Genomic DNA, 338,208 nt, shown 5'->3' on the forward strand with positions numbered 1-338,208 from the left:
GGCCTCAAGTCGATCTCCGACAGCCGCGATATCCGTCGCACCGCCCTCTATGCCAAGATCCCTTATTACACCACCATCGACGGCGCCCTTGCTGCCGTGGAAGGGATCATCGCCCTCAAGCAGGGCAGCCTGCAGGTCAAGGCGCTGCAGGAATACTTCGCAGCCTAGCCATTCCGGCCCCTTCCTTATTGGGAGGGGCCGATCCGCGCTCACGCTCAGCGTATGCGCATTTGCCAGGCAAAAGCTGGCGCAGGGGGGGGAGGCGGCGCTCCCCTCGATGAGAAACTAACTCATCCCCTGGCGAGCAGCGGCAGTCCAAACGCCAACACGCGCAATTGCTCGCGCTGCAGCAGCACAAACGCCAGCGCCAGGGTCCGGCACGCCATCGCCGCGGCGCTAGCCACTGCCGCCCCCAGAATGCCGAACATCGGCACCAGGAGCAGGGCCAGCGCTGTGGTCACGGCCAGAACGCCCAATCCGATCAGCACGCCCTCCCGCTGTCGACCCAATACGATCAGCGCCTCGCCCGCCTGCCCCGCCATGGCCCGCACCACCATGCCGCCACCGAGCACGAGCATAACGCCGTATCCGTCCCGGAACTCCGGGCCGAAAGCCCCGAGCAGGAGCGGCCCTGCCGCCAGCGCCAGTACCACCGCAATCACCGTCGCCCACAATGTCAGTCGCGTGCTTTGCAGCACGCTCTCCTGCAATGCGACCTTCGACTTGCCCGCCAGGTCCAGTGCAAACCGCCGCCCCGCCACCAATGTCATGGCGTAGGCCACGAACCCGGCCAGCGCCAGGCTCCGCGCCGCCGCGAAATAGATGCCCACGGCGTCCGATGGCGCCAATAGCGTCAGCATCAGCACATCGGCATAGCTGGTCAGATCCTCCAACCCCGACAACACCAGCAAGGGCAGCGACGCCCTCAGCCAAAGCCGCTTCTGTCCCCTTGAAGGCACGCTCTTGGCCGGTGCCAGCCGATGCAACCGGCGCGCCAGGACCAATGCCAGTCCTATGGTCACCAGCGCCATCGACCCGACCAGCACCGCCCCCACCACCGGCAGTGTCAAACTCACGCCGCCCGCATCAATGCCAAGGCAAACAAGGCCGATGAGCGCTGGCCGCACGATATAGACCGGCACCGCTGCCAGCCGATACCACCCGAAACTGCGGGCAACACCCTCAAGGTAATACTCAATGGCCAGGAACGGCAGCCCCAGCGCCACCAACAGCACCGCCCCATCGGCAGCGCCGATGCCCAATGCCAGGCCAATCGCTATCAGCGCCAGTGTCGAACTGCCCCCCAGCACCAGCCGCAGCCCGAACTGCCAGTAGTTGCGGAGGGCCGCCTGCCTGTTGCGCAATTGGTAACGCGGCAGGAAACGCACACTGGATTCGGCAAAGCCGAGCGCAGCAAAGCTTCCCAAGGCCAACATCCAGGTCCATAGTGTCACAAAGCCGCCATAGCCATCGGTCGGCATCAGCCGCGCCAGCAACACCTGCAGCCCGAAGACCAGACCGGCGCTCAACACTCTCGTGCCCAGCGCTATGGCAGCATCCAACGCGCCTGATCGCTCTTCAGACATAAAGTAGCAGACAGACGGTAGGCCGCAGAAGGGTGCTGACCCGTTCCATCCACGCAGGGATGCGCCCATGTAGCCATTTCAGGGCCGGCCGCACCCGTGGCAGCCAGGCCGATGTATAGATGCGTCCCTTCCAGCTCAGCGCCTGCGCCCGCGTCGTCACGGCCAGGGAGCGATTGGTCCAACTGGCCTTGTAGTCGGCCGGGTTGATCAGGAGGTCGTAGGCTTGGACACCATTCTCGATCAGCCAGCCGACCGTCATATCCATCTGCACCTTGCCCGGAGACAGGTTGCGCAAATCCCAGTCGAAGCCACCAATATATGCGTAATAATGCCGTTGCTGGATAAATCCCAGCTCCATCGCCACTACTTGATCGCCAGCCCGCAGCACCGATAGGCAGGCCCCGTTCAGCTCAGCTTCATCGCCGCCCAGCCGCGCGAGGAAATCCTCGTAGCCTTGCATCGAAAACCCGGCACTGAGCCGATGTGTTTCCGCGAGCCAACGCCGCTTCATCTCCGTGCATTGGCGGACCAGCGTCGAAAACTCCGCATGGTCTGGCCAGATCACCTCAAAATGCAGCGGACCGAGACGGGCCAGATGATTGCGCCGACGATTGCGATTGCGCTTCTGCAGCTTGCCCAGTTGCGCCGTATAGTCCTCGACCGAGCCATAAGCGGACAGGTCGAGCATAGAAGCGACATTCTCCGTCCCGCGCACTTGAGAGTCGCCGGCCACTAGCTCGGACAGTGCCGTCCCCTCAACCACCGCGCGCAAAACGCTCACATCGCATTCAGAGGCACGAACAACGTCTCGCATTTGTTTGGCTATTTGGGCCGCAGACGCATATCCGCGCCGCACTAATGCACCACAATATTGGCTGTGCGGTGCCCCCAGCGTCTCCAGCCGTTTTAAGCCCGCCGCCTCGACGATCATCAGCGGCCACAGGGCCACGAGCACATCGCCGTGCCGTAGCGTCACCACATAGGGCTTATGCGTCCCTTGACCACAAAACTCCCGGATCCAGTTGCAACACCAGTCATAGCTCTGGAAATAGCCCAGAGGATCGGCACACTCGGCCTCGAGCTCGCGCCATGCCGCGGCGACCGCTTCGATCTCATCCAGCGTGCCGAGCACGCGACTGTCCAGCTCTTCCCTCGGCTGCAAGTTCATGTCCCCTCTTTATGCCCGAGAGCCTAACGCGCAGCGCTGAACAATACGTTTCGCGACAGGACAAAAAAGAGTCATACAGCCCGTCGGACAGATCTTTGGGCGCTAGGCGAAAAAGCGCTCAACAAGACCCAATGCCTGTTCCACATCCCCGTCAGTCACATCGAGATGGGTCACCCAGCGTTGCTTGCCATAGCGCCCTGAGATACCGACCCCCTGTTGCTCGAGAAAGGATGTCAGCCGCTCCTCCACAGCCTCGTCCATATCGACCCAGACAATGTTGGTATGTGGCTGCGTCACCCGCAGCGCCTCATGCCGCGCCAGCCCCTCTGCCAGCGCTTTGGCACGCCGGTGATCCTCGGCCAGCCGCGCCACATTGTGTTCCAGGGCATACAGGCCCGCTGCCGCCAGAATGCCCGACTGCCGTAGCCCACCCCCCAGCATCTTGCGATGGCGACGCGCCGTGTCGATCAGGTCCTGACGACCGACAAGCACCGACCCGACCGGCGCACCCAACCCTTTGGAGAGACAGATCGAAACCGTGTCGAAAGACGCAACGAAATCCCCAATATCCACACCCAGCGCCATGCAGGCATTGAACGCCCGCGCGCCGTCCAGATGCAGGCCCAGTCCGTGCCGCTCGGCGATGCCGGCCACGGCCATCATATAGTCGACCGGCAGCACACGGCCGCCAAAAGTGTTTTCCAGCGCGATCAGTCGCGTTGTGGCAAAATGCACGTCGCCGCCCTTGATCGCCGCTTCGATGTCCGACAGTGCCATCGTGCCGTCGGCTTGGTGCGCAATTGGCTGCGGCTGGATCGAGCCCAGAACGGCCGCTCCGCCCGCCTCATATTTGTAGCAATGCGCATCCTGCCCCGCGATAAACTCGTCGCCCCGCCCACAATGGCTCATCAGCGCCAATAGGTTCGACATCGTTCCTGAAGGCACGAGCAGCGCCGCGTCCTTGCCCAGCATGCCGGCCATCCGCTGTTCGAGGCGATTGACCGTCGGGTCGTCGCCGAACACATCATCGCCGACCTCCGCTGACGCCATGGCCGCGCGCATCCCGGCGCTGGGCTTGGTAACAGTGTCGGATCGGAAATCGTGGCGAATGGCATTCATGGCGGGTCTCCTGCGAGGGGCCTTTGTGGCAAGCGCACAGGAACTTGGCTAGGGGTTAGGCGGCGACATTCCCGTCTTCGGCGCCGTCATTAGCCGCCGACAGTTCCACCACCGGCTTGCGGGCCACCACCAGAATCCCGGTAATCGGTGCCCCCCGATCGAACCGCAGTACAGCCGTCTCGAAGCGCAACACCTCGAGCCCGGCGACCACCAGCGCATCGCGGGTCGCCTGCACGCCATGGGCATAGCGCAGGCTGGGTCGCAAAAACAGCGCTTCTTCGCCCTCATGCGCCTCCAGCGAGAAAGCCACCAGCCCGCCCGGGCGCATGGCCGGCAGCAGCGCCGAAAGCACCGGCTGTAGCGCCCCGCAATAGATCAGCACATCGGCCGCCGTCACCAGATCCAGATCGGCCCGTCTGGCATTGAGCGTTGCCACCAGTTCGGCCTTATGCAGGCTGTCATAGAGTCCCTTGCGCGCCGTCTCCGCAATCATCGCCGCAGAAATGTCCACGCCCTCGAGATGTCCCACCTTGGCCCGCAGGCGCTCGCCCATCAGCCCAGTGCCGCAACCGAGATCGAGCGCCCGCTCAAAACCGGAAAGCTCCAGCCGCGCCATCTCCTCTGCCACCAATCCATCGAGCAGGTCCGGCACCCGATAGCCGAGTTTGCCGATCAGAGCCTCCTCAAATTGCGGCGCATACTGATCGAACAGCGCCTCGACATACCCCACTGCCGTGCCCTCGCCAGCCGGACCTGCATCGTGCACGGCCAACTTGAGTCGCGCTCCGAACACGCCGGCATCGTCCAGCGCCTCCAGCCGCCGCCAGGCCGCTATGGCGCTAGAGACATTGCCCGCCTTCTCGTGAAAACTGCCCACCAGATCCCAGCCGGCTGCCCAGTCCGGCGCCATCTCGAGCGCCTGCTCCATCAGTTCAGCCGCGGCAGCGGAGTCACCCTGCTCGTCCAGCATGCGGGCATAATCCGCGCGCCGGTCGGCGATCACATCGCCGGAAGAAAAGAACGCCTTGGTCAAGACGAGTGCTTTCGAGAAAACCGGCCCCATTTGGCGCGGCGCGCGGGATTTGCCGCAAAGCGCGCTCAAAGGCAAGCTATTTGCAACTAAGACACGCCTGTCCCTGCCCCCGTGACGAAATGTGCACTTTCCAAACACGGTGGCTGGGCTAAAATCACCGCTATCCAATGGCGATAGACCACAGTCGTTTTTGCCAATTGGTGGCGGCGCCCCTCGTGCCAGCCTGTCCGGTCCATCATCCAGATGCCGGATATTTTAGAGACCAAACCGTTGATTCCCCGACAGAACCTGCCGTTCTGCCGGGCGTTCCTGCTTGCCTACACGGGATATTGATGCCTCCCGAATTTCAGGCTAGGCTTTGCGCCATCGAATATTGCGGCCGACTGATCTGAACACGCGAATTCCATTCGCCACTGCTGACGTCATCTTCCGATATTTCGATATCAACTAGGCTCTGGCCGGGTGCACGGCCAGGACCGCACCAGCAGCGAATGCACGAGGGAACGCGCGACATGGCAACTGGCACCGTTAAATGGTTCAACGGCCAAAAAGGTTATGGCTTCATTCAGCCCGACGAAGGCGGGGCGGACGTGTTCGTCCATATTTCCGCTGTCCAGCGCTCGGGCCTGAATGGCCTGGATGAGGGCCAGAAGGTGAGCTACGAGATCGTCAAGGACAAGCGGACCGGCAAATCCGCCGCCGACAATCTGACACCGTCCTGATCGACTGATCGGAGACAGATTGGGGCGTGCCTGAAATCAGGCGCGCCCCTCTTTTTTTGCCTAGGATTCCTCCGGCGTTATACGGATCAATCGCCCTTTTCCGGCATCGGTGATCAGGTAGATCGCGCCATCTGGCCCAGTTGTCACATCGCGAATACGCCCGAGCACACCTTGAAATAGCCGCTCTTCGTCCACCACCTCATTGCCATCCATGTCGAGCCGCACCAGCAATGTGCCGCTCAGCCCTCCCAGCAGCAGATCCCCCTCCCAGTCCGGGAACAGCGCACCCTCGTAGAAATCGAGTCCCGATGGCGAGATCGAGGGATCCCAATAGTGCAGCGGTTGTTCCATGCCCGGCTGTGTCTCGCCCACACCGATTTGGCTGCCGTCATAATTGGTGCCGTAGGCGATCTCCGGCCAGCCATAATTCTTGCCGGCCTCCACCAGATTGACCTCGTCGCCCCCGCGCGCGCCATGCTCGACCGCGAACAGCGCGCCATCGCTTTCGCGCAGCGTCGCACCCTGTGGATTGCGATGCCCGATGCTCCAGAATTCCGGCGCCCAGCCCTCCAGTTGCGGATTGTCCTCGGGCACGGACCCATCGGGCGCGATGCGCACGACGCCGCCGGCCAGATCGCCCGGATCTTGCGCCCTGTCCTGACTACCCCGTTCACCCAGCGTAATGAACAGATTGCCGTCATTGCCGACGACGATGCGCGAGCCGAAATGTCGGGTCGACCCATCGAAATTGTTCATCCGAAAAATCACCGCCTGGTCGACCAGCCGCCCGCTATTCCCCTCCAACTCCAGCCGCGCCGACATCACCGCCGTGCCGGTGCCGCCGTCACCTGGTTCGGCATAGCTGAGATAGAGCTGCCCGGTGTCGGCAAAATCGGGGTCCAGCGTCACATCGAGCAGGCCGCCCTGCCCGCGCGCCACCACCTCAGGCACCCCCTTGATGGGTTCGCCCACCACGCCATCGGTTATCACCCGCAACCGACCAGGTCGCTCGGTCACCAGAAACTGCCCGTCGGACAACACCGACAATGCCCAGGGATGTTCGAGCCCATCGGCAATCGTTGTGGCCATCAGCGTCCCGGCGCTGCTCTGGCTGGTTTCCTGTGCGACCACCGGTAGCCCGGTGACCACGCTGGCCAGCACCACGCCCGAAAAAAGTCTGATTCGATCCCGCATAAACGATCTCCCTGCATCGATATTTGGTCGATCCGCCCGCAACAGCATCCAGGCCCGGTCACCGCAAGCTGCCAGCTTGTGCACACGCATCATGCGCTTGAAACACACCGGCTTGACCGGAACGCGGCGGTTGGGCAAGCTGGTGTCATCTCCCACTTAAACTTGTCGTGAAGCATTGGCCGAACGAAGTCTGGCTGGGGGACACCTTGCCGGGCGGCGGAAGCGCCCCCGGGCAGGGCCAACATCATTTGTTAGCCTGTCGCGGACCGGAAATTCGGTCGCGCGGCGGCTATTGTTATGCCGAGCCGACTGGAGGCAGCACGATTATGGACAAGGTTCCAATGACGGTTCAGGGCCACAAAGCCCTTTCTGCTGAGTTCGAACACCGCACCAGCAATGAACGCCGTCGTATCATCGACGCCATTGCCGAAGCCCGCGCCCACGGCGATCTGTCTGAAAACGCAGAATATTCCGCCGCCAAGGAGCAGCAGAGCCTCAACGAGGGCCGCATCAAGGAGCTCGAAACGCTTCTGGCCCTGGCCGACATCATCGATGTCAGCAAGCTGAGCGGCAAAACCGTCAAGTTTGGCGCGACCGTGACCTTCATTGACGAGGACACCGAGGAAGAAAAGACCTATCAGGTCGTAGGCGATCCCGAGGCCGATGCCTCGGCTGGCCGTATTTCGATTTCCTCGCCCATTTCCCGCGCCATGATCGGCAAGGAAGAGGGCGATTCGTTCGAGGTCGCCGCTCCCGGCGGCGCCAGGAGCTACGAGATCGTCAAGATCCGCTATGTCTGACGCCTAATCTTTAGGCACCAACTAAAATTCCTGTGTTTTTTCTGTCCACTCCCGCAGGCATCTCGCCTGCGGGAGTGAGTTTGCCTTGAAACCTTGCTCCTTCGCCTCTTAAGTAGGGACGAGGGAGTTTTCCTGACCTATTGGAGAGGCGTCGCGATGCACGCGAAAGTCGTCATTATTGGCTCCGGCCCGGCCGGCTATACTGCCGCGATCTATGCCGCCCGCGCCATGCTCGAGCCCGTGATGATCCAGGGCCTGCAACCGGGCGGCCAGCTCACCATCACCACCGATGTCGAGAACTATCCCGGCTTTGCCGACGTCATCCAGGGCCCATGGCTGATGGACCAGATGAAGGCGCAGGCCGAACATGTCGGCACCCGCATGGTCAACGACATCATCACCTCGGTTGACCTGGACCAACGCCCCTTCGTGCTGCATGGCGACAGCGGTGATACCTACACCGCCGACAGCCTGATTATCGCCACCGGCGCCCAGGCCAAATGGCTTGGCTTGCCTTCCGAACAGCAGTTCCAGGGCTTTGGCGTCTCAGCCTGCGCCACCTGCGATGGCTTTTTCTACCGAGGCAAGCAGGTGCTGGTCGTCGGCGGCGGCAATACGGCCGTTGAAGAAGCACTGTTCCTGACCAATTTCGCCGAAAAGGTCATTGTGGTGCACCGCCGCGACGAGTTCCGCGCCGAACGCATCCTGCAGGACCGCCTGTTCAAAAATCCCAAGATTGAAGTGCGCTGGAATACCGAGGTCGCCGAAGTCGGCGGCACGTCGATGCCGCCCTCGGTCAATTCGGTCACCCTGCGCAACACGCAGTCCGGCGAGACCTATGAGCAACCGATTGACGGCGTCTTCGTGGCCATTGGCCACGCCCCGGCAACCTCCATTTTCGCCGGCAAGCTCGACATGAAGCCTGGCGGCTATCTGCAGGTAAAGCCCGGCACCTCCGAAACCAATGTGCCCGGTGTTTTTGCTGCGGGCGATGTCACCGACGACATCTACCGCCAGGCCGTGACCGCGGCTGGCATGGGCTGCATGGCGGCGCTCGACGCCGAGCGTTTTCTGGCCGAGCACGAACTGGCCGAGGCTGCAGAATAGTGGTGCATATCTCCTGCGATAGTCACGCTGCCGTCACAATATTTGCGCCTCCCTCGCCGCTGGCGAGGGTCGCGGTCCGACCTGGCTGAGAACACACAAAAGAAAGCGTCACAAACATGCTCGACTGGGACAAGCTACGGATTTTCCACACCGCCGCCGAGTCGGGCAGTTTCACCCACGCGGCGGAAAAGCTGGGCATGAGCCAGTCGGCGGTCAGCCGGCAGATTTCCGCGCTTGAAGACGATCTGGGCCTCAAGCTCTTCATTCGCCATGCGCGCGGCCTGGTGCTCACCGAAGTGGGCGAACAACTCTTCCGCACCGCCCACCGCATGCATTGGGAGCTGCAGCAGGTCGAGACGCAGATGTCCGAAAGTCAGGACGTCCCTACCGGACCACTGATTGTCACCACCACCGTGGGTATCGGCTCCACCTGGCTCTCCTCGCGGCTAGACGAATTCCTCAAGCTCTATCCGCTCATCCAGCTCGAAATCCGCCTTAACGACGCCGAACTCGACCTCGCCATGCGTGAGGCCGACGTGGCCATCCGTCTGCACCGCCCCAATCAGTCCGAAATGATCCAGCGCAAGCTGTTCACGGTGCACAACCACTTCTACGCCGCCAATACCTATATCGACGAACACGGCATGCCGCATAAGCCTGAGGATCTGGACGACCACCGGATTATCAGCTTCGGCGAGCCGGTCCCCTCCTATCTGGGCGACATCAACTATCTCGAACGCATGGGCCGCGCCGATTCCAGCCCGCGCCGCGCCGCGCTGCGCGTCAATGCCATCTACGGCATGATGCAGGCCTGCCGCGCCGGCATTGGCATCGCCATGCTGCCCGATTATGTAACGGAAAAGGAAGACGGCCTGGTCCAGATCCTGCCCGAGATCGAATTGCCGGCCTATGAGGCCTATTTCGTCTATCCGCCGGCGCTGAAGAACTCCAAGCGCGTCGGTGTCTTCCGCGACTTCCTGGTCTCCAAAGCTCGGGAGTGGTCGTTCTAGCTTCGCGGCCATGCCGCCGAAGCAGATGGGCGGCTCCGGTAGCGAAACAACCAAATGCCGACCGGAAGTTGGGAAATGCCCCGCATCACCACCATCGCCCTCGATGCTGATGACACGCTCTGGCAGAACGAGCAGTTCTTTCGCCTGACCGAACAGCGCTTCGCCGATCTGCTCCGCGACTACAGCGACGCTCCGGATCTGACCGAGCGCCTCATCTCGGCAACCGCCCGCAATCTCCAATTCTACGGCTTCGGCGCCAAGAGCTTTACGCTCTCCATGCTCGAAACGGCGCTGGAGATCACCGAGCATCGGGTTCCCGGCACCGTCATTGCTGAAATTCTCGCCGCCGGTCGCGAACTTCTCGATTATCCGCTCGAAACCCTGCCCTATGTCGATGCCGCCCTTGAGCACCTGCAACAAAATTATCGCCTGATCCTGATCACCAAGGGCGACCTGCTCGATCAGGAACGCAAGCTGGCCGCCTCCGGTTTGGCCGAATATTTCGCAGCCGTCGAAGTGGTTTCCGACAAGACCGAAGCGGTCTATCGCCGCATTTTCGAGCGCCACACCGAGGGCGCCGAACACACCATCATGGCCGGCAACTCGCTCAAATCCGATATACTGCCCGCTCTGGCCGCCGGCGCCTTCGCCGCCTATGTGCCGCATGACCTGACCTGGTCCTATGAGCACGCCGAAGAACCGGTCACCGAACCCCGCTACGCGCGCATCGCACATCTGGGCGAACTGCAGCAGGTCATCGACCAGTTCGTATCCGACCATATGGGCCGGTGAGGAATCGCACCGCGCTGAACCGTTTCCACGCTTAAAAAACGCTCAACGCCTGCTCCAATCTCTGGCATCGCGCCTGAATTTCAGCCGAAAAGCGGCTTGTATCGCCGCGACAGGCCGCCGCACCCTCGCCCCCTGCCATTGATTTTATTAGCTTTTTTCCATCTCCATGCAAGTTTTGCATAGCTGGCATAACCGTTAGTGGATTGGCGCGACCCAGCGGCACCCCTATATGCCCACCCATCACAGCGGGTGTTTCTCCTCCCTCCCTTGCGCCCGCTGCGTTCCCTCCTGACAGGTTCCTGACCTGTCCTCCTTAGGGCCCTGCTCTCCCCTCGAGCGGGGCCTTTCTTTTTTCCGAACGCACAGCCATCCCTCGCAAAAACGCATGGCTGACATGTCGGTTTCGGGATTGTCTATCAGATCAGTAGAGTTCATATAGCACCCATCGCTGAGGCGCGCTCCGATCTCCTCCTCCCTTCGGACCCCGCATCGCGATACCGAACTTAGGATCATTTCCTCCTCCCTTGATCCGAGGTTCATGGCAGAGCGGCATACTCCTCCTCCCTTGCTCTCTGCCCCACTTTCGATTTGGCTTCGGCCCTATCATCAGGCCCCATCTTCGGATGGGGCCTTTTTTTGGTCCCTGGACGGAACCTGTCACCAGCCTGTCGAGTTGCCTGTTTAATGGACAGAATGTCGCTGTGCCTAATGCATGGCAGTTATGACGCCAAATGCATTGCTGACCAAAAGGTCAAAACCTATATTGGTCCTGTCGCTGGTGAAGCCGCTCCGTATCCTCCTCCCTCGGACCCGCTTCTTGCGACATCGGATCGAAACCGCATCCTCCTCCCGCGGCGACGATCCACCGGTCTGGTGCAAATCCTCCTCCCTTGCACAGGACCATCACTTGCGATTTGGCTTCGGCCCTATCATCAGGCTCCAACTTCGGTTGGAGCCTCTTTTTTTGCGTCTGCCCTATCTGGTCGTCATCTCGATTCCACACGAATCTGCATGGCAGCATTTCCGATTGTGCGTTTGTGCCGCAGGCGCCGATATCCGATATTGCGTTCAACGGCAGGGTTCGTGGTGACCCGGCCTCCTCCAAGGTCAGCGGCTCCGGCCAAAGACCGAACGGCCCCGCCCATCCCCTCGGGCGGGGCCTTTTCGCCTTTCAGGGTCCAGCCGGACTGCTCGACTATCTGATCCCGGCGCAGAATTGCTGGATGCGCTTCACCGCCTCTTCCAGTTCCGCATTGCTGGCCGCATAACTCAGGCGAAAATGCCCGGACAGGCCGAATGCCGCGCCATGCACCAGCGCCACGCCTGTTTCCTCCAAGAGCGCCATGACGAAGTCCTCGTCGGTCCCAAGCTTAGTGCCGCCGGCGCTGGTCTTGCCTAGTAAACGCTGGCACGAGGGAAATACATAAAAAGCGCCTTCCGGCACCAGGCAGTCGAGCCCGGTATTTGCGTTTAGGCCCGCCACCACCATGTCGCGCCGCGCCTGGAACACATCGCGCCACTCGGCAAGAAATCCCTGCGGTCCATTCAGCGCTTCTACTGCCGCCCATTGCGAAATCGAGCTGGCATTGGTGGTCGACTGGCTCTGCAGCTTGGTCATCGCCGCCAGCAAAGGCTTGGGCCCCGTGCAATAGCCGATGCGCCAGCCGGTCATGGCGTGCGACTTACTGACCCCGTTCATCGTTAGGGTCCTGGCCTGCAATTCCGGTTCTACCTGGGCGATGGTCGCAAACCGCTTGCCGTCATAGACCAGCACTTCATAGATATCGTCGGTAAGGATGTGGACGTGCGGATGCCGCATCAGTACCGCCGCCAGCCCCTTCAACTCTTCGGCCGAATAGGCCGCGCCGGTCGGGTTTGAAGGTGTGTTGAGGATCAGCCACTTGGTCTGTTCCGAAATGGCCGCTTCCAGCGCCTCCGGAGTCAGCTTGAATCCGCTCGAAGCATCGGCGACCGCGAACACCGGCTCCGCCCCGCATAGCCGCACGATTTCGGGGTAGCTCACCCAATAGGGCACGGGCACAACCACCTCGTCGCCCGGATTGAGTGTCGCCAACAGCGCATTGAAAATGATCTGCTTGCCGCCCGACCCGACGAAACAATCCGCCGCCGTAACCTCAAGCCCGTTGTCGCGCCGGAACTTGGCCGCCACCGCTTCCTTGAGCTCGGCAATGCCATCCACATTGGTATAGCGCGTCTTGCCCTCATCCATGGCGCGCTTGGCCGCATCGCGCACGTGCTCGGGCGTGTTGAAATCCGGCTCACCGGCCGAGAGCGCAATAATGTCCTTGCCCTCGGCAGCCATGACGCGGGCTTTCTGGCTGATCGCCACCGTTGCCGACGGCGCCACGCGCCCCAATGCCTCGGACAAAAAACCCATCATCGCCTCCTTGCTGGACGGCAACGGGTTTAGTGCAAGCCCGGAGGCACGAAAAGCCCCGGCCCGCAGTTTGGCTAAATACCGATCCCCGGCGTGCTGCGCAGCACCACGCCCTGCACGCGCCAGCCCTCGTCGCGCTCATCGGCAAGCTGATAAACCGCCTCCCAGACCCGGCCATCCGTGTCGATGAACTCCACCTCCTGCAGCACCACGCCCGAAGAAAGCTCACGGAAGGCCCCGAAGCTGTGCGAGCGCGATTGACCGATCGGCCCATAGCCCGATCGCGCCACATCGTGGGCGAACCGCTGCGGATTGCTTTGGTAGCTGGCCCTGAAGGCGGCACCGGCAAACGACAGCGCCGTTTCGCCGTCAGCACTGCGCAGCGCCTCGATCTGACCGGTCACGCTGGCGCGCCATGGTTGTTCCACCGCCTCCTGCGCAGACGCCGGAACCATAAGCAGGATGCTCAAGACAAGAACCCAGAGAATACGCATGGTCTATCTCCCGTTTTCGGGCAGGCCCAACCCGCCACAGTTCTGCCCTCAAATGGTCCCGAGCCGACCCCCATTGGTTCATAGTCGAACCGCTTTTCGCTGCTTTTCTCTCAGCATCGGAAGCGAGGAAGAGACGTCGATCCCATGCATAAATCTACGTCGCCCAGGCGCAAAAGTTTCAGGTTCCTGGCCGTTTTCGGCGCCATTGGCTCCGCGCTGAGCGCTGCGGTACTGATAATGGGTGTCACCCCCGCCCGGGCCGCCAGTTTCGCCGCCCAGCCTGATACCCAGATTGCGGTGTTTATGGTGCCGCTCACGCTTTTGGTTCTGGCCCTGCTTTTCGAGGTTGCGCGCTTTGCCTGGCGCGCGCCCCTGCCCGCTCAAGCCCCCGCCCGCATCAGACGCCGGCCGGACTGGTCGACGCCGGGCGAAGGTGCACCGAACCCCTGATATTGTTCCCCCTGACGACACTGGCCGGCCCTGCGCCGGCCATTTTTTTGACTTTTCGCCTATTGCCGAGCGCCCGAGGCAGGTTCAAACTCAAGTCCTCTTACAGGAGGACTGACCCTATGCATGTCGATACCATCCTGCAGACCAAGGGCGTCGTGGTTCATACCCTGCCCAAAACCGGCACGTTGACCGACGCCGTCACCCTGCTCAACACCCACAACATAGGCGCCGTCGTCATCACCGATGACAACCAGCAGATCGTCGGCATACTCTCCGAGCGCGACATCGTGCGCCAGCTTGGCAAGAACCCCACCGGCGCCCTGGCCCTTTCTATCGCCGATTGCATGACCACCGGCGTCGTCACCGCCGAGCGCACCACCACCATCGACGATGTCATGGAATCCATGACCAGGCGGCGCATCCGTCACATGCCAATTGCCGAAGACGGCAAGCTGGTCGGGATTATCTCCATCGGCGACGTGGTCAAGCTCAAGATCGCCGAAGTCGAGCACGAGGCCGAAGTCCTGCGCGAATACATCGCCAGCTGATCTCAAGGCGACAGCCGCATCAATCCCGCCGCTGTCGGCCCGAAGCCGCATGCGCGGTAAAACCCTTCCAGATGCGGCTCGAAATCGACATGCAGCCATTGCATTTGCTGCCCCCGCGCCAGTTCAGCGCCGCGCCGCACCAATTCGCTCGCAATGCCGCGCCGGCGGTAGGCGACATCGACCGCCGTATCGAGAATGAAGGCGTGCACCCCGCCATCCCAGGCGATGTTGACGAAACCGATCAGCCGGCCCCCATCCATCGCCCCTAGATGGGCCAGGCTCCGCTTGAGCACTTGGTCATAATTGTCTAGCGGCGGCCCGCCCCAGGCCCGGCGCCAGAAATCATCCAGCACCCCCGCCTCCGGAAACGGATTAACGACATACGCGATCAAGAAGGGCCCTTCACCTTACCAACCTCTCCAACTCTTCATCCATCCGCAAGGTCGCCAAGAGTTGGCCCGTCCTATGGTCTCACCTGTGCCGGTTACCGGCGATGTCCCATGCAAAGGATGAACCACCATGAAGACGATTTCCACCACCGCCATCGTGGCCCTGATGACCACCGCCATCGGCCTGGGCGCTATTGCCCCCGTCGCGGCTCAGGAAACCACCGCCCCTGCGACCACCCAATCCCAGCCTGCCGACCCCGCTTCCGGTGACGAACGCGGCTTCCGCAAGGGCCCGGGCATGCGCCATGGCGGCGGAGCCGGTGGCTTGCTCAACATCGAGCGCGGCGCCGTGGCCATCGAGATCGCCATTGTGCGCCTCAGCCATGCTGTCGAAATGACCGATGAGCAGACCGTTTTGCTCGAAGCGCTCAAGACCGACGCTCTGGCCGCTGCCGCCGCTTTCGAGGCCGCAACCGACGGCTTGCGCCCGACCCCGCCGGCTGAAGGGGAATCCTCTGAACGCCCGGACATTTCTGAGCGTTTCGACAACCGCATCGCCTTTGAATCAGCCCGGCTCGACGCACTCGAAGCCGTTCAGCCAGCCTTTACCGCTTTCTTCGACAGCCTGACCGACGAGCAGAAGGCAGACCTCGTTCCCGAACGCGGCGACCGCCAGAACCATATGGGCAAGCAGGGCCACAAGGGCGGCCATCGCGATGGTCATCATGGTGGCCAGCGCCCCATGGGTCCGGGCAACCGCTAAGGTCGGCCCGGCGCCGAACCTCCAGACCCGATCTGCCGCGCTCCTTCGTCGGCAGGTCGGCCCAGCGGCTCCTGCAGGCCCCAAGCCATTGCAGGCGCCGCCGAACCCCGGCTCTCAACAGCCGGGGTTTGCTTTTGTCCTCGGCTCGATTACCAGTGAGACCGTAATCTGTTGCGGGCAATCCATGACCACTCTTCCCCTCGATCCGGCGCGCATCCGCGCCCTGTTCCCGGCCTTTGCCGAACCGAGCCTCAATGGTCAGGCTTTCTTCGAAAACGCGGGGGGCTCCTACACGGCCCAGGCGACGCTCGACATTCTCGATCATTATTATCGCGCCACCAAGGTGCAGCCCTATGGTGTCTATGCCGCCTCCGAGGCCGCGGGACAGGCCATGGACCGCGCCTATGAACGCCTTGCCCAGGCGCTCAACGTGGCCACCGACTGGATCCATATCGGCCCCTCAAGCTCCGCCAACACCTATGTACTGGGCAAGGCCTTCGCCGACTGGCTCAAGCCCGGCGACGTCATCATCGTCACCAATCAGGACCACGAGGCCAATACCGGCAATTGGCGCCGCCTGGCTGAGCGCGGCATCGAAGTGCGTGAATGGCAGGTCGATCTCGAAACCGCCCGCCTTTCGCTCGATAGCCTCGACACCCTGCTCGACGAGAAGGTCAAGCTGGTCGCCGCGCCGCATTGTTCCAACATCGTTGGTGATATCAACCCGGTGGCCGAGATCGCCGCCCGCGCCCATGCGGTCGGCGCCGTGCTCGCCATTGACGGCGTCAGCTACGCCCCCCACGGTCTGCCCGATCTCGCCGCCCTTGGCGCCGATATCTATTTCTTTTCCGCCTACAAGACCTATGGCCCGCATCAGGGCGTCATGGCCATCCGGCCCGACCTTGCCCGTGCCCTCCCCAATCAGGGGCATTTTTTCAATGATGCCAAGCTGCGCTACCGCCTGACCCCGGCCGGCCCCGACCACGCCCAGATCGCCGCCACCGCCGGCATTGTGGACTATCTCGATCAGGTCGCGGCGCTGGCCCCCGCATCGGTCGAGGGCGCCGATCCATACCGCCGTGCCCATGCCGCCATGCGCGCTCAAGAGGTGACGCTGGCCGCGCCCCTGCTCGACTATCTGCGCAGCCGCAACGACCTCCGCCTCATCGGCCCTGCCGACCCCGCAACCCGCGCCCCCACCATTGCCGTGCTGGCAAAGGAGCCGGGCATCGACATCGCCCGGCGCCTCGCCCGCCACGGCGTCATGGCTGCGGGAGGCAATTTCTATGCGGTTCGCCTTCTCGAAGCCCTCGGTATCGACCCGCACAATCACGGCGTCCTCCGCCTCTCCTTCGTGCACTACACCACACCTGAAGAGATCCAGCAGTTGATCGCCGCGCTCGATGCCGAACTGAGATAGGCCCCTTATCCGGCGCGACGCGCCACCGTCTCCCGCTAGGGTGAGTATAAGCACTGTGCCCCCTTGTTCCTCTCCCCGTCGGGGAGAGGGTGGATCGCCCGGAGGGCGAGACGGGTGAGGGGGAATCCATCCACGAGATACACACAATATGTCCCGCCCCCTCGCCTCCCTCCTGCTTCTGCTCTGCACCATGTTCTGGGGCTTTGCCTTCATCGCCCAGAAAACGGCAATGGACGCCATGGGGCCGCTGACCTTTGCCGGTGTCCGCTTCCTTATCGGCGGACTGCTGATCCTGCCCCTGGCCCTGCATGAGCTGCGGCGCAAGGCCGTCAAGCTCACCAGCACCCACTGGTTCTTCATCATGGCGATGAGCACCGTGTTCTTTCTCGGCTCCTGGATGCAGCAGGCTGGTCTGCTCACCACCACCGCCACCAATGGCGGCTTCCTCACCGGCCTCTATGTCTTCTTCGTGCCATTGCTCGGGTTCATCCTGTTTCGCACCCGACCACATCCGATTGTGTTCGTCGGCGTCCCCCTCGCCCTTGTCGGCATCTACTTTCTGAACGGCGGTGGCCTCGACAGCTTCAACACCGGCGACTGGATCATCATCGCCAGCGCCATCTTCTGGGGGTTGCATGTGCTGCTGCTCGGGCATGTCGCCAAGATGACCGGCCTGCCCATCTTCGTGTCGTCGGTGAGTTTCCTGTTCGCCGGCATCGCCGCCAGCGCCATCGCCCTGCCCACCGAAGCCCCCACCCTGGCTGGCATTTCAGCCGGTTGGGTCGAGATCGCTTATGCCGCCGTGCTCTCCACGGCGGTCGGCTTCACCTTGCAGGCCATCGGTCAGCAACACGTGCCCTCGGCCAATGCTGCCATTATTCTCTCGGCCGAGAGCCTGTTTGCAGCATTGGGTGCGGCCGTGGTGCTGGGCGAGCGCCTGCCCCCGATCGGCTATGCCGGCGCGGCGTTGATCTTTGCGGCCATCCTGCTCGTCGAAGCGATCCCGCCGCTCTGGGCTCGCCGCAAGGTGCATGTCCCCCGAACGGTGAACTAAGGTTCCCTATTCACCATAGCGGTACATCTGGTAGCTCTTGCAGATCACAAGGGCGACGCACCCCCGGAGCGTGATCTGGTCTTCGCTGACCTGGGTAATGGTCCCGGCCGCGCTCTGCCCATAAATGTGCAACTCGCCCTTCCACTCGCCCGGCCCGGTCTGCACCGCATGGTCGATCAGCATGGTGTTGAGATAGGGAAGATTCTCCGCACTGTCTGCGCCATTGCCCAGCCAGATCAGCTCGGCACAAAGCTGGGTGCCGTCGCCGCATAGGGTCACGTCATAGCGCGAATCCCGCATCTCGATTTCCCACACCCCGACCGGCGAAGCCAGGGTCGGCGCCACCGCGATCAGCGCGAACAAAGATGCCAAGATCGCCCGCATCATGGCGTGTGCCGATACATCTGATAGGTCTTGCAGACCACTAGGAATGCGCAGCCGGACAGCGTCATGTGGTTCTCGCTGTGCTGGGTAATTGTCCCGCTCATCCGGTGACCGAAAAGATGCAGCGTCCCTTTCCACTCGCCCGGACCGGTCTGTTTCAGCGCCTGTGCCATGGGCTTATTGAGATAGGGCTTGTACTGATCATTGTAATCGGCATCCGATAACCAGACCAGTTCGCCACAAAGCTGCGTGCCGTCGCCACACAGATCCAGCCCGAACCGCGTGTCGCGCGTTTCCAGCTCCCAAACGCCCGCGGGTGAAGCAAACGCCGGCACAGCCGCGGCGCAGGACAGGACAAGGGCTGCAAGCAGACGCGAAAATCTCGGCATGGTAATCCTCTGGAAGTTCAATGCTTTAAAAACTGGCCTCCATCACCTGAACCGAAGCTGAACAAGCACGGCGGTGACAATGGAACAAACGACACGATTGCGCCGTCACGGCCCTGTCATCTTGGCCCCATAGGGTCCCCATGTCCCGGCTCCCCCCATTGGCCAGGATTGCCGGCCCCGCGTCCCCAACGCCGCGCCGGCATCGGAGGGCCCGGACCGCCAACCCCCGGCCTTCCCGACCGACAAGATCGGTCCTGGCCGCCTCAGGGCGGCCTTTTTTTTGTGGACCGCGCCGCATTTTGCCTCGCACCGGCCTCGTCCCTGCGCCACAACAAAAGCCCCGTTTCAGGCGCGACCATGGCCAAGCTCTATTTTTCTTATGCGGCGATGAATGCCGGCAAGTCGACCTTGCTGCTGCAGGCGGCCCATAACTACCGTGAGCGCGGCATGCGCCCCCTGCTCTACACCTCCGCGCTCTATGCCGAGGAAGGGGTTGGCCTGATCACCTCCCGCATCGGCATCGCTGAGGAAGCCGATCTCTATGCTGCGGGCGATGATCTCTACCAGTCCATTCGTGACTATGACGAGGAATCCAAGGTCGATTGCGTCTTCATAGACGAAGCCCAGTTCCTCAACCGCGAGCAGGTCTGGCAACTGGCCCGCGTGGCGGACCGGCTCAATATTCCGATCATGTGCTATGGTCTGCGGACCGATTTTCAGGGCAAGCTGTTCCCTGGCGCAATGGAGCTGCTGGCGATCGCCGATACGCTGCGCGAAATCCGCACCATCTGCACCTGCGGCGCCAAGGCCACCATGGTGGTTCGTCAGGACATGTCAGGGCGCGTCCTCACCGATGGCGACCAGGTGTCTATCGAGAAGTCCGTCTACCTGTCCCTGTGCCGCAAACATTGGGAAGAAGCCGTGGGCCGCTGGCCCGTCAAGCGACCAGAATAGGAGCCTCCGACCATGCTGTCCGATGCAACCGAACCGACAGGTGCCCTCATCATCCGCACCCTGGCCATGCCGGCCGACACCAATCCGGCCGGCGACATTTTTGGCGGCTGGGTGATGAGCCAGATGGACATTGCCGGCGCCATCGCCGCCGTCGAACAGGTCAAGGGTCGCGTGGTTACTGTGGCGGTGGAAGCCATGACCTTCATCGCCCCGGTCAAGGTTGGCGACGTGCTCTGCGTCTATGCCGATATCGAACGTATCGGCACCACCTCCATTACCGTCGGCCTTGAAGCCTGGGTCCGCCGCAACCGCCTCGATGAACGCAGCAAGGTCACCGAAGCGCGCTTCGTCTATGTCTCGCTCGACGACACCGGCAAAAAGCGCCCAATTCCGGTGCAAGAAGACGGCCAACCCGTTCAGACTGTGTTCAGCTAGACTTTGCTCAATTGTCACCCGGCGCTCCGACAGTGCCCCGGGATATTCACCATCTGAATACTCTCTCCGACTCTGCCGGAACTCTTTGCGCCAGCAATTCGTTTCTGAAGTCATAAACAATTGGCGAGGTCGCCAAAACGCGTCATCCTGGAAATCCGGGACCGGAAAGACCGAGCCGGAGGGAGCATGTCATGCATCGTCAGACCCGCAGGAATCTTCTGAATCTGGCCACCGGCGTCGCCGTGGCCGCCGCTGCCGTGGTGGTTTTCTTGCCCGCAGCGCAAGCCGCGCCCGGCACGGCCACCAGCAACGTCAATGTACGCTCCGGACCCGGCACCGGATATGCCGTGGTCGACACGCTGCGTCGCGGCGAACAGGTTGACGTCCAGCGCTGCCAGTCTTCCTGGTGCTATGTTGTCAAACCCGGCCCCGATGGCTGGGTCTCGGCCAGCTATCTCAGCGCCGGCGGCCGCCCGGTCAATCCGTCCAATCCCGGCATTTCCTTCGGCTTCACCATTGGTGGCCCTGATGGTCCGCAGATCAGCATCGGGGTAGGCAATGGCAACAATCCCCAGCCCCGTCCGCCGCGCCCGCCGGTCGTGCAGCCCGTATATGACGAAGTGTGCTTCTTCGACCGCACCCGTTTCCGCGGTGACAGCTTCTGCTTGGAAGAAGGCGAGTCCATCCGTGACCTGCGTGGCTGGACCGATCGCATTTCCTCCTTCGACAATCCCGCAGGCCTCAACGTGCAGGTCTGCTCGCAGGAGAATTTCCGTTCCTGCCGCACCTACACGACGGGCGCTTCTTCGCTCGGCGATTACGACGACTACATCGCCTCCGTCCGCGTGCGCTAATACTAACCGACAACATCTTCCTGCGCCGCCCCGAAAGGGCGGCGCTTTGCTTTGCAACATCTGACGCGGCAGGCTAATCTCCCGGCGTACACATAGATGGATATTGCCATGCGCTCGCTTTTCGCCCTCGCACTTGCCCTTGCCGTCTCGCTTATGCCCAGCCTTCCCGCCCTGTCCGCTTCTGCCTCCGGCAGCCACGGCTGGAGCCGCGCGGACCTCGTCCTGCGCGCCGGCCCCGGCGTTGCCTATGACATTACCGGCGAGATTGCCGGGGAACAGGCCATCAAGATTCTGCGCTGCCAGAAGCTCTGGTGCAATGTCGATGGCCCCGGCGGTCGCGGCTGGACCGGCAAGGCCGCCATCGACTTCGGCAAGGATCCGCACTGGCCGATCCTCGATCCCGACAATAATTGGCCGGACCTGGCTGGCGGCGAGATGTGCTTTTACGAAGGCACGCATTACACCGGTCGCGCCTTCTGCGCCGATTCCGGTGATGTCTTTCAGGATCTCGCCACCTGGGGCTGGGACAACACCATCTCCTCAGTCCGGGTGATCACCCCGACCAGCGCCGCCATCTGCCGCGACCGTTTCTTCCAGTCCTATTGCGAGCGCATCGCCACCAGCCAGCCAGTGCTGCACCAATATCTGCGCGACAACCTCTCCTCGATCCGGCTGTACTGACACCACACCACCTGGGGCAACAACACGCCCGTGCGACACTGTTCCCTGGGTGGCGCGCTAGCGTCCGCCGCGCCGTTCTTTTGCCCGCGGCAAAGGGGTTCGCGACGTGACAGGTTGATCGGCTCGCCAATCCGTGCAGACTGGCGAGCGAACGGCGCAAGAGTCTTCGATGCACTCCTGCGTTACGTAAATCAAATCGAGCATCGAAAGGGAGAACATCGTGACTTTTTCCAAGTTTGTTGCCAGCACCACCGCTTCAGCGGTCGCGGCCTTGATGCTTTGCGGCGCAGCTATGGCTCAGGAATATAGCTGGACGTTCCAGACCTCTGAAACCGCCGGTGAACCGGGGTTCATCAACAAGCAGAAATGGGCCGATAGCGTCACCGAGCTGTCCGGCGGCCGCATCGAGATCGAACTGCTGCCGATTGGCGCAGTGGTTCCGCATACCGATACGCTTGAAGCCGTCGGCGCCGGCATTCTTCAGGGCCACCTCACCGACCCGAGCTATTTTGCCGGCAAGGATCCCGCCTTTGCCATGATGGGCAATCTGGTGGGCGCCTGGAGTGACCCGTTCGAACTGCTCGGCTTCATGAAATCAGGCGGCGGCAACGAACTTTATGCCGAGCTGGTCGAGCCCTACGGCGTACAGTTGATCGGCACGGCCGCGACTGAGCCGGAAGCCTTCGTGGCCTCGATTCCCCTGCGTGGCGTGGAGGACCTTGAAGGTCTCAAGCTGCGCGCCCCCGAAGGCATGGTCTACGAAATCTTCTCCAAGGCCGGTGCCGCTCCTGTGGCTCTGCCGGGCTCCGAAGTGTTCACCGCGCTGGACAAGGGCGTGATCGACGCGGCCGACTACACCGTGTTCGCGGCCAATCAGGGCCAGGGCATGAACGACATTGCCAACTATCCGCTCTATCCCGGCTTCCACTCGCTGCCGCTGATCGACATCTCGATGAACAAGGAAACCTGGGACGGGCTGCCCGATGACCTCAAGGCCATCCTGCGCGCTTCTGTCGACCAGTTCATCTTCCAGCATGTCTATTCGGTGCGCCAGCAGGACGCCGAGGCAGTGGCCGAAGCCAAGCAGAACCCGGATATCGAGATCATCAACTGGTCCGGTGACGAACGCGCCAAGTTCCGCCGTATCGCTCAGGACGAGTGGCAGACCTGGGCCGAAAAGAGCGAAATGACCCAGCGCTACTACGACACCGTCATCGACTATCTCGAAGGCCGTAACCTGCTCTAGGCCGGTCGTCTGCAAAAAGAAATGCGCCCGGGGGAGAACTCCGCCGGGCGCAAATTTGTCGCCACAGGAGAGAATAGATGGCCGACGAGGTCGACATTCCGGCGGTCGCCGATGGGGGCGAAGCCGAGATCCGGTCCCCGCTTGACCGGGCGGTAGCCGGTATCAGCAAAGCACTGGCCTGGGCGATATTCCTCGCTTTTGCCGTGACGGTCTTCGAGGTGATCTCGCGCTATGTCTTTGATAGCCCCACCTTCTGGGCGCATGAGACGACCACTTTCCTGATCGCCGCGATCTTCCTTGTGGGCGGGCCGATCGCCCTGGCCCGCGACAAGCATATTCGCGTCCGCATGATTTACGACGCCGTATCCCCTAAGGGGCGGCGCATCCTCGACATTATCAACTCCCTGATTGCCATGGTCTTCTTCGCGGGCCTGGCTTATGCGGGCTGGATCATGTCCTGGAAGGCCACCCACACCCCGACCGGAGAATTCCGTCTTGAAGGCACGGGCACCTCGTGGAATCCGCCGACCCCAGCGCTGCTCAAGATGCTGGTGCTGGTCTGTGTCGTCCTGATGTTCGTGCAGACCCTACTGCATCTTATCGAAGCCATCCGCCGCGACGTGTCCACGCCGGCCAAGCCTGCCGGGGAGAAGTAACGATGGGCTTGAGCGCTCTTGGAATTGAATACGGCTCCTACATTCTTGTCGGCTGCATCTTCCTGCTGCTGCTGACCGGCCAGCCGCTCGCCTGGGTCACCGGGCTGGTCGCACTGGCTTTCACCTTTGGCTGGTTCGGCACCAACTCCCTGCCGCTCGTAACCTCGCGCATCTTCGGGTTCATCACCGAATATTCCCTGGTGGCCATCCCGATGTTCATTCTCATGGCGGCGATCCTCGACCGCTCCGGCATCGCCAAGGACCTGTTTAATGGCATGCGGGTGCTGGCCGGCCGTCTGCCCGGCGGCGTGGCAGTGCAGACCTTGATCGTGGCCATTCTCATGGCAGCGATGTCAGGCGTCATCGGCGGCGAGATCGTGCTGCTCGGCATTCTGGCGCTGCCGCAAATGCTGCGCCTGGGTTATGATCGCAGCCTCTCGATCGGCGTCGTCTGCGCCGGCGGTTCGCTCGGGACCATGATGCCGCCCTCGATCGTGCTGATCATCTATGGACTGGTCGCCAGCGTCTCCATTGCCGACCTGTTCGTTGCAGCCATCACCCCGGCCCTGCTGCTGCTGGCGTTCTACGTGGCCTATGTGCTGTTCATCTGCATTCGCAATCCGCAGATGGGCCCGCCCATGTCCAATGAAGAAATGGCCAAGGAGTCGGTTGGCAGCGCCCTCAAATCTGTCGCCGCACCGCTGTTTATCGTGCTGGTGGTGCTCGGCTCGATCTATGGCGGCATCGCCTCGATCACCGAAGCTGCGGCTCTGGGCGTCTCCGCCGTGCTGCTGGTCTCGCTGATCCGGCGCGAAATGACTTTCAAGATGCTGCAGGACAGTCTGGTCCACACCCTTGAAACCTGCGGCATGATCATCTGGATCGGTATTGCCGCTGCCGTGCTTGTCGGCGTCTACAACCTCATGGGCGGCAACCGCTTCGTTTCCGGAGCCATTCTCGGGCTCGACGCTCCGCCGGTGGTGCTCATCATGGTGATGATGCTGATCCTGCTGGTGCTGGGCATGTTCCTCGACTGGATCGGCATTGCCCTGCTGACCCTGCCGATCTTCGTGCCCATCGTCATCCAGCTTGGCTACGATCCGATCTGGTTCGGCATCCTGTTCGCGGTAAACATGCAGGTGTCATACCTGACTCCGCCCTTCGGACCCGCCGCCTTCTATCTCAAGAGCGTCGCGCCAAAGGAGATCACCCTCAAGCACATCTATACCGCGCTGCTGCCATTCATTGCCCTGCAGCTGGTGGTGCTCGGGACCATCCTCTTCTTCCCGCCCATCGCCACCTGGGCGATCAGCTAGCACAAGAAAAGAGCCGGGCATCGCCCGGCTCTTTTCATTTTCACCGCAGCAGCGGAAACACCGCCCTGACCTTGCCCTCGCGCAGCCACAGCGCCACCCACACCGCGACCCCGAGATAAATTGAAAACAGCGTGTGGCTGAACAGCGGATTATCCACCCGCAAATTTGCCGCCAGCGTCGCGCCCAGCAACCCCGTGGTCAGCACAGCCCCCAGCAACGCCGTGCGCGGAACGAGAAACAGCACTACACACACCACCTCGATTGCGCCGATCAGCACCATATATTTCACCGGCCATCCCACCACCATCATGGCATCGGTGGCCGCCTCGATCCCCAAAAACTTCGGCGCCGCCGACGCGACCGCTAGAAACAGCCCGATCAAAACGCTCAATACCCAGCCCGCAATCCTCATTTTCGTCCCCTGTAAAAACCCCGCAGCATCACGCTGCTCCTAAGCCAACGACGATGATGCAGCGGAAATTTCGACACGGCTACGGCATACCGCTTGCATTACCTATTAACTCTAGGCATTATACCTAGAGTTAATAGGTAATAGATTCATGCCCACTACGACCTCCCAATTTCTCAATGGCGTCCCCGAGCTCCTTGTCCTGCGCCTGCTGCGCGACAAGGAGATGTACGGATATGAACTGGTCGAAGCCATTCGCGCCGCGAGCAACGACAATCTCAGCTTCGCCGAAGGCGTCATCTATCCTGTCCTGCATTCCCTGGAGCGCGATGGCGCACTGTCTACCCGACGCCAGACAGTCAATGGTCGCAGCCGCGTCTATTATTCCGTCACCCCCACGGGCAAAGACCGGTTCAACGACCTGCTTGCCCATTGGCAACAGCTGCAAAGCACCATCGCAACGATTGTTAAGGCGCCCCACCATGCCTGACCGTCTGGAAATCATGCGTGAGGATCTGCTCAAGGCAGGGCTCTCGCCCGCTCATGTTCAACGCTATCTGCGCGAACTGGCCGAACACCGCGATGATATCGTCGCTTATCTGATCGCCGAAGGTGTCGCACCACAGGTCGCTCAGACAGAGGCGGATCGCCGCCTGGGCAGCAACGATGCCCTGCTGCTGCCCATGCTGGCCAATCGCCGCTTCCGCAGCCTGGCGGCGCGCTGGCCGGCTCTGGTCTATCTGGCAATCCCCGTGTGCTGCCAATTCGTGCTGCTGGCACTGGGACTATGCTTGCTCCTCCTCGCTACCGGCACGCCGCTCCGTGCAAGCGTCCTGGATCTCGGCAATGGTCTGAAACTCCTCTCCTATGCCGCACCGGTGCTCATTGGCATGTTGATGCTGGCTTTTGCCCATCGGCGCCGCGCCACAAACGCCTGGCCCATTGCCGGTGCCCTGTCGAGCGCTGTCCTGGCCGCCATGGTGAGCATCAGCGTGCTGCCCTCCCTGCCAGGCCAAGCTGGCGAAATCAGCGTCGCCGTCGGGTTCCCAAGCCTGCTGCCGCTTCTGATTACCGGCACGCTCGTCCTGCTCCCAGTCGCCATTCGCCGCTAACGGACCAATACAATGCTAAACCGCTTTAACGCGCTCGCCGCGCTGACTTTGCTCGCCCTGCCTCAGGCCCACGCCATCGACTATCGCCAAGTCAGTCGGGCCGACGGCACCACCGTTCACTACACGCTCGACACCCCCGCAGGTGACACCTCGGGCTTGCTCGTTCTCAGTCAAGGGTCCGGCTGCGCCCGCGCCGCCACCAGCCCCAACCTGGCCACCGTGCGGGCCGCTTTTCCAGACTATGCCGCCCTGATCGTGGAAAAGATCGGCATCACTCCAGACGTCGAAATTGCCGATCCGTTCAGCGACTGCCCGGCGCAGTTCTACGACAATTACACCGTCAGCCAGCGCGTCTCGGACTATCGCACCGTCCTCGATGCGTTGGCCGCAGATCCGGCCGTAAACAACGCCAATACGATACTATTCGGCGGTTCGGAGGGCGGCCTGGCCATGGCAATGCTGGCCGAACTGGTCCCTGTCAACGCGACGATCCTGCTCTCTACGGCCACCGGGGAAACCTTTGGCGACATGGTCCTGTCAACCGTACCACCCGAGGCACGGCAGCAGGTCCAGTCCGGCTTTGAAATGGCGCGCAATAATCCGCAAAGTTCGGAACGTCTCGGCGGCTCGACCTACCGTTTCTGGGCCGACGGTCTGGACCTGCGCCCACTCGACCATATGCAAAGAGCGACCGCTCCCATTCTGCTCATTCAGGGCGGTCTGGACGGATCCGCGCCCGTTGCGGCGTCTCGCACTACCCTGGCCGCCTTCGCCGAACAGGGACTTTGTAACCTCACCTATTGGGAATTTCCGGCTCTCGACCACGGCCTCACCGACCCGACGGGCACATCGCATCTCCCGGCCATTGCCAGATTGGCCGCCGCCTGGACGCAAGCACCCATTCCCGCCTGCTGAACGGACCAGCGACGGGCCGGCGCAAGGCCAACGCCCTGGTCCAATTGTCGGGTTTCTCTACCCCTGACCAGCACGAATAGCGTCAGGTCGCGCGGCCATTCGCGCGGCCTGCAAGGCGGCATCAGCAATCGTCGGCACTTGCCGTTCGCACAAGCGGCCTGCTACGGCACAGGCAACCCCACGCCACCGCCGACAGGACCCCCGATGATTCCCTGGCAAAAACTTGGCGAGACCACCATGCCCGGCGGTGGCCCGATGACGCTGATGCAGCGCGGCACCGAATTCTCCGTCATGTCCGGTACTGTTACGCTGATGAACAGCCGCATGAGCAATTCCGAAGAACAGCTCGCTACTATCTCCGCCTCCCGCCTCGGATCGCGCCCCGGAGCGCGCATCCTCATCGGTGGCCTGGGCCTCGGCTTTACCCTGCGTGCGGCCCTCAAGTGCTTTGCAGCCGACAGCGAAATAACCGTTGCCGAACTTGTTCCCGAAATCGTGGAATGGGCGCGTGGGCCCCTCCAGCCACTGCATGGCGACAGCCTCGACGATCCCCGCGTCCGCATTCACCTCGGCGATGTGTCGACGGCCATCACCGCCGCAAAACCCTTCGACGCCATCCTGCTCGATGTCGACAACGGCCCTGACGGCCTGTTCCGACCCGCCAATGACCGGCTCTACAATGCCGCTGGCCTCGCTGCCGCCAAGGCCGCCGTGACACCGGGCGGCCACCTGGCCATCTGGTCCTCCCATCCCGACGAGCGCTTCACCAGACGTCTGAGGCAAACCGGCATGCAGGTGGATCAAGTCACTGTCCGCGCCCGCGACAACGGCAAGGGCGACCGCCACACCCTCTGGTTCGCCACCAAACCGGGCCGCTGACGGGCCCAGGCGCCTGAGGACTGCTGCCCGCCACGGTTCGCGCCTTCTCGACTATGCGACCATGGCCGGCGCGGCGGTCGAGCTATCGATCAGCGCCATCAACGCCGCCACCTCCGCAGCCTCATATGGCAAGGGTTGTTGTCCCGCCGGGGATCTGGCCGCAGCCATCAAACGCCTTGCCGACGCCTCGGGACTGCTGAAGAGGAAGCGAAACAGTCTGAAGGGCAGCGGCAGGGCCGGTGACGTCGCCATTCCGGTCTTTGTCGGGGCCAGATCAACCACGTGCAGGCCAATATCGTCCTCGGCATAGCGGTCGCGCAGCGCGGAAAACGCCACCGTAACCGCCTGCTTGGATTGCGCATAGGCGGTCATCCCGCCTTGACCGGCACTCTGCGCCGTCTCGGTCGAGATGAGCTTGCGCGCCATTTTGCGCGCGGCAGACCCGGCGACCACCACCTGCCCTTCCGCCGCCCGCAATGGGCTGCGCAACAGCCGCACCAGCAGCAGCGGGGCGATGCAGTTGACCGCAAAATGCATTTCCAGCCCATCGGCAGACACCTGCCCTCTATCGGACAGCGCTCCGGCGACCAGATAGGCCTCATCGATTGCGTCATGTGCTGCGCCGATCTGCTGCGCTGCCGCCCGTATCGCGTCCTGATCGGCAAAGTCGGCCTGATACATGTCGATTGTCGCGTCGGGAAAACGCTGCAGCAGCGACTCGACCTGCGATTGCGTCTTGATCATGTCGCGATTGAGCAGAACCAGGTCGTGCCCGTTCTGCAACAATTGCCGGCACAGCGCCTGCCCGATGCCTGAAGTGGAGCCGGTCACCAGCGACAGTGTTCGTGTCATATCACATTCCTTGAGTGTATATTCCATGGATTATAATCGCGCGCAGAAGATCTCGCTTGGCGCGAGCTCAGCCGCGCAGTCGATCAAGTAGATCCGCCAGGGTTTCGGCTTCCGCGGCGGTCAGGCGCGACCAGACGGCTTCTTCCGCCGTCAGGGCCTGCTGCGCCCGCTCACAGGCGTCACGGCCCTGCGGCGTCAGTTGAATACGCACCACCCGTTGATCGTCACTTTGACGGACCTTGGCGATGTGCCCCTTGTCCATCAGCTTGTTCAGCAGGCGCGAAATATTGGAGTTCGGGTCCGTCATGCCCTCGCGCAGTTCGCCAACGGTCAGCCCCTCGTCCCCCTTTGCAACCAGCATGGACAGGACGCGCACCTGTTGCGCGCTCAGATCATGGGGGCGCAGCCGGATATCAAAGACGCTCTCCAGCCAGCCGGCAGTTCGAAACAGGCTGACGCTGGCACGGCGGTGGGCGGAAGGAAGCTTTACGGTCATACGCATCGTTTATAGTCCATGGATTATAAGGTCAAGGTTTGAAACTATTGCGGCTACCCCGTTCCCATTTCGTTCGCACCGTGTTACCAGACGTGATCCATTTCCCTGCTGACATTGCGTGACAGAGCCCCCATCTATGGGTTCATCTGTCTACCCTCCTGTTGCTGATCTCGTGAGCGCCATGGCCCCCAAATCCACACGCCCCGGCAAAGCCGAATTCTCCATCGATGAGTTCTTCGCCGAAATCGAGAAGGCCGAGGACATCCAGGCCAGCAAGCCGCTTTACGCCGAGCGGATGAAGAACAAACGCGCGCTCGATCGCGCCGAGGCGGCGGAAAAGGCGGCGGCCGAGCCTAAAACCGCCCTCGAAAAGCGCCGCACCACCAAGTCGAGCCACGACACCGCCACCGGCATGTCGAAACGCACCAGCAAGACCAAGATCAACTCGGTCGACCGCGTCGATTTCGATGGCATGGGCGAAGCCCCGCAGGCCGGCTTCGGCCATGTGCCGAAGTCGTCGCGTAGCGCGACCAACGGAGACCGGCCCCTCACTGCCCGCGAAATCTCCCGCACCGCCGCCGCCGATCCCGAGGCCCAGGGCAAGATCCGCGAAGCGCTCGACGCTTCGGTGAAAAAGAACAAGGCCCGCAAGAACGAGGACGTGTCCGGCGCCGGCGTCGGCGTCACCGCGACCGTGAAAGCGCTCGAACAGATCATCCTGCATGGCCGCAAGGAGGTGGAAGGCTCCGCCCCCTGGGTGCCGCATCGCCCCGACCGCCCGGCCAGGTCCGGCGACAGCCGCCCCTTCCGCCTCAACACCGATTACGAGCCGCGCGGCGACCAGCCCACCGCCATTGCCGAGCTGGTCGAAGGCGTCGAGAACGGCGAAACCGACCAGGTGCTGCTCGGCGTCACCGGCTCGGGCAAGACCTTCACCGCCGCCCAGGTCATCGCCCGCACCCAGCGTCCGGCGCTGATCCTGGCGCCCAACAAGACCCTGGCGGCCCAGCTCTATTCCGAGTTCAAGGGCTTCTTCCCCGACAACGCGGTCGAATATTTCGTTTCCTACTACGACTACTACCAGCCCGAGGCCTACGTCCCGCGCACCGATACCTATATCGAGAAGGAATCGACCATCAACGAGCAGATCGACCGCATGCGCCACTCGGCCACGCGCGCGATCCTCGAGCGCAATGACGTCATCATCGTCGCCTCGGTCTCCTGTATTTACGGCATTGGCTCGGTGGAAGACTACACCGCCATGACCATCGACGTGCAGAAGGGCCAGCAGATCGACCAGCGCCAGCTGCTCGCCAAGCTGGTGGCCCTGCAATACAAGCGCGGCGATACCGGCTTCGTGCGCGGCACCTTCCGGGTGCGCGGCGATACCGTCGAAATCTTCCCGGCCCACTATGAAGCCGCCGCCTGGCGCGTTTCGCTGTTCGGCAACGAGATCGAATCCATCGTCGAGTTCGATCCGCTGACCGGCAAGAAGAGCGCCGACCTCACCTTCATCCGCGTCTACGCCAATTCCCACCACGTGACGCCGCGCACCACCATGAACCAGGCGATCAAGCTGATCCGCTCCGAGCTCGCTGCGCGCCTGCAGGAGCTCAACGGCGCCGGCCGCTTCCTCGAGGCCCAGCGCCTCGAACAGCGCACCATGTTCGATCTGGAAATGATGGAAGCCACCGGCTCATGCGCCGGCATCGAGAACTATTCGCGCTACTTTTCCGGCCGCAAGCCCGGCGAGCCGCCCCCGACCCTGTTCGAATATCTCCCCGACAACGCCCTGGTCTTTGTCGACGAAAGCCACGTCACCATCGGCCAGCTCGGCGCCATGTATCGCGGCGATTTGCGGCGCAAGGCGACCCTGGCCGAATACGGCTTCCGCCTGCCCAGTTGCATGGACAACCGCCCCCTCCGCTTTGAGGAGTGGAACGCCATGCGCCCGCAATCGGTCTATGTCTCGGCCACCCCCGGCTCCTGGGAAATGGACCAGACCGGCGGCGTCTTTGCCGAACAGGTCATCCGCCCCACCGGGCTGATCGATCCCCCGGTCGAGATCCGCCCCGCCACCCATCAGGTCGACGACGTCATCGACGAGATCCGCCAGACCATCAAGGCCGGCTACCGGACCCTGTGCACCGTCCTCACCAAGAAAATGGCCGAGGACCTCACCGAATACATGCACGAACAGGGCATTCGCGTGCGCTACATGCACTCCGATGTCGACACCATCGAGCGCATCGAGATTATTCGCGATCTTCGTCTTGGGGCTTTCGATGTCCTTGTGGGGATCAACCTCCTCCGCGAAGGCCTCGACATCCCCGAATGCGGCCTCGTCGCCATTCTCGACGCCGACAAGGAAGGTTTTTTGCGCTCCGAAACCTCTCTCATCCAGACCATCGGCCGCGCCGCGCGCAATGTCGACGGCAAGGTGATCCTATATGCCGACCGCACCACCGGCTCCATGGAACGCGCCCTGGCCGAAACCAACCGCCGCCGCGAAAAACAGATCGCCTACAACACCGAACACGGCATCACGCCCCAAAGCGTCAAGGCCCGCATCAACGACATCGTCGATAGCGTCTACGAAAAAGACCACGTCACCGTCAGCATCGGCAAAGGCAAGGACGGCAAGGAAAAGACCGTCACCGGCGACAATCTCGCGACCGTCATCAAGGACCTCGAACGCGAAATGCGCGAGGCCGCGACGAATTTGGAATTCGAGAAAGCCGCCCGCCTCCGCGACGAAGTCAAACGCCTACGTGAAATGGAGTTGGATACGTTGGAAGGCGAGGTCTCCTAGTCACCTCGCCCCTCCGGGAAGAGGTCGGCGCGCACAGCGCCAAGTGGGTGCAGCCGGCTCCGAGATGCTGTCGAATTTCCGTGAGGCAATTAAACCGTGGGCCACAAGGCACTTTTTGTCGTGAAGAATTGCACTTACGCCGATATCATCTAGGCCGAACTTGCGCTAGCATGCCTGGCAATTCGAAGGTTACCCTAGCCTTATCATGAGGGAATATGACTTCAGTACCGCCCCTCACCTTCGTCTATCGAAACCATCGAGGCGTTACGGACAGGCGTCGCGTTAGGCCACTTCGTGTGGAATATAAGACCTCGGAATGGCACGTTGGCGAACAGTGGATACTCGTAGCATACGACCTGGATAAGCAGGCCGAGCGCGACTTTGCGATGATCGATATCATTGACTTGTCTCCGGACGGTCAGCGCACGCAATCATGAGTTCATATCTAGATATAGCTCAAGCTATTTTGGACCTTGAAAAAAAACCGATGTCAGCGCGCCAAATTATGAGGCGCGCGTTTGAGTTTCGGTTAGTTCCAAGTGGCTTGTACGGTCGTACCCAGCATAAGACGCTCCAAGCACGGCTGAGCGAGGACATTCTACTTCGGAAGGATCGGAGTGATTTTTTCCGCACAAAGCCAGGACAATTCTTCCTACGAAAGTACATCACTGACGCTACGTTACCAGTAAGCTACCGGACGCCCATAGCAGCGCGCAGACGTGTAAGAGAGCTGGTTAATGGCCGCGTACTTACTTTCCGGCGCAGCGATGTAGACGAATTACTCGGACAGAGCGACACAAGCACAGCAAAGGAATTCTTAGGAAGCTCGATAGGCCAAAAGTTTTTGTACCGACATTTTTCGACGATCCCGGAGGATGAAGTAGCCGTCTGGTCCCTAGCCGTGATGATGCGCGACCAGAGCGTTCTAGGTTACAGAATTGGCCGATATCGAGACGGCCGTGATGACTTTCAGTTGAAAAGGACGTTTGTATTCTCGTCAGCAGTGACGGAAGAGGACTTGAACTTGTTCAACTTCAACGACCTTGGGATCGTAGACAGCGCGGTAACAGCCATAGCAACAGACCTTGATATTCCTGTTGGTCAGGATGACAACCTTAATAACGTGTTTGAAGCGCAATTAGACACTGTCTTATACGATCATGGACGCCATAGCGCGCTTATAATGTTGGTAAAGATTGACTGCCCCGAATGGTTTGAACCAACTAGCCGAAGGCTTTCTCTCAACAACTTGCACTGGATTGATTTGAGCCAGAAGATCAATAATGTTGCAGATTTTGACCCGTGGTCTCAAAGGATTCTGCATACGTTGCAATCAACATACTAGCGGAAGGCGACCGGGGGGCCGTGCGCAATTTCAACACTCTTGAGATAAACTACAGTCGGCACGAACTAGAGTCTGGCGACGCCAGACGTCAGAAACTAGCGCTTCAACAGCTCAGCAGGGCGTCTAAGGCGGGCTTCCGAGTTCCGCCGAACCTAGCCTATGGCTTCTTTCATCTAGTTGGTAGCTTGGTGCTGACCAGTTCTGACGTAAAGGTCGTTAGGTGGTCTCTCAATTACCTCGCCCTAGCCGGACCTCGCAATATTTCTATCCCCACCGCAAATCTGGCTATTTCAAAATGGGATAAGCAACCGGATGTAATTGGTTCCGCCGCTGCGCTGTTAGTAAAGCACGATCCAGTTCAGTTCGCAAAAATTCTCTCTGGAGGAAATTTCTCTCGCGAATTACTGGTACTCTCTGCCCTCAGAACCGCAAATATATCGCTGGCGGGACCTGCAGATATAAAAATTGATATAAATATTGCCGACCCTGAAGTTCTGAAGGTAGCTTTATTAGCAGTGGGGCTAAAGAAAGCACCACCAAATGTTTTTGATCCAAAATTTAGTAATAGAGAAATAGTACGCGCACTCGGATCACATGACGACCCAATTGTCTCTCAGTACTCTGTATGGGCGATTGCAGAGAATGACGACCTATCGCTGTCCGATTTGGGAGTGTCATTGAATGATATCGAACAATTGCCGACCAACGTACAGGGTTGGGTTTATCGACTGTTCGGATCGGACGTGACAGGCCACCGCCTACGCCACGACATGATCGCTCAAGGGTCGGCCTGCCCGGAGTTGGAGGTTCGACGAGAATTAGCAACGGGTCTTCGCGACAATTACTACGACGGCCTGGATACAGTCGTCAGACAGTGGTATTTCGACGAAGCCGAAGAAGAAGTAAGGTTACTTCTGCTTGAACATATGTCAAATCTATCAGAAAATTGTCCATACTATAAAGATCTTGCACTTGAGATCTATGCGGCAGAAAACAAGGGCTCATTAGTAAGAGAACGGATGGAGCTGGCAGCTAGCAGAACTCCATTGTACGGTGAGTTCCAGCGGCTCTTGGCAGAAACTGATGCACCCCTTCTCAACTACTCGGAGGTGAATTTCGTGACGAACAACAACATTAAGAATGTTCAGGCTGGCGCATTTTCTGTGAGTGGCACCGCCACAAACAACGGGAACTTTAACAACCTGCTGTCCCAAGAAATGGCAACGAAGGCCATCGAATATCTCGACATGGCTGCTGAGACAGTTGAAAATCTGCCAGTGAATGCCGCCACTAAAACTCAGGCTCAAAAAGCGATCGCCGAAGCCAAAGACAATCCCACGAAAGAGCGCCTTGGTGTGGTTGCCAGCTCCTTAAAGTCTATTGAGGGCATGTTGGGCTCGGTGGCCGGCTCCGGTGAACATGTAGTGAAAATAGCGGGTTACGCAGCGCTTATTCTGGCGCTTTTGTAGGGAACCCGTCGAAGGTGACTGGCCCGGTGTACAGGTAGGAAGCGTGCCTTCGACGCGCCTTATGACATTGCAAAGCTCCGCGCCCAGCGCGCCGCCGTAGTCGGGCTGGCCGACGAGGAATATGGGCTCGAAATCCTCAACGTGGGCGGTACCTGACGCGGAGCGCATCGCGCAGATAGTGGCGAAGCGCGGGGTGCGGTACTAGGAAAGGCACCCCCACCCGGCCTCCCCCTGAAGAAGGGGGAGGAGAAGGGGCCGAGCCTTTGCCGAAGATCGCGCCTCACCTCGATGCGCTCCTCCCTATCAGGGCTCCGACCCGTCCCGAAGGGCCAATGGCTCCAGTGGAGCCATTCGAGGCGAGGAGGCTGGGTGGGGGTATCCAAGAAAAAGCGGTCAAGCCCAAGGGTAACGATCGGGAAAAGTGCAAAATCTTATCCCCGCCCCCTGCCCCGCCCCTATCCTCCCCCCATCCCCGCCGTTACGCGACCCCCACGCAGGGTCGGGTGGGGAGGCCGGGAAGAGGGGCGCCTCTTTACGCGGGTAGAAGCTCGGCAGCCGGACCTGCAATAACGGTACCGCCTGAATCCGGACCCGTGGAAAATCCGTGTTTCCGTAGCGGGCGGCCTTTGGCTCCCATTGTAGTAAACAGGATAGAGCCCAAGGCCGCCCGTTACCGTAGCCCCAAGGGGCAAGTGCAAGCGCAAGCCGCAAGGCCGGGCGCTTATCCCCACTGGCGGCGCCGGGCGTAGACTGTCTCCACCACCCACAGGAGACACAGATGAGCCCTACCCCGCCCCTCGGCCCCCGCGCCCTTGCCAGCTATCGCCGCCTCGAGATTGAAGTCACCGCCCTCCAGACGGCGCTGCATTCGAGCCGTCTCACCGGCCCGGTCACCGCGCCCACCGTCGACGCGCTGGAAGCCGTCCGCCGCCGCGCCAACAAGCTGTTCTGCCGCCACGCCGAACTCCCCTTTTTCCCGCCGCTGGCCTATAGCGGGCCGCTCTCGCAGACCGATCTCGCCGTCCACGTGCATCGCCTCGCCGCCGCCGCGCGCCAGTTCGGCGCATACCATGCCGACCAATTGGGAGAAGAGGATTGGGACGCGATTGACGATCCGGCCGGCGACTGAGCCGCGCCCGTGCGGCAAGATGTCATGAACTCGCCACAGCCTGCGCGCATGGAGAGGACAACACAAATGGAGGCCGCCATGCGCCCCTTTCATGCAATGATCCTCGCCGCGCTCGCCGCCCTCGCCCTCAGCGCGCCGGCCCAGGCGCTGACCATCACCGCCCGTGTCACCGGCGGCAATATTGCCGTGCATGAGGGGCCCGATGCGCGCTTTGCCATTATCGGCCAGCTGCGCGACGGCCAGGAAATCCCGGTCGATTATTGCACCCAGACCGACAGCGACAGCCGTTCCGGCTCATGGATCGGCGATGCCGGCCACACCCTCTGGCCCAACGGCGCCACCACCTGGTGCCGCATTCCCGATTATGGCTGGGTCCAGCGCAGCTATCTCACCGGCCGGGGCCTCGTCAACGTCACCCCGCCCGATTTCGTCGGGCCGGGGTGGTAGCTTCGCAGGCGGTGTGCGCAGCACATGAAAGGCTCCGGTGGAGCCTTTCAAGCCAAGAAGGCCATGAGAGCTTGGAGCGCCCCATAGGGGCAAATCTCTCCGGTGGAGAGATTTGAGCGAACAAGGCTCGAATGGCGGTCAAAGCCACCCGCCCAGCTCGCGCCGCACCATGGCTTCGATCTGGTCCATGCTGCCCGGCGAGGCATTGAGGCACGGGATATAGGCAAACTTCTCCCCGCCCGCCTCAAGGAAGGTATCCTTGCCGCCCATGGCGATCTCTTCCAGCGTCTCGATGCAGTCGGCATGGAAGGCCGGAGCCAGAATGGCCACCTTCTTGATCCCCTTGCCCGGCAGCGCTTCGAGCGTCTTGTCGGTATAGGGCTGCAGCCATTCGGTCGGCCCGAACCGGCTCTGGAAGGTGACCATCAGCTTGTCCGCGTCCCAGCCGAGATACTCGCGCACCAGCCGCGTGGTCTTGAAGCACTGGCAGTGGTACGGGTCGCCCTTTTGCAGATACTCCACCGGCATGCCGTGATAGGAGGTGATCACTAGGTCGGGCTCGAAATCGAGCTTGGCCACCCCGTCGCGGATCGAATTGCCCAGCGCCGCGATATAATCGGGGTCCTCGAAATAGGCCGGCGCCGTGCGCACTGCCGGCTGCCAGCGCATATGCTTGAGCGCCTCGAACGCCTTGTCATTGGCCGTCGCCGTGGTGGTCGCCGAATATTGCGGATAAAGCGGCACCAGCAGGATCTTCTGGCACCCGGCCGACTGCAGCTTTTCCAGCACCGAGCGGGTCGAGGGATTGCCATAGCGCATGGCAAAATCCACCACGATATCCTCGCCCTTGAGCCGCTGTGCTAGACTTTCCGTCTGCTCTCTGGTGATCACCCGCAGCGGGCTCTCATCCTTCTCCTTGTCCCAGATCTGGGCATAGGCATGCCCGCTCTTTTGCGGACGGAAGGAGAGGATGACGAAATTGAGGATCGGCCACCACAGCCATTTGGGCGTTTCGATCACCCGCGGGTCGGAGAGAAACTCCTTGAGATAGCGCCGCACGCTCCAGTAATCGGTGCCGTCTGGCGTCCCGAGATTGAGCAGCAGCACCCCAATCTTCTGCTTGGGCACGGGCGGGTGGTTCGGTGGAAGATGCGAGGACATCGGGGGCCAGTTTGGAAATGTTCCAGAATTGGCCGCACCATACGCATTTCGCTCCCCGGCGCAAAGCGGCTATGGGTCGCGCTGACTGCAGTGATCCGGCTTAGACACTGGCCATCAGCAACAGCACGCCAAAGCCGAGCACGCTCAGCGCACCCACCAGTTCCGCCCACCAGACGATCACGCCGGCCAGGGCGCTGTCCGCCCCGCCAATGCGCGCCGCCAGTCCCTTGGCCGTCACCGCCAGCGTCGCCAATGTCGCCACGGTTATCGCCGTGCCCAGCCCCATCAGCAGCGCCGCCGCAATGCCCGCCGCCAGCAATCCCTGCGACAGTGCAAACACCAGCACCACCAGCGCCCCCGAACAGGGCCGTAATCCCACCGCCAGCACCACGCCCAGCTGCTCCCGCCAATTGCCGCGGATATCACCTGGTGCAATCGCATGATGCATACTGTGCCCATGCTCATGGTGGTCATGATGGTGGTGGTCATGGTGCTGATGGCCGTCGTGGTCGTGAGAGTGGCCCCAACCAAAAATCTTGCGCAGCACCAGCCATGCACCCAGCAGCGCCACCATGGCATAGGAAACCACGCCTACCCAATGCGCCGCATCGCCCAGCGCCGTGCTGGTCAGGTTCAAGGCGCCCGCCAGCACCAACACAAAGCCGATGGCCACCAGGGACTGCAACAGGGCCGACAGCCCGCTCAGTGCAATCCCGCGCCGCAACTGGCTCTCATTGGCCAGCACATAGGACGAGATCACCACCTTGCCATGCCCCGGCCCGGCCGCATGGAATATGCCATAAAGAAAGCTCAGCCCGCCCAGCACCCAGAACGCGGTCCAGTCCGTGCGCAGCGCATCGAGTGAAGCGGTCAGCGCCGCATAAAATTCCCGCTGCTGGTTCTGTAGCCAGCCGAAAAACCCGCTGCGCGGCAGGTTGATCCCCACCTCCGGCGGCGGCCCGCCGAATGGAGCAGCCGGCCGGGCTCGGGCCACATCCTCGGTCGCCTCCAGCGCCGTTGTCGCCACCGCGGCCGCACCGCACGACACCACGACCTGCCCCTGGGTTCCGCGCATGGCAGCAGCCAGGTCGGGCGGCAGTTCCAGCACTTCGGGCCCCAGCGAATAGAGCCGCTCCTCCACCTCTGGCGGCATCGGCTTTGGCGGCTCGAGACGCACGGCGCAATCGCCCGGCGCATTCTCCAGCGTCACGTCGGCAGCGTCGTTCACCGTAATGGCCACGTAATATTCGGGATCATAGATCCCCAACTCAAACCGCTCGCCAACCGGCTGCGGGTCAATGGCCGAGATGGAGTAGCCCAGCGTGACGCGATTGTTCTCGTAAACCATGCGCTGGTCGCCGACGGCCACAAAGTCCATCTCATCGCCGGCGTAGGTGTAAAAACCATAGTCGGCCAGCCCGAGCATATTCTCGTCCGCCAGCTCCTGCATTTCGGCCGAACTGACTGTGCCATCACCATCAGAATCGAGCCCTTGCACCATCCACACCGAAAACGCCGTGTCGAAAGTCCAGCTATGGTGCAGCCCGGCCACGCGCCCCTGATCATCAAACCGGATCGTAGCCTTGGCATCGATCATGATGTGAGGATGGGCGACCACCGGTTGCGCAAAAAACACTGCTGCCAGTGCGGCCAGAACCGCCTGCCCCCAACGACCCGACAAAGCAAAACCCCTAATGGATGGGATGGGTGGCGAACCACTCCACCAGATGATCGATCAACGCCCGCACCTTGCCTGCCAGATGCCGCCGATGCGGATAAACGGCCTGCAAGGTCTGCCCGGTCGGCAGGAAATCGGCCAGCACTGGCACCAGCTCGCCCTTCTGCACGCTCGGCTCGGCCAGATAGGACGGCAATACGACAAAACCGAGGCCCATGGTCGCCGCGGTCCGCGCCGCCAGCGGCGAATTGACCCGCAACGGGCCATTTATCGGCACCGAAAGCGTCTTGCCCTCTTCGGTGAACCGCCAGTTCGACTGCCCCTGCAGGTTCACATCGACTATGCAGGGCAGATGCCGCAGATCTTCGGGATGCTTGGGCGTTCCGACCTGATCGATCAGCCGCGGCGCACCGCCGACCACCACATGCATATCGGCAATCTTGCGCGCGATCAGCGAGGAGTCGGCCAGGGTCGAAATGCGCAATGCGACATCGATCCCTTCATCGACCAGATCGACATAGCGATCCTCCAGTCGCAGGTCGAGTGTCACCTTGGGAAACTTCTTCAGATACGCAAAGATCGCCGGCGCCAGCGTGCTTTCGCCGAAATTGCGCGGGGCCGAAACGCGCAAGAGGCCCCGCGGCTCGGCCGTCTGATCGGCGATATTGGCATCGAGTTCATCGAGCTGCTGCAACAGCCCCGAAGCCTCGCGATAATACGCTTCCCCGGCCTCGGTCAGGCTCAGCTTGCGCGTCGTGCGGTTCATCAGCCGGACGCCCAGATAATCCTCGAGATCGGTAACATATTTGCTCAAGAGCGCCTTGGAACGCCCATGCTGCCGTGCGGCGGCGGAAAATCCGCCCGCATCGAAGACCTGCACAAAGGCGCGGATGCGGGAAAGGTCCTGCGACATGGGACGTGTCCGTTCACTCGGAGATGGTCAATGGACGCATAACTCATCTGCGTGGGGTGAACAATAACGCCCCTTGGTCGTTGAGCGATTAACGATAGGATAGATGCCCAATCGACGGCGACAAGGAGATCGGATTATTTTCCCGCCTATGGCCAGACCTTCCTCCCGCTCCGCGCTCTACCGGCTCATCGAAGCCGGCCAACTCGCGCACAAGGCGCTGCTCTTGCCGCTGGTCGAGAAAGGTCTCGAGCCGGGCGACGATGCCATATTATTCGTGCTGGGCCGTGCAGGGATAACTGAGGCAGACCTGGCCCACGAACTCGGGCTCACCACCGACATGCTCGCCACAAGGCTTGAGCGCCTCGCCAGTCGCGATTTCATCACCCGCCAGGCCGTTGGCCCGGAGCTCGAACCGGGTCTGGCCCTCACCGAGCGCGGACTGCGCATCCGCAATGTCCTTGCCGATCACTGGGCTCAGCTCGAAGAGGCGCTGATGGGTGAGCTCAAGACCAAACAGCGCAAGAAATTCTCCGACGCTCTGGGGCGCTTCGTCGATCTGCTGCGCCTCTGACGGCGCGCTCTGGTCTGTTATCCGTTCAGCTTGGGTTCAGGGGCAATGGGTTTGGATGGCATCCAGGCTTGATCGCCTCCCTTTTTGGAAGGAGTCCCAGTATGACCTTCAAGACCAAACTGATCGCCGCGGGCATCGCTACTATGGCCGTCATGGCCACCAGCGTGGCCGCCTTCGCCGCTCCCGCTGTCGCGACTGGCAATGTGAACGTGCGCACTGGCCCGAGCACCGGCTATCGCGTCATCGACACGCTGCGGCGCGGAGAACACGTGGACATCCAGTATTGCCGAGGCAGTTGGTGCTTTGTCGAAAAGCGCGGCCCCGATGGCTGGGTTTCGGCCAATTATCTGCGCAGCGGACGTCCCGGCTGGGGCAATGATTGGGATGACGACTATTGGGAACGCCCGCGTCCCCCGCGTTGGGATCGTCCCCACTATCCGCGTCGGCCGCACTGGAACCCGCGCCCACCGCGCCCGCAACCCATCTATCCGAGCCATCCAAGTGCCAGCATGTGCTTCAATGGTCCCAACGGCTATTTCTGTATCGGCACCTGATCCCGCATCAACGAACACTAGCGCCGCCCTCATCCGGGGCGGCGTTTGCATGCTGGTTTACTCCACCATCAACCGGTCGATCTCAATGCCGCGTTTTTCCAGTGGCGCCCGCATCCGCCGCGTCAGAAACTCACTGGTGCCATAGGTCACTATGGCGCCAATGGCAGCGACCGCGCCAAAAGCCAGCCATCCCTCCTCGTTGCCGACGACCGAAGCAATCAGCAGCGTCGCAATGCCCATGCCGAAAATGATCCATTGCTTGCGCTGCTCGGCAATCTTGAGGTTGCGCGCGCCCGAATGGAGCAGATCGCGCAATTCCATGTCGGTCATGGCCGCCAACTCGGGCGAACGGCGCTCCCGCCGAATGGTCTCGATATAGGCATCCACCCGCCGCATGGTCAGCGCATCGCGCTTGTCGCTCTGTCGCCCGCGCGTCAACATCGTCCAGCCGCCGCCAAGCAGCAACAGCACCAGAGCAATTTCGATAAGCCAGATCATTGCGGGCCTCCTTGGCTGAAGACATGCCCTCTCAACTGGCCAAGTGCAAGACCAGAGCCCTGAGCGAAAAAGCGAAATTGACTTCCGCACGTTCTTGCCCAATCGCGTCATCCGGCGCTCGCGCAAAAGAAAGCCCCGCAGCAACTGCTGCGGGGCGTCAATGCGTGTTGCAAAAATTCAGGCCCTGGCCATGGCCGACTTGATAATGCCGGCAATCGCGGTCAGCAGGCCGCCACCGACCAGGCCGGTCGCGCCCTGTCCTGCCAGGGCACCAAAATGCAGCCCGCCTGCCGTTCCTGCCGCGCCGGCGGCTGCACCCACCAGCGCATCAAGGCCCGGTATCATGCCGGCCAACCAGGTTCCGGCGAGTCCGCCAATGGCTCCAACGATAGAATTGCCTGCAGTGCCGAGATTGAGCTGTTTCGCCAATTGCCCGATGACATTGCCGCCGGCACCGCCAGCGATCAGTTGCACCAGGATAGGCACGATGACTTCCATGCAGATCCCCCTCTGTGATTGCGCAGAGCCTCCCGCCCTGCAACACAATCACGCTACGCCTGTTCTGAATTCGGGCAAAGTTTAAACCCTGCTGCCAGAGTTTGACCTGAAGCCACTTTACCGCCACGGCACGACACTTGACCGATTGATGAGCCCAGCCTTCCCCCCTATGGTCCGCCCGATGTCCAGTTCACCATTTTCCGTCCCGAATCAGGATCAGGCGGTCGCTCTTGTGACCGGCGCCGGCGACCGCATCGGTGCCGCCATCGCCACCACCTTGGCGGATTCGGGTCACACCGTGATCATCCATTTCCGCTCTGACCGGGCCGGCGCCAGCGCCGTGCGCGACCGCATCGTCGAGGCTGGTGGACGCGCCGAAATTATCCAGGCCGATCTGGCCAATCGCGACGAGCGCGCAGCCCTGGTCGAGAAAGCCGCCGGCCTGTTCGGCCCACTGACCCTGCTGGTCAACAACGCTTCGGCCTTTGAGCCAGACAGCGCCAGGGATGTCGAGGAAACCCTGTGGGACACACATTTCGCGGTGCACGCCGAAGCCCCGGTATTTCTCGCCCGCGATTTTGCCGCGCAATTGCCCGATGGTATTGAGGGCAACATCATCAACCTTGTCGATGAGCGCGTGCTGCAGCCCAGCCCGGCATTCTTCAGCTATTTCCTGTCCAAATCCGTGCTTTGGACCGCTACGCAGACCCTGGCGCAGTCGCTGGCGCCGGCCATTCGTGTCAACGCCATTGGCCCCGGCCCGGTGCTGCCCAATGCACATCAGACCAAGGCCGACTTCGAACAATCGGTGGCCAGCCTGCCGCTGGAGCGCAATGCCGGCCCCGAAGCCATTGCCCAGGGCGTTTTGGCCATCCTCTCAATGCGATCCTTTACCGGCCAGATGCTGGCCCTTGATGGCGGCCAGCATTTGAGCTTCCCCGCCCGCCGGGGCCCCACCCCACGACCATGACCGACGGTTCCGCCACCCCTGCCCCGCCGCCCTCCGGCCCGGAGGTAATCCGCGCTTTTGTCCGCACACTGCCGGCAGCTCCGGGCGTCTATCGCATGCTCGATGCCGATGGGGCCGTCATCTATGTCGGCAAGGCGCGGAGCCTGAAATCCCGCGTGACCAATTACACGCGCCCCGAGGGCCTGCCGGTGCGTATTCAGCGCATGATTGCGGCCACGGTCTCGATGGAATTCGTTCGCACCGAGACTGAATCCGAAGCCCTGCTGCTTGAAGCCAATCTCATCAAGCGCTTGCGTCCCCGCTTCAACGTGCTGCTGCGCGACGACAAGAGCTTTCCCTATATCCTGATTACTGGCGATCACGAGGCGCCCGAACTGACCAAGCATCGCGGCTCGCGGCGTCGCAAGGGGCACTACTTCGGCCCCTTTGCCTCGGCCGTCGCTGTCAGCCGCACCATTGCCAGCCTGCAAAAGGCCTTCCTGCTGCGCAATTGCTCGGACAGTTTCTACGCCGCCCGCACCCGCCCGTGCCTGCAATATCAGATCAAGCGCTGTGCCGGCCCCTGCACTCGCGAGATCAGCCTCGAAGGCTATGCCGAGCTGGTGGAGGACGCCCGCCAGTTCCTCTCCGGCAAATCCGACGCGGTGCGCAACCACCTGCAAGCCGATATGAACAAGGCTGCTGAGGATCTCGATTTCGAGCGCGCCGCCCTCATCCGCGACCGTCTGTCAGCCCTGGCGCTCATCCAGTCGCAGGGCGATGCCACCGCGCGTTCCGTCGAAGAAGCAGATGTCTTCGCCATCCACCATGAAGGCGGCCAGTTCTGCGTGCAGGTCTTCTTCTTCCGCGCCTTCCAGAACTGGGGCAACCACGCTTTCCGCCCTAAGGCCGATGTCAGCCTGACCGACGCCGAAGTGCTCGAAGCCTTCATCGTCCAGTTCTACGAAGATCGCACGCCGCCAAAACTGGTCCTGCTCAGCCACGACATGGCTGAACCCGCTCTGATCGAGGAGGCGCTGACCTCCCGCGCCGGCCGCAAGGTGCGCATCGAAACCCCGCAGCGCGGCGAGAAGCGCGATCTGGTCAATCACGCTCTCAACAATGCCCGTGAGGCCCTGGGCCGCCAATTGGCCGAAGGCGCCTCCAACCGGACCCTGCTCGAGGGCGTTGCCGAAACCTTCGGCCTTGAGCAAACCCCGCGCCGCATCGAGGTTTACGACAATTCCCACATCTCCGGCACCAATGCCGTCGGCGGCATGATTGTCGCGGGTGAAGAAGGCTTTTCCAAAAAGCACTACCGGACCTTCAATATCAAATCGACCGACATCACCCCCGGCGACGACTTCGGCATGATGCGCGAAGTGCTCACCCGCCGCTTTTCCCGCCTGGCCAGCGAAAGCGAGACCGACGCCGAGGACGAGAATACCGGCATGCCCGATTGGCCCGACGTGGTGTTCATCGACGGTGGCGCCGGTCAGCTCAACGCGGTGCGCGAGGTCATCGCCGAGCTCAACCTGCCCCGCGAAGTCGTCTTCATTGGCATTGCCAAGGGCGAAGAGCGCGATGCCGGTCGGGAAAAATTCTTCATCGAGGGCCGCGACGCCTTCATGCTGCCGCATCGCGATCCGGTGCTCTATTATGTCCAGCGTCTGCGCGACGAAGCCCACCGCTTTGCCATCGGCACCCACCGCGCCCGCCGCAAGAAAGACGTGGTCAAGAACCCGCTCGATGAAATCGACGGCATCGGCCCCGCCCGCAAACGCGCTCTGCTCAACCACTTCGGCTCCGCCAAAGCCGTCTCCCGCGCTTCACTCACCGATCTCGAAGCCGTACCGACGATCTCGAAGGCCATGGCACATTTGATCTACGACCACTTCAACCGGACCTGAACGCCCGCCAGCGAGCGCTTCAGGGGAACGGTCCCGCCGGTTCTCCATTAGCTAAGAACAAGCAATGGAGAAATCTGCATGGACATCGTTCTGGCCACCCTGATCAGCCTGGCCGCGATGGCTGTGTCGGTGCTGTTGCACTACCAATCCATGCTGATCGCGCGGAACATTCTCCAGGGCAGCGGATTATCGCGGCGAACCGGCGTGATTGTCGGCATGGCCAGCGTCACCGTCGCGCAAATCCTCAGCGTGCTCCTTTACGCGGTGATCTACTACTTGATGACCCTGCGCCCCTTCTTTGGATCCTTGAACGGAGAAATCGAAGGCGGCTTCCTCGACCCGCTCTACTTCTCGCTGATGAGCTACACCACCCTGGGCGTGGGCGACATCTTCCCCCTGGGTGCCTTGCGCATCGTGTCCGGCATCGAAGCTTTGAACGGCTTCGCGCTGATCGGCTGGACAGCGTCCTTCGCCTATACGCTCATGCGTCAGGGCTGGTCCGACTGAGGCGCTCCAGCTCTCGGTCTCGTCTTCGGCAACCCTTGTTCCTCTGGCTCGTTGCTTCCGCAGCAATGGAGCACCAGACATGACCGAACAGCACAGCGACACACTTTCTCCCCAGGAAGCCATCGATCGCATCTGGGAATTGGCGGACAAGATCGACATCTGCATGCTGACCACTTGGGACGGCAAACAACAGCGCAGCCGCCCGATGGCCTCTCGCGTTCGCCGCGAAGAAAGCGCCATCTATTTCCTCACCGATATCGAGGGACACAAGCTCACAGAGATCGAAAAATTCCCCCACGTCTCGCTCGCCTGGGCGGACAATGGCGGCCACAAATATGTGGTGATCGCGGGTGAGGCTGAGGTCTCCAACGACCGTGCCAAGATCGAGGAGCTTTGGACCAAGTTCGACAAGGCTTGGTGGGACGACGCCAAGGACCCGCAAATTCGCCTGCTCAAGGTCACGCCCGAAGATGGCGAGGTCTGGGACAGTCCCAATATGGTGGTGACCGGTGCCAAGATGCTAGCTGCTGCCGCAACTGGTTCCAAGCCCGACCTGGGCGAGACCGGCAAGGCGAAGCTGTAGCAGCCATCCCCATCCCTGGCTAGCAGGGCGGAACCAGAGGCAAGATCGTCGAGCCCCTACCAAAGTCGGGACTCGACAAGCTTCCGACTCGCCGCTACCTTCCCGCCCATGATCAACACCGCGACCTTCTTTTGGTATTTTAGCTATCCGCTCCCGGCGGAGGCTATTGCGCGCGTGATCTGACCCCAGAAAAGACCACCAAATCGCAAGCCAGCCGCCCGACTTCCGAGGCGGCTTTTTTATTGGCCCCTCCGGATCATCTCCCAGAGGACCACATAAAATGCTCAAATCCACTGACGACCTGCGCATCACCGAAATCAAGCCGCTGACCACGCCAATTGAGGTCATGCACCAACATCCGCGTACCGACGCCGCCACCCGCACCGTGATTGCCGCGCGCCACGCCTTCCACAACATCCTCTCAGGCAAAGACGATCGGCTGGCCGTTATTGTTGGTCCCTGCTCCATCCACGATCCTCAGGCCGCCATAGAATACGCCAACCGTCTCGCGCCCCTGCGTGAAAAGCTCGGCGACCGGCTCGAAATCATCATGCGCGTCTATTTCGAGAAGCCCCGCACCACCGTGGGCTGGAAGGGTCTCATCAACGACCCCGAGCTTGATGGCAGCTTCAACATAGATCATGGCCTGCACACGGCGCGTGCCCTGCTGCTCGACATTGCTAATCTCGGCTTGCCGGCCGCTTGCGAATTTCTCGACATGACCACCCCGCAATATCTGGTCGATCTGGTCACCTGGGCCGCCATCGGCGCGCGCACCACCGAAAGCCAGATACACCGCGAGCTGGCCTCTGGTCTCTCTTGCCCGGTCGGTTTCAAGAACGGCACCGACGGCAATATCAAGATAGCGCTCGACGCCGTGCTTTCGGCTTCCCAGCCGCATCATTTCATGGCTGTCACCAAGGACGGACGCTCGGCCATTGCCGCTACCACCGGCAACCAGGATTGCCACATCATCCTGCGCGGCGGCAAAATCCCCAACTACGATGCCAACAGCGTCGATGCTACCGCCAGCGCAGCACAAAAGGTTGGCCTCAACCCGGCAATCATGATCGACGCCAGCCATGCCAATTCGTCCAAAAAACACGAGAACCAGCCTTCGGTCCTTGGCGATATCGGCACTCAGCTGGCCGCCGGCGAAAGCCGCATTATCGGCGTCATGGTTGAATCCAACCTGGTCGCCGGCCGCCAGGACCTGGTTCCCGGCCAGCCCCTCAACTACGGCCAGTCCATCACCGATGGCTGCATCGACTGGGACACCACAGTCGCCGCCCTCGAAGCCCTCGCGGAAGCCGTCGAGAAGCGTCGGGCGGTGAGCAAGAAGGCCGTGGCGTAGCGCACCCCACCCGGCCTCCCCTGATAAGGGGAGGAGCCAGCCGTGGCAGCGCTTAGCCTCATTCCCGCCCTCCTCAACAGACTCGATCAATCCCTCCCCCTATCAGGGGGAGGTTCGGTGGGGGTATCCAATCAAGAGACACATCCGCCTTGACCGCTCCCCCGCCATCCTGTTCTCTCCCGCCATGAACCGGAACCCGCTTTTCCTCGTCCCCAATATCATCACCATCGCCCGCATCGCGGCGATCATCCCCATCGCCGCACTGGTGATGTCGGGCGACACCACGGCCCGCGCCATCGCGCTGTTCCTCTACATCGCCGCTGCCGTGAGCGATTGGTTCGATGGCTATCTGGCCCGCGCCTGGGATCAGTATTCTGACTTGGGCCGCATGCTCGACCCCATTGCTGACAAGATGCTGGTCGCCATCCTCATCGCTGTGCTGGCCTGGGACCGCAGCCTCTCCGGCCTCGATATGATCCCGGCCATCGCCATTCTGTTCCGGGAGACTTTCATCCCCGGCCTGCGCGAATTCCTTGGAAACAAGACCGTGGTCCTGCCGGTCAGCCAACTCGCCAAGTGGAAGACCACCATTCAGCTTGTTGCCCTGGCCGTCGTGCTGGCCGTGCCGCTCATTCCCGGATTCACCCTGCTAGCCAGCCTTGTCCTTTGGGTGGCGGGCATCATCACCCTTTGGACCGGTTGGCAGTATTTGCGCGCCTCCTGGCCGCATCTGTCGGGTATCGGCAAGTGAAGGTGCTCTATTTTGCCTGGCTACGTGAGCGCCTCAACCGCGCCAGCGACGAAGTCTCCCCGCCGCCCGAAGTGGTCACCCTGGCCGATCTCGTCGCATGGTTGCGCGCCCAGGATGAAGTGCTCGACCACGCGATGACCAACCCGGCCATCTTCAAACTCTCCCGCGACGCCCGCATCGTGCCCTGGGACACCCCTATCGACGGCGCCCGTGAAATCGCCATTCTCCCGCCCATGACCGGCGGCTAAAATGATCCGCGTCACCGAAAAAACCTTCGATCCCGGCGCCGAACTCAACGCCTTCCAGGCAGCCCACACCGAAGCCGGTGCCTTGGTGAGCTTCACCGGCATCGTCCGCTCAAAGCCCGATGACCCGATTTCCGCGCTGATCCTGGAATGCTATCCGGAACTGGCCGAGAACGAACTGGCCACCATCCGGCAAACCGCCATAGAGCGCTTTTCGCTCATCGACGCCGCCATCATCCACCGTCATGGCCGTCTGGTCCCCGGCGAAACCATTATGATGGTGCTGGCTCTCGCCCCGCATCGCCGGGCTGCGTTCGATGGCGCGCAATTCCTCATGGACTATCTCAAGACTGACGCGCCCTTCTGGAAACAGGAAGAGACCGCCACCGGCCTGCGTTGGGTCGAGGCCAAGCCCGAAGACGACGACGCGCGCGCGCGCTGGGCCCGTTAACCCCATTCTCAAAGGATTCGTTCCGGCCTCAATTCCTGTGTTAATCTTGCATTAACCATGGAGCGTTTCCAGCGAAAGTGGAACCGGTGTTGCGGTTCGGAAACGCGACGAAACAAGGACTTAGGCCAGCCATGTCGTCGCAAGCCTATATCGACGCCGCCACGGTCAAGCGCCTCTCCGTACTGCAGACCTGGCGCACCGCCCTTGCGATCCTGTTCGATTGGGGCGTCATCTTTGCGGCCATCGCCGTCTCGCAATGGGCGCAGGATCCGCTGGTTTATCTCCTCGCCGTGGCCGTCATTGGGGGTCGCATGCATGGCTTTGGCGTCTTGCTGCACGATTTCGCTCATTACCGCTTCATCTCCGGCAACAAGGCGCTAAGCGACTGGATCTGCGATCTGCTGCTCGCCTGGCCGGTGCTCACAACCGTGGCCAGCTATCGCAGCAATCACCTTGCCCATCACCGCTACACGAATACCGACAAGGACCCCGACTGGGTGTTCAAGCTGGGCAACCGCCGCTTCACCTTCCCCAAGGCCTGGCAGGAAGGAGCGCTGGACTTGCTGAGCTATCTGGTGGTCGTGGGCTCGATCATCGATATTTTCGGCATGCTGCACCGCCTCAAGGCCGCTGAAAAACCACCGCTAACCTACCGGCTGGCGCGACTCGGCTTCTACATCGCCTGCGCCATTCTGTTCACCTGGTTCGGCATCTGGACCGACGTGCTGCTCTATTGGTTCGTGCCCTATTTCACAGCCTTCTTCCTGCTCATGCATGTGCGCAGCGTCGCTGAGCATTTCGGCTCAATGGACTATAGTCACGAACTGGGCGGCACCCGTTCAGTGCTGCCCTATTTCTGGGAGCGAGCCTTCTTTGCCCCCCATCATGTGAATTTCCACCTGGAACACCACCTCTACCCCAGCGTGCCCTTCTACAACCTGCCCAAATTGCACGCCGCCCTGATGGCCAATCCCGACTATGCCGCCCGCGCGCACAACACCCGCGGCTACACCACGGGCCTGGTGCGCGAAACCGTGTTCGGTACCAGTTCCATCCCTGCCAGTTAGCGAAGGACCATTCTTCTCCGAAGAAGGCGGCGCTCAGCGCCGGGTGAGGGCTTCGCGCCGCCCGGAGTGCTACCTGTAGCTTGAATGGTTTCACAAACAGAAGAAGCCGGACGTTTCCGCCCGGCCCTTTCCAAGTCCAAAATCTTGAAAATCTACTCCGCGGCAGCCTTCTTCGGCTGCACCGCCTGCGTATAGGCATCAATCAGCGTGCGGCAGGCCTCGCCCGGGGTAAACCGGTACTCCCCGATTTCCGAAACCGGCGTCACTTCTGCGGCAGTCCCGGTCAGGAAGCACTCATCGAACTGGCCCAGTTCCTCGGGCTTGATATGCCGCTCGGTCACGGTAAACCCATGCTCCTTGGCAAGACCAATCAGCGTCTGGCGGGTAATGCCGTTCAGGATGCAATCGGGCGTCGGCGTCGTGATCTCCTTGCCCTCGATAAAGAACACGTTCGCGCCCGTGGCTTCCGCCACATAGCCGCGATAATCCAGCATCAGCGCATCGGCATAACCGTTGGCCATGGCCGCGTCTTTCGACAGCGTACAGATCATGTAGAGCCCAGCCGCCTTGGCCGAACACGGAATAGTTTCCGGACTCGGGCGTTTCCACTTGCTCCATTCCAGGCGAATGCCCTTGAGCTTCTCCTCAACCGAAAAATAGCTCGGCCACACCCAGGCCGCGATCGCCACATGGATGGTGTTGTTGCGCGCCGGCACCGAGAGTTCTTCCGAACCGCGCCAGGCCACGGGCCGCACATAGGCGTCGACCAGGTTGTTCTTTTCCAGCACGAGCTGCTTGGCCGCTTCGATCTCCTCGACCGAATAGGGGAAAGGCTTCATATCCAGTGTGGCGGCAGAGCGGATCAGACGCTCGGTGTGCTCGCGCGATTTGAAAATTTCCCCGCCATAGGCGCGCTCACCTTCGAATACGGAGCTGGCATAGTGCAGACCATGCGTCAGCACGTGCACCTTCGCGTCCTTCCAGGGTTTGAGTTCGCCATCAAACCAGATCCAGCCATCACGCTGGTCCATAGGCAGGCCTGCCATTGTTCCTCTCCGAAAAATAAGACTCGCGCCGTTCTTCCTGAACGCGCCTTTTGCTCAATCATGCATCAGGGTCAAACCCTTGGCAAACCGGAACGGCTCTGGAATAAGTCAAAGCTGTGGTGCCGATGGAGGAACAATGCCAGCGGATCGAAAAAATGTCAACAAGGCTGACATAAATTCTCTGGCCGATCAGGCACACTTGCCGCTCGACATCATGGGGCTATTTTTCTTTGCCTATCGCGACTTCACCGGCGATGCCGATGCCCTGCTCGAACGTCAGGGTTTTGGCCGCGCCCATCACCGCGTGCTTTATTTCGTCAATCTCCGCCCCGGCATGCCGGTGGCCGACCTGCTCGACATCCTGAAAATCACCAAGCAGAGCCTGGCGCGCGTGCTGCGCCAATTGATCGACAATGGCTATATCGAGCAGCGCACCGGCCATTCAGACCGGCGCCAGCGCCTGCTACACGCCACTGACAAGGGCCGCGAATTCTTCGCGAAGCTGTCTGAAACCCAGGCCAGCCGGATCGACGCCTCGATCAACGCTCTGTCCCCTGAAGCCGCCAATATGGTCCGCCGCTTTCTCGTCGGCATGGTCGATCCCACCGACCGCGCTGTGCTCGATCGGCTCAATCTCACCAGAAAACTCTAGAAACAGGCGTCAGCCGCGCCCCAGCTCTTCGCTGCGCTTACGGGCGGCATCGACGGCTTTCTCCATCAGCGGCGTCAGTCCGTCATCAGCCATCAGCACGGCCAGCGCCGCCGCCGTCGTGCCATTGGGCGAGGTTACGTTCTGCCGCAACACGCCCGCCGGGGCCGGATCGGCTTCCATCAGCGCTGCCGCGCCGATCACCGTCTGCCGTGCCAATTGCATGGCCACATGTTCGGGCAGCCCCTGCTTGACGCCGGCCGCTGCCAGCGCCTCGACCAGATTGAACACATAGGCCGGGCCCGAACCGGATACCGCCGTTACCGCGTCGAGGTCGCTTTCGGCGTCAAACCAGGCCACCTGCCCCGCCCCCGACAGCAACGCATCGGCCGCCCCACGATCGTCCGTACCCACCTCCGGGCCGGCCACGGCGCCGGTCACGCCCTTGCCGATCTGCGCCGGCGTATTGGGCATGGTGCGCACCACCCGCCCCGTTTCCAGCCCCGCCGACAGCGTCGCAATTGAAATACCCGCCGCAATGGAGAGCACCAGCGTCTGCGGTCCAACGGCCTGCTTGAGCCCGTCCATCACTTCGCCGATGATCTGTGGTTTGACCGCCAGCACCAGCACATTGGGCTCCAGCCCCACGGCCTCGGCGTGAATGGTCAGATCATAGTCGGATGCCAGCGCCTTGGCCGCATCGCTCGGCGCCGGATCGACCAGCACCAGATTGCTCCCCGGCAGCCCGGCTTCGAGCCAGCCGCGCGCCATCGCCATGCCCATCTTGCCGGCGCCAACCAGCATGACGGGACCCAAAGTCCGCAGATTTGCGCTCATTATGCTTCGCCTACTGTCTCGAACATCACATGGCTCAGTGCATCGGCGGCCGACTTCCCGGCCCACACGACGAACTGGAACGCCTGATAGTAGAGATCGCAACTATCGGTAGCGGAACGCAGCAGCGCCTCACATTGTTGCGGCGAAACATCGGCCCCGCCCGTCAGCAGGTGCGAATTGCGGAACAGGACCACGCCTTCCTTCTGCCAGATGTCGAAATGGCCGATCCAGAGCTGCTCATTGATCAGGCTGATCAGTTGCTTGATTTCGGCCCGCCGCCCCTCTGGCGCCTTGAGATCGAAAGCGCAGGCGATATGCAGGCTTTCCAGATCTTCCATCCAGTTGAACGAGACGTGATAATCGCTCCACCCCCCGCGCACGGAAATGGAAATCTCGTCGGCATCCTGCCGCTCGAAATTCCAGTCGTTGATCGAGGCGATGTGCTCGACAAGGTCCACCGGATGGGAGACGCGGTCGGGCTCATATTCAATCAGGGACATATAGATCGTCCGTCCTTGGAAGGCGTTTTCGTCCACGCAGCCCTTGGGCCACCACTCTTGGGGTACGCTTGGAGAACAACACCGCCAACGCGACGGCCTCAAGAATCGTCCTCCATGTCTGAACCCTACACTGCGTCTCTGATTCAGGGGACGCGACGGGATCGGAGAACACCATTCTCTTGTGGATGATGATCGGACCGTTATGGTTAACGAGCCGTTAAAACGCCCGGCCAGCCTGTCTCGAAACGGTGCTTTTCAACAAGCACAAGCCGCGCCGCAGCAAAGCGAGGAACGAGCCCCTACCCCAGGCTCTCCGGCCCCGCCCAGCCGAACCGGATCGCATCGCCCCAGCCGGCAAAACCATTCTCCTTGGCCAGCCGCGCGGCGGCCTCGGTGTCGTAGGGCACCGAAATCAGCGCCGTCTGCCACTTGCCCAGCCGCCGCTCGACAATGGCGTAATGCGCGTCGGGTGAACCGCGCACCATCTGCATCCCCACCGATCCGGGATTGACCAGCAACCGCCCGTCACTCAGCCGCAGTGTGCGCGCAATATGGGTGTGCCCGCACAGGATCACCGGCTGGTCCAGCCCCACAGCCTCGCGCTCCACCTCGGCCTCCGAGGGCAAAACCGTGTTCCGTCCATCAAAGAAATTGTCGAGCCAGGGCTTTTCGTCACTGCTCGGCGTGCCGTGGCACATGAACACCGCATCGCCCAGCTTGGCCGTCGCCGGCAGGCCCGCCAGCCACCCCATCTGGTGCGCGCTCATTTGGGCTCGCGCAAATTCGTCCACCGACCACGGCTCGTGCCGCAGCGAGGGGTCCACCACCCAGCGATCATGATTGCCGCGAATGGCGGTGGCGCCGAGCGCCATCACCCGCTCGGCCGCCCCCGCCGGATCGATCGGTCCGCTCACATGGTCGCCCAGGCACACAATCGCCTCGACCCCATGCCGCTCGATATCCTGCAGCACGGCGTCCAGCGCCGGCACATTGCCATGAATATCGGAAAGAACCGCGATCCGCATCGCCTGGCCCGCCTAGCTGGCCGGCTTATCGCCACGCAGCGCCGCCAGCTCCTTGCGCAGCGCCTCGATTTCCTCGCCCTGCACCTGCACCAGCTCGCGCAGCGCATCGAAATCCTCGCGCTTGACCAGGTCCATGTCATTGACGATCCGCGTCGCCTGGGATTTGACGACGGTCTCCACCTCCCGCCGCACCCCATCGGCCACCCCGGCCGCCTCATTCATCACCCGGCCCAACCCGTCAAAAATCTTGTTGTTCTGGTTCATGGCACGGCTCCGTGTCGTGGAAAATTCCTGTTCCCCGATATGTAAGCGATGGACCGGGGAATGACCAGTGCGGCGGATTGGTGCGGGGAGGATTGGGGTGGTTTTCTGATGGTCTACTACTTAAGCCGCCAGCCAGGAAAGCAGACATCCTGCGGTTGGCGAATTCAGGGCCATCAGCGGTCCGACCGTTTAAGATGTCACCGTGCCGAGGACCGAACCCGTCTACCTTTGGGGCGGCATAGGGTCCGCGCTCAGTCTATTTTTTTGACAATGGGTTGCGACGAGCGCGCCTTCGCGCTGCTCTAGTGGGAAGTCTGTCAAAGCGTCGACGAGATGTCAGACGCCCCGGTGGGATAGGCGAACATCGTGTCCTTGAGTTGGTCCGCCGTCAGCCCGTGCCGCACGGCCAAGGTGAAGACATTGATGACCTCGTCGGCGTGCGGTCCTAGCAGGTGCGCGCCCAGGACGCGCTCGCTGCCTTCCTCCACCAGAACCTTGTAACCCGAGACGGATTCCGCCTGTTGGCGCGTCGAAAACCAGCCGGGCGTCCGATTACACTGCACGCGGAACTTCAGCCCCCGTTCATGAGCTTCGGATTCGTCCAGCCCAACTCGGGCAAGGGGCGGCAGGGTGAACGCGACCGAAGGAACGCCCTTGTAGTTCGGCGTGCTGTGATTGCCTTCCAGCAGGTTCGCCACAACCACCTTGCCGTCGTGATTGGACACGGGGGTAAGCGGCGGGCCCATCTGGGCAGTGTCGCCAGCGGCATAGACGGCCGGGTTCGACGTGCTTTGCAGGTATTCGTTGAGGGCCAGCTTGCCGTCCCGCAGTTCTACCCCACCAGCCTCAAGGTCGAGCGGCTCGAAGTTGGGCTTCCGGCCAGCGGCATGCACAACCATGTCCGCTTCGAAGGTCTCAGAGCCGCCGCCGCTGGCTGCAGTGATGCGAAAGGTATCGCCGGTCTTCTCGATACGCTTGACCTCGGTGCCGGTGTGCAGGGTCACGCCGATCTCTTCGTACTTCTCCATCAGCCATCCGACCAGGTCCGGATCGAAGCCCTTGAGCATCCGGTCGCCGTGCTGGAGGATCGTGACCTCGGCCCCGGCTCGCGCGGCGATATGGGAGAACTCGGCGGCGATGTAGCCTCCGCCGACCAGTATGATCCGGCGCGGCAGGTCTTCCATTTCAAGGAAGCCCTCGTTGTCGATCAGGTGCTCCTCGCCGGGGATGCCCAGCTTCATCGGCTCTGCCCCGGTCGCCAGAACGATGTGCCTGGCCTCCAGTGTTTCGCCATCGACCTCAACAGCATTCGAGCCAACGAACCGGGCCCGCCCGTGGAAGGTCGCGATGCCGCTGTCGGAGAAGCTCTTCTCCTTCTTGTCCGGCACTGGGTCTGTGAAGCCGCGCTTGAACTCCAGCAGTTCGCGCCAGTCGATCCGCACGTCGCCCTCGACTCCCTTGCCGTGCATCCGGCGGGCGTGGTCGGCGGCAGAGGTGCCCCCGATCAGCATCTTCTTGGGATCGCAGCCGCGAAGCGCACAGGTGCCGCCATAGGGTCGGAAATCGGTTACCGCAACGCTTCGGCCCGTGGCGCTGACGCGCTTTGCCACGGTGGTCGCAGCGGTTCCGCTGCCGATGACGATCACGTCGTAAGTTTTGGCCATTAGAATCCCTGAACCCGGCCGCCCTCACAAAAAGCTTTCGCCTCCTGTCTCTCCAGACAGATAGCTACAATTCCGAGAGGGCGCCGCCGGCTTGATTTAGTTCTGTGCTGTTCATCGAACGACATTATGTCCCGCAGGTTCCGTAGCGCCCAAGGCATTGAGGTATTGTCGTAGCACTCGTTGCCGTTAGCGACAGCGTTGCGGGCCGCGATCTTGGCGCAGTTGCAGCCATGAAACAAACTGCTCGCGGTCGGTGACGTCACTCGCGACATAGACGCCGTCGCGCGAGGTCTGCATGTCCCGCCCTACGAAGATCCTGCCACGTCCGTAGACGCACGCGCCTCGGGACACGTCCTATGCAAAACCGCAGGTCACCAGGACCGTCCGGCCCTTCGGCATCCCCGACGCATCGCGGAACGCTCTTTGATTTTGTCGCGGAACCGAAAACGGTCCTTCCCGTCCATCAGCCCACCCCCTCCGTCCATACGCGCCTTGAACCGCCGCCCGCATCGGGTTACGGCACTCACGGTGCTGCCATAATCGAACGGCATGCCGGTCGGCCTCACGGAGACAGAGCCTTGCCCTTCCCCAATATCGACCCCATTGCCATTGCCATCGGCCCTATCGCCATTCGCTGGTATGCGCTGGCCTATTTGTTCGGGGTCATTCTGGGCGCGGGCTATGGCTATCTGCTGTTGCGCAATCAGCGCCTCTGGCATCGCGGCGCGCCGCCCTTCAAGGCCAGCGACATCTGGGATTTCGCCTTCTGGGCCATGCTCGCCATCGTCATCGGCGGGCGCGTCGGCTATGTGCTGTTCTACAACCTGCCCTATTATCTGGAAAATCCGGCCCAGATCATCAACACGCTCGATGGCGGCATGTCCTATCATGGCGGCATGCTCGGCCTGATGCTGGCGGCGATACTGTTTACCCGCTCCAAGGACGGCAACTGGCTCTCCAGCCTCGACCTGCTCGGCGCCGTCGCCACCATCGGCATCCTGCTCGGGCGCCTGGCCAATTTCATCAATGCCGAGCTCTATGGCGCCCCTACTACCGTGCCCTGGGGCGTGGTCTTCCCCACCGATCCACTGCAATTGGCCCGGCATCCCAGCCAGCTCTACGAAGCCGCGCTCGAGGGCCTCTTGCTCTTCCTCGTTATTCGCGTCGCCACTCATGTGTTCTACGCGCTGCGCAAGCCCGGTCTGGTCGCCGGCATCTTCGCCATCGGCTACGCGCTCTCGCGTATTGCCGTCGAATTCGTCCGCCTGCCCGATGCGCAGCTTGGCTATCTTTATGGCGGCTGGCTCACCATGGGCCAGGTGCTCAGCCTCCCCATACTCCTCGGCGGCCTGATCCTTGTCATCTATGCGGCCACCCGCCGCGAAAACCCGTTGCGTCCATGATTGAAAAACCCACCCAAACCAAGCTCGACAGCCTGACGCTGGAACAGCAGATCGATTTGCAGATCGCCACTTCCGGCCCGATCTCGGTCGCCACCTATATGGGCCTCTGCCTTACCCACCCGTCCAAGGGCTATTACCGCGCTACCGAACCGCTCGGCGCCAAGGGCGATTTCGTCACCGCCCCGGAAATCAGCCAGATGTTCGGCGAATTGATCGGCTTCTGGCTGGTCAATCTCTGGCAGCAGATGGACGAGCCCAAAAGCTTCACCCTGCTCGAACTCGGTCCCGGCCGCGGCACGCTGATGGCCGATATCCTGCGCGTCGCCTGCCGCGCCCCCGGCTTTCGCGACGCCTTGCAGCTTCGCCTCTTTGAAACCAGCCCGGTGCTGATGGCCGAGCAAAAGGCCAGGCTCGAAGTCTATGACCCGAAATGGCTGCAGGATTTCGAGACCTTCGACGAGGGCCCGGTGCTCGTCGTCGCCAATGAGTTTTTCGATGCCCTGCCCATCCGCCAGTTCATCCGCAAGGAAAACGGCTGGCACGAGCGCCAAGTGGGCCTCAAGGACGGCAAGCGCGCCTTTGGCCTCTCACCCACGCCCATTCCACCCGCCTCCATGCCCGATGCGGTCGCCAATGCCGCGCCAGATACCATGCTCGAAGTCTGTTTTGCCGCAGCCGAAGTCCTCACGCGCCTGGGCAAGGTGATCGCCAAGCAGGGCGGGGCCCTGCTCGCCATCGACTATGGCTATGGCACCACCCAAACAGGCGACACCCTCCAGGCCGTCCGCCGCCACGCTTATGCCGATGTGCTCGAAGCCCCCGGCGAAACCGATATTTCCGCCCATGTCGATTTCGGCGCCCTGGGCAATGTCGCCCGCGCCGCCGGTCTCGCCACCCAGCCTTTGGCCACGCAGGGCGAATTCCTCACCCGTCTCGGCATTGGCGAGCGCGCCGCCGCGCTTTCCGGCGCCAATCCCGGCTCGGCCAGTGACATCCGCACCGCCCATGATCGGCTGGTGGGCTCCGACCAGATGGGCACCCTGTTCAAGGCGTTCTGCGCCCACAGCCCCGGCCTGCAACCACCCGGTTTTACCGCATGAATGTGCCCCACGAACGGACCCCGGCCCTTGCCGCCATCCCGACGATCCGCCACGGCTTCTTCGGCCGCGCCGGCGGCGTCTCCACCGGCGAACACGCCGGGCTCAATGTCTCGCTCGCCATGGGGGACGAACCGGCCCATGTCGAGGCCAATCGCCAGATTGTCGCCGATACCATCGGCCTTGGTCCGCTCAATATTTTGAAGCAGACCCACTCCACCCGCGTCCAGACCCTCACCGGCCCCATTGCCCCTGGCAGCATCGATGCCGACGCCATGGTCACCGCCACGCCCGGTATAGCGCTGGGCATTCTTACCGCTGACTGCACGCCGATCCTGTTTGCCGACCCCGACGCCGGTGTCATCGGCGCCGCCCATGCCGGCTGGCGTGGTGCGGCCGAAGGCATTGCCCTCAACACCATCGCCGCAATGGTCTCCCTGGGCGCCGAGCCGGCCCGCATCCGCGCCGCCATCGGCCCCACTATCTCCGGCCCCAATTATGAAGTGGGCGACCAGTTCCGGGCCGACCTCCTCGCCATCAACCCCGACGGCGAACCCTTCTTCACCACGCCCGCAGGCGGCAAGCCGCATTTCGACCTGCCCGGTTTTGTTGAAGCGCAATTGCGCGCGGCGGGCATCGGTGCGGTGGAGAAACTGGGCATTTGCACCTACGCCGCCCCCGACCGCTATTTCTCGCACCGCTACGCCACCCATCGGCAGACGAAAACCGGCCGCCAGATCGCTGTCATCGCAATGACATGAGGTTTATTTACCCCTTAGCCCAATGTGGCGTTGTCACGCCGGACACTTGTCGCTAAAGCTGCCCGCGAAACTGGAAGGTCCCATTCCCTGCGGGACCGGTTGAGACAGGATCGCGCCCATGAAGCTGGTGACCGGCAATTCCAACCGACCTCTGGCCCAGGCCGTCGCCAGCTACCTCGAACTTCCCCTGACTGATTGCACGGTGAAGCGCTTCGCCGACAAGGAAGTCTATGTCGAGGTGCACGAGAACGTCCGCGGCGAGGATGTGTTCATCCTCCAGTCCACCAGCTACCCGGCCAACGACAATCTGATGGAGCTGCTCATCATCACCGATGCGCTGCGCCGCTCCTCCGCCCGTCGCATTACTGCCGTGCTGCCCTATTTCGGCTATGCCCGGCAGGACCGTAAGTCGGCCCCCCGCACCCCCATTTCGGCCAAGCTGGTCTCCAATCTCATCACCGAAGCCGGTGCCAACCGCGTGTTGACGCTCGACCTGCACGCCGCCCAGATCCAGGGCTTTTTCGACATCCCCACCGACAATCTTACCGCTGCGCCCGTCATGGTGCGCGACATTCGCGACAATTACGACGTCAAGAACGTCATGGTGGTTTCGCCTGACGTCGGCGGTGTGGTGCGCGCCCGCAACGTCGCCAGCCGCATTGGAGCGAGCCTGGCGATCGTCGACAAGCGTCGCCCCCGCGCCGGTGTTTCCGAAGTGATGAACATCATCGGTGAAGTCGAAGGCCGGACCTGCATCATGATCGACGATATCGTGGATTCTGGTGGGACCCTGGTCAACGCGGCCGAAGCCCTGCTCAAAGCTGGTGCCAAGGAAGTTTCGGCCTATATCACCCACGGCGTACTCTCCGAAGGCGCTGCCGAACGCATCGCCGCCTCCAAGCTCAAGGAACTGGTCGTCACCGATTCCATCCTTGAGACCGATGCCACCAAGGCCGCCGCCAATATCCGTCGCATGTCGATCGATGCGCTGATTGGCGAAGCCATCGCGCGTACCGCCAGCGAGCAGAGCGTTTCGAGCCTTTTCGACTAGCATCAGGCCCATAAAACTAATTGCCGGGACCCAAATGGGGCTATCCTGTGCTCACCAGCACAGGAGGAGCCGATTATGCCCCGCTTTCTCGCCCTCTACATGGGCACGCAGAATTCCGAAGTGCAAAAGGCCTGGGATAGTCTCCCCGAGGCGGAAAAGGCCGAGCGCAGCCAGCGCGCCATGACGGAATGGGGCCAATGGGCTGAGCGGCACAGCCACGTGATCGTGGATATTGGCGCGCCACTGGGCAAGACCTTGCTGGCCTCCCCCGAGGGTGTAACACCTGCCCGAAACCCCATCACAGCCTATGTCATTGTGGAAGCAGAAACCCACGAAGAGGCCGCGCAGATGTTCAAGGACCACCCACACTTTGCGATTTTTCCGGGAACGGGCGTCAAGATCATGCCCTGTCTCCCCATGCCGAGCCTGTAAGGGACAGCAGACCGCGGGAATCTGTTGCCCAGTGACCTCTTATCCTTTATAGCCCAGCGCCATGAAGCGCTCGTCACCCCTGGAGGACGGGCGCGTATGTTGTTGTAGGAACGACATACACCAACCCAGAATGGATGATTTCCATGGCTGCCAACAAGGTGCTCAAGGCACAGGCGCGTGAGGGAGTGGGCAAGGGGGCCGCTCGTGAGCTGCGTCGTCAGGGACGTGTTCCCGCTGTTATTTATGGTGACAAGAAGCCCCCCGTCACCGTTTCCGTCGCATTCAAGGATGCGCTGAAGTCGATCTACTCGGGCGGTTTCAAATCGCACGTTCTCGACCTCGATGTCGACGGCACCGTGCACAAGGTGATCCCGCGCGATTATCAGCTTGACGTCGTCATGGACCAGCCGGTCCACATCGACTTCCTGCGCGTCTCGGGTAGCTCCAAGATCCACGTTGAAGTGCATGTCAACTTCATCAACGAAGAAAAGAGCCCCGGCCTCAAGCGCGGCGGCACCCTCAACGTGGTTCGCCACACGATTGAGTTGATCGCGCCGGCCAACGCGATTCCCGAAGAGATTACTGTTGATCTCTCCGGTACCGAAATTGGCGATTCCCTGCACATTTCGGCCGTTACTCTGCCCAAGAACGTGACGGCTGCAATCACTGACCGCGACTTCACTATCGCGACCCTGGTTGCTCCCTCGGGCCTTAAGTCAGCTGATGCTGCTGGCGGCGCCGAAGAAGCCGAGGACACTACCGAGAGCGAAGAGGAGTAATCCTCTCACTCCGGAGCATTGTGCAGTGAGGCGGCCCATGGCCGCCTCATTCATTTGCAAAGGCTGGCTTGATGAAATTGCTTGTTGGACTGGGCAATCCCGGCGCCCAATATGCGGGCAACCGCCACAATATCGGCTTCATGGCCATTGATGCCATCGCCGCTGCCAGTGGCGTGTCCAATTGGAAATCCAAGCATTCTGGCCACATCGCCGAAGCCAGCATTGGTGGCGAGCGGGCAATCCTGCTTAAGCCGCAGACCTTCATGAACAAGTCCGGCGACAGCGTCCAGCAGGTCGCACGCTTCTACAAGATCGAGAATGCCGACATCATCGTCTTCTATGACGAACTCGATCTGGCCCCTGGCAAGGTGCGGGTGAAGGTAGGCGGCGGCAATGGCGGCCACAATGGCCTCAGGTCCATCGACCCGCAGATTGGTCTGGACTACAAGCGCGTGCGCCTGGGCATCGGTCATCCTGGCAAGGAGTTCGTCACCCATCATGTGCTGGGCGACTTCGCCAAGGCTGATCAGGCCTGGCTCACGCCTTTGCTCGACGAAATCGCCCGCCAGGCACCACTTCTGCTAAGGGGCGACGACAGCGGCTTTATGAACAAGCTCGCTTTGGCCGTGAAGGGCGATGAACCGAAAAAGGACGACAAGCCGGCCGCCCCCAAGGGACAGAGTCACATTCGCCAGGCCCGCCCGACAAAAACGCAAACCGAACTGCCCAAGTCCGGCCCCATGGCCGACATGCTGAGCAAACTCTTCGGCAAGCGCGACTAGTTCCCGCGTCGGTCGTCTGTCCTCGCGCCCAGATCACGAATGTCTCGCGCAGCTTGCTCCCGCACCACCGGCTTGCCAATATTGCGGCATGCCACTCAAAGCCAGTCGAGCCTTGCTGACCGCGCTGCTGTTCCTGTTCCAGTTCTGGGCACCTCAGGGTGCGGCCCAGGAGCGGGAGGTCCGAACCTGCCATGCGTTGGAAGAACGAGAAATTTGCATCGCAGAGCACAGTTACAAGGCCGACGTGTGCGCCGCCATCGCGGTTTTTGCCGAGCATTGGAGCCTACCGGCGGATTACTTTGCCCGGCTTATCTGGCAGGAGAGCCGTTTCAATCCGGCGGCCGTCAGCCCTGCTGGAGCACAGGGAATAGCGCAATTCATGCCATCAACTGCCCGCCTGCGCGGCTTGGTTAATCCGTTCGACGCTGCTGAATCAATGGCGCGCTCGGCCGAGTATCTGCGCTTCCTCGAACTCAAGTTTGGCAATCTCGGACTTGCTGCTGCTGCCTACAATGGCGGCGAAGGCAGGATAGGGCGTTACGTTGCCAATAGCGGCGGCGCTCTGCCCGCAGAAACGCGCGACTACGTTACGATCGTCACCGGCCATTCCATTGACCAGTGGCTCATCAACGCCGTTGGCGAGGTCGACTACACGTTGGACGAGACCAGTGACTTTCGCACAGCCTGTGTCGCCATGGCCGAGACGATGCGCCCTCCCAGCCTCACGACTACGTCCGCCCAATGGCAACCCTGGGGTGTCTTGCTGGCCCAGGATGCTTCCGCCGACCGGGCCCGGAGCCGCTTCCTTGAGACCCAGACACGGTTCAGCAGCCTGCTGGCAAACGAGCAACCGATGCTGATCAGCGTTCGCAATCCAAGATTTGGCAATCAACTGCGCTTCTCGGCGATGGTCGGTCGCCCGAACCGGCAAGAAGCCGAAGAACTGTGTCAGCGTCTTCTCGCTATGGGCGGCAACTGCATCGTGCAAAAGAACGCCCCTTGAGGCATCCAAACGACTGAAGCACTTCCCGGCCCGGGCCGGGAAGTGCTTTGCAAATTTTTGATCTATGCAACAGCCGCCTTGCGTGGCCCCCGCGCCCATTCCGGCAACCATTCGCCATGCCCCTCGATGAGATCGTCAACGACGTTCCAGATCTGATCCAGATCGAGTTCGGCAGCGGTGTGTGGGTCCATCATGGCGGCATGATAGATATGCTCGCGCTTTTCTTCGACCAGCGCCCGCACGGTGAGCTCCTGCACATTGATATTGGTGCGCATCAACGCTGTAAGCTGGGGCGGCAATTCGCCGATATAGGTCGGCTGCAAACCATTGTCGTCGACCAGGCACGGCACTTCCACGGCCGCATTGTTCGGCAGTGAAGTGATGACCCCATTATTGCGCAAATTGCCGTAGATCACCGAAGGCTCGCCAGTCCACACCGAATTGACGATCGAACTGGCATATTCCTTGGACTTGGCCACTTCGATGCGATCGGCGTTGCGATAGTCTTCCGAAGTCTTCTTCCACTTGGCAATCTGCTCGACGCAGCGCTTGGGATATTCATCGAGCGGAATGCCGAATTTTTCGATAATGTCCTCGCGCCCCTCCTTGATGAAATAGGGCGTGTACTCGGCAAAGTGCTCCGAGCTTTCGGTGACGAAATAGCCCAGCCGGGTCATCATTTCATAGCGCACCTTGTTGGGGCAACGCGGATTCCAGCCCGGCTTGGGCGCCCGGCCCTCGGCATAGGCACGATGCAGCTCGGGATAAAGGTCCTTATATGTTCCGTCCGGCTGGCGATGCTCAAACTTGAGGTAGAAGGCCATGTGGTTGATGCCGGCCGAGCGATAGCGGATTTCCTCGTAGGGAATGTCGAGATCGTGCGCCAGCTCCATGGCGGTGCCCTGCACCGAGTGGCACAGACCAACCTGCTTGATAGACGGGTACTTTTCCGCGATCGCCCAGGTATTGATGGCCATCGGGTTCACATATTGCAGCATCACCGCATCAGGCGCGACCTGCATCATGTCTTCGCAAATGCTCCACAGATGCGGCACGGTCCGCAGGCCCCGCATGATGCCACCGACGCCCAGCGTATCGGCGATGGTCTGGCGGAGGTTGTACTTCTTGGGCACCTCGAAATCGACCACCGTGGAAGGCTCATAGCCTCCGATCTGGAAGCAAACGACCACGAAATTGGTGCCATCCAGCGCCTCACGCTGGTTGGAATAGGTGCTGACTGTGGCCGGCACGCCGAGCGTCTTGACCAGCTTGCCGGCGATGATTGCGCTCTCTTCCAGGCGCGTCGGATTGATGTCCATCAGCCGGATTTCCGCACCCGCCAGGGCAGGACGTTGCAGAATGTCGCCGACAATGTTCTTCATGAACACGGATGAGCCAGCACCGATAAAGGTGATTTTGGGGTTTGCCATTGGGGATGCTCCGTAGTGGGCCGGGACCGGCCTGCGGCTCCTCCTGCCGCGTTGTCCATATGCTATCGCCCAATGCCGATGATGCAATCCGGGATAGAATGCCTTTATTCCGGCTTTCTAAGAATCCTGCTCGGCGGCGCTACGGGGCTGCCAGCTCCGGCGACGGAAGGCCTGCGGACTGCATCCCGTCGCCCGGGTAAATCTCCGAGAAAAATAAAATTGGCTCTCAAAGCCCACTTCAGCCGCGATCAGCTTGATTGGAAAACTGGTGCGCTGCAACAGGTCACTGGCCCGCCGCAATCGCACCCCTTCGAGATAGCCCTGCACGCTCTGGCCGGTCTCCGTGCGGAACAGATGCGACAGACGTGACGGCGATAACCCTACCCCCCGGCCCACGTCCTCAACGCTCACGCGCTCGCCCAGATGGGCTTCCATGAACGCCATGGCCCGTTGCACCCGCCCGTCCAGACCATTTGTGTCAGGCGGATTATGCATGTCGCATTGCAGCAGAAGCGCTTCCAGCGCATTCATCGCCAGCGCTTCCGCCCTGCGCTGACCACTGCCGAGCAGGTCATGCACGCGCAGGAATTGTGCAACCAGCGCGCCTTGGTCTCTGTCGGGGCGCAACACTCTTAGCCCGCTATGCAGGCGCGGCCACCGCAACCACTCGTGCCAGTCCGCACGCGGTCGGAAATGCGCCCAGACCAATTGCCATCGCTCGGCATCCTCGGCCACCCCGTAATCATGTGGTGTTCCAGGCGGCAGCAACACCCAGTCTCCGGCCTCGGCGCGATAGCTGCCGTTCCGATGTCCGAACCGCCCGACACCGGAAAGCGTTAGAATGAGCAGCCAATCTCCCACCCCCTTCGGCCGATAGGCCCTATAGCCTGCAGCTTCGTCGAAATGTCCCGTCAACAGGCGCAGGACATCGTCATGCGGGGTTTCATCAGTCGTATCCATAGCAGGATAATACATGTCTTCAGCACATCAGACCATGGCGCCGGCACATACGCCTGATAGTCTCGAACTCAGGAGGATTACCCATGACCCTTTCGACAGAACAGCGCACTGCCTATGCGCAGGATGGCTTCCTGGCCCTGCGCGGCCTGATTGCCCCCGACGAAATCGCTCTGATCCGCGACACCTTCATGGCGCAGGCCAGTGACGGACCCGTCCCGGGACTATCCGACATGCGCAGCGGCAGCCCCGCCGGCAACGACCCTTTGGCGCGCTATCCGCGCATGATGCACCCACACAAGCATAACGATAAACCGGTTGGCCCGCTTGCCCGCCGCTACATGCTCGACGCCCGCCTCGAACCAATTCTGGCCGAACTCTTCGATGAAGCCCCCTATGCCTGCCAGTCCATGTTCTATTTCAAGCCACCCGGCGCCCGTGGACAGGATTTGCATCAGGACAATTTCTATCTGCGCGTGAAGCCGGGCACCTGCCTGGCCGCCTGGATCGCAATCGACGATGCCGACGAGGGCAATGGCGGCATGATGTGTGTGCCCCAAACCAACGGCCTCGACATTGCCTGTCCCGAACCTTCCGATCCGTCACTGTTCTTCACCTCCGACCACGTCGAGCCTCCGCCCGGACATGAGCCACGCATGATGAACCTAAAGGCAGGCGATGTGCTGTTTTTCAATGGCAGCGTCATCCACGGCTCGACACCCAATACCAGCGCAGACCGTTTCCGCCGCTCGCTGATCTTCCACTACGTGCCAGCCAGCACCGTCGAGATCAGTCACTGGTATGAGGCGATCAGCTTTGCCGGAGAAACAGTGGATATTGCCATCAACACGGATGGCGGTCCTTGCGGCACCGCCCAACCCATTCCGACCGGCCCGCACTAGCTGCCAGCGGATTTTCCCTTATGGCCGGAATAGGCCGCTCGTAACCGCACCGGATCAGACTCGCATGGCAATCGGAGCGCGCCATGCGGGACAGATATTATCGTCTGGAGGATGCGGAAGACCTGCCGCTTCAGGCTGTGCTGGTGCGTATCCGGCAGGATAACGGTGCCCTGCTTGCCTCTATCCTGACCGATGCTGAGGAAGTCGAAAGTGCGCCGGACCTGGTGCTTTTCCGCGCAGCCCTGTTGCGCCTGCAACAGGACCTTTCGGCCATCTTCATTCTATTGGACGACCCGGCGCACTGGCAGGCCGACTGGGGGGATCTGGTCGACTACCGTGTCACGCAAAAAAACGGGAAGCCGGCGCTGCGATTTGCGCAGCCACCGGCTTCCCCTCAATGCATTTGATCGCCAACCGGATCAGACGTTGAACTTGAACAGCATCACGTCCCCGTCCTTGACGACATAGTCCTTGCCTTCGTCGCGCGCCTTGCCCGCTTCCTTGGCCGGCACTTCGCCACCCAGGGTCACGAAGTCCTCGTAACCAATGGTCTGGGCGCGGATGAAGCCGCGCTCGAAATCGGTATGGATCACGCCGGCCGCCTGCGGGGCCTTGTCTCCGCGGTGAATGGTCCAGGCGCGCGTTTCCTTGGGGCCAACGGTAAAATAGGTCTGCAAGTGCAGCAGATCATAGGCCGACCGGATCAGGCGATCGAGGCCGGGTTGCTCGAGCCCGAGCGATTCCAGATATTCCGCCTGCTCTTCATCAGCAAGCTGGGCAAGTTGGCTCTCGATCTCAGCGGAGATAATGACGACGCCCGCTTCATTGGCGGCGGCATAGTCTTCCACCTGCTTGGAATATTCATTGCCAGTCGCCGCCGAGCCTTCATCGACATTGCAGACATAGAGCACCGGCTTGCTGGTCAGAAGCTGTAGCTCGTTAAATGCCTTTTCCTCTTCGGCATCACGCTTGACGAACCGAGCCGACTTACCCTCGCGCAGCACGGCCAGCGAGCGATCGATCAGCTCCAGCGCAACCTTGGCTTCCTTGTCGTTCTGTTTGACCTTCTTCTCGACACCGGGCCGGCGCTTTTCGAGACTTTCCAAGTCTGCCAACATCAGCTCGGTTTCGACCACCTCGGCATCGGCGAGTGGGTCGACCTTGTTGGAAACGTGAATGACATTGTTGTCTTCGAAACAGCGCAGCACATAGGCAATGGCGTCGGTCTCACGAATGTTGGCCAAGAATTGGTTGCCCAGCCCTTCCCCTTGCGAGGCGCCCTTAACCAGGCCCGCAATGTCCACAAAGCTCATGCGCGCCGGCAGGATCTGTGCCGACTTGCCAATAGCCGCCAGCTTTTCCAGCCGCGGGTCGGGTACAGAGACCTCGCCCACATTGGGTTCAATGGTGCAGAACGGGAAATTGGCCGCCTGCGCAGCCGCGGTGCGGGTCAATGCGTTGAAAAGCGTCGACTTGCCGACATTCGGCAGGCCGACAATGCCCATCTTGAAGCCCATGGGTATCTCCGGGGAAAATGTTGGGCTCCACTTGGGTCGGATCGACGCCGATGTCAATGTTTGCGGCTCACTCAAAGCCCCAAGCGGGGTTTGCGAACCTCACGCCAACCACGTAGGTCTTGCCCCGGCTGCTCCACCATGTCAAAAGCACGGTTGACGTATAGGGCAATTAAATGACCAATCCTGTCACCAAAAATCGGCGCCACTTCGAGGACCTCACCGTCGGCGAAGTCATCGACCTGGGACGTGCCGCCGTCTCCAAGGAGATGATCGTCACCTTCGCGCGCGAGTTCGACCCCTTTCCCTTTCACCTGGACGAAGCTGCGGCCAAAGCGAGCCTGCTAGGCGGCCTCGCCTCCAGCGGCTGGCAGACCGGCGCACTGAGCCTCAGAATGCTGGTCGACAGCTTTCTCTCAACCATCGCGTCCTGTGGCGGCCTGGGCTTCCGCGATCTCAAGTGGAAGACGCCGGTCATGGTCGGCGACACCATTGGCGGCAAAGTCACGATTGCCGAATTGCGCCGCTCCGAGAGCCACCCGCAATGGGGCATTGTCACTCTCGATTTTGATGTGCGCAATCAGAAGGACAAGCCGGTGATGACCATGCGCCTGGCCAATCTGGTCGAATGCCGCAATGCAGAGGCCCAGGCATGACCCGCTGGTTCGAAGACATCGCCATCAATGAAGCCTTCCCGCTCGGCGACCACACTTTCTCCGCCGAAGAAATCATCCGCTTCGCCAGCCTCTACGACCCACAATATTTCCATACTGATCCCGAACAGGCCAAACACAGCCATTTCGGCGGACTGATCGCCTCGGGCTGGCACACGGTCAGCGTCGGGCATCGCAAGATGGTGGACGCGCTCTTTGCCGAAGAAGAGCGGCTCCGCGGGTTGGGCCAGGAACCCGGCGTCTCCGGCCCCTCCCCCGGCGTCAACTCCATGGACTTCAAGGCACCCGTGCGTCCCGGCGACACCGTCACCTATACCTTGACTGTCACCGACAAGCGCCCGTCCAATTCCATCCCCGGCTGGGGACTGCTGTTCAACCAGCTCACCGCCGTCAACCAGCGCGGCGAACTGGTCTATGAGGCCCATCTGGTTGGCTTCTCCAAGCTGCGCGACTATGTCATGCCGCTCAATATGCGCCTGATGCTCGCCCTGGCGAAAATTCCCGGTCTTGGAAAGCTGATCAGACGCGCCTCTTGATCGTGTCGCGGCGCATCGGCATGCTCTGGCTATGCGCCGATTCGCTCTTTGCCTCGCCCTCACCGCCCTGTCCGCCGCGCCTGCTCTTGCCCAGGCCTATCAGGGCAATTGGAGCTGTCGCGACGCCACAACCAATCGCGCCGGCATCCTCACCATTTATGGTCAGGTCTATGGCTGGGCCTCCCGCGTGGCCAACGATCCCAATTCCGGCACTGGCACCTTGATCCCTTATCAGGACGGCGTTGGCTTCAACGATGGCAATCTGCGCGCCAACGCGGCCATCCAGGCCGGCCGGCTGGTCGACGACGCGAATTTCGGCACCGCCCTGCAGCTCGAAACCGCCGACGCCATCGTCATGCTTTGCAATCCGCGATAGATCGGGCTCGCCACGCCCCCAAAAGCAGGGGTTGAACTTTTTCGCTTTCTCCCGCATTTAGAGGGGGCAGTGCCGGGCCCCTCTGGTCATAGCCCCTTGCTATGGCGATGTCGGAACTGCTCCACTTATTCACATGGAGAAGGTCCGGCGATGGAATCGCTTCTTGCCGCCCTTTCGGGCGATTTTCTCGGTACACCAACCTATTTCTGGGTCGCGTTCATCGCGATCGTCATAGCCCTGCTTGTTTTCGACCTCGGCATCCTGCACCGCGATGAACACGAGATCGAAGCCAAGGAGAGCCTGCTGCTCTACGGCTTTTATGTCCTGATTGCCCTGGTCTTCGGCGCCTGGGTCTGGTTCAGCCGCGGGGCGCAATCCGGCCTCGAATTCTACACCGGGTACCTCATCGAGCAGTCACTGGCGATGGACAATATGTTCGTCATCGCCACCATTTTCGGCTTCCTCGGCATACCCCGTCTCTACCAGCACCGCGTACTGTTCTGGGGCATTCTGGGTGTGATTCTGTTCCGCGCCGTCTTGATCGGTGTCGGCGCCGCCTTGGTTCATCAGTTCGAAGCGATCCTGTTCCTCTTCGGCGCTTTCCTGGTGTTCACCGGCATCCGCATGTTCTCCCATTCCGACGAAGAGCCGGACATGGAGAACAACAGGATTCTCAAATTCCTCCGCGGCCATTTCCGCATAACCAACGAGTTGCGCGGTCGTCACTTCGCCGTCAAGGAGCCCGACCCCAAGACGGGCAAGCTGGTCACCTGGCTGACCCCGCTGGCGGTGGCGCTGATCATGGTCGAAATCGTCGACCTGATCTTTGCCGTGGATTCGGTGCCGGCGGTGTTCGCGGTGACCCAGGATACCTTCATCGTCTATACCTCCAACATCTTCGCCATCCTTGGCCTACGCGCGCTCTACTTCGCCCTCGCAGCGGCGATGAACCGCTTCCGTTACCTGCAGATCTCGCTCGCGATCATCCTGGTGCTTATCGGTATCAAGATTTTCCTCGTGCCCTTGGGTATCAAGATCGACACCATGCTCTCGCTTGGCGTCACCATCTCGATCCTGGCCGGCGGCGTACTCTACTCGCTCTGGAAGACGCGCAACGAGCCCGATATCAGCGCCGAGGACCAGCCCAAGACGGGCCAGTTGGAACCTTAATCGTATTGCAAGGTACGAGCCGAAACGAAGGCCGGCGGTTAACGCCGGCCTTTTTTGTTGCCTTGGCCACCTTTCGGAGGTTCGTTCCTGCCGCTTCTTTTTCCCGCCGCGCCTCTGCACCAGTCTTGCCGCATTTGCCCGTTAACAAACTGTCAAACGACAAGGAGACAGGCCAAATGGGCGCTATCCATGAAATCGTATTTGATTGTGTTGAACCCGCCGTCCTGGCTCCGTTCTGGGCTGGCTTGCTTGAGGGCTACGCTCTACGCGAAACCGAGATGGACCCGGCGGCTAGTCAGGTGTTGGGTCTTGATCCCACCACCCCTACCATCCAGATAATTGATGGACCCGGCCCTTCAATCTGCTTTCAGAATGTTGATGGCCAGCGGCCTGAGAACAATCGCGTTCATTTTGACGTACAGGTCGGGGATCGCGGCGCTGAAGTCGAGCGCCTCAAAGCGGCCGGCGCCTCCGTCGACCGCGTTCTGCCCACCTATACCGTCATGCGCGACCCCGAGGGCAACCAGTTCTGCCTGATCGACAAGAGCGAGCAGCATTTGGCAGGAGAGGTAGAGCGGGCCGCCTGAGTGCTGACCCGCACCTTCTAGCGCCGGGCGCCTCTAGTGCCCGTCGAAGGCCATCAATGAGGATATCGTAATGCCCTCGGCGCGCAGCTTTTCAGCACCACCGATTTCGGGCAGGTCGATCACGAAGGCGGCGTCATCACAAATGGCCCCGGTGCGGCGTAGCAGGCCGACCGCGGCAATGGCCGTGCCACCGGTGGCAATAAGATCGTCCAACAGCAACACCTTGTGCCCAGGCCCCACCACGTCGGCATGGATCTCAATGGTATCGACCCCATATTCGAGCGCATAGTTCTGCCCGATGGTTTCACCCGGCAGCTTGCCTTTTTTGCGGATCGGCACAAAGCCCGCGCCAAGCGCGATTGCGACTCCTGCGCCAAAGATGAATCCGCGCGCTTCAATTCCGGCCACATGAGTAATGCCTTTGCCCCGATAGGTCGCGGCAATCTGCTCCACGCTTTCGCGAAACCCTTCGGGATGCTCGATCAGCGTGGTGATATCGCGGAACAGGATTCCCTTTTTGGGGTAGTCCGGGATTGTGCGGACGAGCGACTTCAGGTCGAGCGACATCGATGGCCTTGTCAGTTGAAATGGAAAATCAGGTCTTGTTGCGGCCGAGCACATGCCGGGCGATGACGCCAGCATTATAAGCCACATTCCGCGTGGTGGTGATTGCTGTCTCGCGGGCCTTGGGGTTGTTGACCACGGCGTGCACACCAGCCCGGACCGCCGGGTGGCGACTGACGGCGATTGCGGTGCTCACTACTGTGACGGCAAGGCGAACGGCGGACATCGCGGTTTCCTTCAACAACACGGTGTTGTTGCAATATCGCGACTGAGCCTGACAAAGGCAAGGGGCACACTGCCGCGGCAAGCGCAAATTATTGCGACAAGGCACAATGGAAAAGGGGCCCTTTCGGGCCCCTCAATCTTCGTCCAGGTGTATGGCCGGCAAGTAAAGCTCTTGCGGCCAGACGACCTCGGATCAGTGCTCGATACCAGCCCAGAGCTTACGCTTGGTGGCGTACATCAGGCCGGCGAATAGCACCAGGAACAGCAACACGACAAAACCAGTCTGCTTGCGGCTGACCAGATGTGGCTCGGCCATCCACATCATGAATGCGGACACGTCGGCTGAATACTGTTCGACAGTCTCTGGTACGCCCACACCGTCTTCGCCGGGAACGTAGGTCACAGAACCGTCTGCCAGCGGGGGTGCCATGCCAATGGCGTTGCCCGGAAAGTATTCGTTGTAATACTGGCCGGGAGCCAGTTCAAAGCCCTCGGGCGCTTCGTGATAGCCATTGAGCAGCGCATAGATATAGTCCGCGCCGCCTTCCTGGTAACCGGTGAAGTAGTTGAACACCCAGGTCGGGAATGGATCGGTTACGCCACGAGCCTTGGCCAGCACCGAGAAATCGGGAGGGAGCGAACCACCATTGGCGTCACGCGCTTCCTGGTCGTTGGCAAATGGCGAAGGCCAGCGGTCAGCAGGAATAGCCGGACGACGGCCGCCCTCGGCAGTGGCGTCCTCAACCTCGTACTCGGCAGCCAGCGCCTTGACCTGTGCCTCCGAGAAGCCAGGGCCACCCGGCTCGCTGAGGTTACGGAAGGCCATCAGATCAGCACTGTGACAGCTTGCGCAGACCTCACGGAACACCTGAAAACCGCGCTGCAACTGATGCTCGTCATAGGTACCGAATATACCGGCAAAGCTCCAGTTCTGACGCTCGATAGGCGCACCGGCTTCGGCAGCCTGGGCCGAAACGGTGGTCAAACCAACCATGGCGGCGACGGCGGCGATGATGAACTTTGTCTTGAACATGTCTATCGCCCCGATCACGCGTGTGCCTTGCCGAGAACGCTCTCGGAGATGCTGGTCGGCAGCGGCTTTGGCGTCTCGATGCGCGAGAGCACAGGCAGCACCACCAGGAAGTAGATGAAGTAGTAGGCCGTGCAAACCTTGGCCAGCACCGTGTAGATGCCCTCGGCCGGCTGCGCACCCAGATAGGTCAGGGCCACGAAGTTGATCGCGAACAGCCAGTAGAACCACTTGAACAGCGGACGGAACGTGCCCGAGCGTACCTTGGACGTATCGAGCCACGGCACAACAAGCAGCATCACCAGCGCGCCACCCATGGCGATCACGCCACCGAGCTTGGAGTCGATGAACAGCACATTGAAATCGATGGCGCGCAGGATTGTGTAGAATGGCAGCAGGTACCATTCGGGCACGATATGAGCCGGCGTCACCTGGCTATTGGCCATGATGTAGTTGTCGGGGTGGCCCAGGATATCGGGCGCAAAGAACACGAACCAGGCGAAGGGGATCAGGAAGACCACCATCGCGAACATGTCCTTCATCGTGTAGTAGGGGTGGAAGGCCACGGTATCGCGGCTTTCCTTCACCTCGACGCCGATCGGGTTGTTGTTGCCTGGCACGTGCAGCGCCCAGATATGCAGGCCAACAATAGCCGCAATCACGAACGGCAGCAGGTAGTGCAGCGAGAAGAAGCGGTTCAGCGTGGGATTGCCGACCGCGAAGCCGCCAAGCACCAACTGCTTGATGTTCTCGCCAACAACCGGGATGGCCGAGAAGATGTTCGAGATAACCGTGGCACCCCAGAACGACATCTGGCCCCAGGGCAGGATGTAGCCCATGAACGCGGTGGCGACGGTCAGGATGAAGATCAGCACGCCCAGGATCCAGATGATCTCGCGCGGCGCCTTGTAGGAGCCGTAATAGAGACCGCGGAACATATGGATATAGAGCGCGACAAAGAACATCGAGGCGCCGACCGCGTGAACGGCCTGGATGATGCGGCCGCCATTGACGTCACGGCGGATATGCTCGACCGAGTCGAACGCCATCGCGACATTGGGCGTATAGTGCATCGCCAGGATGATGCCGGTGACGATCTGGATACCCAGGCACATCACCAGGATGGCCCCGAAGGTCCACCAATAGTTGAGGTTCTTGGGCGTCGGAAAATCCATCAGGTGCTCTTTGGAGAACCGGATGATCGGCAGGCGGTCATCGAGCCACTTCTCGACGGCACTTCCCGGAGTGTAGGTAGAATGTTCGGACATCGGAAAAGCCCCCACTAACCGATCTGGATCAGCGTATCGCTGACAAATTCATAAGGCGGCACGACCAGATTGGCCGGCGCAGGACCACGACGAATGCGGCCGGACGTATCATAGTGAGAACCATGGCAGGGGCAGAACCAGCCATCGAACTCGCCGGCCTCGCCCACCGGGATACATCCCAGATGCGTACAGTTGGCGATCATGACCAGCCACTGCTCATGACCCTCCTTCACACGCGCCGCGTCGGTCTGAGGATCTTTGAGTTCCGACAGATCAACTGAGCGGGCTTCCGCGACTTCCGCCTCGGTGCGATGCCGCACAAAAACCGGCAGGCCGCGCCAGGTGATGGTCACCGACTGCCCTTCGGGAATCGCGCCAACGTCAAACTCGATGCTGGCCAGTGCCAGGGTCGACGCGTCGGGGTTGAGCTGGTTGATCAGCGGCCAGACCACGGCGGCAGCGCCGACCGCGCCGACGGCGCCGGTGGCGACATAAAGAAAGTCCCGCCGGTTGGTGGATGAATGTTCTGCTTGCGTGGCCAAGGTCCGTATCCCCGTAACATGCACATTTGACGGAACCGGCCCCGGACTGGTCGACCGCATACGCAGAATCGACCGCCGTGCGCCCTCAAGCGGCCCGTCAGGTCCGTCCTTTTTGCACTGTCATGGGCGCTTGTCCAGTGCAGGTGCCGTGACAGCGCACAACTGCGACACTATACCCAAGCCAGCCCGTAAATCCGGCGCTTTATCGCATGCGAGACCGTAAAGAATGTCCATAGACCTGGCTCTCTACCAGCCCGACATCGCCGCCAATACCGGCACTTTGCTCAGGCTTGGCGCCTGTCTGGGGATAAAGGTCCACATCATCCATCCCGCCGGTTTCGCCCTCACCGATCGCAACCTGACCCGCGCCGGAATGGACTATCTCGACAAGGCCGTCCTGTTCGAACACGACAGCTTCGCCGCCTTCCAGGACTGGCGACTTGAACAGCGCCGCCGCCTTGTCCTGCTCACCACCAAAGCCAGCCATTCAGCCTATGACGCGAGCTACCTGCCCGGCGACATCCTTCTCCTCGGCCGCGAAAGCGCGGGCGTCCCCAACAGTGTTGCCGAAGCTGCTGACCTGGGCGTTCGCATTCCCATGCACCCCAACTTGCGCTCGATCAATGTGGCCATCGCCGGCGCCATGATATTGGGCGAAGCATTGCGACAAACCGGCACCCTGCCCGCCGTGACGCCCTTTACAGAACCGAGCTGAAGGTCCATTCCCCCGCCATGACTGCGCCAGCCCCCACTCTGCCCGCCGATATCGCAACCAAGAAAACCGCTGCCACCGGCTGGTTCCGGACGCTGCGCGACCGCATCTGCGCGGAACTCGAAGCCATCGAGACTGAAGTCACCGGCCCAAATGCCGATATGACGCCTGGCCAATTTGAGCGTACGCCTTGGGATCGGGCTGCCGGTGGTGGCGGTGAGATGTCGATGCTGCATGGCCGGGTCTTTGAAAAGGCGGGCGTGCATATCTCGACTGTACACGGCAATTTCTCCGAGGATTTCGCCAAACAGATGCCGGGCACCGAGGCTGGCACGGCCTTTTGGAGCTCGGGAATTTCGCTCATCATCCACCCCTGGAACCCCCACGTTCCCGCAGTGCATATGAACACCCGCATGATTGTCACCGGCAAGCAATGGTGGGGCGGCGGCGCTGACCTCACGCCGGTGCTCGATAATCGCCGCACCCAGACCGATCCCGATACGGTCGACTTTCACGCGGCCATGCAGGCCGCATGTGAGGGCCGACCCGGCGTCGACTACGAACGGTTCAAGGCCTGGTGCGACGACTACTTCTTCCTGCCGCACCGCAATGAGCACCGCGGCATTGGCGGCATCTTCTACGATCACTTCAATTCCGGCGACTGGGCCGCCGACTTCGATTTCACCCAGGCTGTGGGCGAGGCCTTCCTCGACATTTACCCCAGGCTGGTCCGCCGCAATTTCGAAAAGCCCTGGACCGAAGCCGAGCGCGACGAACAACTCGTCCGCCGCGGCCGCTATGTCGAGTTTAACCTGCTCTATGACAGGGGTACCACTTTCGGCCTCAAAACCGGCGGCAACGTCAATTCGATCCTCTCCTCCATGCCGCCCGCGGTGAAGTGGCCCTGACCAATGTGGGGAACCTTTTCGACTTCGCCGCGTTTCATCAGACCCGCCAAAGGGAGTGACACTAGGAGGTTCAGCGATGAAACGCTTTGATTCCGGCACACTCATTCCAGGATCAACCTGGCGCGCCGAGGCCGAATCCGAGGCTGAAGTTGTGCGACGTGCGGTCGAAAACATGCGAAATCTCAACGGCGAAACCGAAGTGCGGCCCGAAATGGTTGAGCGCATTAAGGAACGCATAGTTGATGTCGACGACATGGGTCGCCAGACCCGGCACTAATCAATAGAGCCCCGGGACACCGGGGCTTTTTAATGGACCCGCTGTAGGGTTAGTGAAAAATCCGCTCCAGCAGCGCGTCCTTACTCAGACAGAACCCGCTTTCCACCCAGGCGCGCTCCATGATCGCTAGCGCCGCGCCCATGTCTGGTCCCGGCTTCATACCGCGCGCCGCCAAATCCGCGCCACCAACTGGCAAGGGGGCCACGGGCAGCCGTCCCATGTCGCGAGCCAGTTCCGCCAATTGCTCGGGTGGCCAGTTCTCCTCGGCCGCCGCAACTGCCAGCCCCTCAACTGCGTCTTCACCGAAACGATAGGCCGCCCAGCCGGTATCGCCACGCCGCAGCATCGCGGCGGCCTCCTCGATATGGTGGGCTTGCGCAATCAGCGCCTTGCTCAGCCGCCAATCCGCCTGCCGCTGCGCCAGATCATCGCGTCCCAGCATGGCCAACCGCGCGGCCGCATTCTGCCCACCCAGCGCCTCATAACGCTGCAGCGCTGCCACTGAGCCCGCCGCCAGACGCACTAGACCCAGCCGATCCATCAACGCCAGCGTCGTCGCAACGCGCGGCAGGGCAAGCATGCGCAGCATTTCAGCCCCCACGCGCTCGCGCGAAATATGCTCCAGCTCTTCAGCGGCCTCCTTGCAAGCTGCAAGGCCGTCAACGTCGAACTGTTCGCCCCCATGGCTGGCCGAGAACCGGAAGAACCGATAGACGCGCAGCCCGTCTTCGGCGATCCGTTGCGCAGCATCCCCGATAAAGCGCACCCGCCCATTGATGAGGTCCCCCGCCCCACCAAGCGGATCGAACAATCGTCCATCGGCAAAGCAATAAAGCGCGTTGAGCGTAAAATCGCGCCGCTCGGCATCGGCCACCCAGTCTGTGCCAAAGGCAACCTCTGCGTGCCGGCCATTGGTGACCACGTCCTGGCGCAGCGTGGTCACTTCCACGGTCGTCTCATCCAGCCGCAGAGTCACCGTGCCATGCTCGATCCCGGTCGGATAGGCAGTGATACCTGACGCTTTGGCCCGCTGCATCACCGCGACGGGCAGCAGTTCGGTCGCCATGTCGATATCGGCGTGTTCGCGCATGCGCCCAATCAGGCTGTCGCGCACCACCCCGCCCACGGCCCTTGTCTTGCCCGTCGCGCCATCGAGCGCCGCCAGAATTGTCTGCACCTGCGGCCGTTCAAGCCACTCCGCGCCCTCGAGCCGATCCGGTATCATGCAGCTACCTCGCCGACCACCAAATCACGGAACTGCCGGGTCAGATTGGCGGTAATGCCCCAGATGACATGCCCGTCATGGTCGATCTGCCAGGTCGAATGCTCTTTGCCGCCACGGCTGATGCTGAACCGCCCATAGCTCTGGGCGTCCAGAATGCGCTCCAGCGGCACCTCGAAAACCGAATGCACCTCGCCCGGATTGGGCACGAATGGCCCGGTCGGATCGACTTCGGCCACCACCGGCGTAATCAGGTAATTGGTGCCGGTGTAATACGTCGGCATATAGCCCAGAATGGTCGCATCCTCGACCGTCATGTTCACTTCTTCATTGGCCTCGCGCAGGGCCGCCGCCGCAGGGCCATCGTCCGAACCATCGATCTTGCCGCCAGGAAATGCCACTTGACCCGAATGCGCCCGCAGATCGGGGGAGCGCTCGGTATAGAGCACTGTATGCCCTTCCGGCCGGCGCACCAGCGCGATCAGCACCGCTGCCGGTACGGGTCCGCGCTCAAATGGTTTGAGAGGTTGCCAGTCTGGCACCAGCGTCCGCGCCGGCGGCAATTCTGGCGGGTCAGCCAGCAGCCTGGGCGATAGTAGCCGGACAATATCGGAACTTGGAGCCAAAGCGCACCCGGAGTGATTTCATAGCAACGAGAGGAATGTAGTCATCCCGTCCCCATCCTGCACCCCCTTTTGACCTCACGCCTCCGGATCGAAGGCCGCAATTTCGCCCTTGAGCGACTTGGCCAGGCTCTTATCCTCGGCCAGCAGCAAGACGCGGGTCGGGTCGACCGGACCAGGAAACTGGATATTGCCCGGCGTGGTGATGTCCCAGCCCAGCGGGCAATAATAGTCCTGGTCGCCGACCAGCAGCACGAATTGCCCCTCGCCGCGCGCCAAGGCCAGCTTGGCCACTTCCCGCGCCAACAACTTGCCAGCGCCCCGCTTTCTGAAATTAGGGTGGGTCGCCAGCGGTCCCAGCAGATAGCCCTTGAGCCCGTCCACACTGATCGGGGTCATCCAGACTGATCCGCAGGCGGTGCCATCCACCTCGGCGATCAGGCTCAGGCTCGGGTCGATGGGAAATTGCTCTCGCACCCGGAAGGCCGTACGCGCAAACCGGCCCGGACCAAAGGCGATGGCCTGCAGGTCATCGACGAATACATCATCGGCACTGGTAGCGGCTCGAACGATCAACTGGCCGGCGGCAGGGGAAGAGGCGGCCTTGGCCGCTGCGAGCGTGGTCATGGGTCTGATCCAGGAAAAGAAGTGCATAAAACGTGCGGATCGGCCACCGGCCCTCCGCTCTAAACGACCAACTAGGGTCGTCGGTTCATCTGCAAAACCTTCATCATCCTGAACGCCTCCACGTCTGGAACCGGATTAGCACCCACATGGTTGCTCGTAAATGGGAATTTTCGGCCTGCAATTTCCAAATTCCCTGGTGTCCGCCGCAACCGTTTCGCGATTGCGCAACAGTGTGTTGCCGCATGGGCCCTTTTTGTCTGCGGCTTCACCACATAGCTAAGTCTAGAGAACAGATCCGATAGGCGAGGGATCCAACCCGTAAATGCCGACAGCAAAATGACCGAAAGGCAGATTTAATGGGACAGTTGATCGATGGAGAATGGTCGACCCAGTGGTACGACACGAAGAAAACCGGCGGCAAATTTGTTCGCTCTCAAGCCGGTTTTCGCAACTGGATCACCCCGGACGGCAGCCCTGGTCCGTCGGGCGAAGGCGGGTTCGCGGCCGAAGCTGACCGCTACCACCTCTATGTTTCCCTCGCCTGCCCCTGGGCGCACCGTACCCTTATCTTCCGCAGGCTCAAGGAGCTCGAAAACCTGATTTCAGTCTCGGTCGTTGCCCACAAGATGCCCGATGAAACCGGCTGGAATTTCGACAAGAGTGAAGGCTCGACCGGCGATGCCCTATTCGGCAAGGACAAGCTCTGGCAGGTCTATACCACAGCCGTGCCCGATTATACCGGCCGCGTCACCGTGCCAGTGCTCTGGGACAAGAAGACCGGCACTATCGTCTCCAACGAAAGCTCGGAAATCATCCGCATGTTCAATTCGGCCTTCAACGAATTGACCGGCAATACCGACGACTACTATCCCGAGGCCCTGCGCCCGCGCATCGATGAGATCAATGACCGCGTCTATCACGACATCAACAACGGGGTTTACAAGTCCGGCTTTGCCACGACACAGGACGCCTATGAGGAAGCGGTCACCAAGCTCTTCGACGCGCTCGACTGGGCCGAGGGCCTGTTGGGCGAAACCGCCTATCTCACCGGCGACACCATCACCGAGGCCGACTGGCGGCTGTTTACAACTCTGGTGCGCTTCGACGCCGTCTATGTCGGTCACTTTAAGTGCAATCGCAAGCGCATCGCAGATTACCCAAACCTCAGCCATTATTTGAAGGCGCTCTACGAGGTTCCCGGCGTCAGAGAAACGGTCGATCTCGACCACATCCGCACGCACTACTATTGGAGCCACACCACCATCAATCCGCACCGCATCGTGCCCATCGGCCCCGAACTGCCGTTTCTGGATTGACTGGCCCTGGGGTGAGCCACCAGCATCGCAACAAACCCATTGCATTCCTCCCCCTATTTCAGGGGGAGGTTAGGTGGGGGTCATTCAAACAGAAGCTCAATACCCCCAGATGGACCGCTTCTCCACGCCATCGAAATATTCATCGATCCGCTGGCTGGTCGCGGGGGTCACTTTTTCAGGCAGACTGTGCCGGTCGAACCAGCCCACCTCTGCGATCTCGTAGTCTGGCTTGCGCTTGAATTCGAACTTGAAATTCTTGGCCACGTAAAGCGCCACATGGTCTCGGTTCGTCACCGGGCTGGTATTGTGATAGATTCCGAACAGTTCCATGGGTCCGGTCACCCGATAGCCGGTCTCCTCCAGCGTCTCGCGCGCCCCGGCTTCCTCGAAGGTTTCGCCCGGCCCAACCCCACCACCGGGAAACTGCCAACCCGGCACATAGGTATGGCGGATCAGCAATACCTTGTCGCCATCCACCACCATCACCCGGGACCCCACCGTCATCCGGTGCCAGAACCCTTTGAGGGTCAAAAAGGCACTCGCGCGCACGCTTTGGAAGCGATTCATCATGCTTTTGGCTCCATCTCTGCCCCTTGGCTATCAGAGCTTGGCCCGCGACAAAATCGTGCGTTGTGTCGATTGAACGTTTTCTTGCCCCATCCGTTCTGGCACAACCCACCGCGATGATCACCCTTGCTCACATATCCGACATCCACCTGTCCCCCCTGCCCGAGGTGGGTTTTCGCGATCTCCTAGGCAAGCGGTTGACCGGCTTTCTCAATTGGAAGCTCAAGCGCCACGGCGAGATGAACACCGAGACCCTCTCTCGCCTCGTCGCCCATATGCAGGACCAGAAAGCCGATTTTACCGCTGTCACTGGCGACCTCACCAATCTGGCACTCGACAGCGAGGTCGAACGCGCCGGCCGCTGGCTGCGCGAACTGGGCGGCGCCGACAAGACCGTGGTTTGCCCCGGCAACCACGACGCCTATGTCCCCGGAGCCCTGGAATATGCCCAGGATGAGTGGGGCGACTACCTCAAGGGCGAAACCGTAGAGGGCCAGGCTTTTCCCTTTGTGCGCCGCGTAGGGGAAGTGGCCATCATTTCATGCTCCAGCGCCGTGCCCACCGCGCCATTCTTTGCTATTGGCCGCTTTGAGGAGAAACAGGCCGCCCGCCTCAAGCGCATTCTCAAGCTCTTGGGCGATGCCGGCTATTTTCGTGTCGTGCTGATCCATCATCCGCCCAATGCCGAACTGCAGCACCCCGCCTTCGGCCTCAAGGGCCACCGCACGTTCCGCCGCGTCATCACTGAGGAAGGCGCCGAACTGGTCCTGCACGGCCACACCCACCGCTCCTCGATCCACCACATTCCCGGCAAGAACCACGAAGTGCCGGTAATCGGTGTTGCCGCCGCCAGTGCTGCCCAGGGCGGCACGCTGGACGACCCGGCCCGCTACAATCTCTTCCGTATCGAGAAATCCGGCGACGAATGGCGCTGCACCATGCGCGAATACGGCTTCCAGCGCTTGGGCGCCGACATCGTCATGCGCATGCAGATGCGGATCTACTAGCCGGGCCACCAAAGGCAAAATCACCCCGGTGGGGAGATTTTAGGCCAGGAGGCCATGAGAGCTAAGCTCGAATGGCTATGCCGTGAAGCCGCCACGCATTCCCGTCGCCCCCTCCCCCCGCGCGTCTCGTCCCGCTATAGTCCGTGGCAACGGGAGGCCGACCGCATGACGACCGCAAAACCCATCACGATCGACGCCTATCACGCCGCCCAGGCCGAAACCGACCGCGCCATTTGCAATACGCTGCGCGCCATCATCGACCGACACCTGCCCGACGCTGAAAGCAAAATCTGGCACGCTCATCCGGTCTGGTTCCTCCTCGGCAATCCCGTTGTCGGCTATTCCAAGCTCAAATCCTCCGTCCGCCTGATGTTCTGGAGCGGCCAGTCCTTCAAGACACCAGGTCTCACCCCTGAAGGCAGCTTCAAGGCCGCCGAGGTCCGCTACACCGCGCCCGAGCAGATCAATTCCAATGCACTCGGAAGCTGGCTCGAAGAAGCCCGCATCATCCAGTGGGACTACAAGAACATCGTCAGGCGCAAGGGCCGGCTCGAACCGCTGTTCTAGCCATGCGCCGCCGACCCGTCCGGCGGCCTGCTCTCCGCGAGCGGCTTTAGCCGACTAGCTCGGCACATGCCCCCGAACCGCATGAACGCGGCCCTGCACCACCCATTCTCCGGAACCGCGAGAAGCGCGGACAGTGTTGCGGACGTGCTGCAGCTGTTCAGCGCTCAGCTTGGGAAGCACCTGCTCTATGCCGGGAGCGGATGTGGCGGTCGACCAATATGCGTCAAAGGAAGGGAACGCCCGGCTCGCCGTGATTTCTCGTGTTTCCACATCAACAAGACCGGCATCTGTCCACAAGCGATTGAGCGCATCCAGCCGCGCCACCTCCGGATGTGGTGGCAGCAGGGCCTCGACCCCAGCCTCGCTCAGTGCAGCATGCACATCCTCATAGGGAAAGCCGCCCCCTTCAAGATCCCACGCATAGGCAGCAACGACGCCCCCGCTGCGCACGACCCGCCGCATTTCAGCGGTGCCGCGCGCAGGCTCCGGAACAAAGAAGATCACCAGCGCCATTATGGCGGCGTCAAAGGCACCATCGGAATAAGGTAGCTCCAGCGCGGAGCCCAGGGTGAAGCTGGCAACACCTGCCTGATGGCGCTTCCGGGCATAGGCCAACTGGGCTTCGGATGGATCAATCGCTTCAACCAGTGCCGGCTGTGCCTTCTCGACAATCAGTTCCGTCGAAGCACCGTTTCCGCAGCCAATATCGGCCCATTTTGCGCCTGCTGGCACGTCCAGCCAGTCGAGAAACGGGGCGCCCACCAAAGCGCTCCATACGCCCATCATGGACTCATAAGTCTCGCCGTCTTGAAACTGGATCGCCTCAGCCATCTCGTCCTCCTCAGGGTCGGGCAACAAGCGTTCACTAGGGGTGCTAGAATGGAGCCGCAACGGCGCGCAAGGCTGGCATGGAAGCCATGTGCCACACTCGAGCGGCTATCGCATCCGCAGCAGGTCACCGGACAAGAATAGACCTGCTTGAACCCTATAGCCAGAGACACGTTGACAGCGCATACGCGCACCTGTGGCGAGCAGCACCGGAATGACGAGTTTACTCCTGCGGGTCCGTCGCGATCATGCTGGCCACTGCCCGATCCGTTTCGCGCTCGCTCTCGGCCAACCCCGCCGCCACCCCTCGGCGGTTCTGCTCGGGCTGGTTCTGGCTCATCTTGCTTTTGCCCTCGATGCGGGTAATCGAGAGGCGAAGTCCCACAATGCCCTTGAGCTGGCTTTCGATGTAGTTGTCGGGCGCGTCAGTGATCGCCCACGGCTTCGCGCGAGCCTGCTCGTAAAGATCGGTGAGGCGGCTGACCGCCTGGTGCAATCGGTCGCGATCCTCGAAGAATTCGACCTCGCCATAGGCGTGGACGGCCGAGTAATTCCACGTCGGCACGACCTTTCCGTGGTCCTGCTTGGTCGCGTACCAGCTTGGGGTGATATAGGCATCGGGCCCCGAGAAGATCACCATCGCCTCGCCCATTGCGGGCGTCTTCCATTGCGGGTTGGCCTTGGCAAGGTGCCCCAGCAGCACACCGTTCTCTCCCTGCTGCTCGTCTAGGATTAGCGGCAAGGGCGTGGCCATCAACCCCTCGGCCGTGGCAGTCACGAGGGTCGCGAGGCGTGCTTCGCGGATGATCTGACGAAGGACGAATGGATCGTCCTCGCGGAAAGCTGGAGGTGTGTACATGCCACACTAATAACAAACCGCGGCCTGCCGCACCAATTCACATGCGTGATGGCAGATATCAGAGGCGGGAATTCCATGCGTGAACTACGCTTCCAGCGGACTGGAAGGTTGTGGAATCGAAACCCCAAGTTCTTCCGGCACAAGAGCATCTGGATAATGCTTGGCGGCGTCGCGGAATACAGCGACCTGCTCAGGGTTGAGGATGTTACCTCGACGCCGCGATTGCGGAATTCCTCGACCACATCGCTAGCCAGGGTCTGGGAACAGGGCGCGTTGCAAACGCTAGCCCCATGGTCGATTTTGTGCCCTGATTGGCTCATGGTCGGAACACGTCTCACCAGCTATCGCAGCAAGCGCAACTTCGAGCGCACCACCGAACCGTTCGGGACCGATGGTGAAGACGGGTTTCGCTTTGTCGTCCACAAGCATCACGCCACGGCGGACCATTACGATCTTCGTCTCGAACTTGGAGGCGTACTCAAGAGCTGGGCCATTCCAAAGGGTCCTTCGCTCAATCCGGCCGACAAGCGTCTGGCTGTCGCAACCGAAGATCACCCGGTCGACTATATTGATTTTGAAGGCGTCATTCCGGTGGGCGAATATGGCGGCGGCCCGATGATCGTCTGGGACACGGGCACCTGGGCGCCAATGGGCGACCCCGAAGCCGATATCGCCAAGGGTGCCTTCAAGTTTCGCCTGGCGGGCGAAAAGCTCAGTGGCGGCTGGATGCTGACCCGGCTCAAGAACCGCCCGGAGGACAAGGGCAAGTCAAACTGGCTGCTGTTCAAGGAACACGACCAGGCCATGAATACACATAGCGATGTCCTTGAAACCCACCCCGAAAGCGTCAAGACCGGCCGTCGCATCGAACAATTGCTTGAGACGTCTGCCCCGTCCGCAAGAAAGCGCCGCCGCCCATCGCTGAGACCGGAGAAGCTCGAAGGGGCGGTCGCGGCGCCCCTACCCGACAAGACCCCGATCCAACTTGCCACTGCGGCAGCGGCACCGCCATCGGATAGCCGAACGATCAGTTGGCTGCACGAGATCAAGTTCGACGGCTATCGCACGCTGGCGCGCCTGGAGGGCAAGGCAGTTCGCCTTGTCACTCGCGGCGGTCTGGACTGGACGCGCCGGTACGGGGACCTGCCGGAGGTGTTTACCACCCTTCCCTGCAAGCAGACGGTGCTTGATGGCGAGATCGTTGTGCTCGACGAGCAGGGCGTCAGCAACTTCGGCCGCTTGCAGGAGGCACTTTCGGGCAGCCAGCCGCGCAATCTGCTGTTTTTCGCCTTTGACCTCTTGTATCTGGATGGCTGGGACCTGCGCGGTGTCGCTGTCAGGGACCGAAAAGCGCTGCTCAAGAATCTGCTCATCGATGCACCCCCGGCCATCCAGTTCAGCGATCATGTCGAAGGGCTCGGAGAAGCCCTCTTCGCGCAAGCTATCGACAAGGGCCTTGAGGGCATCGTTTCCAAGCGTGCCGACAGCATCTATAGCGGGAAGCGCTCCAGCACATGGCTCAAGATCAAGGCGCCGAAAACAGGTGACTTTGTCATCGCCGGCTATACCGCCTCCCCGAGCGCGGGCGGGATCGGGGCAATCGCTGTCGCCGAGTGGGCGGAGAACGATCTGGTCTATCGCGGCAAGGTGGGCACCGGTTTTGATGCCACCGGCATGGCAAGCCTGCTTGCGCGCCTGCAATCGCTCGAAACTGATGATCGGCTGGACGGCGCCCCAAAGGAAGTCATCACCGTCAAACCACTACTGACGGCGCGCATCCAATATGCCGAGATCACCAGCGAGGGTTTGCTGCGGCATGCCGTGTTTCGGGGGCTGCGCGAGGCGAGCCTTACGGCCCGCGGGTTGGCGCCGCGCAAGCGTTTGGTGACCGACGCGGATCTGGCCGGCATCTGGGTCACCAATCCCACCCGACGCCTCTTTGGCAGGAACGGCCCGACTAAGCTCGACATCGCCGTCTACTACGCCAGCGTCGGTGATTTCATGCTGCCGCATTTATTCGGCCGTCCGGTGTCGCTGTTCCGCTGCCCCACCGGCAAGTCGGCGGATTGCTTTTTCCAGCGTCATCCCTTCACCGGCATGCCCGAAGGCATCGCCAAGGTGGAAAGCGCCAATGGAGAAGGGGAAAAGCAGACATTCATTGCTGTCACCAACACCAAGGGATATCTTGCGCTGGCGCAATTCGGAGCGGTCGAATATCACGCCTGGGGCACCCATCTCGATCATATCGACAAGCCAGACCGGATCATCTTCGACCTCGACCCCGGCGAAGGCGTTGCCTGGCGCGACGTGGTCAATGCCGCCGTGCATCTGCGCGGGGAACTTCAAGCTCTGGGGCTGGCTCCGTTCGTCAAGACATCGGGCGGCAAGGGCGTCCACATCGTGGTGCCCACGACACCCAAGCTGACCTGGAAGGCAGCGCATGCGGCGAGCGCCAGCATTGCCGCAAAACTGGCCGCCACCGGTCCTGATACTTTCGTCACCGTGATGGGCGCGGCAAACCGCAAGCGTCGGATTTTCATCGACTATCACCGCAACGCCCGCAGCGCGACAGCGGTGGCGGCCTACTCGCTGCGCGCGCGAACGCACCTGCCGGCATCAACGCCAATAGAGTGGAACGACCTTGAGTCAATCGACTCGCCAGAAGACCTCAATTACTCTACTCTTCCCAGATTACTGACGATGTCCGGCGACCCTTGGGCTGACATTAATACGTTCTCGCAAGACCTGCCGGCATAGTATTGGCTATTGTGTTTGAGTAGGAGGCCGCCATGGCTCCACGAGCCAGTTGGAAGGGACATTTGAGGCTGAGCCTTGTGTCCTGTGCAGTCAAGATGTACCCGGCGACCAGTTCGTCCGATCGCATCAGCTTCAACCAGTTGCACAAGGACACGCACAACCGGATCAACATGAAGCCGGTCGATCCCGAGTTGGGTCTGGTGGAGCGCAGCGACCTGATCAAGGGCTATGAATACGAGCCCAAGCAATATGTGATCATCGACGAAGCCGACCTCGAAGCCGTCCGCATCGAATCCAATCACACAATCAGCATCGAAGCCTTCGTCGACGAAGATGAAATCGACGTGCTCTATCAGGACGCGCCGTATTATCTTGCCCCCGATGGGGCCATGGCCGAAGAAACCTTCATCGTGCTGCGCGAAGCCCTGCGCCGCAGCGGAAAAGTGGCCATTGGACGCCTTGTGCTTTCAAGCCGCGAACGGATCGTGACCATCGGCGCGCGCGAAAACGGCATGTTCATCACCACGCTGCGCAACCCCAGTGAGGTTCGCGCCACGACCGAGTATTTCGGCAACATCCCCGAGGGGAACCCCGATGCGGAGATGCTGGAACTGGCCGAAAAGCTGATCGAACAGAAGGTCACCCAATTCGATCCCAAGGCCTATGAAGACCGCTACGAGGTCGCCCTGATGGCGATGATCAAGGAAAAGCTCAAGGGCCACAAGCCGATCGTGGCGGCCGCCCCCGAACGCGGCAACGTCATCAACCTCATGGACGCCCTCAAAGCCAGCCTGGGCGAAGCCAAGCCGGCCGCCAAGAGCCGGGCCAAGGCGCCCGCTGCCACCAAGGAGTCGGCCACCAAGGCCTCGCTCAAGGCTGCGCTCGAAGCCAGCAAAGCGACCAAGCCCAAGGCGGCGCCCCGAAAGAAGGCCTGATCCGGCATGGAGTTCAGCGGGGCCAGTATCGGCGTCGTCGGCGCGCTAAAGGCCTTCCCGCTGCGGACGGCGGCGCGGCGCGTGACCCAGGGCGGCGGTCGACTGCACCGCGGCTTGCCGCGCGGCACCTCTATCGGGGTCTTCTGCCGCAGCTTGCTCTACCGGCTCGACCGCGCGACGATTGAGGACCGCGTGGATCGGGCCCGGGCCAGTGTCACCCGGCTGCAAAGCGAGGGCGGCCTGATGCGCCAGATGGGCTTGCTGAACCAGGCAGCACCAGGCGTGATGGCGCGCCAGGCGCTGCTCGATCAATCCGGCCTCACCCCCCACTCGCTTGACCTGCTCGCCCTGTTCGATGCGTTCGAGCATGACGCCGAGCCCTTCTCCTTCCGCGATCTCATCCTTGCCAGAAAATACGCCGGCCTCGAAAAGTCCGGCGCCAGCTGGCATGACATCGCGAGATCGCTGCATGGCGCAGGACCAGTTGGTTCACTGACGGCTTTGACGCTGCAGACCAGCGGCGACAGGATCATTGCTCAGGACCCCTATTCGCGGGCCGAGTTGGATGGCCAGCGTCTGCTGCCGCTCGAAGATCGGCCTGACGCCGCCGAGGACTATTACGTACACGCTGAAACGGCCGAGGAGGCAGGCCTATTCGTCGAAGCGGCGGTGCTCTACGGCCATTGCGCCGCTGTCGATGCGAGCGATGCGACAGCGCCATTCAATCAGGGCAACTGCCTGCGCGAGGCTGGCGATCTTCAAGGGGCGCAGATTGCCTATGCCACGAGCCTCAAGCGAGATCCGGCATTTGTCGAATCCTGGTTCAATTGCGGGGACGTATTGCGTCGGCTTGGGCGCCGCGCAGCCGCACGCGCCCATCTGCAGCGCGCCATCGCGCTTGACCCACTCTATGCCGATGCCATCTACAATTTGGCAGCCCTCGATTATGATATGGGCCACTACGACCCGGCGGTGACTGGTTGGCGCCGCTATCTCGAACTCGACGACAGCTCGGACTGGGCCCGACGCGCCAGGGCCGGGGTTACCCTCGTCGGCCAAATTACCCGGAGCCAGGCTCGATGAGCACCCAATTTCTGTTCGATGGCCCCGAGGATGCGCGCGTCACCCTGCTGTTGGCCCATGGCGCCGGCGCGCCGATGGATTCGGCATCAATGAACGCAACGGCAAAGGCGCTGTCCGAGCAGGGATTTCGCGTAGCGCGGTTCGAATTCGGCTATATGGCCAGCCGGAGAACGCCAGCGGGCAAGAAGCCGCCGCCGAAAGCGGAAAAAGTGATGCCAGAATTCATTGCCGCCGTGGATGATCTGGGACCCACCAACGGGCCGCTGATCATCGGCGGGAAATCGATGGGCGGACGGGTCGCCAGCATGGTCGCCGATGCGCTGTTGGATGCGGGCCGCATCGCCGGTCTTTTGTGCATTGGATACCCCTTCCATCCCCCCGGTCGACCCCAGCAATTGCGGACTGCGCATCTGACGGGACTCAAGACGCCCACGCTCATCTGCCAGGGCACACGCGACCAGTTTGGCGACCGCTACGAAGTGGGCGAATACGGCCTCTCGGACGAAATAGAACTGTTCTGGCTCGAAGACGGCGACCACGACCTCAAGCCGCGCAAGACGATCTCAGGCTTCACCACCGCCGAGCACTTGCAAAGCCTCGCCGGGCAGGTGTCGGACTGGGTGCATCGCATCGCCCCGTGAAGATCGCCACGTTCAACATCAACGGCATCAACCGGCGATTGCCCAACCTCATGGCTTGGCTGGCCGAGGCCGCTCCAGACATCGTCTGCCTGCAAGAGCTCAAGGCCACCGACAAACAGTTTCCCGCGTCCGCTCTGGCGGATGCGGGATACGAGGCGGTCTGGAAAGGCGAGGCAAGCTGGAACGGGGTCGCAATCCTTGTTCGCGACAGCACGCCGGTCCTGACGCGTGATGCCCTGCCCGGTGCCGGTGACGACCATCAGGCGCGGTATATCGAAGCTGCCTGCAATGGCGTGATCGTCGGTTGCCTATATGCGCCCAATGGCAATCCTCGGCCGGGACCCAAGTTCGACTACAAGCTCGCCTGGACCCAGCGCCTTGTTGAGCATGCGCTCGAGCTGTGGTCGAGCGATTTGCCGGTCGTCCTGGCGGGCGATTTCAATATCGTGCCCGAGCCAAGGGACATCTATGAAACCACTTCCTACAAGGACAATGCCCTCGTCCAACCCGAAAGCCGGGCCCTTTACCAGCAATTGCTGGATCAGGGGTGGGCCGACGCCATCCGCTGCAAACATCCCGAGGCAACGGTCTATACCTTCTGGGATTACAGGCGGAATCGCTGGCAACGGAATGCCGGACTACGCCTCGACCATCTGCTGCTCAGCGGCTCGCTGGCCGGGAAGCTCAAGCAGGCCGGCGTCGACAAGTTCGTGCGCGGTGCGGATGGCGCCAGCGACCACGCTCCGGTCTGGGTCAGGTTGCGGTGACGCTGCCGCGCCGCTGCACACGGCGGCGGCAGTTTGCCATGAGTTCGCCAGGGCCAGCACCTGCACGACTTCCCCTATAGGCCTCGGCAATGAGGTGCTTCGGCGAACCGCTTTCCTGCGTCAGCTTACAAAAAACCCAGGCCAAGTCGCTGATTTGTGGTGACGCTGCTCCAGCGCGCAGTTATCCACGGTGACGTGCGCCTGTCTGCAGCCCAGTCTCAAGCTCGCTTAAGCCAGGCCGATCACAAGAGAATCTTAGTCGACATGACGGATACTATTATACTCGGCGCCGGCATGGTTGGCGTGTCTACAGCACTGGCTCTGCAGGCTCAGGGGCATGTGGTGACAGTGGTCGACCGGCTCGGACCGGGCCAGGAAACCAGCTATGGCAATGCTGGCATCATCCAGGCTGAGGCCGTTGAGCCCTATCCGCTGCCGCTCGATCTGCCCACCCTGGTCGATATCGCACTGGCGCGCACCAACAATGTTGCTTGGAGTCTTGGCGGCATGCGCCACTGGCTGGGGCCCGTGCTGCGTTACGCGCAGCACTCACGGCCGGGCGGTTATCGGTCGAAGATTGTTCCTGCATGGGCCCGGATGATCCATCGCGCCACCGCCGACCACGGCGCGCTGATCACAGCGGCTGGCGCCGACGATCTTATCTCCCGTGACGGATATCGAAAGGTCTATCGCAGTGAGCGGGGTTTCGCGGCTGCCGCCGCAGCGGCCGAACGCTACCGTTCCGAACATGGCGTGCCGCACCAATTGCTGGATGGCGCCGAAATCGCGGCGGTCGAACCAGGCCTCCGTCATCCGCTGGCAGGGGCAGTGCATTGGACCAGCTCATGGTCTTGCAAGGACCCTGGCGCGCTGGTCGGGCGCTATGCAGCGCTATTTGAGCGCCAGGGCGGTCGTATCTTGCGGGGTGATGCGATGAGCCTGCAGCACAACGGACCCGGCTGGCAAATTGCCACCGATGCCGGACCAGTCAATGCGGAGCGCGCCGTGGTCTGCCTCGGCCCCTGGTCTCCGACCCTGTTGTCGCGCTTTGGGCATCGCGTTCCCATGGTATTCAAGCGGGGCTATCACCTGCATTTCCGAGTGGAGCAGGGGCCCCGCCTGCCTATGATGGATGTCGAGACAGGAACCTTCCTGTCCCCCATGACCAAGGGCCTGCGTATATTGACGGGCGCCGAACTGAACGGCCTCGGTGCAGCGCCCCGTCTGCGTCAGTTGCAACATTCGACCAAGTCGGCCCAGCAATTGTTCAAGCTGGGGGCTCCGGTCGAGGACCAGCCGTGGATGGGCACGCGTCCCTGCCTGCCGGGCATGCTGCCCATGATTGGGCGATCGCCACGCCAACCTGGCCTCTGGTATAATTTTGGTCATGGGCATCAGGGCTTTACCCTGGGTCCGACCACGGCACGCGTGCTGTCCGAGGCCATGAGCGCATCCTAGCAGCACCACCAACAGCGTCTACGAAGGCTCAGTCGAGGGGCGCATCTTGGTGATAAATGATCTCCGGCCGCCAGGTATTGTCATATCCCGCGCGTCATCCATAATGCGGCTGGCTTTGCCAAGAATGAACACTATAAAAAACTGCACAGACAGGGAGAAAACTATATGAACAAGTGGATCGCTATCGCGGCCGCGTCGCTGATGAGCCTTGCGGCGCAGCCAGCCGTTTCGCAGGATATGCAGTTCTTCCGTATTGGCACTGGTGGCACAGCCGGTACCTATTATCCGATCGGTGGTTTGATCGCGAATGCCATCTCCAATCCACCCGGTTCGCGCGCCTGTGATGAAGGTGGCTCCTGTGGCGTCCCCGGCCTGGTGGCGACCGCCGTTGCGTCCAACGGTTCGGTTGGCAATATCAACGGCGTTGCCGGTGGCAGCCTGGAGGCCGGCTTCTCTCAGTCTGACGTCGCCTATTGGGCACAGACCGGCACGGGCATTTGGGAAGACAAGGAAGCTATCTCCGACCTGCGCCTGATCGCCAATCTCTATCCAGAAAGCATCCATATCGTCGCCCGTGCGGACGCTGGCATCGAAACAGTTGCCGATTTGGCCGGCAAGAAGGTCTCGCTGGATGAGCCCGGTTCGGGCACACTGGTCGACGCCAAGATCATCCTTGATGCCTTCGGGCTGAGCGAAGACGATATTCAGGCCGAGTATCTCAAGCCAGACCAGGCTGCTGATCGCATGCGTGATGGCCAGATGGATGCCTTCTTCTTCGTTGGCGGCTATCCGGCTGGCGCGATTGCCGAATTGGCATCCGGCCATGATATCGTTCTGGTCCCTGTGACGGGCCCTGAAGTCGATGACTTGCTTGCCGAATACTCGTTCTTCGCCAAGGACAGCTTTCCGGCCGACACCTACGATGGTGTTTCCGAAGACGTCCCCACCCTGTCCGTTGGCGCGCAGATGGTGACATCGGCCAAGCTGTCCGAAGATCTCGTCTATGGCATCACCAAGGCGCTTTACAACGACAATACCCAGCGTCTGTTCGCCTCTGGCCATGCCAAGGGCAAGTTGATCACGCTCGATAATGCCGTTCAGGGCGCTGGCATTCCGTTCCACCCCGGTGCCGAGAAGTTCTATATGGAAGCCGGAAAGCTCTAAGCAGTTTCCAGCTTCACGATCATACGCGGCCAGTTTCTGGCCGCGTATTTTAATTCGGGATGAGACACCATGACCAGCAGCGCCCACAAGCAAGACAACCAAGCTCTTAGCGCCGAAGCCTTGCAGGCTCTGGAAAAGGAATATGATCCCGAGGCGCGCTTTCGACCGCTCGGGCGTCCCATCGCAATACTGACCAGCGCAATTCTGTTCTTGCTGGCATGCTACCATTTCTACACAGCCGGGTTTGGTATTCCCCAGGCCACGACCCATCGTGGCTTGCACATGGGCGTGTCGCTTTTTTTGGTGTTTCTCAGCTTTGCCGCTTTCTCTGGCGCCAGCAAACCCTCACGCCAGCCGAGCTTTTTTGGCCTGCCCATCCTCGATTGGATGCTGGCCCTTGTCGGCGCAGTAGCCTCGTTCTACGTTCCCTGGATCTATAGCGAGCTGGCATTCCGCGTCGGCGATCCTCTCGCCATTGATGTGCTCATGGGCACGGCGCTGCTGGTCGTTCTGCTCGAGGCGGTCCGACGCGCCATGGGTTGGCCTCTCCCGCTTATTGCCATCCTCTTCATGGCATATGCATATTTCGGCCAGCACATGCCGGGCATTTTTGTCCATCCGGGTGCTAGCTGGGACACCATCGTCAATCACCTTTATCTGACCTCGCAGGGTGTTTACGGCACCGCGCTGGGTGTCATCGCCACCTACGTTTTCCACTTCGTGCTGTTCGGCGTAATGGCCCAGCGCATCGGCTTGGGCAAACTTTTCATTGATCTGGCGAGCGCGCTGACGGGTCGATACTCGGGAGGGCCGGCAAAGGTGTCCGTGCTGGCCTCGGCCATGCTGGGCTCGATTTCGGGCTCATCCATCGCAAACACAGTCACCACCGGTGCGCTGACTATTCCCGCCATGATCAAGATTGGCTTCAAACGCCACTTCGCGGCCGCTGTAGAAGCCGCGTCGTCCACCGGGGGCCAGATCACGCCGCCAGTCATGGGTGCCGTTGCCTTCCTGATGGTCGAATATCTTGGCATCCCACTTCGCCTCATTCTGATTGCGGCCATAGTGCCGGCCTTCATGCACTTCTTCGGCGTGCTCATTCAGGTGCATCTCGAGGCGCGGCGGCAGGGCATCCGAGGGCTGAGCAAGGAAGAACTGCCGAACGCAGTCAAAGTGCTGCGCGAGGGCTGGATGTCGACTATTCCGTTGATATTGCTGATCTACATGCTGATGTCCGGGCGCACCCCATTCGCAGCAGCTTTTTGGTCGATTACGGCCTGTATGGCCGTCTATCTCGTACAGTCGTTCATGCGCAGCGGATTGGTCGGCGGACTCAAGGATTTCTGCATCGGCGTCTATGAGGGCTTTTCCCTCGGCGCACGGCAAACTCTTTCCATCACAGCTGCAGCGGCTTTGGTCGGCGTGGTGATTGGCGTCGTCACCCTCACCGGCGTCGGCTTCAAGATCGCCTTCATGGTCACTTCGGTTGCCCAGCAGTGGGCAGTCGATGTCTACGGGGTTCTGGCTTTCCTCCCATTTGAAGTGCTGAGCCAGGAGAACCTGACGCTGCTTTTCACCCTGATGATGACGGCTGTGGTGTGCGTGCTCATGGGCGCCGGCATTCCAACCACCGCGAACTACATTATCATGGTGGCCATCGCGGCGCCGGTTTTGGTCATGTTGAATGTCGAGCCCTTGGTGGCCCATTTCTTCGTGTTTTATTACGGGGTCATTGCTGACGTGACGCCACCTGTTGCTCTGGCCGCCTATGCCGCGTCTGGCATCGCGGGTGCCGATGCCTTCCAGGCGGGCAATACCGCATTCCGGCTTTCCATGGGCAAGGCGCTGGTGCCGTTCGTGTTCGTGTTCTCGCCCTCGCTACTGCTGATTACCGCCGATTTCACCTGGCCAGATTTCATCCTGGCCTTCACGGGCGCAGTTCTTGGAATCTTGTCGCTCTCGGCCGCCATTGCCAATTGGTTGACTGCGCCACTGTGGAAAATTGAGCGGCTTTTCCTCGTTGTCGGCGCTTTCCTGCTGATCGCGCCGGAATTAATCTCTACTGCTATCGGCTCGACAATTCTTGTCTTGGTCTGGCTCCGCCAGATCATCACCCAACGTAAGCTGCCTGCGGCGTCGGAGAATACTGCGGGCTAGGGAGCCCGCAGGATAGCTCGATTCATTGCCTCGATAGCTGGCTCGCCAACAGTTGCCGGCTGAATGGGGGCGCGCGACAGGCAATTCATCCTCAACGCCACACTCCCACCACGCGTGCAAATCACCTATATGTGGCACCAAAGCCAGTGAGTTGCCCGTGACCGAATTCTTCCGCATAGAGCGCCCCACCTTCGACCCGGCCAGTGGCGGGGCCGTTTTTGGCTATAGGCTGAACGATCTCGCCTTCACCGAAAAGCTGGTTCTGCCTACCGGGGCCAGCGAAAGCGCGGCCGCCTCGCCCGCCTTCGAAAAGCTGCTCGGCCTCACCGCTATCGTGCTCGGCGTTTCCTACTTCAAGCTGCGCGCGCCCTTCGCCATCCAGGCGCCCGACATTGCGCTGAACGCAGCCGAGCGCGCCTTCGTCATCGATGTCTATGAAAATGGTATGGGAGAATTCTACGCCCGCAATGCGCTCACCCGCTTCGGCAAGCTCGAGCTGGCCGCGCCGCATGATCCCGAAGAGCACAAGCCGGCCCCGGATCTGCCCAACCGCACTTTGCTGCCCATTGGCGGGGGCAAGGATTCCCTCGTCAGCGTTGATCTGCTGACCCATACCGGCCAGCCCTTCACGCCCTTTGCGGTCAATCCCAAGGGGCCGATCCTCACCTCGGTCGAGGCCATCGGCACCCCGCCGCTTTATGTCACCCGCACCCTCGACCCGGAAATGATCCGCCTCGGACAAGAGACCGGCTACTACAACGGCCACGTCCCCTCCACTGCCATCAATTCGATGATCGCGTCTCTGTGCGCCCTGCTTTTCGGCTACGACCAGATCGTGCTCTCCAACGAGCGCTCCGCCAGCGAGGGCAATGTCATGTTCGACGGGCGCGAGACCAATCATCAATATTCCAAGTCTCTCGGCTTCGAACTGCTGACTGCCGATACCCTCGCCAATGCCACCGGCGGCGCGCTGAAATATTTCTCGCTGCTACGCCCCTATTCGGAAGCACGCATCGCCTCGCTTTTCACCAAGGAGCAGAAGTTCGACGCCGTCTTTTCGAGCTGCAATCGCAACTTCCGCCTCGATGGCAATGACGGCCCGCTTTGGTGCGGCGAGTGCCCCAAATGCCATTTTGTGTTCCTGATTTTCGCGCCCTTCATGGCCAAGGACCGCATGCTGCGGATATTTGGCCGCAACTTGCTCGACGATCCGGCCAATGAACAGTCCTTCCGCGAACTGGCCGGCCTGACCGGCCAGAAGCCCTGGGAATGCGTGGGCGAAATCCTTGAGGCCGCGGCCTGTTTCTACACCCTTACCCGCCACGCCGATTGGCATGAGGACGCCGTTGTGCGCGCCATCAAGACGGATCTGTTCGCCCAATATGGCGAGGAAAAGCTGCAGCGCGCCATGGCCGAATGCCTGACCGACAGCCACGACCACCATATCCCCCCGGCGCTCGCCGCCAAGGTGGCCGCCTATGCGGTTTGAAGAACCCGTCCTGCTCTACGGCGCCGGGCGCGAAGCGCTCTCTTCGCGCGCTTTTCTCAAGGCACGGCAACCAGACCTCAAGGTCTATGTCACGGTCGACAGCGGCACTGCCGATATTCCCGATACCGAACTGATTGCCGCCACCGACCTGCCCGCCGCCATCGCCGCGCGCCGTTTCGGCCTTATCATCAAGAGCCCCGGCGTTTCGCGCTACAAGCCCATCTTCGAGGCAGCGCGCAATGCGGCTATTCCGGTTACCTCCAACCTCAATCTCTGGGGTGCCAGTTTCCGGCATGACCGCACCGTCATTGCCATCACCGGCACCAAGGGCAAGTCGACCACCGCCACGCTCACCCATCTCATGCTCACCCGTTCGGGCATCGATGCAGGCCTGGCCGGTAATGTTGGCCTTGCTCCGCTCGAGATCACCGATAAACATGCCGTCGTGGTCTTCGAGCTCTCCAGTTATCAGACTGCGGACATGAACTTCCTGCCTGATGTGGCCGCGCTGACCAACCTCTATCCTGAGCATGTCGACTGGCACGGCTCGGTCGAGCGCTACTACGCCGACAAGCTCCACCTGATTGATCGCGATGGCGGCTTTGCCGTGGCGCTCGGAACCGCCGCCAAAGGCAACGCTCTTGTCGCCCGCGCCGTGCGTGATCACCGCCGCCTACTTCCCGACCTCACTGCCGAGGTGAGCATCGCCGTCGAAAACGCCGTGGCCGGCTCGCGCCTGCGCGGCGCGCACAATCTCGACAATGCCCTGCTCGCCGCCCAGATCACCTTAGGTGTTGGCGGCACACTCGATGGCATCATGCAGGGCATCGCCGCCTTCCGTCCCCTGCCACACCGCCTCGAAGAGCACCGCATTGGCGATCATGTCATCGTCAACGATTCCATCGCGACCACGCCCGAGGCGACCAAGGCGGCCCTCGCCGCCTATCCCGGCCGCCGCATCGCCCTGATTGCCGGCGGACATGAAAGGGGGCAGGATTATACCGAGTTGGCCGGCCTCTTGGTTTCACGCGGCGTCACCACCCTGGTCACCCTGCCGGTCACCGGCACGCGTCTGGCGCAGGCCACGCGAGTCCTCAACACTGACATTCTTGTCATCGAAGCGCCGGATCTCGACCACGCGATCAGCGCGCTTTCGAACCAGAAGACGCGTTTTGACACGCTGATCCTTTCGCCCGGCGCGCCCTCTTACAATCAGTTCAGGAATTTCGAGGAGCGCGGCGCCCGCTTCGTCGAACTCTGTCGCGTCAGGTTCGCCCAGGGTGTTACGCGCGATCAACCAGCCCCGGGTCAGTAAGGGGAATTGAGCGACGCTTCCGGCACCCCGGCCCGTTTCAGGCCGGTCTCTATCCGTTCAAGTAAGGCGAGGTCCGTCGCCCGCTCCCGCATGCGCGGAAGGATCCCGGCCTCTCGGAACGAGTGCACCTCGAGGACCCGTGGCAATTGCAGGTCAACCAGCTCCTCTTCGCCTGTCGCCTGCGCCGCCAGTAGCGCTAGAATGCTGCCCAGTTCGACATCCATCCGCGCACAGCGTTCTGCATGAGACAGCGCCCTGCGATATTCGGCATCAAACAGCGATGCCAGCGCTGGCACGCAGAAATACCAATTCGGAATTTGTGTCTGCGGTACGGATGAAATGGCCCGCTGTGCCGACCGGACGGCAGCATTCAGCCGTCCGATCAATGCCAGGTGACGCGCATGTGCCGCCATCGCGTCGATATTGGACGGGTTGATCTGCAGCGCCGTGCCATAGGCAGCTTCTGCCGCGTCATGCAGGCCCATCATCTCATCGAGCCGCGCCCGCTGCTCCCAGACGAAGCTGCTGCGCGGATTGGACAGTATTGCCCGATCCAGCATTTCGTCGGCCTCGGCCAGCCGATCATCCAACGTCAGCACGGCGTTGGCACCTTCGCCGACTCCTTCTGCAATCAAGCTGGCGAGTCCAGCGAGCACATTCCCATTCTCACGCTCGCTCTCCGGCAACCCCGATACACAGGATCGAATACGTTCCGCCAACCCAAGCGATCCCGAGGTGCGGTACATGCTGAACAGTACGCCGCAAAGATAGAAACTTTCCCGACCCGCAATACTGCCCTGCCTCAGAAATGCCCTGGCATGATCATGAAGGGGCCCGCGTGTTCCGCCTAGCAACAGGATCAACTCCTGCGAGATCGCATCAACACCGCCCCTGCGCGTGAATTGATCGCGCGGAAACGATGCCGACCAGTTCCAGATGATCGAGTTTGTCTCCAACTCGGTCAATATCGCCCCCACCTGATAGTCTTGCGGCGACATGGCGTCGCTCCGCACAATACCAGTCAGGGAATAGTCTTCGTCACGCCCGTCCTCACTCCTGCTATCCAACGCAGCATCAACGATCACCAAAGATTCAAAATCCGTCACCAACTCGATGGCCAGCGCCGATATGGCTGGGGTTATGCTGCTATCCTCGGTCAGGTTCTGAAATTCCATGACCCGCAGGCGCGGTGGCTGCATGGCGCCGCTGGCCACGACCCCCTGCCCGCGTCGCGTCTCGACTGTCGAAAGCGAATAGGCCAGCGCCGCTGCACCTATGGCGAGGACCAGCAGGACAAACCAGGACACGGTGACCTGCCCGCGCGCCACCGTCGCCTTGCCGCCCCCGGCAATGTGTTCCTGTGTCGCCTCAGACGTCGAGTTCTCATCAGCGGTCCCGGTCCCCGACGAGTTTGTCGTGTCTGCCGAGACAAACACGGGGACGTAGCGCCCGATTGGCAATTGAATCTGAACGTCATCATCGCCCCCGGGACCGCGATAATACTGGTCGAGCAGGGAGCGCAAGCGCCTCGCCTGCACGCGAACAATCGGGTCCGCCTGCGGATCGAAATCGGGCGGGCGTCCAAAAACATCCACGGCGATTGAATAGGCTTTGATCGTTTTGCCCTCGCCGGCTAGTTGCCGATCAACGATGTATGACAGGAGTCCGGCCAATTGGGGCGAACGCGCGATTTCGGGCCAGTCAAGTAAGCGGGCCAACGCCCGTTTTACCCCCTCCCGGTCCGAATTGTCCGCCAATGCACTAGGCCTCCTACGCCGCCTCAATCATAGTGAATCGGTTTACATGTAAAACACAAGGGCGGCTTACCCATGTGTTACCCGATTTTGCCTCCCTGAATTGGGCAGCATCAATCATACGCCCGACCGTCGACGTCATTGACTCGACCTGTTTGCCAGGCGGTTAGGCCCCGCTCCAGACCAGTTTACAAATCGATAAACCACCTGCCCGAGCACCTCAGCGGCACTCGGACGGCGTTAGCGCTTTTGCGTAGCACCCACCTTGCGGCGGGGAAGAGGTGACTTTTGAACGTTGTTAGCGGCGACATGCCCTTCATCGCGTTGATTGATGATGACGGCCATTCTGCGCATCTGTTGATCCGCATGCTTGCCGCACACGGGGCTCCGCAGGTCAGACATATCGGCTCGGCCGAAGCGAGCGAAGCTTTCCTCGTCGAGTGCCTGTCCGATATCGATCGCGAATGGCCGGGCTTGGTGATCCTGGATCTCAAGAGCCATAGCGGGGCCAATCTGGAATTTGTCACCCGTCATCAGGCTTTGCTGCGGCAAAAGGGCATTCCCCTTGCCGTGATGATGCAGACCACGGACCGGGCCCGCCGCCAGGAAATGCAGGATTCAGGTGCTGCGACAGTATTTTTTCGGCAAGCCGAACTCGACGCCTATCGGCGCGAGGCGGCAGCCATAGTCAGTTTCTGGGCGCGCAATCAGCGCCTGGATGCGGTTGGCATGTGATTCCTGCGTCCACAGGTTACATGCCTCTAGGCGGAGAGTGATGCTGCGCGCGGGTCCCCGGACCGGCATGCATTCCCAAGTATCCTCTCCGTCGACCTCAAAGGTTGGCGGTCTGCACCACCGCTAACCCTTACGCGCGGTCCCTGCCTTTTGTGGACCCGACGCATGGGCGCGGATGTGGCACCTCCCGGCTGCATCCGTATGGGGAGAAGCAAATGGCCGGAGGCGCATGTCCCTCAGCGTCACACGGCACGCCTGTTGCTTCTCCCCGCGGCCCTTCTGCCAAGCAGTTTCTCAATCTGGTTTGGGTTCTTCCCCGCGCACGATATGGTGCGCGAAGGCGCGCAACGCGGCCATGACGATGACGGCGAGCAAGGCTACCCCTGCTGCGACAAGGTAATATCCCAGCGAAGTAGCGACGCCGGCAGCGCCGGCCAGCCACATGCCGGCACCTGTTGTCAGCCCCTGCACGCCGGCCCCACTCCGAAATATCGCGCCTGCCCCAAGAAAGGCTATGCCGGCCGTGACCGCCTCCACCGCGCGGATGGGATCGGAATTAGTCTGACTAGCGTCCTGAATGGTGTGGAAGATTTCAAAGGCCAGGATGGTGAAAAGCGCCGCCGCCACGGACACCAGAATATGTGTCCGCAAGCCCGCTTCGGCCGTATTGACCTCCCGCTCGAAGCCGATCAACGCGCCGAGGACGGCGGCGATGGCGAGGCGAATCGCGATGATATGAGTAGGAAGATGGCTGTCCACCCAGCCGATGGAATTGCCGATATCCATGGGATCCTGTCCGGACTTGTGACGCTTATATCACAACACCTTGGGCCCCTGGCGGTTCCGCGCGAAAGCACGGGAACGCAAGACCGTCCTAGCTGGCTGGAGTCGGCGCTGGCTGCATCATCCCGAAGACGAGGTAGACAATGGCGAACAGCACCACGATCCCAATCAGCGAGAGGACAAGCACGCGCAGGTTCATCCTGCGTGGATTGGCCTGACGCACTTCCGTCGTGTTCTTGTCCGGATCGTAGGTTTCCATGTGACGCTCCTGTAGGTGTTCAATCAGCAACAACGAACGGAGGGCAGCGCGGTTCCTTGTTCTGTCCTCACAGGGACTTGACTGCGCTCCCCACGAGGTCGACTTTTCGGCATGAACAAGAATGAGAATAAGACCATGACCAGTCCCGCCCTGCTCACCCGCATGATCATGGCCGGACAGGGCAAGGCGCCGGCGGATCTGGTTATCCACAATATCGGACTGCTCGATGTCATCACCGGCGCGGTGACCACAACCGATATCGCCATCGTCGCCGATCGTATCGTGGGCACGCATGCTTCCTATGAAGGTGAGCAAGTCATTGATGGCACCGGCCGATTTGCTGTCCCCGGGTTCATCGACACCCATCTGCATATCGAATCGTCGCTGGTGACGCCGCTGGAGTTCGACCGCTGCGTGCTGCCCCATGGGGTAACCACCGTGCTGTGCGACCCGCACGAAATCGCCAATGTGCTGGGCGCCGAGGGCATTCGCTACTTTCTCGACAGCGCTGAACGCACCATCATGGATGTGCGCGTCAATCTTTCGTCCTGCGTGCCGGCAACGCCCTTCGAGACGGCCGGCGCACGGCTCGAAATCGACGACCTCCTACCCTTCCGCAGCCATCCTCAGGTCGTGGGCCTGGCCGAGATGATGAACTTCCCCGGCGTGCTCGGTGCGGATCCGGGTATCATCGCCAAGCTTGTCGCCTTTCAGGACGGCCATATCGATGGTCATGCGCCCCTGCTGCTTGGCGAGGCACTCAATGGCTATCTGGCCGCTGGCATCCGCACCGACCACGAAGCCACCAGCGCCGCGGAAGCGCGCGAAAAGCTCGCCAAAGGCATGGCCATCCTCATCCGCGAAGGTTCAGTGTCGAAGGACCTCAATGCGCTAGCCGAGATCCTTGACGAGAACAGCTCGAGCTTCGTGGCCCTGTGCACCGATGACCGCAATCCGCTCGATATTGCCGAGGAAGGACACCTCGACAGTTCGATCCGTCGCCTTATCGCCATGGGCCGGCCACTGCACCATGTCTATCGCGCCGCCAGTCATTCCGCCGCCCGCATTTTTGGCCTCAAGGACCGTGGCCTGGTGGCGCCCGGCTGGCGTGCCGATATCGCCATTCTCGATAGTCTTGAAGACTGCCGCGTCCGTGATGTCATCGCGGCGGGCCGTTTGGTGACCCCCGAACTGTTCGAAACGCGGGGGGACGTCGCTCCAGTCGGGCTCCACTCAGTCAAGGCAAAGCCGGTCACCTCAGACGCCTTCATCACCGAGCCCAGGCCGGGTCAGAACCGCGTACCGGTCATTGGCGTTCGCCCAGGTCTCATCCTGACCTTCCGGGAAGAAGCCAGCCTCGCCTCGACCGATCAGGGACTGCAGCCCGATCTCGATGCCGATGTCATCAAGGTAGCTGTCATCGAGCGCCATGGCAGGAACGGCAATATCGGCCGCTCCTTCGTTACCGGCTTCGGCCTCAAGCGCGGCGCCATTGCCTCCTCAGTTGGGCACGACAGCCATAATATCACGGTGGTCGGTGCCACCGATGCGGACATGGCCATTGCGGTCAACCGGCTGATTGAATTGGGGGGCGGCTTTGTCGTCTCAGATGGCGCCCAGGTGACAGCCGAATTGGCTCTGCCTATTGCCGGCCTGATGAGCCTTAAGAGCTTCGAGGAGGTTGCCGAAGATTTGCATCATCTGCGCGACGCCGCCAGGGCGCTCGATTGCGTGCTGCCCGAACCCTTCCTGCAAGTCGCCTTTCTCGCCCTCCCGGTAATCCCGCATCTCAAAATGACCGACAGGGGCCTCTTCGACGTCGACAAATTCGATTTCGTGAGTTGAGGCGGTGGGCCTTTCATCCCTCTACCTGGCCTGGGTAGAAGACCTGCCGCCACGCCTTAATGGCGTGCGCAAGCGGCGCGGTCTTTCCCTCGCCATGGATGACGGGGTGATCCTCAAAACCGATCACTACGCCCCGGACACGCCGGGGCCGCACCCAACCATACTGATGCGCTTGCCCTATGGACGACAAGGCTTTGGCGGCATTGCCGAGGCCTATGCCGAACGCGGCTTTCATGTCGTGATTCAGGCCTGCCGCGGCACTGAAAAGTCAGGGGGCGAGTTTGATCCGTTCGCCAATGAGCGCGCCGACGGTCTGGCCACGCTCAACTGGATCAAGCAACAGGACTGGTTCGATGGCCGCATCGGTCTCACCGGTCCCAGCTATCTGGGCTACGCGCAATGGGCCATCAGCGACGCCTTGCCGCCGACCGCCGCCATGGCGACCAAAGTGACAACCGCTGACTTTCGCCCGGTTGTCTTTCCCTCTGGCGCCTTCCATCTCAATCTCTGGCTAAGCTGGGTCCAGGTCATCGAGGGCCTGCGCAACAGCCCCCTGGCCACGGCGGCGCGCATGTTTTCCGGCGATATCGAGCGCCGAACCGAAAAAGCAGCTGCCGTCCTGCCGCTGATCGAAGCCGACAAGATCGCCGTCCGCCACAAGGTGACGTTCTGGCGCTATTGGTTCGACCATGCAATTGGCAATGACGCCTTCTGGACCGAGTTGGACCACCGCCACCGCCTGACCGAACAAACGCCACCCGTGCACTTCATCTCGGGCTGGTACGATTTCATGCTCGACCCGCTCCTGGCCGACTACCAGAAGTTGGTGTCACTGGGCCACCGGCCTTTCCTGACCATCGGCACCTGGTTCCATGTGGCCGAGGAATTGCAGCGCGACAACCTGCGCGAAACCCTGACCTGGATGCGGGCATGGCTGATGGGCGACAAATCTGGCCTGCGGCAGCGGCCGGTGCGCATGCACATATCGGGGTTGGACGAGTGGTTTGAATTCGATGCGTACCCGCCGGGACCCTCCCAACCTTCTAACTGGTATGTCTCGGCCGAAGGGAAGCTCACCCAAACCGATGATCGCGCCACAGGCATGGACCGCTATCGCTACGATCCAGAAGACCCGACGCCCAATCTGGGGGGCGCGATCTTTGCCTTTACCGGTGCCGGGGCGGTCAACAACGAAACACTTGAGGCCCGCTCCGACGTTCTGAGCTATACCAGCCGCGTTCTCACCAGTGCATTGACCATTATCGGCCAATGCACCGTCACCCTCGAAGGTCGCGCGAGCTTGCCGGATGTCGACGTCTTTGTGCGCCTCAACGATGTGGACCCGAACGGCGTCTCCAGAAATATCTGTGACGGTTTCGTCCGCGTCACGCCCAATACACCCCGGCAATCCAACGGATGCTGGCGCCTCACCGTCCCCCTGCATGCCACTGCACATAGTTTCCGCGCCGGTCATCGCCTGCGCCTGCTCGTCGCTTCAGGAGCGCATCCGCGCTATGCCCGCAATCTGGGGACAGATGAGCCGATCAACTCAGCGACGATCATGGTCGCAAACGACATCGAAATCGTCCGATCCTCAATCAGCATCACACTGCCCGGTTATGATGTCGGCTGAGTTCGCGGCGAGTAGAGACGCACACGCGTCACACCGGTCGGGTTAACAATCTGACAAACCTGAAAAATCCCCTCGACGACCACAATCGCACCACGGTGCGATGAGCTCACCAGATCGTCCGTTGCAAATTTAGTTATTTTACATAACAATCCATCCTGCAGCTTGATGCTCAACGGAGGAGATGAGATGCGACTGCAATGGAAGAACGCCGTGGCCATGGGCACGGTGATAATCGCGACCGGTTGGGCTGGATCGGCCCACGCCAAGGCCCTGAATTGCACGGATTTGGCCGCGCAGGATTTCGGCATCGATGGACTGGTCATTACTTCGGCCGCAGCCGAGCCGGTGGGCGAGAACGCACCGGTTGCCCACTGTCTGGTTCGCGGCCACATCGCCGAACGCACTGGCATTGATGGAAAGACCTACAAGATCAGCTTCGAGCTCCGCCTGCCGGATGAGTGGAATGGCCGCTTCGTGCACCAGTTCAATGGTGGCAATGACGGCGCCGTTGTGCCGGCCTTGGGCAATATTTTCACGTCCGATCCTGCCGACACGGCCCTGGCTCGCAACTATGCCGTGGTTTCCAGTGACGCCGGCCATGATGGCAGCGCCAACCCGGAAGCTGGGCTGGCGGGCGGTGCCCGCTTCGGTTTCGATCCCGAAGCCCGCAGCGACTACGGCTATGCCGCGGTCACCAAACTCAATCCTGTCGCAACCGATCTGGTAGAAGCCTATTATGGCGAAGACATCGCTTACAGTTACGGGGTTGGAGGCTCCAATGGCGGTCGTCACGCCTTGGTCCAGGCGACGCGTTCGCCAGAGGCCTTCGACGGCATCCTCGCAGCCTATCCCGGCTTCAACCTGCCCAAGGCCGCCATTCAGCACGCCTGGGATGTGCAAAGCTTCAAACCCATTACCGGAGATGTGCGCACTGCATTCAGCCAGGAGGACCTGACGCTGGTTGCCGATGCGGTCCTGGCGGCTTGCGATGGACTGGATGGTCTGGAGGACGGTATCATCGCCGACCACCCGGCTTGCCAAGGCGCATTTGATGTCACTACCCTCACCTGCGACCCAGAAGAGGCAAATGCCTGCCTTGCCCCGGCGCAGGTCGAGGCGCTGCAGCGGATTCATGCCGGCCCCACAAATTTAACAGGAGAACAGCTCTACAGCGATTGGGCCTGGGATCGCGGCATTGCCAGCGGTGACTGGCGCTTCTGGAAGCTTGAGAGCGGCATTCCGCCTTGGGATGGCATGCCTCTGATCGCCACCATGGGTGCCGCCTCCCTGGCACAGATCTTCTCCAACCCGCCGGTGGAGATCGATGGTACGCCTGCGGCGCTGGAGCAATATCTGCTCGACTTCGATTTCGACAATGATGTCAGTGTAGACGCAACCGACGCGACATTTGCCGAATCGCCAATGGAATTCATGACGCCGACAGACGTGGACAATCCCGAACTCGCAGCGTTCCGGGATGCTGGCGGAAAAATGATTGTCTTCCACGGCATGAGCGATCCGGTATTTTCGGCGCTCGATACCATCGACTGGTATGAAAAGCTCGACGCCAATAATGGCGGAGACGCCGAGGACTTCGCTTTGCTCTACCCCATTCCAGGCATGACCCACGGCACCGGCAGCCCGGCAGCGGACAAATTCGACGCCTTCACCGAATTGGTGGAATGGGTCGAGAACGGCGAACAGCCAACCCACCTGGTGGCGACAGCGACACCGGACAACCCCTATGTGCCGGAGTTGATCGGCGTTACCCGCAAGCTGTGCCCCTACCCCGCCATCGCGCGTTATCAGGGCGGAGACGAAGCCAGCCACCAAAGCTTCGCCTGCCAATAAGGAGCAAAGAGCCCGCCGAAAGGCGGGCTCTCGATTTGGATCAGTGAGCGTCGCGTGCTTTCACCTTGCGGCGCGCAGCATGCAATAGCGGTTCGGTATAGCCGCTGGGTTGGTCGGCCCCGTGCAAGGCCAGATCCAGCGCCGCCTGAAATGCAACCGACTGGAAGTTTTCGGCCATGGGGCGGTAGAGCGGATCACCGGCGTTCTGTTCGTCCACCACGCTGGCCATACGTTCGAATACCGAAGTGACTTCGTCGCGGCTGACCAGACCGTGCCGCAACCAGTTGGCAACGGCCTGGCTTGAGATACGGCAGGTTGCGCGGTCTTCCATCAGCCCGACATCATTGATGTCCGGCACCTTGGAACACCCCACACCCTGCTGCACCCAGCGCACGACATAGCCCAGTATCCCCTGCGCGTTGTTTTCCAGCTCGCGGGTAATCTCTTCCCGGCTCAAGGAATATGGTGCCTGAACGGGCATGGAGAACAGATCCGACAGCCCCGGTAGCGCCTCATTGTGCCGGCGCTTCTGTGCTTCGAACACGTCGACCTGATGGTAATGCAGAGCATGCAACGTCGCTGCCGTCGGCGAGGGCACCCATGCCGTGTTGGCACCTGCGTTCGGGTGACCGATCTTGGCATCCATCATCGCCGCCATGTCGTCCGGCCGCGCCCACATGCCCTTGCCGATCTGCGCCTTGCCCGAGAACCCGCAGGCCAGACCGATCAGCACGTTCCGGTCCTCATAGGAATTGATCCATTTTTCGGACTTGATCTCGTCCTTGCGCAGCACCGGGCCAGCTTCCATCGAGGTGTGGATTTCGTCACCCGTGCGGTCGAGGAACCCGGTGTTAATGAAGAAAACCCGCTGCCGCGCTGCGTAGATTGCGGCTTTGAGATTGGCCGAGGTCCGCCGCTCCTCATCCATGATGCCGATCTTGATGGTGTTGGGTTTCAAGCCAAGGAACTGTTCCACAGACGCAAAAATCGCGCAGGCAAACGCCACTTCCTCGGGACCATGCATCTTGGGCTTGACCACATAGATTGAGCCATTGCGCGAATTGTTTCCCTCGTCGTGCATGGCGCAAAGCGCGGTGACGGCCGCATCCATCAACCCTTCGCCCACCGGCTTGCCATCGAGCAGTACGGCATCGGTAGTCATCAGGTGCCCCACATTGCGCACCAGCAGCAGCGAGCGGCCCTTGAGCACGAGGTCCTTGCCGTCGACGCCCTTGTAGACCCGGTCGGCCTTGAGCTTGCGGGTAACAGTCTGCCCACCCTTCTCGAACGTATCTTCGAGATTGCCCTGCATCAATCCGAGCCAGTTGCGATAGACCCCAACCTTGTCCTCGGCATCCACCGCCGCAACGGAGTCCTCGCAGTCCTGAATCGTGGTCAGCGCTGATTCCACGATGACATCGCTTAATCCCGCAGCGTGCGTCCCCCCGATCGGGCTTGACCTGTCGATCACCAGAATGGCATGCAGTCCATTGTGCCGAAGGACGATTTCGGCCTTATCGCCCTCGCCAGCATAACCGACAAATGCCGAACCATCCGCGAGCGTCGCGGGACCGGTCTTGGTGTCGATCACGAGATTAGCCAGACCGCCCTGCTCGGCCACCACATAGGACGTGACGTCGGCATGGCTTCCGGCGGTCAGCGGAAAGGCCTCGTCCAGAAACTGCGCCGCCCGCGCCACCACGGCCGCGCCGCGTGCGGGGTTGTAGGCCTTGCCGGGCGCCAGATCACCGTCGCGGCTGACAGCATCGGTGCCATAGAGGGCATCATATAGGCTCCCCCAGCGCGCATTAGCGGCATTGAGGGCATAGCGGGCATTGGAAACCGGCACGACGAGCTGCGGCCCGCAAATGCTGGAAATCTCAGGATCCAGTCCCTCGGTTTCGATGGAAAAATCAGCTGGCTCCTCGACCAGATAGCCGATCTCCTTGAGGAAGAATTCATAGCCTTGGGCGTTGTTGGCGACCGGCCCGTACTTGCGGTGCCATTCATCGATCTTGGCCTGGATGTCGTCCCGCTTCGTCAGCAGCTTGGCATTGGTCGGCGCATGCTCGCGCACCAGCGCTGCAAAGCCTTCCCAGAACTGATCCGCCGTTACCGACAGACCCGCCAACGCCTGATTCTCGACGAAGTCGACGAGAAGCGGATGAACGGACAGGCCGGATTTGGTCAAATAGTCACTCATGGCGGAAGGCTCTCCAATCGCAATTGTGATGAAGGTGTAGGCCATAGCGGCCCTGCTTCACAACCCGACCAAAGTGGACTTCGCCCTTGCGCCAGCAACATAGACCTCGGCAATGGACCGGTCATCGCCCATTGTCTGGAGCAGGAACAGCTCTTCGGCCAGTGTTGTCATGGTGGTGTGCCGCATCCGCATGGTGGGTGTGGCACCTGCATCGAGCACGACAAGGTCCGCTGCCCGGCCCGGCGCAATCGAGCCGATGGTGTTACCCAGCCCGAGCGCCTCGGCATTGCCACGCGTCGCCATGTGGAAGGAAGAGAGCGGGTTGAGCCGCTGACCGCGCAACTGCAAAACCTTGTAGCCTTCATCCAGCGTGCGCAGCATGGAAAGGCTTGTGCCCCCGCCAATATCGGTGGCGATGCCGACACGGACGCCATTGTTCATCAACCGCTCACGGTCAAACAGCCCTGAACCTAGAAACAGGTTCGACGTGGGGCAGAAAACGGCTACCGACCCGGTCTCTGCCAGCACGCCGACCTCTCGATGATTGAGGTGTATGCTGTGCCCCAAAAGGGTCTTCGGCCCGAGTAGCCCGTAATCCTCGTAGATGCCGGTATAGTCGGGTGAGGTGGGATAAAGCTCCATCGACAGACTGATTTCGGCGTCATTCTCGCTCAGATGCGTCTGCACAAAACACTCTGGGTGCTCCTGCACCAAGGCCCGTGCCATCTCCATTTGTTCGGGCGTCGAGGTGATCGCAAAGCGAGGCGAGATCGCGTAGAGCGCCCGACCTCGCCCGTGCCAGCGCGCAATCAATGCCTTGGTGTCGTCATAGCCGGACTGGACCGTATCGCACAGTTCCTCTGGCGCATTGCGATCCATCATCACCTTGCCGCCAACCATCAGCATATTTCGCCGCTGGGCCTCGGCAAAGAATGCATCCACCGAGCGTGGGTGGCTTGAACAGTACGCCACGGCGGTTGTGGTCCCATGCCGGATCAGTGCATCGTAGAAATCAACAGCCACAGCATCGGCATGCCCCTGCTGAGAAAATTTCTGCTCCTCGACGAAGGTATAGGTATTGAGCCATTCCAGAAGCGATCCGGCATAGGCGGCCATCATCTGGCTCTGCACATAATGCAGATGCAGGTCGATGAAACCGGGCATGATCAGGTTCGGGCGATGATCGATGATGACGGCGCCTGCCGTCTCGGCCTCGGAGAAATCCCCGACGGCCACCACCAGACCGCCCTCCATGCTGACGGCGCCGTCCTCCAGATAGAGATAGCTCTCGACATCATCGAGGGCTTGCGGGGCACGCAGAAAACTCAGCACGCGCCCGCGCAATATGGTGCGCGTCATGAGCCCGAACCTTCGCGGTACCATTCGATTAGCAAGGCCCGCTCCGCCTCGGTCATTTCGGTAACATTGCCCGGTGGCATAGCGTGGCTCCAACCGGCCTGTATGGCGATTTGGTGGGCGTTGTTGGCAATGGCGATATCAGTGTCGAGAAAGACGTTTTTGGGCGCCTCATAGACACCCTCCCACACGGGCTCCGCGGTGTGGCACATAGCACAGCGCGTCTGCACCGCCAGGCTGGCCGACGCGAAATGCTCGGTGGCCATGAACTTTTCGCCGCTCGCGGTCACCAGCGCTTCGCTGTCGGCCCCAGGCAGCTTGGGCGAGGTCGATAGCCAGGCAATGACCAGCATCAGCGCCACCGCGATCGCCCAGGTCCAGTGCGGATTGCCCTTGCGCGCATGGCGGGTGTTGAAATAGTGCCGGATGACGACGCCAACCAGGAAGATCAGGCTCGCAATGATCCAGTTCCACTGCGTGGCAAAGGCCAGCGGATAGTGGCTCGAGAGCATGAAGAAGATCACCGGCAGCGTCAGATAGTTGTTATGCAGGCTCCGCTGCTTGGCGATCTTGCCATATTTGGCGTCCGGCACCCGCCCGGCCTTGAGATCCCCCACCACGATTTTCTGATTTGGAATGATGATCATGGCCACATTGGCCGTCATGATGGTCGCGGTGAAGGCGCCCATATGCAGCAAGGCCGCTCGACCGGTGAAGAGCTGGGTATAGCCCCAGCTCATGGCCACCAGAATGGCAAACAGCACCAGCATCAGTCCGCTCGTCGACTGCCCGATCGGCGACTTGCACAGCGTGTCATAGAGCAGCCAGCCCAGCACAATCGAGCCGGCCGAAAGCAGGATCGCCGCCCAGCTCGGAACGTCCAGCACATTGCGGTCAACCAGGAACAGATCGGCCCCGACATAGTAGAGCAGCGCCATCAGCATCGCGCCCGATAGCCAGGTCGCGTAACTTTCCCATTTGAACCAGGTCAGGTGCTCGGGCAGAAATTCTGGCGCCACCAGATATTTCTGAATGTGATAGAACCCGCCGCCATGCACCTGCCACTCTTCACCATGCGCCAATGGCGGCAGGCTCGGCGTCTTGCGCAATCCTAGGTCCAAGGCAATGAAATAGAAAGACGAGCCGATCCAGGCGATAGCCGTCACGACATGCAGCCATCGGGCCGCGAACATCGTCCATTCGTAAAATATCGCCAGATCGCCCATCAAAGTCTCCGTCAGCCCCTTTGTGTCTCCATCCCCGGAGACATGCAAAAAGGGCGGGCGCATGCCCGCCCCCTCAGCTTACATCGCGCGCGCCATTAAGCTGGCGGAATCACGCCTTCGACATACCAGTCCATGCTGAGCAGCTCGGCATCGGTCAAGGTCACGCCGGCGGCCACCTTTTCGGCACCGGTATGATCGTTGATCGGACCGGTGAAGATGTTGAAGGAGCCATCGATCTGTCCGTTCTTCACGGCCTCAGCGGCAGCAACGACATCTTCGGGCACCTTCGGGCCATATTCGCCGATCATGACTTCGCCTTCGGCGAGACCCGGCCAGCTATCCTTGCTCTCCCAGGTGCCGTCGAGAACGGCCTGAGCAGTCTTGACGTAGTGCGGGCCCCAATTGTCGATGATCGAGGTGAGCTGTGCCTGCGGCGCAAAGGCACTCATGTCGGCGCCCTGGCCAAAACCGCCTACAATGCCGCGTTCCTCGGCAACCTGCAGGGCGGCCGGACCATCCGTGTGCTGGGCAATGATGTCGATACCCTGGTCGATCATGGCGCGGGCCGCATCGGCTTCCTTGGCCGGGTCATTCCAGGTCGAAATATAGACCGGCGTGATGGTGAAGTCGGGATTGATCTTGCGCGCTGCGAGCACGAAAGAATTGATACCCATCACCACTTCGGGGATCGGGAACGAGCCGATATAACCGGCCTTGCCGGTCTTCGACATATGCCCGGCAATGGTGCCGCAAACAGCGCGGCCTTCGTGGAAACGGGCATTGTAAGTACCCACATTATCCGCGCGCATATAGCCGGTGGCGTGTTCGAAGGTGATATCGGGGAACTGTTCGGCGACCTTGATCACCGAGTCACCAAAACCAAAGCTGGTGGCAAAGATGAGCTTGCAACCCTGCTGCGCCAATTCGCGCAGCACGCGTTCGCAGTCTGGACCTTCCGGCACGTTCTCGACATAAACAGTTTCGACGGCATCGCCGAGCTGCTCTTCGAGATAGAGCCGACCCTGGTTGTGCGCATAGTTCCAGCCATTGTCGTTGATCGTGCCGACCAGCACGAAGCCGACCTTGAGCGGTTCGGTCTGGGCAAAGGCCTTTGAGCCCAGCAGCGGCAGGGCTGCAGCGGCACCACCGATCTTGAGCAGGTTACGACGGTTTAGGGTCATCTGTTCTCTCCTGATTGACGTCATTGTTCATCGAAACGGTGGTCGTTCGCCATTTCAATTGCTGGGCAAGAACGGTCTGCCGAGACAGGCCGGAGCATTGGAAGAAGCATCACGCCGGATCGATATCAGCACCAGCACGACGACGGTGGCAAGATAGGGCATGGCGGCCCAGAGCTCGGCCGGGATGGCGGACAGTGGTCCACCGCCAGCCTTGGCGTAGAGCTCCATGGTCATGACCAACCCGAACAAATAGGCGCCGGCCAGCAATCGGAACGGCTTCCAGCTTGCAAACACTACCAGCGCCACGGCGATCCAGCCGCGCCCGGCCGTCATGCGTTCTGCCCATTGCGGGGTCAGCAGCAAGGGGAAGCAGGCCCCGGCAATGCCGGCCATGGCCCCACCAAAGGCGACCGCCCCATAGCGCACTGCGACCACGGAATAGCCGATGGAATGGGCGGAATGATCATTTTCCCCCACCGCGCGCAGGATCAACCCGGAGCGGGTCTTTTTCAGGAACCACCAGACGGCGAACACCATGACGAATGAGAAATAGACCAGCGCGGAATAGCCGAACAGCACACGCCAGACGGGGTGGGCCGCCAGTTCCGCCGGAAACAGCGGCCCCAGCAGAGTCACCGGCCGGGCGGAATAACCCTGGCCCGCCAGTGCCGAAAAACCCGTGCCGAAAATGGTCAGCGCCAAACCCGTCGCGGTCTGGTTCGCAGACAGGCTCAAGGTCAGAAAACCGAAAATCATCGAGGTTGCCACTCCGGCCCCGGCCGCCAGCAGGATCGCCAGGTAGTGGTTGCCGGTGGTGAAGACCACGACAAAGCCGGTAATAGCACCCACCAGCATCATGCCTTCGACGCCCAGATTTAGCACGCCGGACTTTTCGACCACCAGTTCGCCAAGGGCCGCGATCAGGATCGGGGTCGAGGCACCAACCACGGTAACAATGATCGCTATGACCAGTTCCAGCGTCATATGCCTGCCTCCGTCTGCGGCGCCACCCGCCTGAGCCGGTAGCGCACCAGGATGTCCCCGGCGAGCAGGAAAAACAGCATCATGGCCTGGAACACGCCCGTCGCCGAGTTCGACAACCCGATTGTGGTCTGCGCCACTTCACCACCCACAAAGGTGATTGCCATGACAATTCCGGCAAAAATCACGCCGAGCGGATTTAGACGCCCGAGAAACGCGACGATAATCGCAGTGAAGCCATAATTGGTCGGGAAGCCCGGCACCATGCGCTGGAACGGTCCGGCCACTTCAAGCATGCCGGCAAGTCCCGCCAACCCACCACTGACGAGCAGGGCCAGCCAGATCGTCTTGTTCTCAGAGAACCCGCCATAGCGGGCCGCGTGCGGCGCCGCGCCCACGACGCGCATCTGATAGCCGAACACCGAGCGCGACATGATGAACCAGGCGACCAGCGCGACGATGATGGCGATCGGCACACCCGCATGAACGATGGTTCCAGGGAAAATATTGGGTAACAGCGCCTCGCTGGCAAAACGTCGCGTCTGGGGAAAGCCCATGCCCATGGGGTCCTTCCAGGGCGCCCGCACCAGATAATAGATCAACTGCACCGATGCATAGGTCAGCATGAGCGAGGTCAGGATTTCATTGACGTTCAGCCGGGTCTTGAGCAGCGCAGGAATGGCGCCATAGGCAGCACCGCCGGCCGTCCCGGCCAGCATCATTGCCGGCAAGGTCCACCAGCCGCCCGCACCGTGGCTGGCCAATGCCACCCAGGTCGCGGCCAACCCGCCCATGATGTATTGCCCCTCGGCACCGATATTCCACACATTGGCGCGGTAGGAGATCGAAAGCCCCACCCCGATGATAATCAGCGGTGCTGCTTTCACGCCGAGGTCTTGCCACTTGTAGCTATTGGTCAGCGGCGTCAGAAAGATTTCCCGCACCGCGCCAATACCGTCAAAGCCAATGGCAGAAAAAATGATCGCACCAATGATCATCGTCAGAAGAACTGCCGCGACAGGCGTGGCATAGAGCATGAAACGGGATGGCTCGCGGCGCCTTTCCAGACGGAATTGCATTATGCAGCCTCCTCGCCATGCACACCGCCCATCAGCAGACCGATCTCCTCGACGCTGAAATCGCCAATAGGCCGGCTCGCACTCAACCGCCCCATATTGATGACCGCCAGCGTGTCGCTGAGCGCCCGCAGTTCATCCAGATCCTGGCTGATCACCACGATTGCCGAACCAGCCGTGGCCAGATCGACCAGCGCTTGATGGATGGCTGCGGCCGCGCCCGCATCAACCCCCCAGGTCGGCTGGCTGACCACCAGCACAGTGGGCTTTTGCAGGATCTCCCGACCCATAATGTACTTCTGGAGATTGCCACCCGAAAGCGAACCGGCAGTCGCGGCCGGGCCAAGTGCCTTGACGGCGAAATCGGCGATGACCTTGCCGGTATAGGTCTTGGCAGCGCCCGAATTGATCAATCCCAGCATGACCATGCCGAGCCGATCACGTGCGGTGAGCACCGAATTGTCCGATAGGGAGAAATCACCCACCGCAGCGTGACCATTGCGCTCCTCGGGCACGGCGCACAATCCATGGCGCCGACGCTCCGTGGTGTCCATCAACCCAATGGCGCGTCCATCAATACTGATCGCTTCGCGCTCTTCACCCTTGAGCTCACCCGACAGCGCATCGAGCAAGGCGTTCTGCCCATTTCCCGCTACACCGGCAATCCCTAGAATTTCGCCCGCTCTCACAGTGAAATTGACATCTGCCACGGGCACATCGAAATCACCGGTCTTCTTGGTCGTCAGCCCGTTCACGACCAGTTTCGGATCGCCAAATTTGCGTCCCTCGGGCTTGACGATGTCCTGCAATCCCGCGCCGATCATCTTCTCCGCCATGGAGCGGCTGGTCTCGGCCTGCGGATCGCAGGTATCAACAAGTTTCCCGCCGCGCAGGATCGTGGCGGTATCGCACAAGGCTTTGATTTCGTGCAGCTTGTGGGAAATATAAAGGATCGAACAACCCTCGCTGGCGAGTTGGCGCAGCACTGTGAACAACTGGTCCACTTCCTGCGGAGTGAGCACCGAGGTCGGCTCATCCATGATCAGCAGTTTCGGGTTCAGCAACAGCGCCCGCACGATTTCGATGCGTTGCCGCTCACCCACCGAAAGCGTAGCTACCGTCCGATGCGGATCGAGCAGCAATCCATATGTCTGCATGACCTCCCGAATGCGGGCTTCTAGGTCGCGGGACGGGATTTTCGCGTCCATGCCAAGAGCAATGTTTTCGAGCACGGTCAGCGCTTCGAACAGCGAAAAATGCTGGAACACCATGCCAATGCCCAGCCTGCGGGCCGCTTTGGGGCTCGGCACCACCACCGGTTCGCCATTCCAGCGGATCTCGCCGCTATCAGGCTGCATGATGCCGTAGATCATCTTGACCAGAGTGGATTTGCCCGCGCCATTCTCGCCCAGCAGCGCATGGATTTCACCCGGCTTGACCGCGAATGACACATGGTCATTGGCCAGAACGCCGGGAAACTGCTTGGTGATGCCGCTCAACTCGAGCCGGTTGGGCATATCAAAATCCACTCGTCACCCCCGATCTTTTGGGGGTGGACACCTGCCCGACAGAAACTTCCCTTGCCCCAATGTGAACCATAATTTCAGCCGCCGCCAGTGCCGCAATAACCGAAGGTCGTTTATCCCCAAGCCCTTGTGCGCCGATAGGCAAAATCAGACGCTCCAGATTTTGCCGGTCGCCCCCCTGCTCGACATACCAGCTCGCGAATCTTGCGCGCTTGGTCCGCGACCCGACCATGCCCACATAGGGACAATCGGGGCGCGCCAGCGCTTCATTGGCAATCAGGAAATCCAGCGCATGATCATGGGTCAGGATGACATAGGCGCTGCCCGCTGGCGCGGATCTTACCACCGCCTCCGGCATGGCCACTCGACGATGCGGGACGCCCGGCGGCAAGGCCTCCAACTCGTCTTGCCGCGTGTCGATCACCTCAACCTTGACTGGCATCAGCAACAGGATTTGCGCCAGCACCCGTCCGACATGGCCCGCTCCAAAGACGTAGACATGGGCTGCCGAACTCTCGTCGGCTCTCACCCTGGCCAGTGTATCGCGCCGAACCGCGGCGTCCGCATAACGAAGCGTGACCGTGACCCGTCCGCCGCAACATTGACCGATTTCGGGGCCCAGCGGCACATCCATGGCCTCTTCGGCCCGCCCTTCGACAATCAAGCGGCGCGCATGCGCAATGACCATATATTCGAGAGCACCACCGCCGATTGTCCCGAAGATCGCTTCCATGCCCACCAGCATGAAGGTGCCTTGCTCCCTGGGCGAAGACCCGCGAACCGAAGTCAGTTCGCATGCAATCGCTTCGGGATTGGCAGCGAAAAAGACTTCAAGGGCAGCGGAAGCGGTCATATCAGCTATTCTGCGCCCTTCTCAGGCGCTCGACGCCCATCAACACCCGCTCGGGCGTTACCGGCGTATCGAGTTGCGGAGCAATTCGATAGTCCGCCACACTTGCAACGGCCATGCTCAATGCCTCGACGACACTGATCGCCAGCATCAAAGGCGGCTCTCCGACTGCTTTGGAGCGCCCGATCGTCGGCTCGCGGTTCACCGACCATTCGGCGATCTTCACGTTGAAAATGGGGGGAACATCGGAAGCCAGCGGGATCTTGTAGGTCGATGGCGCATGGGTGCGCAACTGGCCCTTATCGTCCCAGACTAACTCTTCCGTAGTCAGCCACCCCATGCCCTGGATGAAGCCACCCTCGATCTGCCCCAGGTCGATCGCCGGGTTCAGCGATTTGCCCACATCGTGCAGGATATCGACGCGGTCTACCGTATATTCGCCGGTCAGCGTATCGATGGTCACCTCGCTGACCGAGGCACCATAAGCAAAATAATAGAACGGATGCCCACGGCCTGTTGCCCGGTCCCAATGAATTTTGGGCGTCTTGTAAAAGCCTGCTGCCGAAAGCTGCACCCGGTTCAAATAGGCGGATGCGGCCAGTTCGGCGAAGGGAATGTGTTTCTCGCCGACATCCAGCCCGCCGGTCACCCAGCGGCAGTCGGCCTCGTCTGCGTCATACAGCTTTGCCGCATGCGCCAGCATGCGAGCCTTGATCTGCTCACAGGCATCCCAGGCCGCCATGCCGTTGAGGTCCGAACCAGACGATGCCGCAGTCGCCGACGTATTGGGCACCTTGCCGGTCGAGGTGGCCATGATTTTGACCGTGTCCAGGTTGACCCCGAAGGCATCCGCTACCACCTGCGCGACCTTGATATAGAGCCCCTGCCCCATCTCCGTGCCGCCGTGACTCAAATGGATCGAACCATCCTTATAGACATGCACAAGCGCCCCGGCCTGATTGTACCAGGTAGCGGTAAAGGAGATGCCGAACTTCACAGGCGTCAGGGCAATGCCCTTCTTGAGCACGGTATTCGACTTGTTAAAGTCCTGCACAGCCTGACGCCGGGCCTGATAGTCCGACGACGCTTCCAGTTCATCCACCACCCGATGGATGATGTTGTCCTCCACGGTCTGATGGTAGGGCGTCACATTATTGGTATCGGTGCCGTAGAAATTCGCCTTGCGGATCTCCAGCGGATCCTTGCCCAGCGCATAGGCGATATCTTCGATCCAGCGCTCGGTCGCCACCATGCCCTGTGGGCCACCAAAGCCGCGGAAGGCGGTGTTGGACACGGTATTGGTGTAAAGCGGTTCGGACCGAGCGCGCACCGCCGGGTACCAATACGCATTGTCGCAGTGAAACAGCGCACGGTCTGACACCGGCCCGGTCAGATCCGAAGAGAATCCGCCGCGCGCGCCATAGACGGCGTCCACGGCCAGGATTTTTCCTGTCTCATCGTAGCCGACATCATAGTCGACCACGAAATCGTGCCGCTTGCCGGTGGCTTGCATGTCGTCGTCGCGGTCGGGCCGAATTTTGCAGGCGCGGTTCCACTTCTTGGCGGCCACCGCCGCAACTGCGGCAAAAAGATTGCCCTGCGTTTCCTTACCGCCGAAACCGCCACCCATGCGTCGCATATTGACGGTTACCGCATTGTGCCGGATCCCTAGAACTTGGGCGACCATCAACTGCACCTCGCTCGGATGCTGGGTCGATGAGTGCACGGTGACGTCTTCATCCTCGCCCGGCACCGCGAGCGCTATCTGCCCTTCCAGATAGAAGTGATCCTGCCCGCCAATGGCGATGGCACCCTTGGCGCGGCGCGGCGCGGCGGCCAGTCCAGCATCGACCTCGCCCCGTTCGAGCTTTAGTGGCTCGGTGACCAGCTTGCCGCCTGCGGCCTGGGCCGCCCGGACATCGGGAATATGCGGCAGATCGCGATACTCGACCTTGACCAAATGCGCAGCACGGCGCGCGGCGTCCCGCGTCTCGGCAATCACCGCGAACATCGGTTGTCCCCAGAACTGCACCTTACCCACGGCAAAGATCGGCTCATCATGCTTGTGGCTTGGCGAAACGTCGTTCTCGCCGGGAATATCCTCAGCCGTCAGCACGCCGATGACGCCTGGCGCCGCACGAACGGCATCGAGGTTCATCGAAACAATCTGCGCATGCGCCCTGGTCGAAAGCCCCAGATAGGCATGCATCGTGCCCACGGGCTCAATCATGTCGTCGATATATTCGGCCGTGCCGGTCACATGTTTCGGCCCGCTATCATGCCGCGTGGGCGCGTGGAGTGTCGCAAGAGTGATATTGCTCTGCTTGTTCATCACGCCACCTCCCTCGCCAGACGCTCACTCCGCTCCTGTGTCCACAGGAAGAAGCGCTTGAGCAGGTTCTGTGCTGCAAGCATGCGGTAATCGGCCGACGCGCGCATGTCGCTGATCGGCTGATAGTCCTCGGCAAAGGCGGCGATCGCCGCCTCGATAGTCTCCATCGACCAGGGCTGACCAATCAGCGCCGCCTCGACCGCCTTCGCGCGCTTGGGGGTCGCGGCCATGCCGCCAAATGCAATGCGCACCATGCCCACCGAGCCGGCATCGTTGATAAACACACGGAACGCGCCGCACAGCGCAGAGATGTCCTCTTCTCGCCGCTTGGAGAGCTTGTAGGTGGCGAACTTCTCGCCAGCCGGCAGCAGCGGCAGCGTTACGCTCTCGACAAATTCCCCGGGCTGCCGATCCTGCTTGCCATAAGCCAGGAAATAGTCCTCGAGCTTGATCTCGCGCCGATGCGCGCCCTTGCGCAAATGCAGCTTGGCCCCCAGGGCGATGAAGGGTGGCGGCGTGTCACCAATGGGCGAACCATTGGCGATATTGCCCCCAATTGTCCCCATATTGCGGATCTGCTCGCCCGCAACCCGGTCCCATAGCTCGGTCAGTTCAGGAAAACTTGACGCAATGACCGGCTGCGCCTCCGAATAGGACACCCCGGCATAAAACCGCACTTCGCTGTCATTCTCGGCGATTCGCTTCAACTCCTGCAGGTGCCCGATGAAGATGACCGGCCCGATATCGCGCATGAACTTAGTGACCCACAGGCCCACATCGGTCGAGCCCGCAACAATCCGCGCTTCGGGATTAGCCTCGTAAACCGCCGCAAAATCATCAAGCGAAGCCGGGATGATGACCCGCTTGCTGCCCTCGCCGATTTCCACACGGCGACCATCGTGCAATGCCTGGAGCGTCTCCTTCACCGCGATGCGTTCGGCCCAAAGCGGATCACCCTGCGGCTGTCCGTAGGTTCCCATCTTTTCCCCGGCGCGGATAATCGGCGCATATCCTGTGCAACGGCACAGATTACCCTGCAACGCCTTCTCGATGGCCGCCCGCGACGGATCGGGATTGCGCATCCAGAGCCCGTAAAGGCTCATCACAAATCCAGGCGTGCAGAAGCCGCATTGCGAACCATGATAATCCACCATGGCCTGTTGCACCGGATGAAGTGTACCGTTCTCGCCGCGCAGATGCTCGATAGTCACCACATGCGTTCCGTGCAGGCTACCGACGAAGCGAATGCAGGCGGTCACCGAGTCATAGATGACTTCATCATCCATCAGCCGACCGACCAGAACCGTGCAGGCACCGCAATCACCCTCGGCACAGCCTTCCTTGGAGCCGCGCAGCCGCCGCTCCAGCCGCAGCCAGTCGAGCAGGGTCAGGTCGGGCGGCACCTCGGTCAGCGTCACCGCTTCCCCGTTGAGCAGGAATTTCAGGGCATTGGCGACTTCGACCATGGTTCAGCTCCCCCGATAGGTGGAATAGGCAAAGGGGCTCACCAGCAGCGGCACGTGATAATGCTTGTCTTCAGAAATCGTGAAGCGGATCGGCACAATATCGAGAAACGGAGTTTCGGGGCCGACGCCGATTCTCTCGAAATACTGCCCCACATGGAAGCGGATCTCATATTCGCCATGCTGGAATTCTTCGCCCAGCAATGGCTGATCCACCCGCCCGTCTTCATTGGTGTAGCTGTCGAGCAGGTGATGCGTGTGGTCTCCATGTACATAGTGCAGTTCCAGCCGCATGCCGCGCGCCGGCCTGCCATGCATGGTGTCCAGGACATGGGTGGTGAGCGCTCCGCCCATTTTGCTGCTCCGTATTCGTTCCCCGAAAGGCACAATAGCACGGGCACTTGCTCTTGATACTCTCAAATTGGAAGCAATATGCTGCCGGTCTGGCAACAAGAGGACACCGGCATGGCACCGCGCATCCCACCCGAAAGACCACGTGAGCACGCTTTGTCAGCAGGACTGCTGGCACGGGTGTTCCACCAGCCATCGCTGATCTATTTCAACGCCGTTGCCACCCATCTGTCCATCCGCGAAGCAGCGCGGCGGCTCAATATTGCCTCATCGGCCGTCACCCGTCAGGTGGCGCAACTTGAAGACGCTTTGGGCATCGAACTGTTCCTGCGCGAAAAGCGGCGCCTGCGGCTCTCTCCCGCCGGCGAAATTCTGTTTCGCCATTCACGTCGTCTTGCCGCGCCCATGGAAGCGGCCGTGTCGGAAATTGAGTTGCTGCGCGGTGTCCGTGCCGGATCGGTGCGGATCGCCGCAGCCGAAAGCGTCGGCCTGTCCTTCTTGCCCCAGCTCATCAGCGATTTCGGCAAGCGCTACCCACGCCTCAATCTCGATGTCTCCATTATCTCCTCGAGCGAAGTTGTCGAACGCCTGGTCGAGGAGCGTATCGACATTGGTTTTGGCTTCATCGCCAAGCCGCCCCGGCAGGTGGACGTGGCTTTTCGCCGGGATGTCTCCATCGGCGCCGTGATGTCTCCCGATCATCCCCTGGCAGGCCTCCGGAATCTGACAATGGCGCAGTGCCTCGAGCATCCCCTTGCCGTCGGCAAACCGGAAATATCGATCCGTGAGGTGATTGAACCCTTTCTACGCTCCTCGGCCAACATCACCCCGCCTTTGGTCGAAGTGAACTCAATCCGCCTGCTGGTCGAACTGGCCCTGGGCGGCCACTATGCCTCGATCATGACGCCGATTGGGGCCCAGAACGAGATCGCAGCGGGGCGCCTCGTCTTCCGCCCGCTGCACGATGGCGGACTGCCAACCAACCGCTTCGGAATATTGGTACGCTCAGGCAGCGCCCTCCACCTTGCACCGGCGATTTTCTTCGAACACGCCAAGAGCTTCTTTGAGGACCTATCGCTCCCCGGCGCCATCTGAATGCATGCGAGGGTTGACATTCATAGCCAAAAGGCTATTGGTTCAATCCATAGCCATTTATGAATGGATTGCAATGAACAACCATCAGGACGTTCTGTTTCGATCGCTGGCCGACCCCACCAGGCGCGCCATTTTCGAACAGCTCTGCAGGCAAGGCGAACAGACGGTCGGCACGCTGACCGGATTCGCCGGCGTCGCACAGCCGACCGTTTCGAAACATTTGGCTGTACTCAAGCAGGCCGGGCTGGTGCGTGATCGCCGCGCAGGCCGACAGACCCATTATTCGGCTCAAGTCCAGGCACTCACGCCGCTGATGGACTGGACCAAGGAAATGACCGGCTTCTGGGAGTCGCGGCTCGATGCCTTGGAAAATTTGCTCACGAGGATAGATCAATGACGCGCTTTATTCGTGCCTTTCACCGCTGGACCTCGATTGTTTTTACCCTGACGGTCATCGCCAATTTTGTTGCCATCGGCTTTCTGGGGCAGGCTGGCGTGCCGCCGCTCGTGACGTTTTCGCCGCTCCTGCCGCTTTTTCTCCTGCTGTTCTCGGGCCTGTTTATGTTCGTCCAGCACTACGCGCGTCGCCGCGCCGGCCTGAACCATGCCTGAGGGAAAGCCCAGGCGCCCGCCGCTCAAGCCCGGGCCTGACGGCATCGTCAGGCTCTCCGGCGGCAACCCTCAGATTGCCAAGGGCTATGGCAACGAAGTGGTACAGAAATACATCGCGGCCATGCCGGGCTGGCAGAGCGATGTCGGTCGCAAACTGGATGCCATCATCGAAAAGACCGTGCCCGGCATTCATAAGGCCGTCAAATGGAACACGCCCTTTTACGGCTTGGAGCAAGACATCTACTTTGTCAGCTACCACTGCATGACCAAATACGTGAAGGTCGCTTTCCACAACGGCGCCGAACTGCGCCCAATGCCTCCCGGCACTTCGAAACAGGCCAAGGTGCGCTATCTCGACATCTACGAGAACGATGCGCTGGATGAAGACCCGTTCGCCGATTGGGTAAAGCAGGCCAGCAAGTTGCCTGGCGAGAAACTGTGAGGAGCGGAACGATGGCATTTTCCAAGAATAGTGCCGCTGATCTGGCCACCGGCGCCACCCCAACTGAACTGATCGACAAGCGCATCGCCGACCTCCCCGATTGGCGGGGCGACAAACTGGCCCATATTCGCAAGCTGATCCACGAAGCCCTGCCCGACGTGGAGGAAGAGTGGAAATGGGGCAAGCCCGTTTGGTCGCATAACGGGATCCTGTGCACCGGCGAGGTTTACAAGGCGGCGGTGAAGTCCACGTTCTCCAAGGGCGCCTCACTGGAAGATCCCGATCACCTGTTCAATTCCAGCCTCGAAGGCAAGGTCCGCCGTGCCATCGATTTCTTTGAAGGTGAAGCCATCAACGAAACCGCGTTCAAGGCCCTGATCCAGGGCGCCGCAACGGCCAATGCCGCCACTAAACGCGCCCGGAAATAGGATCTCCCGCATGACCACTGCCACACAAACCCGCTCCGTCATTGTCGAGCGCGATATTCCCCAGCCGCCTGCCAAAATCTGGAAAGCATTGACCCAATCACACCTGATCTCGGAATGGCTGATGGACAATGATTTCGATCTCAAGGTGGGCCACAAGTTCAAACTGCGGGGCGAATGGGGCGGCGTGCTGGACTGCGAAGTGATTTCCATCGATCCGGAGCGCTCCCTGTCCTACGCGTGGGATCACCATAATGACGATCCGCTTTATGCCCTCAAAAGCGTGGTCACCTACACCCTCACACCAACTGATACCGGCACGCATCTGCGCGTGGAGCAGTCTGGTTTCCGCCCGGAGCAGAAGCAGGCCTATGGCGGCGCCCATGCCGGCTGGAAGCAGTTTCTGGAGCAACTCGAAACAGTTTCCGCACGTGGGGGCTGAACGCCCCGTCATGGATACAGGCGCCGCTTCCGTCTAGCGCAGGGGCGGCGCTTCTGCTTACCATTGGGCCTCCCGCCTGACGCAGAAGAGACTCATCCATGAACCGATATCCCCGCGACATGCATGGCTACGGCCAAACCCCGCCCCATGCCAATTGGCCCGGCGGTGCCCATGTCGCGGTGCAGTTCGTCCTGAATTATGAGGAAGGTGGGGAGAACAATATCCTCCATGGCGACGACGCTTCGGAGGCTTTCCTGGTCGACGTCCTGGGCGCAGCACCCTGGCCCGACCAGCGCCATGCCAATGTGGAATCCATGTATGAATATGGCGCCCGAGCCGGCTTCTGGCGGCTGCATCGCCTGTTCACCGAGGCGAACCTGCCCCTGACCATCTATGGTGTCGCGACGGCTCTGATGCGTGCGCCCGCGCAGCTCGCGGCCATGCAGGAAGCCGGGTGGGAAATCGCCAGCCATGGCCTGAAATGGGTCCAACACAAGGACATGCCGGCCGCCGAAGAAAGCGCCCAGATCGCCGAAGCGGTGCGCCTGCACACAATTGCCACCGGCTCGCGCCCACTTGGCTGGTACACTGGCCGCTCCAGCCTCAACACGGTTGACCTGGTGGCGGACCATGGCGGTTTTGCCTATATCTCGGACACCTATGACGATGACCTCCCCTATTGGAAGGTGATCGGCGGCAAGCCGCAGCTCATCATTCCCTATACGCTCAGCGCCAACGACATGCGCTTTGTCACCGCGCCGGGCTTCGACAATGGCGAGGAATATTTCACCTTCCTCAAGGACAGCTTCGACTGTCTCTACGCCGAAGGCCAGGCCGGATCACCCAAGATGATGTCAATCGGCCTGCATTGCCGCCTGGTCGGCCAACCAGGCCGCTATCAGGGCCTCAAAAAGTTCGTCGACTACATCAAGGGCTTCGACAGGGTCTGGGTCCCCACCCGCCTCGACATCGCCCGTCACTGGGCCAGGGAGCACCCCTATAAGGCACCCGAAGTGATCCCCAGCCAACTCGATCGCGCTGAGTTCATTGCCCGCTACGGGTCAATCTTCGAACACTCACCCTGGATTGCCGAGCGCGCCTGGGAAGCTGAAATGGGGCCGGCCAATGATACGGCCATCGGCCTGCACTTTGCCTTGCGGACGCAGTTCCGCATGGCCACGCCCGAAGAGCGCCTTGCGGTCCTCAAGGCCCACCCAGACCTTGCCGGCAAGCTTGCCGCCGCCAAGCGCCTGACCGCCGAGTCCACCGCCGAGCAGGCCTCGGCAGGCCTCGACGCTCTGACCGACGAGGAACGCGACAGGTTCACCACGCTCAACACTGCCTATGTCGAAAAATTCGGCTTCCCGTTCATCATCGCCGTCCGGGATCACAACAAGCAATCCATTATGGACAACTTCGAGAAACGCATCGCCAATACAGCCGCCGAGGAATTCGCTGCGGCCTGCGCGCAGGTCGAGCGCATTGCGCTGCTGCGTTTAAAGGCCATCCTGCCCTAGAAGGTCGAGTCCTGGCGCAGTAGATGAACAATACCGGCCGGATTGAAAAACCATCCGGCCGTCATGGTCTTTGTGCGACCTCATCCCGGAAATCGACCGCTGCACGGGTAGCAACATCTACGCGCATTTGACGAGGCCAGGCGGGTGGTCGCTGAGAGGCGAGGACGAGAACGCTGGAACCATCTCAACGCTCTGCCCGTCCACGCCATTCACGAGCGTTAGATCGGGCCATGCGGCCTATGCCGCCGCGATGTTGGGCAAACTGAAACATAGTGTCGACGCCTGAGGCCCTGCCCCATAGCCTCGGCCAGCGCAAACCTCTAAGCTCGACCCAGCACGACACAATTCGAAACGAGTCATGGTCTCTTCCTACGCCTTTCCAAGTGCCGGTCTGCCTAGTCAGATGGACCTGCATACCGGCCGCGCCACCTTCTCAGAGGCCTACGCCTTCATCCCGCGCGGCGTGATGCGCGACATTGTCACCTCCTGCTTGCCCCATTGGCGCGACACGCGGCTCTGGGTCATCGCCCGCCCCATGAGCGGCTTTGCCGAAACCTTCTCGCAATACATTGTGGAAGTGTTGCCCGGCGGCGGAAGTGAACGACCAGAAGACAATCCCGAAGCCGAAGGCGTGCTATTCGTGGTCGCTGGACAGGTGACCGTCACGATCGAAGACAAGACCCATTTGCTCGAAGCGGGCAGTTATGCGTTTCTACCCCCCGGCTGCGCCTGGAACCTTGTGAACAAATCCACCGAAGCGGTGCGCTTTCACTGGGTACGCAAGCGCTATGAAGCGGTCGAAGGCATCGCCGCGCCAGAAGCCTTCGTCTCCAGCGACAAGGACCAGCCGATCCGCTGGATGCCCGACACCAATGAGCGCTGGGGCACCACCCGCTTTGTCGAACCCGATGACGTCCGGCACGATATGCACGTCAATATCGTCACGCTTGAACCCGGCGCCGTCATTCCCTTCGAGGAAACCCATGTGATGGAGCACGGCCTCTACGTGCTCGAAGGCAAGGCGGTCTATCGGCTCAATCGCGACTGGGTGGAAGTGGAAGCAGGCGACTTCATGTGGCTGCGCGCCTTCTGTCCCCAAGCCTGCTATGCCGGTCCCGAGCGGTTCCGCTACCTGCTCTACAAGGACGTCAACCGCCACGCCAAACTGCCGTTTTGAGCCATGCCTGCCGACAACACGATCTTCACAGAACCCCTCACCACCGAGGCTTTCGCGCCGTTCGGCCAGGTTATCCAGACCGAGAATGCCGATCATTATCCGATCAATCTGGGCATGACTGAGCGCTTTCACGACCTGGCCCGAATTGAACTGGAGGGGGACAAGGCCCGCCCCCTGATCTCGATATTTCGCGGGCGCCCATACGCCTTGCCGCTCGACTTGTTGATGATGGAGCGGCACCCCCTGGGAAGTCAGGCGTTCTTCCCTTTATCCACCCACCCCTGGCTGGTGATTGTCGCCCAGGACAATCGTGGCGAGCCGACGCGTCTGCGCGCTTTCCGTCCCGCTGCGGGACAGGGCGTCAACATTGCCATCAATGTTTGGCACGGCGTCCTCACGCCCCTTGAGAAGACCAGCGAATTCCTCGTCGTTGATCGCGGTGGCGAGGGCAATAATCTCGAAGAGCATCACTTCAAGCATCCCTGGACCATAGTAGCGGATCGCCCAGGGTAACCTAGAAAGCGTCCTTGTCTCGCAACCGTCAGCGGCTTGCTGTAGTTTGTGGAGCAAAGGGACGGAGGCAGAAATGCATCTTTCAAGGCTGATTCAGGCCGCAGCAATGCTGCTGATGTTGGTTCTGTCAGCGCCGGTCATGGCCGCGACCACACTCAATGGCACCGTGACCTATCGCGAACGCATCGCACTGCCGGCGGACGCCTGGCTCCGCGTTACGCTGGTTGACCTGTCCACGATGGCCCCGGTTGTGGGCGCTTCAGCGGGCATTCCAGCCAAGGGTCAGGTGCCGATCGGCTTTGCACTCAATGTGCATTCGCAAATCGGAGAGAGCAGCGGCGCCTATGGATTGCTCGCCGAGATTTCCAGCGCCGGCCAGGTCCTGTTTCGCACACCCGATCCCGTGCCGGTGACCATCGGCGCCACCGCGCCAACCGCTATCATGGTCTATCGGACCCCGCCCCAGCCGCCCAGCCCGGAGCCGCCTATTCCCGCCACCCCGTCCGACCTCTTCGAAACGCTCTGGACAGTCACAAGCATTGGCGGACGACCGGTAGCCGCACTGCGGCCACCGACCCTGTCGATTGCCCCGGACCATCGCGCTGGTGGGTTCGGCGGGTGCAACAATTACTTCACTGAGGCCAGCACCGAAGCTCAGGCACTGACCTTCGGTCCTGCCGCCGCAACCCGCATGGCTTGCGCGCCAGACTTGATGAACGAAGAGACCGCCTATTTCACAGCACTGTCCGCCGTAGCGTCCTATGAACTCGATGAACAAGGATTGCGGCTGCTCGATGCAGCCGGTGTACCGCTCATCGGGCTTGTGCGCACCACGGAGTAGATCGGGTTGGAGACTGCTGAACTGATTTCGCGCCTGCTCGACGTCATCGAGCAGGACATTGCGCCTGTTACCGCCAAAGGTGTTGCGCGCGGCAACAAGTTGTTCGGCGCGGCCATCCTGAAGAAATCCGATCTTTCGGTGATCGTGGCAGAAACCAACAACGAAATCGAAAATCCGCTCTGGCATGGTGAAATGCACGCCATCAAGCGTTTCTTTGAACTGCCCACCAATCAGCGGCCGGCCACCAGCGACTGTCTGTTCCTGTCATCCCACGAGCCCTGCTCGCTTTGCCTTTCAGGCATAACCTGGTCGGGATTTGACAATTTCTACTATCTGTTCAGCCATCAGGACAGCCGCGACAGCTTCGCCATTCCTTACGACATCCAGATTCTTAAATCTGTCTACGCGGTGCCCGAACCCGAGACCGGCATCGTGTCTCCGGGACGCGATCTTTACAATCGCAGCAACGACTTCTGGACCAGCCATGGCCTGCAGGACATGATCGCCGGGCTATCCCGCAGCAATCGTGAGGCACTTTCGGCGCGCATCGACGATCTTAACGCCCTCTACGCCGAATTGTCCGATGACTATCAAAAGCACAAGGGCAGCAAGGGCATCCCGCTGGCCTAGTCGAGACCTACGGCGACCGCCGGCATGAATTCGCTACGCGGAGCCTCCGCAAAGGAGGCCGCAAAGGTCAGAAAGCTGATCGACAAGGCGAACAGCGCGGTAAGTAAAAGCTGTGACATGGTGTAAGGGCCCCTCATTATTCTCTTGGCGGGCCGGGCTCGGCCCTTCCCGCTTTCTGATTCCTTCTACGCATGCGGCTTTGAACGCAGGACCAATGCACTATTAATGTGTCATTCATAAATCCCACCGGGCGCATACCAGCCATGTGGCCCGAACTTTTTGCCCCCCCGCGCGTTGCAAGCTGTAACTATCAATGTAACCAAAGGGGTAGCCATGTCCGAACTGATTGCACAGTCTGGCGGCGCGGCACCGATGCTCGCCATTTTCACCGATTTCGACGGCACGCTGGTTGAAATCGCAGAAACGCCTGACGCTGTGGACGTGCCCGCCGATTTGGCGGATCAGTTGGAACGGACTGCCCGCGACTTCAATCATGCATTCGCCGTGATTACCGGACGTGAGATTGCAGATATCGACCGCTTTCTCTCTCCTCTGCACCTGCCAGTTGCCGGCGCCCACGGCGCCCAGCGCCGCCGGGCCGATGGTACGCTACTTGAACTCGATGCCAATATCAGCGGTGCCGCCCAAGCCATTGCCGACGCTTTGAGGCCGTTGCTCGAAGAGCATCCCGAATTGATCCTGGAGCCCAAGGACGGCGCCGTTGCGCTACATTTCCGCCAGGCACCGGAGTTGGAAGAAGACTGCCTTCTCGCCATGCAGGCGGCTATCGGCACACATCCTGAATTCACCCTCGTCCCGGGCAAGATGGTCCTTGAGGCGCGTCCCGCCGGCATCGACAAGGGCAGTGCCCTTAAAGCCTACATGCAAGAAGAACCCTTTGCCGGTCGCACGCCGATCTTCATCGGCGACGACACAACCGATGAAGATGCCTTTCGGGCCGCACAGGACCTTGGCGGCATCGGCATCAAGCTTGGGCCGGGCAAGACGATTGCGCGCATGCGTATCGCCGACGTTGCTTCTGTATATGCGTTGCTTGAGGGCCTAACCCAGATCGTGGCGCAGCCGCACGCAACAGCCAATCTCGCGGACGAATCGCCGATTCTGGCGGACACGACTGCACACTGATCTGCCGACCGCCGGTCATGCCGGCAAACATATATGTTCAACCAGACACGGAGGCACCAGCCACATGAGCCGCATCGTCATTGTATCGAACCGTACGCCCGGCAAGGGTCCCGCCGCCGGTGGGCTTGCCGTCGCGCTGCGCAAGGTACTGAGCGAAAGGGAGGGCTTCTGGTTCGGCTGGTCTGGCAAGCTGACGGAGCAGCCCGCCCGCGACGCCCGCATCGAGGATATCGATGGCCTCAAGGTCGCACAGATCGACCTCAGCCGTGAGGATCATCACGCCTATTATGCGGGGTTCTCGAACTCCATTCTCTGGCCCAGCTTCCATCTGCGCCTTGATCTGGCAACGATCGAAAGCCACTGGTACGAGGGCTATCGCCGGGTGAACCAGCAATTCGCCAAAGCGCTGCTGCCGCTGCTCAAGCCCGATGACGTGGTCTGGGTGCACGACTATCACCTGATCCCGCTCGCCTCTGAATTGCGCCAGCTCGGCGCGCGCAACCGCATGGGCTTCTATCTGCATATTCCCTTCCCCACGACCGATGCGCTCTATGCCATTCCGCACCATGAAGAACTGATGCGCGACCTGTCGCGCTATGATCTGGTCGGCATGCAGGCCAAGCGCGACGTTGTCGCGTTCACCGAATTTGCGGAGCATCAGGCGCCCTCCACGTTTGGCGGCCACAAGGTGCAGGCGATCGATTTCAGCCGCACCGAGGTAGACGCTTTCCCCATCGGTTCGGACCCGGATGCCTTTGCCAGGCTCTCCGTCAGTCCCGCCGCCACCAAGATGGTGAACCGCATGAAGCGAGTTTTGGGCGATCAGCGGCTGATCCTGGGCGTCGACCGGCTCGACTATTCCAAAGGTCTGCCGCAACGCGTTGAAGCCTATGAAAAACTGCTCGCCAATAATGCTCGGCTGCGCCGATCCGTACACCTGCTCCAGGTGGCTCCGCCGTCGCGTGACAGTATCAAGGAATATCAGGAAACCAGCGATACGCTGGACGCCATGTGCGGCCGGGTCATGGGGCATTTCGCCGAGCCCGACTGGCAGCCCCTCACCTATGTCAAGCGCGCCTATGGTCAGCCAAGCCTGGCCGGACTTTACCGCATGGCTCGTGTGGCCCTGGTCACGCCGTTGCGCGACGGCATGAACCTGGTGGCGCACGAATTCGTCGGATCACAGAACCCTGACGACCCTGGCGTGCTGGTGCTCTCACGCTTCGCCGGTGCCGCCGAAATCTTCCCAGAGGGCCTTCTGGTCAATCCTTTTGATACGGACGAGACATCCGAGGCCCTCCGCATGGCGCTCGACATGCCGCTCGATGAACGCAAGCAGCGTTGGGCCGCTCTGATGAAATCCGCACAGAAGCACAATGTCGATGATTGGGCAGTGAGCTTCCTCAATCATCTGACCCAGGGTGGACCGGACAAACCCAGCGCGACGCGCGATGTGCTTTATCTCGGTTCAGCCAGCGAGTTGGCTACGCCTCCGAACGCCATGGGGTCCCCGACGCCGCCAGCAGTGTAACCAGCATGCGGTTGGCCGGGGTGGCGATGCCATGTTTTTCGCCCAGCCGCACGATAACCCCGTTGCGGGCTTCGATTTCCATGGGGTTGCCCGCCAGCCGATCAGCATGAATTGACCCGGCTATCGCGCCCTCCTTCATCGCTCGCATGTTCTCGACGGTGGAGTCCACGACAGCTTGCGGCACCACAGCGCCCTCTGCCCGCCCGACAGCCGCGCACTCTTCCGCCAAGGCGCGAACGATGGCCTCCATGTCATGGGACCAGACCGGACCAGTCGCCCGCAAGGTCAGCGCCGGCACAATGGCAGCACAATTGCCGGTCAGCTTGACCCAGAGCTGGGACACAAAATCGGCATGTGTCGCCGCCTCGATTTCCGTATGGGCGAATAACTCCGCCAACGCCTCGCCATTTTGCCCTGCGGGCACTGCGATGATGCCATGTCGGCTCTGGACGATACGACCAGGTGCGCTGCGCGAGGCAGGCAGATTGATCATCACCGGGACCAGCCGGTCTGCCGGCACCAGATGGGCAAACAGGCTCACGTGCTCCACCCCATTCTGGATGATCGCCACGCGCGTTGTCGGCCCGCACAATGCCTTGAGCCATGGCGCCGTCGCATCGACACTATAGGCCTTTGTCGTCACCAGAACCCAATCCACCGGCTCGCCCTGCGAGGGGCCGGTCAGCACTGTCGGCGCGGCCTTGATCACGCCTTCTGGCGTTTCCACCACCAGATCGGTGATCGGCGTGCGAACGCAGACCGAAACATCAAAGTCTGCGTTCTGGGCCAGCCAGGCGGCGAGGGTTCCCCCGATAGCGCCCGGCCCGACAATAGCGATGGAAGTCATGGCAATCCCCTCGAAAATGCAATGGGCGGCCCGAAGGCCGCCCATTGCTCAAAATGTGCTTCACGCGCTGGCTGATGCGCGCCGGGCACGGCCTGCGTCGCGCTGACCCTTGTTCCAGCGCGGCTTGCCCGATTTGGCACCGGCCGGCTTGTTGCCTGCTGGCCGGGCAGACTGCGGCATGCCTTCGCCCGATTTGCTGCGCTCACCACCCGGGCGAGGCGTATTGAACTTGCGCGGGCTCTTGGACTTTGGGTTGCGGGCGGTGCGCGCACCGCCCGGTGCACCGGCATTGCTCCGCGGCTGACGTGGCGCCGCGGCTTCTTCGACCAGATTCAGATCGCCCGACACCGGAAGTGTTCGGCGGATCAGCCGTTCGACATCGCGCAGCTTGGACTTTTCCGTACCATCACACAGCGTTATGGCAATGCCTGAGGCGCCATTGCGGCCGGTGCGGCCAATGCGGTGCACATAATTCTCCGGATCATCCGGCAGGTCATAATTGACCACATGCGTAATGCTTTGCACATCAATGCCGCGCGCCGCGATATCAGTTGCAACAAGAATGCGCACGCCGCCGCTGGCAAAGCCCTTGAGCGCAGCCTGGCGGGCATTCTGGCTCTTGTTGCCGTGAATGGCAGCGGCGTCATGTCCATCAATGGCAAGATTCTTGGCCACCCGATCGGCGCCGTGTTTGGTGCGGGCGAAGACGATAACCCGCTCCATGCCTTCAGCTTCATCGGCGAGGAGATTGTTGAGTACGCCGCGCTTGGCCTTGGAGCCGGACATGATCACCCGCTGGTCGATCTTGACCACCGTGGAGCCCTGTGGTGCGGCTTCAACCTTGATTGGCTCTTTCAGCAAAGATTTTGCCAAATCCTCGACTTCCGCCGCCATGGTGGCAGAGAATAACATGGTCTGACGCCGAAGACCGATGGCCTTGGCAATGGCCCGCACCGGCGCGATAAAGCCCATATCGAGCATCCGGTCGGCCTCGTCCAGCACCAGCCAGCGCGTTTCGTTGAGGCGGATCTTGTTATCGTCGAGCAAGTCCTTGAGGCGGCCTGGCGTGGCCACGACCACATCGACACCCTTGGCGATCTTCTGCACTTGGTGGTAGCGCGAAACGCCACCCAGCACGAGAACCGTATCGAGCTTCATCTTCGAGCCCGCAAACTTGCGAATATTCTCTTCGATCTGCACGGCCAGTTCGCGCGTCGGCGCCAGGATCAGCGCGCGCGTTGTCATCGGCCGGGGCCGACCGGTCAACCCAAGAAGGCCGGCCAGGATCGGCAGCCCAAAGGCCGCCGTCTTGCCCGAACCGGTCTGGGCAATGCCCATCATGTCCCGCCCTTCAATGAGCTTGGGAATGGCCTGGGCCTGAATTTTGGTGGGCTCGGTAAAGCCGCCGGCAGTCAGGCTGTCGGTGATCAGTGTCGGCAGGCCGAGCGAGGTAAAATCGTTCAAACTCGTGTCTTTCATCTTGCGCAAAACCGCGCATGCGCCAAGCCGCAATGCGGGTGGCGCTTCTAACAACTTTGCAATCGGGCGATGGGATTATCGCGCGGGTGCTGGCTCAAACCCGGACCGCACATTCTGGGGTATCCGGGTCGACTTCGCCGCTCACCGCTTGAGTAAGAAGGGAAGTCCATCAACGGCCATTTCGCCGTGACGTCGCGTTCATATGGGGGAATTGGCTCAGAAAGGCAAGCGCGATGGGCGCATGGGTGGTGTGCTGCGCCGCTGTCGGGTCTTAAATCCCGCCATACCAGTCATAGCCATTGTCCTCCCAATAGCCGCCCTTGCCGCGGCCGAAGGATGACAGGTCGTCGACCAGCTCGATAGTGTGCAGATATTTCGGCTGCTTGTAGCCAAGGGCCCGCTCGATCCTGAGGCGAACCGGTGCACCATTGCTCACCGGCAAGACCTCGTCATTGAGCCCATAGGACAGGATAGTCTGGGGGTGATAGGCATCCACCAGATCCGAGCTGGTGTAATAGAGAATGTCCCCGGACAGGCCGCGCTGGATATTGTCGTAGCAGTGATAGACGCAATAGCGCGCGCCCGGCTTCACCCCGGCCTGGTCGAGCACCGGCCCCAAGGGTGTGCCGGTCCACTTGGCAATGCAGCTCCAGCCCTCGACACAATCGTGCCGGGTAATCTGTGTACGCTCCGGCATGTTGCGCAACTCGGCCAGCGAGAAGCTGACTTCTTTGTCCACCATGCCCTTGATGGTCAGGCGATAGGGTTCGAAATTGGCCTGCCTCAGGAACATATATTCCGCCGTCGTGGGATCGGTCGAACCATTGGGGCGCTGACCCTGGCGGATGTCGGTTTCCGCATATTCGCGCGCCAGCACCTGATTGCCGATCAGGGCGCGCTGCGCCCGGTAGGTCAGTACATTGGCTTGCTCGAGTGCCTGACGCACCGGATTGCCGCGCTGGCCGAGAAAGTCGAACTGATCGCATCCCGATAGTGCCAGGGACGACCCCAGCGCGGCCGAGCCGACCAGAAACTTGCGGCGATTGACGATCAGGCGGCTCATGGCTTGTCTCCCTGTTCCCTGGGCGTGCCGGGGCTGGTGCGATACCAGCCGGTAATCATGGAGCGCAGCTCGTTGAGCGGGCCGGCCAGTAGCACCATGATGATATGGACAACGAAGAACAGCACCAGCAGCACCATCACAACGAAATGGATGGTGCGTGCCGTCTGCCGGCCCCCGAAGATATCCAGCAGCCACGGCCAGGCCGCATCCATGCCCGGACTCATGGTCAGGCCCGTCAGGATGATCAGAGGGAACAGCAAAAAGAAGATCGCGAAATAACTCAGCTTCTGCAGCGGCGTGTAGCTGCGGCCGTGATGTAGGCGCAGCCGCGCGTGATCCAGGGCATCCCGCGGCAAGCCTGTGATGTCGCCGGTCCTGGGCAGAATATCGCGCCGCAAATGGCCATTGATGAAACTGGCCAGAAACCAGATGAACAAGGCGGCAACAAAAATCCATCCAAAGAAGAAATGCAGGACCCGCCCTGTCGCCAGGTCGCGGAAGGAGGGAATTGTCACCGCGCCGGGAAAGCCGATAAAGCTGGGATTGGCCGCCGGCCCGCTCATGCCCAGAACGCCGGTCGTGTCGAAGGTCTGCCCGAAAATTGTGGTTTGCCCGCGTGGCCCATCTGGCGTGTTGACAGCACCAATGCTGAGCACTGAATTGTCGAATTCGAAGCCGGATTGCTTGCCGATGTAGAGGCTGGGGTGGGCGTTGAAAATCTGCAGGCCGGAGAGCAGCAGGAAAAACAGACAGATCGCCCAGACCCAATGGGTCAGCCGCGTCCAGATGGACTGGCGATAGACCAACGGACCTTTGACCGGCGGCAGGCCCTTGTCTTCTTTAGTCATGTTCCCCCCTCGGGCCAATCGCGTGATATCCGCCTCTAGTAACGGTAGCGTATCGAGCGGAGGGTCGCTATCACGTCGATGTTATTGCTGCGCTTATGCAGTTCACATCGCCTGTTCGCACCATCCGCTAATCGGGTTACCTGTTCACGCAGCCGTGTTCGGCGCTCGCTTTATTGCCCCTGCTGTGTAACCTCCTGTACAAGCGGCGCGAATGGAGAACCAATGCAGGCGGATGCAACCGAGAAACGGATGCGCGAGTTGATGCTCGCCGCACTCGACGGCGATGCAGCCGCTTATCGCCGGCTGCTGGCCGAGCTCACACGCTATTTGCGTCCTTGGTTTGCAAGACGCCTGAGCGCGTCCCATGTTTCTCACGCGGAGGATTTAGTGCAGGAAACTTTACTTGCCTTGCACGCCAAACGTTCGACCTACGACCGCAGCCGGCCCTTCACGGCCTGGTTGCATGCTGTTGCACATCACAAATTTGTCGATCATGTCCGTCGCCACGCCATCCGGCCCACCGTTCATCTTGACGACGACGCGCCCATATTTGCGTTCGACGACAGCGCCCACGCCGCCGACCGCCGCGATGTCGATGCAGTGTTGACCCAGGTGCCTGAACGAACCGCCGATCTCATCCGCCAAACTCGTATAGAAGGCGCTAGCATCGCCGAGGCTGCGGCTCGCCACGGTATGAGTGAAACCGCTGCAAAGGTGTCGATACACCGCGGCCTCAAATCCTTGGTGCGCAGGTTTGCGGGAGGCAGCAAATGACCGATGAACTGATCGATCGCCTGACATCCGATCTCAAGCCGACAGCGCCGCGAGCGTTGGAGAAGCGACTATGGCTGGCTCTGGCTCTGGGTTTGATCGGCACGCTTCTGGTTGGCCCGCTAGTGCTTGACTTGGTGGTCGGCCGCCCTCTTGGAGGCGCCTGGGGTGACTCCATGTTCTGGGGCAAACTGGCCTATACCATTGGTCTGGGTAGTCTTGGGCTGCTCGCCCTACCGGCTCTCTCCCGCCCGGACCAGTCGCGCATCTGGCCGCTGCTCTTCGCCGGCGCTCTGGCGATGCTGGCCCTGATCGTCGGCACCTTGGGTTGGATGCAGTCGGACTGGGCCATGCCGGTGCTGATGGGCGCAACAGCCTTGGTCTGCCCATGGCTGATAATTTTGACAGCGGCCCCACTGCTGGCTGTGCTGCTTGGCATGATGCGCAGCTTCGCCCCCGCTTCGCCGACACTGGCGGGTCTGGCCGCGGGCCTTCTCTCCGGAGGCTTCGGCGCAGCGTCCTACGCCTTCTATTGCGGCGAAACCAGCATGATGTTCATGGCTGTCTGGTATTCTCTGGGCATTGCCCTGACCGCGCTTCTGGGCGCGATCATCGGGCGATACTTGCTCCGCTGGTAGCGACCGGGACTATTCGTCCCGCGCTGCCCAGTTGATACCACGGCGCATGATGGTGGCGAAGTTCGGGTTTTCGAATTCCTTGGCGACGTGCCCCAGGGTCGAATGGAAGACGCGGCCCTGACCGTAGCGATGCTTCCACACCACTGGAACGACGGCACCCTCGATCCAGGGCGCATGCTCGCCGGTGAACGTCGTGGTTGCCAGCACATCAATCATCGGATCGACATGCATGTAATACTGCTCGGAGGTGTATGGGAAACTGGGTTTGATCCCCGCCATGATCGGATCATCTGGCTTGGTCACATCGACGGTGTAATCGAGAATGTCGCCCGGATGCGCCACCCATTGTCCACCGATCATGAACTGGTAGACCACTGACTCGCGGAAGGCATCCGACATTCCACCGTGATGACCGGCGAGACCGACACCACCGCGCACGGCATTGGCGAGGTTCTCTGCCTCCTCCTTCTCGATCTTGCTCATCGTGTAGATCGGAATGATCAGCGACAGATCGGCAATCGAGGGATCGGCGAAGGCACTAGTCTCGGTCGCCGTGCGCACCGAATAGCCGTCCTCATGCAGCCAGCGGCGGTAGATGGTGGCGCACTCCTCCGGGTCGTGACCTTCCCAGCCGCCGTAGACAATCAAAGCACTGCGCATGAGCATTTCCCCTGCAAATCAAACGGCGCGGAGAATACCCGACTGAGCTGGTATTGAAAGCCCATCAGATGCGATTGATGTGATAAAGCCTGTTCACGAAATGCAGGCGGCGTTCGAATACCCAGCGCAATGGCGGGCCATAAAGGCCCAGATCTTCTTGCCTGTGCGCCTCTTTGAGGGTCGCCTGCGCAAACAGCTCCTCCCATTGAGCCGCATCGAGATAATTGTAAGTCAGGTGCACGTCGTGCCCCCGATTGCCGACCCAATCCATCAATCGCAGCGTTGGTCCAGCCAATATCCCACGGCGCAGATGATCCTTGATCACCACACTCACCGCGGCCACCCGTGTGGCCTCGGCCAACACCCGGGCCGGTTCTTTGGCATGGTGCAGGACATCCACGATCGTGACGCAATCGAAATGCTGGTCGGCAAAGGGTAGCCTGTCTCCGTCATAGGCCATGACAGGAACATGCGTCACCGGGCGCACCAGAACATCAACGCCTTCGATCACCAGTTCCGGCCGCCGTTGCATCAGCGCTTTGGCCACCTGCCCGTCGCCACACCCGACATCGAGGACTCGAACGGCGTCGCTCGGAATGGCAATGGCAAGGCTATCCGCCAGCGCCTCAACGCGCCGCCTGAAGATCAGAGCGCCATGCACCGAGTTGAGCAGGCGCTTGCTCCGGGACCGTACACTCATGCCGGCCTGGCTTCGAGCCGCCGTTCACGGTTAAAAGCCCAGGCGCGCAGCACAAGGTAATTGAGCCCTGAGGTCAGCGCGATGACCAGAATTGCTGCTAGCAGACTGGGCAGGGCAAATGTGCCATGAAGCAGGAGGCTGAACATGGTGGCTAACCCCAGAGCCATCATCTGCACCGCGACATAGCGTGGAAGCGCCTGCCCATGCGGTGCTTCGGAACCGAAACTGAAGCGCCGGTGCAGCAGATAAACGGGGACGATGAATGCAGCATAGCAAAATGCGCTGACAAGCCAGCTTTCCACCATAGGCAACACCCAGATCAAACCCGTGCTGACCACGACACAGCTCGCCGCGGCACAGGCGCCGATCATCAGGAACACTACGATCCCACCGCCGGTCGGACGCATCGCGCCCTGCTCGGGAGGCGCATGCATCAGACTTTCCAGGGCGACATTCATTGGTGGCGCTTTCTGCAGGCAGGTTGCTTGTCCAGCAATACCGAAAAACCCTTGCAACCGCGTTTACGGTCCGCCGCCGCCCGCCCGAAAAACTGTGACCGGAATTTTGACCAAAAGGTCCACTTTCCACTGTCACAATTAGCTGATTAGTTGTTCTATGGCACTGCTGACAGCCCTTCAGGCGTCGGGCTGATGGCAGGTACATTGACGACAGCAACAAGTACAAGGGACATCAGGGATGAAGAAAGTACTTCTGGGCGCAACGGCGCTCACGCTCTGCGCCGGATTTTCTCCGGCCGCCTACGCGGAATTCACGCTCAATATCCTGCACATCAACGACTTCCACTCCCGGTTCGCCCCGATCTCGCAATACGATGCCAATTGCAGCGCCGAGGACGACGCTGCCGGCGAATGCTTTGGCGGCATTGCCCGGCTCAAAACCGCCATCGATGACAAACGCGCTGAATATAAGAGCGAGAACGTCGTGCTGGTGGACGCCGGTGACCAGTTCCAGGGATCGCTCTTCTACACCCAATACCGCAGCGAGATTATCGCCGAGTTCGCCAATGATCTGGGCATCGAGGTCATGGCCGTGGGAAACCACGAGTTTGACGACGGCCCCGAAGAGCTCGCCAAGCTGCTTGACGCGGTGAAATTCCCGATTATCTCGGGCAACACCAATGTTGAAAACGAACCTCTGCTGGCCGGTCGCGTGCCGGGCACCCTGGTCCTCGAGATCGGAGGAGAGAAGATTGGTTTTGTGTCCGCTCTGGCCGAAGACACAGACGAAACTTCGTCTCCGGGCGACAATGTCGAATTCGAAGACACGATTACCAGTCTCACTACACAGGCCGAAGCGCTGACCTCGGCTGGCGTGAACAAGATCATCGCACTGACGCACATTGGCTACTCGCAGGACCTCCGGGTCGCAGCCAACGTGCCCAATGTCGACGTGGTGGTGGGCGGTCACTCGCACTCGCTGCTTTCCAACACCGATGAGAACGCTGTGGGCCCCTACCCCACCATGGTCAACGGCCCAGACGGAAATGAAGTGCCGGTTGTCACCGCTGGCGCCTACGCCAAGTATCTCGGCGATCTCACCGTCACCTGGGATGACGATGGCAACGTGATCTCGGCCGAAGGCGCTCCGATCATCATGGACGCGTCGGTCACTCCTGACGAAGGCTACGTTGCTCGCCTTGCGGAACTTCAGGAGCCGATCAACTCGCTGATGGAAGAAGTCATCGGCACTTCGACCGAGGCTATCGAAGGCTCACGTGAAGTCTGTCGTGTGGTCGAATGTTCCATGGGCAATCTGGTTGCGGACGCTATTCTTGATGCCGCTTCTTCCTCTGGCGCGACAATCGCCATCCAGAATGGTGGCGGGCTCCGCTCGTCCATCGATGCCGGTGAAATCACCATGGGTGAAGTGCTGACGGTTCTGCCCTTCTCCAACACCCTGGCCACCGTTGATATCTCCGGTGCCGATGTTATCGACGCGCTGGAAAATGGTGTGTCCGACATCGAGAACGGCGCCGGTCGTTTCCCGCAGGTCGCTGGTCTGAAATACTCCTATACCCTCGCCAACCCGGTCGGCGATCGCATCAGCGATGTCCTGGTCAAGGGTGAAGGCGATGAGTGGGTGCCGATCGACGAAGAGGCCACCTATACGATCGTCACCAACAATTACATGCGCGGCGGTGGCGACGGCTACGGTACCTTTGCCGAGGGCGACAACCCCTACGACTTTGGCCCCCCGCTGGAGCAGGTGCTGGCCGACTACATCGCCGGGCTCGGCGGTGAATACACTCCCTACACCGATGGCCGCATCACGGTAATCGAGTAGGCTTAAATGCCTGAACACAGGAAAGGGCGCTCTCGGGCGCCCTTTTTTACTTGCCCGGCCAGTCAGGTGCGACGCGCCAATTGTCCCCAGGCGAGCAGGATGATTACCGCGCCAACGATGGCACCGATAAAATTGGCACTATCATCGGGACCGAACCAGCCGATCTGTTGCCCGAGCCAGGTCGCCAGAACCGAACCGACGATGCCCAATACTGTGGTCAGGATGAAGCCCGAAGGCTTGTTGTCGCCTGGCGTGATCCACCTTGCGATCAGCCCGGCGAAGAATCCGACGATTATGGCCCAGACAATGCTCATATGACGCTCCTGTTATTCACAAGGAAATTGGCATCGCCTCAACCGGTTGCAATAGCGATGACAAATTTGATCGCCGTTTGTGATCCGGAACTGCGCAACTCAACGCAGAAAGGTTCGTTGTGTGGCTGTCCAAGTGGGGGGCACATCCCACAAACGGAGTACTGAAATGAAAAAGACCTTTATCGCAACTGCAGTTACCGCGCTTCTCGCTTCCACCGCGATTGCTCAGGACGCCAATGTCGGCGTTGACGCAGGCGGAGGTGCATCTGTGGAAACCCCAAGCCTCGATGCAGGCGCTAGCACCGACACCAGTGTGGATGCAGGTGTCGACACCGATGCCGGTGCCAAGGGCAAGGCGAGCGCCAATGCCGGCGCAAACGCCAACGCCAACGCCAATGCCAATGCCAGCGACATGGCCGACAACACCTACGGCTCGGTGATGGCATCCATCAAGGGTTCGGCTGACCTGGACCTGTCCAGCATCACAGATGAATCGAAGATCAGCATCGTGTTGCTCTCGTCCCTCCAGGGCGATGCCGCCACTGAGAGCGCTGCACTCGACGCTGAACTGACAACCAATGCCGACGCGCAGGCCGGTCTGCATTCCCGTATTGAAGGAAACACGGCGATCACGGCCAAGCTCGAAGCTGAAGGCCATGCCGTCGAGGACGTTGTCAGCGTGAAGACCAAGGCTGACGGTTCGGTCATCGTTTATGTCGATGATCGTGACTGATAATTTCTCTTGCGAGAAATCTACAAAGGGCCCCGGCAAGTGCCGGGGCCTTTCTTGTGACTAAACGGCATGTAAGGGCCCCGGCAAGTGCCGGGGCCTTTCTTGTGACTAAACGGCATGTTCGGCCCGTTCCCGATCAGTCACCGTCGCCATATCCAGCACCTTTTGAATATTGGTGGCATGCCGGAAGCTGGGCTCCAGATTCTGACCCTGTCGGCACGCGTCAATGAAGCGCTCGTAGTTGGTGGGCACCGGATCGACCTCGACCTCGGTCCAGGTGCCGGTTTCGGCATCCTGCCCCAAGCACGTATAAAGCCTGGACCAGTCGTGACGATGCTGCACCTCGATCGAGCCGAGTTCACCATAGACCCGTAGCCGCAGCTCGTTGAAGTGGCCCGTCGCCCAGCGCGAGGCATGCACCACACCCAGCGCACCATTTTCCAGCTGCGCCGTCATGGCGAAGCTGTCATTGGCGTCCAGATCATATTCGCCAATTTTGTTGCCCGGTGCCTTGTCGAAGGTTTCCAGGCGGCAGAAGACTTTCGAGAAGTCACTGCCCGCGCCATAAGCGGCAAAGTCGAGAATGTGCACGCCGATATCACCCAATACACCGTTGGATCCGTGCTTCTTGGACAGGCGCCACAGCCACTGGCTCTCCGTCCGCCAGTCGCCCCAGGCGCGAGACACCAGCCAGCTCTGCAGATAGCTAGCCTCGAAATGCTTGACCGTGCCAACCTGGCCCGACTGCACGATTTCGCGTGCCTTCTGGAGCTGGGCAACATTGCGATAGGTCAGGTTGACCATATTGACCAGGCCCAGCCGTTCGGCGGTCTCGGTCATTTCCATGGCTCGTGCGTGATCAGTCGCCAGGGGCTTTTCGCAGAACACATGCTTGCCCGCCGCCAGGGCAGCCATTGTCGTAGGGTAGTGCACACTGTCAGGTGTCACATTGGCCACGGCATCGAACTGTCCCCAGCCCAGGGCCGCGTCGAGCGAACCGAAGCCGCGCTCGATATTGTGTGCCGCGCAGAAGGCCTCGACCCGCGAGGGGTCGACGTCGACCCCGCCGGCCAGGGTGACCCCTTCAATGCTTGCGAAGTTCTTGGCGTGCGTATTGGCCATGCCGCCGGTACCCAGGATGAGGATACGCATATTTCAAATCCCTGGCCGTCGCCGACGGCCCTTTCGTCTGTTGTCTTTGCAGGTCACCCCCGCCATGGGCGGGAATGACCGTTGGTCCGACACGGCGCACTCCGCCAGGGCAGAAGCCGCGCTACGGCTCGGTCAGCTTTTCACTTCGCCCGCGTGATCGGCGGCGCTCAGCTTTGCCCCGCGTTCCTCGATCTTTTCGATAGCCTCGGCAACCGGCGTGTTGGGTGCCTTCATCAGATGCGCCTGGCGATCGCCCTGATGGGCCCAGTTGACCGCATTGCGAAGCACCTGGCCGACATTGGCGTCATGATAGGTCGGATAGGTTTCATGGCCGGGGCGGAAATAGAAAATATTGCCTGCGCCACGCCTGTAGGTCAGGCCCGAGCGGAACACCTCGCCACCCTGGAACCAGGACACGAACACAGTCTCCAGCGGCTCCGGCACAGTAAATGGTTCGCCATACATCTCTTCATATTCCAGCTCGAAATAAGCTGGCAGGCCCTTGGCGATCGGGTGCCCGGGATTGACCACCCACAGGCGCTCGCGTTCACCGGCTTCGCGCCAGTGCAAATTCGCCGGCGAACCCATCAGCCCCTTGAACACCTTGGAGTGATGCCCCGAATGCAGCACGATCAACCCCATGCCCTGCCAGACATGCTCCATGACGCGTTTCACCACCGCGTCATCGACCTTGTCATGGGCCGCGTGGCCCCACCACAGCAACACATCGGTATTGGCCAACGCTTCTTCGGTACACCCATGCTCGGGTTCTTGCAGCGTGGTGGTCTTGACCTCGAGATTGGCATCCTGCCGCAGCAGCGACGCAATCTGATTGTGCATGCCATCAGGGTAGTTTTCGGCGACGACCTTGTTCTTCTGCTCGTGAACGTTTTCACCCCAAACCAGGGTACGGATCGGCATGAGAGTCTCCTAATATCAAATTCCCGGCGGACAGGCGCCGGGGGTGTTGCTTGGTTCTGCGTCATTCCCGCGAGATCGGGAACCCCTGTTTATTCAACTGAGGTTCCCGCCAGGAGGGACACGGTGGAGGGTTATGGTGGCGGCAGCTTGTCCGCGCATTGAAATCTGACCCTAGCGAATGGGTTTCCCAGCCTCATCGAAACGATGCAGGCGGTCTTCCATCGGGGACACCCGCAGCTTCGAACCACTCGGATGCTGCATGGCGCCTTCGAGACGAACCACGATTGGCTCCTCCTGACCCATTTCCAGATAGACATAGGTGTCCGCGCCAAGGTTTTCGGTGTGGATCACTTCGCCTTCCCAGATGCCATCGGGCTTGACCAGCATGTGCTCGCCACGGACGCCCAGCGTGGTGCACTTGAACGCCGCAGCCTTCTCCCCGGTCAGAAAGTTCATCTTGGGTGAGCCGATAAACCCGGCAACAAAAATGCTGTCAGGCTTCTCATAAAGCTCCATAGGCGTACCCACCTGCTCGACCAAGCCATCACGCAGCACACAAATCCGGTCGGCTAGGGTCATCGCCTCAACCTGATCATGCGTCACATAGATCATCGTGACGTCGTGCATGCCCTCATGCAGCTTGGCAATCTCGATACGGGTCGCCACGCGCAAGGCCGCATCCAGGTTTGACAGCGGTTCGTCAAACAGGAACACTTTCGGATCCCGGGTAATGGCCCGGCCAATGGCGACGCGCTGCCGTTGACCGCCCGAAAGCTGCTTGGGAAGACGATCCAGATATTGCCGGATCTGCAGCATGTCCGCCGCCTTTTCCACGCGCTCGCGAACGGCCTCCTTGCTGTGTGCCTTCTCCAGCTTGAGGCCGAACGCCATATTTTCATAGACCGTCATGTGCGGATAAAGCGCGTAGGACTGGAACACCATGGCGATGCCGCGCTTGGAAGGCGTCAGGGCATTCACCACCTTGCCGTCGAACAGCATTTCGCCCGAAGTGATGTCCTCAAGACCCGAGATCAGCCGCAACAAGGTAGACTTGCCGCAACCCGATGGGCCGACAAAGACCATGAACTCCCCTTTGCGCACTTCCAGATCGACGCCCTTGATGACGTTCACAGCGCCAAAGGACTTACGAATGTTACGAAGTTCGATTGATGCCATTTTGGCTTCTCCTTATCCTTTGACGCCGCCGGCGGTAAGGCCGGAAACGATCTTGCGCTGGAAGATGAGCACCAGCGCCACCAGCGGCACGGTCACGACAACCGATGCAGCCATGATGATGCCCCATGGGATCTCATACTGTGAGCCGCCTGAAAGCAGCGCAATGGCCACCGGCACCGTGCGGGTTTCGTTCGAGACCGTAAAGGTCAGCGCGAACAGGAATTCGTTCCAGGCCGCGATAAAGGCCAGTAGCCCCGTGGTGACCAGTGCCGGCCACATCAGTGGCATGAATACCTGCGTGATGATGACCCAAGGAGTTGCCCCATCGACAATGGCTGCTTCTTCGATTTCGATCGGCAGGTCGCGCATGAAGGTGGTCAGCACCCAGACCGTGAACGGCAAGGTGAAGATTGTGTAGGCGAAGATCAAAGCCCAGGGGGTGTTGTAGATGCCCAGGAAACGGATCACCTCGAAAAGACCCGCCAGCACCGCAATCTGCGGAAACATGGACACGGCCAGGATGGTCATCAGCAACAGGCTGCGTCCTCGGAATCTCACCCGGCTCAGCGCGAATGACGCCGTGACCGCCAGGAACAGGGCCAGGATCACGGTGAGCGACGCGACAAAAACCGAGTTCAGCAGATTGCGCGGGAACGCCCCCTGGGAGAATACCTGCCGGAAATTGTCGAAGCTGATCGAGGTCGGCCAGTAGGTGACACGGAACAGATCAGTCCCTGACTTCAGGCTGGTCAGGATCGCGTAGTAGAACGGGAAAACCGAAATCACCACGATGACCACGACGAGCGCATAGAAGAGTATCGTTTTGGTCAGCTTCCAGTAGTCGAAGGTCGCAGGCATCAGCGGTCTCCCCCCTCGAAGTTCACTCTGCCGATCCAGATGTAGAGGATGGTGAAGATGGCGATGATCAGGAACAACAGCGTCGACTGGGTCGAGCCTTCAGCGAAGTTGTTGAACTGGAACAGATTTTCCTGTGCTAGCACCGACATGGTCTTGGTCGAGCGCGAATTGGGCGTCAAAACATAAATCAGGTCAAAAATGCGCAGGGCGTCGAGCACGCGGAAGATAATCGCTACCATCAGCGCTGGCCGCACCAATGGCAGGGTAATCCTGAAGAACTGTTTGACCGGGTGCACACCGTCTATATTGGCCGCCTCATAGATGTCCTTGGGGATCATCTGCAACCCGGCCAGGATCAGCAGAGCCATGAACGGGGTGGTCTTCCAGATATCAACGATCAGCACCGCCGTCATGGCGGTATCTGCCGAGGCCGTCCACGCCACCGGAGCGGAGAGCAAACCCAGTTTCATACCCAGATCGTTGATGATGCCGAACTGGTCGTTGAGCATCCATCCCCACATGCGCGCAGAAACAATGGTCGGAATGGCCCAGGGGATCAGAATGGCGGCGCGAACGATGCCGCGGCCACGGAACTCGGCATTGAGCACCAGCGCCACGATCATGCCCAGCACAGTTTCCCAAAGCACCGACCAGAAGGCGAACCGCACGGTATTCCAAACCGCATTCCACCAGTCCGGATCGGCCAGCACACCGCGATACCGTACCGTGCCGCTTTCCAGCACCTGCCAGCGCAAATAATTGCCGATGCCGATCCACTCGGCGCCGTATAGGTCGTTCAGTGTAGCGTCCGTGAAGGAGAACCAGATCGAGCGTAGCAGCGGCCACCCGGCAACGATCGACAGCGCGATCAACATCGGGACCAGGAACCAGCGCGCCGCACGTGCACGTTGCCGTGAGAGTTCCGATCTACTTTTCGGGGTAGCCACCGTAGCTGCAGGCGCCATGGCGTCAGTCGCCATACTCGTCTCCTCCCACAATTGATTTAAAAGTGCTGGGCGGACGGCCGGGAAACCCAACCATCCGCCCTGCTCAGGCCGCCGGGAGGACTACCAGGCGTCGCCCTTCAGGTCCTGCAGATCGGCCTCAAGAATTTCGAGGTTTTCTGCCGCAGAACCATTGCCTGCAAGCGTGTCATGCACCGCGCTCCAGAATAGCGAGGAAACCTCGTTGTAGTCGGTCTTGGTCGGAGCGGACGGACGTGGCACGGCCTGTTCGAAGATTGCCTTCCAGTTTTCCATGAATGGCGATGCTTCGAGCACATCCGCGTCCTCGTAAAGCGACGGGATGGTCGGCAGGTTCGACTGCTGGATCGCGCGTTCCTTCTGGACTTCTTCCGAAGCCAGGAATTTGGCCAGCTCGATAGCAGCTTCCGGATCGGGCGAGTACTTGGACACCGCCACGTTCCAGCCACCCAGAGTTGCGGCCGACCGGGCGTTTTCGCCATCGCCAGCAGGCAGCGGAGCAACGTCGAATTTGCCCTTCACTGCCGAGTCATCACCATTGCCCAGCGCATAGGCGTAGGGCCAGTTGCGCATGAACACGGCATTGCCAAGCTGCCACACACCGCGGCTTTCCTCTTCCATATAGGCCAGCACGCCTTCAGGCGCGATGGTTCCGACCCAACCTGCTGCACGATCGATCGCAGCAGCCGCCTGCTCGTTGTTGATCGAAATGGTCCCGTCGGGCTCCACGATCTGGCCACCGCCATTGGATTTGACCCATTCAAGGGCGTCACAGGTCAGGCCCTCATAGGCGTTACCCTGGAATACAAAGCCCCAGATCTCCGAATTGCCTTCTGCACGCTCGGCCTCCATGATCTCCATGGCCGTAGCCTCGAGCTCGGTCCAGGTCGAGGGAACGGACTTGCCATGCTTCTCAAGCAGATCCGTGCGGTAGTAGAGCGCGGGAGCATCGGTAAAGGCCGGCAGGGCAACTAGCTTGCCGTCTACCGTCTGCGACTCAATGATCGAGGGGAAGTGGCTGCCGGCCACATCTGCTGCGGCCTCGCTCAGATCGAGAAACTGGTCGGCCAGTTGCGGCGCCCAGATCACATCGGTCTGGTAGACGTCAATGTCCGAATTGCCGGCCGCGAGCCAGAGACGATACTGACCGAACTGATCGGTGGTCGAAGAGGGCATCGGCACCACGGTGACAGTGTGACCGGTGTCTGCCTCGAAACGATCAAGCTGGCTACGCAGGAACGCCAAACCGCTGCCTGTATCGCCGGAGACAATGGACAGCTCGGCTGCCTGAGCACCGGCCCCCACCAGGGTCACGCTCGTCAGTAGGCCGGCGAGCATCAGTTTCATCTTCATTGGAAATCCTCCCGAAAAACATGTGACGGGGGAGGCGCACTGAACGGGCCTCGCGCCGGAACGCGTGGTCAATTCTCCTCCCCCTCAAAAGCACCTCGCCGAACCGTCTTATTGCCGTTCGGTTTGAAAGCGCTTTGGAAGTTAAGGAAACAGAGCCCCGAAAAACTGTCAAGCGCCACCCGGGTTGATTTTCGGAACTTTTCTACGGACGCTGTAAAAAGAGTATAAAATTCAGACACTTATTTGGATTACGCATCCAGGAACTCAAAACCCATGCAAGAAATCCATGACGTACGCACCTCAACTCTCTGAAACGATTCCCGGGACTTGCTTCAGAATTTGAAATCGCTTTGAATGGCGTTTGGAGGAGAATGGCAAAGTTCCCTGTTCAAAGGGACGCGCCTGCCCTAATGGCTGTAGCCACCGGGTTTTTCGCACCAATGCGGATGACGGACCGGAGCTCAAAAACCTTGTGGGCCGTAAAGCCGCGATGAGACTAAAAGACCTCGCCGAGCATCTCGGCCTGTCGCAAACCACGGTCAGCCGTGCGCTCAACGGCTACCCTGAAGTCAATGAGGCCACCCGCCGTCGTGTGGCCGAGGCCGCCAATCTGCTTGGCTATCGCCCCAATGCCAGCGCCCTGCGGCTGGCCACCGGGCGCGCCGGTGCCATCGGCCTTGTATTGCGCGGCGCCGACGAGCTGGGCCCGCATATGTCCGAATTTCTCTCCGGCGTCGGCAGCTATATGGCCAGCCAGGAGATCGACATGCTGGTCTCCACGGTCGCCAGCCATCAGGAAGAGCTTGCCGCCTATCGACGCCTGGCCGCCAGCCAGAAGGTGGATGCGGTCATCCTGCATTCTCCCACCATCAGCGACGAGCGGGCCGAATTGCTGATGGACCTCAAAATTCCTTTCGTGCTGCATGGCCGGACAGATATCGGTCACCCCGTGGCCTGGCTCGATATCGACAACACCAGCGCGCTCGAACGTGCCACCAGCCACCTGCTCGATCTGGGACACCGGCGGATCGCCCTGCTCAATGGCGTCAAGGGCCGCACCTTTGCCCAGGACCGTGAGACCGGCTACCGCGCCGCCTTGACCGCGCGCGGTCTGACGGTCGACCCCGCGCTGATCGGTAATTCGGCCTTCACCGACGAAATCGGCTTCCGCATGGCCCAGGCCATGCTCGAACAGCGCCCCCGTCCCACCGCTTTTCTGGCTGGTTCGATGATGACGGCGCTGGGCGTCTTCCGGGCCATTCGCCAAGCCGACCTGCAACTAGGCTCCGACGTCTCAATGATCGCGCATGACGACGTTTTCCCCTATCTCAACGCCGACAACATGTACCCCACCATGTCGACGACGCGCTCCTCGATCCGCCAGGCCGGCACCCGCATCGCCGAACTCATCATGCAGATTCTGGCCGGCAAGCCGCTGGCCGACGTGCATGAACTCTGGCCGGTGGAACTGGTATTGCGCGAAAGCTCAGGACCTGCGCCAAAGAGCTGACAACAAAGGGCAGAGCGCCCTCTTGATTCTGCCGCATTGACCCACTGCACTGCATTATCGCCAGATTGACGCTTGAAGCGCATCGACACGCAGCGTTACCACTAACAGCAGCACGCGGCACGGAGTATTGAATGACGCCTCCTTTCGTCACCACCGACTGGCTGGCCCAGCACCTGAAAGATCCGGACGTCGTCGTTGTCGATGCGAGTTGGCACCTGCCCAATGGCGCGCGTAATGCCCAGGCCGAATATCTGGCCGGCCACATTCCCGGCGCCGTGTTCTTCGACATCGACGGCATTGCCGACACCTCGAGCGACCTGCCTCATATGCTGCCCAGCCCGGCGGAATTCGCCCGCGCTGTGGGGGCACTGGGCATCAGCGAGGAAATGACCATCGTCGTCTATGATGAGGTCGGCCTGTTCAGCGCCCCGCGCGTCTGGTGGACATTTCGCAGTTTTGGCGCGAAAAATGTGGTCATGCTCGAAGGGGGCGGCCCGAAATGGCGCGCCGAAAAGCGCGGCACAGAAACCGGGCTGCAGCCCCGGGAAAAACGTCGCTTCGAGGCCAAATTCGACGCCGATGCGGCGGTCGGCTTCGAAACTGTCTCGGCCAATCTGCGCAGCCACGCCGCCCAAATAGTCGATGCCCGCCCCGCCCCGCGTTTTCACGGCGAAGTGCCCGAACCACGTAAGGGTCTCAGGGCCGGCCATATTCCTGACAGCACCAATGTGCCGGTGAGCCTTGTTACGGAAAACGGGCGCCTCAAATCTCCCGAAGCGCTGCAGGCGATCTTTGCCGAACGCGGTGTGCGCCTGGACCAACCCATCATCACCTCCTGCGGCTCCGGTATCACTGCCGTCACCCTCGCTCTGGCGCTCGAGCAGGCAGGGGCAAAGCATGTCGCCGTCTATGACGGCTCCTGGGCTGAATGGGGCGCGCGGGACGATGCCGAAGTGGAGAGCTGACCGGCCTCAGGCGTAGGCGACCCAGCCGCGGAAGTTGAACCCGGCAAAGAACAGGCTCACGCTGGAAAAATCAGCCTCTGCCATCATGCGCTCTTCATCCTCCGGTGAGAGCAGATGCAGCCGCTCCAGCATGGCCGTGCGGCCATTTTCAGCGTGGGCCGGATCGACCCCGTTAGAGACGGCAAAGGCCGCATGCCGCCGCATCCAGATCTCGCGGCTCTGCGCATCCTGTGGAAAGCTCATATGTGCCAGGACCAGCGGCGCGCCCGGCCGCAAACGGCGACGCAACTGCACGAGGGTGTCGAGCCGTTCATCCAGCCGAATGAAATGAAAGGTGAGCAGACAGGTGGCGCCGTCGAACGGCCCCTCTGGCGCTTCAGCGATTGTCCCTTCATGCAGTTGCACCCGATCAGCGAAAGCCGCCGTCGCTGCGCGGGCGGTATCGAGCATTTGCTCGGAGGGATCGACACCATCAAATTGCCATCCCGCATGACGGCTCGCCAAATTGCGCAATTCCATGCCACCACCGGCACCCAGAACCAACACTCGACCCGTCTCTGGCACGCGTTCAGTCAGCAGCAGATCAGTCATGCGATGTAGGGAATCCAACCCCGGCACCTGCCTGGGCGGCCCTTCAGCATAACGCTGCGCGACATCGGCGAATTCGGACATCATCACCTCCAATGATATATGTAACTTGCATTGTTACAATTTAATGGAATGGTCAAGCCCATCGCCACGGCGATCGAGAATCGGCTATCAATATGCATGGCGCCGTCCACGCCTCCACCCTCCACCTGGTAAGCAGCAAACCTGCCGGACGACTTCGCAATTCATACGCCCCGTCGTGCGACGGCATAAGGAGGGATTGCCTGAGCCAGCAACGACTGGAGCAAGACCATGCCGCTTTCCGCACCGATTTACCGCCTCAAGCGCGCCGCCAAGACGCAAGTCCGCGACCGGACCATCCCTCTTCATGTTGCGCTCGACCAGATCGCTGCGAAAGAAGGCTATTCGAGCTGGAGCTTGCTCGCTGCGCGACACGCAGACGCCTCGATTGATCCGGGTGATCTTCTGGCCCAGTTGCGGCCGGGCGAACTTGCCCTGATTGCAGCGCGCCCCCGTCAAGGCAAGACACGTCTGGCCCTGCAGATTGCCGTTGCATCTGCAGAGGCGGGCCAATCTGCCCATCTCTTTTCGCTTGACTACACCCCGGCGGATGTGCAGGCGAAATTGGAAGCGATTGGCGCCGATCCCCGCCGGCTGCCGGGCCGATTTATCGTCGATTGCTCCGATGACATCAGCGCCGGACATGTCCTTCAAGCCCTGGCTGATGCACCGAGAGGGAGCCTTGCGGTGATCGACTACCTGCAATTGCTCGACCAGAAGCGGTCCACGCCTACGTTGCAGGACCAGGTTTCGGATCTGGCCCGGTTTGCGAGTGCGCGGGGCGTGATCATCGTTTTTGTCTGTCAGATCGAGCGCGCCTTCGAGGCCGTAAACGCCCCCCTGCCCGGACCTGCAGATATTCGCCTGCCAAACCCGCTCGACCTGAGCTTGTTCAGCCGCGCCTGGTTCCTGCATCGGGGGGTATTGCGCAGCCACGACGATATTGCGCAGCCACGACGATTTGGCTGGATAGATCATTCGGCATCAACAACTGGCTCCAATCTGGTTGGGTGCCACCAAGTCTGGCGCCACCCTTTCCGTCATTGCCCCTTGCGGTGGGCCGCCGCATCGGAATAATCGCGGGAGCGACTAGGGATGAGGGCATATGGCTGCGCGTAACGAGACTTCTGCAACTCGGCTGGACGATGCAGCGCGGGCCGGCTGGCTCTATTATGTGGCCGGCAATACACAGGAGGAGATCGCCTCCAAGATGGGAATATCGCGCCAATCGGCGCAGCGGCTGGTTTCGCTCTCGGTCAGCGAAGGATTGATCAAGGTGCGGCTCGACCACCCCATCGGCCGTTGCCTGGACCTGGCCGAGCGACTGCGCGCCCGCTACGCGCTCGACCACTGCGAGGTCGTGCCGTCCGATCCCGGGAGCACCTCGAGCACAATCGGCATTGCCGAGGCCGGGGCCGCTGAGCTTGAACGATGCCTGCGCAGCCCCGACCCGGTGATTATTGCCATCGGTACCGGCCGCACGCTCAAGGCCGCGATCGAACAACTGCAGCCCATGGATTGCCCGCACCACACCGTGGTGTCGCTGACCGGCAATATTGCCCCGGACGGCTCGGCCGCGTTCTACAACGTCATCTTCAACGTGGCCGATACGGTGAAGGCCCGTAGCTTTCCTATGCCCTTGCCGGTTATCGCTTCCTCGGCCAAGGAGCGCGCAATGCTCCACACCCAGCCCATGATCGCCTCGACGCTCGACCTGGCGGCCCGCGCCAATATCACCTTTGTCGGTATCGGCCATCTGGGCTCGGATGCGCCCCTTTTGCTCGACGGCTTCATTTCCGAAACCGAACACAAGGCGCTACAGAAGGCCGGTGCGGTCGGCGAAATCTGCGGCTGGGTGTTCGATGCCGAGGGACGACTGATCGAAGGCCAGACCAATGACCGGGTCGCGTCTGCCCCCATTCCCAGCCGCGAAAATGGCCGCGTCATTGCCCTGGCCATGGGCCCGGCCAAAGCCGCCGCCATCCGCGCCGCCCTGGCAAGGCGCCTCGCCAATGGCATCATCACCGACGAACAGACGGCGGAACTGCTGCTGGCGTGACAGCATGATCGTTCATGGTCCGCTTGGCCCTGGCTTTATGCGCCGGACCTTAAGCGGACATCAGCTCCACATCCGCTTTCGGCACAATATTGTGGTTCAGTCGGAAAAGGTTCTGCGGATCGTACTTCTCCTTAATGCCGCGCAACTTCTCAATATTGGATCCGTAGGCCTCCGATACTCTGCCCTCGTCGTCCGTGGGCAAAAAGTTTACATATACGGTGCCGGCGGCGTGAGGCGCAGTCTGCTCAAAAAGCTCGCGGGCCCAAGCGATACATGACTGATCTTGTGCAGGGTCGGACCATCTCGTGTGAATATTCATCACGAAGTGGCGTTGACGCTGAGGAAAAGGTGTGGCGGAGGGATCAACACGTGTCATCGCACCGCCCAGATGTGCGATAAATATCTCTGTCTGCGGGTCAGGCAATTCGGCAACCGCCGACAAGGTCGCGTCTATGACCTCATCGTGCAGAGCAAGAAAGTCGTTGCTCTTCCAGTAGTTGCGCGCACCTGGGGTGAGGAGTGGATCGAAAGCTTGCTGCCACCCTTCATAGGGGTGTGGGGCGATCACGTCGGCAATCGGTTCGCCAAGGGCCCGCAACTCCTGCATTGCCTGCATCCCTTGCTCCATGTCGCCGGCATAGCAGGCGGCGAAAATAAGAACTTCCTTGCCATGCCAGGCCGACGGGATGAAGGGAAGCGGAGGTGCCTGCCGCAGGACCACCCAGACAGTCAGTTCGTCAGGCGCGCGGGCACAGATATCACGATATTTTTGCAGGAGACCGCGCGCATCAGACAAGGGGTGCACTATCAGCCCAGACAAGACCTCAGGACCGATCGGATGCAGCTTGAACTTGAACGAACAGACTACGCCGAAATTGCCCCCTCCCCCGCTGATCGCCCAGAAAAGATCAGGATTTTGCGAAGCACTTGCTGTTCGTATCTCGCCATCGGCGCAGACAACTTCAGCCGATAGCAGGTTATCAATCGTCAGCCCGTGTTTGCCAGTAATCCAGCCAAAGCCACCACCAAGGGTCAGACCTGAAATACCGGTTGTCGAGTTGATGCCCAGAGGCACCGCCAATCCGTGAGCCTGGGTGACCTTATCCACGTCGGACAAAAGACAGCCGGGCTCGACAGTTGCTGTGGCTGCATCAGGATCGACGTGAACGCCCTTCATCTGCGAAAGATCAAGAAGCAACGCGCCATCAGCCACCGCATGGCCCGCAATCTGATGGCCGCCCCCTTTTATACTCAGCAAGACGCTGTTGTGCTGCGCGAAGTTCACCACGAGCTGGATATCTCTCCGGTCCTTTGCGCGCACGATCAGACCAGGATGCCGATCTAGCATGCCGTTCCAAAGTGATCGGGCCTCGTCGTAGCCGGCGTCGTCTTTGCCGATCAGCTGGCCCTCCAGCGCGGTCCTCAATTCTGCCAGTCTCTCGTCGAGGACCTGCAAGGTCCCACCGTTCAGATCTTTTAGCTCTACGGTCATGGCGATTTCTCCAATAGGTTTTTGGCCTATCGGCAGACTGCGCCCCAACATGAGGGTGAACTAGTCCTGAAACTGAACCTGCCTTTTCCTGACGGGCGAAGGGTGAAATCGTGCTAGGTTGAAGCGTGGGCGATAGCGGGCTTTTCTCCAGAGGAGGAGTTGCAAGATGACTCTCGGCAGTTACGGACAGTTCTGTCCGGTCGCGATGGCGGCCGAAATGCTCTGCACGCGCTGGACCATCGTTCTGGTGCGTGAAATGGTGGCCGGCTCAACTCGGTTCAACGATTTGAGACGAGGCGTTCCGCGCATGTCCCCGAGCCTTTTATCCCAAAGGCTGAAGGAGCTCGAAGTTGCCGGGATAGTCTCGCGTGGCCCCGCAGATGACGAGCCGAGTGTGCAGGAATACCGCCTGACCAAGGCCGGGCACGACCTGCAGTCTATTATTGAAGCCTTCGGTATATGGGGGCAAAAATGGATCGAGACACAGGCAACGCTGGAGAACCTGGACCCGTCGCTGCTGATGTGGGACATGCGCCGCAACCTGGACCCGTCTCCCTTGCCCGACCGCCGGACAGTGATCAGTTTTCTCTATCCTGAACTTGCGGGTGGCAGGCGACACTGGTGGCTGGTCGTAGAGCCCTTCGGTGCCGTTGACCTCTGTTCGACCGATCCTGGATACGATGTCGATCTCTGGGTGACGACGAATCTGCGCACCATGACTGAAATCTGGATGGGTCTGGCAAGAGTAGAGCAAGTTCGAGACAAGATCCAGTTTGAAGGCGATCCGGCAATGGCGAGCACAATGCAGACCTGGTTGGGTCTTAGTCCTTTTTCCTCTCAGTCGAAGCTGGTGCACTGAGAAGACATCCATCGCCACAATTGCCACATCGAGATCGCAGACGGCTTTCTGCCCACCCATATTTGAGCGTTGTCCGGCAGCCACCAGTACAGAGCTGAGTGACAGTGCGCTCTTGGGCTGAAGAAGTTAAACCTAGAAACCGCTTTTCGGCAAACTGCCGCCAGCAAAACTCGCAGCCCACCGCGCAAGCTCGAAGGTCACGTCTGACAGGCTCGATCCCACCCACGGTCAGGAGGTTCCCCCTGCAGTAAGACATTCTGATTCCGGGCATAAGTTCGTTGAACAGCGTCTTTGCTCATACCACTTACACGAGCGCTTAAGAACCGCGCTTCAGCGCTGTTTACCAAGGAACAGAAGACATCCCAAGAAATTCACCGCTTGACTCGCACGCCATTTATGTAAACATTTGCTCATAGCCGAGGCAAATGCCCGTTTCGGCATCTGGGAGGATTTCTATGAGACTGACACCGCTTTTCGCGGGCGTTTTAACGCTCGCCCTCGTCGGCACCGCTTCTGCGCAGACGCTCACCATTGCCACCGTGAACAATGGCGACATGATCCGCATGCAGGGCCTGTCGAGCGCCTTCACCGAAGAAACCGGCATTGAGCTCAACTGGGTGGTTCTGGAAGAAAACACGCTGCGCCAGAACGTGACGACGGACATCGCCACCAATGGTGGCCAGTACGACATAATGACCATCGGCACCTACGAGGCCCCGATCTGGGCCGGCCAAGGGTGGCTGAAGCCACTCGATGGCCTGACGGCGGACGCCGAATATGATATTGACGACCTGCTGCCGCCGATCCGCGACGGCCTGAGCGTCGATGGCAAGCTCTATGCCGCCCCGTTTTATGGCGAGAGCTCCTTCATCATGTATCGCACCGATCTGATGGAAGAAGCGGGCCTCACCATGCCGGAAGCCCCGACCTGGGAATTCATCGGTGAAGCCGCGCGCGCCATGACCGATCGCGAGAACGACATCAACGGCATCTGCCTGCGCGGCAAGGCTGGCTGGGGCGAGAACATGGCTTTCCTGACGGCCATGTCCAACTCCTTCGGTGCCCGCTGGTTCGACGAAGACTGGAACCCGCAATTCGACAGCCCGGAATGGAAGGAAACGCTGGACACCTATCTCTCGCTGATGGCCGATGCCGGTCCCTCGGGCGCTTCTTCCAACGGCTTCAATGAGAACCTGACCCTGTTCCAGCAGGGCAAGTGCGGCATGTGGATCGACGCCACCGTGGCGGCCTCCTTCGTCACCAATCCCGATGACTCGACCGTGGCCGACAAGGTCAGTTTTGCCCTGGCGCCCGACACGGGCCTGGGCAAGCGCGGCAACTGGCTCTGGGCCTGGTCCCTGGCGATCCCGGCTTCCTCGCAGAATGCCGATGCGGCCGAGCAGTTCATCGGCTGGGCGACCTCCAAGGAGTATCTCGAACTGGTTGCCGCTGAAGAAGGCTGGGCCAACGTGCCCCCGGGCACTCGCATCTCGCTCTATGAAAACCCCGACTACCAGGCGGCCGCCCCGTTCGCGGAAATGACCATGGGGTCGATCTATGCGGCTGATCCGACCCAGCCGACCGTCCAGCCTGTGCCCTATGTGGGCGTGCAGTTCGTGGCCATTCCCGAATTTGCCGGCATCGGCACCAATGTCGGCCAGCTCTTCTCAGCAGCGCTCGCTGGTCAGATGTCGGCCGATGACGCCCTGGCACAGGCCCAGGACGCCGTAACCCGCGACATGACCCGCGCCGGTTATCTCAAATAAGGCTTCCTCCAAAGCCTCAGGCGGCCGGAACCTCTTTTTCGGCCGTCCTCTTCCGGACCCTATGCACGGATATTTCTTCCTCCCTTGCATCTGCGTCCTGAACTGGAGCCGCCCGGCAAATTCGTCCCCCTCAGGACGCCGGACGGTTCCATCCCCGGCACTGCGGCTGCGCCGCAGGCTGGCGGGCCTGATCCGATGGCCATTTCAGGTGACCATCCGATGAGGACCGATGGACCCGAACAAATCGGGCAGATCTGATCGGCCCTGGGAGGACTGCATGGCGACCCGGCAAACCCGCACCCTGGCGCGCACCATGATGGCACCTGCCGTCATCGTGCTTCTGATCTGGATGGCCGTGCCGCTAGCCATGACCATCTGGTTTTCGTTCCAGAATTACAGCCTGATCAACCCGATGATGACCGGCTTTGCCGGCTGGGGAAATTATGAATACGTCATCGGCGACCCCAGCTTCACCCAGGCGCTGGTCAATACCCTGCTGCTGGTCGGCGGGGTGCTGCTGATCACCGTGATCGGCGGCACCTTCCTGGCGCTGCTGCTCGATCAGCCGATCTGGGGCCAGGGCGTTTTGCGAATCCTGGTCATCTCCCCCTTCTTCGTCATGCCGCCGGTCGCCGCGCTGATCTGGAAGAACGGCTTCATGCATCCCGGCTATGGCATGCTCGGGCACCTGTTCAAGGCTCTTGGCCTCGAGCCGGTGGACTGGTTCGCGCAATATCCGCTGTTTTCGGTGATCGTGATTGTCGCCTGGCAGTGGCTGCCTTTTGCCACGCTCATCCTGCTCACCGCATTGCAGTCGCTCTCCGAGGAGCAACGCGAGGCCGCCGAAATGGATGGCGCCAACGCGGTCAACCGCTTCCGCTATATCATCCTGCCGCACATGGCCCGGGCGATCACCATCGTGATCCTGATCCAGACCATTTTCCTGCTCGGCATTTTTGCCGAAATCCGCGTCACCACCGGCGGCGGACCCGGCTATGCCTCGACCAATATCACCTTCCTGGTGTTCCGAACCGGTATTTTGTCCAATGACATCGGGGCCGGTTCCGCCGGTGGCGTGGTCGCGGTCATCATCGCCAACATCGTCGCCATCTTCCTGATGCGCGCCGTCGGCAAGAACCTGGACGCGTAAGGAGACAAGATCATGGCCCGCAACGCATCCGTTCAGACCAAAGTTGGCTTCACCGTGCTGGCATGGGCCGTGGCCCTGCTGCTGTTCTCGCCCATCCTGTGGACCATCGTCACCGCCTTCAAGACCGAAGCCGAGGCGATCGCCACTCCGCCCACTTTTCTTCCGCTGACCTTTACGCTCGACAATTTCGGCGATGTGCAGGACCGCTCGGACTATATCAAGCACGCCTGGAACTCGATCCTGGTGTCGGTAGGCTCGACCCTGCTGGGCCTCGTCATTGCCATCCCGGCAGCATGGTCAATGGCCTTCGCGCCGACCAAGCGCACCAAGGACATCCTGATGTGGATGCTCTCCACCAAGATGATGCCTGCCGTTGGCGTGCTGATCCCGATCTACCTGATATTCCGCGATCTGCGCCTGCTCGACACCGTGCATGGCCTGACCATCATCATGACGCTGATCAACCTGCCGATCATCATCTGGATGCTCTACACCTATTTCAAGGAAATCCCGGTCGATATTCTCGAAGCTGCGCGCATGGATGGCGCCGAGCTCTGGAACGAAATCGTCCATGTGCTGGTGCCCATGGCCATTCCCGGCATTGCCTCGACCCTACTGCTCAATGTGATCTTGGCCTGGAACGAGGCCTTCTGGACCATCACCCTGACCTCGGGTCGGGCCGGCACATTGACCGCGTTTATCTCTTCTTTCTCGTCACCCCAGGGCCTGTTCCTGGCCAAGCTTTCGGCCGCATCTCTTCTGGCCATTGCACCAATCCTGTTGCTGGGCTGGTTCAGCCAGAAGCAGCTCGTCCGCGGCCTCACCTTCGGCGCCGTCAAGTAAAGGGCTTTATGAAATGGGTTCCATCACGCTCGAACACGTCAACAAGTCCTTCGGTGAAGTCGAAATCATCCCCGACATTTCGCTTGAGATCGAGGACGGCGAATTCGTTGTCTTTGTCGGCCCCTCGGGCTGCGGCAAATCTACCCTGCTGCGCTTGATCGCGGGGCTTGAGGACACCACCTCGGGTCATATCAAGCTCGATGGCGAGGACGTCACCGGCGCACCGCCCGCCCGGCGCGGCCTGGCCATGGTGTTCCAGTCCTATGCGCTCTATCCGCATATGAGCGTGCGCGACAACATCGCCTTCCCCCTCAAAATGGCCAAGATGCCGCAAGCCGAGATCGACAAGAAGGTCGAGTATGCAGCCCGCACGCTCAATCTCGGTTCTTATCTCGACCGCCGCCCGCGGGCCCTCTCCGGTGGCCAACGCCAGCGCGTTGCGATTGGCCGCGCCATCGTGCGCGAACCCAAGGCGTTCCTGTTCGACGAGCCCTTGTCAAACCTCGATGCGGCGCTGCGCGTCAACATGCGGCTTGAAATCACTGAACTGCACCAGCAGCTCAAGACCACCATGATTTATGTGACCCACGACCAGGTGGAAGCCATGACCATGGCCGACCGGATCGTGGTGCTGAATGCGGGCAATGTCGAGCAATTCGGCTCCCCGCTCGAACTCTACAAGAGGCCCGCTAACCGCTTTGTGGCCGGCTTTATCGGCTCGCCGAAGATGAATTTCGTCGATGGTCCCGAGGCCGAAAAGCACAATGCCCACTCCATCGGGGTACGGCCTGAGCACTTTGCGCTCTCGACCACCGCGGGAGCTGGACAATGGGCCGGTACGGTCAATGTCGCCGAACAACTCGGCTCCGATACCTTCCTGCACGTCGAGGTCGAAGGGCTCGGACTGATGACAGTGCGCACCGATGGCGAACAGACCTTCCGCCATGGCGACAAGGTCTACCTCACGCCCGCCGCCAACCGCATCTACCGCTTCGACGCGGCCGGGCTGGCACTCCAGGACAAACCGACATGACCACCAGGCTTTCCACTGCAACGCTTCCAGCGATCAAGACTGCGGTCACCCCGGCCTATACCCGCGCCGATCTCACCGCCGGCATCGTGCATTTCGGCGTCGGCAATTTTCATCGCGCCCATCAGGCAGTCTACCTCGACGCCCTGTTCAACCTGGGCGAGGGCCATGACTGGGCGCTGGTGGGCGCCGGCGTACGCGCGGCCGATGAGGCGATGCGGCAAAAGCTGATGGGGCAGGACTGGTTCACCACCGTGGTCGAGCAGGAGGCCGACCATAGCGCTGCCCACATTACCGGCGCCATGATCGACTATCTGCCGCCCGGCGACAGCGCGGCCGTTATTTCCAGGCTGGCGGATCCGGCCATCCGCATCGTCTCGCTGACCATTACCGAGGGCGGCTACTATATCGACCCGGCCAGCCAGACATTCGATCCAACCCATCCCGACATTGCGCATGACGCGACCCATTTCGACGCCCCGAAAACCGCGTTCGGTCTGATCTTGGCCGGCTTGGTCAAACGCCGCGAGGCTGGCATCGCCCCCTTCACGGTAATGAGCTGCGACAATATCCCGGGCAACGGCCACGTGACGGAAAACGCCGTCGCGGGCTTGGCCGCCCTGATCCACCCGGAACTGGCCGAGTGGGTCAAGTCCTCGGTCTCCTTCCCCAATGGCATGGTGGACCGCATCACCCCGGCCACCTCGGAACGCGAGAAGACCTTGCTGGCCAACCAGTTCGGCATCGACGACGCCTGGCCGGTGTTCTGCGAAAGCTTCAAGCAATGGGTGCTTGAAGACAATTTCCCCGCCGGGCGCCCGGCGCTGGAAAAGGTCGGTGTGCACTTCGTGCCCGACGTTGCGCCCTACGAGCATATGAAGATCCGCATTCTCAATGGCGGCCACGCCACCATCGCCTATCCGGCCGGCCTGCTCGACATACATTTCGTGCACGAGGCCATGGAGCACCCACTGGTTTCCGCCTTCCTCAAAAAGGTGGAGACCGAGGAGATCATTCCCGTCGTACCACCCGTGCCCGACACCGATCTCGACGCCTATTTCGCGCTTTGCGAGCGGCGCTTTGCCAATCCCAAGATCGGCGACACCGTGCGGCGCCTGGCGCTCGATGGCTCCAACCGGCAGCCCAAATTCATCATCCCTTCGGCGCTCGATCGCATTCGCGATGGCCAGAGCGTCACTGGCCTGGCGCTCGTTTCAGCCCTCTGGTGCCGCTATTGCTTTGGCACCACCGATAGCGGCGCGGAGATCGAGCCGAACGATCCGAATTGGGACCGACTCAACGCCCAAGCCATCAAGGCCAAGGATAACCCCAAAGCCTGGCTCGAAATGGCCGACATCTATGGTGATCTGGCCAGGGCCCCTGACTTTATTGCCGCCTTCACCAAGGCTCTGAACGCGCTGTGGATGCAGGGCACCGCCCGAACGCTCGAGGGGTATCTGGCGGGTCGGCACTAGGTTTTGCCTCTGCCCTTCTCCCTCTAGTCGCTGTCTATCCCATTCGCTATGGTCCGCCCGGACCGAACATAAGAGGGCGGCGTGTCGCAAGACTTCCTGGTGGGTGTGGATGTGGGAACCGGCAGCGCCCGGGCCGGTGTCTTCACGCGCGGTGGCCAGTTCCTTGGTCGGCACGAAGTGCCTATTCTCATGCGGCGCACCGACGCCAATTTCGCCGAGCATGACAGTGGTCAGATCTGGCAGGCCGTGTGTGAAGCAGTCCGCAAGGCCATGTCCATAGCGGGTGCAAGGCCCCAGGATGTCTCCGGAATCGCCTTTGACGCCACCTGCTCGCTGGTGGTGCGGGACGCTACCGGCGCCCCGGTAAGTGTTTCGCGTGATGGCGAAGACCGCTGGGACACCATTGTCTGGCTCGACCACCGGGCGCTTGACGAGGCCGACGAATGCACCCGCACCGGCCACGAGGTGCTGCACTATGCCGGTGGCGTCATGTCGCCGGAAATGGAAGTGCCCAAGCTGATGTGGCTCAAGCGGCATCTGCCACAAAGCTGGAACCGCGCCGGGCAGATGTTCGACCTCGCCGATTTCTTGTCCTGGCAAGCAACGGGCTCACTGGCTCGCTCGCAATCGACCCTCACCTGCAAATGGACCTATCTGGGGCACGAGGAAAGCAGCTGGCGGCAGGATTTTCTCGCCCGGGTCGGGCTTGAAGACCTGCTCGAAAAGGCGGCTCTGCCACAAAAAGCCAGCCCGGTAGGTGCCGATCTCGGACCGCTGACAGCCAAGACCGCAGAACAACTCGGCCTCACAACGACCTGCCGGGTCGGCGCCGGGCTGATAGATGCCCATGCCGGAGCCTTGGGTGTGCTTGGGGCCTTTACCGCCGATGTCGAGACCATCGACCGTCATCTGGCGCTGATTGCCGGAACCTCGAGCTGCGTCATGGCGCTTTCCGCCGAAGACCGGCCGACTACAGGCGTCTGGGGGCCCTATTTCGGGGCCGTCCTGCCCGGTGTCTGGCTCAACGAGGGTGGACAATCGGCCACTGGCGCCCTGCTTGACCACATCATCCAGTGGCACGGCGCGGGTGGAGAGCCGAGCCGCGACAAGCATCTGGCGATCTGCAACCGGGTGATGGAACTCCGAGAAAGCGAAGGGCTTGCCCTGGCAGATCGCCTTCACGTGTTGCCGGACTTTCACGGCAATCGCTCGCCCTTGGGCGATCCGTCCGCATTGGGCGTAATTTCCGGCCTGACGCTCGACAGCGACTTCGACAGTCTATGCCGGCTCTATTGGCGCACCTGCGTGTCCATCGCGCTCGGCGTGCGGCATATTCTCGATACGCTCAACACCAAGGGCTATGCCATCGACACGCTGCACATTACCGGCGGCCACACCCGCAACCCGCTGCTGATGGAGCTTTACGCCGATGCGACCGGCTGTACCGTGGTCGAGCCCTCGACGCCTGACGCTACCCTGCTCGGCATGGCGATGGTCGCTGCCAATGCTGCCGGGCTCTATTCAAGCCTCGATCAAGCGTGTCTGGCCATGCAGCAGGGGGGCACCGCCCGTGCGCCCAAGGCCGAAGCTCGGGCGCAATTCGACCGCGACTACCGCATTTTCCTTGCAATGCTCAAACAGCGCCAAGTCATCGACGCGCTCGACTAGCGCCGCCATTGGCGTTCGCTGATGCGCGGGGCGCATGCAGCGCCTATCCACGCTTCGCAATCCCCGGTAAGCTCTTTTCCGGGAAGCCAAAATCCGTGGCCTTAAAGCGAGCGACAGAAGCTGCATGTCGATCAAAGCCGCCATCTATCATCTGACCCACTACAAATATGACCGCCCGGTCACTTTGCAGCCGCAGGTCATTCGCCTGCAGCCGGCACCGCATTCCAAAACCAAGGTGCTCAGCCATTCCTTGCGGGTCAGCCCAAGCCTGCACTTCGTCAATGTGCAGCAGGACCCCTATGGCAATTTCCTGACGCGCTTTGTCTTTCCCGAGCCGGTGACCGAACTCAAGATCGAGGTCGATCTGGTCGCCGACATGACGGTCTATAATCCGTTCGACTTCTTCGTCGAGGAGAGCGGCGAGACCTGGCCATTCCAATATCCCGAGGATCTGCGCGACGATCTGACGATCTACATGAAGCCGGAACCGGCCGGGCCGCTACTGCAAAAGTTCCTTGATGGGCTCGACAAAAGCCCCAAGAACACCGTCACTTTCGTTACCAATCTGAACGCCCATCTGCAAAGCGTGGTGAACTATATCGTTCGCCTCGAACCCGGCGTCTGGACGCCCGAGGAAACGCTGGGCAATGGCAAGGGATCGTGCCGGGACTCGAGCTGGCTGCTGGTCAATATTCTGCGCCACCTGGGCCTCGCCGCGCGCTTCGTCTCCGGCTACCTGATCCAGCTCAAGCCTGACATTGTATCCCTCGATGGTCCGGCCGGCACCGACCATGATTTCACCGATCTGCATGCCTGGGCGGAAGTCTATCTGCCCGGCGCGGGCTGGATTGGTCTTGACCCCACTTCCGGCCTGCTGACCGGCGAAAGCCACGTGCCGCTGGCAGCAACGCCGCATTACCGCAATGCGGCGCCGATTTCCGGCTTTGCCTCTTTCGCCGAGGTCGACTTCGCCTTCGAGATGCGAGTGACCCGAATTGCCGAGCATCCACGCATCACCAAGCCGTTCTCCGACGAGAGCTGGGAGCGACTCAACGCCCTGGGCAAAAAGGTCGACGAAAAGCTCAATGAGCAGGACGTGCGCCTCACTATGGGCGGCGAACCGACCTTCGTGTCCATCGATGATTTCGAGGCCGGTGAGTGGAATGCCGACGCGGTCGGTCCCACCAAGCGGCGCCTGGCCGATCAGCTGATCCGCCGCCTGCGCCAGCGCTTTGCCCCCAATGGCATGCTGCACCATGGCCAGGGCAAGTGGTATCCGGGGGAAACCCTGCCGCGCTGGACCTTCTCGCTCTATTGGCGCGTCGACGGCAAGCCGGTATGGCAGGACGAAAAGCTGATCGCCCAGGAGGGCATCAAGACCGATGCCACCCATGCCGATGCACGAAAATTCCTCGACGCCTTCGCGCGCAATCTCGGCCTGACGGGCGAAACCATCGATGAGGCCTATGAAGACCCCGGCGAATGGCTGCTCAAGGAAGCCAACTTGCCCGAGAATGTCGATCCGGCCAATTCCGAACTGGCCGATCCCGAGGCCCGCTCGCGCATTGCCAAGGTATTCGAGCGGGGCCTGACCCATCCCACCGGCTATGTCCTGCCCGTGCAGCGCTGGAATGCCAAGGCCTCCAGCCCCTGGCTGACTGAAAAATGGAAAACCAGGCGCGGCAAGCTGTTCCTGGCGCCCGGCGACAGTCCGGCGGGCTATCGCCTGCCATTGAGTTCGCTCAAGCATTTGAAGCCGACCGACTACCCGCATGTGGTGCCCCTGGACCCGGGTGTGCCGCGCGGCCCCCTGCCTGACCCAGAGGCAATACTGGCGCGCCAGAAGACCGGGCTCGAAATCGATCCGCGCGCGCAGGCCGCTGCCGACTTCACCGCAGCGACTGAGCAACAGGACATCACCGAGCAGGTGATCAGCGAAATCGAGGGCGAGGTGCGCACCGCCGTCACCGCCGAAGTGCGCGAGCATCGCCTTTGCATCTTCCTGCCGCCGGTGGAGAAGCTGGAAGATTTTCTCGAGCTGATCGCAGCGGCTGAGGCAGCGGCAAAAGAAATCGGCCAGCCGGTCCATCTTGAAGGCTATGCTCCGCCGCAGGACCCAAGGCTCAACGTCATTCGCGTGGCACCCGACCCGGGTGTCATCGAGGTCAATATCCATCCCGCGTCAAGCTGGGACGATTGCGTGGCCACGACCGACGCCGTCTATGAGGAGGCACGCCAATGCCGCCTCGGCGCCGACAAGTTCATGATCGATGGCAAGCATGTCGGCACTGGTGGCGGCAATCATGTCGTCGTCGGCGGGGCGACACCCCATGACAGCCCCTTCCTGCGCCGGCCGGATCTGCTCAAATCGTTGGTGCTGCATTGGCAGCGGCACCCCTCGATGAGCTACCTGTTCTCCGGCATGTTTATCGGCCCGACCAGCCAGGCCCCGCGCCTGGATGAAGCACGCCACGACAGCTTGTATGAGCTCGAAATTGCCATGGCGCAGGTGCCGGCGCCAGGCGAAGGCACCCCGCCTCTGCCCTGGCTGACCGACCGCCTGTTCCGCAATCTGCTGGTCGATGTCACCGGCAACACCCACCGTGCCGAAATCTGCATCGACAAGCTCTATTCCCCCGATGGCCCGACCGGGCGGCTTGGGCTGGTGGAGTTCCGCGGTTTCGAAATGCCGCCCAATGCGCGCATGTCGCTCGCCCAGCAATTGCTGATCCGGGCCCTGATTGCCCGCTATTGGGACAAACCTCTGTCCGGCGACTTCACCCGCTGGGGCACCACCCTGCATGATCGTTTCATGCTTGGCAGTTTCGTATGGCAGGATTTCCTCGGCGTCCTCGAGGACCTACGCCAGCACGGGTTTGATTTCGAGCCCGAATGGTTCGCCGCCCAGCTCGAATTCCGCTTCCCCTTCTGCGGGGAAGTCGAAGTGGATGGGGTCAGGCTCGAACTGCGCCAGGCGCTCGAGCCTTGGCATGTGATGGGTGAACAAGGCGCGATCGGCGGCACAGTGCGCTTTGTTGATTCCTCGGTGGAGCGCCTGCAGGTGAGTCTCGAAGCCGCCAATTCCTCCCGCTACACGGTGACCTGCAACCAGCGTCCCATGCCGCTGCAACCCGCCGGCCCCAAGGGTGGCGCCGTGGCCGGGGTGCGCTTCAAGGCCTGGCAGCCCGCCTCGGGCATGCATCCGGCCATACCGGCGCACGCGCCGCTGGTGTTCGACATCTACGACAACTGGACCGGCCGGCCCATTGGCGGCTGCACCTATCACGTCGCTCATCCTGGCGGGCGCAACTACGAAACCTTCCCGGTCAATGGCAATGAAGCCGAGGCGCGGCGTCTTGCACGCTTCGTGCCGCACAATCACACACCGGGCGGCTACCAACTCACCCCGGAAAAGCCTGCGGACGAATTCCCGCTAACGCTTGACCTCAGGCGGCCGGCACGGTTCACGTAATGCCATGAGTTCGCGGAATCAGCAGACCCGCGGCAAGCCCCCAGCCGGCCCCAGCATCATTGCTGATTACCGCCTGTTGCCCGGCGTGCCGGACGAGATGATCGACCCGTCCGGCGCCATACGGCCCGGCTGGGATAAACTCATGGCGGCCTTCGATGCGCTGGGTCCCACCGAACTGGCGGCCCGGGTTGAACGCGCCGATCAGTACCTGCGCGATGCCGGCGTGTTTTACCGCAAATATGACGGCGCCGAGGGCAAGGAACGCGCCTGGCCGCTGGCCCACATCCCCCTGCTGATCGACGAGGCCGATTGGGTGCAGATATCGAGCGGGCTGACCCAGCGCGCCGAACTGCTCGAAGCCATCGTCGCCGATATCTATGGCAATAACACCCTGGTGCAGGAGGGCCTGCTGCCGCCCGAACTGATCGCGCAGAACGGCGAATTCCTGCGCCCCCTGGTCGGGACAAAACCGGTCAGCGGACATTATCTGCACTTTTGCGCCTTTGAATTGGGACGGGGCCCCGATGGGTCCTGGTGGGTACTGGGCGACAGAACGCAGGCCCCCTCGGGGGCCGGTTTCGCATTGGAAAACCGTGTGGCCACCACCCGCGCGCTGTCCGAAATCTACGCTTCGCTCAACATCAACCGGCTGGCCGGTTTCTTCCGCGGCTTCCGCGATGCGCTGTTCAATCAGGCTCAACGCGATGGCGGTCGCGTCGGCATTCTTACCCCCGGCCAGCTCAACGAAACCTATTTCGAACACGCCTATATTGCCCGCTATCTCGGGCTGATGCTGCTGGAAGGCGAGGATTTGGTGGTTGAGGACGGGCAAGTCATGGTGCGCACCGTGGCCGGGCTGAAACCGGTCAGCGTGCTTTGGCGGCGGCTCGATGCCAGCTTCGCCGATCCGCTTGAATTGCGCTATGACAGCCATATCGGCACGCCGGGCATGGTCGAGGCACTGCGCGCCGGCTCGATCTCGATGATCAATGCGCTCGGCACCGGCATTATGGAAACACGGGCGCTGGCCGCCTTCATGCCCCGCCTGTGCAAGCATCTGCTGGGCACCGGGCTGGAACTGCCCGAAATCGCTACCTGGTGGTGCGGCCAGGGCGCCGAGCGCGAATTCGTGCTCGACAATTTCGATAGCCTGATGATCGGCCCGGCTTTCTCAACCCAATTGCCCTTTGACGATCTGCGCGGCACCGCGCTGGGCGCCAGCATGACTGCCGAGCAAAAAGCCGATCTCAAGGCCCGCATCGCTAAGGACGGCGGCGCCTATGTCGGACAAGAGCCGGTGCGGCTGTCTACTGCGCCGGTCTATGTCGATGGCAAGCTCGAGCCGAGGCCCATTACCCTGCGCGTCTATGCTGCCCGCACTGAAGCCGGCTGGACCATTATGCCCGGCGGCTTTGCCCGCGTCGGCTCGACCACCGACACGTCGGCCCTGGCCATGCAACGCGGGGGTCAGGCGGCCGATGTGTGGGTGCTGTCGAGCAAACCTGTCGAGCAGGTCTCCCTGCTACCGCGCGAGGGCGAAAAGCTGGTGCGCAACGCCCCCGGCAATCTGCCCAGCCGCGCCGCGGACAATTTGATCTGGCTGGGGCGCTATGCGGAACGTTGCGAAGCCACAGTGCGCATTCTGCGCGCCTACAATGCCCGGCTGGCAGAACTTTCAAAACCGGATCTGCCGATCCTCACCCATTGCGCAGCCCTGCTCGAAACGCTTGATGTCGATGCAACCGAGGCAATGCCGCAAGGGCTGTTGTCCTCTATCGACAGTGCCGTGCATAGCGCCGGGCAAATTCGCGACCGGTTTTCGCCCGATGGCTGGCTGGCGCTGACCGATCTGCAAAAGACCGCGCAGCGCTTCGCCGCACGCATCGACACGGGCGACGACGCCACCCGCGCCATGACGGTGCTGTTGCGCAAGTTGGCTGGTTTCTCAGGTCTGGTGCACGAGAACATGTACCGCTTTGCCGGCTGGCGTTTTCTTGAACTGGGCCGGCGCCTGGAGCGGGCAATGCAGCTGGCGCGCATCACGGGCTGGCTGACAGCCCCCGAAGCCCCCGATGGATCGGTCGAAATGCTGCTCGAAATCGGCGACAGCGTAATGTCGCACCGTCGCCGCTATTCGGTAACGGCCGGAGCGCTGAGCGCCGTCGACCTGTTGGTGCTCGATCCGCTCAATCCACGCTCGGTGCTGTTCCAGCTCGCCGACTTGAGAGAACAGATCGAGGCCTTGCCTGGCGGTATCGACGATGAGCAGCTTTCGCCTGCCGCCAAGCTGGCGCTGGAGGTCCACACCGATCTGGTCATCGCCGAGGCCAGCAATTTGACGCCCGAGCGGCTCGACCGGCTTGCCGACGACCTCGGCATGTTATCCAGCCTGATCGCCGCAGCCTATTTCACCTAGTGGCAGGCAAGATGCTCTACGATATCCGCCTGGCCCTGGAATATGACTATGACGCCCCGGTGCATGGCGGCCGCCACCACATTCGCGTGACGCCAGCCAATGTGCCCGGCCTGCAGCGTGTCATCGCCTCGTCACTGGCAATCGAACCGGCGCCGGCGCGCCAGAACGGCTTTCTCGACTTCTTCGGCAATTCGGTGACCGCCATCACCATGACCGAGCCGCATGACAAGCTGACCATCCGCCTGACGGCGCGGGTTCAGATCGAGGATTTCTCCCCGCCGGCCGATTTCTCGCCGCCACTGGCGCAATTGTCTCGCGAGATCGGGCAATATTGGTCGGTGGCGTCCGCCAGCCCGCAGCACTTCCTGGCTGCCTCGTCCCGCGTGCAGATAGATTCCGCGATCACGGACTATACCCGCGCCGTGACAGCGAACGCGCCCACCACGTTGGCCGTTGCTACAGCTCTTTGCATGGCGATCCACAAGGATTTCGAATACGATCCCAAGGCGACCGATGTCGAAACCCGCCCTGCGGAGGCCTTCAATTTGCGCAAGGGCGTATGCCAGGATTTTGCCCATGTGATGATTGCAGGCCTGCGCGGTCTCGGCATTCCTGCAGGCTATGTCTCGGGCTTCCTGCGCACCAATCCACCGGAAGGACAGGCTCGCCTGGAAGGCGCTGATGCCATGCACGCCTGGGTACGTGCCTGGTGTGGCCAGCATCTGGGCTGGGTCGAATTCGACCCCACAAACGCCATGATTGCCGGCCCCGACCATATCTCGATCGGCCATGGGCGCGACTATTCCGACATCTCGCCCATTGTCGGCGTGCTGCGCACCCATGGCTCGCACGAGACCAAGCAGTCGGTGGACGTGCTGCGCGTCGAATAATCCGGAAACGGAACCAATATCGTCATCTCCTCGTTCTTTCGACACGCGGGCCGAGCGGCCCCGCCAGGAAGGTCCGGAAAACCGGACCGCAGGAGATGACGACGATGAACCAGTCCCAGTACCGAACCCATAATGGCCGCAGCCGGGTTATCGCAGCCACTTGGAGCGACGATCTTTACGATCATCAATCGCGCTTTACCAACGTGGCTCTGGCTCTTCTTCCGGCGTCGCTCATTCTGGCAACCGCCACCGCGCTACTGGTCGCCCTGCTCTAGGGTCGAGATAGGCGAGCCAGCCAACAACAGATCCCGGAGGGTTCAATGGGTACGATACTTCTAATCATTCTAGTTCTTCTGCTGATCGGCGCACTGCCGACCTGGGGATATTCGCGTGGCTTCGGCTACTTTCCCTCGGGAATCCTCGGCGTCATTCTGGTCGTAGTGCTGATCCTGGTTTTGATGGGTCGCATCTAGCCACCAAACCGAAGCCACCGCAAATACCCAAATGGGCACGCCAGGTCCCTCTGGTTTTCCTTCAAATGGAATGTGCCCGTCGCGGGTCGATGGTCGCCCCCCTTTCGATCCGCACCTTTTGTCCCGACAGCCCAATGGCTCGTCGGGACTTCTTTTTTGTTCGCTCACACCCTGGCCGGAACTACCGCTCCTCCCCGGCGTTGTTCAGACTTCACGATAGGAGCGTCAAATGGCAACCACTTCCGATATGGCCCCCTCTGGTCGCAAGGCCGGCAATGGCGGCGCGGCCGCCAAGGCTAAGACCGAAATCCGCGAGCAGGAACTTGAGGCACAGGTCGCCCAGCTTCAGGCCGACATCCGGGCGATTTCCGACACGCTGGGAAAGCTCACAGGCGAGAAGGTCGAGGGCGCGCGCGCACTGGCGACCAATGAGGTCAAGCAATTGCAGGCCCGCGGCCAGCACATGCTGGACGATGCGCAGGAGCAGGTAAGCCAGGCTGAAAAACAACTCAAGGATAGCATCCGCGAAAAGCCGCTGACGGCCGTGGCCGCGGCCGCCGGGATCGGCTTCGTCTTCGCCCTGCTCACCCGGCACTGATTATGGGTTTGATTTCGCCACTCGCTTCCCTACTGGGGCTCGAGGTCGAAGGTCTGGCGGCCAAAGCGAAGTCAGCTGTCCTGGTTTGGGGGCTGATTGGCGTTTTCTGCACTATCGCGATTGGGTTTTTGATCGCTGCAGGGTTCATGGTTCTTGCTGACCTGCTCGGACCGCTCATTGCTGCCCTTGTGCTGGCCGGCACTTTTCTGGTTCTGGCACTGGCGGTCTATGTCGGTTCGCTGATCGGGCGCAGTCATCGCCAGCGCGAGCTCGCCGAACGCCGCCGAGCCAAGGAAACGAGTACGTTTCTCACCACGGCCGCGCTCACAGCCCTGCCTTTGCTGACCAAATCCCCCATGCTGTTGCGGCTTGGATTGCCCGCGGCCGCCATTGCGGCCATCGCGCTGCTGCACAAGGACGGCGACAAGGACGAGAGCTGACGCGCAAGTGTCAGATCTCGTTCGAGCGCTCCACGTGGCCTGGACGGATCACCGGCAGTGCCTGAGCATGCAGTTTCAGAACCACCTCGGTTTCCAGATCGATCAGTTCCCCATCGACCACCGCATGGGTGCCCCGCTTGCGCTTGGGGAAATGCAGGACAATGCCGTTCACTTCGGTCTCGCTGACCGCAGGATTGGCCCGCCAGCGGCCGGTCATCACGTCAAACGCCAGATTGAGCAGTTCGCCGGTAGAGACGCTATGAGCGACATATACGCCCAAACGCCCGGAATTGAGGGATTCGGCGACCGGCACAGGACTGTCATCCAGCGGATTGTTGGATATGGCCACACCGGTGGCCGTCACCGTCCTGTCGCCCTTTTCGGTGTGCAGTTCCACATCGAAGCGGGGTGGATCGACTGCCGACGACAGAATTGCGCGCATGCTGGCCAGCATCTTGCCGACACGACTGCGATAGACCATGTTATTGCGGATGCGCACCAGTCGCGCATGAATGCCAACTCCAAACTGATGCACGAACGGCCGGCCATTGGCCGTGGCGATGTCGATGCGGTCGACCTCTCCGCGCGCGATGGCAGCCAAAGCGCGGTCCAACTCGAGCGGCATGCCCAAGGCACGCGCGAACAGGTTCATCGTGCCGGCCGGCAAAACGCCCAGAGGCTTGTTGCTCTTGAAGGCAATGCCTGCCGCCGCAGAAATCGTGCCATCGCCACCCCCCGCAACTACCGCCTCGACGGAGGGGTCACTCGCAGCGGCCTTGAGGGCCTCCTCCACATCCTCGCCCGCCACCATCGTGCACTCGAGCTCGTGCCCCTCGCGCGCGAACAGATCCTTCGCCAGGACACAGAGCTCGTCGAGATCCATGGTGCGCAGGGTCCCGCCGTCCTTGTTCAAAATGGCCCGGATTCTCAATTTGCGTCATCCTTTTTTGCCGTGCTGGCGCGGCCCAGTTCGGGAAGCCGGATTATGACTTCGAGCCCGCCGCCATCCACCGTCGCATAATGCGGCTCCCCGCCAAACTGCGCCGAGAGCTGTTTGACGATGACCGAGCCGAGCCCGGATTCTGTTGCATTCTCGCCCTCCGGCATGCCAACACCGTCGTCCTTGACGCAAAGCATCGGCACGTCTTCTTCATCACGCGCCATGGTGACGGTTATGGTGCCGCTGCGCGCGCCCGGAAAGGCGTACTTGAGCGCGTTGGTCACCAGTTCGCCGACCAGAATGCCCAGCGTGGTGGCATCGCGGGCACTCACTTCAATGGGCGACAACACGCCGCGCACCGCGATCCGACCGCCATCGGTTTGGGTTTCGGCAAGGTCTTCAAGCACGGCCGCGAGGAATTCATCGGCACGCGCGGTTTCAAGGTCATCGCCCAGGCGCAGGCGGCGATGGGCCGAGGCCACCGCATGGACCCGCAGCCGCGCCGCTTCGAGCGCTGTGCGGACGTCGTCCGACTCCGCGCGCATCACTTGCAGCGCCAAAAGCGAAGAGACCGTGGCCAGCGAATTGCCGATGCGATGATTGGTGTCCTGCAACAGCGCTTCCACCCGCTGGCGTTCGCGCTCGGCATGAGCCCGCGCTTCCTCGATATCCCTGGTGCGCTCGGCCACTTCTTCTTCCAATGCCTCGTTCTGGCTCAACAGCCCGCGATGGCGCTGGGCCAAGGCGCTGACCTGCTTTTGGGTGCGCATCAACAAGGCATAGGCCAGGATCGCCGCCGCAGTGAGCGCGGCAATCAATGCCGCGACCAGGCCCGTTCGAGTCTGGTCGATCTGCTGGTTGCGATCAGCCAGCTTGGTATCTTCCTCGGCGATGAACTCTTCCAAGGTCGCGCTGACCCCGGCCATCAACCGCGCGCCCATGCCGGTCTCGGTCAGGGTCTGGGCCTCTTCATTACGCCGTGTCGCAACCAGCTCCACGGTGCGATCCATTTCCGCCATCTTGCTTGAAATGTCGCCGGTAATGCTGGCCACGCGGTCGCTTTGTCCGCGATCATCCGTTGTCATTTCCATCAGGGCGACGACACGACGATCCAGGCTAGAGACAGCCTCCCGATAGGGCTGGAGGAACTGCGGATCGGCCGTCAGCAAAAAACCGCGCTGGCTGGCCTCGGCCTGGCTCAGCGCATGGGCCAACTCGCGCGCGGCATTGCGCACCGCATAGGTCTTGTTGATGTCGTTGAGCTGCCGGTCGAAACCTTGCATGAGCATCAGCGCCGCAACCGCAGCCAGACAGACCAGGCCGAGCGAAACCCACACCGCCAGGCGCCGTGTGCCGCGCCGAACAAGATGCGGTTCCTCGACGCTTTTGAGGCGGTCAACCAAGACGCTCATCTCCTGCTCCTGCGCCGGGTGCGGCCGCTATGCCGAGCAATGCTTTCCAGCGATGGCAGCAATGAGGCCGACACGGCTAAATCAGCGGACGGATTGGCTCACCCAGACCTTCCCACCCAGCCAGCTGCGCCAGTTCGGTCGCATAGAGCAATTCGCAACTCCGCCCAAGCCAGCGGATCTGACCCCGCGGAGCGGGATAGCAGTGATTGGCCTGAGTGCTAACAAGCTTGTGTCGCAAGGCGTGCCGGAACTTCCCGGCACCCCTATTTTGCTCAAGCCATTACCTGACGCGGTCCTGATCGAGGCCGTACGAGGTCCGTCTCGCTCAGAAGCCGTGATTACCTGATGTCACCTGCGCGGAAACGGCATCCGGACCGTAATCGGACTCCCCGCTCACCTTGAGCAATTCCGTCAGCCGCGTGCGGGCACGGCTGACCCGGCTCTTCATAGTGCCCACGGCGCATTCGCAGATCGACGCAGCTTCTTCATAGGAAAAGCCGGAAGCGCCAATCAGAATAATGGCTTCGCGCTGGTCGTCGGGAAGCTCGGACAGCGCTGCCTTGAAGTCTTCGAGATCCATCGAGCCATATTGTGATGGATGCACCGAAAGACGCTCGGTGAAGGCCCCATCAGTATCCTGCACTTCGCGTCCACGCTTGCGCATCTGGCTGTAGAATTCGTTGCGCAGGATGGTGAACAGCCACGCCTTGATATTGGTGCCCATTTCGAAGCTGGACTGCTTGGCCCAGGCTTTCATGACCGTGTCCTGCACCAGATCATCGGCCTTGTCATGCTTTCCGGTCAGCGATACCGCAAAGGCGCGCAGACTTGGCAAGGTCGCCAGCATTTCCCGTTTGAAGGACGTTCCTTCGGCACTCATGCCGTTACTCTCCCCCGCGATTGGAAGACTTGTCGCTTTGAGCCTGTTCGGCGCTGTCTAGCTTTTCGAGCAGATCAAGAAGCTGGTCGGGGACGCCCTCGTCCTGAACCGCTCCATAGAGAGCGCGCAGACGCGACCCGATGTCCGAAGTCGGACCGAGTCCATCTTCCGCCCGCTCCGCCTGCATGCGCACACGTTGCTGCGTCACCAAATTATCCTTCTTCATTCCGAATATGACCGTTAGTCTTCATCTCTCGCGCGGTATCGATGCCCAAATGCCATGAGGGCCACAAAAGTTCCGTCTCGCTGGAACTTTTCTCGACAGCACACGTTTTGAGCCATCGTTGAGTGCAATACAACAAGCGTCACCCGGGAGTTTTCGTCTATGTCCTTGTCCACGCGGATCGCACCGCACCTGCCCTACCTGCGGCGCTTTTCTCGCGCCGTTACCGGTTCGCAGACCTCAGGCGACGCCTATGTCGCCGCCACACTTGAAGCACTGATTGCCGATATCTCCCTGTTCCCCGAAGCTAGCACCGACCGCATCGCGCTCTACAAGCTGTTCTCAGCATTGTTTTCCTCCTCGGCGGTGAAAGTGCCCGAGCCAGCCTCAAGCTTTGCCTGGGAACAGCGCGCTGCGGCCAATTTGGCCAATCTGGCGCCCTTGCCCCGCCAGGCGTTCCTGCTGGTAGCGGTAGAAGGCTTCACCCACCCGCAGGCAGCGGAAATCCTCTCCACAAGCGAGGATGAATTTGCCGAACTGCTCGACCGGGCGTCTACCGACATTTCCCGTCAGGTGGCGACCGAGATTATGATCATCGAAGACGAGCCGCTGATCGCCATGGATATCGAGCAGATGGTGCAGAGCCTCGGCCACAAGGTGGTCAGCATTGCCCGGACGCACAAGGAAGCGGTGAGCCTGTTCGCGCAGACCCAGCCCCGCATGATCCTGGCTGACATCCAGCTTGCTGATGGCAGCTCGGGCATCGATGCGGTCAACGACATCCTCAATACCCACTCTGTACCGGTTATTTTCATCACCGCCTTCCCTGAGCGGCTGCTGACCGGCGAGCGTCCGGAACCGACCTTCCTGGTCACCAAGCCATTCAACCCCGACATGGTGAAGGCTCTGATCAGCCAGGCACTGTTCTTTGATGAAGGCTCCCGCGCCGCAGCTTGATTGAAGCTGAATTGTTGAAAAAGGCCGGCGCGATCCGGCCTTTTTCTTTGCGTCCGGAACTTGCTGTAAAGAGCAGCGTTGTTAGTGCAAGTATCAAAACATGGAGTTTCCCATGCTGTATTATGCACTGGTGTTTCTGGTCATCGCGCTGATCGCTGGCGTACTGGGCTTTGGTGGCATTGCCGGCGCGTCGGCTGGTATCGCGCAGATTCTGTTCTTCCTCTTCCTGGCCTTCCTCGTGATCTCTCTGGTCATTGGGCTGTTTCGCAGGGGCACATAGCTCCGAGGCGTAATGCCCATCGAAAGCGGTGCCGCCCGGGCGCCGCTTTTTATTTACGGCTCGGGAAACCAGCTTTCGATCTGCCCTGTCGCCCAATAGACGGTCAACCCGATCCATTCGCGCATGGCGGTCGAGGCAATGGTGAGATTGCCCCCAGGGTCGGCCAGATCAAGGCCGAACTGCTCAGTGCCGGTGCTGCGAAAGTCCGTTGGCCAGGGCAGAACCTGAACCCCTTGAGCACGAAACAGGCCGACTGAGCGTGGCATGTGAAAGGCCGACGTCACCAGCGCAATTGTCTCGCCGTCTTCTGTGAGCAACTCGCGGGTGAAGCGGGCATTTTCGATCGTATTGCGCGAATCCGGCTCAAGCACCAGACGGTCGCTGTCGATCCCCAGCCCCACAAAGAAGCGGCGCGCTGTTTCCGCCTCGCTTTCACCCCGGCCGCCCAGCACACCACCACCGCCGGACAGGACGATACGCGCCGCCGGAAAGCGCTGCGCCAGCCACAATGTTGTCGACAATCTCTCTGCGGCATCGTTCATCGCCACGGTCTGCCGGGCCCCGCTGACACTGGACACCGTCGCACCGCCGAGCATCACGATGGCATCGACCCGTGCCGGCACCGCTGGCACCGCAAACCGGTCTTCCAGCGGCCGGATCAGGATTCCACCGATATTGGTCAGGCTAACGAGGCCGAGCAATAATACGGCCAGCCCCAGCGATGTCAGGGCAAGCCGGCGGCGCCCAAGTGCAACCAGGCCGCCCGCCACCAGCATCAGCAAAAGCGCGACGCTGATCGGCTGCGCCACCAGCCAGAATAGCTTCGAGACAACAAAGAACATGCCCACTCCACCCTGCACGGTACGGGCAAAACCCGCTTTTTCGCTTGCTATCTCACTGGCTTCTGGTTTTCTACCAGACGGTCAAGATTGCCAATCGAATAATAAGGCAGTCGCCAGTCAGGAAGCGCCCGGGAACGGGCCAATGGTGAGCATGAAGCAGGCAGCGCCCGCAAAAGCGGAGCCATCGCCGGTCGTCGAACTGCGCGAACTTCACAAGTCCTTCGGAGCCCTGGAAGTGCTCAAGGGCATTTCCTTTACCGCGCGCGAAGGACAGGTCGTCTCCCTTATCGGGTCTTCCGGATCAGGCAAATCCACGCTGCTGCGCTGCATCAACATGCTTGAGATCCCCGATAGCGGGGATGTGCTGATCGACGGCGAAGCCATCGTGCTCAAGGGCAATGGCCAGGGTCGCAGCATTGGCGACGAACACCAGATCCGCCGCATCCGCTCCGAACTGGGCATGGTCTTCCAGTCCTTCAACCTTTGGGCGCACATGACCATTCTCGAAAACGTCATGGAAGCGCCGCTGGTGGTGCAGAAGCGCGCTCGGCCCGAGGTCGAAGACGAGGCACGCGCCATGCTCGACAAGGTAGGGATCGGCGCAAAGGCCGATGCCTATCCCGCCCAGCTCTCCGGCGGCCAACAGCAGCGCGCCGCCATCGCCCGGGCCCTCTGCATCAATCCGCGCGTCATGCTGTTTGACGAGCCCACCTCTGCCCTCGACCCCGAACTGGAAGTCGAAGTGCTGCGCGTGATCAAGCTGCTGGCCGACGAGGGCCGGACCATGGTGTTGGTCACACACGACATGGATTTCGCCCGCTCGGTGTCCGACCGGGTGATCTTTCTGCATCAGGGACTGATCGAAGAGGAAGGTGCGCCCGATCAAGTGTTCGGCGCTACCAAATCGGTTCGTCTCAAACAATTTCTCAATGCGGCCAGCCACGACTGACCTGCATGGAAAACGACCCGGAAAACCGGGCGCAACGACGACACGAAACGCAAACGGAGAAACGAGAATGAAAAAGACGATGTTGGCAGCGGCCGCCGTTCTGGCCTTGGCAACCCCCGCCCTCGCCCAGGACACTGTCCGTATCGCCACTGAAGGCGCCTATGCGCCTTGGAACTTCCTCAACGATGCCGGCGAGCCGGCCGGCTTCGAGATCGATCTGGGCAATGCAATCTGCGAAACCGCAGAGCTGAACTGTGAGTGGGTCATCAATGATTGGGATTCCATCATCCCGAACCTGCTGGCCGGCAACTACGACCTGATCATGGCCGGCATGTCGATCACCGATGAACGTCTCGAAACCATCGATTTCTCGGACAACTATTTCCCACCCGATCCGTCCAAGTTCGTCGCCGCTGCCGGTGCCAACCTTGACTTCTCCGATCTCTCCGGCGCCCGCGTCGGCGTGCAGGGTGGCACCATCCAGGCCGGCTATGCCGAGGAAAACCTGGGCGGCGCCAACACCATCGTTACCTTCTCAACCGCTGACCAGGCCATGGCCGATCTGGCCGCCGGCAATCTCGACACCATCCTGGCCGACGGTGCCTATCTTGAGCCCGTCGTAACCGCCTCGAACGGCGCGCTGGAATTCGTGGGTGAAGACGTGATGATCGGCGGCGGCGTGGGCGCCGGTGTGCGCAAGGAAGACGCTGAGCTCAAGGCGACCGTTGACGAGACCCTGGCCACGCTCAAGGCCGATGGCACCGTGGATGCGCTGATCGCCCGGTGGTTCGACGGCATGGGTCCGTTCTTCGCTGAATAAGCCGATCCGGCTCCAGAACCTGTCCCTCCCGGCCTCGAGAGGGACATCAACCGCGGATTGTGCGGCATGACCGAAGACCTCACCTTCTGGCTCGGCTACATCACCAATGGCAAGCATCTGACCTGGTACGCAAGCTTCCAGTTCACGATCTATGCTGGCCTGTTGGGCGGCGTCCTTGCCGTCATATTCGGCCTGACCGGCGCGACGCTGAAAAATTCGCGCTTCTTCATGCTGCGCCTGATTGGCTCGACCTATTCATCCATCGTGCGCGGCGTGCCCGATGTGCTGTTCTTCCTGTTCTTCCCCCTGGCCTTCGAACAGGGCGTGGAATGGCTGGTGTCCACCCAGGTCTGTTCACCCGAGGCCATCGCTGCACAGACGGCCCCATGGCCACCCTGCCGCGAAGCCAACTGGTTCCTTGGCACGACAGAATATCTCCTGCTGGCGAGCGTGTCGCTGGGGCTCGTCTACGGCGCCTTTGCCACCAATGTTATCCATGGCGCCATGCGGGCGGTTCCGGCTGGTCAGCTTGAGGCAGCCCGCGCTTATGGCATGAGCACCACTCAGGTGCTCTGGCGCGTGCATATCCGCCAGATGTGGGTCTATGCCCTGCCCGGCCTCTCCAATGTCTGGATGCTGATCGTCAAGGCGACCTCGCTGCTTTCTCTGCTGCAGATCGCCGATATCGTACTCTGGGCCGACCGGCTCGGCGCGCCCAATTTCCTGCCCACTGTGGGCCTGGTTCATGACGACTGGCGCTGGCGTTATTACCTCGTGCTGTTCGTTTTTTATATCCTGGTCACCTGGCTGTCCGAACGCGCCTTCGAATACCTCATGCGACGTACCGGACGCGGCATTCTCTCGGAGGTGCCGGCCTGATGGAAGCGTTCTTGGACGATCTGGCCATCATGGCCCCGGCGGTGCTGTTCAATATCTATTTCGCGGTCGCCTCGATCCCGCTGGGCTTTGTGCTCGCGATTTTCCTGGCGCTCGGGAAGGCGTCTGACAACCAGCTGATCAACGCCCTGTCGCGCGGCTATATCTATGCCTTTCGCGGTTCGCCGCTCTTCATCCAGTTCTTCATGTTCTATTCGCTGGCGCTTTCGCTCAACCTGACGGTCTGGCGACCACTCGGCATCTCCGGCTTCGTGCTGCATCCCCTGGTCATCGGGCCGCTGGTACTGGTGCTCAACACTTCGGCCTATACGGCCGAAATCTTCTATGGCGCACTGCGCGCGGTGCCCCGCGGCGCCGTCGAGGCAGCCAGAGCCTATGGTATGAGCCGATCCCAGCAGTTCCGCCGCGTGGTCTGGCCTAACCTCATCCGACTGGCCTGGCCGGCTTATACCAATGAGGTGGTGTTCCTGTTTCACGCCACGGCCATTGTCTATTTTGCGCTGCCTGTGGTCGGTGCGCAGGCCGACCTGATGACCACGGCAAAGACGCTGTTCGAGCGCGATTTCAATGCATTCCTGCATTTCTCGGTCGCCGCGCTCTATTTCCTTGCGGTCTCCCTGGTGGTGTTCTTTGTGTTCGGTCTGATCTATCAGCGGCTGATGCGCCATCTGCCAGCCCAACCGGGCCTGCGCTTTGCGCCCAAATGGATGCGCTGAGACAAGGAACGAGCATGAAAGTCATCGCCGATCTTTGCATTGTCCCAATGGGCGTAGGCCCTTCGGTATCCGCCTATATCAAAGAGGTCCGCGAGGTGTTGGCGGCGACCGGCCTTTCCCACGACATGCATGCAAATGGCACCAATATCGAAGGCGAAATGGCAGACGTCAGCGCTGCGGTGGAGGCCTGTTGCGCGCGCCTGCACGAGCTCGGCGTCGAGCGCATCTTCTGCACCATGCATTTCTCCACCCGCATCGACAAACCCCAGACCATGGCCGACAAGCTCGCCCGTCTCGCCTGAAGAACGCAGCATGACCTTCAAACAGCATCAGCAGCGGTTGACCGGCGATGCGCCGGGCCATTCGACCACTCTCTATTGGTACTCCGCCGGACCAGAAACGGCCGAAACTAAGATTTATCTACAAGCGGCGCTCCATGCCGACGAACAGCCCGGCACCATGGCGTTGCACCACCTGTTGCCCATGCTGCGCGATGCTGACGCTGCCGGCACGCTCAAGGCACGCTTCGTGGTGTTTCCCTCGGTCAATCCGCTGGGCCTGGCCACCCGTGTTCTGCGCCGCCATATCGGCCGCTACGACCTCACAACCGGCGTCAATTTCAATCGCCGCTGGCCTGATCTTTATCCGCTGGTCGCCGAGGCTGTCGCCGGCAAACTCGGTGATGATCCTAAAGCAAACCTGCGAATCATACGGAAGGCCGTCGGCGACTGGATCGACCGGCAGCAACCGGCAACTGCCGCCCAGCAGCTGCGCCTGCTGACCCTCAAGGCGGCCCATGATGCCGATATCGTGCTCGATCTGCATTGCGACGATGAGAGCCTGAAACACATCTTCACCTCTCCCGACCTGATGCCGGGCCTGCAGGATCTGGCCGACCGCATGCAGGTGGCCGCAACGCTGACCGCCGAAGACAGCGGCGGCGGGTCCTTCGATGAGGTGCTGCCCAGCCTTTATCGCAAGGCCCAGCGGGCTACCCCCGACGTTGCAATCCCGATGGGTGCCGAAACCGCAACACTGGAATATCGCGGCCAGGCCGATACCCATGACGAGCTGGGTCGCGCAGACGCACAGGGCCTGTTCGACTTCTTTTCTGGTCGCGGTCTGATTGACATGACACCGCCTCCAGTCGACCCGGCGCCCCATCCAACCTCGCTGGAGGCCACCGAAATGCTGCGTGCCGACCGTCCCGGCCTCCTGGCCTATCGCGTGGCACTGGGGGACAAGGTAAAGAAAGGCGATGTCGTTGCCGATATCATCGCCATGGACGGGCCGGAGGCCTTCCTCGCCCGCACCCCGCTGCGGGCTGGCACGGATGGGTTCATTCTCTCCCGCGCCAGCGCAAAATATGTCGTGGCAGGATCCTCGGTGGCCAAGATCGTGGGCAGCGAAGTTCTGCCCACGCGCGCTGGTGGCTACCTGCTGGAGGACTGACGCTAGCTACGCGCCAGTCCCCATTGTGCATGGTCGAGCGCAGTCATCACGCCGCGTAGTTCGGCCAGGCCCTTCATGCGCCCAATGGTGGGGTAGCCCGGTTGCGAGCGGCGGCCGAGATCATCGAGTATGTCCTGCCCGTGGTCAGGTCGCATCGGGATTTCCCAGTCCTTGCGGCCTTCAGCCTGGCGTCGCCGTTCTTCCTTGAGGATGGCCGCAATCAGCGCCACCATGTCGGTGTCACCGGCCAGATGCTCGGCTTCGAAGAAGGAGCCGACAATGTCGTCATTGTCGCGCTTGACGTTGCGCAGATGCAGGAAGTGCACCTTGGGACCGAAGCGCTCCATCATGCCGGGCAGATCATTATCGGGTCGCGCACCGAGCGACCCGGAACACAGCGTCATCCCATTGGCAGGGCTGTCGACGGCTTCGAGAATGTACTTGTAGTCTTCCTCGGTCGACATGATGCGCGGCAGGCCCAATAGCGCAAATGGCGGATCGTCGGGGTGGCAGCAGAGCCTAAGGCCCAACTCTTCGGCCACGGGCACCACCTCCTCAAGGAAATCGATGAAGTGCACCCGCAATTGCTCGCGGCTGATGGTGCCATATTCATCCAAATGCGCCTGCACATCCTCGAGGGACATGGACTCGGTGGAGCCGGGAAGCCCCATGGTCACATTGCGCCCGAGTTGCTTTTGCTCATCTTCGCTCATGGCTTCGAAGCGTCGCGCTGCCTCGTCGGCAATGGCGTTGGTGAAGTCAGTAGCTGCGCCGGGACGCTTGAGGATGTGGATGTCGAACGCGGCGAAGTCATTGATGTCGAAGCGCATGCAGGAGCCGCCATTGGGCACCGTCCAGCGCAGATCCGTGCGGGTCCAATCCAGTACCGGCATGAAATTGTAGCAAATTGTCTCGATGCCGCTATCGGCCAGATGCTTCATCGATATCTTGTAGTTAGCGATGTGCTCCCGCCATTCGCCCTTCTGCTTCTTGATGTCCTCGGTGACCGGCAGGCTTTCGACGACATCCCAGGTCAGCCCTGATGCCGAGCCACCCTTCCGGGTGGCGATCTCCTTATGGCGTTTGGCGATCTCCTCGGGCGACCACACCACGCCATTGGGGACATGGTGCAAGGCGCTTACGACACCAGCCGCGCCGACCTGAGTAACATCGTCAATACTGGTCAGGTCCTTGGGGCCGAACCACCGCCACGTCTGTCGCAAGTCAGAATTCCTTTCTTGTATGGAAGTTTAATGCCATATTCAGCGCACCGCCGAAAGCCTCAATCATTGGCCAGCGCCAGCAGTGTCTCGACATGGCATGGTGTCCCTGCCCTGCACCAGCAGGCCAGATTCTTACCGCCGAGCGCGGCGCGGATTTCGGCTTGTGGAGGTCGGGGCCGATCCGCCTCGATCTCTCCGCCCAACCAGCGCGCATGGCGCGCTACCGCCTCGGCCTGCGCCGCCTCCTTGCCCAGCCCGGTTTCCGCCATCACGCCGGCAATGGTGAACGGGTTACCCCACAGACCGGGGCGCGCCACGGATTGGGCGGGCAGGCCATTGAGCGCCTGCGATACGGCCTGCAGATCGAAACCCGCCTTGCGGGATAGGACGATGCGTGCTGGCTTCATCTGCGCATATTCCGGTCGAAGACAAATCTGGGCATTTCCCATTTCAACACCAGCGCCAGAACACGTAGCGTGAAGCCGATGGCAATAGCAATCAGCACCATCAGATCCCCCGGCATGCCGTTGGTCAGCCCGAGAAAGTAAATCACCCCGGTAATCAGCGACACGGTTGCATAAAGCTCGCCCTGAAAGATTAGGGGAATGTCGTTGCACAACACATCGCGCAGCACGCCGCCGGCCGTTCCGGTCACCATGCCCGCGACAATGACGATGATGGGATGCACGCCCGCCTCGATGCCGATATTGCAGCCGATCACCGTGAACACCACCAGCCCCAATGCGTCGAGCAGCAGGAACGGCCACTTCAGCCGGTCCACTAGCTGCGCCAGCGGAATTGTCGCCAGTGCCGCGCCACACACCAGCAGCAGCACATAGGGGTTCTTGACCCAAACCAGGGGATAATGATCGAGCAGGATGTCGCGCATGGTGCCGCCGCCCAACGCCGTAACGCAGGCAATCAGGCACACGCCGAACCAGTCCATATTGCGTCGCCCGGCCGCCAGTGCGGCAGTCATCGCCTCCACGGTGATGGCGACATAGAAGGCGATGAGCAGCATGGCACGGGTCTCCAGAATCGTCGAAACCGGGTTGTCCGGACAACGTTACGCCATCACCATCTGCCCGTCGCCCGCTTCGGAAACAACCCCCATGCGCCAGCCCCGCACCGTCCGCGCCCTCGAAGAATTCGGCAGAACGCGTCTCTCGCAAAGTTTCTTCATGCGCGATTTTCTCTATTCCGAGATCGCCGCCATCAATGGTCTTCCGAACTTGCCCGACGACCCCGACCTCGCCATCGCTGCCGGCGAGCGGCTGTGCGAAGAGTTGCTCGAACCGCTGCAATCCCGGTTCGGCCGCATCTCGGTGCGCTCGGCCTATCGTTCCTCCGGAGTGAACGCGTTCGGCAACGCCAACAAGCTCAACTGCGCGATCAATGAGAAGAACTTTGCCGGCCACATCTGGGACCGGCGCGACGCCGGGGGCCACATGGGCGCCACCGCCTGCATAATCGTCAACCGCTTCATTTCCTATTATCAGCGTAGCGGTGACTGGGAGGCATTGGCTTGGTGGGTACACGATAAGCTGCCCTACTCCAATATGGAGTTCTTTCCCAAGTTCGCGGCCTTCAACCTACAATGGCACGAGGTCCCGACCCGCAGCATTCATAGCTTCATCCCACCCCGCCGCGGCTGCCTGACCAAACCGGGCATGGCCAATTGGGATGGGCGGCATGAGGACGCTTATGCGGCGATGCTCGAGGAGATCGGCTAGACGAAGTCTTGCCGCATCGGCGTGAACACATCGACCAGCCGCCCCTTTTCTAGGGCAACGACGCCATGGACGAGGCCGGATGGCACGATGAAGCTGCCTCCCTGGCCAACCACCTCGGTCTTACCATCGATGGTTACCTCGAAGCTGCCTTCGGCAACATAGCTGACCTGGATATGCGGATGGCTGTGCGGCGCGCCGACCGCCCCTTTGTCGAAGCCGAATTCGACCTGCATCAACTCCGGCGTATGAATCAGCACCCTGCGGGTATTGCCGGGCGCCAGCTCGGTCCAGCCGGTGGCTTCAGGCTGCGCAAATAGCTTCTGTTCAGTCATCTCATTACCTCGCGAGCCAGCCGCCATCGACTGGAATGACGGCGCCGTGCATGTAGTTGGAAGCGGGCGCCAGCAGGAAAACTGCCGCATCGCCAATGTCGGATGGCACACCCCACCGCCCCGCCGGAATGCGTCCGAGTATGGCAGCGGACCGGTCCGGATCGTTGCGCAGCGCCTCGGTATTGTTGGTTTCAATGTAACCGGGCGCCACCGCGTTCACATTGATGCCCTTGCTCGCCCACTCATTGGCCAGCAGACGTGTAATCCCCAACACCCCGCTCTTGGACGCGGTGTAGCTCGCCACCCGAATGCCACCCTGAAAGCTCAGCATGGAGGCAATATTGACGATGCGCGCCTCGCGCTCTGCCGCGATAGCCTTGCGCCCCAGGGACTGGCTGAGAAAGAACATCGTCTTGAGATTGATATCCATCACCGCGTCCCAGTCGCCCTCGGTGAAATCCACAGCATCGACGCGCTTGATGATGCCGGCATTGTTGACCAACCCGTCTATGGGACCATGCTTGTCCCAGACCGCCTCGAACATGGCCTGGGCATCGCTGGTTGACCCAAGATCGGACTGCACGGCTACCAGTTCTGCGCCAATGGAGGCCATCAGTTCTGCGGTCTCGTCCATGGTCGACCGGCCAACACCAATGACCCGCCCGCCGGCCCGGCCGATGGACAGGGCGATGCCTTGACCGATGCCGGTATTGGCGCCGGTGACCATCACGGTCTTGCCGGTCAAAGAAAAGGCACTGAGACTCATCAGCGCAGATCCTCCATCGCCACCTTCTCCACATCTGTATAGTCGACATTGTCGCCAGCCATGGCCCAGATGAAGGTGTAGGCGCCGGTACCGGCGCCGCAATGGATCGACCAGGGCGGAGACAGGATTGCCTGTTCGTTGCGCACGATCAGGTGTCGGCTTTCGTCCGGCTCACCCATCAGATGCACCACAAAGGCGTCGGGTTTGAGATCGACATAGAGATAGGCTTCCATGCGCCGGTCATGCACATGGGCAGGCATGGTGTTCCACACCGAGCCCGGCGCAAACTGGGTCAATCCGACCACGAGTTGGCAGGTTTTGACGCTGTCGGCATTCACATACTGGAAAATCGAGCGTTCATTGGCGGTCTCGTTGCTGCCTAGGTCGAGCCGCTTGGCGCCCGATTTTTGCAACAGAGTCGTGGGATAGCTGGCATGGGCCGGGGCGCTCAGGAGATAGAACTTGGCACCCTCGCCGGCAAAACGCACATCCTTGGCACCCATGCCGATATAGAGCATGTCGCGCGGTCCCACTGCATGATCGGTGCCATCGACCGAGATCGTGCCGGCCTCCCCGATATTGACAGCGACCAATTCACGCCGGTCGAGGAAATTGGCTGTGCCGGTCGGCTTGATCGCTTCCAGCGCCAGCGCACCACCATTGGGCAAGGCCCCGCCAACCGCCATGCGGTCGTAATGGGTATAGGTCCAGCGCACCTCGCCAGCGGCAAACAGATCGTCGATCAGGAAATTCTCGCGCAGTTCATCGGTCCCCATGGCTGCTGCCGTGGATGGATCGATGGCAAAGCGAATGTCGAAATCGGTGCTCATGGTCTAGTCCTGTTTGCTGGTGCCTTGTTCGGCCAGGCGAGCGCGGTAGCGGTCCTGGCTGCGCGAGAGGTGATCTCGCATGGCCTCGCGCGCGCCATCGGCATCGCGGGCGGAGATCGCATTGAGAATGCGCTTGTGCTCTTCGTGCAGGCCAACCTGATATTCATAAGTCAGCACGCTCTCGGTGCCCCAGGGCGAGGCCACGTCACATGGGATGGTGCGGCTGCCCAGAGCATCGAGCACTTCGAGATAGAAAGGATTGTTGGTCGCCGCAGCGATGGCACGATGGAACGCAAAATCCGTCTTGCCGGTGGGATTGCCTTCGTCTAGCAGCCGGCCGAATTCGTTCCAGGCCTCCTGGATAGCGGCCACCTGGCTCGTGCTGTGGCGGTGCGCGGCAAGCCCCGCGCTTTCAATCTCGATGCCCATTCGCACTTCGAGCACGTTGAGCGCGACCGAAATCTTATTGGAACGCTCACCAGCGATGGCCCTGAAAGCCGAGCTGGCGTGCGCCATGACAAACACACCGGCCCCCTGGCGCGGCTGCACCATGCCGTCGGCGGCCAAGGCAGCGATGGCCTCGCGCACCACGGTTCGGCTGACCCCGAAATGCGTGGTCAGCTGGCTTTCCGTAGGCAGCTTTTCGCCGGGCCCGAATTCCCCGGCCCCAATGCGCTTGCGCAACGCATCGACCACTATTTGGGCAAGCTTGGGCTTCCGGGCAGGGGCCGGCATGTCGATCATAGCCATCAGATCACCGGAACAGGCTGGGCAGCCACAAGGACAGCGCCGGAATATAGGTCACGAGGCCCAACACAATGATGCCGGCAATGTAGAACGGCCAGACGCTACGCATCGCGGCCCAGATCGAAATCTTGCCCACAGCCGCTGCTACGAACTGCACCGGCCCCAAGGGGGGCGTGTTGAGGCCGATCCCGAGGTTGAGGATCATGATGACGCCGAAATGCACCGGGTCGACACCGAAGCTGGAGACCATGGGCAGGAAGATCGGCGTGGTGATGATGATCAACGGCCCCATATCCATGAAGGTGCCGAGCAGCAGCAACAGCACATTGATCAGCAGCAACACCATCAGCGGGTCGCTGGTCAGTTGCCCCACCATTTCGGTGAGAATGGGCGCCACCCGCAGATAGGCCATCAGCCAGCCGAATGACGCCGCGGCGCCAATGATGAACAGCACCATGGCCGTGGTGCGTACCGCGCCGGTGACACAGTGCACGAAGGTCGACCAACTCATGGTGCGATAGACCAGAAGCGTCACGAGGAAGGCGTAGATCACCGCGATGCAGGAGCTCTCCGTGGCAGTGAAAATGCCCGAGCGCACGCCGCCAAAGATGATGGCGATGAGCAACAGACCCGGAATGGAAATCAGGAAATATTGCAGCGCCTTGGCAAAGCCCGGGAACGGCTCGGTGGGATAACCGCGCCGGCGCGCCACCACATAGGCAGTGAACATCAGCGCCAGAGCCAGCATCAGGCCCGGAATGATCCCGGCGGTAAACAGATCAGCAATCGATATGCGACCGCCGCCGGAAAGCGAATAGATGATCATGTTGTGGCTGGGCGGCAGCAGGAGCGCGATCAGCGCCGCCATCGACGTAACGTTGACCGCATAGTCGGCGCCGTAGCCGCGCGCCTTCATCTGCGGGATCATGATGCCACCGACAGCAGCGGCCTCCGCCACGGCCGAACCGGAAATCCCGCCGAACAGGGTGGAGGCCACGACATTGACCTGCCCCAGCCCGCCCCGGATATGGCCGACCACGGCCCCGGCAAAGGCAATGATCCGCGCGGCAATGCCGCCCCGCATCATCAGGTCACCGGCAAAGATGAAGAACGGAATAGCCAGCAGGGTGAAGGGCGAAACGCCCGAATTGAGTTGCTGAAACACCACGACCGGCGGTCGGCCGAGATAAACGATGGTGGCAAAGCTGGCGATACCCAGGGAAAAGGCAATGGGCGTACCGACCACCATAAGCAGGCCGAAGGTGCCGAAGAGAATCCAGTATTCCATTATTTTTAGGCCTCGCTGACGGCCGCGTCGGTGGTCTCGGCGTCAACCGGTTCACCGGCGAGCCGCAATGCCATGCGTTCGAGCACGAACAGGCAGATCAGAACACCGGACACCACGATGGGAAGATAGGTGAAGGTTTGCGGCAGGCCGAGCACCGGAATGCGCACGCTCCAGCCGCGAATGGCCAGCTCCAGTCCATACCAGACCATCCCGAAGGCAAAGGCGAAGATGGCAATATCGCTGAAACTGCGCAGCCAGGGCTTGGCGCTGTCGGGCAAGGCATAGAGCAGCACGTCAAAGCCCATATGGAACTTTTCACGCACACCTACGGCAGCGCCGAGGAATATGAACCAGCTCATGATCATGATCGACGCCCCTTCGGTCCAGGGCGGCGACGCATTGACCACGTAGCGCATGTAGACCTGATAGGCGACCAGCACTGTCATGGCGACTAGACCCGTACCGGCCAACCATAGGGCCAGCTTGGATATGAGGCCAAAAAACCGGCTTGTTGCGAGGAGCCCGTTTTTCATCGGCTCAGTCTCCCAAATCAAAGAGCCGGGCCGACCGGAAAGCCGGCCCGACGGGGATTTTTTAGCCTTCGGTCGCTTGGATGCGGGCGACAAGATCCTGCAGTTCAGGATCGGTGACATACTTGTCATAGACCGGCTTCATCGCATCGATGAACGGGGCCTTGTCGACCTCATTGATGGTGACGCCAATGGCTTCCACGGCTGCCTTGGATTCTATTTCCTTTTCGGCCCAGAGCTCGCGCTGATAGGCAACGGATTCCTTGGCGGCTTCGCGCATTGCCTGCTGGACATCTTCACTAAGACCATCCCAGACGATCTTCGAGACCACCAGCACCTCGGGCACCATCAGGTGTTCGTCGAGCGAGTAGAACTGCGCCACTTCGGCATGGCCGGCGGTGTCGTAGCTGGGGTAGTTGTTCTCAGCGCCGTCAATAACACCGGTCTGAATGCTGGAATACACCTCGCCATAGGGCATCGGGGTAGCATTGCCGCCCAGTGCACCCACCATGTCCACAAAGATGTCCGAACCCATCACGCGGAACTTCAGACCTTCCATGTCGGCCGGCGAGTTGATCGGCTTGACACTATTGTAGAACGAGCGCGCGCCCCCATCGTAATAAGCCAGCGCGACGACATCCACCTCCTCGAACGCCGCCAGGATTTCTTCACCGATCGGACCGTCCAGCACATTGTGGAAATGCTCGGCGGAACGGAAAATGAAGGGCAACTGGGTCACGGTCGCCTTGGGCACTTGTGTGCCGAACGCGCCGATCGAAATGCGGTTAAGATCGATCACGCCGAACTGGGTCTGCTCGATCGTATCGGCTTCCTGGCCAAGCTGGGCCGAATGGAAAACCTCCACCGAATAGGCGCCATCGGTCTTTTCGCTCAGCAATTCGCCGAAGCGCTTGACCGCCTCGACGGTCGGATAGCCGTCCGGATGGGTATCGGATGAACGCAGCACCGTCTGGGCGCTCGCAGCCGAAACCATAAGCGTGGATGCGACGACGGCAGCAGCCGCCATCCTTGGCAGATGAAACATGGTTGTCCTCCCAATGTGTCTCAAAGGCCGGGCATTTTTGTCCCTCCCGGCCACAACGGCAGATTGTCTGCCGCCGGCTCGTCGCATCATCTTGTCGATCGGCGAGCCTTGTGCAAACTGGTATGGAAGTTAGAAGAACAAGTCAACATACGAAAATTCGTATGTTGTATGACGACTCTGTCGGAAGCCAGCAGCTCCCTGAAATTAAAAGAAAACCCCGAGCAACTGCCCGGGGATTCTGTGAATTTCGGCTGTAATCAGTGTCCGTCAGATATGAATTGCGCCGTCGCCAAGCGACAGCGCCGCCTCGCGAATGGCTTCGCTCAGGGTCGGATGGGCATGAGTTGTCCTGGCCAGATCTTCCGACGCGCCGGAGAATTCCATCAACGTCACCAACTCGTGGATCATTTCGCCGGCATTCTTACCCACGATGTGGGCGCCCAGCACGCGATCGGTCTCCACATCAGCGAGGATCTTGACGAAGCCTTGCGTGGCCAGCATGGCCTTGGCACGGCCATTGGCGGTGAAGGGGAACTTGCCGATCTTGTACTCAACGCCATCGGCCTTGAGTTCGTCCTCGGTCTTGCCGACGGAGGCCACTTCGGGATTGGTGTAAACGACGGCCGGAATGGCGGCATAATTTACATGGCCGGCCTGCCCGCCGAGGATTTCGGCAACAGCAATGCCTTCGTCCTCGGCCTTGTGCGCCAGCATCGGACCGGCAATCACATCACCAATGGCATAGATGCCATCGACCGAGCTCTTGTAATGCCCGTCGACCCGCACCCGGCCGCGCTCGTCCAGTGCCACACCAGCCAGATCGAGACCCAACCCTTCGGTATGCGGTTTGCGGCCAATGGCCACTAGCGCGACATCGGCATCGATCTCCTCGGCCTCTCCGCCCTTGGCCGCTTCCACCTTGAGCTTAAGCGAACCGTCTTCCTGCTTATCGACGCCGGCAACCTTGCTCGAGAGCTTGAATTCCATGCCCTGCTTTTGCAGCATGCGCTGGAACTGGCGGGCCACTTCGCTATCCATGCCGGGCAGGATGCGATCAAGATATTCGACCACGGTGACCTGGGCGCCCAGGCGCATCCAGACCGAACCAAGCTCCAGCCCGATGACGCCGGCGCCGATCACGACCATCTTGTTAGGCACCTGTTCCAGGGTCAGCGCACCAGTCGAGGTGACGATCTGCTTTTCGTCGATCTCGATGCCCGGCAGATTGGCCGAAACCGAACCAGTGGCAATAACAATGTTCTTTGTGACGATCTCGGTCTGCCCGCCGGTCTGCGGCGTCACCAGTACCTTGCCGGCGGACGGAATCGAACCGATGCCGCGGAACACAGTGATCTTGTTCTTCTTGAACAGGTAATCGACGCCGCCAACATTGGAGGCCACGGTTTCGCTCTTGTGGGTGAGCATCTGCTTGAGATTGAGCTGGGGCGCAGGAATGTCGATGCCCAGCGCCTTGAAGCCGTGCCCGGCCTCTTCAAACAGTTCCGAAGCATGCAGCAGCGCCTTGGACGGAATGCAGCCAATATTGAGGCAGGTGCCGCCAAGGGTCGCCCATTTCTCCACCACGGCTACCTTCATGCCGAGCTGCGCCGCGCGGATCGCGCAGACATAGCCGCCCGGGCCCGAGCCGATGATGGTAAGGTCGAATTGGTCTGCCATTGTCCTAAAGCCTCAGATGTTGGTCAGCGCTGCTGAGCCAGTGCAACACGCACCGCCAGCGCCAGGAATGTAATGCCGGTTACGCGATTAAACCACCGGCCAAAACGGAAAAACGACTGCCGCACCGCAGGGGTCGTAAAGAAAACCGAGACCAGTGCGAACCAGGCAAAAAGCATGAGGGCCATGCTGCCCACATAAATCGCCTTCACCTGCCCGCTCGTATGCATTGAAACCAGCGTGGTGAACAGCGCCAGGAAGAACAGCACGGCCTTGGGGTTGAGCAGATTGGTGAAAAAGCCCAGCGCAAACGCGGCCATATCGCCCTTGCGGGCCGCGCCCTGCTCGGACATTTCGGGCGGCTGCGGCGGCGCACTGCGCAGCGCCGAAATCGCCAGCCAGACCAGATAGGCGGCCCCGATCCATTTGAGAATATTGAACAGCAGCAGCGACTGCCCCACGATCACGCCGACGCCGAGCAGAGTGTAGCTGCCATGCACGAGGATCGAGGTGGCAATGCCGGCGGAGGTGAACAGCGCCTCGCGCCGCCCGTGCACCACCGCCTGGCGTAGCACCATGGCGAAATCGGCGCCTGGAATAAGCGCACTGATACCGAAGGCGAGCATCAAGCTCAAAAATTCGAACCAGGGGAAATCCATCAGTCGCCACCGCCGCGAGACATCGGCTAACGGTTACACCAGCAGACTGCGCCCGGCAACGCGCGCCATGTGATTGCCCCCTGCCCGATAGGCAGGGGCGCACAAACTAGACGGCAACACCCGCGAACAGCATGAGCAACCCGATCAGCGAAACCATCCAGAACGACGAGCGCATCAGCGGCACATCGATGAAATAGGCAGGCAGATAGGCCCAACGCGCCCAGAACCAGATCTGTGCTCCCCATTGTGTGAGGCTGTCGGACCGGCCGGAGATTTCAGTCGCCACCGCAAGGGCAATGAAAATGCCATAGGTCTCGAGAAAATTGCGCAGACACCGGTTGCCCCGCGCCGCCCATTTGTTCGGCGGGCGCTCATTATCCCGCTGCGTGCCGGCGTGAACGATCCCATAATCCAGGCGATACGCCGCCGATTGGACGGCAAGATAGGCGAACGCCAGCCCGGCGCTCCAGATCAGAAGGGTCAGTTCAACGCTCATGCCATGCTCCATGTGCTGTCGAGACCACGGTCAACAGCGCGGCATGGATTACATAATTAAGTCGGTAAGCCAACACCTTAGCTGAGCTTTTCTAGGACGCCGAGATGTCCTGCGCCCGTTTCAGGATACCAGGCAATTGCTGATCGATATCGAGCGCTTCGCTTTCGATCTGTTCGAGAAAGGCGCGACAGAACGTGTCTTTGTCCGCCGCCTGGTTATACGCCGACATGATCTGGCTGCCGCCATAGGTTTCGGCCGCCTTTTGCTGACCCTCGCTGCCGCCACCCAGCCGCTCGATAACCCGGTCCGCCAGATCGAGATAGCCGATATTGCGCAGATACCAATTAGCCGCGGCATCTTCGTAGGCGCTGTCCAGGCCCGTGGTCTCATAACAATGCGTGGTCATCACCTCGACGATCGCCTTCGAGCCATGAAAGGCCATCAGTTCGCCGACCAGTTCCGTGTCGGCGGCGCTCTGCTCCTGCGCCACAGAGGGTGAAGCCATCAGGGCCGCCGCCGCCCAAACCATCAGTCCTGTTCTCAACACCACTTCTCCTGAACGCCTGTTTCGCGCGTCCACGCCCACTGCATATCGGGGCCAAATGCTAACAGAACCTTACTGTGCGCTCTCGCTCCACACACCATTGGGTGAACACGAAAAAGGCCCGCCGAAGCGGGCCCTTCAAACGCACAAATGTGGCAAGTCTTAGAGATCGAGCACCAGACGCTCGGGGGCCTCGAGGCTTTCCTTGACGCGGACGAGGAAAGTTACCGCCTCCTTGCCATCGACAATGCGGTGATCATAGCTCAGCGCCAGATACATCATTGGGCGAACAACCACCTGACCGCCGACCACAACGGGGCGCTCCTGAATCTTGTGCATGCCCAGAATGCCTGACTGCGGGGCATTGAGGATCGGGGTCGACATCAGCGAGCCATAAACACCGCCATTCGAGATGGTGAAGGTGCCGCCCTGCATGTCGGCCATGGACAGTTGGCCGTCGCGGGCCTTCCTGCCCAAATTGCCGATTTCCTTCTCGATCTCGGCAATGCTCATCTGGTCGGCATTGCGCACCACCGGCACGACAAGACCCTTGTCGGTACCCACGGCGACGCCGATATGGGCGTACTGCTTGTAGATCAGGTCATCGCCATCGATCTCGGCATTGACCGCCGGGATTTCCTTGAGCGCATGCACCACGGCCTTGGTAAAGAAGCCCATGAAGCCGAGCTTGACGCCATGCTTCTTCTCGAACAGCTCCTTGTACTGGCTGCGCAGGTCCATCACCGGCTTCATGTCCACCTCGTTAAAGGTAGTCAGCATGGCAGCGGTGTTCTGCGCGTCCTTGAGGCGCCGTGCAATGGTTTGGCGCAGACGGGTCATCTTGACTCGTTCTTCGCGCTCGGCATCGTCGGCAGCGACCGGTGCACGCGGCGCGGCTGGCGCCTTGGCTTCGGCAGGTGCCTTGGCTTCGGCCGGGGCGGCAGCCGGCTTTGCAAGGGCAGACAACACGTCTTCCTTGAGCACCTGGCCCGACTTTCCCGAACCAGAAATCTTGTCGGCATCCAGGCCCTTTTCGTTGATCATCTTCTGGGCCGAAGGGGCGGGCGCGCGATCAGTGGCCGTCCGTGTCTGGGGTATCGGCTCCGGATTGACGTTGACCGGATTTTCGGCGGAGGGCTCAGGAGCTGAGTTCGAATCCTGGCTCGAAGGCGCGACCGCCGCTTCCCCGGAGCCGGCACCGATTGCGCCAAGCAAGGCACCGACATCGACGGTATCGCCGGGTTCGGCAGCGATGGCTTCGAGCACACCGGCGGCGGGCGCCGGCACCTCGATGGTCACCTTGTCGGTTTCCAGTTCAACGATGGGCTCGTCAGCAGCGATGCTGTCGCCCACTTTCTTGAACCACTGGCCGATAGTGGCTTCGGTAACGCTTTCACCCAGGGTCGGGACGCGGATTTCTGTCGACATTGAGAGTTGTCCTTCTAGATCGGGTTACTGCGCGAACGCGTCGTCAAGGAATGCCTGAAGCTGAGCCAGATGCGTGCGCATCAGACCCGTAGCCGGGGAAGCAGCGGCCGGACGGCCGACATAGCGCACGCGCTCGCCACCCCGACCCATCTGGTCGAACACCCACTCGACATAGGGCTGGATGAACGCCCAGGCCCCCATATTGCGTGGCTCTTCCTGGCACCAGACTACATCCGCATTGGGGAATCGGCCCAGTTCATCCAGCACGGCCTTGGCCGGGAACGGATAGAGCTGTTCGACACGCAGCAGATAGACATCGTTGATGCCCTTCTTTTCGCGGTCTTCGAGCAGGTCGTAATAGACCTTGCCCGTGCACAGCACGACGCGGCGTATCTTGTCGTCTGCGGCGAGCTTGATCGTGGTCTTGGGCGCGCCGGGTGCCTCCGCATCGTCCCAGAGCAGGCGATGGAAGCATGAATCCTGGCCCATCTCGGCCAGGCCGGATACGGCGCGCTTGTGACGCAGCAGGCTCTTGGGTGTCATCAGGATCAGCGGCTTGCGGAAGTCACGCTTGAGCTGACGGCGCAGCACATGGAAGTAATTGGCCGGCGTGGTGCAGTTGGCCACCTGCATATTGTCTTCGGCGCAAAGCTGCAGGAAGCGCTCGGGGCGCGCCGAAGAGTGTTCGGGGCCCTGCCCTTCGTACCCGTGGGGCAGAAGCATAACGAGACCCGACATGCGGAACCACTTGCGCTCGCCCGAGGAGATGAACTGGTCGATCACGACCTGCGCACCATTCACAAAATCGCCGAACTGGGCCTCCCACAGGGTCAGGGCCTTGGGCTCTGCCAGCGAGTAGCCATATTCAAAGCCCAGCACCGCTTCTTCCGAGAGCATCGAATTGATGACTTCATAGCGGGCCTGTTCGGGGTCCAGATTATTGATCGGCGTATAGGTCTTGTTCTCGACCTGCTGGTCGTTGAGCACCGAATGGCGCTGGCTGAATGTGCCCCGTTCCACATCCTGGCCGGAAAGGCGCACCGGATGCCCCTCGGACACCAGCGTACCGAAGGCCAGGGCCTCCGCCGTCGCCCAGTCGATACCCTCGCCGCTTTCAATCGCCTTGAGACGGTTGTCCATGAAGCGCTTCACCGTCTTGTGGACGTTGAAGTCTTCGGGGACCTGGGCGAGTTTGGTGCCGATCTCGACCAATTTGTCGAGGTCAACGCCGGTTTGGCCGCGGCGCGGCCCTTCATCTTCAGCCGGCTTGAAGCTCTTCCACTGGCCATCGAGCCAGTCCGCCTTGTTGGGGCGATAGTCCTGGCCGGATTCAAATTCGGCTTCCAGCGTCGCCCGCCAATCGGCCTTGATCTTGTCGACCTCCTCCTCGGTAATCAGACCTTCGCCGATGAGCTTTTCCGTATACAGCTCGAGCGTGGTCTTGTGACCGCGGATCTTGGCGTACATGGTCGGCTGGGTGAAGCTGGGCTCGTCGCCTTCATTGTGACCGAAACGGCGATAGCAGAACATGTCGATGACGACAGGACGGCCGAATTTCTGGCGATATTCGACAGCCACCTTGGCCGCAAAAACCACTGCTTCGGGATCATCGCCATTCACATGCAGCACCGGCGCCTCGATCATCTTGGCGACGTCGGTCGGATAAGGCGAGGAGCGCGAATACATCGGGCTCGTGGTGAAGCCGATCTGGTTATTGATCACGAAGTGGATCGAACCACCGGTGCGGTGTCCCTTGAGGCCCGAAAGCCCCAGACACTCGGCGATCACACCTTGGCCGGCAAACGCTGCATCGCCATGGATCAGCAATGGCAGCACCATGGAACGGTCAGGCTTGCCGTCGGTGGCGATGTTCACCAGTTTGCCGTCTGGGGCGATGTGCTGATCCTGCTTGGCGCGGGACTTACCAAGTACTACCGGATCAACGATTTCCAGGTGAGAGGGGTTGGCCGTCAGCGACAAGTGCACCCGGTTACCATCGAAATCGCGGTCCGATGATGCACCCAGATGGTACTTCACGTCGCCCGAACCCTCGACATCGTCGGGGTAGAAGGCGCCGCCCTTGAATTCGTGGAACAGCGCACGATGCGGCTTCTGCATCACCTGGGTGAGCACGTTGAGGCGACCGCGGTGGGCCATGCCCAGGACGATATCCTTGATGCCCAGCGCGCCGCCGCGCTTGATGATCTGTTCGAGCGCCGGAATGGTGGCTTCACCGCCATCAAGGCCGAAACGCTTGGTGCCAGTATATTTGACATCGATGAACTTTTCGAAGCCCTCGGCCTCGACCAGCTTGCTCAGGATCGCCTTCTTACCCTCGGGCGTGAAGGTGATTTCCTTGTCCGGCCCCTCGATGCGCTCCTGGATCCACTGCTTGGCTTCAGGGTCGGAGATATGCATGAACTCGATGCCCAGCGTACCGCAATAGGTCCGCTTGAGAACAGCGAGCATCTCGGGGATGGTGGCGTATTCGAGGCCCAGATAGTTGTCGATGAAGATCTTGCGATCATTGTCGGCATCGGTGAAGCCGTAGCTCTTTGGATCGAGTTCGGGCGCCGGCTCGTCAGTCTTGAGCTTGAGCGGGTCGAGATCGGCGTGCAGATGGCCGCGCATGCGATAGGCACGGATCATCATGATGGCGCGGATCGAATCGCGCGTCGCCTGCAGCACATCGGTGGCGCTCGGCGCCGGTTTACCTTCGGCAGCGGCCTTCTTGGAGACGGCCTTCTCAACCTTGAGTGCGGCCTGACCCCAATCGCCATCCAGGGCGCTGACCAGTTCGCCGCTTTCGGCTGGCGGCCAGTCCTTGCGGCCCCAGCTCGGACCGTCCGCACTCTTCTGCGCTTCAGCCTGGCTGTCGTCGAGCCGGGAGAAGAAGCTCGACCAGGTCGGATCGACGCTGGAAGGATCGGTTTTGAAGCGGGAATAAAGTTGTTCGATGTAGTCGGCGTTCCCCCCATAGAGGAACGAGGTCAGCAAGAACGTGTCGTTCTTTTCCTGTCGTGTCATCGCTTTTGTCGCAAGGCCTTGCGCCCTGCCATCCTTCTCAACGAACCGGCCTGGAGTATCCAATCCGGTGTCAATGCGGTCATCCATAAAGTGGGCCGAATATTGACCGCGTTTCCTTTGTATCTTGTTAAGTCTAGCGGCGCCTCGCAAGGCGCCACGGCTCACTCATCCGTGTACTAAACACATTGTGGTCCGGCCTAGCACCGAACCGTGACCGAAGCGCGACCGACATTGGTCGCACATGTCTCGACACTCCCGCCTTACCTCCCCTGGTAAGAGGAGGTAAGGCGGGCCATTTCCTTAACCTTTGAGCACTTCCGCAAGCGTGGCGCCGATGCGGGCCGGCGAAGCTGACACCTTGATCCCGGCCGCTTCCATTGCCGCGATCTTTTCTTCCGCGCCGCCCTTGCCGCCAGAGATCACGGCGCCAGCATGGCCCATGGTGCGGCCAGGAGGCGCGGTGCGCCCCGCGATGAAACCAGCCATCGGCTTCTTGCGGCCCTTCTTGGCCTCGTCGATCAGGAACTGGGCGGCTTCCTCCTCGGCCGAACCGCCGATTTCACCGATCATGATGATGGATTTGGTGGCTTCGTCGGCCAGGAACATCTCGAGCATATCGATGAATTCGGTGCCCTTGACCGGATCGCCGCCGATACCCACAGCTGTAGTCTGACCCAGGCCCTCATTGGTGGTCTGGAATACGGCTTCATAGGTGAGCGTGCCCGAACGCGAGACGATGCCCACCGAGCCCTTGGAGAAGATCGAGCCGGGCATGATGCCGATCTTGCACTCTTCCGGGGTCAGCACGCCGGGGCAGTTCGGCCCGATCAGGCGCGACTTGGACTTTTCCAGCTTCGCTTTGACGCGGACCATGTCCATCACCGGCACGCCCTCGGTGATGCAGATGATCAGTTCGATCTCGGCATCAATGGCTTCCTCGATGGCAGCGGCAGCGCCGGCGGGCGGAACATAGACGACCGAGGCATTGGCGCCGGTCTTCTCCTTGCCCTCGGCAACCGAGGCAAAGATCGGCAGTTCGGTGCCGTCGACACCCGAAGACCAGACTTCGCCGCCCTTCTTGGGATGGGTGCCACCCACCATCTGGGTGCCGTAATAGGCCAGGGCCTGCTCGGTATGGAAGGTACCGGTCTTGCCGGTCAGGCCCTGCACTAGAACCTTGGTGTCTTTGTTGACGAGAATGGACATCTGTTTCTCTTCCGTCTTTCGGCGCCAGGCGCCAATTCATGCCCGCAAATCCGGGGCGGTTTACTGTTCCCGCGTGGCGGTGTTTGGCGTCAGGATGGTGAGCTGGGTAACGAAGCCCGCAGCGTCCCAATGGGTAATAAGCAGGCTGTCGAGGGTGCCGGTGCCAATGAGACTTGCGTAGGTGCCGCCATTTTCATTGGTCACATCACCCTTATAGCCATCGAGCGCGGCAAGCGCCTCGATAGCGCTTTCGCCCTGCCCTTTGGGCTCGACAATATCGATGCGGCAATAGCCCAACGTGCGGTCCGGGTAGCTTTCGACCAGCGCGAACATGTCGCCCCAGCCGATCCCCGGAACCTCGCGCCCTGCCGAATAGGAGCGGACAAACGGGCTCTCCGATTCATCCTCATATGCGTCCCAGCCGGCACCGATGGCTGTTTCCAGGGCAAGCACGTCACCCTCGGCGAAAGCCTCACACATCTCCAGCGCCGCCACGGCCTCTTGGGCCGGTGACGACTTGGTCTTGCCCTGCACCAGTGTTGGCTGAGCCGCCAACCCCAGTGCCAGGACGAGTGCGAGGCCTGTGCGCATCGGCTTAGCCCTGCACCGCCTTGACGATCTTCTGAGCCGCATCGTCCAGGTCATCAGCGGAAATGACATTGAGACCGGACTGGTCGAGGATTTCCTTGCCTTCCTTGACGCGGGTTCCTTCCAGGCGAACCACCAACGGCACTTCCAGACCAACTTCCTTGACCGCGGCGATCACGCCTTCGGCGATGACGTCGCAACGCATGATGCCGCCAAAGATGTTGACCAGAATGCCCTTCACCGCCGGGTCGGCCGTGATGATCTTGAAGGCCGCCGTCACTTTCTCCTTGGAGGCACCGCCACCAACGTCGAGGAAATTGGCCGGCTCGGCGCCATAGAGCTTGATGATGTCCATGGTGGACATGGCCAGGCCCGCCCCATTGACCATGCAGCCGATATTGCCGTCGAGCGCCACATAGGCGAGATCATATTTGGACGCCTCGATTTCCTTGGCGTCTTCTTCGGTCAGGTCGCGCAGCGGCTTGAGCTCCTCGTGGCGGAACCCGGCATTGCCATCGAAGCTGACCTTGGCGTCGAGAACGCGCAGGTGGCCATCAGTCATCACGATCAGCGGATTCACCTCAAGAAGGCTCATGTCCTTCTCGGTGAACGCCTTGTAGAGGATCGGGAACAGGCTCTTGCCGTCCTCGGCAGCGGCGCCGTCCAGTTCGAGCGCCGCATTGATCTTGGCAACATCGTCAGCCGTCACGCCGGCCACCGGATCGATGGCGACGGTGATGATTTTCTCAGGCGTGTGCTCGGCCACGGCCTCGATGTCCATGCCACCTTCGGTGGAGACAACGAAGCTGACACGGGAGGAGGCGCGATCGACCAGCAGCGAGCAATAGAGCTCACGGGCGATATCGGCGCCATCTTCGATATAGAGGCGGTTGACCTGCTTGCCGGCATCGCCAGTCTGCTTGGTCACCAGCGTGTTGCCCAGCATCTCCTTGGCGTTGGCAATGACGTCTTCGACCGACTTGGCCAGGCGCACGCCGCCCTTGGCATCGGGTCCGAGTTCCTTGAACTTGCCCTTGCCGCGCCCACCGGCATGGATCTGGCTCTTGACCACATAGAGCGGGCCGGGCAGCGACTTGGCAGCAGCTTCGGCTTCGTCTGCCGAGAAGATGGCAACGCCCGAAGCAACCGGCGCGCCATACTCTTTCAGCAGCGCCTTGGCCTGATGTTCATGGATATTCATTCTTTTCCCCTTGGGTGGGCAGACAATGTTCCGACATTTCTGGAGCCGGAAAGCCAAAAGCCGCTGGCGGGGCCAGCGGCTTGAAGTGTTACGCCAGCTTCGGCGCGATCTTTTGACAGGCCTCGATCAGGCCTTCAACGGCCCCGACTGACTTGTCGAAGGCTTTTTGCTCGGCGGAGTTCAAGGCGATTTCGACAACCTTTTCCGCGCCACCAGCGCCGATGACGACCGGCACACCCACATAGGTGCCCTTGACGCCATATTCGCCATTGAGCTGCACCGCACAGGGCAATACGCGCTTCTTGTCCTTGAGGTAGCTCTCGGCCATGGCAATCGCGGAGGCGGCCGGCGCATAGAAGGCCGAACCGGTCTTCAAGAGCCCCACGATCTCGGCGCCGCCATCCCGGGTGCGCTGGATGATTTCGTCGAGCTTTTCCTTGCTCATCCAACCCATCTTGACGATGTCGGTGAGCGGAATACCGGCAACGGTGGAATAACGGGGCAGCGGCACCATGGTGTCGCCATGGCCGCCCAGCACGAAGGCGTTGACGTCTTCGATGGAGACGCCCAGTTCATCGGCGATGAAGTGGCAGAAGCGCGAGCTGTCGAGCACGCCGGCCATGCCGATCACCTTGTTGGCGGGCAGGCCGGAGAACTTCTGCAGCGCCCAGACCATGGCGTCGAGCGGGTTGGTGATGCAGATGACGAGGGCATCGGATGCATATTTGGAAATGCCCGCGCCCACCTGCTCCATCACCTTGAGGTTGATTTCGAGCAGATCGTCGCGGCTCATGCCGGGCTTGCGCGGCACGCCGGCGGTGACGATCACCACATCGGCGCCTTCAATGTCCTTGTATTCGGACGTGCCCTTCATCTTGACGTCGAAGGACTGGGTAACCGCCGACTGGGCGATGTCGAGCGCCTTGCCCGGGCCGACGCCGTCGACCACGTCGAACAGCACCACGTCACCGAGTTCCTTCTGCGCCGACAGCAGGGCCAGCGTCCCGCCAATCTGACCTGCACCGATAAGGGCAATCTTTTTGCGCGCCATAAATCCTCATCCCAGACTGCGTTGAATTGGCGCACGTCTTAACCCTGTCAGGACATACGGGCAAGTGAACCCTTCGTCGTAATCGGGATTTAGCTCATGCTGATGGGCGAAGGGGCAGTGCCGGTTGAGCATTGGTCATACTATTGCGCAGCTTCTGATGGCGCCGCACCCCGCAACCCCTGCCCCAGATAGTCCTCGGATTGCATTTCGGTCAGCCGCGAAAGCGTGCGCTGAAACTCGAAAGCCGTCTTGTCATCCGCGCCCAGCTCTTCGAGCGGCACGGCAAAACTCGCTGCCAGCTTAACACCGCGGTCGTAGAGTGAGTCGATCAGGAGGATGAACCGCTTGGCCGCGTCGGACTTGGTCCGATCCATCTGTGGCACGTCGTCCAGCACAATCGAATCGAACTGGTGGGCAATCCGCACGAAGTCGCGCGTGCCCAATGGCCTCTCGCACAGATCGGCAAACCCGAACCGCGCCGCGCCCATGGCCATCAACGGCACCGGAATTTTCCGACCGATGCTCTCCACCACGCCCGGTTCACCCGGCTCGCCACCGGTGATGCGCAGCCACATCTGGTCCATCGCCGCGTGCACTGCCGGCCCATTGCCGAAGGCATAGACCTGCTGGCCGGCGAACTTCAGCCGCCGGTAATCCTGCGCGCTCGGCAGGCCCGCCACGACGGTCTTTTCCTTCAAAAGCGCGATAAATGGCAGAAAGAGCTGGCGATTGAGCCCATCCTTGTAGAGCCCGTCGGGCATAACATTGGACGTGGCCACCAGCGTCACCCCACCGGCAAACAGCTTTGAGAACAACCGGTCGAGCAACATGGCATTGGCGATGTCGTGCACGTGAAATTCATCCAGGCACAACAGCCGCAGCCCATTCTTGAGGATGGGCTTGACCACTGCCTCGACCGGATCGGCATCCTCGTCCTTGCCCCGCACCGACTTGCGAAAGGTGGCAATGCCGGCATGCACCTCGTCCATGAACTCATGGAAATGCACCCGCCGCTTTTCCCGGAACGGCACCGCAGCAAAAAACAGGTCCATCAACATGGTCTTGCCGCGCCCCACCTCGCCATGCAGATAGAGTCCGCGCACCGCCACAGGCGCCTTTTCGAAGAAACCGAACAGGCGCTTGGGCTTGTGGGCGAGCAGGTCAGCCATCACCCGGTCGAGTTCCCTGGCGGCGTCGATCTGCGCCGGATCGGACGTCAGTGCGCCGCGCGCCACCAGTTCATCATAGGCGGCGCGGACTGGGGACCGGGGTGCGGTTGTGCTCGAAGACATGAGATAATCCGGAGCCCGACCTGGAGTGAACCAAGGGCAGGCAGACCTTGAAGCTGTCTGAAAAAAAGCCGGCCTTTGCAGACCGGCTTCACCAGGATCCTAGCGGGCCATCGAGACGGCCTGGCCGCCACCCATGGTGCCGATATAGCGGCCGCCAGAGGGCGCGAGGAAAGCGGCGATATTGCCGTTTTCATCATAGAGCTGGAGTTGGCTGCCCACCTGCTGCCAGCCGGTCACCGAGGCAATCTGCGGCACGGTGCAGCCGGGCGCCGAGGCGCGATAATAATTGGTGCCGGTCTTGGTGGTGAGGGGGAGGTTGAGGCGGCAGGTCTGCCCGGCCGCAACCACGTTCCAGGCGCCTTCCGGACCGGTAGAAACGCCAGTCGTCATCGGGGTGCCGACCGACACGATCGAGCTATTGGTGCCCGTTGCCGTACCTGCGCTCGTCGCGCTGGCCGTCGTGGTCGTCTGGCCACCCAGCACCGGCTGTCCCGAAAGCCCAGGGGCCGGCGTGCCTGTGGCGCCAATTGCCGGCAAGCTCGACTGCTGCACGGTCGAGTTCTGCACCGGCTGCAATTGCTGGGGTTGCCCCACAACATTGAGATTGGCTGTGTTGGTCCGGCTGGACGGGGAACAAGCCGCCGCCAGAAGGGCAAGGGCCGCAAGGCCGACTACGGATGAAGCGCCGCGCTTCCAATCCTGCATTGATCACTCCTGCCGCAAAGGCTTAATGCACATTAACACTTGTGGCGGCTTATACCCAAAGCCTCCACCCTGTTCAATTGCCCGACCCGCATCGGACCTGTCTCACACCAATGTGGCCGTTTTCGGGGCAATACGCCAGTCATGCGGAGCGGTCCACCATATCCTTGAGCAGATCCTGTGCCAGCATGGTGGCGTCCCGCACTTCATCCTCGGGCACTTCCACTATGAACCCTTCAGGGCCGAAAAGGTTCGGCACGCCGGGCAATCCGCCTTCCCGCGGCTCCAGCGGATGGAAGCCATGCGCCTTGAGCGCCACGATCAGCACACGCGCCATGGATTGATCTTTCACCTGGATGATGGGGGCAAATTTCACGCGTCACGCTCCTTGTCAGGCAAGATCGTGACCGGTGACATCCGTCCCCGCAAGGACTTTCGCGCAAATCACGCAATGTTGGTGCCCTCTGACTTGCCAAGCAGTCATCGAAATGTTGCATTGTGAAAAATCCGGTCATCCAGTGATTTGTGCTGGAGCAAGACCGCCGAAAACACGCGTGAAACGGGATCGCCGGAGCAGGAATGGGCGCCTATATCATCCGCCGTCTCTTGCTGATGATCCCCACCGTTTTCGGCATCATGGCCGTCAGCTTTCTCATCACCCAGTTTGCCCCCGGCGGTCCCGTCGAGCAGGCGCTGGCCAATCTTTCCGGGCAGAACACCGGCGCGCTGGAGCGCGTCACCGGAAGCGAGGGCGGCGATTTTGCCGGCCAGCAGGCGCAAGGCAGCAATTCAAGCTATCGCGGCAGTCAGGGCCTGCCACCCGAACTGGTGGAGCGGATCGAAAAGCAGTTCGGCTTCGACAAGCCGCCGCTCGAGCGCTTCTTTTCCATGCTCGGCAACTATCTGCGCTTCGATTTCGGCGAAAGCTATTATCGCGACATTTCGGTGATCGACCTGATCCTCGAGAAAATGCCGGTTTCGATCTCGCTGGGGCTGTGGATGACGCTGATTGCCTATGGCGTCTCCATACCCCTGGGCATTGCCAAGGCGGTGCGGGATGGCTCGCGCTTCGATGTCTGGACCTCCACCGCAATCATCATCGGCTATGCCGTGCCGGGCTTTCTGGTCGCCATCGTGCTGGTCGTGTTCTTTGCCGGTGGCAGCTTCTGGCAATTCTTTCCGCTGCGCGGCCTGACTTCACCGGGTTGGGAGAGCTTCCCGTGGTGGCAGCAGGTGCTCGACTACTTCTGGCATCTGGCCCTGCCCATCTTCGCCATGGGGCTGGGAGCCTTCGCCACCGCGACCCTGCTCACCAAGAATTCCTTTCTCGATGAAATCGGCAAGCAATATGTGGTGACGGCCAGAGCCAAGGGGCTCACCGAAAACCAGGTGCTTTACGGCCACGTCTTCCGCAACGCCATGATGCTGATCATTGCCGGCTTTCCCGGCGCCTTCATCGGCGTATTCTTTGGCGGCTCTCTGCTGATCGAAACCATCTTCTTGCTCGATGGCCTGGGGCTTCTGGGCTATCTCTCCATAGTCAATCGCGACTATCCGGTGGTCTTTGCCACGCTCTACATTTTCTCCCTCATGGGCCTCATCATCGGCCTGATTTCCGATCTCACCTATATGTGGGTCGATCCGCGCCTCGACTTCGAGGGCCGCGACGTATGAGCCAGGCAACCGAAAGCATCAGGCCAGCCCGCCTCTCTCCGCTCAATCAGCGGCGCCTTGCCAATTTTCGCGCCAACAAGCGCGGCTGGTGGAGCTTCTGGATCTTCCTGTTCTTCTTCATCCTAACGCTGGGGGCCGAATTCGTCGCCAATGACCGACCGATCCTCGTGATGTACAAGGGCGAGTTGCTGACCCCCGCCTTTGTCGATTACCCAGAATCCAGGTTCGGCGGATTTCTGGGCGTCACCAATTTCCGCCACAAGGTGAATATCGACGAGATCGAGGCCAATGGCTGGATGCTCTGGCCGCCCATCCGCTACAACCACAATACCGTGGACAGCTTCGTCGCCTTTCCCGGCGCAAATCCACCAAGCTGGCTGCTGACCCGCGAGCAGATCTGCCAACGCTATCCCCAAGGCACCGAAGACCCATTCTGTGTGCCGGGCAACTACCATTGGCTGGGCACGGATGGCGCAGGACGCGATGTGCTGGCGCGGCTGATTCACGGCTTCCGCATTTCCATTCTGTTCGGCCTCGTGCTGACCATCCTCTCTTCCGTCATCGGCGTGGTGGCCGGTGCCATGCAGGGTTACTTCGGCGGCTGGATCGATCTCATCGCCCAGCGCCTGATCGAAATCTGGACCTCGGTGCCCTCGCTCTACCTGCTGCTGATCATCTCCTCGGTGATTGCCCCCAACTTCTGGGTGCTGCTTGGCATTCTGCTGTTATTCTCCTGGGTGAGCCTGGTCGGCATCGTCCGCGCCGAGTTCCTGCGCGCCCGCAACTTCGAATATGTCAACGCCGCCCGCGCCCTGGGCGTCTCCAACCGGCGGATCATGTGGCGGCATCTGCTGCCCAACGCCATGGTCGCCACGCTCACCTTCATGCCCTTCATTCTCTCGGGCTCGGTCGCCACGCTGACCTCGCTGGACTTCCTCGGCTTCGGCCTGCCCGTCACCGCACCATCGCTGGGACGCCTGCTGGCCGAAGGCAAGTCCAGCCTCGACGCCCCCTGGCTGGCCCTGACCGGCTTCCTCACCGTAGCCATCATGATGACCTTGCTGGTCTTCATCGGCGAAGCCGTCCGCGACGCCTTCGATCCGCGAAAGACGTTCCGATGAGTGCGCCCCTCCTCTCGGTCCGCGACCTGTCCGTTCACTTCGGCGCCAGTGCCGCTGTCGACAAGGTGTCCTTCGACCTGACAGCGAGCGAAACCCTGGCGCTTGTGGGCGAAAGCGGTTCGGGAAAGTCGATCACCGCCCTCTCGCTGCTCGGCCTGCAGCCGCCGACGGCGTTCGTGACAGGGCAGGTTCAATTCGACGGCACTGAGCTTGTCGGCGCCGATGCGACAAGCTTGCGCGCGATGCGCGGCAATCAGGTGGGCATGATTTTTCAGGAGCCGATGAGTTCGCTCAATCCGGTCCACACCATCGGCAAGCAGATCGGGGAAGTCCTCAGCGTGCATCAGGGCCTGCGCCGCAATGCCGCCCGCGCCCGCACACTCGAGCTGCTCGACGCCGTCGGCATCCCCGATCCGCAGCGCCGCATCGACGATTATCCGCATCAACTTTCCGGCGGGCAGCGCCAACGCGCCATGATCGCCATGGCCCTGGCCAATGATCCCAAACTGCTGATCGCCGACGAACCCACCACCGCGCTTGACGTCACCGTGCAGGCCCAGGTGCTGGACCTGCTCAAATCCTTGCAACAGGCCTACGGCATGGCCCTGCTGTTCATCACCCATGACCTTTCTATCGTCCGGCACATTGCCGACCGGGTCTGTGTGATGACCAATGGACAGATGGTGGAAACGGGCCCCACCGAGGCCATCTTTGCCAATCCAGCACACAGCTACACCAGACAATTGCTGGCCGCCGCGCCGACGGGTGATCCGGCACCCTTACCGACACAAAGCACCAATGTCGTCTCCACGCAGGACCTCAAGGTGTGGTTTCCCATTCGCCGCGGCCTGCTGCGCCGCACGGTCGGACACATTCGCGCCGTCGATGGCGTGGACTTAAGCATTCGCAAGGGCGAAACTCTGGGTGTGGTCGGCGAAAGCGGCTCGGGCAAATCCTCGCTCGGCTATGCCCTCTTACGGCTGATCCCCTCGACCGGCCGCATTGTGCTGCTTGGCAATGAGGTCCAGTCTCGTTCCTGGAACGCGCTTCGACCCCTGCGCAAGCACATGCAGATCGTTTTCCAGGATCCCTTCGGATCGCTCAGCCCGCGCATGTCGGTGGGCGAAATCGTCGGCGAGGGCCTCAAGGTCCATATGCCCGGACTGTCAGCCCAGCAACGGGACGACAAGGTCGCGGCCGCCCTCAGGGAAGTCGGTCTCGATATCGCCACCGCCGCCCGTTACCCCCACGAATTTTCCGGCGGACAGCGCCAGCGCATCGCCATCGCCCGTGCCTTGGTGCTTGAACCCGATTTTCTGGTGCTCGATGAGCCCACTTCGGCGCTCGATGTCTCCATCCAGTCCCAGATCATCGATCTGCTGCGGGATATCCAGCAGCGCCGGCATTTGAGCTATCTGTTCATCAGCCACGATCTGCGCGTGGTCAAAGCCCTGGCGCACCGCCTGATCGTCATGCGCAATGGCCATGTCGTGGAACAGGGTGAAGCCGCCGCTATCTTTGCGGACCCGCAGCAAGCCTATACCCGCCAATTGCTCGCCGCCGCATTCGATCTAGCCGCGCCTTCAAATGTGACGGATGATCGATTGCCGCCACCCCCCGCAACCGGATAACCTCTTGATCGACTGTCCCAATCGGAGCCACGCCATGACGCTGCCCTTCAAGCTCTCCTCGCTCCTCGCCATCGGCCTTCTGGCCGCCGGCCTGACCTCGGCGGCCCAGGCGCAAACCCCGACCGACACCTGGGTCAATTCCTTTACCTTGGAAGGCGAGCCCAAATACGGGCTCGACTACCCCCATTTCGACTATGTCAATGTTGAAGCGCCCAAGGGCGGCACCGTGCGGATGGGCGACATGGGCGGTTTTGATACCTTCAATCCCATCCTGCCCAAGGGCGAAGTGGCAGGCGGCATCGGCCTGCTTTACGAGTCCCTGATGACGCCGTCGCTGGACGAAAACAACACCTATTATGTGCATCTGGCCGAGGCGTTGAAGATCGCCCCGGATTACGGCGCCGTGACCTTCCGCATGGACGCTGACGCCAGATGGCACGACGGAGAACCGGTGACTGCCGAGGACGTGGTCTGGACCTTCGAAAAGCTGATCGAGGTCAACCCGGACCGCGCGCAATACTACGCCAACATCACCTCGGCCGAGGTCACTGCACCGGGCGAAGTCACCTTCACCTTCAACCAGACCGATAATCGCGAATTGCCACTGATCCTGGGACAATTGCCGGTGCTGCCGCAACATTGGTGGGAAGGCACCAATGCCGAGGGTGAAAGCCGCTCAATTAGTGAATCCACGCTCGAGCCACCGCTAGGTTCGGGCCCATATCGCCTCGCCAGCTTCGATGCCGGACGGTCCATCACTTACGAGCGGGTGGAAGACTATTGGGGCGACGACCACCCGACCCAGATCGGCCAGCACAATTTCGACGAGTACCGCATCGAATATTTCCTCGACCTGACCGTGATGTTCGAGGCCTTCAAGGGCGACCAGTTCGACTGGTGGAGCGAAAACCAGGCCCGCCGCTGGGCCACAGCCTATGACTTCCCGGCTGTTGAAGAGGGCCGCGTCATCAAGGAATTGTTCCCGCAGGACTATGCTGGTTCCGGCCTGATGGTCGGCTTCATCATGAATTTGCGCCGCGACAAGTTCGACGACCCGCTCGTGCGTGAAGCGCTCAACTATGCCTTCGATTTCGAGGAACTGAGCAACACGCTGTTCTATGGCCAGTATGAGCGCATCGACAGCTTCTTTTTCGGCCTGCCCTTCAAATCCACGGGCCTGCCCGAGGGCGAGGAACTGGAGATCCTCGAAAGCGTGCGCGACCAGATCCCGGAAAAGGTGTTCACCACACCCTATACCAATCCGGTCAGTGGCGATCCGACCAAACTGCGCGAGAACCTGCGCACGGCGCTGAACCTGTTCACCGAGGCTGGTTACACGCTTGAGGGCACGCAGATGCTTGACCCTGATGGCCAGCCCTTCACCTTCGAAATCCTGCTCAACGGCCCCACCATCGAGCCGGTGGCGCAGAATTTGGTGACCAATCTGGCTCAGATCGGCATCACCGCCACCATTCGCACGGTCGACAGCCCGCAATTCATCAACCGCGCCCGCAGCTTTGACTATGACATGATCTATGCGGGCTGGGCCCAGTCCTACTCGCCCGGCAATGAGCAACGCTTCTTCTTTGGTTCGTCCACCGCCGATCAGCAGGGCGCGCAGAACTATGCCGGCGTGGCCGACCCCGCAGTGGATGCGCTGATCGAAAAACTGATCGTTGCCGACGACCGCGAGACCCAGGAAGCGGCCACCAAGGCACTGGACCGCGTGTTGCTGAACAAGCACTTCGTTATCCCCAGCTACACCTTGCGCACCACGCGCTCGGCCCGCTGGGACCGCTTCAGCCGCCCCGAGGAACTACCCGAATTCTCGTCAGGTTTCCCTTCACTCTGGTGGTGGGATGAGGAAAAGGCCGCCCGGACCGGCGGGGCCACGGCGCAATAAGCAGGGGCGGCTCAAGAGCCGCCCTTCTCATTCGGGCTTGCGCGCCACCAGATCGACCAGCGCCGACGTTCCGCTATGGCGATTGCCTTCGGCCAACTCGGCGTCATAGCTTCGCAACTCGATGATATCGAGCGCAGAAAAGCGGTCGGCCAGTAGCTCTTCGGTGTAGAGCTGCTCGAGAATGCCTGGACCACCGGTTTTATACTGCATTTGCTTGGGACCATACCCCTCGACCAGTAGCAGGCCGCCGGGTGCCAACGTCCGGACCATGCCTGCAAAGATGGCGTCACGCATGGCCGGCGGCGCAAACTGGAAGAAGATACCCACAACGACATCAAACTGGTCTTCCGGCCAGGGATAGTCTGCAATGTCGGCCAGTTCCGTCGTCAGGGCTACGCCACGCTTGTCGGCAAGCCGCCGCGCCTTTTCAAGACCGACAGGCGATGCATCGACAGAGGTGACCTCTAGACCCTGCTCCGCCAGCCAGACACCGTTCCGGCCTTCACCATCAGCGACGGCAAGTGCGTTGCTGTAACCAGCCAGCCGCTCCCGTTGCGACGCCAGAAAGGCATTGGGCGCCTCGCCGAATATATACTCGTCGGTATTGTAGCGTTCGTCCCAGAAGCTGATCGCCATCGGCTCAGTAGTCTTTCTCGAAGAACACGCCAACGCTGGAATTGCCATCCTGACCGGCAGAACCCTGGATGGTCAAATCTTCGGTGACGTCGAGATTGATTGTCACCTTCGACTGCCCATTGGCGCCGACCGTAGCCCCGAGATAGACATTATCCTGAATATAGGTGCCGGCTCTTACGCCGACATTGCCCTCGTCATCGGTGACCACGTCAAGATCGGCGAGGCCTGCAGCGCCACGCAGGCTATCGACCAGCCCGCCGCCCCCGCCGCCGCCGACCAGTTCAGCCGCCGCTGCCGCCAACTGCGCTAGCTGGATTGGCGAAAGCTCGCCCATCGAGCGGTTGAAAATCAGCCGGCTCAGAACTTCGTCCTGCGGCAGGGTCGGATTGGAGCTGAAGCTGATATCGGGCGCCGAGGCGCGACCCGACAAGGTCACGAACACGGTAATGCCATCACCTTCGGCGCGCGCTACGAAATTGAGCTGCGGGTCGAGATCGCCCACCAGGGTCACCGTGCCGGTTTCGAAGATGACGCGCTGACCCAGAATGGACAGACGCCCCCGGATGAGATCGAAGGCGCCGACCGGCTGGATATTGTTGATCGAGCCGGTCAATCGAACAGACCCGCCGACCTCGGCATCGAGGCCACGGCCTCGAATGAAGATTTGGTTCGGTGCGTTGACATTGATGTCGAGCTGCAATTGTGGTCCGCCGCTACCTGCAGCGACACCCGTGCGTTCATTGATCCGGGCCCGATCCAGCGTCCGCTGCACATCGGCGGGGGTGCGCCTGTGCTCGACATCGATCAATTGCGCACCGCCACCCAGGCCCTCAGGCACGGTAATGTTGGCCTGCTCGACGAACACATTACCCGCCAGCAGCGGTGCGCCGGACAGATTACCAGTCAGGTTGAGGCCGCCGGACAAGGTTGCGACGAACAGGTCACCATCGGCATAGCGGGCCGAATTGATCTGCACGGCCAGATTGACCGGCAAGTCGCCTGTCAGACCGATTGTACCGGATGCAGCGACGCTGCCTCCAGTCGCAAGATTGGCCGTGAGGCTTTCGATATTGGCATTGGTCCCCGACAGCGCCACCCGCCCAGAAATGCCGGTGAGACGCAGATTGAGCGAGGGATCGACATATTCGGCGCCGCTGGTCGAAACGTTCCCGGAAAATTGCGGGTTAGAAAGGCTTCCGCCGACACGCGCATCGAATTGCGCCGTGCCGGAAACCTGCGCTCCGCGGCTGGCGACGAACTGATTGGCAAGCGACAACGGAGCTGAGCCGGTCAGTGACACCGCAACGCCATTGCCCGCCAGTGGCACCCGGCCCGATCCGCTTACGGCCAGCCCACCGCTGCCATTGGCAGTGAAGCTGTCGAGTGTCACCACCTCGTCGGCAAAACTGCCCGATGTGCTGAAGGTCAATGGCGCAATGCCGAAAGGCGCGATGGCTCTGGCACCGATGCCCCCGCCGCGCGCCTCGAACGACACCTGCGGATCGTCGGCCTGGCCCGACACCACCGCGCGCCCGTTGAGCGTGCCGGACAGACCCAGATCGGGCGCCACGGCGTTGGCGATCGAGAGCGGCAGATCGGCAATATCGACCACCATGTCGAGCGCCTGCCCGGCCGTGCCGGTCGCCGTGATGCTGCCCGAACCGACATTGAAGCGCAAAGCGTCAAGCGCGACGCTCTCGCCCTGCACCATCAGCACTGCCGGATTGGCAAGGCGTGCCGCCAGGCTGCCCTGCTCCAGATTCGCGCGATCCAGCGCCAGGCGGTATCCGCCCTCCACCGGGCTCAGCGCTCCGACAAGATCAAGATCGGTGCCCGTGGCGAGGCGCGCCTGCGCATCAAAGCTGGTGGTGTCGCCGGATTGCGTGGCGCGCGCACTCAGCGTATCGACCACAACGCCGCCGGCAACCACATTGTCTGCGCTCGCGGTGCCGTTGACCACCGGAACCCCGAACAGGTCTGAGATACCCGCCGCGATATCGGCCCGGCCGACAGAAATTTCGTCGATCCGCAAATCGGCGACATTGGCCGTTACGCCGGCCCCTTGCTTGCCATTCTGCGGGGTCAGTTCGACGGCGGCATCGACCGCGCCCGACGCATCGGCCAACAGTAGTGCTGCCGCCAGGGAAACATCAGTGGCGGCAACGTTCAGCCGACCATCGAAAAGGCCGGAATCGACCATGCGCCTCAGATCGCCGGAAATCCGCGTACCGGCAATTTCGAAGACAATGCCGGACAGCGCCTGCATTTCTGCATCGGTCTCGAAATGAGTTTCCAGGGTGGCGCGATGACCATCGAGCATCGCGTTGCCCGTAACGTCGCCATCGACCATACCTTCGAGCAGTGTTGCCGCCACGCCAAGCTTGGCATCGCGCAGGGTATACGCGCCCAGGGTGCCGCTCGGCACCTGCGCGTCCAGCACCAGCATTAGCGGTTCTTCCGGCGCCGTCAGCCGCGCCGATCCCCGCACCGCCAGGGCGCCGCTGGCTTGCTCGGAAATCAGTCCCAGATCGGTTAAATCGAGTGCGATGTCGAAATCGGCGGTGTCACTGGCGTAGACGCCATCGGCGCTGAATTGCACCTGATTATTGGCAATCAAAAAGTCATCGGCCGAGATGCCAGCCTCCGTGCGCGCCAACCGGCCAGACAGATCGACCCGCCCTGCGAGCAACGCATCGGCCGCCGCATCGTCGACCCGCAAATCCGTACCGGTCCCGTCGAACACCAGGTCGAAACCGCCAGTGAGCGGGAAAATCCGGCCGTCCGCCGTCAGCTCGAGGCCACCGGACAGGGAACGCCCCGCCAATGCGGAAAACGGCGCTATGCTGTCGGTGGATAGCCGGATCTGACCGTCGAAATCGGTGCCGTCGATCTCACCGGCCATCGCCGCAGTCAGGGCCTGGCCCACCACCCGAAATTCAGCCAACTCGATCGGTTCGCCCGCATTCCACAGCCCGGCAATGCCCAGCCCGACCGAACTGCCCAGCGCCGCCTCGATGCCAGGATCGGCGGAAATTCCGGACAGGGTGCCATCGCCATTGAAAGTCACCATGCGGCTGGCCGGATCGTCGAGATTGCGCGCCACCCCGCCTATGCCCAACCCGAAGGTCTGCGCATCAAAGCCATCGGTCTCCAATCCCTCGACATCGATGCGCGCCTGCCACTGGTCACTGCCCTCGGTCCCGAAAGACACGCGCACCTGCCCGCCCTGCACCAGGGTCGAGCTGCCGGCTACCGGCAGGGTCACCTTGTCCCCGTCGGGATCGGCAATGGTCGCGGTCAGGTCGAGCAGGCTGACAAAATTATCCGCCGTGGTCTGCGCACGAGCCGTCAACCCCAATTGCCCACCACTCAGCGTCAGATTGGAGATGTCGACCCCACCGGCGCTCTTGACCAGCGCGTTTGCCGTCAGCCGGGTCTCTGCACCGAAGAAGTCGCGATAAGGCAACGCCACCAGGGTCGAAAGCGGCCCGCCCAGGTTGGCGTTTATGGCAAACCCATCGGCCTGCTGCGCAATGGTCGCCGTACCAGCCAACGCGGTCTGGTCATTGGCCAACAATTGCATCTGCGTGGTGAGATCGGCCACTGGCCCCTCGCCATCCAGTGTCAGCGTCATGGCCGGGCGGTCCTGGATGTTCAACAGGTTCACCAGCACCCCATTGGGCGGCTCCACCAGCGACAGGCCCAGATCGATAGTGGCGCCCTCGCGCCGATAGGCGACATCTAGATCAAGCGTGCCGCCCGGCCCATCGAGCCGCTCAATATCGAGCACTGCATCAAGATTGCCACCTTCGAGCGTCATCGAACCATTGAGCGCAATTTCCGACCCCAGCCCGAACACACCCTCCCCGAAGGTCACACTCGGCACCGCCAGTTCGCCGATCTGAATGGCGACGGGGAACTCTGGAATTTCCAACGACCCAGCCTCGGGCGGCGGCAAATCCACCGCCCCTTCCACCGGAATGGCATTGCGGACATAGTCGATGGACTCGGCGCGCAACGAGTTGACCTCAAGCCGCCCGCCGAACAGCGCCGCCTGGTTCCAGTTGAGGCTGGCATTGTTGACGCGCAACCAGACCCCTTCCGCGTCGGAAATGGTGATCTCGCGGATCGAGACGTCCGACCCGAGAATGCCGTCGATATTGGACAGGCGGATCTGCCGCTCCGGCGTCGAAAGCTGACCTTCGACAAAACCGGTCAGGAAATCCTTCTGCTCCTCATTGTTCATGTCCTGCGCTACCAGCGCCACCGGCACGGCGGCCGGAGCCAGCAGCAGCGCAGCGATCATCAGGCGGCGGCGGTTGGGTGCGGAAAGATTGGCCATCAGAACGCCTGCCCGATACCGGCATAGATCGCGTAGTCCGGATCACCGGCTTTGCGGTTGAGCGGCACGGCCACATCGAGACGCAATGGTCCAAGGCCGGTGTAATAGCGCACCCCAAGCCCTGCCCCGATCCGCAGGTCATCAAGACCCGGGAAAGTGTCAGCCGCCACGTAGCCGCCATCGACAAAACCGACCACACCAATATCGTCGGTCACCCTGGCCCGTGCTTCGAGCGAGCCCTCGAGCAGATAACGGCCGCCGGTGATATTCCCCATGCCGTCATCGACACCAATGGACTTGAAACCATAGCCGCGCACCGAGCCGCCGCCGCCGGCAAAGAACAGCTTGTCGGGCGGAATATCGACCAGCGCCGGACCGACCACGGCACCAGCCTTGAGCCGCCCGGCCAGCACGAAGGGATCATTCTCACCGAAGCCGAAATAGGTGCGCCCTTCCACCACAAGACGGCCGCCTGGCGTGCCACCTAGAAGATCGAAAAAGGGCTCGATATTGGCCGAGGCATACCAGCCCTCGGTCGGATCGACGCTGCTGTCGCGGCCATCATAGACCAGGCCGGCATAAAGCCCCGCCGTCTGGAAATCGCGCGTACCGAAACTGTCGTCAAACCGGGCAATTTCAAAACTGGCGCCGCCCTCGAAGGTCAGCTCATCGGAGAAGAACCAGCTCAGCCCAACTCTTCCGCCCGCTGAGGTCTCGGTATACTTGGGGTAGATCGTGCGCTCTGCCGACACCGTGGCCACCAGATCGACATCGGGGTGATAAAAGCCCGGCTTGGTGAAGGTGCCGCCAATGAAATAATCGAACTGGGCAGTATCGAGCGGCCAGGCAATGCTGGCCACGCGGGCATCGAGACGCAGCCGCTCGGCCTGCCCGAACAGATTGCGCCAGAGATGGTAGCCCTCGAGCCCCAGCCCATCGACTGTCGAGAACGTCGCGCCCACGCCGAACCGCCGCCCCGGCAGTTCCTCCACGATCAGGTCATAGGGCAGCAGGCCATCGCTGCCGATGCTTTCGGCCGCTTCCAGCCGCGCCGCGCGAAACACGTCGAGCCGGTCGAGGCGCTTTTGGGCGCGCTCAAGATCGTCGGGGTCATATTCCTGCCCCACGGCCAGACCCGTTTGCTGCGCCACAAACTCAGGATTCATCCGCGTCGTGCCAGTGACTCGCACCGGGCCGAAGGCAGCGAGCCTGCCCGGATTGACGGTAATCGTTGCAGCCACCGTGTTGGTGGCATGGTCGGCCACCACGTCGCGCGACACGATCTCGGCCTTGGCATAGCCTTGCTGCCGCCAGGCCTCGAGCGCCAGTTGCTCGGCCCGGAGAATAACTGCAGAGCGGGCCACCTCGCCCACGCCGAAGCCGCGTAGCGCCGGCAGGTCGACCTGGTCATAGGGGTCCAGCGTCGGCGGGGCCTGGTTGGCGATCACCACGTCGCCAAATCGGAATAGCGGCCCGGCCGTCACCGCGATGGCTACATCGACCGGGTCCGGCAGCCGCGTATCGGGCGCTAATCTGGACGCTTCGCGCCCCCCGATGCGGATGCTCACCGCACCGCCATAATATCCCTCGCCATAAAGCGCTGCCAGCAAGCGCCGATAGTCACCCCGCGCCTTGGCGATCAACCCGGCCGCGCCTGAGGCCGGCTCAGCTTCATCGGCCAGCAAGGAGGAGGCATTACGCAGCGCCGTTTCCACGCCGCCACCTTCGCTTGAGGTGAAGGTCACGAAATAGGGCTGGGGATCGACGATCACCGCGTCGGCGTCGATCTCGGATTGGTCTTCGAAGAACTTGATACCAAACAGCTCAAAACCGACAGCCGGCATCGCCGCCGCAGCCGACAGGGCCAGCGCGATGCACAAAGCGCCAAAACTCGTTACCAGACGCGCGTTTTGCAGTGGTCTATCCCGCCCTTTTACGCTTCAACCAAACTGGGCTGAAACCAAGATTGCCGCATGGACGAAAAGATTGCGTTAATCCTTCCCCGCCCCCTCTTGCTCCCGCCCAGAAGGCGAAGATTTCGTGGCGAGTTTAGGGCCACCAAGGCGCAGCGAACAGCCTTTGCATTGAATTTGTTGGATTTTGGGTGGCCGGGCGTGGCTCATCTGCAACGTTTCGAGCCTTAGCCGACCTACTCCCGTGCCAGCGCCTCGACCGGATCAAGCCGCGCCGCTGATCGGGCCGGCATGAAGCCGAAGATCACCCCGATGACACTGGCCGAGACGATGGCCAGCACGATGGATTCGGTGGGGTGCCCGTGCCATTGACAACCTGGTCACCCTCCTCGAGCCCGGAAACGATCTCGGCATGGATATTGTTGTTGAGCCCCACCTCGATGCGAGCCGGGCGGACTTCTTCATTGGCCGGGTCGTACACCATCACCACGGTCTCGCCCTGCGGGCCTTGCCGGGCAACCAGGCTCGACGGCAACGTAAGCACGTTGCGAGCCTCGGCCAGAACGATGGTCACCGATGCCGTCATCGAAATGCGCAGGCGATGATCTGGATTGGGAACCTCGAACAGCCCATTATAATAGACCGCGCTGCCGGAGCTTGACGTGTCGTCGGCGATGGTAGTCGGCGCCGGCTCGATCTCGCGTAACGTCGCCTCGATGCGCTGATCCGGCTCGCCCAGAATGGTGAAATAGACCTTCTGGCCGGCGCTCACCTTGACGACATCGGCTTCCGAGATCTCGGCCTTGATCACCATGGTGTCCAGATTGGCGATCTTGGCGATAGTCGGCGTGGCCGAATTGGCATTGAGCGTCTGCCCCTCCTCGACCAGCAGCGCCACCACCGTCCCGTCGGCTGGCGCCACGATCTGGGTACGCGCAAGATCGAGTTCGGCGGACTCCACCGTCAGTTCCGCCTGGGAAATCTGCGCGTCGAGCTGGTCGATTTGCGCCTTGGCCTGCTCGACGGCGGCTTGAGCCGTTTCCAGATCGGATTGAGAGACCAGGCTATTGGCGCTCAATTGCTGCTGCCGGGTCAGCGCGGCCTCCGCCTTGGCAAGTGCCGCCTCCTGATTGCGCCGTTGCGCTTGAATGCCTGCAAGAGCCGCTTCCGCCGACTTGACCGCGTTCTCCTGATTGAGGCTATCGATTTCGGCAATTAGATCGCCACGGGATACATTGTCGCCCAGGCTTACATGCACCGCCTTGATGCTGCCCGACACCTCCGCGCCCACGCTGACCAGCGCACTGGCCTCCAGCACGCCCGAGGCCAACACTGTGGTTTCAATGTCTCCACGTCCGACCGTCACGGTATCGGGCGTCGTACTCGCCTGTGTCGGGGCCAGGAAATACCACCAGCCCGCCGCAGCGCCGCAGCCCAACACGACCAGAACAAGCAGGAAATTGATAAAGCGCTTCATGGCTCAAAAAATTCAGTATCAGCTTCCCATACGCCCAAAGGGCGGCAGATTCACGTTAGCTCGGGGTAAGACGCATTAAACTTTGGAAATGTTGACGGCGGCGGTAGGCCAGTCCACCCTTAAGGCGAACTGTTGACCACCTCCCCTCAGGACCCATCATGTATTCGCTGCTCGATCCCAGCCGCTTTGTTGTCTTCATCACCGGTGCCACCTCTGGTTTCGGCGCCGCCGCCGCCCGGCGCTACGTCGCTGCGGGCGGCAAGGTGATCGCAACCGGTCGCCGCGAGGATCGGCTGCTGGCCCTGCGCGACGAGCTTGGCCATGATAACTGCCACATCATACCGCTCGATGTGCGCGACCGCGCCGCCATGGAGGCAGCCATCGCCGCCATTCCCGCCCCCTTCGACCAGATCAATATCGTGCTGGCCAATGCTGGGCTGGCGCTCGGCCTGCAACCGGCCGCCGAGACGGATCTGAATGATTGGGAGACCATGATCGACACCAACATCAAGGGTCTGGTCTATACTGTCCGCCTGCTATTGCCCGGCCTCATTGCCCGCGGCGGAGGCCATGTGGTGACCCTTGGATCTGTGGCAGGCGAATTCGCCTATCCCGGCGGGTCGGTCTATGCCGCTTCCAAGGCCTTCGTGAAGCATTTCGCCCTCGCCATCCGCTCCGATTTGCAGGGCAAGAATGTCCGCGTCACCGATATCGAACCAGGCCTGACGGAGACCGAATTCTCCGTGGTCCGGTTCAAGGGCGACGAGGATAAGGCGGGCAACGTCTACGCCAACACCAAGGCCATGACCGCCGAGGACATCGCCGAGTCCATCTTCTGGGCCACCTCGCTGCCCGAACATGTCAACGTCAACAAGATCCAGCTCATGGCCACTACTCAGGCAATTGGCGCCTTCGACATCTATCGCGAGCAATAGGCTATAGCCCCAGATATCGCACCGTATCGGGATCGACGGGGATGCCATGGGCGCGCCGTCGGTCCAACTCTTCCCATTCCCGGTCGCCCGGCGCCATCACCCGCCCGCCCGCGCGCACCGGAGAGCCGCGCAACGCCGTCAGATAGGTGGTGATCGCCGCCCCGAAGGCGGCCCGGCCGGCGAACTTGTCCGGGTCGATCACCAGCACGAAATGCCCCATATTCCGTGGGGTCGAAATATCATCACCGCCATACATTGGAATGAAATCGGGATCGAGCGTGGTGCCGGTGAGCAGCGCCGAAAACAGCGTCGCGACCCCGGCCAACGCGGCACCCTTATAGCCGTAATCCGTGCCTCCCAGCGGCAGCAGCATGTCGGCTTCATGAGGATCTGTGGTCATTTCGCCATCCGGGGTCGCGGCCACGCCTGACGGCAATGCCTTGTCGAGCGAGCGATGCAGCAACACCCGGTTGAGCGGAATGGAGCTTGTCGCCATGTCGAGGAGCCATGGCCTGCTCCCTGGCACCGGCGCCGCAAAGGCCAGCGGATTGGTGCCGTGAAATTTCTGCGCGCCATCGAATAGCGCCACCATGGAATCGGTATTGGTAGTGGCAAAGGCAATGAAGCCTTGCTCAGCGCCTGCCAGCGCGTAAGCCCCCGCAGCGCCCAGATGCGAGGAGTTCCTTATCCCCACCGCCCCGACGCCGGCCTCCCGCGCCAGTTCCATGCCAACCTCGACGGCCTTGTAAGCCGCGTAATGGCCCAACCCGTCATCGCCATCCACCATGGCGCTGCCAGCGCCGCGCTTGTCTACGCCAAGCTGCGGATCCTTGCTGAGCCGCCCACCGCCCAGCATCCGGCAATAGTGCCCGGTCAGGCGCACGCCATGACTGTCGACGCCCACCAGCGAAGCATGCAGCATCGCCCTCGTTGCCGCCGTTCGCGACGCAACACTCGCGCCCGCCTCGGCCAGCCGCGTCTCGACGCGCTCGACCAGCAGGGATTCGGCAAAACGGGGCGCTTCACTTTCCACGACGTATCATCCTCATTCATTCCTCAGCATGTCGAAGGACGAGGTCACAGCCGTCAAGGCTTTCGACCGCGCACGCACAGCGACAAGCGCACCATGCGGTCTTGGCGTGTTCAGTGTCCACCATCATGCCCCAGGCGTACGGCCCATGCCCAACTTTGTGCTGGCACTCACCGTACACCGGGTTATGCTTGGCCGACACAGTAGAGACTGCCCATGCCAAACGCCCCTGATCCGATCACCCGCAATCTCTGGCACGTCGTCGCCGCCACCAGCGAATTGCCCATTGGTCTTGTCGAGACCACGCTGCTGCTAGAAACGCGTCTGGCGCTGACCCGCAGCGTTGACGGCGAACCGGTCGTCTGGCTGCGTGGCGATGAGGAGCAGGGCGACGAGATCGACGCTGATACCGTCCTCGAACGCCTGCCCGTCCGCACGGCCTATGGCTATACCTGGACCTGTCTCGGCACCCCGAACGACGACCTCTTCCCCATTCCCGAATTCGCCGAACCCGACCGGGTCAACATGAGTTGCGGCTCCATTGGCATTCATGTCTCCGCGCCACGCGCGGTCGAGAATTTTCTCGATATGGGCCACTTCCCCTACGTCCACACCGATATTCTGGGCTCCGAACCGCACACCGAGGTCAAGGAATACGACGTCGAGGTCTCCGAGGAGCGCGACGAAGTGCTGGCCACCAGATGTCGCTTCATGCAGCCCCGCGCGGCCAAATCGGCCACGGAAGCCATGGAAGTGGAATATGTCTATCGCGTGCCGCACCCCTTCTGCTCGGTGCTCTACAAGTCCTGCCCCGAGGATGAGAGCCGCCGCGACGTGATCGGCATCTTTCTCCAGCCCATGACCGAGGAACGCTGCCGCGCCCATCTCTTGCAATCGATGATTGATTCGACTTCGACCATCACCGACCTGCGACGGTTCCAGCAGACGATTTTTGGCCAGGACAAGCCGATACTGGAAAACCAGTTCCCCAAGAAACTGCCGCTCGACCCGCGCGCCGAAACCCCGATCCGCGCCGACAAGAGCGCCATCGCCTATCGCCGCTGGTTGAGCCAGAAGGGCATCACCTATGGCGTGATCCCTCAAGCGAACTGATCGCTTCAGGTTGCCGCCTCGTACGCCAAGGGCCCCCGGCAACCAGTCCACAAAATCTGCAGTCGTGGCGCGACTGCCGGCCTTGACGGACAATTTACATGCCCCTGAGCCTTTCCGACCCCAATTGGTATCCTATCGCCTCGAGTGAGGATCTACCCTTCCGCCATGTCTATCAGGGCCAGCTGCTCGGCCGCGAACTCGCCGTCTGGCGGGCTGATGATGGCAATGTGAATGTCTGGGAGAACCGGTGTCTGCATCGCGGGGTGCGGCTCTCCATCGGCATCAATGAAGGCCAGGAGCTCAAATGCCAGTATCATGGCTGGCGCTATGCCAACCAATCCGCTGGCTGCACCTATATTCCCGCGCACCCCGCCGATGCCCCGGCCCGCCGCATCGAGAACCGCAAATATCCGGTCAGGGAAGCGTTCGGCCTGATCTGGTCGGCGGCCAATGACGACAAACCCTTTGCCCCCTTCCCCGGCGCCGAGGGTCACGAATGGTTCCCGCTGCGGCCCATGCCGGTCAATGCAGCACCTGAGGATGTCGTGGCGGCCCTCGCCCGTCTGGCCCCCGACGATCAGCCGGCCGACCTGTTGCCCGGCCTGACGGTTCGCCTCGGCGACGTGGTCTACCTCGTCCAGCCCGTCGACGCTGGTCGTGCCGTCGTTCGCGGCCTCCTGCCCAAGACCCATGCCGATGAGATGGCGACCCTGCGGCACTACAACGAGCATCTGACCAATTTGCGCGACCGTCTCGAACGCGCTGCCGCCAGAAAGCCTGCGCCCGAACCGCTGCAACCCACCTTCGAAAAGGTCTCGACAGACCTTGCCACCATGCCCGACATTGCCGTGCCGCGCGGTAATACGCTCAATGTGGTGGTTAAGCGAAAATGGCAGAGCGCCGACGGTGTCATCGGTTTCGAATTGGCTGACCGCGACGGCAACCATCTGCCCACCTTCCAGCCCGGCGCCCATATCGATGTGCATCTGCCCAACGGCCTGGTCCGGCAATACTCCATCACCAATGGGCCCGGCGACCTGTTGAGCTATGTCATCGGCGTCAAGCAGGAGAGCGCTTCAAAAGGCGGCTCCAAAGTGCTGGTTGAAACCGTGCGCGAGGGCGATGTGCTTGCTATTTCCGAGCCGCGCAACAATTTCCCGCTGCGGCGCGACGCCACCCGCGCCGTGCTTGTGGCCGGCGGCATCGGCATCACCCCGCTGCTTTCCATGGCGCGCTTTCTCGACAAATCGAACCTGCCCTACGAGCTGCACTACTTCACCCGCACCGGGGAGAGCGTCGCCTTCAAGAGCGAACTGAATGTGCTGCATGGGGCAGTACATATCCATACCGGCCTTGCTCGCGACGCCATTCAGGGCACTATCAATCAAGTGCTGGGGCCGCACCAGCTCGCCAATCATGTTTATATCTGCGGGCCCGGCGCCATGCTCGAAATGGTGCAGGAAACCGCCGCCGGGCTGGGCTGGCCCGACGAGGCGGTGCATTTCGAATATTTTCAGAACGACAGGGCGATCGACGCGTCATCCGCCTTCGATATCGAGCTGGCCCGCTCGGCCATGTCCCTGCATGTCCCCGCCGGCAAGACAATTCTCGAGGTGATGCGCGAGGCTGGCCTGACCGTCCCATCCTCCTGCGAACAGGGCGCCTGCGGCACCTGCCTCACCACCGTCATGGAAGGTGAGGTCGACCATCAGGACGTCTATCTCAACAAGAGCGAGAAGGCTTCGAATAGCTGCATGATGACCTGTGTAAGCCGGGCCAAATCCGCGCGCCTGGTGCTGGATATCTGACCCATGGCCATTACCCTTTACGACTTCGAGCTCTCCGGCAATTGCTACAAGCTGCGCCTGCTGATGAACATCCTTGGGCTCCCCTATGAGATTGTGCCGGTCGATTTCTTCCCCGGCCGCGAGCACAAGTCCGACTGGTTCCTGCGGCTCAATCCCTTCGGGCAGTTGCCCGTGCTAAAGGACGACGATCTTGTGCTTTCGGACTCCGGTGCCATCCTCGCTTACCTGGCCAGGAAGTATGACGCCTCCGGCCAATGGTTTCCGAACGATCCCGCCGTCACTGCCGAAATCCTGCGCTGGCATGCCGTTGCCGACGACATCACCTCGACCAGTTCAGCGGCTCGATTGGCGTTGGGTTATGACTATGATTTCGATATCGAGAAGTGCCAGAAGGGCGCGCATCGCATTTTCCGGCTGATCGACGAGCATCTCTGGTTCGGTGAAAAGTCCGGCCGCGACTGGCTCTGCTCGCCAGCCCATCCGACCACGGCCGACATCGCGTGCTTCCCCTATGTGATGCTCAGTGAAGAAGGCGGCATTTCCCGCCAGGACTACCCCGCGCTGCGGCGCTGGACCGACAGGGTGCGCCGCGTTCCCGGCTTCACCGTCATGTCCGGCATTTTTCCCGCCGGCCCGGCGAAGGCGGATTGAGTTCAAAATTCGAGCCACCCCTCCCCCTATCGGGAGAGTTGGTTGGGGGGTACTCCGAACCCGCCCCTAGCCCTGCGCCGCCATTCCCGCTATTGCCTTGGTCAAACTGAGGAGAAAATCCCATGATCATCGAACCCAAGATCCGCGGCTTCATTTGCACCACCGCCCATCCCACAGGCTGCGCCACCAATGTGCAGCGTCAGATCGATCATGTCGTGATCAAGGGCCCCATCCCGTCCGAGCGCAAGCGCGTTCTGGTGCTTGGCTGCTCCACCGGCTATGGCCTCGCCTCGCGCATCGTCACCACCTTTGGCTCTGGCGCGGACACCGTCGGTGTTTCCTTCGAACGCGAGCCAGGCGAGACCAAGCCTGCCTCGGCCGGCTGGTACAATAACCGGGCCTTCGAAAACCGCGCCCGTGCCGCCGGCAGCAAGGCCGTGACCATCGAGGGAGACGCCTTTTCTGATGCAGTCAAGGCGCAGACCATCGAGGCCATCAGGGAGACGCTGGGCCAGGTCGACCTGATCGTCTATTCGCTGGCCTCTCCAGTCCGCACCGACCCCAAGGACGGCGTCACCTACCGCTCCGCCATCAAGCCCTATGGCAGCCAGGTCACCTCCAAGACCCTTAACACCGGCACTGGCGAGGTCTCCGAGGTCACCGTCGAGCCCGCCACCGAAGAAGAAGCCGCCGCCACCGTCAAGGTGATGGGCGGCGAGGACTGGGAGCTCTGGATTGCCGCCCTGTCCGAGGCGGGCGTGCTGGCCGACAATTTCGTCTCGCTCAACTACACCTATCTCGGCAGCGAGCTGACCTGGCCGATCTACCACAAGGGCACGCTGGGTAAGGCCAAGGGCGACCTCGACCGGGCTGCCGCCGCCATCCGTGCCACCCATGGCGACAATGCCGCCCATGTCGTCGCGCTCAAGGCGGTCGTCACCCAGGCCAGCTCGGCCATTCCGGTGGTACCGCTCTATGGCACGCTGCTCATCAAGGTCGAAGACGAAATGGGCCTGGGCGAAGGCCCGATCCAGCAGATCGATCGTCTGTTCCGCGACAAGCTGCAGGGCACCATAGTGCTCGACGACGACAACCGCGTCCGCGTCGACGACTGGGAGCTGTCCGACGCCATGCAGGCCGAATTGAAGAAGCGCTGGGCCGTGCTCAACACCGAAAACCTCGCCGATCTCGCCGACCTGCCGAAGTACCGCGAAGAATTCATGCGCCTGTTCGGCTTTTCAGTGGGCGGCGTCGACTATTCGAAAGATGTCGATCCGCGCGTGGTGGACTGACCGACAAACTAATTGGGGCGCCGCGGCGCCCCACCTAAATCAGGTCGGCGGGTATTTGTGCTCCCCACCCTGCCAGTCCCGCACGGTAAAGCACCCATCCGCTCCCGTGATCGACGCTGCGCCGATATCTGCCTTGCCGTACCCACCCGGGATATCAAGCACATAGACCGGCTGGCACAGCCCCGAAATCCGCCCGCGCAGCGCCTGCACCAGACGCTGTCCTTCCTCGATCCCGACACGGAAATGCCCCGTACCCGGCGCCAAGTCCGGATGATGCAGGTAATAGGGCCGGATACGGTTTTCGACGAAACCGCGCATCAGCGCCGCCAATGTCTCGACATCATCATTGACACCCTTGAGCAGCACGCTCTGGCTGATCAGCGCGATGCCACCTGCCAGCATCAGATCGAAACCAGCTTTCGCCGCATCGGTCAGTTCGCGCGGGTGATTGGCATGCACGGCGAGATAGGTCGTCTTGCCGCTCGCTGTCAGCGCGGCCACCATCGCCTCGTTGATCCGCTCCGGCTCAACCACCGGCACCCGCGTATGAAAGCGGACAACTTTGACGTGCTCGATACCCGCCAGCCGCTCCATCAGGTCACGCAACCGGCGCGGCGACAGCACCAGCGGATCACCGCCGGTCAGGATCACCTCCCAGATTTCGCGATGGTTATCGATATAGTCGATGGCGGCATCCAGCGCCGGCGCACTCAGCGTGCCCAGCCCCTGTGGCCCCACCATTTCCCGCCGGAAACAGAACCGGCAATATACCGGGCACACATGCACCGCCTTGAGCAAGACCCGGTCGGGATAGCGATGCACGATCCCGTCCACCGGCGAATGGGCCAGATCGCCGATCGGATCAGCCCGCTCGTCTGGCGTCGTGTTCAATTCATCGGCCGTAGGCACGAACTGCCGGGCAATCGGGTCATCGGGATCACCTCGATCGATCAGCTCCAGCACTGCCGGCGTAATGCCAATAACGTATTTTTCGGCGACCTTGTCGAGCGCGGCGTCCGGGGCAACAAGCCCATCGGCCTGCAGATCCGCAACGGATTTGAGCGATGAAACCCTCATTCCGCCACCGGCGCCCACAGCACCGCCTCGATCCGCTGCGCACCGGTGGCCAGCATCACCAACCGGTCGAACCCGAGAGCAACCCCGCTGGCCTCGGGCATGAAATCGAGCGCAGCTAGAAAATCCTCGTCAATTGGATAGCGTTCTCCATAAAGGCGCTGCTTTTCCGCCATTTCCGCCTCGAACCGCACCCTCTGCTCGGCAGCGTCCGTCAATTCGCCAAAGCCATTGGCCAGTTCGACCCCGGCCGCATAGACCTCGAAACGCTCAGACACGCGACGGTCACTCGGCACCCGCCGGGCCAGCGCTGCCTCGCAGGTCGGGTACCGATCCAGCACAGTCACGCGCCCATTGCCCAGTTCCGGCTCGACTTTCTCCACCAGCACATGCGTAAACAGATAGCTCCAGCGTCGATCCTCGGGCAGCGCCATACCCACTCGCACCAATTGCTCGGCCAGCGCCGCATCATCGGGCTCGCCGTCGTCATCCATGGTCGCCAACAGGTCGATGCCCGCAAAGTGCTCGAACGCCTCGGCCACGCTGATCCGCTCCGCTTCGGCAAGCGGATCGCAGACACGATCGCGAAATGCGAAGCGCGCGATCCCCGTCACCTCTGCCGCCAGCCGGATAATAGCCAGCGTATCGGCGATGACAGCCTCGTAGGGCGCGCCCGCCCGATACCATTCGAGCATGGTGAATTCGGGATGGTGCAGCGCACTGCGCTCACGGTTGCGCCAGACGTGCTGCAGGCTCGCAATCCGGCTCTCCCCGGCGGCCAGCAGCTTCTTCATGGTGAATTCGGGCGAGGTATGTAGGTACATGCCCTGCCCCACCCCGTCATTGCCGATCATCTGCGTACCAAAGGCGTGCAGATGCGCCTCATTGCCAGGCGAGCGCTGCAGTCCTGGCGGATCGACAATCAGGAAGTCTCGCTCGGCCAGCCAGCCACGCAGGCGGGCCTCGATCCGCGCCCGCGCCAGCAGCGCCGGCCGCCGGTCGGCATGGCGGTCGGGGTGCCACCAGGGCGATGTCTGGGATGCCGTCATTGATGGGTTTCTTGCCGTCCGGTCTGGCGAAAGGGCGCGGAATACTGTATCGGGCGCACCACATAGACATATTCCGGCGCCCGGATGGCCCTGCCTCTAGCCCGCGCCATCGATACGAACAAGGAAGAAATATGGTCAAGGTCATCGCCTCGTCGCTACGCAAAGGCAATGTCGTCGAGCAGGACGGCAATCTGCACGTCGTGCTGACGGCGGAAAACGTCCACCCCGGCAAGGGTAATTCGATCACCAACGTGAACATGCGCCGCATCACTGACGGCGTGAAGGTCGTTGGCCGTTGGCGTACCGTGGAGATGGTCGAAAAGGCCGACGTGGACGATCGCGAATACGACTATCTTTATTCCGATGGCGAGGGCCACCATTTCATGGAGCCCCAGACTTATGAGCAGATCACCGTCTCCGACGACGTGATCGGCGACCAGAAGGCCTATCTCACCGATGGCATGAAGGTGCATCTAATGACCCATGAGGGCATCGCGCTGTCCATGGAACTGCCCCAGCGCCTGACTTTCGAGATCGTCGAGACCGAGCCTGTGGTAAAGGGGCAGACCGCCTCCTCCTCCTACAAGCCCGCCGTCCTCAGCAACGGCCTGCGCGTCATGGTCCCGCCCCATATCGGCACCGGCACCCGCATCGTCATCCTCACCGAAGACAATTCCTACGTCGAACGCGCCAAGGACTGATCGCCGGCGTCGACTTTCTGACCCCGGAGAGCAACGCTGCTGCGCAAATACGAAACGGGTCCTTGCGGACCCGTTTTCAGTTCTCGTCCAGATCACGCTCGGCTTCGGTCCAGAACAATTCCGCCTGGTCCGGCGGAGCGCCGCCGGCAAGCCACCGATCATAGGCAAACTGCCGCACAAGCGCTTCCTTGGCACGGAGCCAATAGGCCATTGCCTGACCCTCGGGCCGACCATCCTGCTCCCACATGAAGTAGGCAGTCTGTCTGAGCTGCTCGGCGATGGCAGAATTCTTGTGCATGAACCGCCCCCCGTTGCAGCGGATCAGGCGGCAGCCTTGAGGTTGACCGCCGATTTGGCCAGCTTGGTCAACTTCTCGTCGGTGGCTTCTTCTTCCTTCAGGGTTTCAAGGAACAGGTCCAGCGCTTCGGTGTGGCCGAGCTGCTTTGCCCAGGTGGCCAAAGTGCCATAACGGGCGATTTCGTAGTGCTCAACAGCCTGCGCCGCCGAAACCAGACCAGCGTCGAGCGCCTGAGTGCCCTTGAACTCGTCCATGATCTCCTTGGCCTCCTCGATAATGCCGAGAATGGCGTCACAGGTCTTGCCGCGCGGCGACTTACCAAGCAGCTCGAACACCTTTTCGAGGCGCTCGACATGCACTTCCGTTTCGGACTTGTGCTGTTCAAAACCCGCCTTGAGGTCTTCCGAGGTGGCCGCCTTGGCCATTTTCGGCAGAGCCTTCAGAATTTGCCGCTCGGCGTAATAGATGTCCTTGAGAGTATCGAGGAAAAGATCGTCCAGTTGCTTCTCAGCCATTGTCTTCAGCTCCGGTTCGGATTGGAATGATGACGCTGGCTCTGGAACGATGGCGCTGAACCGAAGTTCCGGCACCGCCCGATCACATCTGAATTGCGCTACACCCCGAAGCGCTCGGACAACCACGTCATCTGCTGGCGGTCCTGGAACGGCCCACCGCCCTCGTGGTTGTTGAATTCATAGTCGACAATGGTCTTGTCTGTGCCCGAAAAGGCCTTGAACGCCCCATAGACGGTTGAGGGCGGGCAGATATCGTCCATCAGTGCCACGGAAAACAGCGCCGCCGCCCGGCTCTGCCGTGCGAAATTGACACCGTCGAAATACCGCAGCGTTTCGAATACATCGTCCTTCTTGTCCCGATGTTGCGCCAGGAATCTCACGATCTCACCATAGGGGTCGCGCCCGGCCACGCGTACGGCCCTGGGGAAATCGCAGAGAAACGGAACATCAGGCATCACCGCCTTGACCCTGGCGTCGATCCCTGCCACCGCCAGCGCAATGCCGCCGCCCTGCGAACCACCGCAGACCGCGACGCGGTCGGGATCAACAAAGTCCTGCCCGATCAACGCATCGATGGCGCGCACGCCATCGGTAAACAACCGGCGGTAATAATAGTCATCCCGATTGAGGATTCCCTTGGTCATGACCCCGGGGATCTGGCTGGTCGACCCGATCGGGTCCGGCGTCGCGCCAGTGCTCCAGCCCGAACCCTGCCCGCGTGTGTCCATGCGGAAATAGGCAAAGCCCGATGCCGCCCAATGCAAGAGCTCATGCGGAAAGCCTCGTCCTCCGCCATAGCCGACATATTGTGCCAGCAGCGGAAGCCGGCCTTCGCGTTGTTTCGGCAACACCAGCCACCCCTTGACCGGATGCCCGCCAAAACCGGGAAAAGTGACGTCGAACACCTCGATCAGCTTGAGCGTGGTCTGAGCCGGTGCGATCTCCACGGCCCCGCCAGCCTGCCGCGCCTCTGTCAGCGTCGAGCCCCAGAACGCGGCGAAATCGCCCGGCAGATCCACTGCGCTTTCGTAAAGATCAAGGGCTGGATGGACGAGGTCGGGAAAGGGCATGATGTTTCCAAGAGGCTGAAGATAACCCCGGCAATCTGCCCCCTATGCGCCGAACTATCCAGTCCTCAGAGGTCGATACGCAGTCCTTATTGTGCTCGGAACAGGCTGCGGTGATAGCCGACCATGGCCCGCTGCGGCCAGAGCGATATGTTATCGGGCAACACCATATTGCGCCCATGCGCATCACTTGCTTCCACCGGCTCGGAGACGATTTCAGGATGTGAAGTATAGGCGCAATAGGCGTCGCTAATCAGCAGATGGCCCTTGCTCAGCAGTCCAGCCACTACTGTGTCCACAACAACGGCATTGTCCGGGGCCATACGGCCACCATGTTCCAGGGGTTGAAACAGGAACACCTCAAGATGTTCGTCGGCTTCGTCTGCTGCGTAACTCTTCCCGGTCACGGCACAGCGCCGGTTATAAGTTTCCAGCATGAGCTGCCGGAATGACACAGCATCATCCAGCGCAAAGCCGCGCTGGATGCCCTCGGCAAACCCTACAGAACGGTCTCGATCGGCCACCGGAATTCCCCCATCAGGGAAAACACTATGACTTTTTGACCATGAGACAATGGCCAATCTGCCGTTGGTCAGACTGTTATCGATGACAGACTCTACCGCCCAACCGTTTCGCGATAATGCCTAAGGACTTTTCCGGCATCGACGCCTGTGCAGACGGTCTGAACTGGCCGATTTGCCCAATCCGGATGCCCACCCTTACGAGATTCAGGCATCTGAATCGTCTGGCCAACCGCCACCCCTTCACGCACCACGAGAACCGGCCCCCGGCGGGTTTCGAACCACTCCGGATGAAGGGCATAGGTCACCGCCAGGAGGTCATGTCCGACCACGCCGGAAAGTCCCATCATTTCCTTGTAGAAGCGGGCATAGTGCTCGCACATCTGGGCCAGGAGGGTGCCGTTCTCGCCCACCTCGCGTGACAAGGACTCAAGATAGGCGGTGTCCAGAATAATGTCGTGGGTCACGTCGAGCCCAACCACCACAACGGGCCAGTCCGCCGCAAAAATCTCGTCTGCGGCGACCGGATCGCCATGAATATTGGCTTCCGCCGCCGGCGTGATATTGCCGCTCCGGCCCTGATAGCCAAATGCGCCGCCCATGATGACCACCTGCTTGGCCAGCTTGGCCACCTCGGGCTCGGCGCGCAGCGCCAGGGCCAGATTGGTCATGCGGCCGACTGCGATGATGCTGATTTCGCCCGGATGGGCTTTGAGCATATCGATGATGAACTGGCTGGCTTCACCGGACGCCAACCCGTTTTCGTCCACCGGCGGAATTTCAATCTCGCCCAGCCCGTTGACGCCATGAACGATCACCGGCTCGGCCTTTTCGACCCCATCGAGCGTCTTGCCTGCCCCCTGCACCACCGGCGCAGACAACCCGAACCGCTCCTTGAGAAACAGGGCGTTACGTGTGGTTGTGGCCAGGTCGGCATTGCCAACCACAGTGGTGATGCCCAGCAGGTCGATCTCCGGCAGCTTGCTCAGGTAAAGCAGCGCCATGGCATCGTCGATGCCGGGATCGGTATCAAAAATAACTTTCATCGTCTCGTTCGCTTTCGTGCCGGCCCCTTTGGATCCGGAATTCGGGATAGGCTATATCCCTTGTTATTCTTATGTATCGACCGTGCTCTAACATGAAGCGGGTTGACTATCGATAGTTTTTGACCAAACGATCAAAAATCGATTGTCGCAGGCGGGAGGAACGACCATGCGTTTTGGGTACAAGGCTTCAGCCGAACAGTTTGGACCCAACGACCTGCTTCGTTTTTCGATAGAGGCCGAGCAGGCCGGTTTTGACTCCGTCTTCGTCTCCGACCATTTCCAGCCCTGGAAACACACCGATGGGCACGCCCCCTTTGCGCCGGGCTGGATGTCCGCCGTGCTGGCCCGTACCGAAAAAATCACGCTGGGCACCTCCGTCCTCACCCCAACCTTTCGTCTGCATCCCAGCGTGGTCGCCCATGCCTTTGGCACAATGGGCGCCATGTTTCCTGGCCGCGTCATCCTTGGCGTAGGCACTGGCGAAGGGCTCAACGAGGTGCCCGCCACCGGAATGGTGTGGCCCGAGCTCAAGGAGCGCTCGGCCCGGCTGCGCGAGGCGGTTAGGCTGATCCGTCAGCTCTGGTCAGAGGACCGGGTGAGCTTCGAAGGCGAATACTACAAGACCGTCAATGCCACCATCTATGACAAGCCGGCTGAGCCGGTGCCGATCTATATCGCCGCCGGCGGCCCGCTCAACGCGAAATATGCCGGCCGCGCCGGCGACGGCTTCATCTGCACCTCCGGCAAGGGTGCTGAACTTTATGTCGACCAGCTCCTGCCCAATGTTGCCGCCGGGCGGGCCCAAAGCGTCCTCAAGGACAAGCCATTCGAGCGCATGATCGAGGTCAAGGTCTCATTCGACACCGACGCCCAACGCGCCCTTGAGGACACCCGCAACTGGGCCGCCCTGTCGCTTTCCGCCGAAGAAAAGCATTCGGTCAAGGATTCAGAAGAGATGGAGCGGCTGGCCGACGCGCTCCCCATCGAACGTGTCGCCAAGCGCTGGATCGTTTCCTCCGACCCCGATGAGCACGTCGCGCAGATAAAGACCTATATCGACTACGGCTTCGACCATCTGGTGTTCCACGCCCCGGGCACCGACCAGAGCCGCTTCCTCGGGCTCTATGCGAAAGAAATTCTGCCAAGGCTTCGAAAGTTGGTCGGATGACCCCACGCCTGTCTCTCTGGGGCATCACCGGCATCCCCGAAATCTCTCCTAACGATGACCTCGTTGCGCTGATCGCCGAGGCGATCACGACACAGTCCAACGCCGACCCGGATTTGGCACTGCAATCGGGCGATATCCTCGTCGTCACCTCAAAGATCGTCTCCAAGGCTGAAGGCATGCAGGTGCCCGCGGCCGAACGCGAACAGGCGATTGCCGCGGACACGGTGCGCGTGGTGGCCGAGCGCGTACATCCCGGTGGCACGTTCCGCATTGTCGAAACCCGACAGGGCCTGGTCATGGCCGCCGCCGGCATCGACATGTCCAATGTCCCCGAAGGCACTGCCCTGCGCCTCCCCGCCGATCCGGACGCGTCGGCCCGCGCTCTCTGCACGGGCTTGCGCGAGAGGCTCGGCGTGGACATCGGCATCATCGTCACCGACACCATTGGCCGCGCCTGGCGTATTGGCCAGACCGACATGGCCATCGGCGCCGCCGGTGTGCAACTGACAGACGATCTGCGCGGTGCCAATGATGCCAATGGGCGGCCGCTGCATGTCACCCAGGCGGTCATTGTCGACGAGATCGCCGGCGCCGCCGATCTGGTCAAGGGCAAGACGACCGGAATTCCCGTTGCCGTGGTGCGCGGACTGGACCGTTACGTTACCGATCTCGACGCGCCCGGCGCCCGTACCCTGAGCCGCACGGGTGATGACGACATGTTCCGCTTCGGGTCTGCAGAGGCATATCGCCTTGGCTATGAAGCGGCCATGGCGGAAATGAACTCACGCAAAAAGCAGAAGCAGGACTGACCATGCGTCACCTCGGCCGTCTTTCGTTCATCTTGCCCCTCCTGGCCCTCCCCGCCCAGGCTGCCGCCTATCCCCTGACCGTGGACAATTGCGGCCATACGATCACCTTCAACCAGGCACCTGAACGGGTCGTCACCATCAAGTCCACGACAACCGAAATGCTGCTTTCGCTTGGCCTTGGCGACCACATTGTCGGCGTCGGCTTCCAGGATGGCCCCCTGCCGCCGCATCTGGCACTGGCCGGCGCGGGCCTGCCAGTCCTCTCCGACAAATTGCCCAGTCAGGAAGTCGTACTCGAGGTCGAACCCGATCTCATCTATGGCGGTTGGGAGAGCAATTTCGCCGCCGACGGCGCCGGTGAGCGCTCGACACTCGCAACATTCGGTGTCGCCACCTATGTCGCCCCTGCCGCCTGTCGTTCGACCAAACCGGCCAAGCTGACATTCGACCATCTCCTTGACCAGATCGATGAATTGGGCGCCATTTTCGACGCAGGCGACGCGGCCGCTCGCCTCGTGGCCGACCAGAAGGCGGCCCTCAATGCCATCACGCCCGACCCACGCGGCCTGACCGCACTGTGGTATTCTTCCGGCACCAAGACCCCCTATGTGGGCGCTGGCAGCAACGCCCCGGCCATGATCATGGAGGCCCTTGGCCTGCAGAACATCTATGCCGAAATCGATGAAGGCTGGACCTCGGCTTCCTGGGAAGCCATCGTCGACGCCAATCCCGATGTAATCATTCTGGTCGACGCCGCCTGGAATTCAGCCGAGCAGAAGCGGACACTGCTGGCCGAAAATCCAATCACCAGCCAGCTCGACGCGGTCATCAACCAGCGTTACCTGATCATTCCGTTTCCAGCCTCCGAGGCCGGCATCCGCAACGTCCCCGCGACCGCTGATTTGGCCGCGCAACTGGCCAAGCTGACCTTTGGGGAATGACGATCACGCATCGTCTCTCCCTGCCGGCCCTTACCGTCCTCCTTGTCGTCAGCGCTATCGCTGCGGTCACCTTCGGGCCGGCTGACATCACGCCGGGCGAGGTCTGGTCGGTCATCGCGCATCATCTAGGCCTTTTCCCAGAAAGTCCGGTTTCGCGACTGCGCGATGCGATCGTCTGGGAACTGCGCTTACCGCGCGTGTTGACCGCTCTCGGGGTCGGCGCCGGCCTGGCGGTCTCCGGCGCCGTGATGCAGGCGTTGACCCGAAATCCGCTCGCCGATCCCTATCTCTTGGGCCTGTCCTCCGGAGCAGCATTGGGGGCCGTGCTTTTCCTGCTGCTAGGCTTCACCCTCCTTATGCCGCTCGGTGCCTTTCTCGGCAGTCTGGGCGCGCTGGCGCTTGCCCTGCTCATCGCCCAACTCCTGGGAGGCGCCACCCCAAGCCGGGCCATCCTCGCCGGTATCAGCATTGCGGCCCTGGCCTCGGCCGCCACCTCCTTTCTTATCTTCTGGTCAGCGACGGGCGATAGCTATCGCGATATCCTGAGCTGGTTGATGGGCTCGCTCTCGGGCTCGATATGGTCAGATGCGGCCATGGTCTATCTTGCGCTGGTCGTGTGTCTGCCGATCATTCTGGTCAGTAGCCGGGCACTTGACGCCTTCGCCTTTGGTGATACAGCCGCCGCCAGTCTGGGGATCGATGTGCCTCGCCTGCGCTGGACCTTGCTGGGGGCGACGGCGCTGCTGACCGGCATCATGGTGGCAATTGGCGGCGCCATTGGCTTTGTCGGTTTGGTTGTGCCGCATGCCGTGCGCTTGGCGGTCGGCTCGGCGCACCGCAAACTGCTGCCCCATGCAATGCTGGCCGGTGCCATCTTCATGCTCTGGACCGACACGGCCGCGCGTACCCTGTTCGATCCGCGCGAATTGCCCGTCGGCATCATCACCGCCCTGATCGGCGCACCGGTTTTCCTGGCCGTTCTCCTGCGCTATCGGAGGATCACATGACCCTCTCGGTTACCGGGCTGTCGGTCGCAAAATCCGGCACGCCAATCCTGACTGATGTGAGCTTCTCGGCTCCGGCAGGCCGCATTACCGGGCTGATCGGGCCCAACGGCGCCGGCAAATCCACCCTACTGGCCGCCCTGCTCGGCCTCTTGCAGACCGAGGGCAGCGTTCGCTTCGAGGGCCACGACCTGCCCAACCTGCGCCGGCGCGATCGGGCACAGCTCCTGGCCTTTGTCGAACAGTCCGCTGCCACCGAGGAGCGCCTGAGCGTGCGCGATGTCGTCGCTCTGGGCCGCATCCCCTTCGAGGCGGCATGGCAATCCGAACCCAGTCCAAACGATCAGGCCATCATCGCCCAGGCACTGGCGGACACCGGCACCACAGGTTTTTCCGCCAGACGGTTCACCACCCTGTCCGGCGGCGAACAACAGCGCGTGCATGTTGCGCGAGCGCTAGCCCAGCAGCCGCGCCTGCTGCTGCTCGACGAGCCGACCAGCCATCTCGACATTCGCTCTCAACTTCAGCTTCTCACACTGCTTCGGCAAAAAGCCGAAGCGGGAATGAGCATATTCGTGGCCCTGCACGATCTCAATCTGGCGGCCCGCTTCTGCGACCACTTGGTCGTGCTGGCAAATGGCCGAACGACTGCCGAGGGGGCACCTACCGATGTCCTAACCCCCGAACTGCTGCGTACGGTCTACGGCGTCGCCGCCAGGCTGGTCCCCGACAGCGCCAATGGCCATCCCTTGATCGTCCTTGACGAAGCGATTGCGGAAGACCACTGGCAATTAACCGATTGACAATCGTGCCTCAGCCACTCAAAAATTTGATCGACTGGTCAAATTTCCAGATCAACGGGAGCGCAGAGGGACACAATGGAATTCGGCATCACCTTCAAGGGCTTTATCGAGCATGAGCGGGCCCGCTATCTGGTTCGCGCCGCCGAGTATGCCGGCTTCTCCTATTGTTGGTTCTACGACAGCCACATTCTCTGGCGCGATTGCTACGCCGCCATTGCCATGTGCATGGAACACACCACTGACATGCGTTTCGGTCCGCTGGTCACCAATCCCGATGTGCGCGACTGGTCGGTTGCCGCTTCGATCTTCGGCTCGCTTTCCAAGCAATCCGGCGGGCGCTTCGATCTCGCCGTGGGCCGTGGCGACTCATCCATGCGCGTCATGGGTAAAAAGCCTGCGACCCTCAAGCGCGTCGCCGAGTTCATCGACAAGACCAAAGCCATGGTGCGCGGCGAGGAAGTCACCTATGGCGAAATTCCTGCGGCGGTGAAATTTCCCTGGGCAGTCGGCCACGACATGCCGAGCTGGATCGCCGCCTACGGCCCGCTGGCCTTGAAAACCGCGGGTCAGCACGCCGAGGGTGTCGTGTTGCAGATTGCCGATCCGGGGCTTTGCAAATGGTTCACCGACCAATGCATCGATGCTGGCAAGGAAGCCGGCAAGGACATGTCCGGCTTCCGCTCCATGGCTGCCGCGCCGGCCTATTTCGGCGACAAGAAACGCGCCATCGAGCATGTGAAGTGGTTTCCGGCCATGGTCGGCAATCATGTGGCCGATATTGTCGAGAAATACGGCGCCGATAGCGATAAGGTGCCGTCAAGCCTGACCAGCTATATCGAAAAGCGCCGTGGCTATGACTATTCCAAGCATGGCCAGGCCGATAATCCCTATCTCGATTTCATCACTGATGACGTGGTGGAGAGCTTCTGCGTGCTCGGCGAACCCGAGGATCACATCAAGAAGCTGCATGAACTGGAGGCGGCGGGTGTCACCCAGTTCAACATCTATCTCGACAGCGGCGATGAGGAGGAGATCATCGCCAATTACGGAAGGCACGTCATTCCCGCCTTCCGCTGAACTCTTGAAGGGCGCGCCGCACGGTGCGCCCTTTTTGTTTTGGCATCAACGCCTTGTCGCGACCTGGGAAGCGCGAACAATTGGGGAATGATGCCGCGACCACTTCCACAAACCTTCCTGTGACGGCTAGATGACACAAGGGAGGCGACGACCAGCAAACAAGGAAACGGGGAACGAAAATGGGAACTCTCAATCGCCGCACTCTGATCGCGGCACTCGGGCTGACCACCGCGCTCAGCCTCACCGGCGCCTCCTTGGCGCAGGACATGCCCAAGGTTGCCGCTATTTGGACCGTACCGGTCGAACAGCAATGGGCAAGCCGCCTGCATAATGCGCTGGTCGCCGCCGAAGAGGCCGGCGAGATCGACTATGTCTATTCGGAAAACATCACCAATACCGACTACGAGCGCGTCATGCGCGAATATGCCGAACAGGGCATCGCCTTGATGGTCGGCGAGGCTTTCGGTGTCGAGCAGCCTGCCCGTACCGTGGCCGCAGACTATCCCGAGATCAGCTTCCTCATGGGGTCGTCCCTGCCGCCGGTGGAACCGAACTTCGCTACCTTCGACAATTTCATCCACGAGCCCAGCTATCTCACCGGCATCATTGCCGGCATGAAGACCGAAACCGACCAGATCGGCATGGTGGGCGGATATGCCATTCCTGAAGTGAACCGACTGATGCACGCCTTCATGGCCGGCGCACTCTCGGTCAATCCGGACGTGACTTTCTCGGTCAGCTTCATCAACTCCTGGTATGATCCCCCCAAGGCCAAGGAAACCGCCTTCGCCATGGTCGATGCTGGTGCCGACATTCTTTATGCCGAGCGCTTTGGCGTTTCCGACGCCGCCAAGGAGCGTGGCATCTTCGCTATCGGCAATGTCATCGACACCGCTGCCGACTATCCAGGCACCATTCTCGCCTCTGCCCTCTGGCATGGCGAACCGATGATCAATCAAGCTATCGCCGATGTGAAGGCCGGCACCTTCGAGGCCAAGGACTATGGCGTCTATGCCTTCATGGAATATGGCGGGTCGTCCATGGTGGTCGATGAGGAACTGGCCGGCGCCGAAGCTGTGGAAGCGGCAAAGGCCGTCGAAGCCTCCATTCTCGATGGCTCATTCGTGGTCGAAATCAACGACAGTGAACCGACCTCGACGCAGTAAGCGGGGCACCCCCACCCGTCCTCCCCCTGAAACAGGGGGGAGGATAGGAGGTAAACGAAGCAGGACACTATGACCGAACCCAATCTCCTGCTCTCGCTAACCAACATCACCAAGCGGTTCGGCGCCCTTGTCGCCAACGACGACATTTCTCTCGACCTTCGCGAGGGCGAAATCCTTGCCCTTTTGGGAGAGAACGGCGCCGGCAAGACCACGCTGATGAACATCCTGTTCGGTCACTACGTGCAGGACGATGGCATCGTCCGCGTCCGGACCGACGCCGAAGGCATGACCACCCTGCCTCCCGGCTCGCCGGGCGCAGCCCTGGCAGCTGGTGTCGGCATGGTACATCAGCACTTCACTCTGGCCGAAAACCTTTCTGGATTGGACAATATTCGCCTTGGCACCGAGGCACTTCTCTCCTTTGGTCAACGCGCCACGGCGCGTGCAAGGATTGAGAAAATCATCGCCGTGAGCGGGCTGGAGGTCGACATCGACCGCCGCGTTGCCGATCTCACGGTGGGCGAGAAGCAGCGCGTCGAAATCCTCAAGGCACTCTATCGCGATGCCCGCGTCCTCATTCTGGACGAACCCACAGCCGTACTGACGCCCCAGGAGGCGGAGGGACTGTTCGCCGTGCTGCGGCGGCTGGCGGCCAATGGCCTTGGGGTCATCTTTATTTCGCACAAGCTGGGCGAGGTGCTGGCCGTCTCGCACCGCATCATGGTGCTGCGTGCGGGCAGGAAAGCCGGTGAGTTGACCACCGCCGAGGCCGACCGTCGTGCCATCGCCGATCTCATGGTCGGCAAGGCCTTGGCCGAAGTAACGCGCACGCCCGGCAGTATTGGCAAGGCATTGCTCGAATTCGACAACGTCTGCCTGGGCAAGCCATCAACCCGCACCGCCCTTCGTCAGGTCAGCTTCAAACTGCGGGCCGGAGAGATCGTCGGTCTTGCGGGCATTTCAGGCAATGGCCAGACCACCATTGCCGCGCTGCTCTCCGGTCTCGCCGTGCCCGACCGCGGCACACTACGTCTTTATGGTCAGCCCATGACCATGACCAGTCCACGCCGGCTCGTGGAAGCTGGCGTTGCCCGCATGCCTGAGGATCGCCAGCATGATGGCGTCGTCGGCACCATGAGCGTGGCCGAGAACATCGCTATCGAGGAAGTGCGCTCCCCCGAGTTGTCACGCCTCGGCTTTCTAGATCGGAACGCCATGCGGGCCCGCGCCGAGAGCGCCATTGCGGCCTATGATGTGCGTTGTCCTGGACCGGACGCTGAGGCGCGGCTTCTCTCGGGTGGCAATGTGCAAAAGCTCATTCTCGCTCGCGTACTCGAACGCGAACCCCGCATCATTCTGGCCAACCAGCCCACGCGCGGACTCGACATTGGCGCACAGGCCGAAGTGCATCGCCGCATTATTGCTGCGCGCGATCGGGGCGCCGCGGTCCTGGTGATTTCCGAAGATCTCGACGAGCTCTTCGCCCTGGCTGACCGGTTCCTCGTAGTCCATGCAGGAGAGGTGGCTGAGGCCGGTCCAGCCGATACCCTCGACCGCGCCACCATCGGCCTGATGATGGCCGGTCAGTCCCGCACCACGGAGCCCCTTGCCCAATGAGCCTCCGCCTCGATCCCCGTGAACACGCGCCTCTGCCATTGCGCCTGCTGGTCTCGCTGCTCGCCGGTCTGGTTGCGCTGCTGCTGGTGGCCATTCCAGTCATGGCGGCGGGCGCCAATCCCCTCGACGCCTATGTGCTCATGGCGCAGGGGGCATTCGGTTCAATGTTCGCCCTGTCCGAAACCCTTAATCGCGCCACCCCTCTCATCCTCACCGGCCTCGCCGCCGCCGTGGCCTTTCGCGCCCGGCTATGGAACATCGGCGCCGAGGGTCAACTCTATATGGGTGCCCTTGCAGCCGTGCTGGTTGGCTCGGGATTTCTACAGCTTCCGGGCCCGCTCGCCATCCCCGCCATCATGCTGGCCGGTTTTCTCGCCGGTGGTCTGATGATGGTGATCCCGGCCATGCTCAAGCTGCGCTTCGGCGCCGATGAGGTGGTCATCACCCTGCTGCTCAATTTCGTGGTCATCCTCTTCATTCAGATGCTGATCGAAGGCCCGCTCAAGGACCCGCTGGCCATGGGCTGGCCGCAATCGGTCCCGCTCGTCGCAGAGGCCAGATTCGACAAGCTGATCCCGCGACTGCGCATGCATTGGGGGCTGGTCATTGGCCTTGTAGCCGCGCTCATCCTCTGGCTCATGGTCAAGCGCACCGTGCTCGGCTTCGAAATCAAGGCGGTCGGTGAGAACAAGGCTGCTGCCCGCTTTGCCGGCATTCCGGTTGACGCCACCATGCTCAAGGTTGCCCTGATTTCGGGCGGCTTGGCGGGTCTGGCCGGCGTTGGCGAGGTGGCCGGGGTGAAAGGCTATCTCTCGGCCGATCTCTCGCCCGGTTTCGGCTATTCGGGCATTGTCGTGGCCATGCTCGCCGGCCTTTCGCCCATTGGCAGTGTCCTTGCAGCCATATTCATTGCCGCCGTGTTCGTGGGCGCGGACTCGATGAGCCGGGCCACCGGCATTTCCAACTATCTGGCCGATCTGGTGGTGGCATTGTCCCTGCTCTGCGTGTTGGTCGGCAGTTTCTTCCTGCGCTTTCGGCTGCGCTGGCAATCCCGGCAGGAGGTCTGAGCCATGGATACCCTTCTTGATATCTTCAGCTCCGCCAATTTTTGGGCCGCCGCCATTCGCATCGCCACTCCGCTGATTTTCGGCGTGCTGGGCGCCCTGCTCTGCGAACGCGCCGGTGTGCTCAATCTGGGTATCGAAGGCATCTTCGTTGCCGGGGCCATGGCCGGCTGGCTCGCCGTCTATCTTGGTGCGGGCCTCTGGGGCGGCGTGCTGATCGCCGCGCTAGCGGGCGCCATGTTCGGTCTGCTGCATGCCTTTCTCACAGTCATTCTCGGTCTCTCCCAACATGTCTCGGGCATCGGCATTACCTTGCTGGCCACAAGCGCAAGCTATTTCACCTACCGCACCACCCTGCCCGATGTGTCCTCCCCGCCACGCATCATCCCGTACCAGCCCATCGCCGTCCCCGGACTGTCAGACTTGCCCTTTCTCGGCCCGGCCCTGTTCCAGCAAACCTTGTTCACCTGGCTGGCCCTGGCCCTGGTGGCACTCGTCGCCTTTGTGCTCTATCGCACGCCGCTGGGGCTCGCCATTCGCGCTGTTGGCGACAATCCTGCCTCGGTCGAAGCACAGGGGCTTTCAGTCCGCGGCCTGCGGATCGGCGCGGTGGTGATCGGTTCAGCCCTCATGGCGCTGGGCGGCGCCTTCCTCACCATGTCGGCCTTCGACGCTTTCTTCTTCGGCATGGTCAATGGCCGCGGTTGGATCTGCATCGCATTGGTGGTCTTTGCCTCCTGGCAACCCGGCAAGGCGCTGCTTGGCGCCCTGCTGTTTGGCGCCTTTGACGCCTTCCAGATTCGTCTCCAGGCCGAGATCGGCCAAGTCGTGCCCGGCCAGGTCTTCCTGATGATGCCCTATCTGCTCTCCATCCTGGCCCTGGTATTGGTCGCTCGCAAAGCCGACTATCCAAGAGCCCTGCTTCAGCCCTGGACCAAGGGGCAGCGCCACTAACCGCGGGACCATCCATGTTTGACCTCAAGCTCACCAACGCTACCCTGCCTGACGGCCGCACCGGCATCGACATCGGCGTCCAGGACGGCCGTATCGCGGCTATCGAACCCGAGCTCGGGGGCGATGCTGCCGAGACAATCGATGCCGCCGGACAACTCGTCTCCCCGCCCTTTGTCGACTGCCACTTCCACATGGACGCCACGCTCTCGCTCGGCCTGCCGCGCTACAATGAAAGCGGCCTCTTGCTCGAAGGCATCCAGATCTGGGGCGAGCTGAAACCGCTGCTCACCCAGGAGGCTGTGATCCAACGCGCGCTCGACTATTGCGATCTCGCCGTCAGCCAGGGCCTGCTCGCCATCCGCACTCATGTCGATATCTGCGATGAACGCCTGCTCGGTGTCGAAGCGCTGCTTGAGGTCAAAAAACAGGTCGCGCCCTATATCGATCTGCAACTCGTGGCTTTCCCCCAGGACGGCTATTTCCGCTCTCCCGGCGCCGTAGATCTGCTTAAACGCGCGCTCGACATGGGTGTCGATGTGGTAGGGGGCATTCCACATTTCGAACGCACCATGGCCGACGGCGCAGCCAGCGTGAAAGCACTCTGCGAAATCGCCGCCGAACGCGGCCTTCTGGTAGACCTTCACTGCGACGAAACCGACGACCCGCTCAGCCGTCATATCGAGACCTTGGCCTATGAGACCCAGCGCCTGGGCCTTTCCGGCCGGGTCAATGGCTCGCACCTGACCTCCATGCATTCCATGGACAACTATTATGTCTCAAAGCTGCTGCCGCTGATGGCCGAGGCCGGTGTCAGCGCCACCGCCAACCCGCTGATCAATATCGGCATTCAGGGGCGCCACGACACTTACCCCAAGCGCCGCGGCATGACGCGCATTCCCGAAATGCTGACCTATGGCATCACCTGCGCCTTCGGCCATGACTGTGTCATGGACCCCTGGTATTCGCTGGGTCAGGGCGACATGCTCGAAGTGGCGTCGATGGGCTTGCACGTGGGCCAGATGACCAGCCGCGATGCCATGCGCACCTGCTTCGACCTCGTCACCAAGGGCCCGGCCCAGATCATGCATCTCGATGGCTATGGCATCGAAATCGGCAACAAGGCCGACATGGTCCTGCTCCAGGCCGCCGACCCCATCGAAGCCATCCGCCTCAAGGCCACACGCTTGGCCGTCATAAAGTCGGGAAAGGTGATCGCGTCCGCGCCGCGCCGCGAAAGCGCGCTGTCGCTGCCGGGCCGCCCCAATTCCGTTGACGCCTCACGCGTCGGCCCGCGCTGACGGAGAACGCGTCCCCGTTCGTAAGGGGCGACAGATCCGAACTCCCCCATCCTGGGCGACTGAAAGCCGTCGAGGCCTGACATTGACCCCAGCATCACCAGAAAATACCGATAAAGGTCCGTCTGCATGATCCCGATTATCGACACCCACCTGCACCTGATCTACCCGGACCGGTTTGCCTATCCCTGGCTCTCGGGCGCACCAGCACTCAACCGACCCTGGAGCATCGAGGACTATCTGGCAGAGGCCCGCCCACTCGGTATTGAGGCGGCTTTGCATATGGAGGTCGATGTCGACGAGAGACACAGCGCCGCAGAGTCGCGCTTTGTGACCGAACTGGATGGCATCGTTGGTGCAATCGCGGGATGCCGCCCCGAAAGCCCCGATTTCGAGCGGCAATTGGACGACTTGGCCGACATCACAGGACTTCGGGGACTGCGCCGTGTTCTGCATCAAGCCCCTAATACGCTGAGCCAGACGCCTCATTTCGTCGAGAATATTCGCCGTCTCGCCGCCCATGACCTGTCTTTCGACCTCTGCGTGCGCCACGACCAATTGCCCATTGGCCAGGCCCTGGTCGATAGCTGCCCCGAGGTCAGCTTCGTGCTCGACCATTGTGGCGCCCAGGACATCACCGTGGGCAATTTATCGCCCTGGCGCGAGCACATCACGGAGCTGGCCAGGCGCCCCAATCTGAACGCCAAGATTTCCGGCATCATTGCCTATGCCGGCAAAGACTGGACGCTCGAAGCCATTCGACCTTATGTCGAGCATGTCATGGAAAGCTTCGGCTGGGACCGCATCGTCTGGGGCTCGGACCATCCGGTGGTCACCTTGGGTGGCTCTCTGACCGATTGGGTCGGCGCGACGAGGGAGATCGTCAGGGGCGCCAGCCTGGACGAGCAGGCAAAACTGTTCAACGTCAACGCAAAGCGGATCTATCGCCTCTAGAGCCGTCAGGAAATTGGCAGCGGCCCGGCGTTTATACACTGTGTGGCTCATCCGTATTGGAGCCCAGGCAACCGGGCCTATTCCACCATGATATGGCGAATTTGGGTGTAATCGATCAGCGACTGCATGGAGAGATCCGAGCCATAGCCCGAATTCTTCATGCCGCCATGCGGCATCTCGGTGGCCATCACGCCATGGGTATTGACCCAGGTCACCCCGTATTCGAGCGCATTGGCGATAGCCATGGCCTGGCTGCCGTCCCGCGACCAGACCGACGACCCAAGCCCATATTCGGACGCATTGGCCCAATCGACCGCCTGCTGGGCATCATCGAATGGCGTGATGCTGAGCACCGGCCCGAACACTTCCTTCTGTACGATTTCCGCCTCGATGGGCGCAGCCACCAGCGTAGGCGAAAAGAAATAGCCACCGGAATCGGGCGCTGCACCCTGCATTACCTCAAAACCTGCGCTGCGCGCTCGCGACACGAACCCGTCGACACGTTCCAACTGCCGCTGGCTGATCACCGGCCCGAATTCCACATCGTCCCGCTCGGGTCTGCCATAGACCAGCGACCCGATCATGGTTTCCAGCCGGTCGGTCAGATCTCGTGCAATGTCCTTGTGCACCAGGAGACGGCAGGCCGCCGTGCAGTCCTGCCCGGCATTATAGAAGCTGGCCTCGCGCAGGGTTTCCACCACCTTGTCGAGATCGGCGTCGTTACAAACGATGACCGGCGCCTTGCCGCCCAGCTCAAGATGGGTCCGCTTGATGGTGTTCCCTGCTGCCGCCTGTAACACCGCACGCCCCGTCCGCACATCGCCCGTCAGCGAGATCATTCGCACCAGGTCGTGCGAAATCAGCCGATTGCCCACCTCCGGCCCATTGCCGCAGATCACATTGACCACGCCTGGCGGCAGAATGTCCGCAAAGATTTCGCTGAGCGCTAATAGGCTGAGCGGGGTCATTTCCGAGGGCTTGATGACCACGGCATTGCCCGCGGCAATCGCCGGGGCAATTTTCCAGGCCGCCATCAGCAGCGGATAGTTCCAGGGCGCGATCTGGGCGATCACGCCAATCGGGTCGCGCCGCACCAGGCTGGTGCGGGTCGAGGAGCGGTAATTGCCCGCGGCCGGTGCCGGCACATTGCGCACCGCCGTGCCATAGAAGCGGAACACGTCGGCGACATTGGCCAACTCGCCGGCCTTGACGAAACGCAGTGGCTTTCCCGCATTGCGCGACTCGATCCCGGCAAGCTGATCCGCCTTGGCTTCAATGGTGGCGGCAATGGCCAGGAGCGCCGCGCTGCGTTCGCGTGGTGTCGTCTTGGACCAGGACCGATAAGCCGCATCGGCCGCCAGCACCGCCTGGTCGATCTGCGCATCGCTGGCCGAGGCAATCTCGGCCAGTGGTCGGCCCAGGGCCGGCTCAAAGGCGGCTTCAACCTTGCCTTCGCCCTCGACATAGCTGCCATTGATGAACAGGCGGGTTTTCATTTCACTCATGCGCTCAACTCCGATCCTGGGGCGGGCATGTAGCGTGCCCGCGCCGCCTCGCTCAGATAATGCCAGAAGGCCAGGTCATGCGCCCGCTCCTCGGGCCGCCATTCCGGATGCCACTGGACGGCAAATACCGGCGCCGGCGTATGGTTGGCCGAGATGGCCTCGATGACGCCATTGGGCCCGGTGGCATTGACCACCAACCCCTCGGCGAGGCGGTCGATGGCCTGAAAATGGACGCTGTTCACGTCCACGCGATCCCCATCGACAATGCGACGCAGCATTCCACCGGCATTGACCGCGATTTCGTGCCCAAATCCGAACATCTCTTCAAGCGAAGCGCCGGCCGGAGCGTGATGCGCGTCGCCCTGATCGCTCTCGCGCAGATCGCGCAGGGTGCCGCCCAGGGCGACATTGATTTCCTGAAGTCCCCGGCAGATGCCGAAAACCGGCTTGGCCGCCGTGATAGCCGCATGGACCAACGCCTGGCTGAACCCATCGCGTCCATCATCGATCGGCGCTTGCCCGACGCGCGTGGAACCGTAGTGATGTGGCGCAATATTGGAATTGCTGCCCGTCAGCATGACCGCATCGAGCCGGGAAACCAGCTCGGCCGCCCGCCCGACATCCTGATTTGAGGGCACTATGAGCGGGACCGCGTCCGCATGTTTTTCCACCGCCTCAAGATAGCGGTGCTTGACCGCCTGTGCAGGTTCGCCTTCCACCATGCGACCGCAGGCAATGATCCCGATCACCGGGCGATGCCGAAATCTTTGCGCATTCGTTGTTCGCATTATTGCTACACAGCCTCCCGCAACGCCTCGGCACCTGCTAGTTTGATGCTATGTCATACAAAAAGGGCGACGCACAGGCATGAGTTCCGATCCGATCGCAAACGAAGACATTGTCTCCTGGCTTGCGGCTAACCCCCAGATCGAAGTGCTGCACACGGCGGTGTGCGATCTCAACGGCATTTTACGCGGCAAACGCATCCCGATCGATCAGGCCCAACGCGTCGCGGAGAGCGGCATCCGCATGCCCCTGTCCATCGTCGGTGTTGATGTGTGGGGCGAAGATATTGTGGGCAATCCGCTGGTTTATTCGAGCGGCGACGTCGATGGCATCTGCAGCCCCACGGGACGCGGGGCGCTCCCCATCAACTGGACGACCCGGCCCAGCGCCATGATCCCACTCTGGCTGTTCCAGGATGCGCGCACACCCTTTCTCGGCGATCCGCGCCAGGCGCTGGCGCACGTCTTGCGCCGCTACGCGGAACATGGCCTCGAGCCCGTCGTCGCCACCGAACTCGAATTCTACCTGGTCGATCCCGACCCCGATTCTGCGCAACCGCCGATTTCGCCCTATACCGGCAAACGGCTGGACTCCGACGCCATCCTCTCGCTCGATGAGTTGGAGGACTTCGGTGAGTTCTTCCGCGACGTCTACCTGCAATGCGAACAGCAAAACGTGCCGGCCGACACGGCCGTGGCCGAGAACGGTATCGGCCAGTTCGAGATCAATTTGTTGCACACCAACGGCCTCAAGGCCGCGGACGACGCCGTCCTGTTCAAGCGCATCGTCAAGGGCGTCGCGCGCAAGCACAATCTCGTCGCCACCTTCATGGCCAAGCCCTATGGCGCCCGCTCCGGCAATGGCTTCCACGTGCATTTCAGCCTCAATGACCAGGCCGGCAACAACGTCTTCGACGACGGCACCGAAAGCGGCTCGGAGGTGATGCACCATGCCGTGGGGGGTCTGATGGCCGGCATGGCCGAAACCACCCTGCTTTTTGCCCCCCATTTCAACTCGTTCCGCCGGCTGCGCCCGGACACTCATGCGCCCAGCGCTGTCTCCTGGGGTTACGAAAACCGCACCACAGCCGTGCGCATTCCGGGCGGCAACCCCAAGGCACGACGCATCGAGCATCGCGTCTCGGGCGCCGATGCCAATCCCTATCTGGTGCTGGCCGGCATTCTCGGCGCTGCTCTTGTCGGCATCGAAGACCAGATCAAGCCACCCAAGCCCTTCAAAGGCCGCGCCTATTCCGAGCGCCTGCCCAAGCTGCCGGCGGACTGGGCCTCCGCCATCAACGCCTTTGAGGATGGGGACATGGTGCCACGCATCTTTGACAACACGCTGCAATCCATGTTCGTGGCCTGCAAGCGCCAGGAGAATGCCGGCTTTGCCTCGCAGGTCACGGATCTCGAATTCTCCGCCTATCTTGAGGCCGTGTGATGTCCGAGACGCCAGACGCCAACTCGGCCTACCCGCCCAGCTACTACGCGGCATCCCGCCATATCATTCGTCAACCAGTGGCACTGGATGGCTCAGTCGAGGCTGACATCTGCATCGTCGGCGCCGGCTATTCTGGCTTGTCGGCGGCCATCAGCCTGGCCGAGCATGGCTTCAAGGTCGTCATGGTGGAAGCGGCCGAAGTTGGCTGGGGCGCCTCTGGCCGCAATGGCGGCCAAATCGTCAACGGCCTCAACGCCAGCCTCGATACTATCCAGCGCCGTTATGGCCAGCAGACGGCCAATTTCGTCGGCAGCCTGCTCCAGGAAGGCGCCGAAATCATCTATGACCGTGTCGAACGCTATGGCATCGATTGCGATCTCAAGCACGGCAATATCTATGCGGCCTACACCCCAAAGCACATGGAAGAGCTCAAGGCCAAGCAGGCTCTCTGGCGCAGCCATGGCATGGACGACCACGAATTGCTCGACAGCAACCAGATCCGCCAGCACATCGGCTCGGACGTCTATGAAGGCGGCATGATCGACCACTCGGGAGGTCACATGCATCCGCTCAACCTGGCGCTCGGTGAAGCCGCCGCTTTCGAGGAGCTGGGCGGCAAGATATTCGAGCGCTCGCCCGTCACCAAGGTCGACCAAGACGCCTCGGGAGCGACCGTCTCGACGGAAAATGGGCAGGTGCGTGCCAAAACCGCGCTGATCTGCGGCAACGCCTATCTCGGCAATGTCGTGCCCGAGCTGACTGCTCGCGTTATGCCCGTTTCAACCCAGATGATGGCCACAGAACCCCTCGGCGAAGAGCGCGCCAAGGCTTTGCTGCCCACCGGAATGTGCGTCGAAGACGTGCGTTATATCCTCGACTATTTCCGCCTCTCCGCCGATCACCGGCTGATCTTTGGCGGCGGGGTCGTCTATGGCGGCACCGACCCGGCCGATGTCGAGGCCAAGCTGCGGCCCAACATGGACAAGGTCTTCCCGCAGCTCAAAGAGGTGAAGGTAGACTATGCCTGGAGCGGCAATTTCGCCCTCTCCTTCTCGCGCGTCCCACAGCTCGGCCGCCTGGGGAAGAACGTCTACTTCGCCCATGGCTATTCCGGCCACGGCATTACTGGCTCGCATCTGTTCGGGCGCATTCTGTCCGAGGCGGTGCGTGGCGACATGACCCGTTTCGACACCTTTGCCAACCTGCCATGGATTCCGTTTCCCGGTGGCCGCATGTTCCGCGCGCAATATTCGACGCTCGGCTCATGGTGGTACGCGCTTAAAGACCGCCTCGGCCTCTGAGCTGCCTTCGGACGACAGGACTGCTGATCTCGACGATGGCCGACATCTGAAGAAACCGAAGTTCAGGCTGACGGTCCCCGGCCCCAAGCGGAGTTAGCGATCCGATTCCTGCCAGCGCGGATTGATCCAGGGTTGCACCTGCTCCGGAGGCAGCATGCCCTGCCCCAGAATGTGGTCCGACGCCTTTTCGCCCACCATGATCGATGGCGCATTCAGATTGCCATTGGGAATGGTGGGGAAGATCGAGCTGTCCGCGACCCGCAAGCCGTCAACGCCAATCACCCGGCATTGTACATCGACCACCGCCTGCCGGTCATCCGCCGCGCCCATCCGGCAGGTGCCACAGGGATGATAGGCGCTTTCGGCATGTTCCCGGATATGGGCGTCCAGCTCATCATCACTCTGCGCCGCCGCTCCGGGCAGAATCTCCGCACCGCGAAAAGCATCAAACGCTGGCTGCGCAAAAATCTCCCGGGTCACCCGGATGCAATGGCGGAAATCCGCCCAGTCCTGGGGATCGGACATATAATTGAACAGGATCGACGGCGATTGCTTGGGGTCACCCGACTTGAGGGTCACCGCGCCGCGCGAGGCCGAGCGCATCGGTCCCACATGCGCCTGAAAACCATGCCCCTCGGCCGCAGCCTGTCCGTCATAGCGCACCGCAATGGGCAGGAAATGGAACTGGATATCGGGATATTCGACCCCCGCGCGTGAGCGGATGAACCCAGCGCTTTCGAACTGGTTCGAGGCGCCCAGCCCGGATTTAAAGAACAGCCACTGGGCGCCCGCCAACGCCTTGCCCCACAGATTCCAGTGCTTGTAGAGCGTAATCGGCTGGGTCGAGGCCTGCTGGATATAGAGCTCGAGATGATCCTGCAGGTTCTGCCCGACACCCGGCCGGTCAGCCATCACGTCGATGCCGTGCTCTGCCAGATGCGCGGCAGGACCAATGCCCGAGAGCATGAGCAATTTGGGCGAGTTGATCGATGAGGCCGAAACGATCACCTCGCGATTGGCCCGCACGATCTCTTTCCTGCCGCCCCGTTCGATCTCGACCCCGACAGCCCGTCCGTTCTCGATCACCACGCGACGCGCAAAGCACTTGACCAGTTCAAGATTGGATCGCTTCAACGCCGGCTTGAGATAGGCATTGGCAGTGGACCAGCGCCGGCCGTTCCAGACCGTCTGCTCCATCGGGCCGAAGCCCTCCTGCTTTTCGCCATTATAATCGTCTGTGCGTTCAAACCCCGCCTGTGCACCAGCCTCCACAAAAGCCTTGAACAGCGGATTATCGCGCTTGCCGCGCGTGACATGCAGCGGCCCATCGGTTCCACGCCAGGCCGGGTCCCCGCCATGACCGCCATCGTGCCAATTCTCCATCCGCTTGAAGTAGGGCAACACATCGGCGTAGCTCCAGCCCTTCGCGCCGCTCTGCGCCCAAGTGTCGAAGTCGCGTGCATGCCCGCGCACATAGACCATGCCGTTGATCGAGGACGAGCCGCCGACCACCTTGCCGCGTGGCACTACCAACTGCCGACCGCCCAGATGCGGCTCGGGCTCGCTTTTGTAGCCCCAATCATACATTGCCATGTTCATCGGATAGCTCAGCGCCGCCGGCATCTGAATCAGCGGTCCGATGTCGCTACCTCCAAATTCCAGCACGATCACCGAGTGCCGCCCGCTTTCACTCAGACGCGCGGCCATGGTGGCGCCGGCCGAACCCGAGCCGATGATGACGAAATCTGCTTGCATTGAACTATCCCTGCCACGGCACGCATGCCGCAGCCTTCCAACTTAGAAAGGCGCCTCGACGTCGCCCATGGCGACATAGACTGACTTGAGCTGCGAATAATGCTCGATGGCAGCGCGCGAGTTTTCGCGGCCCACACCCGACAACTTGACGCCGCCGAAAGGCGCCTCGACCGGTGTGAGGTTGTAGGTATTGATCCAGCAGGTGCCCGCTTCCAGTTGAGCCACGACCCGATGGGCACGTTTGATGTCCTTGGTGAACACGCCGGCCGCGAGGCCGAACTCGGTCGCATTGGCCCGCGCGATAACCTCCGCCTCGTTCCCGAATTCCAGCACCGACAGCACCGGCCCAAAAATTTCCTCACGGGCAATAGTCATCTCGTCGGTCACGCCATCGAAAACGGTCGGCTCGATATAGTTGCCCTGCGCATAGTGCTCGCCCTCCGGCACACCGCCGCCCAGCACCAATTGCGCACCCTCGGCCTTGCCGGTCTCGATATAGGAGAGCACCTTTTCGCGCTGTGCTGCCGTCACCATCGGCCCGATCTGCGTTTCGGGATCCAGCGGATCGCCAATCACCGCCTGTCGGCTGCGCGCAACCAGCCGCGCAACGAACTTTTCCCGGATATCGCGATGCACAAACACCCGCGTGCCATTGGAACAGATCTGCCCGGTTGAATAGAAATTGGCATTGATCGCCGCGCTCACCGCATTTTCGATGTCCGCGTCTTCAAAGATGATCAGCGGTGACTTGCCACCCAGCTCCATGGTCACATGCCGTATTCCCTCGGCTGCGGCAGCATAAACTTTGCGACCCGTCGGCACCGAACCGGTCAACGACACCTTGTCCGCTCGCTGGTCAGCAATCAGATTTGCCCCGACATCACCATAGCCCTGCACCACGTTGAACAACCCGGCGGGTGCACCCGCCTCGATCAGGATTTCCGCCAACTTCAGCGCACCGAGCGGGGTCATCTCGCTGGGCTTGAATACCATTCCATTGCCACAGGCCAGGGCCGGCGCCGCCTTCCAGCAGGCAATCTGGGTGGGATAATTCCATGCGCCGATCCCCACGCACACGCCTAGCGGCTCGCGCATGGTATAAACGAAATCCTCACCCAGCGGCACGGTCTCGCCAGTGATGCCCGCGGCGATGCCACCAAAATACTCCAGCGCCTCGGCGCCCGAAAGCGCATCGGCCACCAGTGTTTCCTGGATCGGCTTGCCGGTGTCCAGCGTCTCAAGCTCGGACAATTCCTGATTGCGGGCGCGGATAATATCCGCCGCCTTGCGCAACACCCGTCCGCGCTCAACAGGCCGCAGCGCCGCCCATTCCTTTTGTGCGCGCATTGCCGCGCTCAATGCCTTGTCGATGATAGCCGGCGTGGCCGAATGCAGCACGGCAATGGTCTCGCCGGTCGCAGCATAGAGGCAATTGATCTCGGCGCCGGACGCGTCTTCGACATATTGGCCATCGATGAAATGGCTCGCCTGGGGCTGGGCGTTACGCATGCTCATTCGCCTCGCGGATAGCGTTGATTGTGTTCAAGGACATTGAGGTCCATGTGATTGCGCATGAAGCGCTCGGAGGCCCGCTGCAGCGGCTGGAAATCCCAGGGAAAATACGCGCCATTGCGCAACGCCTCATAGACAATGAGCCGACGGGCCTGGCTTTCACGCACCGCCGCGTCGAATCCAGAAAGGTCCCATTTCTCACGCACCATGGCCGCAAACCGACCCGCCTCGGCCGCATAATCGGCGTCTTGCGCCAGGTTCCGCAGCTCATGTGGGTCGGCATGGAGGTCGAACAGTTGCGGCGGGTCGAGTTCGCAATGGATATACTTCCATTGCCCCTGGCGGATGGCCACCAGCGGCGCCTCGGATCCTTCCGCGGCATATTCCATCAGCACCGGCGTGGACCGGGCTTCGCCCCGGGCCAGCGGCACCAGCGTCTCCCCATCGGTCCAGGGGAGGATTTCACCCAGGTCAATTCCCGCCAGATCGGCCAGCGTCGGATTGACGTCCATGGTGCTGACCGGCGTTTCGATCCGTCCGGCAGGCAAGTCGGGCGCGGCAATCATCAGCGGAACCCGCGCCGAGCCCTCGAGAAAGCTCATCTTGAACCACAGGCCACGCGCGCCCAGCATGTCGCCATGGTCGGAAACAAACACGATGATCGTGTTGTCAACCTGCCCCGTGGCCTCAAGCGCTCCCATCACCTCCCCGATCTTTTCGTCGACATAGGAGATATTGGCGAAATAGGCCCGGCGAGAACGTCGGATATTGTCCTGGGTGATGTCGAACGACCCTGCATCGCTCGCCTCGAGCAGGCGGCGCGAATGCGGGTCCTGATCAGCCAGATCGAAGGCCGGCACCTCTGGATCAAGATGCACGCAATCCTCATAGAGGTCCCAATATTTCTGTCGCGCAACGTACGGATCGTGCGGATGGCTGAAGCTCACCGTCAGCATCCAGGGACGCTCGTCCTGCCGCCGCCCCAGATCATAAACCTTGCGCGTGGCGTGATAGGCCACCTCGTCGTCATATTCGAGCTGATTGGAAATCTCGCCGATCCCCGCGCCGGTGACTGAGGCGAGATTGTGATACCACCAGTCCACCCGCTCGCCCGGCTTGCGATAATCCGGGGTCCAGCCGAAATCGGCCGGATAGATATCGGTGGTCAGCCGCTCTTCGAACCCATGCATCTGGTCCGGACCGACAAAATGCATCTTGCCCGATAGCGCGGTGGAATAGCCCGCACGACGCAGATGATGCGCATAGGTCGGGATATCCGACGCAAACTCAGCCGCATTGTCATAGACCCGCGTGCGATGCGGCAACTGGCCGGACATGTAGCTTGCCCGCCCCGGCGCACAGAGCGGGGACCCTGTATAGGCATTGGAAAAGCGCACTGAGCGGGCGGCCAGCGCCTTCAAATTGGGCGCGTGCAACCAGTCGACCGGCCCGTCGGGAAATAGCGTCCCATTGAGTTGGTCGGCCATAAGTACGAGAATATTGGGCTTGTCAGCCAAGTCGATTTTTCCTTTCGAGCCACAGTTCGAGATAGTCCTGAACCAGGGCTCTGGTCTCATCCTGGTCGGGGACCAGATCCTGCAAGGCATGGCGGATGTAGAAGCCGTCGATCAGCGACGCCAATCCCTGCGCGATCTTCCGGGCCGTCGCCTCGTCGAACAATTGGCGCAAGTTGAACCGGAGGTTGGATTGCAACCGTCCGGCATAGACATTGAGCAGCCGTCGGGCTTCACCCGACTGCAGCGCTCGGACGTAAAAGGCCAGCCAGGCCGCCACCACTTCGCGCTCGAGCTGGCTCGCCTCGAAGCTCGCATCGATGATCCCGACAATGCGCTCATACGGGTCAGACACTCCATCCAACCGGTTTTTGACGGCCTGCCTATACAGCTCGAGAACATGCCGCATCGTCGCAAAAAAGATCTTATCCTTGGTTCCGAAGTAATGCATGGCCAGGGCCGGAGACATTCCAGCCCGTTTTGCAATCTGACTGACAGTAACGTCGAGCGACCCAGCCGCAGCGATCTCGGAAATTGTCGCGCGGATCATCGCTTGTCGACGCAAAGGTTGCATTCCGATTTTCGGCATCTGGGCAGTTTTCCCGCTTCTGGGCTTTACATTGCCCATCATGTAGGTTTTGATTGAACAGTCAATCAACAAAATTCCAACCCGCACTCTGGAGCAAATCCATGATCAAACCTATCCTCACGCTGACGGGCGCTTTGGCCGTGTCGCTGATGTCGACTTCCGCCTTCGCCGCCGGTCAGTGCGAATCGGTCTCTTTCTCCGATGTCGGCTGGACTGACATCACCACCACCACCGCCACCGCGCGGCAGGTGCTCGAGGCCCTCGGCTACGATGTGGACGTCAAGGTCCTTTCCGTGCCGGTCACCTTCGCATCGCTCGAAAGCGACGACGTCGATATCTTCCTGGGCAACTGGATGCCCGCCCAGACCGGTGCCATTACGCCCTATCTGGAAAGCGGCGAGATCGAGGTGATCACCACCAATCTCGAAGGCACCAATTACACCCTGGCCGTGCCCGAATACACTTTTGACAAGGGCCTGACCTCCTACAGCAAGATCGCCGATTTCCGTGAAGAACTGGACGGCAAGATCTACGGCATCGAGCCGGGAAATGAGGGCAATGCCTATCTCGTCGAACTGATCGAAAACAACACCCACGGCCTGGAAGGTTTTGATGTTGTCGAGAGCTCGGAACAGGGCATGCTGGCCCAGGTCAACCGCCTGGTTGATGATGGCGAGGATGTCGTGTTCCTCGGCTGGGCCCCGCATCCGATGAACTCGGCTTTCCCCATCAAGTACCTGCCCGGTGGTGAAGACTTCTTCGGCGGCGAAGGCATCGTTCAGACCGTCACCCGCAAGGGTTTCGCCGAGGAATGCCCCAATGTGGGCAAGCTGCTCGAGAACATGAAGTTCTCCTTGCCCATGGAAAATGAAATCATGGGCGCCATCCTCAATGACGGCGAAGACGCCGGCGACGCCTCGCTGGCCTGGATGCAAGCCAACCCCGACGCCGTGCTGGCCTGGGTCGAGGGCGTAACCACGCTGGACGGTGGCGACGGCGCTGCTGCGGTCAAGGCCGAACTCGGCCTCTAAGACCGCCGCGTCTTCGACACGCGACATATCTCTGAACCAGAGGGACCCCGGCACACGATGCTGGGGTCGCTCTCCCGGCTAGCCGGCTATCTGCCTGGGCTGGCCGCTTTGAGGGAGTTCGGCTGTGGACTGGCTGACTGACAACAAAATTCCGATCGGCAAATGGGCCAGTAATTTTTTCGACTGGCTACGCGACAATTTTTCCGGCGTATTTGACGCCATGGCCGACGGCGCCGAGGCTCTGATCGAGGGCCTGCTGTGGCTGCTGCAGACCCCACACCCACTCATCATCATCGGCCTGTTTGTGGGCCTGACCTGGATCCTGCAGCGTAACTGGAAGACTTGCCTGCTGGTGCTGGTCGGTTTCCTCTTCATTCTCAACCAGGAATATTGGGAAGCCACCACCGAAAGTCTCACCCTGGTGATGAGCGCTTGTCTGGTCTGCATGTCCATCGGCGTCCCCATCGGCATCTTTGTCGCCCACCGTCCCAAGCTCTATCGCTACCTGCAGCCGGTCTTGGACTTGATGCAGACCCTGCCCACCTTCGTCTATCTTATCCCGGCCATTGTCTTCTTCGGCATCGGCATGGTGCCGGGCCTGATCGCCACGGTCATCTTTGTACTGCCCGCCCCGATCCGGCTGACTTATCTGGGTATTTCCAGCACGCCCACGCCGCTGCTAGAAGCGGTCGATGCCTTTGGCGGCACCGGCACACAAAAGCTGCTCAAGGTCGAACTGCCTTTCGCCCTGCCCCAGATCATGGCGGGTCTCAATCAGACCATTATGCTTTCCCTGTCCATGGTCGTGGTGGCCGCTCTCGTGGGTGCAGACGGCCTTGGCGTTCCCGTGGTACGCGCGCTCAACTCGGTCAACACGGCCCTGGGCTTTGAAAGCGGCTTCGTCATCGTCGTGGTGGCCATCATCCTTGACCGCATGTTGCGCATCGGGAGTGAACAGAAATGAGTGACGCTGTCGTCTTCGACAATGTGAGCATCGTTTTCGGTGACAAGCCCGAAACCGCCCTCCCCTTGATGGATGCCGGTCAGGATCGCACCGAGATCCAGCAGGAAACCGGTCAGGTACTGGGCGTGCATGATTGCTCTCTGTCCGTCAAAGAGGGCGAAATTCTCGTCCTGATGGGGCTGTCCGGCTCCGGCAAATCCACCTTGCTGCGCGCCGTCAATGGGCTCAACCCGGTCGTGCGCGGCAATGTCCGCGTCAATGTCGATGGCTGGACCTGCGACCCAGAGAACTGCAGCAAGGAGGACCTGCTGCGCCTGCGCCGCGAATGCGTCGCCATGGTCTTTCAGCAATTCGGCCTCTTGCCCTGGCGCAATGTCACCGACAATGTCGCCCTCGGTCTCGAACTGGGCGGCATGAGCCGCGCCAAGCGCGAGGCCAAGGTCAAGGAACAACTCGAACTGGTCGGCTTGTCAGACTGGGCCGACAGCAAGGTCAGCGAACTGTCAGGCGGCATGCAGCAGCGTGTCGGCTTGGCACGTGCCTTCGCCACCGAGGCGCCGATCCTGCTCATGGACGAACCCTTCTCGGCGCTCGACCCCCTGATCCGCACCCGCCTGCAGGATGAGTTGCTCGAACTTCAGGCCAAGCTCAAGCGGACCATCATCTTCGTCAGCCACGATCTCGACGAGGCTTTCAAGCTGGGCAATCGCATCGCCATTATGGATGGCGGACGCATCACCCAGGCCGGCACACCCCAGGAAATTACCGCCAACCCGGCCAATGCCTATGTCGAGGATTTCGTCACTCATATGAACCCGCTGCGGGTTCTGCAGGCCTCCGACGTCATGCTGGCCAGCGCTGATGCATCTTCGGCCAACCCGGACAGCGACGTTCAGGTCGTTTCCGACGCTCCCGTTGCCGACGTGATCGACGCCCTGTCGGACGGCGCAGATTCCATTGGTGTCACCGATGAGGACGGCAAGGAGATCGGTTCGATCTCCAATCAGCAGGTGGTGGACGCCCTGCGCTCCCGGGCCACACGCGATCCCGAATAGTTGGTCGGGTCGGCAGCCCCAAGGAAAGAACGGGAGCGGTCTGGCCGCTCCCGTTTTTCGTATTATTCTAATTCGGCGCCATCGGCCAACTGCCCCAGCTTGACCTGGGTGAGCAGGCTCATCTCATCATAGACCGTCCATTCATCGACGATCTTGCCATTCTTCCAGTGATAGTGGCTCATGCCCATCACCTGCACCCGCTTGCCGGTCGGATCGCCCAGCGTCCCGAGAATCCCATAGCCGAGATGGTGGCCCTCCATGATCCAGCGCACGGCAACCTTGGTGCCACCCTCATCGCACGGATTCGACGCCACGTGCTGGACTTCATAGGAAGCGTCGGGCAGCGAGCCAATCAGCCCAAGATGCTGATGGATGATCGCCGCATGACCATAGAGCTCTTTCATCAGCGGCCCGTGATACTGCGCGTTCGGCGCATAGTCCTGCGTGATGCGGCCGAACATGCGCTTGACGAAAATCTCGTGCAGCATTTCGATGGTCTGGGCTTCCACATCATTGTGGGCCAGTGATGTATCGGCCTTCTCCGCCGGCGGTGTTTGACCGACAAAGCGGCGGTTCTCGCCGATATCGAGCGAGAGCAGCCCCGCGTCGAACTTGGCTTTGGCCGTGCGCATGGCGAATGCATGCGGATCGAGGCCCAACTGCTGGATGATGGCCATGTTGTCGGCCACCACCCATTCCCGGTAGATCTTGTTCTGGAAGATCATGCAGTCCGCAATGGTACGGCTGACAAACGGCTTTCCGGTCGGCGCGCCGAAATGGCCGTATTGGGTATGACGGCCTGAACCGGTCACCAGGTGACTGGTGAAGAAGCCTTCCTTGTCATTGCCATTCCAGATCACCTGGGTGCCCATGCCGCGCCGCTCGGGAAAGCTCACCAGCCGCTGGATGGTATCGCGCACGATGTCTTCGCGATTATAGATCGTGCCGGAGCTGCCATAGAGCACGCAGTTATGGGTATAGTGCGTGTAGATCAGCCCGATATCGCGCTCATCCCAGATCTTGTGGGTGCAGCGAATGATGTAGTCGACGATATCGGTATAGATGTCGTCGAACCCCTCCATCGACTGGCTGCGCGGCCGGTCGGTCGGTGCTAGGTCGACATAGTCATGGCGCTCGACCTGCAGCACCTCTTCCTTGCCGGTAGCGGGCATCGCCTTGCCCTTGCCGGTGCTGTCATTCGCGCTCATCTCAACTCCTTGGTCTGCTGCCTGCGCGGCATGGTGTGCATTTGTCTCAGCCAACCAGTCACGCATATGACGCGCCACGTCGGCAGGATTTTCAAGCGGGGCAAAGTGCCCGGCGTGTGGGATGGTGAAGAAACGGGCGTCAGCAATCCCGCCGGCGATCTCCTCATGGGCCGAAAGCGGGCAGATCTGTTCATCTTCACCCGCCAGGACCAGTGTCGGCACCTTGATCGCCTTCAGCCTGTCGCGGCTATCGGCACGGAAGATCGCCACTTCCGATTGCGCCGCCAACACATCGGCCCCCGCTTGCCGGGCCATATCGGCAATGACTTCCTTGAGCTTTTCGTCCCCGACATTGGCCGGAGACACCAGCTTTTCCCAAGCGTCCAGTATATAGCTGTCCATCCCGGTTTTCCGGGCTTTCTCTACCGAATTGCGACGCACTTTGGCGTTGGCTTCAGGGTCCGGACGCGGCGTCGTGTCGATTAACGCTAGCCTTTCGACCCGTTCAGGCGCCTGCGCCATCATCTCGAGCGCCACGATCCCGCCAAGCGAAAACCCCAGCAATGCGAACCGGCTAGGTGCCTTTGCCAGCAGCTTCCTTGCCAGTTCCGACGTCGTATCCGCGCCGGTCATGTCCATGACCCGCATGTCCGGATGATCGAGTTCCGCCATTAACGGCTCGAACAAACGCGCATCGCAGACCGTGCCCGGCAGCAGCAACAGCGGCAATGCCTGGCTCAACGACCGGTTCTCAACTCGGCTTGCAGGCGCGTTCATGCGGCAAACTCAATGATCGCTTGCAAATGCGTTTTCATCTCACCGGCTTCACAATTCGGCCCCGACGAAAGATCGAGGTCGGCTTCGGAAAAAACTCTGGCAAATTTTGAATACGTATGCAAGATCGAATTTCAGAGCTGTCCAGCAGGCGCTGCCAAGCAGAGCACCGCCAGCCTGGCGACAAAAATCATGGCCTTTGGAGTTTGCAATGACCGCCCCCGCTTCCTCGCCCTTCCCCGGCGTCACCTATGTCAAGGCGCCCGAGCGTTCCTCTGCGAGCGACAATGCGCCCGTTGAAACTCTGGTCAGCGAAATCATCGCCAATGTCCGCGCCCATGGAGATGCTGCCGTCCGGGACTATTCGCTCAAGTTCGACAGGGCCGAGCTTGATGTGTTCGAAGTCACGGACGAGGAGCGAACCCAGGCGCTGGCCGAACTCGATCCGCAGACCCGCAAGGACACAGAGTTCGCCATCGACAATGTCCGCAAATTTGCCGAAGCGCAGCTTGCGACCATCCTGCCGCTTGAGGTCGAGACCTTGCCGGGCGTCCATATGGGTCACCGCGTCATCCCCATCGAGCGCGTCGGTTGCTATGTTCCCGGTGGGCGCTACCCCCTTCTGTCCGCACCGATCATGACAATCGTCCCAGCTAAGGTCGCCGGCGTCGACGAGATCGTGGCCTGCCTGCCACCCAATGCCCACAAGGCCATGATTGCCGGTTGTCACCTGTCCGGTGCTGATCGCATCTTCAAGATCGGCGGCGCCCAGGCCATTGCCGCTATGGCCCATGGCACTGAGAGCGTTCCGGCCGTCAACAAGATCGTCGGTCCCGGCAATGCCTTCGTCAACGAAGCCAAGCGACAGGTGTTCGGTCCTGTCGGTATTGACCAGCTCGCCGGCCCCTCAGAGATCTTCGTGGTCGCAGACGCGACAGGCGACGCTGAGATGATCGCCACCGATCTGCTCGCCCAGGCCGAGCACGACATCCGGACCCGCGTCGGCCTGATTACCACCGACAAGGCCCTCGCCGCTGCCGTGCAGAAGGAGGTCGAGGCGCAGCTTGAGACCCTCTCGACGGCCAACACCGCACGCGAAGCGTGGATCAACTATGGCGAGATCACCGTCTGCGATGACGAGGCTGCCATGATCGCCTATTCCGACCTGATCGCGGCCGAGCACCTGCAGGTACATACCGCCGACGCCAGGGATTTTGCCAAGAAACTGCGCAATTACGGCTCGCTGTTCATCGGCGAACTGGCCAGCGTCGTTTATTCCGACAAATGCTCGGGCACCAACCACACGCTCCCTACCATGGGCGCGGGCCGCTATACCGGCGGCCTTTGGGTCGGCGCCTATGTCAAGATTGCCACCCATCAGTGGCTTGACGAACAGGGCGTAAAGCAGGTTGCCCCACCCGCCGCGCGCCAGTCGGCCAGCGAGGGCCTTGAAGGTCACCGCCGCGCCGCCCAATTGCGGCTCGACCGCATGCAGACGAAAGCCTGATCAAACAAGAAAAGGGCCCCAAGCGGGCCCTTTTCAGTATCTAAGCGCTGTTTGCCTTACCGGGACTGGCGATTGCCTTTCCCCAGATCCCGCTTGGCGCGGACGTCTTTGTCCAGTTTCTCAAAGCTTTCAAGCAGGTCGTCGGTATCGCTTTTGGCCTCGGCCTGCGCCTGCCGCTGGTTGACGTGATCGTTCTGGTTGTCGCCATGGAGCTTATTCTTGCCCATGATGTCGCTGGCCAGATCGTGCTCGTCCAGATACTCGCCTGGCTCGGCCTTACCGGCACCTTTGGCGCCATGCTGCGCGCCGGTGTGGTTGCCCATCTTGTGCGAAGCGTTTGCCATGATTGTCCTCCTTTTGCTCAAGGACTCAACGCAGGCGTTGGGGGCACGTTCCAGAAGAAGCACCAGTCATCATGGGGATGTGATGATGATATCCGTTAGCTGATCTTGTCCGCCTCGGCCCAAGCGGCCCGCAGTTTCTCGATGGTGAAACCGGGCGCCCTGGCCGCGCTCAGCACCGGCACTTCCTTGCGCAGCACGACATCAATAGCCCAGACCATGCGCTCGATATGTTCAGCCGGAATAACCACCGCGCCATGCCGGTCCGCATGGATCAGGTCATTGGGCCGCACACTCATTCCGAACACCGTAACCGGACAATCCAGCTCGGTGACATGCACGAAAGCGTGGCTTGGCCCCACGGTCCCGGCTATCACCTGATAGCCCTCATCCAGCATGCCCAGATCGCGCAGCACCCCATTGGTCAGCGTACCGGCAACGCCCAGCCCCTTATGCTGAGCCACCTGCATTTCGCCCCAGAAACCGCCGATAACATGGGGCCAGTCGGTATCCTCGATGACCACCACATTGGGGCCTTCGCCTGCCGAGACATATTCGTAATACTGCATGCGCAGCGCCCGCACTTCCGCGGCCGGCTTTTGGGCCGGCGAGGAGGCGCGGATCTTCGCCGTGCGGGCAAAACCCACCACCGGCGGCAGAGCCGGATCGGCGCAAACTACGGGGTGCTTGGTAAAGCCCTCCGCCGTGCGCCCGCCCATGACATGCTCAAGAGCATTGCACACTGTCGGCGTATCGGCCTTGCGAAGGGTGGCAAGGGTTTCCGGGGAGATTGTGGACATTGAGGTCTCCTCTGGGAGAAGTCGGCGTGTGGCGCGCAGTGCGGGACCTTCCCCGCACAGGCATCAAGGAAAGCCCCCCGCCCCGAAGGGCGAAGCGAGCGGTGAGCGCTTGTGCTTATTCAGCCGCCTACGCAGCGGCAAATACTGGTGCCGCCGGGGCCGCCGCACCGCGGATTACGAAGGCAATCGCATCAGCCGAGGCCGGATTGCGAAAACCATGCATCAGACCGATTGGCACCGTCAGCGTGTCTCCCGCGCCCATGACCAGCGATCCGCTGTCCCAGGTAAATTCCAGCGTGCCCGACTGCACGAAGATCACTTCCTGCTCAGCCCGGGCATGGGCGGCAATGGTCGCGCCCGTTTCCAGCTTCAGGCGGCGCAAAGTGAAGTCGTGCTTCCAATGGCCGACAATCGGCCCGGCCTTGATGCCGTCCTGCCCATCGACATCGCCGATAACACCGGCTTCTTCGACACCTTCGCCAGCCAGCGGCGAGTTCGGGTCGCCTTTGATATCGCCCGCTTTGATGGCATATTTGGCAAGCTCTTCCAGCGGCGGCGTGGCGAGTTCCTTGAGCACTTCGGCACTTGGCGGCTGCTCCAGTTCGGCGCCTTCCGGCACGGTCTCACCCAGCGTGGTGTCGACCAGCTTGCCACCCTTCAAGAGCTTCAGCCCATAGTCTTCGGCCATCTTGAAGACACTCGGCGCCCAGACCACCTTGCCCGGATCGTCATGGCCCAGCACGACGAACAGGAACCCGGTGCCTTCATCGAGCTTCTCGAAACCGCGGAACATATGGGTTGGCACCGTGGCAACATCACCCGGCTCGACATCGATATAGCCCTCGTCCTTGTCCGGACCAAAGACAAAACGCCACTTGCCGGTATGGACCACAAACGTCTCGGCCGTCAGATGGCTGTGCTGGGAATTGGTACAGCCAAAGGGTTGGCGCGCTGCGCCGACATTAAAGCCATGCGCTTCGGGGATATGCACCACCTGCGCCGGGTTTTCCGAAACGCCCGGTCCGATGATGGTGAAATTTTCCTTTCGATCCGATCCCGGCGTGCGGGCATCGATAAAGGCATTGCGCAACCCCTTGAGGTCGGCATAGCGCACCAGGCGCTTTTCCATCACGGCTTGGGTCCAGGTCTTCTGGGTCATGGTGTGATCCCCTTTCGGTCGCAGGATAGCATTTTTGCATTCGTATGCAATATGTGTTTTTGGGTGTGGCAAAGCCATGTCCACACAGGCGATTCGTCAGCTTTTGCCGGGTTTGTAGATACGGCGGCCGTCGATTTCGACAACGCCGCTCTTGGGCACGCGCGCGGAAGTGCGCACCATCAGTTCGCCGCTCAAGATGCGGTGCTCTGCCTCGATCTCGCCACTGGAAATCTGGCTCATCAGAATATTGACGGTGGCTTCGACCATACGCTTCAACGGCTGGCTCATCGAGGTGATACCATAGGCTGTCCAGCGGGCGGCCCCTACATCGTCATAGCCCACGATCGAGAGATCCTCGGGTATCGACAAGCCAAACTCGTAGCGGGCGACATCCATCACTGCGACAGCCATGTGGTCGTTGGCCACAAACAGGGCATCGGGACGGTCTGGCCGGGAAAGCATTTCTCTGGCGGCCGCCTCGGCTTCCGCCCGATCATAATTGCCCACGCCGACCACAATGTCGTCGTGCCCGGCCTCGACCAGCGCCTCCCGGTAACCGACAAAGCGGTCCCGATTGGTGGAAGAGCTCTCAACCCCCGAAATATAGCCGAAGCGCTTATGGCCACCAGCGAGCAGGAATTCCGCTACACGTCGCCCACCTTCGCGGTTGCGGGTCGTCACGCTGGAAACCGCATCGCGCTCGGTCGTACGGTTGAACAGCACGACCGGAATGCCCGCGGTGGCGCATTCTTCGGACAGATGGGAGGACAACGTTGTGGAGGCCAGGATGATCCCGTCGACGCGGTATTGCATAAGCTGGTCGAACACCGGGTCGCTGTCCCGATCCATATGGCCGGTGAACAGCAGCAATCGGTAGTTTTCCTTGACCAGCAGACGCCCCAGCTCTTCGAGCACGTCGGGATAGAACAGGTTCTCCAGATACGCCATCACCACCGCAATGATGCGCGAACGATTGGTAATCAGGGAACGGGCAATGGCATTGGGCCGGTAGCCCAGTTCCTGGGCTGCAGCCATGACCTTTTCGCGGGTTTTAGGAGAGATCGAGGCGCCGGGCGTGAAAGTACGGGAGACAGCAGACTGCGAGACGCCTGCGCGCCGTGCTACCTGCGAGGAAGTGACCCCCGGCTTTTTTACTCCGCTGTCCATCCGCCATCCACCAAGAGCGCCGTGCCGGTGACTAGCGACGCCGCGTCAGAGGCCAGAAACACGATTGGCCCCATGATATCCTCCACCCGCCCGAGTCGTCCCAGCTTGATCTTAGACAGAACCCAGGAGCGGAAATCGGGATCGCTCAGGTTTTTCGCCGTCAACTCGGTTTCGATAAAGGTCGGGCAGACCGTATTGATCCGAATATTGCTGCCCCCGAGCTCAATGGCCAAGGCTTTTGTCAGACCTTCAACAGCATGTTTACTTGCCGCATAGACCGCTCGATTGGGTCCGCCGACATGTCCCATCTGCGAGGACACATTGATGATCGAGCCGGCCTGCCCCGCAGCCTGCAATTTTCCGGCCACCGCCTGGGTCACAAACAGCGTTGCGGCCAGGTTCACCTGCATGACGGCCTGGTAGTCTGCCGGTGTCACGCCGGCCAGATCGCTATGGCGCGCCGTTCCGGCAGAATTGACCAGCACGTCGAACGGAGCACTATCGGCGACAAAAACCTCGACAGCATCGAAATCGGTTATGTCGAGTACCGCGCCCTCAACCGAATGCCCCGCAGCCGCCATCTCGTTGACAACTTGCGAGACGTCGGCAGCAGTGCGCGCCACCACGGTGATATGCGCCCCCGCCTCGGCCAGCGCCACCGAGGCGCCCAGCCCAATGCCGCGTGTGCCCCCGGTGACCAGGGCACGCTTGCCATCGAGACGAAAGCTGGGGGTCGTGGGCAAAGGCATGCTATTGGCCGGTCTTGCTGTTCGGGCTTGCAGCGGTACCATACGGCACATTGCGTCCGCCATAGCGGCGCACGCGAATATTGGCCTGTTCGGCATGGCCGACAAAGCCTTCCAGCATGGACAGGCGTGACCCATATTCCCCAATCATGGCCGAAGCGTCGTCCGTGCTGACAGTCTGCCAGGTGCAGGTCTTGAGGAACTTGCCGACCCACAGACCACCCGTATAGCGGGCCGCCTTCATCGTCGGCAGCGTGTGGTTGGTGCCGATCACCTTGTCACCATAAGCCACATTGGTCCTTGGCCCCAAGAACAGCGCGCCATAATTGGTCATGTTGTCCCGGAACCACATGTCGCGATCGGTCATCACCTGCACATGCTCTGAAGCAATCCGATCTGCTTCAGCCAGCATCTCCTCATGGCTTTCGCACACGATCACCTCGCCATAATCGGTCCAGGATTTGCGCGCCATGTCGGCCGTGGGCAGGATTTCCAGCAGCCGCTCGATCTCCGCCATGGTGTCACGGGCAAGCTTTTCCGAATTGGTCAGCAGGATCGCCGGGCTGGTCGGACCGTGCTCGGCCTGACCCAACAGGTCCGTGGCACAGATTTCGCCGTCGACGGTTTCGTCGGCGATGACCAGCGTTTCAGTCGGACCAGCAAAAAGGTCGATACCCACCCGGCCATAAAGCTGGCGCTTGGCCTCGGCGACAAAGGCATTGCCGGGTCCCACCAGCATATCGACTGGATCGATGCTCTCGGTTCCGATGGCCATGGCGCCGATCGCCTGGATGCCGCCCAGCACATAGATTTCATCAGCACCTGCCATCGCCTGCGCCGCGACAATTGCCGGAGCCGGCTCGCCATGAAACGGCGGAGCACAGGTAATGACGCGCGGACAGCCGGCAACCTTGGCCGTCAGCACCGACATATGCGCCGAGGCCAGCAGCGGATATTTGCCACCGGGCACATAGCAACCCACCGCATTGATCGGCACATGCTTGTGGCCCAGGGTTACACCCGGCAATGTCTCGACAGCCAGGTCGAGCATGGTGTCTTTCTGCTTTTGCGCAAAGTTGCGGACCTGCGTCTGGGCGAACTCGATATCGCGCAGATCCTGATCGGTGAGTTGCGCCTTGCACGCCTCAATCTCTTTTTGACTCAGCCGAAAATCGGCCCGATCCCACTTGTCGAACTTGAGCGAGAGCTCGCGGACAGCTTCATCGCCGCGCTTTTCGATATCGCCCAGGATGGTTTCGACCGTCGCTCGAACCTGCCGATCCGCCTCGGCCCGTTCCTCGACATCTTTTCCGCGCTTCAGCCAGACTGGCATGGGTGCTCCCCTCTCTAAGCAGTTTCGCAATTTGAATACGTATTCAATACGTTTAGTTTGTGGCGCGCGGAAGCACGACCTTCGCCCTATTCACGGAGGCGGTGGCCGCTGCACGCTGAAATCGCTGGCCCGTTCGAAGGCTTGGCCGAACTGTACGATCCTGGCCTCATCATGGTGACGCCCGATGATCTGCATGCCAATCGGCAGACCTTTATGGAAACCGACCGGCACGGCCAATACGGGATGGCCCGAGACATTAAAGCCAATGGTACGCATCGGCGTCCAAACGGCTTCCTTCTCGAAGGGCGCGGCAGGCAGAGCCGTGGTCAGGGCACCGGCTGTAATCAGCACATCACACTGATTCAGCAATTCGTCGATAGCGCGCCGGAACGACGCCCCAACGGCCCGCGCCTTTTCTACCTCGGCATCGGACAGCGACAGCCCAGCGGCAAGGCTCAGGAATGCGCGGCGACCATAGCTTTCGGGATGATCCCGCAGGGCCCGGGCGTGCAGTCTGAAACTCTCTGCGTGCAGGATTGCCGCCACTGCCACTTCGATTGCCGCAGCGTCTGGCATTTCGACCTCGCTAACCACCGCCCCTTGAACAGACAGCACCGAGACGGCTGCATCCAGCGCCGTCGTCACTGCGGGCATTGTCTGGCTGTCGTGAGCAAACCAGTTGCGCGCATAGCCAATGCGCAGGCCGGATACGGGCTCTTCCAGCCGGCTCGCTGCACGGCGCTCGCCACTGTGTCCGCTCAGCACATCCAGGGTCACCGCGGCGTCAGCCACGGTGGCGCTGATCGGCCCGACATGATCCAGGCTCGGCGCCAGATCGAGTACTCCCGAGGTCGGGACCAGGCCAAAGGTAGGCTTCAGCCCCACCGTTCCACAATAGAACGATGGCCCGCGCACCGAACCACCCGTGTCCGTCCCTATCGAGGTTCGGACCAGACCACCCGCCACCGCTGCGGCGCAGCCCGAGGAAGAGCCGCCGGTAATGTGATCCAACCGCCAGGGGTTTCTCGCAGGCGGGAACAGTCCCGATTTGTCCGGACCAACCGTAGCCCACTCATAAGTCGCCAGCTTGCCGATGATGATGGCGCCACCAGCGCGCAAGCGCCGAACCACCTCGGCATCCTGCGCAGCAACGGCCTTTGCACGACCCGGAGCATTTGCGGTAGTCGGCACCCCGGCTACGTTGATGAGGTCTTTAATGCCCGCGGGAATGCCATGCAGTGGCCCCCGATCTAACCCCGCGGCTAGGTCTTGGTCGGCGCGGGCGGCATCGGCCAATGCGGTCTCTTCCAGCACAGCATAAAAGCTCATATAGGCCTGATCGCGAACCGCGATCCTGTCCAGTGTCGCCCGGGTCAGTTCCACCGAAGTCAGCCGCCCGTCACGCAACCGCGCGCCAAGCTCGGCGATTGGCAGATCCAGGCAGTCGCTGCCGACTGGCGCGGGCGAATCCGGCGCGAGCCCGGACAGCCCATCATGCATCCAGGCCGCGAGTTGCGACAGGCCTGCGGCTTCCGCATCAGAAACAGTGAGTCCGTGACGCTCCAATGCGGCCTGGACCCGGCCCTTGGGAGCGCTGTCCCGCGTCATGGTTCAGGCCTCGATCCGTGCGCCGGTTGACTGGTCGAAGATGTGGCAGGCCGACGCCGGAATTGCGATCCGCGCCAACTCGCCGATTTCGGCGCGATAGTCCTTGCCGACCTTGATCGAAACCAGCTCTCCGGCCACCCGCATCGAGAGCATGGTGGCCTCCCCGAGCAGTTCAACCGTATAGATTGGCGCCTCGATCTGGCCATTGGCCTCGGCCAGGTTGGCATCCTCCGCCCGGAAGCCCAGCGTGACCGCCCCGCTGGCGCGATGCGGGAGGCCCTCGATGCGGATACCGTCGCTGGTGAAAACGCCGTCCGCGATCATACCATTGACCAGGTTCATTGCCGGCGAACCGATAAAGCTTGCCACGAACGTATTGGCAGGCTGGTCGTAAATTTCCATCGGCGTACCGACCTGCTGCACTACGCCCTTGTTCATCACCACTACACGGTCAGCCAGCGTCATGGCCTCGATCTGGTCGTGGGTCACGTAAACCGTGGTGCGCTTGAGCGTGTGGTGCAGGTTCTTGATCTGGGCGCGCGTCGAGACACGTAGCTTGGCATCGAGGTTGGAGAGCGGCTCATCCATCAGGAAGGCGTTGGGCTCGCGCACGATGGCACGGGCGAGCGCCACGCGCTGCCGCTGCCCGCCGGACAGCGCCGCCGGGCGACGCTCGAGGAAGTCGTCCAGTTCCACCATTTTGGACGCGGCCATGACGCGTTCATGGTGTTGCTCCTTGGGCACTTTGCGCACCTTCAGGGGGAAGCGGATATTCTCGTAGACCGTCATGTTCGGATAGAGCCCATAGCTCTGGAACACCATCGAGATATCGCGATCCTTGGGCTCGAGCTTGTTGACCATTTGGTCCCCAATCCAGACTTCACCCTCAGTGATCTCCTCAAGTCCCGCGATCATCCGCATGGTCGTGGTCTTGCCACAGCCCGAAGGCCCCAGCAAAACCAGAAACTCCTGGTCAGCGATATCGAGATTGAAGTTGTCGACGCCGACGAACTTGCCCCAGCGCTTGGAAACGTTCTTGAGACGGATCTGGGCCATGATTTTTATCCCTTGACGGCGCCGGCCGTGAGGCCCGAGACGATCTGGCGTTGGAAGAAGAGGACGAGAATAAACAGCGGCACGGTGGCCGACACAACGGCAGCAACTGCGAACATCACATTGCCGGTTTCCTGGATCGATCCCAGGAAGCTGGAGATTTTGGGCACCATGGTCTGGTTATCGGCGCTCAGCAGCATTGCGGTGACCGCAAAGTCATTATAGCCGAGCAGGAAGCTGAACAGCCCGGTCGTCACCACGCCCGGCCACATAACCGGCATGATAACGAGACGGAAGGCCTGGAAGCGGGTGCATCCATCCACCATTGCACTTTCGTCCAGGTCTTTTGGGATCGAAAGGAAAAAGGAGTGCAGCATCCAGAGCGTGAAGGGCTGGTTGATAGCCACAAGCACGATAATCGAGGTGGGCAGCACGCCCCAGATATTGAGCTGGAAGAAGGGAAGCAGATAGCCCGAGACTAGGGTGATATGAGGCATGGCCCGGAAAACCAGAGCAGCGATCAGGATCCAGAACGCGTAGTTCCTGCCCGAGCGGGCCAGCGCATAACCGCCCAGCGTGCCAAGGGTGAGCGAAATCGTGGTCACACAGATCGTGACAATGATCGTGTTGAACGCCGCCTTCCAGAAATCCCGGGTGATCCAGGCCCCATAATAGCCGTCCCCCGTAAAGGCCGCACCGGTCTCCCGGATTGTCGCGGTGCCGAAAATGGCATTCCACCAGCTCTCGCGAGAGAAGAAGTCAGCCTCCACCTTGAACGAGCCCCAAACCGTCCACAAGAACGGCACGGCCGCCAGGATCAACCAGAGGATGATGAAGCCGTAGATGAAGGTATTGAGCAGAACCGGGCGCTTGTGGGCCATAGCTTCGGACATGATCACACCGCCTTGTGTTTGAACTCACGCCAGGTGCGCACCAGCACCGGCGAGAGCAGGATGACGACGCCCAGAATGGTCAGTACGGACGTTGCGCCAGCGGACCCGAATTGCTGAGAATCGCCCGTAAGGTCGTTGTAGATCAGCCAGCTCAACGAGGTCGCATTGGCCTCTGCCGAAAAACCGACAATCGGCTCGAAGACGCGGAAATTATCCATCAACTGCACCAGCGCCACGAAGGTCGCGAGCGGGGCTAGATGCGGAATGATGACATAGCGAATGCGCTCCCAGCGCGAGGCGCCGTCGATCATCGCCGATTCCAGCGTATCGCCGGGCACGGTCTGCAGGCCTGCGTAGAAAACCACGAATGAAAACGGCGCGTTGGTCCAGACCCCATAGGTCAGCAACGCTCCCCAGGTCAGCGCGGGAGAAGCCCGCAGCGACAGGGTCGGATCATTGAAGATGTGTTGGATGGTGGCGCCCAGAATGCCATTGGGACTGAGCATCCAGTAAAGGATCAGCGAGCCGATCAGCGGCGTGATGATCATGGGCAGCAGCGAAAAGAAGATAATTGGGCCCTTGGTGACCTTGGGCAGGGCATTGACTGCCAGCGCAATGGTGAAGCCCAGGGCCATGGCGAGCGGCGTGACGAAGAAGCAATAGACCAGGGTAAAGATCAGCGCCTTGTAGAAAGGCAGATTGAGGATCTGCCCCCATTTTTCGCCGAAGCTGCGTTCGCTGGAGAGGATGACACCCAGTTCGGTCGTCGCCAGGTGGGCGCGATTGACATAGGTGCCCAGGCCATTGAAGCGCCCCAACGGCTGCTCGTCTCGCAATGCCGCGGTTGCCGCCGAGTCCACCCGCAACTCGGTTGAACAGCCACCAAAGGGCTGGCAGTTCTCGACTTCGACCAGAATCTGCTCATGGCTCACATAGAGCGATTGCACCACCACCGACACGATGGGCAACGCGATAAATAGCACCATGGCGATCAACGATGGCAGGATGAAAGCAAAGAATGTCTTGTTCGGCATTGCCTGCCTCCTCAGAGCGCCCCGCCTGTCGGCAAAGAGAATGGATCGACCCCGCACGAGGCGCAAAGCCGAATTTTCGGTTCTGCGGATCTCACCGCCGCTCGGACGCTATCGACCCAGTTGCCTCCCCCCGCTCACGGGGGGGGGGAGGCACAGCTTATCCAGGGGAGGACTTACTGGAGGAAACCGGCCTCACGGGCGGCGGTCTCATAGGCAGCCTTGACGTCGGCAAGGGCCTGATCGGCATCTTCCGAACCCGCCACGAACTCGGCCAGTTCGGTCGAGAGCGCGGTGTGCAGCAGACCCATATAGGGTTGCATCGGATAAGCGCGGGCACCAGCATTGGCATTGGCGATCACGCCGACCGCCGCCGGGCCGGGCTCATAGCCAGCGATCAACCAGGTCGCGATATCCTTGTTGGCCTCCATCATGTCCGGGCTGATGCCATGCACCATGGCGCGGAAGGACGCTTCGGCATCTTCATCGGAAATGTTCTTGGCGATAGTGAAGCCATCCCACCACAGAGCCGCCGCCGGGATTGATCCGCCGCCGATTGTCGGAGCGGCGGCCAGCACCGTGTTCTCGACAACCCCGTCGACAGCACCTTCGTCATCGAGAATGGCGCCGCCCAGCGATCCCCATTCATTCATGATGGCGACGTTGCCCGCTTCGTATTCTTTCTGGATTTCGGTAGCGTCATAGGTGAGATAGTCCGGGTCCATGAACGCCGTCATCTCGCGCATGACGCGCAGCACTTCCAGACCATTCTCATTGTCGATGGTCAGTTCCGCACTGCCTGGCGCAAAGAATTCACCACCCGTCCCAAGATAGGAATTGACGAATTCGGCAGCCAGGTCCCAGCCGGGCTTGACCGAGGCTGCAAGCGGATATTCCATCAGACCCGCTTCCTTGATGGCCGCGGCGGCAGCCAGCACTTCGTCATAGCTGGTCGGCGGTTCTACGCCGGCTTCCTCCAGAATATCCTTGCGATAGAACATGTGCTGACCATTGCCCATAAAGGCGATTGCCATGATCTTGCCGTCGATCTTGACCAACTGGCTGGGTTGCAGGTTCTGGCCATATTCGGCCACCAGATCGTCAAGGGGGCGGATCAGGCCTTCATTGAGCAGCGGCACGATGGAATTGTTGGCGACCACGGCCACCGAGTATTCGGCGGGATTGATCGTCAGCGCCGGCACCTGAATTTCCTTGTGCTCGGCAGTCGCATTAGCCGTCACGGTCACTGCATCGGACGCGCATTCCTGCGCCGTCGCATTGATGGTCCGCAGCGCTTCGAAATCATTGCTCAGAATGCGCACAGATCCGGCCTCAACACCGCAATCGGCGAAGGCACTGCCCGCTCCCAGGGCCAAGGCAGCCGCCGAGACGGCGAGCATAACAATGGGCTTCATATTAGTTCTCCTGACTTTGGGCGCTTCCGCACCCACCCTCTGGGCAGCACCGCTGGCGGCACCACGCTCAATGTGACGTTCCAACCCTCCGCATACGTATGCAGCTAATGTTTTGCATTCGTATGCAAAACACAACTAAGCACATCATTTCGACCGACGCAACGGTTTCCGTGGCGCGCGATTTCTTCCTGCGGGTGACTTCGCCTTGGCCGCATGATGTCCATGATGCGGCGGAACAGGGGGATCAGAGCGGTGGCCAGCCCCTGGGTCGCCAGGACTCAGACGGATCGATAGGCTGTTCAACCTTCATGTTTTTCGAGGAACGCCTCGATGCCTAGATTGCGAAAATCCGGCAATGCCTGGCGCAGCCGTTCGTGATCCCAATCCCACCAGGCCAGCGCGTCGAGCCGGCTGGCGACATCATCACTGAAGCGCTGCCGAATGGTCCGCGCCGGCACCCCGACCGCGATGGCAAAATCGGCGACATCCTTGGTGACCACGGCATTGGCCCCGACAATGGCACCATTTCCAATTTTAACGCCCGGCATGATCACCGCACCATGGCCGATCCAGGTATCGTGCCCGATATGGATGTCATTGCCCGAACGCCACTCAAAGAACGCGGCATCGTCGCTCTCACCTTCGAAATACTGGGCCGATCGATAGGTGAAATGGTGTAGCGAGGCGCGTTCCATGGGATGCATGGAGGCATAGATACGCACATGCGCCGCGATATTGGAAAATTTGCCAATCGTGGAGTAGGCGATTTGGGTACCCCCGACGCAATAGGAATAGTCCCCCATGCTGGAATAGGCGACATGGCAATGCGCGCCAATTTCGGTGTATCTCCCCAAGGTCGACTGGTTCACCCTCGCCGTCTCATGAACAAGGGGCACTTCGCTCAGCCTTTTCATATCCTGTGTCCTCAGGCCGGCTGCCGGAGCAAATCACGTAACAGCGAAACGAAGCGCTCCCCCGCCTCGTCCAACACGCCGGAATTGTCGATCTGCACCGTACTGGGCGGCAGCGTGAAACCGGCGCCTCGCTCCATGCGGCGGCGGATTTCTTCGCTGTCCTCACGCCCGCGCCCCGCCAGACGTCGGGCGATGATGTCCGGTGCGGCCGTCACTTCAACAACCAGAGCCGTCGGGTAGCGCGCCAGCACGCGCGGCAAGGCCGCTCGCGAGAGATTGGCGATGACCACGCGGCCCGCGGTCAGGTCGTCATCAAGCGTTATCGGCAGCCCGTATCGCAGGCCATGCGCCTCCCAGCTCAACGCAAATTCGCCCCGCCGCTCGGCGGCCGCAAACGCATCGGGCGTCATGCTGTCGTGATCTTCGCTGCCATCATCGGCAGCACGTGTCACCACGCGGCGCACAACGGCCACCTGATCGGCCAGATAATCGCGGGCGAAATTGATCAGGCTATCCTTGCCGACGCCGCTTGCGCCGACAACCGCAACGAAGACCCCGCTCATGACACCCGCCTGCCCTGACGCCACATCGTACGCACGATCGGCACGCCGTCGAGCCGATGCTGCATCAGGTCCACCCGCTTGCCCAGCGCAATTTCGCCGCGATCAGCAGGACCCACCGCCTCGGCCGGGCGCCGCGTCACAAGTCCTTTCGCATCAGGCACACTTTTACCCTCCACTGTATCGACCAGACAGCATGCCGATTGCAGCATAGCGAACGGAATATAGTCGGACGAGACAATATCGAGCAGTCCTGCTGTGGCCAGCGCCCGCCGCGGTGATGACGCACCGGCCATCTCGACGCCCCCCTCCATCACCTGATCAGCCCGCACGATACGGGCATTGGTCAGAATGGTCTGGTCAAGTCTGATGGCAGGCATGGTCGTCTCCTTGGCTCTTCCCCTACTCAGGCTCTGTGACAGACAAACGACAACCGACAATGACATTCGAATGTGTCGACGTCGCACTGTCGCAGGAAAGCGCTATCGTCATTTCAATGTCACTTTCGCTCGCTAGACCCATCTCATTCGAATGAGTTGGTGATATGCGCAGTCAAGGACATTCCTGGGAAGAGACTCGGGACAGGATCAGCCAAGAGATAACCACCGGGCGGCTGGCGGCAGATTCAAAGCTGCCTTCGGAACCGGAGCTTTGCGTGCTTTACGGCGTCCGCCGCCATTCCCTACGCAAGGCCCTGGCGGCCCTGGTAGCGGAAGGCAAGCTGCGGGTCGAGCACGGCCGTGGCACCTTTGTCGAACGCGCACCCCTGCTCAACTACGTCATCGGCACGCGCACCCGCTTCCGTGAAAATCTCATGGCGCAGGGTCTGACGGCCTCGGGCGAAACGCTGTCCGAGATGAAGATTCCGGCGAGCGAGCGAGTCGCCGGGGCGCTCGGAATCGACAAGGACGCACCGGTTTTTGCCCGCTCCTGGCGCGGCTTTGCCAATGATCTGCCGATCAGCATGGGCTGGGCTTATCACGACGCGACACGCTTCCCCGACCTGCAGGAGCGTCGCCACCATACGCCTTCGATCACCGAGGTTTATCGCTCCTACGGCATCACCGACTATCACCGCCAGCGCACGACCGTCTTCACCCGCATCGCCACCGAGCACGAGGCCGGCATGCTCATGTTGCGTCCCGGCCAGTCCGTCCTGGTGGTGCAGAAAATCGACGCCGATCTCGACCGCAACCCCATCGGTTTCTCTGAAGCCGTGTGGGCCGGCGACCGCGTCCAGTTCACCTTCGAAACCAATCAACCAACCGTCATGTCCACCGAGAACGATTCCCATGTTTAGCGAAACCCCGGCCGCTGGCCCCGGTCACGGCGAGATGCTCGACATTCTCGCCCGAGCCCGCCCCGATCGCCTCAAGCAGCACGCTGAAACCCTGCTGTCCGCGATGGGCGAGATCAGTGTCATCGCCAACCGCACCGGCCTGGTCATGGTGCCCATGCGCGACACGGTCAAGTACGTCGACTTCCACCTCGGCGAAGTGCTGGTGAGCGAAGCCCACATTGCCGACGCCGCCGGACATGTCGGCTATGGCATGGTCACCGGCCGCGACCTGGAGCGAGCCATGGCCATGGCGGTAATCGACCTCAGCGTCGCCGCACGCGGCCAGGACGATGCCACGACCAGCTTTCTCGAACAGGAACGATCTCATCTCGCCGCCGTCGACGAAGAACGCATGCGTCAGGTCGAGGCCACCCGCGTTGAAATGGAGACTTTCTGATGCTGACTGTGGCCCTTCCCGATGCCGTGGAACTGCGCTCGAACGCCACCTTTGAGGCGCTGATGTGGGCCCTGTCGCGCCCCGGCGATATCCGCACCTTGCCAGAGGCCGGCTTCGACGCCATTGCCGAAACCCTGGTCGATCTCGAATGCAGCGCCTATGCCGATACGCCCGCCATGCGTGAGCGCATCGTGGCGAGCGGCGCGCTGCTGGTTGACCGGATCGGCGCCGCCGACCATGTGTTCCTCACCTCAATCGACAATGCCGGCCAGCAATTGGCCGAGATCAATTGCGGCACCGCGCTTTACCCCGATGACGGCGCGACCATGATCGTTGCCGCCGCTCACGGCGGGCCGCGCGTTCGCCTGACCGGCCCCGGCATCGAGGACACGACAGAGATTGCCCTAGGCGTGCCCCCCCGTTTCTGGGCCATGCGGGAGATGCTCTGTCTTTATCCCGAAGGCTTCGACATTTTCTTCATCGATGGCGACAAGGTCATCGGCCTTCCGCGCTCGACTAAGGTGGAGGTGCTCTAGATGGCCTATGTTGCAACCCGCGGTGGCGAAAAGGCCATCGAACAGGCCGAACGGTTGTTCCGCCAAGACCTCGGCACGATCGATGCACAGCGCGTCGAAGCCATTCGCACCACCATGCCCTATCTGATCGACCGGGTGATGGGCGAAGCTTCGCTCTATGACGACCAACTCGCTGCCTTGGCTCTGGCCCAGACTGGTGGGGAACTTTCCGAAGCCGTGCTGGTGCTGCGGGCCTGGCGCACCACCCAGCCGCGCCTCGCCATCGCCCGCCCCGTCAGGCAGGACGAAGTCCTGACCCAGCGCCGCATCTCGGCCGCCTTCAAGGACATTCCCGGTGGCCAGATCCTGGGACCGACGCTGGATTACTCCCACCGCGTGCTGGCAACCGACGTGCTCGAAGGCAAGCCGTTCACGCCGCCTGAAGTGGACAAAGCAGCGAGCCCCGCACCTGCCAGGCAGCCCTCACTGGCCGACTGGCAGCGCCAACAAGGGCTGGTCGCGCCGACCGAGCCGTCAAATGTTACACCTGAAGACATTCCCGATCTGACGCGCGAACCCCTGCTCTTTCCAGCCTCGCGCGCCCATCGCCTGCAAAGCCTGGCCCGCGCCGAAACCGGCGGCGTCCTGGCCCTCGGCTATTCGGCCATGCGCGGCTATGGCAATGCCCACCCCACGGTCAACGAACTGCGCCTGGGTGAAGCCAATGTCGTGGTCCGCCATCCACGCGGCACCGAGTTCTCTGCCGGACGCGTGCGCGTCAGCCAGGCTGAAGTCACAGCAAAGGAGAAGGGCGGCTATCTCGAACTCGGCTTTGCCGCCACTTTCGGCTGGAACGAGGTCAAGGTCATCGCCGCGGCCACGCTCGATCTCAACTCCGATGACGCCCCCGTCGGCTCGCCGGTGCATGAGGAATTCTACCTCTATCACACCGAAAGCGTGGAGGCCTCGGGCTTCTGTATTCACTTCAAACTTCCGCACTACGTCACGTTCCAGTCGATCCTGGACGCCATGCGAGACGCCAAAGTCAAAAGGGCCGCAGCAGAGGCAGCTGGCGAAGTCTATCTCGGCGAACCCGAAGAGGAGCCCGTCTTATGAGCCTTGCAAGCCTGACCAAAGACTGGGCCGCCACTAGCTACGGCTTCCTCGACGCCTCGGCCAAGCGCGAACTGCGCCGCAAGATGCTCAAGGCCATCGCCGTGCCGGGTTGCCAGATGCCCTATGCCAGTCGAGAAGTGCCGATGGCCCGTGGTTGGGGCACGGGCGGCCTGCAGGTGACGCTGACCCTGGTCAATTCGGCCTCGGTCGTCAAAGTCATCGATCAGGGCGCAGATGACGGTGTCAACGCCGCCTCGATCCGCCGCTTCATTTCCCGCGTTTCCGGCGCGGCGGAAACTTGGGACACCTTGGACGCGACCATCGTGCAGTCCCGCCACCGCATCCCCGAAGAAATCATGCGCGAGGATCAGGTGCTGGTACTCCAGGTCCCCAACCCCGAACCGCTGCGCGGTGTGGAACCCAACATCTCCATCGCCCGGCAGATGCATGCCGATGCCGATTACGGCAAGCTGTGGCTGACGCTTTACGAGCAGATCGTGCGCAAGGGCCGCATCATGCAGGGCGCATCCTATCCCGCGATGGTCAATGGACGCCATGTGATGACGCCTTCGCCCATCCCCCGCTGGGACGTGCCCAAGCTCAATATGGCCAAACATCTGACCTTTCTTTCGGCCGGCCGCGAAAAGCGTCTGCATGCCGTGCCGCCCTATACACGCGTCGAACCACTCGTGTTTTCCGATCGTGCTTACCAGGTGGAAGACCATGCCGACCTGACCTGCCGCCGGTCTGGCGTTCAGGGCTTCTTCATGAACGAACTGCCCCAGGACGGCGGCGGCTCGGTGTTCGAAGTGTCCGATAGCAATCTGGGCATCAAGGCTATCGACAAGGCCGACGGCAATACGACCGAAATCGGCGAAACCTGGTATCGCAATGGGGAGTATTCGGCATGAGCCTCGACCTCGGCCTTCCGGCGCTGGAGCGCGCTGCACCCCGCTTGATGCGGACCGAACCGCTCTTGAACATGCGCGACATTTCCAAATCCTACGGCAATGTGCGTGCCCTGCGCCATGTCGATGCGGCCGTCTATCCCGGCGAAGTCATGGGTATTGTCGGGGAAAGCGGCTCGGGCAAGTCGACGCTTCTGCGCATGATGAACCTTGAGGATACCCCGGACAGCGGCGACTATACGCTGCGCCTGCCCGGCCGCGAGAACGAGAACCTGTTCGATCTCACCCGCTATGAACGCCGCATGCTCTGCGCCCGCAATATCGGCATCGTCTATCAAAACCCCCATCTGGGATTGCTGATGAAGCACTCCTCCAGCGGCAATGTCGCCGAGCGACTGCTCATCGCCGGCGAGCGTAGTTTTGAGGTGCTGCGCGACAAGGCGCGCGAAGCGCTCGACGCCTCCGAATTCCCGCTCGACCGCATGGATGCGCGGCCCATCGAGCTGTCCGGCGGCATGCAGCAACGCGTGCAACTGGCCAAGGCTATCGCCCTCGAACCTGCTCTTCTGCTGCTCGATGAACCGACCACCGGCCTTGATGTCTCCGTTCAGGCTCTGGTGCTCGACACGCTCAAACGCCTGCAGCGCGATCGCAACATTACCATGGTGCTGGTTAGCCACGATCTGGGTGTCATCCGCACCATGGCCGACCGCGTCATGGTGATGCGCCACGGCGAAGTGGTGGAACAGGGCCTGGCCGACCAGGTCTTTCAGGACCCCCAGCACCCCTATACCCAGCAACTCGTTCACGCCAAGCTCTGAGGTGATCCCATGACGACCACGCCCCTATTGCGCGTTCAGGGTCTCACCAAGACCTTCCGCATGTATCACCTCGACAGCATGCTGCATGCCTTCGAAGACATCAGCTTTGATCTGTATAAAGGTGAGTTTCTGCTGCTGCGCGGCCACAACGGCGCCGGCAAGTCAACGCTGCTACGCACCATCTGGCGCAGCTACCTGCCGGTTGGCGGTCAGGTGCTCTATGCATTGAGCCATGGCGAGATTGATTTGGCCAATGCCGCCGATGTCGATATCGCCCTGCTGCGCCGCGAAGAAATCGGCTTCGTGACCCAGTTCCTCAACGCAAGACCGCGCGTGGCCGCCCAGGATATTGTCGCCGAACCACTGCGTCTGGCTGGTGCCACCCAGGCCGAGGCGCTCGATCAGGCCCGTCACTGGCTCGACCAGTTCGGCGTGCGTCCCGAACTCTGGCGCGCTTATCCGAGCACCTTCTCGGGCGGTGAACAGCAAAAGGTCAATCTGGCCCGCGCCCTGATCCTGCCACAGCGCCTGCTGTTGCTCGACGAGCCCACCGCTTCCCTCGATGTCGGCGCCCGCGCCGCGCTCGTGCGACGCCTGGCTGATCTCAAAGCCCACGGCGTCGCCATCATTGGCGTGTTCCACCATCCTGGTGACGTGGCCGAATTGATCGACCGCGAAATCAACCTCAACACCAGGGTCCTTGCCGACCAAAACGCCGAGGAAGACCATGTGGCTGTCTGACTTTCAAATTGTTCTTGCGGATCGTGTCATCGATCGCGGCGCCTTGCGCATCCAGGACGGGCTGATTGCCGAGATCAGCGAAACCCCAATTGCCGATGCCGATATCGAAGGCAACGGCCTGCTCTTGCTACCCGGCATGATCGACATGCATGACGATATGATCGAGCGCGAAATCGAGCCGCGCCCGGGCGTGCGCATGCCCATCGATATGGGGCTGCGCGATCTCGACATGAAGCTGGCCACCGCCGGCATCACCACCGCCTATGCCTCTCTCTCCTTTGCGCCCGGCTCCACCTATGGCCACATGCGCTCCTACGACTTCACCAGCGCCCTGATCCGCGCCGTCGTCGCGGCACGCCCCAATCTGCTGATCGACCATCGCGTGCATGCGCGCTTCGAGGTGACCTTTCCGGCGGCCCTTTCAGTGGTCAAGGAACTGGTCAGCGAAGGCGCGGTGGATCTGGTTTCCCTCTGCGACCACACTCCCGGCCAGGGTCAGTATCGCGACCTCGACCTGCAGGCGACCAATATGTCGAGGAACAAGGGCATTTCGCTTGAAGCGGCCATGGAACAGCTTCAGCAGCGCATTCGCGACCGCAAGGAAACCGCCGGCGACATGACCGAAACGCTGCGCGCCATTACCCAATATTGCACCATGCACGGCGTGCCCGTGGCCAGCCACGACGACGACACGGTCGAGAAGGTCACCCTGATGGACCAACTCGGCGCCAATATTTCCGAGTTTCCGGTGACCCTGGAAGCCGCCGAGGAAGCGCATCGCCGCGGCATGCTCAATGCCATGGGCGCACCCAATGCCCTGCGCGGTCAATCCTATTCGGGCAATCTCTCGGCCCGCAATGCGCACGCTGCCGGCGTGCTCGATTTGCTCGCTGCCGACTACCACCCCTCGGCCATGCTACCCGCACTGCTGGTATTGGCCGAAACCGATCCCGATGGTCTGGCTGGCGCCGCCCGCCTCACCTCGCTTAATCCCGCCCGCGCCCTGGGCCTCGAAGATCGCGGCGAAATCCGCATCGGACTCCGTGCTGATCTGGCTGTCGCGTCCCGCACCGGTGTGGGCCAGGTACACGCCACATTCTCGTGCGGCCGCGTCGTGCATGCCGATGGCACTCTCGACACCCATAGGACCAGCAGGCGTCACGAGCATGTCATTCGAATGAGTTAACGCTGTCATCTTGTTGACCTAGGGTCTCTTCATGGCAACGCCACGAGGTGGAAAATGCTGGAACTGAGAAACGTCACCAAGCGCTTCGGTGACACGATTGCGGTCAACAATGTCTCGACCAATTTCGAACCCGGACAGATGGTCGGCGTCATTGGGCGCTCCGGTGCCGGCAAATCCACCTTGTTGCGATTGATCAATCGTCTGGCAACAGCCGATGAAGGTCGGATCACTTCCGGCGATATTGACGTCCGCAACCTGAGCGGCACGCAATTGCGCGCCTGGCGCGCCCGCTGCGCCATGATTTTCCAGCAGTTCAATCTGGTTAATCGGCTCGATGTGCTGACCAATGTACTGATCGGCCGGATCGGCAATGCCGGCACCATGCCCGTGCTGTTCAAGCATTTTTCGGCTGCCGACAGGGCCAATGCGGCCATGGCGCTTGACCGCCTCGACCTGCTCTCCCAGGCGTTGCAACGCGCCGACACGCTTTCGGGCGGCCAGCAGCAGCGTGTGGCCATCGCCCGCGCCCTGATGCAGAAGCCAAGCATTATTCTCGCCGACGAGCCGATCGCTTCGCTCGATCCGCGCAATGCGCGCCTCGTGATGGAGGCGCTGCGCACCATCAACCAGCAGGACAAAATTACCGTCATCACCAATCTGCACACGCTGGATGCCGCGCGCGCCTATTGCGACCGCATCATCGGCATGGCCCATGGCCATGTCGTGTTCGACGGCACGCCCGATATGCTGACCAGCTCGATGATCCAGCAGATCTATGGTGATGAACACGAAACAGCCGTGGACGAGAGCCTGACCTCGACCATTGCTGCGACCGGTGCGGCAAGCCAAACCGGCAAACGACACCTGGAGGCGGCGCACTAGCTGCCCATCTTCCCCGAACTCGGAGCTACACAAATGCTTACCCTGACGCGCCGTGGCCTTGTGGCCGCGCTGGTTTCGCTCGCCCTGGTTTCCCCTGCCTTCAGCCAGGACTGGCGCGAGGAATATCCCGAACTGACCATCGGCATCTCGTCGAGCGAGAACGAAACCGACGCCATCGCCCGCAATCAGCCCTATGCCGACTATCTCAGCCGCGAACTGGGCGTGCCGGTCAACATTGTGCGCGGCACCGACTATGCCGCCGTGATTGAAGCCATGCGCTCGGGTCACGTGCAGGTCGCCTCGGTCGGCCCGGCCGCCTATGCCCTGGCGCGCAAGATCATGGGCGAGGACATCGCGCCTGTAGCCGTAACGCTCGATAACGAAGGCAACCTTGGCTACCACTCGATCCTGGCCGTGCGCGCCGACAGCGACTATCAGTCGATCGAAGACGTCAAAGGTGCCTCCTTCGCTTTCGCCGACCCCAATTCCACTTCGGGCTATGCCGTTCCCTCCTATTATCTCGCCACAGAGCTGAACACTTCGGCCAGTGACTACTTCAGCGAAGTCGCCTTCTCCGGCGGTCACCAGCAGAGCGTCATGGCCCTGGTCAACGGGACCTTCGATGTTGTCGCCACCCATTGGCGCAACGAAGAGGCCGGCAATATCCAGACCATGGAAAATAACGGCCTGATCGAAAAGGGTTTGACCCGTATCATTTGGAAGTCCCCGGTCATTCCAAACACGCCCGTCATGATGCTCACCACCCTGCCCCAGGCGCTGCAGGACGAATTCAGGACCGTCCTCATGGCCTTCCCCGAAAAGGATCCCGAAGGTTTCGCCGAATACACCCGCGGCACCTCCAGCGGCTATGTCGCGGCAACGCATGACGACTATCTCGATGTTGTGGCGATCACCGAGTTCAACGCCGAACAGCGCCGCAAGAACGGCAACTGATCCCTTCCTGGCCGGTGCGCATCCCGCGCATCGGCCTCTTTTCTCGTGAGGCGCGCGTGTCCACACTCTCCCCAACCAATGGCCGGTTGACCTCGACGACGCGGGAAGAACGATTGCTCTCGTTTGACGAGCGCTATCGCCAGCAGCAATTCACTCGCCGCAACTGGACCCTGCTCTATGGGGCGTTGTTCCTGGCGGCGCTGGTCGGGTCGGTAACCGTCAGCGATTTTTCCATTCCGGGTCTCATCAAGGGCCTGCCCATGGCCTGGAACTACATCCTGGGCACATTCCCCACACTGACGCTGGAGAATTTCTGGGCCGACCTCGCCAACTGGTACTGGGGCCTGCGCTTCTGGCTGCGCCTGCTGGTCGAAACCATCCTTATGGGGTTTGTCGGCACCGTGATGGGTGGCGTCATTGCCCTTGCCCTGAGCTTTCCCGCATCGCGCAACCTGGTTGAGAATACCGGCACCTATTTTGCCGCGCGCCGCACACTCGAATTCTTCCGCACCGTGCCCGAACTGGTCTTTGCGCTGATCTTCGTCTTCGCCTTTGGGCTCGGTCCCTTTGCCGGCGTGCTGGCCATTGCGGTTCACACTGCGGGCGCACTTGGCAAGTTGTTCGCCGAGGTCAACGAGAACGTCGACCCACGCCCCATCGAGGGCGTCCGTGCGTCCGGCGGCAACTGGTCCATGATCATGCGCCTTGGCGTCGTGCCCCAGGCCCTGCCCAACTATGCCAGCTATTTGCTCCTGCGTTTCGAGATCAATGTGCGCGGGGCCTCGGCATTGGGCCTTGTCGGCGCAGGCGGCATTGGCCAGGACCTCTACGTCGCCATCCGCCAGTTCGAATACACCGACATCTCGGCAATCATGTTGCTGTTGATCCTCACGACCTCGGTCATCGACATCACCTGCGAAGCCATCCGCCATCGCCTGATTGGCCACACCCTGACACAGGTTGCCTGACCCATGAATGCCACGCTGACCGCCGACATCGCCCGCTTCAGGCGCACCAATCCCCAGATCTTCACCCGCCCCCTGCATGAGCGCCTGCGCACATGGGGCCTGTGGCTAGCCTTTTTGGCTATTCTCGCCTTCGGCCTGTGGTGGATCGATGCCTCGCCGATGCGCATCGTCAATGGCCTCAACAAGCTCGGGCTGTTGGTCACCCTGATGATCCCACCTTGGCCGGGCGATGGTCTATGGGACTACACCTATGCCATGTTCGAAACCCTCGCCATGGCGTTTCTGGGCACGTTGATCGCCTTTGTCGTGGCCCTGCCACTTGGATTTCTCGGCGCCAAGAACATCGCCCCCAACTGGCTGTTCCATTTCGGACTCCGTCGCTTCTTCGACGCCTTTAGGGGCATCGACGGTCTGGTCTGGGCGCTAATCTTCGTTTCCGCTGTTGGCCTCGGGCCCTTTGCCGGCGTGCTGGCAATTGCCGTGGGCGACGTCATGGTCTTCGGCAAGCTTTTCGCTGAAGCCATCGAAAACGTCGACAACAAGCCGGTGGACGGCGTCCGGGCCTCCGGCGGCGACAACATCCATGTCGTTCGGCTCGGCGTCTTCCCTCAAGTGTTCCCGGTAATGATGAGCCACGTGCTCTATTTCTTCGAATCCAATGTCCGCTCGGCCACCATCCTGGGCATTGTCGGAGCCGGCGGAATTGGATTGCAATTGTCCGACCGCATCCGCATCAACAACTGGCAGGAAGCCGCCTTCATCATCCTGATGATCCTGGTGACTGTGGCGATTATCGACGCGATCTCCCGCCGCATTCGCGCCCGGCTGATTTAGCCTGCAACATCAATCACCGGATCCTGCTCGACGTGCGGGCGAGCAGGATCACCGGAAGGATGCCGATGGCCACGATGATCAGAGCGGCCAAAGCCGCATCTTCATAAGTGCCGCGCGCCGCTTCGCCGTAGAGCAGCGTGGCAAGGCTCTCGAAGTTCAGCGGCCGCAACAACAACGTCGCGGGAAGCTCTTTCATGCAATCAACGAAAACAAGCAGTCCCGCCGCCGTCAGTGCTGAGCGGGACAAGGGCAAGTGAACGCGCAACAGCGTCCCGCTCGACGACTGGCCCAGCGTGCGGGCCGCATGGTCGTAAGCAGGCGGAATCCGGCTCAATCCGGCTTCAATGCCCCCCGCCGAAATGGCCATGAAGCGGGCGGCATAGGCGTAGACCAGCGCGGCTCCCGATCCGAGCAGCAACAGCCCCCCCGGCAATCCCGTCCAGGCCGTCCACCAGCCCCCCAACGCGCGATCGAACGCCGCGACTGGCACCAGAATGCCAATTGCCAACACAGTTCCCGGTACCGCATAGCCCAGGGAGGCTATGCGCATCGCCGCGCTGGCCCAGGTTGAAGCGTGCAGGCGTGAGGCATAGGCCAGCGCAAAGCCAATGGCCAGAATGGTCAATGTCGCGATCGCCGAGACGCTAACCGTATTGGCGGTGGCGCGCAGCAATGATCCCGACAGACCGGCAAATTCCAGCCGCCGCGCGGCGGCCACGACCAGGTAAATCGCCGGACCGGCAAACCCGATCAGGATCGGCGCCACACCCAGACCGAAGGCGATCGCGGCAGCAGGCCCCTTGAGCGCAAATCGCTGCATCTGCCGCGCATTCTGCGCCGTGGAGGCAAACCGTCGATTGCGCCGCGCCCATCGCTCGAGCATCAATACGGCCAGCACCAACACCAGCATGCCAATGGCGATCTGCGCTGCTCCTGCCAGATCCGTGCGCACGATCCAGGTCGTGTAGATGGTTGCAGTCAAGGTGCGCACGCCCAGAAATTGCGCCGCCCCCACATCGTTGAGCACTTCCATCAGAACCAGCGACACCCCAACGACGATAGCCGGCCGCGCCAAGGGTAGCGCCACCCGCCAGAAAATGGCGGAGCGTGGCACGCCGAGCGTCCGCGCAACTTCGGTAACGTTGGCCGCCTGGGTCAGGAACATGGCCCGAGCCGTCAGGTAGACGTAGGGATAAAGGACGAACCCGAATACCAGGATTGCGCCCCACATCGCCCGTAGATCGGGCAGGCGGAACTGGCGCGGACTGGAGTAGCCCAGCATCCAGCGCAGCACGCCCTGCACCGGCCCCAACGGGTTCAGGATATCGAGATAGGCATAAGCCATGATGTAGGTCGGCACCGCCAAAGGCAGCAATAGCGCCCATTCGAGCACGCCGCGCCCGCGGAAATCATAGGCGCTGACAATCCACGCCGCGCCGGTGCCGACCATGGTCGCGATCAGGCCAGAACCGGCCAGAAGCACCAGCGTATTCCAGGTCGACTGCGGCAGAACGAATTGGAAGATGTGGCCCCACAGCCCCCCGGTATCGGCCACCGCCGTTGCCGCAATCGCCACAATGGGGACAAGCGCAAGAGCCGCCGCGACAAACGCCACGGCGGCCCAGGGGCTGATTGCGATATCAGGGCGGCTTCGTCGGCGCCCTCGAGTCATGTCGGCCATAAGGAAGAGCGGCGTCCTTTGGACGCCGCGCCAATGCTCTAATTGCTGAAAGTGTCGAAGTTGACTTCGTCGACCAGTTCGCTGGCCCGTTTGCGGTACGGCAGCACCTCGGTCAGCGACAGGCTGTCGGGTTCCAGCGTGCCAAATTCCGCAATGATCGGATGAACCTCGGCGGTCGTGGACACCGGGTATTCGAAATTGGCTTCGGCATAGAGCTTCTGCGCCGCGTCGGAGACCAGATATTCGAGCAGTTGGACCGCTTCTTCACGATTGGGAGCATGCGCCGCCACAGCCGCACCGCTGACATTGACCAGCGTTCCGCCGCCCTCAAAGGTCGGGAGGATGACCTTGACCGCATCTGACCAGCCCTTTTGCTCGTCGCCGCTGGAGCCGCTGGCCATCAGACCGTAATAGTAGGAATTGGCCACGGAAATATCGCAGACACCAGCCGCAATGTCGCGCGCACCATCACGGTCGCCACCAGCGGCGGGACGCGCCTGATTGGCCTTGATGCCTTCAAGCCAGCTGCGTGTGGCATCCTCACCATACTTGGCCATATAGGCCGCGAACATCGCGGTATTGTAGGGGTGCTGGCCCGAACGGATACACAGCTTGCCGCGGAATTCTTCGTCGTCGAGCTGCTCATATGTGATGCTGTCGAGATCGAGTTCCTTGGCCGCATAGACAACGCGGGCACGACCCGACAGGGCAAACCAATTGCCTTCGGCGTCCCGCAGCGAGGCCGGAACGGCCGCTTCAAGGATTTCAGACTCGACCGGCTGGGTGACACCGGCATCGACCAGATCGATCAGGGCGCCGAAGTCAACGGCCATCAACAAGTCGGCCGGCGAGCTCGCGCCCTCTGCCTGAACCCGCTCGATCAGGCCGCTCTCGAGAAAAACTGTGTTGACCGCAATGCCGGTCTCAACCGTGAAAGCATCGAGGATCGGCTGGATCAGGCCCGGCTCACGCGTGGTGTAGATATTGACTTCCTGACCCAGCGCCGGGACGGCCACCGCCATTGCCAGCACGCTGGCCACAGCAAAACTCTTGAAATGCTTGCGCATAGTCGAACTCCCATTGCGACGACGTTGAGGTGCCCGGATCGGTCCGCCACACCCTGTTCGAGGCCGCAAAAGCCATATCGGATAGTAGAAGTCAAGTTTTTCTGAGGCACCTTAGAATCGATCTAAACTATTGATTGTGCTCAATAATCAGACCGGTTCGTTTTCCGATGGAAATATCAATACCTCATGCGCATTTACGGCGATTTTCACCGTATCGCCCGGGCGCACATCATGTCGTGACGTACCGCGCATCACCAGGGGCTCATCCATCCCCTCGACGGCCAGCAGCAGTTCCTCGATTTCACCCAGAATGGTCCGGTCTAACACCTGCGCGGGAAGGCCGGCCTCGCTCAGGATGATCGACTGCGGCCGCAGCAGCACCTTTGGCACCCCCTCAAGACCCGGCGCAGGAAAGCGCCCAAGTGGCGTCTCCAGCACATTGGCCTTCAAACGCGCCGGAATTACATTCATGATAGAAAAGAACGAGGCGGCGTAGGCAGTCCAGGGCGCATCATAAATGCGCTCGCCGGTCCCCATTTCAACCAGGCGGCCTTTTTGCATCAGCGCCACCATGTCCCCAATGGCCAAGGCCTCTTCCGGATCATGGGTCACGACCACTGCCGTCATGCCCAGCTCCCGCACGATTGACAGGGTCTCGTGCCGCACACGATCGCGCAGGCCGCGGTCCAGATTGGAAAATGGCTCATCCATCAGCAGCAGCCGGGGTTGCGGCGCCAGGGCTCGTGCCAGGGCCACTCGTTGCTGCTCGCCGCCGGACAGCATATGCGGGTAGCGATCCGCCAGGGCTGTGATGCCGATGCTGCTCAGAATTGAGTCTACACGGGCCCCACGCTCTGCGCGCGGCAGCCGGCCGAGCCCAAAGCCGATATTGTCGCGCACGCTCAAATGCGGAAACAGGGCATAGTCCTGGAACATGAAGCCGACCCGGCGATGCTCTGGCTCGACAAACACGCCGGGCGCCGACATCGGCGTACCCTCAATGGTAACACTGCCGGCATCGAGCGTTTCTATGCCCGCGATCGTTCTGAGCAGCGTCGATTTCCCGCAGCCGGAATGCCCGACCAGGCACAACACCTGTCCGGCCCCGATCTCGAGTGAGACATCGTCAAGCGCCGCGACACGGCCGAAATGCCGCGTGACGCCGGACAGGACAAGCATGGACTTTGCCTTTTTCATGCCTGCTAGTGGCGTTCGGCCCGCTCGATTGTCAAGTGATGCAGGCAAACCTGCCTGATCGGACTGTGTTCGAATTGTAGGTGAAGGAGAGGGGACTGGAGAAGACAACCATGTATCTCCAGCGTCTCGCGTTCATGTCACCGCCATCTCAGCCGTCAGGGCCTGCTTCAGTTTGAAGTAATTCGGCCAAGCTTCGTTCTTGCTGCGCTCAATAGCGGCTGCAAGCGAAAAGCCGTTGGCGGCACTGACCTTGGGCAGCTCGTCCCAACCCACCGGGACGGCCACCGGGGCGCCTTCTCGCGACCGTACCGAAAAGGGGCAGATCGCAGTCGAGCCGCGTTCATTGCGCAGATAGTCAATGAAGACACGTCCCTTGCGCTGTGCCTTGGAAAGGCTCGCCGTGTAGCGCTGCGGCTCCTCATCCGCCAACGTCTGGGCAAGCCCCTTGCAAAAGGCTTTCGCCTCCGGCCATTCAGCCTTTGGCCGCAAGGGCACGATGACGTGGATGCCTTTGCCACCCGAGACCATCGGGAAACTGACCAGTCCCAAATCCTTGAGCCGGTCGCGAATGTCGAAGGCAGCGCTGACAATGGCTGAGAAATCCAGGCCTTCGTCCGGATCGATATCAAACACCAGGCGGTCAGGCTTCTCGATATCGTCGAAATGTGAGCCCCAGACGTGCCATTCGAGCACGTTCATCTGAGTGCCCGCCACGAGCCCGGCCAGATCCTCGACATAAAAATAGTCTTGTTTCTCGCCGTCCTTTTCCACCACGGACCCGGAGCGCAATTGCTCTGGAAAACCGCCCGTATCGTGCTTCTGGAAGAAACACTGCTTGGTTCTCCCCTGCGGGCACCGCACCAGGCTCAACGGCCGCCCTGTGATATGGGGCAGCATGGCCTCGGCCACGTCCTCGTAATAAGCGACGATTTGCGACTTGGTGATCCCTTGCCCAGGATAGACTATCCGGTCCGGGGAGGTCAGGCGAACACCCAGCTTTTCAGCGACGGCCTCGCCATCATCGTCAAGACTCTGGCTTTTTTCCATGCTTACCTCCTTGGCGGGCTTGTCGCCGCGCAGGCCGATAAAGCTGGGATGGCGCAGGATATCGTCGCCCGTCAGCTCGGTATAGGCGATCTCGGCGACCAAATCCGGGGTGACCCATTTGGAGCCGCGCGCGCGATCCTTAGGCACGGCAGCGAACGGGCTGGTCTTGCGCTGGCGCTTCTCTAGCGCCTGGCCCAACTCGGCCAGCATGTCCTGGCTGAAGCCGGTGCCCACGCGCCCACGGTAGAGCAGCCTGTCCCCTTCCCATGTCCCCAGCAGCAGCGAAGCAAACCCTTTGCGTTTGGACGAAGGCGACCAGCCACCGATGACAAATTCCTGCCGTTTGAGGCACTTGATCTTGAGCCAGTCCTTGCTGCGCGCACCCCGATAGGACGCATTGGCACGCTTGGCGATCACACCTTCATGCCCATCGCGGCACAGGGCATCGAGCACGCTCTGCCCATGCCCTTCCACATGCGATGAATACTGCACGGGATCGTTTTTGGCCGTTTTGGAGAGCAGCTTTTCAAGCCGCGCCTTGCGCTCGGTCAGCGGCAGCTTGGTCAAATCCTTGCCATCGGCCTCGAGCAGGTCGAATGCGAAATATTCGAGCCGCCCGCCATCAGAAAGCACCGCCTTGAGCGTCGAGAAGTCCGTGCGCCCCTTGTCATCGAAAGCGCAGATTTCTCCGTCGATCAGCGCTGAGCCGATCTTGAGCTTTTGCAATGGCGCCACCAGGGCACCAAACTGCTCGGTCCAGTCCAGTCCATTGCGTGTGTAGAGACGCACATTGTCGCCGGCAACTGCAGCCAGGCAACGATAGCCGTCATATTTCATTTCAAACAGCCAGTTCTCGCCCGCCGGTACGCTGTCGACCAGCGTCGCCAATTGCAATGAGCGAAAGGCCGGCGTTTTGTCCGGCTTCGCCTTGGGGCGCTGCGGAGCCTTGTTGATCTCCTCCGCATTTTCCGGCTCGGAATGCCAGACCGCCTCCGCCGGTACTCTGGTTTTCTTCACTGGCTTGGTGCCGGAGGCAATCCCCTTGAGGTCCCGGCCAGTTTCGATTGATCGGGTGAAACGCGTGGTCAGCGTATTCTTGTCGCGCGCATAGGTGTCCCGATGCTTGATCAGAAGCCAGTTTTCCCGGTTCGGAGCATTCCGGCGCTTGGTGTCGCGTCCCTTCATGTGCACCAGCACATATTCGCCCTTCATGCGCTCACCGTAGAGCCTGAGCTTGAGGTCGCCGCTTTCGAGCCCCTCATGCGGATCACCGATCGGCTCCCAGGTGCCGCGGTCCCACAGCATCACGGTGCCGCCGCCATATTCGCCTTCGGGAATGGTGCCCTCGAAGCTGCCATAGTCCAGCGGGTGGTCCTCAACGCGCACGGCCAGGCGCTTGTCGGCAGGATTGTTGGACGGCCCCTTGGTGACCGCCCAGCTCTTGAGCACCCCATCGAGCTCGATGCGGAAGTCATAGTGCAGCCGGGTGGCGTCGTGCTTTTGCACCACAAAGCTGCCGCGTCCGGACTTGCTACCTTTGGGCGCATCACCAGCCGGCTCTTGCGTCTTGGCGAAGTTGCGCTTGGCCTTGTAGTCGCGGAGCAGATCCCCTGCCTTGTCTGCCGCCATGCTCAGCTCGCTTTCTTGCGTTTAGGTTTGCTGGTTGCCGGCCGTTTGGTCGAAGCCTTCTTCTTCTCGCCGCCTTCCAGGCTCTCCTTGAGGGCCGCCATCAGATCGACCACATTCTCGCCGCTCGGACGCTCGGGCGCTTCATCTGCTGTCGCGGTGATCTTGCGCCCCTTGGACTTCAGCTTCCGCTTGATCAGGTCCCGCAGGGCGCCCTGGTAATGATCCTTGAAGGCGCCGGCATCAAAGGGAGCGGTCTTTTTTTCGATCAACGCGGTGGCGACCTCCAAGAGGTCCGCCTCGGCTTTCTTGCCGGAAATCTGCGAGAAAAAGGGATCGGTTTTGCGAATCTCTTCCTCATAGTGAAGTGTCTCCAGCATCAGCCCTGTGCCGGAAGGCTTGATGGCTGCCAGATATTCCTTGCCCCGCATGGAGAGCTGGCCCAGGCCGACCTTTTCGGTCTGGCGCAGGGCATCGCGAATGACCCGGAATGCGTCCTCAGCCAATTCGTCCGTGGGCACCACGAAATAGGATTTGTCGAAATAGATCGGGTCGATCTCGCAGGCCCCAACGAACTGGGTCAGTTCCAGCGTCTTACGGGTCTCGAGTTTGACCGCGTCGATTTCGTCGTTGGTGAGCAGAACGTAATCGCCCTTCTCATACTCAAAGCCCCGGATGATCTCGTCCTTGTCAACCGGCCCAACGCCCGCCACGACTTTCTCGTAGTGAATAGGTTTTCCGGTGGGTTCGTGTATCTGCCGGAAGCTTGGCCGGGCCCCGGATCGGGCGGCGCTGAACAATTCCACGGGGATGGCGACCAGCGACAGACGAAGCTGGCCTTTCCAGATTGGACGCGAAGCAGGCATGGCGTTTCCAGATATTGGCTCGTTTCGCCAATTCAACGCCGGACACTCTTCCCCGTTCCGGGCGCTCCCCACTGGAACGTTTATCAGGCCCGAACATTTCCAGCGGGAAATGAGGTGATGGGTTATGCAATCGGCGAGGATCGTTCTGGACCGGATGCGCGCTGACGAAGCCGGCCCCGAGTTCAAACTTGTCTATTCTTCCGATGAGATGCCGGGCTGGCGTCGGCAGAGACGCGGGCGTGGCTTTTCTTATGTCGATGACAACGACAGGCACCCCCGAGCTTCAGAGCTGGTGCGTATCAGGGCTCTCGCCATACCCCCCGCCTGGAACGATGTTTGGATATGCAAGGACGGCTGCGGGCATATCCAGGCCACTGGTCGCGACGAGAGGGGGCGCAAGCAATACCGCTATCACGTCGCGTGGACTGAGCATCGCAATGCCAGCAAATTCGACACACTGGCGGCTTTTTCCAAGGTTTTGCCGGCCCTTCGCCAGCAGGTCCAATCCGATCTGCGCCGCCGCAGTTTTACCTATGAGCGCGTGACGGCATCGGTGGTTTGGCTCCTCGACAACAGCTTGATCCGCGTGGGCAACCCGGCCTATGCCCGGGACAATCAGAGCTTCGGACTGACGACACTCAGGCACCGGCATATCGACATCACCGGTTCGACACTGCATTTCCATTTCAAAGGTAAATCAGGAAAGCAGTGGCGTCTGCAACTTGCTGACCGGCGCATCGCCAATGTGGTTCGCTCGCTGCAGGATATGCCGGGCCAGCACCTGTTCCAGTATGAGGGCGAGGAGGGTCTTTGTGCCATCACCTCGCGCGATGTGAACGACTATATCGCGGCTTTTGCCGGACCCGACTTTACCTCCAAGCATTTTCGCACCTGGGCGGCCACCGTCAGGGCGTTCGGTCTGTTTTCGACGCTGGGCCTGCCGGAGACCAAATCCGCCACAGCACGAGCTATCAACAGTGTCATTGATCAGGTTGCCGATCGGCTGGGCAATACCCGTACTGTCTGCCGCCAATGTTATGTGCATCCTGCCGTGCCGCAGGCCTGGCAGGATGGCGTCTTGCCCCTACCCGGCCGGCTCAAGCCCATCGAGGGGTTGGACGAAGACGAGGTGGGGACCAAAGCTTTCTTAGAAAACCTGAACGGCTCTTGATTGGGCCGGGATCGAGCCCTTTCATGACCAGCACACCCACTGCGATGGACGGTGGGTCTGGTTGAGGCTTGTTCGGTCATGTTTTGAAATGTCTCGATCAGCGCGTCCACGTCATCCCGGCAGTAAGAGCAGGCGCCCGAAGGCGCCTGCATATCCGAATTACCAGGGGCGCTCTTCCAGTTCGACGGTCTTGTCGAAGGGCATGCCCAGCTTCTCGTAGAAGGCGCGACGCATGCGGCGATCCTTGTCCTGCACCATCCACGCCCGCTTGGCGATCTCTTCGCCGTCTTCCTGCGGGATCACCACAATGCCGTCGTCGTCGGCAATCACCCCATCGCCGGGGCGCACATACACGCCACCGCAGGTGATCGGCTTGCCCATAGAGGAGAGTTCGAGCCGACCCGCCATGTGGCGCATGGAGCGAACTGAGCAGAACACCGGGTCCTGCTGCATGATGCATTCACCCGAGTCTCGGCATGCACCATCAATGATGAAGCCGACCGACCCTTTGACGCGCGCATCAAGCAGGTTGTTCGAGCCCAGCAGGCCGCAGCGGGACTGCTTGGTGTCGACCACGTGCACTTCATCAGGGGCACCGAAACTATGGCCCGCCGGCCAGAGGGCGTCGGGATGGCTGCTGCGATCCGGATTGCGCTTATATTGACGATCATCGAACTCGTCGTAGCTCATCGCCGGGATGGTGCGGTTGATAATGTTGAATTCGGCGGTCGTCGCGATGCCGGCGAAAAAGATGCCGGGGAACAACGGTCGCAGCCGCGGATCCATCTCATAGGTGTTCATGTAGCCCATGGAATCCAGGGCGTCGGTTACGTCTGAGGTACGTACCTTACGCAGGATCTCGAGTGTGCTGCTATTGATAGCCATGTTACTTTCCTTCTAGTGATTTCAGGTCTGACGGCGCCCGCACATGCGGGCGCTGAGGAGCTCAGTTGAGGATCGACAGGCCGGTCTCGCCGTCGAAGAAATGCATGCGGGTGGTGTCGAACCAGACAGTCACCGTGTCGCCCAGGCGCACCTGGCTTTTGGCGTTGAAGCGGGCGATGCAGCGCGCCTTGCCGGCCTTGGACTTGATCTCGTCCAGGCTGTCCGAGCTGCGCACCTCGGCCGGCTTCGCGTCGATGCCGATATGGACGATCACATCCGAACCAAGGGCTTCGACCAGATCGACTTCAGCAGCGATGCAATCGGACGGATCGGCGTTGGCAATCGAGGATGCCTCGGCAAGATCCTCGGGCCGAATACCTACGATCAGCTTGCGTCCGGCATATTGCGACAGGCTGGAGAATTGCTCGACAAGCGTTGCCGGAAGCTTCAACCGATTGTCGCCCAGCCGGAGGAAGAGCGTATCGCTCTCCTTTTCGAGTTCGGCCCAATACATGTTCATGGTGGGCGAGCCGATAAAGGCGGCGACAAAGGTGTTGCGCGGCTTGTTGTAGATGTTGGACGGGGTGTCGACCTGCTGCAGGACGCCATCCTTGAGCAGAGCCACGCGGTGCCCCATGGTCATGGCTTCCACCTGGTCGTGGGTCACATAGACGGTCGTGACACCCAGCCGGTGCTGGATCGACGCAATTTCGGCGCGCATCTGCACCCGGAGCTTGGCATCCAGATTGGACAGTGGTTCGTCCATCAGGAAGACCGAGGGCTTGCGAACAATCGCCCGGCCCATGGCCACGCGTTGGCGCTGGCCGCCGGATAGCTGGCCGGGACGCCGCTTCAGATAGGCTTCGAGTTCAAGCACGCGCGCGGCTTCGTGCACCCGCTTGTCCACCTCCTCCTTGGGCATTTTGGCGATCTGGAGCGGGAAGGCGATGTTGTCGTAAACGCTCATATGGGGGTAGAGCGCATAGGACTGAAACACCATGGCGATGTCGCGATCCTTGGGATGCGTGTCGTTGACGAAGTCATCGCCGATCCACACGGCCCCGTCGGTAATCTCCTCAAGTCCAGCGATCATCCGCAAGGCGGTAGATTTGCCGCAGCCCGAGGGACCGACCAGGACGAGGAATTCCCCATCCTCGATCTCCAGGGAGACATCGTTGACGGCGCGAAGCTGTCCACCGGCATAGGTTTTGGTCAAATTCTGTAGAGTTACACTGGCCATGGGTCTGCTCCGGGCGGATCACTTGAAACCTTGCGTGGCGATGCCCTTGGTGAGCAGCCGCTGCGAGGCGAGGAAAAAGCCGAGCACTGGGCCAATGGAGACAAGCACCATGGCGAACAGTCCACCAAAGGAGGAGGAACCGCCGCTCGGATCGAGGAAAAGCCGCAGAGCTACCGGAACCGTCATGCGGTCCGTGTCGGTGAGGTAGATCAACTGGCTGAAGAAGTCGTTGTACGTATTGATGAAGGTGAATACCGCTGTGGTGGCGAGCGCCGGCATCGACAGAGGCAGAATGATCCGCCAGTAGCGCTGCCAGTAGGATGCGCCGTCGACCACCGCCGCCTGTTCAAGCTCATGGGGCAATGAGCGCATGAACTGCACCATCAGGAAGATGAAGAAGGCATCGTGCGCCAGGAATTTCGGCACCACGAGGGGCAGGATGGTGTTCACCCAGCCGATATTGAGAAAGAAGATATATTGCGGGATCAGCTGCACGTGGATCGGCAGCATCATGGTGCCGAGCATGATGGCAAAGAGCCACCACTTGCCGCGGAATTCGAGCCGCGCGAAGGCGTACGCCGCCATTGAGCAGGCCAGAAGGTTGCCGACGATCGCCAGGGCACAGATGATGAACGAGTTCACATAGAACTGCGTGAACGTCAGATTCCCATAGAGCTGCCAGCCGCGAACGAAATTCTCCAGCGTCCAGTTGGTGGGGATGAACCCCATGTCGCCGAAGATCTCGGTCTCGGGACGCAGCGCGCTCAGCACCATCCAGATAACCGGGTAAAGCATGATGCCGAGTATGGCGATCAGCAAGGTATGCAGGCCCAGGCCCTTGAGCCGGCGGATATTTTCGCGCTTGCGCCGCTCGGAGCGCAGCAGCTCTGGATCGTATGTCTTAACGGTCGCCATAGAACACCCAATAGCGTGAGGACCAGAACATCAGCGCCGTGGCGAGGCCGATAGCGATCAGCAGGACCCAGGCCATGGCCGACGCGTAGCCCATCTGCAGCTGCTGGAACGCCTGCTGGTAGAGATAGAGAGAATAGAGCAGCGTCGAATCCACCGGCCCGCCCCGCCCATTGGAAACCACGAAGGCCTGGGTGAAGGACTGGAAGGAATTGATCAACAGCAGCACGGTGTTGAAGAAGATTACCGGCGTGATCAGCGGCAGGGTGATCCGACGGAAGCGCTGCCAGGCATTGGCTCCATCGATCGAGGCAGCCTCATAGTAGGATTCCGGGATCTGCCGCAGGGCGGCCAGAAAGATCACCATGGACGCACCGAAGGTCCAGACATTCAATGCGATAACGGAGGGCAAGGCAAAGGTTGGATTGTTGATCCAGCCACGGCCAGCCACACCGAACAGCGCCAGGATGTCGTTGACGACGCCGCGCTCGCCGAAAACCTCTTTCCAGAGCAGACCGATGCCGACACTGGCACCGATAAGCGAGGGCACATAGAAGAGCGAGCGGTAGATTGCCAGGCCCCGCAGGCCGCGATTGAGCGCCACCGCAACGGCCAGCGAGAACAGCAGCACCAGCGGAACCGAGAAGCCAACATATTTCAGCGTCACCCAGATCGAGGTGATGAAGCGTCGATCGGATGTGAACAGCCGCACATAATTGTCGAACCCGACAAACGAGGGCAGGCCGATTACTGCATAATCGGTGAAGCTCAGATAGAGCGACGCCAGCATGGGCAGGGCCGTGATCAGAATGATGCCGGCAAACCAGGGCAAAAGGAACATGTAAGCCGCCCGGTTGTCGGCCTTCTTCAGGGCAGATCCTGTTCTGTTTCGGGGGATTTCCCGCACGGACCTTGCCGTTTCCGACGCGGTCAGTACCGGACCATTTGCGGCATCAATCGAGCTCATTCACTCTCCCTCTCCGCCTGCCACAGGGCCGGCCTTGGGTCTAAACAGCTTCAGCTATGCGCCGAAGTGTTGGCGCGCGGGTGACGTCGGCCCGCGCGCCAGTTCTTGGTTAGCGGGCAGCCTGGGTCAGCTGCTGCTGCAGATCGGCGATGAGCTGGTCTGCGCCCTGCTCTGGGGACAGTTGACCAAATGCCACCGCGTCATAGGCGCGATTGAGCGTATCAGTCAGCGCCTGGTAGCCGCCGGCCGGCCAAAACACCGGATTGGCGTCGTCGATCACGTCCTGATACAGCTTGATATGCTGTACTTGGGTGGGCTGCGTCTCAGGATCTTCAGCCTGAGCGGTTGCCAGAGCCGGAATGGACACCACGCCATTGTCCGATTCGTAGATCCCGGCAGCCTCTTCGTTCTGGGTCCAGAAGTTGATCCACTCGGCGGCAACAGGCACCAGTGCCTCATCACAGCTCGCACCAATTGCAATGCCATTGGCGCCAATATCCATGCCGACCGTTCCATCCGGACCAACCGGATAGGGCATGATGCCGATCGTGGTACCCGGGCTCACGGTATCCACCGTAGTCTGCACCGAACCAAGCTGGTTGGGCGGACGGTTGGTCATAAAGCCGCGATTATTGGCGATGTTGGATTCTTCGATCAGTGCGCTATTGTCGCTGATCATCACCTCGGGAGGCTCGGTGACCCCGGCAGTGCGCAGGGCTTCCCAATATTCGAACCACTGGATGGCGACATCCTTGGTGAAGCCGACATTCGAACCGTCGAACACATCCTCGCCATGCGACTGCACCCAGGTCACGAAGGCATCCTGCTCGCGACCCATATTGTGCACCGAGGCCGCGCCTTCGGGCAGATGCGGAAGAATGGCGGTGAGATATTCGGCGAACTCGTCCCAGGTGTAGGGATATTCGAGCGGTGCAACGCCAGCATCCGCGGCAGCTTGCGCCATCTGCTCATTATACATCAGGGCGAAGTAGAATACGCCATGCGGGATCATGTAAAGATTGCCGTCGGCACCACGCGCTGAGTTCAGCACGGGCTCAGGAATACCCGAGACATCGAGGGTTCCGTTCTCGACCAGCTCGTCGAGCGGCATCAGGATGTCGGGACGGGCATAGGTTGCCAACCAACGCGTCTGCATGGTGATGGCACAGGGCTGGTTGTTGCCGGTCGACTGGATCGTCAGGCGCTCCCAGTACGGCGACCAGTCTGCGTTCTCGCGAACGATAGAAACGTTCGGGTGCTGACCTTCGAAGAGCTGGATGATCTGGTCTGTCTTGTCGTTGCGGACCTGACCACCCCACCAGCTAAACCGGATCTCACCCTGCAGGTCACTATCCTGCGCGGCAGCGCCACTGGGCAGAACGGCCATGGACAAAGCCAGGACCGAGGTCGCGAGTAATGATCCTGCCAACCCCTTCTTAAGACGGAATTCTTGCATGGTTTCCTCCCTTTGCAAATTCCCTCGCCTGCGCGCCTGACAACCAGATCGCAGACAATTTCTTTCTAGCGCGACACCCTGCTCACCCCTCCGCGAGAACTTGGCGCCTCGTTACTATCCCATTCTTGTATGCAAGAAACACCGCTGTCAACGATAATGAGTCACTAATTTGCGTACGCCGTCTTACAGCTCGCTTGCACCCGCAAAGCCCTGCGTGCCATAGCAATCAACGCCGAACGCATGATATCAATCCACCTGCAATGGACGCACTGGATCAGGTGATGGTTACGCCCGTCATCGGGATCAAACGAGGCTCTGTTGTATGCAACTAAGAGATAAAATCGTCAGGTCGCTTCATGAACCAGTCCCATCGGGAGACCGTCAGGCTTTTGAATACGCCCTGGGTCCAGTAAGGGTCGGCAAAGGCAAACTTCTCGGCGGCCTCCTGCGACGCCGCACGCATCACGATCATGCTGCCGATCGGCTCTCCATCAGCATCAAGATACGGGCCCGCCAGGATCAGATCTTCGTCCAGCCCGGCATAGTAGGCCCGGTGCTGCGGGCGATATTCCAGTCTTCCGGCCATACCGTTCGCCTTGTCGCGGCCACTGACGATGAACAGCACTGCATCCTCCCCGACTAATCAGTGGTCTTCTGGTAGAGGCGCGACACCGAAGCGCCGTCTTCCATTTCGTTTCCGGCCTCAGCGTAAAGACGATATTGCCGCACGGCGACATCGAGGAGGGGCAATTCAAGCCCCAGATCGTGCACGAAGCGCTCTACCGATTTCAGGTCCTTGTTGACCTGGCGCACATAGCTGCGCGGTGGATCGAAGTCTTCGGCGCTCATCTGCGTGTAGATGCGCTGGAGGATTGCGCTATCCGCTAGCCCTCCCTTAAGGCAGACAGGCAGGAGATCCGGGTCAATCCCTGCAGCGCGGCAGCTCGCAAGGATTTCTGCCATAAGAATGTAGTTCGCGCCCACAATGGCCTGATTCAGGATTTTGGTTTTCTGACCCGAACCAAGCGGCCCCATCAGCGTGACATTCTGCGCAATATTGCCCAGCAACGGCTCTGCGTCTTCAAATGCCGAAGGATCGCCGCCGGCCATGATGGTGAGTTCGCCTTGGCGGGCTGGCGCGGGACCACCAGACATGGGCGCATCGATCCATTTTGCCCCCATCTCCTTTTCAAGACGGCTGGCCAGCTTCAGCGTCGCCTCCGGAGACGTGGTCGAAAGATCCACCAGCATGCGCGCGCCGCGCCCGGCCTCAGCAAAGCCGTTGGAACCGAAACAGACGCTTTCGATGGCCGCGTCGCCCAGAACGCAGACGAACACGACGTCTGAGTTCTTCCAGACTTCGGCCGGGCTCGAAGCCCATTTGGCGCCGCTGCCACGGATGGTGTCAAAGCGTTCCGGCTCCAGATTCCAGACCGTCAGATCATAGCCCTGCTCCCGCAACCGCTCAGCGATGGGCGCCCCCATGATGCCAAGGCCGACAAGGCCAAGGCGGGTGGAAGTGTCGAAGGCAAGCTTGGTCATCGCTCCGCTCCTTCTTGAGTCTGAATACGGTAGATGCGGGCGGCATTGTCGTGAAACAGCGCCTGCTGGTCCCTTTCGGGCAGGTCACTCACGCAGGCCATGAACCCATTGAAGATAGTGTCGAAGTCAGCCACGAGGCCGTCGACCGGAAAATTGGATGCGAACATGCAGCGCGCCACACCGAAGATCTCAATGGTGTCGCGGATGATTTGGCCATTCGCCTCTACGGTCCAGGCACGATCCTTCTGCCCAAGACCCGAAATCTTGATGGCAATGTTGGGGCACTCGGCGGCCCGTTTCAGGGCTCCGCGCCAGGCATTGAGGCCCTCTGAACTGCGATCCGAAGGCAGGCCGGTGTGATTGATGATGATCTGGGTGTCTGGAAACGCCGCAGCCAGATCGGCCGCTTCCGAGAGATGCCACCACGGCGTTTGCAGATCAAAGCTCAAGCCATTTAGCGCGAGCATGGCGAAACCACGCCGGAAAGCGGGATCCCCCATGCTGCCCGGTGCACCGCGAACAACCTCTTCGGGCCGCGCTGCCGCCTTTGGCTTGTGCCGGATGCCACGGACAAATCCGGTGTGGCCATGCGCCTCGAGCACGGACGCAGCGTCATCCCGGTCCAGCCAGGCCTGCGCCACCATCACGCTCGGCAGCCCTTCTTTCTTGCGAAGTGCCTCGACCCAGGCGACCTCACCCAGCGGGTCGACAGGATTCCATTCGGTTTCGATAAAGACGCTGCCAACAAGTTCAAATGCCGAGGCATCGCGCCGATAGTCGCCGGGCAGATAATTGCGCTTGAGCGCATCGTAATTGCCGTAGCGAAAGCTCACCGGCTTGTCGGCGAGCCAGGGCAGATAATTTGCGTCCAGATCCCAGAAATGCTGGTGTGCATCGATAACCCGCACATTTCCCTCCCTTGCGGGAGCCGGAGGGCCGGCTCCCGAAATCGATATGGCTAGGCTTGAAGTTCGGCGTAGAAGCGATCGATAGCGTCGGTATCGACACTCTCGTCATGGGTTCGCCCAAGGGCATCGTAGCGCTTGCGCCGGGCATTCATGTCGGCGACCAGCACCGCCTTGGCATGCAGAGCGACCTGCTTGGCGATCTCGATCGGCACAACGATCAAACCGTCGTCGTCGCAGCCCACAATGTCGCCAGGGCGCACCTGCGCACCCCCGATACCAATCGTGGTATTGAGTTCGACAACCTCGATGCGACCCGGAATGATGGTCCGGCCGCGCTCCCGACAAACCATCGGCGTCTTCTGCATGGTGACTTCGCCGGTATCGCGGCAATGACCATTGGTGACAATGCCAACTGCACCAGCAGCCTGCAGAGCAAGGACATTTTCAGACCCGAAGAAGCCGACCTCGCCCGAGCTGCCCACGTCGGTGACAACGACGCTGCCATCCTTGACGAGATCATTTAGACCCCGCCCGTTATGCCCGTGCTTGTTGAACCAGATGCCATGGGCCCCAACGATTTCTTCAGTTGTTTCGAGCGACCACATCGGCTTGTTGGCCGGGACGCAGCGTTGCGTGACAGCTGGCCCCCAGAACTTCATACCCAGCCAGAGCGGGCGAATTTCCTGGGATACCAGGCCAATATTGAAATAGCCCAGGCCATCCATGGCGTCCGCAACATCAACGACGCGCAAAGGCTCAAAAAACTTTCGGATATGATAGGGATCCACGGCTTTGCCGTCGGCATCCTTGGGCTCGTAAGACATGACGAATCCTTGCTGGCGCACGCTTGGCGCCACCCTTGTATGAGTGATTAGGACGGGCTCCCCCCGATCCACGTCGTCATTCTTGTATGCAAGGTTTCAGGGTGTCAACGCTTTTTGGCGCATATTTTTGCCGAAGAAGGAACTCGACAGGACAGCGCGCCCGGATATTGGGGGACGTCAAGCCGCCGCGCTAGTCGTCATTCTCCAGGCGAGACTGCAGGAATGGCAGGCTGTTCAAGAAGTGCTCCCTGGTCAGTTTGGCGAGCAATTGACCGTCCCTTGACGCCAGTGCCGTGAACATCTTGGTGTGTTCAAACAGGGCGCCCGTCCAGCGGCCGGTGTCCAGATTTGCCAGGGCGCGCGCGCGCTCCACCCTTGGCACCAGCGACTGCCACACCGTGTGAAGCACTGGATTTGCGGCAATTTCCACCGTTCTTTGGTGGATCTTCTGGTTAATTTGCATATAGGGCGCCCGCTCTTTGCGGGTGTGAAAGTCGATCATTTCCGCCAGCAAACGGCCGATCTCGCCAATCTCGGCTTCCGTGATTTTCTGGCAGGCCAACTCGGCAGCTATACCCTCGATTGCGCCAAACACGACGAACAGATGTTCAAGGTCCGGCGCATGCAGCTCGGACACCACAACACTGCGGTTAGGCAGCAGATCGACGAGCCCCTCTGCTGCAATCGTCCTCAACGCCTCGCGGACGGGTGTTCGCGACACGCCAAGCTGTTCGCACAATTGCACTTCTCGCAATCGCTCACCTGGCGGCAACTCTCCGGACAGGATCATGCTGCGCAGCTTGCCAGCGGCTTCTGCATGCAACTGCCCCTTTTTTCGCCCCAAGGAGTCGCCGGGTTCGTTGGCCAATGGCCCGTTTTCTGCGGTTTTGCCCATATCTGCTCGTATGCAGCTTTCACAAAAAAAGCAAGATGCCGAAATTCCGGCCTTGATTTTCAGCTAACACCAGTCTTGTATACAAGAATTGATTTCAGGAGGGGGCTCCGGCGCCGCCTTTCTGCACCTGGGAGGAGCCGATGTCCGAACGCGCTGCCAATGCGAGCCACCATGAAGAACCTGACAGCTTGCCGCCATTGACCGGCTTGCGCGTGCTGGACTTGAGCCAGGTCATGGCCGGCCCCTTCTGCTGCATGTTGCTTGGTGACATGGGGGCGGACGTGATCAAGGTGGAACCTCCTGAAACCGGCGATCAGACCAGAAAGTCAATGGGCTTCCGCATGAAGGGTGAGGATAGCCCGGGCTTTCTGGCGCTTAATCGCAATAAACGCAGCATTACGCTCAATCTCAAGACACCGGAGGGCCAGAATATTCTGCATAAGCTGGTCGAGACGGCAGACATTCTGGTTGAAAACAGTCGACCGGGTGTCAGCAAGAAGCTCGGGGCCGACTATGAGACATTGTCCCGGATCAATCCACGACTGATCTACGCCAGCATATCCGGCTTCGGCCAAACCGGCCCGTGGTCCCAGCGTCCCGGTTTCGATCTGATCGCTCAGGCCATGGGCGGGATCATCAGCGGCACCGGCATCCCGGGAGCAGAACCGGTCAAGTCGGGCATCCCGGTGGGCGATCTGGGTGCGGGTATGTTTGCCAGCTACGGCATCCTGTCCGCGGTGATCGGGCGCGAGCGCACCGGCAAGGGACAATATATCGATACCTCACTGCTCGACGCCGCCCTGGCGCTGTCTGTTTGGGAAAGCACAGAATACTGGGCGACCGGCAAGTCGCCCGGACCGCTCGGTACAGCCAACCGGATGAGCGCACCCTATCAGGCCTTTGCCGGATCGGACGGCAATTTCGTTGTCGGCGCCGCCAATCAGAAACTCTGGCTGATCTTCTGCGATGTGATCGGGCGTCCCGAGCTGAAGGAAGACCCGCGCTACGCCAACAATATCGACCGGGTTCAGCGTCGAAGCGAACTGGCCGACGAACTGAAACCGACTTTCCTTGCCCGTCCTGCCGAAGAATGGGTTGAGAAGTTTCTCGAAGCCGGCGTTCCTGCCGGGCCGATCAATGATTACAGCGTGGCGCTCGACAACGAGCACGTCCACCACCGCAAGGCCGTGATCGAAATTGAGCATCCTGTCGAGGGGAGCTTCAAGGCACTGGGCTTTCCAGCCAAACTCTCGCACACCCCAGCAGCGGTCCGTCGGCCGCCACCGCTACTGGGCCAGCACACTGACGAGATTCTGAGCGAACTTGGCCTGCTCGACGAGCAGAACCACAAAGCGATCCCGGTATGACGGAGCCAGTCGACCTCGGCCGTGTCCGTCTTGAGCGGGACGGTGCTGTCGCGCGGATCATCTTTGATCGGCCCGACGCCCATAACGCCTTTACCTGGGCCATGTATGAAGAGCTAGATGCCATTCTCGCCTCGATCAGCGAGGATCCGGACCTGCGGGTCGTGACGCTGCGCGGCGCTGGTGGAAAAGCCTTCGTCGCCGGGTCCGATATCTCCCAGTTCAGGGAATTTGACGGCGGCGCCGATGGCATCGCCTATGAAGCCAAGATGAACCGCTATTTCCAGCGCATCCTGGCGGTACCGGTACCCACCGTGGCCATCGTGGATGGTTGGGCGGTTGGTGGCGGGCTCAACATTGCCGCCTGCTGCGATATTCGCGTCGCCAGCAGGCGAGCCAGGTTCGGCAGCCCGATCGCGCGCACCATCGGCAATTGCGTTTCCATGCAGACCTACGCCCGTGTTGTCGGTGGCTTCGGGGAAGCGCGGGCCAAACGCATGCTGATGCTGGCAGAATTCATCGAAGCGGATGAGGCGATGGCGGCAGGATTTCTTGCCCGTCTGGTAGAGCCTGACGAAATCGACCAGGCAGCGCAGGAGGTAGTCGAGCGTCTGCTTGAAAATGCCCCCATAACCTTGCGCGTCAGCAAGGCAGCCATAGGCCGCGTCCTGGCCCGCGATATAGACCCGGCGGACGACCTCATCGGCCTCACCTATGGCAGTGAGGATTTTCGGCGTGGCGTCGAGGCCTTCGTCAGCAAAACCAAACCGGAATGGCAGGGCCGCTGAAGCGGCGGGAGGATTACTGTGAGCACGTCCAGCGACCGTATCAAGGTTTGGACCAGGGTCGATTTGATCTTCAAGGCCAGCACCAGGTTCAACAATCCCTATGCCGACGCGCAGGTCTGGGTAGACCTTGAAGGCCCTAATTTCTCCAGGCGCGTATACGGATTCTGGAACGGCGGAGACGAGTGGGTCGTCCGCGTGCTTGCCAACGCCCCGGGCGAGTGGCACTGGACCAGTGGCAGCAGCCCCAATGATACCGGACTATCGGGGCAATCCGGCAGGTTTGTCGCCGAGAGCTGGACGCCCGCAGAACTGGATGCCAATCCAAACCGACGCGGCATGATTGGGGCGACCCCGAATGGTCGTGGGCTGCAATACGCCGATGGCACCCCATTCTTTCTTCTGGGCGACACCTGGTGGTCTCTTCCCAGCTTCCGCTTTCCGCTTGCAGATGCAGCTACGACCACCGGCACGCTAGGGCCCCAGTCGACGCTCAATGACTATGTGGCCGTGCGCAAGGCTCAGGGGTTCAACTGCGTTGGCCTGATTGCGGCCCAGCCCGCCTGGGCCAATGACGGTAAGCCGAACAGCCTGCAAATGGACGATGGCACCTGGGTGCGGGCCGCCTGGAAACAGCCCGGCACCCAGTCTGCCAAGGACATGCACAATGAAGGCGGGCGTCCTTTCGAGTTTCCCGGCAAGGTGCCGGGCTTCGAGGACGTATTTCCCGACATGGACCGCATCAATCCGGACTATTTCAAGGTTCTGGATCGCAAGATCGATTATCTCAACGATCAGGGCATGGTGCCGTTCATTGAGATTTCGCGCCGCGACAGCGGCCAATGCTGGCAGAAATTTTACGACTGGCCGGAATCTTACGCGCGCTATGTGCAGTACATGATCGCTCGCTATGGAGCGCATATCACGCTGCTGAGCCCCATCCATTACGACTACTATGAACAAACGATCCCGGCGGAGGACTACAATGTCCCGATCGACCTGGCGATCAAGCGCTATGGCAAGCCGCCTTTCGGCACCATGCTGACGGCCAATCCCAATCCTTCGACGCTGGTCAATTTCGGGCCGGACAGTTGGATTGACCTGCACCAGTCGGGCAATGTGCGCGAGCACTATACCTATTGGTACCTGACCGAGATGTTTGAGGCCGAGCGCAAGCCGGCGATCAATGGCGAGCCCTATTATGCCGGGCTGCACCAGCTCGGGGAGCCTTACCCATTACGGGTGCCACCTGACAGTGAAGATGATCGCATCTATGTCCGCTCCGGCCTTTACGGCAGCTTCCTGTCAGGTGGGTTGGCCGGGTTCATCTATGGGGCCGAGGGCATCTGGCAATCCGACATCGAACCCGAATCCCTGCACAAGATGTGGGACAGCTTCGGTTGGAAATCGGGCAATCAGGTTCAGCACCTCAAGACTTTCGCGACTGTCGAGGGCCAGCGCTATCTTGAGCTGACCCCTTGCACCGAAATGGTAGTCCCCAACAAGACGGGCCCGGGATACGCCTATAAGGGGTGGAGCTATTGCGCGGCCACGCAGGACCGATCCTTGATCATGCTCTATTTCGAGGCCGACGCGCCGATGGAAGCAAGGCTGCGTGGGGTTAAGCCGGGTGACCAGTTCCAGCCGCGCTTCTTTGATCCGCGCAACGGCGATTGGCGCGAACCGGGCGAGGCCATTTCGGTGCCGCGCAATGGTGTGCTGCCCTTGCCACCCCGTCCCGATGCCGAGGACTGGGGCCTGATGCTACAGCGCCTCTGAGCGCAAGACGTTCCTCCCAGGGAATGAAAGCGCCGTGCCCAGATGGGCCGGCGCTTTCGCTTTGGTGGGATGAAAAAGGGGCGCCTTTCAGCGCCCCTCTGAACATGGCTGTGATCCCCTGCTATTTCTTCCGCAGCCGCTTCATGAAGTCCTCGCGGTTCTTCCTGTAGGGGTGCGGCGGCATGTCGGGGAACATGGATTGGGTGGACTCATCGGGCGCAATGCCAAGCGCTTCGAACAGCATGCCCCGGTCGTAACGATCATTCTCGGATTCCTGCTTGGCATAATAGAGCACGTCATCAATCACGTCCTGCGGCACCACGATGGCGCCATCGCCGTCCGCCACCACAAGATCGCCCGGACGGACTGTCGCGCCGCCAATCTCGACCGTTGAATTGGGCTCTCCGAATTCGACACGCCCCTGGTACATGGGCTGCACCACCCAGCGGTGCCAGCATGGCATGGCTTTCTGGTAGAGCTGCTCATCGGTGTCGCGTGCTCCGCCATTGGTCAGAACACCCTTCACCCCGTTCGCGGCCCAGACCATGGAATCCATCGAGCCAATGGCGGGTGTCTTCTGGCCCATGGTGTCGATGACCAGAAAATCGCCCTCCCCTACCTGCTCCTTGAAATCCCCCATGTTCCAGAGCTGACGGTACCAGTAGTCATAGGCCCATTTGGTATAGTCCTCGGGTGACAGTTCCGGTACTCGCTGCTGGGTCGGAATGTGCCGGTAGGTCTGGGCGAATCCGGCAGCCTTGGTGCGATAGAGCGGCCGGATTTCGGGATCAACCGTCCCGACGTGATGCAGCCCAACCCAATCCATGCCATCGCGGACATCGGTCACCCTGAGCTTGGCGACCGTATCGAGAATTTCCTTGCGCTTCTTGGCGTCCATTGATGCCTCCCTTGTTGATGATGTTCATTCGCCGCGCCGACGATCCATCTCGGCCAGCTTCTCCACGCGGCGGCGGAAATGCGGTTCGGTGCTGAATTCGGCGGCGAGGAATGCGCGCGTGACGTCGGCTGCGATCTGCGGCCCGATGATCCAGCCGCCAATGCAAAGCACATTGACATTGTCATGCTCGACACATTGCCGGGCGACATAGGTGTCATTGGCCACGGCGGCCCGAATGCCCGCAATCTTGTTGGCGGCAATGCAAGCTCCGGCGCCTGTGCCGCAGACGAGCACGACCCGATCCACCTTGCCTGCCTGGATCAAGCCAATGGCGGAGCGGGTGACATCGGGAAAATCCACCGGCTCTTCCGAAGTCGCGCCCATCTCGATCACATCATCGCAATGCTGGGCCAGGACGTCCCGGATGAACCGCTTCATCGGAAAGCCGGCATGGTCACAGGCCAGCCCGATGGCGGCTCGGCGCGGAATCTCCAATCCCCTCGCTGACAGCGTCTCGTTCACCTCGATCCTCCTCGTTTCCACAGAGCTCATACCGTGGTATTACCACTTTGACAAGGAGTGACGTTCATCGCGCGCTTGACAGGACCGGGCCAAGCCAGCCAATTCGCGCGGTACAAGGGGAAAGACGGGATGGGAGCAGGACTAACGCGAGAGCCAGCCGAAGAGGCAACCGGTTACGACCAGGTGTTTGCCTTTGTGCGCGAACAATTGCTCTCAGGACAGATGAAGGCCGGAGACCGTCTGCTACCTGAACGGGAACTGGCCACACGGCTCGGCGTCAGCCGCCCGGTGATCCGCGAAGTGCTGCGGGCACTGGCCGCCATCGGCGTGATCGAAATTCGCCATGGCTATGGCAGCGTGGTGCGGCGCCCCGATTTTGCCGAATTGGGCGACCTGTTCACCATGATGCTCGCCCAGCAGGGCGAAGTGGTTGAGGATGTGATGGAGGCGCGCATTGCCATTGAGCGGCAGGCCATCAGACTGGCCTGCGCCCGCGCAACGTCAACTGATCTTGCTGCACTCGGCAAGGCATTGCGGCGGGTTGAAGAAACCGTGACAGATCCGCAAATCGGCGGCGATGCCGACTTTGCCTTTCACGCTGCCCTGATCGCGGCTGCACATTCCCCGACCCTGGCGAGCTTGCACGCCGCCATCGCCGTCCTGCTCAAGCGCTCGCATCTGGAACGACGCGAGCGTATTACCAGCCTGGACGGCATTGAGACCTATTTGGTCGAACACCATCGCGAATTGCTGGCGGCCGTGGCGGCCAGAGACGCTGACAGCGCCGATCGGCTGCTGATGCAGCACTTTGCAATCGGCACCGAATATCAGCGGCGCGCGGCGGCCGAGCGTGACCGGAGCTCGTCTACCAGCTGACTGCGATACCTCCCAAATTCGAGATTGCCGAGCTGAGTGCCCTCTCGCCCAGCCCGCTCAGCTTGGTGCCACCGACGGGCGCCGCGGGGCCGGATGCCAGGCCACGGTTAAGCCCGACAGTTTCCGACGCCCGGATCATGCAGCATCGCCCTTATAGGTGGTGATGATATTGATTACCCCATCGGGCACACCCGCTTCGCGATAGATTTCTGCCAGGCACAAGCGGGACGCGCACCGGGTCGCGTTCTCGCCCGCTGGTCTGCCTGCCAGAGCCGACGCTCAAGGATGACAAGCCATTCAGTCTTAGCTGCCTCGTGATCTGGACCACGGCCCAAGCTTCGATCTTGGCCAATAACTATTGATTTAAGTTAGTCAGCCAAAGGCAGCGGTCGGATCAGCGCCTTGACGGCCACTTCATAGCCATAGGCCCCAAGGCCTGCGATCACTGCGTTGGCGCGCATGGAGACATAAGAGCGATGATAGATCGGCTCTCTCTTGTGAATGTTGGAGATATGCAACTCGATAACCGGGCCCTCCACCATTTTCAAAGCATCCAGCAGAGCCAGTGAAGTGAAGGTAAGGGCTGCTGGATTGATCACAATTCCGGAGCCCTCATCGATTGCCTCGTGAACCAAACCGATGAGTTTTTCTTCGCTGTTGGTCTGGTGAAAAATGACCCCACGCTCGCCGGCTGCAGCCCTGCACATCGCCTCCACCTCGGCCAGTGTCGTCGTGCCGTAAATATGCGGCTCGCGCTTTCCCAAGCGATTCAGATTAGGGCCGTTGAGGACGTAGATGGGCTTCATTTGGTATCCTTCGGATTAACCCTGGTAGCCAAACAGACGCGGCAACCACAGCACTGTTTCGGGCACGAAGGTGAACAGCATCAGCGCCGCCAGCAGCACAGCCAGGAACGGCAGCGTGTCGCTCACTATGTCCTTGAGTTTGGCGCCCGAGACCGTCTGCATCACGAAGAGCAGCATGCCATAGGGCGGGGTTATCAGGCCGATCATTACATTGACGACCGCGACGACGCCGAAATGCACCAAGTCGATGCCAAGAGCTGCAGCCGAGGGCACCAGGACCGGGATGATGATCAGGATAATTGCCGTTCCTTCGAGGACGCAGCCGAGCAGCAGCAGAACAACATTGACGAAGATCAGGAACATCACCGCATCGAGGTTCCATTCCGTGAGCACTGCGCTCAAAGACGCTGGAATGTTTTCGACCGTGACCACGTAATTGAGCACCAATGCGCCGGCGATCAGCATACCGATCGACACGGTGGTTTTTGAGCTGACCACCAACGACGAATAAAAGCTCCTCCAGCTGATCGAGCGATAAAGCACGATCGAGACGACGAGCGCATAGGCGGCAGCGACAGCAGCGGCTTCGGTGGGTGTGGTGATACCGCTGTAGATAAAGAATAGCAGCACAACAGGCATCATCAGGGCCGGTAGAGACTGCCAGGTGATTTTGGGCAGCTGCCGCAGCGGCACCGGGGCTTCCACCGGAAAGTTGTGCTTCTTGGCCTTGTAAAAAATGATCAAGGCCAGCGAGAGACCCATGATCACACCGGGAATGATCCCACCCATAAACAAGTAGCCAATCGACGCATCGGAAACCAGGGCATAGAGCACCATGGGTATGGAAGGCGGAATGATCGGCCCGATCACTGCCGACGAGGCCGTGAGCGCCGCAGCGAAGGAATTGGGGTATTTCCCGTCGCGCGTCATCAGCGAGTGGACCATTTTGCCGGTCCCGGCCGCATCAGCAATTGCCGAGCCCGACATGCCCGCAAAAACGATTGACTGCAGCACATTGACCAGCGCCAGACCGCCCCGGAATCGGCCGACCACGGCGTTGCACCAGACCAGTAGCTTGTCCGAGAGGGAGCCGATATTCATGAACTCGGCCGCCAGGATGAACAGCGGTACAGCCAGGATGATGTAGTTGGCGTACATGCGGTTGAGGAATTGCTCAGCCACGATCCCCATGTCTAAGCCGTTGAGGAGGAGATAGAGGATCGAGCCGCCGATCATCGACAAGCCAATCGGCAACCCTAGAACGGCCAGCACCAGAATTGCGGCAATACAGAGAAAGAAGGGGTCGGTGAGCAGTTCCATTATTTGGTCTCTTCCTGCTCTTCACGTCCCCAAACCGCCACGCCAGCGCGCCAGATATACCGGATCACGGTCACGACGGCGAAGACGATAAAGATGGAATAGACGTAGTCGTAGCGGATCTTGAGATAGGCGGTCTTTTCGACCTTCATGAACAAGATGTAGTCGATAATGGCGGGAAGGGCTGTCGCCAAAAGGACGACGATCGCCAGAGCGGTGATCACCGTCATCACGCGGCGCGCCTTGTTGCCTACTGCCGAATAGACAACGTCAAGCCGGACGTCGTCGCGGTCACGCAATACAAAGGCGGCGCCAAACAGGACGATCCACACCCACAGGATAGCGCTGATCTCATGCGCCCAACCTGTCGGCAATTGCAGCACGTAGCGAAACACAATCTGGATGATAAAGGCGAAGAACATCGCGCCCAGCATCAGCGCCAGAATGTTTTCAGCTCTTTTGGACAACCAGCGTCCAAGCTGGATCAGGCCGGCCATATCGTCCTCCCCGTCGATAGCAATGGGGGCACGCTATCGCCGTCGTCTCTGTATGAGAAATGCAAAAATGGGTGCCGCTCAATGGCGGCACCCGAACGCGTAATTACAGCGCGTTGATGGCGTCGAGCGCGCCTCCCGGCCAATCGTTGGCCAGATCGGACTCGAGATATTTCTGCTGCGCATAAGTGCGGAAGGCATCCTGATCGGGCTCATAGATATCCAGGCCCACGCTCTTGAAGCGGTCAACCAGTTCAGCCTCGCGCTTCAGGTGCTCTTCCTGGCTGAAGTCGATGGCAACCTTGGCAGCGGCCTGGAAGGCCTCCTGCTGTTCCGGGTTCATGGCGTCCCAGGCAGAGTTGCTGATCACCAGAAGGTCGAAACCAACCAGGTGTGAGGTCAGGACAATCTGGTCCATGACTTCGTAGAACTTCATGTTCTCAACGTTTGGCAGCGGGTTGTCCTGGCCGTCGATGGCACCGGTCTGAAGCCCTGTATAAACCTCGGCATAGGCCATTGGTGTTGGGTTGGCACCCAGCGACGTGCCCAGGAACTGCCAAGCATCGCCGCCCGGCATGCGCAGCTTGATACCGGCCATGTCCGCTGGGGTTGCGATCTTTTTGTCACCGCGCAAGCCAACCTGACGGGCACCGAAATAGGTCGGCCCGAGAATCTTGATGCCGAGCTGGTCTGACGCCATCTGCTTGAATTCAGCACCCACTTCGCTGTCAAAGAAAGCACGCAGGTGGGCAGCATCCCTAAACAGGTAGGCCGAGGTCAGCAGCGACCAGGCGGGAATCTGGTTGGAGATGTCCTGAGGAGCAATGTTGCCCAATTCCAGGTTGCCACGTTGCAGCGCTACCAGCTCGGTGCCCTGCGCAAACAGAGTTGCCCCGTAGTAGGGCTCAACAGTGGCAAAGTCCGCAACCTGCGATGAGAGCAGGTTGATCATTTCAGCGCGAATGTCCTGCTCCGAAAACACCGCAGAAAAGCGCAGCGTTGGATTATCCTGGGCAAGCGCCGGGAAGGCAGCTGCCAGCACCAGGCCACCCACCATAAGGGCGCGACGTGAAAGCGAAATATTCATCAATCTTCCTCCCTGGAATGTCTCACATTCCACTTTTGTTACCTTCGTGAGCCGAACCCACTGCGGCCCGGCATGATCCGTTGCGGGTCTTCACTCCCATCGAACGGATGTGCTCCGACACTGAAAACCTCCCGTCATCGGGCTGGATGCACTTTGTACGAAATGGTTCGTTCATGTCAATGGCGAGAATTTGACGCTGAAAGCCTACTTCCTATTTCTCAGCTAAACTGTTAACTATCAGACAATACTCACTTCGTCAGATAACTTTGATTATGTCCAGATACGATCTTTCGCAATCTGTCGGCGCAGCCACCTATCAACGCATGCGACAGGACATCATTGCCTGCCGCCTTCGCCCCGGAGACAAACTGCGGCTGGAGGGGCTTCGCGAACGCTATGATGCAGGCGTTAGCACGCTACGAGAGATTCTGAGCCGACTGGTCAGCGAGTCACTTGTAGTCGCGGAGGGGCAGAAGGGGTTTGCGGTTGCGCCAGTCACGCTGCAGGACTTGCGTGAAATCGCCGACCTCAGATTATTGCTCGAAAGCCACGCCCTCGCTCTTTCCCTGGCAGCGGGCGACCTGGAATGGGAAGGCCGCGTCGTTGCGGCGCATCACATACTGGCTGCCACTGAAAAGAAGTTGTTGGCAGGGCAGGAACGCCAGACGGTCAACTGGGTGCGATACGACTTCGCCTTTCACAACGCTCTCATCTCGGCATGCGGGTCACAGGTGCTCCTTGACCTGCATGCTGCAACGTTTGATCGCTTTCTGCGCTATCACATGTGGGCAGCCAGCTTCCGCGGTGCCGGCGTAGTCGATGATCATCAGGTGCTGTTCGAAATGGCGATCGCCCGCGATGTCGATGGCGCACTGACCATGTTGGCCACCCACGTCAATAGTGGCGTGGAGCATGTGCTGTTGACTGGGAGGCTGGACAGTTAAGCATTTGCCGCAAACGTCTTGCTCATTTCCGCGCTGTCCGGATCAATATCGGTGAACAGACGGAAGGCACGAGCCGCTTGGTAGATGGCCATTCCGCCGCCGGGCAATGTGCGGCATCCAAGCCTCGAGGCCTGGCGGATCAGTTCGGTTTCGCGAGGAAAGTAGATTATGTCGGCCAGCCATTGATGCCGACCAAGTATTGCCGGATCGAAGGGCATGCCCGGCAGCTTCTCCATCCCTACGGGTGTGGCATTCACCACGCCGGCCGCTTGGCCGATCGCTTCTCCTAATTGGTCGGGCATCAGGGCCCGGGTGCGAGCATTACTGGTTCGCGCAATATGAGTGGCCAGAATTTGCGCCCGTGCGGCGTCGGCATCGACGATGTCGAGTGAAGTGGCGCCAAGTTGGACCAAGGCATGAGCAATAGCCGCGCCGGCGCCCCCTGCCCCGACCTGCACGACATGGTCCATCTGTACCGCGCCAAGGCCGACGCGGACGCTTTGGGCAAAGCCCCAGCTATCGGTGTTGTGTCCCATGCAGCCGCCATGTCTCAACACCACCGTATTCACGGCGCCAATCAGATCGGCTTCCGGCGACAAATCATCGAGCAATGGCAGAATAGCTTGTTTGAAGGGATAGGTGATGTTCAGCCCTGAATAGCCACGCTCCTTGACTGCGGCTAGCATGGCCTCAAGGTCGTTGTCTTCGAGGCCAAGGCGGTCGAAGTCGATCAAGTCATAGCGGTAGTGGAGGCCGTGTCGTTCCCCTTCAGCTTCGTGCATGGCCGGTGTGAGCGACGAACCAATACCCCGCCCCAATAAGCCGACCCGCACGACCTTGTCTTGTCTACCAGCAAAACCGGAGCGCGCCGCATCAACGATCGCGAAGGCTTTTCGAACGCGATCACCTTGTTTAGTCACCGAGGAGCTCCCTGGCGGAAAACTCTCCGCCCTTGTTTTCATACGCCCCTCGCCATTAGAAGAACGTGAGGGCATTTTCTCCACAATGTACGAACTGGTTAGTTCGGTCAATTCGGAGAGTATTGGAAAGGCATTTTTTCCCGATGGCGGAAATGGGGTCGGATGTGAAAAAGGCAGGGCGCAGGACGCCTGCACGCCAGCAAGACCCGGAGGGAACGCGGGCCAACATTATCGAGGTGGCCAGCCAGGAATTTGCCCTCAACGGCCTTTCAGGCGCGCGGATCGACGAGATTGCCGCCAAGACGCGCTCCTCCAAACGGATGATTTACTACTATTTCGGCGACAAGGAGGGGCTTTACCTCAGCGCATTGGAAGCCGCCTATGCGACTGTACGGGAAGGTGAGGCTGAACTTGATATTGCCGGACTTCCACCCGTCGACGGGATGCGGCGCCTGGTGGAATTTACTTTCGACCATCATCACCAGCATGAAAACTTCATTCGCATGGTGATGATCGAGAACATCCACCATGGGCAATATCTGGAACGGTCAGGCGTCGTGCGGGAACTGAACGTCACAGCGATCGCCCGGATCAAGGAGCTCTATGAGCGCGGCGTCAGCGAGGGGCACTTTCGGCCGGGACTGGATCCACTGGAAATCCATTGGCAAATCAGCGCACTTTGCTTCTTCAACGTCTCGAACCGGGCTACATTCTCACAATTGTTCGCACGCGACTTCGGCAGTGCAGAAATGCAGATGAAGCTCAAGCAGAATACCAGTGAAATGGTCTTGCGCTATCTGGCACGCGAAGCCGCACCCAGGCTCTGAGCTCCATCAGGAGGGAGAGCGAAGGCCTGTCAGCGTCACTTGGCGGATGTCTCGTTGACCATGTTCTTTCACATCGGTACATTGTACGAACTGGTTCGTTCAGGATTGTGTCATGAAGACGTCTATCGCCACGGTTTCCATCAGCGGAGACCTTCGGGAGAAGCTGGAAGCCATCGCCGCGGCGGGCTTTGACGGGGTAGAAATTTTCGAGAACGACTTTCTCTCCTTTGACCGCAGTCCGGCCGAGGTGAGGCGCATGGCCTTGGACCTTGGTTTAGAAATTACCCTCTTCCAGCCGTTTCGGGATTTCGAGGGCCTGCCAGCGTTGCAACGGGCGCAATCCTTTGAGCGGGCCGAGCGGAAATTCGATCTCATGGAAGAACTTGGTGCGCCGCTCATGCTGGTCTGTTCCAACGTGGCGCCGGCGGCGCTCGGCGGCATTGATCGCGCGGCGGCCGATTTCCACGAACTGGGAGAGCAGGCACGCAAACGCGGCCTGAAAATTGGCTACGAAGCTCTTGCTTGGGGGCGGCACATCAACGACCACCGCGACGCTTGGGAAATCGTACGCAGGGCCGATCACCCCAATGTTGGCGTCATTCTCGACAGCTTCCACAGCTTGTCGCGCCGCATCGATTCCGATTCGATCCGCGCCATTCCCGGCGATAAAATTTTCATTGTACAACTGGCCGACGCACCGGCGCTTGATATGGACCTGCTCTACTGGAGCCGCCACTTCCGTAACATGCCGGGAGAGGGCGACCTCCCTGTCGTTGACTTTGCCCGCGCCGTGGTAGCCACCGGCTATGACGGTCCATTCTCGCTTGAAATCTTCAACGACCAGTTTCGCTCAGGCTCACCGCGCGCTATTGCCCAGGACGGACATCGATCGCTCGTTTTCCTGATGGACGAGGTCAGGGCGGCTGAGCCCGAGCTGTCTCATAGTTTGCCCATACTACCGCCGCGAAGAATGGTGAAAGGCGTCTCCTTCATCGAATTTACGGCCGATGAAGCCGAAGCGCAGAGCCTTCGGTCAATGCTCCGGCAACTGGGATTTGCGTTTACCGGCCGCCACAAAAACAAGAATGTGGAACGCTTCACCCAGGGCGACATCAACATTGTCGTCAACACCGAACGCGAGGGGCTGGCCCACGCTGCCTACGTGACGCACGGCACGTCCGCCTATGCAATGGGTCTTCTAGTCGATGACGCCCAGGCAGCGCTGGACCGCGCCAAAGCGCTGGGTGCCCAGCCTTTTCTGCAGGGTGTTGCGCCGGGAGAACTGGCGATCCCCGCGGTCCGGGGTGTCGGCGGCGGGGTCATTTATTTCCTCGATGACCACTCCGACCTTGCAAAGGTCTGGGACATCGAGTTCGAGCCGCTTCCCCCGCAGACGGGTGGTGCCGGGTTAATCGGATTCGATCATGTCGCCCAGACGATGAATTATGAGGAGATGCTCACATGGATTCTCTTCTACCGCTCGATTTTCGACGTGGACAAGGGACCAATGGTTGACGTTATCGACCCGTCTGGCCTGGTGCGAAGCCAGGTCATCTCCAATGAGACCGGCACTTTGCGCCTGACCCTCAACGGAGCGGAGAGTCACCGGACTCTGGCGGGCCGGTTCATCGCAGAAACCTTCGGATCAAGCGTTCAGCACATTGCCTTTGTGTCCAACGACATTTTCGCCACCGCGGCGAAACTTAAGGAAAACGGCCTGGTGACCTTGGAAATCTCGCCAAACTACTATGCCGACCTGGAGGCTCGGCTTGGACTAGGGGCTGAGACGATAGCAAAGTTGAAAAGCGCCAATCTGCTCTATGACCGGGACGAGAAGGGCGAGTATTTTCAGCTCTACTCAGCCAACTTCGGTGATGGTTTCTTCTTTGAGATCGTCCAGAGAAAAGGGGCCTACGCAGGCTTTGGCGCAATCAACGCGCCGTTCCGCATCGCCGCTCAGAAGCGTGCATCTCGCCCTGCCAGTGTCCCACGAAGGTGAGGTGCTGACCGCGACCTCCAAGTCACCCGCCTGCAATCCATCGACCTCCTTGCTTCTGCCAAACCGATTGCGTCCAGCTCGACAATAGGCTGCCTGCAACAAGGGTTCGACGTTTTGGCTATCCCCGGCTACGACCGGGTGACCGATATGGGGCGTGTTGCAGATCGGCAGGTCCGGATCCCAATCCGCTCCTCGACGCTTGCGGGGGCTGACCTGCGCGTAATAACAGCCCTTGGCCGCTTGCTAGAGAGCTCCAGCGTTGGACCGCCGAACGAGCTCATCCACAACAATGCGGACCCTGGGGAGTATCGCACGGGTTGCGGGCCATACAGCGCTGAACGATGATCGCACCCGGCACCTATCCGGCAACACTTCGACCAGTTCTTTTCGATCGATGTGAGGCTGCAGAAGGGACTGCGGCATTTGGCATAAGCCAAAACCGGCAACCGCCATATCTATGACCACCTCCCCGTCAGTCACCAGGTGTGTCGCTGGTGGTTCAATGGACGTCGCCCGTCCGTCCTCATCGACGAAGCGCCAGGGCGCCGCTCTGCCTGGTCTGCCACCGAGGACGCAGGCATGACTTTGGAGATCTCGTAGGGTTGTCGGCTCCCCTGCTTCTGCGAGATAGCCTGGCGCGGCGCAAAGAGTGAGGCGCTGCGATCCGAGCGGACGGGCAGCGATGTCGGTTCGGTCAGGCAACTCTCCAAAGCGAAGACAGAGGTCTACCCCTTCTTCGACAGGGTCGATGATCCGGTCCGAGAAGCTGGCTTCCATGCGAAGGTCGGGGTACGCCCTGAGGATATCCATAAGGATCGGCATGGCGATCCGCCGTCCGAACGCGGCAGGCATGTCCACACGCAGCACACCTCGCACCGAGCTGGCCTTGGACCGGGCGACGTCTTCCGCTGCGCGGAGCTGATCGAGTGCAGCTTCGGCTTGCTCGAGATAAGCCGCGCCTTCGGGCGTCAACGACAGGCGGCGCGTCGTCCGATGCAGAAGCTTGACCCCAAGCTTACCTTCCAATTGGGCCACCGATTTGGCGACGGCCGACTTGGTGATCCCAAAATGTGCCGCCGCCGCGGTGAACGACCCGGCCTTCACCGCGGCGATAAAGATTTCTACGCCAGCAAAAGCATTGGTAAGAGCCATCCGCACGCGCTCCAATTGACGACCTGAGGTATACGGTTTGACAACTAGAAGCGCAATTGTCCACAGGACGGGACGGGGCCATATCTGCGGTAACCAAGGAAATGCAGATGTCCCGTTTGTTCGATCCGTTGCAGGTTGGCGCTCTTACGCTGCCGAACCGCGTTATCATGGCCCCGCTTACCCGGAAACGTTCCGGCGTTGAGCGGGTGCCGAATTCCATGATGGCTGAATACTATCGGCAGCGGGCTGGTGCTGGATTGATTTTGAGCGAAGCGACCTCGGTGTCCCCACAGGGCGTTGGCTATTGGGGCACCCCGGGTATCTGGAGCGATGCCCAAGTCCAAGGCTGGCGGCACGTCACGCGGGAGGTCCACCAAGCCGGCGGTCGCATCTTCCTGCAGCTCTGGCATGTTGGCCGCATCTCCGACCCCGACCTGCTCGGTGGTGAGCGCCCCGTAGCGCCGAGTGCGATCGCTGCAGCAGGTCACGTCTCAGGATTACGCCCAAAGCGGCCGCATCCCGTTCCACGAGCTCTCGAAACCGAGGAAGTCCCTGGCATCGTCGAGGACTTTCGACGTGGCGCGCAGAGGGCTAAGACGGCCGGCTTCGATGGCGTCGAACTGCATGCCGCCAATGGCTATCTGATCGATCAGTTCCTACAGGACAAGACCAACGAGCGCACCGATCGCTATGGCGGCTCGGTCGAGAACCGCGCCAGGTTCCTGCTTGAGATCGTGGACGCGGTGATTGAGGTGTGGGGCCCTGATCGCGTCGGTGTCCATCTGCGCCCTCGGGGCGAGGAACACGATATGGGTGACAGCAATCCCAGGGCAATCTTCGGCTATGTCGCTGACGAACTGGCGAAGCGGAAAATCGCTTTCATTTTCGTCCGGGAGATTGAAGCGGAAGACAGCCTGCTTGGTGAGATCAAGCGCCGGTTCGGTGGTCCGGTCATCGCCAACGAACTCATGTCAAAAGACGATGGGGAGCGCTTGATCGAGAGTGGGCATGCCGACGCTTTGGCGTTCGGTCGGGACTACATCGCTACCCCGGACCTGGCCGAGCGCCTCCAACAGAACCTGCCATTGAACACACCGAACAAGGCCACGTTCTATGGAGGGGGACCTGAAGGCTACACCGACTACCCCAGATTGCTAACGTGAGGGAAGGCGAGCGGAACGATCGACTTCCGATCTGTGGAGGCGCGTAGACGCGAGCTGGTGGTTGGAGGCGGCGTCGGCCTGGCACCTGCGTTTCAAGTCGCCCTGCATCGATCGCTTGAGGCTTTCGAGGCCAGGCTGATACCTCGCGTTGCCTTCGCTGTCCTTGGTGCCGATGCTGGTATTATCGGCATCGGGCACCTCGCTCAGCAAACCAAACTAATGTAATATCTAGCAAACCAGACCGATACGAATCCGCCTTCGTTCAGATCGGCAGAAAGCCTCTGTTTCGAAGTCCTGCGTCCTTACCGCACCGACCGTCTTCAAGAAGTCAATTGACATCGCGAATGAACGTTGGGGCGCGTTGCCGATCGGCAGGTTATGGAAGCCCCCTGCCATTCCCGCCAGGCTCGCAGGTGACATTTGAGGGGGCCGTTTCCGGACAGTCCTGTACTGTTCACACCTTGCCCTAAGCGGACACTGACGTCAGCCGCCGCAAATAGCCGCGTGCCAGCCAGTGGAGCGAACGATTGTGGCAGGAGCTTTCTCGTCCAGCAGCGTGCCGTGTCACGACAACAGTTAACTCTCCAGCGCCGCGAGGTGATGCAAAAGGTCGAATCACTAGAATCCGACAGACCCCGCATTTTCAAGACCTGCGGTTCTGCGGTTAAATTCCAGCATCTGGGCCATTTCTCTCTCCGCGCCCATGGAGTCCCTCGCTCGGATTGCCTCGGCCACCTTGATGTGGCCCTCGCGTGTCACCGGCTCGGGGCTCTTGGCCAACACGCCATACTCATATGAAATCCACAGCATGGTGAGGATGATGGGGCGCAGTTGCCTCATCATTAGATTGCCGGTGGCTTCCAGAATCGTAGCGTGAAAGGTGCAATCCGCGTCGAAAAGGTCCTCAACCGACCCTGAGGTGGGATGCATTGCATAGGCCGCATCCGAGATGGTTGCTACCTGTGCTTCGGTAGCTCGAACCGCAGCCAATGCAGCTGCCTGGGGCTCGATAATGCTTCGGAGCTCGGTCGTTTCGGCGAACATGGATTGCAGCCTCGGATGGCTCGGCTCGTGCCATGCCACAACCTGAGCATCCAGAAGGCTCCATTCTTCGACCGGTCGCACACGTGTGCCGTAGCGGCGTGCCGTTCGCACCATGCCTTTTCCCGACAGAACCTTGATCGCGTCGCGAACTGTGGTCCGGCTGACCCCCAGTGAAGCAGCAAGTTCAGGCTCTGTCGGCATAATCTCGCCTGGACGATAAACATCATTCGCAATCCGTCGTCCCAGGTCGTCGACGGCGATCTTTGTAGCGCCAGTTGGAAGCGCCGATCCGATCACGGCGTAGAGAAGATCAGGCATTTTCGGACGCATCGCCGCCTGCGCATCATCGTCTGCCATTACTCACCTTTACATATGATCTAAAGAATTGCATCATCGCTAGTGATGGTGCTCCGGAAGCCACCAAACCGCCAACTTGGCCATAAGGCCGTTCTAGGGAGGACAACTATGTTTATGACCCGCTCCGCAATCGGCGCCCTGATGGGGGTGCTTTCTCTTTCTTCGGTCAGTATGGCTGACGAAATCAAGTTCGGCATCGGTGTGGCCGAAGGTGACTACCCCGAATACAACGCCGTGCTCCGCTTCAAGGAGTATGTCGAGTTCAAGACCAATGGCGACATCACCGTCCGCCTTTTCCCAGGCAATCAGCTCGGTGGCGAGCGCGAAATGCTCGAGCAGGTCCAGCAGGGCAGCCTCGAACTGACCTTGCCGGCCGACGGCGCCATGGCTGGCTTTTATCCACCCATGCAGGTCTGGTCGGTGCCCTACATCTTTGAGAGCGCCCCAATCGCCTGGGAAGTCATGAATGGCCCGTTTGGCGATGCCATGCGTGAGGACATTCTGGAGCAGACCGGCATGCGCGCTTTGGCCTTCTCTCAGAATGGCTTCCGCTCGTTCACAAATAATGTGCGACCGATCGTCAATCCCGACGACATGGCAGGGCTCAAGATCCGCACAATGGAAAGCCCGGTCTATATGGAAATGGTCAAGTCGCTGGGTGCCACGGCCGTTCCGATCAGCGGTGCTGAAGTGGTCATGGCCCTGCGTCAGGGCGTGGTCGATGGGCAGGAAAATCCGCCCGCAGTGGTCTACAGCGGTGGTGCCGGCGAAGTGCAGAAGTACTACACTTTGAACGAACACACCTTCGGCCTGCACGTCGTGATCGCCAACAACGATTGGTTTGAATCGCTCTCTCCCGGCCACCAGCAGATCATTCAGGACGCCGCCAAGCTGGCCGCCTGGACCGAGAACCTGCAGAAGACCGAGGGCGACTGGCTCTACAGCCGCCAGTTGGAGGAAGAACTGGGGATGGAAATCCACGTCTCCACTCCTGAAGAAAAGGCTGCCTTCCGCGACGTGGTGCAAGAGCCGGTGCTGCAGTTTATTCGCAGCAATGTCGGTGATGAACTGGTCGATGAACTTCTCGACGAAGTGGAGACTGTGAAGTCTCGCATGTACGGTTCCGAATAAGCGATCCCATCCGCCGCGGGCCATCGGCCCGCGGCATTCAAGGAAACTTGCAATGCAGGCTTTCGCGAAGCGCGCTGCTTTCCTGCTCGCCCGTACCACCGAAATTCTGGCGACGCTGCTTTTGATCACCGTCACCGCGCTCAATCTCACGCAGGTCGTGGGCCGCTATGCCTTCAGCATAGGCTTTAGCTGGACCGAAGAACTGATGCGCTACCTGATGATCTGGCTGATGATGCTTGGGTCCGTGGCCGCCATCTATCGGATCGAACACATGGGGGTTGAGACCCTCGAATCCATGGTAGCACCGCGCTATGCCCCTCTGGTGCGTTCGGCCCTATATTCGCTTGGTGCAATATTCTGCCTTGTGGTGCTGATTTACGGCTGGCCCCTCGCGCTACGCAATGCGGGGCAGGTCGCACCAGCCTCGGGCATTCCCATGATCTATCCCTATCTGGCCCTTCCTGTGGGGTCGGCTCTGCTGCTCATCCAGATCGGACTGTCCTGGTTCGGTGGCTGGGACGAGCACCGCAAATCGCCTGCAGCGGACGGTGACGTGACATGATCTGGGTTGCTCTTTGCGGACTTGTTCTATTGCTGATTGGGGTGCCGGTCGCGTTTTCCCTGGGGCTGGCCGGGTTGGCGGGCGTGTTGCTCGCCGATATTCCGCTTTCCATCGTGACAACGCGTTTGTTCACGGGCGTGGACAGCTTCGTCTTCCTGGCTGTGCCTTTCTACATTCTGGCCGCTGAAATCATGAGCCAGGGCGGCATCACCACCAGGCTCATTGCCATCGCTTCCAGTGCCACGCGAAAGATGCGCGGCGGAACGGCCTACGCCAATATTGGCACATCCGTTCTCTTCGCAGGCATTTCCGGTTCTGCCGTGGCCGACGCGGCTGCGCTGGGCAGGGTCTTCATGCAGGAGATGCCAAAGGAAGGCTACTCGCGGCCCTATGCGGCTGCGGTCACGGTCGCCTCCTCGATCATTGGCCCCATCATCCCACCATCGGGCCTGGCCATTCTGATTGGCGCGGTCACGGGCGTATCCATCATTGATCTGTTCCTGGCGGGTGTGGGACCAGGCATCCTGCTGGGCTCTGCCTGCGCGGCCATCGTTTTCTTTGATGCCGTCCGGGGACGCCTGCCGCGCCCGCGTGTCGCCGACCAGCACGGGCCCCGCTGGCGCATGCTCATCGAGGGCGTCGCCGTTGCCACACTCCCGCTGATCATTGTCGGGGGTATGGTCATGGGCGCCTACACGGCCACCGAAGGTGGTGGCATCGCCGTAGCCTACGCAATCTTCCTCTCAGTGGTCGTCTTCAGAAAAATGGACATGGCCGGCCTTTGGCAAGCGTTTATGCGTGCCGCTCGCACCTCGGCGACGATTTATCTGTTGGTCGCCGCGGCCACCATTCTGTCCTATGCGCTCAATCTGCTCGGCATCTCCGGTTTTGTGCGCGAGGCGGCGCTCATATTTCAGGATCAACCACTGTTTTTCCTGCTTGCCCTGTCCGTGCTGATGCTCATTTTAGGCACGTTTCTCGATATCGGGGCGGCGATCCTGATATTCATGCCGCTGGTTATGCCTGCTGTCATCTCGCTTGGCATCGACCCACTCCAAGCCAGCATGATCGTCATGGTTACACTGGCAATCGGTCTGGTGACGCCTCCGGTGGGCGTTGTGCTGTTCGTCATCATGCGTGTGGGCAACATTGGCATGATCCCGCTTCTGCGAGCTCTGCTGCCCTTTCTGATCGCTCAACTCTTAGCCGTCGTAATCCTCTGCCTCGTCCCTGAAATATCGACCTGGCTACCACAAACTCTAAATCCCTGAATGAGGCCGAAGTGAAGATAACTGCCGTTCAGACGGTGGTCGTGAATGCGATCCATCGCAATTGGATATTCGTCAAGGTACTGACGGACCAACCGGGCCTCTACGGGTGGGGCGAAGCCACACTTGAGTGGAAAACACGCGCAGTGTGCGCCACGATCGAGGATCTCGAGCCCTTCGTGATCGGTGAGGACCCCACCCGCATCGAGCATGTCGTGCGCCGCATGACCGGGTTCAGCTTCTGGCCGCTCGGCGCTATCGGACTAAGCGCTGTTTCGGGAATTGAACACGCCCTTTGGGATATCAAGGGCAAGGCGCTTGGCGTCCCCGTCCATGACCTGCTTGGCGGGCGCGTACGTGACAATGTGGCTGTGTACACCCACCTGCGCCGCGCCAAGATCGGCGCCCAGGTTCCCACCACCGACGTCAACGCGTTTTGCGACGCGGTGCAGGAAACCGTGGAGATGGGCTACAATGCCATCAAGCTCGGCTTCGTCCCCTACACTGGATATTCAGCTCCCCTGCCCGACGTTCGCCACGTGGAAAAACTCGCGCATGCGGTCCGCGAACGCGTAGGCGACGGCGTCGAGATCATGACCGATTTTCATGGCCGTCCGGATAGCGTGGAAGCAGCGCGCGCCTATATCGATGCGATCGCCCCTATCAAGCCGCTATTTGTGGAAGAGGCGATTCAACCTGGCGATGCCGGCGCAATGGCCGAACTGGCGCGCCAGGTGGCATGCCCTCTGGCAACCGGCGAGCGCCTTTTCACGCCGCGAGAATTCGCTGATCTCGCTGAAAAGCGGGCTGTGGCCTATATCCAACCCGATCTGGCCCATTGTGGTGGCCTGACCGGTGGTCGAAAGATCGCCGCCATTGCTGAAGCCGCCCATATGGGGGTCGCGCCGCACAACCCGATGGGGCCGGTGGCCGGCGCGGTCGCATTGCACTTCGACCTCGCCACGCCCAACTTCGTCATCCAGGAAGAAGCCGTTGGTCTCGTGCCATGGTTCCGCGATATCTGCACTCAGACTTATCCGCTCGACATGCAAAATGGGGTATGGGGCGTGCCCGACACGCCCGGCCTGGGTATCGAGATCGATGAAGCTGAAGCGGCACGACATCCGTTCGCGCAGGAAGAAATCCCCGCTCTCGAAGCCATTTTGCCCGACGGGCGCATCGCCAACTGGTGAGTTCACCGATCGGAATAGACTGTGAGGGCGGCAGTGGACCTTTCGGTCCACGCCCTCTCGCGGACGTCCTCCCGATGTAGCGCTTCTCAACCGGGGGATGGAAGACGCCTGCCGTTCTCGTCAAACACGAGAGCACTGGAAGGCTTGAAATCGAACGCAACTATCTGGCCGATGGCAAATTCGTCCTGACCTGGCAAGACCGCCGTAATCTCGGTCGTGTCAGCAAGCGACACCCGCAGGATCGTCTCATTACCGAGCCGTTCCACGAGGCGCACTTGTCCATTCAAGGGCCCGTTTGGCGCCACTCTCAAATCATGCGGGCGAAGACCAAGGGTCAAGCTGGCGCCCGCCCAAGCACCTCGGTTGAGAGCCAGTGCTGATGATAGTTCTGCCGAAGAGACGTTTCCTTCTGGCCGGGATGTTAGCTCCAGAAGGTTCATCTTGGGCGAGCCAATAAAGCCGGCCACGAAAAGATTGGCGGGATTATTGTAAAGCTCAAGGGGCGAGCCGACCTGCTGGACCACGCCACCATCGAGGACGACGATCTTGTCGGCCAGGGTCATGGCTTCGATCTGGTCGTGGGTCACGTAGATCATGGTGGCGCCGAGATCGTTATGGAGCCGAGCCAGTTCCATCCGCATGTCGCCGCGCAGGGCAGCGTCGAGATTGGAAAGCGGTTCGTCGAACAGGAACACATCGGGTTCGCGCACAATGGCACGGCCGATGGCGACGCGCTGGCGCTGACCACCTGAGAGCTGCGCCGGCCGACGATCCAAGAGGTGTTCCATCTGCAGCACTTTGGCGGCATCCCGGATTTTGGCATCGCGAATTGCCTTCGGCGTGCCGGCCAGTTTCAACCCGAACCCGACATTGTCGTAGACGCTCATATGTGGGTAGAGCGCGTATGACTGGAACACCATCGCCACGCCGCGATCACGCGGCTCGATATCGTTGACCACGCGGTCGCCGATTGAGACTTCACCGCTGGTGATATCTTCAAGCCCGGCAATCATGCGCAGAAGCGTGGATTTACCGCAGCCCGAGGGACCGACAAAGACCACAAATTCTCCATGGGCGATATCGAGATCGACGCCCTTGATGACCGGCACATCGCCGTAGTTCTTGCGGACAGACCGCAGAGTGAGACCTGACATATTTGGTGGACTCCTGTTAGCCCTTCACCGCGCCCTGCATCAGGGCAGCGACGAACTGGCGCTGGAAGACAAGAAACAACGCCACGGTCGGCGCCAGAATGAGAAGCGAGCCGGCGCAGAGCAGCGGAATATCGGTGCCCCACTGGCCCTGGAAGGCGCCGAGAGCACCCGCCATGGTGCGCTGCATGGGGTCCTGCACCAACACGACCGGCAGAAGAAACTGGTTCCAGGTCCAGAGGAACAGGAGGATGGTCAGCGACATGATGGCGGGGCGTGCCAGCGGCACCTGCACGAGCCAGAATTCCTTCCAGCGGGTCGCGCCATCAAGCTGGGCGGCTTCGGTCAGGTCATGGGGCACATTGAGGAAGTGGGCGCGCATCCAATAGACCGAGAAGGGCATATAGAGCCCGATCAGCGGCAGGATGATTGCAAAGCGCGTGTTGAGCAGGCCGAGCGCCCGCACCTCGTAGTAAAGCGGGGTAATCACGGCCTCGAAGGGCAATGTCAGGCCGAACACGAAGACTAGGTAGAGCCATTTGTATTTATTGCTCGTGAGCTTGGCCAGGCCATAGCCGGCCATGGTGGCGATCAGCACGGACAATGGCACGACGCCGAGCACGATCAGCGTGCTCGACAGCAGCAACTGATCCATCCTGGCCACTTCGAAAGCGCGGACGAAATTGCTCCATTGCGGGTCGCTCGGCCATTGCAGCCCGTTGGGATAGGTGCCCTGCGGCGCCAAAGCGGCCGAGAGCATGGACAGGAACGGCAGGAGCGTGATGATCATCAGGACGATGATCAAACCGCGAGCGATCAGGGAATTGGGGGATGCGGTCTTCATTTCTTGTCCCGCGTGAACCACTGTACAGGAGCGATGGAGATCAGCACCAGGACCATCAGCACGATGGCCAGCGCCGAGGCGAGGCCGACTTGCCGGTGGGCGAAGGCCAGGCGGTAGATTTCAAGGCCCGGCACGGTGGTGGTGATCCCCGGCCCGCCCTGGGTGGAGATATAGACGATGTCGAAGCTGGCGAGCGCGGCGATCACGGTCACGGTGATGCAGACGCCGATCTCCTGGCGTAGGCCCGGCAGTGTGATGTAGCGGAATTCATGCCAGGGGCGTGCGCCATCGAGCCGGGCGGCCTCATAAAGGCTGGGATCGATCTTGGTGATGCCGGTGACAAGCAGCATGGTGCACAGTCCCAGCAGGACCCAGGCGCCGATAACGCCGACGGCGGGCAGTGCCCAGACGAAATCACCGAGCCAGCCGCGTGCCCAGCTCGATAGGCCAATGGCTTTCAGGGTCTGGTTGACCAGGCCAGTGGAGGCGAACATCCAGCTCCAGGCGATACCGGCCGCAACCAGCGGAATGACTTGGGGCAGGAACAGAACAGTGCGCGTGATGGTGCCGAAGCGCCCGGCCATGTGACTGCGAATGGCGGCGGCCACCGCCAGTCCGAGCAGCACCGGGATCAGCGTGAAATAGAGGACGAGCTGAAAGGCGTTGCCGATGATCTGCAGCAGATCGCTATCAGTCAGCACAGTCACGTAGTTGCTCAGCCCGTAGAACTGGGCTTCGCCGATGCCGTCCCAGCGCAGGAGCGAATAGTAGATGCTCATGCAGAGCGGAGCGAGCACGAAAGCCGCATAGGCAATGAAGGCCGGCGCAACGAAGAGCCATGCCGCCATTCTGGTCTTGCGGCTCCCCCGCGAGGGGGGGAGCCGCACTGGTTCTGGCTGAGCGTCCGGAGGGGACGTCGTGATATCAGTCATGTTTCATTCCGGCCCGCTCAGGGGCGTTGGGATCCAGGCTTAGCGGGAAAGCTGGGTCTCGTATTCTTCCTGAACGGCTTCAAGCAGGCCCTCGGGGGTCTGCTGTCCACCCACCATCTTCTGCAATTCAGGGGTCCAGCCCGCAGCGAAGATGGCACCGGTCGCATTGGCGATAAAGTCCATTGCACCATTGTCCTCGGCAAGGGTCTGGCCAGCGGCCAGCGAGGCTTCAGTCACCGAGCCGGGTTCAACGGCAGGCATGGGCAGATCGGTCGGACCACCAGGGTTGGAACCACCGACGGCAACATTGATCTTGCGGGCTTCTTCATTGGTGGCAACCCAATCGAGGAAGAAGGCAGCGCAATCCGGGTTGGCAGCGTTGGCGGCAATGCCGAAGGTTAGCGGGGCGGACATGGTGGCGTGACGGCCATCTTCTTCAACGCTGGGCATGATGAAGAAGCCGAACTTGCCGGCGGCATTGGCGTCGAGATTGCCAGACTCCCAGTCGCCGTTGAACATGAACAGACCCTCGCCGCCGATATAACGGCTCATCATCTGGAAATATTCGATGGCGTTGGCGTCGGAGGGGAAATAGCCTGCCTTGATCCAGGCATCGAGGTGCTGCGCCGCTTCGAGATTGTCGGGCGTGTTGATGGTCGCGCCTTCCTTCTGGAAAATCCAGTCATTGATCGGCTCGGGCGCGCCATAGGCCCCCATCAGGTTCTGCAGGGGGAAGGCCAGGCCTGCGGTGCCCTTGTTCCACTGCATGATCGGCTGAATGCCGGCTTCCTTGGCGGCGGCCATCAGGGCGTCCAGTTCGGCCAGGGTCTGAGGCGGCTCGGTCATACCGAGCTGGTCGGCCAGCTCCTTGTTATAGAAGACGCCGGTCATGGAATAGTTGAGGCCCATGGCGTAGAGCGAACCGGTGCCGCGGGGGCGGCCACCCTCTTCGACACGCAACTGCACCAACTGACCCGCAGGGAATGCGTCCCAGCCGAATTCGTCGAAATAGCCATCCAGATTAAGCAGCAGGTCGTTGGCTACCAGGTCGGTCAGCGAGGGCAGACGGATCAGGTCCGGCGCATTGGCCTCGGACAGGATGCGCGGCGAGTTCTCCATCATATTGGCGAACTGGTCTTCCTTGATGTCGAAGGTGACATTGGGGAATTGCCTGGTGAACTCTTCGGCCAGCTGCCTTGGCAGCGGGAAGCCGGTTTCGAAATAGGAATTGAGCACGACCGGGTCGGTGCCGCAGCTCGGTGCGGCCAGGGCCGTACCGGCCGTTGCGGCAATGCTGAGGCTCAGGGCGGCAATGCGAAGTGCGTGGCGGGTTGTGTTTCTCACGACTACCTCCTCCAGGGTAAGATCTGCAGTGGATGTTTCCGTCTGCTAAATGGATTTAGCGCATGGGCACAAAGCTGAGTCAATATGCGCTTTGTGCCCGGCGCGACGACTAGATAACCTGACGCAAGGCCGAGATGATCCCGGTCGCACGCTGGTCTTCCGGCCCCATCATCCAATTGGTGACAAAGCCGAAACCGATCTGGCGCGCGGGATCGGCGAAACCAACTTGTCCCCCTGCACCATCATGCCCGAAACAGCCGTCGCCGAGATAGCGCCGCGCTTCGGAATCAAGCTGGAAACCATACCCCCAGCGGGAATATGGCGGATCGCCGCCGAACACCGAGATGCCCTCGCTTTGCGTGCGGGTGGCGGTAGCAATGACAGAATGATCGATCAGGCGGATACCCCTTGTGTGGACCACGGTAGCCGACCAAATTGTCGCCAATGCCTTTGCCGTTGCAACGCCCCCGGCGCCGGGAATCTCGGCGGCACGAATGCGCTGGCAATTGAAGCCGCCCTCATCCGTGACCAGATCGGCCGGCAATGCGTCGCCGAGAGTCATGGCCTTATAAGGCCAGTTTGGCGCTGGCTTTTTAGCCTCCTCTGCCCAGAGCGTAGATAGTGGCGCACTGACCTGTAGATGGGCGGCACGGTCTGCCTGGGCGTCGGGAAGCCCGATCCAGGCTTCGGCTTTTAGAGGATCCGCGATCAGCTCGCGAAAATATGTGCCAGCAGACTTGCCGGTGACCCGGCGGACCAGTTCTCCGGTCAGCCAGCCATGGGTCAGCGCGTGATAGGCGTAGCCCGTCCCGACAGGCCAGAGCGGCCCCTGCGCGGCCATCACCGCCGACATGCGGTTCCAATCGACGATGTCATCCTCGGTCAAATCTTCACGCGGGGCGGAGAGCCCGGCCTGATGCGCCAGCGCCTGTCCGACCGTGATATCAGCCTTCCCCGCCTGCGCAAATTCAGGCCAGTACCGGGCGACGGGGGCGTCGTAGTCAAGCTTTCCATCCTGCACGAGGCGGGCAATCAGGATCGACATCAGCCCCTTGGTGCAGGAGAAGACGACTGACGGGGTATCCTGGGTCCAGGTGCGTCCGGTGCGCTCGTCGGCAATGCCGGCCCAGAGATCGACAATGCTCTGCCCGCCAATGGTGACGTGCAAGGCGCCGCCCATTGTGGGGCGAGCAGCGAAAGCGGACGCAAAGGCGTCTGCCACAGGTTCGAAACCGGGCTCGACCGCGCCATGCACTTTAATCGTCATTGCGGGCTGACCTCAAGAAAACCGTCTACACCGGTGGTGATGGGCAAGGGATCGCAAATGCCGCCTTCGAAGGCGCCATCCGCGGTGACATTATTGAATGCCAGGAGCCAGGGCTTGCCCTGCCGGTCCTGGGCGATCCTGCCGGCGTAAAGACGCTCGTCTACCAAGAGCCGCGCCGCGGCAAAATCGACCTGCCCCGGCATGTCGCCGACCGGCAGGCTCCAGATTCCACCCGTGCCCCCTGCCCTGTGACCGCACAGCTTGGCAGCGTCGCAGCAGAAGACGATATGGTTCTGGCCATCGAGCTTGATGACCTGGAACACTTCGAGATGAGCGAAGCCTGAGCCGGATGCGCTCAGCGGCGGCTCGACTGACCAATCGGCGAGATCGGTCGAGGTCGCATGGGCCATGCCCCCGCGATCGGGTTCCGAACCGTCCTTGCCTCGGGCGGTGACCAGCATATGCCAGCGCTGATCCGCCTGGCGCCAGAATACCCAGGGGTCGCGCCATGCCTCTTCGGGCCAGGACGAGGTACCCAGGGTTTCGTAGTAACGGCCATCAGCGACGCAAATTGCGCCGGGATGCTTGGTCCAGTCGAACAGGTCGGGCGATGTGGCCACGCCGATCGACTCTACATTGGCGCTGCTGTCGGGGGAGAGAAAGCGCGAGCCGGTATAGAACATGCGCCAGAGCCCGTCCGGGCCGCGCACCACGCTGCCGGTCCAGGTGGCGCTGCCATCGAAGCTGCCAGGCGCGCCAGCGTCGAACACCTGGCCGTGATTGGTCCAGTTGCGCAGATCGCTCGAGCTGGCGTGACCGATGCGGGCATTGCGGTGCCGCAGCTCTGGATTACCAAGCGATTTGGGCGCATGCAGATAGAACATGTGGTAGCGCTCGCCATCGTCAGCGAGCCAGAAATCCCACACCCAATGATCCGGCAGATGAAACGTCAATCCTCAAGCCCCTTTCCGAGGTCTTCGCAAAACACACAGCAATTGCCGCTTTGCTAAATCCATTTAGCACATGCTATGATGTGCATCGCTTGTCAAGCGGGGGGCGCATGGCTATCCAGTCGAAAAGCGATAACCCGACCGTTGAGGGGACCAGAAGCCTTTGGGAAAGAAGCGTGTAACACTGGCGGACGTGGCGCGTCTGGCCGGTCTGTCAACAACGGCGGCCTCGATGATTCTGACGGGCCGGCCGGACACGCGCCTGTCGCCCGAGGCCCACAAGAAGGTGCACGACGCGGCGGCGAGCCTGGGCTATCGGCCCAATGTGGCGGCGCGCGCGCTGCGCACAGACAAGTCGCGCTCCATCGCCTTCATCTCGGACTATGTGGCGACAACCCGTTTCGCCAGCGGCCTTATTCGCGGCGCTCTGTCGGCGGCAGAACAGGCCAAGCATGTCATGCTGGTGCTCGAAACCGGGGGCGAACCGGCGCGCGAAATCCAGGCGGTGGAAACTGCCCTCGACCGGCAGGTGGACGGCCTGATCTTCGCCGCCATGCGGGCGCGGGAAGTGTTTGTCCCCGACCTGGCAATCAATGTGCCGGTGGTGATGCTCAACGGTACGAGCGCGCGGTTTCCCATTTCGGTGCTGCCGGCAGAATATGAGGGCGGACGCAGGGCCGTGGAACTGTTGGTGAGTAGCGGCATCACGAAGGACATTGTCCTCCTGGGTCATAATGCGAAGCAGGAAGAGGGCTTGTTCCGGTCCGAGACGATCTCGCGTCGGTTCATGGGCATTCGCGACGCGATGGCCGATGCCGGCCTGACCTTTGCGGCCGAGTTGAGCTGCTGGAACTGGGAACCGAATTTTGGCTACGACCTGACCCGGAAACTGCTCAAGACGCAACGTCCCCGCGCGTTGTTGTGCCTCAACGACCGTCTGGCCTTCGGTGCCTACCAGGCGCTTGGCGAGGCCGGCATCCGCACTCCGGAAGACGTTGCGCTGGTTTCGTTCGATAATGACGAGTTGGCCTCGTATTTGCGTCCGGGCCTGACAACGATAGGCTTGCCACACGAGGAAATGGGTAGTCGCGCCGTGGAACTGCTGCTCGCGCCCTCCCGGATCCCGCAGACCAACCTAATCGACATGCCCGTTGTGATGCGAGGTTCACTGCCCCACAATTGCTCATAGACGAGTGTCGCGCTTCGTTGCCGTCGACCAGACCGGTGACCCCGAATGTCCAATGAGCTTGATGGCCTCTTGTCGGTCCATAGCAGGCCCAAAGGCTGCACTCATACCCATGCAGCCCAATCCGATGGCCGAAACTTCCAGGCCCTGACCCAGTGTGCGCTTCTTCATGTCTTTCTCCTCAGGCTTCCGGAATCTCGCGACTGAAAGCTTCGAGCGTGATGTTGTCCGGCACAGGTCCGCCCCTCTCATTCGTGTTCAACGCGTCTATGGCTGCCAACTGGCCCGCTGCAAGTGTGAAGTCAAAGACGTCGAAATTCTCGGCGATACGCGCCGGCTCGACCGACTTGGGGATCACCGAACGTCCTTCCTGCACGCCCCAGCGGATCATCACCTGCGCTGCCGATTTGCCGTGAACCGCGGCGATGTCCAGGATCGTCGGGTCCTCGAGCGTGCTTTTTGAAAAGCCCGGACGGTAGAATGTAATGCCGCCGATCGGTGCCCAAGCCTGCGTCAGGATGCCGTGCTTCTTGTTTAGCGCCTGTAGCTCCGGCTGCCGAAAATAGGGGTGGACTTCGATCTGATTGACTGCCGGAACGATCTCAATCTCGGGCAGGAACCTCTCGAGGTGCTCGGGCATGAAATTGCTGATCCCGATCGCCCGTACCTTGCCATCGCCAAGCAGCGTCTCAAGGGCACGATAGGCCCCCAGCGTCCGCTCGAAAGCCGAAGGGAGCGGCTGGTGAAGGATAAGTAGGTCGATTTGCTCAACGCCAAGCTTGCCTGCACTTTTGGTGAAGCTGTGCAGCGTTTCGTCGTAGCCGTAGTCGTTGATCCAGATCTTGGTTTCGATGAACACCTCGGAACGCGCCAAGCCGGAAGCCTGTATCGCTTCACCGACGCCACGCTCATTGCCATAAGCGGCGGCTGTGTCGACATGGCGATAGCCAACACGCAGGGCCTCGGCCACGGCGATCCGGGTGTCAGCCGGCGGGGTCTGAAAGACACCGAAGCCCAGTGCGGGCATGGCGACGCCGTTGTTCAATGTGATGGTCGGAACCGTCATGTTCGCTCCTTTGATGGCAATGCCTTCGTGACCTGCAAGATAGCCCTGCCCAACCTCGGAGATTAGGCGCTATAATCTACACCGGCTTGTTAGGAGGACTTCAAAATCGCTCGTGCTGATTTCAATGACCTTGCGGCCTTCGCCGTGATTGCCCGCGCGAAGAGCTTCACACGGGCTGCGGCCGAGATCGGGGTTTCGCCTTCGGCACTCAGCCAGACAATACGATCGCTTGAAGAGCGGCTGGGCTATCGTCTGCTGACCCGGACGACGCGCAGCGTTTCCACCACGGAGGCAGGCGAACGCCTGCTGGCCGCCGTTGCTCCACGCTTTGAGGAAATCGAGGCCGAACTTGCCGCCCTGGGCGAGCTCCGCGATCGTCCGGCCGGTTTGGTGCGGATTACCTGCAGCGAGCGTGCGGCCGAAACCGTATTATGGCCCAAGCTGGCGTCTGGCCTCGTCGAGTTTCCAGACGTCAAGGTCGAGCTATTCGTCGACCACAGCTTCACCGACATTGCCGCCCAGCGGTTCGACGCGGGTGTTCGGCTGGGGGAGAGCGTTGAAAAAGACATGATCGCCGTGCGGATCGGACCAGACATGCGCATGGTGGCCGTTGCGTCGCCAGCCTATCTGGCCAGTCGCCCAGCTCCGGCGACACCGCAGGAACTGGTAGCGCACACCTGCATCAATCTGCGATTGTCGTCCGGCGGCACTCTTTACGCCTGGGAGTTTGAGAAGGATGGGCGCCCCCTACGGGTCAAAGTGGATGGACAGTTCACCTTCAACACGGTCCGTCCGATGATCGGTGCGGCGCTGCAGGGGTTTGGGATTGCCTACGTTCCCGAAGACAGCGCCCAACCCCATCTTGCGGCTGGGAAGCTCATCCAGGTGCTGGACGACTGGTGCCAGCCATTCTCGGGTTTCCACCTCTACTACCCAAGCCGCCGACAAATGAACCAGGCCTTTGCGCTGGTAATCGACCTGCTTCGTCACAGGACAAGATAGGCATGGTCCGCGCTAAGGCGGATGCGGCCAATGTCGGTACCATGCCAGACCTGGCCGACCGAATTTAGGAAACAGGGAAGCTCGCCAGAAGGACCGATGTGGGGCGCGTTGCTGCCATTGCAGCTAGCAAAATTCCGCACATTACGGCCCCTACCCTTACAAATGCTAGCTAGCTAGCATGATGGCGCGCCGGTCGGAACAAAACTGCGAACACCTATTGCATTGAAATCAATAGATAACTCTGCACCGGCACTGATCCCATGTTCCCGGCCTCCCCCCGAAAGTCCGGTTCGAGGCCGTAAGCGGATAGTCGGCTTTAAGGTGGGAAAGCAACTTAGCTGCCGTTCGCACTCAGGACAGCGCGCTCCGCGAACATTTCGGATCGTGTCCCATAGCGTGGTGTAGCTGAGGCTGGGCCTCGAGGCTTTTCCGGCATGGGCCGGGCTGATCAGCGGGCTATGCCTGGCAGGCTGAC

The 338,208-nt window shown here is 61.1% G+C and carries 334 protein-coding genes and 2 pseudogenes (1 of these 336 only partly in view); 174 read left to right on the forward strand and 162 right to left on the reverse strand.

The window, feature by feature from the left end; translation table 11 throughout:
* Nucleotides 1-168, forward strand: partial view of a carbamoyl-phosphate synthase large subunit gene (gene carB, locus GGR20_RS07010; RefSeq protein WP_183310541.1) — the 3' end only. It extends 3,144 nt beyond the left edge of the window; only the last 168 of its 3,312 coding nucleotides appear in the window; the start codon falls outside the window, past its left edge; its stop codon occupies nt 166-168.
* A 122-nt stretch (nt 169-290) separates the two neighbouring features.
* Here carB and GGR20_RS07015 read toward each other — a convergent pair whose 3' ends face one another.
* From GGR20_RS07015 to GGR20_RS07030, 4 genes are all read right to left on the reverse strand, one after another.
* Entirely contained in the window at nt 291-1,586 is a 1,296-nt protein-coding gene (locus GGR20_RS07015) for an oligosaccharide flippase family protein (protein WP_183310542.1), read from the reverse strand.
* A complete protein-coding gene (locus tag GGR20_RS07020) occupies nt 1,579-2,754 on the reverse strand; it encodes a GNAT family N-acetyltransferase (RefSeq protein ID WP_183310543.1) in 1,176 nt (391 codons plus the stop codon). The genes GGR20_RS07015 and GGR20_RS07020 overlap by 8 nt, the downstream gene beginning before the upstream one ends.
* Before the next feature lie 102 nt (nt 2,755-2,856).
* Complete coding sequence (gene ltaE, locus GGR20_RS07025; RefSeq protein ID WP_183310544.1) at nt 2,857-3,873, reverse strand: low-specificity L-threonine aldolase; 1,017 nt, start codon at nt 3,871-3,873, stop codon at nt 2,857-2,859.
* A 55-nt stretch (nt 3,874-3,928) separates the two neighbouring features.
* Nucleotides 3,929-4,906, reverse strand: a complete 978-nt coding sequence (locus GGR20_RS07030; protein ID WP_246349481.1) for a class I SAM-dependent methyltransferase — start codon at nt 4,904-4,906, stop codon at nt 3,929-3,931.
* Nucleotides 4,907-5,418: 512 nt separating this feature from the next.
* Between GGR20_RS07030 and GGR20_RS07035 the strand changes: the two genes are divergently transcribed.
* Nucleotides 5,419-5,628, forward strand: a complete 210-nt coding sequence (locus GGR20_RS07035) for a cold-shock protein (RefSeq protein WP_104893687.1) — start codon at nt 5,419-5,421, stop codon at nt 5,626-5,628.
* A gap of 60 nt (nt 5,629-5,688) precedes the next feature.
* On the opposite strand, the gene GGR20_RS07040 is transcribed toward GGR20_RS07035, so the two are convergent.
* Nucleotides 5,689-6,822 carry a PQQ-dependent sugar dehydrogenase gene (locus GGR20_RS07040; RefSeq protein ID WP_183310546.1) on the reverse strand — a complete coding sequence of 378 codons (1,134 nt, stop codon included), beginning with the start codon at nt 6,820-6,822 and terminating at the stop codon, nt 5,689-5,691.
* 326 nt (nt 6,823-7,148) lie between these two features.
* On the opposite strand from GGR20_RS07040, the gene greA reads away from it, so the two are divergent.
* The 4 genes from greA (at nt 7,149) to GGR20_RS07060 (ending at nt 10,531) form a co-directional block, all read left to right on the forward strand.
* A complete protein-coding gene (greA, locus tag GGR20_RS07045) occupies nt 7,149-7,622 on the forward strand; it encodes a transcription elongation factor GreA (RefSeq protein ID WP_183310547.1) in 474 nt (157 codons plus the stop codon).
* A 156-nt stretch (nt 7,623-7,778) separates the two neighbouring features.
* Nucleotides 7,779-8,729 (forward strand): thioredoxin-disulfide reductase, encoded by a 951-nt coding sequence (trxB, locus tag GGR20_RS07050; protein ID WP_183310548.1) that lies wholly within the window; start codon nt 7,779-7,781, stop codon nt 8,727-8,729.
* A 116-nt stretch (nt 8,730-8,845) separates the two neighbouring features.
* Nucleotides 8,846-9,739 (forward strand): LysR family transcriptional regulator, encoded by an 894-nt coding sequence (locus GGR20_RS07055; protein WP_183310549.1) that lies wholly within the window; start codon nt 8,846-8,848, stop codon nt 9,737-9,739.
* A gap of 75 nt (nt 9,740-9,814) precedes the next feature.
* Nucleotides 9,815-10,531 carry an HAD family hydrolase gene (locus tag GGR20_RS07060; protein ID WP_183310550.1) on the forward strand — a complete coding sequence of 239 codons (717 nt, stop codon included), beginning with the start codon at nt 9,815-9,817 and terminating at the stop codon, nt 10,529-10,531.
* A 1,195-nt stretch (nt 10,532-11,726) separates the two neighbouring features.
* Here GGR20_RS07060 and GGR20_RS07065 read toward each other — a convergent pair.
* Entirely contained in the window at nt 11,727-12,929 is a 1,203-nt protein-coding gene (locus GGR20_RS07065) for a pyridoxal phosphate-dependent aminotransferase (RefSeq protein WP_183310551.1), read from the reverse strand.
* Between the two features lie 74 nt (nt 12,930-13,003).
* Nucleotides 13,004-13,423, reverse strand: coding sequence for a DUF4864 domain-containing protein (locus GGR20_RS07070; protein WP_183310552.1), 420 nt, complete (start codon nt 13,421-13,423; stop codon nt 13,004-13,006).
* Between the two features lie 144 nt (nt 13,424-13,567).
* Here GGR20_RS07070 and GGR20_RS07075 point away from each other — a divergent pair, with 144 nt between their 5' ends.
* Complete coding sequence (locus GGR20_RS07075) at nt 13,568-13,873, forward strand: hypothetical protein (protein ID WP_183310553.1); 306 nt, start codon at nt 13,568-13,570, stop codon at nt 13,871-13,873.
* A gap of 119 nt (nt 13,874-13,992) precedes the next feature.
* Nucleotides 13,993-14,421 carry a CBS domain-containing protein gene (locus GGR20_RS07080; protein ID WP_183310554.1) on the forward strand — a complete coding sequence of 143 codons (429 nt, stop codon included), beginning with the start codon at nt 13,993-13,995 and terminating at the stop codon, nt 14,419-14,421.
* Nucleotides 14,422-14,423: 2 nt separating this feature from the next.
* Here GGR20_RS07080 and GGR20_RS07085 read toward each other — a convergent pair whose 3' ends face one another.
* Nucleotides 14,424-14,813 (reverse strand): GNAT family N-acetyltransferase, encoded by a 390-nt coding sequence (locus GGR20_RS07085; protein ID WP_183310555.1) that lies wholly within the window; start codon nt 14,811-14,813, stop codon nt 14,424-14,426.
* Nucleotides 14,814-14,940: 127 nt separating this feature from the next.
* On the opposite strand from GGR20_RS07085, the gene GGR20_RS07090 reads away from it, so the two are divergent.
* The 3 genes from GGR20_RS07090 (at nt 14,941) to GGR20_RS07100 (ending at nt 18,047) form a co-directional block, all read left to right on the forward strand.
* Entirely contained in the window at nt 14,941-15,573 is a 633-nt protein-coding gene (locus GGR20_RS07090; protein WP_183310556.1) for a Spy/CpxP family protein refolding chaperone, read from the forward strand.
* Nucleotides 15,574-15,757: 184 nt separating this feature from the next.
* Nucleotides 15,758-16,993 (forward strand): aminotransferase class V-fold PLP-dependent enzyme, encoded by a 1,236-nt coding sequence (locus GGR20_RS07095; protein ID WP_183310557.1) that lies wholly within the window; start codon nt 15,758-15,760, stop codon nt 16,991-16,993.
* A 148-nt stretch (nt 16,994-17,141) separates the two neighbouring features.
* Nucleotides 17,142-18,047, forward strand: coding sequence for a DMT family transporter (locus tag GGR20_RS07100; RefSeq protein ID WP_183310558.1), 906 nt, complete (start codon nt 17,142-17,144; stop codon nt 18,045-18,047).
* A gap of 6 nt (nt 18,048-18,053) precedes the next feature.
* Here the strand turns inward: GGR20_RS07100 and GGR20_RS07105 are convergent, their stop codons facing one another.
* Complete coding sequence (locus GGR20_RS07105) at nt 18,054-18,419, reverse strand: DUF2147 domain-containing protein (protein WP_183310559.1); 366 nt, start codon at nt 18,417-18,419, stop codon at nt 18,054-18,056.
* A gap of 11 nt (nt 18,420-18,430) precedes the next feature.
* Nucleotides 18,431-18,820 carry a DUF2147 domain-containing protein gene (locus GGR20_RS07110; protein WP_183310560.1) on the reverse strand — a complete coding sequence of 130 codons (390 nt, stop codon included), beginning with the start codon at nt 18,818-18,820 and terminating at the stop codon, nt 18,431-18,433.
* A 357-nt stretch (nt 18,821-19,177) separates the two neighbouring features.
* On the opposite strand from GGR20_RS07110, the gene GGR20_RS07115 reads away from it, so the two are divergent.
* The 7 genes from GGR20_RS07115 to GGR20_RS07145 all read left to right on the forward strand — a co-directional run bounded on the left by GGR20_RS07115 (nt 19,178) and on the right by GGR20_RS07145 (nt 24,962).
* Entirely contained in the window at nt 19,178-19,774 is a 597-nt protein-coding gene (locus GGR20_RS07115) for a thymidine kinase (RefSeq protein WP_183310561.1), read from the forward strand.
* Nucleotides 19,775-19,786: 12 nt separating this feature from the next.
* Entirely contained in the window at nt 19,787-20,209 is a 423-nt protein-coding gene (locus tag GGR20_RS07120) for an acyl-CoA thioesterase (protein WP_183310562.1), read from the forward strand.
* Nucleotides 20,210-20,400: 191 nt separating this feature from the next.
* Nucleotides 20,401-21,063 (forward strand): SH3 domain-containing protein, encoded by a 663-nt coding sequence (locus tag GGR20_RS07125; protein WP_183310563.1) that lies wholly within the window; start codon nt 20,401-20,403, stop codon nt 21,061-21,063.
* A gap of 108 nt (nt 21,064-21,171) precedes the next feature.
* Nucleotides 21,172-21,744 carry a peptidase inhibitor family I36 protein gene (locus tag GGR20_RS07130; protein ID WP_183310564.1) on the forward strand — a complete coding sequence of 191 codons (573 nt, stop codon included), beginning with the start codon at nt 21,172-21,174 and terminating at the stop codon, nt 21,742-21,744.
* Between the two features lie 220 nt (nt 21,745-21,964).
* On the forward strand, nt 21,965-22,990 hold the full coding sequence (locus tag GGR20_RS07135; protein WP_210283113.1) for a TRAP transporter substrate-binding protein DctP: 1,026 nt from the start codon (nt 21,965-21,967) through the stop codon (nt 22,988-22,990).
* A gap of 77 nt (nt 22,991-23,067) precedes the next feature.
* Nucleotides 23,068-23,646: a TRAP transporter small permease subunit gene (locus GGR20_RS07140; protein WP_183310565.1), complete on the forward strand. Its 579-nt coding sequence runs from the start codon at nt 23,068-23,070 to the stop codon at nt 23,644-23,646.
* Between the two features lie 2 nt (nt 23,647-23,648).
* A complete protein-coding gene (locus GGR20_RS07145) occupies nt 23,649-24,962 on the forward strand; it encodes a TRAP transporter large permease (protein ID WP_183310566.1) in 1,314 nt (437 codons plus the stop codon).
* A gap of 40 nt (nt 24,963-25,002) precedes the next feature.
* Here GGR20_RS07145 and GGR20_RS07150 read toward each other — a convergent pair whose 3' ends face one another.
* The gene (locus GGR20_RS07150; protein WP_183310567.1) at nt 25,003-25,374 is read right to left on the reverse strand and encodes a DoxX family protein; all 372 of its coding nucleotides are present in this window, start codon (nt 25,372-25,374) and stop codon (nt 25,003-25,005) included.
* A gap of 148 nt (nt 25,375-25,522) precedes the next feature.
* On the opposite strand from GGR20_RS07150, the gene GGR20_RS07155 reads away from it, so the two are divergent.
* From GGR20_RS07155 to GGR20_RS07170, 4 genes are all read left to right on the forward strand, one after another.
* Complete coding sequence (locus tag GGR20_RS07155) at nt 25,523-25,861, forward strand: PadR family transcriptional regulator (protein ID WP_183310568.1); 339 nt, start codon at nt 25,523-25,525, stop codon at nt 25,859-25,861.
* Nucleotides 25,854-26,483: a hypothetical protein gene (locus tag GGR20_RS07160; RefSeq protein WP_183310569.1), complete on the forward strand. Its 630-nt coding sequence runs from the start codon at nt 25,854-25,856 to the stop codon at nt 26,481-26,483. Before GGR20_RS07155 ends, GGR20_RS07160 begins: the two co-directional genes overlap by 8 nt.
* A 12-nt stretch (nt 26,484-26,495) precedes the next feature.
* Complete coding sequence (locus GGR20_RS07165; protein WP_183310570.1) at nt 26,496-27,398, forward strand: alpha/beta hydrolase family protein; 903 nt, start codon at nt 26,496-26,498, stop codon at nt 27,396-27,398.
* A 204-nt stretch (nt 27,399-27,602) separates the two neighbouring features.
* Complete coding sequence (locus GGR20_RS07170) at nt 27,603-28,277, forward strand: spermidine synthase (protein WP_183310571.1); 675 nt, start codon at nt 27,603-27,605, stop codon at nt 28,275-28,277.
* Between the two features lie 51 nt (nt 28,278-28,328).
* Here the strand turns inward: GGR20_RS07170 and GGR20_RS07175 are convergent, their stop codons facing one another.
* Both GGR20_RS07175 and GGR20_RS07180 read right to left on the reverse strand, forming a co-directional pair.
* Nucleotides 28,329-29,129, reverse strand: coding sequence for an SDR family NAD(P)-dependent oxidoreductase (locus GGR20_RS07175; protein WP_183310572.1), 801 nt, complete (start codon nt 29,127-29,129; stop codon nt 28,329-28,331).
* A gap of 67 nt (nt 29,130-29,196) precedes the next feature.
* On the reverse strand, nt 29,197-29,631 hold the full coding sequence (locus GGR20_RS07180) for a MarR family winged helix-turn-helix transcriptional regulator (RefSeq protein WP_183310573.1): 435 nt from the start codon (nt 29,629-29,631) through the stop codon (nt 29,197-29,199).
* Between the two features lie 673 nt (nt 29,632-30,304).
* Here GGR20_RS07180 and uvrB point away from each other — a divergent pair.
* The 6 genes and pseudogenes from uvrB to GGR20_RS07205 form a co-directional block, all read left to right on the forward strand.
* Nucleotides 30,305-32,410 (forward strand): annotated as a pseudogene (gene uvrB, locus GGR20_RS07185) (excinuclease ABC subunit UvrB); the annotation flags it as partial.
* A 242-nt stretch (nt 32,411-32,652) separates the two neighbouring features.
* Nucleotides 32,653-32,874, forward strand: a complete 222-nt coding sequence (locus tag GGR20_RS19235; protein WP_420827434.1) for a WYL domain-containing protein — start codon at nt 32,653-32,655, stop codon at nt 32,872-32,874.
* A complete protein-coding gene (locus GGR20_RS07190) occupies nt 32,871-33,782 on the forward strand; it encodes an HTH domain-containing protein (protein ID WP_183310574.1) in 912 nt (303 codons plus the stop codon). Before GGR20_RS19235 ends, GGR20_RS07190 begins: the two co-directional genes overlap by 4 nt.
* A gap of 20 nt (nt 33,783-33,802) precedes the next feature.
* Nucleotides 33,803-35,251 (forward strand): hypothetical protein, encoded by a 1,449-nt coding sequence (locus GGR20_RS07195; protein WP_183310575.1) that lies wholly within the window; start codon nt 33,803-33,805, stop codon nt 35,249-35,251.
* A gap of 778 nt (nt 35,252-36,029) precedes the next feature.
* Nucleotides 36,030-36,380 (forward strand): hypothetical protein, encoded by a 351-nt coding sequence (locus GGR20_RS07200; protein WP_183310576.1) that lies wholly within the window; start codon nt 36,030-36,032, stop codon nt 36,378-36,380.
* A gap of 78 nt (nt 36,381-36,458) precedes the next feature.
* Nucleotides 36,459-36,827 carry an SH3 domain-containing protein gene (locus GGR20_RS07205; RefSeq protein ID WP_183310577.1) on the forward strand — a complete coding sequence of 123 codons (369 nt, stop codon included), beginning with the start codon at nt 36,459-36,461 and terminating at the stop codon, nt 36,825-36,827.
* A gap of 138 nt (nt 36,828-36,965) precedes the next feature.
* Here the strand turns inward: GGR20_RS07205 and hemH are convergent, their stop codons facing one another.
* The 3 genes from hemH to GGR20_RS07220 all read right to left on the reverse strand — a co-directional run bounded on the left by hemH (nt 36,966) and on the right by GGR20_RS07220 (nt 40,579).
* Nucleotides 36,966-37,988 carry a ferrochelatase gene (hemH, locus tag GGR20_RS07210; protein ID WP_183310578.1) on the reverse strand — a complete coding sequence of 341 codons (1,023 nt, stop codon included), beginning with the start codon at nt 37,986-37,988 and terminating at the stop codon, nt 36,966-36,968.
* Nucleotides 37,989-38,088: 100 nt separating this feature from the next.
* Nucleotides 38,089-39,669, reverse strand: a complete 1,581-nt coding sequence (locus GGR20_RS07215) for a HoxN/HupN/NixA family nickel/cobalt transporter (protein ID WP_183310579.1) — start codon at nt 39,667-39,669, stop codon at nt 38,089-38,091.
* A gap of 10 nt (nt 39,670-39,679) precedes the next feature.
* Entirely contained in the window at nt 39,680-40,579 is a 900-nt protein-coding gene (locus tag GGR20_RS07220; RefSeq protein ID WP_183310580.1) for a LysR family transcriptional regulator, read from the reverse strand.
* Between the two features lie 148 nt (nt 40,580-40,727).
* Between GGR20_RS07220 and GGR20_RS07225 the strand changes: the two genes are divergently transcribed.
* Entirely contained in the window at nt 40,728-41,150 is a 423-nt protein-coding gene (locus tag GGR20_RS07225; protein ID WP_183310581.1) for a winged helix DNA-binding protein, read from the forward strand.
* 101 nt (nt 41,151-41,251) lie between these two features.
* Nucleotides 41,252-41,704, forward strand: a complete 453-nt coding sequence (locus GGR20_RS07230; RefSeq protein ID WP_183310582.1) for an SH3 domain-containing protein — start codon at nt 41,252-41,254, stop codon at nt 41,702-41,704.
* Nucleotides 41,705-41,761: 57 nt separating this feature from the next.
* On the opposite strand, the gene GGR20_RS07235 is transcribed toward GGR20_RS07230, so the two are convergent.
* Both GGR20_RS07235 and GGR20_RS07240 read right to left on the reverse strand, forming a co-directional pair.
* Nucleotides 41,762-42,202, reverse strand: coding sequence for a hypothetical protein (locus GGR20_RS07235; protein WP_183310583.1), 441 nt, complete (start codon nt 42,200-42,202; stop codon nt 41,762-41,764).
* 177 nt (nt 42,203-42,379) lie between these two features.
* The gene (locus GGR20_RS07240) at nt 42,380-42,700 is read right to left on the reverse strand and encodes a hypothetical protein (protein WP_183310584.1); all 321 of its coding nucleotides are present in this window, start codon (nt 42,698-42,700) and stop codon (nt 42,380-42,382) included.
* Nucleotides 42,701-42,881: 181 nt separating this feature from the next.
* Between GGR20_RS07240 and GGR20_RS07245 the strand changes: the two genes are divergently transcribed.
* From GGR20_RS07245 to GGR20_RS07285, 9 genes are all read left to right on the forward strand, one after another.
* On the forward strand, nt 42,882-43,670 hold the full coding sequence (locus GGR20_RS07245) for an SDR family oxidoreductase (protein ID WP_183310585.1): 789 nt from the start codon (nt 42,882-42,884) through the stop codon (nt 43,668-43,670).
* Nucleotides 43,667-45,559: an excinuclease ABC subunit UvrC gene (uvrC, locus tag GGR20_RS07250; RefSeq protein WP_183310586.1), complete on the forward strand. Its 1,893-nt coding sequence runs from the start codon at nt 43,667-43,669 to the stop codon at nt 45,557-45,559. Before GGR20_RS07245 ends, uvrC begins: the two co-directional genes overlap by 4 nt.
* A 78-nt stretch (nt 45,560-45,637) precedes the next feature.
* Nucleotides 45,638-46,066 carry an ion channel gene (locus tag GGR20_RS07255; protein ID WP_183310587.1) on the forward strand — a complete coding sequence of 143 codons (429 nt, stop codon included), beginning with the start codon at nt 45,638-45,640 and terminating at the stop codon, nt 46,064-46,066.
* A 79-nt stretch (nt 46,067-46,145) separates the two neighbouring features.
* Complete coding sequence (locus GGR20_RS07260) at nt 46,146-46,649, forward strand: pyridoxamine 5'-phosphate oxidase family protein (RefSeq protein ID WP_183310588.1); 504 nt, start codon at nt 46,146-46,148, stop codon at nt 46,647-46,649.
* 280 nt (nt 46,650-46,929) lie between these two features.
* Complete coding sequence (locus tag GGR20_RS07265; RefSeq protein WP_183310589.1) at nt 46,930-48,003, forward strand: 3-deoxy-7-phosphoheptulonate synthase; 1,074 nt, start codon at nt 46,930-46,932, stop codon at nt 48,001-48,003.
* A 184-nt stretch (nt 48,004-48,187) separates the two neighbouring features.
* Nucleotides 48,188-48,754: a CDP-diacylglycerol--glycerol-3-phosphate 3-phosphatidyltransferase gene (gene pgsA / locus GGR20_RS07270; protein WP_183310590.1), complete on the forward strand. Its 567-nt coding sequence runs from the start codon at nt 48,188-48,190 to the stop codon at nt 48,752-48,754.
* Entirely contained in the window at nt 48,751-49,002 is a 252-nt protein-coding gene (locus tag GGR20_RS07275) for a MoaD/ThiS family protein (RefSeq protein WP_183310591.1), read from the forward strand. Before pgsA ends, GGR20_RS07275 begins: the two co-directional genes overlap by 4 nt.
* Nucleotide 49,003: 1 nt before the next feature.
* Nucleotides 49,004-49,450: a molybdenum cofactor biosynthesis protein MoaE gene (locus tag GGR20_RS07280; RefSeq protein WP_183310592.1), complete on the forward strand. Its 447-nt coding sequence runs from the start codon at nt 49,004-49,006 to the stop codon at nt 49,448-49,450.
* 131 nt (nt 49,451-49,581) lie between these two features.
* The gene (locus tag GGR20_RS07285; RefSeq protein WP_183310593.1) at nt 49,582-50,517 is read left to right on the forward strand and encodes a fatty acid desaturase family protein; all 936 of its coding nucleotides are present in this window, start codon (nt 49,582-49,584) and stop codon (nt 50,515-50,517) included.
* A gap of 152 nt (nt 50,518-50,669) precedes the next feature.
* Here GGR20_RS07285 and GGR20_RS07290 read toward each other — a convergent pair whose 3' ends face one another.
* Entirely contained in the window at nt 50,670-51,563 is an 894-nt protein-coding gene (locus GGR20_RS07290) for a branched-chain amino acid aminotransferase (protein ID WP_183310594.1), read from the reverse strand.
* A gap of 136 nt (nt 51,564-51,699) precedes the next feature.
* On the opposite strand from GGR20_RS07290, the gene GGR20_RS07295 reads away from it, so the two are divergent.
* Nucleotides 51,700-52,215 (forward strand): MarR family winged helix-turn-helix transcriptional regulator, encoded by a 516-nt coding sequence (locus GGR20_RS07295; protein ID WP_246349483.1) that lies wholly within the window; start codon nt 51,700-51,702, stop codon nt 52,213-52,215.
* Nucleotides 52,216-52,224: 9 nt separating this feature from the next.
* Here GGR20_RS07295 and proC read toward each other — a convergent pair whose 3' ends face one another.
* The 5 genes from proC to GGR20_RS07320 form a co-directional block, all read right to left on the reverse strand.
* Nucleotides 52,225-53,049, reverse strand: coding sequence for a pyrroline-5-carboxylate reductase (gene proC / locus GGR20_RS07300; RefSeq protein WP_183310595.1), 825 nt, complete (start codon nt 53,047-53,049; stop codon nt 52,225-52,227).
* Nucleotides 53,049-53,549 (reverse strand): type III secretion system chaperone family protein, encoded by a 501-nt coding sequence (locus GGR20_RS07305; RefSeq protein WP_183310596.1) that lies wholly within the window; start codon nt 53,547-53,549, stop codon nt 53,049-53,051. The genes proC and GGR20_RS07305 overlap by 1 nt, the downstream gene beginning before the upstream one ends.
* Nucleotides 53,550-53,848: 299 nt before the next feature.
* Nucleotides 53,849-54,574: a metallophosphoesterase family protein gene (locus GGR20_RS07310; RefSeq protein ID WP_183310597.1), complete on the reverse strand. Its 726-nt coding sequence runs from the start codon at nt 54,572-54,574 to the stop codon at nt 53,849-53,851.
* A gap of 12 nt (nt 54,575-54,586) precedes the next feature.
* Complete coding sequence (locus GGR20_RS07315) at nt 54,587-54,838, reverse strand: accessory factor UbiK family protein (RefSeq protein WP_183310598.1); 252 nt, start codon at nt 54,836-54,838, stop codon at nt 54,587-54,589.
* Between the two features lie 317 nt (nt 54,839-55,155).
* On the reverse strand, nt 55,156-56,502 hold the full coding sequence (locus tag GGR20_RS07320; RefSeq protein ID WP_183310599.1) for a dihydrolipoyl dehydrogenase family protein: 1,347 nt from the start codon (nt 56,500-56,502) through the stop codon (nt 55,156-55,158).
* 578 nt (nt 56,503-57,080) lie between these two features.
* On the opposite strand from GGR20_RS07320, the gene lgt reads away from it, so the two are divergent.
* From lgt to GGR20_RS07360, 8 genes are all read left to right on the forward strand, one after another.
* The gene (lgt, locus tag GGR20_RS07325; protein ID WP_246349484.1) at nt 57,081-57,905 is read left to right on the forward strand and encodes a prolipoprotein diacylglyceryl transferase; all 825 of its coding nucleotides are present in this window, start codon (nt 57,081-57,083) and stop codon (nt 57,903-57,905) included.
* Entirely contained in the window at nt 57,902-59,005 is a 1,104-nt protein-coding gene (locus tag GGR20_RS07330) for a class I SAM-dependent methyltransferase (RefSeq protein ID WP_183310601.1), read from the forward strand. The genes lgt and GGR20_RS07330 overlap by 4 nt, the downstream gene beginning before the upstream one ends.
* The gene (pgeF, locus tag GGR20_RS07335; protein ID WP_183310602.1) at nt 59,002-59,763 is read left to right on the forward strand and encodes a peptidoglycan editing factor PgeF; all 762 of its coding nucleotides are present in this window, start codon (nt 59,002-59,004) and stop codon (nt 59,761-59,763) included. Before GGR20_RS07330 ends, pgeF begins: the two co-directional genes overlap by 4 nt.
* 118 nt (nt 59,764-59,881) lie before the next feature.
* The gene (locus GGR20_RS07340; RefSeq protein WP_183310603.1) at nt 59,882-60,814 is read left to right on the forward strand and encodes a ribose-phosphate pyrophosphokinase; all 933 of its coding nucleotides are present in this window, start codon (nt 59,882-59,884) and stop codon (nt 60,812-60,814) included.
* Nucleotides 60,815-60,889: 75 nt separating this feature from the next.
* Nucleotides 60,890-61,246 carry a hypothetical protein gene (locus GGR20_RS07345; protein ID WP_183310604.1) on the forward strand — a complete coding sequence of 119 codons (357 nt, stop codon included), beginning with the start codon at nt 60,890-60,892 and terminating at the stop codon, nt 61,244-61,246.
* 143 nt (nt 61,247-61,389) lie between these two features.
* Entirely contained in the window at nt 61,390-62,025 is a 636-nt protein-coding gene (locus tag GGR20_RS07350; RefSeq protein ID WP_183310605.1) for a 50S ribosomal protein L25/general stress protein Ctc, read from the forward strand.
* A 71-nt stretch (nt 62,026-62,096) separates the two neighbouring features.
* Entirely contained in the window at nt 62,097-62,807 is a 711-nt protein-coding gene (gene pth, locus GGR20_RS07355; protein ID WP_183310606.1) for an aminoacyl-tRNA hydrolase, read from the forward strand.
* Between the two features lie 88 nt (nt 62,808-62,895).
* Entirely contained in the window at nt 62,896-63,810 is a 915-nt protein-coding gene (locus GGR20_RS07360; protein WP_210283115.1) for a lytic transglycosylase domain-containing protein, read from the forward strand.
* Nucleotides 63,811-63,872: 62 nt separating this feature from the next.
* Here GGR20_RS07360 and melA read toward each other — a convergent pair whose 3' ends face one another.
* Both melA and araC read right to left on the reverse strand, forming a co-directional pair.
* Nucleotides 63,873-65,240 carry an alpha-glucosidase/alpha-galactosidase gene (melA, locus tag GGR20_RS07365; RefSeq protein ID WP_183310608.1) on the reverse strand — a complete coding sequence of 456 codons (1,368 nt, stop codon included), beginning with the start codon at nt 65,238-65,240 and terminating at the stop codon, nt 63,873-63,875.
* Between the two features lie 117 nt (nt 65,241-65,357).
* Nucleotides 65,358-66,215, reverse strand: a complete 858-nt coding sequence (araC, locus tag GGR20_RS07370; RefSeq protein WP_183310609.1) for an arabinose operon transcriptional regulator AraC — start codon at nt 66,213-66,215, stop codon at nt 65,358-65,360.
* Nucleotides 66,216-66,283: 68 nt separating this feature from the next.
* Here araC and GGR20_RS07375 point away from each other — a divergent pair, with 68 nt between their 5' ends.
* Together GGR20_RS07375 and GGR20_RS07380 are read left to right on the forward strand one after the other, a co-directional pair.
* A complete protein-coding gene (locus GGR20_RS07375) occupies nt 66,284-67,099 on the forward strand; it encodes a phytanoyl-CoA dioxygenase family protein (protein WP_183310610.1) in 816 nt (271 codons plus the stop codon).
* Between the two features lie 83 nt (nt 67,100-67,182).
* Nucleotides 67,183-67,506 (forward strand): hypothetical protein, encoded by a 324-nt coding sequence (locus GGR20_RS07380; protein WP_183310611.1) that lies wholly within the window; start codon nt 67,183-67,185, stop codon nt 67,504-67,506.
* Nucleotides 67,507-67,518: 12 nt separating this feature from the next.
* On the opposite strand, the gene ychF is transcribed toward GGR20_RS07380, so the two are convergent.
* Nucleotides 67,519-68,616, reverse strand: a complete 1,098-nt coding sequence (ychF, locus tag GGR20_RS07385) for a redox-regulated ATPase YchF (RefSeq protein WP_183310612.1) — start codon at nt 68,614-68,616, stop codon at nt 67,519-67,521.
* A gap of 173 nt (nt 68,617-68,789) precedes the next feature.
* Here ychF and GGR20_RS07390 point away from each other — a divergent pair, with 173 nt between their 5' ends.
* The 5 genes from GGR20_RS07390 (at nt 68,790) to GGR20_RS07410 (ending at nt 71,956) form a co-directional block, all read left to right on the forward strand.
* Nucleotides 68,790-69,269: a MaoC family dehydratase gene (locus GGR20_RS07390; protein WP_183310613.1), complete on the forward strand. Its 480-nt coding sequence runs from the start codon at nt 68,790-68,792 to the stop codon at nt 69,267-69,269.
* Entirely contained in the window at nt 69,266-69,823 is a 558-nt protein-coding gene (locus tag GGR20_RS07395) for a MaoC family dehydratase (protein ID WP_183310614.1), read from the forward strand. The genes GGR20_RS07390 and GGR20_RS07395 overlap by 4 nt, the downstream gene beginning before the upstream one ends.
* Nucleotides 69,824-69,854: 31 nt before the next feature.
* Nucleotides 69,855-70,199, forward strand: a complete 345-nt coding sequence (locus tag GGR20_RS07400) for a hypothetical protein (RefSeq protein WP_183310615.1) — start codon at nt 69,855-69,857, stop codon at nt 70,197-70,199.
* 150 nt (nt 70,200-70,349) lie between these two features.
* Nucleotides 70,350-71,369, forward strand: a complete 1,020-nt coding sequence (locus GGR20_RS07405; RefSeq protein ID WP_183310616.1) for a TerC family protein — start codon at nt 70,350-70,352, stop codon at nt 71,367-71,369.
* A gap of 176 nt (nt 71,370-71,545) precedes the next feature.
* Nucleotides 71,546-71,956 carry a VOC family protein gene (locus GGR20_RS07410; RefSeq protein ID WP_183310617.1) on the forward strand — a complete coding sequence of 137 codons (411 nt, stop codon included), beginning with the start codon at nt 71,546-71,548 and terminating at the stop codon, nt 71,954-71,956.
* Between the two features lie 33 nt (nt 71,957-71,989).
* On the opposite strand, the gene GGR20_RS07415 is transcribed toward GGR20_RS07410, so the two are convergent.
* The 5 genes from GGR20_RS07415 to petA form a co-directional block, all read right to left on the reverse strand.
* Nucleotides 71,990-72,523, reverse strand: a complete 534-nt coding sequence (locus GGR20_RS07415) for an adenine phosphoribosyltransferase (protein ID WP_183310618.1) — start codon at nt 72,521-72,523, stop codon at nt 71,990-71,992.
* Between the two features lie 28 nt (nt 72,524-72,551).
* Nucleotides 72,552-72,746: a hypothetical protein gene (locus GGR20_RS07420; RefSeq protein WP_183310619.1), complete on the reverse strand. Its 195-nt coding sequence runs from the start codon at nt 72,744-72,746 to the stop codon at nt 72,552-72,554.
* Nucleotides 72,747-72,938: 192 nt separating this feature from the next.
* On the reverse strand, nt 72,939-73,778 hold the full coding sequence (locus tag GGR20_RS07425; RefSeq protein WP_183310620.1) for a cytochrome c1: 840 nt from the start codon (nt 73,776-73,778) through the stop codon (nt 72,939-72,941).
* Nucleotides 73,779-73,792: 14 nt separating this feature from the next.
* The gene (locus GGR20_RS07430; protein ID WP_183310621.1) at nt 73,793-75,043 is read right to left on the reverse strand and encodes a cytochrome b; all 1,251 of its coding nucleotides are present in this window, start codon (nt 75,041-75,043) and stop codon (nt 73,793-73,795) included.
* Nucleotides 75,044-75,057: 14 nt separating this feature from the next.
* Nucleotides 75,058-75,585, reverse strand: a complete 528-nt coding sequence (gene petA / locus GGR20_RS07435; RefSeq protein WP_246349485.1) for a ubiquinol-cytochrome c reductase iron-sulfur subunit — start codon at nt 75,583-75,585, stop codon at nt 75,058-75,060.
* A gap of 232 nt (nt 75,586-75,817) precedes the next feature.
* Between petA and GGR20_RS07440 the strand changes: the two genes are divergently transcribed.
* The 3 genes from GGR20_RS07440 (at nt 75,818) to GGR20_RS07450 (ending at nt 77,482) form a co-directional block, all read left to right on the forward strand.
* A complete protein-coding gene (locus GGR20_RS07440; RefSeq protein WP_183310853.1) occupies nt 75,818-76,300 on the forward strand; it encodes a TrmH family RNA methyltransferase in 483 nt (160 codons plus the stop codon).
* Between the two features lie 17 nt (nt 76,301-76,317).
* Entirely contained in the window at nt 76,318-77,205 is an 888-nt protein-coding gene (hemF, locus tag GGR20_RS07445) for an oxygen-dependent coproporphyrinogen oxidase (protein WP_183310623.1), read from the forward strand.
* 76 nt (nt 77,206-77,281) lie between these two features.
* Nucleotides 77,282-77,482, forward strand: a complete 201-nt coding sequence (locus GGR20_RS07450; RefSeq protein WP_183310624.1) for a DUF1059 domain-containing protein — start codon at nt 77,282-77,284, stop codon at nt 77,480-77,482.
* 49 nt (nt 77,483-77,531) lie between these two features.
* On the opposite strand, the gene GGR20_RS07455 is transcribed toward GGR20_RS07450, so the two are convergent.
* From GGR20_RS07455 to GGR20_RS07465, 3 genes are all read right to left on the reverse strand, one after another.
* Nucleotides 77,532-78,707 (reverse strand): CCA tRNA nucleotidyltransferase, encoded by a 1,176-nt coding sequence (locus tag GGR20_RS07455; protein ID WP_183310625.1) that lies wholly within the window; start codon nt 78,705-78,707, stop codon nt 77,532-77,534.
* On the reverse strand, nt 78,704-79,330 hold the full coding sequence (locus GGR20_RS07460; protein WP_183310626.1) for a CoA pyrophosphatase: 627 nt from the start codon (nt 79,328-79,330) through the stop codon (nt 78,704-78,706). The genes GGR20_RS07455 and GGR20_RS07460 overlap by 4 nt, the downstream gene beginning before the upstream one ends.
* A 75-nt stretch (nt 79,331-79,405) precedes the next feature.
* The gene (locus GGR20_RS07465) at nt 79,406-79,954 is read right to left on the reverse strand and encodes a GNAT family N-acetyltransferase (RefSeq protein ID WP_183310627.1); all 549 of its coding nucleotides are present in this window, start codon (nt 79,952-79,954) and stop codon (nt 79,406-79,408) included.
* Between the two features lie 356 nt (nt 79,955-80,310).
* Between GGR20_RS07465 and GGR20_RS07470 the strand changes: the two genes are divergently transcribed.
* Nucleotides 80,311-81,270 (forward strand): glutathione S-transferase family protein, encoded by a 960-nt coding sequence (locus tag GGR20_RS07470; RefSeq protein ID WP_183310628.1) that lies wholly within the window; start codon nt 80,311-80,313, stop codon nt 81,268-81,270.
* 96 nt (nt 81,271-81,366) lie between these two features.
* Here the strand turns inward: GGR20_RS07470 and GGR20_RS07475 are convergent, their stop codons facing one another.
* A complete protein-coding gene (locus GGR20_RS07475) occupies nt 81,367-81,840 on the reverse strand; it encodes an NUDIX domain-containing protein (protein WP_246349486.1) in 474 nt (157 codons plus the stop codon).
* Between the two features lie 62 nt (nt 81,841-81,902).
* Here GGR20_RS07475 and GGR20_RS07480 point away from each other — a divergent pair, with 62 nt between their 5' ends.
* Both GGR20_RS07480 and GGR20_RS07485 read left to right on the forward strand, forming a co-directional pair.
* Nucleotides 81,903-82,844: a metallophosphoesterase gene (locus GGR20_RS07480; protein WP_183310629.1), complete on the forward strand. Its 942-nt coding sequence runs from the start codon at nt 81,903-81,905 to the stop codon at nt 82,842-82,844.
* A 165-nt stretch (nt 82,845-83,009) separates the two neighbouring features.
* Nucleotides 83,010-83,411: a DUF1801 domain-containing protein gene (locus GGR20_RS07485; protein ID WP_183310630.1), complete on the forward strand. Its 402-nt coding sequence runs from the start codon at nt 83,010-83,012 to the stop codon at nt 83,409-83,411.
* Between the two features lie 54 nt (nt 83,412-83,465).
* Here GGR20_RS07485 and GGR20_RS07490 read toward each other — a convergent pair whose 3' ends face one another.
* Together GGR20_RS07490 and GGR20_RS07495 are read right to left on the reverse strand one after the other, a co-directional pair.
* Nucleotides 83,466-84,242, reverse strand: a complete 777-nt coding sequence (locus GGR20_RS07490; RefSeq protein ID WP_183310631.1) for a class I SAM-dependent methyltransferase — start codon at nt 84,240-84,242, stop codon at nt 83,466-83,468.
* 220 nt (nt 84,243-84,462) lie between these two features.
* A complete protein-coding gene (locus GGR20_RS07495) occupies nt 84,463-85,098 on the reverse strand; it encodes an FMN-binding negative transcriptional regulator (RefSeq protein ID WP_183310632.1) in 636 nt (211 codons plus the stop codon).
* 318 nt (nt 85,099-85,416) lie between these two features.
* On the opposite strand from GGR20_RS07495, the gene ligD (GGR20_RS07500) reads away from it, so the two are divergent.
* The 10 genes from ligD (GGR20_RS07500) to murD all read left to right on the forward strand — a co-directional run bounded on the left by ligD (GGR20_RS07500) (nt 85,417) and on the right by murD (nt 98,864).
* Nucleotides 85,417-87,855 (forward strand): DNA ligase D, encoded by a 2,439-nt coding sequence (gene ligD / locus GGR20_RS07500; protein WP_183310633.1) that lies wholly within the window; start codon nt 85,417-85,419, stop codon nt 87,853-87,855.
* Between the two features lie 32 nt (nt 87,856-87,887).
* Nucleotides 87,888-88,790 carry a non-homologous end joining protein Ku gene (gene ku, locus GGR20_RS07505; RefSeq protein ID WP_183310634.1) on the forward strand — a complete coding sequence of 301 codons (903 nt, stop codon included), beginning with the start codon at nt 87,888-87,890 and terminating at the stop codon, nt 88,788-88,790.
* A 6-nt stretch (nt 88,791-88,796) separates the two neighbouring features.
* Nucleotides 88,797-89,873, forward strand: coding sequence for a tetratricopeptide repeat protein (locus tag GGR20_RS07510; RefSeq protein WP_183310635.1), 1,077 nt, complete (start codon nt 88,797-88,799; stop codon nt 89,871-89,873).
* Entirely contained in the window at nt 89,870-90,514 is a 645-nt protein-coding gene (locus GGR20_RS07515; RefSeq protein ID WP_183310636.1) for an alpha/beta hydrolase family protein, read from the forward strand. Before GGR20_RS07510 ends, GGR20_RS07515 begins: the two co-directional genes overlap by 4 nt.
* On the forward strand, nt 90,511-91,281 hold the full coding sequence (xth, locus tag GGR20_RS07520) for an exodeoxyribonuclease III (RefSeq protein ID WP_183310637.1): 771 nt from the start codon (nt 90,511-90,513) through the stop codon (nt 91,279-91,281). Before GGR20_RS07515 ends, xth begins: the two co-directional genes overlap by 4 nt.
* Nucleotides 91,282-91,545: 264 nt before the next feature.
* Nucleotides 91,546-92,739: an NAD(P)/FAD-dependent oxidoreductase gene (locus tag GGR20_RS07525; RefSeq protein WP_183310638.1), complete on the forward strand. Its 1,194-nt coding sequence runs from the start codon at nt 91,546-91,548 to the stop codon at nt 92,737-92,739.
* Between the two features lie 165 nt (nt 92,740-92,904).
* Nucleotides 92,905-93,903: a TAXI family TRAP transporter solute-binding subunit gene (locus GGR20_RS07530; RefSeq protein ID WP_183310639.1), complete on the forward strand. Its 999-nt coding sequence runs from the start codon at nt 92,905-92,907 to the stop codon at nt 93,901-93,903.
* A 69-nt stretch (nt 93,904-93,972) separates the two neighbouring features.
* A complete protein-coding gene (locus GGR20_RS07535) occupies nt 93,973-96,060 on the forward strand; it encodes a TRAP transporter permease (RefSeq protein ID WP_183310640.1) in 2,088 nt (695 codons plus the stop codon).
* A gap of 157 nt (nt 96,061-96,217) precedes the next feature.
* Nucleotides 96,218-97,549: a MurL-like N-terminal domain-containing gene (locus GGR20_RS07540; RefSeq protein ID WP_183310641.1), complete on the forward strand. Its 1,332-nt coding sequence runs from the start codon at nt 96,218-96,220 to the stop codon at nt 97,547-97,549.
* Nucleotides 97,539-98,864, forward strand: coding sequence for a UDP-N-acetylmuramoyl-L-alanine--D-glutamate ligase (gene murD, locus GGR20_RS07545; protein WP_183310642.1), 1,326 nt, complete (start codon nt 97,539-97,541; stop codon nt 98,862-98,864). Before GGR20_RS07540 ends, murD begins: the two co-directional genes overlap by 11 nt.
* Here the strand turns inward: murD and GGR20_RS07550 are convergent.
* Entirely contained in the window at nt 98,858-100,582 is a 1,725-nt protein-coding gene (locus GGR20_RS07550; protein ID WP_183310643.1) for a tetratricopeptide repeat protein, read from the reverse strand. The genes murD and GGR20_RS07550 overlap by 7 nt on opposite strands.
* Before the next feature lie 324 nt (nt 100,583-100,906).
* On the opposite strand from GGR20_RS07550, the gene GGR20_RS07555 reads away from it, so the two are divergent.
* The gene (locus GGR20_RS07555) at nt 100,907-101,353 is read left to right on the forward strand and encodes a response regulator (protein ID WP_183310644.1); all 447 of its coding nucleotides are present in this window, start codon (nt 100,907-100,909) and stop codon (nt 101,351-101,353) included.
* Between the two features lie 294 nt (nt 101,354-101,647).
* On the opposite strand, the gene GGR20_RS07560 is transcribed toward GGR20_RS07555, so the two are convergent.
* Together GGR20_RS07560 and GGR20_RS07565 are read right to left on the reverse strand one after the other, a co-directional pair.
* A complete protein-coding gene (locus GGR20_RS07560) occupies nt 101,648-102,139 on the reverse strand; it encodes an MgtC/SapB family protein (protein ID WP_183310645.1) in 492 nt (163 codons plus the stop codon).
* Nucleotides 102,140-102,227: 88 nt separating this feature from the next.
* Nucleotides 102,228-102,395 (reverse strand): hypothetical protein, encoded by a 168-nt coding sequence (locus tag GGR20_RS07565; RefSeq protein WP_183310646.1) that lies wholly within the window; start codon nt 102,393-102,395, stop codon nt 102,228-102,230.
* Between the two features lie 135 nt (nt 102,396-102,530).
* Between GGR20_RS07565 and ade the strand changes: the two genes are divergently transcribed.
* From ade to GGR20_RS07580, 3 genes are all read left to right on the forward strand, one after another.
* Entirely contained in the window at nt 102,531-104,240 is a 1,710-nt protein-coding gene (gene ade, locus GGR20_RS07570; protein ID WP_183310647.1) for an adenine deaminase, read from the forward strand.
* Between the two features lie 4 nt (nt 104,241-104,244).
* Complete coding sequence (locus GGR20_RS07575) at nt 104,245-105,873, forward strand: CocE/NonD family hydrolase (protein WP_183310648.1); 1,629 nt, start codon at nt 104,245-104,247, stop codon at nt 105,871-105,873.
* A gap of 186 nt (nt 105,874-106,059) precedes the next feature.
* Nucleotides 106,060-107,724, forward strand: a complete 1,665-nt coding sequence (locus GGR20_RS07580; RefSeq protein WP_246349487.1) for a tannase/feruloyl esterase family alpha/beta hydrolase — start codon at nt 106,060-106,062, stop codon at nt 107,722-107,724.
* A 40-nt stretch (nt 107,725-107,764) separates the two neighbouring features.
* On the opposite strand, the gene GGR20_RS07585 is transcribed toward GGR20_RS07580, so the two are convergent.
* From GGR20_RS07585 to uraH, 11 genes are all read right to left on the reverse strand, one after another.
* A complete protein-coding gene (locus GGR20_RS07585; RefSeq protein ID WP_183310649.1) occupies nt 107,765-109,927 on the reverse strand; it encodes a malate synthase G in 2,163 nt (720 codons plus the stop codon).
* A 57-nt stretch (nt 109,928-109,984) separates the two neighbouring features.
* Complete coding sequence (guaD, locus tag GGR20_RS07590) at nt 109,985-111,286, reverse strand: guanine deaminase (RefSeq protein ID WP_183310650.1); 1,302 nt, start codon at nt 111,284-111,286, stop codon at nt 109,985-109,987.
* The gene (locus GGR20_RS07595; protein ID WP_183310651.1) at nt 111,283-112,509 is read right to left on the reverse strand and encodes a urate hydroxylase PuuD; all 1,227 of its coding nucleotides are present in this window, start codon (nt 112,507-112,509) and stop codon (nt 111,283-111,285) included. Before GGR20_RS07595 ends, guaD begins: the two co-directional genes overlap by 4 nt.
* 95 nt (nt 112,510-112,604) lie before the next feature.
* Nucleotides 112,605-113,690, reverse strand: coding sequence for a BMP family ABC transporter substrate-binding protein (locus tag GGR20_RS07600; protein ID WP_183310652.1), 1,086 nt, complete (start codon nt 113,688-113,690; stop codon nt 112,605-112,607).
* A gap of 54 nt (nt 113,691-113,744) precedes the next feature.
* On the reverse strand, nt 113,745-114,674 hold the full coding sequence (locus GGR20_RS07605) for an ABC transporter permease (protein WP_183310653.1): 930 nt from the start codon (nt 114,672-114,674) through the stop codon (nt 113,745-113,747).
* A complete protein-coding gene (locus GGR20_RS07610) occupies nt 114,671-115,750 on the reverse strand; it encodes an ABC transporter permease (protein ID WP_183310654.1) in 1,080 nt (359 codons plus the stop codon). The genes GGR20_RS07605 and GGR20_RS07610 overlap by 4 nt, the downstream gene beginning before the upstream one ends.
* Nucleotides 115,750-117,264: an ABC transporter ATP-binding protein gene (locus tag GGR20_RS07615; RefSeq protein WP_183310655.1), complete on the reverse strand. Its 1,515-nt coding sequence runs from the start codon at nt 117,262-117,264 to the stop codon at nt 115,750-115,752. The genes GGR20_RS07610 and GGR20_RS07615 overlap by 1 nt, the downstream gene beginning before the upstream one ends.
* Before the next feature lies 1 nt (nt 117,265).
* Complete coding sequence (xdhC, locus tag GGR20_RS07620) at nt 117,266-118,126, reverse strand: xanthine dehydrogenase accessory protein XdhC (RefSeq protein WP_183310656.1); 861 nt, start codon at nt 118,124-118,126, stop codon at nt 117,266-117,268.
* 1 nt (nt 118,127) lies between these two features.
* Nucleotides 118,128-120,455, reverse strand: coding sequence for a xanthine dehydrogenase molybdopterin binding subunit (gene xdhB / locus GGR20_RS07625; protein WP_183310657.1), 2,328 nt, complete (start codon nt 120,453-120,455; stop codon nt 118,128-118,130).
* Nucleotides 120,455-121,921: a xanthine dehydrogenase small subunit gene (xdhA, locus tag GGR20_RS07630; RefSeq protein WP_183310658.1), complete on the reverse strand. Its 1,467-nt coding sequence runs from the start codon at nt 121,919-121,921 to the stop codon at nt 120,455-120,457. The genes xdhB and xdhA overlap by 1 nt, the downstream gene beginning before the upstream one ends.
* Nucleotides 121,922-121,924: 3 nt before the next feature.
* Nucleotides 121,925-122,272: a hydroxyisourate hydrolase gene (uraH, locus tag GGR20_RS07635; protein ID WP_183310659.1), complete on the reverse strand. Its 348-nt coding sequence runs from the start codon at nt 122,270-122,272 to the stop codon at nt 121,925-121,927.
* Nucleotides 122,273-122,383: 111 nt separating this feature from the next.
* Here uraH and GGR20_RS07640 point away from each other — a divergent pair, with 111 nt between their 5' ends.
* The 11 genes from GGR20_RS07640 to GGR20_RS07690 all read left to right on the forward strand — a co-directional run bounded on the left by GGR20_RS07640 (nt 122,384) and on the right by GGR20_RS07690 (nt 129,963).
* Nucleotides 122,384-123,364 (forward strand): LysR family transcriptional regulator, encoded by a 981-nt coding sequence (locus GGR20_RS07640; protein ID WP_183310660.1) that lies wholly within the window; start codon nt 122,384-122,386, stop codon nt 123,362-123,364.
* Between the two features lie 73 nt (nt 123,365-123,437).
* The gene (locus GGR20_RS07645; protein WP_183310661.1) at nt 123,438-123,761 is read left to right on the forward strand and encodes an ArsR/SmtB family transcription factor; all 324 of its coding nucleotides are present in this window, start codon (nt 123,438-123,440) and stop codon (nt 123,759-123,761) included.
* Nucleotides 123,758-123,976 carry a hypothetical protein gene (locus tag GGR20_RS07650; RefSeq protein ID WP_183310662.1) on the forward strand — a complete coding sequence of 73 codons (219 nt, stop codon included), beginning with the start codon at nt 123,758-123,760 and terminating at the stop codon, nt 123,974-123,976. The genes GGR20_RS07645 and GGR20_RS07650 overlap by 4 nt, the downstream gene beginning before the upstream one ends.
* Nucleotides 123,969-124,418 carry a DUF1801 domain-containing protein gene (locus tag GGR20_RS07655; RefSeq protein ID WP_183310663.1) on the forward strand — a complete coding sequence of 150 codons (450 nt, stop codon included), beginning with the start codon at nt 123,969-123,971 and terminating at the stop codon, nt 124,416-124,418. Before GGR20_RS07650 ends, GGR20_RS07655 begins: the two co-directional genes overlap by 8 nt.
* An 11-nt stretch (nt 124,419-124,429) precedes the next feature.
* Nucleotides 124,430-124,846, forward strand: a complete 417-nt coding sequence (locus GGR20_RS07660) for a DUF1801 domain-containing protein (RefSeq protein WP_183310664.1) — start codon at nt 124,430-124,432, stop codon at nt 124,844-124,846.
* 10 nt (nt 124,847-124,856) lie between these two features.
* Entirely contained in the window at nt 124,857-125,285 is a 429-nt protein-coding gene (locus GGR20_RS07665; protein ID WP_183310665.1) for an SRPBCC family protein, read from the forward strand.
* Nucleotides 125,286-125,383: 98 nt separating this feature from the next.
* Nucleotides 125,384-126,802, forward strand: coding sequence for an allantoinase PuuE (puuE, locus tag GGR20_RS07670; RefSeq protein WP_183310666.1), 1,419 nt, complete (start codon nt 125,384-125,386; stop codon nt 126,800-126,802).
* 358 nt (nt 126,803-127,160) lie between these two features.
* Entirely contained in the window at nt 127,161-127,979 is an 819-nt protein-coding gene (locus GGR20_RS07675) for a bifunctional allantoicase/(S)-ureidoglycine aminohydrolase (RefSeq protein ID WP_183310667.1), read from the forward strand.
* Nucleotides 127,980-127,982: 3 nt separating this feature from the next.
* The gene (locus tag GGR20_RS07680; RefSeq protein WP_183310668.1) at nt 127,983-128,492 is read left to right on the forward strand and encodes an ureidoglycolate lyase; all 510 of its coding nucleotides are present in this window, start codon (nt 127,983-127,985) and stop codon (nt 128,490-128,492) included.
* 73 nt (nt 128,493-128,565) lie between these two features.
* A complete protein-coding gene (locus GGR20_RS07685) occupies nt 128,566-129,333 on the forward strand; it encodes an META domain-containing protein (protein ID WP_183310669.1) in 768 nt (255 codons plus the stop codon).
* Nucleotides 129,334-129,963: a nucleoside deaminase gene (locus GGR20_RS07690; protein WP_420827438.1), complete on the forward strand. Its 630-nt coding sequence runs from the start codon at nt 129,334-129,336 to the stop codon at nt 129,961-129,963.
* On the opposite strand, the gene GGR20_RS18955 is transcribed toward GGR20_RS07690, so the two are convergent.
* A complete protein-coding gene (locus tag GGR20_RS18955) occupies nt 129,960-130,082 on the reverse strand; it encodes a hypothetical protein (protein WP_276511900.1) in 123 nt (40 codons plus the stop codon). The two genes, GGR20_RS07690 and GGR20_RS18955, sit on opposite strands and share 4 nt — an antisense overlap.
* A 214-nt stretch (nt 130,083-130,296) precedes the next feature.
* Between GGR20_RS18955 and otsB the strand changes: the two genes are divergently transcribed.
* Entirely contained in the window at nt 130,297-131,109 is an 813-nt protein-coding gene (gene otsB, locus GGR20_RS07695) for a trehalose-phosphatase (protein WP_210283117.1), read from the forward strand.
* A 64-nt stretch (nt 131,110-131,173) separates the two neighbouring features.
* Nucleotides 131,174-132,640, forward strand: coding sequence for an alpha,alpha-trehalose-phosphate synthase (UDP-forming) (locus GGR20_RS07700; RefSeq protein WP_183310671.1), 1,467 nt, complete (start codon nt 131,174-131,176; stop codon nt 132,638-132,640).
* Here the strand turns inward: GGR20_RS07700 and GGR20_RS07705 are convergent.
* The 4 genes from GGR20_RS07705 to GGR20_RS07720 all read right to left on the reverse strand — a co-directional run bounded on the left by GGR20_RS07705 (nt 132,594) and on the right by GGR20_RS07720 (nt 136,877).
* Complete coding sequence (locus GGR20_RS07705) at nt 132,594-133,487, reverse strand: 2-dehydropantoate 2-reductase (protein WP_183310672.1); 894 nt, start codon at nt 133,485-133,487, stop codon at nt 132,594-132,596. The genes GGR20_RS07700 and GGR20_RS07705 overlap by 47 nt on opposite strands.
* A 60-nt stretch (nt 133,488-133,547) precedes the next feature.
* Nucleotides 133,548-134,951 (reverse strand): DEAD/DEAH box helicase, encoded by a 1,404-nt coding sequence (locus GGR20_RS07710; protein ID WP_246349488.1) that lies wholly within the window; start codon nt 134,949-134,951, stop codon nt 133,548-133,550.
* Nucleotides 134,952-135,237: 286 nt separating this feature from the next.
* Complete coding sequence (locus GGR20_RS07715) at nt 135,238-136,029, reverse strand: molybdopterin-dependent oxidoreductase (protein WP_183310674.1); 792 nt, start codon at nt 136,027-136,029, stop codon at nt 135,238-135,240.
* Complete coding sequence (locus tag GGR20_RS07720; RefSeq protein ID WP_183310675.1) at nt 136,026-136,877, reverse strand: cytochrome b/b6 domain-containing protein; 852 nt, start codon at nt 136,875-136,877, stop codon at nt 136,026-136,028. The genes GGR20_RS07715 and GGR20_RS07720 overlap by 4 nt, the downstream gene beginning before the upstream one ends.
* A gap of 249 nt (nt 136,878-137,126) precedes the next feature.
* On the opposite strand from GGR20_RS07720, the gene GGR20_RS07725 reads away from it, so the two are divergent.
* The gene (locus GGR20_RS07725; RefSeq protein WP_183310857.1) at nt 137,127-137,651 is read left to right on the forward strand and encodes a sigma-70 family RNA polymerase sigma factor; all 525 of its coding nucleotides are present in this window, start codon (nt 137,127-137,129) and stop codon (nt 137,649-137,651) included.
* The gene (locus GGR20_RS07730; RefSeq protein ID WP_183310676.1) at nt 137,648-138,286 is read left to right on the forward strand and encodes an NrsF family protein; all 639 of its coding nucleotides are present in this window, start codon (nt 137,648-137,650) and stop codon (nt 138,284-138,286) included. The genes GGR20_RS07725 and GGR20_RS07730 overlap by 4 nt, the downstream gene beginning before the upstream one ends.
* 9 nt (nt 138,287-138,295) lie before the next feature.
* On the opposite strand, the gene GGR20_RS07735 is transcribed toward GGR20_RS07730, so the two are convergent.
* The 3 genes from GGR20_RS07735 to GGR20_RS07745 all read right to left on the reverse strand — a co-directional run bounded on the left by GGR20_RS07735 (nt 138,296) and on the right by GGR20_RS07745 (nt 140,104).
* Complete coding sequence (locus GGR20_RS07735; RefSeq protein WP_183310677.1) at nt 138,296-138,946, reverse strand: ThuA domain-containing protein; 651 nt, start codon at nt 138,944-138,946, stop codon at nt 138,296-138,298.
* Between the two features lie 64 nt (nt 138,947-139,010).
* On the reverse strand, nt 139,011-139,646 hold the full coding sequence (locus tag GGR20_RS07740; protein ID WP_183310678.1) for a class I SAM-dependent methyltransferase: 636 nt from the start codon (nt 139,644-139,646) through the stop codon (nt 139,011-139,013).
* Entirely contained in the window at nt 139,643-140,104 is a 462-nt protein-coding gene (locus tag GGR20_RS07745) for a GtrA family protein (protein WP_210283118.1), read from the reverse strand. Before GGR20_RS07745 ends, GGR20_RS07740 begins: the two co-directional genes overlap by 4 nt.
* A 238-nt stretch (nt 140,105-140,342) precedes the next feature.
* Between GGR20_RS07745 and GGR20_RS07750 the strand changes: the two genes are divergently transcribed.
* Nucleotides 140,343-141,950, forward strand: a complete 1,608-nt coding sequence (locus GGR20_RS07750) for a bifunctional metallophosphatase/5'-nucleotidase (protein WP_183310680.1) — start codon at nt 140,343-140,345, stop codon at nt 141,948-141,950.
* Between the two features lie 62 nt (nt 141,951-142,012).
* On the opposite strand, the gene GGR20_RS07755 is transcribed toward GGR20_RS07750, so the two are convergent.
* The gene (locus GGR20_RS07755; RefSeq protein ID WP_183310681.1) at nt 142,013-142,264 is read right to left on the reverse strand and encodes a GlsB/YeaQ/YmgE family stress response membrane protein; all 252 of its coding nucleotides are present in this window, start codon (nt 142,262-142,264) and stop codon (nt 142,013-142,015) included.
* Between the two features lie 166 nt (nt 142,265-142,430).
* Here GGR20_RS07755 and GGR20_RS07760 point away from each other — a divergent pair, with 166 nt between their 5' ends.
* Nucleotides 142,431-142,997, forward strand: coding sequence for a hypothetical protein (locus tag GGR20_RS07760; RefSeq protein WP_183310682.1), 567 nt, complete (start codon nt 142,431-142,433; stop codon nt 142,995-142,997).
* Nucleotides 142,998-143,105: 108 nt separating this feature from the next.
* On the opposite strand, the gene GGR20_RS07765 is transcribed toward GGR20_RS07760, so the two are convergent.
* The 6 genes from GGR20_RS07765 to GGR20_RS07790 all read right to left on the reverse strand — a co-directional run bounded on the left by GGR20_RS07765 (nt 143,106) and on the right by GGR20_RS07790 (nt 149,440).
* Nucleotides 143,106-144,149 (reverse strand): Gfo/Idh/MocA family protein, encoded by a 1,044-nt coding sequence (locus GGR20_RS07765; protein WP_183310683.1) that lies wholly within the window; start codon nt 144,147-144,149, stop codon nt 143,106-143,108.
* Nucleotides 144,150-144,281: 132 nt separating this feature from the next.
* Nucleotides 144,282-145,070: a ThuA domain-containing protein gene (locus GGR20_RS07770; RefSeq protein WP_183310684.1), complete on the reverse strand. Its 789-nt coding sequence runs from the start codon at nt 145,068-145,070 to the stop codon at nt 144,282-144,284.
* Nucleotides 145,071-145,241: 171 nt separating this feature from the next.
* Nucleotides 145,242-146,246: an ABC transporter ATP-binding protein gene (locus GGR20_RS07775; RefSeq protein ID WP_183310685.1), complete on the reverse strand. Its 1,005-nt coding sequence runs from the start codon at nt 146,244-146,246 to the stop codon at nt 145,242-145,244.
* A gap of 12 nt (nt 146,247-146,258) precedes the next feature.
* Nucleotides 146,259-147,104 carry a carbohydrate ABC transporter permease gene (locus GGR20_RS07780; RefSeq protein ID WP_183310686.1) on the reverse strand — a complete coding sequence of 282 codons (846 nt, stop codon included), beginning with the start codon at nt 147,102-147,104 and terminating at the stop codon, nt 146,259-146,261.
* The gene (locus tag GGR20_RS07785) at nt 147,104-148,084 is read right to left on the reverse strand and encodes a carbohydrate ABC transporter permease (protein WP_246349489.1); all 981 of its coding nucleotides are present in this window, start codon (nt 148,082-148,084) and stop codon (nt 147,104-147,106) included. Before GGR20_RS07785 ends, GGR20_RS07780 begins: the two co-directional genes overlap by 1 nt.
* 87 nt (nt 148,085-148,171) lie before the next feature.
* Nucleotides 148,172-149,440: an ABC transporter substrate-binding protein gene (locus GGR20_RS07790; protein ID WP_183310687.1), complete on the reverse strand. Its 1,269-nt coding sequence runs from the start codon at nt 149,438-149,440 to the stop codon at nt 148,172-148,174.
* A gap of 490 nt (nt 149,441-149,930) precedes the next feature.
* On the opposite strand from GGR20_RS07790, the gene GGR20_RS07795 reads away from it, so the two are divergent.
* Together GGR20_RS07795 and sseA are read left to right on the forward strand one after the other, a co-directional pair.
* Complete coding sequence (locus GGR20_RS07795) at nt 149,931-150,950, forward strand: substrate-binding domain-containing protein (RefSeq protein ID WP_183310688.1); 1,020 nt, start codon at nt 149,931-149,933, stop codon at nt 150,948-150,950.
* 131 nt (nt 150,951-151,081) lie between these two features.
* Nucleotides 151,082-151,915, forward strand: coding sequence for a 3-mercaptopyruvate sulfurtransferase (gene sseA / locus GGR20_RS07800; RefSeq protein ID WP_183310689.1), 834 nt, complete (start codon nt 151,082-151,084; stop codon nt 151,913-151,915).
* A 6-nt stretch (nt 151,916-151,921) separates the two neighbouring features.
* On the opposite strand, the gene GGR20_RS07805 is transcribed toward sseA, so the two are convergent.
* The gene (locus GGR20_RS07805) at nt 151,922-152,587 is read right to left on the reverse strand and encodes a class I SAM-dependent methyltransferase (protein ID WP_183310690.1); all 666 of its coding nucleotides are present in this window, start codon (nt 152,585-152,587) and stop codon (nt 151,922-151,924) included.
* A 228-nt stretch (nt 152,588-152,815) separates the two neighbouring features.
* Here GGR20_RS07805 and GGR20_RS07810 point away from each other — a divergent pair, with 228 nt between their 5' ends.
* Together GGR20_RS07810 and GGR20_RS07815 are read left to right on the forward strand one after the other, a co-directional pair.
* The gene (locus GGR20_RS07810) at nt 152,816-153,661 is read left to right on the forward strand and encodes a DNA helicase (protein ID WP_183310691.1); all 846 of its coding nucleotides are present in this window, start codon (nt 152,816-152,818) and stop codon (nt 153,659-153,661) included.
* A gap of 28 nt (nt 153,662-153,689) precedes the next feature.
* The gene (locus GGR20_RS07815) at nt 153,690-154,643 is read left to right on the forward strand and encodes a sugar-binding transcriptional regulator (RefSeq protein ID WP_183310692.1); all 954 of its coding nucleotides are present in this window, start codon (nt 153,690-153,692) and stop codon (nt 154,641-154,643) included.
* A 49-nt stretch (nt 154,644-154,692) separates the two neighbouring features.
* Here GGR20_RS07815 and GGR20_RS07820 read toward each other — a convergent pair whose 3' ends face one another.
* Nucleotides 154,693-156,135: an FAD-binding oxidoreductase gene (locus tag GGR20_RS07820; protein ID WP_183310693.1), complete on the reverse strand. Its 1,443-nt coding sequence runs from the start codon at nt 156,133-156,135 to the stop codon at nt 154,693-154,695.
* Nucleotides 156,136-156,301: 166 nt separating this feature from the next.
* Between GGR20_RS07820 and GGR20_RS07825 the strand changes: the two genes are divergently transcribed.
* From GGR20_RS07825 to GGR20_RS07890, 14 genes are all read left to right on the forward strand, one after another.
* Nucleotides 156,302-156,994 (forward strand): winged helix-turn-helix transcriptional regulator, encoded by a 693-nt coding sequence (locus GGR20_RS07825; RefSeq protein WP_183310694.1) that lies wholly within the window; start codon nt 156,302-156,304, stop codon nt 156,992-156,994.
* Nucleotides 156,995-157,449: 455 nt separating this feature from the next.
* On the forward strand, nt 157,450-158,760 hold the full coding sequence (locus GGR20_RS07830) for an ABC transporter substrate-binding protein (protein ID WP_183310695.1): 1,311 nt from the start codon (nt 157,450-157,452) through the stop codon (nt 158,758-158,760).
* A gap of 277 nt (nt 158,761-159,037) precedes the next feature.
* On the forward strand, nt 159,038-159,910 hold the full coding sequence (locus GGR20_RS07835) for a carbohydrate ABC transporter permease (protein WP_183310696.1): 873 nt from the start codon (nt 159,038-159,040) through the stop codon (nt 159,908-159,910).
* Nucleotides 159,911-159,922: 12 nt separating this feature from the next.
* Nucleotides 159,923-160,753, forward strand: coding sequence for a carbohydrate ABC transporter permease (locus GGR20_RS07840; RefSeq protein WP_183310697.1), 831 nt, complete (start codon nt 159,923-159,925; stop codon nt 160,751-160,753).
* A 13-nt stretch (nt 160,754-160,766) separates the two neighbouring features.
* On the forward strand, nt 160,767-161,786 hold the full coding sequence (locus GGR20_RS07845) for an ABC transporter ATP-binding protein (protein ID WP_183310698.1): 1,020 nt from the start codon (nt 160,767-160,769) through the stop codon (nt 161,784-161,786).
* Nucleotides 161,783-163,258, forward strand: a complete 1,476-nt coding sequence (locus tag GGR20_RS07850; RefSeq protein ID WP_183310699.1) for a mannitol dehydrogenase family protein — start codon at nt 161,783-161,785, stop codon at nt 163,256-163,258. The genes GGR20_RS07845 and GGR20_RS07850 overlap by 4 nt, the downstream gene beginning before the upstream one ends.
* Before the next feature lie 81 nt (nt 163,259-163,339).
* Nucleotides 163,340-164,926, forward strand: a complete 1,587-nt coding sequence (locus tag GGR20_RS07855) for an FGGY family pentulose kinase (RefSeq protein ID WP_183310700.1) — start codon at nt 163,340-163,342, stop codon at nt 164,924-164,926.
* 124 nt (nt 164,927-165,050) lie between these two features.
* Nucleotides 165,051-168,398: a transglutaminase family protein gene (locus tag GGR20_RS07860; protein ID WP_183310701.1), complete on the forward strand. Its 3,348-nt coding sequence runs from the start codon at nt 165,051-165,053 to the stop codon at nt 168,396-168,398.
* 4 nt (nt 168,399-168,402) lie between these two features.
* Nucleotides 168,403-170,814, forward strand: a complete 2,412-nt coding sequence (locus GGR20_RS07865; protein ID WP_183310702.1) for a circularly permuted type 2 ATP-grasp protein — start codon at nt 168,403-168,405, stop codon at nt 170,812-170,814.
* 11 nt (nt 170,815-170,825) lie between these two features.
* The gene (locus GGR20_RS07870; RefSeq protein ID WP_183310703.1) at nt 170,826-171,704 is read left to right on the forward strand and encodes a transglutaminase family protein; all 879 of its coding nucleotides are present in this window, start codon (nt 170,826-170,828) and stop codon (nt 171,702-171,704) included.
* Between the two features lie 104 nt (nt 171,705-171,808).
* On the forward strand, nt 171,809-171,979 hold the full coding sequence (locus GGR20_RS07875) for a hypothetical protein (protein ID WP_183310704.1): 171 nt from the start codon (nt 171,809-171,811) through the stop codon (nt 171,977-171,979).
* Nucleotides 171,980-172,024: 45 nt separating this feature from the next.
* The gene (locus GGR20_RS07880) at nt 172,025-172,177 is read left to right on the forward strand and encodes a DUF3309 family protein (RefSeq protein WP_183310705.1); all 153 of its coding nucleotides are present in this window, start codon (nt 172,025-172,027) and stop codon (nt 172,175-172,177) included.
* Between the two features lie 229 nt (nt 172,178-172,406).
* Nucleotides 172,407-172,775, forward strand: a complete 369-nt coding sequence (locus GGR20_RS07885) for an ElaB/YgaM/YqjD family protein (protein ID WP_183310706.1) — start codon at nt 172,407-172,409, stop codon at nt 172,773-172,775.
* A 146-nt stretch (nt 172,776-172,921) separates the two neighbouring features.
* Nucleotides 172,922-173,215: a hypothetical protein gene (locus GGR20_RS07890; protein WP_183310707.1), complete on the forward strand. Its 294-nt coding sequence runs from the start codon at nt 172,922-172,924 to the stop codon at nt 173,213-173,215.
* 10 nt (nt 173,216-173,225) lie between these two features.
* Here GGR20_RS07890 and GGR20_RS07895 read toward each other — a convergent pair whose 3' ends face one another.
* From GGR20_RS07895 to GGR20_RS07910, 4 genes are all read right to left on the reverse strand, one after another.
* Nucleotides 173,226-174,146 carry a diacylglycerol/lipid kinase family protein gene (locus GGR20_RS07895; RefSeq protein ID WP_183310708.1) on the reverse strand — a complete coding sequence of 307 codons (921 nt, stop codon included), beginning with the start codon at nt 174,144-174,146 and terminating at the stop codon, nt 173,226-173,228.
* Nucleotides 174,143-175,567: a sensor histidine kinase gene (locus GGR20_RS07900; RefSeq protein ID WP_183310709.1), complete on the reverse strand. Its 1,425-nt coding sequence runs from the start codon at nt 175,565-175,567 to the stop codon at nt 174,143-174,145. Before GGR20_RS07900 ends, GGR20_RS07895 begins: the two co-directional genes overlap by 4 nt.
* A 325-nt stretch (nt 175,568-175,892) precedes the next feature.
* Nucleotides 175,893-176,447, reverse strand: a complete 555-nt coding sequence (locus tag GGR20_RS07905; protein WP_183310710.1) for an RNA polymerase sigma factor — start codon at nt 176,445-176,447, stop codon at nt 175,893-175,895.
* A gap of 4 nt (nt 176,448-176,451) precedes the next feature.
* Nucleotides 176,452-176,655 (reverse strand): NepR family anti-sigma factor, encoded by a 204-nt coding sequence (locus GGR20_RS07910; RefSeq protein WP_420827435.1) that lies wholly within the window; start codon nt 176,653-176,655, stop codon nt 176,452-176,454.
* Nucleotides 176,656-176,832: 177 nt separating this feature from the next.
* Between GGR20_RS07910 and GGR20_RS07915 the strand changes: the two genes are divergently transcribed.
* Nucleotides 176,833-177,627 carry a response regulator gene (locus GGR20_RS07915; protein WP_183310712.1) on the forward strand — a complete coding sequence of 265 codons (795 nt, stop codon included), beginning with the start codon at nt 176,833-176,835 and terminating at the stop codon, nt 177,625-177,627.
* Nucleotides 177,628-177,739: 112 nt separating this feature from the next.
* On the forward strand, nt 177,740-177,907 hold the full coding sequence (locus tag GGR20_RS07920; protein ID WP_183310713.1) for a DUF1328 domain-containing protein: 168 nt from the start codon (nt 177,740-177,742) through the stop codon (nt 177,905-177,907).
* 53 nt (nt 177,908-177,960) lie between these two features.
* Here GGR20_RS07920 and GGR20_RS07925 read toward each other — a convergent pair whose 3' ends face one another.
* Nucleotides 177,961-178,749, reverse strand: coding sequence for a YdcF family protein (locus GGR20_RS07925; RefSeq protein WP_183310714.1), 789 nt, complete (start codon nt 178,747-178,749; stop codon nt 177,961-177,963).
* Nucleotides 178,750-178,900: 151 nt separating this feature from the next.
* On the opposite strand from GGR20_RS07925, the gene GGR20_RS07930 reads away from it, so the two are divergent.
* The 6 genes from GGR20_RS07930 (at nt 178,901) to GGR20_RS07955 (ending at nt 183,583) form a co-directional block, all read left to right on the forward strand.
* Nucleotides 178,901-179,698: an ABC transporter ATP-binding protein gene (locus GGR20_RS07930; protein ID WP_183310859.1), complete on the forward strand. Its 798-nt coding sequence runs from the start codon at nt 178,901-178,903 to the stop codon at nt 179,696-179,698.
* A 67-nt stretch (nt 179,699-179,765) separates the two neighbouring features.
* Nucleotides 179,766-180,518 carry a transporter substrate-binding domain-containing protein gene (locus GGR20_RS07935; RefSeq protein ID WP_183310715.1) on the forward strand — a complete coding sequence of 251 codons (753 nt, stop codon included), beginning with the start codon at nt 179,766-179,768 and terminating at the stop codon, nt 180,516-180,518.
* A gap of 66 nt (nt 180,519-180,584) precedes the next feature.
* On the forward strand, nt 180,585-181,397 hold the full coding sequence (locus GGR20_RS07940; protein ID WP_183310716.1) for an ABC transporter permease subunit: 813 nt from the start codon (nt 180,585-180,587) through the stop codon (nt 181,395-181,397).
* Entirely contained in the window at nt 181,397-182,131 is a 735-nt protein-coding gene (locus GGR20_RS07945; protein ID WP_183310717.1) for an ABC transporter permease subunit, read from the forward strand. Before GGR20_RS07940 ends, GGR20_RS07945 begins: the two co-directional genes overlap by 1 nt.
* Nucleotides 182,132-182,145: 14 nt before the next feature.
* Entirely contained in the window at nt 182,146-182,433 is a 288-nt protein-coding gene (locus GGR20_RS07950) for an MTH1187 family thiamine-binding protein (protein WP_183310718.1), read from the forward strand.
* A gap of 10 nt (nt 182,434-182,443) precedes the next feature.
* A complete protein-coding gene (locus tag GGR20_RS07955) occupies nt 182,444-183,583 on the forward strand; it encodes a succinylglutamate desuccinylase/aspartoacylase family protein (protein WP_183310719.1) in 1,140 nt (379 codons plus the stop codon).
* A gap of 2 nt (nt 183,584-183,585) precedes the next feature.
* On the opposite strand, the gene uxuA is transcribed toward GGR20_RS07955, so the two are convergent.
* The 3 genes from uxuA to GGR20_RS07970 are packed head-to-tail and all read right to left on the reverse strand — an operon-like array spanning nt 183,586 to nt 185,827.
* On the reverse strand, nt 183,586-184,806 hold the full coding sequence (uxuA, locus tag GGR20_RS07960; protein WP_183310720.1) for a mannonate dehydratase: 1,221 nt from the start codon (nt 184,804-184,806) through the stop codon (nt 183,586-183,588).
* Between the two features lie 59 nt (nt 184,807-184,865).
* Nucleotides 184,866-185,213 (reverse strand): DUF4326 domain-containing protein, encoded by a 348-nt coding sequence (locus tag GGR20_RS07965; RefSeq protein ID WP_183310721.1) that lies wholly within the window; start codon nt 185,211-185,213, stop codon nt 184,866-184,868.
* Nucleotides 185,210-185,827, reverse strand: a complete 618-nt coding sequence (locus GGR20_RS07970) for a trimeric intracellular cation channel family protein (RefSeq protein ID WP_183310722.1) — start codon at nt 185,825-185,827, stop codon at nt 185,210-185,212. Before GGR20_RS07970 ends, GGR20_RS07965 begins: the two co-directional genes overlap by 4 nt.
* Before the next feature lie 91 nt (nt 185,828-185,918).
* On the opposite strand from GGR20_RS07970, the gene GGR20_RS07975 reads away from it, so the two are divergent.
* Nucleotides 185,919-186,539 (forward strand): hypothetical protein, encoded by a 621-nt coding sequence (locus tag GGR20_RS07975; protein WP_183310860.1) that lies wholly within the window; start codon nt 185,919-185,921, stop codon nt 186,537-186,539.
* Here GGR20_RS07975 and GGR20_RS07980 read toward each other — a convergent pair.
* The 20 genes from GGR20_RS07980 to GGR20_RS08075 form a co-directional block, all read right to left on the reverse strand.
* Nucleotides 186,536-186,871 carry a cupin domain-containing protein gene (locus GGR20_RS07980; RefSeq protein WP_183310723.1) on the reverse strand — a complete coding sequence of 112 codons (336 nt, stop codon included), beginning with the start codon at nt 186,869-186,871 and terminating at the stop codon, nt 186,536-186,538. The genes GGR20_RS07975 and GGR20_RS07980 overlap by 4 nt on opposite strands.
* A 4-nt stretch (nt 186,872-186,875) precedes the next feature.
* Nucleotides 186,876-187,637 carry a 2-dehydro-3-deoxy-D-gluconate 5-dehydrogenase KduD gene (gene kduD, locus GGR20_RS07985; protein ID WP_183310724.1) on the reverse strand — a complete coding sequence of 254 codons (762 nt, stop codon included), beginning with the start codon at nt 187,635-187,637 and terminating at the stop codon, nt 186,876-186,878.
* Nucleotides 187,637-188,467, reverse strand: coding sequence for a 5-dehydro-4-deoxy-D-glucuronate isomerase (gene kduI / locus GGR20_RS07990; RefSeq protein WP_183310725.1), 831 nt, complete (start codon nt 188,465-188,467; stop codon nt 187,637-187,639). The genes kduD and kduI overlap by 1 nt, the downstream gene beginning before the upstream one ends.
* A gap of 3 nt (nt 188,468-188,470) precedes the next feature.
* Entirely contained in the window at nt 188,471-189,217 is a 747-nt protein-coding gene (locus GGR20_RS07995) for a FadR/GntR family transcriptional regulator (RefSeq protein WP_246349490.1), read from the reverse strand.
* 4 nt (nt 189,218-189,221) lie between these two features.
* The gene (locus GGR20_RS08000) at nt 189,222-190,502 is read right to left on the reverse strand and encodes a TRAP transporter large permease (RefSeq protein ID WP_183310726.1); all 1,281 of its coding nucleotides are present in this window, start codon (nt 190,500-190,502) and stop codon (nt 189,222-189,224) included.
* A 5-nt stretch (nt 190,503-190,507) separates the two neighbouring features.
* On the reverse strand, nt 190,508-191,035 hold the full coding sequence (locus GGR20_RS08005) for a TRAP transporter small permease (protein WP_183310727.1): 528 nt from the start codon (nt 191,033-191,035) through the stop codon (nt 190,508-190,510).
* 61 nt (nt 191,036-191,096) lie between these two features.
* Nucleotides 191,097-192,077 (reverse strand): TRAP transporter substrate-binding protein, encoded by a 981-nt coding sequence (locus GGR20_RS08010; RefSeq protein WP_183310728.1) that lies wholly within the window; start codon nt 192,075-192,077, stop codon nt 191,097-191,099.
* Nucleotides 192,078-192,344: 267 nt separating this feature from the next.
* Nucleotides 192,345-193,754, reverse strand: a complete 1,410-nt coding sequence (lpdA, locus tag GGR20_RS08015; protein WP_183310729.1) for a dihydrolipoyl dehydrogenase — start codon at nt 193,752-193,754, stop codon at nt 192,345-192,347.
* Between the two features lie 23 nt (nt 193,755-193,777).
* The gene (locus tag GGR20_RS08020) at nt 193,778-194,410 is read right to left on the reverse strand and encodes a LysE family translocator (protein WP_183310730.1); all 633 of its coding nucleotides are present in this window, start codon (nt 194,408-194,410) and stop codon (nt 193,778-193,780) included.
* Between the two features lie 106 nt (nt 194,411-194,516).
* Entirely contained in the window at nt 194,517-194,906 is a 390-nt protein-coding gene (locus GGR20_RS08025; protein ID WP_183310731.1) for an MAPEG family protein, read from the reverse strand.
* Between the two features lie 91 nt (nt 194,907-194,997).
* Nucleotides 194,998-195,450, reverse strand: coding sequence for a hypothetical protein (locus GGR20_RS08030; protein WP_183310732.1), 453 nt, complete (start codon nt 195,448-195,450; stop codon nt 194,998-195,000).
* Nucleotides 195,451-195,612: 162 nt separating this feature from the next.
* Nucleotides 195,613-196,878: a 2-oxoglutarate dehydrogenase complex dihydrolipoyllysine-residue succinyltransferase gene (gene odhB, locus GGR20_RS08035; RefSeq protein WP_183310733.1), complete on the reverse strand. Its 1,266-nt coding sequence runs from the start codon at nt 196,876-196,878 to the stop codon at nt 195,613-195,615.
* Nucleotides 196,879-196,902: 24 nt separating this feature from the next.
* A complete protein-coding gene (locus GGR20_RS08040; protein ID WP_183310734.1) occupies nt 196,903-199,905 on the reverse strand; it encodes a 2-oxoglutarate dehydrogenase E1 component in 3,003 nt (1,000 codons plus the stop codon).
* 300 nt (nt 199,906-200,205) lie between these two features.
* On the reverse strand, nt 200,206-201,111 hold the full coding sequence (gene sucD / locus GGR20_RS08045) for a succinate--CoA ligase subunit alpha (RefSeq protein WP_183310735.1): 906 nt from the start codon (nt 201,109-201,111) through the stop codon (nt 200,206-200,208).
* A 60-nt stretch (nt 201,112-201,171) separates the two neighbouring features.
* The gene (locus tag GGR20_RS08050) at nt 201,172-201,702 is read right to left on the reverse strand and encodes a hypothetical protein (RefSeq protein ID WP_183310736.1); all 531 of its coding nucleotides are present in this window, start codon (nt 201,700-201,702) and stop codon (nt 201,172-201,174) included.
* Between the two features lie 4 nt (nt 201,703-201,706).
* Nucleotides 201,707-202,900, reverse strand: coding sequence for an ADP-forming succinate--CoA ligase subunit beta (gene sucC / locus GGR20_RS08055; protein ID WP_183310737.1), 1,194 nt, complete (start codon nt 202,898-202,900; stop codon nt 201,707-201,709).
* Nucleotides 202,901-202,988: 88 nt separating this feature from the next.
* The gene (gene mdh, locus GGR20_RS08060; RefSeq protein WP_183310738.1) at nt 202,989-203,951 is read right to left on the reverse strand and encodes a malate dehydrogenase; all 963 of its coding nucleotides are present in this window, start codon (nt 203,949-203,951) and stop codon (nt 202,989-202,991) included.
* A gap of 140 nt (nt 203,952-204,091) precedes the next feature.
* Entirely contained in the window at nt 204,092-205,243 is a 1,152-nt protein-coding gene (gene zapE, locus GGR20_RS08065; protein WP_183310739.1) for a cell division protein ZapE, read from the reverse strand.
* 99 nt (nt 205,244-205,342) lie between these two features.
* A complete protein-coding gene (locus tag GGR20_RS08070; RefSeq protein ID WP_183310740.1) occupies nt 205,343-205,948 on the reverse strand; it encodes an AprI/Inh family metalloprotease inhibitor in 606 nt (201 codons plus the stop codon).
* Between the two features lie 139 nt (nt 205,949-206,087).
* Nucleotides 206,088-206,321 (reverse strand): hypothetical protein, encoded by a 234-nt coding sequence (locus GGR20_RS08075; protein ID WP_183310741.1) that lies wholly within the window; start codon nt 206,319-206,321, stop codon nt 206,088-206,090.
* A 203-nt stretch (nt 206,322-206,524) separates the two neighbouring features.
* Here GGR20_RS08075 and GGR20_RS08080 point away from each other — a divergent pair, with 203 nt between their 5' ends.
* From GGR20_RS08080 to GGR20_RS08095, 4 genes are read left to right on the forward strand one after another with little or no spacing between them, the layout of a single operon-like run.
* Complete coding sequence (locus GGR20_RS08080) at nt 206,525-207,619, forward strand: microcin C ABC transporter permease YejB (protein WP_183310742.1); 1,095 nt, start codon at nt 206,525-206,527, stop codon at nt 207,617-207,619.
* Complete coding sequence (locus GGR20_RS08085; protein WP_183310743.1) at nt 207,616-208,740, forward strand: ABC transporter permease; 1,125 nt, start codon at nt 207,616-207,618, stop codon at nt 208,738-208,740. The genes GGR20_RS08080 and GGR20_RS08085 overlap by 4 nt, the downstream gene beginning before the upstream one ends.
* A complete protein-coding gene (locus GGR20_RS08090) occupies nt 208,737-210,371 on the forward strand; it encodes an ABC transporter ATP-binding protein (protein WP_183310744.1) in 1,635 nt (544 codons plus the stop codon). The genes GGR20_RS08085 and GGR20_RS08090 overlap by 4 nt, the downstream gene beginning before the upstream one ends.
* A 34-nt stretch (nt 210,372-210,405) precedes the next feature.
* Complete coding sequence (locus tag GGR20_RS08095; RefSeq protein WP_183310745.1) at nt 210,406-212,274, forward strand: extracellular solute-binding protein; 1,869 nt, start codon at nt 210,406-210,408, stop codon at nt 212,272-212,274.
* Nucleotides 212,275-212,301: 27 nt separating this feature from the next.
* On the opposite strand, the gene GGR20_RS08100 is transcribed toward GGR20_RS08095, so the two are convergent.
* From GGR20_RS08100 to GGR20_RS08115, 4 genes are all read right to left on the reverse strand, one after another.
* Entirely contained in the window at nt 212,302-212,910 is a 609-nt protein-coding gene (locus tag GGR20_RS08100) for a class I SAM-dependent methyltransferase (protein WP_183310746.1), read from the reverse strand.
* Between the two features lie 4 nt (nt 212,911-212,914).
* On the reverse strand, nt 212,915-217,252 hold the full coding sequence (locus GGR20_RS08105; RefSeq protein WP_183310747.1) for a translocation/assembly module TamB domain-containing protein: 4,338 nt from the start codon (nt 217,250-217,252) through the stop codon (nt 212,915-212,917).
* Nucleotides 217,252-219,132 carry an autotransporter assembly complex protein TamA gene (locus GGR20_RS08110; protein ID WP_246349491.1) on the reverse strand — a complete coding sequence of 627 codons (1,881 nt, stop codon included), beginning with the start codon at nt 219,130-219,132 and terminating at the stop codon, nt 217,252-217,254. Before GGR20_RS08110 ends, GGR20_RS08105 begins: the two co-directional genes overlap by 1 nt.
* A gap of 337 nt (nt 219,133-219,469) precedes the next feature.
* The gene (locus GGR20_RS08115; protein WP_183310748.1) at nt 219,470-220,642 is read right to left on the reverse strand and encodes an efflux RND transporter periplasmic adaptor subunit; all 1,173 of its coding nucleotides are present in this window, start codon (nt 220,640-220,642) and stop codon (nt 219,470-219,472) included.
* 158 nt (nt 220,643-220,800) lie between these two features.
* On the opposite strand from GGR20_RS08115, the gene GGR20_RS08120 reads away from it, so the two are divergent.
* Nucleotides 220,801-221,577 carry an SDR family NAD(P)-dependent oxidoreductase gene (locus GGR20_RS08120; protein ID WP_183310749.1) on the forward strand — a complete coding sequence of 259 codons (777 nt, stop codon included), beginning with the start codon at nt 220,801-220,803 and terminating at the stop codon, nt 221,575-221,577.
* A 1-nt stretch (nt 221,578) separates the two neighbouring features.
* Here the strand turns inward: GGR20_RS08120 and GGR20_RS08125 are convergent, their stop codons facing one another.
* A complete protein-coding gene (locus GGR20_RS08125; protein WP_253560197.1) occupies nt 221,579-222,610 on the reverse strand; it encodes an Ldh family oxidoreductase in 1,032 nt (343 codons plus the stop codon).
* 213 nt (nt 222,611-222,823) lie between these two features.
* On the opposite strand from GGR20_RS08125, the gene GGR20_RS08130 reads away from it, so the two are divergent.
* The 4 genes from GGR20_RS08130 (at nt 222,824) to fabV (ending at nt 227,471) form a co-directional block, all read left to right on the forward strand.
* Nucleotides 222,824-223,720 carry an aromatic ring-hydroxylating oxygenase subunit alpha gene (locus tag GGR20_RS08130; protein WP_183310750.1) on the forward strand — a complete coding sequence of 299 codons (897 nt, stop codon included), beginning with the start codon at nt 222,824-222,826 and terminating at the stop codon, nt 223,718-223,720.
* A gap of 98 nt (nt 223,721-223,818) precedes the next feature.
* Complete coding sequence (locus GGR20_RS08135; RefSeq protein ID WP_183310751.1) at nt 223,819-225,528, forward strand: Rieske 2Fe-2S domain-containing protein; 1,710 nt, start codon at nt 223,819-223,821, stop codon at nt 225,526-225,528.
* A 3-nt stretch (nt 225,529-225,531) separates the two neighbouring features.
* Nucleotides 225,532-226,179, forward strand: a complete 648-nt coding sequence (locus GGR20_RS08140) for a glutathione S-transferase family protein (RefSeq protein WP_183310752.1) — start codon at nt 225,532-225,534, stop codon at nt 226,177-226,179.
* 122 nt (nt 226,180-226,301) lie between these two features.
* Nucleotides 226,302-227,471 (forward strand): enoyl-ACP reductase FabV, encoded by a 1,170-nt coding sequence (fabV, locus tag GGR20_RS08145; RefSeq protein WP_183310753.1) that lies wholly within the window; start codon nt 226,302-226,304, stop codon nt 227,469-227,471.
* Nucleotides 227,472-227,510: 39 nt separating this feature from the next.
* Here the strand turns inward: fabV and GGR20_RS08150 are convergent, their stop codons facing one another.
* Nucleotides 227,511-228,548: a lysine-2,3-aminomutase-like protein gene (locus tag GGR20_RS08150; RefSeq protein WP_183310754.1), complete on the reverse strand. Its 1,038-nt coding sequence runs from the start codon at nt 228,546-228,548 to the stop codon at nt 227,511-227,513.
* Nucleotides 228,545-229,594: an EF-P lysine aminoacylase EpmA gene (gene epmA, locus GGR20_RS08155; RefSeq protein ID WP_183310755.1), complete on the reverse strand. Its 1,050-nt coding sequence runs from the start codon at nt 229,592-229,594 to the stop codon at nt 228,545-228,547. The genes GGR20_RS08150 and epmA overlap by 4 nt, the downstream gene beginning before the upstream one ends.
* Nucleotides 229,595-229,725: 131 nt before the next feature.
* Here epmA and efp point away from each other — a divergent pair, with 131 nt between their 5' ends.
* A complete protein-coding gene (gene efp, locus GGR20_RS08160; protein ID WP_183310756.1) occupies nt 229,726-230,295 on the forward strand; it encodes an elongation factor P in 570 nt (189 codons plus the stop codon).
* Nucleotides 230,296-230,371: 76 nt separating this feature from the next.
* On the opposite strand, the gene GGR20_RS08165 is transcribed toward efp, so the two are convergent.
* The 5 genes from GGR20_RS08165 to GGR20_RS08185 all read right to left on the reverse strand — a co-directional run bounded on the left by GGR20_RS08165 (nt 230,372) and on the right by GGR20_RS08185 (nt 233,742).
* Nucleotides 230,372-230,593 (reverse strand): DUF2934 domain-containing protein, encoded by a 222-nt coding sequence (locus GGR20_RS08165; protein WP_183310757.1) that lies wholly within the window; start codon nt 230,591-230,593, stop codon nt 230,372-230,374.
* Between the two features lie 23 nt (nt 230,594-230,616).
* Nucleotides 230,617-231,108, reverse strand: a complete 492-nt coding sequence (locus tag GGR20_RS08170; protein WP_183310758.1) for a YciE/YciF ferroxidase family protein — start codon at nt 231,106-231,108, stop codon at nt 230,617-230,619.
* 98 nt (nt 231,109-231,206) lie between these two features.
* Nucleotides 231,207-232,178, reverse strand: a complete 972-nt coding sequence (locus GGR20_RS08175; RefSeq protein ID WP_183310759.1) for an acetylxylan esterase — start codon at nt 232,176-232,178, stop codon at nt 231,207-231,209.
* 86 nt (nt 232,179-232,264) lie between these two features.
* A complete protein-coding gene (locus GGR20_RS08180) occupies nt 232,265-232,699 on the reverse strand; it encodes a hypothetical protein (protein ID WP_183310760.1) in 435 nt (144 codons plus the stop codon).
* A gap of 92 nt (nt 232,700-232,791) precedes the next feature.
* On the reverse strand, nt 232,792-233,742 hold the full coding sequence (locus GGR20_RS08185; RefSeq protein WP_183310761.1) for a nucleoside hydrolase: 951 nt from the start codon (nt 233,740-233,742) through the stop codon (nt 232,792-232,794).
* A 166-nt stretch (nt 233,743-233,908) separates the two neighbouring features.
* Here GGR20_RS08185 and fgd point away from each other — a divergent pair, with 166 nt between their 5' ends.
* From fgd to GGR20_RS08245, 12 genes are all read left to right on the forward strand, one after another.
* The gene (gene fgd / locus GGR20_RS08190; RefSeq protein ID WP_183310762.1) at nt 233,909-234,910 is read left to right on the forward strand and encodes a glucose-6-phosphate dehydrogenase (coenzyme-F420); all 1,002 of its coding nucleotides are present in this window, start codon (nt 233,909-233,911) and stop codon (nt 234,908-234,910) included.
* On the forward strand, nt 234,907-235,719 hold the full coding sequence (cofE, locus tag GGR20_RS08195; RefSeq protein ID WP_183310763.1) for a coenzyme F420-0:L-glutamate ligase: 813 nt from the start codon (nt 234,907-234,909) through the stop codon (nt 235,717-235,719). The genes fgd and cofE overlap by 4 nt, the downstream gene beginning before the upstream one ends.
* A gap of 2 nt (nt 235,720-235,721) precedes the next feature.
* On the forward strand, nt 235,722-236,660 hold the full coding sequence (locus GGR20_RS08200; protein WP_183310764.1) for a putative F420-0 ABC transporter substrate-binding protein: 939 nt from the start codon (nt 235,722-235,724) through the stop codon (nt 236,658-236,660).
* Nucleotides 236,657-237,667: a putative F420-0 ABC transporter permease subunit gene (locus tag GGR20_RS08205; protein ID WP_183310765.1), complete on the forward strand. Its 1,011-nt coding sequence runs from the start codon at nt 236,657-236,659 to the stop codon at nt 237,665-237,667. Before GGR20_RS08200 ends, GGR20_RS08205 begins: the two co-directional genes overlap by 4 nt.
* Nucleotides 237,664-238,467, forward strand: a complete 804-nt coding sequence (locus GGR20_RS08210) for a heme ABC transporter ATP-binding protein (protein WP_183310766.1) — start codon at nt 237,664-237,666, stop codon at nt 238,465-238,467. The genes GGR20_RS08205 and GGR20_RS08210 overlap by 4 nt, the downstream gene beginning before the upstream one ends.
* A gap of 75 nt (nt 238,468-238,542) precedes the next feature.
* Nucleotides 238,543-239,544 (forward strand): TIGR03842 family LLM class F420-dependent oxidoreductase, encoded by a 1,002-nt coding sequence (locus GGR20_RS08215; RefSeq protein ID WP_183310767.1) that lies wholly within the window; start codon nt 238,543-238,545, stop codon nt 239,542-239,544.
* A 179-nt stretch (nt 239,545-239,723) separates the two neighbouring features.
* Nucleotides 239,724-240,710 (forward strand): BMP family protein, encoded by a 987-nt coding sequence (locus tag GGR20_RS08220; RefSeq protein ID WP_183310768.1) that lies wholly within the window; start codon nt 239,724-239,726, stop codon nt 240,708-240,710.
* Nucleotides 240,711-240,779: 69 nt separating this feature from the next.
* Entirely contained in the window at nt 240,780-242,327 is a 1,548-nt protein-coding gene (locus tag GGR20_RS08225; protein ID WP_183310769.1) for an ABC transporter ATP-binding protein, read from the forward strand.
* Nucleotides 242,324-243,394 carry an ABC transporter permease gene (locus GGR20_RS08230; protein WP_183310770.1) on the forward strand — a complete coding sequence of 357 codons (1,071 nt, stop codon included), beginning with the start codon at nt 242,324-242,326 and terminating at the stop codon, nt 243,392-243,394. The genes GGR20_RS08225 and GGR20_RS08230 overlap by 4 nt, the downstream gene beginning before the upstream one ends.
* 3 nt (nt 243,395-243,397) lie before the next feature.
* Entirely contained in the window at nt 243,398-244,345 is a 948-nt protein-coding gene (locus GGR20_RS08235; protein ID WP_183310771.1) for an ABC transporter permease, read from the forward strand.
* Between the two features lie 14 nt (nt 244,346-244,359).
* On the forward strand, nt 244,360-245,643 hold the full coding sequence (locus GGR20_RS08240) for an amidohydrolase family protein (protein ID WP_183310772.1): 1,284 nt from the start codon (nt 244,360-244,362) through the stop codon (nt 245,641-245,643).
* 126 nt (nt 245,644-245,769) lie between these two features.
* A complete protein-coding gene (locus GGR20_RS08245; protein ID WP_183310773.1) occupies nt 245,770-246,594 on the forward strand; it encodes an amidohydrolase family protein in 825 nt (274 codons plus the stop codon).
* Nucleotides 246,595-246,671: 77 nt separating this feature from the next.
* Here GGR20_RS08245 and GGR20_RS08250 read toward each other — a convergent pair whose 3' ends face one another.
* The gene (locus GGR20_RS08250) at nt 246,672-248,090 is read right to left on the reverse strand and encodes an aminobutyraldehyde dehydrogenase (RefSeq protein ID WP_420827439.1); all 1,419 of its coding nucleotides are present in this window, start codon (nt 248,088-248,090) and stop codon (nt 246,672-246,674) included.
* A 5-nt stretch (nt 248,091-248,095) separates the two neighbouring features.
* On the reverse strand, nt 248,096-248,887 hold the full coding sequence (locus tag GGR20_RS08255) for a gamma-glutamyl-gamma-aminobutyrate hydrolase family protein (protein ID WP_183310775.1): 792 nt from the start codon (nt 248,885-248,887) through the stop codon (nt 248,096-248,098).
* Nucleotides 248,888-248,966: 79 nt separating this feature from the next.
* On the opposite strand from GGR20_RS08255, the gene GGR20_RS08260 reads away from it, so the two are divergent.
* Nucleotides 248,967-250,328 (forward strand): glutamine synthetase family protein, encoded by a 1,362-nt coding sequence (locus GGR20_RS08260; RefSeq protein WP_183310776.1) that lies wholly within the window; start codon nt 248,967-248,969, stop codon nt 250,326-250,328.
* The gene (locus GGR20_RS08265; RefSeq protein ID WP_183310777.1) at nt 250,328-251,629 is read left to right on the forward strand and encodes an NAD(P)/FAD-dependent oxidoreductase; all 1,302 of its coding nucleotides are present in this window, start codon (nt 250,328-250,330) and stop codon (nt 251,627-251,629) included. Before GGR20_RS08260 ends, GGR20_RS08265 begins: the two co-directional genes overlap by 1 nt.
* Nucleotides 251,630-251,722: 93 nt before the next feature.
* Here GGR20_RS08265 and betA read toward each other — a convergent pair whose 3' ends face one another.
* From betA to betI, 4 genes are read right to left on the reverse strand one after another with little or no spacing between them, the layout of a single operon-like run.
* Nucleotides 251,723-253,384, reverse strand: a complete 1,662-nt coding sequence (betA, locus tag GGR20_RS08270) for a choline dehydrogenase (protein WP_210283119.1) — start codon at nt 253,382-253,384, stop codon at nt 251,723-251,725.
* A 42-nt stretch (nt 253,385-253,426) separates the two neighbouring features.
* On the reverse strand, nt 253,427-254,899 hold the full coding sequence (betB, locus tag GGR20_RS08275) for a betaine-aldehyde dehydrogenase (protein WP_210283120.1): 1,473 nt from the start codon (nt 254,897-254,899) through the stop codon (nt 253,427-253,429).
* Nucleotides 254,896-256,413: a choline-sulfatase gene (gene betC, locus GGR20_RS08280; protein ID WP_211199036.1), complete on the reverse strand. Its 1,518-nt coding sequence runs from the start codon at nt 256,411-256,413 to the stop codon at nt 254,896-254,898. Before betC ends, betB begins: the two co-directional genes overlap by 4 nt.
* The gene (gene betI / locus GGR20_RS08285) at nt 256,406-256,999 is read right to left on the reverse strand and encodes a transcriptional regulator BetI (RefSeq protein ID WP_183310864.1); all 594 of its coding nucleotides are present in this window, start codon (nt 256,997-256,999) and stop codon (nt 256,406-256,408) included. Before betI ends, betC begins: the two co-directional genes overlap by 8 nt.
* A gap of 101 nt (nt 257,000-257,100) precedes the next feature.
* Here betI and choX point away from each other — a divergent pair, with 101 nt between their 5' ends.
* The 3 genes from choX (at nt 257,101) to choV (ending at nt 260,049) form a co-directional block, all read left to right on the forward strand.
* Nucleotides 257,101-258,030, forward strand: coding sequence for a choline ABC transporter substrate-binding protein (gene choX / locus GGR20_RS08290; protein WP_183310780.1), 930 nt, complete (start codon nt 257,101-257,103; stop codon nt 258,028-258,030).
* Nucleotides 258,031-258,154: 124 nt separating this feature from the next.
* Nucleotides 258,155-258,994 carry a choline ABC transporter permease subunit gene (gene choW / locus GGR20_RS08295; protein WP_183310781.1) on the forward strand — a complete coding sequence of 280 codons (840 nt, stop codon included), beginning with the start codon at nt 258,155-258,157 and terminating at the stop codon, nt 258,992-258,994.
* Nucleotides 258,991-260,049, forward strand: coding sequence for a choline ABC transporter ATP-binding protein (choV, locus tag GGR20_RS08300; RefSeq protein ID WP_183310782.1), 1,059 nt, complete (start codon nt 258,991-258,993; stop codon nt 260,047-260,049). The genes choW and choV overlap by 4 nt, the downstream gene beginning before the upstream one ends.
* A gap of 62 nt (nt 260,050-260,111) precedes the next feature.
* Here the strand turns inward: choV and GGR20_RS18650 are convergent, their stop codons facing one another.
* Nucleotides 260,112-262,034: an alpha/beta fold hydrolase gene (locus GGR20_RS18650; RefSeq protein WP_246349492.1), complete on the reverse strand. Its 1,923-nt coding sequence runs from the start codon at nt 262,032-262,034 to the stop codon at nt 260,112-260,114.
* A 208-nt stretch (nt 262,035-262,242) separates the two neighbouring features.
* Between GGR20_RS18650 and hisD (GGR20_RS08315) the strand changes: the two genes are divergently transcribed.
* Nucleotides 262,243-263,538 (forward strand): histidinol dehydrogenase, encoded by a 1,296-nt coding sequence (gene hisD / locus GGR20_RS08315; protein ID WP_183310783.1) that lies wholly within the window; start codon nt 262,243-262,245, stop codon nt 263,536-263,538.
* Between the two features lie 56 nt (nt 263,539-263,594).
* Here the strand turns inward: hisD (GGR20_RS08315) and GGR20_RS08320 are convergent, their stop codons facing one another.
* The 14 genes from GGR20_RS08320 to GGR20_RS08385 all read right to left on the reverse strand — a co-directional run bounded on the left by GGR20_RS08320 (nt 263,595) and on the right by GGR20_RS08385 (nt 276,938).
* A complete protein-coding gene (locus tag GGR20_RS08320; protein ID WP_183310784.1) occupies nt 263,595-263,882 on the reverse strand; it encodes a hypothetical protein in 288 nt (95 codons plus the stop codon).
* A 95-nt stretch (nt 263,883-263,977) separates the two neighbouring features.
* Entirely contained in the window at nt 263,978-264,679 is a 702-nt protein-coding gene (locus GGR20_RS08325) for an RraA family protein (protein WP_183310785.1), read from the reverse strand.
* A 127-nt stretch (nt 264,680-264,806) separates the two neighbouring features.
* On the reverse strand, nt 264,807-265,838 hold the full coding sequence (locus GGR20_RS08330) for a cupin domain-containing protein (RefSeq protein WP_183310786.1): 1,032 nt from the start codon (nt 265,836-265,838) through the stop codon (nt 264,807-264,809).
* 96 nt (nt 265,839-265,934) lie between these two features.
* Nucleotides 265,935-267,005: a LacI family DNA-binding transcriptional regulator gene (locus tag GGR20_RS08335; protein WP_183310787.1), complete on the reverse strand. Its 1,071-nt coding sequence runs from the start codon at nt 267,003-267,005 to the stop codon at nt 265,935-265,937.
* Nucleotides 266,990-267,754, reverse strand: coding sequence for an SDR family NAD(P)-dependent oxidoreductase (locus tag GGR20_RS08340; RefSeq protein WP_183310788.1), 765 nt, complete (start codon nt 267,752-267,754; stop codon nt 266,990-266,992). Before GGR20_RS08340 ends, GGR20_RS08335 begins: the two co-directional genes overlap by 16 nt.
* Before the next feature lies 1 nt (nt 267,755).
* A complete protein-coding gene (gene hisD, locus GGR20_RS08345) occupies nt 267,756-269,084 on the reverse strand; it encodes a histidinol dehydrogenase (RefSeq protein ID WP_183310789.1) in 1,329 nt (442 codons plus the stop codon).
* A 90-nt stretch (nt 269,085-269,174) separates the two neighbouring features.
* On the reverse strand, nt 269,175-270,692 hold the full coding sequence (locus GGR20_RS08350) for an amidase (protein ID WP_246349493.1): 1,518 nt from the start codon (nt 270,690-270,692) through the stop codon (nt 269,175-269,177).
* Between the two features lie 3 nt (nt 270,693-270,695).
* Nucleotides 270,696-271,748, reverse strand: a complete 1,053-nt coding sequence (locus GGR20_RS08355; RefSeq protein ID WP_183310790.1) for an ABC transporter ATP-binding protein — start codon at nt 271,746-271,748, stop codon at nt 270,696-270,698.
* A gap of 5 nt (nt 271,749-271,753) precedes the next feature.
* Nucleotides 271,754-272,638: a carbohydrate ABC transporter permease gene (locus GGR20_RS08360; protein WP_183310791.1), complete on the reverse strand. Its 885-nt coding sequence runs from the start codon at nt 272,636-272,638 to the stop codon at nt 271,754-271,756.
* Between the two features lie 2 nt (nt 272,639-272,640).
* Nucleotides 272,641-273,672, reverse strand: coding sequence for a carbohydrate ABC transporter permease (locus GGR20_RS08365; RefSeq protein ID WP_183310792.1), 1,032 nt, complete (start codon nt 273,670-273,672; stop codon nt 272,641-272,643).
* A 173-nt stretch (nt 273,673-273,845) separates the two neighbouring features.
* Entirely contained in the window at nt 273,846-275,084 is a 1,239-nt protein-coding gene (locus GGR20_RS08370; protein WP_183310793.1) for an ABC transporter substrate-binding protein, read from the reverse strand.
* Nucleotides 275,085-275,383: 299 nt separating this feature from the next.
* Nucleotides 275,384-275,998, reverse strand: a complete 615-nt coding sequence (locus tag GGR20_RS08375) for a DapH/DapD/GlmU-related protein (protein WP_183310794.1) — start codon at nt 275,996-275,998, stop codon at nt 275,384-275,386.
* Between the two features lie 11 nt (nt 275,999-276,009).
* Entirely contained in the window at nt 276,010-276,561 is a 552-nt protein-coding gene (gene phnN, locus GGR20_RS08380; RefSeq protein WP_183310795.1) for a phosphonate metabolism protein/1,5-bisphosphokinase (PRPP-forming) PhnN, read from the reverse strand.
* A complete protein-coding gene (locus GGR20_RS08385) occupies nt 276,558-276,938 on the reverse strand; it encodes an amidohydrolase family protein (protein WP_183310796.1) in 381 nt (126 codons plus the stop codon). The genes phnN and GGR20_RS08385 overlap by 4 nt, the downstream gene beginning before the upstream one ends.
* Nucleotides 276,939-277,102: 164 nt before the next feature.
* Between GGR20_RS08385 and phnF the strand changes: the two genes are divergently transcribed.
* The 12 genes from phnF to phnE (GGR20_RS08445) are packed head-to-tail and all read left to right on the forward strand — an operon-like array spanning nt 277,103 to nt 287,219.
* On the forward strand, nt 277,103-277,858 hold the full coding sequence (phnF, locus tag GGR20_RS08390) for a phosphonate metabolism transcriptional regulator PhnF (RefSeq protein WP_183310797.1): 756 nt from the start codon (nt 277,103-277,105) through the stop codon (nt 277,856-277,858).
* Nucleotides 277,851-278,294 carry a phosphonate C-P lyase system protein PhnG gene (gene phnG / locus GGR20_RS08395; protein WP_183310798.1) on the forward strand — a complete coding sequence of 148 codons (444 nt, stop codon included), beginning with the start codon at nt 277,851-277,853 and terminating at the stop codon, nt 278,292-278,294. Before phnF ends, phnG begins: the two co-directional genes overlap by 8 nt.
* Complete coding sequence (gene phnH, locus GGR20_RS08400; protein WP_183310799.1) at nt 278,294-278,830, forward strand: phosphonate C-P lyase system protein PhnH; 537 nt, start codon at nt 278,294-278,296, stop codon at nt 278,828-278,830. Before phnG ends, phnH begins: the two co-directional genes overlap by 1 nt.
* Entirely contained in the window at nt 278,831-279,925 is a 1,095-nt protein-coding gene (locus tag GGR20_RS08405; RefSeq protein WP_183310800.1) for a carbon-phosphorus lyase complex subunit PhnI, read from the forward strand.
* Nucleotides 279,922-280,836, forward strand: a complete 915-nt coding sequence (locus GGR20_RS08410; protein ID WP_183310801.1) for an alpha-D-ribose 1-methylphosphonate 5-phosphate C-P-lyase PhnJ — start codon at nt 279,922-279,924, stop codon at nt 280,834-280,836. Before GGR20_RS08405 ends, GGR20_RS08410 begins: the two co-directional genes overlap by 4 nt.
* The gene (locus GGR20_RS08415; protein WP_183310802.1) at nt 280,833-281,654 is read left to right on the forward strand and encodes an ATP-binding cassette domain-containing protein; all 822 of its coding nucleotides are present in this window, start codon (nt 280,833-280,835) and stop codon (nt 281,652-281,654) included. Before GGR20_RS08410 ends, GGR20_RS08415 begins: the two co-directional genes overlap by 4 nt.
* Before the next feature lie 9 nt (nt 281,655-281,663).
* Nucleotides 281,664-282,395 (forward strand): phosphonate C-P lyase system protein PhnL, encoded by a 732-nt coding sequence (locus tag GGR20_RS08420; protein WP_210283121.1) that lies wholly within the window; start codon nt 281,664-281,666, stop codon nt 282,393-282,395.
* Nucleotides 282,382-283,581 (forward strand): alpha-D-ribose 1-methylphosphonate 5-triphosphate diphosphatase, encoded by a 1,200-nt coding sequence (locus GGR20_RS08425; RefSeq protein WP_183310803.1) that lies wholly within the window; start codon nt 282,382-282,384, stop codon nt 283,579-283,581. Before GGR20_RS08420 ends, GGR20_RS08425 begins: the two co-directional genes overlap by 14 nt.
* Before the next feature lie 54 nt (nt 283,582-283,635).
* Nucleotides 283,636-284,463: a phosphonate ABC transporter ATP-binding protein gene (gene phnC, locus GGR20_RS08430; protein WP_183310804.1), complete on the forward strand. Its 828-nt coding sequence runs from the start codon at nt 283,636-283,638 to the stop codon at nt 284,461-284,463.
* 33 nt (nt 284,464-284,496) lie between these two features.
* Nucleotides 284,497-285,417 (forward strand): phosphonate ABC transporter substrate-binding protein, encoded by a 921-nt coding sequence (gene phnD / locus GGR20_RS08435; protein ID WP_183310805.1) that lies wholly within the window; start codon nt 284,497-284,499, stop codon nt 285,415-285,417.
* Between the two features lie 56 nt (nt 285,418-285,473).
* The gene (phnE, locus tag GGR20_RS08440; RefSeq protein ID WP_253560200.1) at nt 285,474-286,385 is read left to right on the forward strand and encodes a phosphonate ABC transporter, permease protein PhnE; all 912 of its coding nucleotides are present in this window, start codon (nt 285,474-285,476) and stop codon (nt 286,383-286,385) included.
* A gap of 3 nt (nt 286,386-286,388) precedes the next feature.
* Nucleotides 286,389-287,219: a phosphonate ABC transporter, permease protein PhnE gene (gene phnE / locus GGR20_RS08445; RefSeq protein WP_183310806.1), complete on the forward strand. Its 831-nt coding sequence runs from the start codon at nt 286,389-286,391 to the stop codon at nt 287,217-287,219.
* Between the two features lie 13 nt (nt 287,220-287,232).
* Here the strand turns inward: phnE (GGR20_RS08445) and GGR20_RS08450 are convergent, their stop codons facing one another.
* From GGR20_RS08450 to ku (GGR20_RS08470), 5 genes are all read right to left on the reverse strand, one after another.
* Nucleotides 287,233-288,891, reverse strand: coding sequence for an ABC transporter permease (locus GGR20_RS08450; protein ID WP_246349505.1), 1,659 nt, complete (start codon nt 288,889-288,891; stop codon nt 287,233-287,235).
* Nucleotides 288,892-288,938: 47 nt separating this feature from the next.
* Entirely contained in the window at nt 288,939-289,967 is a 1,029-nt protein-coding gene (locus GGR20_RS08455; RefSeq protein WP_183310808.1) for an extracellular solute-binding protein, read from the reverse strand.
* 147 nt (nt 289,968-290,114) lie between these two features.
* The gene (locus GGR20_RS08460; protein ID WP_183310809.1) at nt 290,115-291,164 is read right to left on the reverse strand and encodes an ABC transporter ATP-binding protein; all 1,050 of its coding nucleotides are present in this window, start codon (nt 291,162-291,164) and stop codon (nt 290,115-290,117) included.
* A 132-nt stretch (nt 291,165-291,296) separates the two neighbouring features.
* The gene (gene ligD / locus GGR20_RS08465) at nt 291,297-293,840 is read right to left on the reverse strand and encodes a DNA ligase D (protein ID WP_183310810.1); all 2,544 of its coding nucleotides are present in this window, start codon (nt 293,838-293,840) and stop codon (nt 291,297-291,299) included.
* Nucleotides 293,841-293,842: 2 nt separating this feature from the next.
* A complete protein-coding gene (gene ku / locus GGR20_RS08470; RefSeq protein ID WP_183310811.1) occupies nt 293,843-294,703 on the reverse strand; it encodes a non-homologous end joining protein Ku in 861 nt (286 codons plus the stop codon).
* A 124-nt stretch (nt 294,704-294,827) separates the two neighbouring features.
* Between ku (GGR20_RS08470) and GGR20_RS08475 the strand changes: the two genes are divergently transcribed.
* Nucleotides 294,828-295,874: a DNA topoisomerase IB gene (locus tag GGR20_RS08475; RefSeq protein WP_183310812.1), complete on the forward strand. Its 1,047-nt coding sequence runs from the start codon at nt 294,828-294,830 to the stop codon at nt 295,872-295,874.
* A gap of 159 nt (nt 295,875-296,033) precedes the next feature.
* On the opposite strand, the gene GGR20_RS08480 is transcribed toward GGR20_RS08475, so the two are convergent.
* The 10 genes from GGR20_RS08480 to GGR20_RS08525 all read right to left on the reverse strand — a co-directional run bounded on the left by GGR20_RS08480 (nt 296,034) and on the right by GGR20_RS08525 (nt 305,476).
* Nucleotides 296,034-296,759: an RraA family protein gene (locus GGR20_RS08480; RefSeq protein WP_183310813.1), complete on the reverse strand. Its 726-nt coding sequence runs from the start codon at nt 296,757-296,759 to the stop codon at nt 296,034-296,036.
* 61 nt (nt 296,760-296,820) lie between these two features.
* The gene (locus GGR20_RS08485; RefSeq protein ID WP_183310814.1) at nt 296,821-297,999 is read right to left on the reverse strand and encodes an ABC transporter ATP-binding protein; all 1,179 of its coding nucleotides are present in this window, start codon (nt 297,997-297,999) and stop codon (nt 296,821-296,823) included.
* Nucleotides 298,000-298,017: 18 nt separating this feature from the next.
* Complete coding sequence (locus tag GGR20_RS08490) at nt 298,018-298,914, reverse strand: carbohydrate ABC transporter permease (RefSeq protein WP_183310815.1); 897 nt, start codon at nt 298,912-298,914, stop codon at nt 298,018-298,020.
* A complete protein-coding gene (locus tag GGR20_RS08495; protein ID WP_183310816.1) occupies nt 298,901-299,878 on the reverse strand; it encodes a carbohydrate ABC transporter permease in 978 nt (325 codons plus the stop codon). Before GGR20_RS08495 ends, GGR20_RS08490 begins: the two co-directional genes overlap by 14 nt.
* 109 nt (nt 299,879-299,987) lie before the next feature.
* The gene (locus GGR20_RS08500) at nt 299,988-301,334 is read right to left on the reverse strand and encodes an ABC transporter substrate-binding protein (protein WP_183310817.1); all 1,347 of its coding nucleotides are present in this window, start codon (nt 301,332-301,334) and stop codon (nt 299,988-299,990) included.
* Between the two features lie 328 nt (nt 301,335-301,662).
* Nucleotides 301,663-301,959: a YciI family protein gene (locus GGR20_RS08505; protein WP_183310818.1), complete on the reverse strand. Its 297-nt coding sequence runs from the start codon at nt 301,957-301,959 to the stop codon at nt 301,663-301,665.
* A 14-nt stretch (nt 301,960-301,973) separates the two neighbouring features.
* Complete coding sequence (locus GGR20_RS08510) at nt 301,974-302,876, reverse strand: NAD(P)-dependent oxidoreductase (RefSeq protein ID WP_183310819.1); 903 nt, start codon at nt 302,874-302,876, stop codon at nt 301,974-301,976.
* On the reverse strand, nt 302,873-303,784 hold the full coding sequence (locus GGR20_RS08515) for an amidohydrolase family protein (protein WP_183310820.1): 912 nt from the start codon (nt 303,782-303,784) through the stop codon (nt 302,873-302,875). The genes GGR20_RS08510 and GGR20_RS08515 overlap by 4 nt, the downstream gene beginning before the upstream one ends.
* Nucleotides 303,785-303,834: 50 nt before the next feature.
* Nucleotides 303,835-304,608 carry an RraA family protein gene (locus tag GGR20_RS08520; RefSeq protein WP_183310821.1) on the reverse strand — a complete coding sequence of 258 codons (774 nt, stop codon included), beginning with the start codon at nt 304,606-304,608 and terminating at the stop codon, nt 303,835-303,837.
* Nucleotides 304,609-304,798: 190 nt separating this feature from the next.
* Entirely contained in the window at nt 304,799-305,476 is a 678-nt protein-coding gene (locus tag GGR20_RS08525; protein WP_183310822.1) for a GntR family transcriptional regulator, read from the reverse strand.
* A 167-nt stretch (nt 305,477-305,643) separates the two neighbouring features.
* Between GGR20_RS08525 and GGR20_RS08530 the strand changes: the two genes are divergently transcribed.
* The 3 genes from GGR20_RS08530 to GGR20_RS08540 are packed head-to-tail and all read left to right on the forward strand — an operon-like array spanning nt 305,644 to nt 309,431.
* Nucleotides 305,644-306,870: a CaiB/BaiF CoA transferase family protein gene (locus GGR20_RS08530; protein ID WP_183310823.1), complete on the forward strand. Its 1,227-nt coding sequence runs from the start codon at nt 305,644-305,646 to the stop codon at nt 306,868-306,870.
* Nucleotides 306,867-307,655, forward strand: a complete 789-nt coding sequence (locus GGR20_RS08535; RefSeq protein WP_183310824.1) for an enoyl-CoA hydratase/isomerase family protein — start codon at nt 306,867-306,869, stop codon at nt 307,653-307,655. The genes GGR20_RS08530 and GGR20_RS08535 overlap by 4 nt, the downstream gene beginning before the upstream one ends.
* Before the next feature lie 18 nt (nt 307,656-307,673).
* Nucleotides 307,674-309,431, forward strand: coding sequence for an apiosidase-like domain-containing protein (locus tag GGR20_RS08540; RefSeq protein WP_183310825.1), 1,758 nt, complete (start codon nt 307,674-307,676; stop codon nt 309,429-309,431).
* Nucleotides 309,432-309,552: 121 nt separating this feature from the next.
* Here the strand turns inward: GGR20_RS08540 and GGR20_RS08545 are convergent, their stop codons facing one another.
* The gene (locus GGR20_RS08545) at nt 309,553-310,329 is read right to left on the reverse strand and encodes an RraA family protein (RefSeq protein ID WP_183310826.1); all 777 of its coding nucleotides are present in this window, start codon (nt 310,327-310,329) and stop codon (nt 309,553-309,555) included.
* Nucleotides 310,330-310,353: 24 nt separating this feature from the next.
* Complete coding sequence (locus tag GGR20_RS08550; protein WP_253560203.1) at nt 310,354-310,851, reverse strand: RpiB/LacA/LacB family sugar-phosphate isomerase; 498 nt, start codon at nt 310,849-310,851, stop codon at nt 310,354-310,356.
* 129 nt (nt 310,852-310,980) lie between these two features.
* On the opposite strand from GGR20_RS08550, the gene GGR20_RS08555 reads away from it, so the two are divergent.
* The gene (locus tag GGR20_RS08555) at nt 310,981-311,727 is read left to right on the forward strand and encodes a FadR/GntR family transcriptional regulator (RefSeq protein ID WP_183310828.1); all 747 of its coding nucleotides are present in this window, start codon (nt 310,981-310,983) and stop codon (nt 311,725-311,727) included.
* Nucleotides 311,728-312,095: 368 nt separating this feature from the next.
* Here the strand turns inward: GGR20_RS08555 and GGR20_RS08560 are convergent, their stop codons facing one another.
* The 4 genes from GGR20_RS08560 to dctP form a co-directional block, all read right to left on the reverse strand.
* Entirely contained in the window at nt 312,096-312,533 is a 438-nt protein-coding gene (locus GGR20_RS08560; RefSeq protein WP_183310829.1) for a type II 3-dehydroquinate dehydratase, read from the reverse strand.
* Between the two features lie 15 nt (nt 312,534-312,548).
* Entirely contained in the window at nt 312,549-313,853 is a 1,305-nt protein-coding gene (locus tag GGR20_RS08565) for a TRAP transporter large permease (RefSeq protein ID WP_183310830.1), read from the reverse strand.
* On the reverse strand, nt 313,853-314,347 hold the full coding sequence (locus GGR20_RS08570) for a TRAP transporter small permease (protein ID WP_183310831.1): 495 nt from the start codon (nt 314,345-314,347) through the stop codon (nt 313,853-313,855). The genes GGR20_RS08565 and GGR20_RS08570 overlap by 1 nt, the downstream gene beginning before the upstream one ends.
* A gap of 103 nt (nt 314,348-314,450) precedes the next feature.
* The gene (dctP, locus tag GGR20_RS08575) at nt 314,451-315,431 is read right to left on the reverse strand and encodes a TRAP transporter substrate-binding protein DctP (protein ID WP_183310832.1); all 981 of its coding nucleotides are present in this window, start codon (nt 315,429-315,431) and stop codon (nt 314,451-314,453) included.
* Nucleotides 315,432-315,703: 272 nt separating this feature from the next.
* Between dctP and GGR20_RS08580 the strand changes: the two genes are divergently transcribed.
* On the forward strand, nt 315,704-316,375 hold the full coding sequence (locus GGR20_RS08580; RefSeq protein WP_420827436.1) for a GntR family transcriptional regulator: 672 nt from the start codon (nt 315,704-315,706) through the stop codon (nt 316,373-316,375).
* Here GGR20_RS08580 and GGR20_RS08585 read toward each other — a convergent pair.
* Nucleotides 316,372-317,406, reverse strand: coding sequence for a shikimate dehydrogenase (locus GGR20_RS08585; RefSeq protein WP_276511901.1), 1,035 nt, complete (start codon nt 317,404-317,406; stop codon nt 316,372-316,374). The two genes, GGR20_RS08580 and GGR20_RS08585, sit on opposite strands and share 4 nt — an antisense overlap.
* 41 nt (nt 317,407-317,447) lie before the next feature.
* Between GGR20_RS08585 and GGR20_RS08590 the strand changes: the two genes are divergently transcribed.
* Nucleotides 317,448-318,122, forward strand: a complete 675-nt coding sequence (locus GGR20_RS08590) for a TetR/AcrR family transcriptional regulator (RefSeq protein ID WP_183310870.1) — start codon at nt 317,448-317,450, stop codon at nt 318,120-318,122.
* A 112-nt stretch (nt 318,123-318,234) separates the two neighbouring features.
* Complete coding sequence (locus tag GGR20_RS08595; RefSeq protein ID WP_183310834.1) at nt 318,235-320,121, forward strand: bifunctional sugar phosphate isomerase/epimerase/4-hydroxyphenylpyruvate dioxygenase family protein; 1,887 nt, start codon at nt 318,235-318,237, stop codon at nt 320,119-320,121.
* 243 nt (nt 320,122-320,364) lie between these two features.
* On the opposite strand, the gene GGR20_RS08600 is transcribed toward GGR20_RS08595, so the two are convergent.
* Nucleotides 320,365-321,273, reverse strand: coding sequence for a LysR family transcriptional regulator (locus GGR20_RS08600; protein WP_183310835.1), 909 nt, complete (start codon nt 321,271-321,273; stop codon nt 320,365-320,367).
* Between the two features lie 107 nt (nt 321,274-321,380).
* Here GGR20_RS08600 and GGR20_RS08605 point away from each other — a divergent pair, with 107 nt between their 5' ends.
* On the forward strand, nt 321,381-322,436 hold the full coding sequence (locus tag GGR20_RS08605) for an alkene reductase (RefSeq protein ID WP_276511902.1): 1,056 nt from the start codon (nt 321,381-321,383) through the stop codon (nt 322,434-322,436).
* A 618-nt stretch (nt 322,437-323,054) separates the two neighbouring features.
* On the opposite strand, the gene GGR20_RS08610 is transcribed toward GGR20_RS08605, so the two are convergent.
* Complete coding sequence (locus GGR20_RS08610; protein ID WP_183310836.1) at nt 323,055-323,837, reverse strand: FadR/GntR family transcriptional regulator; 783 nt, start codon at nt 323,835-323,837, stop codon at nt 323,055-323,057.
* Between the two features lie 114 nt (nt 323,838-323,951).
* Between GGR20_RS08610 and GGR20_RS08615 the strand changes: the two genes are divergently transcribed.
* The 4 genes from GGR20_RS08615 to dgoD are packed head-to-tail and all read left to right on the forward strand — an operon-like array spanning nt 323,952 to nt 327,991.
* Nucleotides 323,952-324,968 (forward strand): TRAP transporter substrate-binding protein, encoded by a 1,017-nt coding sequence (locus GGR20_RS08615; RefSeq protein WP_210283122.1) that lies wholly within the window; start codon nt 323,952-323,954, stop codon nt 324,966-324,968.
* 52 nt (nt 324,969-325,020) lie between these two features.
* Entirely contained in the window at nt 325,021-325,530 is a 510-nt protein-coding gene (locus GGR20_RS08620) for a TRAP transporter small permease (RefSeq protein WP_183310838.1), read from the forward strand.
* On the forward strand, nt 325,527-326,801 hold the full coding sequence (locus GGR20_RS08625; RefSeq protein ID WP_183310839.1) for a TRAP transporter large permease: 1,275 nt from the start codon (nt 325,527-325,529) through the stop codon (nt 326,799-326,801). The genes GGR20_RS08620 and GGR20_RS08625 overlap by 4 nt, the downstream gene beginning before the upstream one ends.
* A gap of 11 nt (nt 326,802-326,812) precedes the next feature.
* The gene (dgoD, locus tag GGR20_RS08630) at nt 326,813-327,991 is read left to right on the forward strand and encodes a galactonate dehydratase (protein WP_183310840.1); all 1,179 of its coding nucleotides are present in this window, start codon (nt 326,813-326,815) and stop codon (nt 327,989-327,991) included.
* An 86-nt stretch (nt 327,992-328,077) separates the two neighbouring features.
* Here dgoD and GGR20_RS08635 read toward each other — a convergent pair whose 3' ends face one another.
* The 6 genes from GGR20_RS08635 to GGR20_RS08660 form a co-directional block, all read right to left on the reverse strand.
* Nucleotides 328,078-329,145 (reverse strand): ABC transporter ATP-binding protein, encoded by a 1,068-nt coding sequence (locus tag GGR20_RS08635; protein WP_183310841.1) that lies wholly within the window; start codon nt 329,143-329,145, stop codon nt 328,078-328,080.
* Between the two features lie 16 nt (nt 329,146-329,161).
* On the reverse strand, nt 329,162-329,986 hold the full coding sequence (locus GGR20_RS08640) for a carbohydrate ABC transporter permease (RefSeq protein WP_183310842.1): 825 nt from the start codon (nt 329,984-329,986) through the stop codon (nt 329,162-329,164).
* On the reverse strand, nt 329,983-330,834 hold the full coding sequence (locus GGR20_RS08645) for a carbohydrate ABC transporter permease (protein WP_210283123.1): 852 nt from the start codon (nt 330,832-330,834) through the stop codon (nt 329,983-329,985). The genes GGR20_RS08640 and GGR20_RS08645 overlap by 4 nt, the downstream gene beginning before the upstream one ends.
* 123 nt (nt 330,835-330,957) lie before the next feature.
* Nucleotides 330,958-332,262, reverse strand: coding sequence for an extracellular solute-binding protein (locus GGR20_RS08650; protein WP_210283124.1), 1,305 nt, complete (start codon nt 332,260-332,262; stop codon nt 330,958-330,960).
* 109 nt (nt 332,263-332,371) lie between these two features.
* Nucleotides 332,372-333,529 (reverse strand): serine hydrolase domain-containing protein, encoded by a 1,158-nt coding sequence (locus GGR20_RS08655; RefSeq protein WP_183310844.1) that lies wholly within the window; start codon nt 333,527-333,529, stop codon nt 332,372-332,374.
* Nucleotides 333,526-334,482 carry a glycoside hydrolase family protein gene (locus tag GGR20_RS08660; RefSeq protein WP_183310845.1) on the reverse strand — a complete coding sequence of 319 codons (957 nt, stop codon included), beginning with the start codon at nt 334,480-334,482 and terminating at the stop codon, nt 333,526-333,528. The genes GGR20_RS08655 and GGR20_RS08660 overlap by 4 nt, the downstream gene beginning before the upstream one ends.
* Before the next feature lie 160 nt (nt 334,483-334,642).
* Between GGR20_RS08660 and GGR20_RS08665 the strand changes: the two genes are divergently transcribed.
* Nucleotides 334,643-335,668 (forward strand): LacI family DNA-binding transcriptional regulator, encoded by a 1,026-nt coding sequence (locus tag GGR20_RS08665; protein ID WP_183310846.1) that lies wholly within the window; start codon nt 334,643-334,645, stop codon nt 335,666-335,668.
* A gap of 51 nt (nt 335,669-335,719) precedes the next feature.
* Here GGR20_RS08665 and GGR20_RS08670 read toward each other — a convergent pair.
* Together GGR20_RS08670 and GGR20_RS08675 are read right to left on the reverse strand one after the other, a co-directional pair.
* Nucleotides 335,720-335,836, reverse strand: a pseudogene (locus tag GGR20_RS08670) (aldo/keto reductase); the annotation flags it as partial.
* Between the two features lie 10 nt (nt 335,837-335,846).
* Complete coding sequence (locus GGR20_RS08675; protein ID WP_183310847.1) at nt 335,847-336,731, reverse strand: aldo/keto reductase; 885 nt, start codon at nt 336,729-336,731, stop codon at nt 335,847-335,849.
* Nucleotides 336,732-336,836: 105 nt separating this feature from the next.
* Between GGR20_RS08675 and GGR20_RS08680 the strand changes: the two genes are divergently transcribed.
* Nucleotides 336,837-337,733 carry a LysR substrate-binding domain-containing protein gene (locus GGR20_RS08680; protein WP_183310873.1) on the forward strand — a complete coding sequence of 299 codons (897 nt, stop codon included), beginning with the start codon at nt 336,837-336,839 and terminating at the stop codon, nt 337,731-337,733.
* Nucleotides 337,734-338,208 lie beyond the last annotated feature (475 nt).

Source organism: Devosia subaequoris, from assembly GCF_014197055.1.
Taxonomy (GTDB): Bacteria; Pseudomonadota; Alphaproteobacteria; order Rhizobiales; family Devosiaceae; genus Devosia; species Devosia subaequoris.

Coding starts and splice junctions, on each gene's coding strand:
- GGR20_RS07015 (WP_183310542.1), bottom strand. CDS start 1,586: ATGTCTGAAGAGCGATCAGGCGCGTTGGATGCTGCCATAGCGCTGGGC.
- GGR20_RS07020 (WP_183310543.1), bottom strand. CDS start 2,754: ATGAACTTGCAGCCGAGGGAAGAGCTGGACAGTCGCGTGCTCGGCACG.
- ltaE (WP_183310544.1), bottom strand. CDS start 3,873: ATGAATGCCATTCGCCACGATTTCCGATCCGACACTGTTACCAAGCCC.
- GGR20_RS07035 (WP_104893687.1), top strand. CDS start 5,419: ATGGCAACTGGCACCGTTAAATGGTTCAACGGCCAAAAAGGTTATGGC.
- GGR20_RS07040 (WP_183310546.1), bottom strand. CDS start 6,822: ATGCGGGATCGAATCAGACTTTTTTCGGGCGTGGTGCTGGCCAGCGTG.
- greA (WP_183310547.1), top strand. CDS start 7,149: ATGGACAAGGTTCCAATGACGGTTCAGGGCCACAAAGCCCTTTCTGCT.
- trxB (WP_183310548.1), top strand. CDS start 7,779: ATGCACGCGAAAGTCGTCATTATTGGCTCCGGCCCGGCCGGCTATACT.
- GGR20_RS07055 (WP_183310549.1), top strand. CDS start 8,846: ATGCTCGACTGGGACAAGCTACGGATTTTCCACACCGCCGCCGAGTCG.
- GGR20_RS07060 (WP_183310550.1), top strand. CDS start 9,815: ATGCCCCGCATCACCACCATCGCCCTCGATGCTGATGACACGCTCTGG.
- GGR20_RS07065 (WP_183310551.1), bottom strand. CDS start 12,929: ATGGGTTTTTTGTCCGAGGCATTGGGGCGCGTGGCGCCGTCGGCAACG.
- GGR20_RS07070 (WP_183310552.1), bottom strand. CDS start 13,423: ATGCGTATTCTCTGGGTTCTTGTCTTGAGCATCCTGCTTATGGTTCCG.
- GGR20_RS07075 (WP_183310553.1), top strand. CDS start 13,568: ATGCATAAATCTACGTCGCCCAGGCGCAAAAGTTTCAGGTTCCTGGCC.
- GGR20_RS07080 (WP_183310554.1), top strand. CDS start 13,993: ATGCATGTCGATACCATCCTGCAGACCAAGGGCGTCGTGGTTCATACC.
- GGR20_RS07090 (WP_183310556.1), top strand. CDS start 14,941: ATGAAGACGATTTCCACCACCGCCATCGTGGCCCTGATGACCACCGCC.
- GGR20_RS07095 (WP_183310557.1), top strand. CDS start 15,758: ATGACCACTCTTCCCCTCGATCCGGCGCGCATCCGCGCCCTGTTCCCG.
- GGR20_RS07100 (WP_183310558.1), top strand. CDS start 17,142: ATGTCCCGCCCCCTCGCCTCCCTCCTGCTTCTGCTCTGCACCATGTTC.
- GGR20_RS07110 (WP_183310560.1), bottom strand. CDS start 18,820: ATGCCGAGATTTTCGCGTCTGCTTGCAGCCCTTGTCCTGTCCTGCGCC.
- GGR20_RS07115 (WP_183310561.1), top strand. CDS start 19,178: ATGGCCAAGCTCTATTTTTCTTATGCGGCGATGAATGCCGGCAAGTCG.
- GGR20_RS07120 (WP_183310562.1), top strand. CDS start 19,787: ATGCTGTCCGATGCAACCGAACCGACAGGTGCCCTCATCATCCGCACC.
- GGR20_RS07125 (WP_183310563.1), top strand. CDS start 20,401: ATGCATCGTCAGACCCGCAGGAATCTTCTGAATCTGGCCACCGGCGTC.
- GGR20_RS07130 (WP_183310564.1), top strand. CDS start 21,172: ATGCGCTCGCTTTTCGCCCTCGCACTTGCCCTTGCCGTCTCGCTTATG.
- GGR20_RS07140 (WP_183310565.1), top strand. CDS start 23,068: ATGGCCGACGAGGTCGACATTCCGGCGGTCGCCGATGGGGGCGAAGCC.
- GGR20_RS07145 (WP_183310566.1), top strand. CDS start 23,649: ATGGGCTTGAGCGCTCTTGGAATTGAATACGGCTCCTACATTCTTGTC.
- GGR20_RS07150 (WP_183310567.1), bottom strand. CDS start 25,374: ATGAGGATTGCGGGCTGGGTATTGAGCGTTTTGATCGGGCTGTTTCTA.
- GGR20_RS07155 (WP_183310568.1), top strand. CDS start 25,523: ATGCCCACTACGACCTCCCAATTTCTCAATGGCGTCCCCGAGCTCCTT.
- GGR20_RS07160 (WP_183310569.1), top strand. CDS start 25,854: ATGCCTGACCGTCTGGAAATCATGCGTGAGGATCTGCTCAAGGCAGGG.
- GGR20_RS07165 (WP_183310570.1), top strand. CDS start 26,496: ATGCTAAACCGCTTTAACGCGCTCGCCGCGCTGACTTTGCTCGCCCTG.
- GGR20_RS07170 (WP_183310571.1), top strand. CDS start 27,603: ATGATTCCCTGGCAAAAACTTGGCGAGACCACCATGCCCGGCGGTGGC.
- GGR20_RS07175 (WP_183310572.1), bottom strand. CDS start 29,129: ATGACACGAACACTGTCGCTGGTGACCGGCTCCACTTCAGGCATCGGG.
- GGR20_RS07180 (WP_183310573.1), bottom strand. CDS start 29,631: ATGCGTATGACCGTAAAGCTTCCTTCCGCCCACCGCCGTGCCAGCGTC.
- GGR20_RS19235 (WP_420827434.1), top strand. CDS start 32,653: ATGACTTCAGTACCGCCCCTCACCTTCGTCTATCGAAACCATCGAGGC.
- GGR20_RS07190 (WP_183310574.1), top strand. CDS start 32,871: ATGAGTTCATATCTAGATATAGCTCAAGCTATTTTGGACCTTGAAAAA.
- GGR20_RS07200 (WP_183310576.1), top strand. CDS start 36,030: ATGAGCCCTACCCCGCCCCTCGGCCCCCGCGCCCTTGCCAGCTATCGC.
- GGR20_RS07205 (WP_183310577.1), top strand. CDS start 36,459: ATGCGCCCCTTTCATGCAATGATCCTCGCCGCGCTCGCCGCCCTCGCC.
- hemH (WP_183310578.1), bottom strand. CDS start 37,988: ATGTCCTCGCATCTTCCACCGAACCACCCGCCCGTGCCCAAGCAGAAG.
- GGR20_RS07220 (WP_183310580.1), bottom strand. CDS start 40,579: ATGTCGCAGGACCTTTCCCGCATCCGCGCCTTTGTGCAGGTCTTCGAT.
- GGR20_RS07225 (WP_183310581.1), top strand. CDS start 40,728: ATGGCCAGACCTTCCTCCCGCTCCGCGCTCTACCGGCTCATCGAAGCC.
- GGR20_RS07230 (WP_183310582.1), top strand. CDS start 41,252: ATGACCTTCAAGACCAAACTGATCGCCGCGGGCATCGCTACTATGGCC.
- GGR20_RS07235 (WP_183310583.1), bottom strand. CDS start 42,202: ATGATCTGGCTTATCGAAATTGCTCTGGTGCTGTTGCTGCTTGGCGGC.
- GGR20_RS07240 (WP_183310584.1), bottom strand. CDS start 42,700: ATGGAAGTCATCGTGCCTATCCTGGTGCAACTGATCGCTGGCGGTGCC.
- GGR20_RS07245 (WP_183310585.1), top strand. CDS start 42,882: ATGTCCAGTTCACCATTTTCCGTCCCGAATCAGGATCAGGCGGTCGCT.
- uvrC (WP_183310586.1), top strand. CDS start 43,667: ATGACCGACGGTTCCGCCACCCCTGCCCCGCCGCCCTCCGGCCCGGAG.
- GGR20_RS07255 (WP_183310587.1), top strand. CDS start 45,638: ATGGACATCGTTCTGGCCACCCTGATCAGCCTGGCCGCGATGGCTGTG.
- GGR20_RS07260 (WP_183310588.1), top strand. CDS start 46,146: ATGACCGAACAGCACAGCGACACACTTTCTCCCCAGGAAGCCATCGAT.
- GGR20_RS07265 (WP_183310589.1), top strand. CDS start 46,930: ATGCTCAAATCCACTGACGACCTGCGCATCACCGAAATCAAGCCGCTG.
- pgsA (WP_183310590.1), top strand. CDS start 48,188: ATGAACCGGAACCCGCTTTTCCTCGTCCCCAATATCATCACCATCGCC.
- GGR20_RS07280 (WP_183310592.1), top strand. CDS start 49,004: ATGATCCGCGTCACCGAAAAAACCTTCGATCCCGGCGCCGAACTCAAC.
- GGR20_RS07285 (WP_183310593.1), top strand. CDS start 49,582: ATGTCGTCGCAAGCCTATATCGACGCCGCCACGGTCAAGCGCCTCTCC.
- GGR20_RS07290 (WP_183310594.1), bottom strand. CDS start 51,563: ATGGCAGGCCTGCCTATGGACCAGCGTGATGGCTGGATCTGGTTTGAT.
- GGR20_RS07295 (WP_246349483.1), top strand. CDS start 51,700: ATGCCAGCGGATCGAAAAAATGTCAACAAGGCTGACATAAATTCTCTG.
- proC (WP_183310595.1), bottom strand. CDS start 53,049: ATGAGCGCAAATCTGCGGACTTTGGGTCCCGTCATGCTGGTTGGCGCC.
- GGR20_RS07305 (WP_183310596.1), bottom strand. CDS start 53,549: ATGTCCCTGATTGAATATGAGCCCGACCGCGTCTCCCATCCGGTGGAC.
- GGR20_RS07310 (WP_183310597.1), bottom strand. CDS start 54,574: ATGCGGATCGCGGTTCTTTCCGATATTCATGGCAATGTGCCGGCGCTG.
- GGR20_RS07315 (WP_183310598.1), bottom strand. CDS start 54,838: ATGAACCAGAACAACAAGATTTTTGACGGGTTGGGCCGGGTGATGAAT.
- GGR20_RS07320 (WP_183310599.1), bottom strand. CDS start 56,502: ATGGCCAAAACTTACGACGTGATCGTCATCGGCAGCGGAACCGCTGCG.
- GGR20_RS07330 (WP_183310601.1), top strand. CDS start 57,902: ATGATTGAAAAACCCACCCAAACCAAGCTCGACAGCCTGACGCTGGAA.
- pgeF (WP_183310602.1), top strand. CDS start 59,002: ATGAATGTGCCCCACGAACGGACCCCGGCCCTTGCCGCCATCCCGACG.
- GGR20_RS07340 (WP_183310603.1), top strand. CDS start 59,882: ATGAAGCTGGTGACCGGCAATTCCAACCGACCTCTGGCCCAGGCCGTC.
- GGR20_RS07345 (WP_183310604.1), top strand. CDS start 60,890: ATGCCCCGCTTTCTCGCCCTCTACATGGGCACGCAGAATTCCGAAGTG.
- GGR20_RS07350 (WP_183310605.1), top strand. CDS start 61,390: ATGGCTGCCAACAAGGTGCTCAAGGCACAGGCGCGTGAGGGAGTGGGC.
- pth (WP_183310606.1), top strand. CDS start 62,097: ATGAAATTGCTTGTTGGACTGGGCAATCCCGGCGCCCAATATGCGGGC.
- GGR20_RS07360 (WP_210283115.1), top strand. CDS start 62,896: ATGCCACTCAAAGCCAGTCGAGCCTTGCTGACCGCGCTGCTGTTCCTG.
- melA (WP_183310608.1), bottom strand. CDS start 65,240: ATGGCAAACCCCAAAATCACCTTTATCGGTGCTGGCTCATCCGTGTTC.
- araC (WP_183310609.1), bottom strand. CDS start 66,215: ATGTATTATCCTGCTATGGATACGACTGATGAAACCCCGCATGACGAT.
- GGR20_RS07375 (WP_183310610.1), top strand. CDS start 66,284: ATGACCCTTTCGACAGAACAGCGCACTGCCTATGCGCAGGATGGCTTC.
- GGR20_RS07380 (WP_183310611.1), top strand. CDS start 67,183: ATGCGGGACAGATATTATCGTCTGGAGGATGCGGAAGACCTGCCGCTT.
- ychF (WP_183310612.1), bottom strand. CDS start 68,616: ATGGGCTTCAAGATGGGCATTGTCGGCCTGCCGAATGTCGGCAAGTCG.
- GGR20_RS07390 (WP_183310613.1), top strand. CDS start 68,790: ATGACCAATCCTGTCACCAAAAATCGGCGCCACTTCGAGGACCTCACC.
- GGR20_RS07395 (WP_183310614.1), top strand. CDS start 69,266: ATGACCCGCTGGTTCGAAGACATCGCCATCAATGAAGCCTTCCCGCTC.
- GGR20_RS07400 (WP_183310615.1), top strand. CDS start 69,855: ATGCGCCGATTCGCTCTTTGCCTCGCCCTCACCGCCCTGTCCGCCGCG.
- GGR20_RS07405 (WP_183310616.1), top strand. CDS start 70,350: ATGGAATCGCTTCTTGCCGCCCTTTCGGGCGATTTTCTCGGTACACCA.
- GGR20_RS07410 (WP_183310617.1), top strand. CDS start 71,546: ATGGGCGCTATCCATGAAATCGTATTTGATTGTGTTGAACCCGCCGTC.
- GGR20_RS07415 (WP_183310618.1), bottom strand. CDS start 72,523: ATGTCGCTCGACCTGAAGTCGCTCGTCCGCACAATCCCGGACTACCCC.
- GGR20_RS07420 (WP_183310619.1), bottom strand. CDS start 72,746: ATGTCCGCCGTTCGCCTTGCCGTCACAGTAGTGAGCACCGCAATCGCC.
- GGR20_RS07425 (WP_183310620.1), bottom strand. CDS start 73,778: ATGTTCAAGACAAAGTTCATCATCGCCGCCGTCGCCGCCATGGTTGGT.
- GGR20_RS07430 (WP_183310621.1), bottom strand. CDS start 75,043: ATGTCCGAACATTCTACCTACACTCCGGGAAGTGCCGTCGAGAAGTGG.
- hemF (WP_183310623.1), top strand. CDS start 76,318: ATGACTGCGCCAGCCCCCACTCTGCCCGCCGATATCGCAACCAAGAAA.
- GGR20_RS07450 (WP_183310624.1), top strand. CDS start 77,282: ATGAAACGCTTTGATTCCGGCACACTCATTCCAGGATCAACCTGGCGC.
- GGR20_RS07455 (WP_183310625.1), bottom strand. CDS start 78,707: ATGATACCGGATCGGCTCGAGGGCGCGGAGTGGCTTGAACGGCCGCAG.
- GGR20_RS07465 (WP_183310627.1), bottom strand. CDS start 79,954: ATGACCACGCTCGCAGCGGCCAAGGCCGCCTCTTCCCCTGCCGCCGGC.
- GGR20_RS07470 (WP_183310628.1), top strand. CDS start 80,311: ATGGGACAGTTGATCGATGGAGAATGGTCGACCCAGTGGTACGACACG.
- GGR20_RS07475 (WP_246349486.1), bottom strand. CDS start 81,840: ATGATGAATCGCTTCCAAAGCGTGCGCGCGAGTGCCTTTTTGACCCTC.
- GGR20_RS07485 (WP_183310630.1), top strand. CDS start 83,010: ATGACGACCGCAAAACCCATCACGATCGACGCCTATCACGCCGCCCAG.
- GGR20_RS07490 (WP_183310631.1), bottom strand. CDS start 84,242: ATGGCTGAGGCGATCCAGTTTCAAGACGGCGAGACTTATGAGTCCATG.
- GGR20_RS07495 (WP_183310632.1), bottom strand. CDS start 85,098: ATGTACACACCTCCAGCTTTCCGCGAGGACGATCCATTCGTCCTTCGT.
- ligD (WP_183310633.1), top strand. CDS start 85,417: ATGGTCGGAACACGTCTCACCAGCTATCGCAGCAAGCGCAACTTCGAG.
- ku (WP_183310634.1), top strand. CDS start 87,888: ATGGCTCCACGAGCCAGTTGGAAGGGACATTTGAGGCTGAGCCTTGTG.
- GGR20_RS07510 (WP_183310635.1), top strand. CDS start 88,797: ATGGAGTTCAGCGGGGCCAGTATCGGCGTCGTCGGCGCGCTAAAGGCC.
- GGR20_RS07515 (WP_183310636.1), top strand. CDS start 89,870: ATGAGCACCCAATTTCTGTTCGATGGCCCCGAGGATGCGCGCGTCACC.
- GGR20_RS07525 (WP_183310638.1), top strand. CDS start 91,546: ATGACGGATACTATTATACTCGGCGCCGGCATGGTTGGCGTGTCTACA.
- GGR20_RS07530 (WP_183310639.1), top strand. CDS start 92,905: ATGAACAAGTGGATCGCTATCGCGGCCGCGTCGCTGATGAGCCTTGCG.
- GGR20_RS07535 (WP_183310640.1), top strand. CDS start 93,973: ATGACCAGCAGCGCCCACAAGCAAGACAACCAAGCTCTTAGCGCCGAA.
- murD (WP_183310642.1), top strand. CDS start 97,539: ATGCGGTTTGAAGAACCCGTCCTGCTCTACGGCGCCGGGCGCGAAGCG.
- GGR20_RS07560 (WP_183310645.1), bottom strand. CDS start 102,139: ATGGATATCGGCAATTCCATCGGCTGGGTGGACAGCCATCTTCCTACT.
- GGR20_RS07565 (WP_183310646.1), bottom strand. CDS start 102,395: ATGGAAACCTACGATCCGGACAAGAACACGACGGAAGTGCGTCAGGCC.
- ade (WP_183310647.1), top strand. CDS start 102,531: ATGACCAGTCCCGCCCTGCTCACCCGCATGATCATGGCCGGACAGGGC.
- GGR20_RS07580 (WP_246349487.1), top strand. CDS start 106,060: ATGCGACTGCAATGGAAGAACGCCGTGGCCATGGGCACGGTGATAATC.
- GGR20_RS07585 (WP_183310649.1), bottom strand. CDS start 109,927: ATGAGTGACTATTTGACCAAATCCGGCCTGTCCGTTCATCCGCTTCTC.
- guaD (WP_183310650.1), bottom strand. CDS start 111,286: ATGACGCGCACCATATTGCGCGGGCGCGTGCTGAGTTTTCTGCGTGCC.
- GGR20_RS07595 (WP_183310651.1), bottom strand. CDS start 112,509: ATGGGCGATCTGGCGATATTTTACGAATGGACGATGTTCGCGGCCCGA.
- GGR20_RS07600 (WP_183310652.1), bottom strand. CDS start 113,690: ATGACCCTAAACCGTCGTAACCTGCTCAAGATCGGTGGTGCCGCTGCA.
- GGR20_RS07605 (WP_183310653.1), bottom strand. CDS start 114,674: ATGACGCTGGAACTGGTCATAGCGATCATTGTTACCGTGGTTGGTGCC.
- GGR20_RS07610 (WP_183310654.1), bottom strand. CDS start 115,750: ATGCAATTCCGTCTGGAAAGGCGCCGCGAGCCATCCCGTTTCATGCTC.
- GGR20_RS07615 (WP_183310655.1), bottom strand. CDS start 117,264: ATGCCCAACCGGCTCGAGTTGAGCGGCATCACCAAGCAGTTTCCCGGC.
- xdhC (WP_183310656.1), bottom strand. CDS start 118,126: ATGACCGCTTCCGCTGCCCTTGAAGTCTTTTTCGCTGCCAATCCCGAA.
- xdhB (WP_183310657.1), bottom strand. CDS start 120,455: ATGAACAAGCAGAGCAATATCACTCTTGCGACACTCCACGCGCCCACG.
- xdhA (WP_183310658.1), bottom strand. CDS start 121,921: ATGGTCGAAGTCGCCAATGCCCTGAAATTCCTGCTCAACGGGGAAGCG.
- uraH (WP_183310659.1), bottom strand. CDS start 122,272: ATGGGCGGAGCGCTCACCACCCATGTCCTGGACACCATGCATGGCAGG.
- GGR20_RS07640 (WP_183310660.1), top strand. CDS start 122,384: ATGGCACCGCGCATCCCACCCGAAAGACCACGTGAGCACGCTTTGTCA.
- GGR20_RS07645 (WP_183310661.1), top strand. CDS start 123,438: ATGAACAACCATCAGGACGTTCTGTTTCGATCGCTGGCCGACCCCACC.
- GGR20_RS07650 (WP_183310662.1), top strand. CDS start 123,758: ATGACGCGCTTTATTCGTGCCTTTCACCGCTGGACCTCGATTGTTTTT.
- GGR20_RS07655 (WP_183310663.1), top strand. CDS start 123,969: ATGCCTGAGGGAAAGCCCAGGCGCCCGCCGCTCAAGCCCGGGCCTGAC.
- GGR20_RS07660 (WP_183310664.1), top strand. CDS start 124,430: ATGGCATTTTCCAAGAATAGTGCCGCTGATCTGGCCACCGGCGCCACC.
- GGR20_RS07665 (WP_183310665.1), top strand. CDS start 124,857: ATGACCACTGCCACACAAACCCGCTCCGTCATTGTCGAGCGCGATATT.
- puuE (WP_183310666.1), top strand. CDS start 125,384: ATGAACCGATATCCCCGCGACATGCATGGCTACGGCCAAACCCCGCCC.
- GGR20_RS07675 (WP_183310667.1), top strand. CDS start 127,161: ATGGTCTCTTCCTACGCCTTTCCAAGTGCCGGTCTGCCTAGTCAGATG.
- GGR20_RS07680 (WP_183310668.1), top strand. CDS start 127,983: ATGCCTGCCGACAACACGATCTTCACAGAACCCCTCACCACCGAGGCT.
- GGR20_RS07685 (WP_183310669.1), top strand. CDS start 128,566: ATGCATCTTTCAAGGCTGATTCAGGCCGCAGCAATGCTGCTGATGTTG.
- GGR20_RS18955 (WP_276511900.1), bottom strand. CDS start 130,082: ATGTCACAGCTTTTACTTACCGCGCTGTTCGCCTTGTCGATCAGCTTT.
- otsB (WP_210283117.1), top strand. CDS start 130,297: ATGTCCGAACTGATTGCACAGTCTGGCGGCGCGGCACCGATGCTCGCC.
- GGR20_RS07700 (WP_183310671.1), top strand. CDS start 131,174: ATGAGCCGCATCGTCATTGTATCGAACCGTACGCCCGGCAAGGGTCCC.
- GGR20_RS07705 (WP_183310672.1), bottom strand. CDS start 133,487: ATGACTTCCATCGCTATTGTCGGGCCGGGCGCTATCGGGGGAACCCTC.
- GGR20_RS07715 (WP_183310674.1), bottom strand. CDS start 136,029: ATGAGCCGCCTGATCGTCAATCGCCGCAAGTTTCTGGTCGGCTCGGCC.
- GGR20_RS07720 (WP_183310675.1), bottom strand. CDS start 136,877: ATGACTAAAGAAGACAAGGGCCTGCCGCCGGTCAAAGGTCCGTTGGTC.
- GGR20_RS07725 (WP_183310857.1), top strand. CDS start 137,127: ATGCGCGAGTTGATGCTCGCCGCACTCGACGGCGATGCAGCCGCTTAT.
- GGR20_RS07730 (WP_183310676.1), top strand. CDS start 137,648: ATGACCGATGAACTGATCGATCGCCTGACATCCGATCTCAAGCCGACA.
- GGR20_RS07735 (WP_183310677.1), bottom strand. CDS start 138,946: ATGCGCAGTGCTTTGATTGTCTACGGCGGCTGGGAAGGTCACGACCCG.
- GGR20_RS07740 (WP_183310678.1), bottom strand. CDS start 139,646: ATGAGTGTACGGTCCCGGAGCAAGCGCCTGCTCAACTCGGTGCATGGC.
- GGR20_RS07745 (WP_210283118.1), bottom strand. CDS start 140,104: ATGAATGTCGCCCTGGAAAGTCTGATGCATGCGCCTCCCGAGCAGGGC.
- GGR20_RS07750 (WP_183310680.1), top strand. CDS start 140,343: ATGAAGAAAGTACTTCTGGGCGCAACGGCGCTCACGCTCTGCGCCGGA.
- GGR20_RS07755 (WP_183310681.1), bottom strand. CDS start 142,264: ATGAGCATTGTCTGGGCCATAATCGTCGGATTCTTCGCCGGGCTGATC.
- GGR20_RS07760 (WP_183310682.1), top strand. CDS start 142,431: ATGAAAAAGACCTTTATCGCAACTGCAGTTACCGCGCTTCTCGCTTCC.
- GGR20_RS07765 (WP_183310683.1), bottom strand. CDS start 144,149: ATGCGTATCCTCATCCTGGGTACCGGCGGCATGGCCAATACGCACGCC.
- GGR20_RS07770 (WP_183310684.1), bottom strand. CDS start 145,070: ATGCCGATCCGTACCCTGGTTTGGGGTGAAAACGTTCACGAGCAGAAG.
- GGR20_RS07775 (WP_183310685.1), bottom strand. CDS start 146,246: ATGGCATCAATCGAACTTCGTAACATTCGTAAGTCCTTTGGCGCTGTG.
- GGR20_RS07780 (WP_183310686.1), bottom strand. CDS start 147,104: ATGCCTGCGACCTTCGACTACTGGAAGCTGACCAAAACGATACTCTTC.
- GGR20_RS07785 (WP_246349489.1), bottom strand. CDS start 148,084: ATGGCGACTGACGCCATGGCGCCTGCAGCTACGGTGGCTACCCCGAAA.
- GGR20_RS07790 (WP_183310687.1), bottom strand. CDS start 149,440: ATGAAGATGAAACTGATGCTCGCCGGCCTACTGACGAGCGTGACCCTG.
- GGR20_RS07795 (WP_183310688.1), top strand. CDS start 149,931: ATGAGACTAAAAGACCTCGCCGAGCATCTCGGCCTGTCGCAAACCACG.
- sseA (WP_183310689.1), top strand. CDS start 151,082: ATGACGCCTCCTTTCGTCACCACCGACTGGCTGGCCCAGCACCTGAAA.
- GGR20_RS07805 (WP_183310690.1), bottom strand. CDS start 152,587: ATGTCCGAATTCGCCGATGTCGCGCAGCGTTATGCTGAAGGGCCGCCC.
- GGR20_RS07810 (WP_183310691.1), top strand. CDS start 152,816: ATGCCGCTTTCCGCACCGATTTACCGCCTCAAGCGCGCCGCCAAGACG.
- GGR20_RS07815 (WP_183310692.1), top strand. CDS start 153,690: ATGGCTGCGCGTAACGAGACTTCTGCAACTCGGCTGGACGATGCAGCG.
- GGR20_RS07820 (WP_183310693.1), bottom strand. CDS start 156,135: ATGACCGTAGAGCTAAAAGATCTGAACGGTGGGACCTTGCAGGTCCTC.
- GGR20_RS07825 (WP_183310694.1), top strand. CDS start 156,302: ATGACTCTCGGCAGTTACGGACAGTTCTGTCCGGTCGCGATGGCGGCC.
- GGR20_RS07830 (WP_183310695.1), top strand. CDS start 157,450: ATGAGACTGACACCGCTTTTCGCGGGCGTTTTAACGCTCGCCCTCGTC.
- GGR20_RS07835 (WP_183310696.1), top strand. CDS start 159,038: ATGGCGACCCGGCAAACCCGCACCCTGGCGCGCACCATGATGGCACCT.
- GGR20_RS07840 (WP_183310697.1), top strand. CDS start 159,923: ATGGCCCGCAACGCATCCGTTCAGACCAAAGTTGGCTTCACCGTGCTG.
- GGR20_RS07845 (WP_183310698.1), top strand. CDS start 160,767: ATGGGTTCCATCACGCTCGAACACGTCAACAAGTCCTTCGGTGAAGTC.
- GGR20_RS07850 (WP_183310699.1), top strand. CDS start 161,783: ATGACCACCAGGCTTTCCACTGCAACGCTTCCAGCGATCAAGACTGCG.
- GGR20_RS07860 (WP_183310701.1), top strand. CDS start 165,051: ATGTCGATCAAAGCCGCCATCTATCATCTGACCCACTACAAATATGAC.
- GGR20_RS07865 (WP_183310702.1), top strand. CDS start 168,403: ATGAGTTCGCGGAATCAGCAGACCCGCGGCAAGCCCCCAGCCGGCCCC.
- GGR20_RS07870 (WP_183310703.1), top strand. CDS start 170,826: ATGCTCTACGATATCCGCCTGGCCCTGGAATATGACTATGACGCCCCG.
- GGR20_RS07875 (WP_183310704.1), top strand. CDS start 171,809: ATGAACCAGTCCCAGTACCGAACCCATAATGGCCGCAGCCGGGTTATC.
- GGR20_RS07880 (WP_183310705.1), top strand. CDS start 172,025: ATGGGTACGATACTTCTAATCATTCTAGTTCTTCTGCTGATCGGCGCA.
- GGR20_RS07885 (WP_183310706.1), top strand. CDS start 172,407: ATGGCAACCACTTCCGATATGGCCCCCTCTGGTCGCAAGGCCGGCAAT.
- GGR20_RS07890 (WP_183310707.1), top strand. CDS start 172,922: ATGGTTCTTGCTGACCTGCTCGGACCGCTCATTGCTGCCCTTGTGCTG.
- GGR20_RS07900 (WP_183310709.1), bottom strand. CDS start 175,567: ATGAGCGTCTTGGTTGACCGCCTCAAAAGCGTCGAGGAACCGCATCTT.
- GGR20_RS07905 (WP_183310710.1), bottom strand. CDS start 176,447: ATGAGTGCCGAAGGAACGTCCTTCAAACGGGAAATGCTGGCGACCTTG.
- GGR20_RS07915 (WP_183310712.1), top strand. CDS start 176,833: ATGTCCTTGTCCACGCGGATCGCACCGCACCTGCCCTACCTGCGGCGC.
- GGR20_RS07920 (WP_183310713.1), top strand. CDS start 177,740: ATGCTGTATTATGCACTGGTGTTTCTGGTCATCGCGCTGATCGCTGGC.
- GGR20_RS07925 (WP_183310714.1), bottom strand. CDS start 178,749: ATGTTCTTTGTTGTCTCGAAGCTATTCTGGCTGGTGGCGCAGCCGATC.
- GGR20_RS07930 (WP_183310859.1), top strand. CDS start 178,901: ATGAAGCAGGCAGCGCCCGCAAAAGCGGAGCCATCGCCGGTCGTCGAA.
- GGR20_RS07935 (WP_183310715.1), top strand. CDS start 179,766: ATGAAAAAGACGATGTTGGCAGCGGCCGCCGTTCTGGCCTTGGCAACC.
- GGR20_RS07940 (WP_183310716.1), top strand. CDS start 180,585: ATGACCGAAGACCTCACCTTCTGGCTCGGCTACATCACCAATGGCAAG.
- GGR20_RS07945 (WP_183310717.1), top strand. CDS start 181,397: ATGGAAGCGTTCTTGGACGATCTGGCCATCATGGCCCCGGCGGTGCTG.
- GGR20_RS07950 (WP_183310718.1), top strand. CDS start 182,146: ATGAAAGTCATCGCCGATCTTTGCATTGTCCCAATGGGCGTAGGCCCT.
- GGR20_RS07955 (WP_183310719.1), top strand. CDS start 182,444: ATGACCTTCAAACAGCATCAGCAGCGGTTGACCGGCGATGCGCCGGGC.
- GGR20_RS07965 (WP_183310721.1), bottom strand. CDS start 185,213: ATGAAGCCAGCACGCATCGTCCTATCCCGCAAGGCGGGTTTCGATCTG.
- GGR20_RS07970 (WP_183310722.1), bottom strand. CDS start 185,827: ATGCTGCTCATCGCCTTCTATGTCGCCATCACCGTGGAGGCGATGACT.
- GGR20_RS07975 (WP_183310860.1), top strand. CDS start 185,919: ATGCGCCAGCCCCGCACCGTCCGCGCCCTCGAAGAATTCGGCAGAACG.
- GGR20_RS07980 (WP_183310723.1), bottom strand. CDS start 186,871: ATGACTGAACAGAAGCTATTTGCGCAGCCTGAAGCCACCGGCTGGACC.
- kduD (WP_183310724.1), bottom strand. CDS start 187,637: ATGAGTCTCAGTGCCTTTTCTTTGACCGGCAAGACCGTGATGGTCACC.
- kduI (WP_183310725.1), bottom strand. CDS start 188,467: ATGAGCACCGATTTCGACATTCGCTTTGCCATCGATCCATCCACGGCA.
- GGR20_RS07995 (WP_246349490.1), bottom strand. CDS start 189,217: ATGGCTATGATCGACATGCCGGCCCCTGCCCGGAAGCCCAAGCTTGCC.
- GGR20_RS08000 (WP_183310726.1), bottom strand. CDS start 190,502: ATGGAATACTGGATTCTCTTCGGCACCTTCGGCCTGCTTATGGTGGTC.
- GGR20_RS08005 (WP_183310727.1), bottom strand. CDS start 191,035: ATGAAAAACGGGCTCCTCGCAACAAGCCGGTTTTTTGGCCTCATATCC.
- GGR20_RS08010 (WP_183310728.1), bottom strand. CDS start 192,077: ATGTTTCATCTGCCAAGGATGGCGGCTGCTGCCGTCGTCGCATCCACG.
- lpdA (WP_183310729.1), bottom strand. CDS start 193,754: ATGGCAGACCAATTCGACCTTACCATCATCGGCTCGGGCCCGGGCGGC.
- GGR20_RS08020 (WP_183310730.1), bottom strand. CDS start 194,410: ATGGATTTCCCCTGGTTCGAATTTTTGAGCTTGATGCTCGCCTTCGGT.
- GGR20_RS08025 (WP_183310731.1), bottom strand. CDS start 194,906: ATGAGCGTTGAACTGACCCTTCTGATCTGGAGCGCCGGGCTGGCGTTC.
- odhB (WP_183310733.1), bottom strand. CDS start 196,878: ATGTCGACAGAAATCCGCGTCCCGACCCTGGGTGAAAGCGTTACCGAA.
- GGR20_RS08040 (WP_183310734.1), bottom strand. CDS start 199,905: ATGACACGACAGGAAAAGAACGACACGTTCTTGCTGACCTCGTTCCTC.
- sucD (WP_183310735.1), bottom strand. CDS start 201,111: ATGTCCATTCTCGTCAACAAAGACACCAAGGTTCTAGTGCAGGGCCTG.
- GGR20_RS08050 (WP_183310736.1), bottom strand. CDS start 201,702: ATGCGCACAGGCCTCGCACTCGTCCTGGCACTGGGGTTGGCGGCTCAG.
- sucC (WP_183310737.1), bottom strand. CDS start 202,900: ATGAATATCCATGAACATCAGGCCAAGGCGCTGCTGAAAGAGTATGGC.
- mdh (WP_183310738.1), bottom strand. CDS start 203,951: ATGGCGCGCAAAAAGATTGCCCTTATCGGTGCAGGTCAGATTGGCGGG.
- zapE (WP_183310739.1), bottom strand. CDS start 205,243: ATGTCTTCGAGCACAACCGCACCCCGGTCCCCAGTCCGCGCCGCCTAT.
- GGR20_RS08070 (WP_183310740.1), bottom strand. CDS start 205,948: ATGCAGGATTGGAAGCGCGGCGCTTCATCCGTAGTCGGCCTTGCGGCC.
- GGR20_RS08080 (WP_183310742.1), top strand. CDS start 206,525: ATGGGCGCCTATATCATCCGCCGTCTCTTGCTGATGATCCCCACCGTT.
- GGR20_RS08085 (WP_183310743.1), top strand. CDS start 207,616: ATGAGCCAGGCAACCGAAAGCATCAGGCCAGCCCGCCTCTCTCCGCTC.
- GGR20_RS08090 (WP_183310744.1), top strand. CDS start 208,737: ATGAGTGCGCCCCTCCTCTCGGTCCGCGACCTGTCCGTTCACTTCGGC.
- GGR20_RS08095 (WP_183310745.1), top strand. CDS start 210,406: ATGACGCTGCCCTTCAAGCTCTCCTCGCTCCTCGCCATCGGCCTTCTG.
- GGR20_RS08100 (WP_183310746.1), bottom strand. CDS start 212,910: ATGGCGATCAGCTTCTGGGACGAACGCTACAATACCGACGAGTATATA.
- GGR20_RS08105 (WP_183310747.1), bottom strand. CDS start 217,252: ATGGCCAATCTTTCCGCACCCAACCGCCGCCGCCTGATGATCGCTGCG.
- GGR20_RS08115 (WP_183310748.1), bottom strand. CDS start 220,642: ATGAAGCGCTTTATCAATTTCCTGCTTGTTCTGGTCGTGTTGGGCTGC.
- GGR20_RS08120 (WP_183310749.1), top strand. CDS start 220,801: ATGTATTCGCTGCTCGATCCCAGCCGCTTTGTTGTCTTCATCACCGGT.
- GGR20_RS08130 (WP_183310750.1), top strand. CDS start 222,824: ATGCCAAACGCCCCTGATCCGATCACCCGCAATCTCTGGCACGTCGTC.
- GGR20_RS08135 (WP_183310751.1), top strand. CDS start 223,819: ATGCCCCTGAGCCTTTCCGACCCCAATTGGTATCCTATCGCCTCGAGT.
- GGR20_RS08140 (WP_183310752.1), top strand. CDS start 225,532: ATGGCCATTACCCTTTACGACTTCGAGCTCTCCGGCAATTGCTACAAG.
- fabV (WP_183310753.1), top strand. CDS start 226,302: ATGATCATCGAACCCAAGATCCGCGGCTTCATTTGCACCACCGCCCAT.
- GGR20_RS08150 (WP_183310754.1), bottom strand. CDS start 228,548: ATGAGGGTTTCATCGCTCAAATCCGTTGCGGATCTGCAGGCCGATGGG.
- epmA (WP_183310755.1), bottom strand. CDS start 229,594: ATGACGGCATCCCAGACATCGCCCTGGTGGCACCCCGACCGCCATGCC.
- efp (WP_183310756.1), top strand. CDS start 229,726: ATGGTCAAGGTCATCGCCTCGTCGCTACGCAAAGGCAATGTCGTCGAG.
- GGR20_RS08165 (WP_183310757.1), bottom strand. CDS start 230,593: ATGCACAAGAATTCTGCCATCGCCGAGCAGCTCAGACAGACTGCCTAC.
- GGR20_RS08170 (WP_183310758.1), bottom strand. CDS start 231,108: ATGGCTGAGAAGCAACTGGACGATCTTTTCCTCGATACTCTCAAGGAC.
- GGR20_RS08175 (WP_183310759.1), bottom strand. CDS start 232,178: ATGCCCTTTCCCGACCTCGTCCATCCAGCCCTTGATCTTTACGAAAGC.
- GGR20_RS08185 (WP_183310761.1), bottom strand. CDS start 233,742: ATGAAAGTTATTTTTGATACCGATCCCGGCATCGACGATGCCATGGCG.
- fgd (WP_183310762.1), top strand. CDS start 233,909: ATGCGTTTTGGGTACAAGGCTTCAGCCGAACAGTTTGGACCCAACGAC.
- cofE (WP_183310763.1), top strand. CDS start 234,907: ATGACCCCACGCCTGTCTCTCTGGGGCATCACCGGCATCCCCGAAATC.
- GGR20_RS08200 (WP_183310764.1), top strand. CDS start 235,722: ATGCGTCACCTCGGCCGTCTTTCGTTCATCTTGCCCCTCCTGGCCCTC.
- GGR20_RS08205 (WP_183310765.1), top strand. CDS start 236,657: ATGACGATCACGCATCGTCTCTCCCTGCCGGCCCTTACCGTCCTCCTT.
- GGR20_RS08210 (WP_183310766.1), top strand. CDS start 237,664: ATGACCCTCTCGGTTACCGGGCTGTCGGTCGCAAAATCCGGCACGCCA.
- GGR20_RS08215 (WP_183310767.1), top strand. CDS start 238,543: ATGGAATTCGGCATCACCTTCAAGGGCTTTATCGAGCATGAGCGGGCC.
- GGR20_RS08220 (WP_183310768.1), top strand. CDS start 239,724: ATGGGAACTCTCAATCGCCGCACTCTGATCGCGGCACTCGGGCTGACC.
- GGR20_RS08225 (WP_183310769.1), top strand. CDS start 240,780: ATGACCGAACCCAATCTCCTGCTCTCGCTAACCAACATCACCAAGCGG.
- GGR20_RS08230 (WP_183310770.1), top strand. CDS start 242,324: ATGAGCCTCCGCCTCGATCCCCGTGAACACGCGCCTCTGCCATTGCGC.
- GGR20_RS08235 (WP_183310771.1), top strand. CDS start 243,398: ATGGATACCCTTCTTGATATCTTCAGCTCCGCCAATTTTTGGGCCGCC.
- GGR20_RS08240 (WP_183310772.1), top strand. CDS start 244,360: ATGTTTGACCTCAAGCTCACCAACGCTACCCTGCCTGACGGCCGCACC.
- GGR20_RS08245 (WP_183310773.1), top strand. CDS start 245,770: ATGATCCCGATTATCGACACCCACCTGCACCTGATCTACCCGGACCGG.
- GGR20_RS08250 (WP_420827439.1), bottom strand. CDS start 248,090: ATGAAAACCCGCCTGTTCATCAATGGCAGCTATGTCGAGGGCGAAGGC.
- GGR20_RS08255 (WP_183310775.1), bottom strand. CDS start 248,887: ATGCGAACAACGAATGCGCAAAGATTTCGGCATCGCCCGGTGATCGGG.
- GGR20_RS08260 (WP_183310776.1), top strand. CDS start 248,967: ATGAGTTCCGATCCGATCGCAAACGAAGACATTGTCTCCTGGCTTGCG.
- GGR20_RS08265 (WP_183310777.1), top strand. CDS start 250,328: ATGTCCGAGACGCCAGACGCCAACTCGGCCTACCCGCCCAGCTACTAC.
- betA (WP_210283119.1), bottom strand. CDS start 253,384: ATGCAAGCAGATTTCGTCATCATCGGCTCGGGTTCGGCCGGCGCCACC.
- betB (WP_210283120.1), bottom strand. CDS start 254,899: ATGAGCATGCGTAACGCCCAGCCCCAGGCGAGCCATTTCATCGATGGC.
- betI (WP_183310864.1), bottom strand. CDS start 256,999: ATGCCGAAAATCGGAATGCAACCTTTGCGTCGACAAGCGATGATCCGC.
- choX (WP_183310780.1), top strand. CDS start 257,101: ATGATCAAACCTATCCTCACGCTGACGGGCGCTTTGGCCGTGTCGCTG.
- choV (WP_183310782.1), top strand. CDS start 258,991: ATGAGTGACGCTGTCGTCTTCGACAATGTGAGCATCGTTTTCGGTGAC.
- GGR20_RS18650 (WP_246349492.1), bottom strand. CDS start 262,034: ATGAACGCGCCTGCAAGCCGAGTTGAGAACCGGTCGTTGAGCCAGGCA.
- hisD (WP_183310783.1), top strand. CDS start 262,243: ATGACCGCCCCCGCTTCCTCGCCCTTCCCCGGCGTCACCTATGTCAAG.
- GGR20_RS08320 (WP_183310784.1), bottom strand. CDS start 263,882: ATGGCAAACGCTTCGCACAAGATGGGCAACCACACCGGCGCGCAGCAT.
- GGR20_RS08325 (WP_183310785.1), bottom strand. CDS start 264,679: ATGTCCACAATCTCCCCGGAAACCCTTGCCACCCTTCGCAAGGCCGAT.
- GGR20_RS08330 (WP_183310786.1), bottom strand. CDS start 265,838: ATGACCCAGAAGACCTGGACCCAAGCCGTGATGGAAAAGCGCCTGGTG.
- GGR20_RS08335 (WP_183310787.1), bottom strand. CDS start 267,005: ATGGACAGCGGAGTAAAAAAGCCGGGGGTCACTTCCTCGCAGGTAGCA.
- GGR20_RS08340 (WP_183310788.1), bottom strand. CDS start 267,754: ATGCCTTTGCCCACGACCCCCAGCTTTCGTCTCGATGGCAAGCGTGCC.
- hisD (WP_183310789.1), bottom strand. CDS start 269,084: ATGCCAGTCTGGCTGAAGCGCGGAAAAGATGTCGAGGAACGGGCCGAG.
- GGR20_RS08350 (WP_246349493.1), bottom strand. CDS start 270,692: ATGACGCGGGACAGCGCTCCCAAGGGCCGGGTCCAGGCCGCATTGGAG.
- GGR20_RS08355 (WP_183310790.1), bottom strand. CDS start 271,748: ATGGCCCAGATCCGTCTCAAGAACGTTTCCAAGCGCTGGGGCAAGTTC.
- GGR20_RS08360 (WP_183310791.1), bottom strand. CDS start 272,638: ATGTCCGAAGCTATGGCCCACAAGCGCCCGGTTCTGCTCAATACCTTC.
- GGR20_RS08365 (WP_183310792.1), bottom strand. CDS start 273,672: ATGCCGAACAAGACATTCTTTGCTTTCATCCTGCCATCGTTGATCGCC.
- GGR20_RS08370 (WP_183310793.1), bottom strand. CDS start 275,084: ATGAAGCCCATTGTTATGCTCGCCGTCTCGGCGGCTGCCTTGGCCCTG.
- GGR20_RS08375 (WP_183310794.1), bottom strand. CDS start 275,998: ATGAAAAGGCTGAGCGAAGTGCCCCTTGTTCATGAGACGGCGAGGGTG.
- phnN (WP_183310795.1), bottom strand. CDS start 276,561: ATGAGCGGGGTCTTCGTTGCGGTTGTCGGCGCAAGCGGCGTCGGCAAG.
- GGR20_RS08385 (WP_183310796.1), bottom strand. CDS start 276,938: ATGCCTGCCATCAGACTTGACCAGACCATTCTGACCAATGCCCGTATC.
- phnF (WP_183310797.1), top strand. CDS start 277,103: ATGCGCAGTCAAGGACATTCCTGGGAAGAGACTCGGGACAGGATCAGC.
- phnG (WP_183310798.1), top strand. CDS start 277,851: ATGTTTAGCGAAACCCCGGCCGCTGGCCCCGGTCACGGCGAGATGCTC.
- phnH (WP_183310799.1), top strand. CDS start 278,294: ATGCTGACTGTGGCCCTTCCCGATGCCGTGGAACTGCGCTCGAACGCC.
- GGR20_RS08405 (WP_183310800.1), top strand. CDS start 278,831: ATGGCCTATGTTGCAACCCGCGGTGGCGAAAAGGCCATCGAACAGGCC.
- GGR20_RS08410 (WP_183310801.1), top strand. CDS start 279,922: ATGAGCCTTGCAAGCCTGACCAAAGACTGGGCCGCCACTAGCTACGGC.
- GGR20_RS08415 (WP_183310802.1), top strand. CDS start 280,833: ATGAGCCTCGACCTCGGCCTTCCGGCGCTGGAGCGCGCTGCACCCCGC.
- GGR20_RS08420 (WP_210283121.1), top strand. CDS start 281,664: ATGACGACCACGCCCCTATTGCGCGTTCAGGGTCTCACCAAGACCTTC.
- GGR20_RS08425 (WP_183310803.1), top strand. CDS start 282,382: ATGTGGCTGTCTGACTTTCAAATTGTTCTTGCGGATCGTGTCATCGAT.
- phnC (WP_183310804.1), top strand. CDS start 283,636: ATGCTGGAACTGAGAAACGTCACCAAGCGCTTCGGTGACACGATTGCG.
- phnD (WP_183310805.1), top strand. CDS start 284,497: ATGCTTACCCTGACGCGCCGTGGCCTTGTGGCCGCGCTGGTTTCGCTC.
- phnE (WP_183310806.1), top strand. CDS start 286,389: ATGAATGCCACGCTGACCGCCGACATCGCCCGCTTCAGGCGCACCAAT.
- GGR20_RS08450 (WP_246349505.1), bottom strand. CDS start 288,891: ATGACTCGAGGGCGCCGACGAAGCCGCCCTGATATCGCAATCAGCCCC.
- GGR20_RS08455 (WP_183310808.1), bottom strand. CDS start 289,967: ATGCGCAAGCATTTCAAGAGTTTTGCTGTGGCCAGCGTGCTGGCAATG.
- GGR20_RS08460 (WP_183310809.1), bottom strand. CDS start 291,164: ATGAAAAAGGCAAAGTCCATGCTTGTCCTGTCCGGCGTCACGCGGCAT.
- ligD (WP_183310810.1), bottom strand. CDS start 293,840: ATGGCGGCAGACAAGGCAGGGGATCTGCTCCGCGACTACAAGGCCAAG.
- ku (WP_183310811.1), bottom strand. CDS start 294,703: ATGCCTGCTTCGCGTCCAATCTGGAAAGGCCAGCTTCGTCTGTCGCTG.
- GGR20_RS08475 (WP_183310812.1), top strand. CDS start 294,828: ATGCAATCGGCGAGGATCGTTCTGGACCGGATGCGCGCTGACGAAGCC.
- GGR20_RS08480 (WP_183310813.1), bottom strand. CDS start 296,759: ATGGCTATCAATAGCAGCACACTCGAGATCCTGCGTAAGGTACGTACC.
- GGR20_RS08485 (WP_183310814.1), bottom strand. CDS start 297,999: ATGGCCAGTGTAACTCTACAGAATTTGACCAAAACCTATGCCGGTGGA.
- GGR20_RS08490 (WP_183310815.1), bottom strand. CDS start 298,914: ATGGCGACCGTTAAGACATACGATCCAGAGCTGCTGCGCTCCGAGCGG.
- GGR20_RS08495 (WP_183310816.1), bottom strand. CDS start 299,878: ATGAGCTCGATTGATGCCGCAAATGGTCCGGTACTGACCGCGTCGGAA.
- GGR20_RS08500 (WP_183310817.1), bottom strand. CDS start 301,334: ATGCAAGAATTCCGTCTTAAGAAGGGGTTGGCAGGATCATTACTCGCG.
- GGR20_RS08510 (WP_183310819.1), bottom strand. CDS start 302,876: ATGACCAAGCTTGCCTTCGACACTTCCACCCGCCTTGGCCTTGTCGGC.
- GGR20_RS08520 (WP_183310821.1), bottom strand. CDS start 304,608: ATGTCTTACGAGCCCAAGGATGCCGACGGCAAAGCCGTGGATCCCTAT.
- GGR20_RS08530 (WP_183310823.1), top strand. CDS start 305,644: ATGTCCGAACGCGCTGCCAATGCGAGCCACCATGAAGAACCTGACAGC.
- GGR20_RS08535 (WP_183310824.1), top strand. CDS start 306,867: ATGACGGAGCCAGTCGACCTCGGCCGTGTCCGTCTTGAGCGGGACGGT.
- GGR20_RS08545 (WP_183310826.1), bottom strand. CDS start 310,329: ATGGACGCCAAGAAGCGCAAGGAAATTCTCGATACGGTCGCCAAGCTC.
- GGR20_RS08555 (WP_183310828.1), top strand. CDS start 310,981: ATGGGAGCAGGACTAACGCGAGAGCCAGCCGAAGAGGCAACCGGTTAC.
- GGR20_RS08560 (WP_183310829.1), bottom strand. CDS start 312,533: ATGAAGCCCATCTACGTCCTCAACGGCCCTAATCTGAATCGCTTGGGA.
- GGR20_RS08565 (WP_183310830.1), bottom strand. CDS start 313,853: ATGGAACTGCTCACCGACCCCTTCTTTCTCTGTATTGCCGCAATTCTG.
- GGR20_RS08570 (WP_183310831.1), bottom strand. CDS start 314,347: ATGGCCGGCCTGATCCAGCTTGGACGCTGGTTGTCCAAAAGAGCTGAA.
- dctP (WP_183310832.1), bottom strand. CDS start 315,431: ATGAATATTTCGCTTTCACGTCGCGCCCTTATGGTGGGTGGCCTGGTG.
- GGR20_RS08580 (WP_420827436.1), top strand. CDS start 315,704: ATGTCCAGATACGATCTTTCGCAATCTGTCGGCGCAGCCACCTATCAA.
- GGR20_RS08590 (WP_183310870.1), top strand. CDS start 317,448: ATGGGGTCGGATGTGAAAAAGGCAGGGCGCAGGACGCCTGCACGCCAG.
- GGR20_RS08595 (WP_183310834.1), top strand. CDS start 318,235: ATGAAGACGTCTATCGCCACGGTTTCCATCAGCGGAGACCTTCGGGAG.
- GGR20_RS08600 (WP_183310835.1), bottom strand. CDS start 321,273: ATGGCTCTTACCAATGCTTTTGCTGGCGTAGAAATCTTTATCGCCGCG.
- GGR20_RS08605 (WP_276511902.1), top strand. CDS start 321,381: ATGTCCCGTTTGTTCGATCCGTTGCAGGTTGGCGCTCTTACGCTGCCG.
- GGR20_RS08610 (WP_183310836.1), bottom strand. CDS start 323,837: ATGGCAGACGATGATGCGCAGGCGGCGATGCGTCCGAAAATGCCTGAT.
- GGR20_RS08615 (WP_210283122.1), top strand. CDS start 323,952: ATGACCCGCTCCGCAATCGGCGCCCTGATGGGGGTGCTTTCTCTTTCT.
- GGR20_RS08620 (WP_183310838.1), top strand. CDS start 325,021: ATGCAGGCTTTCGCGAAGCGCGCTGCTTTCCTGCTCGCCCGTACCACC.
- GGR20_RS08625 (WP_183310839.1), top strand. CDS start 325,527: ATGATCTGGGTTGCTCTTTGCGGACTTGTTCTATTGCTGATTGGGGTG.
- GGR20_RS08635 (WP_183310841.1), bottom strand. CDS start 329,145: ATGTCAGGTCTCACTCTGCGGTCTGTCCGCAAGAACTACGGCGATGTG.
- GGR20_RS08640 (WP_183310842.1), bottom strand. CDS start 329,986: ATGAAGACCGCATCCCCCAATTCCCTGATCGCTCGCGGTTTGATCATC.
- GGR20_RS08645 (WP_210283123.1), bottom strand. CDS start 330,834: ATGGCGGCATGGCTCTTCGTTGCGCCGGCCTTCATTGCCTATGCGGCT.
- GGR20_RS08655 (WP_183310844.1), bottom strand. CDS start 333,529: ATGACGATTAAAGTGCATGGCGCGGTCGAGCCCGGTTTCGAACCTGTG.
- GGR20_RS08675 (WP_183310847.1), bottom strand. CDS start 336,731: ATGACGGTTCCGACCATCACATTGAACAACGGCGTCGCCATGCCCGCA.